General features: G+C 36.4%; 424 protein-coding genes, 1 tRNA gene, 1 other RNA gene, 10 pseudogenes, 3 riboswitches and 3 other annotated features (2 of these 442 cut by a window edge). Of the genes and pseudogenes, 386 read left to right on the forward strand and 50 right to left on the reverse strand.

Annotation, left to right across the window (positions count from 1 at the left end):
- Positions 1-420, reverse strand: partial view of a DegT/DnrJ/EryC1/StrS family aminotransferase gene (locus tag FGL66_RS03035; RefSeq protein WP_180810143.1) — the 5' end (the start) only. 819 nt of this gene lie to the left of the window's left edge; only the first 420 of its 1,239 coding nucleotides appear in the window; its start codon is at positions 418-420; its stop codon lies off the left edge, out of view.
- A gap of 94 nt (positions 421-514) precedes the next feature.
- Between FGL66_RS03035 and FGL66_RS03040 the strand changes: the two genes are divergently transcribed.
- On the forward strand, positions 515-1,468 hold the full coding sequence (locus tag FGL66_RS03040; RefSeq protein WP_180810144.1) for a LacI family DNA-binding transcriptional regulator: 954 nt from the start codon (positions 515-517) through the stop codon (positions 1,466-1,468).
- A 577-nt stretch (positions 1,469-2,045) separates the two neighbouring features.
- Here the strand turns inward: FGL66_RS03040 and FGL66_RS03045 are convergent.
- Positions 2,046-2,207 carry a hypothetical protein gene (locus FGL66_RS03045; RefSeq protein WP_180810145.1) on the reverse strand — a complete coding sequence of 54 codons (162 nt, stop codon included), beginning with the start codon at positions 2,205-2,207 and terminating at the stop codon, positions 2,046-2,048.
- A 267-nt stretch (positions 2,208-2,474) separates the two neighbouring features.
- On the opposite strand from FGL66_RS03045, the pseudogene FGL66_RS03055 reads away from it, so the two are divergent.
- Positions 2,475-2,570: pseudogene (locus FGL66_RS03055) on the forward strand (recombinase family protein); the annotation flags it as partial.
- Between the two features lie 156 nt (positions 2,571-2,726).
- On the forward strand, positions 2,727-2,819 hold the full coding sequence (locus tag FGL66_RS03060) for a type I toxin-antitoxin system Fst family toxin (protein ID WP_023016171.1): 93 nt from the start codon (positions 2,727-2,729) through the stop codon (positions 2,817-2,819).
- A 208-nt stretch (positions 2,820-3,027) separates the two neighbouring features.
- On the opposite strand, the gene FGL66_RS03065 is transcribed toward FGL66_RS03060, so the two are convergent.
- Entirely contained in the window at positions 3,028-3,330 is a 303-nt protein-coding gene (locus tag FGL66_RS03065) for a transposase (RefSeq protein WP_180810146.1), read from the reverse strand.
- Positions 3,331-3,556: 226 nt separating this feature from the next.
- On the opposite strand from FGL66_RS03065, the gene FGL66_RS03070 reads away from it, so the two are divergent.
- Positions 3,557-4,621 (forward strand): CAP-associated domain-containing protein, encoded by a 1,065-nt coding sequence (locus FGL66_RS03070; protein WP_180810147.1) that lies wholly within the window; start codon positions 3,557-3,559, stop codon positions 4,619-4,621.
- A complete protein-coding gene (locus FGL66_RS03075) occupies positions 4,614-5,051 on the forward strand; it encodes a YlbF/YmcA family competence regulator (RefSeq protein WP_180810461.1) in 438 nt (145 codons plus the stop codon). Before FGL66_RS03070 ends, FGL66_RS03075 begins: the two co-directional genes overlap by 8 nt.
- A 119-nt stretch (positions 5,052-5,170) precedes the next feature.
- Here FGL66_RS03075 and FGL66_RS03080 read toward each other — a convergent pair whose 3' ends face one another.
- Complete coding sequence (locus FGL66_RS03080) at positions 5,171-6,091, reverse strand: lysophosphatidylglycerol phospholipase D (protein WP_180810148.1); 921 nt, start codon at positions 6,089-6,091, stop codon at positions 5,171-5,173.
- A gap of 95 nt (positions 6,092-6,186) precedes the next feature.
- Here FGL66_RS03080 and FGL66_RS03085 point away from each other — a divergent pair, with 95 nt between their 5' ends.
- Positions 6,187-6,441, forward strand: coding sequence for a DUF2129 domain-containing protein (locus FGL66_RS03085; protein ID WP_180810149.1), 255 nt, complete (start codon positions 6,187-6,189; stop codon positions 6,439-6,441).
- Position 6,442: 1 nt separating this feature from the next.
- Here the strand turns inward: FGL66_RS03085 and FGL66_RS03090 are convergent, their stop codons facing one another.
- Positions 6,443-6,832, reverse strand: coding sequence for a DUF7147 family protein (locus FGL66_RS03090; protein ID WP_180810150.1), 390 nt, complete (start codon positions 6,830-6,832; stop codon positions 6,443-6,445).
- A gap of 60 nt (positions 6,833-6,892) precedes the next feature.
- On the opposite strand from FGL66_RS03090, the gene rsmD reads away from it, so the two are divergent.
- Together rsmD and coaD are read left to right on the forward strand one after the other, a co-directional pair.
- Positions 6,893-7,444 (forward strand): 16S rRNA (guanine(966)-N(2))-methyltransferase RsmD, encoded by a 552-nt coding sequence (gene rsmD / locus FGL66_RS03095; RefSeq protein ID WP_180810151.1) that lies wholly within the window; start codon positions 6,893-6,895, stop codon positions 7,442-7,444.
- Positions 7,437-7,922 (forward strand): pantetheine-phosphate adenylyltransferase, encoded by a 486-nt coding sequence (gene coaD / locus FGL66_RS03100; RefSeq protein ID WP_180810152.1) that lies wholly within the window; start codon positions 7,437-7,439, stop codon positions 7,920-7,922. Before rsmD ends, coaD begins: the two co-directional genes overlap by 8 nt.
- A 218-nt stretch (positions 7,923-8,140) precedes the next feature.
- On the opposite strand, the gene FGL66_RS03105 is transcribed toward coaD, so the two are convergent.
- Positions 8,141-9,280 (reverse strand): nucleotidyltransferase, encoded by a 1,140-nt coding sequence (locus FGL66_RS03105; protein WP_180810153.1) that lies wholly within the window; start codon positions 9,278-9,280, stop codon positions 8,141-8,143.
- Between the two features lie 126 nt (positions 9,281-9,406).
- On the opposite strand from FGL66_RS03105, the gene FGL66_RS03110 reads away from it, so the two are divergent.
- From FGL66_RS03110 to pheT, 5 genes are all read left to right on the forward strand, one after another.
- Positions 9,407-9,946, forward strand: coding sequence for a YceD family protein (locus tag FGL66_RS03110; protein WP_180810154.1), 540 nt, complete (start codon positions 9,407-9,409; stop codon positions 9,944-9,946).
- A gap of 49 nt (positions 9,947-9,995) precedes the next feature.
- A complete protein-coding gene (gene rpmF / locus FGL66_RS03115) occupies positions 9,996-10,169 on the forward strand; it encodes a 50S ribosomal protein L32 (protein WP_180810155.1) in 174 nt (57 codons plus the stop codon).
- Positions 10,170-10,315: 146 nt separating this feature from the next.
- On the forward strand, positions 10,316-11,062 hold the full coding sequence (locus FGL66_RS03120) for a TrmH family RNA methyltransferase (RefSeq protein ID WP_180810156.1): 747 nt from the start codon (positions 10,316-10,318) through the stop codon (positions 11,060-11,062).
- 369 nt (positions 11,063-11,431) lie between these two features.
- Complete coding sequence (gene pheS / locus FGL66_RS03125) at positions 11,432-12,502, forward strand: phenylalanine--tRNA ligase subunit alpha (protein ID WP_180810157.1); 1,071 nt, start codon at positions 11,432-11,434, stop codon at positions 12,500-12,502.
- Positions 12,489-14,894: a phenylalanine--tRNA ligase subunit beta gene (gene pheT, locus FGL66_RS03130; protein ID WP_180810158.1), complete on the forward strand. Its 2,406-nt coding sequence runs from the start codon at positions 12,489-12,491 to the stop codon at positions 14,892-14,894. The genes pheS and pheT overlap by 14 nt, the downstream gene beginning before the upstream one ends.
- A 61-nt stretch (positions 14,895-14,955) precedes the next feature.
- On the opposite strand, the gene rnhC is transcribed toward pheT, so the two are convergent.
- Complete coding sequence (rnhC, locus tag FGL66_RS03135; RefSeq protein ID WP_180810159.1) at positions 14,956-15,870, reverse strand: ribonuclease HIII; 915 nt, start codon at positions 15,868-15,870, stop codon at positions 14,956-14,958.
- A gap of 149 nt (positions 15,871-16,019) precedes the next feature.
- On the opposite strand from rnhC, the gene zapA reads away from it, so the two are divergent.
- From zapA to FGL66_RS03210, 15 genes are all read left to right on the forward strand, one after another.
- Positions 16,020-16,286 carry a cell division protein ZapA gene (zapA, locus tag FGL66_RS03140; protein WP_180810160.1) on the forward strand — a complete coding sequence of 89 codons (267 nt, stop codon included), beginning with the start codon at positions 16,020-16,022 and terminating at the stop codon, positions 16,284-16,286.
- A gap of 2 nt (positions 16,287-16,288) precedes the next feature.
- Complete coding sequence (locus FGL66_RS03145; RefSeq protein WP_180810161.1) at positions 16,289-16,807, forward strand: CvpA family protein; 519 nt, start codon at positions 16,289-16,291, stop codon at positions 16,805-16,807.
- Between the two features lie 83 nt (positions 16,808-16,890).
- Positions 16,891-18,609, forward strand: coding sequence for a DNA polymerase/3'-5' exonuclease PolX (polX, locus tag FGL66_RS03150; protein WP_180810162.1), 1,719 nt, complete (start codon positions 16,891-16,893; stop codon positions 18,607-18,609).
- 9 nt (positions 18,610-18,618) lie between these two features.
- A complete protein-coding gene (locus FGL66_RS03155; RefSeq protein WP_180810163.1) occupies positions 18,619-20,967 on the forward strand; it encodes an endonuclease MutS2 in 2,349 nt (782 codons plus the stop codon).
- Positions 20,968-21,043: 76 nt separating this feature from the next.
- Positions 21,044-21,358, forward strand: a complete 315-nt coding sequence (gene trxA, locus FGL66_RS03160; protein ID WP_180810164.1) for a thioredoxin — start codon at positions 21,044-21,046, stop codon at positions 21,356-21,358.
- A 239-nt stretch (positions 21,359-21,597) separates the two neighbouring features.
- A complete protein-coding gene (gene uvrC, locus FGL66_RS03165) occupies positions 21,598-23,388 on the forward strand; it encodes an excinuclease ABC subunit UvrC (protein ID WP_180810165.1) in 1,791 nt (596 codons plus the stop codon).
- A 166-nt stretch (positions 23,389-23,554) separates the two neighbouring features.
- On the forward strand, positions 23,555-24,166 hold the full coding sequence (locus tag FGL66_RS03170) for a succinate dehydrogenase cytochrome b558 subunit (RefSeq protein WP_180810166.1): 612 nt from the start codon (positions 23,555-23,557) through the stop codon (positions 24,164-24,166).
- A 33-nt stretch (positions 24,167-24,199) separates the two neighbouring features.
- A complete protein-coding gene (gene sdhA, locus FGL66_RS03175) occupies positions 24,200-25,966 on the forward strand; it encodes a succinate dehydrogenase flavoprotein subunit (RefSeq protein WP_180810167.1) in 1,767 nt (588 codons plus the stop codon).
- Positions 25,966-26,775: a succinate dehydrogenase iron-sulfur subunit gene (gene sdhB / locus FGL66_RS03180; protein WP_180810168.1), complete on the forward strand. Its 810-nt coding sequence runs from the start codon at positions 25,966-25,968 to the stop codon at positions 26,773-26,775. Before sdhA ends, sdhB begins: the two co-directional genes overlap by 1 nt.
- A 142-nt stretch (positions 26,776-26,917) precedes the next feature.
- On the forward strand, positions 26,918-27,715 hold the full coding sequence (racE, locus tag FGL66_RS03185) for a glutamate racemase (protein WP_180810169.1): 798 nt from the start codon (positions 26,918-26,920) through the stop codon (positions 27,713-27,715).
- Positions 27,716-27,728: 13 nt separating this feature from the next.
- On the forward strand, positions 27,729-28,313 hold the full coding sequence (locus tag FGL66_RS03190) for an XTP/dITP diphosphatase (RefSeq protein ID WP_180810170.1): 585 nt from the start codon (positions 27,729-27,731) through the stop codon (positions 28,311-28,313).
- Positions 28,310-28,810, forward strand: a complete 501-nt coding sequence (locus FGL66_RS03195) for a YfcE family phosphodiesterase (protein ID WP_180810171.1) — start codon at positions 28,310-28,312, stop codon at positions 28,808-28,810. Before FGL66_RS03190 ends, FGL66_RS03195 begins: the two co-directional genes overlap by 4 nt.
- A gap of 195 nt (positions 28,811-29,005) precedes the next feature.
- Positions 29,006-29,143 (forward strand): beta-class phenol-soluble modulin, encoded by a 138-nt coding sequence (locus FGL66_RS03200; protein WP_180810172.1) that lies wholly within the window; start codon positions 29,006-29,008, stop codon positions 29,141-29,143.
- A 34-nt stretch (positions 29,144-29,177) separates the two neighbouring features.
- Positions 29,178-29,240: an epsilon family phenol-soluble modulin gene (locus tag FGL66_RS09915; protein WP_374757677.1), complete on the forward strand. Its 63-nt coding sequence runs from the start codon at positions 29,178-29,180 to the stop codon at positions 29,238-29,240.
- A 453-nt stretch (positions 29,241-29,693) separates the two neighbouring features.
- On the forward strand, positions 29,694-30,902 hold the full coding sequence (locus FGL66_RS03210; protein WP_180810173.1) for an MFS transporter: 1,209 nt from the start codon (positions 29,694-29,696) through the stop codon (positions 30,900-30,902).
- A 176-nt stretch (positions 30,903-31,078) separates the two neighbouring features.
- Here FGL66_RS03210 and FGL66_RS03215 read toward each other — a convergent pair whose 3' ends face one another.
- A complete protein-coding gene (locus FGL66_RS03215) occupies positions 31,079-31,525 on the reverse strand; it encodes a VOC family protein (protein ID WP_180810174.1) in 447 nt (148 codons plus the stop codon).
- A gap of 283 nt (positions 31,526-31,808) precedes the next feature.
- On the opposite strand from FGL66_RS03215, the gene FGL66_RS03220 reads away from it, so the two are divergent.
- A tRNA-Arg gene (locus tag FGL66_RS03220) sits at positions 31,809-31,882 on the forward strand.
- A 52-nt stretch (positions 31,883-31,934) separates the two neighbouring features.
- Here the strand turns inward: FGL66_RS03220 and FGL66_RS03225 are convergent.
- The 5 genes and pseudogenes from FGL66_RS03225 to FGL66_RS03245 all read right to left on the reverse strand — a co-directional run bounded on the left by FGL66_RS03225 (position 31,935) and on the right by FGL66_RS03245 (position 35,506).
- Positions 31,935-32,981: pseudogene (locus tag FGL66_RS03225) on the reverse strand (tyrosine-type recombinase/integrase).
- A gap of 88 nt (positions 32,982-33,069) precedes the next feature.
- Complete coding sequence (locus tag FGL66_RS03230) at positions 33,070-33,423, reverse strand: DUF3969 family protein (RefSeq protein ID WP_180810175.1); 354 nt, start codon at positions 33,421-33,423, stop codon at positions 33,070-33,072.
- 3 nt (positions 33,424-33,426) lie between these two features.
- Positions 33,427-33,900, reverse strand: coding sequence for a hypothetical protein (locus FGL66_RS03235; protein ID WP_180810176.1), 474 nt, complete (start codon positions 33,898-33,900; stop codon positions 33,427-33,429).
- A gap of 25 nt (positions 33,901-33,925) precedes the next feature.
- Entirely contained in the window at positions 33,926-34,252 is a 327-nt protein-coding gene (locus FGL66_RS03240) for a DUF4352 domain-containing protein (protein ID WP_308413118.1), read from the reverse strand.
- 270 nt (positions 34,253-34,522) lie between these two features.
- Positions 34,523-35,506, reverse strand: a pseudogene (locus FGL66_RS03245) (transposase).
- 489 nt (positions 35,507-35,995) lie between these two features.
- Between FGL66_RS03245 and FGL66_RS03250 the strand changes: the two are divergent.
- On the forward strand, positions 35,996-37,741 hold the full coding sequence (locus FGL66_RS03250) for an accessory Sec system protein Asp2 (protein WP_180810177.1): 1,746 nt from the start codon (positions 35,996-35,998) through the stop codon (positions 37,739-37,741).
- 329 nt (positions 37,742-38,070) lie between these two features.
- Here FGL66_RS03250 and FGL66_RS09920 read toward each other — a convergent pair whose 3' ends face one another.
- Positions 38,071-38,142, reverse strand: coding sequence for an alpha-1/alpha-2 family phenol-soluble modulin (locus tag FGL66_RS09920; RefSeq protein ID WP_180810464.1), 72 nt, complete (start codon positions 38,140-38,142; stop codon positions 38,071-38,073).
- Between the two features lie 537 nt (positions 38,143-38,679).
- On the opposite strand from FGL66_RS09920, the gene FGL66_RS03260 reads away from it, so the two are divergent.
- Positions 38,680-38,811 (forward strand): beta-class phenol-soluble modulin, encoded by a 132-nt coding sequence (locus FGL66_RS03260; RefSeq protein WP_180810178.1) that lies wholly within the window; start codon positions 38,680-38,682, stop codon positions 38,809-38,811.
- Positions 38,812-38,945: 134 nt separating this feature from the next.
- On the opposite strand, the gene FGL66_RS03265 is transcribed toward FGL66_RS03260, so the two are convergent.
- Positions 38,946-39,389 carry an N-acetyltransferase gene (locus tag FGL66_RS03265; RefSeq protein ID WP_180810179.1) on the reverse strand — a complete coding sequence of 148 codons (444 nt, stop codon included), beginning with the start codon at positions 39,387-39,389 and terminating at the stop codon, positions 38,946-38,948.
- Positions 39,390-39,520: 131 nt separating this feature from the next.
- On the opposite strand from FGL66_RS03265, the gene bshC reads away from it, so the two are divergent.
- From bshC to pyrE, 29 genes are all read left to right on the forward strand, one after another.
- Positions 39,521-41,134 carry a bacillithiol biosynthesis cysteine-adding enzyme BshC gene (bshC, locus tag FGL66_RS03270; RefSeq protein WP_180810180.1) on the forward strand — a complete coding sequence of 538 codons (1,614 nt, stop codon included), beginning with the start codon at positions 39,521-39,523 and terminating at the stop codon, positions 41,132-41,134.
- Between the two features lie 145 nt (positions 41,135-41,279).
- Positions 41,280-41,711, forward strand: coding sequence for a division/cell wall cluster transcriptional repressor MraZ (gene mraZ / locus FGL66_RS03275; protein ID WP_180810181.1), 432 nt, complete (start codon positions 41,280-41,282; stop codon positions 41,709-41,711).
- A gap of 18 nt (positions 41,712-41,729) precedes the next feature.
- The gene (gene rsmH / locus FGL66_RS03280; protein ID WP_180810182.1) at positions 41,730-42,665 is read left to right on the forward strand and encodes a 16S rRNA (cytosine(1402)-N(4))-methyltransferase RsmH; all 936 of its coding nucleotides are present in this window, start codon (positions 41,730-41,732) and stop codon (positions 42,663-42,665) included.
- 17 nt (positions 42,666-42,682) lie between these two features.
- Positions 42,683-43,084, forward strand: a complete 402-nt coding sequence (gene ftsL / locus FGL66_RS03285) for a cell division protein FtsL (protein ID WP_180810183.1) — start codon at positions 42,683-42,685, stop codon at positions 43,082-43,084.
- Positions 43,065-45,215 (forward strand): penicillin-binding protein, encoded by a 2,151-nt coding sequence (locus FGL66_RS03290; protein WP_180810184.1) that lies wholly within the window; start codon positions 43,065-43,067, stop codon positions 45,213-45,215. Before ftsL ends, FGL66_RS03290 begins: the two co-directional genes overlap by 20 nt.
- Before the next feature lie 151 nt (positions 45,216-45,366).
- On the forward strand, positions 45,367-46,332 hold the full coding sequence (mraY, locus tag FGL66_RS03295) for a phospho-N-acetylmuramoyl-pentapeptide-transferase (RefSeq protein WP_180810185.1): 966 nt from the start codon (positions 45,367-45,369) through the stop codon (positions 46,330-46,332).
- Positions 46,333-47,682, forward strand: a complete 1,350-nt coding sequence (murD, locus tag FGL66_RS03300) for a UDP-N-acetylmuramoyl-L-alanine--D-glutamate ligase (RefSeq protein WP_180810186.1) — start codon at positions 46,333-46,335, stop codon at positions 47,680-47,682.
- Between the two features lie 13 nt (positions 47,683-47,695).
- On the forward strand, positions 47,696-48,589 hold the full coding sequence (locus FGL66_RS03305) for a cell division protein FtsQ/DivIB (RefSeq protein WP_180810187.1): 894 nt from the start codon (positions 47,696-47,698) through the stop codon (positions 48,587-48,589).
- A 217-nt stretch (positions 48,590-48,806) separates the two neighbouring features.
- Positions 48,807-50,204, forward strand: coding sequence for a cell division protein FtsA (gene ftsA, locus FGL66_RS03310; protein ID WP_180810188.1), 1,398 nt, complete (start codon positions 48,807-48,809; stop codon positions 50,202-50,204).
- A 29-nt stretch (positions 50,205-50,233) separates the two neighbouring features.
- The gene (ftsZ, locus tag FGL66_RS03315) at positions 50,234-51,400 is read left to right on the forward strand and encodes a cell division protein FtsZ (protein ID WP_180810189.1); all 1,167 of its coding nucleotides are present in this window, start codon (positions 50,234-50,236) and stop codon (positions 51,398-51,400) included.
- Between the two features lie 171 nt (positions 51,401-51,571).
- Positions 51,572-52,381 carry a peptidoglycan editing factor PgeF gene (gene pgeF, locus FGL66_RS03320; protein WP_180810190.1) on the forward strand — a complete coding sequence of 270 codons (810 nt, stop codon included), beginning with the start codon at positions 51,572-51,574 and terminating at the stop codon, positions 52,379-52,381.
- Positions 52,382-53,056, forward strand: coding sequence for a YggS family pyridoxal phosphate-dependent enzyme (locus tag FGL66_RS03325; protein WP_180810191.1), 675 nt, complete (start codon positions 52,382-52,384; stop codon positions 53,054-53,056).
- A 4-nt stretch (positions 53,057-53,060) separates the two neighbouring features.
- Positions 53,061-53,636: a cell division protein SepF gene (locus FGL66_RS03330; protein WP_180810192.1), complete on the forward strand. Its 576-nt coding sequence runs from the start codon at positions 53,061-53,063 to the stop codon at positions 53,634-53,636.
- A gap of 10 nt (positions 53,637-53,646) precedes the next feature.
- Positions 53,647-53,937, forward strand: a complete 291-nt coding sequence (locus tag FGL66_RS03335; protein WP_180810193.1) for a YggT family protein — start codon at positions 53,647-53,649, stop codon at positions 53,935-53,937.
- A gap of 109 nt (positions 53,938-54,046) precedes the next feature.
- On the forward strand, positions 54,047-54,835 hold the full coding sequence (locus FGL66_RS03340) for a YlmH family RNA-binding protein (protein ID WP_180810465.1): 789 nt from the start codon (positions 54,047-54,049) through the stop codon (positions 54,833-54,835).
- A 24-nt stretch (positions 54,836-54,859) separates the two neighbouring features.
- The gene (locus FGL66_RS03345) at positions 54,860-55,453 is read left to right on the forward strand and encodes a DivIVA domain-containing protein (RefSeq protein WP_180810194.1); all 594 of its coding nucleotides are present in this window, start codon (positions 54,860-54,862) and stop codon (positions 55,451-55,453) included.
- A 189-nt stretch (positions 55,454-55,642) separates the two neighbouring features.
- A complete protein-coding gene (gene ileS, locus FGL66_RS03350) occupies positions 55,643-58,393 on the forward strand; it encodes an isoleucine--tRNA ligase (protein ID WP_180810195.1) in 2,751 nt (916 codons plus the stop codon).
- A 363-nt stretch (positions 58,394-58,756) separates the two neighbouring features.
- Positions 58,757-59,239 carry a signal peptidase II gene (gene lspA / locus FGL66_RS03355; protein ID WP_180810196.1) on the forward strand — a complete coding sequence of 161 codons (483 nt, stop codon included), beginning with the start codon at positions 58,757-58,759 and terminating at the stop codon, positions 59,237-59,239.
- Positions 59,240-59,242: 3 nt separating this feature from the next.
- Positions 59,243-60,160, forward strand: a complete 918-nt coding sequence (locus FGL66_RS03360; protein WP_180810197.1) for an RluA family pseudouridine synthase — start codon at positions 59,243-59,245, stop codon at positions 60,158-60,160.
- Between the two features lie 276 nt (positions 60,161-60,436).
- Positions 60,437-60,961 (forward strand): bifunctional pyr operon transcriptional regulator/uracil phosphoribosyltransferase PyrR, encoded by a 525-nt coding sequence (pyrR, locus tag FGL66_RS03365; protein ID WP_180810198.1) that lies wholly within the window; start codon positions 60,437-60,439, stop codon positions 60,959-60,961.
- A gap of 201 nt (positions 60,962-61,162) precedes the next feature.
- Complete coding sequence (locus FGL66_RS03370; RefSeq protein WP_180810199.1) at positions 61,163-62,455, forward strand: uracil-xanthine permease family protein; 1,293 nt, start codon at positions 61,163-61,165, stop codon at positions 62,453-62,455.
- Positions 62,456-62,474: 19 nt separating this feature from the next.
- Complete coding sequence (locus FGL66_RS03375) at positions 62,475-63,350, forward strand: aspartate carbamoyltransferase catalytic subunit (protein ID WP_180810200.1); 876 nt, start codon at positions 62,475-62,477, stop codon at positions 63,348-63,350.
- Between the two features lie 18 nt (positions 63,351-63,368).
- Complete coding sequence (gene pyrC / locus FGL66_RS03380; protein ID WP_180810201.1) at positions 63,369-64,646, forward strand: dihydroorotase; 1,278 nt, start codon at positions 63,369-63,371, stop codon at positions 64,644-64,646.
- The gene (locus tag FGL66_RS03385; RefSeq protein ID WP_180810202.1) at positions 64,646-65,746 is read left to right on the forward strand and encodes a carbamoyl phosphate synthase small subunit; all 1,101 of its coding nucleotides are present in this window, start codon (positions 64,646-64,648) and stop codon (positions 65,744-65,746) included. Before pyrC ends, FGL66_RS03385 begins: the two co-directional genes overlap by 1 nt.
- On the forward strand, positions 65,739-68,912 hold the full coding sequence (gene carB, locus FGL66_RS03390) for a carbamoyl-phosphate synthase large subunit (protein WP_180810203.1): 3,174 nt from the start codon (positions 65,739-65,741) through the stop codon (positions 68,910-68,912). The genes FGL66_RS03385 and carB overlap by 8 nt, the downstream gene beginning before the upstream one ends.
- 13 nt (positions 68,913-68,925) lie before the next feature.
- Positions 68,926-69,690: a dihydroorotate dehydrogenase electron transfer subunit gene (locus FGL66_RS03395; RefSeq protein WP_258007302.1), complete on the forward strand. Its 765-nt coding sequence runs from the start codon at positions 68,926-68,928 to the stop codon at positions 69,688-69,690.
- Positions 69,687-70,607, forward strand: a complete 921-nt coding sequence (locus FGL66_RS03400; RefSeq protein WP_180810204.1) for a dihydroorotate dehydrogenase — start codon at positions 69,687-69,689, stop codon at positions 70,605-70,607. The genes FGL66_RS03395 and FGL66_RS03400 overlap by 4 nt, the downstream gene beginning before the upstream one ends.
- Before the next feature lies 1 nt (position 70,608).
- Positions 70,609-71,301, forward strand: coding sequence for an orotidine-5'-phosphate decarboxylase (gene pyrF / locus FGL66_RS03405; protein WP_180810205.1), 693 nt, complete (start codon positions 70,609-70,611; stop codon positions 71,299-71,301).
- Positions 71,301-71,909, forward strand: coding sequence for an orotate phosphoribosyltransferase (pyrE, locus tag FGL66_RS03410; RefSeq protein WP_180810206.1), 609 nt, complete (start codon positions 71,301-71,303; stop codon positions 71,907-71,909). The genes pyrF and pyrE overlap by 1 nt, the downstream gene beginning before the upstream one ends.
- Positions 71,910-71,970: 61 nt before the next feature.
- Here pyrE and FGL66_RS03415 read toward each other — a convergent pair whose 3' ends face one another.
- Together FGL66_RS03415 and FGL66_RS03420 are read right to left on the reverse strand one after the other, a co-directional pair.
- The gene (locus tag FGL66_RS03415) at positions 71,971-72,384 is read right to left on the reverse strand and encodes a VOC family protein (protein ID WP_180810207.1); all 414 of its coding nucleotides are present in this window, start codon (positions 72,382-72,384) and stop codon (positions 71,971-71,973) included.
- Between the two features lie 293 nt (positions 72,385-72,677).
- Entirely contained in the window at positions 72,678-74,378 is a 1,701-nt protein-coding gene (locus FGL66_RS03420; protein ID WP_180810208.1) for an Rqc2 family fibronectin-binding protein, read from the reverse strand.
- 290 nt (positions 74,379-74,668) lie between these two features.
- Between FGL66_RS03420 and gmk the strand changes: the two genes are divergently transcribed.
- From gmk to priA, 4 genes are all read left to right on the forward strand, one after another.
- Positions 74,669-75,292: a guanylate kinase gene (gmk, locus tag FGL66_RS03425; RefSeq protein WP_180810209.1), complete on the forward strand. Its 624-nt coding sequence runs from the start codon at positions 74,669-74,671 to the stop codon at positions 75,290-75,292.
- A complete protein-coding gene (rpoZ, locus tag FGL66_RS03430) occupies positions 75,292-75,501 on the forward strand; it encodes a DNA-directed RNA polymerase subunit omega (protein ID WP_180810210.1) in 210 nt (69 codons plus the stop codon). Before gmk ends, rpoZ begins: the two co-directional genes overlap by 1 nt.
- Positions 75,502-75,680: 179 nt before the next feature.
- Positions 75,681-76,892 (forward strand): bifunctional phosphopantothenoylcysteine decarboxylase/phosphopantothenate--cysteine ligase CoaBC, encoded by a 1,212-nt coding sequence (gene coaBC, locus FGL66_RS03435; RefSeq protein WP_180810211.1) that lies wholly within the window; start codon positions 75,681-75,683, stop codon positions 76,890-76,892.
- Complete coding sequence (priA, locus tag FGL66_RS03440; RefSeq protein WP_180810212.1) at positions 76,889-79,297, forward strand: primosomal protein N'; 2,409 nt, start codon at positions 76,889-76,891, stop codon at positions 79,295-79,297. The genes coaBC and priA overlap by 4 nt, the downstream gene beginning before the upstream one ends.
- A 90-nt stretch (positions 79,298-79,387) precedes the next feature.
- Here priA and FGL66_RS10020 read toward each other — a convergent pair whose 3' ends face one another.
- A complete protein-coding gene (locus tag FGL66_RS10020) occupies positions 79,388-88,105 on the reverse strand; it encodes an SdrD B-like domain-containing protein (RefSeq protein ID WP_258007303.1) in 8,718 nt (2,905 codons plus the stop codon).
- Positions 88,106-88,428: 323 nt separating this feature from the next.
- Between FGL66_RS10020 and def the strand changes: the two genes are divergently transcribed.
- The 9 genes from def (at position 88,429) to FGL66_RS03540 (ending at position 97,458) form a co-directional block, all read left to right on the forward strand.
- Entirely contained in the window at positions 88,429-88,917 is a 489-nt protein-coding gene (def, locus tag FGL66_RS03500) for a peptide deformylase (RefSeq protein ID WP_180810213.1), read from the forward strand.
- A complete protein-coding gene (fmt, locus tag FGL66_RS03505; RefSeq protein ID WP_180810214.1) occupies positions 88,910-89,845 on the forward strand; it encodes a methionyl-tRNA formyltransferase in 936 nt (311 codons plus the stop codon). Before def ends, fmt begins: the two co-directional genes overlap by 8 nt.
- Positions 89,842-91,143 (forward strand): 16S rRNA (cytosine(967)-C(5))-methyltransferase RsmB, encoded by a 1,302-nt coding sequence (gene rsmB, locus FGL66_RS03510; protein ID WP_180810215.1) that lies wholly within the window; start codon positions 89,842-89,844, stop codon positions 91,141-91,143. The genes fmt and rsmB overlap by 4 nt, the downstream gene beginning before the upstream one ends.
- Before the next feature lie 5 nt (positions 91,144-91,148).
- Positions 91,149-92,243, forward strand: coding sequence for a dual-specificity RNA methyltransferase RlmN (gene rlmN, locus FGL66_RS03515; RefSeq protein WP_180810216.1), 1,095 nt, complete (start codon positions 91,149-91,151; stop codon positions 92,241-92,243).
- Between the two features lie 6 nt (positions 92,244-92,249).
- A complete protein-coding gene (locus FGL66_RS03520) occupies positions 92,250-92,993 on the forward strand; it encodes a Stp1/IreP family PP2C-type Ser/Thr phosphatase (protein ID WP_180810217.1) in 744 nt (247 codons plus the stop codon).
- Positions 92,990-95,059: a Stk1 family PASTA domain-containing Ser/Thr kinase gene (gene pknB / locus FGL66_RS03525; RefSeq protein ID WP_180810218.1), complete on the forward strand. Its 2,070-nt coding sequence runs from the start codon at positions 92,990-92,992 to the stop codon at positions 95,057-95,059. Before FGL66_RS03520 ends, pknB begins: the two co-directional genes overlap by 4 nt.
- A gap of 225 nt (positions 95,060-95,284) precedes the next feature.
- Positions 95,285-96,160, forward strand: a complete 876-nt coding sequence (gene rsgA / locus FGL66_RS03530) for a ribosome small subunit-dependent GTPase A (protein WP_180810219.1) — start codon at positions 95,285-95,287, stop codon at positions 96,158-96,160.
- Positions 96,160-96,810 carry a ribulose-phosphate 3-epimerase gene (gene rpe, locus FGL66_RS03535; RefSeq protein WP_180810220.1) on the forward strand — a complete coding sequence of 217 codons (651 nt, stop codon included), beginning with the start codon at positions 96,160-96,162 and terminating at the stop codon, positions 96,808-96,810. Before rsgA ends, rpe begins: the two co-directional genes overlap by 1 nt.
- Before the next feature lie 3 nt (positions 96,811-96,813).
- The gene (locus FGL66_RS03540; protein WP_180810221.1) at positions 96,814-97,458 is read left to right on the forward strand and encodes a thiamine diphosphokinase; all 645 of its coding nucleotides are present in this window, start codon (positions 96,814-96,816) and stop codon (positions 97,456-97,458) included.
- Positions 97,459-97,520: 62 nt separating this feature from the next.
- On the opposite strand, the gene rpmB is transcribed toward FGL66_RS03540, so the two are convergent.
- Complete coding sequence (gene rpmB, locus FGL66_RS03545) at positions 97,521-97,709, reverse strand: 50S ribosomal protein L28 (protein ID WP_014614133.1); 189 nt, start codon at positions 97,707-97,709, stop codon at positions 97,521-97,523.
- Positions 97,710-98,192: 483 nt separating this feature from the next.
- Between rpmB and FGL66_RS03550 the strand changes: the two genes are divergently transcribed.
- The 20 genes from FGL66_RS03550 to FGL66_RS03645 all read left to right on the forward strand — a co-directional run bounded on the left by FGL66_RS03550 (position 98,193) and on the right by FGL66_RS03645 (position 118,388).
- Positions 98,193-98,567, forward strand: coding sequence for an Asp23/Gls24 family envelope stress response protein (locus FGL66_RS03550; protein ID WP_180810222.1), 375 nt, complete (start codon positions 98,193-98,195; stop codon positions 98,565-98,567).
- Positions 98,568-98,579: 12 nt separating this feature from the next.
- On the forward strand, positions 98,580-100,238 hold the full coding sequence (gene fakA, locus FGL66_RS03555; RefSeq protein WP_180810223.1) for a fatty acid kinase catalytic subunit FakA: 1,659 nt from the start codon (positions 98,580-98,582) through the stop codon (positions 100,236-100,238).
- Between the two features lie 282 nt (positions 100,239-100,520).
- A complete protein-coding gene (sdaAB, locus tag FGL66_RS03560) occupies positions 100,521-101,186 on the forward strand; it encodes an L-serine ammonia-lyase, iron-sulfur-dependent subunit beta (protein WP_180810224.1) in 666 nt (221 codons plus the stop codon).
- A 13-nt stretch (positions 101,187-101,199) separates the two neighbouring features.
- Positions 101,200-102,069 (forward strand): L-serine ammonia-lyase, iron-sulfur-dependent, subunit alpha, encoded by an 870-nt coding sequence (gene sdaAA, locus FGL66_RS03565; protein WP_180810225.1) that lies wholly within the window; start codon positions 101,200-101,202, stop codon positions 102,067-102,069.
- Between the two features lie 2 nt (positions 102,070-102,071).
- Complete coding sequence (gene recG, locus FGL66_RS03570; protein ID WP_180810226.1) at positions 102,072-104,117, forward strand: ATP-dependent DNA helicase RecG; 2,046 nt, start codon at positions 102,072-102,074, stop codon at positions 104,115-104,117.
- A gap of 113 nt (positions 104,118-104,230) precedes the next feature.
- Positions 104,231-104,791 (forward strand): transcription factor FapR, encoded by a 561-nt coding sequence (fapR, locus tag FGL66_RS03575; RefSeq protein ID WP_180810227.1) that lies wholly within the window; start codon positions 104,231-104,233, stop codon positions 104,789-104,791.
- A gap of 1 nt (position 104,792) precedes the next feature.
- The gene (gene plsX / locus FGL66_RS03580) at positions 104,793-105,779 is read left to right on the forward strand and encodes a phosphate acyltransferase PlsX (RefSeq protein WP_180810228.1); all 987 of its coding nucleotides are present in this window, start codon (positions 104,793-104,795) and stop codon (positions 105,777-105,779) included.
- The gene (fabD, locus tag FGL66_RS03585) at positions 105,772-106,698 is read left to right on the forward strand and encodes an ACP S-malonyltransferase (RefSeq protein ID WP_180810229.1); all 927 of its coding nucleotides are present in this window, start codon (positions 105,772-105,774) and stop codon (positions 106,696-106,698) included. The genes plsX and fabD overlap by 8 nt, the downstream gene beginning before the upstream one ends.
- Complete coding sequence (gene fabG, locus FGL66_RS03590; protein WP_180810230.1) at positions 106,691-107,428, forward strand: 3-oxoacyl-[acyl-carrier-protein] reductase; 738 nt, start codon at positions 106,691-106,693, stop codon at positions 107,426-107,428. The genes fabD and fabG overlap by 8 nt, the downstream gene beginning before the upstream one ends.
- Before the next feature lie 185 nt (positions 107,429-107,613).
- On the forward strand, positions 107,614-107,847 hold the full coding sequence (locus FGL66_RS03595) for an acyl carrier protein (protein ID WP_180810231.1): 234 nt from the start codon (positions 107,614-107,616) through the stop codon (positions 107,845-107,847).
- Between the two features lie 122 nt (positions 107,848-107,969).
- On the forward strand, positions 107,970-108,701 hold the full coding sequence (gene rnc, locus FGL66_RS03600) for a ribonuclease III (protein WP_180810232.1): 732 nt from the start codon (positions 107,970-107,972) through the stop codon (positions 108,699-108,701).
- 3 nt (positions 108,702-108,704) lie between these two features.
- Complete coding sequence (gene smc / locus FGL66_RS03605) at positions 108,705-112,271, forward strand: chromosome segregation protein SMC (RefSeq protein ID WP_180810233.1); 3,567 nt, start codon at positions 108,705-108,707, stop codon at positions 112,269-112,271.
- A 4-nt stretch (positions 112,272-112,275) separates the two neighbouring features.
- Complete coding sequence (gene ftsY / locus FGL66_RS03610) at positions 112,276-113,484, forward strand: signal recognition particle-docking protein FtsY (RefSeq protein ID WP_180810234.1); 1,209 nt, start codon at positions 112,276-112,278, stop codon at positions 113,482-113,484.
- 3 nt (positions 113,485-113,487) lie between these two features.
- Positions 113,488-113,820 carry a putative DNA-binding protein gene (locus FGL66_RS03615; protein WP_180810235.1) on the forward strand — a complete coding sequence of 111 codons (333 nt, stop codon included), beginning with the start codon at positions 113,488-113,490 and terminating at the stop codon, positions 113,818-113,820.
- 13 nt (positions 113,821-113,833) lie between these two features.
- Positions 113,834-115,201, forward strand: coding sequence for a signal recognition particle protein (ffh, locus tag FGL66_RS03620; protein ID WP_180810236.1), 1,368 nt, complete (start codon positions 113,834-113,836; stop codon positions 115,199-115,201).
- A gap of 231 nt (positions 115,202-115,432) precedes the next feature.
- Positions 115,433-115,708, forward strand: coding sequence for a 30S ribosomal protein S16 (gene rpsP, locus FGL66_RS03625; RefSeq protein ID WP_180810237.1), 276 nt, complete (start codon positions 115,433-115,435; stop codon positions 115,706-115,708).
- Between the two features lie 80 nt (positions 115,709-115,788).
- The gene (gene rimM / locus FGL66_RS03630; protein ID WP_180810238.1) at positions 115,789-116,292 is read left to right on the forward strand and encodes a ribosome maturation factor RimM; all 504 of its coding nucleotides are present in this window, start codon (positions 115,789-115,791) and stop codon (positions 116,290-116,292) included.
- A complete protein-coding gene (trmD, locus tag FGL66_RS03635; protein WP_180810239.1) occupies positions 116,289-117,011 on the forward strand; it encodes a tRNA (guanosine(37)-N1)-methyltransferase TrmD in 723 nt (240 codons plus the stop codon). The genes rimM and trmD overlap by 4 nt, the downstream gene beginning before the upstream one ends.
- A gap of 117 nt (positions 117,012-117,128) precedes the next feature.
- The gene (rplS, locus tag FGL66_RS03640; protein WP_180810240.1) at positions 117,129-117,479 is read left to right on the forward strand and encodes a 50S ribosomal protein L19; all 351 of its coding nucleotides are present in this window, start codon (positions 117,129-117,131) and stop codon (positions 117,477-117,479) included.
- A 216-nt stretch (positions 117,480-117,695) separates the two neighbouring features.
- On the forward strand, positions 117,696-118,388 hold the full coding sequence (locus tag FGL66_RS03645; protein WP_180810241.1) for a hypothetical protein: 693 nt from the start codon (positions 117,696-117,698) through the stop codon (positions 118,386-118,388).
- A 154-nt stretch (positions 118,389-118,542) separates the two neighbouring features.
- Here the strand turns inward: FGL66_RS03645 and FGL66_RS03650 are convergent, their stop codons facing one another.
- Entirely contained in the window at positions 118,543-121,128 is a 2,586-nt protein-coding gene (locus FGL66_RS03650) for a YfhO family protein (protein ID WP_180810242.1), read from the reverse strand.
- Between the two features lie 30 nt (positions 121,129-121,158).
- Entirely contained in the window at positions 121,159-121,542 is a 384-nt protein-coding gene (locus FGL66_RS03655; protein WP_180810243.1) for a GtrA family protein, read from the reverse strand.
- A gap of 259 nt (positions 121,543-121,801) precedes the next feature.
- Between FGL66_RS03655 and ylqF the strand changes: the two genes are divergently transcribed.
- From ylqF to hfq, 62 genes are all read left to right on the forward strand, one after another.
- Positions 121,802-122,683, forward strand: a complete 882-nt coding sequence (gene ylqF, locus FGL66_RS03660; RefSeq protein WP_180810244.1) for a ribosome biogenesis GTPase YlqF — start codon at positions 121,802-121,804, stop codon at positions 122,681-122,683.
- Entirely contained in the window at positions 122,676-123,452 is a 777-nt protein-coding gene (rnhB, locus tag FGL66_RS03665; protein WP_180810467.1) for a ribonuclease HII, read from the forward strand. The genes ylqF and rnhB overlap by 8 nt, the downstream gene beginning before the upstream one ends.
- 169 nt (positions 123,453-123,621) lie before the next feature.
- Positions 123,622-123,891 (forward strand): hypothetical protein, encoded by a 270-nt coding sequence (locus tag FGL66_RS03670; RefSeq protein ID WP_180810245.1) that lies wholly within the window; start codon positions 123,622-123,624, stop codon positions 123,889-123,891.
- 186 nt (positions 123,892-124,077) lie between these two features.
- Positions 124,078-125,244: an ADP-forming succinate--CoA ligase subunit beta gene (gene sucC / locus FGL66_RS03675; RefSeq protein ID WP_180810246.1), complete on the forward strand. Its 1,167-nt coding sequence runs from the start codon at positions 124,078-124,080 to the stop codon at positions 125,242-125,244.
- A gap of 21 nt (positions 125,245-125,265) precedes the next feature.
- Positions 125,266-126,171 carry a succinate--CoA ligase subunit alpha gene (gene sucD / locus FGL66_RS03680; protein ID WP_180810247.1) on the forward strand — a complete coding sequence of 302 codons (906 nt, stop codon included), beginning with the start codon at positions 125,266-125,268 and terminating at the stop codon, positions 126,169-126,171.
- Between the two features lie 131 nt (positions 126,172-126,302).
- Entirely contained in the window at positions 126,303-127,175 is an 873-nt protein-coding gene (gene dprA / locus FGL66_RS03685) for a DNA-processing protein DprA (RefSeq protein ID WP_180810468.1), read from the forward strand.
- Positions 127,176-127,276: 101 nt separating this feature from the next.
- On the forward strand, positions 127,277-129,346 hold the full coding sequence (gene topA / locus FGL66_RS03690) for a type I DNA topoisomerase (RefSeq protein WP_180810248.1): 2,070 nt from the start codon (positions 127,277-127,279) through the stop codon (positions 129,344-129,346).
- Between the two features lie 23 nt (positions 129,347-129,369).
- Complete coding sequence (trmFO, locus tag FGL66_RS03695; protein WP_180810249.1) at positions 129,370-130,677, forward strand: FADH(2)-oxidizing methylenetetrahydrofolate--tRNA-(uracil(54)-C(5))-methyltransferase TrmFO; 1,308 nt, start codon at positions 129,370-129,372, stop codon at positions 130,675-130,677.
- Between the two features lie 148 nt (positions 130,678-130,825).
- Complete coding sequence (gene xerC, locus FGL66_RS03700; RefSeq protein ID WP_374757679.1) at positions 130,826-131,689, forward strand: tyrosine recombinase XerC; 864 nt, start codon at positions 130,826-130,828, stop codon at positions 131,687-131,689.
- Between the two features lie 3 nt (positions 131,690-131,692).
- On the forward strand, positions 131,693-132,235 hold the full coding sequence (gene hslV / locus FGL66_RS03705; protein ID WP_180810251.1) for an ATP-dependent protease subunit HslV: 543 nt from the start codon (positions 131,693-131,695) through the stop codon (positions 132,233-132,235).
- Between the two features lie 31 nt (positions 132,236-132,266).
- On the forward strand, positions 132,267-133,676 hold the full coding sequence (gene hslU, locus FGL66_RS03710; RefSeq protein WP_180810252.1) for an ATP-dependent protease ATPase subunit HslU: 1,410 nt from the start codon (positions 132,267-132,269) through the stop codon (positions 133,674-133,676).
- A gap of 15 nt (positions 133,677-133,691) precedes the next feature.
- The gene (gene codY, locus FGL66_RS03715; RefSeq protein WP_180810253.1) at positions 133,692-134,465 is read left to right on the forward strand and encodes a GTP-sensing pleiotropic transcriptional regulator CodY; all 774 of its coding nucleotides are present in this window, start codon (positions 133,692-133,694) and stop codon (positions 134,463-134,465) included.
- Positions 134,466-134,628: 163 nt separating this feature from the next.
- Positions 134,629-135,426, forward strand: coding sequence for a 30S ribosomal protein S2 (gene rpsB, locus FGL66_RS03720; protein WP_180810254.1), 798 nt, complete (start codon positions 134,629-134,631; stop codon positions 135,424-135,426).
- A gap of 88 nt (positions 135,427-135,514) precedes the next feature.
- Positions 135,515-136,393, forward strand: a complete 879-nt coding sequence (tsf, locus tag FGL66_RS03725; protein ID WP_180810255.1) for a translation elongation factor Ts — start codon at positions 135,515-135,517, stop codon at positions 136,391-136,393.
- Between the two features lie 150 nt (positions 136,394-136,543).
- Positions 136,544-137,266 (forward strand): UMP kinase, encoded by a 723-nt coding sequence (pyrH, locus tag FGL66_RS03730; RefSeq protein ID WP_180810256.1) that lies wholly within the window; start codon positions 136,544-136,546, stop codon positions 137,264-137,266.
- Positions 137,267-137,284: 18 nt separating this feature from the next.
- Positions 137,285-137,839 carry a ribosome recycling factor gene (frr, locus tag FGL66_RS03735; RefSeq protein WP_180810257.1) on the forward strand — a complete coding sequence of 185 codons (555 nt, stop codon included), beginning with the start codon at positions 137,285-137,287 and terminating at the stop codon, positions 137,837-137,839.
- A gap of 190 nt (positions 137,840-138,029) precedes the next feature.
- The gene (uppS, locus tag FGL66_RS03740) at positions 138,030-138,797 is read left to right on the forward strand and encodes an undecaprenyl pyrophosphate synthase (protein ID WP_180810258.1); all 768 of its coding nucleotides are present in this window, start codon (positions 138,030-138,032) and stop codon (positions 138,795-138,797) included.
- Between the two features lie 13 nt (positions 138,798-138,810).
- Positions 138,811-139,593: a phosphatidate cytidylyltransferase gene (locus tag FGL66_RS03745; protein ID WP_180810259.1), complete on the forward strand. Its 783-nt coding sequence runs from the start codon at positions 138,811-138,813 to the stop codon at positions 139,591-139,593.
- A gap of 15 nt (positions 139,594-139,608) precedes the next feature.
- Entirely contained in the window at positions 139,609-140,739 is a 1,131-nt protein-coding gene (locus FGL66_RS03750; RefSeq protein ID WP_180810260.1) for a 1-deoxy-D-xylulose-5-phosphate reductoisomerase, read from the forward strand.
- A 30-nt stretch (positions 140,740-140,769) separates the two neighbouring features.
- Positions 140,770-142,026, forward strand: a complete 1,257-nt coding sequence (gene rseP / locus FGL66_RS03755) for an RIP metalloprotease RseP (protein WP_180810469.1) — start codon at positions 140,770-140,772, stop codon at positions 142,024-142,026.
- Between the two features lie 23 nt (positions 142,027-142,049).
- Positions 142,050-143,753, forward strand: a complete 1,704-nt coding sequence (locus FGL66_RS03760; protein WP_180810261.1) for a proline--tRNA ligase — start codon at positions 142,050-142,052, stop codon at positions 143,751-143,753.
- Between the two features lie 281 nt (positions 143,754-144,034).
- On the forward strand, positions 144,035-148,345 hold the full coding sequence (locus tag FGL66_RS03765; protein WP_180810262.1) for a PolC-type DNA polymerase III: 4,311 nt from the start codon (positions 144,035-144,037) through the stop codon (positions 148,343-148,345).
- A gap of 124 nt (positions 148,346-148,469) precedes the next feature.
- Complete coding sequence (gene rimP / locus FGL66_RS03770) at positions 148,470-148,937, forward strand: ribosome maturation factor RimP (protein ID WP_180810263.1); 468 nt, start codon at positions 148,470-148,472, stop codon at positions 148,935-148,937.
- Positions 148,938-148,959: 22 nt separating this feature from the next.
- Positions 148,960-150,144 (forward strand): transcription termination factor NusA, encoded by a 1,185-nt coding sequence (nusA, locus tag FGL66_RS03775; RefSeq protein ID WP_180810264.1) that lies wholly within the window; start codon positions 148,960-148,962, stop codon positions 150,142-150,144.
- Between the two features lie 11 nt (positions 150,145-150,155).
- Positions 150,156-150,443, forward strand: coding sequence for an RNase P modulator RnpM (gene rnpM, locus FGL66_RS03780; protein ID WP_180810265.1), 288 nt, complete (start codon positions 150,156-150,158; stop codon positions 150,441-150,443).
- A complete protein-coding gene (locus tag FGL66_RS03785; RefSeq protein WP_180810266.1) occupies positions 150,440-150,751 on the forward strand; it encodes a YlxQ family RNA-binding protein in 312 nt (103 codons plus the stop codon). Before rnpM ends, FGL66_RS03785 begins: the two co-directional genes overlap by 4 nt.
- Before the next feature lie 11 nt (positions 150,752-150,762).
- Positions 150,763-152,868 (forward strand): translation initiation factor IF-2, encoded by a 2,106-nt coding sequence (gene infB, locus FGL66_RS03790; protein WP_180810267.1) that lies wholly within the window; start codon positions 150,763-150,765, stop codon positions 152,866-152,868.
- Between the two features lie 231 nt (positions 152,869-153,099).
- Complete coding sequence (gene rbfA, locus FGL66_RS03795; RefSeq protein ID WP_180810268.1) at positions 153,100-153,447, forward strand: 30S ribosome-binding factor RbfA; 348 nt, start codon at positions 153,100-153,102, stop codon at positions 153,445-153,447.
- Between the two features lie 84 nt (positions 153,448-153,531).
- Positions 153,532-154,449, forward strand: coding sequence for a tRNA pseudouridine(55) synthase TruB (gene truB / locus FGL66_RS03800; RefSeq protein WP_180810269.1), 918 nt, complete (start codon positions 153,532-153,534; stop codon positions 154,447-154,449).
- A gap of 16 nt (positions 154,450-154,465) precedes the next feature.
- Entirely contained in the window at positions 154,466-155,437 is a 972-nt protein-coding gene (locus FGL66_RS03805) for a bifunctional riboflavin kinase/FAD synthetase (RefSeq protein ID WP_180810270.1), read from the forward strand.
- A gap of 103 nt (positions 155,438-155,540) precedes the next feature.
- Positions 155,541-155,810: a 30S ribosomal protein S15 gene (gene rpsO / locus FGL66_RS03810; RefSeq protein WP_180810271.1), complete on the forward strand. Its 270-nt coding sequence runs from the start codon at positions 155,541-155,543 to the stop codon at positions 155,808-155,810.
- A 155-nt stretch (positions 155,811-155,965) separates the two neighbouring features.
- Positions 155,966-158,059 (forward strand): polyribonucleotide nucleotidyltransferase, encoded by a 2,094-nt coding sequence (gene pnp, locus FGL66_RS03815; RefSeq protein ID WP_180810272.1) that lies wholly within the window; start codon positions 155,966-155,968, stop codon positions 158,057-158,059.
- Between the two features lie 176 nt (positions 158,060-158,235).
- Positions 158,236-159,909 (forward strand): ribonuclease J2, encoded by a 1,674-nt coding sequence (gene rnjB, locus FGL66_RS03820; protein WP_180810273.1) that lies wholly within the window; start codon positions 158,236-158,238, stop codon positions 159,907-159,909.
- A gap of 206 nt (positions 159,910-160,115) precedes the next feature.
- The gene (locus FGL66_RS03825) at positions 160,116-162,485 is read left to right on the forward strand and encodes a DNA translocase FtsK (RefSeq protein WP_180810274.1); all 2,370 of its coding nucleotides are present in this window, start codon (positions 160,116-160,118) and stop codon (positions 162,483-162,485) included.
- Between the two features lie 3 nt (positions 162,486-162,488).
- A complete protein-coding gene (locus FGL66_RS03830; protein WP_180810275.1) occupies positions 162,489-163,211 on the forward strand; it encodes a GntR family transcriptional regulator in 723 nt (240 codons plus the stop codon).
- A 13-nt stretch (positions 163,212-163,224) separates the two neighbouring features.
- Positions 163,225-164,496: an EF-P 5-aminopentanol modification-associated protein YfmF gene (gene yfmF / locus FGL66_RS03835; protein ID WP_374757670.1), complete on the forward strand. Its 1,272-nt coding sequence runs from the start codon at positions 163,225-163,227 to the stop codon at positions 164,494-164,496.
- Positions 164,489-165,778, forward strand: coding sequence for an EF-P 5-aminopentanol modification-associated protein YfmH (yfmH, locus tag FGL66_RS03840; RefSeq protein ID WP_180810277.1), 1,290 nt, complete (start codon positions 164,489-164,491; stop codon positions 165,776-165,778). The genes yfmF and yfmH overlap by 8 nt, the downstream gene beginning before the upstream one ends.
- Entirely contained in the window at positions 165,775-166,476 is a 702-nt protein-coding gene (gene ymfI / locus FGL66_RS03845) for an elongation factor P 5-aminopentanone reductase (protein WP_180810278.1), read from the forward strand. The genes yfmH and ymfI overlap by 4 nt, the downstream gene beginning before the upstream one ends.
- Positions 166,477-166,524: 48 nt before the next feature.
- Complete coding sequence (locus tag FGL66_RS03850; protein WP_180810279.1) at positions 166,525-167,358, forward strand: YmfK family protein; 834 nt, start codon at positions 166,525-166,527, stop codon at positions 167,356-167,358.
- Positions 167,359-167,377: 19 nt separating this feature from the next.
- Positions 167,378-167,773, forward strand: coding sequence for a helix-turn-helix domain-containing protein (locus FGL66_RS03855; RefSeq protein ID WP_180810280.1), 396 nt, complete (start codon positions 167,378-167,380; stop codon positions 167,771-167,773).
- A gap of 39 nt (positions 167,774-167,812) precedes the next feature.
- The gene (gene pgsA, locus FGL66_RS03860; RefSeq protein WP_180810281.1) at positions 167,813-168,400 is read left to right on the forward strand and encodes a CDP-diacylglycerol--glycerol-3-phosphate 3-phosphatidyltransferase; all 588 of its coding nucleotides are present in this window, start codon (positions 167,813-167,815) and stop codon (positions 168,398-168,400) included.
- Positions 168,401-168,652: 252 nt separating this feature from the next.
- Positions 168,653-169,810 carry a CinA family nicotinamide mononucleotide deamidase-related protein gene (locus tag FGL66_RS03865; protein WP_180810282.1) on the forward strand — a complete coding sequence of 386 codons (1,158 nt, stop codon included), beginning with the start codon at positions 168,653-168,655 and terminating at the stop codon, positions 169,808-169,810.
- 220 nt (positions 169,811-170,030) lie between these two features.
- Positions 170,031-171,083, forward strand: a complete 1,053-nt coding sequence (gene recA / locus FGL66_RS03870) for a recombinase RecA (protein ID WP_180810283.1) — start codon at positions 170,031-170,033, stop codon at positions 171,081-171,083.
- 243 nt (positions 171,084-171,326) lie between these two features.
- Positions 171,327-172,886 carry a ribonuclease Y gene (gene rny / locus FGL66_RS03875; RefSeq protein WP_180810284.1) on the forward strand — a complete coding sequence of 520 codons (1,560 nt, stop codon included), beginning with the start codon at positions 171,327-171,329 and terminating at the stop codon, positions 172,884-172,886.
- A 333-nt stretch (positions 172,887-173,219) separates the two neighbouring features.
- Positions 173,220-176,489, forward strand: a complete 3,270-nt coding sequence (locus tag FGL66_RS09850; RefSeq protein ID WP_180810285.1) for a YSIRK-type signal peptide-containing protein — start codon at positions 173,220-173,222, stop codon at positions 176,487-176,489.
- Positions 176,490-176,690: 201 nt separating this feature from the next.
- A complete protein-coding gene (locus FGL66_RS03885) occupies positions 176,691-177,068 on the forward strand; it encodes an ArsR/SmtB family transcription factor (RefSeq protein ID WP_258007305.1) in 378 nt (125 codons plus the stop codon).
- Positions 177,055-179,211, forward strand: coding sequence for a heavy metal translocating P-type ATPase (locus tag FGL66_RS03890; RefSeq protein ID WP_180810286.1), 2,157 nt, complete (start codon positions 177,055-177,057; stop codon positions 179,209-179,211). The genes FGL66_RS03885 and FGL66_RS03890 overlap by 14 nt, the downstream gene beginning before the upstream one ends.
- A gap of 143 nt (positions 179,212-179,354) precedes the next feature.
- Entirely contained in the window at positions 179,355-180,149 is a 795-nt protein-coding gene (locus tag FGL66_RS03895; protein ID WP_180810287.1) for a TIGR00282 family metallophosphoesterase, read from the forward strand.
- Positions 180,150-180,336: 187 nt separating this feature from the next.
- Positions 180,337-182,097, forward strand: a complete 1,761-nt coding sequence (locus tag FGL66_RS03900) for a 2-oxoacid:acceptor oxidoreductase subunit alpha (RefSeq protein WP_180810288.1) — start codon at positions 180,337-180,339, stop codon at positions 182,095-182,097.
- Complete coding sequence (locus FGL66_RS03905; protein ID WP_180810289.1) at positions 182,098-182,964, forward strand: 2-oxoacid:ferredoxin oxidoreductase subunit beta; 867 nt, start codon at positions 182,098-182,100, stop codon at positions 182,962-182,964.
- 215 nt (positions 182,965-183,179) lie between these two features.
- Positions 183,180-184,721 carry a tRNA (N6-isopentenyl adenosine(37)-C2)-methylthiotransferase MiaB gene (gene miaB, locus FGL66_RS03910; protein WP_180810290.1) on the forward strand — a complete coding sequence of 514 codons (1,542 nt, stop codon included), beginning with the start codon at positions 183,180-183,182 and terminating at the stop codon, positions 184,719-184,721.
- Positions 184,722-185,084 (forward strand): YlbF family regulator, encoded by a 363-nt coding sequence (locus FGL66_RS03915; RefSeq protein WP_180810291.1) that lies wholly within the window; start codon positions 184,722-184,724, stop codon positions 185,082-185,084.
- Between the two features lie 17 nt (positions 185,085-185,101).
- Entirely contained in the window at positions 185,102-185,614 is a 513-nt protein-coding gene (thiW, locus tag FGL66_RS03920; protein ID WP_180810292.1) for an energy coupling factor transporter S component ThiW, read from the forward strand.
- 109 nt (positions 185,615-185,723) lie between these two features.
- On the forward strand, positions 185,724-188,321 hold the full coding sequence (gene mutS / locus FGL66_RS03925) for a DNA mismatch repair protein MutS (RefSeq protein ID WP_180810293.1): 2,598 nt from the start codon (positions 185,724-185,726) through the stop codon (positions 188,319-188,321).
- Between the two features lie 11 nt (positions 188,322-188,332).
- The gene (mutL, locus tag FGL66_RS03930) at positions 188,333-190,258 is read left to right on the forward strand and encodes a DNA mismatch repair endonuclease MutL (RefSeq protein ID WP_180810294.1); all 1,926 of its coding nucleotides are present in this window, start codon (positions 188,333-188,335) and stop codon (positions 190,256-190,258) included.
- Between the two features lie 18 nt (positions 190,259-190,276).
- Positions 190,277-190,810: a glycerol-3-phosphate responsive antiterminator gene (locus FGL66_RS03935; RefSeq protein ID WP_180810295.1), complete on the forward strand. Its 534-nt coding sequence runs from the start codon at positions 190,277-190,279 to the stop codon at positions 190,808-190,810.
- A gap of 187 nt (positions 190,811-190,997) precedes the next feature.
- On the forward strand, positions 190,998-191,813 hold the full coding sequence (locus FGL66_RS03940; protein ID WP_180810296.1) for an MIP/aquaporin family protein: 816 nt from the start codon (positions 190,998-191,000) through the stop codon (positions 191,811-191,813).
- Positions 191,814-191,840: 27 nt separating this feature from the next.
- Positions 191,841-193,343, forward strand: coding sequence for a glycerol kinase GlpK (glpK, locus tag FGL66_RS03945; protein WP_180810297.1), 1,503 nt, complete (start codon positions 191,841-191,843; stop codon positions 193,341-193,343).
- 129 nt (positions 193,344-193,472) lie between these two features.
- Positions 193,473-195,143: a glycerol-3-phosphate dehydrogenase/oxidase gene (locus FGL66_RS03950; protein WP_180810298.1), complete on the forward strand. Its 1,671-nt coding sequence runs from the start codon at positions 193,473-193,475 to the stop codon at positions 195,141-195,143.
- Positions 195,144-195,375: 232 nt separating this feature from the next.
- Entirely contained in the window at positions 195,376-196,320 is a 945-nt protein-coding gene (locus FGL66_RS03955) for an alpha/beta fold hydrolase (protein ID WP_374757680.1), read from the forward strand.
- Complete coding sequence (gene miaA / locus FGL66_RS03960; RefSeq protein ID WP_180810300.1) at positions 196,313-197,269, forward strand: tRNA (adenosine(37)-N6)-dimethylallyltransferase MiaA; 957 nt, start codon at positions 196,313-196,315, stop codon at positions 197,267-197,269. Before FGL66_RS03955 ends, miaA begins: the two co-directional genes overlap by 8 nt.
- Entirely contained in the window at positions 197,262-197,474 is a 213-nt protein-coding gene (gene hfq / locus FGL66_RS03965) for an RNA chaperone Hfq (protein WP_180810301.1), read from the forward strand. Before miaA ends, hfq begins: the two co-directional genes overlap by 8 nt.
- A gap of 167 nt (positions 197,475-197,641) precedes the next feature.
- On the opposite strand, the gene FGL66_RS03970 is transcribed toward hfq, so the two are convergent.
- Positions 197,642-198,115 (reverse strand): glutathione peroxidase, encoded by a 474-nt coding sequence (locus tag FGL66_RS03970; RefSeq protein ID WP_180810302.1) that lies wholly within the window; start codon positions 198,113-198,115, stop codon positions 197,642-197,644.
- Positions 198,116-198,223: 108 nt separating this feature from the next.
- On the opposite strand from FGL66_RS03970, the gene hflX reads away from it, so the two are divergent.
- Both hflX and FGL66_RS03980 read left to right on the forward strand, forming a co-directional pair.
- Entirely contained in the window at positions 198,224-199,456 is a 1,233-nt protein-coding gene (hflX, locus tag FGL66_RS03975; RefSeq protein ID WP_180810303.1) for a GTPase HflX, read from the forward strand.
- Positions 199,457-199,470: 14 nt separating this feature from the next.
- Positions 199,471-200,721: a methionine gamma-lyase family protein gene (locus tag FGL66_RS03980; protein WP_180810304.1), complete on the forward strand. Its 1,251-nt coding sequence runs from the start codon at positions 199,471-199,473 to the stop codon at positions 200,719-200,721.
- Between the two features lie 523 nt (positions 200,722-201,244).
- On the opposite strand, the gene FGL66_RS09740 is transcribed toward FGL66_RS03980, so the two are convergent.
- From FGL66_RS09740 to FGL66_RS03995, 3 genes are all read right to left on the reverse strand, one after another.
- On the reverse strand, positions 201,245-201,352 hold the full coding sequence (locus tag FGL66_RS09740; RefSeq protein WP_258007306.1) for a putative holin-like toxin: 108 nt from the start codon (positions 201,350-201,352) through the stop codon (positions 201,245-201,247).
- A 494-nt stretch (positions 201,353-201,846) separates the two neighbouring features.
- A complete protein-coding gene (gene glnA, locus FGL66_RS03990) occupies positions 201,847-203,187 on the reverse strand; it encodes a type I glutamate--ammonia ligase (RefSeq protein WP_180810305.1) in 1,341 nt (446 codons plus the stop codon).
- Between the two features lie 23 nt (positions 203,188-203,210).
- Entirely contained in the window at positions 203,211-203,579 is a 369-nt protein-coding gene (locus tag FGL66_RS03995; protein ID WP_180810306.1) for a MerR family transcriptional regulator, read from the reverse strand.
- 354 nt (positions 203,580-203,933) lie between these two features.
- On the opposite strand from FGL66_RS03995, the gene FGL66_RS09745 reads away from it, so the two are divergent.
- The 9 genes and pseudogenes from FGL66_RS09745 to FGL66_RS09755 all read left to right on the forward strand — a co-directional run bounded on the left by FGL66_RS09745 (position 203,934) and on the right by FGL66_RS09755 (position 208,919).
- Positions 203,934-204,038 (forward strand): putative holin-like toxin, encoded by a 105-nt coding sequence (locus tag FGL66_RS09745; protein ID WP_258007307.1) that lies wholly within the window; start codon positions 203,934-203,936, stop codon positions 204,036-204,038.
- A 184-nt stretch (positions 204,039-204,222) separates the two neighbouring features.
- Complete coding sequence (locus FGL66_RS04005) at positions 204,223-204,375, forward strand: hypothetical protein (protein ID WP_180810307.1); 153 nt, start codon at positions 204,223-204,225, stop codon at positions 204,373-204,375.
- A 521-nt stretch (positions 204,376-204,896) separates the two neighbouring features.
- A pseudogene (locus FGL66_RS04010) lies at positions 204,897-205,174 on the forward strand (SH3 domain-containing protein); the annotation flags it as partial.
- A 406-nt stretch (positions 205,175-205,580) separates the two neighbouring features.
- Positions 205,581-205,775: an XRE family transcriptional regulator gene (locus tag FGL66_RS09750; protein ID WP_258007308.1), complete on the forward strand. Its 195-nt coding sequence runs from the start codon at positions 205,581-205,583 to the stop codon at positions 205,773-205,775.
- Between the two features lie 59 nt (positions 205,776-205,834).
- The gene (locus FGL66_RS04015) at positions 205,835-206,338 is read left to right on the forward strand and encodes a hypothetical protein (RefSeq protein WP_180810521.1); all 504 of its coding nucleotides are present in this window, start codon (positions 205,835-205,837) and stop codon (positions 206,336-206,338) included.
- Between the two features lie 133 nt (positions 206,339-206,471).
- Entirely contained in the window at positions 206,472-207,272 is an 801-nt protein-coding gene (locus FGL66_RS04020; protein WP_180810308.1) for a hypothetical protein, read from the forward strand.
- Positions 207,273-207,772: 500 nt separating this feature from the next.
- A complete protein-coding gene (locus tag FGL66_RS04025) occupies positions 207,773-207,889 on the forward strand; it encodes a hypothetical protein (RefSeq protein ID WP_180810309.1) in 117 nt (38 codons plus the stop codon).
- Positions 207,882-208,007 carry a hypothetical protein gene (locus tag FGL66_RS09855; protein WP_308413117.1) on the forward strand — a complete coding sequence of 42 codons (126 nt, stop codon included), beginning with the start codon at positions 207,882-207,884 and terminating at the stop codon, positions 208,005-208,007. Before FGL66_RS04025 ends, FGL66_RS09855 begins: the two co-directional genes overlap by 8 nt.
- Positions 208,008-208,811: 804 nt before the next feature.
- Positions 208,812-208,919, forward strand: a complete 108-nt coding sequence (locus tag FGL66_RS09755; RefSeq protein WP_258007306.1) for a putative holin-like toxin — start codon at positions 208,812-208,814, stop codon at positions 208,917-208,919.
- Between the two features lie 33 nt (positions 208,920-208,952).
- Here the strand turns inward: FGL66_RS09755 and FGL66_RS09940 are convergent.
- Positions 208,953-209,021: pseudogene (locus FGL66_RS09940) on the reverse strand (hypothetical protein); the annotation flags it as partial.
- A 67-nt stretch (positions 209,022-209,088) separates the two neighbouring features.
- A complete protein-coding gene (locus FGL66_RS04040) occupies positions 209,089-209,979 on the reverse strand; it encodes a YdeJ family lipoprotein (RefSeq protein WP_180810310.1) in 891 nt (296 codons plus the stop codon).
- Positions 209,980-211,216: 1,237 nt separating this feature from the next.
- Between FGL66_RS04040 and cas9 the strand changes: the two genes are divergently transcribed.
- Both cas9 and FGL66_RS09655 read left to right on the forward strand, forming a co-directional pair.
- Positions 211,217-214,375 carry a type II CRISPR RNA-guided endonuclease Cas9 gene (gene cas9, locus FGL66_RS04045; protein WP_180810311.1) on the forward strand — a complete coding sequence of 1,053 codons (3,159 nt, stop codon included), beginning with the start codon at positions 211,217-211,219 and terminating at the stop codon, positions 214,373-214,375.
- A 126-nt stretch (positions 214,376-214,501) separates the two neighbouring features.
- Complete coding sequence (locus tag FGL66_RS09655) at positions 214,502-214,660, forward strand: hypothetical protein (RefSeq protein WP_219621805.1); 159 nt, start codon at positions 214,502-214,504, stop codon at positions 214,658-214,660.
- Between the two features lie 323 nt (positions 214,661-214,983).
- Here the strand turns inward: FGL66_RS09655 and FGL66_RS04055 are convergent, their stop codons facing one another.
- Positions 214,984-215,487, reverse strand: coding sequence for a universal stress protein (locus FGL66_RS04055; RefSeq protein ID WP_180810312.1), 504 nt, complete (start codon positions 215,485-215,487; stop codon positions 214,984-214,986).
- Positions 215,488-215,603: 116 nt separating this feature from the next.
- On the opposite strand from FGL66_RS04055, the gene ald reads away from it, so the two are divergent.
- The gene (ald, locus tag FGL66_RS04060; RefSeq protein WP_180810313.1) at positions 215,604-216,719 is read left to right on the forward strand and encodes an alanine dehydrogenase; all 1,116 of its coding nucleotides are present in this window, start codon (positions 215,604-215,606) and stop codon (positions 216,717-216,719) included.
- Positions 216,720-216,779: 60 nt separating this feature from the next.
- Here the strand turns inward: ald and FGL66_RS04065 are convergent, their stop codons facing one another.
- Positions 216,780-217,835 carry a M24 family metallopeptidase gene (locus FGL66_RS04065; protein WP_180810314.1) on the reverse strand — a complete coding sequence of 352 codons (1,056 nt, stop codon included), beginning with the start codon at positions 217,833-217,835 and terminating at the stop codon, positions 216,780-216,782.
- 245 nt (positions 217,836-218,080) lie between these two features.
- On the opposite strand from FGL66_RS04065, the gene FGL66_RS04070 reads away from it, so the two are divergent.
- Entirely contained in the window at positions 218,081-218,770 is a 690-nt protein-coding gene (locus FGL66_RS04070; protein WP_180810315.1) for a metal-dependent hydrolase, read from the forward strand.
- 57 nt (positions 218,771-218,827) lie between these two features.
- On the opposite strand, the gene FGL66_RS04075 is transcribed toward FGL66_RS04070, so the two are convergent.
- Positions 218,828-219,241: a universal stress protein gene (locus FGL66_RS04075; RefSeq protein WP_180810316.1), complete on the reverse strand. Its 414-nt coding sequence runs from the start codon at positions 219,239-219,241 to the stop codon at positions 218,828-218,830.
- A gap of 294 nt (positions 219,242-219,535) precedes the next feature.
- Between FGL66_RS04075 and FGL66_RS04080 the strand changes: the two genes are divergently transcribed.
- The 39 genes from FGL66_RS04080 to FGL66_RS04270 all read left to right on the forward strand — a co-directional run bounded on the left by FGL66_RS04080 (position 219,536) and on the right by FGL66_RS04270 (position 272,198).
- A complete protein-coding gene (locus tag FGL66_RS04080; protein ID WP_180810317.1) occupies positions 219,536-220,831 on the forward strand; it encodes a DRTGG domain-containing protein in 1,296 nt (431 codons plus the stop codon).
- Positions 220,832-220,843: 12 nt separating this feature from the next.
- Positions 220,844-221,779: a DHH family phosphoesterase gene (locus tag FGL66_RS04085; protein WP_180810318.1), complete on the forward strand. Its 936-nt coding sequence runs from the start codon at positions 220,844-220,846 to the stop codon at positions 221,777-221,779.
- Between the two features lie 32 nt (positions 221,780-221,811).
- Entirely contained in the window at positions 221,812-224,997 is a 3,186-nt protein-coding gene (locus FGL66_RS04090) for a DNA polymerase III subunit alpha (protein WP_180810319.1), read from the forward strand.
- A gap of 162 nt (positions 224,998-225,159) precedes the next feature.
- Positions 225,160-226,401 carry an NADP-dependent malic enzyme gene (gene ystJ / locus FGL66_RS04095; protein ID WP_180810320.1) on the forward strand — a complete coding sequence of 414 codons (1,242 nt, stop codon included), beginning with the start codon at positions 225,160-225,162 and terminating at the stop codon, positions 226,399-226,401.
- Between the two features lie 39 nt (positions 226,402-226,440).
- Positions 226,441-227,301 carry an acetyl-CoA carboxylase, carboxyltransferase subunit beta gene (gene accD, locus FGL66_RS04100; RefSeq protein WP_180810321.1) on the forward strand — a complete coding sequence of 287 codons (861 nt, stop codon included), beginning with the start codon at positions 226,441-226,443 and terminating at the stop codon, positions 227,299-227,301.
- The gene (locus FGL66_RS04105; protein WP_180810322.1) at positions 227,301-228,245 is read left to right on the forward strand and encodes an acetyl-CoA carboxylase carboxyltransferase subunit alpha; all 945 of its coding nucleotides are present in this window, start codon (positions 227,301-227,303) and stop codon (positions 228,243-228,245) included. Before accD ends, FGL66_RS04105 begins: the two co-directional genes overlap by 1 nt.
- 492 nt (positions 228,246-228,737) lie before the next feature.
- Positions 228,738-229,709: a 6-phosphofructokinase gene (gene pfkA, locus FGL66_RS04110; protein ID WP_180810323.1), complete on the forward strand. Its 972-nt coding sequence runs from the start codon at positions 228,738-228,740 to the stop codon at positions 229,707-229,709.
- 19 nt (positions 229,710-229,728) lie between these two features.
- The gene (gene pyk / locus FGL66_RS04115; protein ID WP_180810324.1) at positions 229,729-231,489 is read left to right on the forward strand and encodes a pyruvate kinase; all 1,761 of its coding nucleotides are present in this window, start codon (positions 229,729-229,731) and stop codon (positions 231,487-231,489) included.
- 354 nt (positions 231,490-231,843) lie between these two features.
- Positions 231,844-232,962 carry a citrate synthase gene (locus FGL66_RS04120; protein WP_180810325.1) on the forward strand — a complete coding sequence of 373 codons (1,119 nt, stop codon included), beginning with the start codon at positions 231,844-231,846 and terminating at the stop codon, positions 232,960-232,962.
- Between the two features lie 54 nt (positions 232,963-233,016).
- Positions 233,017-234,279: an NADP-dependent isocitrate dehydrogenase gene (icd, locus tag FGL66_RS04125; protein WP_180810326.1), complete on the forward strand. Its 1,263-nt coding sequence runs from the start codon at positions 233,017-233,019 to the stop codon at positions 234,277-234,279.
- Between the two features lie 356 nt (positions 234,280-234,635).
- A complete protein-coding gene (locus tag FGL66_RS09860) occupies positions 234,636-236,648 on the forward strand; it encodes a YSIRK-type signal peptide-containing protein (protein ID WP_180810327.1) in 2,013 nt (670 codons plus the stop codon).
- Between the two features lie 53 nt (positions 236,649-236,701).
- Positions 236,702-238,762, forward strand: a complete 2,061-nt coding sequence (locus FGL66_RS09865; RefSeq protein WP_219621806.1) for a YSIRK-type signal peptide-containing protein — start codon at positions 236,702-236,704, stop codon at positions 238,760-238,762.
- 381 nt (positions 238,763-239,143) lie between these two features.
- Entirely contained in the window at positions 239,144-242,548 is a 3,405-nt protein-coding gene (locus FGL66_RS09870; RefSeq protein WP_180810328.1) for a YSIRK-type signal peptide-containing protein, read from the forward strand.
- Between the two features lie 206 nt (positions 242,549-242,754).
- Positions 242,755-243,453 (forward strand): response regulator transcription factor, encoded by a 699-nt coding sequence (locus FGL66_RS04145; protein WP_180810329.1) that lies wholly within the window; start codon positions 242,755-242,757, stop codon positions 243,451-243,453.
- Positions 243,454-245,163, forward strand: a complete 1,710-nt coding sequence (pnpS, locus tag FGL66_RS04150; RefSeq protein WP_180810330.1) for a two-component system histidine kinase PnpS — start codon at positions 243,454-243,456, stop codon at positions 245,161-245,163. It abuts the gene before it with no gap.
- Positions 245,164-245,297: 134 nt separating this feature from the next.
- The gene (gene polA / locus FGL66_RS04155) at positions 245,298-247,925 is read left to right on the forward strand and encodes a DNA polymerase I (RefSeq protein WP_180810331.1); all 2,628 of its coding nucleotides are present in this window, start codon (positions 245,298-245,300) and stop codon (positions 247,923-247,925) included.
- An 18-nt stretch (positions 247,926-247,943) separates the two neighbouring features.
- Positions 247,944-248,816, forward strand: a complete 873-nt coding sequence (gene mutM, locus FGL66_RS04160) for a bifunctional DNA-formamidopyrimidine glycosylase/DNA-(apurinic or apyrimidinic site) lyase (protein WP_180810332.1) — start codon at positions 247,944-247,946, stop codon at positions 248,814-248,816.
- Positions 248,817-248,829: 13 nt separating this feature from the next.
- A complete protein-coding gene (gene coaE / locus FGL66_RS04165; RefSeq protein WP_180810333.1) occupies positions 248,830-249,423 on the forward strand; it encodes a dephospho-CoA kinase in 594 nt (197 codons plus the stop codon).
- 262 nt (positions 249,424-249,685) lie between these two features.
- Entirely contained in the window at positions 249,686-250,684 is a 999-nt protein-coding gene (locus FGL66_RS04170; protein ID WP_180810334.1) for a glyceraldehyde-3-phosphate dehydrogenase, read from the forward strand.
- Between the two features lie 246 nt (positions 250,685-250,930).
- Positions 250,931-251,401, forward strand: a complete 471-nt coding sequence (gene nrdR / locus FGL66_RS04175) for a transcriptional regulator NrdR (RefSeq protein WP_180810335.1) — start codon at positions 250,931-250,933, stop codon at positions 251,399-251,401.
- On the forward strand, positions 251,401-252,780 hold the full coding sequence (gene dnaB, locus FGL66_RS04180) for a replicative helicase loading/DNA remodeling protein DnaB (RefSeq protein ID WP_180810336.1): 1,380 nt from the start codon (positions 251,401-251,403) through the stop codon (positions 252,778-252,780). Before nrdR ends, dnaB begins: the two co-directional genes overlap by 1 nt.
- Positions 252,777-253,700: a primosomal protein DnaI gene (dnaI, locus tag FGL66_RS04185; protein ID WP_180810337.1), complete on the forward strand. Its 924-nt coding sequence runs from the start codon at positions 252,777-252,779 to the stop codon at positions 253,698-253,700. Before dnaB ends, dnaI begins: the two co-directional genes overlap by 4 nt.
- A 342-nt stretch (positions 253,701-254,042) precedes the next feature.
- Complete coding sequence (thrS, locus tag FGL66_RS04190; RefSeq protein ID WP_180810338.1) at positions 254,043-255,980, forward strand: threonine--tRNA ligase; 1,938 nt, start codon at positions 254,043-254,045, stop codon at positions 255,978-255,980.
- A gap of 54 nt (positions 255,981-256,034) precedes the next feature.
- Positions 256,035-256,208: riboswitch (Lysine riboswitch) on the forward strand.
- 89 nt (positions 256,209-256,297) lie between these two features.
- Entirely contained in the window at positions 256,298-257,806 is a 1,509-nt protein-coding gene (locus FGL66_RS04195) for an amino acid permease (protein ID WP_180810339.1), read from the forward strand.
- Positions 257,807-257,847: 41 nt separating this feature from the next.
- Positions 257,848-257,984, forward strand: a sequence feature (ribosomal protein L20 leader region).
- 24 nt (positions 257,985-258,008) lie between these two features.
- Positions 258,009-258,536: a translation initiation factor IF-3 gene (gene infC / locus FGL66_RS04200; protein ID WP_180810340.1), complete on the forward strand. Its 528-nt coding sequence runs from the start codon at positions 258,009-258,011 to the stop codon at positions 258,534-258,536.
- A gap of 26 nt (positions 258,537-258,562) precedes the next feature.
- The gene (rpmI, locus tag FGL66_RS04205; RefSeq protein WP_180810341.1) at positions 258,563-258,763 is read left to right on the forward strand and encodes a 50S ribosomal protein L35; all 201 of its coding nucleotides are present in this window, start codon (positions 258,563-258,565) and stop codon (positions 258,761-258,763) included.
- A 79-nt stretch (positions 258,764-258,842) separates the two neighbouring features.
- A complete protein-coding gene (rplT, locus tag FGL66_RS04210) occupies positions 258,843-259,199 on the forward strand; it encodes a 50S ribosomal protein L20 (RefSeq protein ID WP_180810342.1) in 357 nt (118 codons plus the stop codon).
- A 208-nt stretch (positions 259,200-259,407) separates the two neighbouring features.
- Positions 259,408-260,019: an NUDIX domain-containing protein gene (locus FGL66_RS04215; RefSeq protein ID WP_180810343.1), complete on the forward strand. Its 612-nt coding sequence runs from the start codon at positions 259,408-259,410 to the stop codon at positions 260,017-260,019.
- Between the two features lie 9 nt (positions 260,020-260,028).
- Positions 260,029-260,949 carry a hypothetical protein gene (locus FGL66_RS04220; RefSeq protein WP_180810344.1) on the forward strand — a complete coding sequence of 307 codons (921 nt, stop codon included), beginning with the start codon at positions 260,029-260,031 and terminating at the stop codon, positions 260,947-260,949.
- An 86-nt stretch (positions 260,950-261,035) separates the two neighbouring features.
- A complete protein-coding gene (tig, locus tag FGL66_RS04225) occupies positions 261,036-262,349 on the forward strand; it encodes a trigger factor (protein WP_180810345.1) in 1,314 nt (437 codons plus the stop codon).
- 331 nt (positions 262,350-262,680) lie between these two features.
- Positions 262,681-263,943 carry an ATP-dependent Clp protease ATP-binding subunit ClpX gene (clpX, locus tag FGL66_RS04230; RefSeq protein WP_180810346.1) on the forward strand — a complete coding sequence of 421 codons (1,263 nt, stop codon included), beginning with the start codon at positions 262,681-262,683 and terminating at the stop codon, positions 263,941-263,943.
- Positions 263,944-264,035: 92 nt separating this feature from the next.
- Positions 264,036-264,641, forward strand: a complete 606-nt coding sequence (gene yihA, locus FGL66_RS04235; protein ID WP_180810347.1) for a ribosome biogenesis GTP-binding protein YihA/YsxC — start codon at positions 264,036-264,038, stop codon at positions 264,639-264,641.
- Positions 264,642-264,763: 122 nt separating this feature from the next.
- The gene (hemA, locus tag FGL66_RS04240) at positions 264,764-266,107 is read left to right on the forward strand and encodes a glutamyl-tRNA reductase (RefSeq protein WP_180810348.1); all 1,344 of its coding nucleotides are present in this window, start codon (positions 264,764-264,766) and stop codon (positions 266,105-266,107) included.
- A 16-nt stretch (positions 266,108-266,123) separates the two neighbouring features.
- Positions 266,124-266,960, forward strand: coding sequence for a cytochrome C assembly family protein (locus FGL66_RS04245; RefSeq protein ID WP_180810349.1), 837 nt, complete (start codon positions 266,124-266,126; stop codon positions 266,958-266,960).
- Positions 266,961-266,984: 24 nt separating this feature from the next.
- Positions 266,985-267,908 carry a hydroxymethylbilane synthase gene (hemC, locus tag FGL66_RS04250; protein WP_180810350.1) on the forward strand — a complete coding sequence of 308 codons (924 nt, stop codon included), beginning with the start codon at positions 266,985-266,987 and terminating at the stop codon, positions 267,906-267,908.
- A gap of 18 nt (positions 267,909-267,926) precedes the next feature.
- Positions 267,927-268,601 (forward strand): uroporphyrinogen-III synthase, encoded by a 675-nt coding sequence (locus tag FGL66_RS04255; RefSeq protein WP_180810474.1) that lies wholly within the window; start codon positions 267,927-267,929, stop codon positions 268,599-268,601.
- 2 nt (positions 268,602-268,603) lie between these two features.
- A complete protein-coding gene (gene hemB / locus FGL66_RS04260; RefSeq protein WP_180810351.1) occupies positions 268,604-269,575 on the forward strand; it encodes a porphobilinogen synthase in 972 nt (323 codons plus the stop codon).
- A gap of 24 nt (positions 269,576-269,599) precedes the next feature.
- Positions 269,600-270,898: a glutamate-1-semialdehyde 2,1-aminomutase gene (hemL, locus tag FGL66_RS04265; protein WP_180810352.1), complete on the forward strand. Its 1,299-nt coding sequence runs from the start codon at positions 269,600-269,602 to the stop codon at positions 270,896-270,898.
- 229 nt (positions 270,899-271,127) lie between these two features.
- Complete coding sequence (locus tag FGL66_RS04270; protein WP_180810353.1) at positions 271,128-272,198, forward strand: AbrB family transcriptional regulator; 1,071 nt, start codon at positions 271,128-271,130, stop codon at positions 272,196-272,198.
- 5 nt (positions 272,199-272,203) lie between these two features.
- On the opposite strand, the gene FGL66_RS04275 is transcribed toward FGL66_RS04270, so the two are convergent.
- A complete protein-coding gene (locus tag FGL66_RS04275; RefSeq protein WP_180810354.1) occupies positions 272,204-272,755 on the reverse strand; it encodes a DNA-3-methyladenine glycosylase I in 552 nt (183 codons plus the stop codon).
- A gap of 61 nt (positions 272,756-272,816) precedes the next feature.
- Positions 272,817-273,021 (forward strand) — a binding site (T-box leader).
- Positions 273,022-273,062: 41 nt separating this feature from the next.
- On the opposite strand from FGL66_RS04275, the gene FGL66_RS04280 reads away from it, so the two are divergent.
- The 27 genes from FGL66_RS04280 (at position 273,063) to FGL66_RS04410 (ending at position 302,210) form a co-directional block, all read left to right on the forward strand.
- Entirely contained in the window at positions 273,063-275,693 is a 2,631-nt protein-coding gene (locus tag FGL66_RS04280) for a valine--tRNA ligase (RefSeq protein WP_180810355.1), read from the forward strand.
- An 11-nt stretch (positions 275,694-275,704) separates the two neighbouring features.
- The gene (locus FGL66_RS04285) at positions 275,705-276,970 is read left to right on the forward strand and encodes a bifunctional folylpolyglutamate synthase/dihydrofolate synthase (protein WP_180810356.1); all 1,266 of its coding nucleotides are present in this window, start codon (positions 275,705-275,707) and stop codon (positions 276,968-276,970) included.
- A gap of 166 nt (positions 276,971-277,136) precedes the next feature.
- A complete protein-coding gene (locus tag FGL66_RS09945; RefSeq protein ID WP_374757681.1) occupies positions 277,137-277,832 on the forward strand; it encodes a prepilin peptidase in 696 nt (231 codons plus the stop codon).
- 1 nt (position 277,833) lies between these two features.
- Positions 277,834-278,520 carry a RadC family protein gene (radC, locus tag FGL66_RS04295; protein ID WP_180810358.1) on the forward strand — a complete coding sequence of 229 codons (687 nt, stop codon included), beginning with the start codon at positions 277,834-277,836 and terminating at the stop codon, positions 278,518-278,520.
- Between the two features lie 556 nt (positions 278,521-279,076).
- A complete protein-coding gene (locus tag FGL66_RS04300) occupies positions 279,077-279,562 on the forward strand; it encodes a DUF4930 family protein (protein ID WP_180810359.1) in 486 nt (161 codons plus the stop codon).
- Positions 279,563-279,672: 110 nt separating this feature from the next.
- Positions 279,673-280,509 (forward strand): rod shape-determining protein MreC, encoded by an 837-nt coding sequence (gene mreC, locus FGL66_RS04305; protein ID WP_180810360.1) that lies wholly within the window; start codon positions 279,673-279,675, stop codon positions 280,507-280,509.
- Complete coding sequence (gene mreD, locus FGL66_RS04310) at positions 280,509-281,024, forward strand: rod shape-determining protein MreD (protein ID WP_180810361.1); 516 nt, start codon at positions 280,509-280,511, stop codon at positions 281,022-281,024. Before mreC ends, mreD begins: the two co-directional genes overlap by 1 nt.
- 35 nt (positions 281,025-281,059) lie before the next feature.
- Positions 281,060-281,133, forward strand: a sequence feature (ribosomal protein L21 leader region).
- 11 nt (positions 281,134-281,144) lie between these two features.
- Complete coding sequence (gene rplU, locus FGL66_RS04315; RefSeq protein WP_180810362.1) at positions 281,145-281,453, forward strand: 50S ribosomal protein L21; 309 nt, start codon at positions 281,145-281,147, stop codon at positions 281,451-281,453.
- A 2-nt stretch (positions 281,454-281,455) separates the two neighbouring features.
- Positions 281,456-281,776 (forward strand): ribosomal-processing cysteine protease Prp, encoded by a 321-nt coding sequence (locus FGL66_RS04320; RefSeq protein WP_180810363.1) that lies wholly within the window; start codon positions 281,456-281,458, stop codon positions 281,774-281,776.
- Between the two features lie 10 nt (positions 281,777-281,786).
- On the forward strand, positions 281,787-282,071 hold the full coding sequence (gene rpmA / locus FGL66_RS04325) for a 50S ribosomal protein L27 (RefSeq protein WP_037574233.1): 285 nt from the start codon (positions 281,787-281,789) through the stop codon (positions 282,069-282,071).
- A 203-nt stretch (positions 282,072-282,274) separates the two neighbouring features.
- Complete coding sequence (obgE, locus tag FGL66_RS04330; protein ID WP_180810364.1) at positions 282,275-283,567, forward strand: GTPase ObgE; 1,293 nt, start codon at positions 282,275-282,277, stop codon at positions 283,565-283,567.
- A gap of 24 nt (positions 283,568-283,591) precedes the next feature.
- On the forward strand, positions 283,592-284,035 hold the full coding sequence (locus FGL66_RS04335; protein WP_180810365.1) for an ACT domain-containing protein: 444 nt from the start codon (positions 283,592-283,594) through the stop codon (positions 284,033-284,035).
- Positions 284,036-284,049: 14 nt separating this feature from the next.
- Complete coding sequence (gene ruvA / locus FGL66_RS04340; RefSeq protein WP_180810366.1) at positions 284,050-284,652, forward strand: Holliday junction branch migration protein RuvA; 603 nt, start codon at positions 284,050-284,052, stop codon at positions 284,650-284,652.
- 10 nt (positions 284,653-284,662) lie between these two features.
- Positions 284,663-285,661: a Holliday junction branch migration DNA helicase RuvB gene (gene ruvB / locus FGL66_RS04345; protein ID WP_374757671.1), complete on the forward strand. Its 999-nt coding sequence runs from the start codon at positions 284,663-284,665 to the stop codon at positions 285,659-285,661.
- A gap of 12 nt (positions 285,662-285,673) precedes the next feature.
- Positions 285,674-286,699 (forward strand): tRNA preQ1(34) S-adenosylmethionine ribosyltransferase-isomerase QueA, encoded by a 1,026-nt coding sequence (queA, locus tag FGL66_RS04350; RefSeq protein WP_180810367.1) that lies wholly within the window; start codon positions 285,674-285,676, stop codon positions 286,697-286,699.
- Positions 286,700-286,717: 18 nt separating this feature from the next.
- Positions 286,718-287,857 (forward strand): tRNA guanosine(34) transglycosylase Tgt, encoded by a 1,140-nt coding sequence (gene tgt / locus FGL66_RS04355; protein WP_180810368.1) that lies wholly within the window; start codon positions 286,718-286,720, stop codon positions 287,855-287,857.
- A 15-nt stretch (positions 287,858-287,872) separates the two neighbouring features.
- Complete coding sequence (gene yajC, locus FGL66_RS04360) at positions 287,873-288,136, forward strand: preprotein translocase subunit YajC (protein ID WP_180810369.1); 264 nt, start codon at positions 287,873-287,875, stop codon at positions 288,134-288,136.
- Between the two features lie 145 nt (positions 288,137-288,281).
- Positions 288,282-290,561: a protein translocase subunit SecDF gene (gene secDF / locus FGL66_RS04365; RefSeq protein ID WP_180810370.1), complete on the forward strand. Its 2,280-nt coding sequence runs from the start codon at positions 288,282-288,284 to the stop codon at positions 290,559-290,561.
- Between the two features lie 185 nt (positions 290,562-290,746).
- Positions 290,747-293,032: a single-stranded-DNA-specific exonuclease RecJ gene (gene recJ, locus FGL66_RS04370; RefSeq protein ID WP_180810371.1), complete on the forward strand. Its 2,286-nt coding sequence runs from the start codon at positions 290,747-290,749 to the stop codon at positions 293,030-293,032.
- A gap of 10 nt (positions 293,033-293,042) precedes the next feature.
- Positions 293,043-293,561: an adenine phosphoribosyltransferase gene (locus FGL66_RS04375; protein ID WP_180810372.1), complete on the forward strand. Its 519-nt coding sequence runs from the start codon at positions 293,043-293,045 to the stop codon at positions 293,559-293,561.
- A gap of 298 nt (positions 293,562-293,859) precedes the next feature.
- Positions 293,860-296,049 (forward strand): RelA/SpoT family protein, encoded by a 2,190-nt coding sequence (locus FGL66_RS04380; protein ID WP_180810373.1) that lies wholly within the window; start codon positions 293,860-293,862, stop codon positions 296,047-296,049.
- A 12-nt stretch (positions 296,050-296,061) separates the two neighbouring features.
- Positions 296,062-296,514, forward strand: a complete 453-nt coding sequence (gene dtd, locus FGL66_RS04385; protein ID WP_180810374.1) for a D-aminoacyl-tRNA deacylase — start codon at positions 296,062-296,064, stop codon at positions 296,512-296,514.
- Positions 296,511-297,389 carry an N-acetylmuramoyl-L-alanine amidase family protein gene (locus tag FGL66_RS04390; protein WP_180810375.1) on the forward strand — a complete coding sequence of 293 codons (879 nt, stop codon included), beginning with the start codon at positions 296,511-296,513 and terminating at the stop codon, positions 297,387-297,389. Before dtd ends, FGL66_RS04390 begins: the two co-directional genes overlap by 4 nt.
- A 381-nt stretch (positions 297,390-297,770) precedes the next feature.
- Entirely contained in the window at positions 297,771-299,039 is a 1,269-nt protein-coding gene (gene hisS, locus FGL66_RS04395) for a histidine--tRNA ligase (protein WP_180810376.1), read from the forward strand.
- A gap of 1 nt (position 299,040) precedes the next feature.
- Positions 299,041-300,807 (forward strand): aspartate--tRNA ligase, encoded by a 1,767-nt coding sequence (gene aspS, locus FGL66_RS04400; protein ID WP_180810377.1) that lies wholly within the window; start codon positions 299,041-299,043, stop codon positions 300,805-300,807.
- Positions 300,808-300,898: 91 nt separating this feature from the next.
- Positions 300,899-301,091, forward strand: a non-coding RNA gene (gene ssrS / locus FGL66_RS04405) — 6S RNA.
- A gap of 351 nt (positions 301,092-301,442) precedes the next feature.
- Positions 301,443-302,210, forward strand: coding sequence for a tRNA threonylcarbamoyladenosine dehydratase (locus FGL66_RS04410; protein WP_180810378.1), 768 nt, complete (start codon positions 301,443-301,445; stop codon positions 302,208-302,210).
- A gap of 505 nt (positions 302,211-302,715) precedes the next feature.
- On the opposite strand, the pseudogene FGL66_RS04415 reads toward FGL66_RS04410, so the two are convergent.
- A pseudogene (locus tag FGL66_RS04415) lies at positions 302,716-302,883 on the reverse strand (transposase); the annotation flags it as partial.
- A gap of 294 nt (positions 302,884-303,177) precedes the next feature.
- A complete protein-coding gene (locus FGL66_RS04420; protein WP_180810379.1) occupies positions 303,178-304,446 on the reverse strand; it encodes a replication-associated recombination protein A in 1,269 nt (422 codons plus the stop codon).
- Positions 304,447-304,571: 125 nt separating this feature from the next.
- Between FGL66_RS04420 and cymR the strand changes: the two genes are divergently transcribed.
- From cymR to ltrA, 3 genes are all read left to right on the forward strand, one after another.
- Positions 304,572-304,991 carry a cysteine metabolism transcriptional regulator CymR gene (gene cymR / locus FGL66_RS04425; RefSeq protein WP_180810380.1) on the forward strand — a complete coding sequence of 140 codons (420 nt, stop codon included), beginning with the start codon at positions 304,572-304,574 and terminating at the stop codon, positions 304,989-304,991.
- A 90-nt stretch (positions 304,992-305,081) separates the two neighbouring features.
- Positions 305,082-305,273, forward strand: coding sequence for a CsbD family protein (locus FGL66_RS04430; protein ID WP_180810381.1), 192 nt, complete (start codon positions 305,082-305,084; stop codon positions 305,271-305,273).
- 546 nt (positions 305,274-305,819) lie between these two features.
- Complete coding sequence (gene ltrA, locus FGL66_RS04435) at positions 305,820-307,106, forward strand: group II intron reverse transcriptase/maturase (protein WP_180810382.1); 1,287 nt, start codon at positions 305,820-305,822, stop codon at positions 307,104-307,106.
- A 76-nt stretch (positions 307,107-307,182) separates the two neighbouring features.
- On the opposite strand, the gene FGL66_RS04440 is transcribed toward ltrA, so the two are convergent.
- A complete protein-coding gene (locus FGL66_RS04440) occupies positions 307,183-308,190 on the reverse strand; it encodes an LLM class flavin-dependent oxidoreductase (RefSeq protein ID WP_180810383.1) in 1,008 nt (335 codons plus the stop codon).
- Between the two features lie 210 nt (positions 308,191-308,400).
- On the opposite strand from FGL66_RS04440, the gene FGL66_RS04445 reads away from it, so the two are divergent.
- The 32 genes and pseudogenes from FGL66_RS04445 to holA all read left to right on the forward strand — a co-directional run bounded on the left by FGL66_RS04445 (position 308,401) and on the right by holA (position 338,559).
- Positions 308,401-309,552 (forward strand): cysteine desulfurase family protein, encoded by a 1,152-nt coding sequence (locus FGL66_RS04445; RefSeq protein WP_180810384.1) that lies wholly within the window; start codon positions 308,401-308,403, stop codon positions 309,550-309,552.
- Positions 309,549-310,661, forward strand: a complete 1,113-nt coding sequence (gene mnmA, locus FGL66_RS04450; RefSeq protein ID WP_180810385.1) for a tRNA 2-thiouridine(34) synthase MnmA — start codon at positions 309,549-309,551, stop codon at positions 310,659-310,661. The genes FGL66_RS04445 and mnmA overlap by 4 nt, the downstream gene beginning before the upstream one ends.
- Before the next feature lie 47 nt (positions 310,662-310,708).
- Entirely contained in the window at positions 310,709-311,383 is a 675-nt protein-coding gene (locus FGL66_RS04455) for a tetratricopeptide repeat protein (protein WP_180810386.1), read from the forward strand.
- 2 nt (positions 311,384-311,385) lie between these two features.
- Positions 311,386-313,770: an SF1B family DNA helicase RecD2 gene (recD2, locus tag FGL66_RS04460; protein ID WP_180810387.1), complete on the forward strand. Its 2,385-nt coding sequence runs from the start codon at positions 311,386-311,388 to the stop codon at positions 313,768-313,770.
- A gap of 255 nt (positions 313,771-314,025) precedes the next feature.
- Complete coding sequence (alaS, locus tag FGL66_RS04465; protein ID WP_180810388.1) at positions 314,026-316,656, forward strand: alanine--tRNA ligase; 2,631 nt, start codon at positions 314,026-314,028, stop codon at positions 316,654-316,656.
- A gap of 65 nt (positions 316,657-316,721) precedes the next feature.
- Entirely contained in the window at positions 316,722-316,994 is a 273-nt protein-coding gene (locus tag FGL66_RS04470) for an IreB family regulatory phosphoprotein (RefSeq protein ID WP_180810389.1), read from the forward strand.
- Entirely contained in the window at positions 316,987-317,415 is a 429-nt protein-coding gene (gene ruvX / locus FGL66_RS04475) for a Holliday junction resolvase RuvX (RefSeq protein ID WP_180810390.1), read from the forward strand. Before FGL66_RS04470 ends, ruvX begins: the two co-directional genes overlap by 8 nt.
- 13 nt (positions 317,416-317,428) lie before the next feature.
- The gene (locus tag FGL66_RS04480; protein ID WP_180810391.1) at positions 317,429-317,752 is read left to right on the forward strand and encodes a DUF1292 domain-containing protein; all 324 of its coding nucleotides are present in this window, start codon (positions 317,429-317,431) and stop codon (positions 317,750-317,752) included.
- Positions 317,753-318,124: 372 nt separating this feature from the next.
- Positions 318,125-318,769 (forward strand): O-methyltransferase, encoded by a 645-nt coding sequence (locus FGL66_RS04485; protein WP_180810392.1) that lies wholly within the window; start codon positions 318,125-318,127, stop codon positions 318,767-318,769.
- Positions 318,762-319,691, forward strand: a complete 930-nt coding sequence (locus tag FGL66_RS04490) for a peptidase U32 family protein (RefSeq protein WP_180810393.1) — start codon at positions 318,762-318,764, stop codon at positions 319,689-319,691. The genes FGL66_RS04485 and FGL66_RS04490 overlap by 8 nt, the downstream gene beginning before the upstream one ends.
- Positions 319,692-319,708: 17 nt before the next feature.
- Positions 319,709-320,974 (forward strand): peptidase U32 family protein, encoded by a 1,266-nt coding sequence (locus FGL66_RS04495; protein WP_180810394.1) that lies wholly within the window; start codon positions 319,709-319,711, stop codon positions 320,972-320,974.
- 2 nt (positions 320,975-320,976) lie between these two features.
- Positions 320,977-321,603 (forward strand): uridine kinase, encoded by a 627-nt coding sequence (udk, locus tag FGL66_RS04500; protein WP_180810395.1) that lies wholly within the window; start codon positions 320,977-320,979, stop codon positions 321,601-321,603.
- A gap of 22 nt (positions 321,604-321,625) precedes the next feature.
- On the forward strand, positions 321,626-322,102 hold the full coding sequence (greA, locus tag FGL66_RS04505) for a transcription elongation factor GreA (protein ID WP_180810396.1): 477 nt from the start codon (positions 321,626-321,628) through the stop codon (positions 322,100-322,102).
- Positions 322,103-322,567: 465 nt separating this feature from the next.
- Positions 322,568-323,299, forward strand: a complete 732-nt coding sequence (pxpB, locus tag FGL66_RS04510; RefSeq protein ID WP_180810397.1) for a 5-oxoprolinase subunit PxpB — start codon at positions 322,568-322,570, stop codon at positions 323,297-323,299.
- Positions 323,289-324,314 (forward strand): 5-oxoprolinase subunit C family protein, encoded by a 1,026-nt coding sequence (locus tag FGL66_RS04515; protein ID WP_180810398.1) that lies wholly within the window; start codon positions 323,289-323,291, stop codon positions 324,312-324,314. Before pxpB ends, FGL66_RS04515 begins: the two co-directional genes overlap by 11 nt.
- Positions 324,305-324,742 (forward strand): acetyl-CoA carboxylase biotin carboxyl carrier protein, encoded by a 438-nt coding sequence (locus tag FGL66_RS04520; protein WP_180810399.1) that lies wholly within the window; start codon positions 324,305-324,307, stop codon positions 324,740-324,742. Before FGL66_RS04515 ends, FGL66_RS04520 begins: the two co-directional genes overlap by 10 nt.
- A 13-nt stretch (positions 324,743-324,755) precedes the next feature.
- Positions 324,756-326,120 carry an acetyl-CoA carboxylase biotin carboxylase subunit gene (locus FGL66_RS04525; protein WP_180810400.1) on the forward strand — a complete coding sequence of 455 codons (1,365 nt, stop codon included), beginning with the start codon at positions 324,756-324,758 and terminating at the stop codon, positions 326,118-326,120.
- On the forward strand, positions 326,113-326,874 hold the full coding sequence (gene pxpA, locus FGL66_RS04530) for a 5-oxoprolinase subunit PxpA (RefSeq protein ID WP_180810401.1): 762 nt from the start codon (positions 326,113-326,115) through the stop codon (positions 326,872-326,874). The genes FGL66_RS04525 and pxpA overlap by 8 nt, the downstream gene beginning before the upstream one ends.
- 3 nt (positions 326,875-326,877) lie before the next feature.
- Positions 326,878-328,116: an NRAMP family divalent metal transporter gene (locus FGL66_RS04535; RefSeq protein WP_180810402.1), complete on the forward strand. Its 1,239-nt coding sequence runs from the start codon at positions 326,878-326,880 to the stop codon at positions 328,114-328,116.
- A gap of 165 nt (positions 328,117-328,281) precedes the next feature.
- Positions 328,282-328,968, forward strand: a complete 687-nt coding sequence (gene mtnN / locus FGL66_RS04540) for a 5'-methylthioadenosine/S-adenosylhomocysteine nucleosidase (RefSeq protein ID WP_180810403.1) — start codon at positions 328,282-328,284, stop codon at positions 328,966-328,968.
- A gap of 72 nt (positions 328,969-329,040) precedes the next feature.
- Positions 329,041-329,568 carry a YqeG family HAD IIIA-type phosphatase gene (locus FGL66_RS04545; RefSeq protein ID WP_180810404.1) on the forward strand — a complete coding sequence of 176 codons (528 nt, stop codon included), beginning with the start codon at positions 329,041-329,043 and terminating at the stop codon, positions 329,566-329,568.
- A 2-nt stretch (positions 329,569-329,570) separates the two neighbouring features.
- The gene (gene yqeH / locus FGL66_RS04550) at positions 329,571-330,671 is read left to right on the forward strand and encodes a ribosome biogenesis GTPase YqeH (protein ID WP_180810405.1); all 1,101 of its coding nucleotides are present in this window, start codon (positions 329,571-329,573) and stop codon (positions 330,669-330,671) included.
- A gap of 13 nt (positions 330,672-330,684) precedes the next feature.
- The gene (gene aroE / locus FGL66_RS04555) at positions 330,685-331,488 is read left to right on the forward strand and encodes a shikimate dehydrogenase (protein WP_180810406.1); all 804 of its coding nucleotides are present in this window, start codon (positions 330,685-330,687) and stop codon (positions 331,486-331,488) included.
- A 22-nt stretch (positions 331,489-331,510) separates the two neighbouring features.
- Positions 331,511-331,804, forward strand: a complete 294-nt coding sequence (yhbY, locus tag FGL66_RS04560) for a ribosome assembly RNA-binding protein YhbY (protein WP_180810407.1) — start codon at positions 331,511-331,513, stop codon at positions 331,802-331,804.
- The gene (gene nadD, locus FGL66_RS04565) at positions 331,804-332,373 is read left to right on the forward strand and encodes a nicotinate (nicotinamide) nucleotide adenylyltransferase (RefSeq protein ID WP_180810408.1); all 570 of its coding nucleotides are present in this window, start codon (positions 331,804-331,806) and stop codon (positions 332,371-332,373) included. Before yhbY ends, nadD begins: the two co-directional genes overlap by 1 nt.
- A pseudogene (yqeK, locus tag FGL66_RS04570) lies at positions 332,366-332,949 on the forward strand (bis(5'-nucleosyl)-tetraphosphatase (symmetrical) YqeK). The gene nadD and the pseudogene yqeK overlap by 8 nt, the downstream one beginning before the upstream one ends.
- Complete coding sequence (gene rsfS, locus FGL66_RS04575; RefSeq protein ID WP_180810410.1) at positions 332,950-333,306, forward strand: ribosome silencing factor; 357 nt, start codon at positions 332,950-332,952, stop codon at positions 333,304-333,306.
- The gene (locus FGL66_RS04580) at positions 333,306-334,031 is read left to right on the forward strand and encodes a class I SAM-dependent DNA methyltransferase (protein ID WP_180810411.1); all 726 of its coding nucleotides are present in this window, start codon (positions 333,306-333,308) and stop codon (positions 334,029-334,031) included. The genes rsfS and FGL66_RS04580 overlap by 1 nt, the downstream gene beginning before the upstream one ends.
- A gap of 49 nt (positions 334,032-334,080) precedes the next feature.
- Entirely contained in the window at positions 334,081-334,737 is a 657-nt protein-coding gene (locus FGL66_RS04585; protein WP_180810412.1) for a ComEA family DNA-binding protein, read from the forward strand.
- 71 nt (positions 334,738-334,808) lie between these two features.
- The gene (locus tag FGL66_RS04590; RefSeq protein WP_180810413.1) at positions 334,809-335,273 is read left to right on the forward strand and encodes a ComE operon protein 2; all 465 of its coding nucleotides are present in this window, start codon (positions 334,809-334,811) and stop codon (positions 335,271-335,273) included.
- Positions 335,274-335,443: 170 nt separating this feature from the next.
- Positions 335,444-337,480 (forward strand): DNA internalization-related competence protein ComEC/Rec2, encoded by a 2,037-nt coding sequence (locus FGL66_RS04595; RefSeq protein ID WP_180810414.1) that lies wholly within the window; start codon positions 335,444-335,446, stop codon positions 337,478-337,480.
- Positions 337,481-337,566: 86 nt separating this feature from the next.
- Complete coding sequence (gene holA / locus FGL66_RS04600) at positions 337,567-338,559, forward strand: DNA polymerase III subunit delta (protein WP_180810415.1); 993 nt, start codon at positions 337,567-337,569, stop codon at positions 338,557-338,559.
- Positions 338,560-338,670: 111 nt separating this feature from the next.
- Here holA and rpsT read toward each other — a convergent pair whose 3' ends face one another.
- A complete protein-coding gene (gene rpsT, locus FGL66_RS04605; RefSeq protein WP_180810416.1) occupies positions 338,671-338,919 on the reverse strand; it encodes a 30S ribosomal protein S20 in 249 nt (82 codons plus the stop codon).
- 243 nt (positions 338,920-339,162) lie between these two features.
- Here rpsT and lepA point away from each other — a divergent pair, with 243 nt between their 5' ends.
- The 19 genes from lepA (at position 339,163) to recO (ending at position 357,165) form a co-directional block, all read left to right on the forward strand.
- Positions 339,163-340,986: a translation elongation factor 4 gene (gene lepA, locus FGL66_RS04610; RefSeq protein WP_180810417.1), complete on the forward strand. Its 1,824-nt coding sequence runs from the start codon at positions 339,163-339,165 to the stop codon at positions 340,984-340,986.
- A 63-nt stretch (positions 340,987-341,049) separates the two neighbouring features.
- Complete coding sequence (hemW, locus tag FGL66_RS04615) at positions 341,050-342,168, forward strand: radical SAM family heme chaperone HemW (RefSeq protein ID WP_180810418.1); 1,119 nt, start codon at positions 341,050-341,052, stop codon at positions 342,166-342,168.
- Between the two features lie 102 nt (positions 342,169-342,270).
- Positions 342,271-343,260, forward strand: a complete 990-nt coding sequence (gene hrcA, locus FGL66_RS04620) for a heat-inducible transcriptional repressor HrcA (protein WP_180810419.1) — start codon at positions 342,271-342,273, stop codon at positions 343,258-343,260.
- A gap of 40 nt (positions 343,261-343,300) precedes the next feature.
- Positions 343,301-343,903, forward strand: coding sequence for a nucleotide exchange factor GrpE (grpE, locus tag FGL66_RS04625; protein ID WP_180810420.1), 603 nt, complete (start codon positions 343,301-343,303; stop codon positions 343,901-343,903).
- A 63-nt stretch (positions 343,904-343,966) separates the two neighbouring features.
- Complete coding sequence (gene dnaK, locus FGL66_RS04630; RefSeq protein WP_180810421.1) at positions 343,967-345,793, forward strand: molecular chaperone DnaK; 1,827 nt, start codon at positions 343,967-343,969, stop codon at positions 345,791-345,793.
- Between the two features lie 106 nt (positions 345,794-345,899).
- Positions 345,900-347,036: a molecular chaperone DnaJ gene (gene dnaJ, locus FGL66_RS04635; protein ID WP_180810422.1), complete on the forward strand. Its 1,137-nt coding sequence runs from the start codon at positions 345,900-345,902 to the stop codon at positions 347,034-347,036.
- A gap of 5 nt (positions 347,037-347,041) precedes the next feature.
- Positions 347,042-347,977, forward strand: coding sequence for a 50S ribosomal protein L11 methyltransferase (prmA, locus tag FGL66_RS04640; protein ID WP_180810423.1), 936 nt, complete (start codon positions 347,042-347,044; stop codon positions 347,975-347,977).
- Complete coding sequence (locus FGL66_RS04645) at positions 347,977-348,729, forward strand: 16S rRNA (uracil(1498)-N(3))-methyltransferase (RefSeq protein ID WP_180810424.1); 753 nt, start codon at positions 347,977-347,979, stop codon at positions 348,727-348,729. The genes prmA and FGL66_RS04645 overlap by 1 nt, the downstream gene beginning before the upstream one ends.
- A gap of 4 nt (positions 348,730-348,733) precedes the next feature.
- The gene (gene mtaB, locus FGL66_RS04650; RefSeq protein ID WP_180810425.1) at positions 348,734-350,080 is read left to right on the forward strand and encodes a tRNA (N(6)-L-threonylcarbamoyladenosine(37)-C(2))-methylthiotransferase MtaB; all 1,347 of its coding nucleotides are present in this window, start codon (positions 348,734-348,736) and stop codon (positions 350,078-350,080) included.
- Between the two features lie 168 nt (positions 350,081-350,248).
- A complete protein-coding gene (gene rpsU, locus FGL66_RS04655) occupies positions 350,249-350,425 on the forward strand; it encodes a 30S ribosomal protein S21 (RefSeq protein WP_002471046.1) in 177 nt (58 codons plus the stop codon).
- 229 nt (positions 350,426-350,654) lie between these two features.
- Complete coding sequence (locus FGL66_RS04660) at positions 350,655-351,350, forward strand: NfeD family protein (RefSeq protein ID WP_180810426.1); 696 nt, start codon at positions 350,655-350,657, stop codon at positions 351,348-351,350.
- A 17-nt stretch (positions 351,351-351,367) separates the two neighbouring features.
- Complete coding sequence (gene floA / locus FGL66_RS04665) at positions 351,368-352,366, forward strand: flotillin-like protein FloA (RefSeq protein WP_180810427.1); 999 nt, start codon at positions 351,368-351,370, stop codon at positions 352,364-352,366.
- Positions 352,367-352,382: 16 nt separating this feature from the next.
- Positions 352,383-353,024 (forward strand): hypothetical protein, encoded by a 642-nt coding sequence (locus FGL66_RS04670; protein WP_180810428.1) that lies wholly within the window; start codon positions 352,383-352,385, stop codon positions 353,022-353,024.
- Between the two features lie 271 nt (positions 353,025-353,295).
- Complete coding sequence (locus FGL66_RS04675; protein ID WP_180810429.1) at positions 353,296-354,240, forward strand: PhoH family protein; 945 nt, start codon at positions 353,296-353,298, stop codon at positions 354,238-354,240.
- A gap of 4 nt (positions 354,241-354,244) precedes the next feature.
- Entirely contained in the window at positions 354,245-354,718 is a 474-nt protein-coding gene (gene ybeY, locus FGL66_RS04680) for an rRNA maturation RNase YbeY (protein WP_180810430.1), read from the forward strand.
- Positions 354,718-355,053, forward strand: a complete 336-nt coding sequence (locus tag FGL66_RS04685; RefSeq protein WP_180810476.1) for a diacylglycerol kinase family protein — start codon at positions 354,718-354,720, stop codon at positions 355,051-355,053. The genes ybeY and FGL66_RS04685 overlap by 1 nt, the downstream gene beginning before the upstream one ends.
- Positions 355,054-355,065: 12 nt before the next feature.
- Positions 355,066-355,479, forward strand: a complete 414-nt coding sequence (cdd, locus tag FGL66_RS04690) for a cytidine deaminase (RefSeq protein ID WP_180810431.1) — start codon at positions 355,066-355,068, stop codon at positions 355,477-355,479.
- A complete protein-coding gene (gene era / locus FGL66_RS04695; RefSeq protein ID WP_180810432.1) occupies positions 355,472-356,368 on the forward strand; it encodes a GTPase Era in 897 nt (298 codons plus the stop codon). The genes cdd and era overlap by 8 nt, the downstream gene beginning before the upstream one ends.
- Positions 356,369-356,388: 20 nt before the next feature.
- A complete protein-coding gene (recO, locus tag FGL66_RS04700; protein WP_180810433.1) occupies positions 356,389-357,165 on the forward strand; it encodes a DNA repair protein RecO in 777 nt (258 codons plus the stop codon).
- 52 nt (positions 357,166-357,217) lie between these two features.
- Here the strand turns inward: recO and FGL66_RS04705 are convergent, their stop codons facing one another.
- Positions 357,218-358,609 (reverse strand): glycine--tRNA ligase, encoded by a 1,392-nt coding sequence (locus tag FGL66_RS04705; RefSeq protein ID WP_180810434.1) that lies wholly within the window; start codon positions 358,607-358,609, stop codon positions 357,218-357,220.
- A 433-nt stretch (positions 358,610-359,042) separates the two neighbouring features.
- Here FGL66_RS04705 and ccpN point away from each other — a divergent pair, with 433 nt between their 5' ends.
- The 6 genes from ccpN to FGL66_RS04735 all read left to right on the forward strand — a co-directional run bounded on the left by ccpN (position 359,043) and on the right by FGL66_RS04735 (position 365,384).
- Entirely contained in the window at positions 359,043-359,666 is a 624-nt protein-coding gene (gene ccpN / locus FGL66_RS04710; protein WP_180810477.1) for a transcriptional regulator CcpN, read from the forward strand.
- A gap of 13 nt (positions 359,667-359,679) precedes the next feature.
- Positions 359,680-360,504, forward strand: coding sequence for a pyruvate, water dikinase regulatory protein (locus FGL66_RS04715; protein WP_180808677.1), 825 nt, complete (start codon positions 359,680-359,682; stop codon positions 360,502-360,504).
- Between the two features lie 87 nt (positions 360,505-360,591).
- Positions 360,592-362,379 (forward strand): DNA primase, encoded by a 1,788-nt coding sequence (dnaG, locus tag FGL66_RS04720; protein WP_180808678.1) that lies wholly within the window; start codon positions 360,592-360,594, stop codon positions 362,377-362,379.
- A 16-nt stretch (positions 362,380-362,395) separates the two neighbouring features.
- Positions 362,396-363,505, forward strand: a complete 1,110-nt coding sequence (gene rpoD / locus FGL66_RS04725) for an RNA polymerase sigma factor RpoD (protein ID WP_180808679.1) — start codon at positions 362,396-362,398, stop codon at positions 363,503-363,505.
- A 101-nt stretch (positions 363,506-363,606) separates the two neighbouring features.
- The gene (locus FGL66_RS04730) at positions 363,607-364,293 is read left to right on the forward strand and encodes a tRNA (adenine(22)-N(1))-methyltransferase (protein WP_180808680.1); all 687 of its coding nucleotides are present in this window, start codon (positions 363,607-363,609) and stop codon (positions 364,291-364,293) included.
- Complete coding sequence (locus tag FGL66_RS04735; RefSeq protein ID WP_180808681.1) at positions 364,284-365,384, forward strand: Nif3-like dinuclear metal center hexameric protein; 1,101 nt, start codon at positions 364,284-364,286, stop codon at positions 365,382-365,384. Before FGL66_RS04730 ends, FGL66_RS04735 begins: the two co-directional genes overlap by 10 nt.
- Positions 365,385-365,428: 44 nt before the next feature.
- On the opposite strand, the gene FGL66_RS04740 is transcribed toward FGL66_RS04735, so the two are convergent.
- A complete protein-coding gene (locus FGL66_RS04740) occupies positions 365,429-366,397 on the reverse strand; it encodes a 4-hydroxy-3-methylbut-2-enyl diphosphate reductase (RefSeq protein WP_180808682.1) in 969 nt (322 codons plus the stop codon).
- Positions 366,398-366,657: 260 nt separating this feature from the next.
- Here FGL66_RS04740 and FGL66_RS04745 point away from each other — a divergent pair, with 260 nt between their 5' ends.
- The 5 genes from FGL66_RS04745 (at position 366,658) to FGL66_RS04765 (ending at position 371,278) form a co-directional block, all read left to right on the forward strand.
- A complete protein-coding gene (locus tag FGL66_RS04745) occupies positions 366,658-368,004 on the forward strand; it encodes a DEAD/DEAH box helicase (RefSeq protein ID WP_180808683.1) in 1,347 nt (448 codons plus the stop codon).
- Between the two features lie 9 nt (positions 368,005-368,013).
- The gene (locus FGL66_RS04750; RefSeq protein WP_180808684.1) at positions 368,014-368,916 is read left to right on the forward strand and encodes a deoxyribonuclease IV; all 903 of its coding nucleotides are present in this window, start codon (positions 368,014-368,016) and stop codon (positions 368,914-368,916) included.
- Between the two features lie 334 nt (positions 368,917-369,250).
- The gene (locus tag FGL66_RS04755) at positions 369,251-370,024 is read left to right on the forward strand and encodes a metal ABC transporter ATP-binding protein (RefSeq protein WP_180808685.1); all 774 of its coding nucleotides are present in this window, start codon (positions 369,251-369,253) and stop codon (positions 370,022-370,024) included.
- Entirely contained in the window at positions 370,021-370,881 is an 861-nt protein-coding gene (locus FGL66_RS04760; RefSeq protein WP_180808686.1) for a metal ABC transporter permease, read from the forward strand. The genes FGL66_RS04755 and FGL66_RS04760 overlap by 4 nt, the downstream gene beginning before the upstream one ends.
- Positions 370,871-371,278, forward strand: coding sequence for a Fur family transcriptional regulator (locus FGL66_RS04765; RefSeq protein ID WP_180808687.1), 408 nt, complete (start codon positions 370,871-370,873; stop codon positions 371,276-371,278). The genes FGL66_RS04760 and FGL66_RS04765 overlap by 11 nt, the downstream gene beginning before the upstream one ends.
- A gap of 202 nt (positions 371,279-371,480) precedes the next feature.
- Here the strand turns inward: FGL66_RS04765 and ispG are convergent, their stop codons facing one another.
- Complete coding sequence (gene ispG / locus FGL66_RS04770; RefSeq protein ID WP_180810478.1) at positions 371,481-372,575, reverse strand: flavodoxin-dependent (E)-4-hydroxy-3-methylbut-2-enyl-diphosphate synthase; 1,095 nt, start codon at positions 372,573-372,575, stop codon at positions 371,481-371,483.
- A gap of 360 nt (positions 372,576-372,935) precedes the next feature.
- On the opposite strand from ispG, the gene FGL66_RS04775 reads away from it, so the two are divergent.
- The 18 genes from FGL66_RS04775 to gcvPB all read left to right on the forward strand — a co-directional run bounded on the left by FGL66_RS04775 (position 372,936) and on the right by gcvPB (position 388,960).
- On the forward strand, positions 372,936-373,535 hold the full coding sequence (locus FGL66_RS04775) for a superoxide dismutase (RefSeq protein WP_180808688.1): 600 nt from the start codon (positions 372,936-372,938) through the stop codon (positions 373,533-373,535).
- Between the two features lie 194 nt (positions 373,536-373,729).
- A complete protein-coding gene (locus FGL66_RS04780; protein ID WP_180808689.1) occupies positions 373,730-375,772 on the forward strand; it encodes a peptidoglycan D,D-transpeptidase FtsI family protein in 2,043 nt (680 codons plus the stop codon).
- Positions 375,773-375,968: 196 nt separating this feature from the next.
- A complete protein-coding gene (gene rpmG / locus FGL66_RS04785) occupies positions 375,969-376,118 on the forward strand; it encodes a 50S ribosomal protein L33 (protein WP_180808690.1) in 150 nt (49 codons plus the stop codon).
- 394 nt (positions 376,119-376,512) lie between these two features.
- The gene (locus tag FGL66_RS04790; RefSeq protein WP_180808691.1) at positions 376,513-377,052 is read left to right on the forward strand and encodes a 5-formyltetrahydrofolate cyclo-ligase; all 540 of its coding nucleotides are present in this window, start codon (positions 376,513-376,515) and stop codon (positions 377,050-377,052) included.
- Positions 377,053-377,072: 20 nt separating this feature from the next.
- Positions 377,073-378,512: a rhomboid family intramembrane serine protease gene (locus FGL66_RS04795; RefSeq protein WP_180808692.1), complete on the forward strand. Its 1,440-nt coding sequence runs from the start codon at positions 377,073-377,075 to the stop codon at positions 378,510-378,512.
- Between the two features lie 2 nt (positions 378,513-378,514).
- Positions 378,515-378,718 carry a YqgQ family protein gene (locus tag FGL66_RS04800; protein ID WP_180808693.1) on the forward strand — a complete coding sequence of 68 codons (204 nt, stop codon included), beginning with the start codon at positions 378,515-378,517 and terminating at the stop codon, positions 378,716-378,718.
- Positions 378,715-379,695 (forward strand): ROK family glucokinase, encoded by a 981-nt coding sequence (locus tag FGL66_RS04805; protein WP_180808694.1) that lies wholly within the window; start codon positions 378,715-378,717, stop codon positions 379,693-379,695. Before FGL66_RS04800 ends, FGL66_RS04805 begins: the two co-directional genes overlap by 4 nt.
- Positions 379,696-379,702: 7 nt before the next feature.
- Positions 379,703-380,014 carry an MTH1187 family thiamine-binding protein gene (locus tag FGL66_RS04810; protein ID WP_180808695.1) on the forward strand — a complete coding sequence of 104 codons (312 nt, stop codon included), beginning with the start codon at positions 379,703-379,705 and terminating at the stop codon, positions 380,012-380,014.
- Between the two features lie 28 nt (positions 380,015-380,042).
- Positions 380,043-380,666, forward strand: a complete 624-nt coding sequence (locus tag FGL66_RS04815) for an MBL fold metallo-hydrolase (protein ID WP_180808696.1) — start codon at positions 380,043-380,045, stop codon at positions 380,664-380,666.
- A 65-nt stretch (positions 380,667-380,731) separates the two neighbouring features.
- Entirely contained in the window at positions 380,732-381,706 is a 975-nt protein-coding gene (gene comGA, locus FGL66_RS04820) for a competence type IV pilus ATPase ComGA (RefSeq protein WP_180808697.1), read from the forward strand.
- On the forward strand, positions 381,675-382,742 hold the full coding sequence (gene comGB, locus FGL66_RS04825; RefSeq protein ID WP_180808698.1) for a competence type IV pilus assembly protein ComGB: 1,068 nt from the start codon (positions 381,675-381,677) through the stop codon (positions 382,740-382,742). The genes comGA and comGB overlap by 32 nt, the downstream gene beginning before the upstream one ends.
- Positions 382,743-382,753: 11 nt before the next feature.
- Positions 382,754-383,074, forward strand: a complete 321-nt coding sequence (comGC, locus tag FGL66_RS04830; RefSeq protein ID WP_180808699.1) for a competence type IV pilus major pilin ComGC — start codon at positions 382,754-382,756, stop codon at positions 383,072-383,074.
- Positions 383,055-383,498: a competence type IV pilus minor pilin ComGD gene (comGD, locus tag FGL66_RS04835; protein ID WP_258007317.1), complete on the forward strand. Its 444-nt coding sequence runs from the start codon at positions 383,055-383,057 to the stop codon at positions 383,496-383,498. Before comGC ends, comGD begins: the two co-directional genes overlap by 20 nt.
- A 176-nt stretch (positions 383,499-383,674) precedes the next feature.
- Positions 383,675-384,178, forward strand: coding sequence for a competence type IV pilus minor pilin ComGF (locus FGL66_RS04840; protein WP_180808701.1), 504 nt, complete (start codon positions 383,675-383,677; stop codon positions 384,176-384,178).
- A gap of 171 nt (positions 384,179-384,349) precedes the next feature.
- Positions 384,350-384,874, forward strand: a complete 525-nt coding sequence (locus FGL66_RS04845; protein ID WP_374757653.1) for a shikimate kinase — start codon at positions 384,350-384,352, stop codon at positions 384,872-384,874.
- A riboswitch (glycine riboswitch) is annotated at positions 384,861-384,957 on the forward strand. (Overlaps the previous gene by 14 nt.)
- Before the next feature lie 81 nt (positions 384,958-385,038).
- The gene (gene gcvT, locus FGL66_RS04850; protein ID WP_180808702.1) at positions 385,039-386,130 is read left to right on the forward strand and encodes a glycine cleavage system aminomethyltransferase GcvT; all 1,092 of its coding nucleotides are present in this window, start codon (positions 385,039-385,041) and stop codon (positions 386,128-386,130) included.
- Between the two features lie 12 nt (positions 386,131-386,142).
- On the forward strand, positions 386,143-387,489 hold the full coding sequence (gene gcvPA / locus FGL66_RS04855; protein ID WP_180808703.1) for an aminomethyl-transferring glycine dehydrogenase subunit GcvPA: 1,347 nt from the start codon (positions 386,143-386,145) through the stop codon (positions 387,487-387,489).
- Positions 387,482-388,960: an aminomethyl-transferring glycine dehydrogenase subunit GcvPB gene (gene gcvPB, locus FGL66_RS04860; RefSeq protein WP_180808704.1), complete on the forward strand. Its 1,479-nt coding sequence runs from the start codon at positions 387,482-387,484 to the stop codon at positions 388,958-388,960. Before gcvPA ends, gcvPB begins: the two co-directional genes overlap by 8 nt.
- A gap of 196 nt (positions 388,961-389,156) precedes the next feature.
- Here gcvPB and FGL66_RS04865 read toward each other — a convergent pair whose 3' ends face one another.
- The gene (locus FGL66_RS04865; RefSeq protein WP_180808705.1) at positions 389,157-389,543 is read right to left on the reverse strand and encodes a rhodanese-like domain-containing protein; all 387 of its coding nucleotides are present in this window, start codon (positions 389,541-389,543) and stop codon (positions 389,157-389,159) included.
- A gap of 126 nt (positions 389,544-389,669) precedes the next feature.
- Between FGL66_RS04865 and FGL66_RS04870 the strand changes: the two genes are divergently transcribed.
- Positions 389,670-390,500, forward strand: a complete 831-nt coding sequence (locus tag FGL66_RS04870) for a lipoate--protein ligase family protein (RefSeq protein WP_180808706.1) — start codon at positions 389,670-389,672, stop codon at positions 390,498-390,500.
- Positions 390,501-390,568: 68 nt separating this feature from the next.
- Here FGL66_RS04870 and FGL66_RS04875 read toward each other — a convergent pair whose 3' ends face one another.
- Together FGL66_RS04875 and FGL66_RS04880 are read right to left on the reverse strand one after the other, a co-directional pair.
- Positions 390,569-390,799 (reverse strand): SA1362 family protein, encoded by a 231-nt coding sequence (locus FGL66_RS04875; protein ID WP_180808707.1) that lies wholly within the window; start codon positions 390,797-390,799, stop codon positions 390,569-390,571.
- A 19-nt stretch (positions 390,800-390,818) separates the two neighbouring features.
- Positions 390,819-391,415, reverse strand: coding sequence for a hypothetical protein (locus tag FGL66_RS04880; RefSeq protein ID WP_180808708.1), 597 nt, complete (start codon positions 391,413-391,415; stop codon positions 390,819-390,821).
- 91 nt (positions 391,416-391,506) lie between these two features.
- Here FGL66_RS04880 and FGL66_RS04885 point away from each other — a divergent pair, with 91 nt between their 5' ends.
- The 20 genes from FGL66_RS04885 (at position 391,507) to FGL66_RS04980 (ending at position 410,868) form a co-directional block, all read left to right on the forward strand.
- Positions 391,507-392,577, forward strand: coding sequence for a M24 family metallopeptidase (locus tag FGL66_RS04885; RefSeq protein WP_180808709.1), 1,071 nt, complete (start codon positions 391,507-391,509; stop codon positions 392,575-392,577).
- A gap of 18 nt (positions 392,578-392,595) precedes the next feature.
- A complete protein-coding gene (gene efp, locus FGL66_RS04890) occupies positions 392,596-393,153 on the forward strand; it encodes an elongation factor P (protein WP_180808710.1) in 558 nt (185 codons plus the stop codon).
- A gap of 165 nt (positions 393,154-393,318) precedes the next feature.
- Positions 393,319-393,765: an acetyl-CoA carboxylase biotin carboxyl carrier protein gene (gene accB, locus FGL66_RS04895; RefSeq protein WP_180808711.1), complete on the forward strand. Its 447-nt coding sequence runs from the start codon at positions 393,319-393,321 to the stop codon at positions 393,763-393,765.
- A gap of 1 nt (position 393,766) precedes the next feature.
- A complete protein-coding gene (gene accC, locus FGL66_RS04900) occupies positions 393,767-395,122 on the forward strand; it encodes an acetyl-CoA carboxylase biotin carboxylase subunit (RefSeq protein ID WP_180808712.1) in 1,356 nt (451 codons plus the stop codon).
- A gap of 17 nt (positions 395,123-395,139) precedes the next feature.
- Positions 395,140-395,511, forward strand: coding sequence for an Asp23/Gls24 family envelope stress response protein (locus FGL66_RS04905; protein ID WP_180808713.1), 372 nt, complete (start codon positions 395,140-395,142; stop codon positions 395,509-395,511).
- A 24-nt stretch (positions 395,512-395,535) separates the two neighbouring features.
- Positions 395,536-395,922 carry a transcription antitermination factor NusB gene (gene nusB / locus FGL66_RS04910; protein ID WP_180808714.1) on the forward strand — a complete coding sequence of 129 codons (387 nt, stop codon included), beginning with the start codon at positions 395,536-395,538 and terminating at the stop codon, positions 395,920-395,922.
- 14 nt (positions 395,923-395,936) lie between these two features.
- Positions 395,937-397,292 carry an exodeoxyribonuclease VII large subunit gene (xseA, locus tag FGL66_RS04915; RefSeq protein WP_180808715.1) on the forward strand — a complete coding sequence of 452 codons (1,356 nt, stop codon included), beginning with the start codon at positions 395,937-395,939 and terminating at the stop codon, positions 397,290-397,292.
- Entirely contained in the window at positions 397,267-397,491 is a 225-nt protein-coding gene (locus FGL66_RS04920; RefSeq protein ID WP_180808716.1) for an exodeoxyribonuclease VII small subunit, read from the forward strand. The genes xseA and FGL66_RS04920 overlap by 26 nt, the downstream gene beginning before the upstream one ends.
- Complete coding sequence (locus tag FGL66_RS04925) at positions 397,472-398,353, forward strand: polyprenyl synthetase family protein (RefSeq protein ID WP_180808717.1); 882 nt, start codon at positions 397,472-397,474, stop codon at positions 398,351-398,353. Before FGL66_RS04920 ends, FGL66_RS04925 begins: the two co-directional genes overlap by 20 nt.
- 67 nt (positions 398,354-398,420) lie before the next feature.
- On the forward strand, positions 398,421-400,298 hold the full coding sequence (gene dxs, locus FGL66_RS04930; protein ID WP_180808718.1) for a 1-deoxy-D-xylulose-5-phosphate synthase: 1,878 nt from the start codon (positions 398,421-398,423) through the stop codon (positions 400,296-400,298).
- A 156-nt stretch (positions 400,299-400,454) separates the two neighbouring features.
- Complete coding sequence (ahrC, locus tag FGL66_RS04935) at positions 400,455-400,907, forward strand: transcriptional regulator AhrC/ArgR (protein ID WP_180808719.1); 453 nt, start codon at positions 400,455-400,457, stop codon at positions 400,905-400,907.
- 14 nt (positions 400,908-400,921) lie between these two features.
- The gene (gene recN / locus FGL66_RS04940) at positions 400,922-402,604 is read left to right on the forward strand and encodes a DNA repair protein RecN (protein ID WP_180808720.1); all 1,683 of its coding nucleotides are present in this window, start codon (positions 400,922-400,924) and stop codon (positions 402,602-402,604) included.
- Between the two features lie 12 nt (positions 402,605-402,616).
- Positions 402,617-403,522 (forward strand): phosphate acyltransferase, encoded by a 906-nt coding sequence (locus tag FGL66_RS04945; protein ID WP_180808721.1) that lies wholly within the window; start codon positions 402,617-402,619, stop codon positions 403,520-403,522.
- 56 nt (positions 403,523-403,578) lie between these two features.
- Positions 403,579-404,634, forward strand: coding sequence for a butyrate kinase (gene buk, locus FGL66_RS04950; RefSeq protein WP_180808722.1), 1,056 nt, complete (start codon positions 403,579-403,581; stop codon positions 404,632-404,634).
- A gap of 11 nt (positions 404,635-404,645) precedes the next feature.
- Positions 404,646-406,064, forward strand: a complete 1,419-nt coding sequence (lpdA, locus tag FGL66_RS04955; protein WP_180808723.1) for a dihydrolipoyl dehydrogenase — start codon at positions 404,646-404,648, stop codon at positions 406,062-406,064.
- A 26-nt stretch (positions 406,065-406,090) separates the two neighbouring features.
- Positions 406,091-407,089: a thiamine pyrophosphate-dependent dehydrogenase E1 component subunit alpha gene (locus tag FGL66_RS04960; protein ID WP_180808724.1), complete on the forward strand. Its 999-nt coding sequence runs from the start codon at positions 406,091-406,093 to the stop codon at positions 407,087-407,089.
- Positions 407,082-408,065, forward strand: coding sequence for an alpha-ketoacid dehydrogenase subunit beta (locus FGL66_RS04965; protein WP_180808725.1), 984 nt, complete (start codon positions 407,082-407,084; stop codon positions 408,063-408,065). Before FGL66_RS04960 ends, FGL66_RS04965 begins: the two co-directional genes overlap by 8 nt.
- 12 nt (positions 408,066-408,077) lie before the next feature.
- Positions 408,078-409,346: a dihydrolipoamide acetyltransferase family protein gene (locus FGL66_RS04970; protein ID WP_180808726.1), complete on the forward strand. Its 1,269-nt coding sequence runs from the start codon at positions 408,078-408,080 to the stop codon at positions 409,344-409,346.
- A 91-nt stretch (positions 409,347-409,437) separates the two neighbouring features.
- On the forward strand, positions 409,438-409,875 hold the full coding sequence (gene brxB, locus FGL66_RS04975; protein WP_180808727.1) for a bacilliredoxin BrxB: 438 nt from the start codon (positions 409,438-409,440) through the stop codon (positions 409,873-409,875).
- Between the two features lie 12 nt (positions 409,876-409,887).
- Positions 409,888-410,868 carry an aromatic acid exporter family protein gene (locus tag FGL66_RS04980; RefSeq protein ID WP_180808728.1) on the forward strand — a complete coding sequence of 327 codons (981 nt, stop codon included), beginning with the start codon at positions 409,888-409,890 and terminating at the stop codon, positions 410,866-410,868.
- A gap of 73 nt (positions 410,869-410,941) precedes the next feature.
- On the opposite strand, the gene prli42 is transcribed toward FGL66_RS04980, so the two are convergent.
- A complete protein-coding gene (gene prli42 / locus FGL66_RS04985; RefSeq protein ID WP_180808729.1) occupies positions 410,942-411,043 on the reverse strand; it encodes a stressosome-associated protein Prli42 in 102 nt (33 codons plus the stop codon).
- A 265-nt stretch (positions 411,044-411,308) separates the two neighbouring features.
- Here prli42 and FGL66_RS04990 point away from each other — a divergent pair, with 265 nt between their 5' ends.
- From FGL66_RS04990 to FGL66_RS05000, 3 genes and pseudogenes are all read left to right on the forward strand, one after another.
- Positions 411,309-412,421: a M20/M25/M40 family metallo-hydrolase gene (locus FGL66_RS04990; RefSeq protein WP_180808731.1), complete on the forward strand. Its 1,113-nt coding sequence runs from the start codon at positions 411,309-411,311 to the stop codon at positions 412,419-412,421.
- An 81-nt stretch (positions 412,422-412,502) separates the two neighbouring features.
- The gene (gene gnd, locus FGL66_RS04995) at positions 412,503-413,909 is read left to right on the forward strand and encodes an NADP-dependent phosphogluconate dehydrogenase (protein ID WP_180808733.1); all 1,407 of its coding nucleotides are present in this window, start codon (positions 412,503-412,505) and stop codon (positions 413,907-413,909) included.
- Positions 413,910-414,187: 278 nt separating this feature from the next.
- Positions 414,188-414,310: pseudogene (locus FGL66_RS05000) on the forward strand (transposase); the annotation flags it as partial.
- A gap of 397 nt (positions 414,311-414,707) precedes the next feature.
- On the opposite strand, the gene FGL66_RS05005 reads toward FGL66_RS05000, so the two are convergent.
- Both FGL66_RS05005 and zwf read right to left on the reverse strand, forming a co-directional pair.
- Entirely contained in the window at positions 414,708-415,562 is an 855-nt protein-coding gene (locus tag FGL66_RS05005; protein WP_180808734.1) for an AraC family transcriptional regulator, read from the reverse strand.
- A 207-nt stretch (positions 415,563-415,769) separates the two neighbouring features.
- The gene (zwf, locus tag FGL66_RS05010; protein ID WP_180808736.1) at positions 415,770-417,254 is read right to left on the reverse strand and encodes a glucose-6-phosphate dehydrogenase; all 1,485 of its coding nucleotides are present in this window, start codon (positions 417,252-417,254) and stop codon (positions 415,770-415,772) included.
- A 153-nt stretch (positions 417,255-417,407) separates the two neighbouring features.
- Between zwf and rnz the strand changes: the two genes are divergently transcribed.
- A complete protein-coding gene (gene rnz / locus FGL66_RS05015) occupies positions 417,408-418,325 on the forward strand; it encodes a ribonuclease Z (RefSeq protein WP_180808737.1) in 918 nt (305 codons plus the stop codon).
- A 137-nt stretch (positions 418,326-418,462) separates the two neighbouring features.
- On the opposite strand, the gene proC is transcribed toward rnz, so the two are convergent.
- Positions 418,463-419,278: a pyrroline-5-carboxylate reductase gene (gene proC, locus FGL66_RS05020; protein ID WP_180808739.1), complete on the reverse strand. Its 816-nt coding sequence runs from the start codon at positions 419,276-419,278 to the stop codon at positions 418,463-418,465.
- Between the two features lie 84 nt (positions 419,279-419,362).
- On the opposite strand from proC, the gene FGL66_RS05025 reads away from it, so the two are divergent.
- A complete protein-coding gene (locus FGL66_RS05025; RefSeq protein ID WP_180808740.1) occupies positions 419,363-420,133 on the forward strand; it encodes an SDR family NAD(P)-dependent oxidoreductase in 771 nt (256 codons plus the stop codon).
- Between the two features lie 164 nt (positions 420,134-420,297).
- Here FGL66_RS05025 and FGL66_RS05030 read toward each other — a convergent pair whose 3' ends face one another.
- Positions 420,298-421,206, reverse strand: coding sequence for an aldo/keto reductase (locus FGL66_RS05030; protein ID WP_180808741.1), 909 nt, complete (start codon positions 421,204-421,206; stop codon positions 420,298-420,300).
- A 76-nt stretch (positions 421,207-421,282) separates the two neighbouring features.
- Between FGL66_RS05030 and FGL66_RS05035 the strand changes: the two genes are divergently transcribed.
- The 3 genes from FGL66_RS05035 (at position 421,283) to xerD (ending at position 423,292) form a co-directional block, all read left to right on the forward strand.
- Positions 421,283-421,834 carry an NUDIX domain-containing protein gene (locus FGL66_RS05035; RefSeq protein ID WP_180808743.1) on the forward strand — a complete coding sequence of 184 codons (552 nt, stop codon included), beginning with the start codon at positions 421,283-421,285 and terminating at the stop codon, positions 421,832-421,834.
- Between the two features lie 86 nt (positions 421,835-421,920).
- Complete coding sequence (fur, locus tag FGL66_RS05040) at positions 421,921-422,379, forward strand: ferric iron uptake transcriptional regulator (protein WP_180808744.1); 459 nt, start codon at positions 421,921-421,923, stop codon at positions 422,377-422,379.
- A 25-nt stretch (positions 422,380-422,404) separates the two neighbouring features.
- On the forward strand, positions 422,405-423,292 hold the full coding sequence (gene xerD / locus FGL66_RS05045; RefSeq protein WP_180808745.1) for a site-specific tyrosine recombinase XerD: 888 nt from the start codon (positions 422,405-422,407) through the stop codon (positions 423,290-423,292).
- An 84-nt stretch (positions 423,293-423,376) separates the two neighbouring features.
- Here xerD and FGL66_RS05050 read toward each other — a convergent pair whose 3' ends face one another.
- Positions 423,377-423,883, reverse strand: a complete 507-nt coding sequence (locus FGL66_RS05050; RefSeq protein WP_180808746.1) for a DUF309 domain-containing protein — start codon at positions 423,881-423,883, stop codon at positions 423,377-423,379.
- A gap of 88 nt (positions 423,884-423,971) precedes the next feature.
- Between FGL66_RS05050 and FGL66_RS05055 the strand changes: the two genes are divergently transcribed.
- The 6 genes from FGL66_RS05055 (at position 423,972) to FGL66_RS05080 (ending at position 429,552) form a co-directional block, all read left to right on the forward strand.
- Positions 423,972-424,709, forward strand: coding sequence for a segregation and condensation protein A (locus FGL66_RS05055; protein WP_180808748.1), 738 nt, complete (start codon positions 423,972-423,974; stop codon positions 424,707-424,709).
- Positions 424,690-425,241 carry an SMC-Scp complex subunit ScpB gene (scpB, locus tag FGL66_RS05060; RefSeq protein WP_180808749.1) on the forward strand — a complete coding sequence of 184 codons (552 nt, stop codon included), beginning with the start codon at positions 424,690-424,692 and terminating at the stop codon, positions 425,239-425,241. Before FGL66_RS05055 ends, scpB begins: the two co-directional genes overlap by 20 nt.
- Positions 425,234-425,977, forward strand: coding sequence for a pseudouridine synthase (locus tag FGL66_RS05065; RefSeq protein WP_180808750.1), 744 nt, complete (start codon positions 425,234-425,236; stop codon positions 425,975-425,977). Before scpB ends, FGL66_RS05065 begins: the two co-directional genes overlap by 8 nt.
- 161 nt (positions 425,978-426,138) lie before the next feature.
- Positions 426,139-426,864, forward strand: coding sequence for a response regulator (locus FGL66_RS05070; RefSeq protein WP_180808751.1), 726 nt, complete (start codon positions 426,139-426,141; stop codon positions 426,862-426,864).
- Positions 426,848-428,590 carry a sensor histidine kinase gene (locus tag FGL66_RS05075; protein WP_180810480.1) on the forward strand — a complete coding sequence of 581 codons (1,743 nt, stop codon included), beginning with the start codon at positions 426,848-426,850 and terminating at the stop codon, positions 428,588-428,590. The genes FGL66_RS05070 and FGL66_RS05075 overlap by 17 nt, the downstream gene beginning before the upstream one ends.
- A 215-nt stretch (positions 428,591-428,805) precedes the next feature.
- A riboswitch (FMN riboswitch) is annotated at positions 428,806-428,931 on the forward strand.
- A 69-nt stretch (positions 428,932-429,000) separates the two neighbouring features.
- Positions 429,001-429,552 carry an ECF transporter S component gene (locus FGL66_RS05080; RefSeq protein ID WP_180808752.1) on the forward strand — a complete coding sequence of 184 codons (552 nt, stop codon included), beginning with the start codon at positions 429,001-429,003 and terminating at the stop codon, positions 429,550-429,552.
- A 105-nt stretch (positions 429,553-429,657) separates the two neighbouring features.
- Here FGL66_RS05080 and FGL66_RS05085 read toward each other — a convergent pair whose 3' ends face one another.
- Entirely contained in the window at positions 429,658-429,906 is a 249-nt protein-coding gene (locus tag FGL66_RS05085) for a ferredoxin (protein ID WP_044358884.1), read from the reverse strand.
- Positions 429,907-430,011: 105 nt separating this feature from the next.
- Here FGL66_RS05085 and FGL66_RS05090 point away from each other — a divergent pair, with 105 nt between their 5' ends.
- From FGL66_RS05090 to ypdA, 4 genes are all read left to right on the forward strand, one after another.
- Positions 430,012-430,956 carry a helix-turn-helix domain-containing protein gene (locus FGL66_RS05090; RefSeq protein WP_180808753.1) on the forward strand — a complete coding sequence of 315 codons (945 nt, stop codon included), beginning with the start codon at positions 430,012-430,014 and terminating at the stop codon, positions 430,954-430,956.
- The gene (locus FGL66_RS05095; RefSeq protein WP_180808754.1) at positions 430,949-432,325 is read left to right on the forward strand and encodes a RecQ family ATP-dependent DNA helicase; all 1,377 of its coding nucleotides are present in this window, start codon (positions 430,949-430,951) and stop codon (positions 432,323-432,325) included. The genes FGL66_RS05090 and FGL66_RS05095 overlap by 8 nt, the downstream gene beginning before the upstream one ends.
- 167 nt (positions 432,326-432,492) lie before the next feature.
- On the forward strand, positions 432,493-433,692 hold the full coding sequence (locus FGL66_RS05100; protein WP_180808755.1) for a LysM peptidoglycan-binding domain-containing protein: 1,200 nt from the start codon (positions 432,493-432,495) through the stop codon (positions 433,690-433,692).
- 252 nt (positions 433,693-433,944) lie between these two features.
- Positions 433,945-434,931, forward strand: a complete 987-nt coding sequence (gene ypdA, locus FGL66_RS05105; protein WP_180808757.1) for a bacillithiol disulfide reductase YpdA — start codon at positions 433,945-433,947, stop codon at positions 434,929-434,931.
- Between the two features lie 112 nt (positions 434,932-435,043).
- On the opposite strand, the gene FGL66_RS05110 is transcribed toward ypdA, so the two are convergent.
- Positions 435,044-436,006, reverse strand: a complete 963-nt coding sequence (locus FGL66_RS05110; RefSeq protein WP_180808758.1) for an asparaginase — start codon at positions 436,004-436,006, stop codon at positions 435,044-435,046.
- A gap of 76 nt (positions 436,007-436,082) precedes the next feature.
- Between FGL66_RS05110 and cmk the strand changes: the two genes are divergently transcribed.
- The 16 genes from cmk (at position 436,083) to FGL66_RS05190 (ending at position 451,174) form a co-directional block, all read left to right on the forward strand.
- On the forward strand, positions 436,083-436,751 hold the full coding sequence (cmk, locus tag FGL66_RS05115; protein WP_180808760.1) for a (d)CMP kinase: 669 nt from the start codon (positions 436,083-436,085) through the stop codon (positions 436,749-436,751).
- Between the two features lie 82 nt (positions 436,752-436,833).
- The gene (rpsA, locus tag FGL66_RS05120) at positions 436,834-438,012 is read left to right on the forward strand and encodes a 30S ribosomal protein S1 (protein WP_180808761.1); all 1,179 of its coding nucleotides are present in this window, start codon (positions 436,834-436,836) and stop codon (positions 438,010-438,012) included.
- A 358-nt stretch (positions 438,013-438,370) separates the two neighbouring features.
- Entirely contained in the window at positions 438,371-439,681 is a 1,311-nt protein-coding gene (der, locus tag FGL66_RS05125) for a ribosome biogenesis GTPase Der (RefSeq protein WP_180808763.1), read from the forward strand.
- A gap of 16 nt (positions 439,682-439,697) precedes the next feature.
- On the forward strand, positions 439,698-440,696 hold the full coding sequence (locus FGL66_RS05130) for an NAD(P)H-dependent glycerol-3-phosphate dehydrogenase (protein WP_180808764.1): 999 nt from the start codon (positions 439,698-439,700) through the stop codon (positions 440,694-440,696).
- A 174-nt stretch (positions 440,697-440,870) separates the two neighbouring features.
- Positions 440,871-441,143 carry a non-specific DNA-binding protein Hbs gene (hbs, locus tag FGL66_RS05135; protein WP_180808766.1) on the forward strand — a complete coding sequence of 91 codons (273 nt, stop codon included), beginning with the start codon at positions 440,871-440,873 and terminating at the stop codon, positions 441,141-441,143.
- Between the two features lie 283 nt (positions 441,144-441,426).
- Positions 441,427-441,999 (forward strand): heptaprenyl diphosphate synthase component 1, encoded by a 573-nt coding sequence (locus tag FGL66_RS05140; protein WP_180808767.1) that lies wholly within the window; start codon positions 441,427-441,429, stop codon positions 441,997-441,999.
- Between the two features lie 4 nt (positions 442,000-442,003).
- Complete coding sequence (locus FGL66_RS05145) at positions 442,004-442,717, forward strand: demethylmenaquinone methyltransferase (protein WP_180808768.1); 714 nt, start codon at positions 442,004-442,006, stop codon at positions 442,715-442,717.
- A gap of 16 nt (positions 442,718-442,733) precedes the next feature.
- A complete protein-coding gene (locus FGL66_RS05150; protein ID WP_180808770.1) occupies positions 442,734-443,690 on the forward strand; it encodes a polyprenyl synthetase family protein in 957 nt (318 codons plus the stop codon).
- Between the two features lie 73 nt (positions 443,691-443,763).
- Entirely contained in the window at positions 443,764-444,213 is a 450-nt protein-coding gene (gene ndk, locus FGL66_RS05155; protein WP_180808771.1) for a nucleoside-diphosphate kinase, read from the forward strand.
- A 247-nt stretch (positions 444,214-444,460) separates the two neighbouring features.
- Positions 444,461-445,627, forward strand: coding sequence for a chorismate synthase (aroC, locus tag FGL66_RS05160; protein WP_180808772.1), 1,167 nt, complete (start codon positions 444,461-444,463; stop codon positions 445,625-445,627).
- A 13-nt stretch (positions 445,628-445,640) separates the two neighbouring features.
- Entirely contained in the window at positions 445,641-446,711 is a 1,071-nt protein-coding gene (aroB, locus tag FGL66_RS05165; protein ID WP_180808773.1) for a 3-dehydroquinate synthase, read from the forward strand.
- Between the two features lie 6 nt (positions 446,712-446,717).
- Positions 446,718-448,007, forward strand: coding sequence for a 3-phosphoshikimate 1-carboxyvinyltransferase (gene aroA / locus FGL66_RS05170; RefSeq protein WP_180808775.1), 1,290 nt, complete (start codon positions 446,718-446,720; stop codon positions 448,005-448,007).
- A gap of 1 nt (position 448,008) precedes the next feature.
- Positions 448,009-449,250, forward strand: coding sequence for a tetratricopeptide repeat protein (locus tag FGL66_RS05175; RefSeq protein WP_180808777.1), 1,242 nt, complete (start codon positions 448,009-448,011; stop codon positions 449,248-449,250).
- Positions 449,251-449,259: 9 nt separating this feature from the next.
- On the forward strand, positions 449,260-449,802 hold the full coding sequence (locus tag FGL66_RS05180) for a YpiB family protein (RefSeq protein ID WP_258007318.1): 543 nt from the start codon (positions 449,260-449,262) through the stop codon (positions 449,800-449,802).
- A 35-nt stretch (positions 449,803-449,837) separates the two neighbouring features.
- A complete protein-coding gene (locus FGL66_RS05185) occupies positions 449,838-450,425 on the forward strand; it encodes a DUF1405 domain-containing protein (RefSeq protein ID WP_180808780.1) in 588 nt (195 codons plus the stop codon).
- 53 nt (positions 450,426-450,478) lie between these two features.
- Positions 450,479-451,174 carry a zinc metallopeptidase gene (locus FGL66_RS05190; RefSeq protein ID WP_180808782.1) on the forward strand — a complete coding sequence of 232 codons (696 nt, stop codon included), beginning with the start codon at positions 450,479-450,481 and terminating at the stop codon, positions 451,172-451,174.
- 235 nt (positions 451,175-451,409) lie between these two features.
- Here the strand turns inward: FGL66_RS05190 and FGL66_RS05195 are convergent, their stop codons facing one another.
- Entirely contained in the window at positions 451,410-451,691 is a 282-nt protein-coding gene (locus FGL66_RS05195) for a helix-turn-helix domain-containing protein (RefSeq protein ID WP_308413112.1), read from the reverse strand.
- Between FGL66_RS05195 and FGL66_RS05200 the strand changes: the two are divergent.
- The 12 genes and pseudogenes from FGL66_RS05200 to FGL66_RS05250 form a co-directional block, all read left to right on the forward strand.
- A pseudogene (locus FGL66_RS05200) lies at positions 451,600-451,950 on the forward strand (helix-turn-helix domain-containing protein); the annotation flags it as partial. The gene FGL66_RS05195 and the pseudogene FGL66_RS05200 overlap by 92 nt on opposite strands.
- Positions 451,951-452,010: 60 nt before the next feature.
- The gene (gene arsR, locus FGL66_RS05205) at positions 452,011-452,328 is read left to right on the forward strand and encodes an As(III)-sensing metalloregulatory transcriptional repressor ArsR (protein WP_180808785.1); all 318 of its coding nucleotides are present in this window, start codon (positions 452,011-452,013) and stop codon (positions 452,326-452,328) included.
- Positions 452,325-453,614 carry an arsenite efflux transporter membrane subunit ArsB gene (gene arsB, locus FGL66_RS05210; protein WP_180808786.1) on the forward strand — a complete coding sequence of 430 codons (1,290 nt, stop codon included), beginning with the start codon at positions 452,325-452,327 and terminating at the stop codon, positions 453,612-453,614. Before arsR ends, arsB begins: the two co-directional genes overlap by 4 nt.
- A gap of 17 nt (positions 453,615-453,631) precedes the next feature.
- Complete coding sequence (gene arsC / locus FGL66_RS05215; protein WP_180808787.1) at positions 453,632-454,033, forward strand: arsenate reductase (thioredoxin); 402 nt, start codon at positions 453,632-453,634, stop codon at positions 454,031-454,033.
- Between the two features lie 125 nt (positions 454,034-454,158).
- The gene (locus FGL66_RS05220) at positions 454,159-454,461 is read left to right on the forward strand and encodes a PadR family transcriptional regulator (RefSeq protein WP_180808788.1); all 303 of its coding nucleotides are present in this window, start codon (positions 454,159-454,161) and stop codon (positions 454,459-454,461) included.
- 10 nt (positions 454,462-454,471) lie between these two features.
- Entirely contained in the window at positions 454,472-455,635 is a 1,164-nt protein-coding gene (chrA, locus tag FGL66_RS05225; protein ID WP_180808790.1) for a chromate efflux transporter, read from the forward strand.
- A 216-nt stretch (positions 455,636-455,851) separates the two neighbouring features.
- A pseudogene (locus FGL66_RS09950) lies at positions 455,852-455,996 on the forward strand (recombinase family protein); the annotation flags it as partial.
- A 177-nt stretch (positions 455,997-456,173) separates the two neighbouring features.
- Entirely contained in the window at positions 456,174-456,494 is a 321-nt protein-coding gene (locus FGL66_RS05230; protein WP_180808791.1) for a nucleotide pyrophosphohydrolase, read from the forward strand.
- Between the two features lie 11 nt (positions 456,495-456,505).
- Complete coding sequence (gene bshA / locus FGL66_RS05235) at positions 456,506-457,639, forward strand: N-acetyl-alpha-D-glucosaminyl L-malate synthase BshA (protein WP_180808793.1); 1,134 nt, start codon at positions 456,506-456,508, stop codon at positions 457,637-457,639.
- Positions 457,632-458,840: a CCA tRNA nucleotidyltransferase gene (locus FGL66_RS05240; RefSeq protein WP_180808794.1), complete on the forward strand. Its 1,209-nt coding sequence runs from the start codon at positions 457,632-457,634 to the stop codon at positions 458,838-458,840. Before bshA ends, FGL66_RS05240 begins: the two co-directional genes overlap by 8 nt.
- Complete coding sequence (locus FGL66_RS05245; protein WP_180808796.1) at positions 458,824-459,795, forward strand: biotin--[acetyl-CoA-carboxylase] ligase; 972 nt, start codon at positions 458,824-458,826, stop codon at positions 459,793-459,795. The genes FGL66_RS05240 and FGL66_RS05245 overlap by 17 nt, the downstream gene beginning before the upstream one ends.
- A gap of 35 nt (positions 459,796-459,830) precedes the next feature.
- Positions 459,831-461,373 carry the 5' portion of a helicase C-terminal domain-containing protein gene (locus tag FGL66_RS05250; protein WP_180808798.1) on the forward strand. 1,169 nt of this gene lie beyond the right edge of the window, so the window shows 1,543 of its 2,712 coding nt (coding positions 1-1,543); it begins with the start codon at positions 459,831-459,833; its stop codon lies off the right edge, out of view.

Genomic DNA, 461,373 nt, shown 5'->3' on the forward strand with positions numbered 1-461,373 from the left:
AGCATTTTCTGTTGCAGAAAAACTATTTGAGGGCAATATTACTTCATCACCAGCTTTAACCCCTATAGCTATCAGTCCAATTGTCAAAGCTGAAGTGCCACTAGATAATGCAATTACATAATCAATAGATAAATATTCAGATAAATATTTTTCGAATTCAGAAATATATTTACCACTTGTATATTTACCTGTTGGTAAAAAATCTTTTAATACTTCCATAATTTTTTCTGACTCATCTTCTCTTATTAAACGGTTTACCGGCATAAATTCTACCTTTTGAATAACTCTAGTATCTGACAAGTTTTGTTTGGCAATATTTATATTACTTGAAAGATATTTGTTTGTATGCATTTCAGTGTGTTTTTGTAATTCTTGAATATTATTCCGAAACTTAAAAATACTACTAGACTTTAATGTCATAGATACACCACCTTATTTATGATAAACTTATACTAAATTATGGGAACATTCCCATGTCAATAATATTTTTGGAGGAGTTAATTGGAGGAGTTAAATGGATATTTTTGATGTGGCAAAAGCATGTAATGTTTCAAAGTCAACAGTATCTAGGATTTTAAACAATCATCCTTATGTTAATGAGGAGAAGAGAAAAAGAGTATTAAAGTATATTGAAGAAAATAATTACGTTCCTAATAATATTGCAACATATTTTAGAAATAGAACTACTAAATCCATCGGTATTTCAATACCTTATATTGATCATCCGTTCTTTTCTATAATCTCGTATGAATTAACAAAAAATTTTAATGAAAAGGGGTATAAGTCGTTTATTCATCAAACGTTTTGTTCACCAAGTAAAGAAGAGGAGATATTGATTTCATTAAAAAAAAACGAAATAGATGCAGTGGTTTTGTGTTCTGTAGAAAATCACCCAAATGTTATTGAATCATACTCTAGGCACGGATTAATTATTTCTAGTAATGATGCTAATCAAACTAAGAGGGTATCTAACTTTCATTTTGATGAGTTTAACATAGGAAAGACAGCTACTGAATATTTAATAAAGAAAGGGATAAATAATATTGCCATATGTATTGATAACCCCTTTAATGGTGCTCAAAAATTAAGGTTAAAAGGATATAAACGAGCTCTTTTAGAAAATGATATATCTTTTAAAGAAGAATACATATTTTCTTCAGCATTTACAATTAATGATGGCATAAAAATAGGTAAAAAAATTCAAGAAAACCACAAAGAAATACAAGGAATATATACTGGGAGCGACTATGTATCTGCAGGGATTTTTAAAGTATTGGGAAAGGATATACTTTTAATTGGGACTGATAATCATGATATATGTAAAATTTTAAATCCTCATCTTCCTAGTATTTCTCTTCCTATAGAAAGAATGGCGAAAGATATATGTGATCATGTAATCAAAAATCTATCAATTAATGAAAATGAAGTAGTAGATAAAATATATTCATACAGGATTGTTACTCATTAATAATTTTATTATATGATGAAAATGAAGTGTCGATAGCGTTCTGAAAATGTCGTTTTTAGTGGTTTATAAATGTCGCATATTAAGGTTTTTTCGGTTTTATAATCTTTTAATCGGTATGACTCAGCGGTAATTTTAAATACTTTAGAAAGGTGAATTAAATGATCAATTATAGCTGTTGATGCAATTCCGTCATAAAGAGTTAAAGATGCAGTAAAGAAAAATGGATGGAATCAAAATGACAAGTCTAAGTATGTATGAGAAGTTAAATATCAAATACAAAAGGGCTGGGACATAATGTCCGCCTCTTTTTACAAGAAGGCTGTCCACCTTTTGTGGTGGATAGATTATTAAAAGTACCCCGTTTTATTTTATGATAATTTATATACGTAGAAATAGTTAGGTATGTTTAAGCGTGATGGGGTGTACGTTTTTTAAGTCCAATCATTTCCCGATTGATTGCTTTCCTACAGGCCTCGTTCGAACTTATAAACACTTTAAACGGTCAAATCGATAAAAATAGGCTTTGAGTTGATGAATACGTCTGTCTTCTAATATATCTATGATTTGATGGGTTTCATTATTGATAAAAAGAAAACTCATCTATTGATATATGTTGAGGTAAGTGAGATGACGGATGAACCGTCAATGATTGTGCTGTTTGGTGAATACATCGTTTCACAGTACTCGGAGACACACAACAATCCTTCGCAATATCAACTTCAGAACGCACTTGTGTCATCTTGTCTTGATCTTATCTTGAATGGCCAGCTTCACACGATTTGTAATAAAACAGTTCTCTTTCACAATATTTGTAGAAGCTGTAAAGGTGCTTTGACAGTACTGACACTTATAACGTTGCTTCGCTAGATTAAAGTAAACATAGGATTCTTGAGACTTTAACAACGTTAAACGAGATATACACTTACCATGTTTATGAATGTGTCCCTCATTCTTGTGTCCACATTTTCCACAACACTGAGGTGTATATGAAAGCGTACCATAAATGACTGTGAAAAACAGACCTGTATTTCAAGAAGTACTCAATTTTGTAAGAATGGGAGATCGATTTGTAGTAGAATTGATTGATAGTTTAGGTCGTAATTAGGATGAGGTGTTTAACACAGTTAATTAAGTTCAATATTAAATTAACATAAGTTTCCTTATCGGAAGTGCATATGCTTCAAAAGATACAGATGGTATAATAATAAAGTCGCCTTAACTTCCATAGGCGAAATTACTATGGAAGGAGGTGAGACCTATGGCAATTCTCTTTGTTAGTATAATTGCACCTGTGATTTCAGGATGCATTGTTGCGATTTTCACGTTTTGGCTAAACAATCGTAACAAGTAATAAGGCGACATAGCTGCACCAAAAAATCCCCTCACTATTTCCGGTAGTGAGGGGATTGGTGTACCTATGGAACTCTCTTTGTTAAATACAGTATAACATCATAATGGATAGGAATGCAAAATTGTAAAATATAAATAAGTAATATGAAGAGGATGGACTGGAAATGAGCATTATTACAAGAGAAAATGAAGAAATAGTTATTGCCATTTTAAAGAATGGCTAACTTCACACAATTCGTAATAAAACAGTTCTCTTTCACAATATTTGTAGAAGCTGTAAAGGTGCTTTGACAGTACTGACACTTATAACGTTGTTTCGCTAGATTAAAGTAAACATAGGATTCTTGAGACTTTAACAACGTTAAACGAGATATACGCTTACCATGTTTATGAATATGCCCCTCATTCTTGTGTCCATATTTTTCACAACACCGAGGTGTATATGAAAGCGTACCATAAATGACTGTAGAGAGCTGCCCTCGTACTTCAACATCATCTTGAACATCTACCACTTGTATATATTGTCTTTTATTTTAAGTCGTTTTAATATATCATTACACATAGGCGCATCATGTCTCCTTTAATTTGGGTTTGAGCACTTAAATTTATAGAGACCTATGCGTTTTTTGTATACTAAAAAGAGGAAGAACCTTTTTTATTGAGTGATAAGTTGTAATTTTGTTTTAAAGATAAATACGATACAATGGATTATGATAAAGCGTAGAATGGAGGGGTGATGTGAAACGTTTAATAATAAAAATATTAGCAGTGATCGTGCTAATCGGTTTTGTAATCTATCTTTTTTATGCGCCCCGTCTTGAGTTTGATGTATTAGAAAATCCCAATCAATCCTCAAATCGTCCATTGAAAAAAGCCGAACCCCATCTAAATGTTGAAGAAAATCCAAAGCTCAAAGATGGACTGGGTCTATTAATAGGTAAAAATATGACAAGTGTATCAGACAAATTAGGGCAAGCAGATCGTGTGTATCAAGCTTTAGAAAATAATAAAACGTATGTTTATCATCGCAAAGATTTATATGTGTTGGTCACAGCTCAACAAGATAAAGTAAAATCGATATATATGACTGGGACAAATACAAAAGAAGAAAGTGGACCTATTCAAGTAGGTGATGATGCATCTACATTGTATAATAAGTATACAATTAATACGGAACCAGAATTCCAATTTGAAGGAAAATATTATCATTTTGAATTATCAGATAGAGATGTTAAAACACAAGCGTTGATTCAGTTCGACAATATATTTGCACAAGTATTTATTGATCAGCAGAGTAATGAAATAACAGGAATACGTTATTTAGATAAAGAAGCGCTTATTACTATTAATCCTTATTCACAAAATGAGGATCATACAGAAGATACTCAAAATACCAAAGAAATATACAGTCCAGAACAAAATGCAAACCAATTGTTGACATTATATGAATTAACGAATGAAATGCGTCAGCGTTATCAACGTGAACCTTTAAAAGTAAACGCAACATTAGAAAATGTAGCAACAGTTAATTTATTCCACTCGATAGATGGTTCATCTACTGAATTTACAGAAAGTAGTTTGATTGATCTTGTCAATCAAACGTCGCTATCGTATCAATCTATATCACAAAATGTAGGTTATAATTTTAATGATGTTCCAACGCTAGTGAATAGTTGGATAAACTCTGATGTACACCGTTCACGTATGTTAAGTAGTAAATATTCAGAAATGGGCGGTCAGATTGATCGAGATTATTATTTACTCATCTTTGTAGAAAGAGGAGAGGATCAAAATGGTGTTTGATGAACAATTTATGCAAGTATTAGATGAAATAGATGCATTAGCACTGTTAATTCGTGAGTCAGACATCTACAAACGTTATCATAAAGCACAAAAAGCATTGATGCGTGATGATGAGGCACAGCAGCATTATCAATGCTTTATGGATAGTAAGGCGCGATATGATGAGGTTGGACGATTCGGACGTTATCATCCTGATTATCATGAGGTCATGTTAGAGGTACGGCGTCGTAAACGTGTATATGAGTGTCATGAAACAGTGGCAATGTTTAAGCAATGCGAGCATGACTTGCAACTATTATTAGATGAAGTTGTAACGATTTTAGCTGAGAGTGTGTCAGAACATGTTAAGGTGGATGCAGGTACACCATTATTCAATCAAGGTGGAGGATGTGGCTGTGGTTCAGGAGGGAGCTGTCAATGCCAAGTATAATGAAATAGACAATATACTTGATAAAACAAGTAATGAATAATAGAGGGCTGGATTGGAAATCTAGGAAGCATAGGTTTTCAATCCAGCCCTTTTAGGTACTATAAATGATTGTTATCATTTCAATGATGTAAACTTAAAAACTGTTTGCCAATTTCTGGACTATCGGTTACGAGTGTATGGACGCCCATAGATACAAGATCGGTCATTTGATCGATCTTGTTAACGCCATAAAAGCATGGAGCAATATTTTGGCTATTCAGCCATTGAATCAGTTTAGGTTGTGTTAAAGGTATCCCCTTATATTTTGTAGGCATTTGAAATGTATGGGCCTGACCTGTATAAAAAAGACCTAAACCACTTAAATGTTTTAAAATGCCATCTGTAACTTCTGCTTGGCTAGCGCCTGTTGCGATCTCTCCGTTATTATAACTATTGAAACGATCAATTTGCTTTTTATAAAAACTTGTGACAAGTACACGTGACTCCGCATGATTCCTTTTAATAATATCGTAAAGGCGTTTAGCAGCGACTTTGCCTTCATATGTGTTGGGGTGGTCTTTAATATCAATATTCACTAATTGATCAGGATACTTTTGGAGCAATGTATCCATTGTCATAATTTTAGCATGAGGATGTCCTCGATATGGATGATGCCCATTAATGTCAGTAAAATGATAGCCAGCATCTAAAGCTTGAAGCTCGGCTAGTGTATAATGAGAAACGAAGCCAGAACCATTTGTTGTCCGATCGATAGTAGCATCATGAAAAACAATAACCGCTTCATCTTTTGTTAGGCGAATATCAGTTTCAAATCCTGTTAAATTCATAGACGCAGAATAGTCAAAGGCGAGTTGTGTTGATTCTGGACGTGTCTGCATACCGCCACGATGACTCAACACATAGGGGGCTGAGTGTTTGAAAAAGGGTTTGATCATACGTTTCTGTTGCTTCTGTTGCTTTTTAATCATATAAATCATACTGCTTATAACACTAGAAACACCAATGATAGAACTTATCAGAATATATCGTGTTTTTGTCATAAAACCCTCTCCTTGAAGTAGAATTCAATATTTTATATCTTTTCTCTCGACTTCTAATCATGGTAGGATAATAAGAGAGTGCGAGGTGAAAAAATTTGGAAATCGTACAACGTGAAAATTTAATTATTTATTTAAAAAATATGAAACATGAGCGTCATATTCGTAAGTATGGTCATATTGTATATAGTAATAAAAAGTACAAATATGTCTCGATGTATGTCAATGTTGACCGTATCGATGATGTCGTTAATAGGTTGACTCAATTAAAATATGTAACACAAATTCATGGTTCACCTTATAAAACATTAAAAAAAGTGTATGACAAAGAAAAGCATGAATGGTTAAACTAGTTTATTCTAATGGCGGAATCCAACGTTGTAGCCGTAAAACGCTTTTAAGGTAATTAAAATAAAGATCTAATTCTGGATAGTCATCGGGTGCATGAACATCAATACCGACTATTTCGATATTGTAAGGCATTGCGAATGATTGGATAAGTTCGTATTTTTTATTACTTTTAGGGTATGGATATGGCATTGCATCGAGCATGATATACATTGCTTGAAATTTGCGATGACGTGTAGGATTCATGATGATGGCTACGGAAGAGCGTTGTTTTTTAGACTTTGGTGTATGAAAGAATACGATTTTAGCAATACGTTCATGATTATAGTCAATAAGTGCTTGGAATTCATACAAATCTGTTAAACCGTGACCTAATACGATAAAAGATTGTTGCATAGTATACCTCCTTAAATATAGAGTATAGTAAAAATAAAATAAGATTGGAAGTGGCAATGGATGCGTGTCATTGCAGGAAATCATAAAAGTAAATCATTAGAAACTTTAGAAGGGCGTCATACGCGTCCAACAATGGATAAAGTGAAGGAAGGCATATTTAATAGCTTACAAAGTATAGAAGGATTAGGTCTTGATTTGTTTGCAGGAAGTGGAAGTTTAGGTATTGAGGCTTTATCTAGAGGTATGGAAAAAGTAATTTTTGTAGACCAAAATATGCGCGCAGTCAAAGTGATTCATAATAATTTAAAGCGCTTAGATTTGGCTCATCAAGCAGAGGTATATCGCAATAATGCTGACCGTGCACTAAAAGCATTAAGCAAACGAGAGATACAATTTGATATTATTTTTTTAGATCCGCCTTATGAAAAAGGTTTAATAGATAAAGCATTACAACAAATTCATTCGTTTGATTTATTAAAAAATAATGGTATTATCGTGTGTGAGTTTAGCCATCGTGAAGAGATTAACACAAAACCATTTGAGGAGATTAAACGTTATCATTATGGCTTAACAGATACTTGTGTTTTACATAAAGGAGAACGTCATGGTTAATACAAAAGCGGTCATTCCCGGAAGTTTTGATCCAATTACTAACGGACATATTGATATTATCGAAAGAAGTTCAGATCGATTTGATGAGCTACATGTTTGTGTACTACGCAACATGAAAAAGAGTGGTACATTTTCAGTAGAGGAGCGCATCGATTTAATTAAAGACTCTGTGGCACACTTGCCTAATGTTCACGTGCATTCTTTTGGTGGTTTATTAGTTGACTTTTGCGATAAGATTGGTGCAACTACGATTATTCGGGGGTTGCGTGCAGTGAGTGATTTTGAATATGAATTACGTCTTACATCAATGAATAAAAAGTTAAATAATAAAGTTGAAACATTATATATGATGACTTCAACAGAATATTCATTTTTAAGCTCAAGTGTTGTGAAAGAAGTGGCACAATATGATGCAAATATTTCAGAGTTTGTACCACAACATGTTGAAAAAGCACTGGTGGCAAAGTATAAAAAGTAGAAGAGAAATAAGGTGTGGAGCAGAAAGTGCATCTTTGTAAACAGTTGTCATCAACCTGTTCCGACAAGGGTATCTAAAGTGAAAAAGTTGGTTTGAAATGTATTTTCACTTCAGACACCTACTATGGTTTATAGATATTTATGTACTTAATTTAGGATAACTGATAATTTTTACTCTGTTGTTATCTTTGTCGTAGTCGTATAAGCTATATATTTAAATTATGAATAAATATACACGGGAGTATTAAAGTCATCTTGTGTACTACCAGTAAGAATATTATAAATACGCGTGGCTTTGATTTCATTTGTAATATATAAGGCGTTATTTTGGTTGACATTGGTAATGATGTTTATATTAGGTGTATGTTGCTTGAGCCACTTTAAGTAATGTTGCCCTTGACGAGACATTGCAAGGATATGTGCAGCATTTATATCTATACACTTTGCTACATCTTGTTGCTTAACATTTAACAATACGTTCATAAGCAAACGTTGAATATGTGTATAAGTATAACGTTTTGTTTTTAATTGTTGCATTAAGTCATCATATGATGTTGCACGTTGTATACATTTAATTAGGCGATGTTCAAACCCTTCTGACATCGTATAAATGTGTTTTAAAGACGCAGCATCTTGTTGAAAAATAGTGAGCTTTAGCATATCAAATAAGCGTGACTGATGACGATATGCATTGACAAATAGTGAATGATTCGTCTCAGGTACCATCTCTCGCCATTTGTTGTCTCCATTAGTAATTGCACATCTGATTGCAGATCCACTAGCAAATGTATGGTGCTGAAAAGTGGTTTCGTGGTGCTGTGTGTGTTGGCGTAAAATCGTATAAGGTTTAATGTTGCTCGAAAGTTGATAAAGTTGTTTTAAGTATGAAATAGCGAGTATATTATTAGGTGATTGAAGCAATGTATTATCAATATGTTCCCCTACAATACGTGCATAGGACTTTCCTTGTTTCATAGCTTGTTGAAAAGAAACTGTATGTTCGACGTTTAGCAATGTTAAAGCTGCTTGGTTCAGCGCTTTAATATCACCCGATTCACTACCAAAGCACAATGCATCGGCAGAAAGATAATCTGCCAGTTGAATGCCTGTACGGGCAAAGGTGTCACTCGAAGACAATGAACCGATGAGTGGCATTTCGACCACTAAGTCAACGCCAGCCATAGCCATCTGTGCACGCTGAAACTTATTAAAAAGTGCTGGTGTTCCTCGCATAACAAAATGACCACTCATAATAGCAATCGTTACGTCAGCACCTGTCTGTTGCTTTGCAGTAAGTGCATGATAGAGGTGTCCGTTGTGAAAAGGATTATATTCTGTAATTAAAGCAACACTTTTCATTTGCAATCTATCCTTTCATCTTTCATTATGAGTATTGTAACAGAAGATAAGATGTTAAGAAAAAATCTTGACAACTTGCTTAGGTAAAGTTAAAATAAATTTTGTGCTTGTTAGAGGTGAAACCATATGAAATGGTCAATAACACAATTGAGAAAATATCAAGGACAACCTTTTAAGATTGATCAAACGATTGAATTCAATGATTTAGAACGTCAATTGGATATCATCAACTTGTCTCCGATACAAGTTGACGGTACACTTAACGTTAAATCATCAGAAGTTGTAGCAAATATGCGCTTGCGTGGTGTTTATACAATACCATGTGCAAGGACACTTGTTCCAGTAGAAGTGCCCTTTGATACAACAACAACTGAAGTGTTTGATCTTGATGGTTTGTATGAAGATGAAGACGATGAATATTATCATCTTGCGACAGATGGCATGATTGATTTGCGACATATCGCTGAAGAAATCATTATGTTAGAAAAACCGATGCGTGTCACTGCTGAAAACAGTGATGATATGCTGACAGGTGGTCAAGGTTGGGACGTTATTGACGAAGACGATTTGGAACACAACCCACCTCAAGATGAATCAAATGTGCATGTCGATCCGAGACTTCAAAAATTACAACAATTATACGATGAGAATGATCATGCACACTAATTTCAGTGGCAGTTCGTCATAAGGAAGCGAATATAAGGGAGGATTAATCATGGCAGTACCAAAAAGAAGAACTTCTAAAACAAGAAAAAACAAACGCCGTACACATTTTAAATTAGCAGTACCGGGTATGCAAGAGTGCCCAAGCTGTGGTGAATTAAAATTATCTCACCGTGTATGCCCAAGCTGTGGCTCTTACAAAGGCGAAGAAGTTGTATCTAAATAATAGACAACGCTTTTCATATTTTAATAACAGTTCAATGTTTATGCTCAAGGTTTACAAAACTTTTGTAAATGTTGAGCTTTTTTATTTTAGAGTATTTAAGATAATCCATGTTAAAATATAGGAAACTTGTGAAAAAGAGGGTTGAAATGGAACAGATTACTTCCGTACAAAATATTAAAATTAAAAACTATAACAAACTTAAAAAGAAAAAAGAACGCGATAAGCAGCAACGAGCGATTATCGAAGGTTTTCATTTGATTGAAGAGGCATTTAATAGTGATGTCCTCATTGAACAACTTTTTATGATTGAACCTTCACGGATTCCAGAAGAGATACAACAAGCAGCAAAAGAATGTTTTATAATTAATCAAAAAGTTGCGGAAGCATTATCCGGTACTGTTACGCCACAAGGTATTTTTGCAGTGATTCAGAAGTCATCAGTAAACATAGATCATGCGACACAAGTGCTTGTACTTGATCGCATTCAAGATCCGGGGAACCTTGGAACGCTGATACGTACAGCTGATGCTGCTGGCTTGGATTTAGTTGTAGTGGCTAAAGGTACAGCAGATGTATATCAAGAGAAAGTACTACGTGCGAGCCAAGGGAGTGTATTTCACATTCCTACGGTAGAAGTGCCAGATGTGGTGAAGTATGTACAAAATTTTTCAGGCCCTGTATATGGTACAGCATTGCATAATGCAATATCTTACCGAGACGTACAGTCACAACAAGATACTTTTGCATTAGTATTAGGTAATGAAGGACAAGGTATGTCAGAAGAACTCCTTCAAATTACAACACAAAATATGATGATTCCTTTACATGGTCGTGCAGAAAGTTTGAATGTTGCTATTGCAGCAGGGATTTTAATGTTTCATCTAAAAGGTTGACCCTATTATTAAGGATGTATATAATAGATTTATTATGAATTGAATATGTGCTAATAAAAAGGCTTAGACTGTTATCGAAGTTGTTCAGGGAAAGGTTAACATCACTGAGAGTAACCTTCAACTTACACAGTTTTGTTCACCTTTTTAGCTACTTAAAGAGATTTAAGTCGGGTTTATGACTCGTTACTAACATATAATCAGAGTGTATGCATAGCTATGATGTGCATAAAGCTGGGTGGTACCACGGAAGACTTCGTCCCATAGTAATTGGGGATGGAGTCTTTTTTATTAGTAGCAGATGTGACTAAAAGGCGAAAGGCATTTTTATGAAGTGGCATGTATGACTTATCAATTAAAGGAGGCAATGTAATGGTACAAACAGATGAGATGATAACAATTAAGCAACAAGCTCTGGAAGATATTCAAGCTGCACAAGATGAGCAAGCTTTACAAGGGGTTAAAGTAAAATATTTAGGGAAAAAAGGGCTTGTTACAGGCTTAATGAAACATATGAAAGATTTACCAAAAGAAGAAAAACCGGCATACGGTCAACAAGTGAATGAGGTGCGACAAGCGATTGAGGCGGATATTACAACACGTCATCAAGTATTAGTAGAAGCAGCATTGAATGAACAATTGGCACAAGAATCAATCGATGTAACATTACCAGGTCGTCAAATCTCTCATGGTGCCAAACATCCTTTGACACGAACAATTGAAGAAATTGAAGATCTGTTTTTAGGGTTAGGTTATGAGATAGTTACAGGTTATGAGGTAGAACAGGACTACTATAACTTTGAAGCATTAAACTTGCCTAAGTCACATCCAGCGCGCGATATGCAAGATAGTTTTTATATTACAGAAGATATTTTAATGCGTACACACACTTCTCCTGTACAAGCACGTACGATGGAGAAAGCGAATGGACAAGGTCCTGTTAAAATTATTTGTCCGGGTAAGGTATACCGACGTGATTCAGACGACGCTACACATAGTCATCAATTCACACAAATTGAAGGACTTGTTGTAGATGAAAATATTAAAATGAGTGATCTCAAAGGAACACTTGAACTTTTAGCTAAATCCTTATTTGGGGCAGATCGTGAAATTCGATTACGTCCAAGTTACTTCCCATTCACTGAACCATCTGTTGAAGTGGATGTGTCTTGTTTTAAATGTAAAGGGAAAGGTTGTAACGTATGTAAACAAACGGGCTGGATTGAAATATTAGGTGCAGGTATGGTACATCCTAATGTACTAGAAATGGCTGGCTTTGATTCAAACCAATATTCAGGATTTGCATTTGGTATGGGGCCTGATCGTATTGCGATGTTAAAGTATGGTATTGAAGATATTCGCCATTTTTATACAAATGACGTACGTTTCTTAAATCAATTTAAATCTGTGGAAGACCGAGGTGAAAAACATGTTAATATCTAAAGAATGGTTGCAAACTTATGTGGATGTAGATGTACCTATTGAAGCCTTAGCAGAACGTATTACGAGAACGGGTATAGAGGTAGACGATATTGTCGACTTAACAGCAGGAATTAAAAATTTAGTTGTTGGTTTTGTAGAACATATTGAAAAACATCCTGACGCTGATAAGTTGAATATTTGTCAGGTGAACATCGGAGAAGAACAACCTGTACAAATTGTTTGTGGTGCGCCAAATGTAGGTCAAGGACAAACTGTAATCGTTGCTAAAGTTGGAGGGCGTTTACCAGGTGGTATTAAAATTAAGCGTGCAAAACTACGTGGACAAGTTTCTGAAGGGATGATTTGTTCATTGCAAGAGATTGGGATTCCAAGCAATGTTGTACCTCAATCATTCCAAGACGGTATTTATCATTTCACTTCACAGATAGCACCGGGAACGGATGCTTTACAAGCGCTTTATTTTGATGATCAAGTTATGGAGTTTGATCTTACACCTAACCGTGCTGATGCATTGAGTATGATAGGAACAGCTTACGAAACAGCAGCACTTTATCAAAAAGAAGTGAAAAAACCTAATAGTCAACCTTCAGAACAACTTGAAAAAGCCGGTGAAGCACTATCGGTATCAGTTGAAAATCCACAACAAGTCCCTTATTATAGTGCGCGAGTTGTTAAAAATGTCAAAATCGCACCATCTCCTGAATGGATGCAAGCAAGACTAATAAAAGCAGGTATTCGTCCAATTAATAATGTTGTCGATATTTCAAATTATGTCTTGTTAGAGTACGGCCAACCGCTCCATATGTTTGACCAAGATCAAATCGGATCACAATGCATTGTTGTACGTCAAGCACATGAAAATGAAACGATGACGACCTTAGATGATCAAGAGCGTACATTGTTAGATTCGGATATTGTGATTACAAATGGAAAAGAACCTATTGCACTTGGTGGTGTCATGGGTGGTGATTTTTCTGAAGTCACAACGCAAACGCAAAATGTTATTGTTGAAGGAGCAATTTTTGATTCGGTTGCTATTCGACACACATCTCGACGTTTAAACTTGCGCAGTGAAGCGTCTAGTCGTTTTGAGAAGGGCATTGCAAGAGAATTTGTAGATGAAGCAGTTGATCGTGCGTGCTACTTACTTGAAACATTAGCAGAAGGACAAACCCTTGCTGGTCGTGTTTCAGCAGGTGACTTAGGTCACTTAGAGACAGAGATTACAATTACGGCAGATCGCATTAATGGTGTTATTGGAACCGACTTGAGTCAAGAAGAGATTATAGCTATTTTTGAACAGTTAGGTTTTGAAACGAAGGTAACATCAGAACAAATGTTAGTAAAAGTTCCTTCACGTCGTCAGGATATTACGATTCAAGCAGATTTAATTGAAGAGGTTGCGCGTATTTACGGATATGACAACTTACCATCCTCTTTACCTGTATTTGAAAAGGTAACGCATGGTGCACTAACTGATCGTCAACACAAATCACGTGTTGTACGTACAGTGCTAGAAGGTGCAGGTTTTTCTCAAGCTATCACATATTCATTAGTAGACCAAGCACGTGCAACGGCTTTTACAACGCAATCATATGATACAATTTCACTTTTAATGCCAATGAGTGAAGCGCATGCGACGTTACGTCAAAGTATATTGCCACACCTTATTGATGCCGCACAATATAATGTTGCACGTAAAAATCATAATATTGCTTTGTATGAGCTCGGGAATGTCTTTTTAGGTAAAGGTGCAGGAGAGTTACCTGATGAAGTTGAATATTTAAGTGGTATTATGATGGGAGATTATGTTGTTAATGATTGGCAAGGTAAAAAAGAACCCGTTGATTTCTTCTTAGTCAAAGGTGTTGTTGATCGTATTGCTGATAAACTTGCTTTATCTTTTGAATATCAAACAGGTCAGGTTGATGGTCTACATCCCGGTCGCACAGCTTTAGTCATGTTAAATGGTGCGTCTATTGGTTTTATTGGCGAACTACATCCAACAGTGGCGAAACAGTACGACTTAACACGAGCGTATGTTTTTGAACTTAACTATGATTTGATGATGAAACAAAGAGTAGGCGACATTAACTATCAGCCTATCCCTAAATATCCAGGCGTTACACGTGACATTGCATTAGTTGTTAATGAAGATGTCCATGCAGGAACATTGATTGATACGGTTCATCAGCATGGTGGATCGATTTTACAAGATGCAAATGTATTTGATGTATATGATGGTGAACATATGGAGCCAGGTAAGAAGTCCATTGCCATCCGTCTTGCATATTTAGATAGAGATAACACATTAACAGAAGAACAAGTCACAGCCGTACACACACGTATTTTGTTAGCATTAGAACAACAAGGTGCCACATTAAGAGGATAAAATGAGAATAGCGGGGCAGAGACATATTTGTGTCTACTGCCCCACTATGCATAGAAGGGGATTATTTTTTTAATAATTGTAATGCTTTATCTCTATTTTTGAAATCTTTTTTAGTAATGGAGTCTATAACATCAATACCATGTCGTTTGATGAGTTGTGCTGCACAAAGATCGACTTTTGGACCGGCGCCTTTTAAGATTGTTGTTTGATATTTTTTGGAAAGTGCATCCATATGTTTAATGAAGGCATATCGGGAAATGATACTGGCGGCCGCAATAGCAAGTGATTTTGATTCTCCTTTCGTTTCATAACGGGTTAAATCTTTGTAAGGGACATTTCCTAATACATAACGCTCGTAGGTTGGGCGAGGCGTAAATTGATCAATAACGATATAGTTTAAGTCTGTATCATCAATTTTAGCCACTACATTTTTGATACATTCATTGTGTAACACTGCTTTCATTTTAACTTGAGACCAGCCCAAATTTTTGCGTTCATTGTATTTAGGGTTATCGAGTACAAGTAAAGAATGCGGGAGAAAAGTAATCAACTGTTCTGCTAATTCAACAATCTTTTGATCAGTTAACTTTTTAGAATCATCCACCCCTAGTGTTTTTAAGATTTTAACGTTATGTGCAGAAACATAGCATGCACATACTGTTAAAGGACCAAAATAATCACCACTTCCTGCTTCATCACTACCAATACAATTATAAGTATTGTATGAGATAGAGCTTTTTACTGAAGGTTGGGATCTAGATGTTTGAGAGGATACTGAACCTGTCAATTGTTCTGCGATAGCTTCATTATTTTTGCCTTGAAACATGACTTTGTTTGAGTTGTAAATACTAATAGTAACGCCTTGATATTTTGTACGTGCTTTCATACCTTGAGGCAAATTTTGAGTATCAATATCTAGTTTTGAGAGCAACGTATCAATTTCGGTGGGCGTCATCTGCATGACAATATTAGACATCATTTCACCACTTTCTTGTTAAATACTATCAAATGGTATCATAGGTATATGAAAAAAATGAACTGTAAAACGAATAATACACAAAATAATTGAAGTCGTGTATAATGTATCATGATAATTAAAAACAATAATAGGCTAGGTGAATGTAGATGGGTGAGTTCAAAAACCGAATCAATGTAACGATAAATGATCAGCACTATACGATTGTTGGCGAAGATGATCCAGAACACATTCGCTATGTTGCGGATCTTGTTGATGGCAAAATTCGTGAGTTGGGACGTCGTAATGCAGGATTAGATTCTGTGCGAAAGTCTGTTTTGACTGCTGTAAATGTTATGCATGAACTCGTGTTATTAGAAGAAGAAAATGCGCGTTTAAGAGAAGAAATTCAACGCTTAAAACATAGAGGAAACTGAGTATGCTTGTATTGATAGTCATTGTTGTAGTGTTGCTATTTATGATGACGGGTTTTCATAGGGGGCTACTTGCAAGTGTTTTACATTTAGCCAGTACCTTTTTTGCATTGTGGCTTGCTCGGCAGTTCTATCAATCTTTAAGTGAACGTTTGAAATTATTTTTACCTTTTCCAAAAACACAAGCATATGATGTAGACTTTGCATTAGCTTTTAACCAACCAGAATCACGTTTTGATCGCTTGTTTGCAGTTTTGTTGATTGTACTAGTTGTCAAAACATTGATGTATTTTGTATTGAATGGATTTGAGCAACTATTTATCAATCAAAGGTTAGGATTGTGGAGTCGTTTATTAGGGGCGAGTATAAGTATAGGCTCAGCTATCGTTGTACTTCATTTTATATTATACTTCGTTGCACTATATCCAGATTCTGGAGTACAGGCTCATATCAGTCAATCTTATATGACACAATGGTTTATATTAAAAGTTCCTATTTTATCTGAGATGACATTAAATTTGTAGTATACGACAACTGAAGTGAGGCTGAAGCGTTTTTATCAAATTATATGAAGCGTTTCACCCTCTTTTTTAATGAGGTGATAAAAATGTTAACGAAAAAAGATGTTATTCGTTTGTTAGAAGATATTGCGACGTATATGGAGCTTAAAGGTGAGAATGCTTTTAAAATTTCTGCTTATCGTAAAGCAGCTCAAAGTTTAGAAATAGATGAACGCACTTTAGATCAAATAGAGGATGTTACAACACTTAAAAATATCGGTAAAGGTGTTGGTGAAGTGATTAACACTTACATACAGACTGGAGCGTCATCGGTATTAGATGAATTAAAAAAGACAGTTCCGAGTGGTTTGATTCCATTATTAAAAATTAAAGGACTAGGCAGTAAACGTATTGCACGCTTATATCAAGAGCTCAATATTACAGATAAAGCGTCGTTTCAAGCTGCATGTGAAGCAGGTGCTATTTCATCGTTAAGTGGTTTTGGTAAGAAAACAGAAGAGAAATATTTAGAAGCTGTAAAAGTACTAGGTGCTAAAAAAGAGCGCTACCCTATTGATTTAATGATGAGATTGAATAAAAAAATTACAGATTATGTTGCACAAATCTCGAAGGTAGAACGCTTTGAGGTTGCGGGTAGCTTTCGTCGTATGAAAGAAATGAGTAAAGACTTAGATTATATTATTAGTACGGAGGCACCACTTGAAGTACAAGCACAATTACTAGAAATACCTAATATTATTGAGAGAGTTGCAGTAGGTGAAACAAAAGTATCCTTAGAATTGGCGTATGACGATGAAACAATCGGTGTTGATTTCCGCCTAGTAGAACCAGCTGCATTTTATCATACACTTCAGCATTTTACGGGTTCAAAAGCTCATAATATTCGCATCCGTCAGCTCGCAAAAGAACAGGGTGAAAAGGTAAGTGAATATGGTATTGAACAAGCAGGGGGTCACTTATTACAACTTAAGAGTGAAGAAGCGATTTATCAACACTTCAATACACCGTGGATTGTACCTAGTATGCGTGAAGACGGTTCAGAATTTGATAAAGATCTATCGTCTATTGTCACTTTAGAAGATATTCGTGGCGATATTCATATGCATACAACAGCAAGTGATGGTGCTTTTAGTTTACGTGAAATGGTAGAAGCAAATATTCAAAAAGGGTATGAATATATGTGTATCACAGACCACTCACAAAGTTTAAAGGTAGCAAATGGTCTATCTGTTTCTCGTTTATTAAAACAGCGAGATGAGATTCGTAAGCTAAATGACGAATATAATGAAATTGATATTTATTCTGGTATTGAAATGGATATTTTACCAGATGGTACTTTGGATTATGAAGATGCCGTATTGGCGGAGTTAGACTATGTTATAGCAGCGATTCATCAAAGCTTTAAACAAAGTGAAGCTCAAATTATGACGCGCTTAGAAACAGCTTGCCGTAATCCGTTTGTTCGCCACATTGCACATCCTACAGGTCGCATTATTGGACAGAGAGAGGGGTATCGTCCTAATATTGAGCAACTGATAGAGCTGTGTAAAGAAACAGGAACACTATTAGAAATCAATGCGAACCCCAAAAGATTGGATTTAAGTTCAGAAATATTACGTCAATATCCAGACATTATGGTAACGATTAATACAGATGCCCACCATATTGATCACTTGTCATTTATGCAATATGGTGTCGCTACGGCACAAAAAGGTTTTGTCAAACGTGACAATGTATTAAACACCATGTCTCGAGAGGCTTTTAAAACATTTATTACACGACCGAAGCGGTTGAAAGAGAAGTAGAGGGATTGGATGAAACAAAAAACTTTAGAAATATTAGAGTTCGATAAGGTTAAAGCGTTATTAGCACAAGAAGTTGTCAGTGATTTAGGTGTTGCCAAAGTTCAAGAGTTGGCACCGGCAACGGACTTTGATACTGTAATGTTTCAAATAGAAGAAATTGATGAAATCGCTCAAATTTACAATCAATATCGTATACCAAGCCTAAGTGGACTATCTCGTGTTGAACAGTATGTGAAACGAGCAAAAATTGGCAGTATGCTTAGCGTAGAAGAACTCAATACGATTAAACAACTTATTCAAGTGCAAAATCAATTCAAAACATTTTATAATCAGATGGTGGAGGAAGAAGAAGCTGTTCATTATGAGATATTAGATGAGAGTATGAATAGACTACCGATATTGACTTCGCTCTATCAATCTATTCATCAAACATGTGATGCACATGACTTGTTTGATTCGGCGAGTTATGAATTACAATCTATTCGTAGTCGTATTTCACGTACTAATCAGCGTGTTAAGGCGCAATTAGATCGCATCGTAAAGTCCACGGGGAACCAAAAGAAACTATCTGATACGTTAGTAACGATGCGAAATGAGCGTCATGTGATTCCGGTTAAAGCAGAGTATCGACAAGATTTTAATGGTATCGTGCATGATCAGTCAGCATCTGGACAAACATTATATATCGAACCATCATCAGTCGTTGAAATGAATAACCAAATCAGCCGATTAAGAAGTGAAGAAAAAGCAGAACGTAATCGCATATTGACTACGTTAACTGCAGAAGTTGCAGTGGAGGCTGATGCATGTCTCGTTTCAGAAAGTGTCATGGGACATTTAGATTTTTTAATAGCTAAAGCACGTTACGCTACTAAAATAAAAGGTACAAAGCCAACTTTTTCAAAAGAGAGAAAAGTCTATTTACCTAAAGCATTCCATCCGTTACTCGATCGAGAAACTGTTGTAGCCAATACGATTGAATTTGAAGAATCGATTCAAACAGTCATTATTACAGGTCCGAATACAGGTGGTAAGACGGTTACTTTGAAAACGCTGGGGTTAATTATTGTCATGGCACAGTCAGGCATGTTAATTCCTACGTTGGATGGCAGCCAATTGAGTGTATTTGATAACGTCTTCTGTGATATTGGAGATGAACAATCCATTGAGCAATCTTTATCTACCTTTTCATCACATATGAAGACCATTGTGAGTATTTTAGATCAAGCGAGTGCGCATAGTTTGATTTTATTTGACGAATTAGGTGCTGGTACAGATCCTAGTGAAGGTGCAGCATTAGCAATGAGTATTCTTGACTATGTTCGTGAACGAGGGTCACTTGTAATGGCAACAACACATTATCCAGAGCTTAAAGCATATAGTTATAATCGTGAAGGTGTTATGAATGCCAGTGTTGAATTTAATGTAGATACGTTAAGTCCAACATATAAGCTTTTAATGGGTGTACCGGGACGATCTAATGCATTTGAAATTTCAAAACGTCTGGGATTAGGGTTAAAAATTATCAATCACGCAAAGACGATGATCGGTCAAGATGAACAAGAAATTAATGAAATGATTGCGTCACTGGAATATAATACAAAACGTGTAGATGATCAACGTATTGCTTTAGATCGTTTAGTACGTGAAGCAGAACATATTCATCAATCTTTAACACAGCAATATGAAAAATATCAAAATTACGAATCACGTTTGATGGAAGAAGCGAAAGATAAAGCAAATCAATATGTTAAAGCTGCAACACAAGAGGCAGATGACATTGTAAAGTCACTTCGCCAAATGCGAGATCAAAAAGGTGCAGAAGTTAAAGAACATGAACTGATTGAAAAGAAAAAACAACTTGAAGATCAATACGAGGCAAAATCATTAAAACAAGAAGTTAAAAAACAGCGCTGGGATACAATTCGAGCAGGTGATGAAGTCAAAGTATTATCATATGGTCAAAAAGGTGAAGTATTAGAGCTTCTTGATAATGAAGAAGCAGTCGTACAAATGGGCATTATTAAAATGAAACTCCCTTTAAAAGATTTAGAGAAAAAAGAAAAGACAAAACAACAACCGAGTAAGATGGTGACACGTAGTAATCGTTCTACTGTTAAGATGGAATTAGATCTGAGAGGGTATCGCTATGATGAAGCCATGGTAGCACTCGATCAGTATTTAGACCAAGCTGTATTAAGTAACTATGAAGATGTCTATATTATTCACGGTAAAGGAACGGGGGCCTTACAAAAAGGGGTGCAACAGCATTTGAAACGTCATAAAAGTGTTGCTGATTATCGTATGGGCATGCCAAGTGAAGGTGGGTTTGGTGTGACCGTTGCGACATTACGCTAATGAGCATTAAAAGTGAAAGCCCTAAATCTATTTGTTATAATTTTGACATAAAATGAATCGAAGGAGGCTATAACTTATGGCTTTAATTGAAGTAAAAGATACAAATTTTGATGAACAAATTAAAGAAGGCGTAAAATTAGTAGATTTTTGGGCAACTTGGTGTGGACCATGTAAGATGATTGCGCCTGTATTAGAAGATTTAGCAGCAGACTATGATGGTAAAGCAGATGTCTTAAAGTTAGATGTTGACCAAAACCAAGCAACAGCTGCAAAATACGAAGTGATGAGTATTCCAACTTTAATCGTCTTTAAAGATGGTGAACCTGTCGATAAAGTAGTTGGCTTTCAACCAAAAGAAAATTTAGCACAAGTATTAGACAAACATTTATAAAAAACATTTAAGTAAAAGTTATGAGATGAAGAGATAAACTAACGTTACATGGCATTCAAATGTTTTTGTAAGGGGGCTAAGACAACTATTGTCTTGAGCCCCTGAATTTTTAGAGAGCAAGCTATTGTTTTTATACTTTGAAAAATGATGAAAGTGAGCGTGTGGTTTGATCAATGTGAGTGGCTAAGAAATAAATAGAAAGTCAATAAGAAGAGAGGAGATAAAGAAGGTGAACAGGATTGGAAGCTGTTAAAGACAATATAAAAAAGAAACTCGCTGTCTTGCCTAAAGAGCCCGGGTGTTATCTCATGCGAGATCGTCAAAACCAAGTCATCTATGTTGGAAAAGCAAAAGTATTAAGAAATAGGGTACGCTCTTATTTTACAGGCTCGCACGATGCAAAGACAACGCGCCTTGTTAAGGAAATCGTTGATTTTGAATATATTGTAACGTCAAGTGAAACAGAATCTTTATTATTAGAGCTGAATTTAATAAAAAAATATCAACCACGATATAATATATTGCTCAAAGATGGTAAGAGTTATCCGTTTATTAAAATTACGAAGGAACGTCACCCTAGACTCGTTGTAACTCGTACAGTGCGTAAAGGAAGTGGTAAATACTTTGGACCTTATCCCAATGCCTATGCTGCACATGAGACGAAAAAATTATTGGATCGTATTTACCCATTTCGTAAGTGTGATCATATGCCCAACCGTTTATGCTTATATTATCACATTGGGCAATGTCTTGGTCCATGTGTATATCCTGTTGCTAAAGAAGAGTATGCACGTATGTCGCGTGAAATTGCGGATTTTTTGAATGGTGAAGATAAGACGATTTTGCATAACTTGGAAATGCGTATGCAACAAGCAAGTGAACAGATGGCATTTGAACAAGCGAAAGAGTATCGTGATTTAATTCAACATATCCAAAATTTAACGAATAAACAAAAAGTCATGTCAACAGATCAAACAATCCGAGATGTTTTTGGTTATAGTGTTGAAAAAGGTTGGATGTGTATTCAAGTCTTCTTTGTACGTCAAGGCAATTTGATTGAACGTGAAGCTACAGTATTTCCATTACAACAGACACCGGAAGAAGAGTTTTATACATTTATTGGACAATTTTATCAATTAAATCAACATTTCCTTCCTAAAGAAGTACATGTTCCTAAAACTTTAGATAAAAAGATGATTCATTCTGTTGTAGATACGACGATACTTACGCCACAAAGAGGTCAGAAAAAACAGCTGGTAGATTTGGCCAATAAAAATGCACGTATTGCTTTGGAAAATAAGTTTGAATTAATCGCGCGAGATGAATCACGTACAGTTAAAGCGATAGAGCAGTTGGGAGACGAGATGGGGATTCAAACGCCTATCCGTATTGAAGCTTTTGATAACTCAAATATTCAAGGTGTAGATCCTGTGTCAGCAATGGTAACATTTATAGATGGCAAGCCCGACAAAAAAAGTTATCGCAAGTTTAAGATCAAAACAGTGGAAGGACCAGATGATTATAAAACAATGCAAGAAGTTGTACGCCGTAGATATACACGTGTGCGTAACGAAGGATTACCCCTTCCAGATTTAATTATTGTAGATGGTGGAAAAGGTCATATGTCTGCAGTAATAGATATACTGGAAAACGAGCTGGGTTTAGATATTCCTGTTGCTGGACTAGCTAAAAACGATAAACATCAGACAGCAGAATTATTGTATGGTGATGGACCCCAAATCATACCATTGAAGAAAAATAGTCAAGCATTCTATTTATTACAACGTATTCAAGATGAAGTGCACAGATTTGCAATTACATTTCATCGTCAAACACGACGTAAAACAGGTATGCAATCTGTACTTGATAATGTAGAAGGAATTGGTCCAAAACGTAAGACAAAACTGTTACGCACATTTGGTTCTATTAAAAAAATGCGCCTAGCATCCATTGAAGAATTGCAAGCAGCAGGTTTACCTCATCAGACAGCGACAAATCTACATCAAGCACTTCATCAAGAAAATGGATAAATTTAGGTATGAGAATCATTCTCATACCCAAATTTGTCACATTTAGTGTTACAATAATAGAGAGTTGATTTCTTTTTTTAATACGTTATGCAAACGTTTTCTATATTTAAAGGGCAATAGTTAAAAAGGAATCAAAAAATTAAAAGTATCGCAGGGGGGACTTCCTTTGACTCAATCAAAGAACCAATTCTACCTTAGACGTCTACACTCGTTACTTGGTGTCGTACCATTAGGGGCATTCTTATTAGTACACTTAATGGTCAATCACCAAGCCACTCAGGGGGTAGAGGCATTTAACAAAGCGGCGGGCTTTATGGATTCATTACCGTTTTTGTACGCCTTGGAAATTGTTATGATTTATATTCCAGTTTTATACCATGCAGTGTATGGTGTGCATATTGCATTTACAGCAAGTCACAATATTGGTCATTACTCATATATGCGTAACTGGTTATTTTTATTCCAACGCTTATCTGGGTTATTAACTTTTATTTTTGTAATGGTGCATATGTGGCAAACACGTATCCAAAAGTTATTTGGACATGAAGTAAATTTTGATATGATTCATGACATCGTATCGAATCCATTTTGGTTAATTTTCTACATCGTATGTATTGTTGCGGTTGTATTCCACTTTGCTAATGGCTTATGGTCATTTTTAGTAACTTGGGGTATTTTACAATCACCAAAATCACAACGTATTTTCACATGGGTATCATTAGTGATTTTCTTAGTTGTTTCATACATCGGTGTAAGTGCGATTTTAGCATTTGTATAAGCGTTTTAATCATTTCAGGGGAGTGACTATTTTATGGCAGAGAAGAAAATCATTGTTGTCGGTGGTGGACTAGCTGGTCTCATGTCAACAATTAAAGCAGCAGAACAAGGTGCACACGTTGACCTGTTCTCGATTGTTCCAGTTAAACGCTCTCACTCAGTTTGTGCACAAGGCGGTATCAATGGGGCAGTAAATACAAAAGGTGAAGGAGATTCACCATGGATTCATTTTGATGATACGGTATATGGTGGTGACTTCTTAGCTGACCAACCACCTGTTCAAAAGATGACAGAAGCTGCACCTAAGATCATTCATTTACTTGATCGTATGGGTGTTATGTTTAATAGAACGAGCGAAGGATTATTAGACTTCCGTCGCTTCGGGGGGACGCTTCACCATAGAACTGCATTTGCAGGTGCAACAACAGGACAACAATTGTTATATGCATTAGATGAGCAAGTGCGTAGTTTTGAAGTCGATGGACTGGTTACAAAATATGAAGGTTGGGAATTTTTAGGTGTTGTTAAAGATGATGAGAATGCAGCACGTGGTATTGTTGCACAAAATATTACGACATCAGAAATTAAATCATTCGGCTCAGATGCTGTTATTATGGCAACTGGTGGACCGGGTATCATCTTTGGTAAGACAACGAATTCAATGATCAATACTGGTTCAGCAGCTTCTATTGTGTATCAGCAAGGTGTACAATATGCGAATGGTGAGTTTATCCAAATTCATCCAACAGCCATTCCGGGCGATGATAAGTTGCGTCTAATGTCAGAGTCGGCACGTGGTGAAGGTGGTCGTATTTGGACATATAAAGATGGTAAGCCGTGGTATTTCTTGGAAGAAAAATATCCAGATTATGGTAACCTAGTACCTCGTGATATTGCAACACGTGAAATTTTTGATGTTTGTGTGAATCAAAAATTAGGTATTAATGGTGAAAACATGGTATACCTTGATTTATCACATAAAGATCCACACGAGTTAGATGTTAAACTTGGCGGTATTATTGAAATTTATGAAAAATTTACTGGAGATGACCCACGTAAAGTACCGATGAAAATATTCCCAGCAGTTCACTATTCAATGGGCGGATTGTATGTTGATTATGACCAAATGACAAATATTGATGGTCTGTTTGCAGCAGGGGAATGTGATTTTTCTCAGCATGGTGGTAACCGTTTAGGTGCAAACTCATTGTTATCAGCGATTTACGGTGGAACGGTTGCAGGTCCAAATGCAGTAAAATATGTACAAAATATCGAAAAAACATATTCAGACATGGATGATAGCATGTATCAACAGCGTGTTGATGAAGAACAAGCACGTTTTGACAAGTTGTTGAATATGAAAGGTACTGAGAATGCATATAAGCTACATCGTGAACTTGGTGAAATTATGACAGCCAACGTTACGGTGGTGCGTGATAATAAGCGTTTATTAGAAACAGATAAGAAGATTGTCGAACTTATGAGACGTTATGAAGATATCGACATGGAAGATACATCACAATGGAGCAACCAAGCGGTGTTCTTTACACGCCAGTTATGGAATATGCTCGTACTTGCGCGTGTTATCACAATCGGTGCATACAATCGTAATGAGTCACGTGGTGCACATTATAAACCGGAGTTTCCTGAGCGTAATGATGAAGAGTGGTTAAAGCATACATTAGCTGAATATAAAGGTGCTCATGAAAAACCAGCATTTACTTATAAACCTGTTGATGTAAGTCTGATCCCACCTCGTAAACGTGACTACACAAGTAAGTCAAAAGGGGGTAAAAAATAATGGCAGACACAAGAGAACAAGTTGCTGAACAACAATCAAGTCGCAACGCAAATAAAACAGTGACACTCATTATTAAACGCCAAAAAGACGAACAATCTCAGCCTTATGAAGAAAAGTTTGTCATTCCATATCGTGATAATATGAACGTTATTGCGTGCTTAATGGAAATTCAGCGTAATCCGTACAATGATAAAGGGGAAAAAACAACGCCCGTAACATGGGATATGAACTGTTTGGAAGAAGTATGTGGTGCTTGTTCGATGGTGATTAATGGTCGAGCGCGTCAGTCATGTTCGGCGATTGTAGATCAGCTCGAACAGCCGATTCGTTTAGAACCTATGAGTACATTCCCTGTGATACGTGATTTACAAGTGGATCGTACACGCATGTTTGATAATTTGAAACGTATGAAAGCATGGGTACCGATTGATGGAACATACGATTTAGGTCCGGGACCGCGCATGCCAGAGAAAAAACGCCAAACAGCTTATGAATTATCAAAATGTATGACATGTGGTGTATGTTTAGAAGTGTGTCCAAACGTTACACGTAATAATAGTTTTGTTGGTGCGCAAGCTATCTCACAAGTACGTTTGTTTAACTTGCATCCAACGGGTTCTATGACGAAAGATGAACGTTTAAATGCATTAATGGACATGGGAGGTTTACAAGCATGTGGTAACTCACAAAACTGTGTTCAAGCTTGTCCAAAAGGTATTCCTTTGACAACATCAATTGCTGCATTAAATCGTGAGACATCATTCCATATGTTTAAATCATTCTTTGGTTCAGATCATTTAGTTGACTAGATTATTGAAAAGCAAGGTTAGTGTAGAAGTAGAAGCACTAACCTTGCTTTTTAGTTACCTGTTTCAATTCCAACTTTCTAGATGTCATCTACTGTACATGATAAAATAAAGTTTAAGAAACTTATAGGATAGGATGAAGACCATGGAAAGACCAATAGGTGTAATGGATTCAGGTGTAGGAGGTCTTACTGTTGCAAAAGAGATTATGCGACAGTTACCCAATGAAACGATATATTATTTGGGTGATGTAAGCCGATGTCCATATGGCCCAAGAAGCCCCGAAGAAGTGAAAAAGTTTACCATTCAGATGGCACAGTATTTGACACAATTTGATATTAAAATGCTAGTGATTGCTTGTAATACAGCTACTGCGGTGGCATTGGAATCTTTACAACAACAGCTAAAAATACCGGTTATTGGCGTTATTGAACCCGGCGCACGCACGGCTATTATGACAACTCAAAATCAAAAAGTACTTGTACTTGGAACAGAAGGGACAATAAAGTCAGAAGCGTATCGTCATCAAATCACTCGAATTAACCCACATGTAGAAGTACGAGGGATAGCATGTCCAGCATTTGCGCCACTTGTGGAAGAAATGAAGTATAAAGATCCCACGGTGACGAACATTATCATACACCAAACATTAAAGCAGTGGCGGCAATCTGATGCGGATACAGTGATATTAGGTTGTACGCATTATCCATTATTATATCAACCTATTAATGATTATTTTGATAAGCAAAAAGCAGTTATTTCATCAGGGCTTGAAACAGCACGTGAAGTCAGTGCACTTTTAACATTTAGTCATGAACATGCACATTATACACCTCGACCTAAACATCGCTTTTTTGCGAATGGAGAAGTCCATCATATGACATACATTATTAAAGAATGGCTAAATATGAATATAGAAGTTGAGCGAATTGTTTTGACATAGGAGGAAAGAGAAGATGGCAGATATTGTAATTGCTTCAGGAAATAAAGGGAAAATTAATGATTTTAAAGTTATTTTTTCAGATGATAATGTGATTGGAATTAATGAATTGATACAGGACTTTGACGTAGATGAAACTGGAACAACATTTGAAGAAAATGCAAAGCTTAAATCTGAAGCCGCAGCAAGATTGTTAGGTAAACGTGTTATAGCCGATGATAGTGGGCTAGAAGTTAAAGCATTAAATGGTGAACCCGGCGTTTATTCTGCACGTTACGCAGGAGAAACAAAAAATGATGAAGCTAATATTGATAAAGTATTGGAAAAGTTAGGAGATCACACAGAGCGTGACGCACGTTTTGTTTGCGTTATTAGTATGACAGATGTTGATGGACATACACATACATTTAAAGGCACCATTGAAGGTGAAATCACATTAAATCGTATTGGTGAAAATGGTTTTGGTTACGATCCTATTTTTTATATTCCTGAAAAAAGTAAAACGATGGCACAATTAACGCCTGAAGAAAAAGCAGAGTTGAGTCACAGAGGTAAAGCTATTGAGCAATTACGTGCATTTATTGAAGGTGATCATATATGAAAAAATTTATTATTGTCAGCGATAATCATTCAGAAGCAGGTATTTTGTATGATGTTTATACACAACATAATGATGCAGATGCTTTCTTTCATCTAGGAGACTCGGAATTTGAATATCATGATACAGAATTAAGTTTATATCAACGTGTGAAAGGTAATATGGATTTTTATCCAGAGTTTTTAGAAAGTGATATCGCACATTTTGACGATATTCATATATTTTTTACACATGGCCATTTGTTTGGTGTCAATACATCAAGAGCAGAACTTGTAAATCAAGCACTACATCATGGTGCGCAAATTGCTTTATATGGTCACACACATATCGCAAAATATGAAAAAATTAAAGGGGTACATGTTATTAATCCAGGTAGCATTTCTCAATCTCGTAGTAACCTTGAAGAGACATATGCTGAACTTAAATTAGGCGAAGAAAATGTTATTCATTTTAGAAACAGAAATCACCAAATCATTCAAAGCATCATAATAGATGAATAAAGTTTATAGTTATTATTTGATAATAAAAAATAAAATGTTAAAGGACAATTAGGCATTCAATTCAATGCTTAATTGTCCTTTTTAATATGGTATTATAACATTTAAGTATAAAAAACAATAAGTTACGTCATTTTTATAAAATAGTAAATGAGTGGTGTTAAGATATAGATAACAAATCAAAGGAAGGTGTTAAAAATGAAAGAATTATTTGAATCAATTAGTGGCATCGTTACTTCAGCAATCAACCATGATTGGACAGAATTAGGAACATCAATTGTAGGTACAGTAGAACAAGGCATCGGTTTATTAACAAGCATCTTAGGTTTAGGTTAGAAGAAAATAAAGTTCAATGATGGAGGTGGACAGTATGTTTATTTTCAACCTAATTAAAAAAGCAATCGAATTTTTTAAAGGTTTATTTAACAAATAATAAATAAAAGTCTAACAAGCAAGTGTACTCATTAAAGAGGCACTTGCTTGTTGCTTTTATAAATCTCAAATGTCTATTTATAGGAGAAATGAAAATTTTGATAAGGATGATGAATGTTATTTCATTTTTTAAATACAAGTTATAGTGTTACTAGGGGTTTAATACTATGTAAATTTAATTATAAATCATACAATATTAATAGCTTACATACTTTTTGGCATAAAAGAGCGAGAACATCCTAGTATAGCATTGCTATATTTACCGATGTAACAGCTCTTTTTTTATGTATGCTTGATGATGATATAAATATAGAATTGGATTAGATGTTATATGTAATATTTAAAATTGTTTAAAACTGTTAAAGTGCAGTATGAAAATTGGAAAGTTTGTCAATGCATGTCTCCTTTATACACATTAAACTTAGAATGAAAGTAAATTAAAGGAGCAATTGTTATGAATAACAGTAAAGTCAATAGTCATTATTGGATGAAACTTGTTGCAGTCTTTACATTAGGATGGTTAGTGATTTATGCGGCACGTACAATATTAAACCCTATAATGGGCGATATCAAAACAGAATTCACTTTAAATAATGCGCAATTAGGCCTAATTATGAGTTTGTTTTTTATTGGTTATACAATTACACAAATTCCATCAGGTATTATGGGTGATAAAATTGGGCGTAAAAAAATATTATTGCCGAGTTTTTTAATTTTTGGTCTCTTCATGGTTATTACGGGTTTGATGCCAAGTTATTTCTTATTTGTCATAGCATGGGTTATCGTAGGTTTAGCCCAGGGGATGTTTTATGGTCCACAGTATGCATTATCTTCAGAAGCTATACCAGAAAAAAATATTACATTGGGTAGTGCGTTAATCAATAGTGGTATGGCTTTTGGAACATCAATTGGTTATTTTATTTCAAGTATTACAGTTTCTGAGATGGGCATGAGTTGGAGAATGCCATTTTATATTATGGCCGTTCCAATTCTTATCGTAGCATTTTTAATGTATAAAGTTATTAAAGAACGTCCACTAAAACAAGTACAACAAGATGAAAGCATGGAGCCTTTTAGAATATCTGCTTTATTTAAAAATAGGAATTTAATTTTAGCTTATATTATTATATTCTGCTCTATTTATGGATTTTTTATGATTATTACTTGGTTACCTTATTATTTAGAATCAGAGCGAGGAATTAACGGTGCACAAGTTGCTTTTGTTGCCTCACTTGTACCGTGGGCAGCTATTCCGGGTTCATTATTCTTTAGTTGGCTGTCAGATAAATTAGGTCGTAGAAAACCCGTGTTAATGATTATGTTACCGTTAGCATTTGTTTTTACGGCTTCCATAGTGTTTTTTGATAATTTAGCTATTCTCTACATAGCATTAATAGGGTATGGTATAGTCGGCAAAATTAGCACCAATCCCGTTTTAATTGCTGTTGTTGCAGATAATGCACCAAGAAATGCTTTAGGCACATCATTTAGTGTATATAATTTCATTGGTATGAGTGCTTCAATTTTAGCACCATACATCACAGGGTTTTTAACAGATTTGACAGGATCAATGGCAGTAGGGTTTTATCTTGCGGCATTATTACTTATTGTTGGATTTGTAGCATCATTAATGTTAAGAGAAAAAGGTAAAACAGTAAGATAGTAATAATTAATTATTGTTTATAAAATAATAATGGATTCTCATTTATTGAAGATAAAACTATAAGTTCTTTTTAGTCAATTAATGTGTTCTTAGAATTGTAAGTTAATACGTTTAAAACTGTAGAGTGGCGTGTATGCTTATAAAAGTTACACACCACTTTATTTTTATAAACGTTATTACTTCATTTTTTCAACATCGTTGCCATGCAGCATCCATCTTACACCGTACTTATCTGTAAAAACACCCATTTTCCCACCCCAAAATTGTGTTTCAAAAGGTAATTCGATGGTGATTGTATCATGTGTTTTAATACGTTCATACAATGTTTCGATTTCATCAGCATCTTTTTGATTATGTATATCATAATCAAGCATCAATGAAATGGCCCCATTTAATAGATCGGGTTTACCAAAAGAATCAGAGGCATGGAGCTTTGCACCACCGATAACAAATTCAGAATGCATCGTAGCATTTTCTGCTTGAATTTCATCCAAACCAAAATGGCTTGCCTGTTCTTTTGATACAGGTAAACGTTTAATGTCGGTTGCACCAAATACAGTTTTATAATATTCTAAAGCCTCTTTTGTATTATTAAATGATAAATAGGGATAAAGTGTAGTCATAGTATGTATCTCCTTTTTGTAATTTCCTTTTACATTTTCTTTTAATTTAAAGAATATGTCAAACAACTATTTAAGAGGATAATACAACAATTCAAATGATAGAGCATCTTTATCAGTTTTAGATGTAATATAATTCTATTTATAATTATTGACTACCGTGTTATTAATTCTTTATGTTAAAAGAGTATAATATTTCTCGCTATGTATTAAAAGTGCATAATTTTTTGGGTTACAATGTTGATTTATTGATTATGATTAGATATAATAAATTTTGTGTTAAAAAGTCCTGGTAGCTCAGCTGGATAGAGCAATGGCCTTCTAAGCCATCGGTCGGGGGTTCGAATCCCTCCCAGGACGTTCAACTACGTTGATATATCAACGTTTAGAGCTTGCAAGTGTCAAATAAGTGTCAAGAAAATAATTCTCTGACACGTTGACCTTGCATTTTTTTATGCTCATCGAGAAGATGAGTATAGATTTCTAAAGTTATCGCAATGTTTGCATGACCTAATCTTTTGCTAATGTATTCAATTGGAATACCCTTGCTGATTAAATATGACGCGTGTGTATGTCTTAAAGCATACGGTGTTACTTCTTCGTATATGTTAAATTGTACCTTCAACTTTTTAAAAATCTTGTTAACGGCTGTATGTGAAAGCATAAAGATTTTGCCATCACTTCTCTTTGGGGGTTTTAGTAAATGTTTATTTATTAGAATGATATACTTTTTTGATATTTCTACAATTCTGTCTGCGTTTTCGGTTTTGGTACCGTACAAATGGATTGTGTTGTCTTTTAGGCTTATGTCGTCATACTTTAATTGATTAACTTCTGAAAAACGAGCACCAGTTATGCCAAGTAAATAAAGTAGAATGGAGCTTTTCTCGTGTTTATTTTTAAGATAGTTCAATAATGTTTCGTACTGATCGATAGTCATGTACTTTGCTTGCTCTTTTTTTGCCACTTTAGTCCCTTTAAAATTAACTTTGTAAGTGGGGGCCTTTTTTAAATAACCATCATAAACAGCGTCCTCTAAACAAGCTCTCAGCAAGTTATTTACCTTTCTTACCGTTTCGGTCGTTCTGCCTTCCGAATAGCTAGTAATGAATTTTTGGTATTCCGTTCGAGTAATGTCTTTAATTTTAATCTGCTCTCCAAAATGTTGTAGAAATAAAAACAATGCTCGATTATACCAATAAATTTGTTTTTTTTGATAATGTAAATTTGTTATTTACTTCTAGCCACTCATTATAATAGTCTGAAAAAGTCTTATTGTCTTCGATGAAATTACCATCTTCCAACTCACGAATAAGTTGTTGTGCTGCATTGGTTGCTTCTGCTTTAGTTTTGAAACCAGACTTTCTCTTTTTGCCAGATTTAAAAGAGGGATGTTTAACATCATACTGCCAACTAGCTGATTTTTATTTTTCCTTTTTGATACTGTGAACGAAGCCATGTGTATCACTCCTTTGAAATGAGAACGTATGTTCTGATTGCATTTTAAAAATATATAGGGTAGGCGGGCTACCCAGTATATTTTTAAATTATGCATCTGTATTTTTTTTCATTATGTTTAAATCGGTCAATATTTTTTCAGTGAATTCAATATCTTGATAGTTGATTAAGAGTTGTTCTGTTTGTGCAAGAAATTTATCCGTTTCTTCTTTAACTGAAATGTTGAAGTCTTCTAAATCTTCAAGTTCTGTGCCAAGGTGGATCAACTCGATGATAGACTGATCAACATCTAGTTTTTCTAATTCTAATATTGTATGAGGCGTAAAAAATACATGTTCTGCATTTTCAATGCTGATTAATCCCTTATTTATTTGAGAAAATAAACCTTGCATTATAATTAATGCAAATTTTTCTACTTCTCTGGTATTTTCAAATAGAATCATTTTTTAATTACTCCATCCATTTTTGGTTTTAACATTATAGACAAGACCTGACTTACTTTGGAAATAGTGAACAGAAACCTTTTTCCCATTTACATAACCGTCTTTGTAAACCTTTACCCATTTACCACCTTCTATTTTTCTTAAGTCATTTAATAGTAGTTTGTTTTTAACTACATGATGTGTTGTTTTACCTTTTGCAGCTTTGAATCCTTTGGGATACTTTGGTGCATACTTAATACTTTTGTACAATGTTTTCCCGTTTTTTATTATATATTTGACTAGAGGGGCAATTGATCTAGTTTGAATATTATTTTCTTCTACGTAATATTCTGACATAGAATCCATTTCATAGTCATTAATATATGGGTTTTCATAACCAATTGAATCTATACTTTCTTCTTCATAAGCTGAAACAGGTGAAATTACAAAGGTAAAAGCAAATATAACTGTTAAAAAGATGATGAATTTATTTTTCATAGTTTAAGTCCGCCTTTTATATACATTAATTTGGTTGAATTTCATAGATGTATCGTTTGCTAGATAAAGATGTTAAAGGTTGGAATTCTAGTTCTATCTTTTTAAATTCCCCATTAATCGCAAATCCTGCAGAGCCACTGATTTCTCTTCCGGGAGATAAAGAATTAAGTAGTTGGTCATTAATTGGGTACGATTTAGCCTGTTTACCATCAACGTATACTTTGACGTCTCCGCCAACAGGAATCTCTTCATCAGAATTGTTTTTTACAGTCATGTCCACTTTAAGAACTTTTGGCTGTCCATCTTCTGTGGTGGATAGATCATTAAAAGTACTTAGTTTTATTTTTATGATAATTTATATACGTAGAAATAGCTAGATATGTCGAAGCGTACACTCTTGATGGGGGTGTATGCTTTTTAAGTCCCATCGTTTCTTGATTGCTCGCTTTCCTGCAGGCCTCGTTCGAACTCATAAACGCTTTAATTTGAAGGATTTAGAAGCGTTTCTGGATTTCTCACTTCGGCTCATTCTGCAAGGAGTCTCGCAATAGAAACGATGCTTTCATGATACTAAATACATACGGCAACACAATAGATCGTTCTAGCTATTACTACGTAACGTTTAAGCAACATAACGTGTGAGCCTATCCTTGACAGGGCGTTGATACAGCTTGAAAATCAACAGTATGCGTGCTTTGAAGTTATCAAAATTTCGATAGCCATACGAGACGCGTTTAATTCACTTGATTTTATTGTTGATCCCTTCAATACTCCCATTATTGAATTGTGGGTTGTTAATTGTTGATTGAATAATGGGTAAGTATTTTTTATAAAATCGGATGAAACGCCAGACACCACGAGATACCTTTTTCTTCTCAACACTTAGTCATGTTTCTTTAAAGCGTAACCAATCACACTGAATATAGGGTTCATACATATCAGCAGTAACTGTTTTAACAGCTAATCGTTCTCGACGGTCAAAGCGATAAAAATAGGCTTTGAGTTGATGAATACGTCTGTCTTCTAATGTATCTATGATTTGATGGGTTTCATTATTGATAAAAAGAAAGCTCATAGCTGTAGAGACATGTTTGACACGCTTAAACTCATCTATTGATATATTTTGAGGTAAGTGAGATGACGGTTGAACCGTCAATGATTGCGCTGTTTGGTGAATACATCGTTTCACAGTACTCGGAGACACACAACAATCCTTCGCAATATCAACTTCAGAACGCACTTGTGTTAGCTTGTCTTGAATGGCCAGTTTCACACGATTGGTAATAAAACAGTTCTCTTACACAATATTTGTAGAAGCTGTAAAGGTGCTTTGACAGTACTGACACTTATAACGTTGTTTCGCTATATTAAAATAAACATAGGATTCTTGAGATTTTAACAACGTTAAACGAGATATACGCTTACCATGTTTATGAATGTGTCCCTCATTCTTATGCCCACATTTTTCACAACACTGGGGTGTATATGAAAGTGTGCCATAAATGACTGTGGAAAGCTGCCCCCGTACTTCAACATCGTCTTGAACATCTACCACCTGTATATTTTTGTCTTTTATTTTAAGTCGTTTTAATATATCATTACACATAGGCGTATCATGTCTCCTTTAATTTGGGTTTAAGGCACTTAAAATTATAGAGACCTATGCGCTTTTTGTATACAAAAAAGGTGAAGAATCTTTTTTTATCTTACTTCTTAGTATGATGAATTTAGGTTCTCTATCTCATTTTCCTTTTCAAAGAAAAATGAACGAAAATACAAACGATTTAATTCAAGAATATATCATTAAAAGTACTAATATTACATTTCTAATGAACAAATAAAAGTATTTATACATAAGGTTAACACTAGATCTCATAAATGATTACATTGGCAAACACCCCATGAAGTATTTAATCGTGAGGTGTTACGCTTAATTTAACAATTGAAGATATAAAGAGTAAACTGGATTCATTATTTTCTATCCTAAGGAGATAAGGGCACTATTTTATAACAATTGTATAAGATTAATGTTTTTTGTTGTTTGAATTATTTAATTAAATTATAATAAAACAAAAGCGAGTAAAGGATGTATATAATGACTATCAAAGTTGCTACAATTGGATCTTGCATTACAAGAGATAATTTTAACTCTAAAATTAACCCATATTATAAGTTGTTTTTTGATGTTATTGCTCATCAAAATCAAACAGCCATTCCGAGTTTGATGTCAGATAAACTCGAATTACAAGTTACAGAATCATTTATAAATAAGACTAATTATGTTCAAAACTTATTATTAAGAGAATTTGACAAAAGTTTTTTGGAAACTTTAAAAAAAGAAAAACCACAATATTTATTAATGGATCTCGATCCAGATGTGAAATTTGGATTGTTGAAAATTGAAGATAATAGCTATATAACAAACAACTCCAACTTTAAAGGTATTAACCAATTAGACACATCTGGAACATTAAATATAAATGATGATTTTGGTCAGTATTTTGAAATTTGGAGTCGAGCTATACATAAATTTTTTGAATTTATAAATAATGAAGTAACAGGCTGTAAAGTTATTTTAGTTAAAGGAAGATTTACAGATACTTTCACAGATGGAACTACTTTAACTGAATTAAGAACTCAACAGAACATTCCTTTACAAGATTTCGAATCTATGAATAAGGTATGGGATAAATTAGACGATTATATAGTTAAAAATTTCGATGTTGAAGTACTAGATATGACCAATACTCACTTTAAGTTAGATAAAAACCATATATGGGGACCATATTATTTACATTATGAGAAAAAGTTTTATAATAAATTTTTAAATGAATTGGTTAATATTACATATAAAAATTGCAACAGTTTGGCAGATGATTTGGCAAGAAGTGTCCAACGAATTTTTATTGATGACGAATTAGAACTCTTACACACTAAAACAGTTGAAGTTATTTTAAACTCAGAAAAAAACATCATTCAAATGTCTAGAAGAAATGAAAAAATTTACAGTTTATATAAAGAATTGCTTAAAAATGACTATATTTTATATTTTCATAAAGATGGTGTATCCAAACTTTATAAACGTAAATATATTAAAGAATTGTGGAAAAGGAATGATTTGTATCAAGAAGGAGATGTTTTTTATACTTTAGATAAACCTGTAGAACGTAAAGAAAATAAAAGTTCTATTGATAAAAAATTGATTGTTATATTTCCATGTATGCCAAACGTTGAAGTATATGATAGTTATTTAATGACTAACAGAATGTTCACTAAATTCTTTAACGGAATTGAAAGAAGTCTAGTCAAAAATGTATATACTATGAGAATTATGGATTTAAACCTTTCTCACGGTTCACATTATATTAACTCTGTGAATAATGAAACTTTTGAAAATGATATTACGAATGCCATTATGAGAGTTAAAGAAGAACTCAATATTGATAAAGAAGATATTGTATTATACGGTGCTTCTAAAGGTGGTACGGGTTCATTGTACTATGGTTCAAAATTAGATTTAAAATGTTTAGCTGTTGATCCAATTATCAGTTTGGGTGAATATAATGTGAGAGATGAACATTTTCTTAAAGGTTTAAGAAAAGAAGATATAAGCGATAATATTAATGAATATCTAAAGACTGGTTCAGAAAGCGAAAAATATATAATAGGTTCTGAGAATGTTCCTTTTAATTTTTCACATATCTCAAAAATTGAAGGGGATAACATTGTAAAATTAAATAAAGTTGATGAACATATAAAGGCACATCCTGATGTTTCGAGAAATACAATACCAGAACAATTAATGATATTAAATAAAATGTTGTTGAATATAAAGTTTTAGATTAGAGAAAGTTAAACTATGAATGAAAAGTAAATGATAGTAGTTCGCTTGTATATGTCTGTTTAATAAGTTCTCAATTTATTACAGTACTCAATTTTATAAGGTAATACTGAGAGTCATATTGGCATGTTGCTTATGAGTCATAACGATATTTTATTCATAACTTGAATATCAGGGTATTTTAAGAAATTTTAATATGCTATGATATATAGGCGCTCGATATCTTTTTTATATTTGAGGTGTTAATACTTCAAATTATAAGGCATCAGCGCTTTTTGTATACCAAAAAAGGTGAGACAGCATATGCTATCTCACCACAAAAGTAAAGATTATTTTTTAAATGTGTCTACTAAGCCTTTAATTAATCTAACGATACCGAGAATAATACTTGCCCAAGTCATGAGTACGCCTCCTCTTTGTTTGAATTACTTATAGTTTAAAGAGAATAAACCGTATTTTGTGACTTTATGCATAGCTTATCAAATTTAATGCAAAACTGTTTGATCTGTAAGTGGAGTTAACAGTTGGGCAGTCATAGCTGATGCATGAATTATAAAGTGTTAGGACTCCTTATAAGTTGCTATAAAAAATTAGAGCAAATACAAGAAAATTACACTTCGATTATATGCATTAGATGGAGAGAAAGAGTGTAGCTTATCAATATATTTTGATTTAGTCTGCTATTATTCTCTTTTTAGTGTTTTTGTACTGCGCATATTTGAAAATGATATGACAGCATTTTAAAGTATGTTAGGAACAGTTGTGCATCTCAAATGTTTGATATTAACTTCAATTTTAACAGTTAGGCACTGAAAAAGAAGAGTTTAGAAATATTGAACATTTATTGACAAGGTTGAGATACAATAAAGTTAACAAAACGAAGCGCATCGTAACATGCTTGGTTTTGAAAATTCTTAATTTAAGGAGTGTATTGACACATGTCAGAAATTATCAACGCAATTAAGGATACAGTACAAGCAGGATTAGATCAAGACTGGGTAACAATGGGGACAGGTATTGCTGACGTTGTTGCTAAAGGTATCGACTTTGTTATTGGTTTCTTCGGTTAATTGCTAACCTTTCATATTATCTATAAAAGCTAGGCCTCGGAATTTATCCGTGTCCCTAGCTTTTTATTTATGATCTGATGATATATTTTGGAGTATGATGGTTTTGATTTTAAGTCGTTTATAAACGACTTATATTAAGGTGTCCAAATTAAAATATCGTGTCCATCATCATTTTTAGCTTCTAAATCTGTAAACCCATTTTTTATGAAGAAGTTTTTAGATTCGAATCGTGCAATTGCTTTAATAGGATGTCCAAACGATTTGGCGAATGCCAGTAAGTCAGAACCATACCCTTTGCCCCAATATTTTTCGAGCACTTCTAATTTCCAAACTACTAAATAATCTTCATAGTCTGGGAAATACGTCTCTTCTACATCTCCTTTACGATAGAGTGCCATACGTGCTGCGATTTTTTCGCCAACGTAGATGCCATAAAATGGTGACTCAGAACTTGCATCTATCATTTCACCGTGTAATTCATCAACCATATAAAGATCTTTGTTGCCAAAATCTTTACGGAATGCCTCAAATAGTTCTTCAGTCTTATAATTAATATCAAGATGTGTCACTTTAGCCATGTGCAGTCCCCCCTTATTGATTTGACTATATTATATCGCAATTAATAATGTTATTGAAGTAAGCCGTTAAATTGTCAGATGCTTGCTTAAATATTATACTGTTAACGAATACGATTTAAGGAGAAATGAGCATGGATTGTTTAAATATTACAGTCAATGAAAAGGATTCATTTATAAAGGAATATACCAATCATAATGCCCAAATTTTAAAATTTTATGCGTTTGACCCTAATTCGAGTGAAAGTTACGACCAACGCATGACTTCGCCAAATAATGGGAGGGAACAAGCTGTTGCGAGTGCAATTCGTGCATATATGTCTGATGTATCATTAACAGAAGAACAGCAAGAAAACCTTAATGCTTTAGCAGATGGTGCAAAAGTTGTTATTGGTGGGCAACAAGCGGGACTTTTTACAGGTCCTTTGTATACATTTCATAAAATATTATCTATCATTACTAAAGCAAAGGAGCTCTCTCAAACATACGATGCGCGTGTTGTACCTGTATTTTGGATTGCGGGAGAAGATCATGACTTTGAAGAAGTTAATCATGCATATACTATGCAACAACGTACAGGTACATTGAAAAAAGTGAAATATCACACATTAACGCCACCTGAAACGACAGTATCGCGATATGTGCCTGATCGAGAAGCATTACATAATGCATTAACACAGTTTTTTGAAGCACTACCTGAAACTGTGTATTCCAAATCATTAATTGAAGAGATAGAGCATTTTATTGATAGCGCAGAGACATGGGTTGACTTGTTTAAGTTAATAGTACAACGATGTTTCGGTTCACATGGTATTTTAATGATTGATGCACAATGCAAGGCGTTAAGACAAGTTGAAAAACCAATACTCAAACAATTAGTACAGCGTCATGATGAAGTGGATAAAGCTTTTCGCCGTACACAACAGCAAGTGGAAAAAGCAGGTCTTACAAAGATGATACATACTCATACAAATGTACATCTCTTTTTACATGAAGAAGGGCAACGTCAATTGTTGAATTATGAAGCAGGTAACTACAAGTTAAGTAAAAGTGAAAAGTGCTATACGCAGGAGACTTTGTTGACATTGGTTGAACAAGAGCCTGAACTTTTTTCAAACAATGTTGTGACGAGGCCTTTGATGCAAGAGTGGCTTTTTAATACAGTTGCTTTTATTGGTGGACCTAGTGAAATCAAATACTGGGGCGAACTTAAAGAAGTTTTACGTTTGTTTGATGTGGAAATGCCAATTGTTTTGCCGCGTATGCGTATGACTTATGTATCTGCACAAGTTAAGAGATTGCTTGATATGTATGATTTGAATGTGGAAGATGTAATTTCTGAAGGGGTTGAAGCAGCACGTGCTACTTTTATTCGTAGTCATGCCTCTGATTTGGTATTACAACAAATTGATAATATGCTCACACAACAGCATCAGTTTTATGATGTGTTAGCTCAAGAAATGTCAGATACAGAAGATAATCGTAATTTATTAAAGAAAAATCATGACATTCAAACCTATCAATATGAATATCTAAAAACACGATATTTGAATAATATTGCAAAAGATAATGAAGTGAGTATGCGACATTTTAAAGTTTTGACACATACACTTCATCCGATGGGTGGTTTACAGGAAAGGATTTGGAATCCATTACAATTATTGAATGAAAATGGGATTGATATGTATGCATCCCACACTTTCCCTCCACTTCGTTACACTTTTGATCAAATTGTTGTTCAAATATAGTAACACCAGTATTTTGAGTGTGATTCGTTATTTACGAATTACGCTCTTTTTTTATTTTCAACATAATTTTTAATGATTTTTATAGAATTAGTGGAGGATAGTGGTGAGATGTGGTAAATTATAAATAAGGTGAGGTGATATAAAATTGTTCATGGGTGAATATGAAAACAAATTAGATGCTAAGGGACGTATGATTGTTCCATCTAAGTTTCGTTATGATTTAAATGAACGTTTTATTATCACAAGAGGCCTTGATAAATGCTTGTTTGGCTACACGTTAGAAGAATGGCAAACCATTGAAGAGAAAATGAAAACCTTACCTATGACAAAACGTGATGCACGAAAGTTTATGCGCATGTTCTTCTCTGGTGCGATTGAAGTGGAAATAGACAAGCAAGGACGTATTAATATTCCAGCTAAGTTAAGAGCTTATGCCAATTTGGAGAAAGAGTGTACAGTCATTGGCGTTTCCAATCGTATTGAGATTTGGGATAGAGCAACATGGAATGATTTTTACGATGAATCTGAAGAGAATTTTGAAGCGATTGCCGAAGATTTAATTGATTTTGATTTTTAATAGAATGGAGAGGTTGATGTGTTCCATCACGTTAGTGTGTTACTGAAAGAAACGGTAGATCAACTGAATATCAAAGAAGATGGCATATATGTTGATTGTACATTAGGTGGTGCTGGACACGCTCTGTATCTTCTAAGTCAATTATCTGATCAAGGGCGTCTAATCGCAATTGATCAAGATACAACAGCAATTGAGAATGCAAAAGAAAAATTAAGAGATGAATTGCATAAAGTGACTTTTGTCCATAGTAACTTCAGATATTTAAATGAAATATTGAATGATTTAGATATAGATAAAGTGGACGGTATTTTATATGACTTAGGTGTTTCTAGTCCACAGTTAGATGTGCCAGAGCGTGGCTTTAGTTATCATCATGATGCTAAATTGGATATGCGAATGGATCAAACACAGCCATTATCAGCATATGAAGTTGTGAATGAGTGGTCATATGAAGCATTGGTCAAGATTTTTTTTCGTTATGGAGAAGAAAAGTTTTCAAAGCAAATTGCGCGTAAAATTGAATCTAAACGTACGGAACGCCCTATTCAAACAACGTTGGAGCTTGTGGAATGTATTAAAGAAGGTATTCCAGCAAAAGCAAGACGTACGGGAGGGCATCCGGCGAAACGTGTATTCCAAGCCATTCGTATTGCAGTGAACGATGAATTAGCAGCTTTTGAAGATGCGTTAGAACAAGCGATTGAACGTGTGAAAGTAGGTGGACGTATTTCGGTTATTACGTTCCATTCATTAGAAGATCGATTGTGTAAACAAATGTTTCAAGAGTATGAGAAGGGGCCGGATGTACCGAGAGGGCTTCCTGTTCTTCCAGAAGCGTATACGCCGAAATTAAAACGTGTGAATAGAAAACCGATTGTTGCGAGTGAAGAAGACTTGTTAGACAACAACCGAGCGAGAAGTGCCAAGCTGCGTGTTGCAGAAATATTAAAATAAAGGAGTAGGCGGATATTATGGCGGTAGAGAAAATATATGAACCGTATGAACAGCAAATAGCAGAACCACAAAGCACCCCGAAAAAGAAACTTTCACAACAGCATCAAACTATAAAGAAGCAAGTAGTTGTGAAAGTGACGCGATTTGAAAAGTTATTATACATATCTCTTGTTGCAATTATTGCAGCTATTAGTATTTATATGTTGTCTTTAAAGATGGATGCCTATGATACAAGAGGGAAAATTGCAGATTTAGAACAAAAAATTGAACAACAATCAAGTCAAAATAGTGCATTAAAGTCCGAAACAATGAAAAACGCTTCTTATGAGCGCATCTATGATAAGGCGCAGAAACAAGGCATGAGTCTACAGAATGACAATGTAAAGGTCGTGCGTAAAGATGGCGAAACGAAAAATTAAGATTAAAAAGAATAAAGTAGGAGCAGTCCTCCTGATTGGTGTACTTGGACTGCTCTTTTTTTCATTGGTTTTAAGATATGGCTATGTCATGCTATTGGGGCAGTCATCTGGTGAAGATTTAATTATGAGAGCAAACCAGAAATATTTGTCACAGCTTGATCAAGGTGCAGAACGCGGCAAAATATATGACCGAAATGGCAAAATCTTAGCTGAAGATGTTGATCGTTTTCGCTTGGCAGCTGTTATTGATCAGCGTGCAAGTCAAGATTCAGAAGAGCCAAGGCACGTTGTAGATAAAAAAAAGACAGCGAAACAACTGGCTAAAGTGATTGATATGTCTGCTAAAGATATAGAAAAGCGTCTCAATATGAAAAAGGCTTTTCAGGTCGAATTTGGTAAAGCAGGACAAAACTTGACCTATCATGATAAGGAAAAGATTGAGAAGATGAAGTTACCAGGTATAACGTTATACCCTGAGGTGCAGCGTTTTTATCCTAATGGTAACTTTGCATCACATTTGATTGGTATGGCGCAAAAAGATGCGGATACGGGAGAGCTTAAAGGCGCATTAGGTGTTGAAAAAATATTTGATAGCTATCTGTCTGGAGAGTCAGGTCACGCCTCTTTCACGAAAGATATATGGGGCTATATCATCCCGAATTCTAAAAATGAAGTGGCACCTAAACGTGGGGATGATGTGCATTTGACGATTGATTCTAATATTCAAGTATTTGTAGAGGAAGCGCTTGATAAGATGGTAGAACGCTATGAACCGAAAGATTTATTTGCTGTCGTTATGGATGCAAAAACGGGTGAGATTTTAGCGTATAGCCAAAGACCTACATTTAATCCAGAGACAGGAGAAAACTTTGGTAAAAAGTGGGCAAATGATTTATATCAAAACCTTTATGAACCAGGATCGACATTCAAAACATTTGGTCTTGCTGCAGCGATTCAAGAAGGTAAATTTAAACCGAATGAAAAATACGAGTCGGGGTACCGTGATATTCAAGGTTCTCGTATTTATGACTGGAATAAAGAAGGTTGGGGTAAAATTCCTATGAGCTTAGGTTTTACATATTCATCTAATACTTTGATGATGAAACTCCAAGACCTTGTAGGTGTTGACAAAATGCAATCATGGTATGAAAAGTTTGGATTTGGTAAAACCACAGGAAGTTTATTTGATGGTGAACAGAGTGGTAATATTGCATGGGAAAATGAATTGATGCAAAAAACGACAACATTTGGTCAATCTACAACTGTAACACCTGCACAAATGCTCCAAGCTCAATCATCTGTATTTAATAAAGGTGAGATGATTCGACCTTATTTTATTTCATCAATTATGAATCCAGTGTCTGATCAAACGTATTATAAAGGGAAGCGTGAAGTGACAGGTAAACCAATGACGGAACAAACGGCGAAAAAAGTCGCAAAAGAGTTGGATCTCGTTGTTAATAGCAAAGATAGCCATGCGAAACATTTTAAAGTTGATGGATATCGTGTAGCAGGCAAAACAGGAACTGCACAAGTCGCAGACCCAGAGAATGGCGGGTATGTAGAAGGGCCGAATCCATATTTTTCAAGTTTTATAGGTCATGCCCCAAGTAAAAATCCACGTGTTGTTGTATATGCTGGTATGAGCCTTGCACAAAAACGAGATCAAGAAGCTTACGAAATGAGTGTAAGTAAAGCATTTGTACCGATTATGAAGAATACATTGCAATACTTAAACGTAGGGGAAGACAAACTTGATGAACAAGTCACGATTAATAAAGTGCCTGATGTTGTTGATTCATCTGTTGAAAAGGCAGAAGATAAAATTACGAATCAGTCACTTCACCCAGTTGTGATAGGCAGTGGTGATCAAGTCGTAAGTCAAAGTCCAACATCAAGTACAAGATTATTACCAAACAGTAATGTTTTATTGCTGACGAATGGTGACTTAACAATGCCAGATATGACGGGATGGACCCGAGATGACCTTGTCGCGTTTGAATCTTTAACAGGCATCAAAGTAAAAGTTAAAGGTAGTGGTTTTGTGAAATCACAATCACAATCGGCACAATCGCCGATAGATAAAAAGGCGGATATTGAAGTGGAAATGGCATCAAAAGAAACAGGTTAATCACTGCTGTCATTGATAGGGGAGATAGTTTGAGCGGGATAATATATGTCGTTTAGACTTTCCCACTATTTGGCAGTATATGAGATCGCCTTGAAATGCAGATACTATCTTTCAAATGAAATGTAAGACGAAATATATAAAGGAGACTATTATGGGAATTATTAGCGCAATTATCGCATTTGTTATAACAGCAGTTTTAGTACCAATTTTAATACCTACTTTAAAGCGTATGAAGTTTGGGCAAAGTATTCGGGAAGAGGGACCACAAAGCCATATGAAAAAGACAGGGACACCGACTATGGGTGGTTTAACCTTTTTAATTGGAGCTATTGTCACGACAATAATTGCGAGTGTTTTTGTAGAACCAGCAAGCCCATTGCTACTCTTACTTTTTGTTACTATTGGTTTTGGGTTGATTGGTTTTATTGATGATTATATCATCGTTGTTAAAAAGAACAATCAAGGTTTAACAAGTAAGCAAAAGTTTTTAGCGCAAATTATCATTGCAGTTATCTTTTTTATCGTTGCAAAAGGATTTAATGCATTTGATTTCTCTACTGATATTAATTTGCCTTTTACAGATGCATCTTTGCCATTGTCTTTTGCGTATGTCTTATTCATTATTTTTTGGCAAGTAGGCTTTTCGAATGCTGTCAACTTAACAGATGGTTTAGATGGTTTAGCAACAGGACTTTCAATTATTGGTTTTACGATGTATGCAATAATGAGTTTCGTTTTAGAACAACCAGCTATTGGATTATTTTGTATCATTATGATTGCAGCGCTATCAGGTTTCTTACCTTATAATATTAACCCAGCCAAAGTCTTTATGGGGGATACAGGAAGCCTAGCACTAGGTGGTATTTTTGCAACAATCTCTATTATGCTGAACCAAGAACTTTCATTATTGTTTATAGGGCTTGTCTTTGTCTTAGAGACATTATCCGTTATGATACAAGTCACATCATTTAAATTGACGGGGAAACGTATTTTTAAGATGAGTCCATTGCATCATCACTTTGAACTGATAGGTTGGAGTGAGTGGAAAGTCGTGACGGTCTTTTGGTCAGTCGGATTAATAACAGGTCTTATCGGTCTATGGATTGGAGTGAGCTAATTGATAAACTATACAGGATTAATGGGGGAAAAGGTACTTGTACTTGGTTTGGCAAAGAGTGGCTATGAAGCAGCAAAATTATTGCATCGCCTTGGTGCAGAAGTAACAGTAAATGATGGCAAAGATTTATCACAAGATGTGCATGCGAAAGACTTAGAAACATTAGGTATTCATGTAGTGAGTGGCTCGCATCCCATCGCATTGTTGGATGAATCCCCAATTATTGTTAAGAATCCCGGTATTCCTTATACAGTTCCGTTATTACAGGAGGCAAAAACACGTGGGTTGACAATTTTAACGGAGGTCGAACTCAGCTATCTTATATCAGAAGCCCCAATCATTGGTATTACAGGTACAAATGGTAAGACAACGGTAACATCATTACTTGGTGATATGTTTAATAAAAGTAGAGAAGTTGGACATTTAGCAGGTAATATTGGATATGTGGCCTCAAAAGTAGCACAAGATGTTCGGGCTGATGAGTATTTAATTACTGAGCTTTCATCATTTCAATTATTAGGTATTGAGCATTATCGACCACATATTGCAATTGTTACGAATATTTATGAAGCACATTTAGATTACCATGAAACATTAGAGAATTATCAAGAAGCTAAAAAGCGTATTTTTAAAAATCAAACAGAGAGTGATTATTTAATTTTTAATTATCAACAACGCCATTTGATTGATACGTCTCAAATAAAATCAAAAATACTTTATTTTTCGACACAACAAGCAGTAGATGGTATTTATGTAGATAATGACTATATTGTCTATAATCATATTCGTCTGATCCATTTAGATGACATTGTTTTACCGGGAACACATAACTTAGAAAATATTTTAGCTGCCACATTAGCTGCTATTTTAGCAGGTGTGTCAGTTGGTGCAATTATTCAGTCTTTAACGACATTTTCAGGCATTGAACATCGTTTGCAGTATATTGGGAATAATAAAACCAATAAGTATTACAATGATTCTAAAGCAACGAATACATTGGCAACACAATTTGCTTTGAATTCTTTTGATCAGCCTATCGTTTGGTTATGTGGTGGCTTAGATCGAGGAAATGATTTTGATGATTTGATTCCGTATATGAATAATGTGCGTGTAATGATTACTTTTGGTGAAACACAAGATAAGTTTATAAAGCTTGGTGAAAGTCAAGGAAAGCTAGTGATACGGGCTATTGATGTGACAGACGCAGTGACAAAAGTCCAAGAAATAGTAGAACCGAATGATGTGATTTTACTTTCGCCAGCGTGTGCAAGTTGGGATCAATATGACACTTTTGAACAACGAGGTGAAATGTTTGTGTCGGCGTTTAAAGCTCATTTGCCGTCACATTAAGGATGTGGAATAAATGACAGAGCATATCCCAAAGATAGATAATGTGATGCTTAAAGAACAAAGACGACGTCAACTGTTAAAAAGACGACGCATACAACGTGCAGTGGTTTCAATATTATTACTCATCGTTGTGCTTATTGTAATTTATATGTTTACGCCGATCAGTTATATTAAACATGTGTCGATTGAAGGGAATCATTATATAGCGGATAAGACAATCGAAAAACAACTTAAAATAAAAAAAGATACACGCATTTATTCTTACAATGGTGGGAAAGCAGAAGATCGCATTAATAAACATCCGCTAGTTAAAGAAGTTAATGTACATAAAGGGTTATTCAATCGTATCACTGTAACAGTTAAAGAATATGACATCGTAGGTATTGTGACGGTCAAAGATCGAGAAGTCCCAGTTATTGAAAGTGGACGTATACTGCAAGATTATAAAGGGAACGTGCCGAATGAAGTTCCGTATTTGCAAGGGTTTAAAGGTACAGATAAACAAAATCTTGTGGAGGCACTCAATAAAGTTGATCGTACAACGCGTGCGCAAATTTCTGAAGTGGTGTATGCTGCTAAAAAGGCACAGCCTAATTTAATCAAACTCTATATGCGAGATGGTATAGAGGTACTGGGAAACACCAAAACAATTGCTAAGAAACTGAAATATTATCCGAGTATGTCTCAAGCGCTAGATAAAGATGATTCTGGACGATTAAAAGAGGCAGGTTATATTGATTTATCAGTCGGTGCAAGCTTTATTCCATATAATGATTCAGAAGATAGTAGTAGTGATTCAGCAAGTGCACAACAGGTTGAAACAAGTACACAGTCAAGAGATGAAGCAAAAGATGAACTACAAAAAGCATTAAATAAAATTAAAGAGAGTGAAAAGGAAGCGGAGTGAGAAGGTGAGGTACTAGGATAACAGAGATTTTACACCCTATACCTATCCTTCGTTTGCTTTTGTATATTCGAAATGTCTTTTTCACATTCAAGTTAGTGATTACATAAAATGAACAAAAAGTTAGAAATTAAACAGGTTTATAGTTCACATTGGTACAGTGTTATTGTAAACTTATAATAGTGTGAATATGTAAAAAACTGTCAGGAGGTGCCTATCTATGGAAGAGCATTATTATGTTAGTGTAGATATCGGCTCATCAAGCGTAAAAGCAATCGTTGGTGAAAAATTTCATAACGGCATTAATGTGATAGGTACAGGGCAAACCTATACAAATGGTATTAAAAATGGCTTGATTGATGACTTTGATATCGCAAAACAAGCAATTAAAGATACAATAAAAAAAGCATCTATTGCATCAGGCGTAGATATTAAAGAAGTTTTCTTAAAATTACCTATTGTTGGTACAGAAGTATATGATGAAACAAATAAAATTGAGTTTCATGAAGATACAGAGATTGATGGTACACACATTGAAACAGTGCTAGAAGGGATTCGCAGTAAAAATGAAGCACCTGAAACAGAAGTCATCAACGTGTTCCCAATTCGTTTTATTGTAGACGAAGACAACGAAGTATCTGACCCTAAAGAATTGATTGCGCGTCATTCTTTACAAGTTGATGCAGGTGTGATTGCGATTCATAAATCTATTTTGATTAATATGATTAAATGCGTAGAGTCAAGTGGTGTCGACGTGCTTGATGTTTATTCAGATTCATACAACTATCGTTCAATCTTGACACCGACAGAAAGAGAGCTTGGCGCGTGTGTGATTGATATTGGTGAAGATTTAACACAAATCGCATTTTACGAGCGGGGTGAACTGATTGATGCAGATGTCATTTTAATGGCAGGACGTCATATTACAGATGATATTGCTCAGTTTTTAAATACACCTTACGATGCGGCTGAAAAGATTAAGCAACAATACGGACATGCATTTTACGATTCAGCATCCGATCAAGACGTGTTTGCAGTAGAACAGATCGACTCTGATGCACCTGCACAATACACGCAAAAAGAGTTGAGTGACGTTATCGAAGCACGTGTAGAAGATATTTTCTTCGAAGTGTTTGATGTTTTACAAGCACTGGATTTAACAAAAGTGAACGGTGGCTTTGTTATTACAGGTGGCTCAGCTAATTTATTAGGTGTTAAAGAGTTATTACAAGATATGGTAAGTGAGAAAGTGCGTATTCATACACCTTCACAGATGGGTGTACGTAAACCTGAGTTTTCTTCGGCGATTTCTACAATTTCTAGCAGTATTGCTTTCGATGAGTTATTGGATTATGTTACAATAAGTAATCATGATAACGAAGAAATTGAGGAAGAAGTTATTGAAAGTGATACAAATGTACACGATTCAAAACCAAGTGGCTTTGAGTCTCTATTTAAGAGAAAATCGAAGAAACAACAGCCTCAAGATACATCAGGTGAAGCATATAACAACGATGAGCAAAGCAATGTGGATACGCATAATGCAAACGCTGAACAAGATGAACCGAAACAAGAAGAAAGTAAATTCAAAAAAATTATGAGATCTCTGTTTGATTGATTGGCTACAAAGATTAGGAGGAAAAGTAAATGTTAGAATTTGAACAAGGATTTAATCATTTAGCGACACTGAAAGTCATCGGTGTCGGTGGTGGCGGTAATAACGCTGTTAACCGTATGATTGACCACGGTATGAACAATGTAGAATTTATCGCAATTAATACGGATGGACAAGCTTTAAACCTATCTAAAGCTGAGTCAAAGATCCAAATTGGTGAAAAATTAACACGTGGTTTAGGCGCAGGTGCTAATCCTGAGATTGGTAAAAAAGCAGCTGAAGAATCTCGTGAACAAATTGAAGATGCCATCCAAGGTGCAGATATGGTATTTGTTACAGCCGGTATGGGTGGAGGTACTGGTACTGGAGCCGCACCTGTTGTAGCCAAAATCGCAAAAGAAATGGGCGCATTAACAGTAGGTGTTGTCACACGTCCATTTAGTTTTGAAGGTCGTAAACGTCAAACACAAGCAGCTGCTGGTGTAGAGTCAATGAAAGCGGCTGTTGATACATTGATTGTTATTCCAAATGATCGTTTATTAGATATTGTTGACAAATCAACACCAATGATGGAAGCATTTAAAGAAGCAGATAATGTTTTACGTCAAGGTGTTCAAGGTATTTCAGACTTAATTGCAGTTTCAGGTGAAGTAAACTTAGACTTTGCTGACGTTAAAACGATTATGTCCAACCAAGGTTCTGCATTAATGGGTATCGGTGTGTCTTCAGGTGAGAATCGTGCCGTTGAAGCTGCGAAAAAAGCTATCTCATCCCCATTACTTGAAACATCAATTGTTGGTGCACAAGGTGTTTTAATGAACATTACAGGTGGAGAGTCTTTATCACTATTTGAAGCACAAGAAGCGGCTGATATTGTACAAGATGCTGCTGACGAAGATGTAAATATGATTTTTGGTACCGTGATTAATCCGGAGCTTCAAGACGAGATTGTAGTTACAGTTATCGCAACTGGTTTTGAAGATAAACCTGCATCACAAGCACGTAAGCAAGGTCATTCTGGATTTGGTGCAAGTGCATCACAATCAACAGCTAAAGAGTCAAGTTTTAATACGGGTAACACTTCATCAGTAAGTCAAGATAAAGAAACAGAAGTTCGTGGTCATAGTACAGCTGATGACGATATTCCAAGCTTTATCCGTAACAGAGAAGAAAGACGCTCAAGAAGAACACGTCGTTAAACTTTAGCGTTATTATAAATAGAGGCAAAGTTAAGTGTGCTACATTTTTCGTATAATGATGTAGCTGCTACTTTGTAACAACTTATGAATTAAAATGCTAGGGCAAATGTCATTACTTCATTGTCCTAGCTTTTTCTCATTCTGTACCAATAATGTAGTCGGGGGTGCAATATGGAAAAATTTGTACAGTACAGCCATCATTTAGCGTACACACCTGCACGTAAAAATGGTGTGACGCTAGGATTTACAACACGTAAAGGTGGTATAAGTGCATATCCTAAAAATGCGTTCAACATGGCACGATATATTGATGATTTGCCTGAAAATGTGACATATCATCAAGAGATTCTTGCTTCAGAGATTGGAGTAATGAGACAGAACTGGGTTTTTCCAATTCAAACACACGAAGCAAAAGTAGTCGAAGTTACAGCAGCAGACAGAGGTAAAAACATCGAAATGCTTTCTAAAGATATATTATATGGTGTTGATGGAATGTACACATATGATCATGATACGATGTTGACAATGTGCTATGCAGATTGTGTGCCGATTTACTTTTATAGTCCGAAACATCATTTTATCGCATTAGCACATGCAGGTTGGCGTGGTACAGTGAAACAAATCGTACGGGAAGTCCTACAACATTATCCTCATCATCTAAATGACTTATTTGTTGTTATTGGACCTGCAACTTCTCAATCCTATGAAATCAACGATCAGATATTAGAACAGTTTAAACAGTTGCCTATTGAAATTAAACAATATATTGATACACGTGGTAAGAATCGCCATGGTATTGATTTAAAATTGGCCAATGCTTTATTATGTGAACATTATGGTGTGCCAAATGCTAATATTTATCGTACAACATATGCGACCTCTGAAGATTTAGAACGCTTTTTTTCATATCGTGTTGAAAAAGGACAAACTGGAAGAATGTTAGCATTTATTTCACAATCTAATGAAAGAGAGATGACGTAAATGTCAGTTAGAGCAAACTTAGAAGAGATTAAATCGACGTTACAAGCAAATATGTCAAGTGGTGACAATCCTTCGTTGCCAAACGTGATTGCTGTGACGAAATATGTTACAATAGAGCGAGCTAAAGAAGCTTATGAGGCAGGAGTGCGTCATTTTGGAGAAAATCGTATAGAAGGATTTTTAGCCAAAAAAGAAGCACTTCCCGATGATGTAACGATGCATTTCATTGGTTCATTGCAATCACGTAAAGTTAAAGAAGTGATTAATGATGTCGATTATTTGCATGCTTTAGATCGTAAAAGTTTAGCGAAAGAAATTGATAAACGTGCAGACCATACCATTAACTGTTTTGTACAAGTCAATGTATCAGGTGAAGAAACGAAGCACGGTGTAACATTAGATGAGGTTATGCCTTTTATTGAGATGTTACAACAGTATGAACATATTCGTGTAGTAGGTTTGATGACGATGGCACCTTATACAGATGATCAACCTTATTTAAAATCGATCTTTGAACAACTCAAACATAAACGTGATGAAATCCAAGCCCACAAGTTAGCGCATGCGCCATGTACTGAGTTATCTATGGGTATGAGCAATGACTATGCAATAGCAGCTGAAGCAGGTGCAACATTTGTAAGGATTGGTACGCGTCTAGTAGGAAAAGAGGAGTGAACAAATGGCTATTAAAGACCTATTTAGTGGTTTTTTTACTATTGAAGAAGAAGAGGATAACTTTGCTGAAGAAGCACGCCAACAAGAGCGTTCACAGCGTACAGAAACGACACAAGCAACAAGTCAATCAACCTCAGAGCGAGAGCGTCCACGTGCGATACAGTCTGTACCGAAAAAACAATCAACACGTACAAAGTCACCTCATAGTGAACGTAAATATCAAGTAACACAACAGCAAACTAGCTATCAAGGACAAGGGAATGTGGTAAGTATGAATCAGACTCAAGAGATTGACCATAATGGTAGCTCAAAAATGTGTTTATTTGAGCCGCGTGTTTTTTCAGATACACAAGATATTGCAGATGAGTTGAAAAACCGACGTGCTACACTTGTAAATTTACAGCGTATTGATCAAGTATCTGCCAAACGTATTGTTGACTTTTTAAGTGGTACGGTTTATGCGATTGGTGGCGATATTCAGCGTGTAGGTGCAGATATCTTTCTTTGTACACCAGATAACGTAGAAGTCGCAGGTAGTATTACGGATCATATTGAAACGATGGAAAACCAATACGAATAAGGAGAATGTTATGAGTGTAGAGTTACTAGCTGAAATTGTACAATTTATTCTATTCGTTGTACGTATTTACACAATTGGGATGATTGTATATATCTTTATGTCTTGGCTACCCGGTGCAAGAGAAAGTGCGGTAGGACGATTTATGGCAAAGTTATATGAACCATTTTTGGAGCCATTTCGTCGTTTTATTCCACCACTTGGAATGATTGACTTATCACCAATTGTCGCATTTATTGTATTAAACCTTTTTTCTCAAGGAATTGTTGCAATTTTTAACCTCATTGTTAAACATTTTTATTAAAATATGGCGATGAGACATGATGAACTATATGAGATTTGTAGTATGATATCTGTTAAAGGGGCTAAGACGCGTGAGGTGTCTTAAGCCCCTCAATGTTTTCAAAAGGCATATGGAGGAGGTGTATCTTATCGATATTTATCAACATTTCAGACGTGAGGAACAGCCATTGATCGATGCATTACTTGATAAAGTACGTATTGCATCCACGCAATATGCGCCCGTTCTTACACACTTTTTAGACCCACGCGGACAATATATTTTAGAGGTTATTGCGGGTAGTTTTACAGATATCGTTGTACATTTTAATGGTGGACCTCAAGCTGAGCGATGTCGAGCAATTATTGCACCAGATTATTATGTCCCAACTGAAACAGATTTTGAACTTTGTGTAGTAGAGATTGATTACCCAGAAAAGTTTGTAACCATTCAACATCAACACGTATTAGGTACATTGATGTCATTAGGTATTGAACGCGAGCAAGTGGGTGACATTATTATTGGAGAACGCATACAGTTTGTTTTGACAAATCAATTGGAATCCTATATCATGATGGAATTAACAAAAATTAAAGGTGCCACAGTCAAACTCAATGTCGTTTCTGTACAAGATATGGTACAATCAAAAGCATACTGGGAGACTGTGGATACAACAGTTACTGCGTTAAGACTAGATGTTGTACTGAAAGATATGATACATAAGTCACGCAGTATAGCTCAAGCGTTAATCAAGAGAAAGCGTGTAAAAGTCAATCACACGGTTATCGAATCTGTTGATTATCAGCTGGAGCAAGGTGACTTGTTGTCGATTCAAGGTTTTGGACGTGCACGTATTGTAACGATTGGAGAACGTACAAAAAAAGATAAATTAAGAATAACCTATCAAACATTATTCAAATAGTGTATGATGGAGGAGGACAGATCAATGGCTTATACACCAAGTGAAATTAAAAATAAATCATTTACGCGTATCAAAAATGGTTTTGAGCCAACTGAGGTTGAATCTTATTTGAGTGAATTATCGAGAGAGATTGAGCGCTTAAAAGAGGACAAAAAACAGTTGCAACAAGTTTTAGCTGAACGAGATGCGCACATTCAGTCGTTTAAAGAAGTAGAAAAATCCGTCGGTGAAGCGATTGTAAGTGCGCAACGTGCTGCAGATGAAACGAAGGCAGCTGCACAAAAAGAACACGATGCTATTATTGCCAAAGCACAAACAGAAGGTAATCGTATTGTCAACGATAGCATTGAAAAAGCACGACGTATTTCATTCCAAACTGAAGATATGAAACGTCAATCTAAAGTTTTCCGTTCACGCTTCAGAATGTTAGTCGAAGCACAATTAGATTTACTCAAAAATGATGATTGGGATTACTTACTCAATTATGATTTAGATGCACAGCAAGTATCTGAAGAAAACTTTAAACATCTTGATGAAAAAGAGCTAACTCATCAAGATAAGCAACAAAAGCAGGGTGAAAAAACAGAAGAACCGAAGACAGACAAGCAAGAAAAATAAGTGATGATTACAGCGAGCTAGGGAAGGTGAGAGCCTAGCGGATGACCTTTTCTTGTATCACTGACTTTATGATTAATCAATATGAATGGAGAGAACTCTAAGCTGAGTTAATAAGGGTGGTACCGCGGCATAGCCGTCCCTGTTAGTTGAGCTTAGAGTTCTTTTTTAAGTTAAAGGAGTGTAATGGATATGGAGTACAAAGATACGTTATTAATGCCTAAAACAAAATTTCCAATGCGTGGAGGTCTCCCTAACAAGGAACCACAAATTCAACAAAAGTGGCGTGAACAAGATTTATACCATAAGCTATTAGCTAAAAATGAAGGACAACCACATTTTATTTTACATGATGGCCCACCCTATGCGAATGGGAACTTACATATGGGACATGCTTTGAATAAAATATTGAAAGATTTTATTGTACGTTATAAAACAATGCAAGGTTTTTATGCACCTTATGTTCCGGGATGGGATACGCACGGTTTACCGATTGAGCAGGCACTGACGAAAAAAGGTGTAAAACGTAAAGAAATGTCTACGGCGGAATTTCGTAAAAAATGTGAAGCTTTTGCAATGGAACAAATTGAAAACCAAAAAGCAGACTTTCAACGCTTAGGTGTCAATGGAGATTTTGACAATCCTTACATCACGTTGAAGCCGGAATATGAAGCTGCACAAATTCGTTTATTTGGTGAGATGGCGGATAAAGGATTAATTTATAAAGGGAAGAAACCTGTATATTGGTCACCTTCTAGCGAGTCTTCATTAGCTGAAGCAGAAATTGAATATCATGATAAACGTTCAGCTTCAATTTACGTTTCATTTGATATAAAGGATACCAAAGGTGTAGTTGATGAAGATGCTAAATTTATTATTTGGACAACAACGCCATGGACATTACCAGCTAACGTTGCAATTTCAGTGCATCCTGAACTGACATACGTACAAATGAATGTCAAAGGTACGAAATATATTGTAGCTGCGGCATTGGTAGATGAAGTAGCGGAGCAACTAGGTTGGGACAAAGAAACATTGGTACGTGAAAAAGAAGTAAAAGGATCAGATCTTGAATATATTGAGGCTTATCACCCATTTATCGCCGAGCGACGTGTGCTTGTAATCAATGGTGAGCATGTTACAACAGATGCCGGAACAGGCTGTGTTCATACAGCACCCGGTCATGGGGAAGATGACTATATTGTAGGTCAAAAATATGACTTAGAAGTGATTAGCCCTGTTGATGATAAAGGTGTATTTACAGAAGAAGCAGGTCAGTTTGCAGGTATGTTTTATGATAAAGCAAACAAAGCGATTACAGAATTGTTAGAAGATAAAGGTGCCCTGCTCAAACTTGATTTTATTACACACAGTTATCCACATGATTGGCGTACAAAAAAACCTGTTATTTTCCGTGCAACGCCACAATGGTTTGCATCAATCTCAAAAGTACGTCAAGACATTTTAGATGCTATTGAAGAGACAAAGTTCAAGGTAGAATGGGGTAAAACACGAATTTACAATATGATTCGTGATCGTGGTGAATGGGTCATTTCACGTCAACGTGTGTGGGGCGTGCCATTACCAGTCTTTTATGCAGAAAATGGTGACATTATCATGACAAAAGAGACTGTTTATCATGTGGCAGACTTATTTGAGGAACATGGATCGAACATATGGTTTGAGCGTGAAGCAAAAGATTTATTGCCAGAAGGCTTTACACATCCTGGAAGCCCAAATGGTACCTTTACAAAAGAAGAAGATATTATGGACGTATGGTTTGATTCGGGTTCTTCTCATCGTGGTGTACTTGAAACACGTCCAGAGCTCAGTTACCCAGCTGATATGTATTTAGAAGGTAGTGACCAATATCGTGGTTGGTTTAACTCATCTATTACAACATCAGTCGCAACACGTCAGGTATCACCATACAAAATGCTATTGTCACATGGCTTTGTTATGGATGGTGAAGGTAAAAAGATGAGTAAATCGTTGGGTAATGTGATCGTACCTGAAACAATCGTAAAACAAAAAGGTGCAGATATTGCACGTCTTTGGGTAAGTTCTGTTGACTATCTTGCAGATGTACGTATTTCAGATGAGATTTTAAAACAAGTGGCAGATGTATATCGTAAAATTCGTAATACATTACGTTTCTTATTAGGAAATATCAATGATTATAACCCTGAAACAGATAAAGTTTCAGAAGAGAACTTATTAGAAGTTGATCGCTATATTTTAAATCGTCTACGTGAATTTACAAATCAAGCACTCGATCATTTCGATAAATATGATTACTTAGATATTTATCAAGAAGTACAAAATTTTATCAATGTAGAGTTAAGTAACTTCTATCTTGATTACGGTAAAGACATTTTATATATTGAAGAGCAATCATCGCATAAACGTCGCAGTATGCAAACAGTGATATATGAAATTTTAGTGAATATGACCAAATTATTAGCACCAATTATTCCACATACTGCAGACGAAGTATGGTCACATATCGAACAAGAAACAGTTGAAAGTGTACATCTTACAAATATGCCAGAACGTAAAACAGTAGACCAAGCATTGATTGAAAAATGGTCACAATTTATGGCATTACGTGATGATGTCAACCGTGCGCTTGAAGCAGCACGTAATGAAAAAGTAATTGGTAAATCATTAGAAGCAAAAGTATGTATTGGAAATAGTGAGTCTTTCAATACGGTGTCATTCTTAAAAGACTTTGATGATTTACATCAATTATTTATTGTGTCACAAGTTGAAGTAGTTGATAAGCCAGTAGGTCATGCATATCATTATGCAACAATTGATATTGCGCCGGCAGATGGCGAAAAATGTGAGCGTTGTTGGAATTATAGTGATAGCCTAGGTACAGTAGGCGAGTTATCAAATCTTTGTCCGAGATGTCAACAAGTTGTCAAAACACTTGTGTAACGGACACCCAGCCCCCTTATTGTATAGGTGTTAGAACTGAGATCTTGATGGTTATAAAAGATTTTTAAAGTTCTATCCCCCTGCACAAGGGGGGCTTTTTGGGTTGAACGTCGTTGTACTGAAGACTGAGATATAGAAAACGTGCTTAAACAAGTGAGAAAATATTTACAAATCAAAGTAGTTATCTGAAATCAAAGTAAGACTATGAATGTTAATTCTATCTCTCATGCATGAAAGCAATTATAAGCATGATAGTGGAAAAGTGTTGAAATTTCACTGAATTAGGCGCTGAGACTTACTCCCTTTCTCACCGAACAGATGTTATAATAAAGCAGTGCATCCATATAGAAAGGATTAAATAAAATGAAACGACATTACTATATCGGGTTATCATTATTTATAATATTTGTCATATTAATTGGGGATCAGCTTACAAAATGGCTGATTGCGACACAGATGAAAGTAGGCGAATCATTTGTTGTTATTCCTCATTTTTTATCTATTACATCTCATCGTAATGACGGCGCAGCTTGGGGGATTTTAAGTGGACAGATGTTTTTTTTCTATATTGTTACTGTGGTGATCATTGTTGCATTAATCATGTTTTATGTTAAAGAAACCAAAGGAAATATGTTGATGCAGGTTGCGATAAGTTTGCTTCTTGCAGGCGCAGTTGGAAATTTTATTGACCGTGTTCGTCATGGTGAAGTCGTTGATTTTATTGATACGGTATTTTTTAGTTATGACTTTCCAATATTTAATATTGCTGATGCAAGTTTAACGATTGGTGTGGTTTTACTCGTGATTATCTTATTAAAAGATCAACAAACTAAAGGTAGGGTATAAAATATGGAAAAATTTAAGTTTACAATAGAGGATACAGCATATCATTTACAGCGCATTGATAAAGTGTTACCAGCATTCAATTCGGAGTGGTCGCGTAGTCAGTTACAAGATTGGATAAAAGAAAGATTAATTGAGGTCAATGGTAAAGCTGTGAAATCTAACTATAAATTGAAGTTAGGTGATCAAATTGTTGTCACTGAAAAAGAAGTTGTAGAAGCAGACATTCAGCCTGAAAATTTAAATCTTGATATTTATTATGAAGATGAAGATGTTGCGATTGTATATAAACCTAAAGGAATGGTAGTACATCCTTCAGCAGGACATTATTCGGGAACATTAGTGAACGGTTTAATGTATCAAGTTAAAGACTTGTCAGGAATTAATGGAGAGATACGACCGGGTATTGTGCATCGTATAGATAAAGATACATCAGGCTTATTAATGGTTGCCAAAAATGATGTTGCACATCGTGCGCTCGTTGAGCAATTGATGGCTAAAACAGTGACGCGTAAATATACAGCACTCGTACATGGGCATATTCCACATGAATTTGGTACGATTGATGCACCGATTGGTCGCAATAAAAATGATCGTCAATCTATGGCGGTAGAGGACGACGGTAAACCAGCTGTAACCCATTTTAATGTTTTAGAAAACTTTAAGAAATATACATTAGTATCATGTGAATTAGAAACAGGACGTACACATCAAATTCGTGTACATATGAAATATATCGGCTATCCATTAGTTGGAGATCCCAAATATGGTCCCAAAAAAACACTCGATATAGGTGGACAAGCACTCCATGCAGGCGTGATTGGTTTTGAACATCCAAGAACAGGTGAATATATTGAACGTACAGCACCATTACCACAAGTATTTGAATCTATTATTGAACAGGCACGTCGTGAAGAAATATAAAAATATGCCGATATTTCCCATTAAAAGTACGAAATCATTTTGACAAGTGATATAAAAAAGAGTAACATATATAGCAGTAAAGCAAACAAAAATAAAGCGTCTTTAAATATAAGTCCCGTGAGGCTTAAAAGACATGATATATACGATAATGAAATAAGACATGTAACAAGATCAAAACATACGAGATATGTATCTTCTAAGCATGAATTATTTCAATTCTTATTGAACTCATGTCTATCAAGATGTGAGTTTTTTTGTTGCATAGGAGGGTTTGTGTTGGCAGAGCGTATCATTTTAGATGAATCAGCAATTAATCGTACAGTGACACGTATTGCACATGAAATTTTAGAGTACAATAAAGGATCAGAAAACCTTGTATTATTAGGTGTGAAAACACGTGGTGAGTTTTTGGCACAGCGTATTCAACAAAAAATCCAACAAATTGAATCAGTCAATGTACCAACAGGAACATTAGATATTACAAGTTTTCGTGATGATGTGGCATCGCGTCATACAGTCAATGATAAGACATATATGATTGATGCAGATATTAACAATCGTGTTGTGATTATTGTCGATGATGTGCTTTATACAGGACGTACAGTACGTGCATCATTAGACGCTATTTTATTGCATAGCCGTCCTAAAAAAATTGGTCTTGCTACACTCGTTGATCGAGGGCATCGTGAGTTACCTATTCGAGCAGATTTTGTTGGTAAAAACATCCCAACGGCACATGAAGAATCTGTTAACGTATATTTATCAGAAATAGACGATCGCAATGCGGTTGTAATTACATAAAAAACCTTTTAATTCAGTACGAGAGACTGGCAAAGGTAAGTTGTAATAATAGACAAAAAGTGATACATCATACCATACATAGCACAGCATAACCGCTTGATTATGTAAATGTATGATACTACATGATGTCTATATTGTTGCATACCTCAGTCTCTTAACAAAATGGTTAAGGGACTTTTTTTATACGAAAGGAAGAACAACATGGAAAATGAACAAATGTTTAAAAGAACGGTAACACCGGTACTCGATGTACATGAAAAGCCTAAGGTAGGGCAATGGGCATTTTTAAGTGTACAACATTTATTTGCAATGTTTGGTGCCACAGTACTTGTTCCATTTTTGACGGGTTTGCCTGTATCATCTGCACTTTTAGCTTCAGGAATTGGAACACTCCTTTATATTTTGATTACTAAAGGTAAAATACCTGCATACTTGGGATCAAGTTTTGCGTTTATTACACCGATAATTACAGGACTCAGTACAAACAGTCTTGGAGATATGCTTGTAGCACTTTTTATGAGCGGCGTGATGTACGTTGTCATCGGTATTGCAATTCGAATAAGTGGTACAAATTGGTTAATGCATTTATTACCACCAGTAGTAGTCGGTCCCGTGATTATGGTTATTGGTTTGAGTTTGGCACCGACAGCCGTGAATATGGCAATGTTTGAAAATTCAAGTGCAATGGAAGGCTATAATTTAAGTTATGTTGCTGTTGCTGCAGTGACATTACTCGTTACATTAATTGTACAAGGCTTTGCTAAGGGATTCTTTTCATTAATTCCTGTATTAGTGGGGATTATTGTTGGTTATATTACAGCAATTTGTTTTGGTATTGTAGATTTTAAGCCGGTTGCACAAGCGGGATGGCTTCAATTTCCAGATATTTATATTCCGTATGTTGATTACCATCCGTCATTACATATTGGTCTTGTAGCAGTGATGTTACCCATTGTTTTTGTGACAGTGAGTGAACATATTGGGCATCAAATGGTTATCAACAAGATTGTAGGACGTAACTTCTTTAAAGATCCTGGCTTGCATCGTTCGATTATTGGTGACGGTGTATCAACGATGTTTTCAAGTATTATTGGTGGTCCACCGAGTACAACATATGGTGAGAATATTGGTGTTTTAGCAATTACTAAGATTTATAGTATCTACGTTATTGGTGGCGCAGCAGTGATTGCAATTATACTCGGATTTGTTGGGAAATTTACAGCACTTATATCATCCATTCCAACCCCTGTAATGGGCGGTGTGTCAATTCTATTATTCGGTACGATTGCAGCGAGTGGATTACGTATGATCGTTGAAAGCCAAGTTGACTTTGCGCAAAACCGTAACTTAGTGATTGCATCTGTTATACTCGTCATCGGTATTGGCAATATGATGCTGAACTTATCAAATCTTGGTGTGAATTTAACGATTGAAGGTATGGCATTATCAGCAACAGCAGGTATCATCTTAAACTTGTTATTACCCAAAAGATAACATATGAGGAGGACATGTCATGAAACATCTTGTCTCAATGGCAGACTTATCAGTTGAAGAAATGCAGCATCTTATTAATCGAGCAATACAATATAAACTTGGTACGTTACAGCCAAGTTTAGAAGGGAAATACATCGCAAATTTGTTCTTTGAAAACTCAACACGAACGAAATGTAGCTTTGAAATGGCAGAACAGCGTTTAAATATGAAAGTGATTCATTTTGAGACAGCTACATCATCAGTAAAAAAAGGTGAGTCGTTGTATGATACGTGTCGAACATTGCAGAGTATTGGTTGTGACGCATTGGTGATACGACATCAAGAAAATGATTATTATCAGTCATTAATGGACATGGGCATTCCGATTATTAATGCTGGAGATGGAAGTGGTCAGCATCCGACGCAAAGTTTATTAGACTTAATGACGATTTATGAAGAATACGGTAGTTTTGAAGGACTGAAAATTGTAATTTGTGGTGATATTAAAAATTCACGTGTCGCACGTAGCAATTATTATAGTCTGACAGCTTTAGGTGCTAAAGTTGTCTTTGCAAGTCCTAAAATATGGCAAGATGAAGAGATGGATGGGGATTATGTAGATATTGATGATGTCATTGACGATGTCGATATTGTGATGCTATTGCGTGTGCAACATGAACGTCATGAGGAAGCGCGCACAGGATTTGATGCAACAACGTATCATGAGCATTATGGCTTGAACGAAGCGCGCTATGCGCAACTCAAAGACACAGCAATCGTGATGCATCCAGCACCGGTAAATCGGGGTGTTGAAATTGCAGATACACTTGTAGAAGCACCGAAGTCACGCATTTTTAAGCAAATGGAAAATGGTGTGTACTTACGAATGGCAGTTTTGACTGAAACAATAGGATGATAAAAGGAGCGAAACAAGATGAAATTAATTCAAAATGCAAAAATGTTAGCAGCAGATTCATTGAAAAAAGTAGATGTATTGATAGACGGTAAAATCGTAAAGCAAATTGCCCCAGCTATTACACCAACATCAGATATGACAATTATCGATGCAAAAGGACATTTTTTAGCACCTGGTTTTATAGATGTACATGTTCATTTAAGAGAACCGGGTGGCGCGCATAAAGAAACGATTGAGTCAGGGACAAAAGCAGCTGCACGTGGCGGTTTTACAACAGTATGTCCAATGCCTAATACAAAGCCTGTTCCAGATTCAGTTGAGCATCTTGCAAACTTAAATCAATTGATCCGAGACAACGCACACGTTCGGGTTTTACCATATGCGTCAATAACAGAACGCCAAGCAGGTAAACAACATGTGGATTTTGCAGCACTAACAACAGAAGGTGCTTTCGCTTTTACAGATGATGGTGTAGGTGTACAAGAAGCTGCAATGATGTATGAGGCAATGCAAGCAGCTAAAGCACAAAATAGAGCGATTGTGGCACATTGTGAAGATAATAGTTTGATTTATGGTGGAGCAATGCACGAAGGAAAACGAAGTGCGGAGTTAGGTATTCCAGGCATTCCTAATATTTGTGAATCGGTACAAATTGCACGCGATGTATTATTGAGTGAGGCAACGGGTTGTCATTATCATGTATGCCATGTATCAACTAAAGAAAGCGTACGTGTTATCCGAGATGCTAAAAGAGCTGGTATTCCTGTCACAGCAGAAGTTACACCACATCATTTGTTATTAACAGAAGATGATGTACCAGGAGATAATGCGATTTATAAGATGAACCCACCTTTACGCAGTCAAGAGGATAAAGCAGCATTAATCGAGGGCTTACTAGATGGTACGATTGATTGTATTGCAACAGATCATGCACCTCATGCGGCAGATGAAAAAAATCAACCGATGACACGTGCACCATTCGGTATTGTAGGAAGTGAGACAGCATTCCCACTACTTTATACACATTTTGTAAAAAATGGGGAGTGGTCATTGCAACAACTTATTGACTATTTAACAGTAAAACCAGCAGATACATTTGATTTACCATATGGCCGCTTAGTAGAGGGAGCGTTAGCGGATCTAACACTGATTAATCTTGATGATGAATACGAGATTAAAGCAGAAGACTTTTTATCTAAAGCAACAAACACACCATTTATTGGGGAAAAAGTGTTTGGTAATCCAATTTTAACAATGGTTGAAGGCGATATTCGTTATGAGGGGGCACAATACTAATGTTTGAAAAGCGTTATATTGTTTTAGAGGATGGTTCATATTATGCAGGGTTTAAGCTTGGTTCAGATCATCTAACAAAAGGGGAAATTGTATTTAATACAGCAATGACGGGGTATCAAGAGACAATTTCAGATCCATCATATACGGGTCAAATTATTACTTTCACATATCCTTTGATTGGAAATTATGGTATTAACTATGATGATTTTGAATCTCTTACACCAACATTAAATGGGGTTGTTGTCAAAGAGGCTTGTGATTATCCAAGTAACTATCGCGCACAAAAATCGTTCGATGATGTATTAAAAGAATATAATATTCCCGGAATCCGTGGTGTAGATACACGCAGTATTACAAAAAAGATTCGTGAACATGGTGTATTAAAAGCAGCGTTTGTTGATGATGAACAAGAGATTGACACAACAATTGAAACATTAAAAAACCTAGAACTCCCACGTACAGAAGTACCTACTGTCTCAACAAAAACACCGTATGTTTCCACGGGATTTGATTTACGTGTTGTACTTGTTGACTTTGGGAAAAAGCAAAATATTGTACGCGAACTTAATGCACGTGGATGTGAAGTTACAGTTGTCCCATACGATACAACGGCAGAAACAATCCTTAAAATGAATCCAGACGGTGTGATGCTATCGAATGGCCCCGGAGATCCAGATGATGTAAAAGTAGCATTAGATATGATTAAGGGTATTTTGGGCAAAATTCCTTTCTTTGGTATTTGCTTAGGCCATCAATTATTCGCTTTATCACAAGGTGCAACTTCTTTCAAAATGAAATTTGGTCATCGTGGAGCGAATCATCCTGTTAAAGATTTAGCAACAGGTCAAATCGCTTTAACGAGCCAAAATCATGGTTATGCGATTGATGCGGCATCTATCGATCATACGGATCTTGAAATTACACACATTGCATTAAATGATGGCACGGTCGAAGGATTAAAACATAAAACTTTGCCAGCTTTTTCAGTACAGTATCACCCAGAAGCATGTCCGGGACCGACAGATTCTAACTATTTATTTGACCAATTTATTGATTTAATGCAAGAAAATAAACAAAAGGAGCGCGTTCACAATGCCTAAAAGAAAAGATATTCAAACTATTCTTGTTATCGGTTCAGGTCCGATCATTATTGGGCAAGCAGCAGAGTTTGATTATGCAGGAACACAAGCTTGTTTAGCTTTGAAAGAAGAGGGATATCGTGTAATTCTTGTTAACTCCAACCCAGCTACGATTATGACAGATAAAGAGATTGCAGATAAAGTGTATATCGAACCTTTAACGCATGATTTTATTGCGCGTATTATTCGTAAAGAACAGCCAGATGCCTTGTTGCCAACACTTGGTGGACAAACAGGTTTAAACATGGCGATTGAATTATATGAAAGTGGCGTTCTTGCATCAAATAACGTAAAACTGTTGGGGACGGAGCTTGCATCGATTAATCAAGCAGAAGATCGTGAGCAATTCAGAGCTTTGATGAACGAATTAGAGGTGCCTGTGCCTGAGAGTGATATTGTTAATACACTAGAACAAGCATTTGACTTTAAAGAAAAAGTGGGTTATCCATTGATTGTTCGACCTGCCTTCACAATGGGAGGAACAGGTGGCGGTATTTGTCACAATGATGAAGAGTTGCGAGAAGTTGTATTAAATGGCTTAAAATATAGTCCAGCAACTCAATGTTTAATTGAAAAGTCGATTGCAGGTTATAAAGAGATTGAGTATGAAGTGATGCGTGACAAGAATGACAATGCAATCGTGGTATGTAACATGGAGAATATCGATCCAGTGGGTATTCATACAGGTGATTCAGTTGTTGTTGCACCAAGTCAAACATTATCTGATGTAGAATACCAAATGTTGCGTGATGTTTCGTTAAAAGTTATTCGTGCTTTAGGTATTGAAGGAGGCTGTAACGTTCAGTTAGCTTTGGATCCACATTCAATGAATTATTATATTATCGAAGTGAATCCACGAGTATCGCGTTCGTCCGCGCTAGCCTCTAAAGCAACGGGCTACCCGATTGCCAAACTTGCTGCCAAGATTGCTGTGGGGATGACATTAGATGAAATGAAAAACCCTGTCACAGGAACATCTTATGCTGCGTTTGAACCGAGCCTAGATTATATTGTTTCGAAAATTCCACGCTTCCCATTTGATAAATTTGAAAAAGGAGAGCGTGAACTTGGAACACAAATGAAAGCAACCGGCGAAGTGATGTCTATGGGACGTACATATGAAGAGTCTTTATTGAAAGCCATTCGTTCATTAGAATATGGTGTACATCACTTAGGCTTACCGAATGGTGAATCATTTGACTTAGACTACATTAAACAACGTATTCAAGCACAAGATGATGAACGACTATTCTTTATTGGTGAAGCGATTCGACGTGGTACAACATTAGAAGAGTTACATGAGATGACCAAGATTGATTACTTCTTCTTGCATAAATTTAAAAATATTATCGATATTGAGCATACTTTAAAAGCAAATAAAGGGGATATCGATTATTTAAAATTAGCGAAACATTATGGATTTAGTGATCGCACGATTGCGCATCGTTTTGAAATGACAGAAGAAGAAGTTTATGCGTTACGTCAAGCGCATGACATTAAACCAGTGTATAAGATGGTAGATACATGTGCGGCAGAATTCGAGTCAGCAACACCATACTACTATGGTACATATGAAGAAGAGAATGAGTCGATTGTGACGGAGAAGGAGAAAATTATTGTTCTCGGTTCGGGACCGATTCGTATCGGTCAAGGTGTAGAGTTTGATTATGCCACAGTTCATGCTGTATGGGCAATTCAAAATGCAGGTTATGAAGCAATCATCATCAATAATAATCCTGAAACAGTATCAACAGACTTCTCCATCTCTGATAAGTTATACTTCGAGCCACTGACCGAAGAAGATGTGATGAATATTATTAATCTTGAACAACCCAAAGGTGTCGTCGTACAGTTTGGTGGTCAAACTGCTATAAACTTAGCAGACAAATTAGCAAAACACGGTGTCCAAATTTTGGGAACATCACTCGAAGACGTCAATCGTGCTGAAGATCGTAAAGAGTTTGAAGCGTTATTGCGAGCTATTGATGTGCCACAACCTAAAGGTAAAACAGCAACATCAGCACAAGAAGCACTTGATAATGCACGAGAAATTGGTTATCCAGTTGTTGTACGTCCATCTTATGTTCTAGGTGGACGAGCTATGGAGATCGTTTATAATGATGATGAATTGCGCAATTATATGACGGAAGCCGTTAAAGCAAGTCCAGATCATCCAGTTCTTGTTGATCGCTACTTAACAGGTAAAGAGATAGAAGTTGATGCGATTAGTGATGGTGAGACGGTCGTTATTCCAGGTATTATGGAACATATTGAACGTGCAGGTGTTCACTCAGGTGACTCCATTGCGGTTTATCCACCACAAACGTTATCAAATGAGGACATTACAACGCTAGAAGCATATACCATCAAATTAGCAAAAGGCTTAAATATTGTCGGTTTAATTAATATTCAATTCGTAATTGCACATGATGGAATTTATGTACTTGAAGTGAATCCACGTGCGAGTCGTACTGTGCCATTTTTAAGTAAAATTACGGAAATTCAAATGGCACAATTGGCAATGCGCACAATCATTGGTGATCGGTTGGCAGACCTAGGTTATCAACAAGGTGTACAACCTTATCGTGAGGGTGTTTACGTTAAGGCACCTGTTTTCAGCTTTAATAAGCTCAAAAATGTTGATATTACATTAGGACCAGAGATGAAATCGACAGGAGAGGTTATGGGACGTGACTTAACACTCGAAAAAGCGCTATTCAAAGGGTTAACTGCTGCCGGTATGACTGTAAAAGATTATGGGACAGCGCTTATTACTGTGAGTGATAAAGATAAAGAAGAAATGGTAAAAATTGCACAACGTCTCAATGCAGTAGGATATAAAATAATTGCAACGTCAGGTACAGCTCAAAAACTAGCAGAGCATCATATCAAAGTTGAAACAGTAGGTAAAATTGGAGGACAAGATGATTTAATCACAAAAATTCAAGAAGGTGACGTTCAAATAGTCATCAATACGATGACGAAAGGAAAAACAATCGAACGCGATGGTTTCCAAATTCGTCGCACATCAGTTGAAAATGGAGTACCTTGTTTGACGTCATTAGATACGGCAAATGCATTAACAAATGTTATTGAAAGTATGACATTTTCAATGCGTAATATGTAGGAGGACGATAGCGGTGGAAAAGTTAACGGTCATTTCAAACGAACAAATAGCAGATCGCATTTATGAATTGAAAGTATCAGGACCTATTGTTGAACAATTAAAAGAACCGGGACAATTTGTACATATTAAAGTGGGTCAAGGTTCTCAACATATGCTTAGACGTCCAATTTCAATTTGTGAGATTGATCCAGCGAACCAAAGCTTTACAATGTTATTTCGTGCGGAAGGTGCAGGCACACAGAAAATAGCAACACTACATCAAGGGGATGAGTTAGATATATTAGCACCTCTTGGCAATGGATTTCCGGTCGATAAAGCAAAGCAAAAAGCATTGCTCGTTGGTGGTGGAATTGGCGTACCACCGCTTTATGAACTTTCAAAACAATTAAATGCCCGTGGTATCGAAACGGTGCATGTACTTGGCTTTCGATCTCAAAAAGACGTTTTCTATCAATCACAATTTGAAGCATTGGGAGAAACATATATTGTGACAGAAGATGGGACAGCAGGAACACAAGGTTTTGTTACAACAGTTATTGATCAGTTACCCGTAGATTATGATATTTACTATACTTGTGGACCTAAACCTATGTTAAAAGCATTGACACAGATGTATACACTTAAAGATGTGCCGGGTTATATTTCTCTCGAAGAACGTATGGGCTGTGGTGTAGGTGCATGTTATGCGTGTGTTTGTCATGTCCCTGAAAGTCCAACAGATTATGTTAAAGTATGTACAGATGGACCAGTATTTGAAAAAGGAGCGGTCGTATTATGAGTCGATTAAACATTGATATCCCCGGTTTATCCCTTAAAAATCCTATTATGCCAGCTAGTGGTTGTTTCGCATTTGGCGCAGAATATGGTGCGTTTTATGATCTTTCTGAACTAGGTGCAATAATGATTAAAGCGGCGACAAAGGAAGTACGTTTTGGTAATGAACCCCCTCGTGTTGCTGAAACAGATAGTGGCATGATTAATGCGATCGGCTTACAAAATCCGGGTGTACATCATATTTTAGAGCATGAACTTAAAACATTAGAACAATACGATGTTCCTATTATTGCAAATGTTGCAGGTTCGGTGGAAGAAGACTATGTATACGTAGCAGAACATATTTCAAAGGCACCTAATGTTCAAGCGTTAGAACTTAATATTTCATGTCCTAATGTCAAAGAAGGGGGTATGCAATTTGGGGTGGATCCTCAAGTTGCTGCTGAGCTGACACGCAAAGTTAAGGCAGTCTCAGATGTTCCGGTGTATGTTAAACTATCTCCTAATGTCACAAATATTGTTGAAATGGCAACAGCCATTGCACAGTATGCAGATGGTTTAACGATGATCAATACGTTAGTCGGTTTACGTATTGATGCCAATACAGGTCAGCCTATTATTAATAATATTATCGGTGGTTTAAGTGGCCCAGCAATAAAGCCCGTAGCACTGCGTATGGTTTATGAAGTACGTAAAGCTTTACCTGATATTCCAATCATTGCAATGGGAGGCGTACAAGATGTACAAGATGTTATTGATTACATATCAGTAGGAGCAGATGCTGTCGCAGTAGGAACAGCAAACTTCCAAAATCCCATGGTATGTAAGGATATTATAGATGATCTCCCATCACGTTTGGACGAATTGGGTGTTACACATATCCATGAACTTAAAGGGCGTACACAAAGGGGGCACAATTAACTTGAAACAGACACCGATTATTGCCTTAGATTTTGCAACTAAAGCAGAAGTGATGACGTTTTTAGCGCGATTTGATACGCCATTGTTTGTTAAGATAGGGATGGAGTTATTTTATCAAACGGGTCCTTCACTTATAGAAGAGATTAAAACCCAAGGACATGATATCTTTTTGGATTTGAAGCTACACGATATACCCAATACAGTTGGCAAAGCGATGGAAGGATTGGGACGATTGAATGTAGACCTCGTCAACGTCCACGCAGCTGGTGGATCAGAGATGATGCGCAGGGCAGTTGAAGGATTACGCCAAACGAACCCAGACACGAAAATTATTGCTGTGACACAGTTGACTTCGACTACGGAAGAACAGTTACATCAAGAACAGCAGATTCAAATGACGATGAAAGAAGCGGTTTGTCACTATGCACGATTAGCACAAATATCTGGTTTAGATGGTGTAGTATGCTCACCACTGGAAGCCGCTGAAATTACCAAAAAATGTGGGGGTTCATTTTTGAAAGTGACGCCGGGGGTACGTCCAGCTCATACTGCAATGAATGATCAAAAACGTGTGACAACACCAGAGGAAGCGCGACAGCTCGGTGCAACGCATATTGTTGTAGGACGTCCAATTACACAAAGTGACGATCCAGTCGCAAGTTATCATCAAATAACAGAAAGTTGGTTAGGTTAATGGTAAAAGCAATCGCAAAATCTTTATTGGATATTGAAGCCGTTTCATTATCACCACAGGATATGTTTACATGGAGCTCAGGGATTCAGTCACCGATTTATTGTGACAACCGTATTACATTGGGCTTTCCAGAAGTTCGCGAGGCGATACGTGACGGTTTAATTGATTTAATTAAGAAAAATTTTTCAGATGTAGAAGTTGTTTCTGGTACAGCCACAGCAGGGATTCCTCATGCTGCGTATGTCTCAGATAAGTTGAACTTACCCATGAACTATGTGCGTTCTAAAAGTAAAAGTCATGGTAAGCAAAATCAAATTGAAGGTGCTGAGAGTAAAGGCAAAAAAGTAGTTGTTATCGAAGATTTGATTTCGACAGGGGGATCATCCATTACAGCTGTTGAAGCATTGCGTACAGCAGGCGCAGAAGTTATTGGAGTTGTAGCCATCTTTACTTATGGTCTACAAAAAGCAGATGAGATGTTTGCGCAGGCAGAAGTTCCCTTTATGACATTGAGCAACTATGATGAGCTTATAGAAGTTGCTGAAACAGAAGGCAAAATTACAACAAATGATATTGAAACATTAATGGCATGGCGTAATCAACTGTAAAATAGTAAGAAAAAACGAGAGCAGTTATCATTGAAATGACGACTGCTCTTGTTTTTTATATTTATTTCATTGTTTCAGGTAATGCGAGTTGAAAGTTTACACCAAATCGATCTTGAACCCAAGCGAATTCACGATATTGAGGTGGCATGGCAGTTTTTGGCATTAAGATAGCACCGCCATCTTTAAGTCCGTTAAATAAAGTATCCATCTCTAACTGACTTTTGACTGTAACGTAGAGTGAGATTGCAGGCGTCATTTCAATAGAGGCACCATTAACATTATCAATAGCCATAAAAACCTGTCCGTTTAACGTGAAAATAGCATGTTGTACTTTTCCAGCTTGTTCAGGAATGGTCTCATCATATTTCACCATAGTGATGATCTCACTGTCTTCAAATAGTGATGTATAGTGCTGAATAGCCGCTTCAGCCTCACCATTAAACATTAAAAACGTAGTGATTTTAGGGATTTTCATAAACTAGCACTCCTTTATTCATTTTTATACTTTGTTGTACTGTTTTTTGAGCTATGCGGTCAAATATTACTTGTATTCGTCATATATTCATAGTATTTGTTCACATTACTTTCACTTATTATAATAACCCGTTACAATAAAGCTAAATCATAAGTGGAGGTTATATTGTATGATTAGTATGCATTTGCTTATTCCAATCTTAGTTATGTTACTTATCATTGTTGTAGGCTGGTTATTTTTACGTTGGTACTTGAGATAGCCATAGTTAAAAGTCATGAAGTGATGACAGCTGATTATGTTTCTGATTTCAGTGCTTGTATTTTGTCGTAATCAGGTGTAGCATAGCGTGTTTTTTGGTTGTCATATGTTACAAATCCGGGTTTGGCACCACTAGGTTTATGTACGTTTCGTATCTGTGTATAATCGACCGGAATTTGTCCAGATTGTCCAGCTTTTGAGAAGTAAGCTGCAATCATAGCTGCTTCATCAATCGTCTGTTCGCTCGGTGTATCGTTTAATATTACAACGTGACTCCCTGGAAAATCTTTTGTATGAAACCAATAATGTGATTTTTGAGCACGTTTATTTGTTAAATAATCATTTTGTTTATTATTTTTACCTACAAGAATAGTGTCACCATCCGTAGAAAGATATGTTTGTAAACGGATTGTTGATGCTTTTTTCTTTTTATGTTGTTTACGTTGTTTAATATAACCTTGTTCTGCTAATTCTTCACGAATGTCATCGATATCATCTACACTAATATGAGACAGTTGTTGTTCAATATTTTCAAAGTAATGGATGTTCTCTTTGGTCAGCTGAATTTGGTGTTTGAGTTCGTGTTCTCGTGTTTTAAGGCGATTATATTGTTTATAGTAGTATTGTGCATTATCAGCAGGAGATTTTATTGGATTTAAAGGAATAGATATATTTTCTCCAGTATAATAGTTTACAGTGTTTAGCGTTTTATCTCCTTGTTTAAGTTGATAAATATTTGCTGTAATTAATTCACCATAAAGTTGTTGCACCTCTTTATCTTGAGTGCCTTGTTGCTCATCGACAAGTTTACTTAATTTATTGCGATACTTTTGTAAATGCTGCTGTACGAGCTTCACTAAGTCATTTGCGCGTTGTTTAACACGTTCACGTTCGCCACGCGCATCGTAAAAGCGATCGAGCAGCTCATGTAGTGAATCATATTGCACAACATCATCATAAAACTGATGGAGTCGCATAAAATAAAAATCTTCTTTCCCAGTTTCATGGTTCTTGTGGAATAGAGGCGTTGTTTCTCCCAGTGTTTCCGCCATTACCTCATCGAATGCTTGAGGTAACGTATGTTGTGTCATAAAATGTTGACGTGATGTGATTTCTTTTGTGATAAGTGGAGAAAAACCTTCAAAAGTTTGTAAAAGTTGACGGTCGATACGTCCAGCATTAAAATCTATAAACTGTAAAACATCTTTACCTTTAAAATGATAAGGATTGTGCTTGTTTTGTGCAGGAGGCGCTTCATATTGAAAGCCCGGCATTACAGTACGATATTGATTCGTGTTAGGTGTGAGATGTTTAAATCCTTCAATAATTTTATAATCTTCATTGACAAGGATTAAGTTACTATGTTTGCCCATAATTTCTAAAATAACTGTACGAAAAATAGTGTCACCAATTTCATCTTTACTTTCAACGTCAATTTCTACACGTCGATCGTTATGGATTTGTCGAATTGAGCGGATAACGCCACCTTCGAGGTGTTTACGGAAAACCCGTGCAAACATAGGAGGTTCAAATGGATTATTATATTTTTTCGTTGTGAGGTGAATACGTGCAAAGTTTGGATGAATCGACAGCAACAAATGATGGTTTTTGCGATGTTGTCGAACGACCATAATCACAGTATCATTTTCAGGTTGATTAATTTTATGAATACGTCCACCGACTATCGTTTGTAGTGTGCTCACCATTTTTTTAGTAAAGAGACCATCAAATGCCATAAATATCTGCCACCTTTAAAGTATTTTCATTTCACGATTATATCATATTCTATACGTATTCACGTGTTGTAGCGTCATACTTGTATAAAATAAATCCATTTTGAACAGAGTGGAATAAGTTGCATATTGAGGGATGATCAAAGTTTTACAGATGTTAAAGTTATCTCTTGTACTTTACGATCTATTTTGAAAAGCGGGATGTGATGTAATACTCGCTCTATACAAGTGAAATCAAACTATGGTAAGATATGTAAATAACATAGAAGAATAACGTAGAAAGGTCGTTAGGCATGGAAACTGAAAAAGGCTTACTAATCGTTCTATCCGGTCCTTCAGGTGTTGGCAAAGGAACGGTCAGAAAACGAATCTTTGATGATCCTAACACATCTTATAAATACTCTATATCGATGACTACGCGAGATATGCGTGAGGGTGAGCAAGATGGTGTGGATTATTTTTTTAAAACGCGTGAAGCATTTGAGCAACTCATTGAGCAAGATGCATTTATTGAATATGCAGAATATGTGGGGAACTACTATGGTACCCCTGTACAATATGTAAAAGATACAATGAATGAAGGACATGATGTGTTTTTGGAGATTGAGGTTGAAGGCGCTAAGCAAGTGCGTAAAAAGTTTCCGGATGCGTTGTTTATCTTTTTAGCACCACCTAGTCTTGAACACCTTAAAGAACGCCTTATCGGTCGAGGAACAGAAACATCTGAAAAAATCCAGAGCCGAATTGATGAGGCGCGTAAAGAAGTTGAAATGATGAATCTCTATGACTATGTTGTTGTGAATGATGAAGTAGACCTGGCAAAGGCACGCATTCAATCGATTGTAGAGGCAGAACATTTAAAGCGTGAGCGTATTGAAGCAAAATATCGAAAAATGTTATTGGAGGCTAAAAAGTAATGTTATATCCACCGTTACATCAATTACAAGATAAAATTAATTCCAAATATTTAATTGCGACAACAGCAGCAAAACGTGCAAGAGAAATTCAAGCCAATCCAGATGCACTATTGTTAGACGGCTACACGAGTGAAAAAACAGTAGGCCGTGCACTTGAAGAGATTGCTGCAAGTAAAGTCGTACCTAACGTAGACCTTAAAAACTACTAAAATAAGACATGGAAATGGGACCCTCCATTAAGAGGCGATATGTATAACAAAAGCTATCAAAATCATTTTGGTGGCTTTTTTATTATATATTTTTTAATAATTATGGATTGATGGGAGGTGTCTCCCTTTATGAAATATATTATAATGCACATAAGAGTGAATAAATCAGGAGTGAAATTATGAAAAATATTTTATTAGCAGTAACAGGCGGTATTGCGGCATATAAAGCGATTGATTTAACGAGTAAACTTACACAGTCAGGCTATAATGTGCGTGTGATGTTAACAGCTCACGCACAAAAGTTTGTAACACCATTATCTTTTCAAGCTATTAGCCGTCAAGCTGTTTATACAGATATATTTGTTGAAGAAAATCCATCCGAAATTCAACATATCGCATTGGGGGATTGGGCAGACGCGGTAGTTATTGCACCTGCAACAGCAAATATTATTGCTAAATTAAGTCATGGTATGGCAGATGATATGGTGACGACAACACTCCTTGCTACCGAAAAACCTAAATTTCTTGCACCTGCTATGAATGTACATATGTATGAGAACCCAAGAGTACAAGCAAATATGAAAATACTAGAACAAGATGGTTATCATTTTATTGAGCCGGGTGAAGGGTTCCTTGCTTGTGGTTATATCGCCAAGGGACGTATGGCAGAACCACTAGAAATTCAAGCTGTTTTAGAGCGTGAAACAACTGATAAAAAGAGTCAAAATAAGCATTTAGCATCTTATTTTAAAGGACAACGCGTACTTATTACTGCAGGTCCAACGGTAGAAGTCATTGACCCCGTACGTTATGTATCCAATCGTGCTTCAGGTAAAATGGGATATGCATTAGCCCACGCACTTGTAGATTTGGGGGCAGAAGTAACACTTATTTCAGGACCGACACATTTGACACCACCAGACGATGTAATATTTGTACCTGTAACTAGTGCTGAAGAGATGTTTCAAGCTGTGATCAAACGTTATGAAAGTCAGGACATTGTATTTAAAACGGCTGCAGTCTCTGATTATACGCCTGTAAACAAGTTAGAAAATAAAATGAAAAAGCAAGAAGGTGCTTTATATATCGAGTTTGAGCGCACAAAAGATATCCTAAAATACTTAGGGGCACATAAGCAACATCAAAAATTAGTAGGATTTGCTGCTGAAACACAAGATGTCGAATATTATGCACAACAAAAACTGACACGTAAAAATGCAGATGTTGTAATCGCAAATAATGTAGGAGATCGTTCTATCGGATTTAATTCTGATGATAATGAAGTGACATTGTATTTTAAAGATGGTTTTAAAGTGCCTATTGCTAAAGTATCTAAAGCGGAGTTAGCTTATAAAATCTTAACAGCATTAGAAAGTAGATGGCGTATATGATTGCGCAAGTGATTGTAGATATAGCCGCAAAAAGCGTAGATAAAACATTTGATTATCTTGTACCAGAAGATTTAACAAATGTCGTAAAACCGGGTGTTCGTGTGATCGTCCCTTTTGGGTCTCGTAAAATTCAAGGCTATGTCATGAACCTCGTACCTGATAGAGATTCAGATATTGAAATATCAAGACTCAAACCGATTTATGAAGTTAAAGATATTCAGCCTGAATTGACAGAAGAACTTGTGGAATTAAGTGAATGGTATAGTCGTTATTTCATTGCTAAACGTATTTCAATATTAGAAGCAATGTTACCCAGCGCCCTCAAAGCAAAATATACGAAAGCATTTCAACTTATTGATAAAACATTATTGCCAGAAGCGTTGCTAGCACGCTTTAATCAAGAAGGGATCTATAAATATAAAGAAGCACAAACCCATGAAGATGTGAGCACGTTATTAAAGTATATGAAACAAAAAGCGGTTAAAGAAATTACTATTTTATCGCAACACACATCTAAGAAAAAACAACGTGCTGTAAGAATCATTAAGACGCATGCCAGTGATGAAGTTTTAGAGGCGCTAGAAAAACGACCGAAACAATATGAGGTTTATGCGTTTTTACTAGATGAGCAACATCGTGATGTATTGTTACGAGAACTTCATAATATGAATTTTTCCACTTCTGCTATTAATACATTAGTGCGACATGGATTTATTGAAAAATATGATGTCATTGTAGAACGTGATCCGTATGAAGGACGCATATTTGAACAGGAACCGAAACGTCAATTGACAACAGAACAACAAATAGCATTTGATAAGATGAAAGAAGCTGTTGATGATTCGCGAGATCAAACGTTTCTATTACATGGTGTTACGGGATCAGGAAAAACAGAAGTGTATTTACAAATTATCGAAGAAGTGTTAAATCATCAAAGAGAGGCAATGATGCTCGTACCAGAAATTGCATTAACACCTCAAATGGTCAATCGTTTTAAGCGACGTTTTGGTGATGAAGTTGCAGTATTACACTCAGGTTTATCACATGGGGAGCGTTATGATGAGTGGCAGAAAATACGAGATGGTCGTGCCAAAGTAAGTGTAGGTGCACGTTCTAGTATATTTGCACCTTTTAAAAAATTGGGCATCATTATTATTGATGAAGAACACGAAGCAACGTATAAACAAGAAGACTATCCGCGCTATCATGCCAGAGACATTGCAGCATGGCGTTGTCAATACCATCATTGTCCACTTGTGTTGGGGAGTGCAACACCTAGTTTAGAAAGTTATGCGAGAGCAACAAAAAAAGTATATCAGCTATTGTCAATGCCAACACGTGTAAATCAGCAGCCTTTACCAGATATTATCATTCGAGATATGCGAGAAGAGCTAGCCAATGGTAATCGCTCTATTTTTTCTAATGATTTAGCCAAGGCAATAGAAGAGAGATTAGAAAAAAAGGAACAAGTGGTATTATTTTTAAATCGTCGTGGCTATGCATCATTTATGTTGTGTCGAGATTGTGGTCATGTACCACAATGTCCAAATTGTGATATTTCTATGACTTATCATAAAACATCCGATGAACTTAAATGTCATTATTGCGGTCATCATGAGCCTGTACCATTTAAATGTCCAAACTGTGAAAGTGAACATATTCGTCAAATGGGAACAGGTACACAGCGTGTAGAAGAATTAATACAAGAACGTTTTCCATCTGCCCGTATTATTCGTATGGATGTAGATACAACGAGTAAAAAAGGAAGCCATGAACAATTGCTAAAAGCATTCGGTGAGGGGCAAGGAGATATTCTATTAGGCACACAAATGATTGCGAAAGGACTTGATTTTCCTAATATTACATTAGTAGGCGTCTTAAATGCGGATACAATGTTAAACTTACCGGACTTTCGTTCAAGTGAGCGAACATATCAATTGTTAACACAAGTTGCAGGGAGAGCCGGTAGACACCAGAAAAAAGGTGACGTTATTATTCAAACATATAATCCAGATCATTATGCGATACAAGATGTTCAAGCGAATGATTATTTAGCATTTTATGAAAAAGAAATGAAGTTTAGACAAATCGGTAAATATCCACCATATTATTATTTAATTAATTTTACAATTTCACATGAAAATATGAAAAAAGTATTACAAGCAGCAACGCATATTCATCAAATTTTATTGCAACATTTAACAGGTAAAGCATTCGTTTTAGGTCCAGCGCCTGCTGCATTAACGCGAATCAATAATGCATTTCGCTTTCAAATATTAGTGAAATATAAAAGTGAACCATCATTAGCACATGCATTGCGATATTTAGATGACTACTATCATGAACAATATGAGCAAGATCATCTCGTCTTACGTATTGATATAGGACCTTATATGCTAATGTAACAAATAAGAGAAACCCCAGTGCCGTACAAAATGTACAGCTTCTGGGGTTTTTATATACACAAGAAAGGCATATCCTCTTTTTATAACAGATTATTCTTGTTCATGTCTTTTCTTTTTACGCCCAAAGAGAATCAATGAACCAAGACCAGCAAATAATGTACCGAATAAGGTTGGATTTGTTGAACTTTGACCTGTATTTGGCAATCCTAAGCTATCAGAGTCCGAATTGCTGTCCGAATCACTGTCGGAATCCGAGTCGCTATCCGAATCAGAGTCACTATCTGAGTCAGAATCGCTGTCGGAATCTGAGTCGCTATCCGAATCCGAGTCACTATCTGAGTCAGAATCGCTGTCGGAATCCGAGTCGCTATCCGAGTCAGAGTCGCTGTCGGAGTCAGAATCACTGTCAGAGTCCGAATCGCTATCAGAGTCCGAATCGCTATCGGAGTCAGAGTCACTGTCAGAATCTGAGTCACTGTCGGAATCCGAATCGCTGTCCGAGTCGGAGTCACTATCAGAATCCGAGTCGCTGTCGGAGTCAGAGTCACTGTCAGAATCTGAGTCACTGTCGGAATCACTGTCAGAATCCGAGTCGCTATCCGAGTCAGAGTCGCTGTCGGAGTCAGAATCACTGTCCGAGTCAGAATCGCTGTCGGAATCTGAGTCGCTATCCGAATCCGAGTCACTATCTGAGTCAGAATCGCTGTCGGAATCCGAATCGCTGTCCGAGTCGGAGTCGCTATCCGAGTCAGAATCGCTGTCGGCATCTGAGTCACTGTCGGAATCGCTGTCCGAGTCGGAGTCACTGTCGGAATCTGAGTCACTGTCTGAATCCGAATCGCTGTCCGAGTCGGAGTCGCTATCAGAATCCGAGTCGCTGTCGGAGTCAGAGTCGCTGTCCGAGTCACTGTCTGAATCAGAATCGCTATCCGAGTCAGAATCGCTGTCGGAGTCAGAGTCGCTGTCCGAGTCACTGTCGGAATCCGAATCGCTATCCGAGTCAGAATCACTGTCTGAATCCGAGTCACTATCGGAATCAGAATCGCTGTCCGAGTCGGAGTCGCTATCAGAATCCGAATCGCTATCCGAGTCAGAGTCACTGTCTGAATCAGAGTCACTGTCGGAATCACTGTCGGCATCTGAGTCGCTATCAGAGTCGGAGTCGCTGTCTGAATCCGAGTCACTGTCGGAATCCGAGTCGCTATCAGAATCCGAGTCACTATCTGAGTCAGAATCGCTGTCCGAGTCGGAGTCACTATCAGAATCCGAGTCGCTGTCGGAGTCAGAATCACTGTCAGAGTCCGAATCGCTATCAGAGTCGGAGTCGCTATCGGAGTCAGAGTCACTGTCAGAATCTGAGTCACTGTCGGAATCACTGTCAGAATCCGAGTCGCTATCCGAGTCAGAGTCGCTGTCGGAGTCAGAATCACTGTCAGAGTCCGAATCGCTATCAGAGTCCGAATCGCTATCGGAGTCAGAGTCACTGTCAGAATCTGAGTCACTGTCAGAATCTGAGTCACTGTCGGAATCAGAATCGCTGTCCGAGTCGGAGTCACTATCAGAATCCGAGTCGCTGTCGGAGTCAGAGTCACTGTCAGAATCCGAGTCGCTATCCGAGTCAGAGTCGCTATCCGAATCCGAGTCACTATCTGAGTCAGAATCGCTGTCAGAATCCGAGTCACTGTCAGAGTCCGAATCACTGTCCGAATCCGAGTCACTGTCCGAATCCGAATCGCTGTCAGAGTCGGAGTCGCTATCAGAATCCGAGTCGCTGTCGGAGTCAGAGTTGCTGTCCGAGTCACTGTCGGAATCAGAATCGCTATCCGAGTCAGAATCACTGTCCGAATCCGAGTCACTATCGGAATCAGAATCGCTGTCAGAGTCGGAGTCGCTATCCGAGTCGGAGTCGCTGTCAGAATCCGAGTCACTGTCAGAATCCGAGTCGCTGTCTGAATCTGCGTCGCTGTCAGAATCCGAGTCGCTGTCAGAATCCGAGTCGCTATCAGAATCCGAGTCACTATCTGAGTCAGAATCGCTGTCGGAATCTGAGTCACTGTCTGAATCCGAGTCGCTATCCGAGTCACTGTCTGAATCAGAATCACTGTCTGAATCAGAATCACTGTCAGAATCCGAGTCACTGTCTGAATCCGAGTCGCTATCGGAGTCAGAGTCACTATCAGAGTCCGAATCGCTGTCGGAATCTGAGTCACTGTCTGAATCAGAATCGCTGTCAGAGTCCGAATCGCTATCCGAGTCGGAGTCACTATCCGAGTCGGAATCAGAATCACTGTCAGAATCAGAATCGCTGTCAGAGTCAGAATCACTATCTGAGTCAGAGTCGCTGTCGGAATCAGAATCAGAGTCGCTATCAGAATCCGAGTCACTATCTGAGTCAGAATCGCTGTCAGAGTCGGAGTCACTATCAGAATCCGAGTCGCTGTCCGAGTCAGAGTCACTGTCGGAATCACTGTCCGAATCAGAGTCGCTATCCGAATCAGAGTCGCTATCCGAATCCGAGTCACTATCCGAATCCGAGTCACTATCAGAGTCAGAATCGCTGTCAGAATCAGAGTCACTGTCAGAGTCCGAATCACTGTCAGAATCAGAGTCACTGTCTGAATCCGAATCGCTGTCAGAGTCGGAGTCGCTATCAGAATCCGAGTCGCTGTCGGAGTCAGAGTCGCTGTCCGAGTCACTGTCGGAATCAGAATCGCTATCCGAGTCGCTATCAGAATCAGAGTCACTATCGGAATCAGAATCGCTGTCAGAGTCGGAGTCGCTATCCGAGTCGGAGTCGCTGTCTGAATCCGAGTCACTGTCAGAATCCGAGTCGCTGTCTGAATCTGCGTCGCTGTCAGAATCAGAGTCGCTGTCAGAATCAGAGTCGCTATCAGAATCCGAGTCACTATCTGAGTCGGAGTCGCTATCCGAGTCAGAGTCACTGTCTGAATCCGAATCGCTGTCCGAGTCCGAATCGCTATCCGAGTCGGAGTCGCTATCCGAGTCACTGTCTGAATCAGAATCACTGTCCGAATCAGAGTCACTGTCTGAATCCGAATCGCTGTCGGAATCTGAGTCACTATCAGAATCACTGTCGCTGTCAGAATCAGAGTCACTGTCGGAATCCGAATCACTGTCAGAATCCGAGTCGCTGTCAGAATCCGAGTCGCTATCAGAGTCCGAATCGCTGTCAGAATCAGAGTCGCTGTCGGAATCTGAGTCACTGTCTGAATCCGAATCGCTGTCCGAGTCTGAGTCGCTATCGGAATCAGAGTCGCTGTCAGAATCCGAGTCACTGTCAGAATCCGAGTCGCTATCGGAGTCCGAATCGCTATCAGAATCCGAATCGCTATCCGAGTCCGAATCGCTGTCGGAATCCGAGTCGCTATCGGAATCCGAATCACTGTCTGAATCCGAATCGCTGTCAGAGTCAGAATCACTATCTGAGTCAGAGTCGCTGTCGGAATCTGAGTCACTGTCTGAATCAGAATCGCTGTCAGAATCCGAGTCGCTATCAGAGTCGGAGTCGCTATCCGAGTCAGAGTCACTGTCTGAATCCGAATCGCTGTCAGAATCAGAATCACTATCTGAGTCAGAGTCGCTGTCGGAATCTGAGTCACTGTCTGAATCAGAATCGCTGTCCGAGTCAGAGTCGCTATCCGAATCAGAGTCGCTGTCAGAATCAGAGTCACTGTCTGAATCCGAATCGCTATCGGAATCCGAGTCAGAATCATCTTCTATTTTATTTTCATAGAAACCTGAATCAATTGTTTCGTCGTTTTCTGTAAGGTTAACTTGAACAATTAGACCATTAGAATCTTTTTCCATATCATCACCTTGGTGTGAATCTGTTGGAATATAATTTTCAGGTGTTTCAAATTCAATAATATATTGATTTGGGTCTAGATTTTTAAATGAGTATTCACCATTTTCATCAGTAGTAGTTCTTGAAATTTCATTACCATCTTTATCTTTTAAGATAACGGTAACATCTGGAATACCTTTTTCATCATCATTTTGAATCCCATCTTTATTATCATCTTTCCATACTAAATGACCTAATTTAAACTTTGGTTTTTTATGGAAACCAGAGTCGATCGTTAGATCGTCACCATCAAGGAGATCAACATCGATACGAAGGCCATCAGAATCGAGTTCATCATCATTGCCTTGTTCAGCTTGAGTAGGAACAAAGCCATCAGGTGTAGTAAATTCAACAGTGTAGTGACCTGAGTCTAAGTTGTCGAAAAGATATTGACCATTTTGGTCAGTCAAAGAACGAGCAATTTCGTTACCGTCAGAATCTTTAAGGATCACGGTTACGTTAGGAATGCCAGATTCATCATGACCTTGAATGCCATCTTTATTTGTATCTTCCCAAACAAAGTTACCTAATTTAAACTTTGGTTTTTTGTGGAAACCAGAGTCGATCGTTAGATCGTCACCATCAAGGAGATCAACATCAATACGAAGACCATCAGAATCGAGTTCATCATCATTGCCTTGTTCAGCTTGAGTAGGAACAAAGCCATCAGGTGTAGTAAATTCAATAGTGTAGTGACCTGGGTCTAAGTTGTCGAAAAGGTATTGACCATTTTGGTCAGTCAAAGAACGAGCAATTTCGTTACCGTCAGAATCTTTAAGGATCACGGTTACGTTAGGAATGCCAAATTCATCATGACCTTGAATGCCATCTTTATTTGTATCTTCCCAAACAAAGTTACCTAATTTAAATTTTGGTTTTTTATGGAAGCCTGAGTCAATTGTTAAATCGTCACCATCAAGGAGATCAACATCAATACGAAGACCATCAGAATCAAGTTCATCATCATTGCCTTGTTCAGCTTGAGTAGGAACAAAGCCATCAGGTGTAGTAAATTCAACAGTGTAGTGACCTGGGTCTAAGTTATCGAAAAGATATTGACCATTTTGGTCAGTCAAAGAACGAGCAATTTCGTTACCGTCAGAATCTTTAAGGATCACGGTTACGTTAGGAATGCCAAATTCATCATGACCTTGAATGCCATCTTTATTTGTATCTTCCCAAACAAAGTTACCTAATTTAAATTTTGGTTTTTTATGGAAGCCCGAGTCAATTGTTAAATCGTCACCATCAAGGAGATCAACATCAATACGAAGACCATCAGAATCAAGTTCATCATCATTGCCTTGTTCAGCTTGAGTAGGAACAAAGCCATCAGGTGTAGTAAATTCAACAGTGTAGTGACCTGGGTCTAAGTTATCGAAAAGATATTGACCATTTTGGTCAGTCAAAGAACGAGCAATTTCGTTACCGTCAGAATCTTTAAGGATCACGGTTACGTTAGGAATGCCAAATTCATCATGACCTTGAATGCCATCTTTATTTGTATCTTCCCAAACAAAGTTACCTAATTTAAACTTTGGTTTTTTATGGAAACCAGAGTCGATCGTTAAGTCATCGTGTTGAAGATCAACTTGAACTGAAAAGCCGTCCGAGTCATTCGCATCATTATGACCTTGATTTGTAGCAGTAGGGACAAAACCATCAGGTGTAGTAAATTCAACAGTGTAGTGACCTGGGTCTAAGTTATCGAAAAGATATTGACCATTTTGGTCAGTCAAAGAACGAGCGATTTCGTTACCGTCAGAATCTTTAAGGATCACGGTTACGTTAGGAATGCCAGATTCATCATGACCTTGAATGCCATCTTTATTTGTATCTTCCCAAACAAAGTTACCTAATTTAAATTTTGGTTCTCGATAGAAACCGGAATCAATCGTTAAGTCATCGTGTTGAAGGTCAACTTGAACTGAAAAGCCGTCCGAGTCATTCGCATCATTATGACCTTGATTTGTAGCAGTAGGCATAAAGCCATCAGGTGTAGTAAATTCAACAGTATAATGACCGGGATCTAAGTTTTCAAAAAGATAATGACCATTATTGTCAGTGGTTGTGTTTGCGACTTCTTGTCCTTGGTCATTTAATAAAACAACCGTAACGTTAGGAATACCAAGTTCATCAGTATCTTGAACCCCATTTTTATTGGTATCTTCCCAGACAAAGTCACCTAGAACGAGTTTAGCTTCACGATGAAAGCCAGCGTCAATTGTCAAGTTATCAGAATCAGTGAGATCTACACTAACAATAGTACCATCAGAATCTTTATCACTATTATTGCCTTGATGAGTAGGCGAAGGAATAAAGCCATCAGGTGTGATGAATTCAACGATATAATGTCCCTTTACAAGTTTCTCGAAAAGATAGTGACCTGTATTATCGGTAGTCGTACGTGCAATTTCTTCACCGTTGTTATCTTTTAAAATAACAGTAACACCTGGAAGAGGATTTTCATTTACATCTTGAATCCCATTTTTATTCGTATCTTCCCAAACGTAATCACCTATCTTGAGTGTAGAGCCTTTATAGTAACCGGAATCAATGGTCATATTATCTTGTGTTAAGTTGACCTTAACGATAACACCATCAGAGTCTTTATCGTCGTTTGTACCTTGATTACTATCTGTTGGAATGTAACCTTTAGGGGCGAAGAATTCAACAGTGTAATGACCTTTTTTAAGATTTTCAAAGAGATATTGACCATTCTCATTTGTCGTTGTACGTGCAATCTCTTTTTCGTTTTCATCTTTAAGGATAACAGTCACATCGGCAATACCTGGTTCATTTGCATCTTGAATTCCATTTTTATTGGTATCTTCCCAAACAAAGTTCCCAAGTTTATAAGAAAAGTTTGTTCTGTAAAAACCAGAATCGATTGTGAGGTCATCAGCTTCAATGTCAACATCGATAACTAAGCCATCCGAATCATTATCATCGGCATCATCTTGTTCGGCTAATGTTGGTTTATAACCTTCAGGTGTGATGAATTCGACAGTATAATGACCAGCATCTAAGTTGTTAAACAAGTAGTGACCTGTTTCATCTGTTTTTGTGCGTTTAATAATACGACCATTAGAGTTTTTCAATAAGACGGCAACACCTTCGATACCGTGTTCATTGTCGTCTTGAATACCGTTTTTATTTGTGTCTTCCCAAACGTAATCTCCGATAAGAAGTTTTGAACTATTTTTATAGAAGCCAGAATCAATTGTAAAATCATCATCTTGTAGCGAAACTTCTACCTCTAAACCGTTTGAATCTGTACTTTCATCGCCACCTTGTTCAGTGTCTGTTGGATAGTAATCGGCTGGTGGAATAAATTGTACGATATAGTCATTTGGTTTTAAGTCTTCAAAGACATAATGACCCGTTTTATCAGTCGTTGTGCGTTTTAATTCTTTACCTGACGCATTTTTTAAAATAACAGTGACGTTTGCCAATCCATCTTCACTATCGTCTTGGATACCATCTTGGTTTTTATCGATCCAAACATAGTCCCCTAAACGAAATGTTGATTTTTCTTTATAAAAACCAGAGTCAATGGATACGTCATCGTTCGTGAGGTTAACATTGACTACTGTACCATCAGAGTCGACATCTTCATAACCTGGATTTTGGAAATTAGCTTTTGTTGGTTTGTAACCTGGTGGCGTAACAAATTCCACGATGTATTGATTAGGTTCTAAATTTTCAAAAGCGTATTGACCTGTTTCATCTGTTAAGGTACGTTTGATTTCTTTACCTTGATGATCCTTTAAGATGACGGTGATATTTGGGATACCTGATTCATCAGAGTCTTGAACACCATCTCTATTTTCATCAAGCCAAACCGTATCTCCAATTTTATATTTAGGTTTAAGCTGATAGAAACCAGAATCAATAGTCATATCATCATGAGTTAAATAAACATCAACTTCTAAACCATCTGAATCAGCAGTATCATCATTGCCTTGTTCAGCTAATGTTGTATGGTAACCATCCGGTGTTTCAAACTTAACAATATATCTACCGGCATCAAGGTTATTAAATTCATAGTAACCGGATTGATCTGTTGTTGTTTGTTTCAAAAATCTGCCCGATGATGTATGCAGTGTAACGGATACATTAGATATACCGTTTTCGCTTAAATCTTGAATACCATTTTTATTCGCATCATCCCAAACATAGTTACCTAAACGATATTTTGTATATACAGGTCTTGGAGGAGGAGGCGGTGGTGCGCCACAACCACATGGTGTTTTATAACGTAAAGCATTATAGCCACCATAATAACCAGCTGAACGGAACATCACATAGTTATTACGTGCAAAAGCTAACTGTCGTTCTTCTGTTGGAATATCTTGTGTTGGTAAAGTTGTAGCTTTATCAATAACAGATGCACTCAAATGTTGTTCTTCTTCTGGTAACGCAAAGGATGTTGGCAATGTACTTGGTGGTTGTTCGTTTTGTTGGACATCTTGTTCGGTATTCAATGGTGTAGTACGAGGTGGTGTCTCGAGGTTTGTGAAAAATTTCGCTTCGTCTTCAGAAATTTCATCGTCTTGCTCAAGTGATTCCGTGTTGTTCGTGTTTGCTGTGTCTTCAGATGTGTGAATAACATCTTTGGTTGGTGTAGTGTCTTGCTCGTCTGCTGTGCTATTGGTTTGAGTTGTTGCTTCATTATCAGCGATTATTACTTCTTTGACTTCTGATGAGTTGTCGGTAGCTGATTGTTCAATATTGTCTGATGCAATGTCATTTAAATCATCAGTGGTGTCATCAATCAGAGATTCAGAAGTTTGCTGATTGTCAATTTCATTCGCTTTGGCATCATTACTTAATCCGAATAATAATGTTGTTCCGACTAAAATAGATGCCGTTCCAACGGTGAATTTTCGAATAGAGTATTTATTTAGCCTATTCGGAATAAAATCATACTTCTTATTCATATTTACACCCCTATACAGTTGAGATTAGCGGTATATCAATACTGCTACAATGATTATATGCTAACATTTTTATAAAAACAACATCGAAATTAAGTTTTAAAAATTATATTATTGTTATTTTAGAATAGTTAAAATTAGAGTTTGAGACTATTGTTTTTCTTGATTTTTGCAGTTGATTTATAAATAAAGGTAAAATGTGTTGATATATATCATCAAATAAGTGTCATATCGCGTTTTTTGTTATGATAAAAGTAAGTGATGCTATCGTTGTACGATGAATTAGTCTATAATGAAATGATGAATTTTGATGAGGAGTGTGCTGTATGGCGGTGAGAAAAATATTAAATTATACAATGACAAATTTAAGAAAAAAAACATCAAATGTTACAGTGTTTGATCAAAACATAGTATCGCTCATACAAGATTTGGAAGATACAATGTATGAAGCAGGAGGACAAGCCTTATCAGCACCACAGATTGGTGTGAATCAACAAGTTGCCATTGTGGATATGGGTGTAGAAGGTTTACTGCAGCTCATCAATCCTGTACTGGTTTCTGCTAGTACAGAGATGACTACTGAAATAGAAGGTTGTTTGAGTATACCTAATCGCTATGGAGAGGTAACACGCAGTCGTATGATTGTTGTGAAAAGTTACGATGTAAACGGCAATCAAGTCGAGTTGACGGCATATGACGATATTGCACGTATGATTTTACATGAGATAGACACGCTGAATGGCACGTTGTTTATTGACAAAATGGATAAAGAAATCCCATTAGAAGCATTGGAGGCGTATTTGGATTATGAGTAAGATTATTTTTATGGGAACACCTGATTTTTCGAAACCTATACTAGAAATGCTAATCAAAACAGAAGAAGTGGTGGCTGTTGTGACACAGCCTGATCGTCCTGTAGGTAGAAAGCGTAAGCTCACACCACCACCTGTTAAGGAAGTGGCATTGGCACATGATATTCCGGTATATCAACCCGAAAAACTAATAGGTTCAGAGACTTTAGAGGAATTGTTAACATTGCCATGTGATTTGATTGTTACAGCTGCATTTGGTCAATTATTACCAGAAGTTTTGTTGAATTATCCAACGCATGGTGCTGTAAATGTGCATGCCTCTTTACTACCTAAATATCGTGGAGGCGCACCGATCCATCAAGCGATTATTGATGGAGAGGGTGAAACAGGTGTGACTATTATGTATATGGTCAAAAAACTAGACGCGGGTGATATTATTTCACAGCGTGCTATTCCGATTGAAACTTCCGACAATGTAGGTACAATGCATGATAAATTAAGTGCACTTGGCACGGAGTTGTTAGAGGAAGTACTACCTAGCCTTTTAAACGGAACGAATACACGTATCCCTCAAGATGATGCTCATGCCACATTTGCTTCAAATATTTTGCGTGAAGATGAATTGATTGATTGGGAAAAAGATGCGAAAGCGATTTTTAATCATATTCGAGGATTATCTCCATGGCCTGTGGCATATACAAAAATGGATGATAAAGTGATGAAAGTTTATCAGGCAGAAATAGTGCAAAATAAGCAAGGCGAAGCAGGGCGTATTATTGAAGTAACGAAAAAGCACATTATTGTGGGAACGGGTTCTCAAGATGCAATCGCTTTGACTGAAATTCAGCTTGCTGGTAAGAAACGCATGCCTGTCGCAAACTTTTTAAGTGGTGTGCAAGATGAACTTGTTGGAAAGGATTTACAATCATGACTAATGTACGTGAGTTTGCGTTTCAAACGTTAGAAGCTGTGTTAAAAAATGGTGCGTACAGTAATTTAAAAATGAATGAAACTTTACAAAAGTATGATTTAAGTGGTGCGGATCGAGGGTTATATACGGCTCTTGTTTATGGAACTTTACAGCGTAAGTTAACACTGGACTTTTATTTGAAGCCCTTTATCCAAACGAAGATAAAAGGATGGGTAAGACGATTATTATGGATGACGCTTTATCAGTATATTTATATGGATAAGATACCTGTTCATGCATTGATTAATGAAGCGGTTATAATTGCCAAAAAACGTGGAGGCAAACAAACCGGTAATACTGTTAATGCTATACTGCGTCAATTAACTTCTAAACCACTACGTAATATAGATGACATTCAAAATCAAGATGAGCGTTTATCCATTCAATACAGTTTACCCATATGGATCATTCGTCATTGGCGTACACATTATGGTGATGAGGTTGCAGCCCGTATTGCCGAATATATGCTTCTGCCCTCTACACAATCAGTCCGCGTAAATCGAACGCAATTAACGGTAGATGAAGCAGTTACATATTTAGAACAAGAGGGGTACGTTGTTGAACGAGATAAAGAGATTGAACATTGTCTGCATGTTTCTGGTATGGGCGTAATGCAATCAAAATGTTTCCAACGCGGTTTTATCAGTATACAAGATAAGAGCTCAATGTTTGTGGCTGAAATGATGGATTTACAATATGGTGATACTGTCCTTGATAGTTGTAGTGCACCAGGAGGAAAAGCGTGTCATATGGCAGAAATTTTAAATGGAAAAGGCTCGATTTTGGCAACAGATATCCATGCACATAAAATTGACCTGATTCAGCATAATATCGATAAGCTGAGCCTTTCAGGCATCCAGGCACAACAGCATGATGCGACAGTACCGTATGCTTCAACATTTGATCGTATATTAGTAGATGCACCGTGCAGTGGGCTCGGTGTATTGCGCCATAAGCCAGAAATTCGCTATACGATAACACCTAAGGATATAGAGGGGCTTGTAGCGTTACAACTCCAAATATTAGAAAATGTAACACAAAGTTTAAAAACGGGTGGCGAACTCGTCTATTCAACATGTACAATAGAACAAATGGAAAATGAAAATGTAATATATACGTTTTTAAAAGCACACTCAGAGTTTGAATTTACAACAATTTCGGATCCGAGAACGGGAGAACAAGTTAAAACATTACAGCTATTACCACAAGACTTTAATACAGATGGCTTTTTTATAACAAAGATTAGAAAGAAAGGATAAGTGAGATGATCACTGCAGAAAAGAAACGAAAAAATAAGTTTTTACCTGATTTTGATAAGCAATCGATTTATTCATTGCGTTTTGATGAGATGAAAGATTGGTTGAAAGCACATGGACAACAGAGCTTTAGAGCGAAGCAAATTTTTGAATGGCTATACGATAAACGCGTGAATCATTTTGAGGAGATGACTAATCTTTCTAAAAGTTTACGCCAGTTATTAGCAGATCATTTTACGATGACAACTTTACAGACAGTCGTGCGTCAAGAAAGTCGTGATGGTACGATTAAATTTTTGTTTGAACTGCAAGACGGCTATACAATTGAAACGGTTTTGATGCGTCATGATTATGGTAATTCCGTCTGTGTCACGACACAAGTTGGATGTAGGATTGGGTGTACATTTTGTGCGTCGACTTTAGGTGGATTGAAACGAAACCTTGAATCGGGTGAAATTGTATCACAAGTATTGACAGTTCAAAAAGCATTGGATGAAACAGACGAACGTGTATCATCTATTGTGATTATGGGTATTGGTGAGCCGTTTGAAAATTATGATGAGATGATGGATTTCTTGAAAATTGTAAATGATGATAATGGTTTAAACATCGGTGCACGTCATATTACAGTGTCAACATCAGGGATTATTCCACGTATTTATGATTTTGCGGATGAGTCATTACAAATTAACTTTGCAATTAGTTTACATGCTGCAAATAATGAAATTCGCTCAAAACTGATGCCGATTAATCGAGCATACGATGTGACGAAGCTGATTGAAGCGATTGAATACTATCAACAAAAAACAAATCGTCGTATTACATTTGAATATGGACTATTCGGTGGCGTTAATGATCAAATTGTTCATGCAAGAGAATTGGCGGCATTGATTCAACATTTAAATTGCCATGTGAATCTGATTCCAGTGAATCATGTACCAGAGCGTAATTATGTAAAAACACCTAAAGAGGATATTTTTAAATTTGAACAAGAATTAAAGAGATTAGGGATCAATGCAACGATTCGTCGAGAACAAGGCGCGGATATCGATGCCGCTTGTGGTCAGTTAAGAGCGAAGGAACGAGAAGCAGAAACGAGGTAGATAGTGATGTTAAACGCAGAACTCTATTCAATTGCCGGACATTATCGTGATCAGAACGAAGATGCCGCAGGGGTGTTTTATAATCAAACAGATCAACAACTATTGGTCATATGTGATGGAATGGGAGGTCATCTTGCTGGAGAAGTTGCTTCTCGTTATGTTGTTGAGGCATTACAAGAACGATTTACAGCAGAAAATTTAATAGAGGAACATCAAGCAGAAGCATGGCTGAAACAAACCCTTCAAGATATTAATCGAGAACTCTACATATTTGCGCACGAAAACCCTAATTATACAGGTATGGGAACGACATGTGTCTGTGCACTCGTATTCGACCATCATATTGTAGTTGCTAATATTGGGGATTCTCGAGCATATCTTATGAACAACCGAAATTGTGACCTCATCACAATAGACCATACATTCGTGAACCAACTCGTTATGTTGGGACAAATTACTGAGGAAGAAGCATATCATCATCCTAAGCGTAATATTATTACAAAAGTGATGGGGACAGACAAACATGTAACGCCTGATATTTTTACAAAGCGTACGCATTTTTATCGATATTTATTGTTGAATACGGATGGATTAACAGACTATGTCACACCGAGTGAAGTACATGAAGTCTTAAATCAACACGACATACTCCAACAAGCGGGCGATGCATTGTTGGCGCGTGCAGAACATAATGAAGCACGAGATAATGTATCGTTTATTTTAGCGGAGATTGCAGGTGATCCGGTATGATTGGTCGTTTAATTGATGAGCGATATGAAGTTCAGCAGCTTCTTGGTGGCGGTGGAATGTCTAATGTTTATGTTGCATGGGATACCATTTTAAAGCGTAAAGTAGCGATTAAATTGATTCATATTCCCCCCAATGAAAAGCAAGCAACCATTCGACGTTTTGAACGGGAAGTTCAAAATACGACAACATTGTCGCATCAAAATATTGTGAGTGTCTTAGATGTGGGTGAAGAAGCAGATTGTTTTTATTTGGTCATGGAGTATATTCAAGGACCTACATTGTCAGAGTATATAAAGGAACACGGCAAAATCGAACCTAAACAGGCCATTCACTTTATTGAACAAGTATTATTAGGCATTCAGCATGCACATGAACATGGTATTATCCATAGAGACATCAAACCACAAAACATGATGATTGATCATGGTGAAACGGTTAAAATTGTGGACTTTGGTATTGCTAAAGCATTAAGCGAGACGACGATGACACAGACGAATCATGTTATAGGGACTGTGCAATATTTATCACCTGAACAGGCACGTGGAGATCAAATAGGAGCACGTTCAGATATTTATTCAATAGGTATTGTATTATACGAAATGTTAACGGGAGAAGCACCATTTACTGGGGAGACACCTGTGAGCATTGCCATTAAACAAATACAAGAACCAGTTCCTAATATTACAGCGCAGCAAAGTGATATTCCACAAGCTTTGAGCAATGTAATCTTAAAAGCGACAGAGAAAGAACAAGCTAATCGCTATAAAACGGTATCTGAGATGATTCATGATGTTGCAACGGTTTTAGACCCTAGTCGTGCCAACGAAGCAGTATATCGGACGGATGATACAGCGACAAAAACAGTTGCTTTAGATAAAGCGGCATTGAAGCAACAACAAGCACAGCAAGCCATAGATGAAACAGCACATATTCCAATTGTGCCAACAACCCATAAACAGCAGAGCGCAACAAGTCGGCAAATGAAACATCAACCGCATACTGCCTCAATCTCCCCATCTTCTAAAGGGAAGTCACGTAAGAAAAAAGTGATGGCAGGTATGATCATATTATTGCTATTTTTAGGGTTGTTTATATTTGTGGCAGCTGCACTAGTTGGGAATAAATATAGTCAAGTTCCTGATGTATTGGGGCAAACTGAACAACAAGCAACAGATACATTAGCAGCAGAACGTTTAAAGGTCGGTAAAGTCACTCAATCATATAGCGAAAAATATGAAGAAGGACATGTTATGGCACTCAATCCAGATAAAGGTCAGAAAGTAAAACAACAGAGTGCAGTTGACCTTGTTATTTCTAAAGGAACACATATAGAAAAAATGCCTAATCTTATTGGTAGACCAAAGGCAGAAGCAGAGAAAATATTGTCGGATTTAGGCTTTAGCAAAGTTTCTTATACAACAGCCTATACACAGAACGATATTGCAAAAGGGAATATTGAATCACAAAGTATTGCAGCTGGTACTTCTGTTGCGGTGAACAAAGAGCAAGTTGAAATTGTTGAATCATTAGGTAAGCGTAAAATAGAAGTTGACGACTACACCGGACAAGATATTGATATTGCTAAAGCAAGTCTTGAATCATTAGGCTTAAAGGTGATCGTTGAGAAAAAACAAAAAGATGATAAAGTTAAAGAAAATCATATTATTCGCCAAACACCTAAAAATAAAGAGGTAGAAGAAGGTTCTGAAGTACGTTTTGTTGTGTCAGCGGGTTCGGATGATAAAAAAGATGCATCAGAAGAAAAAGAAAGTGCGTCCTCAAAAAATGATTCTAAAGAGACAGCTGATGACGAAGCAACATATGACAAGACTTATACACGCTCAGTATTCATCCCGTATTCGGGTAAAGAGGGGAAACCACAAAAAGTTGAAGTATATCTAAAAGATAAAAACAACGATGGTAAAAAAGCACAAACTTTTGAGATCACGCGTAATACTCAAAAAAGTTTTAATTTTGATGTGGCTTCAGGCGAAAGTTTAAGTTATCGTGTCGTGGTAGATGGCAAAGAAGTTGAACAAAATGAGATTGATTATGATGACATTTAATGTGGGATATTAGAGTAGAGGATAAAGTGAGAGAATATAAAAGGTATAATAATAGCAAGTGATTTTAATTTGAGTGACTTGTTTATTGAGTGGGGTGGTGCAGTCTTTTATTAAGATTTCCGTCCCACTTTCTTTCTGTTTGTATGATCGTTTCAAATTGTTGTTGTATGAAAGAGTTTGGTATAATAAAAATAATTTGATAAATCAATTGAATGAGGTGTGGATTTGAAAACAGGTCAAATTATAAAGTCATTAAGTGGAGTATATCGGGTAGATGTAGAAGGTGAAATGTTCGATGCTAAAGCCCGTGGACTCTTTAGAAAAAAACAAATAACACCAATCGTAGGCGATATTGTAGATATTGATATCGAGACACACGCATCTGGGTATATTCAACATATACATGAGCGTAAAAACGAACTGAAGCGCCCACCAGTAAGTAATATTGATGTATTAGTGATTGTTATGAGTGCAGTAGAACCTGACTTTTCAACGCAATTACTGGATCGTTTTTTAGTTATTGCGCATTCTTATGATTTATATCCACGTATTATCATTACTAAAAAAGATTTAGCAACAATGGCACAACAAGAAAAAATCACATCAACCTTAGCATTGTATCGTAAGATCGGCTATGAAACACAATTTGTTGGAAAGCAAGATAATATTCAAACAATATTTAATGCTTGGGAAGCTGGTATTGCAGTGTTGAGTGGTCAATCAGGTGTTGGAAAGTCTACGCTGCTTAATAGTTATCGACCTGACTTGGCACTAGAGACAAATACAATTTCACAGTCATTAAATCGGGGGCGTCATACAACAAGGCATGTAGAGCTTTTTCCTAGACACAATGGTTATATTGCTGACACACCGGGGTTCAGTGCTTTAGATTTTAATCACATCGACAAGCAAGATGTACGCGATTATTTTATGGATATTAAGCAAGCAGGGACACACTGTAAATTTCGTGATTGTTCACATACAAATGAACCTAAGTGTCATGTAAAGACACTTGTTGATCTAGGTGACATTGCAGAATTTAGATATCAACATTATGTACAATTATTAACGGAAATCTCAAATCGAAAGGTGAGATACTAATGACAAAAATATTTCCTTCTTTACTGTCAGCAGATTTTTTAGCGTTAAAAGATGAAATCGATACTTTAGAGCGTGCCGGTGTAGACGCTTTACACTTTGATGTGATGGATGGTACATTCGTTCCTAATATTTCTATTGGCCTACCGATACTTGAAGCTGTAAGACGTGGAACGACACTGCCTATTGATGTTCATTTGATGATTGATAATCCTGAAATGTATATTGATGTTTTTTGTGAAAAAGGTGCAGATAAGGTATCTGTACATGTTGAGTCAACGCCCCATATTCATCGTGCAATTCAAAAAATAAAAAAACACGGTAAAGAAGCAGGTATTGTAGTGAACCCGGGGACAGCTATTGATGTGATTCAACCTATGTTAACAGAAGTTGATTTTGTACTTGTCATGTCAGTGAACCCAGGATTTGGTGGGCAGGCGTTTATTGAACAAAGCATTGATAAAATTCATACACTTCATCAACTGCGTAAAACACACAACTTAACATTTAATATAGAAGTGGATGGTGGCATTAATGAAAAAACAGGACAACAAGTTATTGATGCCGGTGCAGATTGGTTAGTTGCAGGTTCATATTTCTTCAAGCATTCTGACTATGCGAAAGCCGTACAAACTTTAAAAGGGCAGGCGTAATATATGAGTGTACAAAAGATTCATTTGTTATGTAGCGAACGTCATTTACCTGAACAAGTTTTTGAAAAATATCATGATGCTGTGTGGGCTGGTGTAGATAGAGGTACGCTCATATTGCTTGAACATGACATTCAACCCGTATTTGCAGTAGGGGATTTTGATTCGGTATCTGAAGCAGCACGTGAGTGGATTGCAAATAAAATGCCAATAGACCCCGTTCCAGCTGAAAAAGCTGATACGGATTTAGCTTTGGCTATTGAACAAGCGATTGATCGTGGCTATCAAGATATATGCATCTATGGTGCAACCGGAGGGCGTCTGGATCATTTTATGGGGGCGATGCAATTGTTAAAAACGCCTGCCTATCAAACACATCATGTAAAGCTGATCGATTGTCAAAATGAGATTACGTTGCTAACAGCAGGAGAGCATCAAATGAATCATGACAAACAGTACACATATATTTCGTTTATGCCTGCGTCGGATGAAGTCGTCATCTCACTGACAGGATTTAAATACAATCTTGAACGGAAAGTACTGTCGACAGGAACGACGTTAACCGTTTCTAATGAATTTGTTCAACAAACAGGACATATTCATATCCACAAAGGTATGGTTTATCAAATGCGTAGTCGAGATTATATATAAATAGGCATAAAAAAACGAGACTTCCACATATAGTCTCGTTTTTATAATTAACTTTAATTAAATTATACGCGTGTAACTTTACCTGATTTTAAAGCACGAGTAGAAACCCAAACTTTTTTAGGTTTACCATCAACAAGGATTCTCACTTTTTGTAAGTTCGCATTCCAACGGCGTTTCGTTGAGTTTAATGCATGAGAACGTCTGTTGCCTGTTGAAGCTTTACGTCCTGTTACGAAACATTCTTTACCCATCATCGTACCTCCTTTAAGAAATACAAATACACTTTGCTACTACATACTAAGGTAATATACCATAATCATAGGGTCTGTGCAATAAAAAGCATAACATATTTTATAAATTACTTTGTGCATACGTCAGTTTCTGTTATAATTTACTATTGTGATTGATATTTAAAACGCTTTACAAGTTAATATCAGAGTATAATAGCCTTTTAAATACAGGATGCTATCATGTAAATCGTACCGAGTGATAGCATACTTTTAAATAAGGATTAAGTGTTTTATGCCATACGTAAAAGCGTATTTGATTTTTAGAGTGACTCTATTTTTATAGTTGGATACTCTGATCTGGCTAGCATGCTTGTGCCAATAATAGTAAAATAGAAGTAATGCATGCAGCGATGTAATAATGCAATGGCATTTTGGATGATTATAATTTTAAAATACACAGTGTAAATACAAGAGAATCGATATAAGAAGAGGAGGCGTTTGAAGATGGCATTAGAAATTACAAATGATTATGGAAGTATAGACATTTCGAATGAAGTCATCGCATCTGTGGTAGGTGGCAAAGCAGTAGAATGTTACGGCATTGTCGGCATGGCTTCTCGTCAGCAAGTACGTGATGGAATTGCTGAAATTTTAGGTCATGAAAACTATGCAAAAGGGATTGTTGTGAGGGAAAGTGACGGTATTTTAGATGTAGATATGTATATTATCGTCAGCTATGGCGTTAAAATTTCAGAAGTTGCACAGAATGTACAATCAACAGTTAAATACACTTTAGAACATACATTAAAGTTAAAAGTAAACTCAGTTAATATATTCGTACAAGGCGTACGCTTTAACAATGACGGGAACGACAAATAGGAGGATATTTGCATGGTTACGAAGATTGACGGTAAACTATTTGCCGAAATGATTATACAGGGAGCACAAAACTTATCAAATAATGCTGATATGGTTGATGCATTGAACGTCTATCCAGTACCAGATGGTGATACGGGGACAAATATGAACTTATCAATGACTTCAGGGAGAGAAGAAGTACAAAATCATCCTTCACTTCATATTGGAGAATTAGGAAAGTCTTTTTCAAAAGGCTTGCTGATGGGGGCACGTGGTAATTCGGGCGTTATTTTGTCACAAATCTTTAGAGGTTTTTCTAAAGCACTAGAAGATCAACAAGATATAGACGCAAAACAGTTTGCGAACAGTTTTGATGCAGGTGTTAAAACAGCATATAAAGCGGTGATGAAGCCAGTAGAAGGTACAATTTTAACTGTTGCAAAAGACGCGGGGCAAGCAGCAATAGATAAAGCGGCAGAGACAGACGATTGTTTAGAAGTAATGACAGCTGTGTATCAGGCTGCACAACAATCGTTAGAAAATACACCTAACTTATTGCCAGTTTTAAAAGAAGTTGGCGTTGTTGATAGTGGTGGTAAAGGGTTAACACTGGTGTATGAAGGGTTTTTAAAAGCGATGAAAGGTGAAACGATCACTGCTCAGACACCTAAACTTGATAAAGAAGAATTATTTAACGATGAGCATGACTTTCACGGTGTGATTAATACGGAAGATATTGTTTATGGCTATTGTACGGAGATGATGGTTCGTTTCCAATCGGATAAAGCGCCGTTTGATGAAGCGGCATTTCGAGAAGAGATGAGTCAGTTTGGTGATTCTTTACTCGTTATTAGCGATGATGAGATTGTCAAAGTTCATGTACATACTGAAACACCGGGTGAGGTATTTACATTCGGTCAAAAATTTGGTGAACTTATTAAAGTTAAGGCTGAAAATATGCGTGAACAGCATCGTGAAGTATTGCGTAAAGAAGCAGCAAATGCAGATAAAGCTGCAACTTCAAAACAGGAAACAGTGGAAACAGCGATTATTACAATCTCAATGGGAGAGGGCATTACAGAGCTGTTTAAATCAATGGGTGCAACACATATCATTAATGGTGGCCAAACGATGAATCCATCAACAGAAGATATTGTGAATGTCATTGAGGAGAGTGGTTGCAAACGTGCAATCATTTTACCGAACAATAAAAATATCCAGATGGCGAGCAAACAAGCAACGGATATTGTCGATGTAGAAGCAATTGTTGTACCGACACGTACCGTACCACAAGGCATTGCAGCGATGTTTAGCTACGATTCGTCTGCAAGTTTGGAAGATAATGCAGAATCTATGACAGCTGCTTTAGACGATGTAAAATCAGGTTCAATAACATATGCTGTTCGTGATACGACAATTGATGGCATTAATATTGAAAAAGGTGCTTACATGGGCTTAGTGGAAGATAAAATTGTTGTAAGTGATCACAAAGTAGAAACAGCATTAGAACAAACATTGACAGCAATGTTAGACGAAGAAAGTGAAATTTTAACAATTATTGCGGGTGAGGAAGCAACAGAGGCTCAAACAGCGCATATTGTTAACTATGCTGAATCACACTTTGAAGATGTAGAAATTGAAGTACAACAAGGTCAACAACCTATTTATCCTTATTTGTTTGCTGTCGAATAAAATTTGATGACTGAATAGTTTGGAGTATATCAATAAGAGATGATCTCTATAAAAGGTGAGGGCGTTTTCAATATGCACCTCATCTTTTTTTATGGTGAGCAGTAAAGATATCTGTACACATTTTTTATCGCATATTTAGATGAAATATAGTAACAGATGATTGATGAATGCATAGAGACAGAATTGTGGATAATTATCATATAATTCTTGATATTTCAATAAAAAAATAGAATTGTTATAATAGTTTTATATGTTACAAAAGTAAAAACAGGGGGGAGTCATATGAAGTTTAAAAGTGTTTTTGATATTATAGGACCTACAATGGTAGGACCATCGTCATCTCATACTGCAGGCGCTGTACGTATAGGGCTAGTTGCAAGAGCTTTATTTGGAGGACAGCCTACGCATGCTGATATTTATCTTTATGGTTCTTTTATGGAAACATATAAAGGACATGGTACGGATGTTGCGCTTGTAGGCGGATTGCTGGGTTATGATACAGATGATAGCCGTATTGAATCCAGTTTAGAAACTGCAAAAACGCTTGGTATGAGAGTGAACTTTATTGAAATGGACGAAGAGCGTAGCCATCCTAATACAGCGATTATTGATATGATGGATGGAGATACACATATTTCAGTGGAAGGTATATCTATTGGTGGAGGGAAGATAGAAATCGTAGCCATTAATGGTTTTCCTATCACTGTAAGTGGCAATTATCCAACACTTCTCGTCTTTCATAAAGATACATTTGGTACGATTGGTAAAGTGGCTAATATTTTAGGTGATCATAGCATTAATGTTGGAAGTATGCATGTTGCACGCAAAGAAAAAGGGGATCAAGCGCTGATGACATGCGAGTTAGATGATCATGTAAGTGAAGTGGTGATTCATCAAATCCGTCAAGTTCCTGGTGTAGTGACGGTATCATTAATGGGAGACGATTAGTTGGAGGGGTATCATGTTTAAAAATGTTAGAGAACTTATTGCAAAATGTGAAGCAGAAAATAAAGCGATTTATGAAGTGATGTTAGAGCAAGAAATGGCTGTAACAGGCTTAACACAAGAAGAAGTATATCAGTACATGGATCGCAACTTGACAACAATGGAAAACGCAGTAGAAGAAGGTTTAGCAGGTGTTACCTCTAAAACAGGCTTAACAGGTGGCGATGCGGTACTGATGAAACAGTATATCGCTAGTGGACGTGCGTTAGCAGGAGATTTAGTACTAGATGCAGTGAGCAAGGCAGTGGCTACGAATGAAGTGAATGCTGCTATGGGTAAAATTTGTGCGACACCAACAGCAGGTTCTGCCGGTGTGGTCCCGGGTGTACTATTCTCTCTTAAAGAAAGATTGAATTTGACAAGACAGGATATGTTGCATTTTTTATTAACAGCAGGTGCATTTGGTTTTGTTGTTGCTAACAATGCTTCTATTTCTGGTGCAGCGGGAGGTTGTCAAGCAGAAGTCGGATCTGCTAGTGCAATGGCTGCTGCTGCAATAGTAGAAGCATCAGGCGGAACACCTCAACAATCGGCAGAAGGCTTTGCGATTTGCTTGAAAAATATGTTAGGTCTTGTATGTGATCCAGTCGCTGGTTTAGTCGAAGTCCCATGTGTAAAACGCAATGCAGCGGGTGCATCCAATGCCATTGTATCAGCAGACATGGCACTTGCTGGTATCACATCACGTATACCTACGGATGAAGTGATTGATGCTATGTATCGTATTGGTCAAACAATGCCTTCAGCACTGCGTGAAACGGGTCGTGGCGGTTTAGCTGGTACAGAAACAGGTCAACGCTTAAAACAACAAATATTTGGTGATTAACTATGACGAAAATAGCACTTATCGATAACCCTTATGAATTAAAAGACATTAAAGGGCTTGGACCTAAGCGGCTAGCTATTTTAAATGAAATGAATATCTATACAGTGCAAGACCTTGTTCTCTATTTGCCATCACGTTATGAAGACAATACACTTGTGGATTTAACACAAGCAGATGATGGAGCTGTGGTGACAGTTTGCGGTGAAGTTTATGCAACACCCGTTGTTGCATTTTTAGGGCGTAATCGATCGAAACTCACAATGCATATGATGATAGACGGTATTGCAGTCAAAGTCATCTTTTTTAATCAACATTATTTGAAGAACAAGGTACATCTTCATGATACTGTGGTCATCAAAGGAAAGTGGTCAAGGTCTAAACAAGAAATCAATGGTCAAAAGATGTTGACGGATCCTTCTCAACTTTCTGATGCGCAATTTATACCTATTTATCGTGTGAAAGAAGGCTTGAAGCAAAAGCCATTACGAGATATGATTCAACATACATTACAAGATGTTACGATTCATGAATGGTTACCTCAAGATTTAAGAGATAAATACAAGTTAGAAACACTTCATGATACGATACATGCACTACATGAGGCTCAAAATCGTCAAGCTATTTTAAAAGCACGACGTACGTTTGCGTTTACAGAATTTTTTATGTTCGAATTACGGATGCAGTGGTTGAATCGGCTAGAGAAAAGTTCAGATGAGGCGGTAGAAGTTGACTATGATATTAAACGAGTTAAAGCATTTATTGCAGCGTTGCCTTTTGAACTAACAGATGGTCAGAAACAAAGCATCAATGAAATATTTCGAGATTTAAAAGCGCCTATCCGTATGCATCGCCTTTTGCAAGGAGATGTAGGATCTGGAAAAACAGTTGTTGCTGCAGTGTGTATGTATGCACTTAAAACAGCAGGATACCAATCTGCTTTGATGGTGCCGACGGAGATTTTGGCAGAGCAACATGCTGAAAGTTTAGGGAAGCTCTTTGGAGAACGTATGAATATTGCATTGTTGACAGGTTCAGTCAAAGGCAATGCACGCAAATATTTACTCGAACAGTTAGCGGCTGGTGAAATTGATTGTTTAGTTGGAACACATGCCTTGATTCAAGATGATGTAACATTTAAAGATGTAGGTCTCGTAATTACGGATGAACAGCATCGTTTTGGGGTACAGCAACGACAAAAGTTGCGAGAAAAGGGTGCACTAACGAATGTACTTTTTATGACAGCAACACCGATTCCGCGTACGTTAGCTATTTCAGTATTTGGTGAGATGGATGTTTCTTCCATCAAAAGTATGCCAAAAGGGCGGAAACCGATTATCACGCATTGGGTTAAACATGAAGGATATGAACAGGTACTGAAACAGATGGAAGCAGAGTTACACAAAGGGCGTCAAGCTTATGTGATTTCTCCGTTGATTGAGAGTTCAGAGCATTTGGAAGACGTACAAAATGTCATTGCACTTTATGAAAATTTACAAATGCAGTTGCCTAATTATCGCATAGGTATTTTACACGGTAAGATGCATACTGATGAAAAAGATGATGTCATGCAACGTTTCAGTACACATGCGCTTGATGTGCTTGTTTCTACAACTGTGGTTGAGGTAGGGGTCAATGTACCGAATGCGACGTTTATGATGATTTATGATGCAGATCGTTTTGGGTTATCGACTTTACATCAATTGCGTGGACGTGTTGGACGAAGCGATCATCAAAGCTACTGTGTTTTAATTGCCTCACCTAAAACGGAAACAGGTATTGAGCGCATGACGATTATGACACAAACGACAGATGGTTTTGAGTTGAGTGAGCGAGATCTAGAAATGCGAGGTCCCGGTGACTTTTTTGGTGTAAAACAAAGTGGTCTGCCAGACTTTTTGGTGGCTAATCTTGTTGAGGATTATCGCATGCTTGAAGTTGCAAGGGATGAAGCAGCAGAAATGATTCAATCTGGTCGCTTTTTTACAGAGGCGTTTGCACAGCTAAGACATTTTATAGAACGCAATATGTTGCACCAAAGCTTTGATTAGTATTTGGTGCTTTTTTGCGAGTCGTTTATTAAATTGTTTTGAAGATGGAATGGAACATGTTAGAATATATGCGAGTCAATTAAGACTTGGTACTAAATGATGGTGGCGATGATGTGAAAAGGAATAGAGATGAAAGGCGCACATTGATAGCACAAACGATTCAACAAAATCCATTTATCACAGATCAAGCACTGAGTGAAATGTATGAAGTGAGTATACAAACGATTCGTCTTGATCGCAGTCAGCTCAATATTCCAGAATTACGTGAACGTGTCAAACGCGTCGCAAAGGAGCAATATCCACATATTAGTTCATTGGAAAATAAAGACATTATTGGTGATATTGTTGAACTGGAGCCGAATCTTTTTGCGAAATCTTTATTAACAATTACACCTAAAGATGTGTTTTCTCGTAACAATATCGCACGAGGACATATTATTTTTGCACAGGCGAATTCACTTTGTGTAGCAATGGTGAAGCATGGATTTGTTTTAACTAAGGAAAGTCATATTAACTTTGTGAAACCTGTCCGTTCGGGTGATACAGTTGTGGCAGAGGCGAAGGTTGCATATCATGATGATAAATATTATGAGATGACTGTAAAATCATATGTTGATAAAGAAAAGGTTTTTGAAGGATTGTTCAAAATGTACTATATAAGCGAGGATGAATAAGATGGTAAAATTAGCCGTAGATATGATGGGCGGAGATGACGCACCTCAAATTGTGCTGGAGGCAGTAGAGCGTGCAGTTAATGATTTTGAAGACTTAGAAATCATTTTATTTGGGGATGAAGCAAAGTGTACCGTAAAACACCCACGTATTGAGTTTCGTCATACGACAGAAATGATCACAATGGAAGATGAGCCAGTTCGTGCAATTAAGCGAAAAAAAGAGAGCTCTATGGTTCGTATGGCAAAAGCTGTAAAAGATGGTGAAGCACAAGGATGTGTATCAGCAGGTAACACAGGTGCTTTAATGTCTGCGGGCTTGTTTATTGTAGGGCGTTTGCCTGGTATTGCAAGACCTGCACTTGTTGTGACATTACCTACAGTAAGTGGTAAAGGTGTTGTTTTCTTAGATGTAGGTGCTAATGCAGATGCCAAAGCAGAACATTTATACCAAAATGCGGTATTAGGGCATGTTTATGCGATGAAGTTAAGAGGGATTGATCAACCTAAAGTGGCACTGTTAAATATTGGAACAGAAGCACAAAAAGGGAACAGTCTCACAAAAGCAACTTATGATTTAATGTCAAAATCAACACAATTTAACTTTGTAGGTAATATTGAAGCAAAGTCTATCATGGAAGATGAAGCAGATGTCATTGTTACAGATGGTTACACGGGTAATATGATTTTGAAAAACTTAGAAGGTGTGGCAAAATCTTTCGGTAAAATTATCAAAAATGACCTGCTTTCTAACTTGAAAAATAAATTGGCATTACTTGTGATGAAAAAAGATATTAAAGGTATTGCCAAGCAATTGGACTATTCTGAGTACGGAGGTTCAGTGTTACTTGGGTTAGGAGGTATTGTTGTTAAAGCGCACGGTAGCTCTAATGCCAAAGCTTTTTATTCAGCAATACGTCAAGCTAAGATTGCATGTGAAACACAAATTGTAGAAAATATGCGCGAGATGGTTGGTGAAGAAAATGAGTAAAACGGTCTTCATGTTTCCCGGTCAAGGTGCACAAAAGGTAGGAATGGCAGAAGATTTATATCAACATGATAAATCAGCAACAGCCATATTAGATATTGCACAAGATGCTCTAGATTTTGATCTCCTAGGTATGATGTTTAAAGATCCAGAACAACAATTATCTCAAACTGAAAACACACAACCTGCACTATTGGCACATAGTATGGCGTTATATGCTGCTATGGGTAAACCTCAAGGAGACTATGTGATAGGACATAGCTTAGGTGAATATTCAAGTCTTGTTGCTAATGGTGTACTACATTTTGAAGATGCTATTAAAATTGTGCGTCGTCGTGGTGAGTTAATGGCGCAAGCTTTTCCGAGTGGTGTTGGAAGTATGGCAGCAGTACTTGGGCTGACACTTGAGGAAGTGCGTGATATTTGTACGCAAGTTTCAACAGAAAGCGTGCAAGTAGAGCCAGCAAATATAAATTGTCCGGGACAGATTGTTGTATCGGGGCATAGTGAAGCGATAGAGCAACTCGTACAACGAGGAAAAGCGTTGGGGGCTAAGCGTGTGATACCTTTACAAGTTTCTGGACCCTTTCATGCATCAATGATGAGAGTCATTGAGCAAGATTTTTCAACATATATCAATCAATTTGATTGGCATGATGCACAAGTACCTGTTGTACAAAATTATCATGCACAAGGTGAAACAGATGCAACGATTATTCAGCAAAATATGATTAAGCAACTTTATTCACCTGTGCAATTTATCGATTCTATCGAGTGGCTTATAGAGCAAGGTGCCACACACTTTGTAGAAATAGGACCAAACAAAGTATTATCTGGTCTTGTTAAAAAAATCAATAGAGATGTAAAAATAACTTCGATTCAAACACTCGAAGATGTAAAGGAATGGATGGCAAATGACTAAAGTAGCACTTGTAACTGGTGCATCACGTGGTATCGGTCGAAGTATCGCATTGCAATTGGCAGAAGAAGGTTATAATGTTGTAGTGAATTATGCAGGGAACCAAGAGAAGGCAGAAGCAGTTGTAGCAGAAATTAAAGATAAAGGTGTCGATGCTTTTGCTATTCAAGCCAATGTTGCTAATGGTGACGAAGTTAAATCGATGATTAAAGAAACTGTACAAACATTTGGTTCTATCGATGTGCTTGTAAATAATGCAGGCATTACACGCGACAACTTATTAATGCGTATGAAAGAGCAAGAATGGGATGATGTGATTGACACCAACTTAAAAGGTGTATTTAATTGTATTCAAAAGGTGACACCACAAATGTTAAGACAGCGCAGTGGTCGTATTATTAACTTAACAAGTGTTGTAGGTGCAGTAGGGAATCCAGGACAAATCAATTATGTCGCGACCAAAGCAGGTGTTATCGGTATGACGAAAACAGCTGCACGCGAACTGGCATCACGTGGTATTACAGTGAATGCAGTAGCGCCCGGTTTTATTGTTTCTGATATGACTGACGCATTGAGTGATGAATTAAAAGAAACAATGAAAGGACAAATTCCATTAGGTCGATTTGGTCATGATACGGACATTGCACACACAGTGGCCTTTTTGGCATCTGAAAAAGCCAGCTATATTACAGGTCAAACACTTCATGTTAACGGCGGTATGTATATGGAATAATACTGCTATCATCGGTGAAGCGTGCTATAATAGATAAAGCCTTTTATAAGTATTCGTAAGGTTGTATCGGGTTGTAATTATGGGCGTATCATGGCAAAATATAACAATCGGCTACGACAACTTAGAGATTACATGGCAGTCAACCTAAAGCACGATTTTTGAACTTTTAAAGGAGGTGACAGACTATGGAAAATTTCGATAAAGTTAAAGACATCATCGTTGACCGTTTAGGCGTAGATGCTGAAAAGGTCACTGAAGGTGCATCATTCAAAGACGACTTAGGTGCGGATTCACTTGATATTGCTGAATTAGTAATGGAATTAGAAGATGAATTTGGCACTGAAATTCCGGACGAAGAAGCGGAAAAAATCAATACAGTTGGAGACGCTGTTAATTACATTAATACACTTGAAAAATAATTGTTTTCATCTGAGTCGATGTTTTCGGCTCAGATTTTTTACTAAGGCATTCAAAAGTTGATAATCATTTTGTTTTTTACTTTATACTCAATTTAAGTCAGCATGATAAAGGAGGCAAAAACATGACGAAAGCAAATAAAAAAATATTAATTGAAGCGTTTGAAAAAAGATTTAATGAGAAAATGAGTGAACTCGGATTACCCTATGACAATATTGCTCTATACCAGCAGGCATTTTCTCATTCGAGTTTTATTAATGATTTTAATATGGAACGTTCTATGCATAATGAACGGTTAGAATTTTTAGGAGACGCGGTATTAGAATTGACGGTATCACGCTATCTGTTTGATGAATATCCTCACTTACCGGAGGGTGATTTGACTAAAATGCGTGCAACAATTGTGTGTGAGCCCTCACTTGTAATATTTGCGACGAATATTAATTTAAATCCACTGATTTTATTAGGAAATGGTGAAGAAAAAACAGGAGGACGGACACGTCCAGCACTGGTGTCAGATGCGTTTGAAGCGTTTGTAGGAGCGCTGTATTTAGACCAAGGATTAGAAGTTGTACGTCAATTTGCAGAGCAGGTCATTTTTCCACATATTGAAGATGAGCAACTGATGGGTGTTGTGGATTTTAAGACAAAACTCCAAGAATATATTCATCAAAAATATTTAGGGCAGTTGGCATATCATATTATAAAAGAAGAAGGTCCAGCACATCATAAACAGTTTACATCAGAAGTTTTATTAAATGATGCAAGAATAGCTACTGGACAGGGAAGAACGAAGAAAGAATCAGAACAAAAGGCAGCAGAACAAGCCTATATGAAGATGTCGCATAAGGAGTAAAGTATGGTGTATTTAAAGTCTATTGATGCACATGGATTTAAATCATTTGCAGAACCAACACAAATCCAATTTGATAAGGGTGTCACGGCAATTGTTGGTCCTAACGGCAGTGGGAAAAGTAACATCACTGATGCAATTAAATGGGTACTTGGTGAACAGTCAGCACGTTCATTGCGTGGAAGCAAAATGGAAGATATTATCTTTTCTGGTGCTGAACATCGCAATGCACAAAATTATGCCGAAGTACAATTAAAACTTGATAATCATCAACGCTTGTTAAATATTGATACCGATGAAGTCACTGTGACACGTAGGTTATATCGAAGTGGTGAAAGCGCATTTTACTTAAATAATCATAAGCAGCGTCTCAAAGATATTACAGAACTATTTTTAGACTCGGGTCTAGGTAAAGAGGCATTTAGCATTATATCTCAAGGTCGTGTAGATGAAGTTTTAAATGCTAAGCCGATTGAACGTCGTCAAATCATTGAAGAATCAGCGGGTGTTCTGAAGTATAAAAAGCGAAAAGCAGCATCTGTTGATAAACTTGCGCAAACGGAGGATAACCTGACACGTGTTGAAGACATTTTGCATGACTTAGAAGAACGTGTCGAACCTCTAAGAGAAGAAGCTGCAATTGCGAAAGAGTATTTACAATTATCTAAAGTATTAAAAGAAAGCGACATCCGTGTTACCGTAAATGATATTCAAGGATACCGTTCACAAATCGAAGCCTATGATACACAGCTGAATGATTTGAAAAGTGAACAAGCAAATGTGCAAAGTAAAAAAACACAAATTAACAGAACGATAAAAAAAGCCAAAGGTAGACGTTTTGAAATTGATACACAATTAGAACAGTTGAATGCCAAACTTATTGAAGTGACTGAAAATGTTGAGAAGCTAACGGGTCAATATCATCTTATAGAAGAGCGTCAAAAAAACCAGTCGCAGACAAATGCACGTATTGAAGAAGAGCAAGTGCATTTAGAACAGCAACAAATGATGGTTGAAGATGAATTAGCACAAGTGAAAGAGCAGTTGTCAGATTTGAAACAGCAAAAAAAAGCATTAACCACAGCAATTCATAGTTTAGAGGTTCAACTTAAAAAAGCGCAAAGTGTATCAGAAACAGATGTAGAGCATTTAAAAGATGAATATTATCAATTAATGACAGAGCAGTCGACTATAAATAATGAAATTCGTTTTCTAACACGTACAATTGATGAACATAAAGCGAAACAAACACGTATTGATTCGCGATTGACAGAAGCACATGCACAATTGATAGAAGCAAAGCAGCATTTAAAAGATAATGAGGCACAACAAAAAGAAAAACAACAACAACTTGATGCTGTAAATATGAGAAATAAAGATGTGGAACAACAGCTTAAAAATGTTCAGAAAGAACAATCAGAAGCAGAAGAAAAACTGCATCAGGCTTATCGTTACCATGATAAAATAAAAATGCGAATTGATAGTTTGAAAATGCGAGAAGATGATTTAAGTTTCTTTTATCAAGGCGTACAAGCTGTATTAAAAGCAACAGATACGTTAAAAGGTATTCATGGAGCAGTTGCACAAAAAATAGACGTTCCATCGCAATATACATCAGCAATAGAGACAGCACTAGGTGCAAGTATGCAACATATTATTGCGACAGATGAGTCATCAGCACGTCAAGCGATTCACTATCTAAAAGAGAAACGTCTCGGAAGAGCAACATTCCTACCATTATCCGTTGTACGAGCCAAAAAAATAGATTCGAGAGTCGTTCAGCTCGCACGTCAGCATACAGGATTTATCGCAGTGGCGCATGAAGTCGTTGAAACAGACGAGAAGTATCAACCTATTATTGAACATTTACTCGGACGTACACTCATTGTTGAGAACTTAAAACAAGCAAATGAAGTAGCGAGAAGTATCAACTATAAAGTACGCATTGTGACCTTGGAAGGTGATATTGTAAATCCGGGGGGCTCTATGACAGGTGGTGGTACAGCGCAGCGCCAATCACTATTACGTCAAAAAGATGAAGTGCAGCAGTTAGAGCAACAGTTGATAGACTATATGGAAAAAACGAAGCAGCTTGAACAATTTTGTATCGCCAAAAAGCAAGAGCAAGCCGCTTATAGTGACGATTATGTAAAATTACAGCAACAATATAATCATCTCAAACATACATTGCATGATTTGACGCTATCACATGATCGTTATCGTGAAACCATTGAGCGCTTGACACAAGAGTATGATGCTTTTGAATTTGAAAAAAATGATGGCTATGAAAGTGCAAAAGGGGAAGCTACGCTATCCGAAAAAGAACAGCGTAAAGCTGAAATTGAAATACAGCTACAAGCCATCAATGAACAAATAAAGCAAGCATCGGCACAGAGCAAAGAAGGTAAAGAACAGCTGACAGAATATCAGCAAAAACTACATCAAAAGCAATCTGACTTAGCTGTTATCAATGAACGTTTACGCACGCAACAGCAAACAGAAAAGCGCATAGTCAAAACACAGCAACAAGTTTTAGAACAGTACAAAAAGTTAGAAGAACAATTAGCGTTAATTAATTCAGATGAAGTGAATGATGTGTCAGCACTGGATAAGATTGAACATCATATTAACGAAAAACAACAAGAAAAAAGTCAATTACTCGATACACAATCACATCTTCGAGAACAACGTCAATCGTCTGAAAGTTTAATTGAGTCTAATGAACAAGCACTGGAAACTGCACATCAACAAATATTATCATTAGATCAACAATATCAAGAAATTAAAGGTGCACAGTCCCGCTTGGATGTGCTAATTGGTCATGCATTACAACACCTTGAAACACGTTACCATATTACATTTGAATGTGCCGTTTCAGCCTATCCGATAACAACAGAGGACATAGAGCAATTGAGACAAGAAGTGAAATTAACACAGATGTCCATTGATGAATTAGGTCATGTCAATTTGAATGCCATTGAACAGTTTGAAGAAGTGAATGCGCGCTATACATTTTTAAGTGAACAGCGTCAAGATTTACGTGAAGCCAAGACTACACTCGAACAGTTGATTGAAGAAATGGATCAAGAAGTGGTTACACGATTTCGTTCAACATTCCACGCCATACAAACACACTTTGAAGAAGTATTTCGTACGCTTTTTGGTGGAGGACAAGCAGCGTTAATTTTAACAGATAAAGATTACTTGTCTGCGGGTGTGGAGATTAAAGTACAGCCTCCCGGTAAAAAATTACAGCATTTATCACTATTAAGTGGTGGAGAGCGTGCATTAAGTGCAATTGCTTTATTATTTGCTATGTTAAAGGTTCGATCAGCACCATTTGTTATTTTAGATGAGGTAGAAGCCGCTCTGGATGAAGCCAATGTTATACGCTATGCACAGTATTTAAAAACATTATCACAAGAAACACAATTTATTGTCATTACACATCGCAAAGGAACGATGGAAATGTGTGATCGTCTTTATGGTGTAACGATGCAGGAGCTAGGTGTATCTAAGCTCGTAAGTGTGAACTTGAATACGATCGATGAAGTGATGAAGGAGGAGCATTAATCATATGAGTTTTTTTAAGCGTTTAAAAGATAAATTTGCAAAGACAGAAAGAGAAACAAAGGAAGATAAGGTAGATATTCAAGAAGATGTTGGCTCAGATGAGCAAGCGGAAACATTAATTTCGGAGGGGGAACAACAAGACGTTCACTTGCAAGAGAATGAAATAGATACGCAAGAGACAAGTTGGGACGATGATTTAATATCTATTGAAGAGTTTGAGGAAATAGAATCTCAAAAAATTGGTGCAAAATTTCGCGATGGACTTGAGAAATCACGTGAAAACTTCCAAAACCAATTAAATAATCTGCTCGCACATTATCGTAAAGTAGACGAAGATTTCTTTGAAGCGTTGGAAGAAATGCTCATTCAAGCAGATGTTGGTTTTAATACTGTAATGACGCTTGTTGATGAATTACGCATGGAAGCAAAACGACGTAATATCACAGAAACTACAGATTTACGTGAAGCTATTGTTGAAAAAATTGTTGAGATTTATCATCAAGAAGATGATCAATCAGAAACGATGTCCATTGAAGAGGGGCGTCTAAATGTTATTTTAATGGTAGGTGTAAATGGTGTTGGTAAAACGACAACGATCGGTAAATTAGCACACCGCTATAAAGCGCAAGGAAAAAAAGTAATGCTTGCAGCTGGTGATACGTTCCGTGCAGGTGCGATAGATCAATTAGAAGTATGGGGCGAACGTGTAGGCGTTGAGGTTGTGCGTCAAGGCGAGGGTGCAGATCCTGCAGCTGTGATGTATGATGCGATGAATGCAGCAAAAAATAAAGGTGCTGATATTTTAATTTGTGATACAGCAGGACGTCTACAAAATAAACAAAACTTAATGAACGAACTTGAAAAAGTAAAACGTGTGATTGGACGTTCTTTGCCTGAAGCACCACATGAAGTTTTACTTTGCTTAGATGCGACAACAGGTCAAAATGCACTCGCTCAGGCGAAAGCATTTAAGGAAGTGACTGATGTGACAGGAATTGTATTAACGAAGTTGGATGGGACTGCTAAAGGAGGTATTGTATTAGCGATTCGCAATGAGCTACATATTCCGGTGAAATACGTTGGACTCGGTGAACAGTTAGATGATCTCCAACCATTTGATGCAGAAAGTTATGTATATGGCCTGTTTGCAGATATGATTGAAGAAAGTGTACCTGAAGATCAAAAATCTGAAGACATACAAGATGAGGCTTAGACAATGGCAGAAAATGAATTAATAAAAACATTGCGCATGAACTATCTATATGATTTTTATCAATCGTTATTAACTGAAAAACAGCGTAACTATTTAAAGCTCTATTATTTGGAAGACTATGCTTTAAGTGAGATAGCAGATACATTTGATGTGAGTCGTCAAGCCGTGTATGATAACATAAGAAGAACGGGTGACTTGGTAGAAGACTATGAAGCAAAATTAGGCCTTTATAGACGATTTACAAAACGTCAAGAACTCTACCGTGAAATGCGCCAACATATTGAGAATCCTAAACAATTACTTGATGATATACAAGAACTAGAAGACTTAGAATGAGGAGGTACGCTTTATGGCATTTGAAGGACTATCGGATCGTCTGCAAGCGACAATGCAGAAAATTAAAGGTAAAGGTAAAGTCACAGAAGCAGATATTAAAGCGATGATGCGTGAAGTACGCTTAGCACTGTTAGAAGCTGATGTTAACTTTAAAGTTGTTAAAAACTTTATTAAAACCGTTTCGGAACGTGCATTAGGCTCAGATGTTATGAAATCATTAACCCCGGGGCAACAAGTGATTAAAATTGTTCAAGAAGAGCTCACGGAGTTAATGGGTGGAGATAATAGTACGATTACTATGGCGAAAAAGCCACCGACTGTTGTCATGATGGTCGGCTTACAAGGTGCGGGTAAAACAACAACAGCAGGTAAGCTCGCTTTGTTAATGCGTAAAAAATATAACAAAAAACCATTGCTCGTTGCAGCAGATATTTATCGACCAGCAGCGATTAAACAATTACAAACAGTGGGAAAACAAATTGATATCCCTGTCTATACAGAAGGAGATCAAGTCAAACCACAACAAATTGTAAACAATGCTTTAAAACACGCTAAAGAAGAGCATTTAGATTTTGTGATAATTGATACAGCAGGACGTTTGCATATCGATGAGGCATTGATGAATGAACTGCAAGAAGTAAAAGAAATTGCTAAGCCAGATGAGATTATGCTTGTTGTGGATGCAATGACAGGTCAAGATGCTGTTAATGTTGCAGAATCATTTGACCAACAATTAGATGTTACAGGTGTTACATTGACCAAATTAGATGGTGATACACGTGGTGGTGCTGCACTTTCTATTCGTGCTGTTACACAAAAGCCAATTAAGTTTGTAGGGATGAGTGAAAAACTAGATGGTTTAGAACTTTTCCATCCCGAACGTATGGCATCACGCATTCTTGGTATGGGTGATGTATTAAGTTTAATTGAAAAAGCACAGCAAGACGTAGATGAAGAAAAGGCGAAAGATTTAGAGAAGAAAATGCGTACATCTTCATTTACATTGGATGACTTTTTAGAACAGTTAGATCAAGTGAAGAACTTAGGTCCACTGGATGATATTATGAAGATGATTCCGGGAATGAATAAGGTAAAAGGGTTAGATAAGCTGAATATGAATGAGAAGCAACTCGATCATATTAAGGCGATTATTCAATCTATGACAAGAGAAGAACGTGAAAACCCAGAAAAACTGAATGTATCAAGAAAACGCCGTATCGCAAAAGGTTCAGGACGTTCATTGCAAGAAGTGAACCGTTTATTAAAGCAATTTAATGATATGAAAAAAATGATGAAGCAATTTACAGGCGGTGGCAAAGGCAAAAAAGGAAAGCAAGGTCAGCTACAAAATATGTTAAAAGGTATGAATTTACCATTTTAGCTGAGAGATAGTACTAAGATAAAATAAAGTTTAGAGTTTATTGATAAGTGAGAGCTGATTAGAGTGTAGAACAAACTTTTTCAATAGTTAAAGTCGTTGCCTACTATGTGTCATCCTATATCAAATAATTTTAAATGGTAAAGTATTTTCTCTTTACAAAGTAGTGTGTACCTGTTATTATAATTTCTTGTAGATAACAAAACTTATGATTAATAAAGGAGAGAATTATAAATGGCAGTTAAAATTCGTTTAACACGTTTAGGTTCAAAAAGAAATCCATTCTATCGTATCGTAGTAGCAGATGCACGTTCACCACGTGATGGTCGTATTATCGAGCAAATTGGTACTTACAATCCAGCAGCAGTTAATGCGCCAGAAGTTAAAATTGATGAAGCATTAGCTTTAAAATGGTTAAATGACGGTGCGAAACCAACAGATACAGTACACAACATCTTATCACGTGAAGGTATCTTGAAAACATTTGACGAACAAAAACGTTCAAAATAATAGTGATACACTTGAAAAGTGGGACAAACGAAGATGATGTTTGGTCTCACTTTTTTTGTAGTGCATAAGGAGGCGTGACCATGAATGTAGAAGTAGGGAAAATCGTTAACACACACGGTATTAAAGGCGAAGTGAAGATTCAGTCTCATTCTGATTTTACAGATATTCGCTTCCAACCGGGAGAAGTGTTGCAAACAGAAGATAAGGGGAAAATGATAGAACTCGTTGTTAAAAGTCATCGTATACATAAAGGCTTACATATGTTGACATTTGAAGGGTACAATAATATTAATGATATTGAACATTTAAAAGGACATCAACTTTATCAAGAACGTAATCATGAAGCGATAGAGCTTGATGAACATGAATACTATTATTCTGATATTATTGGCTGTACGGTGTTTGATGGTGAACGTCCGATTGGTCGCGTAACAGAGATATTTGAAACAGGTGCGAATGATGTATGGGTTGTTCAAGGTGAAAAAGAACATCTTATTCCATATATTGCTGATGTTGTCAAAGAAGTAGATATTGAGTCACGTAAAATTATAATTACACCGATGGAAGGATTGTTAAATGAATGAGAATCGATTACTTAACGTTGTTTCCAGAAATGTTTGAAGGTGTGTTGAATCAATCTATTTTAAAACGTGCGAGAGATAAAGGTTTGTTAAAGACACAGACAGTCAACTTTCGAGATTACGCGCATAATAAACATAATCAAGTAGATGATTATCCTTTTGGTGGGGGACAAGGAATGGTATTGAAGCCAGAACCGATATTTAATGCCATGCGTCAACTGGATACGACACCACAGACACGTGTCATCTTAATGACACCACAAGGGCAACCATTTAACCAAAAACGAGCAGAATCACTGGCTCGTGCGGAACATCTCGTGTTTATCTGTGGCCATTATGAAGGGTACGATGAGCGTATCCGTGAAGCACTTGTTACAGATGAGGTTTCGGTGGGAGATTATGTATTGACGGGTGGCGAGCTGCCAGCGATGGTCATGACAGATGCGATTGTACGGTTAATTCCTGACGTACTAGGCAATCATGTATCTCATGAAGATGATTCATTTTCAAGTGGTTTATTGGAGTACCCGCAATATACACGACCACGAGCATTTGAAGGATTAGAAGTACCTGAAGTTTTATTATCAGGCAACCATGCCCATATTGAACAATGGCGACACGAACAATCATTGTATCGCACATATCTTAAAAGACCAGATCTATTAGAAAATTATCCACTAACAGATGAAGATAAAAAAATATTAGAACGTTACAAAAGATAATTGAAAAGCCAGTGTATGTATGATATTATATTTCAAGTGTGAATGCACAAATATCACTATGATCCGCTGCTATCTTTATGTCAAGGCAAGAACATAGTTTGAAGGAGAGAATAAATAATGACAAACCACAAATTAATCGAAGCAGTAACAAAATCACAATTACGTGATGATATCCCATCATTCCGTCCGGGTGATACTTTACGTGTACACGTGCGTATCGTAGAGGGCACACGTGAACGTATCCAAGTATTCGAAGGTGTTGTAATCAAACGTCGTGGTGGCGGTATTTCAGAAACTTTCACAGTTCGTAAAATTTCTTCAGGTGTAGGTGTTGAACGTACATTCCCAGTACACACACCAAAAATCGAGAAAATCGAAGTGAAACGCCGTGGTAAAGTACGTCGTGCGAAACTTTATTACTTACGTAGCTTACGTGGTAAAGCAGCACGTATCCAAGAAATTCGTTAATCTAGCAGTTATATTAAAGTACTGCACAAACATAAAGACAGCCTTAGCATGTGGAATCGCATGTTAAGGCTGTTTTTGAATTTTAGGGTTCTTCACCTTTTAATGATACAGAGTCTAACGGTTGATATATCAAAATTTTAGTTTGTCAATACGTAAAGTGATATAATAAAATTGTTCAAGTTGTAAATCTTAGCTTTTGATTAAGGAGGAAAAGCTATGACAAAACAATCCAAGCGCTTAAATTATCCAAGAGTAGAGAAAATTTTAGATGATGGTACAATTATTGCCTATGATAAATATAATCAATTAAATACAGACTTAAATATTAATACTTTAACGGATCAGCAACAATATGATGTTTTTGGAGGAATATTGATTAAAACATCATCGAACACATATCCTTCACATATCAATCATCGCCATGATGACTATGTACAAAGTGAGTTGAAAAAATCAAAACGTAGTAATAAATGGTTAGTGTTTGCATTGATCATTGCGCTTATCATCTTAACAATTTTTGTAATGAAATCTTGTACTTCAAATCATGATGAATCACTACAAAATGATACAATGGACTATCAAACAGCACAAGAAGATGAGTTGAAACAGAAAGATGATGAATTGCAACAACAAATTAAAGAAACACAAAATAGTATTGAAAATAATGAAAGTGATACACAAAGTAAAATCGATCGTTTGAAAGAACAAGTACAAGATTTAAAAGATAATGTGAATCATCGACAAGCGGATAAAGTGGCAAATCAATATGAAGATACAGTCGATAGCTTGGAAAATGCTGAAAATGAAAGACAACAAGGGCATACTGAAAAAATGGAAGAAGAACTAGATAAGGTGAGTTCAAAGTTAGACGCTATTACACAAAAGATTTCTGATTGGCTCAATAATTAATAATAGCGTAGCATATGCTTCCAAATATAGAGGGAGTCATGTGAAACTTAATTTTGAAATCAGTAAAGTGGAGAATTATAGAAAAGAAACAGGGTAGACGTCTTAGTCATCTTAAAGGCGTCTACCCTGTTTTTATAATGAAATATTTATTTTTTTATTGACTGAGTTCGCGCCGTAGCAACCCACGATATAGAAATGCTGAAACAATACCTAAGAGTGTTAAGGCGAGGTATATGCGCCAATAGGGGAGCTCATAACTTACAGTAAGTTTTTCATCTCCTTTATGGACCTTAACAACAGTCATTAAGCCATTCCCTTTGACGACTGTTCTAGGTGTACCATCTACCTCTGCTTTTAAGCCATCACGATAAGGTATTGGGAGGACAAGATATGCTTTTTCGCGGGCATTGATTGTCACATTGAGATGTCGTCTTGTGCGTTCTACTGCCACAGGTGTAACCGTTTCTTTTGCTTGTTTCAATGTTGTATAGTCTTCGCCATAAATTCCTTTAATATTTACGCGATATGTTCCTTTTTTTAATTTTAATTTCATTGTATCTTTAACAGGGACACGAATGGTGACAGGTGTAACAAATCTTTTATACTGATAATCGAGTTTCGTACGTCTTTGATAAAAACCATCTACTTTTAAATAATGAGGCTGGTTAGGCGAGCGTAACGCCACATCCATTTCTAAATAATAATCTTTATAGCGTTGATTATCAGATTGTGGCAATGAAATATTTAGGCCACCATTGTCCTTTGTTACAGTTAGTGTAGTTCCTTGTTGTTGTGCTTGACGTGTCGTGATGGTTGCTTTGTTTATAAGGTTTGGATTTTGTTTAAATGATGTATTCGCTTTTTCTCCATCTAAGACGACACCTTGCAACATGGCTTGTTCACGATCCAATGGCGATTTAAGATCATCTGCATCGAAGACTTTTGTAGCTAAGTGTGCAGCAGGATAGTCTATCGTATTGTGTGCGTGTATCCATGTTGCATCACGATCTTGAATCTTCTGTATGGTTTTCATACCATAGGTCATATTGTGATCGGGAGCATCTTTAATACGATCGGATACGCCCCATAGTGCATAAAGGTTTGCACGATCTCCGAGTAAACGATAAGTACTGTTACTATCGAAACCTGTATTAATCTGCATAAGTTGATCATAGTAGTTTAAAATTTCTCCATCAAAAATACTTGAGTAGAGTGAGATGCCATTGAAATGATAAAGCATACTTGTATTGGCTGTATAGTCACTCTTATAATCTATACGTTCTAAAGGAGACTGATGTTCGGTAATATGATTAATAATGCTTTGAAGTTTAGGACTATGGTATTCGGTACTATGAATTTTATCAGTCTTAGCAGTATAACGTTCAATATTATTTGTATGGTAGTTAAGCAGTAATACAAACTGTTGGACAATAAACAAGCCGATGATTAAGTTGCGTCCGAATAAAGACAATCTTTGATGACGATATAGATAGTATGCGATAATCCATAATATTAAGCCACTAATGAACACCCAAGCCATATTGCCTCTTGAATATAGCAGTGTTGCAATAGCAAGTAAGACAATAGGCAACCAGGAAAAAAGGTACTGTTGCCATGTGAGTTCACTAATATATTTAAGCCACATAGCAATAAGTACAGCTGTGGTAAATGTAAATAAATACCCCCAACGTCGCTGAGGAAAAGAGAAACCGTTAAATATACTGTCAAAATAAGGAGATAATGCACCAATAAGCATGACCCATGTTAAAATTGCAAAAACTTTATAATAATAGTGACGATATAGTTTAAAGGAAAAGAGTGCTACTAAAGCGATGAACGTCACTGTAAAATAAAACCCGTTTGTAAAAATATGATATTTCTGGCTAAAGTCAATCAACAAAGGGATTGAAAAGTCATTTGTCGTACGATCATTGTGTAAAAATGAACGAATACCTGTAAAAAAGCCAAAAGATGCAATGCATAAACTGATGATCACTGCTGGACAGAGCAACCATAACTTTTGCCAGCGTGACACGACATCTTTAGGATGTACAAAAATGATACGACATATTAAATAAGCACATAATGCCAGTGTTTCATAATAACTAAAATAAAAGTTTGAGAACAATGTTAAAGTAATAGCAACAATAAAAAGTCCGATTTTACGTTCTTTAAAAAAACGTTCCATTCCCCAAATAGACAGAGGTAAATAGAGTAAAATATCTCCATAAAATGACCAAGTAAAGTTAAAATAATACAAAATAGTAGAAGCACTGTATAAAAAAGCACCTAAAAAACGATAAGGTTTAGAAAGATCAAATACTTTCAGTGTACCGTAAGCGATCAAAAACGTTGCCACACATTTGAAGTAAGCTACAATAATTTGGTTAGACGGCCAAAAATCAATATGTGAGGGATCGACTTGAAATAGTAGCTGTACAATTGCAATACCTATAAAATTGAGATACATAATAGGCGACGTAGCATAATAATAGGAAAGATCTGTAAAGTAATCTCCTCCTAATCCAAACGAAATGTCGTAGAGTGACGAGAAGTGTGAAAAACGATCATATAAAAACATCTGGAATGGCATCATTTGTTTAAAACCATCACCATTTCCACTATATACGACACCGTCTATAATATAACGATAAACAACGGGAGCATAAACAACAGCCCCTACACATAATGCGATGATTAGGAGCTTGAACCATTTAAAATGGGGTTGGAAGTTATTCAATAGTGTTCACTCTTTCTAAAGATTTAAGTTTTAAAAATAGACTAAAATATACTTGGATAATATATAAGTAATCGGAATTGTGACAATGAGTCCGACAAAAGGAGCAATAGACTCATTAAATTGAAAATAATGTACAAAAATAAAAATGAGCAATGTTTGGGTTCCCATATTAACAACTTGTGTGAATGGGAAAGCTAAAAACTTTTTGAGTGTAGGTTGTACTTTATACACAAAGTAACAATTCAAATAATAAGAGATCACGAATGCCGTACAGAAGCCAATAAGGTGACTGATTATATATTGTACATGAAATAGGTGTAATAAAATTAAATAAACGATATAATAGTTAACTGTGTTTATACCACCGACGATAATAAAACGTATGATTTCTAAAAGACGACTGTCTTGAGTCATTGCAATAAGCCTACTTTCTTTGTGAAGATCTTAAATTTTTAAATCTTAGTTATCTAACCGAAAATGAATCAGTATAAACATATATATTACGATCAGACGTTAATCGGTCATATAAGGGTGTCGAATCCCCCATTTAAACATATTAAAATCATATAATACTATGAAGTTAAGATGTTACTGCTAAAATATAACACAAATGATATGCCGAAGTATTGTGATTTGTGGGCGATAAAAAATAAATAATGGAGTGTGAAAATAAATGGTAATACAATGGTTTCCGGGTCATATGGCAAAGGCCAAACGAGAAGTCACAGAACAATTAAAAAAAGTTGATGTTGTATTTGAGCTCGTTGACGCAAGAATACCATATAGTTCAAGAAATCCAATGATTGATGAGGTGATACAAAGAAAACCTCGTGTCGTTATATTAAATAAAAAAGATATGGCAAATGTACAAGAAATGAACAAATGGTATGCGTTCTTTAAAGCAAAAGGGGCAGTACCTGTTGCAGTAGATGCAAAACATGGTAAAGGATTGAAGCAAGTAGAAGCCGCTGCGATTGAAGTCACAAAAGAAAAGTTTGAGCGCGAGAAAGCCAAGGGACTTAAACCACGTGCAATTCGAGCAATGATTGTCGGTATTCCAAATGTTGGGAAGTCAACACTGATTAACAAGTTAGCTAATCGTGCTATTGCACAAACAGGGAATAAACCGGGTGTCACCAAACAACAACAATGGATTAAAGTAGGTAAATCTTTGCAGCTCTTAGATACACCAGGTATTTTATGGCCTAAGTTTGAAGATCAACAAGTAGGGATTAAATTAAGCTTAACGGGTGCGATTAAAGATAGTATTGTTCATCTGGATGAAGTAGCAATCTATGGTTTGAACTTTTTAATCCAATATGACTATAAAACGTTGTGTCATCATTATAAAATAGATGTTAATCGAGAGGCAGAAAACTTAGAATGGTTTGATGCAATTGGACGTAAAAGAGGATTGTTACAACGGGGTAATGAGGTCGATTATGAAGCGGTTATTGAACTTATTGTGAATGATATACGCAATGCTAAAATCGGAACATATTGCTTTGATCTTTATGAAGAATGGCAGGCAGAACAAGATGACGGACATGCATAAAAAGACGATACAAGATATTAAAAACGAACTCACACAAATCACGCAAACTTCTGAATTAGAGTCGCATCCTGATTACCATGACGCGCGTAAAGGTGTTCAGGCAGCTTTTCGTACACGGCGTAAGCAGCTAGAAAAACAGCAACAGTTGATTGAGCGTTATAAAGTCATGTCACAGTATGAATTGAATATTTTAGAGGGTGATGAACACGCGATTATTTGTGGCATTGACGAGGTAGGGCGAGGGCCATTAGCAGGTCCAGTTGTTGCGAGTGCAGTTGTATTGGATGAGGGTCATCGTTATATCGGTATAAATGATTCTAAACAATTAAATGCAGTAAAACGTCAAAGCCTAGATAAAACGCTGAAAGAAAATGTCCGTGCATGGAGTATTGGTATTGCAACATCTGCTGAAATCGATAACATGAATATTTATGAAGCAACCAAATTAGCGATGTATCGTGCGATTGAACAGTTAGCAATTCAGCCGACACATTATTTAATTGATGCGATGACATTGGAGAAGTTAGAGAAACCTCAACAAAGTTTGATTAAAGGTGATGCGAAAAGTGTCTCTATTGCAGCGGCAAGTATTATTGCTAAAGTGTACCGAGATCAATTAATGGTACAATATGACGCACAGTATCCAGGTTATGATTTTAGTCATAATGCAGGCTACGGTACAGCAAATCATTTGAAAGGTTTGGCTCAACAGGGGATATGTCCGATTCATCGATTGTCTTTTGAACCTATCAAGTCACAGTATCGTTAAAATACAAAAAGCACAAGGTTAAACCATTTTATATATGATATACGAATCGTTCTGTTGCATATTTTGTAGATGTCAGATACAGATGAAAAATGCTAAAAAGTTTTCAAAACACTTAATTTATGTTTTACTAAATAGTGAATATTCAAAACAGAAGGGAATATATCAATTTATGAATGAAACTTTACAAAAACTTTATAAAGTCTTAGTGCATTTTGAAGAAAAAGAGGCTGAGATTACTGAAGATGAGGCCACATTAACTAAAATCAAACAAGAAATTGAACATAATTTAAAAGTGTCTGTTGAAGAACTTTCTCAAATGGACTTGATTCGTGTATTAAAAGAGCATAACTTTGTTGTAGAATCTGCAGAAGATGATCAAAAGATTGTCAGTGTGCCGATGGACGATGATACACAAGTCACATTCCAAACAGATAAATAATATTACATCGAGCGACATAACGTTATTCGTATAAATGAATAAGTGTTATGTCGTTTTATTAATGTTGATTATAAAACAAACAAATCATATATAATAATGTGAATCTCAGTTGTATCGGTTTACAATAGCGCTTACATTTTTTATAATTGTTAGTGAACTTAACCTTAAGAAACAGGAGGATGGAGTATGAATATCCATGAGTATCAAGGAAAAGCAATCTTTCGCTCAATGGGCGTAGCAGTACCAGAAGGGCGTGTTGCATTCTCAGCTGAAGAGGCTGTTGAAAAAGCAAAAGAGTTAGACACAGATGTTTATGTTGTTAAAGCGCAAATCCATGCAGGGGGTCGTGGTAAAGCAGGCGGTGTCAAAATTGCCAAATCTTTATCCGAAGTTGAAACATACGCAAATGAGTTATTAGGTAAAGTTTTAGTAACCCATCAAACAGGTCCAGAAGGTAAAGAGGTTAAACGTCTTTATATCGAAGAAGGCGCAGACATTAAAAAAGAATACTATATCGGTTTTGTTATTGACCGTGCGACAGATCGTGTTACATTGATGGCATCTGAAGAAGGGGGAACTGAGATCGAAGAAGTTGCTGCGACAAATCCAGAAAAAATCTTCAAAGAAACAATCGATCCAGTTGTTGGATTAGCGCCATATCAAGCACGTCGTATTGCGTTTAACATTAACATTCCAAAAGAGTCAGTCAATAAAGCAGTTAAGTTTTTAATGGCTTTATATAATGTATTCATTGAAAAAGATTGTTCTATTGTTGAGATTAACCCACTTGTATTAACAGGTGAAGGTGATGTTTTAGCATTAGACTCTAAAATCAACTTTGATGACAATGCATTGTTCCGTCATAAAGATATTCAAGAATTACGTGATTTAGATGAAGAAGATCCAAAAGAGATTGAAGCATCTAAATATGACCTTTCTTACATTGCGTTAGATGGTAATATCGGTTGTATGGTGAACGGTGCAGGTCTTGCGATGGCAACAATGGATACGATTAACCACTTCAATGGAACACCAGCAAACTTCCTTGATGTAGGTGGTGGCGCTACGAAGGAAAAAGTAACAGAAGCATTCAAGATCATATTAGGTGACGATAACGTCAAAGGTATTTTTGTGAATATTTTTGGTGGTATTATGCGCTGTGATGTTATCGCTGAAGGTATTGTTGCAGCAGTGAAAGAAGTTGACTTAACATTACCTTTAGTTGTGCGCTTAGAAGGTACAAATGTTGCACAAGGTAAACAAATTTTAGAAGCATCAGGATTAGCGATTGAACCAGCTAGTACAATGGCTGAAGGTGCACAAAAAATCGTTAAACTTGTGAACGAAGCGTAAGGAAAGGATGGGACAACTAAAATGAGTGTATTTGTAGATAAAAATACGAAAGTTATCGTACAAGGTATTACGGGGTCAACTGCCCTTTTCCATACAAAGCAGATGTTAGAATATGGAACGCAAATCGTAGCAGGTGTAACACCTGGTAAAGGGGGACAAGTCGTTGAAGGTGTGCCAGTTTTTAATACAGTAGAAGAAGCTAAAAACGAAACAGGCGCAACAGTATCAGTGATTTATGTACCAGCACCATTTGCGGCAGATGCAATTTTAGAATGTGCAGATGCAGAGTTAGATTTAGCGATTTGTATTACAGAACACATTCCAGTGATTGATATGATTAAAGCTAAGCGCTACTTAGAAGGCAAAAAGACACGCTTAATTGGACCAAACTGTCCGGGTGTGATCACATCAGATGAGACAAAAATCGGTATTATGCCGGGTTATATTCATAAAAAAGGTCATGTTGGCGTTGTATCTCGTTCTGGTACATTAACTTATGAAGCGGTACACCAATTAACTGAAGCGGGCATTGGACAAACAACAGCAGTAGGTATCGGTGGAGACCCAGTAAACGGTACGAACTTTATAGATGTATTAGAAGCTTTTAACAACGATGAGGATACAAAAGCGGTTGTGATGATTGGTGAAATTGGTGGAACAGCTGAAGAAGAAGCTGCTGAATGGATTAAAGCTAATATGACAAAACCAGTTGTTGGCTTTATCGGTGGTCAAACAGCACCTCCAGGAAAACGTATGGGTCATGCAGGTGCGATTATTTCAGGTGGTAAAGGAACAGCAGATGAAAAAATCAAGACATTAAATAGCTGCGGAGTCAAAACAGCAGACACACCTTCAGAAATTGGTGAGACACTTATCGAAGCAGCTAAAGAAGCAGGCATTTATGAATCATTACTTACAGTGAAATAATCATAAATTTTAAAGTAGGATGGCGTGGTGCTATCCTACTTTTTGACATCTTACTACTATTTACATATATATTTTCAAAAGTAATTTGTATCCAATAGCAATGGAGGTATCATTGAATGACATCGAAAAAAATAACCCAACATCAGCAAATGTTGTTGCTTATATACGCAGGGTTTAGGACGCAACAACTCAGGACGCTATCTTCTGTGATAACAAGCACAGCCATTACGCCACAACAGCTTTATAAACGCCTTTCACAGCATCCCTCGTTTAAAAGTTCCTCATCATTCCACACTAAACTTAAAACGCTCAAAACATTAAACATTGGGACCATTGAACATCAACTCAAATCAGAACGTATTCAAACATTAAGCCTAAATGATCCTTTATATCCACGACGACTCAAAGCGATTTATGATCCCCCTTTAATCCTTTTTTGTAAAGGTCATCTTCACTACTTAAATCATCCTCACATATTGGCAATCGTTGGTTCAAGAAAACATACACAATATACAGTGAAAGCATTGGATTACTTGCTGCCTGAATTTGCACGAGCAGGGCTATTAATCGTTTCAGGATTGGCGCATGGTGCAGATGCGTATGCACATCAATATGCAATAGAATATGGTTGTCCTACTATTGGTGTGTTAGGTTTCGGTCATTTATATCATTATCCCAAAACAACACAAATATTGCGCAATAGCGTAGAGCGCTACGGTGTAACAGTCAGTGAATATCCACCGCATTGCCCTCCCGCTCGATTTCAATTTCCAGAACGTAATCGCATTATCAGTGGATTGTCACAAGGTGTCTTAATCACAGAGGCAAAAGAAAAAAGTGGGGCGCTGATCACCGTAGATCAAGCACTTGAACAAAATCGCAATGTCTATGTACTACCGGGTGATATGTTTAACCCCTATACAAAAGGGAATTTGTTGAGAATTCAAGAAGGTGCAGAAGTCGTATTATCGAGTAGAGATATTTTAAAAGATTACAGCGTATAAGTGATGATTTTAATGTGAAATAATGGGAAAAGATTGACAAATATAAAATTAACCGTTTATTATTTATCTTTGTAATCAGAAATAGCGAGGGGGGACTTGCATTGGCAGAAAATCTTGTCATTGTTGAATCACCTGCAAAAGCTAAAACAATCGAAAAATATTTAGGTAAAAAATATAAAGTCATCGCATCAATGGGACACGTCAGAGATTTACCACGTAGTCAAATGGGTGTAGATGTTGAAGATAATTACGAGCCTAAATATATCACGATTCGTGGTAAAGGGCCTGTTGTGAAAGAATTAAAGCGACATGCAAAAAAAGCGAAAAAAGTTTTTCTTGCGAGTGACCCTGACCGTGAAGGTGAAGCAATTGCATGGCATTTAGCAAATATTTTAGAAATACAAGATAAAACAGACAATAGAGTTGTATTTAATGAAATTACAAAAGATGCGGTAAAAGCAAGTTTTAAAAAACCAAGAGGTATTGAGATGGAACTTGTTGATGCGCAACAGGCACGCCGTATTTTAGATCGCTTGGTCGGTTATAATATTTCACCGGTATTATGGAAGAAAGTGAAAAAAGGGCTTTCTGCAGGGCGTGTTCAATCTGTGGCGTTGAGACTAGTAATCGATCGTGAGAATGAAATACGCAACTTTAAACCTGAAGAATATTGGACGATTGAAGGTGCATTTCGATATCAAAAATCCAAATTTACGGCCAAGTTTCTTCATTATAAAGGCAAACCATTTAAGTTATCCTCAAAAGAAGATGTTAAAATTGTTACAGATGCTTTAAATGGTGATCGCTTCCAAGTTACAAAAGTCAGCAAAAAAGAGCGTACACGTAAACCAGCCAATCCTTTTACAACTTCAACTTTACAGCAAGAAGCAGCACGTAAGTTGAACTTTAAAGCGCGCAAAACAATGATGATTGCGCAGCAGCTATATGAGGGGATCGACTTAAAACGTGGCGGAACGGTTGGTTTGATTACTTATATGAGAACAGATTCAACACGTATCTCTAAAGAAGCGCAAGCAGAAACTAAGCAATATATTGAAAACACATATGGTAAAGCATATATTACGAAAGCAGTGAATAAAGGTAAACAAGGCGATCAAGACGCACACGAGGCGATTCGTCCAACAAGTACGTTGAGAACACCAGAGGAAGTTAAAGCTTACTTGACACGTGATCAGTTCAGATTGTATAAACTCATATGGGAGCGCTTTGTTGCGAGTCAAATGGCACCTGCTATTCTTGATACAGTGGCAGTCGATCTTGAACAAGGCGACATCAAGTTTCGTGCGAATGGCCAAACGATTAAGTTTAAAGGTTTTATGACATTATATGTGGAAGCAAATGATGATGCGACAAAAGAAAAAGAGAACCGTCTGCCTAAGTTAGAAGAAGGTCATGAGGTGATCGCTACAAACATTGAACCCGCACAGCACTTTACACAGCCACCACCACGTTATACAGAAGCACGTCTTGTTAAAACTTTAGAAGAGTTGAAGATTGGACGACCATCAACATATGCACCGACAATTGATACGATTCAAAAGCGAAATTACGTTAAAAGTGAAAGCAAGCGTTTTGTACCTACCGAACTCGGCGAAATTGTTCACGAACAAGTCAAAGAATACTTCCCAGAAATTATTGACGTCGACTTTACTGTGAATATGGAAACATTGCTGGATAAAATTGCAGATGGCGATATTGAATGGCGTAAAGTAGTAGGCGATTTTTATAATAGTTTTAAACAAGATGTTGAACGAGCAGAAGAAGAAATGGAAAAAGTTGAAATTAAAGATGAGCCAGCTGGCGAAGATTGTGAGAAGTGTGGTAGCCCAATGGTCATTAAAATGGGACGTTACGGCAAATTTATGGCTTGTTCGAACTTTCCAGATTGTCGCAATACAAAAGCAATCGTCAAGCCGATCGGTGTAAAATGTCCAACATGTCATGATGGTGATGTGGTAGAACGTAAGTCGAAAAAAAATCGCATTTTTTATGGTTGTTCCAACTATCCTGAATGTGAGTTTGTATCGTGGGACAAACCTATTGGCCGTTCGTGTCCAAAATGTAATCACTACTTAGCTGAACATAAAAAAGGACGTACAACACAGGTTGTATGCTCAAATTGTGATTACAAAGAAGAAGCAGTGAAATAATAATTAAAGGGAGGTCGCTACAAATGACAGCAGTAAATATTATTGGAGCAGGATTAGCAGGCTCAGAAGCGGCATATCAATTGGCAGAGCGTGGTATTCATGTCAATCTATATGAAATGCGACCAGTTAAACAGACACCTGCACATCATACAGATCAGTTTGCTGAACTCGTGTGTTCTAACTCATTAAGAGGTAATGCTTTAACAAATGCAGTAGGTGTGCTTAAAGAAGAAATGAGACGTTTGGATTCGTTGATTATTGCAGCTGCAGATAAAGCGCGTGTACCAGCAGGCGGTGCATTAGCTGTTGATCGTCATGATTTTGCAGGTTATATTACTGAAACATTGAAAAACCACCCCAATGTGACAGTAAAGCACGAAGAAATTACATCTATCCCTGAAGGTCCGACAATTATCGCAACAGGCCCTTTGACAACTGAAGGATTGGCACAAGAGATTGTCGCTTTGACAGGTGCAGATCAGCTTTACTTTTATGATGCTGCCGCACCGATTATTGAAAAAGAGTCTATCGATATGGATAAAGTTTATTTGAAGTCACGCTATGATAAAGGTGAAGCAGCTTATCTTAACTGTCCGATGACGAAAGAAGAGTTTGATCGTTTTTATGAAGCAGCATTGGCAGCAGAAGTTGCACCTATGAAAGATTTTGAGAAGGAAAAATATTTTGAGGGATGTATGCCTTTTGAAGTCATGGCAAGTCGTGGACCTAAGACATTATTATTTGGACCTATGAAACCAGTGGGACTTGAAGATCCTAAAACAGGAAAACGTCCATACGCTGTTGTACAGTTACGCCAAGATGATGCAGCCGGCACACTTTACAATATTGTAGGTTTTCAAACACGCTTGAAATGGGGCGCACAAAAAGAAGTATTACGTCTTATTCCTGGTCTTGAAAATGTTGATATTGTGCGTTACGGTGTGATGCATAGAAATACATTTATTAATGCACCAGAAGTTTTGACAGAGACATATGCATTCAAAGGACGAGAGCATCTTTTCTTTGCAGGTCAGATGACGGGGGTTGAAGGATATGTAGAAAGTGCAGCAAGTGGTATGATTGCAGGTATTAATATGGCGCATCGTATGTTAGGGAAGAAAGAAGTTATTTTCCCAAGAGAAACGATGCTTGGCAGTATGGCGTATTATATTTCTCACGCAACAAATAACAAGAACTTTCAGCCGATGAATGCAAATTTTGGACTTGTACCGGAATTACCAGAGCGTGTGAAGGATAAAAAAGCACGCTATGAAGCATTGGCTGACCGAGCATTGACATATTTAGATCACTTTAAACAAACACTGCAATAAATAGAGATAGTATTTGACAAAAGTAGTAAAATTTAGATAACTGTGAAAATTTAATGTATAATCTATGCAGTTCCCCTCATCATTATGCTACAATGCTAGTGATGGAGGGGTTTTTACATTGAAACAAATCCAACAACAATTTTTAAATATGTTAAAATATGAGCGCTTTTTTTCAGAGCATACGTTGAAAGCTTATTATGATGACCTTGAACAGTTCAATCGCTTTTTACTACAAGAACAACTGACATTGCAAAATTTTAGCTATCGAGAAGCACGTGGCTATCTACAAATGTTATACGATATGGGTTTTCAACGAACAACGGTTTCGAGAAAGATATCAACATTGCGAAGCTTTTATGCTTATTGGATGACGTTGGATGATACTGTGGCAAATCCGTTTGTACAGCTTGTCCATCCCAAAAAGGAACGTTATCTCCCATCTTTTTTTTATGAGGAAGAGATGGCAGCATTATTCGAAACAGTGATGCAAGATTCGAAAAAAGGTTTAAGAGATCGTGTGATTCTTGAAGTTTTATATGCAACAGGGATCCGTGTTTCCGAACTCGTATCATTAAAACAATCTGATATAGACTTGACGATGAGCATCCTCAAAGTCATGGGGAAAGGACAAAAAGAACGCATTGTGCCGTTTGGAGAATTTTGTCGACAAAGCATTGAAGACTACTTGACTCATTTTCAACCTATACAAATGCCCAAGCACGACTATTTAATCGTAAATTTACAAGGGCAACCCATTACAGAGCGAGGTATACGCTACGTGCTCAATGATATTGTTAAGCGTACATCGGGTGTTACAGAAATTCACCCCCATAAGCTCAGACATACTTTTGCAACACATCTATTAGATGCTGGTGCAGATTTAAGAACAGTACAAAGCCTACTGGGTCATGTGAACTTATCGACAACAGGTCGCTATACACATGTAACCAATCAACAATTAAGAAACGTATATTTACAAGCACATCCACGTGCTAAAAAGGAGAGTAAATAATTTATGAGTTCATCACTACATGCAACGACAATTTATGCAGTTCGACATAATGGCAAAGCTGCAATGGCTGGAGATGGTCAAGTGACATTAGGACAACAAGTCATTATGAAACAAACTGCTAAAAAAGTACGAAAACTCTATAACGGAAAAGTTATCGCAGGTTTTGCAGGAAGTGTAGCAGATGCTTTTACATTGTTTGAAAAATTTGAAGCTAAGTTACAACAATATGGTGGTCAACTTGAGCGTGCTGCAGTAGAGTTAGCAAAAGAGTGGCGTGGAGATAAACAATTACGTCAATTAGAAGCCATGCTTATCGTTATGGATGCTGAACATATTTTAGTGGTAAGTGGGACAGGCGAAGTGATTGCACCGGATGATGATTTAATCGCAATTGGTTCGGGTGGTAATTTTGCATTAAGTGCAGGGCGCGCGTTGAAACGACATGCAACACATCTATCTGCACGTGAGATGGCTTATGAAAGCTTAAAAGTGGCTGCAGATATTTGCGTATTTACGAATGATCATATTACTGTTGAAGAATTATAATAACGTATTATTAAATGGAGGGTTATAACCAATGGATACAAGTGCCATTAAACTTACACCAAAAGACATCGTGTCAGAACTTAATAGCTATATCGTGGGGCAAGAAGAGGCAAAGAAAAAAGTAGCAATTGCGTTACGAAATAGATATCGACGCAGCTTACTCAGTGATGAGGCTAAACAAGAAATTGCCCCCAAAAATATTTTGATGATGGGGCCAACAGGCGTAGGTAAAACAGAAATCGCAAGACGTATGGCTAAAATTGTAGGCGCACCATTTGTAAAAGTAGAAGCAACAAAATTTACAGAGGTAGGCTATGTAGGTCGAGATGTAGAAAGTATGGTACGTGATCTTGTGGATGTTTCGATTCGATTGGTTAAAGATAAAAAGAAAGCTGCCGTGCAAGATGAAGCACGCAACAAAGCCAATGATAAACTTGTGAAATTACTTGTACCAAGTATGAAAAAGAAAGCAACACAGTCTTCAAGTAATCCGTTAGAATCGCTGTTTGGCGGTGCATTACCTCAATTTGGTCAAAACCAAGAAGAAGAGGAAGAGCCACCAACTGAAGCGATTAAAACCAAACGTTCTGAGATCAGACGTCAACTGTTAGAGGGATTGTTAGAAGAAGAAAAAGTACGGATTAAAGTCGAACAAGATCCCGGTACATTAGGTATGTTAGGGACACAACAAAATGAACAGATGCAAGAAATGATGAACCAACTGATGCCTAAGAAAAAAGTGGAAAAAGAAGTTCCAGTTAAAACAGCACGTAAAATTTTAATAGATGACTATGCAGATCAGATGATTGATCATGAAACAGCAAATCAAGAAGCACTAGAGTTAGCAGAACAAATGGGAATCATCTTTATTGATGAAATTGATAAAGTCGCAACTTCTAATGCACAAGGTGGCGGACAAGATGTATCACGCCAAGGTGTACAACGTGATATTTTACCTATTCTTGAGGGTAGCGTGGTTAAAACAAAATATGGTACTGTTAGTACGGAACATATGCTATTTATTGGGGCTGGGGCATTTCATGTGTCTAAACCGAGTGATTTGATTCCAGAGTTACAAGGGCGATTCCCAATACGTGTTGAATTGCAAAGCCTAACAGTAGAGGATTTTGTGCGTATTTTGACAGAACCTAAACTTTCTTTAATTAAACAATACGAATTATTGTTACAAACAGAAGAAGTCACTGTGAATTTCACAGATGAAGCTATACAGCGTCTGGCTGAGATGGCATATCATGTGAATCAAGAAACAGATAATATTGGTGCGAGACGATTGCATACAATTCTTGAAAAAATGTTAGAAGATTTATCATACGAGGCACCTAATATGCCGAATGCTCAAGTTGATATCACCCCTCAATATGTCGATGATAAATTAAAAACAATTTCAACAAACAAAGATTTAAGCGAATTTATCTTATAAAAAAGGAGTAGTGACATGAGCTTATTAACAAAGACGAGAGAACTCAGTAGCTTATTACAAAAACATAAAGGAATTTCAGTTAATTTTAAAGATGTTGCACAAACAATTAGTAAAGTGACAGTGACGAATGTATTTATCGTTTCACGCCGTGGTAAAATTCTTGGCTCCTGTCTTAATGAATTACTTAAAAATGATCGCATTATCAAGATGTTAGATGATCGTCATATTCCAGATGCATATACAGAGAAGTTGATGCACGTTTTTGAAACGACGTCTAATATTGACATTGAAAATCCATTATCGGTTTTCCCATTAGAGAGTCGAAGTTTATTTGAAGAATCTAAAACAACAATTTTCCCAATTATTGGAGGGGGAGAGCGTTTAGGTACACTGGTTTTAGGACGTGTGTCTGATGCGTTTGATGATAATGATCTTGTTTTAGGTGAATATGCAGCAACTGTGATTGGTATGGAAATCTTGCGTGAAAAACATTCAGAGATTGAAGCAGAAGCACGTGATAAAGCAGCGATTTCGATGGCGATTAATTCACTTTCTTATTCTGAAAAAGAAGCAATTGATCATATTTTTGATGAATTAGGTGGTACTGAAGGATTATTAATCGCATCAAAAGTAGCTGACCGTGTAGGTATTACGCGTTCTGTTATTGTTAATGCGTTGCGTAAGCTTGAAAGTGCAGGTGTGATTGAATCACGTTCACTCGGTATGAAGGGGACGTTTATCAAAGTTAAGAAGCATGCATTTTTAGATGAATTAGAACGTATGGAATGATGAATTTCATTGTTGCAATGGCTATGTGATTATGATATATTTATATGCGGCTATCATATGCCAAAACACACACGTTGCACTGACGTATAAATGGGTGCGATAGTTTTATCGTTTTTATATGAGTGAACGTGGAGGAATAGAACCAATTAGGAGGAATTTTATTATGGCAGTCATTTCAATGAAACAATTGCTAGAAGCTGGTGTTCACTTCGGTCATCAAACACGCCGTTGGAACCCAAAAATGAAAAAGTACATCTTCACTGAAAGAAATGGTATCTATATCATTGATTTACAAAAAACAGTGAAAAAAGTAGAAGAAGCTTATAACTTTGTTAAGCAAGTATCTGAAGAAGGCGGTAAAGTCTTATTCGTAGGTACTAAAAAACAAGCACAAGAATCAGTAAAAGCTGAAGCAGAACGTGCTGGACAATTCTACGTAAACCAAAGATGGTTAGGTGGAATTTTAACAAACTTCAAAACAATTTCTAAACGTGTACAACGCATTTCAGAAATTGAAAAAATGGAAGAAGACGGTACTTTCGAAGTACTTCCTAAAAAAGAAGTTGTTGAACTTAAAAAAGAATATGACCGTTTAATCAAATTCTTAGGCGGTATTCGTGATATGAAATCAATGCCTCAAGCATTATTCGTAGTTGATCCACGTAAAGAACGTAATGCGATTGCAGAAGCACGTAAATTAAACATTCCAATCGTAGGTATTGTTGATACAAACTGTGATCCAGATGAAATCGACTATGTCATCCCAGCTAACGATGATGCGATTCGTGCGGTTAAGTTATTAACTGGCAAAATGGCAGACGCAGTCTTAGAAGGTCAACAAGGTGTATCTAATGATGAGGTAGCTGCTGAACAAAACATCGACTTAAATGAAGATGTTAAAGCAGAAGACGAATCAACTGAAGCAGCAGACAACGCTGAAGCATCTGTTGAGTCTAACTAAGTAGAATCTTAAAATGGGTGATAAGATATTGATGCTTATCTCCCTTTTTTTAAAATAAAATAATGAATGGATATTGGAGGAATAGTGAATGGCAATTTCAGCTAAACTTGTTAAAGAATTACGTGAAAGAACTGGCGCTGGTATGATGGATTGTAAAAAAGCGTTAGAAGCAACTGAAGGAAATATTGATAAAGCAATCGATTACTTACGTGAAAAAGGTATTGCAAAAGCAGCTAAAAAAGCAGACCGTATTGCTGCAGAAGGTATTACACATGTTGAAGTTAAAGGTAACGACGCAGTTATCGTTGAAATCAACTCTGAAACAGACTTCGTTGCACGTAACGAAGGTTTCCAAGAGCTTGTAAAAGAAATCGCAAATCAAATCCTTGAAACGAAAGCTGAATCAGTTGAAGCATTGAATGAAACAACGTTACCAAACGGCAAAAAAGTTTCTGAACATATGACAGAAGCAATTTCAACAATTGGTGAAAAATTAAGCTTACGCCGTTTTGAAATCAAAACAAAAACAGACAACGATGCATTCGGTGCTTACTTACACATGGGCGGTCGTATCGGTGTGCTTTCAGTTGTTGAAGGTTCAACTGACGAAGAAGCAGCTAAAGATGTTGCAATGCATATCGCTGCAATCAACCCTAAATATGTTTCTTCTGACCAAGTAAGTGAAGAAGAAATTTCACATGAAAGAGAAGTTTTAAAACAACAAGCGTTAAATGAAGGCAAACCTGAAAATATCGTTGAAAAAATGGTTGAAGGACGTTTACGTAAATATTTACAAGAAATCTGTGCAGTTAACCAAGATTTCGTTAAAGATCCTGACCAAACTGTTGAGCAATTCCTTAAAGCTAAAGGTGGTCAATTAGTAGACTTCGTTCGTTATGAAGTGGGCGAAGGTATGGAAAAACGTGAAGAAAATTTTGCGGATGAAGTAAAAGGACAAATGAAATAATCAACACGGTTTTGTATAAGAAAGAAGACACGCGTTGTGTGTTCCTTTGCATGACTTCAATGCATTGAATTGAAGCCGTGACAAGGAAGATACTATTGTGTCTTCTTTACTTGTATTGTTCCATATAATACGAATAGAGAGGTTAATATTATGACTGAAACTTCAAAATATAAGCGAGTAGTTTTGAAACTGAGTGGAGAAGCATTAGCAGGAGATAAAGGATTTGGTATTAATCCGATTATTATTAAAAGCATTGCTCAACAAGTAGCAGAAGTAGCAAAAATGGATACAGAGGTTGCTGTTATTGTAGGCGGCGGTAACATTTGGCGTGGTAAAACAGGTAGTGACTTAGGGATGGATCGTGGAACGGCTGACTATATGGGAATGTTAGCAACCGTGATGAACGCTTTAGCACTACAAGATAGTTTAGAACAGTTAGATTGTGATACACGTGTTTTAACATCTATCGAGATGAAACAAGTAGCAGAGCCTTATATTCGTCGTCGTGCTATTCGTCATTTGGAGAAAAAACGCGTTGTTATTTTTGCTGCAGGTATTGGAAATCCTTATTTCTCAACAGATACAACTGCAGCCTTACGTGCGGCAGAAGTAGAAGCTGACGTTATTTTAATGGGTAAAAATAATGTTGATGGTGTTTATTCAGCAGATCCTAAAGTAGATCCATCTGCGAAAAAATATGAGCGCTTGACTTATATTCAATTATTACAAGAAGGTTTACAAGTAATGGACTCAACAGCCTCTTCATTCTGCATGGATAATAATATTCCATTAAAAGTCTTCTCAATTATGGAAGAAGGTAATATTAAACGTGCAGTACAAGGCGAAGATATTGGAACAATTATCACAAAATAATACAGAGGTGACTTTACCATGAATGCAATTATTAAAGATGCAAAAACACGAATGAAAAAATCAGCAGAAAGTTTATCACGTGAACTTGCGCAAATTAATGCTGGACGTGCTAACTCTAACTTATTAGCAGGTGTAAATGCAGACTACTACGGTGCGCCGACACCTGTTCAACAGTTAGCAAGTATCAATGTACCAGAAGCGCGTTTACTTGTGATTTCACCATACGATAAAACATCACTTAAAGAAATTGAAAGAGCAATTATCGCTGCTAACTTAGGTGTCAATCCTACGAGTGACGGGGAAGTAATCCGTATTACAGTACCTGCCCTTACAGAAGAACGTCGTAAAGAGTTAGTAAAAGAAGTTAAAAAATCAGGTGAAAATGCCAAAGTTTCTGTGCGTAATATTCGCCGTGATGCCAACGACGCATTGAAAAAACAAGAAAAGAACGGTGACATCTCAGAAGATGAATTGCGTTCATCTTCAGATGAGGTTCAAGATGTAACGAATGATGCAATTAAAGAAATTGATCAACTTGTTGCTGACAAAGAACAAGATATTATGTCTGTCTAATGCGCTGTTATAAGGTTGAGAGTCACAAATATGGATTCCAAGCCTAACACAAAAACTGTACCGAATCAGACTTTGGTACAGTTTTTTCTATGTATATTTAATGCACGAATTGAGTATGATAAAATGGTAGATAATTGTACGCTGATAAGATTATAATATTTAAGAGACATCATAGCTCGGAGGAACGCGCATGTTTAAGAAATTTAAGAAAAATCATCATCAATCACAAAGTGCTGACATAGGCGCATTAGACTTACAAAAAATTCCACAGCATATTGCAATCATTATGGATGGTAATGGACGTTGGGCAAAACAGCGAAAAATGCCGAGAGTCAAAGGGCATTATCAAGGAATGGAAACGATTAAGACGATTACTCGAGCAGCAAGTGATCTCAATGTAAAGTATTTGACACTTTATGCTTTTTCAACTGAAAATTGGTCTCGACCTCAAGAAGAAGTGAACTATATCATGGGATTACCTGTTAACTTTTTAAATACTTTTTTACCAGAACTGATTGAAAAAAATGTCAAGGTTGAGACAATTGGCTTTATTGATGAACTCCCTCCAAAAACAATACAAGCTATTGAAGAAGCAAAGTTAAAAACAGCAGATAACACAGGTTTGACGCTTATTTTTGCGATTAATTACGGTGGACGTGCAGAGATTATGAAAGGCATTCAAAATATGATCAAGGCACATAAACATGCTTCAGATCGTGATATTGAACAGTTGACTGAACAACATTTTGCACAATACTTAATGACGTCAGATTTTCCTGATCCTGACCTTCTTATTCGCACATCGGGTGAACAACGTATTAGTAACTTTTTAATTTGGCAACTATCATATAGTGAATTTATTTTCAATGACAAGATGTGGCCAGATTTTGATGAAACAGAGTTAAAGGCATGTATAAAAACATATCAATCACGCCAAAGAAGGTTTGGAGGATTGTAGATAGGAGTTTGAGATGAAGGTAAGAACGATTACAACAATAATTGCACTTATAGTATTTTTGCCCATTTTATTAATGGGTGGTAAAGTATGGATGTCTTTTACGTTTATATTAGCACTCATCGCATTAAAAGAATTGTTAAATATGAACCGTATTCGATTTATATCTTTTCCGGGTCTTGTGAGTGCACTAGGTTTGATTATCATTATGTTGCCTGAAGCGTTTGGGAGCTGGGTTCCCTTTTTACAACAAAAAGCACTGATTATTTTGAGTTTTATTATTTTAAGTTATACAGTTATGTCTAAAAACCGCTTTAGTTTTATGGATTCTGCGTTTTGTTTGATGTCTGTTGCCTATGTTGGTATTGGTTTTATGTATTTTTATGAAACACGTGAAGCAGGATTACATTTTATTTTATTTGGTTTATTAATTGTTTGGTTAACGGACACAGGAGCATACATATTCGGAAGACAATTTGGTAAGCATAAATTGTGGCCAGTCATCAGTCCTAACAAAACAATAGAAGGTTTTATCGGTGGTTTATTATGCAGTTTGATTGTCCCACTTTCTTTTATGTTTTTTATACCATTCGATTATAGTATGATTTGGATTTTAGTTTTAACTGTTGTTTTGAGTGCTTTTGGTCAACTAGGAGATTTAGTGGAGTCAGGCTTTAAACGTCATTTTGGTGTCAAAGACTCTGGACGCCTATTACCCGGTCATGGTGGGATACTTGATCGCTTTGACAGTTTTATGTTTGTACTTCCACTCATGAATATTTTCCTAATTCAAATGTAAAGAGAAGTGAATATAATGAAAAATATAGCAATTTTAGGTGCTTCAGGTTCGATAGGTCAACAAGCTATTGATGTTATAGAGCGTCACCCTGAACATTTTCGATTAGTAGGGCTGTCCGTAGGTAAACGTGTGGATGAAGCGATTGACATTGCTACACGCTTACAGCCAGATATTATATCTGTACAATATGAAAAAGATATGGCACGATTTGCCCATTTAAATGTTAAAGTAGTTCATGGTCAGCAAGGCCTGCTTGATGTGGCAACATATGAAAAAAATGATCTTGTGTTAAATGCATTGCTTGGAAGCGTGGGTTTAGAGCCAACGATGGCTGCTATTAGCCAAGGTATTAATATTGCATTAGCTAATAAAGAAACACTTGTTGTAGCAGGGGAGTTGGTCATGGCACATGCCAAAAAAAATGGTGTGACCATACTGCCCGTTGATTCGGAACATGCGGCTATCTTCCAATGCTTGAATGGAGAAGATATGAAACAAATCCAAAAAGTATGTATTACAGCAAGTGGTGGTTCGTTTAGAGATCTGACGCGAGAACAACTTCAATCGGTAACAGTAGAAGATGCCCTGAATCATCCGAACTGGTCAATGGGTCAAAAAATCACCATTGATTCTGCTACCATGATGAATAAAGGGTTTGAAGTGATTGAAGCAAAATGGTTGTTCGACTTAGAAATTGAACAAATCGAAACTATTTTACATAAAGAAAGCATCATTCATTCTATGGTAGAATTTGTAGATACGAGTGTCATGGCACAATTAGGTACACCAGATATGCGTATGCCGATTCAATATGCTTTTACTTATCCAGAGCGCATCGAGCATCGTGCACCATCACTCAATTTAGCAGAAGTTGCACAACTCAACTTTCAAAAAATGGATTTTGATCGTTATAAATGTTTACAGTATGCTTATGATGCATTGAAAATAGGGGGTACGATGCCAGTTGTACTTAATGCAGTCAATGAAGTTGCGGTTGCTAAATTTTTAAATAGAGAAATTCAATTTTTAGATATTGAGCGATTAATCGAGCGTGAAATGAAGCAGCATAAGGTGATTCAACAACCGACACTCGAACAAATATTAGCGATTGATCATGAATATAAAACTAAGGAATATGAGGTGTAGCGGTCTGTGTTAGTTACCATTATTGCATTTATGATTGTTTTTGGTTTACTCGTTTCAGTGCATGAATATGGACATATGTTTTTTGCCAAACGTGCAGGCATCATGTGTCCCGAATTCGCGATAGGTATGGGTCCAAAAATATTAAGCTTTCGTAAAAATGAAACGTTATATACAATACGATTATTACCCGTAGGCGGTTATGTTCGTATGGCGGGAGATGGCTTAGAGGAGTCTCCTGTACAACCGGGTATGCATATTCGTATTAAGCTCAACAAACAAGATGAGATTACGCATGTCATACTTGATGATCAGCATAAATTTCAGCAAATTGAGGCGCTAGAAGTGAAGCAGCTTGATTTAGAGAATGAGATGTTTATCGAAGGGATTGCAGCATATGATGATACACGTCATCGCTATCCAATCGCACAAAAAGCTTTTTACGTTGAAAGTGGCAGCCTCATCCAAATTGCGCCTCGTCATCGACAATTTGTACATAAGAAGCCGCTTCAAAAGTTTTTAACACTTTTTGCAGGACCTTTGTTCAACTTTGTTCTTGCTTTCGTATTATTACTGGGTCTTGCTTACTACAATGGTGCGCCAACACCAACGATTGATCAGATAGGAAAAGGAACACCTGCTGAAAAAATTGGTCTTCAAAAAGGAGATACAATTAGTGAAATTAATGGTAAGACCATCCATCGTTTTACAGATGTTAGACGTGCATTGAAGGCGACAGCTGGACAAAAAACAGAAATTAAAGTCGAGCGAGAAGGAAAAACATTAACTAAAACGTTTGCGCCACAAAAAATGGAGCAACAGCTATCTAAAAAGCAGAATTTGACAACGTATCAGCTTGGTTTTATACCGACGAAAGAACGCTCGATCATTGAGCCATTGTTATTTGCAGGAGAAGAAACGTATCGCTTGGGTAAAGTGATCTTTATTGCGGTTGTAAGTATGATTGGGAGTATTTTTACTGGAGATTTCAGTTTTGATATGTTGAATGGTCCGGTAGGTATTTATAAAAATGTAGATACCGTTGTCAAAACAGGTATTATTAATTTAATTACATGGACAGCAGCATTAAGTGTGAACCTCGGGATTATGAACTTACTTCCGATCCCAGCACTTGATGGTGGTCGTATTTTATTTGTTTTATACGAAGCAATCTTTAAAAAGCCAGCTAATAAAAAGGCGGAAACAGTTATTATTGCTGCAGGTGCAGTATTCGTATTAATCATTATGGTCTTAGTCACATGGAATGATATTCAGCGTTATTTCTTATAATTGAAAGGGAGGCATTGTTAAGTATGAAACAATCCAAGGTATTTATACCTACATTACGTGAAGTGCCTGCAGAAGCAGAAGCATTAAGTCATCAGCTCTTGTTGAAAGCAGGACTTATTAAACAAAATACAGCAGGGGTATATAGTTATTTGCCACTTGCAACACGAGTTATTCATAAAATATCAGACGTTATTCGTGAAGAAATGGAAAGCATTGATGCAGTAGAAGTTGTTATGCCAGTCCTTCAACATGCAGAACTATGGCAGGAATCGGGACGTTGGGAGGCTTATGGTTCAGAGCTCATGCGTTTACGTGATCGCAACCAGCGTGAGTTTGCATTAGGACCTACACATGAAGAGGTCGTAACATCATTAGTACGTGATGAATTGCGTTCTTATAAACAGCTTCCACTTACATTGTTCCAAATTCAAACTAAATTTCGAGACGAAAAACGTCCACGCTTTGGACTGCTTAGAGGTAGAGAGTTCATTATGAAAGATGCCTACTCATTTCATGCAGATGAAGCATCATTGATGAAAACATATCAAGATATGTATGATGCATATAATCGTATTTTTAAACGTGTCGGCTTAAATGTACGTCCAGTTGTGGCTGATTCAGGTGCAATTGGTGGAAGTCATACACATGAATTTCACGCTTTAAGTGAGATTGGCGAAGATACAATTGTATACAGTGAGCAAAGTGATTATGCGGCAAATATTGAAAAGGCAGAAGTGGTATACATTCCTGCTCAGGGAGACAAAGAAGACATTCAACCGTTAGAAAAAATTGAAACGCCAAATGTCAAAACAGCTAAAGCATTAGCTGAATACTTAGGTCGACCACTGGATCAGACTACGAAATCAATGGTGCTTAAAATTGCAGGACAATTTGTCATGATTTTAATTCGTGGACATCATGAAATGAATGATGTCAAACTTAAAGATTTCTTTAAAACAGATGATATTGTGATGGCAACGGATGATGAAATATTTAACTTATTGGGTGCAGCTCCCGGCTCTTTAGGACCTATAACAGATAAAGATATAAAAATTTATGCAGACAACGGTGTTCAAGATTTAACCAATATACCTGTTGGGGCGAATGAAGAAGGTTATCATTATATCAATGCGAATATCGGTCGTGATTTTGAGGTGGAAGGTTACGGTGATTTTCGTTTTATTATAGAAGGTGAACCATTAGCAGATGGCTCAGGTCCAGCGAAGTTTGCTGAAGGTATCGAAGTCGGTCAAGTGTTCGTACTTGGTGAAAAATATTCTGAAGCAATGAAAGCGACGATTTTAAACAATCAAGGTCGTGAACAAAATCTAACAATGGGATGTTATGGTATAGGCGTATCACGAACATTAAGCGCCATTATCGAACAACATCATGATGATCGCGGTATTATTTGGCCTAAATCTGTTGCACCTTATGACATCCATATTATTACTGTAAATCCTAAGAAAGAAGCACAACAGCAATTGTCGGATTCATTATATACATCACTTAAAAAGCAATATGATGTATTATATGATGAGCGTAACGAGCGTGCAGGTGTGAAGTTTAATGATGCAGATCTCATTGGCTTACCGATTCGTGTTGTGATTGGGAAAAGGGCTGAAGAAGGCATCGTAGAAGTGAAACGTCGTGATACAGGCGAGAGTGAAGAAGTGGCTGTTGATGTATTAGCATCTTATATTGATACATTATATGAGCAACTTTAATCGTAGCAGGGTAGAAAGATGATTTTACAGAAAAGCTTTCATAATCTCGTACAGCAGAGGTGGCTTAAAGTGAAAATCTTGTTGAAATGCATTTTCACTTTAGACATCTACTGTCATTTACAAATGGTTATCATACAATAATGACTAGGGTCATCTCGATTTATGATTTTAAATAAGAAGGCTGGGAACAAGATGTGATCCCAGCCTATTCGTATCTTTAGCATGAGCAAAAGAGATAATGGTAGAAGTTACGATTTTTAGAGTAGAAGGTGGATTGAAACATGAGCTTACAAAACCAAGAAAAGTTTCAAATTCTTCTTAAACAATTGAATATGCAAGAACACTTAGATCAAGACATTATTGAAAAAAGTGAATTAACACGTGTCGACGTATCGGAGCATTCACGGGCATGGACATTTCATATTACACTTCCATATTTAATGCGTTATGAAGATTATGTGGTATTTACACATGCGATGAAAGAAACGTTTCAACATATTGCCTCAGTAGACTGGCGGATCAGTGTTCAATCAGCAGCAAATCAAGATGAACAACTCCTCAAGTATTTTGGGGATTGTATCGATCAAACAGCATTGTCACCTAAGGTAAAAGGACAACTCCGTCAAAAACGTATCATTATTTCAGGTCATATTGTCAAAGTGATGGTACAAAATGATATTGAGCGTAATCATTTTGATAAAGTATGCAATGGAAGCCTTGTACGTGCGATACAGCGCTGTGGTTTTCAAATAGATAAAGTTGTTTTTGAAACAGATACGACGGGACAAGAAGATGAACTTGCCTCCCTTGAAGCACATATACAACAAGAAGATGAACAAAGTGCAAGAGAAGCAACTGAAAAAATTGAAAAGATGAAAGAACAGAGAGCGCAACAAGAAGAGCAAGGTATCACGGTCGATAAGTGTCAAATAGGAAAGCCCATACATATTGAAAATATACGTCCTATTTCAGAGATTATTGAAGAAGAATTTAAAGTTGCAATTGAAGGCGTTATTTTTGACATCAATTTAAAAGAATTAAAAAGTGGACGCCATATTGTTGAATTGAAAGTAACAGATTATACGGATTCTCTCGTTTTAAAAATGTTTACACGTAAAAATAAAGATGACTTAGAACATTTCAAAGCGTTATCAGAAGGTCAATGGATTCGTGCACAGGGGCGTATAGAAGAAGATATGTATATTCGAGATCTTGTAATGATGATGTCGGATATTGAAGCAGTTAAGCATACGCCTAAACAAGATAAAGCGGATGAAAAACGTGTAGAGTTTCACCTTCATACTGCAATGAGTCAAATGGATGGTGTGACGCATATTGCTGACTATGTTGCACAAGCTAAGAAGTGGGGACATGAAGCTATTGCTGTCACTGATCATAATGTTGTACAAGCATATCCAGATGCGTATGCAGCGGCACAAAAGCATGGTATTAAAATGATATATGGCATGGAAGGAATGCTTGTAGATGATGGTGTTCCAATTGCATATAAACCGACTGATGTGATGTTAGCAGATGCAACATACGTTGTCTTTGATGTTGAGACAACAGGCTTATCGAATCAATATGATAAAATTATTGAACTTGCGGCAGTCAAAGTAAAAGATGGAGAGATTATTGATAAATTTGAACGTTTTAGCAATCCTCATGAAAAATTATCTGAAACCATTAAAAACCTGACACATATTCATGATGATATGTTGAAAGATGCACCAGAAATAGAAACCGTTTTGACAGAGTTTAAAACATGGGTTGGTGATGCAATATTTGTTGCGCATAATGCTTCGTTTGATATGGGATTTATTGATACAGGTTATGAGCGTCTTGGATTCGGTCCATCAACGAATGGCGTTATAGATACGCTTGAGTTGTCACGAACGATTAATACAAGCTATGGGAAACATGGTTTGAACTTCTTGGCTAAAAAATATGGTGTTGAACTGACACAGCACCATAGGGCGATCTATGATACGGAAGCAACTGCATATATTTTTGTGAAGATGTTAGCACAACTTAAAGCGCTAGAAGTTTACAATCATCAAGACATTAATCAAAAGCTTTCGAATGAAGATGCATATAAACGTGCACGTCCACAACATGTGACATTAATTGTTCAAAATCAAGTGGGTCTTAAAAACTTATTTAAGATTGTCAGCCAATCCTTAGTTAAATATTTTTATCGCACACCTAGAATTCCACGTTCCGTATTGGATGAATATCGTGAAGGGATATTAGTGGGTACAGCTTGTGATGAGGGAGAAGTATTTACAGCAGTGATGCAACGTGATCAATCAGAAGTTGAGAAAATTGCAAAATACTATGATTATATTGAAATTCAGCCACCTGCGCTATATCAAGATTTGTTAGATCGTGAATTAATTCGAGATAATGAAACACTTGTAGAAATTTATGAACGTATACTACAAGTCGGTCAAACTAACAATATCCCTGTGATAGCAACAGGCAATGTTCATTATTTACACGAACATGATGGCATTGCACGTAAAATTTTAATCGCATCACAACCGGGTAATCCACTGAATCGTTCGACATTGCCAGAAGCGCACTTTAGAACAACAGATGAGATGTTAGATGCATTTCATTTTTTAGGAGAAGCGCGAGCAAAAGAAGTTGTTGTGACTAATACACGTGCTTTAGCAGAGCGTATTGAAGAAGTCGTACCGATTAAAGATAAATTATATACACCTAATATGGAAGGTGCGAATGAAGAAATTCGTGAAATGAGCTATAATAATGCAAAACAATTATATGGAGAAGACTTGCCACAAATTGTTATTGATCGCCTTGAAAAAGAGCTGGACAGCATTATTGGAAACGGCTTTGCGGTCATTTATTTGATTTCGCAACGACTTGTAAAAAAATCATTAGAAGATGGTTATTTAGTAGGTTCACGAGGATCAGTCGGCTCAAGTTTTGTAGCAACAATGACTGAAATTACTGAAGTGAACCCGCTTCCGCCGCATTATATTTGTCCGAAATGTAAAAAGAGTGAGTTTTTCAATGATGGATCAGTCGGTTCAGGATTTGACTTACCAGATAAAATATGTGAATGCGGTACGGAATTTATTAAAGAAGGTCAAGATATTCCATTTGAAACATTTTTAGGATTCAAAGGAGATAAAGTTCCTGATATTGATTTAAACTTTAGTGGAGAATATCAACCTCATGCACATAACTATACAAAAGTGCTATTTGGTGAAGACTATGTTTATCGTGCTGGAACAATTGGTACAGTCGCTGAAAAAACTGCATTTGGTTTTGTTAAAGGTTATTTAAATGATCAAGGCATCCACAAACGAGGTGCTGAAGTGGATCGCCTTGTTAAGGGATGCACAGGTGTTAAACGAACAACGGGACAACACCCTGGTGGTATTATCGTTGTCCCAGATTATATGGATATTTATGATTTTACACCGATTCAATATCCGGCAGATGCGCAGAATTCAGCATGGATGACGACGCATTTTGACTTCCATTCGATTCATGATAATGTATTGAAGCTAGATATACTCGGTCACGATGATCCAACGATGATTCGCATGCTGCAAGATTTGTCAGGGATTGATCCCAAAACGATTCCAGTTGATGATAAAGAAACGATGGGGATTTTCAGCTCACCTGAGACACTGGGTGTAACCGAAGATGAAATATTGGCAAAAACAGGAACATTTGGCGTGCCAGAGTTTGGTACAGGTTTTGTACGTCAAATGTTAGAAGATACAAAGCCAACTACTTTTTCAGAGTTAGTCCAAATTTCAGGGCTTTCGCATGGAACAGATGTATGGTTAGGTAACGCTCAAGACTTAGTGCGTAGTGGAACATGTACACTATCCAGCTGTATCGGTTGTCGTGATGATATTATGGTGTATTTAATGTATGCCGGACTAGAGCCATCACTCGCCTTTAAAATTATGGAATCAGTGCGTAAAGGTAAAGGTTTATCTGATGAATGGGAAGATGTTATGCGTGAAAACAATGTACCAGAATGGTATTTAGATTCATGTAAAAAGATTAAATATATGTTCCCGAAAGCCCATGCTGCGGCTTACGTATTAATGGCTGTTCGCATTGCTTATTTCAAAGTACATCATCCGCTCTATTACTATGCGAGCTATTTTACTGTTCGAGCATCAGACTTTGATTTATTGACAATGGTTAAAGATAAAGACAGTATAAGAAATACAGTAAAAGATATGTATGCACGTTATATGGACTTAGGTAAAAAGGAAAAAGATGTACTAACAGTGTTAGAGATTATGAACGAAATGGCACATCGTGGATTTAAGATGCAGCCTGTTCATCTTGAAAAGAGTAAGGCATTTGAGTTCATTATTGAAGGAGATACATTGATTCCACCATTTATTGCAGTACCGGGGCTAGGTGAAAACGTTGCACAACGCATTGTAGAAGCACGTGAAGAAGGTCCCTTTTTATCCAAAGAAGATTTAAACAAAAAAGCGGGTGTATCAGCGAAGGTCATCGAGTATTTAGATGATTTAGGTTCGTTACCCGATATGCCAGATAAAGCACAGCTTTCTATTTTTGATATGTAACATTGCATTTGTCGTAGTAGTACATATGTGATATAATAATGGTGCTTATAAAAATGGACTCAAGCAGAAAGAGTGGGTGTTACCCGCTCTTTTCTGTTTGTATGTTACTGATAAGGGGGCAAGTATGAGTAAAGTTACAGAGCAAGTTGAAACATTGATACAACCTGTCCTTGATGAATTAGGGTATGAACTCGTAGATGTAGAATTTGTAAAAGAAGGGCGCGATCACTATTTACGCATTTCAATTGATAAACCGGGTGGTGTAGATCTCAATGATTGTACACGCGCATCTGAACACATTAGTGTGGTGATGGATGAGCATGATCCGATTGCACAAGCGTATTATTTAGATGTCGCTTCACCGGGTGCAGAACGACCTATAAAAAAAGAAAAAGATTATCAACAAGCGATTGATAAGCCTGTATTTGTATCGTTGTATGCACCAATTGAAGGTGATAAGGAATGGTTAGGTACATTGACATCTGTCACAGAGGAAACCATTGAAATGACCGTGAAAATTAAAGCAAAATCAAAAATAATTACAATACCGCGTGAGAAAATTGCAAAAGCGCGTCATGCAGTCATGCTTTGATGCATTGTAAGGAGGAAGATTTGTGAAAAGTAATGAACTATTATTAGCAACCGAGTATTTAGAAAAAGAAAAAAGAATTCCAAGAGAAGTATTGATTGATGCGATTGAAGCGGCATTAATTACAGCATATAAAAAGAATTATGAGAGTGCGCGTAATGTTCGTGTAGAACTGAGTTTAGATAATGGAACATTCCATGTTATTGCACGTAAAGAAGTTGTTGAAGAAGTCATGGATGATCGTGAAGAAGTTGATATTTCAACAGCGTTAGTCAAAAACCCTGCATATGAAATTGGTGATATTTATGAAGAAGATGTTACACCGAAAGACTTTGGACGTGTAGGTGCACAAGCTGCGAAACAAGCAGTGATGCAACGTTTACGTGATGCGGAACGTGAAATTTTATATGAAGAGTTTATTGATAAAGAAGATGACATAGTGACAGGTGTTATTGACCGTGTCGATCACCGTTATGTATATGTTAATCTCGGCAGAACAGAAGCCGTATTGTCAGAAGCAGAGCGCAGTCCAAACGAATCATATATTCCTAATGAACGCATTAAAGTATATGTTAACAAAGTAGAACAAACAACTAAAGGACCTCAAATTTTTGTATCGCGTAGTCATCCAGGATTACTCAAGCGTTTGTTCGAACAAGAAGTACCAGAAATTTTTGAAGGTACAGTTGAAGTGAAGTCTGTTGCACGTGAAGCAGGAGATCGCTCGAAAATCAGTGTATATGCTGAAAATGGTGATATTGATGCTGTTGGTGCGTGTGTGGGTGCAAAAGGTGCACGTGTTGAGGCTGTGGTTGAAGAGCTTGGTGGCGAAAAGATTGATATTGTACAATGGGATGCAGATCCAAAAGTATTTGTGCGCAATGCATTAAGTCCATCACAAGTGGTTGACGTTATTGTGGATGAGGAAAATCAATCTACAACAGTTATCGTGCCAGATTATCAACTGTCATTGGCAATTGGTAAGCGTGGTCAAAATGCACGACTTGCAGCTAAATTAACAGGTTGGAAAATTGATATTAAATCTGAAACAGATGCTAAAGCACTCGGTCTTGATCAATTACAATCAACGACTGATGAAGATAAAGCAGTTGTTGAAGATGAGGAAGTGCCAGCGGAAGAAACAGACGTATTAGAACAACATACAGAACAAACACCATTGAATATAGAGGATGAAGTGGAACAGGAATAGGAGGGATTTTCATGAAAAAACGTAAAATTCCTATGCGTAAATGTATTTTATCTAATGAGATGAAGCCTAAAAAAGATATGATTCGTGTTGTACAAAACAAAGAAGGTGACATCGCAGCAGATGCAACAGGTAAAATGCAGGGACGTGGTGCGTATGTCAGTAAAGATGTAGCACTTGTAGAGCAAGCACAACAAGCACAAAAGCTCGAACAATTTTTTAAAGTATCACAGGAAACACTAGAACCTGTATATAAAGAGATTATTCGATTGATCTATCGGGAAGAGATACCTACAAAATGAATCAACAACAATTTTTGAATTTTTTAGGGATTGCTATGCGTGCTGGCAAAGTTAAGACAGGCGAATCGGTTTTATTAACAGAAATTAAGAAGCAACGATTAAAGTTAGTGTTAATCGCTGAAGATGCATCGAACAATACAAAAAAAATATTAGAAAACAAATGTACAACTTATCGCATACCGTATCGAATGGTGAGCAATCGATATGATTTAGGTAAAGCGATGGGGAAACAGGCGCGTGTCAATATCGGCATTACAGATCAAGGCTTTGCAAAAAAGTTGATCACGATGATCGATGAAGACAAGTAAGGAGTGGTTGAATGAGTAAACAAAGAATATATGAATATGCAAAAGAACTTAATATCAAAAGCAAAGATGCTATTGATGAATTGAAAAAAAATGGCGTAAATGTTTCGAATCATATGCAAGCATTAGAAGCAGATCATGTAAAAATCTTAGATAAGGCGTTTAAAAAAAGCCAAACTTCAAACGATAAAAAAGAAACAGCACCAAAACAAAAACAGCAACAAAATAAAGGCAAAAATCAAAACAATCAACAACAAAAAAATAATAAAGCCAATCATGCTAACAACAAGAAAAATAAAAAGAATCAGAAAAACAACAAGAAAAATCAACCACAACAACAAAAACCTGCAGAGCCTAAAGAAATGCCATCAAAAATCACGTATACAGAAGGCATTACTGTGGGTGAGTTAGCTGGAAAGTTAGGCGTAGATTCATCAGAAATTATTAAAAAGTTATTCTTATTAGGCATTATGGCAAATATCAACCAATCATTAGATATTGAAGCACTTGAATTAATCGCTTCAGACTATGGTGTTGAATTAGAAGAAGAAGTGATTATTGATGATAATGACTTAGATATTTATTTTGAAGATGTTGAAGAAGATGAAGCGGCAGTAGAACGTCCAGCAGTTGTTACAATTATGGGACACGTTGACCATGGTAAAACAACATTGCTTGACTCAATTCGTCATACGCACGTAACAGCAGGAGAAGCAGGCGGTATCACACAACATATCGGTGCATACCAAATTGAAAACAAAGGTAATAAAATCACGTTCTTAGATACACCGGGTCACGCAGCATTTACAACGATGCGTGCACGTGGTGCGCAAGTGACAGATATTACGATTCTTGTGGTTGCTGCAGATGATGGTGTCATGCCTCAAACAATTGAAGCGATTAACCACGCTAAAGAGGCAGAAGTACCGATTATTGTCGCAGTGAATAAAATCGATAAACCGACTGCAAATCCAGATCGTGTCATGCAGGAATTAGCAGAGTATAACTTAATTCCTGAAGATTGGGGTGGCGATACAATCTTTGTACCACTCTCAGCTCTAAGTGGTGAAGGTATTGACGACTTGTTAGAGATGCTTGTACTCGTGTCAGAAGTTCAAGAGTTGAAAGCGAATGCCAATAAACCAGCAGTAGGTACAGTGATTGAAGCAGAGCTAGATAAATCACGTGGACCAGCAGCGTCATTACTTGTTCAAAATGGAACGCTAAATGTTGGCGATGCCATCGTTGTAGGCAACACACACGGTAAAGTACGTGCGATGGTCAATGATTTAGGTAAACGTATTAAAACAGCGGGGCCATCTACACCTGTTGAGATTACAGGTTTAAGTGCAGTACCACAAGCAGGTGATCGTTTTGTTGTCTTTGAAGACGAGAAAAAAGCACGCCGTATTGGTGAAGCACGTGAACAAGAAAGTATTTTACAACAGCGTCAAGAAAGCAAAAATGTATCATTAGATAACTTGTTTGAACAAATGAAACAAGGTGAAATGAAAGACTTAAATGTCATCATCAAAGGAGACGTTCAAGGCTCAGTTGAAGCATTAGCAGCGTCACTTATGAAAATCGATGTTGAAGGTGTGAATGTGCGTATTATTCATACGGCAACAGGTGCAATTAATGAATCAGATGTCACACTTGCAAATGCCTCAAATGGTATTATTATCGGCTTTAACGTACGTCCAGATGCAGGAGCAAAACGTGCAGCTGAAGAAGAAAACGTAGATATGCGTCTACATCGTGTTATCTACAATGTCATTGAAGAAATCGAATCAGCAATGAAAGGTATGCTGGATCCAGAATATGAAGAAAAAGTGATTGGTCAAGCCGAAGTACGTCAAACATTCAAAGTATCTAAAGTAGGTACAATCGCAGGTAGTTATGTTACGGACGGTAAAATCACACGCGATTCAAGTGTACGTGTAATCCGTGATGGCATCGTGATCTTTGAAGGTGAGTTAGATTCATTGAAACGCTTTAAAGATGATGCTAAAGAAGTCTCACAAGGCTATGAATGTGGTATTACAATCGAGAAGTTTAACGACCTCAAAGAAGGCGATATTATAGAAGTCTACATCATGGTTGAAATCGAACGTAAATAATAGAAGGTAAAAAATAAGACGTCGATACTCCTGAAAGGGAGGCTCGGCGTTTTGTTCTGTCAGTCTTATAGAAACTTTAATAAAGTATTGGCAACCCAATAAGTGTCAATAGTAGAAGCATTCCTATATGAACTCCAAACACCTATCGTTGACGTAGCTTTACTCGGTCATATATAATGGTGAATTGAAGTCGATGGCATGTTTATATTGAAAAGTAAAGAGGTGAGAGACATGAACATGAGAGCAGAACGCGTTGGTGAACAGATGAAAAAAGAACTGATGGACATCATCAATAATAAGTTGAAAGATCCACGTGTAGGTTTCTTAACGATTACCGATGTACAACCTACAAATGATTTGTCATTAGCAAAGGTTTATTTTACAGTGCTTGGTAATGACAAAGCACGCCAAGATACATTTAAAGGTTTAGAAAAGGCCAAAGGATTCTTAAAATCAGAACTTGGGCAACGCATTCGTCTTCGTATTGTGCCAGAGTTGCAGTTTGAATATGATGAATCCATTGAATATGGTAATCGTATCGAACAATTAATTCAGGGATTACACAAAAATGATGAATAAAGATGGGGCTAGGATATGTCATGCAGTCTGAACGATATGTATGTCCTAGCCTTTATATGTATTGTAAAAAGGAGTGTGTGATAGATGTATGACGGTATATTACCTGTCTACAAACCTCGGGGATTAACGAGTCATGATGTGGTGTTTAAATTACGCAAAATTCTAAAAATGAAAAAGATAGGTCATACCGGTACACTTGATCCAGAGGTAGATGGTGTTTTGCCTATTTGTTTAGGGCAAGCGACGAAAATCAGTGACTATATTATGGATATGGGTAAGACATATTATGCTGAAGTGACAGTGGGTCTATCTACAACGACAGAAGATCAAACAGGTGAGGTGTTAGAGCGCCGAGCTGTTGATGCAACGATGCTGAACAATGTCCAAGTAGATAAGGTCTTGACGCAGTTTGAAGGCTGGATTACACAGATTCCTCCGATGTATTCGTCAGTCAAAGTCAATGGCAAGAAGCTTTATGAATATGCACGTCGTGGTGAAACGGTAGAGCGTCCAGAACGCCAAGTCCATATTCAATCTATCCAACGTAAGCGTGATGTGGTGATTGAGAATCATTGTGCAATATTCGAAATAGAAGTCACTTGTGGTAAGGGTACATACATACGAACACTCGCAACAGATATTGGTCGAGCGCTTGGATTCCCAGCACATATGTCAAAGTTAACACGGACGAATAGTGGTGGATTCGACATCGTACAAGCATTGTCACTAGAAGATATCGCACAACAACATGAAGTAGGCACATTAACACAAAGTCTTTTACCAATCCAATATGGCTTACAAGCATTGCCTTTTTATACTGTGTCAGATTCGAAATGGATCCAACGTATTCAAAATGGTCAAAAATTTCAACGTCATCAGTTGAATATTACAGTTAAAGACGCATTCGTATTTATAGAACAGTCGACTGATAAAGTATTGGCTATTTATGAGCAGCATCCATCACGTGTCAATGAGATTAAACCGAAAAAGGTATTTAACTAAAGGAGAGACATGGATTATGCAAGTTATTGAAATCACACATCCTATACAGAAAGAACAATATATACAAGAGGATATTGCGATTGCTTTAGGCTTCTTTGATGGTTTGCATCGAGGGCATCAAGCACTTTTTAATCAATTAGATACAGTTGCCCAATCACGAGGACTAAAAAAAGCAGTGATGACTTTTGATCCACATCCCTCTGTTGTATTAAATCCTAAACAAAAACGCACAACGTATCTTACACCACTTGATGATAAAATAGCGTTGTTACGTGAGCAGGGGATTGACTATTGTCTTGTTGTTAACTTCTCAAGTCGTTTTGCGGAAGTCCCACCGGATCGTTTTATCCAAGAGTATCTTGTGAACAATCATGTCCAAGTTGTTGTAGCAGGGTTTGACTTTACATTTGGCAAATATGGCAAAGGGAACATGGCAATGTTACAAGAGTATTGTGAAGAGATAGAATGTATCACGGTAGGCAAGCAAGATTTGAACGGTGAGAAGATTTCGACAACAGCAATTCGACAAGCACTGAAAAAAGGGCACCTCGCTGCTGCGAATGAAGCATTAGGCTACCGTTATCAAGTCAAAGGCACCGTCGTACAAGGAGAAAAGAGAGGACGTACGATTGGATTCCCAACAGCAAATATTCAATTAAGTGATGATTATTTGTTACCTACAAAAGGCGTCTATGCGGTTAGCTTGACCATGGGTGCAGGTCATAAAGTATATCGTGGCGTTTGTAATGTAGGTGTTAAACCAACATTTCATGATGATTTGCCACAGATTGTCATAGAAGTTAATATTTTTGACTTTGATGAAGATATTTACGGAGAGCGTGTTACGGTGACGTGGCATCACTATATTCGTCCTGAAATGAAGTTTGATGGTATTGATCCTCTTGTTGCACAGATTAATCAAGATAAAGAACGTGCGAAATATTTATTAGCAGTTGATTTTGAAGATGATGTATCATATAATATATAAAGTCTATTGAACAAAAACAATAGCGACCTTAGTCTTGGTAGGTTGAAACTCCGACGCCTCACTCAGATTAAGGCATATTAACATTAAAGGAGGAAATTGACTTATGGCAATTTCACAAGAACGTAAAAACGAATTAATTAAAGAATACCGTACACATGAAACAGATACGGGTTCACCAGAAGTACAAATCGCAGTATTAACTGCTGAAATCACAGCGTTAAACGACCATTTACGCACACATAAAAAAGACCACCATTCACGTCGTGGTTTATTAAAAATGGTAGGTCGTCGTCGTCACTTACTAAACTACTTACGTGACAAAGACGTTCAACGTTACCGTGAACTTATTAAATCATTAGGTATCCGTCGTTAATTTTAAAGACGAATGTATACGTTATAATTATAAAAAGAAAGGAACCCATTCATTGGTTTCTTTCTTTTTTTACTATCCAATACTTATAATGTAAGATATAATGACTTTATGACTAAAGGAACGACATGTTTAAACAGTAGGAGAGGAGATTCATCATGTCTCAAGAAAAGAAAGTTTTTAAAACGGAATGGGCGAATCAACCGCTAACAATCGAAACGGGACAATTGGCGAAACAAGCAAATGGTGCTGTACTTGTACGCTATGGTGATACAGTTGTATTATCAACAGCAACAGCATCTAAAGAGCCGCGTGACGGAGACTTTTTCCCGTTAACCGTGAACTATGAAGAAAAAATGTATGCAGCAGGTAAAATTCCTGGGGGCTTTAAAAAACGTGAAGGACGTCCGGGAGATGAGGCGACGTTGACAGCACGTTTAATTGACAGACCGATTCGTCCACTTTTTCCAGACGGCTATCGTCATGATGTACAAATTATGAATATTGTTTTGAGTGCAGATCCGAACTGTTCACCTGAAATGGCAGCAATGATTGGTTCATCTATGGCGTTAAGTGTATCGGATATTCCATTCCAAGGCCCTATTGCAGGTGTCAATGTAGGTTATATTGACGGTGAATATGTCATCAACCCAAACTTAGAGCAACAGGCTGTATCTCGCTTAGACCTTGAAGTAGCAGGGCATAAAGATGCAGTGAACATGGTTGAAGCGGGTGCCAGTGAGATCACCGAAGCAGAGATGCTAGATGCGATTTTATTTGGACATGAAGAAATCAAGCGTTTATGTGCATTCCAAACAGAAATTATTAACACATTACAACCTGAAAAACAAGAATTTGTACCAGAAGACAAAGATCAAGCATTAATTGATGATGTCGAAGCAATGACAAAAGCAGAAGGACTTAATGAAGCTATTCTTACATTTGATAAGCAAACACGTGATGCGAACTTAGATGCTATTAAAGAACGTATACTGGCCAACTTTGAAAATGAAGAAGATCCAGATAATGAAGCCAAGTTAAAAGAGGTTGGTGCAATTGTCAATAGCCTCATTAAAGCAGAAGTACGCCGTCTGATCGCTGATGAAAAAATTCGTCCGGACGGTAGAAAACCAGATGAAATTCGTCCGCTATCTTCTGAAGTCGGTTTATTGCCACGCGCACATGGTTCAGGGTTGTTTACACGTGGTCAAACACAAGCGTTATCTGTTCTAACATTAGGTTCAATTTCTGAATATCAGTTAATTGATGGCTTAGGTGAAGAAGAGCATAAACGTTTTATGCATCATTATAACTTCCCGAATTTTTCCGTAGGCGAGACAGGACCAGTACGTGCGCCGGGACGTCGTGAAATTGGTCACGGTGCATTAGGTGAGCGTGCATTAAGATATATTATTCCAGATGAAAAAGCATTTCCTTATACAGTGCGTATTGTAAGTGAAGTCTTAGAATCTAATGGATCATCTTCACAAGCATCGATTTGTGGCTCAACTTTAGCTTTAATGGATGCAGGTGTACCGATTAAAGCACCAGTAGCAGGTATTGCGATGGGGCTTGTAACGCGTGAAGAAAGTTATACCATTTTAACAGATATTCAAGGTATGGAAGATGCACTTGGTGATATGGACTTCAAAGTAGCAGGAACAAAAGAAGGTATCACAGCAATACAAATGGATATTAAAATAGATGGTTTAACGAAAGAGGTTATCGAAGAAGCATTAGAACAAGCACGTAAAGGGCGTTTAGCTATTTTGGATCACATGCTTGAAACAATTGATCAACCGCGTACTGAATTAAGTGCATATGCACCAAAAGTAGAAATGATGACAATCAAACCCGAAAAGATTCGCGATGTGATTGGACCAGGTGGCAAGCAAATCAATGAAATTATTGATGCGACAGGTGTCAAACTTGATATCGAACAAGACGGTACAGTTTACATCGGTTCTACTGAACAAGATATGATTAATCAAGCGCGTGAATGGATTGAAAGCATCGTACGTGAAGCAGAAGTAGGACAAGTCTATCAAGCGACTGTCAAACGTATTGAAAAGTTTGGCGCTTTTGTAGAGTTGTTCCCAGGTAAAGATGCACTCGTCCACATTTCACAAATTGCTAAAGAACGTATTAATAAGGTCGAGGATAAGTTAGCGATTGGCGATACACTTGAAGTAAAAGTGACTGAGATTGACAAGCAAGGTCGTGTTAACGCTTCTCACAAAGTCTTGTTATAAGTATGTAACAGATATGATTAGAACGAGTTAGACGCACAACGATCTAACTCGTTTTTTCTTATTTAGGTGAGGGACATGTATACTTCTGCTTTAAGAGTGTACAGCGCTCTGAATATCAACTATAATAAAGAGTGACTATATAATGGACGGGTTTATATTTATTAGGAGGTAACATTTTGAATTTAGTAAAAAAGAAAAATAAAAATATACGCATCATCCCTCTTGGTGGTGTGGGTGAAATTGCTAAAAATATGTACATTGTAGAAGTAGATGATGAAATGTTCATGTTAGATGCCGGGTTGAAGTTTCCAGAAGATGAAATGTTAGGTATTGATATCGTTATTCCAGATATTCAATACGTCATTGACAATAAACATAAATTAAAAGGAATCTTTTTAACACATGGGCATGAACATGCAATTGGTGCAGTTTCTTACGTTTTAGAGCAAGTCGATGCGCCTGTTTATGGTTCGAAACTGACAGTAGGACTGATTAAAGAAAATATGCGCGCACGTCAAATCGACAAAAAAATACGCTATTATGTCGTGAATAACGAATCTGTGATGCGCTTTAAAGGTGTCAATGTGACGTTTTTTAATACGACACATAGTATCCCTGATAGCTTAGGCGTATGTATTCATACATCATATGGTGCGATTGTATATACAGGTGAGTTTAAATTTGATCAAAGTTTACATGGTCATTATGCACCAGACTTGAAAAAAATGGCAGAAATTGGCAATCAAGGTGTATTTGCATTGTTAAGTGATTCCACAGAAGCTGAGAAACCAGGCTACAACACACCAGAAAATGTCATTGAAAGCCATATGTTTGATGCGTTCACTAAAGCACATGGTCGCATTATCGTGTCGTGTTATGCTTCTAACTTTATTCGCATTCAACAAGTTTTAAACATTGCAAGCAAGCTCAATCGCAAAGTATCATTCTTAGGACGTTCTTTAGAAAGCTCGTTTAGCATTGCACGTAAGATGGGTTACTTCAACATTCCAAAAGATTTACTTGTTCCGATTAATGAAGTTGAAAACTATCCTAAAAATGAAGTGATTATTATTGCAACGGGTATGCAAGGCGAGCCGATAGAAGCCTTGAGTCAAATGGCACGAAATAAGCATAAAATTATGAATATCCAACAAGGAGATTCAGTCTTTTTAGCCATTACAGCTTCAGCTAATATGGAAGTCATTATCGGTAATACATTGAACGAGCTCGTTCGTGCAGGTGCCGTTGTCATTCCAAATAATAAAAAAATACACGCCTCAAGTCACGGCTGCATGGAAGAACTGAAGCTGATGCTCAATATCATGAAGCCAGAATACTTTATTCCGGTACAAGGCGAGTTCAAAATGCAGATTGCACATGCAAAGTTAGCGAGTGAAACGGGTGTAGAGGCGGAGAAGATTTTCTTAGTTGAATCTGGTGACGTCATTAACTTTGATGGTACAGATATGACATTAAATGAAAAAGTCAATGCAGGAAATGTTTTAATCGATGGTATCGGTGTAGGTGATGTTGGAAATATTGTATTGCGAGATCGTCACTTATTAGCAGAAGACGGTATTTTTATCGCAGTTGTTACACTAGATCCTAAAAACAAACGCATTGCAGCAGGACCTGAAATTCAATCACGCGGCTTTGTATATGTGCGTGAGAGTGAAGCTTTATTAAAAGAAGCTGAAGATAAAGTTCGCGAAATTGTAGAAGCAGGTTTACAAGAAAAACGTATCGAATGGTCAGAGATGAAACAAAATATGCGTGACCAGATCAGTAAATTATTATTCGAAAGTACGCGTAGACGTCCAATGATCATTCCAGTTATTTCTGAAATATAACATAGACTAGAGTTGCAAGTACAAAATCAAGATGATAGCGATCATCAGACCTATAAAGGTTTTCATTTGACGCTTTATCATAAATAATAGCTCAACAAAAACGAATCTTACGCTTTGAAATGTATAGCCGTTTTAAAGTGTAGGTTCGCTTTTTTGCATAGTGATTCTCAATACATATTTTGAAAGAAAGAAGCAGGTGACGATGCATGGCGCAAACGAAGAAGCGTAAAACACAAACGTCGCGCGGTAAAAAACGTTCTTCTAAAAAGCAACAAAAAGATTCCCCAATACGTTTTATTTTAGCCATGATCGTTGTGGTTATTGTAACACTTGGTATTTTTCAACTTGGTATCGTAGGTGTAGCGGTGGATAGTGTATTTAATTACTTATTCGGTTGGTCACGTTATTTAACATATGTGCTTGTATTGTTAGCGACAGGCTTTCTAGCGTACAATGGGAAGTTACCAAAAACAAGACGATTAACGGGATCTATCGTTTTACAGTTGGCACTTCTTTTTCTTGCACAGCTCTTTTATCGAATGACTGGGGGGATTCAAGCAAGACGAGAACCTGTACTCACTTATGTATTTCAACGTTACAATGAGGAAAGTTTCCCTAACTTTGGTGGTGGGGTGTTAGGCTATTATGCCGTAGAGTTGTTTGGTTCTTTAATCTCCATTGCCGGTGTTGTATTGTTGACACTGATCCTCTTGTTGTCTAGTGGGATTTTATTACTCAAAAAACGCCATAGAGATGTTGGGAAACAATGGTTCGAACTGATAAAACAATGGGCAATAACGGCAAATGTTAAAATGACCAAGTATAGAGCACAACGTCGTATGGCAAACGAAGAAAAGAAAGCGACAAAACGTCAACAGCGTATCGCTCAAGAAAAGGCACCCAAAGATGTATCAGACTTTCCAGAAGTACATGGTGTTGATGAACAAGAGCAGGGGCCATCTATTCCGATTTTGAGGCATCAACCTCCACAATCTGACAACATAGTGCATGAAGATGAACAGCAAGAACCACCGAAACGCCAACGTACAGTTACACAAGCAACACAATCGCATGATGCTCAAGTTTCAACGAATGAGGCAGCGAACAGTGAAGCATCAGAAGAGGGACGATCGATTTCTCAAGTAGGAGCAGTAGAAAATCAAGCCTATCAATTACCACCGATTTCACTTTTAGATGCACCGAAAAAGCAACAGTCCATTGCGAAGGCAGATGTTCAACGTAAAGGGAGACTTTTAGAAACAACACTCAAAAATTTTGGTGTGAACGCAAAAGTGACCCAAATTCGTGTAGGACCCGCTGTGACGCAGTATGAGATTCAACCCGCCCAAGGGGTCAAAGTCAGTCGTATTGTTAATCTTCACAGTGATTTAGCATTAGCGCTCGCTGCTAAAGATATACGCATTGAAGCACCCATTCCGGGTAAGTCAGCAGTAGGTATTGAAGTCCCTAATGAACAGATATCACTTGTGACATTAAAAGAAGTGTTGGATGAGAAGTTTCCAACAACAAACAAGTTAGAAGTCGCACTTGGACGAGATATTTCTGGTGAACCCATTACAGCAGAGTTAGATAAGATGCCACATTTACTTGTAGCCGGTTCAACAGGGAGTGGGAAATCGGTCTGTATCAATGGTATGATTACGAGCATATTACTCAATGCCAAACCACATGAAGTCAAGTTAATGATGATTGACCCTAAAATGGTAGAATTGAATGTATATAATGGGATTCCCCATTTATTAACACCCGTCGTAACGAACCCACACAAAGCATCGCAGGCATTGGAAAAAGTTGTGGGTGAAATGGAACGACGTTATGATTTATTTCAGCATTCAGGTACACGTAATATTAAAGGATACAATGCATACATTGAACGCCAAAATGAAGCGTTAGATGAGAAGCATCCATTGTTACCGTATATTGTTGTAATTGTAGATGAGCTTGCTGACTTGATGATGGTTGCAGGAAAAGATGTTGAGACAGCGATTACACGTATTACGCAAATGGCACGTGCAGCAGGTATACATCTGATCATTGCTACACAAAGACCCTCTGTTGATGTGATTACAGGTTTGATAAAAAACAATATTCCATCACGTATTGCATTCGCAGTCGGCTCACAAACAGACTCTCGAACAATTATAGATAGTGGAGGCGCTGAAAAGCTATTAGGTAAAGGTGATATGCTCTTTATCAAAAATGGGGGTTCAACACGTACGCGTGTCCAAGGTGCATTTTTAAGTGATAGTGAAGTTCAAAAAGTTGTAGATTATGTTGTAGCGCAACAACAGGCGAACTATGTCAAAGAGATGACACCTGATGCGCAAGTAGATACAGAAGTAGCAGAAAGTGATGATCCGCTCTATAAAGAGGCGTATTTGTTTGTCATTGAACAACAACGAGCAAGCACGTCGCTATTACAGCGGCAATTTCGAATTGGCTATAATCGAGCCTCTCGTATTATGGACGATCTTGAACGTAATCAAGTGATTGGTCCGCAAAAAGGCAGCAAACCGAGACAAATACTAGTTGATTTAAATAATGAAGAGGTGTAAGTCGTGTCAGTAAATCCAGATGTCAATAAAGTAAAAGAATGGATATTGCAAGAGATTGTTGCAGAGCATTTAAAGCCGGGAGAATCACTGCCGAGCTTACTCACGATGGCACGCACTTGTGAAGTCAAAACAGACGATGTACAAGTGGCTATCCATGAACTTGTTACTGAACAAATCGTCTCAGAAAATTTTGAAGAAGGGGTACGTGTGAAAATCCCACAACCTTTCTTCTATCCACTTGATGAATTGATGAGCATTAGCCGTATGATTTCAGACAAAGGATATCAACATGGCACTGTTGTTTTAAGCCTAGATGAAGAGATGGCTTCGCTGGATGATTGTCGTGTGATGAATTTGGAACAGGGGCATTTTATTACGGTGATTGAACGGATCCGTACTGCAAATACGCAGCCTGTTGTTTATTGCTTAGATAAAGTTGCAGTCAACGTATTACAACATTTTAGCCATCATGATGAACATCCATCGATACTTAAAGCGATTGAGATGACCACGCAGCAATCTATTGCATATGCTGAAACAGAAATAGAAACAATTAGTTATGAACCTTATATATCTGAAGCATTAGAAGCGGACCCACATGAAGGCTTGATGTTATTAAGACAAGTACATTATACAAGCGAGGGACAACCCATCTTGTATTCGCTCAATTATTTTAAAAGTAGCCTTGTAAAATTTAAAACAGTAAGAAAACGTTTAGAGTTATAAAGTTAAAGGAGAAATGTATATGCCATCAAAATCACAAGTACCCATTCATGTGATGCCAACAGATAAATTTAAAACAACAACAATCACATTTAAATTTATGGCACCACTGAGTACCGACACCATGACAGAACGTACGTTATTGAGTGAACTTCTCGTACGTGCAACACAAAAATATCCAACTGATAAAGCATTTAAGCAACATTTATCTCATTTGTATGGGGCATATATCAATAGTACAGTTTCAAAGTTTAAAGATCAGCACGTTATAACGATCAGCTTGGAAATTGTAAATGAACGCTATTTATTAGATGATACGGATTTATTAGATGAAGGTCTTGCTTTATTAAAAGAAGTCATATACCACCCACTCGTAACAGATGGGCAATTTGATTCAACATTTATAACACAAGAGAAGCGTTTATTAGATAATAAGCTGATTTCGATTGAAGACAATAAAACACAATTAGCGTATTTGAAGTTATTAGAGCATATGTTTGGCGACCATCCGTATCGCTATCCAGCGATTGGTTTACGCACACATCTTGAAGCGATTACGCCAGAAGTATTATATGATACATATCAAAATATGTTGCATCATGATAAATGTGCGGTTTATGTTATTGGGAATGTCAAAAAAGCTCAAACAAAAGCTAAAATAGAATCTGCCTTTAATTTGAAACCATTCGTTTATGAACCGACAGCATTTGGACAAGTCATTGATGTAACACGACCGGTTAATGAAGTTGTGGAAACAGCAGACATTGATCAAGCTAAACTTAATATGGGATTTCGCTTTCCAACACAGTATTGTGCGTCTAACTATGCGACATTTATTGTATTTAATGTGATGTTTGGTGCCGACCCTTCATCTGTATTATTTAGTGAAGTGCGTGAAAAACAAAGTCTTGCATATTCTATCCATTCTCAAATAGATGGAAAAAATGGTTTTTTATTTGTTTTGAGCGGTGTATCAAGCGCAGCATATCATGTTGCGAAAGAAACGATTATAACAGCTTTTAATCAGTTCAAACAAGGCGCATTCACAGATGAAAAGATGGAATTAGCCAAAAAAATCGTTTTATCACATCTCAAGGAAATAAAAGACCGTCCGAAACAAATGATTGATCAAATGCATAAGCAATTACTGGTAGATCGACCAGAATCTGAAGAAGCATTTGAAGCTCGAATACACGCCGTCACACGTGAAGATATTCAACAACTTTGTCAACAAGCACAACTGGATACGATTTATATTTTGACAAAGGAGGGGACTGAACATGCGTAAAACATATTATGAACAAATTGATGAGACTGTTTTTCAAACACAATTGGATAATGGATTGAACCTCTTTATTATTCCAAAGGTTGGCTTTCAAAAAACATTCGTGACATACACCACACAATTTGGCTCACTCGATTCACGTTTTAAACCACATGGCTCAGATACGTTTGTTACAGTGCCTGATGGTGTTGCACACTTTTTAGAACATAAGTTGTTTGAAAAAGAAGACGGTGATTTGTTTACAGATTTTGCCGAACATGATGCACAAGTCAACGCTTTTACAAGTTTTGATCGTACAAGTTATTTGTTTAGTGCAACCAATTACATAGAAGATAATATTATTCGCTTGTTGAAGATGGTAGAGTCTCCTTATTTTACGGAAGCATCCGTAGAAAAAGAAAAAGGGATTATTGCTGAAGAAATTAAAATGTATCAAGAACAACCGGGTTATCGATTGATGTTTAATACGTTGCGTGGTATGTATCAAGATCATCCTGTCAAAGTGGATATTGCAGGGAGTGTCGACAGCATTTATCAAATTACGAAAGATGACTTATATCTTTGTTATGAGACATTTTATCATCCATCGAATATGGTGTTATTCATTGTAGGGGATGTTGATCCAGAACATATGTATCAGCTGGTTAAAAACCATGAAGATGCACGTCATATTACCGCGCAGCCTGAAATTATACGTGATCCGTTGCATGAGCCCCATACGCTTGTAACTGAAACAATACGTGAGACAATGGATGTGCAAGCGCCTCGACTGATGCTTGGTTTTAAAAACAAACAGAGACAGGTCACTGCGCGTCAACGTGTCCAAGAAAATATGGAAATGTCTTTCTTCTTTGAGCTTGTATTTGGAGAAGAGACACCATTTTACCAAACATTGTTGAACGAAAACTTAATAGATACGACGTTTAATTATCAGTCTGTTATTGAACCGACATACAGCTTTTCAGTTGTTGCATCCACAACACATCATCCAGAACAACTGAAAAAACAGCTATTAGATGAGTTACATCGCAAGTTGGGGTGTATTGAAGATCAAGAAGCGTTTGACCTGTTAAAGCGTCAATTTATGGGAGAATATATTTCAAGCTTAAATGCGCCAGAATATATCGCAAATCAATCGACAAAATTTTATTTTGATGGTGTCAGTTTATTTGACCTTCTAACAATTATTGATGACATTACGTTAGCATCTATGAATGACACAGTACAACAACGCCTTGATTTGACAAGCGTTGTAGATAGTCGGTTGGAGATGAAACAATCATGAAAGCACTTGTCGTAGGAGGATCAGGAACGATAGGTCGTGCCATTGTGCATGACCTTCTTTCTCGTGGTTATGAAGTCATTTTAACGTACTATCAAACTCCGCAATCTACATTAATATCACAATATGAAGGTCAACCTGTACAGCTGGTGCATTTGGATGTATCGCAACCGATTGAAGTTGAAGTCTTGGAAAATATTCATAATATCGATGCTTTGATCTATGTAAGCGGTCGTGCATTATACGGGATGTTACAAGATATGACCTCTTCTCAAATTCATGAAGCTTACCATATGCATGTCTATAACTTTATTAAAATCACGCAATATTTTGTGAATCAGCTTATCGCAAGTGACCATGGACGTATTATTGTTATGTCATCGATATGGGGAGAAGCCGGAGCGAGTTTTGAGACGATTTATTCAGCGATGAAAGCGGCACAGATTGGTTTTGTTAAAGCGCTAAGTCAAGAGCTTGCATTAACACAAGTTACAGTCAATGCCATTGCGCCGGGAGTTGTCGCTGGGAAAATGAGTGATGAGCTGGATAATGCGGATTTAGAGGATCTGATCGAGACATTGCCTCAACAGCGACTGATTGATCCTGAAGAGATTGCACATACGGTATCTTATCTATTGTCGCCACATGCTAAAAGTATTACAGGAACGGTACAACGTATTAATGGTGGCTGGTATCGATAATTGTTATAATGTGACTAAGTATGACTGCTTTAAAAGGGGTGAACGGAGATGACAACCGTTGAAAAGAAAGAATGGTATTTAGAATATGATATTAACAAAAATCGTGCCGGCTTACTCGGCGATGTTTCGAGCTTGTTGGGGATGATGGGCATTAATATTGGCTCAATTAATGGTATTGAGACGTCGACACGTGCTTTTATTATTAAATCGGATAGTGAAGAAAAGGTGAAGCGCTTTGAAACACTATTACAAGAAATTGATGATATTTCTTTACGTGTATTGAGACCGCCAGAACTTAAAGATCGTTTAGCAGTACGTCACGGTAGATATTTGAAACAAGATAAACATGATAAGAAAATCTTTCGCTTTGAACGTGATGATTTGGGATTACTCGTTGACTTTATGGCAGAGCTATTCAAAGAAGAAGGGCATAAGTTAATCGGCATCCGAGGCATGCCACGCGTTGGGAAAACAGAATCTATTGTTGCCGGGAGTGTATCTGCACATAAAAGATGGCTTTTCATTAGTTCCACATTGATTAAACAAACCGTACGTAGCTCATTGATTAAAGGTGAGTACGATAAAGATCATGTTTATATTATAGACGGTGCTGTAACAGCAAGAGAGCATAATCCTAAGCATCAAGAGTTAGTGAGAGAAGTGATGTCGCTACCATCCATCAAAGTTGTAGAGCATCCTGATTTATTTGTAGAGGCGAGTGATTATGTGATGGATGACTTTGATTATATTATTGAATTGCGTGCTGAAGAAAATCAGAAAATCGAATATGAAGCAATGAAACAACAAACAGTACGCAGTAAAAATAATTTAGATTTTGGTGATACTTTTGGTGGCTTCGGTGATGGATTTGGTTCACTGTAAGGTTTGAGGAGGAAGTCAGTTGAAATTGATAGGTGAAGTATTACAAAGTAAGCGTGAACGTTTAGGGATGACGTTATCAGAATTGGAAAAGCGTACGCAGATTCGACGAGAAACATTAAGGGCTATTGAGCACAATCAGTTTGAATTATTGAGCCATCAGCGTTATGTGATTGGCTTTATTCGCAAATATGCAAAAGCTGTCAATATTGAGAGTACACAGTTGATCGAAAAACATCAACAAGAACTGCCTAAAATAGACCATACGATGGCAGACGTTTCACATCAGGTTATGACGAATCAAATAGATCTTTCTCAGCAGCAGCCAGACAAAGAAACGAAGCAACTGGCATTCGTAATGGGTGGTGCATTCGTAATAACAGCTGTGTTATGGGTGCTTTTGACACTTATGTTATAATAGGACGGTATGAAAAGATTATTGAAATGAGGCAGAACAATGAATATACCTAATCAGATTACACTATTTCGTGTTATACTCATTCCACTATTTATGCTTTTTGCGCTCGTTGATTTTGGTATGGGTCAAGTGGCATTTTTAGGGGGTCAGTCGATACGCATTGAGTTTCTAATCAGTGGCTTAATCTTTATTCTAGCGTCGTTAAGTGACTTTATAGATGGTTATTTGGCGCGAAAATGGCAACTTGTGACAAATATGGGGAAATTTTTAGACCCTCTGGCAGATAAACTACTTGTATCTGCAGCGCTCATCGTATTAGTTGAGCTAGGTTTAACAAATTCAGTCGTTGCGATTATCATTATTGCGCGTGAATTTGCAGTAACAGGGTTACGCTTATTACAGATTGAACAAGGCTTTGTTAGCGCGGCAGGACAACTTGGAAAAATTAAAACAGCTGTTACAATGATAGCGCTTGTTTTGATCCTTTTAGGAGAGCCATTCAGTCAATGGATAGGCTTAGCACTCGGTCAAATTTTATTATACATCGGCGTCTTTTTTACAGTATTATCTGGGATTGAATATTTTTACAAAGGGCGAGATGTCTTTTTACAAGACAAACAAGCATAAGTGCTGTTTATTGCGAAGTGACAATATGAGCAAATGCATTTTAGAGGCTAGAGACATTGAGATGTTTCAGCCTCTTTTATTGTGGTCGTTTATTAAACGGAGGGATAGGATATAATAGATATACAAATAACGGAAAAGGACATTTAAAAAATAAAAGTGATAGATTTAAAGTTTTAAATAAGTGTTACGTAAAGGCGCAGTAGCGCTTAGGGTGTGACGCATTTGTTTTATATGTCATAAGGAGGATATACAATGAAAGTATGTATTATCGGCGTAGGGTCAGAATTGTTGTTAGGGCAAATTGCAAATACCAACGCACAGTATATTTCACGTGTACTGAACGAGGCAGGACATCACGTACTTGAACATATCGTTGTTGGAGATAATCCAGAGCGACTTGCACGTGTAACACAGCGAGCAATGGCACAGTATGATGCAGTCATTTATACAGGAGGGCTGGGACCTACAAAAGATGATTTAACGAAACAAACTGTTGCACATATCATGGGAAAGACGTTAGTCATGAATCAGCGTGCATTAGCCTACATCGAGTCCTATTTTAAAGCACAGGATAAAGTGATGACGCCAAACAATCAACAACAGGCACTTGTTATTGAAGGTGCAACAGTCTTAGACAATCATTTTGGCATGGCACCGGGTATGTATATTGTATATGAAAATACACATGTCGTGATGTTACCGGGACCACCAAGTGAGATGCAGCCGATGTTAGACAATGAATTCATGCCCTATTTCCAACAGTCCGGGCAGACCATTTATTCAGAAGTGCTTCGATTTTGTGGTATTGGCGAGTCACAAGTTGAAACCGAGTTACTGGATTTAATAGAGGCCCAAACCAATCCGACGATTGCTCCATTAGCAGGTCAACATGAGGTGACGATTCGATTAACCGCAAGTGGTAGAGATGAAGCGGTGTGTCGAACATATATTCAACCGATTAAAAAAGAAATATTAGCACGACTGGGTCACTATTATTATGGCTCTAATGATATAACACCTGAACAAGCCGTATTCGCACAACAACATCACACAATTGCGCTATATGATGGTGTCACACAAGGCTTACTTCACGCACGGTTGGTAGCACAAGGCAACAAACAAGTCATGAAAGGGTATATGATACATCATGAGCAGTTTATTGATTGTTCAGCTAAAATAGAGACGCAGTTATGGACTGGGGCATTATTTGTACAATCGCTTTATCAGACAGAACAAGCGATAAGCATACTATCTGTTGATAATACAGTCTATATCGGCTTTTTGAGTGGCAGTCACTTCGATATAGAACATTTTAAAATGCCGTCACAACGCAACTTGCAAAGAGACCGTAGCCAAAACTATGTACTCATTGCGTGGTTGAATTGGATAAAGAAAAGTAAGCAAAAATGATGGGTTGAGTACGTTTGTTCGTTAAAACAGACTTCAATGCAAAATAATCGAACAAACATTCGCTAAAACACTTGTAATCTTAAAGGAAACCTTGTATAGTATAACTAAATCAGATCACATCGATGAAATAATGAACGATAGAAAAATCTAAAATCATATATGAATCATATAGAAGTATATCAGTATAAAAAGAATTGCGATAAAGCAGGAGGTATTGACATTGGATAACGAACGTCAAAAAGCATTGGATACGGTAATAAAGAATATGGAAAAATCATTTGGTAAAGGTGCGGTGATGAAGTTAGGAGATAACAAAGACCGCAACGTATCAACGATTTCAACAGGTTCGGTAACATTAGATCATGCATTAGGTGTAGGCGGCTATCCTAAAGGGCGTATTATCGAAGTATACGGCCCAGAAAGCTCAGGTAAGACAACGGTTGCTTTACATGCCATTGCAGAAGTTCAAAAAAATGGTGGTGTAGCAGCATTTATAGATGCAGAGCATGCTTTAGACCCAGTATATGCTGAGGCACTAGGTGTAGACATTAACAATTTATATTTGTCACAGCCAGACCATGGAGAGCAAGGATTAGAAATTGCAGAGGCATTCGTGCGCAGTGGTGCAGTTGATATTGTTATTGTCGATTCGGTAGCAGCATTAACACCAAAAGCCGAAATCGAAGGTGAAATGGGCGATACACATGTCGGCTTACAAGCACGTTTAATGTCTCAAGCCTTGCGTAAACTATCAGCAGCGATTTCAAAATCAAAAACAACGGCGATCTTCATTAACCAAATCCGTGAAAAAGTAGGCGTTATGTTCGGAAACCCTGAAACGACACCGGGCGGTCGTGCATTGAAGTTTTATAGCTCTGTCCGTTTAGAGGTGCGTCGAGCTGAGCAACTGAAGCAAGGTCAGGATATTGTAGGTAATCGAACAAAGATTAAAGTAGTTAAAAACAAAGTTGCACCACCATTCAAAGTGGCAGAAGTAGATATTATGTATGGTCAAGGTATTTCACGTGAAGGTGAATTAATCGATCTCGGTGTAGCACATGACATCGTTAATAAATCGGGTGCATGGTATTCATATAATGGTGAACGTATGGGACAAGGTAAAGAGAATGTAAAACTCTTCTTAAAAGAAAATCCACAACTTGAAGCCGAAATTGATCAAAAATTACGTGAAAAATTAGGAATATTTGATGGTGATGCATCAGAAAGTGAAGAGACAGCCTCTAAAGAACCTGAAACGCTTTTTGATGAATAGCATAAGGAAGATACAACAGTTGATAGGAATATCAGCTGTTGTTTTGTATGTTGTATTGAAAAGTACAATCCACAATTTGAATCTATTTTTATACGTGAGGATATCAGACGAATCATGACAGAAGTCTTGATTTTTATTACTTCAAAACGTACAATTAAATATGTATGATTTTCAGTTATATTTATATAATCATATAGATTTGTTAACATACAGATGCAAATCCTAGAAAAAGGAGGTGTTTGTGTGAATTTATTAACCTTCGTACTCGTTTTGCTGGGTATTATTCTAGGAGTTGTTGCGGGGTATTTTATTGCCCAAAACTTAATTTATCAAAAGCAGTTACAAGCGAAAAATACTGCAAAAGATATAATTGAACAAGCGGACAAAGAAGCAGAGAACTTGAAAAAAGAGAAATTAATCGAAGCTAAAGAAGAAAACCAAAGAATTCGTGAGCAGACAGAAAACGAGCTCAGAGAACGTCGTGGTGAACTTCAAAGGCAAGAATCCCGACTTCTTCAAAAAGAGGAAAACTTGGAGCGTAAATCTGATTTGTTAGATAAAAAAGATGAGATTTTAGAGCAAAAAGAATCCAAAGTTGAAGAAAGACAACAACAAGTAGATGCAAAAGAGAGTAGTGTTCAAGCAATAATAATGAAGCACGAACAAGAATTAGAACGCATCTCCGGTCTCACACAAGAAGAAGCACGCAACGAACAACTTGCACGTGTAGAAAATGAACTGTCACAAGATATTGCAGTACTTGTTAAGGAAAAAGAACGTGAAGCCAAAGAAAAAGTGAATCAAACTGCGAAAGAACTTTTAGCAACGACAGTCCAACGATTTGCAGCTGAACATACATCAGAGTCGACAGTATCCGTTGTGAACTTGCCAAATGATGAGATGAAAGGTCGTATTATTGGCCGTGAAGGACGTAATATTCGTACACTTGAAACGTTAACGGGTATCGATTTGATTATCGATGATACACCAGAAGCTGTAATTTTATCTGGTTTTGACCCGATTCGACGAGAAATTGCGAAAACAGCATTGATTAATCTTGTATCGGATGGCCGTATTCACCCGGGACGCATAGAAGATATGGTGGATAAAGCGCGTCGTGACGTTGATGAGATTATTCGCGATGCAGGTGAACATGCGACATTTGAACTCAATGTTCACAATATGCATCCAGATCTTGTGAAAATTTTAGGTCGTATGCATTATCGTACAAGCTATGGTCAAAACGTCTTGAAACATTCGATTGAGGTAGCACATTTATCAGGAATGTTGGCCGCAGAGTTGAATGAAGATGTAACCATTGCCAAACGCGCAGGCTTACTTCATGATGTCGGTAAAGCAATTGACCATGAAGTAGAAGGCAGTCACGTGGAAATCGGTGTGGAGCTTGCTAAAAAATATGGAGAGTCTGAAACAGTGATTAACGCAATTCACTCACATCATGGTGATGTTGAACCGACTTCCATTATTTCAATTCTTGTTGCAGCCGCTGATGCATTATCTGCAGCACGACCGGGTGCAAGAAAAGAAACATTAGAAAACTATATTAAACGTTTAGAGCGTTTAGAAGAAATTTCTGAGAACTATGATGGTGTAGAAAAAGCATATGCGATTCAGGCAGGACGAGAAATACGCGTCATTGTGTCACCTGAAGCAATTGATGACTTACATTCACATCGACTAGCAAGAGATATTAAAGACCAAATTGAAGGAGAACTTCAATATCCGGGTCATATTAAAGTGACAGTTGTACGTGAGACGAGAGCAATTGAATATGCCAAATAATAACAAAAGAGACAATGTTCCTCAAGGGGCATTGTCTTTTTGTATGTATTATAAAAATTCAAGCTATCCATAGCGATGGGCATATCATAATAGACGTCCCGCACTAAAATACCAACATAATCTCCTTTTTTTGAACCTCTTGGCATCATGTAAAATCCGAAAATAAGAGAGATTTTTTTTTTTTTGAATATTTATACCATGTGCTGAGAAGTGGAGATATGGAGGAATAAAAGATAAAGGACAGATGTTTTAAAAGAGATATACAAAGACGGTACACGCCCTTGATAGACTAATTGTACACAATCAATAATCAAGGAAAGGAAATGAGGCAATATGTCAAAGTATCGTCAATACGATAGAAAACAACAGATTTTTAGTATTCGTAAATTCTCATTTGGCGCAGGATCCGCCGTTATCACAACATTATTATTTTTAGGAGCGACACAATCCGCACAAGCTGCAGAAAACGAAGGAAACGTTGAAACAACAGAAGTAGCACAACAAACATCAGAAGCAACAACTGCTGAAACAGATATTCCAGAATCGACAGAAACACCAGCCCCAACCCCTCAAGCAACAGAAACAGAAGCTGTTGAAAACAATGAAGACACACCACAAGCAAATACCGAAACTGTTGAAAACACTGAAGAGACACCTCAAGCAGAAGAAGCCCCTCAAACGGTAGATACCGTAGAAAAAAGTACAGTGACTAATGACAAAGGTGAAACATCAGACATCACAAGAACAACGAAAAAGAATGCCGAAACAGGTGAAGTTGAAGAAATTCTATCGAGTAAAACAAAACCGAAAGCCCCAACAACAGCACAAGATGAAACAGTAGAACCTGCTCAACCGAATACTGCATTAAGAGCAGCAACAGACGCTACAACAACAGAACAAAAAGCACAACAACCTGAATTGAAAAAGAATGTAGACCATAAAATTTCAGACGCTACAATTGATGTCAAAGACAATAAAATTGAAGACGTAATCGACTATGGACCAGCCGAGGAAATTAATGAAGCGTTTGAAAAGTTTGTGAAAGACTTTAAAGAAAAATATCCAGATGCAAAGCGAACAGATGTTTATCATGGGTATTATGACGAAAATGGTGATTTGATACAACAAGGTTGGTCAGATTATTTATATAATAACTTTGAAAATATTGATGGTTATGCAGATCCGGAAAATATAGATGGTTTTCGTAGATTTTTATTTTCAGATACAGCTTCTAATAAAGGTTTAAAACCATCAGACTATCAAATTAAAGCGACAGTATCAGATGTTAATGCAGGCGATTATTTTACTTTCCAATATTCTGATTTGGTTGATTTAAATGGTAATTATGAAGATGATATTAAAGTCCAATTACCATCATTTTATTTAGAATCTAATCCAGATATTGAAGTGGCAAAAGCGATTAACTTTGATAACCAAACAAAGAAAATCACGTATCAATTTTTAGATAGTATTAAAGGTTTATCTTCGAAATTTAATATAATTTACAATGGTAAAGACTATGTAGACCGTCAAAAAGTAACAGAAGAAGGAGAACAACAATTAACGCATACCATTGGAAATAAAGAACTATCTTACAAAGTTAATGTAGATTATGAAGAGACACATTATAATAAAGATTTAGCTTATGCTCAAAGTTATGGTTCCTTTCTTGGTATACGTTCTGTACTAGACGACTATGATAAAAGTAAAGGAACAATTAAAAGTTATACACAGATTAACCCTGATCAATATAATTTGAAAATTAAAAATCAGTGGTTAGAAGAAGAAATCAAGAGATTAAAAGAAGATAAGAAGAATTATGAAGATATGATTAAAGAGCAAGGCGATATACCAGGTATTAAATATTCATTAGCTGAAGTAGAAAATAAATTATATACTTATGAAAAGTATAAAAATATAGGGACATCATATATATATCTATCTAATAGAGATATTCAAAGTGATGCAGGTAACGCAACAAGTGTAATGTCTGATACAGAATCAGCAGTTAAAATAGACGATAAAGCGTTGAAATCTCTAAAAGTATATCGTATCCCTAAAAATATTAATGCAAGTCAAAGCAGTATTACACATGTAAATGAATATGAAGATGTAACAAAAGAAATCCTTGAGTATAATAAAGTGCGAGATGATTTTAATTCTTATATTGGGAATAATAGCGTAATTAACTTGACAATGCCAACAGATGAATATAGTTATATTATTAGTATGGAACACGATATAGATATAAATAACATAAAAAAAGATAGTTTACATGATATAGGGCTTTTAGCTAGATGGGAAGCCTATCCACAACTTCGTTCCTCCGCTACTTTAGTAGAAGCTAATATTTATGAAGATCCGCAATTAAGTGCTTATTTAGAAGATGATACCTTGAGAGGACGATTGAGTCCGGTGGATACTGTTACAGTACGCGCACATATTGAAGAAGAGTTAGAGGTTAATCCAGATTTACCAGTACAACCAGAATTCCCAGAACCTGACGAAGGCGACGCCGATGCTGACGCAGATAGCGATGCCGATGCAGATAGTGACGCTGACGCAGATAGTGATGCTGACGCAGATAGTGACGCGGATGCAGATAGTGATGCCGACGCCGACAGTGATGCTGACGCAGATAGTGACGCGGATGCGGACAGTGATGCGGATGCCGATGCGGATAGTGATGCGGATGCGGACAGTGACGCCGATGCGGATAGTGATGCCGACGCCGATAGTGACGCCGATGCGGATAGTGATGCGGATGCAGATAGTGATGCGGACGCCGATAGTGATGCTGACGCCGATAGTGATGCGGATGCGGATAGTGACGCGGATGCCGATAGTGATGCGGATGCGGACAGTGATGCGGATGCAGACAGTGATGCGGATGCGGACAGTGATGCTGACGCCGATAGTGATGCGGATGCAGATAGTGATGCGGATGCAGATAGTGATGCGGATGCGGACAGTGATGCTGACGCAGATAGTGATGCTGACGCAGATAGTGATGCGGATGCAGATAGTGATGCTGACGCCGATAGTGATGCTGACGCAGATAGTGATGCGGATGCAGATAGTGATGCCGACGCCGACAGTGATGCGGATGCAGATAGCGATGCGGATGCTGATAGCGATGCCGACGCAGATAGTGACGCTGACGCAGATAGTGATGCAGATGCAGATAGCGATGCCGACGCAGATAGTGACGCGGATGCCGATAGCGATGCCGACGCCGATAGTGACGCCGATGCGGATAGTGATGCGGATGCCGATAGTGATGCGGATGCAGATAGCGATGCCGACGCAGACAGTGATGCCGACGCCGACAGTGATGCGGATGCAGATAGTGATGCCGACGCAGATAGTGATGCCGACGCCGATAGTGACGCGGATGCGGACAGTGACGCTGACGCAGATAGTGATGCAGATGCCGACAGTGATGCTGACCATAGTGGTACACACGGTCACAAAGGTACAAAAGGTGGCAAAGGTTTACCGGATACAGGTGAACAAGCCACAAATACAACGCTGTTTGGTAGCTTGATTGCTGCTTTAGGTAGCCTGTTCTTGTTTGGTCGTCGTAAAAAAGAAGAGAAATAAAATGTTTAATATTTAACCCAACGCATAATTTAAGAATAAGCCGTTCTTATATTGCTGAAAATACATCCCTACCTTTGAAAGGTAGTGGATGTATTTTTTAAGTTAATGTGTTTCAAAACATTCAAGTGATGACTTGAATAATAAAGGGTGACAATTTATACTATATTCAAATCAATATTTGAATAAAAGGTGGTGAAGACGATGGGTCAATCGTCGATGCGTTGTGATACTTTTTTCATTGATGAAGAACGGGTACAAGAAGCCAAAGAATCACTCAGCCATGCTCATATCGAAAGTGTGAGTTTGATGTTTAAAAGTATTGCGGATTTAAATCGTGCCAAAATCACCTATGCGCTATGTTTGCATGATGAGTTATGCGTATGTGATTTAGCGGAAATTTTAAACTTAACCGTTGCAAATACATCACATCATTTACGTGTACTGTATAAAAATGGTGTAGTCGTATATCGCAAGGAAGGGAAGCGCGCATTTTATCGTATTTACGATGAGCATATACGTCAGATTATGATGATTTCAATTGAGCATAAGAAAGAAGTGACTGAAGATGACAAAGACTAAGTCAACATATATCGTCGAAGGGATGTCTTGTGCGAATTGTGCTGCAAAGTTTGAACGCAATGTATCGGCGTTACCGTCTGTCACATCAGCACAAGTTAATTTTGCTGCATCTAAAATATACATTGAAGGGTCGCCTACGATTGAGGAAATCGAACAAGCAGGTGCGTTTGAAAATATTAAAGTGTACTCTAACAATCCAAAAGCGCATCAAAAAGAAGTTGAAAAACATTCTGACGCTCAAAATATATTGCAAAAAATCAAATCCTTTTACGAAACGCATCAATCGCTTTGTTTTGCAACGTTACTAATTGTTTTCGGATATTTATCGGAATGGATCGATCAGAACACATCTCTGTTAACGCTATTACTTTTTGGAAGTGCTATCGTTATAAGCGGAGCTTCGTTACTCAAGCAAGGGATTTATAATTTAATACATTTAGAGTTTGATATGCGGACATTAATGACTGTTGCTGTCATAGGTGGAGCGCTCATTGGAGAATGGGGAGAAGTTGCGGTTGTGGTGATATTGTTTGCATTGAGTGAGGCGTTAGAGGCATTCTCTATGCGTCAAGCACGTCAATCGATGACTGCTTTAATGGCGATTGCACCCGATGAAGCGACTATTATACGTCAAGATAGAACGATACAAATACCTGTAGATGAAGTATGTATAGGAGATATATTATATGTAAAAACGGGTCAAAAAATAGCACTCGATGGTAAGGTTAAGGCAGGGCGTGCAGCAGTCAACCAAGCAACGATTACTGGAGAATCCATACCTGTTGAGAAAAGTGTGGGCGATACAGTTTATGCAGGAACATTGAATAATGATGGCATATTAGAAATAGAAGTGACACATACATCAGAAAATACGACAATTGCGAAAGTGATCAAAATGGTAGAAGATGCCCAAGTTGAAAAAGCGCCTGCACAAGCTTTTATTGAAACATTTGCCAAGTATTATACACCTGTGATTATGGGGATTGCTTTTCTCGTGATGTTGATACCACCGATACTATTTGGCGGGGAATGGCATACTTGGGTTTATCAAGGGCTTTCTGTTTTAGTGATTGGTTGTCCTTGTGCATTGGTGATTTCTACACCGATTTCAATTGTTTCAAGTATTAGTACAGCGGCCAAAAACGGCGTGCTTATTAAAGGAGGTATCTACCTTGAACAGTTGAGTAAAGTGAAAGCGATGGCTTTTGATAAAACGGGTACACTGACTATGGGTGAGCCTGAAGTGATAGACGTGATAGCGTTATCTTCACATGATACAGTGCAAGACATCATGCGATGTGTATATGCGGTGGAACGCCGTGCACAACATCCTCTTGCACGTGCGATGACAGCGTATATTGAGCAGCAGTACGGTACATCTCATCTAAAAGTCACAAATTTTCAAGCTATGACAGGTGAAGGGATACAGGCAGATGTTGAAGGACAGCGTATTGTTATTGCAAAGCCTGATTATTTTGAGGCTGAGCTGACTGAAGCGATGAAGCGAACAATAACTGAACATCAGGCAAGAGGTGAAACAGTAATTGTAGTTCGAATGAACAATACACTCTCTTTGTTAATTACGGTAAAAGATACTGTAAGAACACAATCTAAGGCTGCGATTGCACAATTAGCACAACTAGGTATCACAAAGAGAATTATGTTGACAGGAGATCATGACCAGACTGCACGTAAAATTGCACAAGAACTTGAATTAACCGAAGTGTATGCCAACTTATTACCTAAAGATAAGTTGAAATATATTGAAAAGTTAGAACAGCAATATCAAACTGTCGCTATGGTAGGTGATGGTGTTAATGATGCACCTGCATTAGCACGTGCGCATGTCGGTATATCAATGGGAGGTGCAAGTACAGATACGGCATTGGAAACGGCTGATATTGCATTGCTTAGTGATGAGATGTCGAAACTTCCTTTTACATATCGTTTGAGTCGTCAAACGATGCGCATCATTAAGGCGAATATTGCCATTGCGATCGGTTTAAAAATAATAGCACTACTACTTGTGATACCCGGCTGGCTGACATTATGGATTGCGATCATGTCAGATATGGGTGCAACACTTTTAGTTACATTAAATGCAATGCGTCTTTTATATGTAAAAGAGCATACTATGGATTGACATCATAGTGTAGCACGCTACAATAAATAAGACAGTGATACAAAGTGAGAAATTATGAAGTAGGTATAGGTGAAAATATGTCTAGTGATTGCTGTTTGTATTTTATGCCTGACCTACTTTAATCAATAGAGAGGACGTCATGCATGAGAATTTTATTTATCGGGGATATTGTAGGTAAAGTGGGGCGTCAAGCCATTACAGACCAACTTGCAAAGTTAAAAAAAGTATATCGCCCAACAGTGACTATCGTTAATGCAGAAAATGCAGCACACGGAAAAGGCTTAACAGAGAAAATTTATAAAGAACTTTTACGTGAAGGGGTTGATTTTATGACTATGGGCAATCATACATACGGTCAACGTCAAATTTATGATTTTATTCACGAGGCGACACGACTTGTACGACCTGCCAATTTTCCGGATGAGGCACCGGGAGTTGGTATGCGCATTATTAATATTAATGATAAAAAGTTAGCGGTGATCAACTTACAGGGGCGTTCATTTATGCAAGACATTGATGACCCTTTTAAAAAGGCGGATCAACTGATTCAAGAAGCAAAGCAACAAACGGACTATATATTTGTTGATTTTCATGCTGAGACAACATCAGAGAAAAATGCGATAGGCTGGTATTTAGATGGTCGTGTCAGTGCAGTTGTTGGCACACATACACATATTCAGACATCAGATGAACGTATTTTGCCACGTGGGACGGCATATATTACAGATGTGGGTATGACAGGTTATTATGATGGTATCTTAGGGATTAATCGAGCAGAAGTGATTGAACGTTTTATTACAAGTTTACCGCAGCGACACGTCGTACCTGATGAAGGGCGAAGTGTGTTATCAGGTGTGCTGATTGATATTCGTTCAGACGGTACAGCGAAATGTATTGAACGTATTTTAATCAATGAGGATCACCCTTTTGAGATGTAACATGAGAAAAAACAAAAAGCACATTTTGACAAAAGGTTTTTGTCCCTACTTCAGTAAAGGTGTGCTATATACTTTTCTGTATCGTCCATTAGTATGATTTTTGATGAAACCCATTATTTTATAGCGAAAATAGTGGGTTATTTTGATATGATAAATAATGAACTTAAACGTGTAGGAGGCTAAATCTATGAAATCTCAAGTATCATGGAAAGTAGGCGGACAGCAAGGTGAAGGGATTGAATCTACGGGTGAAATCTTTGCAACGGCTATGAACCGCAAAGGATACTATTTATACGGATATCGTCACTTCTCTAGCCGCATCAAAGGTGGACATACGAATAATAAAATTCGTGTTTCAACGACACCTGTACATGCGATTAGTGATGATTTAGATATACTTGTTGCTTTTGATCAAGAAACAATTGCTTTGAACCATCATGAAATGCGTTCAGATAGTGTGATCTTAGCAGATAGTAAAGCAAAACCAGAGAAACCAGAAGACTGCCAAGCGCAATTTATCGTGATGCCATTTACTGAGGTGGCAAAAGCACTTGGTACAACATTGATGAAAAATATGGTTGCTATTGGTGCAACAGCAGCGTTGATGTCTCTTGAAACGGCACCGTTTGAAGCACTGATTACAAATATGTTTGAGAAAAAGGGTGAGAAAGTTGTAGCACTCAATATTCAAGCATTGCATGAAGGGTATCAGTTGATGGAAGCACAGTTGTCGACGATTGAAGGGGACTTTACATTAGCTGAGAGTGACAATGTGCCACATCTCTATATGATTGGAAACGATGCGATAGGTTTAGGCGCAATTGCAGGTGGTTCTCGTTTTATGGCTGCTTATCCGATTACACCTGCTTCAGAAATTATGGAGTATATGATTGATCATCTGCCACAAGTCGGTGGTACGGTCATTCAAACAGAAGATGAAATTGCAGCAGCAACGATGGCTATCGGTGCAAACTACGGGGGTGTACGTGCATTTACCGCTTCAGCAGGACCGGGCTTATCATTGATGATGGAAGCGATTGGATTGTCTGGTATGACAGAAACACCACTTGTGATTATGAACACACAACGTGGAGGCCCATCAACAGGATTACCAACGAAGCAAGAACAATCTGACTTAATGCAGATGATTTATGGAACGCACGGAGATATACCTAAAATTGTACTTGCCCCTACTGATGCAGAAGATGCCTTTTATCTAACGATAGATGCTTTTAACTTGGCTGAGATGTATCAATGTCCAGTCATTGTGTTAAGTGATTTGCAACTGTCACTTGGTAAACAAACGGTTAAACAATTGGACTACAATAAAATTAAAATCAATCGTGGTTCGACAGTACTTGAAGATATTGAACGTGATCCAGAAGATAAAGATTACTTCAAGCGCTATGCAGTGACACAATCAGGAGTATCACCAAGACCTATTCCGGGCGTAAAAGGCGGTATTCATCACGTTACAGGTGTTGAACATAACGAAGAAGGTAAACCGAGTGAAGCCCCACAAAATCGTCAAGATCAAATGGATAAACGTATGCGTAAAACAGAAAATTTACGCATTGAACAGCCTGTTGAGGGCGAGTTGAAACATGAGCAATCTGATATTTTATATCTTGGATTTATTTCAACCAAAGGTGCAATTCAAGAAGGAACAGCACGACTTGAAGCACAAGGACATAAAGTAGAGCATCTACAAATTCGTCAGCTGCATCCATTCCCAACTGAAATTATTCAAGATGCAGTGGATAAAGCACAAAAAGTTGTTGTCGTGGAGCATAACTACCAAGGTCAACTTGCGAATATCATTAAAATGAATGTCAATTTAGGCGATAAATTAGTCAAACAAACGAAATATGATGGTACGCCATTTTTACCGCATGAAATTGAAACACAAGGGCAAACACTTTTAAATTCATTAAAGGAGAGACTGTAATTGGCTACATTTAAAGATTTTAGAAACAATGTCAAACCGAACTGGTGTCCGGGATGTGGAGATTTTTCAGTACAGGCAGCGATTCAAAAAGCAGCAGCAAACGTAGGTTTAGAACCGGATGAAGTTGCATTAATTACAGGGATTGGTTGTTCAGGACGTTTGTCAGGCTATGTGAACTCATATGGTGTGCATTCAATCCATGGTCGTGCGTTGCCATTAGCACAAGGTGTGAAAATGGCGAACCGTGAGTTGACGGTGATTGCATCTGGTGGAGATGGAGATGGCTATGCGATTGGTATGGGACATACAATTCATGCATTGCGTCGTAATATGAATATCACGTATATTGTCATGGATAACCAAATCTATGGTTTAACTAAAGGACAAACATCGCCATCATCAGCACCCGGCTTTGTCACAAAAACAACGCCTAAAGGTAATATCGAGCAAAATGTAGCACCACTCGAACTGGCATTATCATCAGGTGCTACGTTTGTCGCACAAGGCTTTTCAAGTGACATTAAAGCATTAACAAAAATGATTGAAGATGCGATTAATCATGATGGTTTTTCATTCGTCAATGTCTTTTCACCATGTGTCACATACAATAAAGTGAATACGTATGATTGGTTTAAAGAACATTTAACAAGTTTAGATGATATTGAAGGTTACGATCGAACAGATAAACAACAAGCGATTCAAACAGTTGTGTCGCATAACTCTCTTGTTAAAGGTATCGTGTATCAAGACACAGAAACACCATCATATGAATCACAAATTGATACGTTAGGTGAAACACCACTTGCACATCAAAATATCCAACTCGATCCATCACAGTTTGACGCGTTGACGCAACAATTTGTATAATTTAATCTTACATAAAAGCTGGAACAGTACTAACAATGTTCCGGCTTTTATTATCGTAAGCAAAGATGAGCGACAACGGGTACTGAAAAATAGATGTTGGCTATACACTTGTGATTTTAACTGTATTTCTATGGTAAGGTGCATTTTCATTTTGCACTTTTGAATGATTTTTAATATAATGTACTAATGATATAAGGGCAGAAAGGGTTTTGCATGTGAATGAAGAACAAAGAAAAGCTGGAACGCTAGATGTTTTAGCAAATCGTAAAGATAAAGAAAAAGATTATAGCAAATATTTCGAACACGTCTATCAGCCCCCAAGCTTAAAAGAAGCTAAAAAACGTGGTAAAGAAGAAACCGTTTATAACCGTGATTTTCAAATTGATGAAAAATATCGTGGTATGGGGAAAGGACGTACGTTTTTAATTAAGACATATGGTTGTCAAATGAATGCCCATGATACAGAAGTGATGGCAGGTATATTTACAGCGCTTGGATATACACCGACTGAAGATGTCAATGTCGCTGATGTTATCTTATTGAATACGTGCGCCATTCGTGAAAACGCAGAAAATAAAGTTTTTGGTGAGATTGGTAATTTAAAACATATTAAACAGGAACGCCCAGACTGTTTAATTGGTGTTTGTGGTTGTATGTCACAAGAAGAATCAGTAGTGAATAAAATTTTAAAATCATACCAAAATGTTGATATGATCTTTGGAACACATAATATTCATCGTTTACCACAAATTTTGGAAGAAGCATATTTGTCCAAAGCGATGGTCGTTGAAGTATGGTCTAAAGAAGGCGATGTTATTGAAAACTTGCCAAAAGTACGTGAAGGTCGAATTAAAGCATGGGTGAATATCATGTATGGTTGCGATAAATTCTGTACATATTGTATTGTACCTTTCACACGTGGTAAGGAGCGTAGTCGTCGTCCACAAGATATTATTGATGAAGTGCGTGATTTAGCACGTCAAGGTTATCAGGAGATTACACTACTCGGTCAAAATGTTAACTCATACGGCAAAGACTTGGAAGATTTAGATTATGGTCTAGGCGATTTGATGGAAGATATTTCTAAAATTGATATTCCACGTGTTCGTTTTACGACGAGTCATCCGTGGGACTTTACGGATCGCATGATCGAAGTGATTGCTAAAGGTGGTAACATCGTGCCACATATTCATTTACCTGTGCAGTCTGGTAACAATCAAGTATTAAAAATTATGGGACGAAAATATACACGAGAAGGTTATTTAGACCTTGTATCACGTATTAAAGCAGCCATACCTGATGTTGCTTTAACGACGGATATTATTGTAGGTTATCCGAATGAAACGGAAGAACAATTTGAAGAAACACTGTCATTATATGAGATTGTAGGTTTTGAACATGCGTATACGTACTTGTATTCACAACGAGACGGTACGCCTGCTGCGAAGATGAAAGATAATGTACCGACAGAAGTGAAGAAAGAGCGATTACAGCGTTTAAATCAACTTGTAGGTGCATATTCATCTCAAGCGTTAAAAGCCTATGAAGGGCAAACAGTAAAAGTCTTATGTGAAGGTGCAAGTAAGAAAGATGATACGGTACTTGCAGGTTATACAGAACGCAATAAGCTTGTTAACTTCCGAGCACCACAATCGGCTATCGGTAAAATTGTAGACGTGAAGATTACAGAGGCAAAACAATATTCATTAAATGGTGAGTTTCTTGGTGTGAGTGATGCTGCGATGGTGACACAATAGATGTCAACGCGAGAAGATGTGTTACAAGCTGCTCGCGCATTACAAACATCTATTCAAAATTTAGAAACCATTCAACATTATCGACAAGTAGAAGCACAAATTCATCAAAATGAGCATATTGCAACGCAAATGCAATCATTAAAACAACAGCAAAAACAGTCTGTGAATTTACAGAACTATAATAAGCCGATAGCTTATGAGCGTTCGGAAGAGGCAATTCAGTCTATCCAAACGCAAATTGATGATATTCCAATCGTATCGGAGTTTCGACAAGCACAAGCACAAGCCAATGATACATTACATTTCATGATTGAAACATTAGCAGAAGGTGTGGGATTACAAATCGATGACACGAATGAATGAAGATAGGAGAGATAACGATGAATACTAGGAAGCTGACTCTGACTGCGTTATTTATTGCGATCAATGTTGTATTGAGCACAGTTGTAGTCATACCACTTGGGCCGGTTAAAGCTGCCCCGATGCAACATTTTATCAACGTTTTGAGCGCCGTATTGCTAGGACCGTGGTATGGATTAGCACAAGCCTTTTTATCATCAACGATTCGTGTCTTATTTGGTACGGGAACAGTATTTGCCTTTCCCGGTAGTATGATTGGTGTGTTATTGGCAAGTTTGTTTTATTATGTCAACCGTCATTTGTTTGTTGCAGCAATCGGTGAGGTTGTCGGTACAGGTATTTTAGGGAGTCTTGTATGTATTCCAATCGCATGGCTTATTCATTTGGATGGTTTTCTGATTAAACCATTAATGACAGTATTTATTGTTTCAAGTATGATTGGAGCAGGCGTGAGCTATGGTTTATTAATTGTACTTAAAAAACGTGGTATATTAACAAAGCTTCACAATTATACAACGCGAAAATCAAAATGACGAATAGGCTAGACGGGTGGAAGTATGCGCATCGTCTAGCCTTTTATACATAATGCAACAAATGATACAAGAAGTGAATCAATGAGATAGAAAAAGGATTGTGATAAAAATGTCAAATGTGACGCCAATGATGAAACAATATCTTTCAATCAAATCACAACATCAAGATGCGTTGTTATTTTTTCGACTTGGGGATTTTTACGAGTTATTTTATGAAGATGCTATTACGGCAGCACGTGTGTTGGAGATTACGCTAACAAAACGAGATGCCAAAAAAGAAAACCCGATACCGATGGCGGGTGTGCCACACCATTCGGCAGATGGCTACATTGAAACACTCATTCAAAATGGTTTTAAAGTGGCGATATGTGAACAAATGGAAGATCCGCGCCAAGTCAAAGGGATGGTTAAGCGAGAAGTGGTTCGCATCGTCACACCGGGGACGATGATGGAACAAGGAGATGTAGATGAGACTCGCAACAACTACATTTTAAGTTTTTTAGAGGATGAAGGTTATGCACTGAGTTACTGTGATATTTCGACAGGAGAGTTAAAGGTCACACACTTTGAAGATGAAAGTACATTGATCAATGAAGTGACAACGATTCAGCCGAATGAAATTGTTGTTGCACGTCCAATGTCAGATGCGTTAAGACGTCAGCTGAGCATGATTACGGAGACCGTAACGGTACGTGAGGTGATTTCTGATACACAGTATGATGTCAATCAACTCGAGCAGCCTTTAATGAAACAAGTTGTACAAATGTTATTGGATTATATTTATGACACACAAAAACGTGATATGTCACACATTGAACCAGCTGAAACTTATCATGCTGTTGACTATATGAAGATGGATTATTATGCTAAACGCAATCTTGAATTGACAGAAAGTATACGCTTGAAGTCTAAAAAAGGAACATTGCTATGGCTCATGGACAAAACAAAAACACCTATGGGAGCGAGACGTTTAAAACAATGGATTGATCGACCATTAATTCAACGTGATGCTATTATGAAACGTCATGATGCAGTCACGCAATTTTTGAACTGTTTTATTGAACGTGCAACATTGAGAGAGTATTTAACAGAAGTCTATGATATTGAGCGCTTAGTAGGACGTGTGAGCTTTGGTAATGTCAATGCAAAAGATCTTGTGCAGCTCAAACACTCTATTGCACAAATCCCTGCGATTAAGACATTATTGCAGTCCATGGATCATGAAGCTATTGCACATTTTAATGCATTAGAACCTTTAGAGGACTTATTAGAAGTATTAGAGCGGAGTCTTGTCGATGAGCCACCGTTGTCTGTGAAAGAAGGCGGACTATTTAAAACAGGCTTTAATCAAGAACTTGATGCATTAATCGATGCATCACGCAATGGAAAAACATGGTTGGCAGAATTACAAGCGAAAGAACGCGAACGTACAGGTATCAAATCATTAAAAGTGAGTTTTAATAAAGTATTTGGCTATTACATTGAGATTACGCGTGCGAACCTTACAAATTTTAATCCAGAAGCATACGGTTATCAACGCAAACAAACGCTGTCTAATTCAGAGCGTTTTATTACCGATGAATTAAAGGAAAAAGAAAGTATTATTTTAGGGGCGCAAGATAAATCTATAGAGCTCGAATATCAATTGTTTACAGCGTTAAGAAACGATGTCAAACAATATACGGAACGCTTGCAGCAACAGGCAAAAATAATTTCAGAGTTGGATTGTTTACAAAGCTTTGCAGAAATTGCACAACAATACAACTATGTGCGTCCATCATTTAGTCAAGATAAAACATTACAACTTGTCGATGCACGTCATCCTGTGGTAGAACGTGTCATGGATTATAATGATTATGTACCTAATGATTGCCATTTAGATGCTGAGTTGTTCATCTATTTGATTACTGGACCGAATATGTCAGGTAAGTCCACGTATATGAGACAAGTGGCGATCATTAGTATTATGGCGCAGATGGGGGCGTTTGTGCCGTGTCAATCTGCAACATTACCGATATTTGATCAAATTTTTACACGTATTGGTGCAGCAGATGATCTTGTTTCAGGTAAAAGTACATTTATGGTCGAAATGCTTGAAGCACAAAAAGCATTACGCTATGCAACACCGGATAGCTTAATTATCTTTGATGAGATTGGTCGTGGTACATCGACATATGATGGACTCGCATTGGCACAAGCAATGATTGAATATGTTGCGCATACGTCACAAGCAAAAACATTATTTTCAACACATTATCACGAGTTGACTGACTTAGAACAGTCGTTGCCTTGTTTGAAAAATGTACACGTGGCAGCCAATGAATATCGAGGTGAGCTCATCTTTTTACATAAAGTGAAAGAGGGCGCAGTGGCAAATAGCTATGGGATACAAGTGGCGAAACTTGCAGATTTACCGGAAGCAGTCATTGAACGTGCACAAGTCATTCTTGAGGCATTTGAAGCAAAAGATAAAGCGACAGCTATTGTATCTGAAACAGACAATCATCGTACAGTGCATGAACCAGCAAAAGCAAACGTATCAGAAGAAGAGGCATCTGCACACACATATGAGCAACCTGCATTTGACTTGTTTGAGCAAACACAGTCCAGTGATATTGAACAGGAGATTAAAGCATTAAACTTAACACAGATGACACCAATAGACGCACTAGTTAAGCTGAGTGAACTACAAAATAGATTACAGTAGAAGGTGACATAATGGGAAAAATCAAAGCATTACAAACATCACTTGCCAATAAAATTGCAGCAGGTGAAGTCGTAGAACGCCCAAGCTCTGTTGTTAAAGAATTGTTAGAAAATAGTATCGATGCAGGAGCAACAGAAATTAATGTAGAAGTTCAAGAGTCGGGTGTCGCGTCCATACGTGTTGTTGATAATGGTTCGGGCATTGCAGAAGAGGATTTGTCTTTAGTCTTTCATCGTCATGCAACGAGTAAACTTTATGACGATGATGACTTATTTCATATTCGTACATTGGGCTTTCGTGGAGAAGCTTTAGCAAGTATTGCCTCTGTGGCAAAGGTCACCTTGCAAACCTCAACTGATGGTATTGACGGCTTTGAAGTTTATGCAGAAGAGGGTGAAATACTGACACAAAAACCTGCAAAGGCACGTCAAGGTACAGATATTAAAGTTACAGACTTATTTTACAATACACCTGCACGTTTGAAATATATTAAGAGCCTACATACAGAGCTAGGTAAAATTACAGATATTATCAATCGCATGGCAATGAGTCATCCTCATATTCGTATGTCATTAACAAATGATGGTAAAACATCATTGCGAACAAATGGATCTGGGCGTACGAATGAAGTTATGGCAGAAATATATGGTATGAAGATCGCGCGTGATTTATTACCTATATCTGGAGAAACAAGTGATTATCAGATTGAAGGATTTGTTGCAAAGCCAGAACATTCTCGCAGCAACAAACACTATATTTCAATCTTTATTAATGGACGTTACATTAAAAACTTTGTCTTGAGTAAAGCAGTTATAGAAGGTTATCATACATTGCTCACAATCGGTCGGTATCCCATCGTATATATTAATATTAAAATGGACCCCATATTAGTAGACGTGAATGTCCATCCGACAAAACTTGAAGTGCGGTTATCGAAAGAGGATCAGTTGTATGCATTAATTGTGGAAAAGATTCGTGAAGTATTTCAAGATCAAACATTGATTCCTAAAAATGATCTGCAACATAAATATCAACCTAAAAAAGTACTTGAACATTTTGAACAACAAAAAATAGCTTTTGAACAGCGTAGACACCAACAAAATGACGCGTCTGATATGAATGATGATACAGCAACTTCACTTGAGCCTGAAGTATCAGAACAGACGGAACATATACAAGAAACGACACCGCTTTATACAAGTGACGGATATAAAGAGCCGTCTGTATCCTCAGATCATGAGGGTGACGATAACAACTTTGCTGTACAACAGCGTGAAGTATTGCGTGATATGGAAGACGTTCGTCATGAAAATACAGATGTACAACAAATAGATACATCTGTAGAATCACAGCCTCGTGTGCCGTATATGGAAGTTGTTGGACAAGTACATGGTACATATATTGTGGCGCAAAATGATACAGGGATGTATTTAATCGACCAACATGCCGCACAAGAGCGTATTAAATATGAATACTTTCGAGATAAAATTGGTGAAGTCACAAATGAAAACCAAAATTTATTAATCCCACTTACATTTAGCTTTTCGAAAGATGAACAGTTGATTATTGAACAATCACGTGATGAATTGGCAAAGGCGGGTATTTTACTCGAACCATTTGGTGGACATGATTATATTATTAACAGTTATCCGGTATGGTTTCCTAAAGATGAAGTTGAAAATATTATTAAAGATATTATTGAATATGTGATTGCACATAAAACATTAAACATTGCAAAATTTCGTGAAGAAGCGGCAATTATGATGAGTTGTAAAAAATCGATTAAAGCAAACCACTACTTGAAAAAAGATGAGATGGCACATTTGATCGATCAACTCAGAGAAATGGAAGACCCTTTTACATGTCCACATGGGCGACCTATTATTATTAACTTTACGAACTATGAATTAGAGAGGTTGTTTAAACGCATTCAGTAAATAGAAGGGAAGACTTATGTGAAACCATATATATTACCAGCGATTCGCTCTATGAAAGATTTAGAAAAATTGACCAAAACAGACTATCAAGCATGTGTTTTATTGGATACACATATCGGTCATCTTAAAGGTGTTATGCAATTTATGGCACAGCATCACTTACAGCCCTTTATTCACATTGATTTGATTAAAGGGATCAGTCAAGATGAATATGCTTGTGAATATGTCATACAAACTTATCGTCCTAAAGGCATCGTCTCTACCAAAATGAAAGTCATCAAAAAAGCAAAATCACTTGGTGTTGTGACTATTTTTCGTGTGTTTATTATTGATAGTCATGCCTTAGAGCGCAGTATTGAGCTTATTCGACGCTTACAACCAGATTATGTGGAGGTCTTACCGGGCATTGCAGATAAAGTCTTACAACAAATTCATCAACAAACAGGGACACGCGTGATAGCAGGAGGTTTGATTAATACGCCAGAAGAGGTCAAGCGTGCTATTGATCACGGTGCCACTTATATTACAACGAGTGACCGTGCATTATGGTAAGCGCAGCATCTTATAAAAATTTTATAAAAAACAAATTTATAATTTGACAGCGTTTTCATATATGTGTATTATAAAAAACAAGTTAATATTAGAAAAGAGACTAAGAGACTTCTGCGTTCGTATTATATCAATAGGTGTAGTGCGTTTTGTGGTAGTCTCTTTTTCGCTAAAGGGAGGAAAAAGAGATATGAATGTATACTTAGCGGAATTTTTCGGTACGGCGCTTTTACTACTCATGGGCGGTGGCGTTGTTGCCAATGTTGTGTTGAAGAAGTCGAAAGGTGAAGCTGCCGATTGGATTGTTATTGCGATTGGTTGGGGGCTTGCTGTGACATTAGGTGTTTACGCAGTAGGTCAATTTTCAGGTGCACATTTAAACCCGGCAGTAACAGTGGCATTTGCGGTAACAGGTGACTTCCCGTGGTATCAAGTACCCGGCTATATTATTGCACAGATGTTAGGTGCGATTGTTGGTGCGGCATTGACATGGTTAACGTATTTACCACACTGGCGTGCAACTGAAGATAAAGCTGCAAAGTTAGGTGTATTTTCTACAGCACCCGGTTTACGCAACTATATGGCTAACTTTTTAACAGAGATTATTGGTACAGCGGTATTAATCGCAGGTTTATTGTTTATTGGGGCAAATCAATTTACAGATGGTCTTAACCCATTGATTGTGGGTGCGCTTATTGTTGCAATAGGTGTCAGCTTGGGAGGATCAACAGGTTATGCAATTAATCCAGCACGTGACTTAGGTCCTCGTATCGCACATGCACTTTTACCAATACATAATAAAGGTGGCAGTGATTGGGCATATGCGATTGTACCTGTGCTAGGACCAATTGTTGGTGGAATGCTCGGTGCGGTGATTTATCGTTTAGTATTCCAAAACGTGATAGATGCATGGACGATTGTGACATGCATTCTCGTCGCGCTGACACTGTTATTAGGTCAAGTGATGAACAAAAAAGCGAACAAAGAAGATATTGCACAAATTTAGATATGTGCATTGAGAGGAGTCTATATTATGGGAAAATATATTTTAGCAATTGATCAGGGGACGACAAGTTCGAGAGCGATTTTATTTGATGAAAATGGAGAGATTCGTGGCGTATCACAGCGAGAATTTAAGCAACATTTTCCAAAGTCAGGCTGGGTTGAACACGATGCGAACGAGATTTGGACATCTGTGATTTCAGTTATGGCAGCAGTGTTAAATGAAAATAACATTGCCGCATCAGAGGTGGCAAGTATCGGTATTACAAACCAACGTGAAACTACAGTCGTATGGGATAAACATACAGGGCGTCCAATTTATCATGCGATTGTATGGCAATCCCGTCAAACGCAGCATATCTGTGATCAACTCAAAAACGAAGGGCATGAAACAACCTTCCGCAACAAGACAGGTTTAATTTTAGATCCTTATTTTTCAGGTACAAAAGTGAAATGGATTTTAGATGAAGTAGAAGGTGCACGTGAAAAAGCTGAAAATGGAGATTTATTATTTGGAACAATCGATACGTGGCTCGTTTGGAAACTTTCAGGGGGTCAAGCGCATGTAACGGATTATACAAATGCAAGCCGTACGTTAATGTATAACATCCATGAGTTGAAGTGGGACAAAGAATTGCTGGAGTTGCTAGATGTCCCAGAGGTGATGTTACCAGAAGTACGTCCGTCTAGTGAAATTTACTGTGAAACAAAAGACTATCATTTCTTTGGTCAAAAAGTACCTATTGCAGGTATTGCGGGTGACCAACAAGCAGCACTATTTGGTCAAGCCTGCTTTGAACGTGGTGATGTCAAAAATACATACGGTACAGGTGGCTTTATGCTTATGAATACCGGAGAAGAAGCTGTAACATCAGATCACGGGTTATTAACAACAATCGCTTACGGTATTGATGGTAAAGTGAACTATGCATTAGAAGGTTCCATTTTTGTGTCAGGTTCTGCAATACAGTGGTTGCGTGATGGCTTACGCATGATTCATTCTGCACCACAATCAGAAGACTATGCATCACGTGTTGAAGATACAGAAGGTGTTTATGTTGTGCCAGCATTTGTTGGTTTAGGTACACCGTATTGGGATTCAGAAGCACGTGGGGCGATCTTTGGATTAACACGCGGTACACGAAAAGAACATTTCATCCGTGCGACTTTAGAGTCATTGTGTTACCAAACACGTGATGTAATTGAAGCGATGGCACAAGATTCAGGTATTGATGTTAATGGTTTACGTGTTGATGGTGGCGCAGTACAAAATAACTTCTTGATGCAATTCCAAGCAGACTTATTAAACATTGAAGTCGAGCGACCAGAAGTTAGTGAAACAACAGCATTAGGCGCTGCATATTTAGCAGGTATTGCGACAGGATTTTGGAAAGACCAATCGCATGTTAGCAATCATTGGAAGTTAGAAAAAGCTTTTGAACCTGAAATGTCAGAAGAAAAAAGACACAAATTGTACAAAGGGTGGAAAAAAGCAGTTGAAGCCACGCAAGTTTTCAAGTTAGACGAGGCGTAACAACTGTGATATACTGAAGTTAAGTTAATAGTACCACTCGAGATTAGGAGAGACTTTTTCATACAACTTTAAATAAGTGTGTGGGGAGGAGTCTCTCCTTTTTTAGTAAAAATAGGAGGCAGGATAGATATGAGTTTATCAACATTAAAGCGTCAATCCGTAAAAGAAAAAATGCAACAAGGTATGTATGATGTCGTAGTTGTTGGGGGCGGTATTACTGGAGCAGGTATCGCATTGGACGCATCAGCACGTGGTATGAAGGTAGCTTTGGTAGAGATGCAAGACTTTGCACAGGGGACAAGTTCACGTTCTACAAAACTCGTCCACGGTGGATTACGTTATTTAAAACAATTTCAAGTGGGTGTTGTAGCTGAGACAGGTAAAGAGCGTGCAATTGTATACGAAAATGGACCACACGTGACAACACCAGAGTGGATGTTATTGCCTATGCATAAAGGCGGTACATTCGGCAAATTCTCAACGTCTATTGGACTCGGACTTTATGATCGACTTGCAGGTGTAAAAAAATCTGAACGCAAAAAAATGTTGAATAAAAAACAAACGATGGATAAAGAGCCACTTGTTAAACAAGAAGGTCTTAAAGGTGGGGGTTACTACGTCGAATATCGTACAGATGATGCCCGACTTACTATTGAGGTAATGAAAAAAGCTGCTGAACAAGGTGCAGATATTATCAACTATGCTAAAGTCACAAACTTTTTATATGATCATAAAGAAAAAGTGAACGGTGTAGCTGTGACAGATCGTTTAACGAACGATACATTCGAAGTACGTGCAAAAAAAGTAGTAAATGCAACAGGTCCATGGGTAGATGAAGTCCGTCGTGCAGACTACTCTAAAAATAATAAACAACTTCGCCTAACAAAAGGGGTTCATGTTGTTATTGATCAATCTAAGTTTCCATTGCGCCAAGCTGTTTACTTTGATACAGAACATGATGGTCGTATGATCTTCGCTATTCCTCGTGATGGCAAAGCTTATGTCGGTACGACTGATACATTCTATAACAATGACAAAGCAAGCCCACAAGTCAATCAAGAAGATCGAGACTATCTAATTGATGCGATTAACTATATGTTCCCAACAGTTAAAGTATCAGATAGTGATATTGAATCTACATGGGCAGGTATTCGTCCATTGATTTTAGAAGAAGGTAAAGACCCATCTGAAATTTCACGAAAAGATGAAGTATGGGAAGGCAAATCAGGCTTATTAACGATTGCAGGTGGTAAATTAACAGGCTACCGCCATATGGCTGCAGATATTATGGATTTAGTTGAAAAACGACTTAAACAAGAATACGGCGATAAATTTAAAGATGTGAATACAAAACATATTCCAATTTCTGGGGGAGATGTAGGCGGCAGTGCAAACTTTGAAAACTTTGTTCAACAGAAAGTCAAAGTTGCTGAAACATTTAACTTAGATACACAACTCGCAGAACATCTTGTACGTCGCTATGGTTCAAATGTAGATGCATTATTTGAGCTTGCACAAGCAGCACAATATCAAAATACAAGCTTACCTTTAGCGTTATATGTAGAGCTTGTGTATAGTGTACAAAATGAATTGGTGATTAAGCCAACAGATTTCTTTGTCAGACGTACAGGAGCTATCTATTTTGATATTGCATCAGTAATACGTCATAAAGACGCGGTAGTAGATGTGTTAGCACAACTTGTAGGTTATGATGAACAAACCAAAGCACAATATAAGGCTGAACTCGAACAAGCAATTGAAGAAGCACGTCACGGTCAACATCAACCTTCTGAAGGATAAAGTGTAAGAGCCTATAAAAATCAAATAGATTGTAAAAACCATTGGCAAGTCGTGTTTAATGAAGATGGTGTTAATGATTCACACCATACAATCCTCTCATTTCTCCGCACAAGCCAATGGTTTTTTATTAGGTCATCAGTTAATCTCTCTTTCTGAATGATGCTCTATCACATCGCTAATGCATATGGTAAAGTAAAAGATAAGAGCATAGTAGAAAGGTGTGCATACAATGGTGAAACATGAGGCGATGAAAATTTCAATGACAGATGGAACGATGTTAGAAGCAAAAATAGATCGTTCAGATCGAGAAGCTGTGGGTGTCGTACATATTTTTCATGGTATGGCAGAACATATGGATCGCTACACGCCCCTCGTACATAAGTTAAATGCACAAGGTTATCATGTATTGCGTCATAATCATCGAGGACATGGTCAAGATATTGACAGTATTCGAGGTCATTTTGAATCTATAGAACAAGTTGTAACAGATGCTTACGAAGTTCAAACCACATTACGTCCTGATATAGGGAGTGATCTACCGTATATTGTACTCGGTCATTCTATGGGATCAATTATTGCACGTCAATTCTCTCAAACATACCCTGATGTATTACAAGGATTAATCTTGAGTGGCACAGGGTTATTTAGAAGATGGCAAGGTTACCCAGTAGTTGTAGTATTAAAACTGGTAACACTGTTATGCGGCAAGCAACGTAAACTGAACTGGGTCAATCATGCGGTAACGGGTCGTTTCAACAAGCACTTTAAACCACGTCGAACATCAAGTGATTGGATCAGTTCCAATCATCAAGTAGTAGATGCATACATTGAAGATGACTATGCAGGTTTTAAAGTATCCAATCAACTCGTGTATAGTGTGACGCAGCACATGATGACGACTGCAACATTAAAAAATATTAAACGCATGAACAAAAACATCCCCGTATTACTCGTGTCTGGTAAGGATGATCCATTTGGTGAACAGGGAGAAGGTGTACGTCGTCTTGCACGCTTATTCAAGCAGGGCGGTATTCATCATATTACAGTACAATTGTATCCCCATAAAAGACACGAAGTTTTATTTGAACATGATCATGAAACCGTATGGAAACATATGCTAGACTGGATGAGTCGTCAAATCATCCAAAAAGTAAAAGTGAGGGAAGAAGATGAATAAATCAAAACCTTTGCTCGTAGTCATCGTAGGACCGACTGCAAGTGGGAAAACAGCGTTAAGTGTAGAACTCGCAAAAGCAATAGATGGAGAGATTATTAGTGGTGATTCGATGCAAGTATACAAAGGGATGGATATCGGTACAGCAAAAGTGACACAGGAAGAGATGGCGGGTATCCCTCATTATTTGATTGATATTTTAAACCCTGATGAAACTTTTTCAGCATATGACTTCCAACAGCGTGTCAAACCATTAATTCATGATATTACTGCGAGGGGAAAAATCCCTATTATCGCAGGAGGAACAGGCCTTTACATACAATCTGTGATTTATGATTATCATTTTGAAGATGAATCGGTATCTCCTGAACATGAGGCCAAAGTGGCAGTACAGATGAAAGCACTTGAAACGTATTCTAATGAGGCATTGCACGCATATTTAGGTACATTTGATCCTGAATCACAGCAAGCGATTCATCCGAATAACAGACAAAGAGTAATGCGTGCCATCGAATATTATTTAAAAACAAAAAAAGTTCTAAGTAATCGTAAGAAAAGTACCCAGTTAACAGAAAATTATGATACATTAATAGCAGGGATAGAAATGTCGCGCGAAACATTATATCAAAAGATAAACAAACGTGTCGACATGATGTTGTCTCAAGGTTTATTGGATGAAGTGCAAGAACTTATGGACCAAGGCTATGCGTCATGTCAAAGTATGCAGGCTATCGGTTATAAGGAGATGATTCCTGTTATAACGGGTGATATGGATGTTGATGTAGCAACAGATTTATTAAAACAACATTCACGCCACTATGCGAAAAGACAGCTAACTTGGTTCAAAAACAAATTAAATGTTCATTGGTTAGATAGAGAGAAGATGTCACTTACTTCAATGTTATCTGAGCTCACAACCCAAATATGCAAAAGGAGAAATGAAAATGGTTGAGAAAAGAAACATTCAAGATGAGTACCTTGAAACTTTTAAAAGAGAGGGGAAAGAGCTAACAGTCTTTTTGACAAATGGCTTTCAATTACGTGGCACGATTCATGATTATGATAAGTACGTGATTGATCTACTTTCACAAGAACGACATCATTTAATTTACAAACATGCGATTAGTACATTTTTAGAAGGCGCACAATCATCTTGATGTGATGTTGGTGAAAGAGCTAGGGTTTATATTATATAAATTCCGATTCTTTCATATCTTTTCTTAGAGTACAGATGCTACAATGAAATAGCAACAGAGTAAAAAAGCGTTACACTTATCGAATAGGGAGTGTAACGCTTTTTATATTGAGATTTCATTATTTGAAACTATAATAAATGTTCAATATCTGATCTTAATTTTTCGGGTGTCTTTTGTGGAGAAAAACGATTCACCACATTGCCTTCACGATCCACAAGAAATTTGGTAAAATTCCACTTAATATTTCCACCAAGCAAACCAGATTGTTGTGATTTCAAATATTCAAACAGTGGATGTGTGTTGTCACCATTCACATCAATTTTTTCATGCATCGGAAATGTAACGCCATAATTCAATTTACAATTCGTCTCGGCTTCATGACCTGTTCCGGGTTCTTGTTTACCAAATTGATTACATGGAAATCCTAAAACAGTTAACCCTTGATCCTTGTAGTCTCTGTATAGTGTTTCCAGACCGTCAAATTGTGGTGTAAATCCACATTCGCTTGCAGTATTAACAATTAATAAGACATCTCCTTTATATTTGGAGAGTGAATACGTGGTGCCATCAGTTTTTGTGACATCGATATCGTATAAGTTCATAATGATCACCTCTTATTAATAAATATAGCACATCTTTCGCATATAGTCTTAAAGGACACACTATGATAGAATAAAGAGTATTATGTCAAAAGAATGTTGGGTGATAGCATGCAAAAACGACAAACTTATTCAACAGCAAAACAGTTAGAAAAAGCTGTATTGGTCGGTGTAGATTTGTATCGTTCAGATTACAATTTCGATCAGACGATGGCAGAACTGAACGCATTATCTTATACGTGTGAATTGGATGTAAAAGGGCAGTTTACTCAAAATAAAAATGAAGTTGATCAACGCTACTATGTTGGAAAAGGGAAGCTACAAGAAGTACAAGACTTTATTAACGCGCACGAGATAGATGTTGTGATCGCAAATGATGAACTGACAACAGCACAATCTAAAAATTTGAATACGATACTTGGTGTAAAAATTATTGATCGTACACAGCTCATACTCGAGATTTTTGCATTACGTGCCAAGAGTAGAGAAGGACAATTACAGGTGGAATATGCACAGCTTGATTATTTATTGCCAAGATTGATGGGACATGGTAAAAGTTTGTCACGTCTAGGTGGAGGAATTGGAACACGAGGACCGGGTGAAACAAAGTTGGAAACGGATCGACGCCATATCCGAACACGTATGACAGAAATTAAGCGTAAACTGAATGAAGTGACCGCACATCGTGAACGCTATCGGAATAAACGTGATCAGCAACGTATCTTTCAAATTGCATTAGTAGGCTATACGAATGCAGGAAAGTCATCGTGGTTTAACATTTTAACGCAGGCAGAAACTTATGAAAAAGATTTGCTTTTTGCGACGTTAGACCCTAAAACACGGCAGCTGACGTTAAATGAAGGTTTTCAGGTGATTATTTCAGATACGGTGGGCTTTATTCAAAAACTCCCCACAACGCTAATAGAAGCATTCAAGTCCACACTAGAAGAAGCGAAGCGAGCAGATATGTTACTACACGTTGTCGATACGAGTAACAAAGATTATAAAGCACAATATGATACAGTCAATCAACTGATTAAAACGTTAGAGATGTCGGAGATTCCACAAATTGTTTTATTTAATAAGCGAGATCAGCATCAGGGGACTTTGCCGGTATCAGATCAGCCATCGGTATTTGTATCAACGAAAGCGCCAGAAGATATTGAAAAAGTAAAAGCAGCAATTTTAACACATATGAAAGCACAAATGGTATTTTATGAAGAGCAGGTTCCCAGTCATGCAGCGCATCGTTTGTATGATTTGAAGCAGCATACGCTAGTGACAACATTAAACTTTGACGAATCAACAGAAACGTATCATGTTGAAGGATATAAAAATATATAGAAAGTAGTTTAGAAATGACAGAACTTACACAATTAATTGAAGAAGTAGAACAGACATTAGCACCTTATTTTAGAGAAATTGAAATGCGTGCTTACCATAATCAAGCCAACGTATTAGATGCATTTCACAAAGTTAAAATTACAGAAGCTGATTTGCAAGGATCGACGGGATATGGCTATGATGACTTTGGTAGAGATCATTTAGAAGCAGTATACGCAGAAACGTTTAAAGCAGAAGATGCAATGGTTCGACCACAAATCATCTCTGGCACACATGCCATTACAATTGCATTACAGAGCTTACTCAAACCGGGTGACGAATTGATGTATATTACAGGAAGTCCGTATGATACATTGCTCGAAGTCATTGGCGTCAACGGCACAGGTATTGAAAGTTTACAGGAGTATGGTATTCATTACCGAGAAATCGCTTTGAAGCAAGGCGTTATCGATATAGCCTCTGTTAAGGCAGCCATTCAGCCCCATACTAAAGTTATTGCGATTCAACGCTCCAAAGGATATGACCAACGTCCGTCGATAACGATAGAAGCAATAGAGCAAGTGATTCAACAGATTAAAGCACAATTTCCAGAAGTTATTATTTTTGTAGATAATTGTTATGGTGAATTTGTCGAAACACGTGAACCGATTGAGGTAGGAGCAGATTTAATGGCAGGTTCATTAATTAAAAATCCGGGAGGTGGGCTGGCTAAAACAGGGGGATATATCGCAGGCCGTAAAGATTTAGTTGAGCGTTGTGGCTATCGCTTAACAGCACCCGGCATTGGTAAAGAAGCAGGTGCCTCTTTGTCTTCGTTACATGAGATGTATCAAGGTTTCTTTTTAAGTCCACATATTGTTAGCCAAAGTTTAAAAGGTGCCTTATTTACGAGTTTATTACTAGAACGTCTCAATATGGAAACGACACCACGTTATAATGCATTTCGCACAGATTTAATTCAAACTGTATCATTCGAAACAGCTGAACAAATGATACAATTTTGTCAAAGTATCCAACACGCCTCACCCATTAACGCGCATTTTAGTCCTGAACCCAGCTATATGCCAGGATATGAAGATGATGTTATTATGGCAGCAGGAACATTTGTACAAGGTTCATCGATAGAACTTTCTGCGGACGGTCCAATACGTCCACCTTATGAAGCCTATGTACAAGGGGGGTTAACGTATGAACACGTTAAAATCGCAGTCACACGCGCAGTAGAACAAATGATAGAACAAGGTTTGATACAATTACCGTCATAATAAAAAAGGAAGCCTCTTGTATATATCAAGAGCGCTTCTTTTTTGAATAGACATGATAATGATATTATCAATATTAAAATCAAATATACCTAATTGCAGAGTACTAAAATCGTGGCAAAGTGAAGGGCATAAGATATTACTGATACCAAAAATTACAGAGTACTAAAACCTCTAGCCCTATTATAACTTATATTTTTTGGATTTTCATTAAAGATAAACGTATAAACGATTAATAATCAGTAACTAACAAATAGAATACCTCACCCAAACAGGTAGTACGTTTGTATTTAATACATTGACCTAAGCATCTAATATTAACTATCTTTGTAATCATTAATAATGAATATAGTTACAACATTATTAAATAGATGACGGTTAAAGTTGATTATATCAATTCAGTATGTTAAATTAAATGTGAAAAGGGACATGTGCTAACATGCCCCGGTGAGCCCGTTAAAAAGACGGTGGCTTTCTTTAGATTGTGTTAACCATCTAATTACTGACCAAAGTATATGTTAGATGGTTATTTTTTATGGTCTAATTTAACGATTGCGATGACTAAGCCAATTAAAGTAACGATAAAAGTACCGAAACCTATCATCAAACCTAGTACATCTACAATAGACACCACAAAGGCTTCTCCTTTCTAAAGATTTCAGTAATGCCACCATAGGCACCACCTCCTTATACTCAGATAGCCGCCATCTATCCAACTTACTCATTCATTATTCTATCATACCTATTTTTCTCTTTTAATCCTTTTTGTTTTAAATATTCTTCCTGTTCACATGCAAACGTTTTAACGATAAATGTGTTTTTTCTCAAATGCAATCCCCCCCCAAACAAGTGGTACGCCCGTACTCAACACATTGAGCATTCATAAACTTAGGCATATGCATAACTACATTTCTTTTTCCCAATGAAAGTTATACAAGAAAAGCTAGGACATAAAATAATGGTTGTGACCGAATAGGTATATAGCCATGTCATAGAAAAAATCAATCAAAAAGCGAAAGAGATTTTTTAACATTAAGTTGCTCACTCTCTAAAATAACCAAGACTATGGGCAACTAATCTCAAGAGTATAAAAACCCTCAAACCACACAGGCTCAAGGGTTTCAAATATTAATACTGCTTCATATACTGCTCGACTTCCCATTTAGAAACTTGCGTGCGATAGTAATCCCATTCAATAGACTTAGAATTAATAAATTGGTTATAAATGTGATCGCCTAATGCTTCTTTAACAACTACATCTTCACGCATTGCTTTTAACGCTGTATATAATGTTGAAGGTAAGTCTTGAATACCTACTGCTTCTCGTTCTTCACGGTTCATTTCATAAATGTTTTGGTTAACTGGTTTTGGTACTTCTAATTTATTTTTAATTCCATCTAAGCCCGCTTGTAAAATAACGGCTAATGCCATGTATGGATTGGCTGCTGGATCAACTGATCGCACTTCTACACGTGTTGATAAGCCACGAGATGTTGGGACACGTACTAATGGAGAACGGTTTTTACCACTCCAAGCAATATAACTTGGTGCTTCATAACCAGGTACAAGACGTTTGTACGAATTGACTAATGGATTACATACCGCTGTATAACCACGTGCATGCTTCATGATACCTGCGATAAAATGATAGGCTTCTTTTGTGAGTTGCATTTCGCCATTTTCATCATAAAAAGCATTTTCTTTGCCTTTAAATAATGATACGTTGAAGTGCATACCACTACCGTTAACACCAAATAATGGTTTTGGCATAAATGTTGCATGTAAATTATGTTTGCGTGCAATAGTTTTTACTACTAATTTAAATGTTTGGATATTATCACAAGCTGTAATAGCATCTGCATATTTAAAGTCGATTTCATGTTGACCTGGTGCTACTTCATGGTGTGATGCTTCAATGTCAAAGCCCATGTCTTCAAGTTCAAGTACGATGTCACGACGGCAGTTTTCACCAAGATCTGTCGGCGCCAAGTCAAAATAACCACCATGGTCATTTAATTCCATTGTTGGCTCGCCTTTTTCATCTAACTTGAATAAGAAAAACTCTGGTTCAGGTCCTAAATTAAAATCTGTAAAGCCCATGTTTTCCATTTCTTTCAATACACGTTTCAAGTTGCTACGAGGGTCTCCTAAGAAAGGCTTATGTTCAGTCGTATACACATCACAAATTAAGCGTGCAACTTTTCCTTTACCTGCTGTCCATGGAAAAATAACCCATGTATCAAGGTCAGGATATAAGTACATATCAGATTCTTCAATGCGAACAAATCCCTCGATAGAAGAACCGTCAAACATCATTTGATTGTCTAATACTTTTTCCAACTGACTTACAGGCACTTCAACATTTTTAATTGTTCCTAAAATATCAGTGAACTGCAAGCGTAAATAACGTACATCTTGTTCTTCTGCAAATCGTCTAATGTCATCCTTAGTGAATTTTTGCTTTGTCATTAGAGTGTGTCCCCCATTGTAAATTATTTAAAAAAGCGCGATAAGTCACCACGATTAAGTGGAATCGATTCATGCTGTGGCTTCTGTGTCGTATCCACAATCATTTGTTTTCTTAGGCGCTCTTCTTCCTCATTTAACACGCCTTTTTCTTCATCTAACATAATCTGCTTAATACCTTTCATATTAAACCCTTTTTCTAATAAATGTTTAATCGAAAGGAGTAGCTCTACATCATTTAATGAAAAAAGTCGCTTGTTTCCTTCTGTACGGTTTGGTATCACAAGTTCATGTGTTTCGTAATAACGGATTTGCCTTGGTGTTAATTCCGTTAATCGACTTACAACACTCATCGGAAATACAGGCATATTACGTCGGATTGCATCCTTATCCATATCCCCATCTCCTTGACATTTTGAACTTAACATTACATTAGCATATATAAATTTAGAATACAAAAATATGTAAGAAAACCTGACATGAAAAAACCTCTCACCATATACTTCTTTTCAAGTATATGCTAATCAATTTTAACAAGTTTTATTATTGCATTTGAGAAAAAACACATTTATCGTTAAAAAGTTTGTACGTGAACAAGAAGAATATCTAAAGCAAAAGGGATTAAAAGAGAAAAATAGATATGATAGAATAATGAATGAGTAAGTTGGATAGATGGTGGCTATCTGAGTATAAGGAGGTGATGCCTATGGTGGCATTACTGAAATCTTTAGAAAGGAGAAGCCTTTGCGGTGTCTATTGTAGATGTACTAGGTTTGATGATAGGTTTCGGTACTTTTATCGTTACTTTAATTGGCTTAGTCATCGCAATCGTTAAATTAGACCATAAAAAATAACCATCTAACATATACTTTGGCGAGTAATTAGATGGTTTAATATCATTTATTAACGAAAGCCACCGTCTTTCGAACGGGCTCATCGGGGCATGTTAGCGCATATTTAATGTAACATACTGAATTGATATAATCAACTTTAACCGTCATCTTAACAGGTGGCGGTTTTATATTGGAGGCATTTATTATGAAATTAACTGAAAGTGAAAAGTTGGAAGGCATTGGGGAAGTAACAGAGCAGCAAATTGATGTGATTAAAACAGAAGAACATGAGAAAGATGAATTTATTGGCTTAAAAGATGACGAGGAGGTAAAAGTTTATGAGTTACAATATCGTTAATATGTGGACAACTGCACACTTGTATCTGTTCAAATGTGCAACCAACGAAATTGGCTATTCATAATACAGGCAATACAGCATCAGCACGTAATGAGGTGGCATATATGAAGAGTAACATTAACTATGCATCTTATCATGTAGCTTTGGATGATAAAGAATTAGTGCAAGCGATTCCGTTCAATAGTAATACTTTCCACACTGATGATGGATTGGATTGTCATCTGGTAATCGTACTGCTATTGATATTGAGATTTGTTATTCTATGGATAATAGGTAGAGTGATGCGAAGTCAGAACGTTATAAAAAGTGGAAGACAATGCAGGTTTATATGCAGCACACGTGTTGCATAAACATGGGGGAGATTGATTACTTGGTTTAGTGGTAAAGATTGTACACATAAAATGCGTACCACTCGTACATGGTAATTTGAGAATAAAGTGCAGTATTTAAATCAAATTAAAGAGGGTAAAAGACCAACTCAACCTAAAGTGAAATCGACGACTAAAAAAGGACAATGGTAACGTAATAAATATGGTACGCTCTATAAAAAGAGAAGTTTACATTTACTGCAAATGCTGATATTTATGCTCGCTTAGAAGGTCCTTTTAGAAGTTGTCCGTTTGGCTATACGTTTAAAAAAGGGCAGTCTATAAATTACGATGAACTGATGTTACAGGATGGGCATGTGTGGATTGGTTATAACTATAATGGTAAGCGATACTACTTGCCTATTCGCACATGGAATGCTCAAACTGGTAATATAGGTAAACTGGAACAATTAAATAGTTTTAAAAATTAAGGGTGGCTGTAATGGTCGCCCTGTTTTTCATGCAAAAAATTATAGAAAAGTTGAGGGAAAGGGTTAGATAGATGACTTATGTCATTTATAATTAAAGTATAAAGAGAGGAGGAAAGAGCAACGAATCGCTTGGAAAGGTTAGAAAAACAAAAAGAAAAGCGGAACGACAGAATGATTGCAATAGTCACAAGCCTGATAAACTTAACTACTGCAATACTCAACTTCTTGTTCCGCTTTAACCAGTAAGGAAAGAGCTCTCCTTATTGATAATCTTATCACGGGGGTGCAGAATTGAAAAGCTATAAATTTATATTTGGTATACAGTTATTAACAATAGTAATTATTCTTATAACAATAATTTCAATTATTTTTTAAAAATATAAATGTGATTCATTGCTCATATATAATGAAAAAAACGATAAAAAAGTTATTAGATAGTAATATGTCATCTTATGCAATTTCTAAAAATACAGGTGTTGACGCTCCTACAATACAACGTGTTAGAAGTGGAGAAAGAAAATTAGGTAACTTAACTTTGGACAAGGCTGAAAAACTTTATAATTACCAAAAGGAGGTAGAAAGCAATGAGAGTAATGATTGAGGGAGATACTTATCTATAAGACTTAGAAGTTTCAGGTCACAGATACTCACTTCACAGACTTGTCAACGAGAAAAAAATGGGCAGTTGAAGATGATCTTGAAGCAGAAGAAGAACTTGAAGAGTTAGAAATGGAAGTCGAGAAAGCTCACAAAGCAATTTCTGATCAAAACTACAAAGCTTTAGAAAAAATTTACTATAATAATTTTGTAGGTGATTTGATTTTTAATGTTATAGAATATACTTTGAAAGAAGTTATTAAAGAAAATGAATATTCTTTCAAAAAGTCACAAGCCATGTACCCTCTTTACGTTATGTATGATAGAAGCAAAGAAGTCAGAATCTCTGATTATAAATGTCTTGCTTATTCAATTAATAAATTTTCAAAGGAAGAACATAGATATGATCATGAAATCATCGAAAAGAGCTGTGAATTCAGAAAACATCAGCTCGAATCAGTTGATATTAACTTAAAAGAAAATAATGATATTCTCTATCACAGAAGATGGACAGCCAATAAAATCAATATATTTATGATAGGGTTGAATACGACCCCCTTTAAATAAAGAAATTTCATTCATTGCCATAAAATCACTCCAATAATATTTTTAAAATATATAATTAAAAGTATTTTCTGTAATTTTGTAGTAAGATAATCACATGTGTCAATTGCATAATAATTAGATTAGAAAGGAAAATATGAATTTCGAACTATCATTAATAATAATTCAAACAATAACGGGAATTATATCATTATTCTTAGGATTTAAAGCAACAAAGTTGAATCAAGAGTCTTATAAAAATTCAAATAATAGCTATATCAATGAGGGCATTCACAATCAAACATATATTGAAGTGACATCAATAACAGACAATGACATAATAGAGAAAAAAGTACGATACCTTAAATACTTTCACTGGATTTTTAATATAGCCTTCTTTGGAACAGGTATATATACTTTTATAAAAATGTTTCCAAACATGTTAAAACAAATTAAAATATTTGATGGTGGAATTACACTTACAAACCTAACAAAGTTATTAACACTTTCACTTCAAAATGCTTTGTTAGGTTCTCTAATAATTAATATAATTGGCGGATTAATATTAATTATTTTCACACTTATAAAGCCATACTATACTAAAAAAAGAATACCATTAAGTATAATAATTGTTCTAACAAATATTATTCTATTCATTGATCTGTTTAAAAATGACTACCATAATAATATAGAAATTACTTTCTCTAATAGTAATAGTCTGATTAATATACTAACAATATTTTTTATATTAATCACAATGTTGTTAGTACTTGCTAATAATATGATTTTAGGGATCTACTTATTCAATTTAAAATCATATAATAATGAATTGGCAGACCCGCTCACTAGAATTTCTATTATATTTACAACTATCATCATTTATGGTCTATCAAAATGGATTATCTTTTATAGTGGACTTGAATTCATAAAAGAACAATTGATAAATCACTTAAAATAAAAATTTAAAATTATTATGCAATTTAGCACATTTCTAACCTATAAAAAATAATATCATAAAAAGAATAACCGAAATAAGTAAAACGTAATAAGCTAAATGAAACATTTTTTAAAATATAGGTTGTCCATCTTCTGTGGTGGATAGATAATTAAAAGTACCTCGTTTTATTTTAAGTAGTTTTAATATATCATTACACATAGGCGCATCATGTCTCCTTTAATTTTGGTTTGGTCACTTAAAATTATAGAGACATATGCGCTTTTTGTATACCAAAAAAGGTGAGACAGCATATGCCATCCCACCACAAAAGGTGAAGAACCAAATGTTCCTAGAGTATCCAGTATTAGCGGTACTGGATACTCTAGGAACATTAAAACAACTTAGAATGTGACATCTCGCTTACCTAGACCGAAAGCCGAACAACGAAGATTAAATTATCTGGAGCCTTTTGGCTCCTCCTTACACTTGAAGTATATAATAAATTTTGGAGGTTTTCAAATATGACAGGTCAAATGTATTTATCATTATTTATATTAAGCCTACCATTATTGCTGTTTATAGGAAGAAAAACGCATTTCTATTACTTAGATAAAAAGAATGTGAATAAAAATGATTGAATTTAAAAAATCAATTCAAAAATTACTAGATAGTGATGTATCAGGATATAAAATTTTTAAAGATACAGGGATATTACAAGCACGTATCTCTGATTTGAGAAGAGGCGTTAGAGATTAGGTGGCGTCTCATTAGGCACTGCCGAAAAACTATACAACTACCAAAAGCAACTCGAAAAAGAAAATCAATAAATTAACCCTGTCTGCAATGGGTGGGGGATATATTTGAATTAGGGGAGCAGAAAATACACAATTTCTTATATTTTTGCTCCTCTAAGTTTAAATACCCCTAGGATTCAATATACTAAAACCGTTGATTTTATTGTGTTTTAATGACTAATGTATGCTTGAATACAGTGTATAGAATGATTGCACGCAAGTTTCTAAATGGGAAGTCGAGCAGTGTATGAGACGGTATTAATATTTGAAACCCTTGAGCCTGTGTGGCTTGAGGGTTTTTGTACTTTTGAGATTAATTGCCCATAGTCTTGGTTATTTTAGGGAGCGAGTAACTTTTGGGCAACTTAGTGTTTAAAAATCTCTTTCGCTTTTTGAATGATTTTTCCTATGACATGGCTATATACCTATTCGGTCACAGCCATTGTTTTATGTCCTAGCTTTTCTTGTATAACTTTCATTGGGAAAAAGAAATGCAGTTATGCATATGTCTAAGTTTATGAATGCTCAATGTGTTGAGTACGAGCGTACTACTTGTTTGGGTGAGATGTTGCATTTGAAAAAACACATTTATCGTTAAAAAGTTTGCACGTGAACAAGAAGAATATCTAAAACAAAAGGGATTAAAAGAGAAAAATAGATATGATAGAATAATGAATGAGTAAGTTGGATAGATGGTGGCTATCTGAGTATAAGGAGGTGGTGCCTATGGTGGCATTACTGAAATCTTTAGAAAGGAGAAGCCTTTGTGGTGTCTATTGTAGATGTGCTAGGTTTGATGATAGGTTTCGGTACTTTTATCGTTACTTTAATTGGCTTAGTCATCGCAATCGTTAAATTAGACCATAAAAAATAACCATTCCCGACTTTGGCTGAGTAGGTAGAATGGTTAGATAAACCGAAAAGCCACCGTCTTTTTAACGGGCTCATCGGGGCATGTTAGCGCATGTCCCTTTTCATATTTAACGTAACATACTGAATTGATATAATCAACTTTAACCGTTGAAGTCACATATCCATGATTTTTATATGGGCTGTCCTTTTTCATCATATTTCGTTACAGTACCATCTGTATCGATAATATAAGATCCCGCTAAATGACCAGATTTATCTAAAATGGAAAATCCCCATCGACCATCAGGCATTTGTTCTGGTTCCTTATAAGTATATGTATCGGTATCTAATAAGTGTCCTTCATAGTCTTCTACTAAATCAATGACGTTACTACGTGTTACCTTTGTTGTTGATGATTGATTGGACTTATTACTTGAACCATTTGATGAAAAAGAGTTAAGTGGTTGCGGTGTGCTATCTAAAATATATTTGGCTACATAATTTATATCAGATTGTGAAGCATTTTTTATAGGAATTGTATTAGCATTTTCCAATATTTTTTGAGTTTCATTTAATGAATAATCATCTTCAAACCATTGACGATCTTGAAAATGACTTGGTGCATCGTACACAGTAATCGTTCCATTATTGTTATCTTTAAAAATAACATGACCAGCTGCTGTTGGGTTTGGACTTAATTCGATTGTACCTTCTGGAAAAGTTTTGGATGCATCTGTGTTATATGGATTGATAGGTGAACCTGAATAATCTATTAAATTATAAGACATAGACATTTTATCGAAATTTTCTATGTCATTTCGTACAGATAACCAAATTTGTGCATAATATTCACGCGTATTTTTAGGGTGAATATATTCAAGATGATCTTTATTATTTTGTTGAGAGTTATCATTCTGTTGCATTTCATTGGCATTTTGTTTTTGTTCAGTGTTTTGTGTGTTCTGGTTTGTTGATTGTGTATCAGATTGTTGAGGTGTTTCATTATTTTTATTTAAAAATCCACAACCTGATAGTAATAAAGCACTAGCAGCAACGCTCATTATTATAGTTTGTCTTTTCATAAAATCCTCCTATGGGTAATTGAATACATTAATTATACAACGATTTTTTATTGTATAGTCATGATTTTTAAAAGTAATAGATTATTCAATAAAAGAAGAACTCAATTTTTTGTAGAATAACTATCGAGTTTTTTAGAAAGATATAGTAGAAAGAGGATCAAATATTGATAGAATTATAAAAAGTGAATGGTTGACTAGAACTGATGATATGACTTTAATTATGGCAATCGTTAATTATAAAAAATGATCTATAATATTACAGGGTTGCTGAGTTAGAAGTGATATTAGCATTTAAAGGAGCGTTAATACAAAAAAGAGCAAAAGTAAAGTTGGGAAAATGTTAAGGAACGAATACATTAAAAATTACAGAGTACTAAAACGGATTCATAACTTGCTCTCGTAAATCTTCTGTATCACTTATACCAAAAATTACAGGGTACTAAAACGGGCGCACTTACATACCAAAAATGGTATCGGTATCACTTATACCAAAAATTACAGAGTACTAAAACTCAAACATCACTGATAATTCTTTTTTTATAGTATCACTTATACCAAAAATTACAGAGTACTAAAACCTAAATAAAAAGAGAACCACTTGCACGAATGTATCACTTATACCAAAAATTACAGAGTACTAAAACCTCTAGCTATATTATAGCTTATATTAACTACCGTTGCATTATTCTATATAGATATATTTGTCTCTCTTTGAGTAGATTCACAAAGTAATAAGAGTGTGGGGAGATAAGTAGTCTAGGTATTATAATATTGGTTATCGTTTTTAAATAATATTGAGTTACAAATAATCGACTATGAATTGATGTATAACTACACTTTTGTAGTAGAGGTGAGATCATTACGATGATTGGGAGAACGTCATCTGTTCAAATAATAATTATATTCCTTTATTTTTCAGAAAAACGTGTTTTATTAGAAAACGCATTGACGTAGTATAGGTTAAAATGATAAAGTGTAAACACAAGTTAGATACTTGTACTTATACCAAAAATTACAGAATCTACTAAAACAAGACATTATGTCGTGTTTATCCCATCATTCTTGATGGGATTTTTTTGTGAATATAGTGTTTTAAGCGACTAAAAGTATCGTTTGTGTCAATATATAAATTTACTTGTTTTATAATGATTATTTATATTAATATATAAATCTTGTTTCGAAAAACCCCAACTCAACTTATAATAAAATTGAATATATCAAAAGAGGGGGTTACTATATGTCTCGGCCATTTATTTTAGGTTTAGATATTGGGATTACATCTGTGGGTTACGGTTTGATTGATTATGATTCAAAAGAAATTATTGATGCAGGTGTAAGGATTTTTCCTGAAGCGGATAAGGGTAATAATGAAGGAAGACGTTCTAAGAGAGGAGCGAGACGTTTAAAGCGTAGAAGAATTCATCGTTTAGAACGTGTGAAGACGTTGTTGGCTCAATATCAAATTATTACTGATAATGTTCCTAAAAGCAATCAGCCTTATGATATTAGGGTGAAAGGATTAACAGAGTGTTTAACTAAAGAAGAGCTTGCAGTTGCACTTTTGCATATAGCCAAGCGTCGAGGTATTCATAATGTTAGTGTTCAGATAGATGATAATGATGGGGATGTTAATAGCCTATCAACAAAAGAACAGCTGAATCAAAATGCACGTGAGTTAGATCAGCGTTTTGTTTGTGAACTTCAAAAAGAACGTTTAGAAATTAACGGAAAAGTGAGAGGTGAACAAAATAGGTTTCTCACAAAAGACATTATTCGTGAGGCGCAACAATTAATAGATACACAAAGACAATTTTATCCTGATTTGGATGAGTTATTTGAAAAAAAGTATATTCAGTTAGTTGAAACACGTCGTGAGTATTTTGAAGGTCCCGGAGAGGGAAGCCCGTATGGATGGAATGCAGATATAAAAAAATGGTACCAACTCATGATGGGACAATGTACATATTATCCTGAAGAATTGCGAAGTGTTAAACATACCTATACAGCAGCGCTATTTAATGCATTAAATGACCTTAACAATTTAGTGATTGCTAGAGACAACTATTCAAAGTTAGAATATTTTGAAAAATATCATATTATTGAAAATGTATTTAAACAGAAGAAAAATCCTACATTAAAACAAATTGCTAAAGAAATTGGTGTAGCGGAGCAGGATATTAAGGGATATAGAGTGACAAAGTCCGGTCAACCACAATTTACAACATTTAAACTCTTTCATGATTTAAAACAAGTAGTGAAAGATAAAAAGATATTGGAAGATGTTGTATTGTTGGATCAAATCGCAGAGGTTATAACAATTTATCAAGATGAAACTTCTATTATTGAAGCTTTGAATCAGTTGGAGTATCTGTTGACCGAACAAGATAAGCGTGAAATTGCAAAACTAACAGGGTATAGTGGAACGCATCGTTTATCACTCAAGTGTATGAATAGTGTTATGGATGAGTTATGGCATACAACCTATAATCAAATGGAGATATTTACAAGGTTAGGTATGGAACCTAAAAAGTATGAGTTAGCAAATCAACAATATATTCCAACAAATATTATAGAGGACTATATTTTATCTCCTGTTGTAAAACGCTCTTTTAAGCAAGCCATTGAGGTTGTGAATGCAGTTATCAAAAGATATGGATTGCCTAAAAATATTGTTATTGAATTAGCACGTGAGAAGAACTCGAAGGAAAAAAAGAAATTTTTAAATGATGTACAGAAGTGTAATGAAAAAACACGACAGCGGATTGAAGAGATCATAGCTGAATATAACAGTGAAAATGCAAAATATTTAATTCAAAAAATTAGATTACATGATGCACAAGAAGGTAAATGTCTGTATTCTTTAAAGGATATACCTTTAGAAGATTTGCTAAGAAACCCTAATCATTATGAAATAGATCATATTATTCCAAGGTCTGTATCGTTTGATAATTCAATGCATAATAAAGTACTTGTTCATCAAGAACAAAATAGTAAAAAAAGCAATAGGACACCATACCAATATTTAACGTCAGCTGAAGCAGATATTGACTACGCTCAATTTAAACAACATATTTTGAATCTTGCGAAAAATAAAGAGAGAATGAGTAAGAAAAAAAGAGAATATCTTTTAGAAGAACGTGATATTAATAAATATACGATTCAGAAAGAATTTATTAATCGAAATTTAGTTGATACACGATATGCAACACGAGAATTAACGACATTATTAAAAGCTTACTTTCATGCAAATGGTTTAGATGTTAAAGTCAAAACATTAAACGGAGGTTTTACAAACTTCCTTAGAAGAAGGTGGGGATTTAAAAAAGAGCGAGATGATGGTTATAAACATCATGCTGAAGATGCACTGATTATCGCAAGTGCAGATTATTTATTTAAAGAGCATGAAATGTTAAAAGCATTGAAAGAGATTACTGATTTGGGTGAAGAACAAGACCGTTCAAGCATTAGAGATGATAAGGCGTATCGTGCAATATTTGATCAGAAATATAAAATGAAAGATATTAAAGACTTTGAAATTACTAAATTTTCACATCGTGTTGATAAAAAACCTAATCGTCAACTTATCAATGATACATTATATTCAACAAGACAAAAAGATGGAGAAATATTAGTTATTGATATATTGAAAAATTTATATGACAAAAATAATGAAAAGGTTAAAAAAATTTATCAAAAAGAGGCAGAAAAATTCTTAATGGCACAACATGATCCAGCAACATTTGAGAAGTTTGAAACTATTATGAAGCAATATGAGAATGAAAAAAATCCACTTGCTCAATATCATGAAGAAACAGGAGATTACCTTAGAAAATATGCTAAAAATGGTCAAGGTCCAGTAGTGAAAAAAATGAAATATTATAGCAAGAAGTTGGGAGAGCATTTAGATATTACGCATAAATATCAACAAGCAAGAAATAAAGTGGTTCAATTATCTCAAAAATCATTCCGCTTTGATATTTACTCTACTGAAAAAGGGTATAAAATGTTGGGTATTTCATATCTTGATTTAAAAAAAGAAAAGCAACATTATGTTATCCCACAAGAGAGCTACCATCAAATGAAAGAGACTAAATCTATTGAAGAAAAAGATATATTTATAGGTAGTTTTTACACTAACGATATCATCAAAATAGATGGAGCATTTTATCGTGTTATTGGAGTGAGTAGTGATTCACGCAATATTATTGAAGTAGATAACGTACATATTTCTCAAAAACAATATGCAAAGCAACATGATAATGTATCTCCACGTATTAAAATCACAATTGGAAAGAAAATTGGGAGTATTGAAAAGTATCATACAGATATTTTAGGAAACCGTTATAAAAGTCAACCTATATCTCGACCGCAGCTTATTTTTAAGAAGGGGTTTTAACTATATACCTTAAAGCTGTAAATATCGTTTTCGTTCATATTCTGAATTACAACAATTATATTAGATGCACAAGTACGACAAACCCAAGGACTATGTTTACCTCAAAAAATCATCAATAGTCTTAATATGAAAGGAAATCAAGAAATATTGATCAGTATAGAGGGCGATACATTGATTCTAAAACCTAAAGCTATTCATGAACTATTTTTAGACTGGGAAGATGATGGCGTCAGAAGTGAAGAGATGAATTGGGGATTAGCTAAAGGTGAGGAATTAGATTGGTAAAAGAAGTATCACAAGGTGATGTATTTTATGTAGACTTTAATCCTAGAGAGGAATATTGAGAGATAAAGTTAAGGTTTAATTCTATTAATTATGATGACATCAATTATACGATTGATAGTAGGGGATGTTAATGCTTTCTGAAAGTAAAAACAGGTCATAACAATCAGTACGATGTCGCAAAGGTGACATTTATATGATCAGTAATTATTTTTATTTTGAATTCAGTTTGGTAGAGAAACACCACAAAAATCCTTTGAAGTGGATTTTTGTGGTGTTTTTCATTAGGCTAGGGATTATGTCACAGCCTCTTTTGTTGTTCAATATTAGATGTTGAAGTCTTTTAAAAATTCAGTTGTTGCTACTTTTGGTTTAAATGTTTCTGGAATTTGTTCAGTACGAACGACTAATACGTCACAAGATGCATGGCGTACGATAGCTTCAGATACAGAGCCGACAATAAAGCGTTCAACGGCATTTAAACCAGATGTACCACACATAATCAAGTCAACATCTAAATGTTCTTCGCTCGCAAGTTTAGGGATGAGTGACTTAGGTGAGCCGAATTCTAGGCGTGTTTCAACATCAGTAACACCTTCGTCAATTGCCACTTTTTTGTAGCCGTCTAACAATTTCTCAGCAAATGTTTTAGATTTTTCTGTGAAATGAGAGTCGTAAACTTCAAAAGATGTGTACGTGCGAGAATCGATGACATTGATGATTGTTAATTTTGCATTGTTACGTTTCGCTACCGCCACGGCCTTGTTGAATGCCCATTCTGCTTCGTGAGAGCCATCGACAGCAATTAATATATTTTTGTACATTAGCATGGCAAAAACCCCTTTCTTATTTCATCTTTATTATACCATAAATTTATATAAACGGGTATCGTTATGATTGCGCTTACATAATTGATGCGTTATTATTGTGTTGGAGGTGTAGGAGTATGAAAATTGGAATTCCTAAGGAGATAAAGAACAATGAAAACCGTGTAAGTTTATCACCAAGTGGGGTGCATGCACTCGTTGAAGCTGGACATACTGTTCTTGTTGAAAAGAGCGCAGGTGAGGGGTCTTACTTTGAAGATAAACATTACATCGAAGTAGGTGCACAAATTGTTGATACAGCTGCACAAGCTTGGGATGTAGACATGGTTGTGAAGGTAAAAGAACCTTTAGAGGAAGAATATGGTTACTTCAGAGAAGGCCTTATTTTATTCACATATTTACATTTGGCAAATGAACCTAAGTTAACTGAGGCACTTGTTGAAAAGAAAGTGATCGGTATTGCTTATGAAACAGTACAACTTGCAGATCGTTCATTGCCATTGTTGACACCGATGAGTGAGGTTGCTGGTCGTATGTCAGCGCAAATTGGTGCACAGTTCTTACAACGCTTTAATGGTGGTATGGGAATTTTATTAGGTGGTATTCCGGGCGTTCAAAAAGGAAAGGTAACGATTATCGGTGGGGGCCAAGCAGGTACAAATGCTGCTAAGATTGCACTTGGCTTAGGTGCAGATGTTACAATCCTTGATGTCAATGCAAAACGCCTACAAGAGTTAGAAGATTTGTTTGATGGTCGTGTGCATACAATTATGTCAAACCCATTAAACATTGAAGAAAATGTTAAAGAGAGTGACTTGGTTATTGGTGCAGTATTAATTCCAGGGGCAAAAGCACCAACACTTGTTACTGAGGACATGATTAAACAAATGAAACCGGGTTCAGTTGTCGTGGATATTGCGATTGACCAAGGTGGTATCTTTGAAACAACAGATAAGATTACAACGCATGATAATCCAACATACATTAAGCATGGTGTTGTGCATTATGCCGTTGCGAATATGCCGGGTGCAGTACCACGTACATCAACGATTGGTTTAAACAATGCAACATTACCATATGCATTACAACTTGCGAACAAAGGCTATAAACAAGCATTAACAGATAATGTACCATTGTCTCACGGCTTGAATACATTTAATGGTTTAGTTACAAACAAACCTGTTGCTGAAGCGTTCGATCTTACGTATACGCCAGTGACTGAAGTTTTACAATAAGATAAAAAGCGTAGTGCTTGTCAGATTGGATTCGACAGGCACTACGCTTTTATTTATTCGTTATTTAGGCGCGTTGGATAGGCTTTCGTAGCCATTTTCAGTTACTAAAATATCATCCTCAATACGAACACCTGCAACGTTAGGGACGTAAATACCGGGTTCGATGGTAATAACCATACCTGCTTCTAATAGATTATGATTTGTATGAGAAACATCTTGATATTCGTGTGCTTCTAAGCCCAGACCATGACCTAGACGATGAGGAAAATATTCTCCGTATCCTGCCTCTTCAATAATGCCACGTGCAATACGATCCAATTCACTTAATGGCACACCGGGTTTGATGGCTTCGATTGCTGTTTGTTCAGCTTGTTTTACAATGTGATAAATATTATGTGCTTCTTTGCTTGGATTTCCGAAAGCGACAGTACGTGTAATATCACTGCAATAGTAGTCGTAAATCACACCTAAATCAAATAGGACATATTCATCATTTTGAAGTTTACGTTCTCCGGGTGTACCGTGTGGGGCAGCAGCATGATCGCCAAACAAGACCATCGTATCAAAGCTCATCTCACTGACACCATGTTTTTTGATTTCATTTTCAATATGATTGACAACTTCTCGTTCTGTGACACCGACTTTTAAAAAAGCGGTACCTATTTCAACACATTTGTCTGCAAGTTGTGCAGCTTGGCGCATGGCTGTAATTTCATCTGATGTTTTAACATTACGCAGTTGTTTTAATGTTAAGTCGATGCTGTTGAAAGATTGTACGCCGAATGCCGTTTGTAATTCATTGTAACGCTGTACAGTTAGATGACTTTCTTCTATTAACAATGTGTCGAATTTTGCATCATATTTGGCATAGGGATTTTCAGTATCGAGATAACCTATAATATCACCATCATATGGGGAGGCCTTTACTTCTTCGACATCAAGTTGTGGGACAAATAGTGTTTGTTGTCCTTCTTTTGTGATTAACAGTGCAAAAAGACGCTCATGAGGTTCGCTTTTAAAACCTGTTAAATAAAAAATATTAATAGGATTAGAAACCCATATCGCATCTGCTTGCTTGTCTTGGATCGTTTGTACTAATTGCGCTATTTTTGTCATAATAATCCTCCTTGATCTATTGCTGTTTGTGGGGACAACACGCCATTACGCACATACGTGCTGGAAATAAGAAATGATAGTCACCTAGTTAGTGATTAAGACTTATTTGTCGATTGTTGATATTGTCTGTCACCCATTCTCTTTTATTGTATGTCAGTTATTTTTAAAATTCAAACAATGGTATATGTGTATGATTAAGAACAGCGTGGTATAGTAATGATAACAGTAAAAAGGAGGAATGCTACATGAAGTTATCTTATCATGGTCAATCGGTCGTTTATTTCGAGTCGAATGGTAAGAAAGGAATCATTGACCCATTTATCACTGGAAATGCATTGAGTGACTTAGATGTTGAAACATTAGAACTTGACTATATTATTTTGACACATTGTCACGAAGATCATTTTGGGGATACGATTGAATTGGCACAGCGTACGCAAGCTACTGTTGTTGGAACGGCAGAATTAGCCAACTATTTGTCAACCGCTAAAGGGATTGATAACGTACATCCCATGAATATTGGTGGGCAGTGGACGTTTGATTTTGGTAAATTAAAATTTGTACAAGCATTTCATAGTTCGAGTTTAATGAATGATGAAGGTATTCCTATTTATTTAGGTATGCCGATGGGCGTTATTTTAGAATTAGAAGGGACAACTGTATATCATACAGGAGATACTGCATTATTTAGTGATATGAAGCTCATCGCAGATCGTCATCCTGTTGATGTATGTTTTATTCCAATTGGTGATAATTTCACAATGGGAATTGAAGATGCAAGCTATGCGATTAATACATTCATACAACCTAAAGTGACAGTACCTATTCATTTCAATACATTCCCACTCATTGAACAAGATCCAGAAGCATTCAAAGCTGCAGTTCATGCTGGAGAGGTACAAGTTTTACAACCCGGTGAAGCAGTTCAAATCTAGTCTATCAATAAAAAGTGAGCCTATAACTGTTTGATACAGTTTGGCTCACTTTTATTATTATTTGACGATTAATACAGGAATCTTAGCACGTTTTGCAACTTTATGGCTGACGCTGCCGAGTACGAATTTTTTGGCTTCTTCAGCTTTGCGGTTACTCAAAACCACGATATCGTACTGTCCACTATTCGCAAATGCCACAATTTTCTCTTTAGGGTTCCCACGTTCAATCACTTCCTCATAACGAACATGGTTGGCTTCCAAAGTTTCACGTGTTGGACTCATTTTGTTATGACGAATTGTTTTCAATTCATCAAAGTGTGTACCCATCTTGACAGAAGCTTGAACATCTTGCTCACCGATAACGTTTAATAGTGTAACGACGGTATCCTCTCCTGCAAGTTTCACCACTTCTTGTAGAGCTTTAGCATTTTTTAAGTCTGTGTCGACTGCGAGTAGTATATTTTTATGCATCTCAATCAACCTCCTTAATGCTAGTGTAAACAATATCATACTAAAATGCTATGCTTGTAGGTATTTTTTTGAAAATCTATACATTGAAGAAGCATCGCAATATTTTATAAAAAAAGTTATAATGTATAAGATATATAGGTATAAGGCGTATCAAAATACCTAAATAGAAATAGAGATGTTTTAGAAAATGTAAAGTGTAAAACTAGTGTTCCTATAATATCTTATAAGCTTGTGACAACTGGGAGTTACCCATTCAAAAGTGCCATCATGCAAAGAAGAGGTGTGAAATAGTCAATGTCGAAACATGAAAAAATTATTAAGCACATAGAGGGATTGGCAGTCGGTCAAAAAATATCAGTACGAAAAATAGCGAAATACCTTGATGTGTCAGAAGGAACAGCTTATCGTGCTATCAAAGATGCAGGACAACGTGGTCTAGTTGCGACGATTGATCGTGTAGGTACTGTACGTATTGAAAAAAAGCCGCGTCAACATCTGGATCATCTTACATTTGGAGAAATTGCTAAAATTATAGAAGGACAGTTTATTGGCGGACGCTCAGGTCAATTCAAAACATTGACGAAGTTTGCAATTGGTGCGATGGAAGTGGATAACGTTGTCAACTTTGTATCTAAAAATACATTATTAATCGTTGGTAATCGTCTTGATGTACAGAAGGCGGCATTGCAAAAAGGCAGTGCTGTGTTAATCACAGGAGGATTTGACACAACAGATGAAATCAAAAGAATTGCTAATGAAAAAGAACTTCCGATCATCTCTTCAAATTATGATACGTTTATGGTAGCTAATATCATTAATCGCGCGATGTATAATCAGATGATCAAGAAAGAAATTTTAGTTGTAGAAGATATTGTCATTCCAATTGAGCAAACTTCTTATTTAAAAGATACAATGACGGTACAAGATGTACGTGATAAGTCTAATGCCACAGGACACTCACGCTTTCCAGTAGTGGATGACTATATCAGGCTGACTGGACTGATTACAAGCCGAGATATTATGAATAGAGAAGTGACAGAACAGTTAGGTAAAGTGATGACTAAACCCCCTATCAGTGTTCAAATGCATACAACGGTAGCCAGTTGTGCGCACTTGATGATTTGGGAGGGGATAGAACTATTACCAGTAACAGGTACAAACAAGCAACTTATCGGTGTTATTTCAAGAGAGGATGTCTTGAAGGCGATGCAAGTTGTAGGTAGGCAACCTCAAGTTGGCGAGACCATTAATGACCAAGTGGCAAAACATATTGAAATCCGCAACAATCAAATATTTGTTGAAATCACACCACAGCTTACAAATCAATTTGGAACATTAAGCAAATCCGTGTCTGTTGCTATTATTGAAGAAACGATAAAAACGGTAATGAGAAAACAAAAAAAAGTTGAAGTCATGATTGAGAACTTAAATATCTTCTATATTAAAACGGTACAAATTGAAACTGAAATTGAAGTACGCTATCAAATATTAGACGTTGGACGTAGCTTTGCAAAAATCGAAGTTACGATGCAGAGTGATCAACAGCCTGTTGCTAAAGCATTAATTATGTGTCAGTTATTAGATAACTAGGAGGAATACAAGATGATGCACTATGAACAAATATTTGACAAAATTAAACACTATGAAACGGTAATCATTCACCGTCATGTTCGACCTGATCCGGATGCCTTAGGTTCGCAGTTTGGTTTGAAACGCTATATCCAAGCGAAATATCCTGATAAATCCATTTATGCAGTTGGTACGATGGAACCTTCACTTGCTTTTATGGGGGAGCTGGATACGATAGATGATGCGGTTTATGATGAAGCACTTGTCATTGTCTGTGATACAGCGAATACACCACGTATCGATGATGAACGTTATATCAAAGGGGCAGAAGTGATTAAGATTGATCATCACCCAGCTGTTGATCAATATGGTGATATTCAATTTGTGAATACAGAAGCTTCTTCTACAAGTGAAATCATCTACGATATTGTCGAGTCGATCGGTGACACACATTTGTTGAATAAAGAGATTGCCACTGCATTATATTTAGGCATTGTAGGGGATACGGGGCGTTTCTTATTTAACAATACAACATCAAGAACGATGTACATTGCAAGTGAACTGTTGAAATACAACATTGAACATACACAACTTTTGAACCGACTGGGTGAAAAAGAACCACACCTTATGCCATTTCAAGGTTATGTTTTACAAAACTTTAAACTTGAAGATAATGGTTTTTGCCAAGTGAAAATTACGAAAGATGTTTTAGAAACTTATCAGATTGCACCATCTGAAGCCTCATTATTTGTGAATACCATTGCTGACTTAAAAGGGTTACGCGTATGGGTTTTTGCAGTAGATGAAGGAGAGGAGATTCGCTGTCGCATTCGTTCGAAAGGGATAGTCATTAATGATGTTGCAGCTGACTTTGGAGGCGGCGGTCATCCCAATGCTTCAGGCGTATCTGTTGAGAGTTGGGAAGTGTTTGAGCAACTTGCAACACAGCTACGTGCTAAAGTACAGTAAGGCGTATTGTCTGTTAGAGGAGTGAGAGCAGTATGGTAGCACATTTAAATATTCATACGGCTTATGATTTGCTGAATTCGACATTGACAGTTGAACGCGCAGTTGAACGGGCAAAAGCAGCTGGATATACAGCGGTAGCGATTACGGATCACCATGTCATGTATGGTGTTCCGCAATTTTATAAAGCATGTCAACAAGCTGGGATAAAGCCACTATTAGGATTGACAGTGCGTGTGACGGACCATTTAACTCAGCGTGATGTCGTTGTATTAGCCAAAAATAATACAGGATTACAACATCTTTTTAAATTGTCTTCAGCTTTAAAGGTCAATCGGCAAGAAGCATTGGAGGTATGGGAGTTATCCCAATACTTACCACATACAGTAGCTATTTTTAAATATATTCATGATGATACGGTGGATTGGTTGCGTGATTTACCAGAGACGACCTCAGTTTATGTAGATGCGCTTTCTTCTGATTATGCGCAGTACCCAAAGGTTTGGGCAAAAGCAGCTTTTTATGCATGTGAAGAAGACCGAGAAGCAGTCAAAACTTTGGCAGCCATTCGTGACAATACAAAAGTTAATTTAATGCCACATGCTGACGATCAAGACCAACATATCTTAGATGTTCATGCACCAGAGTTGGAATCCGTACCTGAACAGTTATTATTGCGTACTGAAGAAGTTGCTGCATTATGTGAAGCACACTTACAATACCATCAGTCGCTATTGCCAGAGTTTGAAACACCGAATGGCGAGACAGCTAATGATTATTTATGGGAACAGTTAACGACAGCTTTAACTGAACGAAATTTGGTAGCCTCTGAATACCAAGAACGTGTTAAATATGAATTCGATGTAATTACGAATATGGGATATGCTGATTACTTTTTAATCGTGAGTGACTTGATTGGATATGCCAAACGTAACGGGATACTTGTTGGACCGGGACGTGGATCATCAGCAGGGTCGCTTGTAAGTTATTTGCTAAATATTACGACGATTGACCCTTTAAAGTACGATTTGCTTTTTGAACGTTTTTTAAATCCTGAACGTGTTACGATGCCTGATATTGATATTGACTTTGAAGATACACAACGTGAAAAAGTCATTCAATATGTTCAGGAAAAGTATGGAGATTATCGTGTGTCTGGTATTATCACATTCGGACATCTTTTAGCTAAAGCCGTTGCACGAGATGTCGGGCGAGTATTAGGCTTTGAAGAAGCGGAATTAAGCGAAGCCTCCAAACTTATCTCTGGCAGTGGTGCATCGACATTAAAAGAAGCGTATACGTTTGAACCATTCCGTATATTTGTTCATCGTAATCATCAACATGAACGTTGGTACAAGTTGTGCTGTGAGCTGGAAGGGTTACCACGTAATACGTCAACACATGCAGCAGGTGTGATTGTTAATGATCGCCCTCTATATGAGTTCATTCCTTTAACAGAAGGAGATACGGGTCTGTTAACGCAGTGGACTATGACAGAAGCAGAACAAATTGGTTTATTGAAAATTGATTTTTTAGGGTTGAAAAACTTAACCATTATCCATCAAATTATTAAACAAGTGGCACGAGATACAGGTGTACACATTGATATAGAGCGTATTCCATTTGATGATGCTGCCGTATTCAATATGCTATCTAAAGGTGAGACAACAGGCATTTTCCAATTGGAATCACAAGGGGTACGTGATGTATTAAAGCGATTGCAGCCGGAACATTTTGAGGATATTGTAGCGGTGACATCATTGTATCGACCGGGTCCTATGGATGAAATTCCAACATATATTGAACGGAGACATCATCCGTCACAAGTTGCTTATTTGCATCCCGATTTAGCGCCTATTTTAGCGCGAACCTATGGTGTAATTGTCTATCAAGAGCAAATTATGCAGATTGCAAGTCAGTTTGCAGGATTTAGCTATGGTGAAGCGGATATTTTGCGACGTGCTATGAGTAAAAAAAATCGAGAAGTCTTAGAAAGTGAGCGACAACATTTTATTGATGGTGCATATGACAAAGGCTATAATCAGCAATTAAGTGCACAAATATTTGATTTGATTTTAAAGTTTGCTGATTATGGCTTTCCACGTGCACACGCAGTCAGTTATTCGAAAATCGCCTATATTATGTCATATTTGAAGGTGCATTACACACCGTATTTTTACGCCAATATTTTAACCAATGTGATTAATAATGAAGAGAAAACAGCACAGTTTATTCAAGAGGCAAAGCAACAAAAAATAAAGGTACACGCTCCGAATATTAACAAAAGTCAATGGCGTTACATCGCAAGCCAAGAAGGTATTTTTATTTCTTTAGGTGCAATTAAAGGAGTAGGCTACAACAGTGTACAAGCGATATTAAATGAGCGTTACGAAAATGGCGCATACAAAGACTTTTTTGATTTTTGTGATCGTCTACCGAATCGTGTGCGTACACGGCGATTGTTGGAGGCCCTTATTTTTTCAGGTGCATTGGATGGCTTTGGTAAAAATAGAGCCACTTTGCTCGCATCGATTGATCATGTCGCAGATACAAATTCAGAACTCGATCAATCGATTATTCAGGGATTTGCTACGGTGAAGAAGGCGTATCATGAAGTTGATGAGATGTCGGATGAAGCATTAAGTCGTCATGAGAAGCAGTACTTAGGTTTCTATATTTCTATGCATCCTATGGAAAAGCTATTTCTACGCAAACAATATTTAGGGATTCATCACTTACAACGCCAAGCGGTCCATCAACCGATATTAATCCATATAGAGCGAATCAAAATCATTCGGACAAAGAAAGGGCAACAGATGGCGTTTATTCGCTTAAATGATGGTAAGCATAGTATTGAAGGGGTTATATTTCCAAGTGCCTACCAGCAGTTATCGTTTGAGCTTGAAAAAAATCAACCTTATATCGTATGGGGAAAATTTGAACAGCGTGAGCATAAATGGCAGATGATTGTCAACCACTTAATGTCATTAGCAGACTATGAACATCAAAAGTTGACACAAGCCGTGCAAATTGTCATTCGTCAAAAGTTAAATGATATACAGGCAGCCTATGTATCACAGCAGATGTCTAATGGGGTATCAGTAGTATTGTTTGATGAATCATCTCATCGAATGACGCAAATCGGCAAGATTGAAGCGCAGTCACATATTATAGAAGAATTTATACAATTATTTGAACCAGACCATATTCGTTTATTATAATAGTAAAGATCAGTTTAAGACCTAGTCATAAAAATTGATTAACTACCAAGAGATGCCGTTTTGATATAGGTATGAACTGTGCTATAGTATAAGGAAATTGACGATTGACTTATACTATTGCATATATTGCAACATTGAGAAAAGTAACGGAGATGATAAGAGATGTCTTTAAGAGATGACGCATTGCATATGCATTTAGAAAATCAAGGCAAGCTAGCCGTAAGTCCTAAAGTGAAAGTGACAAATAAACAAGAGCTCAGTTTAGCTTACTCACCGGGAGTGGCAGAGCCGTGTAAAGATATACACGAAAGACCGAGTAAAGTATATGATTATACGATGAAAAGCAATACTGTCGCAGTCATTTCAGATGGTACGGCTGTTTTAGGTCTTGGTCATATCGGTGCCGAAGCAAGTATTCCTGTCATGGAAGGTAAAGCCGTATTATTTAAAAGTTTTTCCGGTGTTGATGGTATTCCATTGTCATTGGCAACAACAGATACTGAGGAAATCATACGCACTGTGAAATTATTAGAACCTAACTTTGGTGGTGTGAATTTAGAAGATATTTCCGCACCACGCTGTTTTGAAATAGAAGAACGTTTGAAAAAGGAAACAAAAATTCCTGTATTTCATGATGATCAGCACGGTACGGCGATTGTAACAGTCGCAGGACTTATTAATGCATTGCGTATTGTAGATAAAGACTTAGCTAATATTAAAGTCGTATTGAACGGGGCGGGTGCCGCTGGTATCGCCATCGTTAAGCTCTTGTATTCATATGGTGTGCGCAATATGATCATGTGTGATTCGCAAGGTGCGATTTATGAAGGACGTCCACACGGAATGAATGAAACAAAAGTGACTGTTGCTAAATGGACAAATAACGACAAACAAGAAGGTAAATTGAAAGATGTGATACGTGACGCGGATGTCTTTATCGGTGTCTCTGTTGCAAATGCTTTAAGTGAAGAGATGGTCAAGTCGATGGCGGATCAGCCGATTATTTTTGCGATGGCAAATCCAAACCCTGAAATCACGCCAGATCAAGCAAAGGCAGCAGGTGCAAAAGTGATTGGTACAGGACGTTCAGATTTTCCAAACCAAATTAACAACGTTCTCGCTTTTCCGGGTATTTTCCGAGGGGCTTTAGATGTACGTGCAACACATATTAATGAAGCAATGAAACGTGCCGCGGTAGAAGCGATTGCTAACTTGATTGATGAAGCAGAACGCAATCCAGACTATGTCATCCCAGAACCATTTGATTATCGTGTAGCTCCATCTGTTGCAAGAGCAGTAGCGAGAGCAGCGATGGAATCCGGTGTAGCTAGAATAGAAGTAGACCCCGAAGCAGTTTACAATGACACAATCGCACGATCAGACCTGAAAAAACCAAACGAATAGGTAGCAAACTGTATCTATGGAGTTGTGGAGGTAAAAAATATGTTTAAAGACTTTTTTAATCGTAATTCGAAAAAGAAAAAGTATGTGACAGTCCAAGATTCAAAGCAAAATGAAGTTCCAGAAGGCATTATGACGAAGTGTCCAAGCTGCAAGAAAATTATGTACACGAAAGAACTTACAGAAAATCTTAATGTTTGTTTTAATTGTGATCATCATATTCAGTTATCTGCGCATGATCGCATTGCAGCTATTTCAGATACAGGGACATTTGAAGAGTTTGACCAAGGGATGACCTCTGCAAACCCATTGAACTTTCCAGGTTATGAAGAAAAGATAGAAAAAGATCAAACGAAGACAGGGATGAACGAAGCGATTGTGACAGGGGTTGCACAGTTAAACGGTATTCCATTTGGAGTGGGTGTGATGGACCCACGTTTTCGTATGGGAAGTATGGGCTCTGTCGTCGGTGAAAAAATATGTCGTGTTGTAGATTATTGTACAGCACATCGATTGCCATTTGTTTTGTTTACAGCATCAGGCGGTGCACGTATGCAAGAAGGGATTATTTCTTTAATGCAAATGGCGAAAACATCTGTATCATTAGAACGTCATTCTGAGGCAGGACTGTTGTTTATTTCATATATGACACATCCAACAACAGGTGGTGTATCCGCAAGTTTTGCATCAGTGGGTGATATTAACTTAGCTGAACCTAAGGCATTGATTGGTTTTGCAGGTCGTCGTGTTATCGAACAAACAATTAACGAAAAGTTACCAGATGACTTCCAAACAGCTGAATTTTTATTAGAGCATGGTCAGTTGGACAAAGTAGTACATCGAAGTGATATGAAAGAGACACTTGCAACACTATTTGACATGCATCGTGAGGTGAAAAAATAATGTTAGAATTTGAAAAATCAATTGAAGCCATCCAAAAGAAAATTCAATCATTAAAAGATGCGCAAGTCAAAAACGATGTAGACCTCACAGATGAAATAGAGATGTTAGAAGCAGCTTTGGAAAATGAAAAAGTTAAAGTCTATACCTCCTTAAAATCTTGGGATCGTGTTCAACTTGCACGTTTACCAGAACGTCCAACGTTACTGGACTATATTCCTTACATATTTGATCACTTTATAGAGTTTCATGGTGATCGTAACTTTCGAGATGATCCATCGATGATTGGTGGTGTAGCTTATTTCAACGGACAACCTGTTACTGTTATTGGGCAACAGCGTGGAAAAGATACGAAAGACAACATTTATCGTAACTTTGGAATGGCACATCCTGAAGGTTATCGAAAAGCTTTGCGCTTAATGAAACAAGCAGAAAAGTTTCAGCGTCCGATTTTCACGTTTATTGATACAAAAGGTGCATATCCGGGGAAAGCTGCCGAAGAGCGTGGACAAAGTGAATCCATTGCACGTAACCTCGTCGAAATGGCAGGACTCACTGTTCCAGTCATTGCCATAGTGATCGGCGAAGGAGGAAGTGGTGGTGCGCTAGGCTTAGGTGTTGCCAATCGTCTCTTAATGCTTGAGAACAGCACATATTCGGTGATTTCGCCAGAAGGTGCAGCAGGTATTTTGTGGAAAGACAGTTCACTTGCTAAAATCGCTGCAGAAACGATGAAAATTACAGCATATGATTTATTAGAACTGAACATCATAGATCAAGTTGTGAAAGAACCTCTCGGCGGTGCACATCATGATGTTGAAACACAAGCCAACCGCATTAAGAAGGCATTCTCACATCATTTACAAGATTTTGCGAATATGACACCAGAAGACATACGCGAAGATCGCTATCAAAAGTTTAGAAACATTGGAACATTTGTAGAATAATCACTCTATCAATCCAGTTACTGCAATTGAAAAGCAGTAGCTGGATTTTTAGATGGAAAACACTTTTCGATAAGGAAGAAAAATGGATTGATATTCAGATAATGGTTATTTCAATCCTTTTAGAGAAGGCATGCTTATATTTTAAGGGAAGTGTACATTTGATCATTCATTCACATAAAATTTTATTGCAATATAAACTTTTAGACCATTCCACGTCAGATAGATATGGATATTAATCTAAGTTAAATCCATTGAACTGAACAGATGATTCGATGCAGAGATTAAATTCTCTAGTTGTATATTGAACAAAATATTGTGGGATGATTAACATATTTTACCGTTATTTCAAAGATTATAAAAACTTTCTTGTCAAATTTATGACATCATTATAATAAACCGTTTACATTTTTTTAATGTCTTATTATTAATGGAATGCCAAAATGATTTATGGTATTTTTAACATAAGAACTTAGCTAGAAAGGGTATGTCTACATGAAAAAAATAGCAGTTTTAACAAGTGGTGGCGATTCTCCGGGTATGAACGCGGCGGTTCGTGCAGTAGTGCGTAAGGCGATTTATCATAATATTGAAGTGTATGGGGTATATCAAGGTTATCTTGGTTTGATTACAGATGATATACACAAACTTGAATTAGGATCTGTTGGGGACACGATTCAACGCGGCGGTACGTTTTTATATTCTGCACGTTGCCCAGAGTTTAAATCACAAGACGTGCGTGAAAAAGGGATTAAGAACTTATTAAAACGAGGTATCGAAGGTCTAGTTGTGATCGGTGGAGATGGTAGTTATAGAGGTGCACAACGCATTAGTGAAGAGTGTACAGAGATTAAAACGATAGGCATTCCGGGAACGATTGATAACGACATTAACGGTACAGACTTTACAATCGGCTTTGATACGGCATTGAATACGATTATTGATTCGGTAGACCGTATTCGTGATACAGCATCAAGTCATGCGCGTACATTCATTATTGAAGTTATGGGGCGTGATTGTGGTGACTTGGCTTTATGGTCTGGACTTGCTGTAGGTGCAGAGACGATTATTATTCCAGAAGTTGAAGTAGATATTAAAGATATTGCAGAAAAAATTCAACACGGTATAGATCGTGGGAAAAAGCACTCAATTATTATTGTAGCTGAAGGATGTATGTCAGGAGAGCAATGTGCTAAAGAATTAACGAAGTATATCAATGTGGATGCACGCGTATCTGTTTTAGGTCATATCCAAAGAGGAGGAAGTCCAACAGGAGAAGATCGTGTACTGGCTTCTCGTCTGGGTGGCTATGCTGTTGAATTATTAATGAACGGTGAAAGTGCCAAAGGTGTAGGCATTAAAGATAACCGTTTACGTGCCACAGATTTTGATGATATTTTTAACGCAACATCAGGAAAACCAATCAATCAACGTATGCTTGATTTAACAAAAGAATTATCGATATAACTTGTAGGAGGCATTAGCAATGAAAAAGACAAAAATTGTATGTACGATTGGACCAGCATCTGAATCAGAAGAGATGTTAGAAAAGTTAATGAAAGCAGGTATGAACGTAGCGCGTTTGAACTTCTCACACGGTTCACATGAAGAACATGCTGCGCGTATTACTTCAATTCGTAAAGTAGCACAAAAGTTAAATAAAAATATCGGGATTTTATTAGATACAAAAGGGCCTGAAATTCGAACACACGATATGAAGGACGGTAGCATTACATTACAAAAAGGTGCAGATGTTACAGTAAGTATGCGCCAAGTTGAAGGAACAGCTGACAAGTTTTCAGTAACATACCCACAGTTAATCGATGATATTGAAGTCGGTTCATATATTTTATTAGACGATGGCTTGATTGAACTAGAAGTTAAAGTCATTGATAAAGCAGCTGGAGAAGTGCATTGTAAAGTTTTAAATACAGGTGAGCTTAAAAACAAAAAAGGTGTCAACTTACCGGGCGTGCGTGTCAACTTACCGGGTATTACAGAGAAGGATGCAGAAGACATTCGTTTTGGTATCGAACAAGATGTTGACTTTATCGCAGCAAGTTTTGTGCGCCGTGCGAGCGATGTACTTGAAATCCGTAAAATTTTAGAAGAAGAAAAGAATGATATTATTAGCATCATTCCTAAAATTGAAAACCAAGAAGGTATTGAAAACATTGATGAAATTTTAGAAGTATCTGATGGTCTAATGGTTGCACGTGGTGACATGGGTGTTGAAATTCCTGCTGAAACGGTACCAATCGTGCAAAAAGACCTGATCCGTAAATGTAATAAACTGGGTAAACCTGTCATTACAGCTACACAAATGTTAGATTCTATGCAACGTAATCCACGTGCGACACGTGCAGAAGCTTCAGATGTTGCCAATGCGATTTATGATGGTACAGATGCAGTCATGTTATCAGGGGAAACAGCAGCAGGTGCATACCCTGAAGAAGCAGTTATTGCGATGAACAATATTGCATGTGCAGCAGAACAAGCACAAGATTATAAAAAGTTATTATCTGATCGTACTAAACTTGTGGAAACATCATTAGTCAATGCGATTGGTGTATCAGCAGCACATACGGCACTCAATTTAAATGTAAAAGCGATTGTTGCAGCAACAGAAAGTGGTAATACAGCACGTACCATTTCGAAATATCGTCCGAAATCTGACATTATCGCTGTAACACCAAGAGCAACAACGGCAAGACAATGTACATTGATCTGGGGTGTATATCCAGTGATTCGCGAAGGCATCTACACAACAGATGAATTGTTGAACAATGCTGTCGCAACAGCTGTGGAAACAGGTCGCGTCATTAATGGTGACTTAATCATTATTACAGCAGGGGTACCAACTGGAGAAACAGGTACAACGAACTTGATGAAACTTCATCTTATTGGTGAAGATGTCGCAAGTGGTCAAGGTATTGGTCGCACATCAGCAGTTGGACGTACCGTTGTCGTTCAAAATGCTAAAGAATTAGAAGGCAAAAACCTTGCAGGAGCAGTTATTGTTACACCGTCAATCGATGAAGCGATGGTACCTTATTTAGACCAAGTTGCAGCCTTAGTCACAGAAGAAGGCGGTTTAACATCTCCAAGTGCCATCATTGGATTGGAAAAAGCCATTCCAACAGTTGTAGGTATTGATAACGTCACATCTGTTATTCCAGATGATATGCTCGTTACAGTAGATGCAGCTCAAGGTAAAATCTTTGAAGGCTATGCAAACGTACTTTAAACTTTAAAATAAAGCATGATTATTATTAGAGAAGTAGACAGAAATCTTATGAATAGGGTTTCTGTACTACTTCTTTTGTTATCAAAATGTGTAACTTTATCATCATTATTAGTTATAGTGATTGATAAATAAATGAAAAGAAATGGGAGCAAAGCGTTTTAAAAGTGATGAAAAGAGTGAAAACCCCTGATGTTATCACGTTTATATTCTGAGATAAACAGAAATTCGTAAAATATTTTCAGATAATTCTAACTTAGTGCGTTCTTAAAATGTTCACAAAGTTAATAGAATTCGATATAATAGCTAATGAAAGCCATTACAAAAGAACGAATATACAGTAAAGGGGAAATTACTATGGCAGAATTAATGAGAGGTTTAGAAGGGGTCATTGCAGCAGAAACAAAAATCAGTTCGATTATTGATAGTCAATTAACATATGCTGGCTATGATATAGATGATTTGACTGAAAATGCACAATTTGAAGAAGTGATGTTTTTGTTATGGAATTATCGTTTACCTAATCAACAAGAACTCGCTGAACTCAAAGAAAAGTTATTTGGCTATATGACACTGAGCCCACGTGTATACAGTCATTTTGAAGAATATACAACTGATAAAGTACACCCGATGACAGCATTGCGTACATCTGTATCTTATTTAGCACATTTTGATGAAAATGCTGACGATAATGATCAAGCAGCACTTCCTGAACGTGCAATTCGTATCCAAGCTAAAATTGCATCATTGGTTGCGTCATTTTCTCGTGTTCGTGAAGGCAAAGAACCCGTGAAACCAGATCCATCACTCAGCTATGCAGCAAACTTCTTATATATGTTACGCGGTGAAAAACCAACAGACGTTGAAATTGAAGGGTTTAACAAAGCATTGATCTTACATGCCGATCATGAATTAAACGCCTCAGCATTTACAGCACGTTGTAGTGTATCATCACTGTCAGATATGTATTCTGGTATAACAGCTGCGGTAGGTTCACTCAAAGGACCATTACACGGTGGTGCCAATGAAAGAGTAATGAGCATGTTATTTGATATCGGTTCTTTAGATAATGTAGAACCATACTTAGAAAAAGCATTTGCCAATAAAGATAAAATCATGGGCTTCGGTCACCGTGTCTATAAAAATGGAGACCCTCGTGCAAAATACTTAAAAGAGATGAGTCGCAAAATTACAGAAGAAACAGGTCAAAGCGAATTGTTTGAGATGTCTGTAAAAATTGCAGATATTCTTGAAAAAGAAAAAGGCTTATTACCAAACGTTGACTTTTATAGTGCGACAGTATATCACAGCATGGGGATTCCACATGACCTATTCACACCAATCTTTGCGGTGAGTCGTACAGCAGGTTGGACTGCACATATTCTTGAACAGTTAGCGAATAACCGTATTATCCGACCACGCGCAAACTATGTGGGTGAAACAGATCGCAAGTATGAGCCGATCGAAGCACGCTAAAACATCGTAAATCACGCTTTAAACTTTAAAACAAATTTTGGAGGTATTTTAACAATGAGTGAAAAAATCGTTAAAACAGACAGTGGATTACAAGTACCAGATCAACCGATCATCCCTTATATTATAGGTGATGGTATTGGTCCAGATATTTGGAATGCAGCGAGCCGTGTTATTGATGAAGCTGTCAACAAAGCATACGATGGCAAAAAAGAGATTGCATGGAAAGAAGTATTAGCAGGTCAAAAAGCTTTTGATGAAACAGGAGAGTGGTTACCTGCTGAAACATTAGACACAATCAAATCTTATTTAATCGCAATCAAAGGACCATTAACAACACCGATTGGCGGAGGTATTCGTTCACTCAACGTTGCATTACGTCAAGAGTTAGATTTATTCACTTGTCTACGTCCAGTACGTTGGTTCCAAGGTGTGCCATCTCCTGTTAAACGTCCAGAAGATACGGATATGGTCATCTTCCGTGAAAATACAGAAGATATTTATGCAGGTATTGAGTTTAAAGAAGGCTCTGAAGAGGTCAAAAAAGTAATTGATTTCTTACAAAACGAAATGGGCGCTCAAAATATTCGCTTCCCAGAAACATCAGGTATCGGTATTAAACCCGTATCAAAAGAGGGAACAGAACGTTTAGTTCGTGCAGCCATTCAATATGCTTTAGATAACAACCGTAAATCTGTAACACTTGTGCATAAAGGAAACATCATGAAGTTTACAGAAGGTGCATTTAAACAATGGGGTTATGACTTAGCAGAAACAGAGTTTGCAGATCAAGTCTTTACATGGCAACAATATGATCGTCTTGTTGAATCAGAAGGCAAAGATGCAGCCAATGCCGCACAAGAACAAGCAGAAAAAGACGGCAAAATTATTATTAAAGATTCTATTGCCGATATTTTCTTACAACAAATTTTGACACGTCCAGCAGAGCATGATGTTGTAGCGACAATGAACTTAAATGGCGATTACATTTCAGATGCATTAGCTGCTCAAGTGGGTGGTATTGGTATCGCACCGGGCGCAAACATCAACTATGAAACAGGTCATGCTATCTTTGAAGCAACACACGGTACAGCACCAAAATATGCAGGTTTAAACAAAGTTAACCCTTCATCAGTACTATTATCAGGCGTACTAATGTTAGAACACCTTGGATGGCAAGAAGCTGCTGATCTGATTACAGCATCCGTTGAAAAAACAATTGCATCTAAAGTAGTAACATATGATTTTGCACGTCTCATGGACGGTGCAACAGAAGTATCGACATCAGCATTTGCAGATGAGCTTATTAAAAACTTATAAAAGTAACGGCTTTCAATAGAATTTCATACTGAAGTAAGAGCTGAGGCAATAGTTAGCCTCAGCTCTTTTTGTTTGTATCAACTAGAAAAAGTTTCAGATATATCCTCTCTTTAATATGTAAAATCGCATCGTCTTGTTATATCAGTCTAAAGCATATTCTATTTTGAATCATGTAAAATCAGAAAATAAGAGATATTTTTTTTTTTTTGAATATTTATACCACATGAGGAGAAGTGGAGATATGGAGGAATAAAAGATAAAGGACAGATGTTTTAAAAGAGATATACAAAGACGGTACACGCCCTTGATAGACTAATTGTACACAATCATTAATCAAGGAAAGGAAATGAGGCAATATGTCAAAGTATCGTCAATACGATAGAAAACAACAGATTTTTAGTATTCGTAAATTCTCATTTGGCGCAGGATCAGCCGTTATCACAACATTATTATTTTTAGGAGCAACACAATCTGCACAAGCGGCAGAAAACGAAGGAAACGTCGAAACAACAGAAGTAGCACAACAAACATCAGAAGCAACAACTGCTGAAACAGATATTCCAGAATCGACAGAAACACCAGCCCCAACCCCTCAAGCAACAGAAACAGAAGCTGTTGAAAACAATGAAGACACACCACAAGTAAATACAGAAACTGTCGAAAACAATGAAGAGACCCCTCAAGCAGAAGAAGCCTCTCAAACAGTAGATACTGTAGAAAAAAGTACAGTGACTAATGACAGAGGCGAAACATCAGACATCACAAGAACAACGAAAAAGAATGCCGAAACAGGTGAAGTTGAAGAAATTCTATCGAGTAAAACAAAACCGAATAAAAATATTAATGAAAATGACACAGCTGAAGTATCAGAAACGCCTATTGAACAACCAGTTATTCCAACATCAAATGTAAACAATTCATCAGAAGACGTTGATGCTGGGAATGCAAGAGGATTAGCTGATAATGTTCGTCAAATTGGTGGGGGTGCAGTAAATGTTACACCAGGTTGCGCAAAAATTCAAAAGGACGGACGTGTAAAATATGACTATGAAGTTTCTTTGAATCCTGTATTGTCAAGTGATCATGAACAAACTGGTAGTACATTTAATATTACTGTTCCTGAGTTTGCGGAGAATGTAAGATTCAAATTGATTGGAACAAGGGAAGAAGAAACATATAAACCTCATGATGTAGATATGGAACTAGGACAAATCACATATGATGAATATGAAAAAGATCGTTCACAGTACACAAATATTCCAAACTATGAAAAGTATTTAGAGTTGAAAGAAAAAGGGATTACACCGATATCTGTTGTTAAAAATAATATTCAATTTGATGAACAAGGAAATTTAGTTGTTAATACAGGAGGTCAAAAAATAACAGCTCCTGTTCAATCTTATGCGATTAATACTTTGGTGAAAGGTCCCATTGGACTTAAAGTAGAATTTGATATTCCGAAAGAACAATACGAAAAAACGCCTTATTTACCATTAGATGCGAGATTAGCATGGAGAAGTTTTTCAGAAGTAGAAGGTCTTCAATCTCTTGAAGAAGATAAAGAATCGTTGGATGATTATCGTATTCCAAATAAAGAAGAAAGTGATAACTTCACGTCATATCATTATGTTCAAAATCCAGAAGATATTAATTTAGAAGATTTTGATGAGCATGGTCTTTATAAACAAGAAGGTATTGGGGTAACACGAAATACGAGCAGTTGGAATAAAATTGGTCCAGATATATCCCAAGGTGCTTTTAACTATGAAAAGGATTTTAACCTTCATGCTACTGTAGGAATTGATTATTATGCACCTCGAACGGAAGATGCGGCAGATATAGCGGTTGTAACAATATGTGAATTGCCGGATGAAGGCGATGCAGATAGTGACGCAGATGCAGACAGTGATGCGGACGCTGATAGTGACGCGGATGCAGATAGTGATGCGGATGCAGATAGTGACGCAGATGCAGACAGTGACGCAGATGCAGATAGCGATGCGGATGCAGATAGCGATGCGGATGCAGATAGCGATGCCGACGCCGATAGTGACGCGGATGCAGATAGTGATGCGGATGCAGATAGTGACGCAGATGCTGATAGCGATGCGGATGCGGACAGTGATGCCGACGCAGATAGTGATGCGGATGCGGACAGTGATGCCGACGCAGATAGTGATGCGGATGCGGATAGTGATGCTGACTATAATGGTAAAGGCACACATGGTCACAAAGGTACAAAAGGTGACAAAGGTTTACCGGATACAGGTGAGCAAGCGACAAATACAACGTTGTTTGGTAGCTTAATTGCTGCTTTAGGTAGCCTATTCTTACTTGGTCGTCGTAAAAAAGAGAATCAAATGAAGTAACATTAAAAGTTGAAGTAATAAAGTTCGATTAATTGAAAGGAAATGATACGGATATGTCAAAATATCGTCAATATGATAGAAATAAACAAGTCTTTAGTATTCGTAAATTCTCATTTGGTGCAGGATCAGCAGTGATTATCACTTTATTATTTTTAGGTGCTACGCAATCAGCACAAGCTGCAGAAGCAGAGAATGCTAACACTGTTGAAATGGTAAATAAAGCTGAATCGGAAGAAAATCAATCAACACCCCTCGACACTAATGAGTCTAATAGTTCACAAACATCAAAAGAAAATTCTATAGATATTAATACGAAACAACAAGATGAAGTAACAAGCTATAACAATAATGTAGAAGGTCATCAAACTTCTGAACCCCAAAATACAGATGGAGAAGTATCTCAAGCGGTTGAAACAGAAGATAGTGAAACATTGAAACAGAACGATGATCATACAACTCAAGTTGAGACGAATCAGTCCAGTGTTAACAATGAGGAGACTACTGTTGATGCAGCCCAAAATACTGAATCAAATGTTGAGGAGAAAAGTAATTTATCACAAATCGGGGGTGGAGGTGTTAATGTAACACCGGGTCGTGCTGAAATTCAAGATGATGAGCGTGTTAAATATAACTACGAAGTTTCATTAAATCCTGTTTTATCGAGTGACCATATTCAAACAGGGAGCACATTTAATATTACCATTCCTGAATTTGCAGAAAATGTAAAGTTTACCTTAATTGGTACACGAGAAGAAGAAAGTCATGAACCACATGATGTAAATATGGAACTTGGTCAGTTGCCATATGAAGAATATGAAAAAGACAACTCGAAATATAACAATATTCCAAGTTACGAAAAGTATTTAGAGTTGAAAGAAAAAGGGATTACACCTAACTCTATTATTAGGTATAGGCAAGATCCTGGTGAGGATGGTTTATACTTTGAAGGGAATGAGGGGTCTATAAAAATTGTAGGCAAACCATCAGTTCAATCTTACACAGTAAACACACTAGTAGCAGGACCAGTAGGCATTAAAGTTGAGTTTGATATTTCAAAAGAACAGTATGAAAAGACTCCTTATCTACCGTTAGATGCAAGATTGGCATGGAGAAGCTTTGGTGAAATAGAAGGAGTGAATCACTATGACACAGGTTCACAGTCTATGGAAGACTATCGTCCACATCTAGTTTCCCATATAGAAGAAGTAGAAAATGAATCCCACGAAGCGACATCTTATTATTACATTCAACATCCAGAAGAAATATTTGAGGGAGATTTTGATGAACACGGTCTCTATATACAAAACGGTATTGGAGTAACACGCAATACTGGACATTGGAGTACAATTGGATCAGATATTTCCCAAGGGATACCTCTGTATTGGTCGAATTTCAATTTAAAAGCCAATAAACAAGTCAACTATTTAGTTCCAATAGATGAAGATTTAGCAGACATCGCTGTTTCATGGGTATATGATTTACCAGATGAAAAAGAAGTGGAAACTGAAAAAGAAGTAGAACCAGAAAAAGAAGTAGAACCAGAAAAAGAGGTAGAACCAGAAAAAGAGGTAGAACCAGAAAAAGAGGTAGAACCAGAAAAAGAAGTAGAACCTGAAAAAGAGGTAAAAGCCGAAAAAGAAGTGGAATCTGAAAAAGAGGTAGAACCAGAAAAAGAGGTAGAACCAGAAAAAGAAGTAGAACCTGAAAAAGAAGTAGAACCTGAAAAAGAAGTAGAACCTGAAAAAGAAGTGGAACCAGAAAAAGAAGTAGAAGCTAAAAAAGAAGTAGAAGCCGAAAAAGAAGTAGAAGCCGAAAAAGAAGCAGAAGCTGAAAAAGAGGCAGAACCTGAAAAAGAAGTGGAATCTGAAAAGGAAGATAAGCCTGAAAGTAATATGGGCTCAATCGTTACTAAAACACATACTCATAAAACAACCAAAAATATAGATAACAATGTTAAACTCACACATAAAGAAATGAACAAAGATAAGCAACTTTCTGACGCAGTTTTACCAAAAACAGGTGAACAAGCGACAAATACAACGCTGTTTGGTAGCTTAATTGCTGTTTTAGGTAGCTTGTTCTTGTTTGGTCGTCGCAAAAAAGAAGAGAAATAAAATATTTAACCCAACATATAATTTAAGAATAAGCCGTTCTTATATTGCTAAAAATACATCCCTATCTTTAAAAGGTAGAGGATGTATTTTTATTTGTATCAACTAGAAAAAGTTGCAGATATATAGCCTCTTTAATATGTAAAATCGCATCGTCGTGTTATATCAGTTTAAAGCATATTCTATTTTGAATCATGTAAAATCCAAAAATAAGAGATATTTTTTTTTTTTTTTTTGAATATTTATACCATGTGTCGAGAAACGGAGATATGGAGGAATGAAAGATAAAGGACAGATGTTTTAAAAGAGATATACAAAGACGGTACATGCCCTTGATAGACTAATTGTACACAATCATTAATCAAAGAAAGGAAATGAGGCAATATGTCAAAGTATCGTCAATACGATAGAAAACAACAGATTTTTAGTATTCGTAAATTCTCATTTGGCGCAGGATCAGCCGTTATCACAACATTATTATTTTTAGGAGCAACACAATCCGCACAAGCCGCAGAAAACGAAGGAAACGTCGAAACAACAGAAGTAGCACAACAAACATCAGAAGCAACAACTGCTGAAACAGATATTCCAGAATCGACAGAAACACCAGCTCCAACCCCTCAAGTAACAGAAACAGAAGCTGTTGAAAACAATGAAGAGACACCACAAGCAAATACCGAAACTGTTGAAAATACTGAAGAGGCACCTCAAGCAGAAGAAGCCCCTCAAACAGTAGATACTGTAGAAAAAAGTACAGTGACTAATGACAGAGGCGAAACATCAGACATCACAAGAACAACGAAAAAGAATGCCGAAACAGGTGAAGTTGAAGAAATTCTATCGAGTAAAACAAAACCGAAAGCCCCAACAACAGCACAAGATGAAACAGTAGAACCTGCTCAACCGAATACTGCATTAAGAGCAGCAACAGACAATACAACAACAGAACAAAAAGCACAACAACCTGAATTGAAAAAGAATGTAGACCATAAAATCTCAGACGCTACAATTGATGTCAAAGACAATAAAATTGAAGACATAATCGATTATGGGCCTTCAAAAGAGATTTATGACGAGTATAAAAAGTTTGTAAAAGACTTTAAAGAGAAGTATCCGAATAACTCAATTAACGATATGTATAATGGTATTTATGATGAAAAAGCTGAAGAATATATATTTATACCATGGGATGAATATTTTAGCGAGAAGTATCCAGATATTTCTAGTAATAGATTTAATCCTTATAGACATATAGATGACTATCGTAAATTCCATTATGAACAAACACGTTCTAATAAAGGTTTAAAACCATCAGACTATCAAATTAAAGCGACAGTATCAGATGTTAATGCAGGCGATTATTTTACATTCCAATATTCTGATTTGGTTGACTTAAATGGCAATTATGAAGATGATATTAAAGTCCAATTACCATCATTTTATTTAGAGTCGAACCCAGATATTGAAGTTGCAAAAGCGATTAACTTTGATAACCAAACAAAGAAAATTACGTATCAATTTTTAGATAGTATTAAAGATTTATCTTCGAAATTCAATATGATCTATAATGGTAAAGACTATGTAGACCGTCAAAAAGTAACAGAAGAAGGAGAGCAACAACTAACGCATACCATTGGAAATAAAGAATTATCTTACAAAGCTAATGTAGATTATGAAAATACGATTTATAATGACGGTATATATCAAGATGTGAATAGAACAGATGCGAATTCAGATAAAAATGAGCAAAATGCAGGAGAGTACGAGCCAATAGCAGGTATGAGAATGGTTTTAGATGACTATGATAAAGAAAAGCAAACCGTAAAAAGCTATATTCAAATTAATTCCGATGCTTTTAATTTAAAACCTAAAGATTCTTGGATAAAAGCAACAGTTGATCAAGCTAAAGAAGATATTGAAAAATTAAAAAAACAAATTGAAGAAAAGAAAAATAATAATGAAGATATAAGTAGAGAAGAAAAAAAATTAAATGAGGCAGAAAATATAGTTGAGGCTTATAATCAATATGGCAATATACCATTAACTCAATTAGCTATAACAAATAGTGAATTTTCAGTTGGTGAAGTTATTTCTTCAACAATAGGAAATACTTCTTCGGGTATTCAATTAGATGAGTCTGTATTAAAATCTATCAAAATTTATAAATATCCAGAGGGAGAAGCTGTTTTTCCTAATAGTATTCATTTATCACAAGAGGGTTATAAAGATGTAACAGAAGAAATTTTAACTTATAGTGGTAGTAATGTTATAGATAATAATAAGATAACACTTCAATTTCCGGGTGATGCAAGTAGTTATCTGATTACTATGACACATAATGTGGATTCAAATGCTATTGGTGAAAAAGCATTACATGATATTGAACTTTTAGCACGATGGCAATTCCCAAAGAACTTTGGTGGTGGAAAAGATTCAGCTTCACAAGTATTTGAAAACGAGCAGTTGAACCAATACGTTGATTTAAGTACAGGTGATACATCTTTTAGAGCAATTGCTTATCCAATTGATATAAATACAGTACGCGCACATATTGAAGAAGAGTTAGAAGTTAACCCAGACTTACCGGTTCAACCGGAATTCCCAGAACCTGATGAAAGCGATGCGGATGCAGATAGTGATGCGGATGCAGATAGTGATGCGGACGCCGATAGTGATGCGGATGCAGATAGTGATGCGGACGCCGATAGTGATGCAGATAGCGATGCCGACGCAGATAGTGACGCGGATGCCGACAGTGATGCGGACGCAGATAGTGACGCGGATGCGGATAGTGACGCGGATGCGGATAGTGATGCAGATGCGGATAGTGATGCGGACGCAGATAGTGACGCGGACGCAGATAGTGACGCGGATGCAGATAGTGACGCGGATGCCGACGCCGATGCGGATAGTGATGCAGATGCGGATAGTGATGCAGATGCAGATAGCGACGCTGACGCAGATAGTGATGCAGACGCGGATAGCGATGCAGACGCAGACAGTGATGCGGATGCGGACAGTGACGCGGATGCGGACAGTGACGCGGACGCAGATAGTGATGCTGACGCAGATAGTGATGCTGACGCAGATAGTGATGCGGATGCTGATAGTGATGCGGATGCAGATAGTGATGCGGATAGTGACGCTGACGCAGACAGTGATGCAGATGCGGATAGTGACGCTGACGCAGATAGTGATGCAGATGCAGACAGCGATGCTGACGCAGATAGCGATGCGGATGCGGACAGTGATGCCGACGCAGACAGTGATGCGGACGCAGATAGTGACGCGGATGCAGATAGCGATGCAGACGCAGATAGTGATGCAGATGCCGACAGCGATGCCGACGCAGATAGTGACGCGGATGCGGATAGTGATGCGGACGCCGATAGTGACGCCGATGCAGATAGTGACGCAGATGCAGATAGCGACGCCGATTCGGATAGTGACGCAGATGCAGATAGCGATGCTGACGCAGATAGTGACGCGGATGCAGATAGTGATGCCGACGCCCACAGTGATGCTGACGCAGATAGTGATGCGGATGCGGACAGTGATGCCGACGCCGACAGTGATGCTGACGCAGATAGTGATGCGGACGCGGATAGTGACGCGGATGCAGATAGTGCTGGCGACCATAATGGTACACACGGTCACAAAGGTACAAAAGGTGGCAAAGGTTTACCGAATACAGGTGAACAAGCGACAAATACAACATTGTTTGGTAGCTTAATTGCTGCTTTAGGTAGCTTATTCTTACTTGGTCGTCGCAAAAAAGAAGAGAAATAAAATGTTTAATATTTAACCCAACATAATAATTTAAGAATAAGCCGTTCTTATATTGCTAAAAATACATCCCTATCTTTAAGAGATAGTGGGTGTATTTTTCGATTGTTTTTGTTAAGAAAACATTAAAAAGTTGTTAAGATGCTTAACGTGATGTGGGTTTAAAGTTATAATAAGTTAAATCATAAAGACATGAGGAGGGGCAGATAATGGTTCAAAAAGTTCTTGTTGTAGATGATGAACATTCAATTGTGACGTTGCTTAAATATAATTTGGAACAGGCCGGTTATTCGATTGATATTGCACAAGATGGTGAAGAAGCTTTAACAAAGGTGTCAGAAGGAAAGCCGGACCTCGTTGTACTAGATGTGATGTTGCCGAAGAAAAATGGGATCGAAGTGTGCAAAACCATTCGTGCAGAGAGAAACCAAGTGCCGATTCTGATGCTGACGGCAAAAGATGACGAGTTTGACCGTGTACTCGGTTTAGAGCTAGGGGCGGATGACTACATGACGAAGCCTTTTTCGCCGAGAGAAGTTGTTGCACGTGTAAAGGCGATCTTGCGTCGTTCTACACATATGGAACAAAGCAATGAAGATGAGGATGAAATTCATATTGGATCGTTATGTATTCGTCCTGACTTTTTTGAAGTGTATCGTGATCATCAATTAGTAGAATTAACACCGAAAGAGTTTGAGCTATTACTGTATTTGATTGAGCGTCAAGGACGTGTGATTACACGAGAACATATGTTGAACTCCGTATGGAACTATGAGTTTGCGGGAGATTCGCGCATCGTGGATGTACATATTAGTCATTTGCGTGATAAGTTAGAAGAAAACCCTAAACAACCACAGTTGATTAAAACGGTTCGTGGTTTAGGGTATAAAATGGAGCGTCCAAAATAGATGATTAAATTTTATCATAAGCTTTTGTTAATACTGACGACGATTACAGTTGTCAGTTTTATGATATTGGGTTTTGTGATTCACAACACCATCGATTTAACAGTTGAAAAATATCAAAAAAAAGAAGCACATCAGGAGGCAGAACAGCTGCTTGCACGTTATTTTGCTGAAGATAGACAAGATATTCGCAGGCTGGCTGAGCTTTTTGAGGTGGATGTGACTATTATGGATACGTCAGATGAATATCACGTTACAGTACATTCAACATCGCCCTTGAAGGCACAAACTCAGCCCTTATTACAAAAGTTGAAGACTGAAAATAATGTGTATCAGCTCAATCGCAAGACGGGGGTTTATACATATGCGTATAAAGAGGACAATACCGCAATATTGTTGAGTGGACAGTCCAAAGTGGTGTCTGATTTACAGTTACAGTTTTGGAAATATTTAGTCGTGATTGGTTTGTTTACGATGGCACTTATTTTCTTTACGGTGCGTTATATTAATAGAACATATATTCAGCCTATCAATGAAGTATCTTATGCAGCGTCACTCTTATCAGAGGGGAAATATCACATACGTGTACCGGAGAGCAGTGTCAAAGAAACGAAAGAATTGTATGTGACGATTAATGTATTAGCACGGCGACTGGATAAGTTGAATAGTGCTCAGAAAATCGAACGCAATCGTTTAGTGACGACGCTTGAGAATATACCGAGTGCTATTTTGATGATTGATAAACACGGAGATATTGTTCTAGCGAATAAAACGTATTGTGAGATTTTTAATAATGGTAAATATGTTGAACAACAAAATTATGAAGCGATTTTAAATCCTGTATTAAAGCAGCTGGTCGTAGAGGGGTTTAAAGTTGAGAAAGCGATGTATCAACAAATTGAAATGCACGTCAATGATATTCATCAGAAGTTTTTTGATGCTTCATGTGTTCCGATATTGACGCGTAAAAGAAAAAAACTACAAGGCATGGTTATCGTATTACACGATATTACTCAGCTGAAAAAACTGGAAAACTTGCGACGTGATTTTGTCGCAAATGTATCACATGAATTAAGAACACCGATTACATCGATCAAAGGTTTTGCGGAAACGTTAATCGATGGCGCAAAGAATGACCCTCAATCGCTAGATATGTTTTTAAATATTATTTTGAAGGAGTCTAATCGTATTCAGTCCCTTGTTGAAGATTTATTAGACCTATCAAAAATTGAACAGAATACAACATTAGAACGGCATCGAATTCACCTCTCAGAAGTTGCACGTGGGGCTATGTCTGTGATTGAACCGATTGCCCAAGCGAAACATATTACATTAGTAGATGCGATCGACGATGATGTCTATGCGATGGCAGATGAAGATAAAATCGCACAAGTGATTGTCAATTTAATGACGAATGCTGTTAATTATTCTTATGCGCATAAAACAGTGACATTGCGTGTGTTTGAAGAACAGCAACAACAGGTGATTGAAGTCATAGATGAAGGCATTGGCATTCATCAAGATGAGAAGTATCATATTTTCGAACGTTTTTATCGAGTGGATAAAGCAAGAAGCCGTGATTCAGGTGGCACAGGTCTTGGGTTATCGATTACAAAGCATATTGTAGAAGCATATCAAGGCAAAATTGAAGTGGATTCTGAAGAAGGTCGCGGCTCTACGTTTAGAGTGATATTAATGGATCCAGATAAATAAATGAGATGAGAAGTGTGTGCAGTGAATGTCAGTGATGTCATGATCTGTACACACTTATTTGTGTTTGATGTAGGCAATAGGGTTTCGTTGCGTTCTGTGATAAAATATAAACAAACACTGATGGAGGGAACGCTGTGGACAAACTGATATTAATTGATGGTAATAGTTTAAGTTTTCGTGCTTTTTATGCATTGCCATTGTTACAAAATAAAGCTGGCATCCATACGAATGCGATTTATGGGTTTGCACGCTTATTAGAGAAGATTTTAAAAGAAGAACAGCCGAGTCACTTTCTCGTGGCTTTTGATGCTGGAAAAACGACATTTCGACATGAACAGTATGCAGACTATAAAGGCGGTCGTCAAAAAACACCGCCTGAGTTAAGTGAGCAGTTTCCATATATACGTCAACTGTTAGAGGCGTATGCGATCAAGACTTATGAGCTGGAAAACTATGAAGCTGATGATATTATCGGTACATTAAGTCGTCAGGCAGATGAGCAAGGGATGCAAACAATCATTATTACAGGTGATCGAGATTTGACACAGTTGGCATCGGATCATGTGACGATTTATTATACGAAAAAAGGTGTCACAGAAGTCGATCATTACACACCACAGTTTATTGCAGAAAAATACAATGGCTTACAACCCGAACAAATCATTGATATGAAAGGGCTTATGGGAGATGCGTCGGATAATATTCCAGGTGTTGCAGGTGTCGGGGAGAAAACAGCACTCAAGCTATTAGCACAGTTTGGTACGGTTGAAGGCGTATATGAGGCAATTGATGATGTATCCGGCAAAAAGTTAAAAGAGAAGCTTATGGCGAGCCAAGACGATGCCTTGATGAGTAAAGCGCTAGCAACAATCAATCGACATAGTCCCATCACTGTTACATTAGAGGATACGAAGCGACCTGATACTTACGATGAAACGGATAAGGTTACATTATTTAAAGAGTTAGAGTTTCGTCAGTTACTCGATGACCTTGACGCATCACCGAGTGAAGCGGAGCCAGTCAAAACGTTTGAAGTGGGTACAGATTTAGATGTGATTGATTTTGAGTCACTGACTAAAGCGGCCATTCATATTGAGGTTGAGGGAGTCAACTATTTGAAAGATACATTACTCAAGTTTGGGATATATGATGGACAACAGTATGTAGTGACATCAATCGAAGCAGCTCAAGCACATGCTCCATTGCTAACATGGCTCGCTGATGCTCAAACAGAGAAAGTCGTTTATGATGCCAAAAAAACATACATTGCGATGAAGCGACTTGATATAAGATTACGTCATGTTACTTTTGATGCGATGTTAGCGAGTTATTTGATTGATCCATCACTGACGATTGATGATGTGTACTCAGTCATGTCACGCTATCAAGCCACGTATGTACAAGAAGATGTAGCGATATATGGTAAAGGCAAGGCGTTTAAAATACCGGATGATCGTGTATTGAATGCACACATTGCGACGATTTTAGATGCGCTGCATACGGTAGAGCCACAAATGATTGAAGTGTTGACTGAGCATCAACAGCTCGATTTGTTATCAGATTTAGAGCTGCCTCTTGCGTTAATTTTAAGTGAGATGGAATATGTGGGGATTTATACGGATCGAGCTACGTTACAAACGATGGAGGCGGACTTACAAGCACGTTTGGATGACTTAGTACGCACGATACATGAGCAAGCAGGAACGTCATTTAACTTAAACTCACCGAAACAATTAGGTGTCGTATTATTTGAAGATTTAGGGCTACCTGTTATTAAAAAGACGAAAACAGGCTATTCGACAGCCGTAGACGTGTTGGAAAAGTTAGAAGGACAGCATCCGATTATTGAGAATATATTAACGTATCGTACATTGTCAAAGTTACAGTCCACATACGTTGAAGGACTTCAAAAAGTGATTTGGGAAGATGAACGTATCCATACACGTTTTAATCAAACATTAGCACAAACTGGACGCTTGTCCTCTGTTGATCCCAACTTACAAAATATTCCAATTCGACTAGAAGAAGGGCGTCAAATCCGTAAAGCATTTAAGTCATCACATGAAGACTATGTTATTATGGCGGCGGATTATTCTCAAATCGAATTGCGTGTACTTGCACACATTACGGGTGATCCAACACTTAAAAAAGCCTTTATTGATGAAGAAGATGTACACACAACGACGGCAATGAAGGTATTCGGTGTTGCGGCGGAAGAGGTCACATCACTGATGCGTCGCCAAGCGAAGGCGGTCAACTTTGGCATTGTTTACGGTATTAGTGACTATGGATTGAGTCAAAGTTTAGGCATTACGCGTAAAGAGGCGCAACGTTTTATTGATGATTATTTAGGGCATTTTCCGGGTGTTAAGACCTATATGGAATCTATCGTACAAGATGCGAAACAACAAGGCTATGTTGAAACATTATTACATCGACGTCGGTATATTCCAGACATTACAAGTCGAAATTTCAATAAGAGAGGTTTTGCAGAGCGTACAGCGATGAACTCACCGATTCAAGGGAGTGCAGCAGATATTATTAAACAAGCAATGGTGCATTATCATGAGGCGATACAGCAGACTGATTTTAATGCGAAACTCTTACTCCAAGTACACGATGAATTGATTTTTGAGGTGCCTAAGACGGAAGTTGAAGCATTTAGCATATTCGTTGAAGATATTATGTCTAATGCTTTACAATTAGACGTTCCGCTACGTGTGGAGTCGGATTATGGAGAGACATGGTATGATGCAAAATAGAAAGAAGGTTGGGAAAACGTGCCAGAATTACCAGAAGTAGAGCATGTTAAACGTGGTATCGTTCCATATATTGTAGGGCAAAAAATTATAGATATTACTTTTTCAGATAAAGTCATAGACGGTAAAGCGTCAGGTAAAGAAACGATTATTAAAGGGAGCACGCTCGAAGCGTTTCGACAATATAGTATCGGTTATACGATTACGGATGTGGTGCGACGCAGTAAATATTTATTGTTTTCACTCGAACAAGAGACCATACAGCGCACACTAATTTCACATCTTGGTATGGCAGGTGGCTTTTTTGTAGCGCGTGAAGTATCGGATATTATCATACCGAACTATCGGAAGCATTGGCACGTTATCTTCCATTTGGATAATGATCTGAAGTTGATCTATTCAGATATTCGTCGTTTTGGTGAGATACGGAACGTGAGCGCGTTAGACGAATATCCATCTATATTGGATATTGCGCCTGAACCATTTCATCAAGAAGCGGAAGCACACTTTTTAAATCAATTTGAACATAAAAAATATGCGAAGATGCCTATTAAACAAATGATATTGGATCATCGTGTCATAGCAGGGTGTGGTAATATTTATGCATGTGAGGCACTTTTTGATGCCGGAATCCATCCACAGAGGCAGGCAAAAGATTTAAGCCTTGCGCAGCGACAAAAAGTGTTCAAAAGTGTTGTGAAAGTTTTAGAAATGGGTATTGTAAATGGAGGAACGAGTATTTCGGATTATGTGCATGCAGATGGCCAACGAGGAACGATGCAAAATAATCTGAATGTGTATAAACAAAAGGAATGTTCAGTATGTGGACAGGCAATCACTACCGCAATCATCGGTGGTAGAAATACGCATTATTGTGAACATTGCCAACAATAGAAAGAGGGAAATTATGCCAAAAGTCATTGGATTAACAGGTGGAATTGCTACTGGAAAATCTACGGTAGCAGAGATATTAACAGCACATGGATTTAAAATTGTAGATGCAGATTTAGCAGCACGTCAAGCTGTTGAAAAGGGTTCTGAAGGATTGCAACAGGTCAAAGAAGTCTTTGGCGAAGCTGCAATCACGGATGAAGGTGAGATGGATCGTGCGTATATCGCAAGTCAAGTTTTTTATGATGATGCACTACGTCAACAATTAAATGAGATTATCCATCCTAAAGTACGTGAGATTATGGCAGCTGAACGTGATGCTTATTTAAATGAAGGCTACAATGTGATTATGGATATTCCATTGCTCTACGAAAATGGTTTAGAAGATACAGTAGACGAAGTGTGGCTTGTGTATGCGTCGGAATCTATCCAAGTTGATCGCTTGATGGCACGTAACGAATTGTCGATTGAAGACGCGAAGGCACGTGTATATAGTCAGATTTCAATCGATAAAAAGAGCAGAATGGCGGATGTCGTTATCGATAATTTAGGAACAACATTAGAATTAAAACAAAATGTAGAAAAAATGCTTGAGAAAAAAGGATATTAATGGATTGTAAATCGATAAAGATATTTTATCCGTTATAGGTGGGGTGGCTGAGGCTGTCCTACCTTTTTAGTATGTAAAATATGGATATCTTTATTTCAATAAGGATGTTCATTGTAAAATAGAAATATAGGAAGCATCGATATTATAGAAATTAATTAAATGTTATAATTAAAAATTATGTTAGAAAACGGTTTCATTTGTAGGAAATTATGTTATACTCTTGAATATAAGTATAACACATTTTTAAGGAGTGCTTTTTGACATGACGACAAAGATTGCGATTAACGGACTAGGTCGTATTGGCCGTATGGTATTGCGCATTGCATTAAATAGAGAGGATATCGAAGTGGTAGCGATCAATGCAAGTTACCCACCTGAAACGATTGCGCATTTGATTAAATATGACACAACACATGGTTTATTTAATCAAACCGTAGAACCTACTGAAAAAGGGATTAAAGTTGATGGCAAAGAAATTCAACTGACTTCAGACCGTAACCCTGAAAACTTACCATGGAAAACATTAGGTATTGATGTTGTAGTTGAGGCGACAGGTAAGTTTAATCACGGGGATAAAGCGATTGCACATATCAAAGCAGGCGCTAAAAAAGTAATTTTAACGGGGCCTTCTAAAGGTGGAGAAGTTCAAACTATTGTTAAAGGTGTAAACGACAAAGATTTAGATGTTGAAAAATACGATATCTTTAGTAATGCTTCTTGTACGACAAACTGCTTAGCACCTGTTGCAAAATTATTAAATGACGCATTTGGTATTAAAAATGGTTTAATGACGACTGTACATGCTGTAACAAATGATCAAAACAACTTAGATAACCCACACAAAGATTTACGTCGTGCACGTGCAGCATTTGAGAGTATCATCCCAACATCAACAGGCGCAGCGAAAGCACTAGCACTTGTGTTACCTGAATTACAAGGTAAATTACACGGTATGGCTTTACGTGTACCTACGAAAAATGTGTCACTCGTAGATCTTGTTGTCGATTTAGAGCAATCTGTTACGAAAGAACAAGTGAACGAATTATTCCGTCAAAATGATCTCGATGGTGTTGTTGAAATAGTAGATGCACCACTTGTGTCAGATGACTTTATGACGAACCCACACTCTGCAATCATTGACGCACCATCAACTATTGTTATGGGTGACAATAAAGTTAAAGTATTGGCATGGTATGACAACGAATGGGGCTATTCTAACCGTGTTGTAGATGTCTTACAACTGATCGCAAAAGAAATCTAATCAATATTTATTTAAAGCGCTGGATCACTGTGTATGTGGTTCAGCGCTTTCTTTATATTATCGCATGAATCTAGGGCATTTCTTATCATAGAATATAAAAACTATAACAATATTATGTCAACTAAAGTGTTGTTTATAAAATAAAAAGAGGTCAGTATCGTCTCTCCAAGATGATGCCTCACTTTTGTTATAGCGTTGTTTTATAGTATAATGAAACAAAATGATTGCTGAGAAGGTGACAAAGTCGTGAAATGTCCAAAATGTAACCATACACAATCTCGTGTTGTTGACTCAAGACACGTAGAAGATACGAATGCCATCCGAAGAAGACGTGAATGTGACCAATGTGGCACGCGTTTCACAACTTTTGAACACATTGAGATGAGTCCATTGATTGTTGTGAAAAAAGATGGAACACGCGAACAATTCAATCGTGAAAAAATATTAAATGGTCTTGTGCGTTCATGTGAGAAGCGTCCTGTTCGTTTGCAACAATTAGAAGAAATTACCAATCAGGTGGAATGGCAATTGCGTGAATCAGGCATTGCAGAAATTTCATCACGCGATATTGGAGAGTATGTGATGGATTTATTAATGCAAGTGGATCAAGTATCCTATGTAAGATTTGCATCGGTTTATCGAGAATTTAAAGATGTAGACCAATTATTAGAGTCCATGCAAGGCATATTGAAAGAGAATAAGCGGAGTGAATTATAATGAGTTTATCTTTGCATCGTAAACAAGTCAGTCCACATGATGGATTTTGTGTGATACGCCAATATCATCATCAAGCCATTCATGATGAGATATTAAGTCGCCTCTTCACACCTTTAATTGGTGCAGAGGCGATTGGTATTTATCAATTTTTAAGTCAGTTTAATCAGCCAGCACTTGAAGAAAAGTATACACATTATATTATGATGTCTGAATTAAAGATGGGTCTTGCTCAAATTAGAGAAAATCTCGATTTATTAGAAGGTATCGGCTTAGTCCGTACGTATGTCAAACATTCTGAAACGGTGACACAGTTTGTTTATCAGTTACTCCCACCGCCGAATGCCCGTGATTTTTTCAATGATCCACTGTTGTCTATTTATTTTTATCAGGTTGTCGGACAACAGCGCTATCATCAGTTGAAGTCATACTTTATATTGCCAGAAGTAGATCTTACAGGGTTTGCGGATATGACTAAAAAATTTACAGATGTGTTTAAAGTGCCGAAGCAACAGCCCAAAGCAACCGAAAAAGGTTTAGATGAAGCGGTGTATGATGGGGTCGACTTAACAGATGTTTCATTTGATTTTGAGTTATTGGCAGATATGCTTCAAACACATTATATCAGCAAAGCGATTTTGTCGGAGCCAACGAAGTCATTGATTGTTCAACTTGCAACACTGTATCGTCTCTCTCCAGATGTAATGAAAACGCTCATCTTGAAGTCAATCAATAGCGATCAAAGCTTATCTGTCATGGATTTACGTAAACAGGCACAAAACTACTTCTTGATGGAAAATCATCAAGAGTTACCAGCATTGCAATCTGTAAAACCACAATCTACGGCTCATCATACAGAAAATGATACGGAGCCGAATGAAGTGACGAGTTGGGATGATTGGTTTGCGCTGATGGATCATACGAGTCCGGTTGTCATGTTGACATCATATAGTGGCTCTGAACCACCGCTCTATCAAAAAAAGATGATTGAAGAACTCGTACAGCGTGAGGGCTTTAGTTTTGGGGTGATCAATGTACTCCTCCAATATGTAATGCAAAAACTCGATAAAAATTTGCCGGAAAAATATGTGTATTCAGTGGCATCAAGTTGGAAGAAGCACGGTATTCATGATGCAAAATCAGCCTATGAGAAAGCGATGGATATTCAACGTAACGAAACACGTAAAAGAGAGAAACAACAGCAACCCAAAAGTAAACCATACACATATAAACAGGCACCTGTATATGAAGAAAAGCCACGCTGGATAACACATCCTGAAGAGTTCCAGAAAAAAGAAGAAGATCAAGAAGCATTAGCCCGAGATCGTGAAGCATTTCTAAAAAGTTTACAAAAAAGTAAAGAGGTAGGTGATGAAGAATGAAACCTTTCAGCCAAATAATGGGGGATAATGATGCAATACTCAAACGAATAGAAAAGATAAAAAAACAAGTGCTTGCAGATGATGATGTGAAAGCATTTTTGCTCGAACATCAATCAGAAGTCACGAATGCGATGATTGAAAATGATCTGAATATTTTACAGGAATTTAAAGATCAACAAAAAGACTATACAGATCATCATACGTATGAAACGTGTCCGAATTTCGTCAAAGGACATATCCCAGAACTATACATTGAAAATCAGCGTATAAAAATTCGCTATAAGCCTTGCCCGTGTAAGATTCGTCATGATGAGGAACGCTTGGCACATAGCATGATCACTTCATTTCATATGCATCCCGATACATTGAATGCCAAGTTACAGGATGTTTATTTGGATAGACGTAATCGCCTAGATCTTGCGATGCAGTTTCAAGCGTTGATTGAAGATATTGCTGCGCACAAGTCTGTGAAAGGTTTTTATTTGCACGGTCCATTTGGAACAGGTAAGTCATTTATTCTCGGTGCGATTGCCAATGAACTGAAAGAACATCGTATCCCGACAACTATCATCTATGTTCCCGAATTTATCCGTACGTTAAAGAATGGATTTAAAGACGGGAGTACAGATAAAAAAATCGAACAAGTTCGCAAAGCGCAAGTATTGATATTGGATGATATTGGTGCTGAAGATATGACGCCATGGGTACGTGATGAAGTGTTAGGCCCTGTATTGCATTATCGTATGATTCAAGAGTTGCCTACATTTTTTAGTTCGAATATGAATTTTGAAGAGTTAGAGTCTCACATCGCTCGGACGAAAAATGGGATTGAATGGACAAAGGCTAAAAGGATTATGGAACGCATTAAAGCACTGTCTCAACCTTATCAATTAGAGGGAGAAAATTATCGTAACCATTGAAAAAAATTAAAATAGCGTTATAATAGTATTAAATTCATAACGTTAATCATGAAGAGGATACGATAATCAATGGACATTATACAGAAAGTTGCCGGTGATGAGAGTGCAATCAATGCAGTTGTTTATTACTCCCTCTTTTCAATAGTATTGTAATAAATACTCGGCTCAAGACCGTTATCTTATGTAGAGATGTCACAGTCGGACTGTGGCGAACTTAGGGTGGTATCACGAAGACCTCGTCCCTTTATAGGGATGGGGTCTTTTTGTTTATCAGTTCTATGCATGAGTGTATTTGTACGAATCACATCATGATTAACGTGTTTACAATTAGGAGGATGAATCATGGCACAAATTAATGTACGTTTCCCAGATGGTAATGAAAAGGCGTTTGACAAAGGGATAACAACAGAAGAAATTGCACAGTCGATTAGTCCCGGTTTACGCAAAAAGGCAGTTGCCGGTAAATACAATAATGAAATGGTAGATTTAACAAGACCATTAGAAGTAGACGGAGAGATTGAAATTGTGACACCGGGTAGTGAAGAAGCGCTAGAGGTATTGCGTCATTCGACAGCACACTTGATGGCACAAGCATTAAAACGTCTGTATGGCGATGTGAAGTTTGGTGTAGGTCCTGTCATTGATGGTGGTTTTTACTATGACTTCGACATGTCAGACAAAGTTTCAAGTGATGACTTTGAAAAAATCGAAAAAACAATGAAACAAATTGTAGATGAAAATCATAAAATCGAACGTAAAGTAGTATCACGTGAAGAGGCTAAAGCGTTTTTCAGCGATGATCCATACAAATTAGAACTGATTGATGCCATACCAGAAGATGAACTTGTAACATTGTATACACAAGGTGAGTTTACAGACTTATGTCGAGGCGTTCATGTACCTTCGACTGCTAAAATTAAAGAATTTAAATTGTTATCTACGGCAGGTGCGTATTGGCGTGGAGATAGCAATAACAAAATGCTTCAACGTATTTACGGTACAGCATTCTTTGATAAAAAAGACTTAAAAGCACACTTGAAAATGTTAGAAGAGCGTAAAGAGCGTGACCATCGTCGTATTGGTAAAGATTTAGAGCTGTTTACAAACAATCAACTTGTCGGTGCAGGTTTACCATTATGGTTGCCGAACGGTGCGACAATTCGTCGCGAAATCGAACGTTATATTGTAGATAAAGAGGTGGCACTAGGCTACGACCATGTGTATACACCTGTATTAGCAAATGTAGAATTATATAAAACATCTGGTCACTGGGACCACTACCAAGATGATATGTTCCCAGCGATGCAGTTAGATGCTGATGAAGCGATGGTATTACGTCCGATGAACTGTCCACATCATATGATGGTCTATGCTAATAAACCACACTCTTACCGTGAATTGCCAATTCGTATTGCTGAGCTTGGTACAATGCATCGTTATGAAGCAAGTGGAGCAGTATCAGGATTACAACGTGTACGTGGGATGACATTGAATGATGCACATATTTTTGTAAGACCTGATCAAATCAAAGATGAGTTCAAACGCGTGATTGAGATGATTTTAAACGTTTATGAAGACTTTGGCTTTAAAGACTATAAATTCCGTTTGAGTTACCGTGATCCAGAAGATAAAGAAAAATATTTTGATGACGATGATATGTGGAATAAAGCAGAAACAATGCTAAAAGAGGCTGTAGATGAGTTTGGTCTGGAATATGAAGAAGCATTAGGTGAAGCGGCATTCTACGGTCCAAAACTAGATGTCCAAGTTAAAACGGCTATGGGTAAAGAGGAAACATTATCGACAGCACAACTGGACTTCTTACTACCGAAAAAATTTGAATTAACATATATCGGTCAAGACGGTGAACAACATCAGCCTGTTGTTATTCATCGTGGTGTTGTATCAACAATGGAACGCTTCGTTGCATTTTTAACAGAAGAAACAAAAGGTGCATTTCCAACATGGCTAGCACCACAACAAGTAGAAATTATTCCAGTTAATGTTGATTTGCATTATGACTATGCTCGTCAAATCCATGATACATTAAAATCACAAGGCGTACGTGTGAATATTGATGATCGAAATGAAAAAATGGGTTACAAAATTCGAGAAGCACAAATGAAAAAAATACCTTATCAGCTCGTTGTAGGTGATAAAGAAGTAGAAAACCATGAAGTGAATGTTCGACAATATGGTTCGAAAGACCAAGAAACAGTAGATGCAGAAGACTTTGTTTGGCGTTTAGTAGATGAAATTCGACTAAAAAAACAAAGATAGTCTTGTGATTTGTACGTAAATAAGGTATACTGATGTTTAATTAATTTAATAAACAATTTAGTTAGAGGTTGCATTTTCAATGAGTCACTCGTCAGAAGCAATGATGGTGCATATGTTGAACGAGTAAAAGGTGAAAATGCCGAAATGAAATAAAGCCATCGTTTTATTTCGTTGGGCTAGTTTTCGAAAGGAGCTAGACTGTCACACACGTGATGCGCTACTATTCATTTTAGATAGAGCTAAGGTTGCATCATAGGGATGCAACCTTAGTTTTGTTTTATGAGCATCTCCTCTAATATAAAAGAAAGGAAGACAATATGAGTAACAATACGACACAAACACAAAATAGTGTACAACGTCATTTGAAAGATCGTCATATCTCGATGATTGCGATTGGTGGTGCAATTGGAACAGGTTTATTTATGACATCAGGAGGTGCCATTCACGATGCGGGTCCACTGGGGGCATTGCTCGGCTACTCGATTATTGGTATTATGGTGTTTTTCTTAATGACATCTTTAGGCGAAATGGCGACATATTTGCCGGTCACAGGTTCTTTTAGTACTTATGCTACACGCTTTGTAGATCCTTCACTCGGATTTGCATTAGGTTGGAATTATTGGTTTAACTGGGTGATTACGGTAGCAGCCGATGTCACAATTGCAGCTCAAGTCATTGGCTACTGGGAGCCGATGCAATTTTTACCACCTTGGGCATGGAGCTGTATTTTTATGGTGATCATCTTTAGCTTAAACGCATTATCTGTCCAAGTTTATGGTGAGAGCGAGTATTGGTTTGCCTTTATCAAAGTTGCCACAGTTATCATTTTCATTATTGTAGGATTATTGACGATTGTAGGGATTATGGGTGGACAAGCAGTTGGTTTTGATGTCTTTACAAAAGGAGATGCACCTATTTTAGGTGATAGCATGGGTGGCAGCTTACTTGTTATTTTCGGTGTTTTCTTAATTGCTGGTTTCTCTTTCCAAGGTACAGAGCTTGTAGGGATTACAGCAGGTGAGTCAGAAAACCCAGAACGTGCAGTACCCAAAGCGATTAAACAAGTCTTCTGGCGTATTTTACTGTTTTACATTTTAGCTATTTTTATTATCGGTATGTTAATCCCTTATGATCATTCAGCGTTAATGGGTGGCGGTGATGATATTGCAACATCACCATTTACATTAGTATTTAAAAACGCTGGTTTAGCGTTTGCTGCCTCATTTATGAATGCTGTTATTTTGACTTCTGTACTCTCAGCAGGCAACTCAGGTATGTATGCGAGTACACGTATGTTGTATTCAATGGGGAAAGATGGTTTGGCAGCGCGATCATTCAGTAAGACAAACCGTAATGGAACGCCACTGATTTCGATGTTAACGACTGCTGCAGTTGTGATTTTAATTTTTATTGTCCAACATATTAGTGGCAATGCTTACGAATATATTGTGGCAGCGAGTGGTTTGACAGGATTTATTGCTTGGTTAGGTATTGCAATCAGTCACTATCGTTTTCGCAAAGCTTTTGCAGTACAAAACTATGATGTTTCTAAATTGAAATATCAGGCAAAATGGTTCCCATTTGGTCCAGTCTTGGCATTGATTTTATGTATTGTTGTCATTATTGGGCAAGATGTAGATTTTATTCAAAGTGGAGATTTTGATTTAAATCGCTTTTTTATCACATACATGGGTATTCCAGTATTCTTATTTTTCTTCTTATATCATAAAATAAAATATAGAACAAAAATGATTCCATTAGAAAAAGTGAACCTTGATCAAGATATAACGATGGACGAAAAAAACTTTCATAAATATGTTGACTAATTATAAATGACTTGGTATGATTATATCTGTTGAATACGAAACGGACCAAGTAGAAGCAACCCGCTTCTCACCTGTAGCGACGCACAAAGCAGTTGGCAGGTTAACGATATAAACATGTGAGTTATGTTCATGTTAACGTTAGAAGCGGGGGATTAAACCCTCGCTTCTTTTCGTGCTTGGACCATTCGTAAAATTTTTGGAGGTGTCAACCATAGCTAAGGATCAAACGCAAGTAAACGAAAAGATTCGCGCTAGAGAGCTACGTGTTATCGGTCAAAATGGTGACCAGCTAGGTATCAAATCTAAACAAGAGGCATTGGAGATGGCAGATCGACTCGGTTTAGATGTTGTAGTCGTAGCACCAAATGCCAAGCCACCTGTCGCTCGTATTATGGATTATGGAAAATATAAGTTCGAGCAACAGAAAAAAGAAAAAGAAATGAAGAAAAAACAAAAAGTGATCAATGTTAAAGAAATTCGTCTGAGTCCAACGATTGAAGAACATGACTTCAATACTAAGTTGAAAAACGGACGTAAGTTTTTAACAAAAGGTGATAAAGTTAAAGTTTCTATTCGTTTCAGAGGGCGTGCCATTACACATAAAGAGATCGGTCAACGTGTTTTAGAAAATTTTGCCGACGAGTGTAAAGATATTGCAACTGTTGAGCAAAAACCTAAAATGGAAGGCCGTCAGATGTTTCTTATGTTGGCGCCAATAAATGAAAAATAAAGACGAGATATAGGAGGAAATTAATCATGCCTAAAATGAAAACTCACCGCGGAGCAGCGAAACGTGTTAAAAGAACTGGAAATGGTAAATTAAAACGTTCTAGAGCTTACACTTCACACTTGTTTGCTAATAAATCAACAAAACAAAAACGCAAACTTCGTAAAGCAGCTTTAGTATCTAAAAGTGATGCAAAACGCGTAAGACAATTATTAACATACGTTAAATAATCATACAATTAATGATTCGACTATAAAAGAGCGAGATACGCAATCATGCGTATAAAGAGATAATGAGGAGGAATTTATTATGCCACGTGTAAAAGGTGGAACAGTAACAAGAGCGCGTCGTAAAAAGACAATCAAATTAGCTAAAGGTTACTTCGGTTCAAAAAGTACTTTATATAAAGTTGCAAAACAACAAGTTATGAAATCAGGTCAATATTCATTCCGTGACCGTCGTCAAAGAAAACGTGACTTCCGTAAATTATGGATTACACGTATTAATGCAGCTGCACGTCAACATGATTTAAGTTATTCACGTTTAATGAATGGTTTAAAATTAGCAGGTATTGACATCAACCGTAAAATGCTTTCTGAGATTGCGATTTCAGATGAAAAAGCGTTTGCTGAGTTAGTGAATAAAGCAAAAGCAGCTTTAAAATAACAATGAATAAAGAGTTGGTTTGTTTAGTAATAGACGGCCAACTCTTTTCTTTTGGTTGTCTACCTTTTGTGATAGAGTCACAAACTACTCTAAATGGCAGATAATGTCTGAAATAAGACTGAGAAAGGCGATATAGCAAAAGGTATGTGTAGCGCTTATATGTCAGCTTTGGTAGGATAGACGTAGCAGAATAATGAAGGAGTAGATTATGTCTAAATTTGATGAACTTATTACAGTTGTTGAAAGAGTAAAGTTGTTTGACGATGAAAAACGAGCATTTAACGGTTTTATATCACAAGATCATGTGAAAAGTGTAGAGATGTTGAATGTACTAGATCAGTATGAAGTGAAACGTCGTGGCGATATGGAAGAAGATCCAGCGTATAAACAACTTATTTCATATTGCATTCTTGAAAATGAACGCGGAGAGATTTTAGTATATCAACGTCTAACTGGTGGAGGGGAAGCACGTTTACATGGCTTGGGATCTATCGGTGTTGGTGGTCATATGAATGATGTACCCGATGCACGTTCAATCATGGATGTGATGATTGATAACGCCTCACGTGAATTATCTGAAGAAGTTGGATTAACGCTTAATGATGATCAATACTTAGAACATCTAGGTTTTATTAATGATGATACGAATGAAGTAGGTCGTGTTCATATTGGTGTTGTGTTCAAAATTCGCGTACATACCGATCAAGTAGAAGTGCGTGAAACAGATACACTGGCGATCGAATGGCGTGCAGTGGATGCTATTGAAGACTTGACACAATTTGAATCTTGGAGTGCGCTTATATTAGAAAAGTTGAAATAGGTGAGCATAATGTCGGAAGTGATTCGATTTCCTAAGATGCAACAAAAGTTAATCAATGATATTGATGAAGCGATGTACAATGAACAATATGAAACAGCATATGATTTGTTTAATGCCTATGAAAAACACTTCGAACTGAGTGAAATACTTGCACTTAAAAAATGTCACGTATTATGGGCGTTAGAATCATATTTAGAGTTAAAAGAGGAAACACATATTTTGCTCCTTCAAGGGTATCAACCTTACGATGAGCTTATGATTTATTACGTGAAGAGTCTTTATGCGCTCTCACAATATCAAGCTGTAGTAACAGTTATAGAACAAGTACTTAATCATGTAAAGACACATCAGACGCGCCTACTATTACTGCCGATCAAAGATCAAGCACAAGAACAGTTGAATGTGCGTAAAGAAGATATAAGCCAGCAGCTCCAACGTTTTCATCAATTATCATTGTCAGTACAAACGGAGCTGATATTATCATTAATTGATGAGAGTATGTATCAATTTGCTGACACCATTGCATATTTAATGCAATATGAAGAGATTGGCGCAACATTACAAAGTTTAATGCTTGAATATTTGCGTTTTGCTGGTTACAATCAAAACATTCAGTTTCAGCAGTTTGACCAGACACATACGATTGTACCCGAAGCATTACCCGGTGTTGAGCAAACACATTTTAAAGAAAGTATTGTGCCTCAAATCATAACATGGTTAGAGTCAGAGATGCCTTCGATGGTTCAAGAGGCGTATGTGCATTTGAATACACATAATATCGTCATCTATCCAGTAGATGTTACGAAGATGGCAAATGATGAAACATGGGTGTACACTTATCAGATGTATTTTCAAGAGATGATGGGGCTCCCCGTATCGCATAAAGGCGACAAAAGACTTTTAGAATGGATTAAAATGTTAAATACATAGCCTAGTCTATTTGAAACAAAACTTAGCTATGTTATAATAAAGAAGTTGAAAAATTTTAAAAATGGATATCATGGAGGTTTTTATACATGACAGCGACATGGGAAAAAAAAGAAGGTAATGAAGGGTTACTTGAAGTAACTGTACCTGCTAAAGAAGTAAACAAAGCTTTAGATCAAGCTTTCAAAAAAGTAGTTAAAAATATTAATGTTCCGGGCTTCCGTAAAGGTAAAGTACCTCGTCCGATTTTTGAACAACGTTTTGGTGTAGAGAGCTTATACCAAGATGCACTTGATATTTTATTACAACCTGCATACAGCAATGCAATCGATGAAACAGGTATTAAACCTGTTGCACAGCCTGAAATTGACATTAAGCAATTAGAAAAAGGTAAAGATTTCATCTTCGAAGCAACTGTAACAGTAGAACCAGAAGTAACACTTGGTGATTACAAAGGATTAGAAATTGAAAAGCAAGATGTTACAGTGACAGATGACATGGTAGAAGACACAATCAACCAACGTCTTGAAGAGATGGCTGATATGGTCGTTAAAGAAGATGGCGAAGTACAACAAGGCGATGTTGTTAACCTTGACTTTGATGGTTATGTGGATGGAGAACAATTTGAAGGTGGACAAGCTGAAGGCTACGATTTAGAAATCGGTTCAGGTTCATTTATTCCAGGTTTTGAAGATCAATTAGTAGGCTTAAAAGTTGAAGAGGAAAAAGACGTAGAAGTGACTTTCCCAGAAGAATACCATGCTGCTGAATTAGCAGGTAAACCAGCAACTTTTAAAGTGAAAATCAACGAAATCAAAGTAAAAGAAGTTCCTGTATTAGATGATGAGCTAGCGAGTGAATTAGATGCTGACGCTGAAGATGTAGCAGCATATAAAACAAATGTGCGTAAACAATTAGAAGAATCTAAAAAAACGGATGTCGAAAATGCACAAAAAGAAGAAGCAGTCATCAAAGCTGCTGATAATGCAACAGTGGATATTCCAGAAGCGATGATTAAAACTGAACAAGATCGCATGATTCAAGAGTTTGCGCAAAATATGCAACAACAAGGTTTAGACTTGAAAACATACTTTGAAATTTCAGGTCAAACTGAAGAAGATATGCGCGAGCAAATGAAAGATGACGCAGAACAACGTGTTAAAACAAACTTAACATTAGAAGCGATTGCGCAAGCAGAGCATATCGAAGCGACAGAAGAAGATGTAGACAGTGAATTAGCGAAAATGAGCGAACAGTTTGGTATTTCTGTTGAAGATATCAAGAAAACTTTGGGTAATAGCGATCTAATCAAAAATGACATACGTGTTAGAAAAGTCATTGATTTATTAGTAGGTGAAGCAAAGTTAGTTGATGCACCTGCAAAAGAAGATTCAGAAGCATAATATAATAAGAGGCTAGGACATAACAATCACATAGCATACTAAAAGTGTGCGCATTCACTGGTGATTTTTGTCCTACTTCTATTTGAGCTATCATTTAACTTCAATAAAGCAATGTAAGCAAGAAGACAAAGGTTTGTTACTTAGATGTAGATGATATAGTGAGTCGTTTCAAGCCAATACTACTTGCTATGGCGGGACAACGAAATCTTATTGCAAGAATAGATTTCTGTCCCGCTTTCGTTCGTTTTATGCAAATAACTTGAAAGCGTAAAGGTTTGCGTAATAAAATGCTTTCTAGTATAGTCGTAAAGGACAGGGGTGTTAAGATAATATGTTTAAATTCAATGAAGACGAAGAAAACTTAAAATGTTCTTTCTGCGGTAAGGATCAAGACCAAGTGAAAAAACTCGTTGCAGGTAGTGGTGTTTACATTTGTAATGAATGTATTGAATTGTGTTCCGAAATCGTTGAAGAAGAACTCAATCAAACAGAGGCAGAAGAACTGACAGAGTTACCAACACCAAAAGAAATTATGGCACAGTTGGATAATTATGTTATCGGTCAAGAAAAAGCTAAGAAATCACTGGCTGTTGCTGTTTATAACCATTACAAACGTATTCAGCAACTAGGGCCTAATGAAGACGATGTTGAATTACAAAAGAGTAATGTGGCTTTAATCGGGCCAACGGGCAGTGGTAAAACACTTTTAGCACAAACACTAGCACGTACGTTGAATGTTCCATTCGCAATAGCAGATGCGACAAGCTTAACTGAAGCAGGCTATGTAGGCGAGGACGTAGAAAATATTTTATTACGTCTTATTCAAGCGGCGGATTTTGATATTGATAAAGCTGAAAAAGGGATTATCTATGTTGATGAGATTGATAAGATTGCACGTAAGTCAGAGAATACATCTATTACAAGAGATGTATCGGGTGAAGGTGTTCAGCAAGCCTTACTAAAAATTCTTGAAGGCACAACTGCAAGCGTACCGCCACAAGGTGGGCGTAAGCATCCAAACCAAGAATTCATTCAAATCGATACAACAAACATCTTATTTATTTTAGGTGGCGCTTTTGATGGTATTGATGAAGTGATTAAACGTCGCTTAGGTGAAAAGGTTATTGGTTTTGCAAGCAACGAAGTGTCAAATTATGATGAAGCTAGCTTATTAGAGCATATTCGTCCAGAAGATTTGCAAACATATGGCTTGATTCCTGAGTTTATCGGCCGTGTTCCGATTGTTGCAAACTTAGAGACGTTAGATGTCGAAGCGCTAAAAAATATTTTGACACAACCTAAAAATGCATTAGTCAAACAATATGCAAAAATGCTTGAACTGGATGATGTCGCTTTAGAATTTACAGATGATGCACTCGCAGCAATCAGTGAGAAAGCAATCGAACGTAAGACGGGCGCTCGTGGATTGCGTTCGATAATTGAAGAAGCTTTAATTGATATTATGTTCGATATACCATCAACAGAAGATGTTACCAAAGTAGTCATTACCAAAGATACGATTACAAATGAAACTGCACCAGAACTCTATGATGCAGAAGGACAATTGCTTAATAATACAAAAACATCAGCATAGTATGATGGAATAAAGGCTTGAGAGTGTGTATTCATGCACGTCTTGAGCCTTTTGGTCGTTAATATAAAATACACACATAAAGGAGTAATGCTATGAAAATTAATGCAAATCATGTCGAATTATTAATCAGTGCAGTAAAGCAAGAGCAATATCCGGAGATGGGATTGCCTGAAGTGGCGTTAAGTGGGCGCTCGAATGTTGGTAAATCAACATTTATCAATAGCATGATTGGTCGAAAAAATATGGCGAGAACTTCACAGCAGCCGGGAAAAACACAAACACTCAATTTTTATAATATTGATGAGCAATTGATATTTGTAGATGTTCCGGGTTATGGCTATGCCAAAGTAAGTAAGAAACAGCGTGAGGCATTCGGAAAAATGATTGAAACCTATTTGACGACGCGTGAAGCTTTAAAACTTGTGATTCAGCTTGTTGATTTAAGGCATCCACCCACAGAAGATGACATTTTAATGTATGACTATTTAAAACACTTTGAAATCCCAACATTGATTATCGCGACAAAAGAAGACAAAGTACCCAAAGGCAAGGTTCAAAAACATATTAAAGTGATTAAAGAAACACTCGATTTAGATCGTCATGATCAGATTATCAGTTACTCATCACTCTCTAAAAATAAACAACCACTTATATGGGAAAGCATTCAGCGTGCCATCGGAACAGCATCTGAACAATAGATATTTTTGACTAAAATATGAACATTAAGAAGCATTATCATTCTAAACTCTTTTTAAAGGAATTTGAATAGAGATGTTCTGTGTTATAATGTAACTATTGTAGTTTATAGGGGGACGTTATCATGTATTTTATTGCAGTGAGTATTAACCATCGTACAGCAGATGTCACATTGCGTGAAAAGCTCACATTTAAGGATACAGACATGATTCGTGTACATGAAGCGTTATTTGAAACAAAATCGATTTTAGAAAACGTCATTTTATCAACCTGTAACAGAACAGAAGTCTATGCAGTTGTTGATCAAATTCACACGGGTCGCTATTATATTCAGCGTTTTTTAGCAAGACAATTTAATTTTGAGTTAGATGAGATTAAAGCAATTACAGATATTACTTATGGTGACGATGCTATTGCACATTTATTTAGAGTGACTTCGGGGTTAGACTCTATCGTGTTAGGTGAAACACAGATTTTAGGTCAAATCCGTGATGCCTTTTTTACGGCACAAAAAGCCGAAACAACAGGAACCATCTTTAATGAATTATTTAAACAAGCGATTACGTTTAGTAAAAAAGCACATCATGAAACAGACATTGCAGATCATGCAGTAAGTGTTTCTTATGCAGCGGTTGAGCTGGCGAAAAAAATGTTTGGCAAACTTAATAAAAAACGTGCGCTTGTTATTGGTGCAGGTGAAATGGGTGAGCTATCGGTTCTAAATCTTAAAGGTGCAGGCGTATCTGATATTACAGTGATCAATCGTACGACATCTCGTGCTGAGTTATTAGCACAAAAACATGATGTCCAAGTTGCAACAATGTCCCATTTGGCACAGTTGTTATCACAAGTCGATATTGTGATTAGTTCAACAAGTGCTGACAGTTTTATTATCACGAAAGATATGTTGGCCATGCGTCAAGCTGTTGTAAAGAAAAACACACCTATCGTGCTTGTTGATATTGCTGTTCCAAGAGATATTGAGCCGTTTGAATCGACAGATATGGAAGTCTTTATTTACGACGTTGATGATTTAAAAGGTTTGGTAGATGCGAATATGAAAGAGCGTCAACGTGCAGCCGAAGCCATTGCTGAACGTATTCCGTCAGAAATTCAGAAGCATAATGATTGGGTGCGCATGCTTGGTGTCGTGCCTGTGATACGTGCGTTACGTGAACAAGCGATGGCTATCCAGCAAGAGACAATGGCAAGTATCGATCGCAAGTTACCGCATTTGTCTGATAGAGAGCGAAGTGTTGTTTCTAAGCATACGAAAAGTATTATTAACCAGATGTTGAAACAACCGATCAAACAAGCGAAAGAGATAAGTGGCGACCATCAAGCAACAGAAAAATTACAATTATTCCAAGCGATATTTGACCTTGATGTAGAGATGGATTATCAACAACAAGCAATCGAGAAAAAGCAGCGTATCTTAAAGCAGCGTCTACTAGGTTTTGAATCTTAAAAAATGGGTGATGCCTATGATAGAAGCGTTTTTTATCAAATTTCATGAAGTAATTTTATTGATATATTTAATCTGTGTGATTTGTTTAACCATTGATTTATTTCAAAAAAATTATCGGCTTCAAAATATCGGGTTTTATGTATTGGGGATTGTTTGGGTATGTCAAACAATCTCTTTAACTATGTATGTGTTATGGCGTGGGCAATTACCGTTAACATCTATTGTTGAAAGTTTTTATATGCTGACATGGTTGATATTGACGATTACATTTGTTCTAGCAGTATGTCGTATGTCAGATATGATGGTTGTATTATTGACGATGCTGGGCTTTATCTTTATGTCTATCCATACATTTCACCCATCTCAATTTCGTATGGATGGTGCAAGGGTAACAGTCATTAATGAATTGCTCGTGTTCCATATTTCGCTTGCATTACTCAGTTATGTTATTTTTGCAATTGGTTTTGTCAATGCAATTTTATATTTAGTTCAGTATCGTAATTTGAAATTAAAGCGTTTTAATCAAAATTATTTTAGAATGAGTAGTGTAGGCACATTAGAGAAAACGGTTTTTTATTGTACGCTTGTAGGAGAGATTATATTATTCGTCAGTCTCATATTAGGTGTACAGTGGGGACTTATTTCTGTCGGTACACATATTTTTCTTGACTTGAAGGTCATTTCATCATTATTTATTTTTATGAGTTATACTTGTTACCTTGTATTACGAATGAGCAAATTGTGCAAGCAACGAAGTTTAATCTATATTAATATCATGTTGTTTTTGTGTTGTATGATTAATCTTATTGTGATTACACAGCTCTCATCTTTTCATCAATGGACAGGTATTTGATATATTATATTGGAGGTTTGTTACATGCGAAAACTTGTAGTAGGCTCTAGGAGAAGTCAGTTGGCATTAACACAAAGTAAGCAGTTTATTGAACGTCTTAAAGCAGTTCACCCGGGTTTAGAGGTTGAAATTAAAGAGATTGTTACTAAAGGTGATCAAATTGTTGATCGTCAACTTTCTAAAGTGGGAGGAAAAGGACTCTTTGTCAAAGAAATTCAAAACGAATTGTTTAGTAAAGACATTGATATGGCTATTCATTCGTTGAAAGATGTGCCAAGTGTACTTCCCGAGGGGCTGACACTCGGTTGTATCCCAGATCGAGAAAACCCATATGATGCCTATATTGCTAAAAACCATATTGCATTGAAAGATTTACCAGCAGGTAGTATTGTCGGAACAAGTTCTTTAAGACGTGGTGCACAGTTATTATCGTATTATCCGCATTTGGAGATCAAGTGGATTCGAGGCAATATTGATACACGTCTCAAAAAGTTGCAAACAGAAAATTATGATGCGATTATTTTGGCAGCTGCAGGATTGAAACGTATGGGATGGTCAGATGATATCGTTACAAGTTATTTAGATGATGGTTCGATTATTCCAGCTATTGGACAAGGTGCATTGGGAATAGAGTGCCGTGCAGATGATCAAGAATTATTAGCACTTCTATCGAAAGTACATAACGCCGATGTTGAAGCGTGTGTAACAGCAGAGCGCACATTTTTAAAAGAAATGGATGGGAGCTGTCAAGTGCCGATAGGGGGTCACGCTATCATAGATGACCAGCGACATATTCGTTTTACGGGTCTTATTATGTCCCCAGACGGTCAGCAAAGATTTCAGCATACAGCAGTGGGTCAGGATCCTATTGCTATTGGTAAAGAAGTGAGCGAGATTTTAAAACAGCAAGGCGCTTACGAAGTGATTCAATCGTTGAATGAATCTTAAATATGAGGTGATTTGGTGATGAAGCCGACCGTTCTGATGACGCAAACACACGCATTTCAGCATAGGGCGGTAGATATCGTGCATTTGCCGCTTGTAGCAACAATAGGTTATCCGTTAGAAAGAGCAGTTTTAGATATATCATATGATTGGCTCATTTTTTCATCTAAAAATGCAGTGGCATACTTTTTGCCATATTATCCTTATGTGGATGTGAAGTATATTGCTGTGATAGGGGAAAAGACACAAGCCTATTGTGAAAAACATGGCATAGCAGTTGACTTTATACCGGATGATTATTCACAAGAAGGGTTTTTAGAGCGATTTGAGGCAGAACAACATGCACGTATTTTGATCCCTTCCAGTGCAAAAGCACGTCCTAAGTTAGCACAAACATTGTCAGCACGAGGCTATCATGTGACCAAGGTAGATCTTTATAATACTGTTGCACATCAAGAAAATGTTCAAAAAGTATATGAACTATTAGAAACACATCAAGTCGATGCTATTACCTTTGCAAGTGCTTCGGCAGTTCGGGCATTGTTTGACACCTATCCTCATAGTACATTTGATCAGATGTTTACAATTGGTCAGCAAACCTATCGAACATTGAAGTCATATGGCTATGAAAGCAGTTTAGCACGCCAACAAACACTGGATGCAATGATTGAAAAAATTTTGGAAAAGAGGTCCTAAACATGAATTTTGATAGACATAGACGCTTGCGCTCATCCAATACAATGAGAAGTATGGTGAGAGAAACACATTTGCATAAAGAAGATTTAATTTATCCCATTTTTGTAGTAGAGCGTGATGATGTCAAAGAAGAGATTAAGTCATTACCCGGAATATATCAAATCAGTCTGAATTTATTGCATGAAGAAATAAAAGAAGCATATGATTTAGGGATTCGTGCAATGATGTTTTTTGGTATTCCTAATACAAAAGATGCGTGTGGTACAGGTGCGTTTGTAGAAGATGGTGTGATTCAACGTGCGACACAAATCGCAAAATCAATGTATCAAGATTTATTGATTTTGGCAGATACATGTTTATGTGAATATACAGATCATGGTCATTGTGGTGTGATTGATGACCATACACACGATGTCGATAACGATAAAACATTGCCACTGTTAGTTCAAACAGCAGTTTCTCAAGCTAAAGCAGGCGCTGATATTATTGCACCAAGTAATATGATGGATGGTTTTGTGGCAGAAATTCGTAAAGGCTTAGATGAAGCAGGCTACTATAATATTCCTATTATGAGTTATGGTATTAAGTATGCATCAAGTTTTTATGGTCCATTCCGTGATGCCGCAGAATCAGCACCATCATTTGGTGATCGCAAAACATATCAAATGGATCCTGCCAACCGTTTAGAGGCACTTCGTGAGTTGAAAAGTGATTTGGCAGAAGGTGCAGATATGATGATTGTTAAGCCTGCACTCAGCTATCTTGATATTATTCGTGATGTTCGCAATCATAGTGATGTTCCTATCGTTGCTTATAATGTAAGTGGGGAATATAGCATGACGAAAGCTGCCGCACAAAATGGATGGATAGATGAAGAGCGTATTGTAATGGAACAAATGATTTCAATGAAACGTGCAGGAGCAGATATGATTATTACTTATTTTGCAAAAGATATTTGTCGTTATTTAAATTAATCTTGTGTCAAGGAGGCGTTTATTTTGCGTTATAATGAATCGATTAAAGCTTTTGAAAAGGCAGAACAGTTAATGCCCGGGGGGGTAAACAGCCCTGTCCGTGCGTTTAAGGCAGTAGATACACCAGCCATTTTTATGGAACGTGGGAACGGCAGTCGTATTTATGATATTGATGGCAATGAATATATCGATTATGTTTTAAGTTGGGGTCCTTTAATTTTAGGTCATCGCAATACTAAAGTGATTGATGAATTGCATCGTGTGTTAGATAGAGGTACAAGTTTTGGTGCATCAACATTAGAAGAGAATCGTTTAGCGGAGTTAGTGATTGAACGTGTCCCTTCGATTGAAAAAGTAAGAATGGTATCGTCTGGTACAGAGGCGACATTGGATACTTTAAGATTGGCACGTGGTTACACAGGTAAAAATAAAATCATCAAGTTTGAAGGTAACTATCACGGTCATAGTGACTCCTTATTGATCAAGGCAGGTTCTGGTGTTGCAACGCTAGGTTTACCTGATTCTCCGGGGGTTCCAGAAGGGATTGCTAAAAATACGATTACCGTCCCTTACAATAATTTGGAAGCTGTACGATATGCTTTTGAACAGTTTGGAGATGACATTGCAGCAATTATTGTTGAGCCTGTTTCAGGAAATATGGGCGTTGTTCCACCGATTAATGACTTTTTAAAAGGACTTCGAGAAATTACGCATGAATATGGTGCGCTGTTAATATTTGATGAAGTAATGACAGGTTTTAGAGTAGGCTATCACTGTGCACAGGGTTATTTTGATGTTATGCCAGATTTGACATGTCTAGGCAAAGTGATCGGTGGTGGTTTACCTGTCGGCGCATTTGGTGGTAAAAAAGAAATTATGGACTATATTGCCCCAAGTGGTAATGTCTATCAAGCTGGAACACTATCTGGTAATCCACTAGCGATGACAAGTGGTTATTGGACGTTGAGTCAGTTGACACCGGAAAGCTATGAATACTTTAATCAACTTGGAGATTTATTAGAAGATGGACTTAAAACGGTATTTGCTCGATATAATGTACCATTGACAGTCAATCGTGCGGGATCAATGATAGGTTTCTTTATTAACGAAGGACCTGTGACAAACTTTGAAGAAGCGAACCGTTCAGACTTAAAATTATTTGGTCAAATGTATCGTGAATTGATCGAACAGGGCGTCTTTTTGCCACCGTCACAATTTGAAGGGATGTTTTTATCAACATCACATACAAAAGAAGATATTCAACGTACGATAGATGCTTTTGATGTTGCATTGCGTCATATCACTCAAGATACTTCCAATTAAATATAAGATAGTGACTACAAAAGTATTTTTATTTTGGGGTCATTAATTCACACTTATAAATAGTGCAAGGTGGTGCTGTATACATGTGTCAAAATGACGCCTGTTAATGAGCATCACCTTTATATTGTAATCCCATATATGTTTGGTATCATAAAATTAATAGTGTATATGATTAAGATAGGACGTATTATCGGTGCGAGTATGTCATTGTAAACAAGGGGGATGGGTTATGACACGGCAAACTTTGAAAAATAATATGATCGTCCTGTTACTCTCTGTGTTGTGCAGTTATATTTTATTAAAATGCCATATGATGTTGCCATGGATGTTTGGTCCGATTATCGGCAGTATGATTGCGGTGAAAGTGTTTAAACGAGATGTGCGTTGGCCTTCGTGGCTAAGTGAACTCGGGTTGATTTTATTGGGGGTTCAGATTGGCAGTAGTTTTACAAGACAAGTTATTCAAGACATCCATCATCATTGGCTTTCTATTGTGGTCGTGAGTATACTGACGTTAATTTTGGCACTTATTGTATCCATAGGGTTTCGTCATATTGCGGGTGTCAACGATGAGACAGCTTTATTAAGCGTCATTCCGGGTGCGCTGAGTCAAATGTTAGTTATGGCTGAAGAAAATAAGCGTGCAGACATATTGGTGGTCAGTTTAACACAGACTTCACGTATTATTTTTGTCGTTATTCTTGTTCCGCTCATTGCATACTTTTTTAAAACAGATACAAAGACAGCTATGAATATGACACAAACGCCACCATTTAGTGATGTGTTAACATTGAAACACGCATTGATTTTAGCGGTGGCTATCGCATTGATATATGGAATTATGGCTAAAATTCATTTTCCAACGAAGATGTTACTTGCACCTATATTTGTATTGATTTGCTGGAATCTTATGACGGGTTTATCTTTTACAGTAGATGCGCCGATTATCGCAGCAGCTCAAGTCATTTATATGATACGGATCGGTGTTCAAATTGCACATTTAACCCATCGTTTGAAAGGGCGAATTGCCATTGCGATTGCTTTTCAAAATATTTTACTGATTACCGGAACATTGTTCATTGCATTGGGGCTACAATATGTGAACCATATCCCTCTGAATACATTGTTCTTAGGGGCTGCGCCGGGAGGTATGGCACAAATCGTACTCGTTGCTTTAGATACAGGTGCAGACGTTGCGATTGTCTCTTCATTTCATATTTTTCGTATCTTTTTTATTTTGATGCTTATTGCACCATTGATTCATGTTTATTTGAATTATCGTGTACATAAGTATAAATGATAAAGCTATATCCGATATGGGCAGTCAATCAGATGTGCATTATACATACCAGCAGCTTCCATGAATGAAAAAACAGTTACAGGCCCGATAAATTTAAAGCCATAACTTTTCAAAGCTTTGGAGAGTGCTTTAGCTGTATCGTTAACAGTGATGCGTTCTTCAGCAGTTTTATACTGAAGATCAATGGGCGTGCCACCTACAAACGACCAAAGAAAGTGACTAAAACTTTCATATTCTTGTTCAATTTGAAGATAGCCACGTGCTTGTGATACGATCGCGCGTAACTTTTGACGATGATGGATAATGTTTGGAAATGACATAAGAGATTCAATATCATCTTCTGTCATATTTGCAATCTGATATGGATTGAATTGATAAAAAGCTTCACGATAGGCCTCTTTTTTCTTGAGTATCGTTAGCCATGATAGGCCCGCATGCTGTGATTCTAGTGCGAGTAATTCAAATAATTTTTGTGAATCATATAATGGCTTGCCCCAAAAATGATTATGATACTCAATATAGAGAGGGTCTGTTGTTCCAAAAGCACAAGTATTCATTCAATCATCTCCTGATATTGACTTCGAATCCATTTCATTATACTATAAGATTAAACTGAATATTAAATTTGGGAAGAGTAAGTTAATGTTTTATTATAGAGAGTACATGGTCGGTGAGAATGTATATAAAAATTAACTGAAGGTAGCCCACTCGGTCTTTGATTGAATTTTTAGGTCAAAGCGTGTCATGAGCGTTAATCATATGAGTGCAATAGTAAATACAATCTATTGAATATAGGTGGTACCACGGAACATCCGTCCTATTTAGGGCAGGTGTTCTTTTTATTTTTATGGAGGGATTTTTGATATGGATATGCAAACAAAGTACAATCCACAAGAGGTAGAAGCAGGTCGCTATCAAAAGTGGTTAGATGATGAACGTTTTAAACCAACTGGAGATGTAGAGAAACCAACATATACAATTGTTATTCCACCACCCAATGTTACAGGAAAGTTACATTTAGGTCATGCATGGGATACAACGTTACAAGATATTATTACACGTATGAAACGTATGCAAGGTTATGACACACTATACTTACCAGGTATGGATCATGCGGGTATTGCGACACAAGCCAAAGTAGAAGCGAAAATGCGTGAAGAAGGGATTTCACGTCACGATATAGGTCGGGAAAAGTTTTTAGAGAAAGCATGGGAATGGAAAGATGAATATGCAGCATTCATTCGTCAACAATGGGCAAAGCTTGGTTTAGGATTAGACTATTCACGTGAGCGCTTTACTTTAGATGAAGGTTTAAGTAAAGCAGTACGTAAAGTTTTTGTAGATATGTATAATAAGGGATTAATCTATCGTGGTGAGCGCATCATTAACTGGGATCCAGAAGCAAGAACGGCACTTTCTGATATTGAAGTGATTCACGAAGATGTGAACGGTAAGTTTTATCACTTTAAATATCCCTATGCGGATGGTGAAGGCTATATTGAGATTGCGACGACACGACCTGAAACAATGCTCGGCGATACAGCAATAGTCGTTAACCCTGACGATGAACGTTATCAAGATGTTATTGGTAAAGAAGTCATCTTGCCTATCGTTGGACGTACGTTACCGATATTAGCGGATGACTATGTTGATCAGGCATTTGGTAGTGGTGCGATGAAAGTGACGCCAGCACACGACCCTAATGATTTTGAAATTGGAAATCGCCATGACTTAGAGCGTATTGTTGTAATGGATGAGTCAGGTAAGATGAACGATAAAGCAGGCAAATATGCAGGAATGGATCGCTTTGAGTGCCGCCAACAACTTGTTCAAGATCTTGAGGCAGAAGGATTAGTCATCAAAATTGAAGATCACGTTCATTCTGTTGGCCATTCTGAACGTAGTGGTGCAGTGGTAGAACCTTATTTATCGACACAATGGTTTGTCAAAATGAAGCCACTTGCGCAACAATCATTAGACAATCAAAAAACAGAAGGACGTATTGAGTTTGTTCCAGCACGATTTGAAAAAACATTTAATCGTTGGATGGAAGAAATTCGTGACTGGACGATTTCGCGTCAGTTGTGGTGGGGACATCAAATTCCTGCATGGTATCATAATGAAACCGGAGAACTATACGTAGGTATGGAAGAACCTGAAGACATAGAAAATTGGACACAAGACGAAGACGTATTGGATACATGGTTTTCAAGTGCGTTATGGCCATTTTCAACTTTAAATTGGCCAGATGAGGAAGCTGCAGATTTCAAACGTTATTATCCAACAAATGTGTTAGTAACGGGCTATGATATTATTTTCTTCTGGGTTGCACGCATGATCTTTCAAGGTTTAGAATTTACAGGACAAAGACCGTTTAATGATGTATTGTTACATGGTCTTGTACGTGCTGAAGATGGACGTAAAATGAGTAAGTCACTCGGTAATGGTGTTGATCCAATGGATGTGATCGATCAGTATGGTGCAGATAGTTTAAGATATTTCTTAGCAACAGGTTCATCGCCGGGTCATGATTTACGTTATTCTACTGAAAAAGTGGAATCTGTTTGGAACTTTATTAATAAAATATGGAATGCTGCTCGATTCAGTTTGATGAATATTGGAGAAGATTTTCGATTTGAAGATATTGATTTGACACAAGGCTTATCAGTTGCTGATCAATGGATATTAACACGTTTAAATGAAACGATTGATACGGTCACACAGCTCAGTGAGAAATATGAGTTCGGTGAAGTCGGACGTGTCCTTTACAACTTCATTTGGGATGAATTCTGTGACTGGTATATTGAAATGAGTAAAATCCCGATGAATGGTGATGACGAGCAACAAAAAAATGTGACACGCTCAGTGTTGAGTTATACATTGGATCGTACGATGAGATTGTTACATCCATTTATGCCATTTGTAACAGAACATATTTGGCAGAATGTTCCACACCAAGGTGAATCGATTGTGACAAGTGCTTGGCCAACAGTCAATCAAGACTTAATGTTCCCAGAGAGTAAAGACGTAATGGAACAACTCGTTGAAATCATTAAATCTGTACGTCAATCTCGTTTAGAAGTCAATACACCGTTATCTAAAGAAATTCCAATTATCATTCAAGCTAAAAACGCAGATGTACAAGCATTATTAGAAACAAATAAAAACTATTTAGAACGTTTTTGTAATCCAAGTACTTTGATGATTGCCACAGAAGTTGAAGTGCCGGAAAAAGCGATGACATCTGTTGTTGGAGCAGGTGAAGTGATTTTACCACTTGAAGGCTTAATTGATATGGATAAAGAGATTGCACGTTTGGAAAAAGACTTAGAAAAATGGCAAAAAGAACTTGATCGCGTGCATAAAAAGTTAGCAAATGAAAACTTTGTAAATAAAGCACCTGAAAATGTCATTCAAGAAGAGAGAGAAAAACAGGTGAAATACCAAGAAAAATATGATGGTGTAAAAGCCAGAATTGAACAATTAAAGGCTTAGGGGTTTGAACAATGAATTATCTTGATAGTTTATATTGGATCCATGAACGTACGAAATTTGGTATTAAGCCCGGTGTTAAACGAATGGAATGGATGTTAGAACAACTGGGACACCCTGAGCAACATATTCAAGCCATTCATGTTGGTGGCACGAATGGAAAAGGTTCTACCGTTGCATATTTGCGAGATGCATTAGTAATGAATGATTATCAAGTCGGTACATTCACATCACCCTATATTGAAACATTCAACGAGCGTATCAGTTTGAATGGTATGCCTATTTCGAATGACGATATTGTAGAATTGGTTGCCCGTGTTAAACCAGTAAGTGAAGCGATGGAACAAGAAACAGAGCTGGGTGTTGCTACAGAGTTTGAAATTATCACTGCCATGATGTACCTTTATTTTGGTGAAATACATCCCGTTGATTTTGTGATTGTTGAAGCGGGATTAGGTGTGAAAAACGACTCAACCAATGTGATCACACCGATACTTAGTATTTTGACGAGTATCGGTTTAGATCACACAGATATTCTAGGGCAAACTTATTTAGACATCGCAAAGGACAAAAGTGCAATTATTAAAGAGGGCGTTCCTGTTGTTTATGCAGTTAAAAATGAGGAAGCGTTAAAATATATGCGAGATACTGCAGAAATGCTGCACGCTAAAGCGTTAGAGTTTGATCGTGACATTTTAATTGTCTCAGAAGATGATGAATTTACTTATCGCTATAAAGAATATGAACTTGAAAATATCGCTTTAAATATGCTAGGAGAGCACCAAAAAGAAAATGCATCTTTAGCTATTACAGCATTGCTCGAATTGAAGGAGCAAGGTTTGATTCGTATTGACTTTAACAAAATGATTGATGCCATCGAACATGTACGCTGGACAGGCAGAATTGAACGTGTATCGACAGAGCCATTGATTATTATTGATGGGGCACATAATAAAGAGAGTGTAGACGCGTTAGTCGATACGATAGAAAAATATTATCGACTAGAAAAGGTAGATGTGTTGTTTGCGGCAATTACAGGAAAGCCTATTCAGCATATGCTACAAGCATTCAATCCATTAGCCAATCATATTTATGTGACAGATTTCAACTTTCCAAAAGCTTTACCAGCGCGTCAACTTTTAGATGAAATTAATAGTGATAACAAGTCAGTTGTAGATGATTATGTATCGTTTATTAAAAATTATAAAGGTGAGGCATTACTCATAACAGGTAGCTTATATTTTATTAGTGAAGTGAAAACAAAGTTAGGTTACTTATAATATTAAAGAATCTCCGTGAATATCAAAAAATGTAATGATATTTACGGAGATTCTTTATGTTTAAGCATTTGACCTCTTGAAATCCGTCAGCTTATAATGCAATTCCACTTATAAAAGAATGACTGAGCAAAGAGAGGGATTTATATTGAGTATCGCTGCTTTTATGATGGGGAGTTGTGTAATGAGTTTTCTTATGTTTGTTGCAGAAGTACGTATGATTTCTTTTGATTTGTTTTTTAAGCGATCCATATGTCAATGTTGTCAGCGACGTTTAATATGGCTGGATCTCATACCCATTGTGAGTTTTATTTTTCTCAAAGGGCGTTGTCGTTATTGTAATCAGCACATTCCATTAAAATTACTCATCGCTGAAATTATGGGCGGCACACTCACACTTATCCCATTTTATTTTCCACTATATCTCCACCTGAATATTTTTTATATCACTGCTTTTATTTTATTAACCTTATCTTTTGTAGATATAGAACGCCTTGTTATTCCGCACCGCTTTCTGATTTTATTGTTATTTTCCAATGCATTATTATTATGGCCCACCTCTATATCATTCATACAATATAGTTTACTATTTATCATGATTGTATGTAGCTACTTATTCAATAGCTATATCGGAATGGGTGACTTTAAACTACTGTGCGTCTTAATTATATTATTTCCACCATTGTTTATTGCATTCATAATATGGTTGATGTTTCCATTAGGTGTATTAGTAATGCTAGGATTGCGATGCTTGGGTTTATTACATCTTCCTTATGTCCCACTTGTTCCAGCAATATGCATAAGTTTTATTTGTACTGCAATAATGTACCCACAATTCGTATTTTTTATAGGAGGAACGATATAATATGAGCCGTATTCATGATTTGTCACATCAAGAAAAACCTAAAGAACGTTTGTTGACATATGGTGCACAGTCCTTATCTAATACAGAATTACTCGCAATTTTAATCAATACAGGACGTATCGGTTGTTCCAGTCTAGATATTGCGTCCCACTTATTAAGTCAGTATAAGACTTTAATCGCTTTAAAAAATTTAACATTAGTAGAGTTAACTTCTGTAAAAGGCATTGGACAAAACAAAGCAGTTACGCTTATGGCAGCATTTGAGTTGAGTAGGAGGATGTTTACTGAGCGTCACCATGAGCAGTCAGAAGCGATCCAATCTCCGGATCAAGTTGCGGCATTGTTTGATGCAGTGATGAAAAGTTATAATCAGGAGCATTTTATTGTGCTTGTTTTGAATACGAAACATCAAATTATTCATAAGAAAACATTGTTTATAGGGACTTTGAATAGTGCGGTCATTCATCCTAGAGAGGTTTTTAGTGTGGCAGTGAAATGGTCAGCACATGCAATTATTGTTGTTCATAATCATCCTTCAGGCGACCCAACACCTTCGCCCGCTGATATACAAACAACAAAACGTTTAGTCGTTTGTGGCGAAGCGATGGGTATAGATGTTTTGGATCATATTGTGATAGGGGATGGTCGTTTTGTTTCTATTATGAGTGACTATGAAATAGAAGATTGAATACGATTAAAGGTTTGTTAAATATTATAGAGTTTAGAGGAAGAGGTGGGCAATGGTTGACTGGATTGAAAATGTATGGATCGTATTTTTCAATCCGAGTCTTCTTTTGCCGGGGGATGAGAAATGCTCTTTGAGAGATTAAGATTTCTATTTTATGAATAGTGATGAATACAAATAGCTATAGTGAGAAAAACTGAATAAACCATAAAAAGAGCTGGTAGCCTAAATAGATAATGAGTAGAAAAAGAGCTACTTTAAAGATAAGCCTAAGTAGGGTAAAACTAAATCTAATAATTAAAATAATGAGTAGTATGATTAAAAATAATGTTATCCAACTCACATATATCACTCCTTAATATGTATTGTATATCAATATGATAGACAGAGCATCCTACTTGAGTTTAAAAATTTATCGTACTTGAGTAGGATGAATATTGATTGTTTATTCGTTATAATAGATAGGCTAATGGTGTTGAAATGATAGCTTGATATTTATGTTTTGGATGATTAAAATCTTTATTTCACACTCACAAAATAGAGTTATAGGGGGAGTGGCGTGAAAACAATTAAACGTATCATTAAAGCTTTTATTGTATTATTTTTACTAAGTACCCTTATAGTTGTTTCTTTAAAGTATCTGCCCGGTATTAAGGACCAGCCATGGAATCCATTGAATGATAAACCCGTTATACAAAGTGTCGATGAATCGGGACTTGAGGTACCTATTGATGGACGTAATTACGTGTTGAAGGATAATGATTTATTTCGTAATGTGCCTAGAAGTCAAAGCCGCCATATATTTAATTGGATTGATAAAGTTGAATTTATGCAAGTGAATGAACTGCAAAGATTAGGTTATGATGATACATACCTTATTGCTGAACGAGATTTTCAGTTTATTTTATATCGATTTGGAGATCATACAATGCGTGTTTATACGACAGAGCATGATTTACAATCTGATTTATATCAAATGGGACATCAACTAGATATGTTGCCCATTACGTCTTATATGTCAAAAAATGACATAGATAACGAATGAATTGAATACAGGTGTTAATATGAATTTATACAAATATCACTTTATTTAATGATAGGACTGATATAAAATAAAAAGATATAAACAAATATATGTAACTTGAGGTGTTGAGGTTGTCCCATTTTTTTAGAAACAACAAACTAGTCGTGTTGTTTTGTGCAGTGATCTTATTTATTGGGCTTATCGGATTATCTATTCGATCCAATGTGCAATCAGTTCCAGAACAATATGTAAGCGATACGGCGTCTTTAGGACAGCGTGTTTTTTCTTATCCAATGCAGCTGGTTTCAGGTGCGATAACGCACTTTTTTTATCAAGAACAACCTGCAACAAACCGTGACAAGCAATTAGAGGCGGATAATCAACGTTTACAAGCTGAAAACAAAAAGCTGAAAAAAGAACTAGATATGAAAGATATATCTGAATATGATCCTGTCTCAGCAGCGGTAATTGCACGTCAGCCAGATCAATGGATTAATACGCTTGTCATTGATAAAGGTGCTAAGTCAGGTATTAAACCTAATATGGCTGTGATGACATCGGAAGGTTTAGTTGGACAAGTAAGCAAGGTGAATCAATTTTCGTCACAAGTGAATCTTATTTCTACTAAAGGACGATTGAACCGCTTGTCAGTTAATATTTTACATGATACTGATGAAGTTTTTGGTTTGATTGATCACTATGATGAGAAAAATAATCGCTTAATTATAAGTGATATTGATAATAACGATAAGGTTAAAAAAGGAGATAAAGTAGTCACAAGTGGCTTAGGGGATCAGTTGCCTAAAGGTCTTTATGTTGGAGAAGTTGAAAAAGTAGAAAACGATCAATATGGACTTTCGAAACAAGTGTCTATAAAAACAGGTGCGAATTTGAATCAAATGATGCATGTCTACGTTGCAAAACGAGATGCTAAGACTGTTGTAGATGACGAAGGAGCAGATGAGTAATGAAAGCCGTATATTATTTTATAGGTGCGCTCTTTTGCTTTTATATTGATACGCTTCTTACTTTTATTTCGCCACTTCAAGTAGGGCATACCCGCCTATTCTTTATTCCACATCTATCGTTGTTGTATCCTATGTTCATTGCTGTTTACGGAAGTACGAGTACAGCGCTTATGTTAGGTACTTTATTAGGTATTTTACATGATTTATACTTTGGACCCATTTATGGTGTTTATTTGTTTGGTTATTTACTATCTATTTTACTTGCTGATAAGTTTATTAAGATTTTCTTCAGAGACCATCTGATGGTTTATTGGATGATTTTAGGCAGTCTTATTTTCCTTGAACTTTTTGTTGCTTTAATCTATACGGTATTTGGTTTAATAGAGTTCCATATCCTTTCATTCTTTATTTTTAGAGTGGTGCCTACACTATTTTTAAATGCATTACTATTAGTGTTCCTTTACTTTTTAATGAAACCAAGATTAAAGGTGAAAACAACTATTGACATCAAATAAGCCGAATGGTATGATTCAGTAGTTGAGTAGTTTATAGCTACATACAACCGCTCAAATATAGGTTTTAAGTACGAAGTGTCACCTATATATGGCGTGACTTATAATTAGGAGGTGCAAAGTATGTTTGCTATTATTGAAACAGGTGGAAAACAAATCAAAGTTGAAGAAGGTCAAGAGATTTACGTTGAAAAGTTAGACGTAAATGAAGGAGACACTTTCACTTTTGATAAAGTGCTTTTCGTAGGTGGAGATGCTGTTAAAGTAGGTGCGCCAACAGTTGAAGGTGCAACAGTTACAGCGACAGTTAATAAACAAGGTCGTGGTAAGAAGATTACAGTATTCACATACCGCCGTCGTAAAGACTCTAAACGTAAAAAAGGTCATCGTCAACCTTATACTAAGTTAACTATCGATAAGATTAACGCTTAATTATGGTCGATGTTGATATCACGTTAAATGATGAAGGTCGTGTAACAGACGTTGTTATGAAAGGTCATGCTGATTTTGCTGAACACGGACAAGATATCGTTTGTGCAGGTGCATCAGCTGTACTTTTTGGTAGTATCAATGCTATTATGGGCTTAACATCAGAAAGACCAGATATTGATTATGATGACGATGGAGGGTATTTTCACGTGCGTAGTGTTGATACAAGCAATGAACAAGCACAGTTAATACTCCAAGCAATGTTAATATCTTTGCAGACAATCGAAGACGAATATAGTGATTTTATTAAATTAAATCTGAAGTGAGGTGTAACTCATGCTTAAATTAAACTTACAATTTTTCGCATCTAAAAAAGGGGTAAGTTCTACAAAGAACGGACGTGACTCTGAATCAAAACGCCTTGGTGCTAAACGTGCTGACGGTCAATATGTTACAGGTGGTTCTATCTTATTCCGTCAACGCGGAACAAAGATTTACCCAGGTGAAAACGTAGGTCGTGGTGGCGATGATACATTATTCGCTAAAATCGACGGCGTTGTTAAATTTGAACGTAAAGGTCGCGACAAAAAACAAGTATCTGTATATGCAGTTGCTGAATAATTTGTTGTTATTAAACACCAGAAGGTAACTTCTGGTGTTTATTTATTAGGAACAGGTATAGGCAAGTTTGTCTTAAATCAGTGTGTGTCAATATCTGTAAATAGTCATAGATGCCTAAAGTAAAAATGAATTTTTAATACTGTTTGAATGTGGACATTGTAACGAAATATGAAAATAGATAAAATGAAAAAGAGGTGAAACGCATGTTTGTCGATCAAGTTAAAATATTTTTAAAAGCTGGTGATGGCGGTAACGGTATTACGGCATATCGCCGTGAAAAATATGTTCCTTTTGGAGGACCAGCTGGAGGTGATGGCGGTCGTGGTGCATCTGTTGTTTTTGAAGTAGATGAGGGATTACGAACGTTGATGGACTTTAGATACCAACGTCATTTTAAAGCCAAAAAAGGTGAAAATGGTCAAAGTAGTAATATGCACGGTAAAAATGCACAAGATTTAGTGTTGAAAGTACCACCTGGCACAATCGTTAAAGATGCTATGACAGGGCAGACTTTGGCTGATCTTGTTGAACATGAGCAGCAAGCCGTTATTGCTAAAGGTGGACGAGGGGGGCGAGGTAACTCTCGTTTTGCAACACCTAAAAATCCAGCACCAGATTTTAGTGAAAATGGTGAACCAGGTGAAGAAATAGAAGTTATTTTAGAGTTGAAGTTACTCGCTGATGTAGGTTTGGTCGGTTTTCCAAGCGTCGGTAAGTCTACACTATTGTCTATGGTTTCTAAAGCAAAACCTAAGATTGGTGCGTATCATTTTACAACAATCCAACCTAATCTCGGTGTTGTTGTTACGCCAGATCAACGTAGCTTTGTTATGGCAGACTTGCCAGGACTTATTGAAGGGGCGTCGGAGGGTGTCGGATTAGGACATCAATTTTTACGCCATGTTGAGCGAACAAAAGTTATTGTCCATGTGATTGATATGAGTGGCATGGAAGGTCGTGATCCGTATGAAGATTATGTAACGATTAACCAAGAACTTCGCGCATATCAACAACGCTTGGAAGAACGCCCACAAATTATTGTAGCAAATAAGATGGATATGCCAGATGCAGCAGAGCAATTAGAACTTTTTAAAGGGCAACTTGATGCAGATGTACCGGTTATTCCAATTTCATCATTTACGAGAGAAAATATTGACCAATTATTATATACAATTGCTAATGTATTAGAAGAAGTTAAAGATATGGATTTTAATGCGGAAGAAGATACGCATGATATGAATCATCGCGTTCTTTATAAACATACACCATCTCAAGATAAGTTTGAAATTTCTAGAGATGATGACGGTGCTTATGTTGTAAGTGGTAACGCAATAGAAAGAATGTTTAAAATGACAGACTTTAACAGTGATCCGGCTGTACGTCGTTTTGCAAGACAAATGCGTTCAATGGGAATTGATGATGCATTACGCGAAAGAGGCGCTGAAAATGGAGATATTGTAAGAATACTGGGTGGCGAATTTGAATTTGTTGAATAATATTGAAATAAAGGGGCAAATCTTATGAAACATAAATTTTATTTAATTCGAGAAGATGTACTACCACATGTTGTAGAAAAGGTGCTAGATGTAAAAGCAGCACTTAAAGAAGACCCCTCATTAACAGTTCAAGAAGCCGTCATACAGCATGATTGTTCGCGTAGTGCTTTTTATAAATATCGCGATACGATATTTCCATTAGAAGATGTGAAAAAAGATTTAGAAGCGTTTACTATTATTTTGTTTGTCAATGATAAAGTAGGGATTCTCGCACATATTCTTGAGAAGTTATCAGCACTTAAACTCTCAGTGTTGACGATTCATCAAAGTGTACCTATTGATCAAAAGGCATCTATTACTTTATCGTTAAATGCCAGTCAAGCCGCTTTAAATGCGTATGAAATTATTAATGAGTTGCGGCAAATGGATTATGTCTATAATGTTGATATTATTGGTATGAATATGTAAGGAGAAGAATAACGATGTATGCATATATTCGTGGAATGATTACTGAGCTTCACCCTACACATATTGTCGTAGAAACAAGTTCGGGGATAGGATATGAAATTCAAACACCGAATTCATATCGTTTTCAAAGTCAATTAATGCAGCAGAGTGTAATCTATACATCATTAATTGTACGTGAAGATGCACAGTTGCTTTATGGTTTTATCAATCAAGAAGAAAAAGCAATGTTTTTAAACCTTATTAAAGTGACGGGAATAGGCCCTAAGTCAGCACTGGCTATTTTAGCTGCAAGCACACCGGTACAAGTTAAGCGAGCAATTGAAAATGAAGATGATGCTTATCTAACACAATTCCCGGGCATTGGTAAAAAGACGGCTCGCCAAATTGTATTGGATCTTAAAGGGAAAGTAACGATAACAGCAGATGAAGAAGAAGTACAACTTACTGCTGAAGGGTCATCTTATAGCCATCAAATATGTGAAGAAGCATTGTTAGCTCTAAGTGCTTTAGGTTATTCTAAACGGGAGTTACAAAAGGTGGATAAAGCAATGCAGAAACAAACATTTGATACTGTTGATGAGGCGGTAAAGTTTGGATTAAAACAACTGATATCTTAGGAGGGATTGTATGGAGCAAGATCGCATGGTGGATGGCCATGAGCATGTAACGGATCAAGATTTTGAATTGTCTTTGCGACCTGAACGTTTACGTCAATATATTGGACAAGCAGCTATTAAATCAAATTTAGAAGTCTTTATTCAAGCAGCAAAGTTACGACAAGAGCCGTTAGATCATGTACTCTTATTTGGACCTCCGGGATTAGGTAAGACGACATTGTCACATATTATCGCAAATGAAATGGATGTTAATATGCGCACTGTTTCGGGACCTTCTATCGAAAGACCGGGGGATTTAGCAGCTATTTTGACAGGCTTACAACCCGGAGATGTACTTTTTATCGATGAGATACATCGCTTGAGCAGTGTTGTTGAAGAAGTATTGTATCCTGCGATGGAAGATTTTTTCTTAGATATTATTGTTGGAAAAGGCGAAGAAGCAAGAAGTATTCGAATTGATTTACCACCATTTACTTTAGTTGGTGCAACAACCCGAGCGGGTAGCTTAACCAGTCCTCTACGTGATCGTTTTGGCGTGCATTTACGATTGGAGTATTACAGTGATGAGGATTTACAGCATATTATCACGCGTACAGCAGAAGTCCTCGGAACATCTATTGATCAAGAGAGTGCACGTGAGATTGCTAAGCGCAGTAGAGGTACACCACGTATCGCTAATCGTCTGTTGAAAAGAATACGTGATTTTCAACAAGTCAACCAAGATGATATGATTTATATTGATACGACTAAGCATGCGTTACAGTTGTTACAAGTAGATGATCAAGGATTAGATTATATCGATCATAAGATGATGGCATGTATTATTGAACAGTATAATGGAGGTCCTGTTGGCTTGGATACGATTGCAGTGTCTATCGGAGAAGAACGTGTGACGATTGAAGATGTATATGAGCCGTTTTTGATTCAAAAAGGATTTTTAGAGCGGACACCACGTGGTCGAAAAGCAACACCATTTGCATATGAACACTTTCATGATTTTAAAGAGTAAGGAGTAAACATCTTGAATATAGAAGCGTTTGATTATGATTTACCGGAGTCTTTAATTGCTCAGACCCCCTTAAAAGCAAGAGATACAAGTCGATTATTATTTTTGAATAAAACTACTGGAGACATAGAAGACTTACATTTTAAAGATATATTACGTTTTTTCCGTCCGGGTGATACACTCGTCCTAAATGATACTAAAGTGATGCCAGCTCGACTATTCGGTGTCAAAGTCGAAACGAATGCACAAGTCGAAATGCTTATGCTCACACAAATAGAAGGTAATGACTGGGAAGTATTATTAAAACCGGCGAAGCGTATTAAAGTAGGTCAATCATTGAGTTTCGGTGATGGTAAAATTATAGCAACATGTATTAAAACGTTAGAGCAAGGGGGTAGGGTGATGCGTCTAACCTATGATGGGATATTGCAAGAAAGGTTAGATGAGTTAGGTGAAATGCCACTCCCACCATATATAAAAGAGCGACTAGATGATAAGGATCGCTATCAAACTGTATATGCGAAAGAAACAGGTTCAGCTGCTGCCCCCACTGCTGGGTTACATTTTACGGATACATTATTAGAAGAAGTGCAAAATAAAGGTGTCCGCCTAGCTTTTGTTACATTACATGTAGGATTGGGGACATTTCGCCCAGTGAGTGTTGAAAATATAGATGATCATAAAATGCACAGTGAATATTATACTGTGTCACAAGAAACAGCTGATTTATTAAACCAAACACATGCAGAAGGTCATCGTATCATTTCAGTAGGCACGACAACGACGCGCACACTAGAAACGATTCGCCGTGATTATGATACTTTTGTAGCAACGAGTGGCTGGACAGATATTTTTATTTATCCGGGTTTTGAATTTAAAGCAATAGATGGCTTGATTACGAATTTTCACTTGCCTAAGTCTACACTTGTGATGCTCGTTTCTGCATTCAGTACACGTCAATATGTCTTGAACGCCTATCGACATGCTGTTCAAGAGGGGTACCGTTTTTTTAGTTTTGGTGACGCGATGATTATAATTTAGTATTAAGGAGAGAAAAGGATGCCAGCAGTTACTTATGAACATATTAAAACGTGTAAACAATCAGGTGCACGTCTTGGTATTGTTCACACACCACATGGTTCATTCGAAACGCCGATGTTTATGCCAGTTGGTACAAAAGCGACGGTTAAAACAATGAGTCCAGAAGAACTCAAAGAAATGAATACGAAAATATTATTAGGGAATACGTACCACTTATGGTTACAGCCAGGCAATGATATTGTCAAACAAGCAGGTGGTTTGCACAAGTTTATGAACTGGGATGGTCCGATTTTGACGGATTCAGGCGGTTTCCAAGTATTTAGTTTAAGCAACTTGCGTAAGATCACAGAAGAAGGTGTTGAATTTCGCCATCATACAAATGGTTCTAAATTATTTTTATCACCTGAAGATTCCATACAAATTCAAAATGATTTAGGCTCAGATATTATTATGGCATTTGATGAGTGTCCACCTATGCCAGCAGAATATAAATATGTCAAAGATTCATTGGAACGTACGACACGTTGGGCTGCACGTTGTAAGGCAGCACATCAGCGTCCAGAAGATCAAGCATTATTTGGCATTATTCAAGGCGGCGAATATAAAGATTTGCGTCAACAATCGGCAGAAGCACTTGTAGACCTTGATTTTCCGGGGTATGCTATTGGTGGCTTATCTGTGGGTGAGCCTAAGCCTGTAATGTATGAGATGGTAGAACATACTGAGCAATTTATGCCTAAAGATAAACCGCGCTATTTAATGGGCGTGGGTTCACCAGATGCATTGATTGAGTGCAGTATTCGAGGTATGGATATGTTTGATTGTGTATTACCGACACGTATTGCACGTAATGGTACTTGTATGACTTCTCAAGGACGTCTTGTTGTCAAGAATGCTAAGTTTAAAGATGATTTTAGACCTTTAGATGAAAATTGCGATTGTTATACATGTAAAAATTATACACGTGCCTATTTACGTCATTTAATTAAAGCTGATGAAACTTTTGGAATACGCCTTACTACTTATCACAATTTACATTTTCTGTTAAAATTGATGGAGGACATTAGGCAAGCTATTCGAGAGGATCGTCTTTTAGATTTTAAAGAGGACTTTTTTGAGCAATATGGTCTAAATGTTGAAAACCCTAAAAATTTTTAGATAGGAGTATGATTTATGTCTTCACTTATTAGTTTATTGCCACTAATATTATTATTTGTAGTTATGTGGTTCTTTATGATTCGCCCACAACAAAAACGTGCAAAAGAGCATCGTGAAATGGTGGAACAATTACAATCTGGTCAACGTGTTACAACAATTGGCGGTATCAAAGGAACAGTGCGTGCTGTGGATGAAACGACAGCAGTGCTTACTGTCAATGGTAAAGGTACAGAAATGACGTTTGAAAAGCAAGCGATTAAACAAGTTGACCCTTCATAATAATAGCAAACATCTATGAATGTAAATGAGAAGGGAAGGGCTGGGACAAAATGACTTGTTCCAGCCTATCTCATTGGTTTGAGTGGTCATGAAAGACGTACATCCCTATTATTAAAAATGTATGAGAAATAAATGAGGTGTTTATGTGAAAAAGATAAGTAGGTTGGTTGCCTTTTTTATATTAGTTGCATTGCTTTTTGGTGTGATGACAACAACGTATAAAAGTGTGGTCAAAGATGTAAACTTAGGGCTAGATCTTCAAGGTGGTTTTGAAGTGCTTTATCAAGTTGACCCGCTACAAAAAGGTGACAAAATAGATAATACAGCAGTAGAGTCCACGGCTAAAACATTAGAACGACGTGTCAATGTACTCGGTGTTTCTGAACCTAAAATTCAAGTGGAAGATAAAAACCGTATTCGTGTACAGTTGGCAGGTGTTAAAGATCAAAATCAAGCACGTAAAATTTTATCGTCACAAGCCAATTTAACAATTCGTGATGCAGACGATAAAGTGTTGTTAACAGGTAAAGACTTAGTACAAGGTTCTGCCAAACAAGAGTTCAAACAAAATACGAATGCACCTGCTGTTACGTTTAAATTAAAAGACAGTAAAAAGTTTGGTAAAGTCACAGAAGAAATCTCAAAAAAAGATGAAAATGTGATGGTTGTATGGTTGGATTTCAAAAAAGGTGACAGCTATCAAGATGAAAAAACAAAAGAAGATCCTAAATATATTTCAGCTGCTACTGTCGATCAACCTATTAATTCATCAAACGTTGAAATCTCTGGTGGTTTCCAAGGTGAACAAGGTATTGTAGAAGCAAAACAAATTGCAGACTTACTCAATTCAGGTTCACTCCCTGTTGATTTAAAAGAAATTTATTCAACATCTGTCGGTGCGCAATTTGGTCAAGATGCTTTAGATAAAACTATTTTTGCATCTGTATTAGGTATTGGTGTCATTTTCTTATTTATGTTGATGTTCTATCATATCCCAGGTGCGATAGCAGTGATTACACTGACAACATATATTTATTTAACCATGGTTGCTTTTAACTTTATTGGTGGTGTATTAACACTCCCTGGTTTAGCTGCACTTGTACTCGGTGTAGGGATGGCTGTTGATGCCAATATCATCATGTATGAACGTATTAAAGATGAAATTCGTATAGGACGAACGTTGAAACAAGCCTATAAAAAAGCAAATAAAAGTTCATTTATTACGATTTTAGATGCGAACTTAACAACGGTACTCGCTGCAACGGTACTCTTTTTCTTTGGTGAGAGTTCAGTTAAAGGTTTTGCAACAATGCTTTTACTCGCCATCCTAATGAGTTTCGTAACAGCCGTTTTCTTAACGCGTATTTTATTATCATTGCTTGTTCACTCAAACTTCTTCAAAAAGAAAATGTGGTTATTTGGTGTTAAACGTAAACAAATTCATGATATTAACGAAGGTTATGATGTACCAGACTTACATACACCATATGACAAAATCGACTTTATGAAGTTAGCAAAGCCATTGTTTGCATTGAGTGGCATAGTGATTATTGCAGGTGTAGTGATTCTTTCTATCTTCAAATTAAACTTAGGTATCGACTTTACTTCTGGGACACGTGCGGACTTCCAAGCAGATCAACCTTTGAAGCAAGTCCAAATTGAGAAAAAATTAGAAGATATTGACCTTAAACCTAATCAAATGTCTATTGGTGGTAATCATGATCAAAATGTTTCTATGCAATACAAACATGATTTGACTAAAGAAGAAATTGCTAAGCTCAAAGATACATTGAGCGATGAATATAAAGGCGAATTATCAGTAAATACCGTATCGCCAACTATTGGTCAAGAGTTAGCGAAAAACGCTATGATGGCTGTATTGATTGCATCCATCGGTATGATTATTTATATTACATTGCGATTTGAATGGCGAATGGGTATTTCTTCTATTATTTCGCTATTGCATGATGCTTTTATGATTATTGCTGTCTTTAGTTTGTTGCGTTTAGAAGTGGATATTACATTTATCGCAGCAGTATTAACTATTATCGGTTATTCAATCAATGATACAATTGTTACGTTTGACCGTGTGCGTGAGATGTTAACGAATATTAAAGTGATTACAAAGGCAGAACAAATCGACTATATTGTTAATAGTTCAATTCGACAAACATTAACACGTTCGATTAATACAGTATTGACTGTTGTGGTTGTGGTGGTTGCACTGTTATTATTCGGTGCATCAAGTATTTTTAATTTCTCATTAGCTTTACTCATTGGTTTATTATCAGGTGTATATTCATCAATCTTTATCGCCGTACCATTATGGGGAATGTTGAAGAAAAGAGAATTGCGTAAATCTGAAAACCATAAACTTGTTGTATACAAACGCAAACGTACAAATGAAGAGAAAGTATTAGTTTGATTTATAGAAATGAGCATGTAACAATACAATGTTGCATGCTCATTTCTATGGTTTGAGAGAACGAATATTGTTATTTGATCATATGATGAATAACTTGCTAGGCTTTATCTTACTTTAATAAGTGATACTTTTTATTTCATGTTATTTCGTATATAATACCTGTGTGTAGAAAGAGGCAGATAAATATGATACGACCAAAATATCAATGGCTTACAAGTCATAATGACCAAACAATCAGTCAGGATGTTATTCAACAATTTAATATTACGCCAATTATGCAACACATTTTGGAAGGAAAAGGGATTGTAAGTGAACATGAGATTGCACAATTGTTAGCACCTGATACGCAACATGATGTTCATTTATTAAGTGATATTTCTAAAGCTGTTACACGTATTCAGCAAGCAATCGATGAAGAGGCCCCGATTCTTGTTTACGGTGATTATGATGCAGACGGTGTCACTTCAACAACCATTATGGTAGATGCCTTACGCCGATTAGGTGCAGTTGTTGGCTGGTATATTCCAAATCGCTTTACAGAGGGATACGGTCCGAGTGAACATGCTTTTCGCAATGCTGTTGATGAAGGGGTCTCATTGATTATTACCGTTGATAACGGCATTCAAGGACATCACGAAATTGATATTGTACAGTCACTCGGGGTAGATGTTATTGTGACAGACCATCATGAAATCGGTGAAACACTTCCGAATGCATATGCGATTGTTCATCCTATGCATCCAGAATATAACTATCCATGTCGCCATTTATGTGGTGCTGGTGTGGCACTTAAAGTAGCAGAGGCGCTATTGCAACATGACATTCCTCATACCTATTGGGGGCTTGCAGCAATTGGGACAGTAGCTGACTTAGTACCACTTACAGATGAAAATCGCTTAATTGTTAAAAGAGGTTTACAATACTTAAATGAGCACAGACCCCTCTCTATTACGGCACTGCTTAAAGAGGCAAGCTATGAAGATGAGATTACAGAAGAGACAATAGGCTTTTTAATAGGACCTCGATTAAATGCAGTAGGGAGATTAGAAGATGCGCAACTTGCTGTTGAGTTGCTGATGGCAGAAGATGAAGAAGAGGCACACTTTTTAGCGGAACAAGTAGCACACTTTAATCAGGAGCGTAAAGATATCGTAAGCCAAATTGCTGAAGAAGCTTTAGCTATGGCAGAAGATTATGTCGAACGTGGGGATCGCTTTTTAGTGTTAGCCCAACGAGATTGGCATGAAGGGGTATTGGGTATTGTTGCTTCACGAATTGTTGAAACATATCACTTACCTACAATGGTATTAAATATAGATGAAAGCCAAGCACACGCAAAAGGCTCTGCTCGTAGTATTGAGCAAGTTTCAATGTTCGAGGCACTTTCTCAGCAGTCTGATTGGATCGATAAGTTCGGTGGACACCACATGGCTGCAGGTTTAACGTTATCCATTGAAAATATAGAAGTATTACGTCAAAATCTAAACAAATGGATGGATAAACAATATGAAGGTGTTTCGTTACAGCCGACACAATCTGTAGATGCTGTATTGGCCGTTGAAGATATTACTGTTGACAATATTCAAGCACTCAATCGCTTGCGTCCGTTTGGTACAGGGTTTCAAAAGCCTATTTTACAACTCAATCATATGCCAATTAAACAGGTCAAGGCGATTGGTCAACAACAAAACCATCTTAAAGTCTCTTTTGATGTACAACAAAACTTACAAGGACTATATTGGAATCAAGGTGCATTAGCTGGTGAATTGATGGTAGGTCAAACGATTGATGTCATCGGAGCGTTACAAGTTAATGAATGGAATGGCAACCGTTCAGCGCAAATGGTATTAACAGATATTGCAAGTGATGAGCGCCAAATCTTAGATTATCGCAGTAAAAGTAAAAAGTTGCCACATTTTGATGATGACGCTCAGGTTTGCTACTGCATTCACCCAAGTCGTGATAAAAAGAAAGAAAACGAGTTTTATTATGGTGAGTCAATACCCGAAATGTATGATAAATGTGTTCTACTCGACTTACCATTGACGATGGAAGACTTTAGAGCAGCATTTCAAAATTTATCAGCTTCGCAAATTTACCTCGTTTTTGCACATGAGCGTTCGATTTATTTTGAAGGTATGCCACCAAAAGCACAGTTCAAAGCATGTTATAAAGCAATATTGCAAAGAGGCAAAACCAATCTTGCACAAGAGGGTGTTGCTTTATGTCAGCATTTGAACATCAAACCGGACATGCTTAAATTTATCTTAAAAGTTTTTCTCGACTTAAATCTTATTACACAAAAAGATGGTATAATTGAAGTGGTAACACAGTCTGATAAACGTGATATTACATCAAGTCGAGTCTATCAAGCACGTTTACAGCGTATGGAAGTAGAAAAATATTTACTTTATGATGAATTTCGTGCAGTGCAAGTTGCAATCGAAAAAGAACTGTCACGTGCGAATTAGGAGGATATACATGGACTTAAAACAATATGTGTCTGAAGTACAAGACTGGCCTAAAAAAGGTGTAAGTTTTAAAGATATCACAACGATTATGGATAATGGTGAAGCGTATGGTTATGCAACCGACCAAATCGTTAAATATGCAAAAGAAAAAAATGTAGATATTGTCGTTGGTCCAGAGGCGCGAGGGTTTATTATTGGTTGCCCAGTCGCTTATGCAATGGGGATTGGCTTTGCACCCGTACGCAAAGAAGGCAAACTCCCACGAGAAGTGATTCGTTATGAATATGATTTGGAATATGGCAGTAATGTCCTGACTATGCATGCAGATGCCATTAAACCCGGACAACGTGTACTCATTACAGATGATTTATTGGCAACAGGTGGAACGATTGAAGCGGCGATTCGATTAGTGGAACAACAGGGTGGTATTGTCGCAGGTATCGCATTTATTATCGAGCTTGCTTATTTAAAAGGAATGGATAAAATTAAAGACTACGATGTGATGTGTTTGATTTCATATGACGAATAAACTACTGTCGTTGTATTGAAATATTACAATCGAAAAGATATCAGCCCTTGCTATATAGATGTAGCAAGGGTTTTTCATTGATATAAGAAATGATACATAAGTGAGAGTTGAACATATAAAGAAATTTTGAGTACTTGAAATATGTATTGTTTTTATTGTACTTATGCTATGCATGAAAAATCAGATTTTATACTTCATCTTTGAAACATGATAAGATAAAAAGATACGTCATATAGTTCAATTATGATTACGCATGTAGTATGATAGAAGTATTATTGATAACGTCGGGGGTGTCCACATGAACAACGAATATCCATATAGTGCGGATGAGGTGCTACATAAAGCTAAAACATATCTTAGTGAGGAGCAGTATGCCTATGTATTAAAAAGTTATCATATCGCATACAAAGCACATGAAGGACAATTTCGTAAAAACGGCTTGCCATATATTATGCATCCAATCCAAGTGGCAGGCATATTAACAGAGATGCATTTAGATGGACCAACGATTGTAGCGGGATTTCTACATGATGTGATAGAGGATACACCCTATACATTTAATGATGTTGCAGAGATGTTCAATGTAGAGATTGCGACAATTGTTGACGGTGTTACAAAGTTAAAAAAAGTAAAGTACCGTTCAAAAGAAGAACAACAGGCTGAAAATCATCGTAAATTATTTATTGCAATTGCAAAAGATGTACGTGTAATTCTTGTAAAGTTAGCGGATAGACTTCATAATATGCGAACATTACGTGCAATGCCACGTGAAAAACAAATTAGAATTTCTAAAGAAACATTAGAAATCTATGCACCACTTGCGCATCGTTTAGGGATTAATACAATTAAGTGGGAATTAGAAGATATTGCTTTACGTTATATTGATAATGTTCAATATTTTAGAATTGTCAATCTCATGAAGAAAAAACGAAGTGAAAGAGAAGCCTATATTGATAATGCAATCCAAAATATTCGTAAAGAAATGGATATTATGGATATTAATGGTGAGATCAATGGGCGTCCGAAACACATTTATAGCATTTACCGTAAAATGATAAAACAAAAAAAACAGTTTGATCAAATCTTTGACTTGTTAGCTGTACGTGTCATTGTTCATTCAATTAAAGATTGTTATGCCGTGTTAGGTCTTGTACATACATTATGGAAACCTATGCCTGGTCGTTTTAAAGATTATATTGCTATGCCCAAACAAAATATGTACCAGTCTTTGCATACAACGGTCGTAGGTCCTAATGGAGATCCGCTTGAAATCCAAATCCGTACCTTTGAAATGCATGAAATTGCAGAACATGGTGTCGCTGCACATTGGGCATATAAAGAGGGAAAACAAGTTACACAAGACAATGAAACATATAATAAAAAGCTGAATTGGTTAAAAGAAATTGCTGAAACAGATCATACTTCTTCAGACGCACAAGAATTTATTGAATCTTTGAAGTTTGATTTACAGAGTGACAAAGTATATGCTTTTACGCCTGCGAGTGATGTGATCGAATTACCATATGGTGCCGTACCGATTGATTTTGCATATGCGATTCATAGTGAAGTAGGAAATAAAATGATTGGTGCAAAGGTCAATGGTAAGATCGTACCGATTGATTATGTCCTTCAAACAGGCGATATTGTCGAAATTCGAACAAGTAAACATTCGTATGGTCCGAGTCGAGATTGGTTGAAAATTGTACGTTCATCAAGTGCTAAAAGTAAAATTAAGAGTTTCTTTAAAAAACAAGATCGTTCCTCAAATATTGAAAAAGGTAAGTTTATGATTGAAGCAGAATTGAAAGAACAAGGGTTCAAAGTCGATGAAGTATTGACGGAAGCGAACATTAAAATCGTTAATGAAAAATACAATTTTGCAAATGAATCCGACTTATACGCAGCGGTTGGTTTTGGTGGTGTCACTTCATTACAAATTGTAAATAAATTGACGGAACGTATTCGTATTGAAAATAAACAAAAAGCATTGAACCAAGCACAAGAAGTGACCAAATCTGTACCGATTAAAGATCACATCACGACGGATTCAGGTGTTTATGTTGAGGGGCTAGATAATGTATTAATCAAGTTGTCTAAATGCTGTAATCCGATACCAGGGGATAAGATTTTAGGATATATTACTAAAGGACATGGTATTAAAGTGCATCGAACAGACTGCCCGAATATCAAAAATGAAGATGAACGACTTATCGATGTAGAGTGGGTTAAATCTAAAAATGCAGCACAGAAATATCAAGTTGATTTAGAAGTGACTGCGTATGATCGCAATGGTTTACTCAATGAAGTTTTACAAGCTGTCAATAGCACGTCGAGTCATCTAATAAAAGTGTCAGGTAAGTCTGATATTGATAAAAATGCTGTTATTCATTTAAGTATTATGGTAAAAAATGTACATGAAGTGTTTAAAGTGGCAGATAAAATTAAACAACTCGGAGATATTTATACGGTCACACGAGTTTGGAATTAGGAGTGTCTCATTATGAAAATTGTCGTTCAACGTGTCAAATCAGCAGCTGTTACGAATGATACAATTCATAATCGTATTTCGACGGGGCTTTGCCTATTAGTCGGTGTAGCAGAAGGAGATACAACAGCAGATGTTGAAGTATTGTCTAAAAAAATTGCTAACGCACGTATTTTTGAAGATGAAACAGGAAAACTTAATTTAAACATTCAACAAATAAAAGGTGAAGTATTATCTATTTCTCAATTTACACTTTATGCTGATGTAAGAAAGGGGAATCGCCCCGGTTTTTCACGTGCGATGTCACCCGATGAAGCGAATGAATTATATGAGCAATTCAACGCTGCTTTACGCAATTTCGACTTGCAGGTCGAAACAGGAGCTTTTGGAACGGACATGTTAGTTGATATACAAAATGATGGACCTGTAACGATTATTTATGAAAGTGAAAATGGCAAAATTGTATGAGAAAGTTTGATAGATGGCTTAGAAACAAAAAAATAAATCCTAAGCGTGTATATATTGTTGCATTGTGTATTTTATTGTTATTAATGATTGCATTCGTTTTTATAGGATTGAATTCAGGAAATGATAAGAAGTTGCGTATGGTAGAAGATGCAGAAATACGTACGGGACCTAATGCTGCATATCCAGTACTTTATGAAGTGAAAAAAGGAGAAACATTTGACATTGTTTCGCGTCAAGGCAAATGGTTAGAAGTCATGTCATCTGATCACAAACGTAAGGGCTGGATTGCAGGATGGCATACGCAACTAGATATTAAAGAAGATGTCGATCCCAATGCACGCCCTTTGAAAAATAAAGTGATTGTCATTGATCCCGGTCATGGCGGTGGCGATCAAGGTGCATCAAGCCATACAGGGAAAAAAACTTTAGAAAAAGATGTCACTTTAAAAACAAGTCTAGAACTTAAAAAACGCCTTGAAAAAGAAGGGGCTAAGGTAAAGTTAACACGTAGCGATGATACATACGTCAAATTGAAGAATCGTAAGGCAACGGGTGATGTTTTTTTAAGTATTCATAACGATGCACTTGAATCTTCTGGTGCAAATGGCGCAACGGTTTATTGGTATCATGATAAACAAGAAGTATTGGCTGAAACTTTAGCTGCAACGATACAGAAAAAAACGCTATTGTCTGATAGAGGTGCAAGGCAAGAAAATTATCAAGTATTACGTCAAACGAAAAAACCAGCTGTTTTATTAGAGCTAGGCTATATTAGTAATCCAACTGATGAAGTGCTGATGAACGATCAAAACCATCGCTATATTGTTGAAACGGCAGTTGTTGATGGATTGAAATATTATTTCTTAAATCAATAGCTTGAAAAATACTATGAAAACAGTTATGATTGTAAATGAATTTTATAAATAAAACCGTATGTATTCTTGCCGGTGTATCATAAGATGTGAAGGCTGTAATCGAAAGAGAGTTTGTCCGAGGCTGCAAGACAAACCATCCGATGATATGACTCGAACACAAGAAGAGGTACTTTATGAGAATAAAGTCGTGTTGCGTATGTTATCCGCTAAAGAGTGAAGATTGTTATTTCGATAAGAACACAATCTTAATGAGGGTGGCAACACGGCATGAAGACGTCCCTTATATGTGATGAGCATATAAGGGGCGTTTTGCTATTTTAAAATAATGCTGAGTATTGAAAAGTGGTATGTCATAAATTATTCGATAGGAGAGGGATAGAGATGATTAATATTCCACGAGGGACGCAAGATATTTTACCAGAAACATCATCACAGTGGCGTTATATTGAATCGCGTTTACATGAGCTGATGGCACAGTACAATTATCAAGAAATTCGAACACCGATTTTTGAAAGTACAGAACTTTTTGCACGTGGTGTAGGAGATTCGACAGACGTCGTTCAAAAAGAAATGTATACATTTAAGGATAAGGGAGATCGTAGTATTACGTTACGCCCAGAAGGTACAGCAGCAGTTGTACGCAGTTATATTGAAAATAAAATGCAAGGTTTAGCCAATCAACCGGTAAAACTTTATTATAACGGACCTATGTTTCGTTATGAACGTAAACAAAAAGGGCGCTATCGTCAATTTAATCAATTTGGAGTAGAAGCAATTGGGGCAGAAAACCCAAGTATAGACGCAGAAGTGCTTGCAATGGTCATGCATATCTACCAATCTTTTGGTTTGAAAAACTTAAAACTTGTGATCAACAGTATTGGGGATGCAGCGTCTCGTATTGAATACCAAGAAGCTTTAAAAGCACATTTTAAGCCGGTTATTCATAATTATTGCTCAGATTGTCAAAAACGAATTGATACCAATCCGATGCGCATTTTGGATTGCAAAGTAGATAGAGACAAACCAGAAATGAAAACAGCACCAGCTATTACAGAGTATTTAAATGAAACATCAAAAGCATATTTTGAAGCAGTAAAAGCACATTTAGACCGTTTGAATATTCCGTATGTTGTAGATCCAAACCTTGTGCGAGGACTGGATTATTATACACACACGGCTTTTGAGGTGATGATGGACAGTTCTGATTATGATGGTGCGATTACGACATTATGTGGTGGCGGTCGTTATAATGGTTTGCTTGAATTATTAGATGGACCACAGCAAACAGGTATTGGTTTCGCATTGAGTATCGAACGTTTGCTGTTGGCATTAGAGGCAGAAGGTATTGAATTACCAATGCACAACCATATTGATCTCTTTATCGCAACAATGGGTCAATCAGCTGATAATTATGCAGTTGTACTTTTAAATGAATTGCGTCATGCAGGTATTAAAGCAGATAAAGATTATTTGGGTCGTAAGTTAAAAGGACAGATGAAGCAAGCTGACCGACTCGCGGCACGATATACAATCGTTATTGGAGATCAAGAGCTTGAACAACAACAAGTTGCGATTAAAAATATGACAACTGGCGAATCAGAAACGATAAAATTTGATGATATTACAAAATATATTAATGGAGGGCTATAACATGACACAACGAACGACATATTGTGGATTAGTAACAGAAGCATTTTTAGGACAAGAAGTCACATTGAAAGGATGGGTACATAATAGACGTGACCTTGGTGGATTGATTTTCATCGATGTACGCGATCGTGAAGGTTATGTACAAGTTGTATTTAACCCAGATTTTTCAGCAGATGCCTTAGCAGTTGCTGAGCGTGTACGTTCTGAGTATGTTGTAGAAGTGACAGGTACAGTCACAAAGCGGGATGAAGAAACAGTCAACCCTAAAATTAAAACAGGTCGTGTTGAAGTACAAGCCAAAACGCTAAATATTATTAACAAATCTGAAACACCACCATTTGCGATAAATGAAGAAAACATTACAGTAGATGAAAATATACGTTTAAAATATCGTTATTTAGATTTGCGACGTGAAAAGTTTGCTGAAACATTTAAAATGCGTCATCAAACAACACAAGCTATTCGACGTTACTTAGACGAGGCAGGATTTTATGATGTGGAAACACCAGTATTAACGAAGTCAACGCCAGAGGGTGCGCGTGACTATCTTGTACCATCACGTGTACATGATGGTGAGTTTTATGCATTACCACAATCACCACAGTTGTTTAAACAGTTATTAATGATTAGCGGCTTTGATAAGTATTATCAAGTTGCAAAATGCTTCCGAGATGAAGACTTGCGTGCAGATCGTCAACCTGAATTTACACAAATCGATATTGAGATGAGCTTTGTTGAGCAAGAAGATGTAATGGCTTTAGGTGAAGATATGTTAAAACGTGTTGTATCTGAAGTGAAAGGTGTTACATTAACAGATGCATTTCCACGTATGACTTACGCTGAAGCAATGGAACGTTACGGTAGTGATAAGCCAGATACACGTTTTGGTATGGAACTTATCGATGTATCTGAACTAGGCGAAACAATGGATTTCAAAGTATTTAAAGGTGCCGTTGAAAATGGAGGACAAGTCAAAGCAATCGTAGTAGAAGGTGCAGCCAAAGATTACACGCGTAAAGATATTGATGGCTTAACAGAGTTTGTGAATATTTACGGTGCAAAAGGTCTTGCATGGGTTAAAGTTGTAGAAGAAGGACTGAACGGACCGATTGCACGTTTCTTTGAAGAAGCACATGTTGAACAGTTGCAAACATTAACGGGTGCTCAAGCTGGTGATCTCGTATTATTTGTTGCAGATTCTAAAGATGTTGTTGCTCAAAGTTTAGGTGCATTGCGTAACAAACTTGGTAAAGAGCGTGGACTCATTGATCCAACAGCTTTGAACTTCTTATGGGTAACGGATTGGCCTTTATTAGAATATGACGAAGAAGCACATCGTTATGTTGCTGCACATCATCCTTTCACATCACCTAAGACAGAAGATGTTGACAAATTGGAGACAGCACCAGAGACGGCACAAGCACAAGCATACGACATTGTATTAAATGGCTATGAACTAGGTGGCGGTTCAATTCGTATTCATGATGGTGAACTACAACAAAAGATGTTCAAAGCACTTGGCTTTACTGAAGAAGCAGCAACAGAACAGTTTGGATTCTTGTTAGATGCTTTTAAATATGGTGCACCGCCACATGGTGGTATTGCACTTGGTCTGGATCGTTTGGTTATGCTACTTACAGGTCGTACAAATTTACGTGATACGATCGCATTCCCTAAAACAGCATCTGCCACAGACTTATTGACAGATGCACCGGGTACGGTATCAGAACGTCAATTAGACGAATTATCTTTACGCATTAAACATTAACGAGAAGAGGATTAAGGGCATATAAAGTGTGGAGCAGCAATGGATTATGCTTGCTTATTCTAAAGATTGTGTTAAGATAGATGTATAAGATAGTCGTCTAGGATATGCGTAAGTTCGCTTTATGTATTTTGACCTAACACTCATTGATCAGGGAGCCCAATGGGTTTTCTTGCAGCGCACACGCCTCTCAAGGAGGACGTGCTAAACAAGAAACAGGGCACCCACCTGTACTTAGCAGGCCAAAATGATCAAGCACTTTAAACTACGGTATCCACGGATTCTATCGGTACGCAAGGCATTATGCCTTGCGTATTTTTTGTGGTGAGATGGCATATGCTGTCTCACCTTTTTTGGATATATTAAATAAAAGATAAAAATAGACAAGTGGTAGATATCTAAGACCATACTGAGGCATAGAATAATGCGATATTAAAGGGATTAATGATAAGACCAAGTGAATGAAATGCGTATTGTATATTATGATTGAGAACTACAATTCAGGAAAGGCATGATGATTGTTTTTTAAGATATTAAGTTTTCTATTCATTGGTATGGATAACGTCTAAGAAATCGTATTTTATGTTAGAATAACTAAGGAGCATTATTAAACAGATCGCTAATTAAAGGAGTAAACAATGAAGCATCAATTTTCACGAAATGAACTCGCAATTGGTCAAGAAGGACTCGAGCGTCTTAAAAATACAACCGTCGCTGTTTTAGGTGTCGGAGGTGTAGGTTCTTTTGCAGCAGAAGCACTGGCACGTACGAATATTGGACATATTATATTAATTGATAAAGATGATGTCGATATTACAAATGTCAATCGTCAACTTCATGCTTTAACCACAACAATCGGTCAAAGTAAAGTGACACTCATGGAAGAGCGCATTAAGCTTATCAATCCAGATTGCAAAGTAACACCACTGCATATGTTTTATACTGAAGAAACATACGAACAATTATTTGCAGATTATGATATTGATTATATTGTTGATGCAAGTGATACAATTATTTATAAGGTGCATATAATGGAACAATGTTTAGAGCGGGGGATTGATATTATATCAAGCATGGGTGCAGCAAATAAGATAGATCCGACACGTTTTAAAATTGCAGATATTTCAAAAACGCATGTTGATCCTATTGCACGCATTATCCGTCAAAAATTAAAAAAGAAGGGGATTTATCGAGGCATACCGGTCGTGTTCTCGGATGAAAGTCCTATCGTCATTCGTGAAGATGTTAAAGCAGTAGTCGGAGATGCGCAGGGGAAAAACCGTAAAGCACAAATGCCCCCATCATCTAATGCTTTCGTACCAAGTGTTGTAGGTTTAATACTAGCAAGCTACGTCTGTAATAAAGTTGTAGAAGATATACCTGTGACACGTATTAAAGATAAATAGTTTAAATAAACAGTAGGATAGACTGCTCATTTTATAAAAAGCTTTCGTAGTCCTACATTGGCAAAGGTGACTGGATGTGAAAAAGCTTGTTAAAACACATTTTCAATTCAGTCACCTATTGTTTTTTACAGATAGTGACATCTTGATTTAGGATTATTTTTTCTATGTCTTTTTTCGGCTGTCCATCTTCTGTGGTGGATAGATCATTGAAAGTACTTCGTTTTATTTTTATGATAATTTCATATACGTAGAAATAGCTAGGCATGTCGAAGCGTATAATCTTGATGGGTTGTGCGCTTTTTCAGTACCATCGTTTCTTGATTGCTCGCTTTCCTGCAGGCCTCGCTCGAACTCATAAACGCTTTTATTTGAAGTATTTAGAAGCGTTTCTGGATTTCTCACTTCGGCTTAATCTGCAAGGAGTCTCGCAATAGAAACGATGTTTTCATGATTCTAAATACATACGACAACACAAGAAATCGTTCTAGCTATTACTACGTAACATTTAAGCAACATAACGTGTGAGTCTATCCTTGACGGGGTGTTGATACAGCTTGAAGATCAACAGTATGGGTGCTTTGAAGTTATCAAAATTTCGATAGCCATACGAGACACGTTTAATTCACTTGATTTTATTGTTGATCCCTTCAATACGATCATTATTGAATTGTGGGCAGTTCATCATTGAATGAAGTGTGCCATAAATGACTGTGGAAAGTTGCCTCGTACTTCAACATTATCTTGAACATCTACCACTTGTATATTTTGTTTTTTATTTTAAGTCATTTTAATATATCATTGTACATAGGCGCATCATGTCTCCTTTAATTTGGGTTTAGGAACTTAAAATTATAGAGACATATACACTTTTTGTATACCAAAAAAGGTGAGACAGCATATACCATCTCACCACGTCTTTTTTCTATCTTCTTGTTCGAACATAGGATTAACCTTCTCCATTTAATTCCTACTTTTTATTTTGCTGTTGTTGAATATTATCATAAATATGCTTGAATTGTTGTTCGGCTTTTGAAGTCGTTTTAGGTTGATAATATTGCTTGTTTTTGAGTGAATCAGGTAGATATTGTTGTACAACAAAACCATTGTCATAGTTGTGGGGATATTTATAGCCAATAGCGCGACCGAGTGATTGGGCGCCACTATAATGCCCATCACGTAGGTGGTCTGGAATTTGCCCAACATGACCTTGGCGAATGTCTGACAATGCTTGATCAATTGAAGTTATTGCTGAGTTTGACTTGGGGGATAGACAGAGTTCGATAACCGCTTGACTTAATGGAATACGAGCTTCTGGAAATCCTAATCGTTCTGCTGCTTCAATAGCTGCCAGTGTCCGCTGACCTGCACTTGGTGAGGCAAGACCAATGTCTTCATAGCTCATGACCAATAGGCGTCGAGCAATGGTTGGCAAATCACCTGCTTGTATAAGTCGTGCTAAATAATGCAATGCAGCATCGACATCACTGCCACGAACTGACTTTTGAAATGCACTCATGACATCATAATGCATATCACCATCTTTATCACTTAAAAAAGCCCCTCTTTGTAGGCAGTCTTCAGCATCTTGCAGCGTAATATGTGCAGGTGTTTGATTAGCGCTCAGCACAGCAAGTTCTAATGCGTTTAGTGCGCTTCTTACATCCCCTTGACTTTGTGTAGCAAAATATTCAAAAGCATCGTCCTCAATAGTGACATCATACGCTTTTAATCCTCTATCATCTTCTAATGCACGTTGTAGCGCTTGTTTAATATCTTCAGCACCAAGAGAATAAAGTTCGAAAATTTGTGCTCTTGAACGAATGGCTGGATTAATGGCATGATATGGATTAGAGGTTGTTGCTCCGATTAGAATGATTTTTCCATTTTCAAGATGTGGTAGTAAAAAATCTTGCTTTGCTTTATCTAGGCGATGAATTTCATCTAATAATAAAATCACTTGTCCTGACATTTTAGCTTCTTCAACAATCATCTGCATATCTTTTTTAGTGTTTGTCACAGCGTTGAGCTGGCGAAATTTATAGGCGGTGCTACCTGCAATCGCCTGAGCAATACTTGTTTTTCCGATGCCGGGTGGACCATAAAGTATCATAGAAGAAAGGCGTTGTGCATTAACCATACGCCGAATAATACCGGTTTTGCCGACAAGATGTTGTTGTGCGATAACTTCATCAATGTTACTTGGACGCATACGTGAAGCTAAAGGTTCAGTTGACATGGTACTCCCTCCATTTTAAATTGTTAGATATAGGATTTGAGTATCGTTTGTACTCTTTTCGTAATGGTATTATAATAATACAAATAAAAGATATTCTAAGCAAATAGGATGGATAGGTGAGATAAATGAAGATATCAACTAAAGGTAGATATGGATTAACATTGATGATCGCTTTAGCTAAGAGAGAAGGGACAGGATGTGTCTCGTTAAAAACAATTGCAGAAGAGAATGATTTGAGTGACCTATATCTTGAACAACTTGTAGGTCCATTGCGTAATGCAGGATTAATTAGAAGTGTACGTGGTGCTAGGGGAGGTTACGAACTCAAATTGTCAGCTGAAGAAATTACAGCAGGAGATATTATACGTTTACTAGAAGGTCCTTTAACTATTGTGGAACGTATTGAGTCTGAGCCGCCAGCACAACAACAATTATGGCTGCGTATGCGTGATGCAGTCAAAGAAGTGTTGGATCAGACGACATTGCAATCACTTGCACAGTATCAAGATCAAGAGCAGTTAGAAGGCTATATGTTCTATATTTAAAATATGATATGCCTAAAAATTTACATTTGATGTTTAGCGTGTTTTGATAAGGGTATACAAATAGTAATCACAATTATGGAGGGAATTAATATGACAAACGGTGAAGGTAAATTCGATCAATTAAAAGGTAACGTAAAAGAAACAGTAGGTAATGTTACAGATAATGAACAATTAGAGAATGAAGGTCAAGGCGATAAAGCAGCAGGTAAAGTGAAAGAAGCTGTTGAAAATGTGAAAGATAAGGCAACAGATGTTATCGATAAATTAAAAGGCGATAAGTAATACAAAATGGACATCAACCTTTACGAGGTTGATGTCCATTTTTAGGTGCGCCCGGCATGGGTAATAACTTGACGGTGAAAGTCCGTTACAGGCTTGGTAGTAGGAACTGTTAGCGAAAGACAAGGGTGTCCATCGTGAGGTGGAATCTGAAGGAAGTCGGACGCAAACACTCGCGCTGACGAACAGAAATATCATATTAAGGCTATGTAGAATGGACGAGTTTGCCTAACACGATAAAGTCCGATACTACCCGAGTTCTATATAGTAAATGATGCAGTGATGTGAGTGGAAAGTGATTACGCTTACCCGGGGAGGTCTCATCAGCGACAGAATGCCGTAGTAACAACGAATGATGAGAAGTCAGCAGAGGTCATAGTAGGTAGAAATACTGAAGGACTGAACAATATTCATACAAAGTAAAGAATGGAGGTTATAGATTTACGATGTACAGAAAACGGTAAGTACCGGCAACTTATAGAGAGATAAGTAGTGGAACGAAAAAGGGTATATAAGTGTGTACAGTAAATCTTAGGTGAAATGAAAGAAATGTATCGTGAGTCTCCATCACTGATGGAGCTTGTTGTAAGACCAAGTAACATTGAAAAAGCGATTAAGAGAATTAAGAAAAACAAAGGAGCACCTGGAATTGACGACATGAAAGTCAGTGAACTGAATGGACACTTTGCGCAATACTTTCCACAAATTAGGAAGAAACTGCTTGATGGCACATATAAACCACAAGCAGTAAGGAAAGTTGAAATCCCGAAACCAAACGGGAAAAAGCGTGTGTTGGGAATTCCTGTCGCTAGAGATAGAGTTATCCAACAAGCCATTAAACAAGTCATTGAACAGAAAATCGACCGTACATTCTCAAAACACAGTCATGGCTTTAGACCCAATCGCAGTACAGGCACTGCACTTAAGCAATGTGCAACGTACTATGAAGAGGGCTATTCGGTCGCAGTTGATTGTGATTTAAAACAGTGCTTTGACATGCTGAACCACGATAAGTTGATGTATTTATTTGAACGTCATGTTCAAGATAAAGCAATTTCAAAGTTCATTCGTAGAAGTTTACAAGTTGGAGCGATAGACCTCAACGGTAACTACAAAAGTAGGGAAATTGGTGCGCCACAAGGTGGCGTTATATCACCGCTACTATGTAACATCTATCTACATGAATTAGATAAAGAACTGGAAAAACGTGGACATCGTTTTGTTCGTTATGCCGATGATTTTGTCATCTTTGTGCGTTCAAAACGAGCAGGTCAACGTGTCAAGGAAAGTGTGACAAAATTTATCGAAAAAGACCTTAAACTCATTGTAAATAAGGAAAAGAGTAAAGTAGGTGCAGTCACACATTTAAAGTTCTTGAGTTGTCTAATGACCAAAGTAAATGGCATTTATCGTTTCAGACCGACTATGGAAGCCAAAGGGAATTTAAAACACTCCTTAAGACGTCTAACGAAACGAAATAGACCAGGGACCTTCAAAGAGATTATAACAGAAATTAATCAAGTGACTCGAGGGTGGATAAATTACTTTGGTAGAGGTTTTATTAAAGATTTTATAAAGAGGTTACAATCTTGGTTAAACCGACGCATTAGACAACTAATTCTCAAAAGATGGAAGAACCCAAAAACGAAATACAAGATGTTACGTAAATATGGACTTGACCATAAAAGTGCCATGAAAATCGCACAATCGCGTAAGAAGTATTGGCGACTCTCAAGCACCAAAGAAGTCCATCTCGCGCTTACAACAAAACAACTCTACAAGTGGGGACTAATACCGTTAGTCGAACTTGCAGAGTTGGCTTACGCAAGATATTGAACCGCCAAGTACGGGTCCGTACGCTTGGTGGTGTGAGAGGACGAATAGTCAATTAATGGCTATTCTCCTACTCGATTTATTGGATTGCTAATGTCTCCATCACTTCTTTAAAATAGCGATAAGAGCGATGTTGTAATTGCGTGTCATATATATAGCTGACAGCCATAATTTCATCAATATTGCCATAATGATGGATAAAGTCCTGGATGTGTTGGGCAACAGTTGTTTGATCACCTACTAGGGATTGACGTATACGCGCATCTGACAATGTCACTTCATGTGGTGACAATACGGAATGAATATTTTTAACTGGGGGTTGCATTTTTTGCATACGCCCTTTCATAATGCTTGCAAACATTTGGGATTGCGTCGTTGCCAAGTAATGCGCCTCATCATTTGTGTCAGCCATCACGACATTGAGACATACAATAATATAAGGTTCTGATAAATATTCAGAAGGCTCAAATAGTTCTCGATAAATGGCTAAAGCTTCTTTCATCTGTTGTGGTGCAAAGTGACCTGCAAAGACATAAGGAAGCCCTTTACGTGCAGCGAGATGTGCAGAGTCTGTTGATGATCCTAATACATAGAGCGGAATATCTTTACCGACAGCAGGAATGGCTTTGACGTAACCTTGTTTGGTATCTGGACCAAAATATTGTAAAAGTTGATCGATTTCTTCTGGAAAACGATAGACACCATCATGTTGTTCTCTACGCAATGCTGTTGCAGTTGCCATATCTGTTCCGGGAGCACGTCCCAGTCCTAAATCAAGACGATCACCGTAAATCGTTTTAAGTGTGCCGAACTGTTCTGCTACAACGAGTGGTGCATGGTTGGGTAACATGATTCCACCTGAACCAATACGCATATTTGCTGTATGTGCAAGTGTATGTTGGATAAGTATTGCTGTTGCAGAGCTGACAAGATTCGGGGCATTATGGTGCTCTGCAATCCAATAACGTTCAAATGATAGATCTTCTAGTGTCTTTGCAAGTTCGACCATATCATCAATTGCTGTATGTTCTGATCCACCCTCTCTAATAGGAACAAGGTTTAATGCTGAATATTTCAAATGACTCATTGTATCCTTCCTTTCTTTTTCTGAAATCAGTATAGCATCTGAATGTTGAATAAGCGTTTAACTTGCTTGTTACACAATAATTGCAGTTGTTTAATATTCGTCATACAATGATAGTAATTCGTTTGTTTTGTATTGAACAGACTACTAGCCAATTAAAACATGGAGTGCTAAAATAGCAACATTAAAATGAGAAGGAAGGACTGTCATATTATGGGTATTTATGCAGATTATGCTGCTACAACACCAGTTAAATCAGAAGTGATAGATGCGATGATGGATATATATCAAAACCACTTCGGTAACCCGTCTTCTATTCATACACAGGGCCGAGATGCACGTCGCTTTTTAGACGATTCACGTCGAGCAATTGCAAAAATTTTAAACGTACGGCCTGCTGAAATTATTTTTACGAGTGGCGCAACAGAGTCCAACAATACTGTTATTAAAGGGATAGCATATGCGAATCAAACCAAAGGGAAACACTTGATTACGACAAAGATTGAACATCACTCTGTGCTACATGTTTTTGAACATTTAGAACAGCAGGGCTTTGAAGTGACTTATTTAGATGTCGATACGTCTGGTATAGTGGATCTTGAACAATTGCGAGGCGCTTTGCGAGAGGATACAATATTAGTATCTATTATGCTTGTAAACAATGAAGTAGGGACAGTTCAACCTATTTATGACATTCAATCCATAGTTGATTCAGCACCTCATGCTTATTTTCATACGGATGCCGTTCAAGCAGCAGGGCATTTGGAGTTAAATATAGAAGATTTACAAGTCGATGCACTTAGCTTATCAGCCCATAAATTTGGAGGTCCTAAAGGTACAGGATTACTTTATATCAAACAAGGTACAACAATAGCGTATCAACAACTTGGTGGAGAACAAGAAACTAAGCGACGTGCAGGTACTGAAAATATTCCACAAATTGTTGGACTGACAACAGCGCTAACATTAGCTGATAAGCAACGTGATGCGCATAATATTCATATTGCACAATTAAAAGAACAATTGCTTGTTGGTTTACAGAATCGAGCCATTCCTTTTGAAGTGAATGGCTCGATGATGGATACAACGAATCATATTGTCAATCTCTATTTCCCTTTTATAGATGTCGAAACATTACTTACACTACTGGACTTAGAAGGTATCTATGTGTCATCTGGTTCGGCATGTACAGCGGGATCAACCATACCCTCTCATGTATTGTCGGCGATGTACGGCGAGGATGAACGCGTAACACATTCCATTCGAATTAGTTTGCATGAGACATTGACAGAACAGGATATGAATCAAATCATTGTGGCGTTACAAAAAATATATTTAAAATTTAAAGAGGAGGAACATGCGTGACAAATAAAAATACACGTGTCGTTGTCGGAATGTCAGGCGGCGTAGACAGTTCGGTGACTGCATATTTATTAAAAGAGCAAGGGTACGATGTCATTGGTATCTTTATGAAAAATTGGGATGATACGGATGAGAATGGTGTATGTACAGCAACAGAAGATTATAATGATGTTATCGCGGTATGTAACCAAATCGGTATTCCATACTATGCTGTGAATTTTGAACAAGAATATTGGGATAAAGTTTTCACTTATTTCTTAGATGAATATAAAAAAGGGCGCACGCCTAATCCAGATGTGATGTGTAATAAAGAAATTAAATTTAAAGCCTTTTTAGAACATGCATTAAAATTGGGTGCAGACTATGTGGCAACAGGTCATTATGCACGTGTTCATCGTACGGAAGACGGTCGTGTCGAAATGTTGAGAGGCATCGATCAAAATAAGGATCAGACCTATTTCTTAAATCAACTTACAGAAGCACAGTTGCAAAAAGTGATGTTCCCAATTGGTGACATTGATAAAAAAGAAGTACGTAAAATTGCATTAGAACAAGATTTAGCAACTGCGAAGAAAAAAGATTCAACAGGGATTTGTTTTATTGGAGAACGTAACTTTAAAACATTTCTCTCTCAATATTTACCAGCACAATCAGGTGAAATGCGTACATTGAATGGCGTATATAAAGGCATGCATAGTGGCTTGATGTATTATACCATTGGTCAACGCCATGGACTTGGTATTGGTGGAGATGGTGACCCGTGGTTTGTTGTTGGAAAAAATTTAGAAGACAATGTGCTATATGTAGAACAAGGTTTTCATCATGATGCATTGTATAGTGATTATTTAATTGCATCTGATGTTTCTTTTGTTAATGATACAGACTTAACGGAACCTTTAAAATGTACAGCTAAATTTAGATATCGCCAACAGGATACAGGGGTTACGGTAACCAAACATGGTGACAATGCCATCCGTGTCGCTTTTGATGAACCTGTTCGAGCGATCACACCAGGACAAGCAGTAGTACTATATGATGGTGATATTTGCCTAGGTGGTGCGACAATTGACGATGTTTATAAGAACAGTGGTCAATTAAGTTATGTTGTTTAATAAAAGAGATAAAGTGAAAATGATATTGAATAAATGGTGAAAAACATATGGAACAAGAACAAATTCATAATCTAATAAAGCAAGGACAGTATGAACGTGCTTTGCAAGCGTGTTTTGATAATATAGAACAAAATCCAGAAGAAGTTGAAAATTATATTAATTCAGGGATTCTGCTTGCTGAGGTAGGAGAAGTTGAAAAAGCAGAGCGATTCTTTCAACGTGCAATAACTTTAAAACCTACAAATGGTGTTATTTATTATAATTTAGCTAACGTTTACTTTAATGAATCACGTTTTCAAGAAGCAGTTAAACTCTATCAAACAGCCATACAAAATCAGTTGGAAACAAAAGACGTTTATTTTATGCTAGGTATGTCTTTTGTACAGTTGGATGCCAAAGATAAAGCACTTCCATTTTTAATGCGTGCATCTGAATTGGATGACACGTTCAATGATCTTGAAGCACAATTTCAATATGGACTCGTGTTATGTGAGCTTGAATTATTTGATCAAGCGATCCCATTATTGAACCGTATATTAGAAAAAGATAATCATCATGCAGATGCACAGTACAATTTGACATTAGCATTATATATGATAAATGAAAATATTGACGCAGCGATACAAGGGTTTCAACGTGCCATTGAAATGGATGATACGCATATGCTAAGTCATCATGCATTAAAGACATTTGAAATGATTAAAAATGAACAGGAGGTGTAAGTGTGGAAAACCCAACACTTTTTGATTATACATATGTTAAAGGCGAAGTGATGTTAATTCTTTTTCAAAATGAGGATAACTTCTATACAGTATTAAAAGTGGAAGTTGATGAAACGAACGGAGACTTTGACGATGAGGTCACAATTGTTGGGTATTTTCCAGACATTGTAGAGGATGAAACTTATACTTTCAAAGGACATACGGTTGAGCATCCTCGATATGGTCAGCAACTCAAAGCAGAAACTTTTCAAAAAGAATTACCGCAAACGAAAGATTCCGTTATTGCTTATTTATCAAGTGCACTCTTCAAAGGAATTGGTGTGAAAACAGCTACTACCATTGTGGATACATTAGGTGAAGATGCAATCCAACAAATTTTGAATGATGCCTCATGCTTATCCAAAGTTCCTAAATTGTCTAAAGATAAGCAACAAGCGATAGCAGATCAAGTGTACCAGAACCAAGAGAGTGAACAAATTATGATTCGACTCAACGACCTTGGTTTTGGTGCAAAACTTGCGATGGATATTTATAAATTTTATCAAAGTGATACACTTAATGTATTGGATCGCAATCCTTATCAATTAGTCTATGATATTAGAGGTGTTGGTTTTAATAAAGCGGATCAGTTGGCACGACAGATGGGTCTACATCCCACACATTCAGATCGTTTACGGGCAGGGATTTTATTTGTTGTAGAAGAAACGTGTATTAAAAATGGTCATACCTATTTACCAACAGAAGCGTTATTAAATGAAGCAGCACAATTATTATCTAAAAATATTGATATAGAAATCCCTTATGATGCAATGGAAACATGCCTTATTCAGTTGGTAGAAGAGAAAAAATTAATCAATATTGATGAAGTCATAGCGATGCCTAGTTTATATTATTCTGAACTTAAAAGTACGCAGAATTTGTATAAAGTGGCACAACATCAACAATCATTAACTCAATTTGAGTTATCAGATATACAGTTACATATTGGTGAGATTGAGACACAAAATGAAGTGAGCTATGCGACATCACAGAAAGAAGCATTAGAATGTGCATTACAAAATAAAATAATGCTATTAACAGGTGGACCGGGTACTGGAAAAACAACAGTCATTAAAGGGATTGTGCAACTTTATGCAGAGATGCATGGCTTATCATTGGATTACGATGATTACGATGAAGGAGAAGCCTTTCCTATTGTACTCGCTGCGCCAACCGGTCGAGCTTCTAAACGTCTAAATGAAGCAACAGGCTTAGAAGCAATGACGATACATCGCTTAATCGGCTGGAATCAAGAAACTAAACCCGATGATTTGTTGGAACATGAAATTGATGCACGATTAATTATTATTGATGAGATGTCAATGGTTGATACATGGCTGTTTCATCAGTTTATGAATGCTGTTCCGATTGATGCACAAGTCGTATTAGTAGGAGATGAAGATCAACTCCCGTCAGTCGGTCCCGGACAAGTGTTTAAAGATTTGATTGATTCTAATGTATTGCCAAGAATTAACCTCACAGAAGTATATCGCCAACAAGATGGTTCAAGTATTATTGATTTAGCACATCGGATGAAGTTGGGGCAGCATGTCGATATTACAGCACGTTATCATGACCGTTCCTTTATTCAATGTCAAACACACCAGATTCCAGATATTGTAGACAAAGTGGTAACGAATGCAGTAAGCAAAGGCTATACGATGTCGGATATTCAAGTGTTAGCACCCATGTATCGTGGTAGTGCAGGCATCCAAAGATTAAATCAAGTATTGCAAAATATTTTAAATCCTAAAGGAGACGAAGCACATCGAGAAATTCAGTTCGGTGATATAGTGTTTCGTCAAGGTGATAAAGTGCTTCAGCTTGTTAATCGTCCGAATGACAATGTGTTTAACGGTGATATTGGGGAGATAGTAGGTATATTTTGGGCAAAGGAGAATGAACTCAATAAAGATATACTGATTGTAGATTATGAAGGCAATGAAATTACATATATGAAATCAGACTTACTTGAAATCACACATGCTTATTGTACTTCTATTCATAAGTCGCAAGGTTCAGAATTTCCTATTGTGATCATGCCAATTGTAAAACAATATTATCGTATGCTACAAAAGCCTATTTTATATACAGGATTAACGCGTGCAAAGCAATCACTCGTCTTTCTTGGAGATCCTGAAGCTTTTAATATAGGTTTACATACGAATGGACAAGCACGTTTAACGCAATTACAATCTTTTTTAGAAACTTATTTTAATGTTGAGACAGCACAAGATATACAGTCAGATCAATTGATGTTGACAGAAGAAACGATGTATCGTATTAATCCAATGATCAATATGGGAGATATAACACCGTATGACTTTTTAGAAATTGACAAAGTTTAAACACTTTTTATATAATCGAAAATAAGTATAAGCGGATAACCGAGTAAATGGAAAGGTGACTTTACAGAGACGTATTGGTGCTGAGAGATACGAGTCCCATCATTGAACGCTATTATGCGCATAGATGAATATAAAACAATGAAGTGATAGTCATAGAAAGATGTACTATAACTAGGGTGGTACCGCGAGACATTCGTCCCTGAAGTGAGGATGAGTGTCTTTTTGTTTGACTAAAGATAATGAGGAGTTGACACGATGAAACAATTAAAAGCAAGTGAAATTAGACAGATGTATATTGATTTTTTTGTTGAAAAAGGACATATGGTTGAACCTTCAGCCCCATTAGTTCCAATCGATGACGATACGTTGTTATGGATTAACTCAGGTGTTGCAACATTAAAAAAATATTTTGACGGACGTGAAGTACCGAAAAAGCCCCGTATCGTGAATGCACAAAAATCTATTCGTACTAACGATATTGAAAATGTTGGTTTTACAGCACGTCACCATACTTTTTTTGAAATGTTGGGGAACTTTTCGATTGGTGACTATTTTAAACGCGAAGCCATTGAATTTGCATGGGAGTTTTTAACGAGTGAACGCTGGATGGCGATGGAGCCAGAAAAACTTTACGTTACAATTCATCCAGAAGATACAGAGGCTTATAAGCTATGGCAAGAAGTGATCGGTTTATCAGAAGATCGCATTATTCGTATTGAAGGTAACTTTTGGGATATTGGTGAAGGACCGTCTGGACCGAATACAGAAATTTTCTATGACCGTGGCGCAGCATTTGGTCAAAATGATCCGACAGAAGAAATGTATCCCGGAGGTGAGAATGAACGTTATTTAGAAGTATGGAACCTTGTATTTAGTGAGTTTAATCATAATAAAGATCATAGTTATACACCTTTACCAAGTAAAAATATTGATACAGGCATGGGATTGGAGCGTATGGCTTCAATCTCACAAAACGTCCGTACAAATTATGAAACAGATCTTTTTATCCCAATTATGGAAGAAGTAGAAAAAATTTCTGGCAAGCAGTATTTAGTCAATACGCAGGATGATGTCGCATTTAAAGTGATTGCCGATCATATTCGTACAATTGCATTTGCGATTTCAGATGGTGCATTACCAGCTAATGAAGGACGTGGTTATGTATTACGTCGTCTATTGCGCCGTGCTGTACGTTTCAGTCAGACGTTAAATATTAACGAACCATTTATGTATCGTCTTGTTGAAATTGTAGCTGAAATTATGGAGCCGTATTATCCAAATGTTAAAGAAAAACAAGACTTTATTGCGCGTGTCATTAAATCTGAAGAAACACGTTTCCATGAGACTTTAGAAGAAGGCTTAGCGATTTTAAATGATTTGATCAAGGTGTCTCAATCACATGACCAGACAATAGCTGGAGAAGATGCATTTAAGTTATACGATACTTATGGTTTTCCGATTGAATTAACGCAAGAAATTGCCGAAAATGAAGGGTTAACTATTGATATGGCAGCTTTTGATACACATATGCAAGCACAGCGTGATCGTGCACGTAAAGCCCGTCAAAATAGTCAATCCATGCAAGTACAGAGCGAAGTATTAAAACAACTGCATACGCCAAGTACCTTTGTGGGTTATGAAGAACTTCAATCTCATAGTAGTATCACAGATATTATTTTAGATGGTGAACATGTAAGTGAGGCAGATGCAGAACGAACAATCTATTTTGTTTTAGATAAGACGCCTTTTTATGCTGTAAGTGGTGGGCAAGTCGCAGATACAGGCATTGTATCGAATGATGAATTTGAAATAAAAGTAACAGAAGTCATCAAGGCCCCGAATGGTCAAAACTTGCATACAGGATACGTGACATTTGGTAAGGTGACAGAAGGTGCAACGGTCACAGCACAGGTGGACGGTAAGGCACGCCAAGCCATTATGAAAAATCATAGTGCGACACATTTATTACATGCAGCATTAAAAGAAGTATTAGGTAGTCATGTTAACCAAGCAGGTTCTTTAGTAGATCAAGATCGCTTACGTTTTGACTTTTCACATATTACAGCGATGACAGATGAAGAGATTCAACTTGTAGAACAACGTGTCAATGAAGAAATCTGGAACAGCATTGATATTGCAATTAACGAAATGCCTATCGATGAGGCAAAAGCCAAAGGAGCTATGGCATTGTTTGGTGAGAAATACGGTGATATTGTACGTGTTGTTGATATGCATCCATTTTCAATCGAACTTTGTGGAGGGACACATGTAAAAAATACCTCTGAAATTGGTTTGTTTAAAATAACAAGTGAATCTGGTACTGGAGCAGGTGTACGTCGTATAGAAGCTGTTACAGGTCAAGCGGCATTTCTATATTTAGAGCGCTACTTGGAACGTTTCAATGCAATTAAGTCACAAGTTAAAGCAAAAGCAGATGACCAAGTTATTGAAAAAGTAGAACATTTACAAACTCAAGAAAAATCATTACAGCAAACAATCGAAGCCAAAAACAAAGAAATCAATGCACTGAAAATGGGAGATGTAGAAGATCAAGTAGAGCAAATTAATGATTTGTCAGTCTTGATTACAGAAGTTGAAGTAGATAATGCAAAAGCAATGCGTACGACAATGGATGACTTTAAATCTAAACTTCAAGATAGTATTATTGTGTTAGCAAGTGATGTTGGTGATAAGGTTTCTTTAATTGCTACTGTTCCAAAACAACATACAGATCGTGTGAAAGCAGGAGATCTTATTAAAGAAATGGCACCAATTGTAGGCGGTAAAGGTGGAGGTCGTCCTGACATGGCACAGGGTGGAGGTACAGACCCGAGTCAGATCACAGATGCGTTACAATTTATTAAAAATTATATTAAAGGATTATAATGCACTTGATTTTCATGATAGAATAGAATACGAAATCTATTTATGGTTTAAGGAGTGTTATGACAATGGCAAATTTTGATAAAACGATGAAGTTTAATTATGATGAAATTCCAAAAGCAGATGTCGCAACTGTTTTGAACAATGTATATCACACTTTGGAAGAGCGTGGTTACAATGCAGTTAATCAAATTGTAGGCTATTTATTGTCAGGTGACCCAGCATATATCCCACGTCATAACGAAGCACGTAATCAAATTAGACATATTGATCGAGATGATATCATGGAAGAACTTGTATCATTCTACTTAAAGCATAGCGATACGGATGACCATGCTTAAACATAAAATTATTGGTCTCGATGTAGGAAGTAGAACGGTTGGTGTAGCAATTAGCGACATGATGGGTTGGACAGCGCAAGGGTTAGATACACTCCATATCAATGAGCAAGAAAATCAGCTCGGACTTGAAACCTTAATTGATATTATTAAGCAAGAGCGTGTAGGGACAGTCGTTATTGGATTGCCTAAAAATATGAATAATTCTATTGGCTTTCGTGGTGAAGCATCATTGCAATACAAAGAGGCATTAGCAGAACGTATGCCCGATTTAAAAATTATTATGTGGGATGAGCGTTTAAGTACGATGGCAGCAGAACGCTCATTGCTTGAGGCTGATGTTTCGAGAGCAAAGCGTAAAAAAGTAATTGATAAAATGGCGGCTGTATTTATATTACAAGGCTATTTGGATTCATTAAATTAAGGAGAGAGCAAATATGACAAACGAAAACCATAAAATGAACGAGTTAGAAATAAATAATGATGAAGCATTATTAACATTGTATGATGAAGAAGGAAACGAAGTATTATATCGTAAAATGTTAGAGTTTTATCATCCTGAATTTGAAAAAGAATATGTCATTTTGGCTGAAGAAGGTGCACAGGCAGATGAAGATGATTTAATTGAACTTGTTCCAATGATTAATCAGCCGGATGAATCAGGTGAAGGTGGCCGTTTTATCCCAATTGAATCAGAAGAAGAATGGGATATGATTGAAGAAGTGGTAAATACAAACTTCGATGAACCAGAAGAGGCATAATTATCTGGTGTGTTATAGCATAGAAAGTGATAGAGCTGATGAGATAATGATCTCATCAGTTCTATTTTCTTTCGTTTTATTTTATGATAAAATGTAATGAAGTTATTTCGGAAAGATAATGAAGCAGTATGGGAAGTGTGATTTTTTTAAGAGAATGAGATGTCTGATTTATGCTTGAATGATGATGAATAGTTGCCTCAATCTCTATAAAAAATTAAGGTTATTATTCTGCTTGCGATTAAAAAGTACTGCTGTTCGATGCACTTTCTTTTCGGGTTATATTTTGTGCAATTTGCCAAATCAGTCACAGCGACTGGTTTATTTTTTGATGATTTTTATGAATAAGAAGCCTAATCAAAGGAAGTTTATATAATGGAAAATTTAAATCAATCTTATTTTTTAAGTTTGCAATCATATAACAGTGCGTTAGATGAATTGCGTGCATTTGCTGAAGCTAATCAAGTCCCTATTGTTGATCAATTATCATTAGATTTGATTAAGCAAATGATAAGGATTGTACAGCCACATCAAATTTTAGAACTGGGTACGGCAATAGGTTACAGTAGTATGCATTTCGCATCTGTTGCACCAGATATTCATATTACAACAATAGAACGCAATCCAGAAATGATTGTACAGGCGAAACAGCACTTTAAAACTTTTGGTTATACGGATCGAATTCGATTGATTGAGGCAGATGCAACACAAGCATTTTCACAAGTCAATGACAGAATATATGATATGATTTTTATCGATGCAGCAAAGGCGCAATCTCAAAAGTTTTTCGAAATATATAGTCCTCTATTAAGAGACGGGGGGATTATTATTACAGACAATGTTCTATACCATGGTTTTGTGGCTAATATCGATATCGTACGTAGTCGTAATGTGAAGCAGATGGTAAAAAAAGTTCAAAAGTTTAATCAGTGGTTGAGTGAACAGACTGATTTTAAAACAAATTTTGTAAATATAGATGACGGATTAGCAATTTCAATAAAGGAGCGTAAATATGACTGAATTATTAGTAACTCCGAAATCTCTCAGTCACATAGAGACATTGATAGATAAAGGGGCAGATGCGTTTGTTATTGGTGAAGAGAAGTTTGGTCTTCGCTTAGCAGGAGAGTTTAATAGAGAAGATATGAAACAAGCTGTGTCACTTATTCATCGGGCAGGTAAAAAAGCATATGCCGCTGTTAATGGTATTTTTCATAATTATCATATTCCAGCAGTAGAAGATTATATCCAATTTTTACATGATATACGTGTAGACCGTATTATTTTTGGTGATCCAGCAGTTGTAATGCTTGTCAAACAACAGGAAAATCCCATTCCCTTACATTGGAATGCTGAAACTTTAGTAACGAACTATTTTCAGTGTAACTACTGGGGACAACGTGGTGCGAGAAGAGCTGTACTCGCACGCGAACTCAGTTTAGAAGAAATATTGAATATCAAAGCACATGCTGATGTTGAAATTGAGGTACAGGTTCATGGTATGACGTGTATGTTCCAATCTAAACGTATGTTACTAGGGAATTACTATACATTTCAAGAGCGTCAAATGAAAATTAAGCGTACGGATCTTGAAGAAGAGACACAGTTATTATTGTATGACGAAGAGCGTGACAATAAGTATCCAGTGTATGAAGATTACAATGGGACGCATATTATGTCACCTAATGATATATGCTTGATTGAAGAACTGGAACCGTTATTTGAAGCAGGAATAGATAGTTTGAAAATTGATGGTTTACTTCATAGTGAAGCATATATTAATGTTGTGACACAACAGTATCGTGAAGCAATCGACTTGTATCACGAAGATCCTGAAATATATGAAGATGAAAAATTTATGCTCGTAGATCCAATTGAAGCCATTCAACCTGAGCATCGACCATTTGACGAAGGTTTTTATTACAAACAAACAGTATATTAATTTGAGGAGAGATAAGGATGAAGGTACTAGAGGAAATACAAGCTGATGTCGCACCCAAAGTTAAAAAGCCAGAACTACTAGCACCTGCGGGTAACCTTGAAAAGTTGAAAATTGCTATTCATTATGGTGCAGATGCTGTTTTTCTAGGTGGTCAAGAATATGGATTGCGTTCAAATGCAGATAATTTTACAATTGACGAAATTCGCGAAGGTGTTGAATTCGCAAATCGATATAACGCGAAAGTATATATTACAACAAATATTATTGCGCATGATGAAAATATGGATGGGCTTGAGTCGTATCTCATGCAATTAGAGGGTACGGGAGCTACGGGGATTATCGTAGCAGACCCACTTATTATTGAAACATGTAAACGTGTCGCACCAAAGTTAGAGATTCACCTTTCTACACAGCAATCACTCAGCAATTATAAAGCTGTAGAGTATTGGAAAGAAGAAGGCTTAGACCGAGTCGTACTTGCACGTGAAACTGGTGCCATGGAAATGAAAGAGATGAAAGATAAGGTAGATATTGAAATTGAAGCCTTTATTCACGGTGCGATGTGTATCGCATATTCTGGGCGTTGTACACTAAGTAACCATATGACAGCACGAGATTCTAACCGTGGTGGCTGTTGCCAAAGCTGTCGCTGGGATTATGATTTATTGACAGTCGATAAAGATGGCGAGTTGGATGTATATTATGAAGATGGTAAAGCTGTACCGTTTGCGATGAGTCCACGTGATTTGAAACTGATTGAGTCGATTCCCAATATGATGGATTTAGGTATTGATTCTTTGAAAATAGAAGGACGTATGAAGTCAATCCATTACATTGCAACCGTTGTTTCAGTATATCGTAAAGTGATCGATGCATATGCAGCAGATCCAGACAACTTTAAAATTAAGCCAGAATGGTTAGTAGAGCTAGATAAATGTGCAAATCGTGACACTGCGCCTGCTTTCTTTAAGGGAACGCCTGGATATGAAGAGCAAATGTTTGGCAATGAGTCTGCTAAGAAATCACCGTTTGATTTTATCGGATTGGTTTTAGCCTATGATGAAACAACACAAATTGCAACAATTCAACAGCGTAACCATTTTAAACCGGGACAAGAAGTGGAGTTTTTTGGACCAGAGATTGATACGTTTACACAAGTCGTTGATGCTATTTATGATGAAGAAGGTAATGAACTTGATGCAGCAAGACATCCATTGCAAATTGTACAAATCAAAGTAGATCGCCCCATTTATCCGAATAATATGATGAGAAAAGAGGTATAACTATGACGCCCACAACGATTATCGGTATTGCAGGTGGCTCAGGTTCTGGTAAAACTTCTGTCACAAATAAGATTATGAATAATTTACAGGGTCATAGTGTTGCGCTCATTGAACAAGATTACTATTATAAAGATCAGTCACATTTAACATTTGATGAACGTTTGGAAACCAATTATGATCATCCATTCGCATTTGATAATGATTTATTGATTCAGAATTTGCAGGATTTATGTGCAGGTTATGAGGTGGAAGTGCCAACGTATGATTATTCAAATCATACACGAAGTGATAAAACCATTGCATTTCAACCTAAAGATGTTATCATCGTAGAAGGTATATTTGCGCTTGAAAACGAAGCATTACGCAATATGATGGATGTTAAAATATATGTTGATACAGATGCAGATTTACGTATTCTTCGTAGATTATTACGAGATACAAAAGAGCGTGGACGTACAATGGATTCTGTTATTGAGCAATATTTAGGCGTTGTTCGACCTATGCATAATCAATTTATCGAGCCAACGAAAAAGTTTGCAGACATCATCATTCCAGAAGGTGGTAGTAATAAAGTAGCAATTGATATTATGACTACTAAAATCCAAGCGCTTGTTCAAAAAAAAGATTAAATTAATAAAAGGAAGATGGCATATGGAAAATCAAAAACAATACCCTATGACACAAGAAGGGTTTGAAAAATTAGAAAAAGAACTTGAAGAACTTAAAACGGTTAAAAGACCTGAAGTTGTTGAAAAAATTAAAGTCGCACGCAGCTTTGGTGACCTATCAGAGAACTCTGAGTACGATGCGGCAAAAGATGAGCAAGGCTTTATCGAACAAGATATTCAACGCATCGAAACGATGTTGCGTCATGCATTAATCATTGAAGATACAGGCGATAACAATGTTGTTCAAATTGGTAAAACAGTTACTTTTGTAGAGTTACCGGGAGATGAAGAAGAAAGTTACCAAATTGTCGGTTCGGCAGAATCTGATGCTTTTAACGGTAAAATTTCAAATGAATCACCAATGGCACAAGCTTTGATTGGCAAACAGTTAAATGAAGAAGTTCGTGTTCCATTACCAAATGGTGGAGAAATGAATGTAAAAATTACGGATATTAAATAATAGCAATACTCAGAACTACTAAAGATTTTAATGTATCTTTAGTAGTTTTTTTAGTTCTATTAAGGTGGAGACGCTGCGATATAATTTTGTTCATTTTCACAAAATTATATCGTGTCAAGAAATTATATTGATCGAGATGATGAATCAATGGAAGTTATAAAACGTTAATATCGCATAATAAATAGTATAGAAATACGACTTATTAAGAAGGTTGATATGATGTTATTTCATCAAAGAAAAAGATGATGAGAAGGCTTAATATTGCTATTTTACAATAAAATTATGACAGAACAACATACATTGAATATTCATTGCTCATTTAATGTTATTTCTTTTCCGTATTTTATATATTAAAGAAAAATGATATTTCAACAGCTTATTATTATAGACAAACATTGAATTGTCAGCCTAAAACAATAATGATAAAATTAAGCGGTGTAAGGGTTTTCTGAAAGGGGGATGAAGATGGAATTTAAGCAAATTAGTGAACAAGCGTTCATGATTTATTTTGATGCTGTTATCGATGAAGAAACATTTAATGAAGTGAATGTTGTTTCTGACTATCTTAAAACATTAGATGAACCATATATTAAAGAAGTTGTACCGTCTTATCGAGCAATTTTGGTTTATTTTGATGGCATGGCTATTACGTACGATGCGTTGTTAGAGACGTTAAACTTAACAGCATTGACACGTACGTCAACAACACAAAATAGATCACGGCGTATTGTTAATATTCCTGTTTTATATGGTGGTAAGTGGGGACCAGATTTAGAATATGTTGCAGAACATAATCAATTATCAGTAGAGTCTGTGATTCGTTATCATACGGAAAGTTACTATCTTGTGTATATGATTGGTTTTATGCCGGGATTTCCATTTTTGGGAGGTCTTGATACACATATTCATACACCACGTAAAGCAGAGCCACGTCTTCAAATACCAGCAGGTTCTGTTGGAATCGCAAACAATCAAACAGGTCTTTACCCTGCGGACTCACCGGGAGGTTGGCAGATTATTGGACGTACACCGATTGATGTTTTTGATTTAAATCGGGATCCAAAAATACTATATCAGCCGGGTGATAAAATTAAATTTTATGCCATTAATGAAGAACAATTTTTACATATTCAGAAGTATGTGGAGAAAAAGTTGTTAGACTATGATGAATGGGTGAGGATTAGTTATGAGCATTAAAATCATGAAGTCAGGTTTATTTACAACTGTTCAAGATTTAGGACGTTTTGGTCATCAATCAGAAGGTTTTTCACCAGCGGGCGTAATGGATCGTCCAAGCTATGAAATATTAAATGCTTTGCTAGAGACAGATCATCAACCTGCATTAGAAATAACGATGATAGGACCTAAAATCAAATTTTTGTCACAAAATTTATTCGCTATCGCTGGGGCTCAATTTTCTGCGACATTAAATGGTGAATCTATTCCACATCAAACGGTTATTCGCGCAGAATATGGTGATATATTAGACTTAGGTACGGCTTTAGAGGGTGTGCGTGCTTATGTAGGGTTTGCAGAAACTTTAGATATTCCAATGGTTGAGGGGAGTTATGCGACCCATACGCGAACGAGAGTCGGTGGATATAAAGGGCGTGTACTCAAAGATAACGATATCATTCCGACTCATCCCAGCAATATAGATATGAGTTTAATCGGGCGTTCTAGTGATTTTAGGAGTTTTAGTGTAGCAGGGGATTTGCCCATAGGTATTATGGATGGCCCACAACTTGAATCCTTTTCAAGACGTACAATAGCTGAAATAGAACACATTGAATTTCAAGTGTCGGAAAGTTCAGACCGGATGGGGTATCGTCTCAAAGGTGAACCGATTAAACCAATGGAGAGTGCAGATATCATCTCTGAACCCGTAGCACTAGGGAGTGTTCAAGTTCCGAAAGATGGCAATCCGATTATCCTCCTAAATGATCGTCAAACGGTTGGAGGTTATACCAAAATTGGAACAGTCATTGATAGTGATATTGTTGATATTGTGCAGAAAAGACCGGGAGATACTATTAAGTTTGAGTGGGTGACATTTAACGAAGCAAATGAGATTTTAGCACGTAAAGGGCGAAAATTAGAAGATGCCAAAGAAAAGTTAAAACGTTATCCTAAGCGCTATTTAAAAGATATTCGACCAACACAACGAAAAATTAAAAGTGTATTAAAAGGAGATAGCATACCATGGACTTAAAACAAATCGAACAAACATTAGCTTTATTAAAAACATATGGTGCAAAACACTTTAAATATCGAGATGATGAGTTGGAGTTAGAATTAGATATTCCAACATCACAACAAAATAATGATTATGCGATTACACCAAGAGTACCCGATGTAGAAACGCCTCAAGCCGCTGCTGTACAAGAAGAGGAGGCTGCAACTTATAAAGAAGTGCGCTCTCAAATGATTGGTACTTTTTATTTGCAAGATGAAAAAGAATTGACGAAACCTGTGATTAAAGTAGGGGACCATATCAATAAGGGAGATATTATTGGTTATGTTGAAGCGATGAAAGTGATGAATGAAGTAACATCTGACGAATCCGGTGAAATAGCAGAAATACTTGTGGATCACGGTGAGAATATTGAACATCATCAAGTCATTATCAAATTGAAGTAAGGGGGATATGCAGATGTATCGAGTATTGGTCGCCAACAGAGGTGAAATAGCTGTACGTATTATTCGTGCGCTACGTGAAATGAATATGGAATCCGTTGCAGTCTATGCAGTTGGAGATGAAGAGAGTTTACACGTTAAATTAGCAGATTATGCAGTATGTATTGGGAATGCCAATCCTTTAGATAGCTATCTTAACATTCGAAACATTTTATCTGCGGCTGAGATTACAAATGCCAATGCCATTCATCCTGGATATGGTTTTTTATCTGAAAGTCCCGTTTTTGCGGAGAAAGTTGAGAGTGAAGGACTTTACTTTATCGGACCAACGAAAAAAACAATGGAGTTAATGGGTGACAAAATCACAGCACGTCAAACAGTTGATGAAGCGGGAGTACCGATTATCCCCGGTTCTAAATCTTCTGTTGAGTCCGTAGCCGAAGTCAAAGCATTGGCAGAATCTCTAGGATATCCACTTGTATTAAAAGCCGCAAGTGGTGGAGGCGGTAAAGGTATACGTATCGTTAAAAATGAAGGGATGTTAGAACAAGCTTTTAAAGAAGCCAAAAGCGAAGGGAATAAATATTTTAACGATGATCGTGTTTATGTTGAAGCATTTATTCCGGTAGCCAAGCATGTTGAAGTACAAGTACTCGGTGATGGTTCAACGCACTTTATTCATCTTGGAGAGCGTGATTGCTCGGTACAGAGAAAAAATCAAAAATTGATTGAAGAATCACCATGTAGTGCATTAACGCATGAAAAACGTGAGAAAATGTGTAATGATGCAGTGAAAGTTGCACGTGCCGCTCATTATCGAAGTGCAGGCACAATCGAGTTTTTAGTGACTGAAGATGCATATTACTTTATCGAAATGAATGCACGTATTCAAGTTGAACATACCGTTACAGAAATGCGAACAAATATTGATTTAGTACGTCAGCAGCTATTAATTATGCAAGAAGGTGAGCTTAAGCTACGACAACAAGATGTTCCTTTTGAAGGTCATGTTATTGAGGCGCGTATTAATGCAGAAAACCCGGAACAAGCTTTTCGACCAACACCTGGAACAGTACAAAGATTACATTTGCCACAAGGTTTTAATGTGCGTATTGACTCATTATTATATAGCGGGTATACTGTTTCCTCGTACTACGATTCTCTTGTAGCAAAAGTTATTGTTAAAGGTGATGATAGAGCACATGCAATCAACAAGTTGAAAGTGACATTAGATGAAATGATCATCGATGGATTTACAACAACAGCAGACTTCTTATATGCAGTGTTATCTTATCCTCCTTATTGTGAAGGGGATGCAAGTGACGTAGACATTAAGTTTTTAGAGAGACATGACATTATCAAGGGGGCTAACCATGGTTAAAGTAGATTTGAATTGTGACTTAGGCGAAAGCTTTGGTAGTTATAAAATGGGCAATGACGAAAAAGTCTTACCATTGATTACATCTGCAAATGTGGCGTGTGGTTTTCATGCTGGTGATGAAAATGTTATGGCAGAAACTGTAAAGCAAGCAAAAGCAAATGGCATCAGTATTGGTGCGCATCCGGGGTTTCCAGATTTAAAAGGGTTTGGACGTCGAAATTTAGATATGTCACGAGATGAAATTTATAATATGATTATTTATCAAGTTGGTGCGCTAAAAGCCTTTTGTGATATTTATGATGTATCATTGAATCACGTTAAACCACACGGTGCATTGTATCAAATGGGTGCGAGAGATCGCGATATTGCCCGTACTATCGCGCAAGCAGTTTATGCTATTGATTCAAATATCTATTTAGTGGGATTGTCCAATTCGTTGTTGTTAGAAGAAGCTCAAAAGGTCGGACTTCCAACAGCGTCTGAAGTTTTTGCTGATCGCCGTTATGAAAGAGACGGTCAGCTCGTAAGTCGAAAAAAATCAGGAGCATTAATAGAAGATACAACAGAAGCGATACATCAAGTAATACGCATGGTCACTGAAGGGAAAGTGACAGCAATTACTGGTGAAGACATCAATATCTCTGCTGATACGATATGTGTTCATGGGGACGGGGCACATGCATTAGAGTTTGTTAAACAGATCAGAGAGAAACTATCGGAGGTCAATGTCGATATTGTCAAAATAGGGGGTTAATGAATGAAATCTAATTCAAATAAAATTGAAAATCCAGGTGAGTTTAAGTTTACAAAAGCGCACAAAAGGTTGTTGCTAGGTTCGGTCTTTTTGATGGCAACATCGGCGATTGGACCAGCATTTTTGACACAAACAGCAGTATTTACAGAACAGTTTTTGGCGAGTTTTGCTTTTGCCATTTTATTATCGATCATTATTGATATCGGAGCACAAATTAATATTTGGCGTGTACTTGTCGTAACAGGTTATCGAGGTCAAGAAATAGCTAATGAAGTTGTTAGAGGATTGGGAACATTTATTTCAATCTTAATCGCAATCGGTGGTTTAGCTTTTAATATCGGTAACATAGCAGGTGCGGGGTTAGGTTTAAATGCCATTTTCGGTATTGATGTACGTGTCGGTGCTGCGATTACAGCTATTATTGCTATTCTTGTATTTGTATCTAAAAATGGTCAGAAAGCAATGGATTTTGTCACGATGCTATTAGGTTTACTCATGATTGGTGTTGTAGCATATGTTATGGTTCAGTCCAATCCACCGTATGCAGATGCAGCGAAGCATATGGTCTTACCTGAAAATCCAGCTGCACTTGTTCTACCTATTATCACTCTAGTTGGTGGAACGGTAGGTGGTTATATTACTTTTGCAGGTGCACATCGTATTTTAGATGCTGGTATCAAAGGGAAAGACTATTTGCCATTTGTCAATCGTTCAGCGATTACAGGGATTTTAACAACAGGCGTTATGCGTGGTTTGCTTTTCTTAGCAGTTCTTGGTGTGGTTGTAACAGGGGTGACGTTAAACCCAGATAACCCACCTGCCTCTGTATTTGAACATGCAATTGGACCGATAGGCAAAAATATTTTTGGTATTGTATTATTTGCTGCGGCTATGTCTTCAGTCATTGGATCAGCATATACAAGTACAACATTTATTAAAACGTTGCACAAAAAGTTAAACAAATTTGATAACTATGTTGTCATTGGATTTATCTTAATTTCAACATTGATTTTCTTATCTATTGGAAAGCCTGTTAAATTATTGATTATAGCCGGTGCGTTAAATGGCTTGATTTTACCCATTACATTAGGAACAGTACTTATTGCGTCTAAAAATAAACGTATTGTTGGCGATTATCAACACCCAACATGGATGTTGCTTTTTGGTATTGTTGCGGTGATCGTAACATTGTTCACTGGCTTTTTCGCATTCCAAGGGCTTGCACAACTTTGGAACCAATAAATTGAATTTTTACAAGTAAGCCGAGACTTTTAAAAGGTCTTGGCTTATTTGTATTTTAAGGCGTATTTAAGTTTTTGTGTGAGGTGAAGCGATGAGATATGTTAAAATAACAGCAACAATAGAGGATATACATATTATAAATATGAAATTAATGGAGGAAGAGATATGATTGCAATTATTGGCGCAATGGAAGAAGAAGTTGCATTATTAAAAGGACAACTCTCAAACTTAAAAGAAACACAAGTTGCACATACACGTTTTTATCACGGCACACTTGCAAATAAAGAAGTAGTATTATTGCAAAGTGGGATTGGTAAGGTAAATGTTGCCATATCAACAGCGTTATTAATTCATATGTTTAATCCGGACTACGTGATTAATACAGGGTCAGCCGGTGGATTACAATCAGGATTAAATTTAGGCGATGTTGTTGTTAGTACACATGTATCCTATCATGACGCTGATGCTCGAGCATTTGGTTATGAGATGGGACAAATCCCTGGAATGCCGTCTCAGTATCAAGCGGATGAGACACTTATTCAAGCGGTTCACCGTGTATTGCAATCCTTAAACCAAAACGCTATGGATGGTTTAATTGTATCTGGGGATAGTTTTATCGGGACAGATCAACAGCGTACAGCTATTTTAGAATATTTTCCTCATGCAATTGCTGCAGAGATGGAGGCAGCAGCAGTCGCACAAACGTGTTTTCAATTTGATAAACCGTTCATTGTTACCCGCGCAATTTCAGATCTTGCTGATGCTCAGGCAAGTATGACGTTTGATGAATTTTTAAAAGTTGCGTCCAAATCATCGAGCGAGATGGTTTATGAGCTTGTTAAAGAACTCTAATCCGTTGTATTTTCTTGTGTGAAACTTGTGGTATAATAGCAAGAATGAAGTTATTTAAAATGGAGGCACGACATGGGGATTTTAAAGCGATTATTTTTGCCCAATCAATATGTAAAAGATATTCATGAAATTGATTTTCAGATGTTAGAACAGCGTAATATTAAAGGTGTAATCACAGATTTAGATAATACACTTGTGGGTTGGGATGAAGCAATGCCCACACCTAAAGTAGAACAATGGTTTAAAAAATTAGATGAACGTGGTTTTAAAGTGACGGTCGTATCAAATAACAATGAGCGCCGTGTTAAGTCATTTTGTCAGAGTTTGAAGGTAGATTATATTTTCAAAGCACAGAAACCAAGAGGAAAATCACTGCGAAAAGCTACAGACCATATGGGTTTACAACGTAGTCAAGTTGTTGTTATCGGCGATCAGATGTTAACAGATGTTTTTGGTGGTAACAGAAGTGGTCTTTATACAATTATGGTTGTTCCTGTCAAAAACTCAGACGGACTTGCAACAAAGTTGAATCGACTTATCGAACGTCGCATTTTGAGCCATTTCAAACGTAAAGGCTACATTCAATGGGAGGAGTCTTAAATATGACTGATCGTTTAAAATGTATTGGCTGTGGTGCAATATTGCAATCGGAAGACGCTAATGCAGCAGGTTATGTACCACAATCCAGTTTACATAAAGAAGATGTTATATGTAAACGCTGCTTTCGTTTGAAGCACTATAATGAAGTGCAAGACGTTGGAATGGATAGTGATGACTTTTTAACATTACTAAATGGCTTATCAGATAAGCAGGGTATTGTTGTCAACCTTGTTGATGTGTTTGACTTTGAAGGATCATTTATCCATGCCATTAAACGTATTGTTGGAAATAAAAAAATCATTTTAGCAGCAAATAAAATAGATTTATTACCCAAACAAATCAATAAGCGTCGTGTTACAGAATGGTTGAGACGCTCTGCTAAAGAATATGGCTTATATCCAGAAGATGTTGTGTTGTTATCTGCTACTAAAGGTTATGGTATAGAAGATTTGATGCAAGCAATCGAGAAATATAGAGCGGCTCAAGATGTATATATTGTAGGGACGACAAATGTAGGTAAATCAACGCTCGTCAATCGACTTATTGAAGAAAGTGTCGGTGAAAAAGATGTCATCACAACTTCAAAAGTACCGGGCACGACTTTGGATATGATTGATATTCCGTTAGATGAGCAGAGTTATATGTATGATACACCCGGTGTGATACAAGCACATCAAATGACACACTATGTCACTACAAAAGAACTGAATACAATTATGCCTAAAAAAGAAATTAAACAACGTGTATTTCAGTTAAATGAGCAGCAGACATTATTTTTTGGTGGGCTTGCACGCATTGACTATATAAGCGGAGGCAAGCGGCCATTGATATGCTATTTCTCTAATGAATTGCATATTCATAGAACTAAATTGGAAAAGGCAGATCAACTCTGGCAAGAACAAATAGGTGGATTATTAGCCCCTCCATCACGACCTGAGCATTTTGATTTTGAACGATTAAAACGTGTTGAACTGCAAACGCAAAGCGGTAAACAAGATGTTATGATTTCGGGATTGGGCTTTATTACGATAGCAGAAGGTGCAGAAGTTGTTGTCACAGTACCTGAAAATGTAGATGTAACTTTACGACCATCAATTATGTAGGAGTGTGAAGGGTATGAAGTTTGCTGTAATCGGGAATCCCATTAGCCATTCATTATCACCGTTAATGCATCACGAAAACTTTAAAGCATTAAAATTGAATGCGCAATATGAAGCTTTAAACATTCCACCTGAACATTTTCATCATATTCGAGATATTATTCAGGCACATGCTTTAGATGGGTTTAATGTGACTATTCCACATAAAGAACGGATTATCCCTTATCTTGATGCGCTGTCTCCAGAAGCAGAGGCAATAGGTGCAGTGAATACAGTAGTAGTGTCGGATAACCAGTGGGTGGGTCATAATACGGACGGTATTGGTTTTGTTAAAGGTTTAGAACAGCGCTACGGCAATTTGGACAATGCACGTATACTTATTATCGGTGCTGGTGGGGCGAGTAAAGGTATTGCCTATACACTTACACAAAAGGCAAGATATCCTATTGCAGTCGTTAATCGTACGATGTCGAGGTTTGATGATTGGCAATTTGATATAGAAAAGCACCATTTATCAGAGTTAGAACAGATTGCAGGCCAATTTGATATTATTATTAATACAACACCTGTTGGCATGAACAATGTAGAAGAAAGTGTCGGTGTATTGAATGCATTAAAAGAAGATGTGTGGGTATGTGATATTATTTATATACCAGCACAGACCGCTTTTTTAAAGCAGGCAGCTGATCAAGGTTATCAAACATATAACGGTTTAGATATGTTTGTGTATCAAGGTGCAGAAAGTTTTCGAATATGGACAGGGCAAGAAGCGAATATTGAAGCGATGCGTCAAATTGTAGAGCATCGTTTATATCAATAGTAAAATGATATAGGAGGTCATTATGACATTAACAGGTAAGCAAAAACGCTTTTTAAGAAGTAAAGCGCATCATATCGATCCGATTTTTCAAATTGGTAAAGCAGGCATCAATGAAAATATGGTGATGCAAATTGATGAAACTTTAGAAAAGCGAGAGTTGATTAAAATTCATGTTTTACAAAATAATATGGATGATAAGTCTGAACTAGCAGAAATGCTTGTAGAGCAAACGGGTAGTCACCTTGTACAAGTTATTGGTTCTATGATTGTATTGTATCGTGAATCAAAAGAAAATAAACAAATAGAGTTACCATAATGAAGAAACGCATCGTTATTTATGGAGGGCAGTTTAATCCGATTCATAGCGCGCATGAGATGATTGCAAGTGAAGTGAATGCAATGCTTCAACCAGATGACTTTTATTTTATGCCAAGTTATATGTCCCCACTCAAAAAAAATGACACTTCTATTGCAGTTCAAGATCGATTAGCTATGATTCAACTTGTGATCGATAATCTAGGATTTGGTACATTGCGAACAGATGAAATCGAGCGTAAAGGACAAAGCTATACCTATGATACGTTAAAAGCATTATATGATGAAGTACCAGATGCAACACTCTATTTCGTTATTGGAACAGATCAATATGATCAACTAGATAAATGGTACCAAATTAAAGCGCTCAAACAGATGGTGACATTTGTTGTTGTAAATCGGGGACATACCGTTTCAACAACAGATCCAGCCATCCAAACGATAGCTATTCCTGAAATGGCTATTAGCTCGACAGAAATAAGGCAGCGTTGCAAAGATAAGAAAACCATTCATATGTGGGTTCCACTAAATGTTGAAAAATATATTAAGAGGATGGGATTATATGGATAAACAATTTGCGATAGAACTTGTTGAACAAAAGTTACCTAAAAAAAGATATAAACATTCTTTAAGGGTAGCTGAAACAGCAGTGAAGTTAGCCGAGTTATATGAAGGGGATAAAGAAAAGGCAGAACTTGCGGGAATATTGCATGACTTTTGTAAATATGACGATTTAAGTTATTTATATCAACAAGTCACAAAATATCAATTAGATTCAGATTTATTGAGCTATGGGTCTGAAATTTTGCACGGTCCTATTTGTGCTGTTGTGATGAAAAACGAATATGGCATATCAGATGAAGAAGTATTACAAGCCATTTATTATCATACGACAGGACGTAAGCAAATGACGAAAACAGAAAAATTAGTATTTATTGCTGATTATATCGAACCCAAGCGTGAAATACCGGGTGTTGAAGAAATACGTGAAATGGTTTATAGTGGCAAAGGCTTGGATCGTACAATTTATGAAATATCCAAAAGAACTGTATTGTATTTAGTAGGAAAGGATATTAGTGTTTATCAGCCTACTATTGATTGCCTCAATTATTATAATTTAAATGAAACAAATTAAAGGATGATTAAATGAACGCACAAGAATTATTGCAATTAAGTGTTAAAGCAACAGATGATAAAAAAGCCGAAGATATTATTTCGATTGATATGCGTGGTATTTCGGATATTGCAGATTATTTTGTAGTTTGTCACGGAAATAATGAAAGACAAGTACAAGCCATTGCAAAAGCAGTCAAAGATGAAGCTGAAGCACACCAAATCCATGTAAAGCGTATGGAAGGTTATGATGAAGCACGATGGATTTTGCTTGATTTGGCAGATGTTGTTGTTCATGTATTTCACAAAGATGAACGTGGTTATTATAACCTCGAAAAATTATATCAAGATGCAGAAATATTAGGGTATCATGAAGTGAGCAAAGCCTAATGTCATATCAAACATTAAGCCACTTTTACGATCAATTAACAGATGATCAACCCTATGAACAATGGCAAAATATAATACAGCATTTTTTACCCACTTCTCGTGCTAAGCGAGTACTTGATATAGGTTGTGGAACAGGGACGTTAACGACAATGTACACTGCTTTTGCAGATGATATTTATGGTATGGATTTGAGTGAAGACATGATTCATCTTGCACAACAAAAATCAAGTGATGTGACATGGTGTATAGGAGATATGACTGATTTTAATTTACCAACAACATTTGATTTGATTACTATTTTTTGTGATTCACTCAATTATGTCACAGATGAGGCAGATGTGTTAGCTACTTTTAATCATGTATACCATCATTTAAATCGTGATGGTATACTCATGTTTGATGTGCATACCGTTCATAAGATGCTCGCTCAATTTAATGGAGCCGTTTACTTGGATGATAGAGAACATCTGACATTGATTTGGCAGACAGAGCCGGGTGATTTGCCATATAGTGTCTGGCATGATTTAACTTTTTTTGTTAATCATGAGGGAACAGATGATTATCGGCGTTATGATGAGACGCAATTTCAGCGTACACTTGACAAAGAAATTTACACACAAATGTTACAGTCTATCGGTTTTAGAAATATCACAACTTTTTATGACTTTGAACCACAATGTCAAAGCGAAGAAAGTGACCGTTTATTTTTTATCGCAACTAAATAAAAGTAATCTTCCTCCTTTATACGTGTAGATGTGTAAAGGAGGTTTTTATATGTCATTTTTAGATCAATTACAAGCGTGGTATTATCAAAATCGTATGGTTGTTTGTATCGTGGGTGTCATTATTATGATATTGGTAGCTTTATTGATGTTTTTTCAGCATCCAAGCGCTAACGAGTCAGAGGATGAAAAACAATCACTTGTTGAAACGCCTTCACAACAATCCACTTCAACATTACACCAGCGAGCAGCAGATAAACAGCAACCTTTTCCGATTATTGTAGATATTAAAGGGGCGGTTAAGCGACCGAACACGTACAAAATGATGTCGGATGATCGTGTGAAACAACTATTAGATAGAGCGATTCCATTACCTTCAGCGGATTTATCGCAAATTAATCTTGCAGAGAAGTTAATAGATCAAAAAATGATTCGTATTCCAGCTAAGGGAGAACAAAATAGTATCAATGCAACGGTAACAACAGCGACATCTCCAAGTAGTACCAATACGACAACTGAGCCGATTAATTTAAACATTGCACAACTGTCAGACTTAACAACTGTACCGGGTATTGGCCCTGCCAAAGCAGCAGCTATATTAACATATAGGGACGAAAAAGGACAATTTCAATCCGTAGAAGAACTAAAAGAAGTGAAAGGTATTGGAGATAAAACGTATGAAAATTTAAAAAGTTATTTTACAGTGTAATGACGAGTGTCGCTAGTTTGTTTATTAGAAATCAGTTATAATCAAGGAAATAAGTGTGTGGGGTGAAACCAATGGAAAGAATTCAATGGGATGAGTATTTTATGGCACAATCGCATTTGTTGGCATTGCGTTCTACTTGTAAACGTTTGTCAGTAGGGGCGACAATCATCAAAGACAATCGTATTATTGCCGGAGGATATAATGGTTCCGTTGCAGGAGAAGTACATTGTACAGATGAGCAATGCTTGTTAGAAGATGGGCATTGTATTCGTACGATTCATGCTGAGATGAATGCACTATTACAATGTGCCAAACAAGGGGTGTCGACAGATGGTGCAACAATTTATGTAACGCATTTTCCTTGTGTGAACTGTACGAAATCAATTATTCAAGCAGGTATTAAGACGATTTATTACGCCCGAGATTATCATAATCATGCTTACGCCATTAAATTATTAGATCAATCAGGTGTTAAGTATGAGCGGGTACCATTTGACCCACAACGTATCGCGAATTATATTTTGGATACACAATGATTTATATCTTAATCGCTTATATTTTAGGACAACTGGCTTATCATCATACCTTAACCTCTCTATTTATCGCGAGTCTTATGTTTATAAGTATGATGATAAAGCATTATCGTGTTTTGTTTATCTGTTTGGTGTTGTTCACTATAATCATTGGGTATGCCATAGAGCAATATATGATACATCCATATGTAGGACATCATACATTATCGACAATATCAACGAAACAACGGACACACTTACATTTTGATACCTTACCAGTAATAACAGGGCAGCAAATGATAGCAAATGCAAGTGTGAATGGTGAACGTTATCGATTTACACTATATAATGTAGGGGATACAATTAGAGCTTTAGATGCTGCCTTCTGGTCTACGCATGTATGCGAAGTTGAAGCGACTTTGAAACCTCCTCAACAAATTGGACAAACAGGTTATATCAGTGTAAATACGATGGATATTTCGCAATGCAAACCTTACAAGACAACATCGCTACATCTGCATATTCAGCAAATTCGTAATAAAATCATTGAGAATATTAGAAATGAGCAGTTACCGGGAAGCCAGTATATTATTGCTGTATCCACTGGTTTTACAGATTTTATATCGCAGGCGGAAAAACAACAATTTAGAGATTTGGGTATTTCGCATTTATTAGCTGTCAGTGGCACACATGTCGGTATTTTGACTGCATTGTTTTATAGGATAGGGAAAAGACTCCCTCTTCCTATTTTTATTACTCAAATGCTTCTTCTTTTGATATTACCTTGTTTTCTAATCTTTTCAGGTGCTACTCCAAGTGCAGAACGCTCCGTCATTATGGCGATGCTCGCTATTTTATTATCAAGTTATATAAAGATTGTAGGATTACATATTTTATGTTTATCTTATATACTTATTTCCGTTTATCAGCCTGAACTCCATTTTCATATTGGATTTCAATTTTCATTTTCTATCTGTTTTTTACTTATCTTATTACAACAAACTTATATGAAACAACATTTAGGGATACGTTTATTTTTATCGAGTTTTGTTGCTTTACTAGGGACGCTTCCTATAAGTTATCAGCACTTTAACGAGATACAATGGTTAAGCGTATTGACCAACTTCTTTTTTATTCCGCTGTATAGTCTTTGTATTATACCTATGTCTTTTTTAACTGTAATGATTGCATGGATAAGTCCTTCGCTATTATCTCTTTTTAATTACCCATTCTCACTCTTTTTTCAAATACAATCAAAGTTGATCGCACTTTTTTATCCTTTGACCCAATGGAAGATGATTATAGCAGATTTAGGTGAAATCGGTTATGTACTTATTATTGTATTTGTTGTGATATGTTGCTTTTTATTGTCTAAAAGAAAGTTTAAAATATGTCTGATTATGGTCAGTTTATTGATGATCGTAAATCATGTGTGTTATCCGGAATATCAAAATAGGATGACTGTAATAGATGTTGGACAAGGAGATGCAACATTATTTGAAACGGCCACAGGTGAAACTTTGATGATAGATACTGGAGGAGAAAGGGAAGAAAGTCAATATAAACATCGTACATCTATTACGGATGCTAAAACATATCCATTATTAAAAAAGAGAGGGATTCGATGCATTGATTATTTAGTTATTACACACCCACACGCAGATCATATTGGAGAACTTCCTAATTTAGCAAATAAGTTAAAAATCCGTAATATTATGATTAATCCTAATCGTTTTGATGAATACTATTTTAAAGTGGTAAAGAATGTGTGTGAAAGTGAAGGCGCAAAGCTGATATCATATTTAGACCAACAATATTTGAAGTTAGGCGATTTTCAATTTTCTTTTTTAAATACAGACATTGATTTGAGTGATGACTTAAATGAACATTCAATTATAACGTCCGTACAAATTAAACAATACCATCTTTTATTAATGGGGGATGCAACAATAGCAAACGAAGATAAGTTAATTGAAAATTACACATTGCCTAAAGTAGATATTTTAAAAGTCGGTCACCATGGAAGTAAAACAAGTAGTTCAGAAAAGTTTTTAGATACGATACATCCTGATATTGCATTGATTTCCGCTGGGAAGTCTAATTTATATCGCCTTCCAAGCCCTATCATTATAGATCGATTGCAAGAACGTCATATTCAAACCTATAATACAGCAGATCATCATCATATTGTTGTACATTTTGATAAAACGTATAAATTATATCGGGAATGAAGGTTTATATTCTGATTTCATTTACATCGCCCTGTCAAAAATCGTGTTATAATAAAGAAATATTGATGTACGAAAGGGAGTATAACATGGCACAATTGCATGTTGTTTATGGAGAAGTCCCAGAACTCATTGAAAAAAAGAGTGAGCAGCTCATTGAAGGTTATTTAGTGGACGAGCCTAAAGATGATTTTAATTTTGTTAAATATAATTTGTATGATACCGAAATAAATATCATCCTTGAAGAAGCAATGACTTTACCTTTTTTCTCGAATAAAAAAGTCGTATTAGTTCAAAACAGCTATATCTTCACTGGAGAAAAAGCACCTAAAGACGTACAGCCTAACACTGATGCATTATTGAAGTTTATTGAAAATGACAAAGGGGATTGTCTTATCATTTTTCAAGTAAATGCTACAAAGTTAGATGAACGGAAAAAGATTGTTAAAGCATTGAAGAAGCATGCAACCATTAAAAAGATAGAGCAGTTTACAGAACAGGAAATGAAAAAATGGATTCAAACGCAACTTCATGAACAATTTAAAGATATTAAACAAGATGCCTTAGATACATTGATTGAGTTAACAGGTATTCATTATCGCATCGTTCAACAAGAGTTGGAGAAGATACAGTTATTTATTGGTGATCGTCCAACAATTACCAAAAGTGACGTCCAAACTATTGTTAATAGAAGTTTAGAACAAAATGTTTTTCTTTTAACAGATTATATCCAAAAAGGGCAAAAAGATCATGCGATTAGATTAATGAGGGATTTAGTTAAACTTAAAGAGGAACCGATTAAGTTGCTTGCTTTAATTACAAGTAATTATCGCTTGTATTACCAAAGTAAAATATTGAGCACTAAAGGATATTCGGGTCAGCAAATTGCTCAGACAGTAGGTGTACATCCTTATCGTGTGAAGCTCGCATTACAACAAGCACGTAAATATCATCTTACACAATTGCTTTCTATCATAGATGCATGTGCTGAAACGGATTATAAATTAAAATCTTCATACATGGATAGTGTATTAATTCTTGAACTTTTTATATTGAGTATAGGACAAAACTTTAAACAATAAAGAAGCTGGAGATCACAAATGAGTTGTTAAAGTAGAAAAACCCCCAGTAACAAACGAATTAAGCGTTTGTTACTGGGGGTTGATCAATAACTCAGTACTTTGAGTTATTGATTATTTTGCTGACATTAATTTTGATTTCATTCTATCAGCTTTGTTAGAATGAATTAAGTTCTTTTGCGCAGCTTTATCAATACGTTTGATTGCTTTGCTTACTAATTCTTGTTTATTATCAGCATTAGTTTCAATTGCTTTTTTAGCACTTTTCACTGCTGAACGCATGTCATTTTTTTGAGAAATGTTTTGGTTCTCAGCTACTTGAGTTGTTTTTACACGTTTAATAGCAGATTTGATATTTGGCATAGAAGACACCTCCTAGAATCATCTTGGTATCAAAATAAATTTGATTACAACAAAATTCATTCTATCAAATGTCTATACAATGTGCAATCATTAATTGAGTGCTTCACTTTATTTTTTTAACTTTTTACGATTTGAAGAGGTTAAGCATTGATACAGTGAGTTGCAATTGTACGCTAAAAACGTTATTATAGCAAAGATGTAAAAGTTTTTATGGGTCAATCTTATGAAAGTGAGTAGGATATTATGAATAATAGTGAGCGTTTAAATAGACGAAAAAATATTAGAAACTTTTCGATTATCGCACATATCGATCATGGTAAATCGACATTAGCGGATCGAATTTTAGAAAATACTAAATCAGTAGAATCTCGCGAAATGCAAGCACAATTGCTAGATTCTATGGATTTAGAACGTGAGCGAGGCATTACGATTAAGTTAAATGCTGTACGCTTGAAATATGAAGCCAAAGATGGAGAAACTTATACTTTTCACTTGATTGATACGCCGGGACATGTCGACTTTACATATGAAGTCTCTCGTTCGCTAGCCGCTTGTGAAGGTGCGATTTTAGTTGTAGATGCTGCACAAGGTATTGAAGCTCAAACATTAGCTAACGTATATTTAGCACTGGATAATGATCTGGAACTGATCCCAGTTATTAATAAAATTGACTTGCCAGCCGCAGAACCAGAACGTGTGAAACAAGAAGTAGAAGATGTTATTGGTTTAGACCAGGATGATGCTGTACTTGCGAGTGCAAAATCTAATATCGGTATTGAAGAAATACTAGAAAAAATTGTCGAAATAGTACCTGCTCCAGATGGCGATCCTGCTGCCCCACTTAAAGCACTTATTTTTGACTCGGAATATGATCCCTATCGCGGTGTCATTTCATCCATTCGTGTTGTAGATGGTGTTGTAAAACCGGGAGATCGCATTCAAATGATGGCAACTGGAAAAACATTCGAGGTCACAGAAGTAGGGATTAACACACCTAAACAGCTACCAGTAGATGAATTAACGGTGGGAGATGTAGGCTATATTATTGCAAGTATTAAAAATGTAGATGATTCACGTGTTGGTGATACGATCACGCATGCGAGTCACCCAGCAACAGAGCCGTTAAAAGGTTATAAAAAAATGAATCCAATGGTGTATTGTGGTCTCTTTCCAATTGATAATAAAGATTACAATGACTTGCGTGAAGCGCTTGAAAAGTTACAGCTTAATGATGCTTCACTCGAGTTTGAGCCAGAATCATCAAAGGCATTAGGTTTTGGTTATCGAACTGGATTTTTAGGTATGTTGCATATGGAAATTATTCAAGAACGTATTGAAAGAGAGTTTGGTATCGAATTAATTGCAACAGCACCATCTGTTATTTATACAGTGATTTTAAGAAATGGTGAGTCTATTCAAGTGGATAATCCAGCACAAATGCCAGAGCGAGACCAAATTGAAAAAGTGTTTGAACCTTATGTACGAGCAACGATGATGGTGCCTAATGATTATGTAGGTGCTGTAATGGAACTTTGTCAGCGCAAACGTGGTCAATTTATTACAATGGATTATTTAGATGATATTCGTGTAAACATTGTTTATGAATTGCCATTATCAGAGGTTGTTTTTGATTTCTTTGATCAATTGAAGTCGAATACAAAAGGATATGCTTCTTTTGATTATGAATTTATTGAGAATAAAGAGAGTAACCTTGTTAAAATGGATATTTTATTAAATGGCGATAAGGTCGATGCGTTGAGCTTTATTGTCCATCGTGATTTTGCATATGATAGAGGTAAGGCACTTGTTGAAAAACTTAAAACATTGATTCCTAGACAGCAGTTTGAAGTGCCTGTTCAAGCAGCAGTAGGTCATAAAATTGTTGCACGTACAAACATCAAATCAATGGGTAAAAACGTGTTGTCTAAGTGTTACGGTGGCGACATTAGTCGTAAGCGTAAATTGCTTGAAAAACAAAAAGCAGGTAAAGCTAAGATGAAAGCAGTCGGAAATGTTGAGATTCCACAAGACGCTTTCTTAGCTGTATTAAAAATGGATGAAGAATAAGCAGATAAGCTCCCAATCATTACGACATGGGGGCTTATTTGTTAAGGAGGAAAAGTAATACCAATGATTAAAAGCGCGTACATACATATTCCTTTTTGTGTAAAGATTTGCACATATTGTGACTTTAATAAATATTTTATACAAAATCAGCCTGTCGATGACTATTTAAGTTGTTTGATTGAGGAGATGTCGTGGGTGGGCAAGAGAGAACTAGAAACACTATTTGTCGGAGGGGGTACACCCACGGCACTGTCTGTAAAACAACTCGAGCGTCTGCTTATTGCTATCAATGATCAATTTGATATTCATGGGGAATACACGTTTGAAGCAAATCCAGATGAATTGACAGAAGAAAAGGTTGCATTGTTAAAACGATACGGTGTAAATCGCTTATCTTTAGGGGTTCAGACATTTGATCAAAAGTTACTAGAAACCTTGGGACGTAGCCATAAACGAGAGGATATTTTTAAAGCTGTTGAGAATGCACGAAAGTATGAAATCAAATCGATCAGCTTAGATTTGATGTATCACCTTCCTGGTCAAACAATGGCGCAGTTGGATAATAGTTTGACAGAAGCATTATCGCTCCATGTCGACCATATTTCGAGTTATGGATTAATTTTGGAAAAGCAGACACAATTTTATAATTTATATCAAAAAGGACAGCTACAACTACCGGATGAAGATATTGGAGCTGATATGTACAATTTCATGGTTCAAAAGTTAGAGCAGCATGGTATGCATCAATATGAAATTTCTAACTTTGCTAAAATAGGTCATGCATCTGAACATAATAAGGTGTACTGGCGTAACGAAGAATATTTTGGTTTTGGTGCTGGTGCAAGTGGCTATGTCAATGGTGTAAGGTATACGAATATTAATCCTGTGAATCATTACATTGATAAAGTCACGCATAGTACACCTCCTATATTGACAGAAACCACACCGAGTTTAGAAGAGCGCATAGAAGAAGAAATGTTTTTAGGATTACGAATGAATCAAGGCGTAGATAAAGAGCGTTTTGCAGTTAAGTTTGGTTGTGTGCTTGATGATTACTACAAAGAAGAAATCGATCAACTTGTTCAAAGACACCTTATTACGAATTCGCCAACGCATATTGCACTGACTTCTAAGGGACGTGTTATGGGTAATTCCGTTTTTGAAGCGTTTATTAAACTTTAGCATAGAACTTCAAAATTATAAGCTTTAACATTGACTTATTTTGACCAATTTGATAAATTATAATTAGCACTTGAGATAAAGGAGTGCTAATGAGGTGGAAACATGATTACTCAAAGGCAAATAAGTATTCTAAATGCAATTGTTGAAGATTATGTTGAGTTAGGCCAGCCAATTGGCTCATCCACACTAATAAAGAGACACAATGTTCAAGTAAGTCCTGCGACAATCAGGAATGAAATGAAAATATTGGAGGAACAAAACCTTATTGAAAAAACACACTCCTCATCTGGAAGAGTTCCGTCTGAAGAAGGTTTTAGACTCTACGCAAATCAATTGTTAGAACAACCGATGAGTCATGGCAAATATAGTGAGCTAAACCTCGGTGCATTGTTTAGTGCGCATCATTTTGATATTTCATCAACACTAGACAATTTAGCACAATTATTTTCTGATCAATCTCATTATACAACGCTGGTCGTAGGACCTGACCACACAAAGTCATCGATTATTGATATCCATCTTATGAAAGTCAATGCAAATCATATTATTGTTGTATTGATTCATCAGACAGGATATGTGAAGCATTTACATCTATCATCAAGTTTAGCATTAGATGATCATACAATTATTAAGTTATCTAATGTTATATCTGAGAACCTTGAAGCGTTTCTTAAAGATGGTAATCAACATCATATCGATGCTTATCGGTTAATGGGATTTAACGACATAGAGGTAGCTGTTTTGCTCCAGATTTATTATTTAATTAAAAAGCACCTTGAGTCAGCAACGTCGCGCATTTATATGGGTGGCAAAGATCAGCTGATTGAAAGCTTAAATGAGCATACAGTTTCATCTATTCAACCCATATTGAAATATGTTGAATCTGATCATATTGCACAATTGATTCATCAAATGTCAGATTCACTGATAAATATACGCATTGGTTCGGAAATAGGGCATAATTTACAAGGGATTGCTATTGTAACAAGTCCCTATACACTTTCGAATGATTTACAAGGCTATGTTGCGGTCGTTGGTCCAGCAGCAATGCGCTATCAAAATGTGATACAATTGCTCAATCGAATGAAGTAACAGTATAACTATAACTGATACAGTGTATGGAGGTTTAGAAATGACGGAAGAAAAAGAACTACGTGAAGAAGAAACATCAAAAGATGCTGAGACGACAGACATCGAAACAGATACTGAAAAGACAGAAGTCGAAAGTAATACAGAAGATGTTGTTGAAGAGGTAGAAAGTGAAGAAAGCGAAGAAAGCACACTCGAACAACAAATTGAGACATTAAAATCTGAAGCAGATGCAGCTCAAGAAAAATATTTACGTCTTTACGCAGAATTTGAAAATTATAAACGCCGTATTCAAAAAGAAGCGGATATTCAGAAAACATATCGTTCGCAACAAGTGCTAACAGATATTGTTCCGACATTAGATAATTTTGAAAGAGCTTTACAAATCGAAGGCGATGATGAGTCCTTTGTGTCACTCAAAAAGGGTGTCCAAATGGTTTATGATAGCTTGATAAAAGCACTAGAAGAGAACGGTTTAGAACGTATTCAAACTAAAGGAGAACAGTTTGATCCGAATTATCATCAAGCGGTTATCCAAGATGATAATCCAGAGTTTGAATCTGGTGCAATTACTGAAGAGCTTCAAACAGGTTATAAGTTAAAAGACCGTGTATTGAGAGCTTCTATGGTAAAGGTTAATCAATAGTTTTGACTAAAAAGACTTAAATGTGTAAAATAATTATGTTTGTAAATTAGGAGGAATTGGAATATGAGTAAAGTAATTGGTATTGACTTAGGAACAACAAACTCTTGTGTATCAGTGTTAGAAGGTGACGAGCCTAAAGTAATTCAAAATCCTGAAGGTGCAAGAACAACACCATCTGTTGTTGCATTTAAAAACGGAGAAACACAAGTTGGTGAGGTTGCTAAACGTCAAGCAATCACAAACCCAAATACGATTCAATCTATTAAAAGATATATGGGTACAGAACATAAAGAAAATATTGAAGGTAAAGACTATACACCACAAGAAATTTCAGCGATGATCTTACAAAATTTAAAAAGTACAGCGGAAAGTTATTTAGGTGAAAAAGTTGATAAAGCTGTTATTACTGTTCCCGCTTACTTTAATGATAGTGAACGTCAAGCAACAAAAGATGCAGGTAAAATTGCTGGTTTAGAAGTAGAACGTATTATTAATGAACCAACTGCTGCTGCATTGGCATATGGATTAGATAAAACAGATAAAGAGGAAAAAGTGCTTGTATTTGACCTTGGTGGAGGTACTTTTGATGTATCTATCCTTGAATTAGGTGATGGTGTATTTGAAGTACTAGCAACTGCTGGTGATAACAAACTTGGTGGTGACGACTTTGACCAAGTCATTATTGATCATTTAGTTAAAGAATTTAAATCTGAAAATGGTGTTGACCTTTCTCAAGATAAGATGGCTTTACAACGTCTTAAAGACGCTGCTGAAAAAGCGAAAAAAGATTTATCAGGTGTATCTTCAACACAAATCTCATTACCGTTCATTTCAGCGGGTGCGTCAGGTCCATTACACTTAGAAACAACATTAACACGTGCAAAATTTGAAGAATTAGCAGATCATCTTGTACAAAAAACAATGGGGCCAACACGTCAAGCAATGAAAGATGCTGGTTTATCCAATGCTGATATTGATGAAGTCATTTTAGTGGGTGGTTCTACACGTATTCCAGCAGTTCAAGAAGCAATTAAAAAAGAAACAGGTAAAGAACCAAACAAAGGTGTAAACCCTGACGAAGTTGTTGCAATGGGTGCTGCTATTCAAGGTGGCGTTATTACAGGTGACGTTAAAGATGTCGTATTACTTGATGTTACGCCATTATCATTAGGTATTGAGATCATGGGTGGCCGTATGAATACGTTAATCGAACGTAATACAACAATCCCAACATCTAAGTCACAAGTTTATTCAACTGCTGCAGACAACCAACCTGCTGTGGATATCCACGTACTACAAGGTGAACGTCCAATGGCTTCAGACAACAAAACACTTGGTCGTTTCCAACTTACAGATATTCCACCAGCACCACGTGGTGTACCACAAATTGAAGTAACATTTGATATTGACAAAAACGGTATTGTTAATGTTACAGCAAAAGATTTAGGTACAAATAAAGAACAAAATATTACAATTGAATCATCATCATCATTATCTGATGAAGAAATCGATCGTATGGTTAAAGATGCTGAACAAAATGCTGAAGCAGATAAAAAACGTCGTGAAGAAGTAGATTTACGCAATGAAGCAGATCAGCTTGTATTCCAAGTGGATAAAACGTTGACTGACTTAGGCGAAAATGTAACAGAAGACGACAAAAAAGATGCTGAAGAGAAAAAAGAAGCACTCAAATCAGCACTTGAGAGCGAAGATATCGATGCAATTAAAGAGAAAAAAGAAGCATTAGAACAAGTGATCCAACAACTTTCAATGAAAATGTATGAGCAAGCACAACAACAAGCGCAGCAAGCACAAGGCGATGCAGCGCAACAAGATGATTCAGTAGAAGATGCTGAATTTAAAGAAGTAAATGATGATGATAAAAAATAATTATTTATTCATATAGGTTGACTGAAACGGTCACTTAGAGGGGCTAGGACAATCATCGTCCCAGCCCCTTATTATTTATAAATTGTGATTGAAGGGAGAGAGTGCGTTGGCTAAAAGAGACTATTATGAAGTGCTTGGACTATCAAAAGGTGCGTCAAAAGATGAAATTAAACGCGCATATCGTAAATTATCAAAAAAATATCATCCGGATATTAACAAAGAAGAAGGTGCGGATGAAAAGTTTAAAGAGATAAGTGAAGCATATGAAGTATTAAGTGATGAAAACAAGCGTGCAAATTATGATCAATTTGGTCATGCAGGTGCACAAGGTGGATTTGGGCAAGGCTTCGGAGGTCAAGACTTTTCAGGTTTTGGTGGCGGTGCTGGCTTTGAAGATATTTTTAGTTCATTCTTCGGTGGTGCACAACGTCAAAGAGATCCAAATGCTCCTAAAAAAGGTGACGATTTGCAATATACAATGACAGTTACATTTGAAGAAGCTGTCTTTGGTACAAAAAAAGAAATTTCAGTTAGAAAAGAAGTTGTGTGTCATACATGTGATGGAGAAGGTGCCAAACCCGGAACTAAAAAGCATACATGTAGCTATTGTAATGGTGCAGGTCATGTATCTGTTGAACAGAATACAATTCTAGGACGTGTTCGTACACAACAAGTATGTCCAGAGTGTAATGGATCAGGTCAACAATTTGATGAACCTTGTACGACATGTCATGGTAAAGGAACTGAGATGAAAAATGTTAAACTAGAAGTAACCGTTCCTGAAGGTGTAGATAATGATCAACAAATTAGATTAGCAGGTCAAGGTTCACCGGGTGAAAACGGCGGTCCCGCTGGTGATTTATATGTTGTATTTCGTGTTAAACCTTCTGATCAGTTTACAAGAGAAGGCGATGATATTTTATATCAACATTCTATTAACTTTGCCCAAGCAGCACTTGGTGATGAGATAAAAATCCCAACATTGAATGGTCATGTCATGCTTACTATTCCAGCAGGTACACAGTCTGGAAAACAATTCCGTTTAAAAGGTAAAGGGGTTAAAAACGTTCATGGCTATGGCTACGGTGATTTATTCGTCAATATTAAAGTGGTCACACCAACAAAATTAACAGATAAACAAAAAGAACTGTTAAAGGCTTTTGCAGAAGAGAGTGGCGACACAATTCAGGAACAACCAAGTAACTTTAAAGATAAAGCACGTCGTTTCTTCAAGGGAGATTAATTGAGATGAACTGGATAGAATTATCTGTAACGGTGAATGAAGAGGCTGAACTGATTGTAACTGATTTAATACAAGATATGGGATCCAATGGAGTAGCAATAGAAGATTCTAAAACGTTGACTCAAGAGCGGGAAGATCGTTATGGAGAAATATTTGATTTGGATCCGTCTGATTATCCAGAACAGCATATGATTGTCAAAGGTTACTTTACTGAAGCGTCCTTTGATGATACGTGTATACAACAGTTATATAATACGTTGTGTGCACACAAACTTGTGAATGAAGATATTGTTGAAGTTAAGACAAAAACAATTGCTGAGGCAGATTGGGAAAATGAATGGAAAAATTATTTTCATCCGTTCCAAGCCTCAGAGAAGTTTTATATTGTTCCAAGTTGGGAAACGATTGATCAAAATGAGGATCATCTTTATATTGAACTTGATCCAGGTATGGCTTTTGGTACTGGAGATCATCCTACAACAAGTATGTGCTTAAAGGCATTAGAACGTATTATCCAACCATCACACAGTGTTATAGATGTAGGGACAGGTTCAGGTATTTTGAGTATTGCGGCCCATTTATTACAAGCTCAATCCGTTAAGGCTGTTGATTTGGATGAGATGGCGGTAAAGGTTGCTAAAGATAACTTCAAAAAAAATCACTGTGATACAGCGATTGAAACAGCAACAGGTAATTTATTAACGCATGAGACAGATAAATACGATGTTGTCATCGCTAATATTTTAGCCCATATTATTGAACGTATGATCACGGATAGTTATAAAACTTTAAATGATTCAGGTTATTTCATTGCATCTGGAATTATTGATGAGAAGTCCGAAACAATTCAACAACAGATGATGGCGGTTGGTTTCGAAATTGTTGATGTACAACATGACAATGGTTGGGTGTGCATTACTGCCCAGAAAGGAATGCCATAATGCAAAGATATTTTTTAAACGAGAACGCTGAGCAACATCAGCGTTTTTTTATCACAAGTAAAGATGACATTCATCATATCACTAAGGTGATGCGCTATACAGTGGGAGATGAAATGGTTGTCAATTTTAATCAACAGCAAACATTTCAAGTACGCATTGTCGATATATCGGGACAATCTATTGAAATTGAAACGATACATCGATTAGATATCCATACAGAACTTCCGATAAAAATAACTGTAGCAAGTGGTTTAATTAAGTCTGACAAATATGAGTGGTTATTGCAAAAAGCGACAGAATTAGGAGCATATGCTTTTCTTGCTATTCAAATGGATCGTTCTATCGTTAAACTCAATATGCAAAAAGCGAATAAAAAATTAGAACGTTGGCAAAAAATAGTAAAAGAAGCAGCTGAACAAAGCTATCGTCAGTATATTCCATCAGTGAATTATTGCTCGAAATTTAAAGATGTCTATGATACAATGAGTGAATATGATTATGTATTAATGGCATATGAAGAGCAGGCTAAATGTGGTGAAACCTCAAATTTTAAGACAACGCTTTCCCAAGTTGAAGAGGGTGCTAAAGTATTGTTGCTTTTTGGTCCTGAAGGTGGTTTCAGTGAGGATGAAATTGATTTGTTCAGCACACATGCGACAGTTATCGGCTTAGGACCACGTATACTTAGAGCTGAAACTGCACCTTTATATGCATTAAGTGCCATTAGTTATGAAATAGATTTAATGGGGTGAAAATATGTCAACAGTTGCCTTTCATACATTAGGTTGTAAAGTCAATCACTATGAGACTGAAGCAATTTGGCAATTATTTAAAGAAGCAAACTATGACCGTGTAGACTTCGAACAAAATGCAGATGTTTTTGTGATTAACACATGTACAGTTACAAATACTGGAGATAAAAAAAGTCGCCAAGTGATTAGACGAGCAATTAGACAAAATCCAGAAGCTGTTGTCTGTGTTACAGGCTGTTATGCACAAACATCTTCTGCTGAAATTATGGAGATACCCGGTGTTGATATTGTAGTAGGTACACAAGATCGCCATAAATTGTTGTCTTACATCGATGCATATCAACAAGAGCGTCAACCGATCAATGGTGTGAGTAACATTATGAAAAATCGCACTTACGAAGAGTTGGATGTACCTTATTTTACAGACCGTACACGTGCATCGCTTAAAATACAAGAAGGTTGCAACAACTTCTGTACATTTTGTATTATTCCTTGGGCACGTGGTCTAATGCGCTCTCGTGATCCACAAAAAGTTGTTGAACAAGCCACACAGCTCGTTCAATCTGGTTATAAAGAAATTGTTTTAACGGGCATTCATACAGGTGGATATGGACAAGATTTAAAAGACTATAATCTTGCACAATTACTACGAGATTTAGAAACAGTTAATGGCTTAGAGCGCATCCGTATTTCATCTATTGAAGCAAGTCAATTAACAGATGAAGTGATTGCAGTATTACAACAATCAACCAAAGTTGTTCGCCATTTACATATCCCACTTCAGTCGGGATCGGATACAGTATTGAAACGCATGCGCCGCAAGTATTCAATGGCACATTTTTCTGAGCGTATTCAAAAGTTGCATGCTGCCTTACCGGGTTTAGCTGTTACCAGTGATGTGATTGTTGGTTTTCCTGGCGAAACCGAAGAAGAATTCCAAGAAACCTATGACTTTATCGTTAAACATCAATTTTCAGAGTTGCATGTATTCCCATACTCACCACGTATTGGTACGCCTGCTGCACGCATGGATGACCAAATTGATGAAGAGATTAAAAATGAACGTGTACACAAGCTAATAGAACTAAGTAACCAATTAGCTAAAACATACGCTTCACAATTTGAACATGACGTGTTAGAAGTGATTCCGGAAGAGAAAAGTGCCAAAGATGGTGTATTGGTTGGCTATGCTGATAACTATATGAAAGTAGAATTTGAAGGCGATACATCTTTAATTGGTCAAATTTGCAAAGTGAAAATTGACAAAGTGGGCTATCCTATCAATTACGGTACATTTCTAAGAACAGTTGAACATGCAAACAACCAATCTGAACTCGAAATGTTAGCTTAATTAGCTGAATTGGATAATATATTTATATAAAAAATTTGAAGTTATCATAAAAAATGTAATTTTGTCGATTGACCGATAATCCATTTTAATTTATACTATTGTTTACATGGTGAGTTACTATGTAAATATGAAAAAGTTTTTTTGATATTTGGAGGGAGGGAAATACAGATGTCTAAAACAGTAGTCCGTAAAAACGAATCATTAGAAGATGCATTGCGTCGTTTTAAACGCTCAGTTTCAAAAAGCGGTACAATTCAAGAAGTTCGTAAACGCGAATTCTATGAAAAGCCAAGTGTAAAACGTAAGAAAAAATCTGAAGCTGCTCGTAAACGTAAATTCAGATAATTCATTAATGTGTTGAACTCCCTCAACGTTCAAATTAATGATATATAAGAAACCTCAGATATTTGACATTGCTCAAGTATCTGAGGTTTTTTGCTTAATAATGGAAGCAAATCTCTAAATAGAATGAGCGCTAGTATAAGGTATACTGAGCTACATTCATTAAAGCCTTTTGCGCAATGACTATTTTCATGTATACTACAAAGAGAGAGTGAGGTGTCTTAAAGTTCTAATGGGTGTACATATGTTATTCCTCTATACCTTTATTTCATTCCAAGAAGGGTTAGAAAAGTTTGGAGCGTGGGTAACATCTCCAGTGAGCACATTAATTCTAACTTGTATTGTTTTTCTAGGATTTGTCTATCAACTTTATTCAAAGCGCTTAAACTTTTCAGGTATTTTATCATTATTAGCGCTGCTGCTTATTTTTTTAGGGTTTGTCATTCAGGGTAGTCTATCTACAATGACATTTATTATTTTTATGATAGGCGTTATTCTAGTGATCATCGAGCTGTTTATAGTGGGGGCAGTTCTTGGTTTGATTGGTATGGGTCTTATCATTTTTAGTTTGGTAACCATGGGTGATAATTTATCTATGATGTTACTAAATGTGTGTATTGCACTAATATTAACAATTATTGAGTGGGTGATTTTAGTGAAGATTTTCAAAAAAACAATTTCTTTATTTGATAATGTTGTTTTAAAAGATTCGACTAACAAAGAGTCGGGCTATACTTCTCACAATGATCGTTCCCATCTCGTTGGTAAGGTTGCTACAACTTTAACAGATTTACGACCATCTGGCATTATTGTATTAGATGGTGAACGCATTGACGCTGTATCAGAAGGTGGTTTCATCCTTCAACAATCACAAGTAGAGATTATTGAAGTAGAAGGTACACGTGTCGTTGTTAGACAAAAACATTAATTAAAAGGAGAGAAATTATGTTTACAACAGGTTTTATTTCGTTAATAGTTATTGCTGTGTTAGTTATCGTAGCATTAATGATTTTGTTTTCATTTGTACCAGTAGGACTATGGATTTCTGCGCTAGCTGCTGGAGTTAAGGTAAGTATTGGTACATTGGTGGGTATGCGCTTACGTCGTGTATCACCTAGAAAAGTCATTGGACCATTGATTAAAGCACATAAAGCAGGTCTTCAATTGACAACAAATCAGTTAGAATCGCACTATTTAGCTGGAGGTAATGTAGATCGAGTAGTTGATGCGAATATTGCGGCACAACGTGCTGATATTAATTTACCTTTTGAACGCGGAGCTGCCATTGATTTAGCAGGACGTGACGTTTTAGAGGCTGTTCAAATGTCAGTTAACCCTAAAGTTATTGAAACACCATTTATTGCTGGTGTTGCTATGAATGGGATTGAAGTAAAAGCCAAGGCACGTATTACAGTTAGAGCTAATATTTCACGTCTTGTTGGTGGTGCAGGAGAAGATACAATTATTGCACGTGTTGGTGAAGGTATCGTTTCGACAATTGGTTCAAGTGAGCACCATTCACAAGTTCTTGAAAATCCAGACAATATTTCAAAAACTGTACTAAGTAAAGGTTTAGATTCAGGTACAGCTTTTGAAATTTTATCAATCGATATTGCAGATGTTGATATTAGTAAAAATATCGGTGCAGATTTACAAACAGAACAAGCGATTGCAGACAAGAACATTGCACAAGCTAAAGCCGAAGAACGTCGTGCAATGGCTGTTGCACAAGAACAAGAAATGAAAGCACGTGTGCAAGAAATGCATGCCAAAGTTGTTGAAGCTGAAGCTGAAGTACCACTAGCTATGGCTGAAGCACTTCGATCAGGTAACATTGGCGTTAAGGATTACTACAACTTGAAAAATATTGAAGCAGATACAGGTATGAGAGAAGCAATTAATAAACACTCTCAGCAACAAAACGACACACCATCTGACCAATAATAAATGAGGTGATTATATGAGTATGGGTTTCATTATTTTCCTCATTACAATTGCGATTTCATTGTTTAGTGCAATTGGGGATAAACAGCATGAAAAACGTCAAAAACAGCAACCACCTCGTCCAAAACAACAACAAAAACCAGCAAAGGGCTTTTTTGATCAAGTACAGGAGTCCATTCAAGAGATTGAACAAGAGATAAAACAAGCTATGAACGACGACACACCTAAAGAATCTAAAGCACCAACACAAACAAGAACACCTCAGAAAGATCAAACACCACAAACTTTTGATGATGCTAAAGGTCCATTAGAACCGCCACCGTCAGAATATGAATCGCCTGCAAATGTAAATAGACGTCATGATGAAGAGAGCGCACGACAAGCATTGCAAGACATGGTAACAACACGCATGAATGAATTGGATGACGAAATGCATCGAGAGCGCCAAAAACAGCTTGCGCGTATTGAACGTCGTGCAAAAGCGATTATTCAAGATGAATATTTATCGCAGCGAACAAAAGAAATTAAGCTAAAAGCACTGACTAACGCAACAAATGCAGGGAATAAAAAACAGCATAGTCTTGCCTTTTCTGACAATGAAGTGGTCAATGGTATGATTTGGTCAGAAATTCTAAATAAGCCGAAGCAATTACGATAATATGATGCGTAATGAATGACACATTTAAAAGTGAGATTGTGAAACCTTTTTCGATGATTAAGGTTTCCATCTCACTTTTTTAGTATCGGGATGATTTAAGATGTTTCATATCATATCCTTAAATAATTATTTTGATACAAGAGATTTTTATCTCAAGCCTATAATACCTAAATCATGCTATAATAAGCATGAACAATGCGTAAATAATTATTGCATAGAACAATTTATTTCTGATAGATTGAAGTTAATCATAAGATAAAGGAGTAACTGTATGCCTGGAATTATTCAAATAGATGATATACATCAAGCACAAGCGTTGTTAGGTAATAATGATGAACATATCGAATTGATCGAAGCTGCCTTTGATGTAATCATCCATGCTCGTGGACAAGAAGTAGCCGTAAAAGGACAAAAAATCGCGGACGTTACAATTGTTGAGTCACTTTTACACCATTTACTAAAAGTCATCGAAAAAGGTGAAAATATTAGGGTGAAAGATGTACAAGCTGCAATTAAAATGGCTAAAAATGGCACCATAGACCATCTTGTTGATTTATATGATGAAGAAATCACGAAAGATGCATATGGCAAAGTGATTCGTCCTAAAACGATGGGGCAACGTATGTATATTCATGCGATGAAACAACATGATTTAGTTTTTGGCATTGGACCAGCTGGAACGGGGAAGACGTTTTTGGCAGTTGTTTATGCGGCTAAGGCTTTGCGTGCAGGGCAAGTTAAGCGTATTGTACTCACAAGACCCGCAGTAGAGGCTGGCGAATCTCTAGGATTTTTACCTGGTGATTTAAAGGAAAAAGTAGATCCTTATTTGCGCCCATTATATGATGGTTTGCACACAGTATTAGGTGCCGAACAAACAACACGCTTTATTGAACGTGGTGTGATCGAAATTGCCCCATTAGCTTACATGCGAGGACGAACATTAGATGATGCATTCGTCATACTAGACGAAGCACAAAATACAACACAAGCTCAGATGAAAATGTTTTTAACACGACTTGGTTTTGGTTCTAAAATGGTTGTAACCGGTGATAAGACACAAATAGATTTACCGAAAGGCGTGAAAAGTGGATTAGTAGAAGCTGAATCGCGCTTAAAAGGTATAAAAGGTTTAAGTATACAACATCTTGATCAAGCAGATGTTGTCAGACATCCACTGGTAGGCCGTATTATTACAAGATACGAGGAGGAATGAAATAATGTTTACTATTGATTTTAGTGATCATACGGAGCAAGTTGAACCGACTTGGCGCCACCAAATCGAACAGCTATTAACTTTTGCAAAAGAGCAGGAGGCTATCACAGAAGATGCTGAACTATCTGTTACTTTTGTAGATAAAGACGAGATACAAAGCATTAATCGTGATTATCGTGATAAGGATAAAATAACAGACGTGATTTCTTTTGCATTTGAAGAAGATGAAGACATATTTGAGGACTTTGAAGGTGTGGAAGTGCCTCGTGTACTTGGGGACATTATTATTTGTACAGATGTTGCCAAAGCGCAAGCAGAGCAATATAATCATTCATTTGAACGTGAACTGGGGTTTTTAGCATTGCATGGTTTCTTACACTTGCTGGGTTACGACCATATGACTGAAGAAGATGAGCGTGTGATGTTTGGGCGTCAAGATGAGATTTTATCAGCATTCGGTTTAACGAGAGATCGATGATTAGACGATTTAAACATGCTTTGAGTGGTGGTCGTATATTATTATGTAAAGATATTAATTTTCTTTTGCATCTGACTGCTGGTTTGATAGTGTTTATACTCGGTTTCACTTTGAAAATTTCTATGTTGGAGTGGCTTTTTATTTCAATTGCTGTATTTTTAGTGTGGTTAGCTGAAGCTATTAATACTGCCATAGAATATGCAGTGGACCTTTCAACAACTTCGTATCACACTTATGCCAAGTATGCAAAAGATATTGCAGCATTTAGTGTTTTACTTGCTGCACTTTTAGCTTTAATTATTGGTAGTATTGTATTTATACCTAAAATTTTATAAGAGGTGATTGATATGACATTCACTGATCGACATTTTGAAGAAGTAAGAAAAGCACAGCAAAATGCATATGCACCATATAGTCATTTTAAAGTAGGTGCCTATTTATTAACAAAGGACGGCAAAGCATTCCACGGGGCTAACATTGAAAATGCGGCATATCCTGCAACGATTTGTGCAGAGCGTTCGGCACTCGTTGCGGCGATGTCACAAGGTTATCGTCCCGGTGATTTTGCCTCTATTACTATTACAGTTGACAGTGATGTGATTTCATCACCGTGCGGAACATGTCGTCAGGTCCTTAAAGAGTTATGTGACGATGATATGCCTGTTTATATGACAAACAATACAGGTGCAATGAAAAAGAGGACTGTTGCCGAATTATTACCACTTGGATTTTCAGGAAAGGATTTAAATATTAATGAATGAATATAAATCAGGATTTGTTACGATTATTGGACGACCTAACGTAGGAAAGTCTACTTTTGTAAATCGTGTGATCGGTCATAAAATAGCGATAATGTCTGATAAGGCACAAACAACACGCAATAAAATTCAAGGCGTGATGACACAACAAGATGCACAGATTGTTTTTTTAGATACACCGGGGATTCATAAGCCTAAACATAAGTTAGGTGACTACATGATGAAAGTTGCCAAAAATACATTATCTGAGATTGATGCAGTGATGTTTATGGTTAATGCAAATGAAGATATCGGTCGCGGAGATCAGTATATTATGGATATGTTAAAAACCATAAAAACACCTGTCTTTCTTGTATTAAATAAGATTGACCTTGTACATCCAGATGAGTTAATGCCAAAAATTGAGCAGTATCAGTCATATATGTCATTTGCTGAAGTGGTACCACTTTCTGCATTAGAGGGTCATAATGTTGATCACTTTTTAAATGTTTTAAAGTCATATTTACCTGAAGGACCTCAATATTATCCAGACGGACAAATCTCAGATCATCCAGAGCAATTTGTTGTGAGTGAGTTGATACGTGAAAAAATATTACAAACAACGTCAGAAGAAATACCACATTCCATCGGTGTTAATGTAGAACGCATGATTCGAGAAGATGAAGCGCGTGTACGTGTAGAAGCTGTTATTTATGTTGAACGTGATTCTCAAAAAGGTATTGTTATTGGGAAAGGCGGCAAAAAGCTCAAAGAAATAGGGAAGCGTGCGCGTCGTGATATTGAGCATCTATTAGGTTCTAAAGTGTATTTAGATTTATGGGTGAAAGTACAAAAAGATTGGCGCAATAAATCTCATTTTATTAAACAAATGGGATATGTAGAAGATGAGTAGTTTAGCAAGAAGGTGAAGCAATGCTCACTAAACAAAAAGGAATCGTTATTAAAACAGTAGATTATGGAGAGTCTGATAAAATTATAACCATTTTAAATGAGCATGGTGCCAAAGTACCACTTATGGTTCGTCGAGCTAAAAAAACAAAATCAGGTCTGCAAGCGACGACACAGTTGTTTGTGTATGGATTATTTATTTATAACCAATGGCGTGGTATGGGAACTTTGACATCTGTTGATGTTATTGAGCGTTATTATGATTTAAGAATGGATATTTTAACGAATAGTTATGCGAGTCTTTGTTTAGAAACGATTGATGGTGCATTCGAACATGATCGTGTAGAACCTAAATTGTATGATTTATTAATGTTTGCATTGTCAAGAATTCAAGAAGGGACATCGTCACAACTTATTGCCAATATCGTGATGTTAAAATGTATGACATATTATGGTTTTGATATTAATTTAACGAGATGTGCAGCGACACATACTGAACAACCTGCTGAATTTATAGGGTATAGTTTTAAATTGGACGGTGTACTCTCTGAAAAAGCGATGCATCTCGATACACATTTATTACCCTTATCTAATAAAACGATTTACTTAATGTCTATACTTAAAACATTGCCATTAAATAAGCTCAATGCAATATCTATTCATGATGCTATTGTAGCAGAAATGTCACAATTTATATTAATGGCTTATAAGGAATATGCAGGAATGTACTTTAAAAGTCAACGTATGATTAATCAACTTCTGAGATTTGATACTGCCTTCAATAGCAGTAAAAATAAATAAAGGTGTAAGTGGATAAACTATCTATCCACTTACACCTTTTCCTATAAAGAGATTAAAATTTAACTTTTTCTGCCAAAAATGCATTTAATTCATGAATTGGCATGCGCACTTGTTCCATTGTATCACGATCACGTACTGTGACTTGTTGGTCTTCAAGTGAATCAAAATCAAATGTAATACAGTATGGTGTTCCAATTTCATCTTGACGACGATAACGTTTACCAATAGATTGTGACTCATCAAAATCAACAACAAAGTTTTCACTGAGTTGTTCATACACTTTAATCGCATCTGCTGATAATTTTTTACTTAATGGTAAGATGGCTGCTTTATAAGGTGCAATAGCAGGGTGGAAGTGTAAAACTGTACGTGCATCTTTACTACCTTCGACACCTTCTTCAGCATATGCATCACATAAAAATGCAAGTGTCACACGGTCTGCGCCAAGTGAGGGTTCGATACAATATGGGATATATTTTTCATTCGTTTCTGGATCATGATATTTAAAGTCTTCACCTGAATGTTCACTATGCTTTTTCAAGTCATAGTCTGTGCGGCTTGCGATACCCCATAACTCACCCCAGCCGAATGGAAAGCGAAACTCAATATCTGTCGTTGCATTTGAATAGTGGGATAATTCATCTTCATCATGGTCACGCAAACGAAGATTTTCATCTTTTAAACCTAAGTCTTTCAACCATTTTGCTGCATAATCTTTCCAATAAGACTGCCATTCGATTTCAGTTCCCGGCTTACAGAAGAATTCTAACTCCATTTGTTCAAACTCTCTTGTACGGAAAATAAAGTTACCTGGTGTAATCTCATTTCGGAATGACTTTCCGACTTGTCCAATACCAAATGGTAATTTCTTTCTCATTGAGCGTTGAACATTCTTATAGTTGACGAAAATACCTTGTGCTGTTTCTGGACGCATAAAGATTTCATTTGTTGAATCTTCAGTAACACCTTGGAATGTCTTGAACATCAAGTTAAACTGACGGATATCTGTCCAGTTCGCTGTTCCACTAACTGGGCAAGTAATACCTTCTTCATCGATAATACGTTTCATCTCATCGAAACTTAAACCATCAGCAATAAAGTTTTCATCACCTTTAACGTGATGCATGTAGTCTTCGATAATTTTATCAGCACGATAACGAATCTTACTATCTTTGTTATCAATCATAGGATCATTGAAGTTGCCTAAATGTCCTGAAGCCTCCCAAGTTTTAGGGTTCATTAAAATAGCAGCATCAAGTCCTACGTTATAAGGTGATTGAGTTATAAACTTTTTCCACCATGCTTTTTTAATATTATTTTTTAATTCTACACCTAATGGGCCATAATCCCATGTGTTGGCAAGTCCACCATAAATTTCACTCCCCGGAAAAACGAAACCTCTGTGTTTTGCTAATTGTACAATTGTATCCATATTTTTTTCCATATGTTGTCACTCCTTCAAAATAAAAAAGCCCCAAGTCAAAGAAATTTACTCTTTGCCTTGGGACGAATTATAATGATAATCCGCGGTTCCACCCAATTTAGTGTAGCCACTCGCTTTAATATAAGTTCAATTGTGTGCCAGTAGTCGTTTGTTAAGCTTTCACCATCCTTAACTCGCTTTAAATATTATTCTATGTCATCACTTTCTGAAAGGCAAGTAAAAACATAATTGTCTATCAATAAATAACAAGCTATAATGATTATTGTATGAATTTTAGGATATAGGTATACAGAGGTATAATTTAAATAAATGACGTATGATTTCATTTGTTTTAACGAATAAATATAGTGCTAATATTAAGATAAGGAGGCAATTCTGCTATTTAATGAGCATAACCTATGTTATATGAGGTTTTAAATAGTCAGAGACGGTTATAGAACTCAATCAGCGACAAGAAAAAATTATAGAAATTGTCAAATCCTCAGGACCCATTACTGGAGAAAAAATAGCTGAACAATTAAGCCTAACCCGTGCTACTTTAAGACCAGATCTTGCTATTTTAACGATGGCAGGTTACTTAGAGGCCAGACCACGTGTGGGATATTTTTATTCAGGTAAGTCCAGTTCTCAAGTTTTAACTGAACAATTAAAAAACCATATCGTAAAAGATTATCAATCACATCCAGTTGTGTTAAAAAGTGATGTGACTGTTTACGAAGCGATTTGCTCTATCTTTATTGAAGATGTTGGAACACTGTTTATCGTTAATGCTGAAAATGACTTGGTAGGCGTAGTGTCACGTAAAGATTTATTACGTGCATCAATGGCAGGTCAAGATATTCACAATATGCCTGTCAATATTATTATGACGCGCATGCCGAATATCGTTTTATTGAATGAAGCGGATTCTATTCTTTATGCTGCAAAACAGATGATTAGCAAAGAAATAGATTCCATCCCAATTGTTAAAACAAAAGAAAGTGGTCATTATGAAGTGACAGGACGTGTATCTAAAACAACAATTACTAAATTATTTGTATCGCTATTCGACCAATAGGAGGCAATGAATAATGACAAAGATAAAAATAATTATCGCATCAGATTCGGTCGGAGAAACCGCTGAACTTGTTGCCAAAGCTTGTATATCACAGTTTCAGTCATGTGAAATGACATCAGATATTTTACGCTATCCTTACATTGAAACAAAAGAAAATATCGAAGAAGTGATTGCAGTAGCTAAAGAAAGTGATAGTATGATTATCTATACTTTGGTTAAACCTGAAATTCGTGAATATATGAAAGCACTTGTTGAAATGCATAACATACAATCTGTTGATATTATGGGACCTATTATGACAACAATGGAGCAAGTATATCAGCAAGCCCCATTAAATGAACCGGGTGTTGTGCATAAATTAGACGCTGATTACTTTAAAAAAATTGAAGCAATGGAGTTTGCAGTTAAATATGATGATGGGAAAGATCCTAAAGGTTTACCTAAAGCAGACATTGTATTAATAGGTGTATCGCGCACATCAAAAACGCCAATTTCTCAATATTTGGCACATAAAAGATATAAAGTGATGAATGTTCCCATTGTACCTGAAGTAGCGCCACCAGAAATGCTTTTTAAAATTGACCCTAAAAAATGTGTCGCATTAAAAATCAGTCCAGAAAAGTTAAATGCCATACGTAAAGAGCGATTAAAGCAATTAGGTTTATCAGATTCAGCACGTTATGCGAATGATAAACGTATTCAAGAAGAGCTAGACTATTTTAACCAAGTTGTCCATAAAATTGGTTGTCCTGTACTAGATGTTTCAGAAAAAGCAATTGAAGAAACAGCGAACAATATTATTCAAATTATTGAGCATAAAGATTCCTTTTTTAATTAAATATCGTTATAATTGAAGAGCTATTTTTAATGTGTTGAAATAATGTTATATCGTGTAAAAGAGATGTCGAATATATAGGTGATGTGTGTGAGAATTCCGCAAACGACAATTGATGAAATTAAACAAAATACAGATATTTTAGACGTTGTAAGTGAATATGTAAAATTAGAAAAAAGAGGACGCAATTACATTGGTTTGTGTCCTTTTCATGATGAAAAAACACCTTCTTTCACTGTTTCAGAAGATAAACAAATTTGTCACTGTTTTGGCTGCAAAAAAGGAGGAAATGTCTTTCAATTTATTCAAGAAATTGAAGATATTCCTTTCGCTAAAGCTGTTAAAAAGTTAGGCGAGCGTTTAAATATTAAAGTTGAAACAGATGAGTCAGAAGCACATATGCATATCGCTTCTGATGATTTAATGATGATTCAAATGCATGAAGAATTGTTAGATTACTATCATTATCTATTGAAGAAAACAGTAGAAGGAGAGAAAGCTCTTCATTATCTTTATGATAGAGGGTTTACGGATGAGATGATTGACCAACGTAAAATTGGCTATGCACCAGATGCAGCAAGTTTTGCAACGGATTATATGGAGAAAAAAGGTTATTCTCTCGAATTGGGATATCAGTCAGGTTTATTGTCAAGAAACGAAGAGAATTTTAGCTATTATGATCGTTTTCGTGATCGTATCATTTTCCCATTAGCTAATACCCAAGGACGTATTGTAGGTTATTCGGGTCGAGCTTATCTACCAGAACAATCACCTAAATATTTAAATAGCCCTGAATCACCGATATTTCAGAAACGTAAGCTACTATATAACTTAGATAAAGCACGTAAAAGTATACGACAAAAAGATGAGATTATTTTATTAGAAGGCTTTATGGATGTTATCAAAGCAGATCAGGCAGGTTTAAATAACGTTGTTGCGAGTATGGGGACCCAAATATCATCTGATCATATGACCATGTTAAAAAAGCTATGTAGTCATATTACATTAATGTTTGATGGTGACTTCGCAGGGAATGAAGCGACCTTAAAAACGGGACAGTCCTTGTTAGATCAATATTTTGACGTTTTTGTTATTCAAATGCCTTCAAATATGGATCCAGATGAATACATTGAAAAGTATGGAAATGCACAATTTTTAGAGTTTGTAGCTCATGAAAAAAAAGCTTTCGTGCTCTATAAAATAAAGCAGCATCAACAAGAAATTCAAAACAATGATTTAGCATATGAAAAATATTATAAAATGTTTGTTGATGATGTGATAAAAGTACAATCGCGTGTATTAAGACAAAAAATCATACAAGATGCAGCGCAATTGTTTAAAGTGCATCCAGATAGTCTATTACATGAAGTAGAAAGGATAAGTCCTCAATCACAACAACAGTCTATCTCTACTGTTCGTCAGCAGACGCAAGAAGTTCGGTTATCTAAAAACGAAAAAGCAGAACGTGCGATTTTAAAGCATTTTTTCAATGATAAAGATATATTTTTACGTTTTTATCAAGATATTGAAGAAACCGACTTTACAAATGAACATTTTAAACGTATATTTAGTATCTTAAAGGACTTTTATTCAGAACATGAAACGTTTGTGGTGCGTGACATATTAGGCTATATCAATCATGATAGTCTAAGAGAAGTGATGATACATCTTGTTGATTATCCACTTAACCGAGAACCGTATGAAAATGAAATAAGTGATTATATTGCCGTTATGACAGCACATCGTTTTACAGAGTCTATTGAAACGTTACAAGCGCATCTATATGAAGCGATTCGTATAGGAGATAGTGATGCGCAAAAATATTATTTAGAACAGATTGTGCGTAGAAAAAGAGATATATTAAGAAGTAAAGATTAATTTGGGAGGCCTTTTTATGTCTGATAACCAAGTAAAAGTAATTAAAAAAGAAACAATTGATCCGACACTCACAATTGAAGATGTGAAGAAACAACTGATTGAAAAAGGGAAAAAAGAAGGTCATCTGAGCCATGAAGAGGTAGCTGACAAATTACAAAACTTTGAAATGGATTCCGATCAAATGGATGAATTTTTTGATATGATTAATGATAATGACATCCAACTGATTAATGAGAAAGATAGTAGTGATACAGATGAAAAGCTAAATCCTAATGACTTGAGTGCACCACCGGGTGTTAAAATCAATGATCCTGTGCGTATGTATTTGAAAGAAATCGGTCGTGTTAATTTATTAAGTGCACAAGAAGAGATTGAACTAGCAAAACGAATTGAACAGGGTGATGAAGTAGCAAAAGCGAGACTCGCTGAAGCGAACCTCCGATTGGTTGTCAGCATTGCTAAACGCTATGTTGGACGTGGTATGCTATTTCTTGATCTCATTCAAGAAGGTAATATGGGATTAATTAAAGCAGTAGAAAAGTTTGATTTTAGCAAAGGCTTTAAATTTTCAACTTATGCAACGTGGTGGATTCGTCAAGCGATTACACGTGCTATTGCCGACCAAGCGCGTACAATTCGTATTCCTGTACACATGGTTGAAACGATTAATAAATTGATTCGTGTTCAACGTCAATTACTTCAAGACTTAGGCCGTGATCCACTTCCAGAAGAAATTGGAGAAGAAATGGATTTGCCACCTGAAAAAGTGCGTGAAATCCTAAAAATTGCACAAGAGCCTGTATCGTTAGAAACACCAATTGGAGAAGAAGATGATAGTCATCTCGGTGATTTTATTGAAGATCAAGAAGCGCAAAGCCCATCTGATCATGCAGCGTACGAATTACTCAAGGAACAATTAGAAGATGTTTTAGATACATTAACAGATAGAGAAGAGAATGTATTACGCTTACGTTTTGGCTTAGATGATGGCAGAACACGTACACTTGAAGAAGTAGGTAAAGTTTTTGGTGTAACGAGAGAGCGTATTCGCCAAATCGAAGCAAAAGCCCTTCGTAAATTAAGACATCCAAGTAGAAGTAAACGACTTAAAGACTTTATGGATTAATATAATGGATTAAAATGATAGCGGGACTCAGGAATCTTTTGCAAATTAGATTTCCGTCCTGCTTTTTTAAAATATAATTTTGTAGAGCGAAGGAGCAAAAAATGATACCGATTAACCAACGTTTACAAAAAGTGAGTGAATATATTCAAGGTCAAGTATTAGCAGATATTGGCTCTGACCATGCTTTTTTACCTATGTATTGTTTAGAGTGTGGGATGATTCAACAAGCTATTGCTGGAGAAGTGATCGTCGGACCTTATAATTCTGCTGTTAAAAGTGTCGAACGACATGGCTATCAACACAAAGTAGAGATTCGTTTAGGCGATGGCTTAACGATTTTAAACCCCGACAAAGATATTGTAGACACCGTAACAATTTGTGGTATGGGGGGACCGCTAATCGCACGTATTTTAACAGAAGGCATGGCCCATATCCCCAATCGACCGAGACTAGTATTGCAATCTAACATTCAATCTGAACCGATTCGTCATTTTTTACAGTCTAATGGCTATCAAATTATAACAGAAACTTTAATTAAAGAGCGTGCACATATTTATGAAATTATTGTTGCAGATCCCGGCGTCATGTCTTTATCGGCAAAAGATTTTAAATTTGGACCCTTTTTACACGTTACACCTTCTGACTTATTTTATGAAAAGTGGACGCGTGAACTTGAAGCATTGGAAGATATTAAAAGAAATCTTGATCCTATTAAACATCAAGTCCGTTTTGATGAGATTGCAAGACAGGAAAAAGAAATCAAAGAGGTGCTTGAACCATGCAATTAAAAACATTATTAACGATCTTAAATCGTGAAGTCCCATTTAACAGTGCAGAATCATGGGATAATGTAGGCTTACTTGTTGGAGACCATACATCAAAAGTGACCGGAATTATGACGGCATTAGATTGTACTTTGGAAGTCGTAGAAGAGGCCGTTGCTGCGAACTGTAATACGATTGTAGCCCATCATCCATTAATTTTTAAAGGCATGCGTACGATTACTGCAAATGATGGCTATGGTCGCATTATTTACCAGCTTATTCAAAATAACATCAATTTAATTGCGCTACACACAAATTTAGATGTACATCCCCGTGGTGTTAATATGATGTTAGCAGAACGTCTAGGTTTGAAAAATGTTCGCATCTTATCTCCACAAACAGAGACGTATTATAAAGTTCAAGTGTACATTCCGCAAAAAAATGCAACAGCTTTTAAGGAACAGTTAAGTCAACATGGCTTAGCGAAAGAAGGTGATTATGAGTATGCTTTCTTTAATACAAAGGGGCTTGGGCAATTTCGACCAGTAGGACAAGCGCATCCTCATATCGGAAAAATAGGTACGATCGAAACAGTAGAAGAGGTTAAGATTGAATTTATGATTACTCAGGCACAGTATCATTTAGCACAACAACTCATTCGAACACATCATCCTTATGAAACACCTGTTTTTGACTTGATACCGCTACAAACTGAAATCAATCAAGGTTTGGGTGTGATAGGTGAACTTGAACACAAACAATCAATTGATGATTTTGTACAGCACGTAAAAACAACATTAAAGATGCCAAGTGTACGATTTATCGGTGATAATCATGCACGGATTCAAACAGTTGCTATTGTTGGTGGCTCAGGTGTGGGTTACGAAATGCAAGCACAACAACAAGGGGCTGACATTTTCTTAACGGGTGATATTAAACATCATGATGCATTAGATGCTAAAACAGCAGGGATGAACTTATTAGATATTAATCATTATAGTGAATACGTCATGAAAGAAGGTTTAGCCCAATTATTAAAAGCGTGGGTAAATGAAGCATTTAAAGGTACCATTCAGCCTTCAATAACGCATACAGACCCTTATCATTATATGTGATCAAACACTGAAACCCCGACCAAATGTCGGGGTTTCATGTGTGTTTATTCCATAACTTGAACAGGTTTAGCTTTTTTGATTTTAGGTAAGATTTTTTCCACTGGCACATTGGATTGAGTGTTATGTGTCGATGGATCGAGAGGATCATAATTATTAAAGAAATTAATCACTTCCTTAACAATTGGAGTAGGTGTGGATGCACCAGCAGTAACAGCTACTGTCTCAACACCTTCTAACCATGCCAAGTCCAATTGAGAAATATCTGCAATACGGTATGAATTTGTATGAGCGATATCCTTAGATACTTGTGCAAGTCGATTAGAATTGTTACTTTTAGGATCACCTACTACGATAAGTAAGTCTGCTTCACCTGCTTGGTTTGCAACAGCTTCTTGTCTGACTTGAGTAGCTTGGCAAATTTCCTTGTGTTGCTCAATATGTGGGTATTTAACTTGTAAATCTTCCATCAAATGTGAAACATCCCATTGTGACATCGTTGTTTGGTTCGTTACAATCAATGGATAGTCGTGCAAATCATCTGGTAGAGCATCCACATCTTTTTTTGTTTCCACAAGATGCACAATATCTGGAGCTACACCAACAGCGCCTTCAGGTTCAGGATGTCCTTTTTTGCCAATATAAACAACATGGTATCCTTGTGCCTTTTTTTCCCTAATCAGTTCGTGAGTATTTTCAACATCTGGACATGTTGCATCGATACAAGTTAGGCCTTTATCTTTTGCGCGCTTTTTAACTTCTGGGGACACACCATGCGCCGTAAAAATAACAGTTCCCGTCTCAATTTGATCTAAGATTTCAAGTCTGTTTGGTCCATCTAACGTAATAATACCATCTGTTTCAAATGCATCTGTGACATGTTTATTGTGTACGATCATTCCTAAAATATATATTGGACGTGGTAAGTTAGGATCTAGTGAAGCATTGCGGGCAATAACCATTGCATCTACAACACCATAACAATAGCCACGTGGTGTGATTTTAATAATTTCCATAAATTCACGAACCTCCTTCAATCATTTATTATAGCAATTTCTAGTATGGTTTTAAATGAAAAGGAACGGCGCATAAAACTTAAAGACTTTATATCAAATATATGAGATTTAAAGTTGTAGATTGAATACCAATCATAATGTACACACAGATGGAATAAAACAAATCTAATACTGCCAAATGTACAATCTTATACTTGTATATTTTCTTTATGTCAGATTTCATTTATAATAAAAAGATGAATCTTTAAGGAGGCCAAGTCATGGCAAATCATCCATTTGAGCAATTTCAATTTGACTCAGATATTATAGAAGCGATTAAAGCATTAAAATTTAATCAACCTACTGATATACAGCAACGGGTTATCCCAAAAATTATGAAGCGTACAAGTTTAATTGGTCAATCTCAGACAGGAACAGGTAAATCTCACGCATTTTTATTACCACTTTTTCAACAGATTGATACAAATTTATCAGAACCTCAAGCAATTATTGTTGCTCCGACACGCGAACTGGCAACACAATTATATCATGCAGCTTTACAACTTGCTGAGCATAAAAATGGTGTCAAAGTTAGTTTATTTATTGGTGGGACAGATTTTGAAAAAGATAGACAGAAAACAACATATCAGCCTCAACTCATTATCGGTACACCAACAAGAATTAATGATTTAGCAAAAGTAGGTGCACTACATGTACATCTAGCAAGTTATTTAGTTATTGATGAAGCTGATTTAATGATTGACCTAGGTTTAATAGAAGAAGTTGATCAAATAGCAGCTAAACTTGATGATACTGCAAAAATGGCAGTATTTAGTGCAACAATTCCTAAATCTTTACATTCATTTTTAAATAAATATTTAGAAAACCCAGCATTTATTGAAGTCAAATCAGAATCTAAAAATAAACGTAGTATCGAATTTTATTTAATTCCAACACGTGGTGCAGCAAAAGTTGAAAAAACACTTTCTCTGATACATATACTTAATCCATATTTAGGCATTATTTTTTGTAATAGTCGTGAAAGTGCAAATGATTTAGCAGAACAGCTTACGCAAGAAGGTATTCGTGTAGGAATGATTCATGGGGGGTTATCTCCTCGTGAACGTAAACAGCAGATGAAGCGTATTCGCAATTTAGATTATCAATATGTCATTGCGAGTGACTTAGCTTCTCGTGGCATTGATATAGAAGGGGTAAGTCATGTGATTAATTTTGACGTTCCTAAAGATATTGATTTCTTTACACATCGTGTAGGTCGAACAGGACGTGGCAATTATAAAGGTGTAGCAATTACGCTTTATACACCTGATGAAGAACCTTTAATTCATCAAATAGAAGAAAAAGGGTATCAATTTGAGACTGTGGATATTAAAGATGGTGAGCTCAAACCTATAAAAGCACACAATACGCGACAACAACGTAAAAAGCAAGATGACCACATCACACAGCAAGTTAAACATAAAGTTAAACGCAAAAACAAAAATAAAGTTAAACCGGGATATAAAAAGAAATTTAATCAAGAATTAGAAAACTTAAAGCGACAAGAAAAACGTCAGTTCAGTCGTCGTAAAAATCGCCAAAACCGCAAAAATAATAGTAAAGGGTAGGTTAGAGATATGCTAATAGGGTCACATGTTTCAATGAGTGGCAAAAAAATGTTGCAGGGGTCAGCTGAAGAAGCGCATGGCTATAATGCGTCAACATTTATGATTTATACAGGAGCACCACAAAATACACGCCGTAAACCTATTGATGAATTGAACATTGATGCAGGACATCAAGCGATGGAAACCTATGGATTGTCCAATATTGTAGTACATGCACCGTATATTATTAATATTGCCAATACAAAAAAGCCTGAAGTTTTCCAATTAGGTGTGGATTTTTTGCAAAATGAAATTGAACGTACAGAACAAATCGGTGCAAAAGATATTGTCTTGCATCCAGGTGCGCATGTCGGTGCAGGTGCTGAAATGGGTATTCAACGCATTATTGAAGGTTTAAATGAAGTATTAACAAATCAAAATGATGTACGTATTGCATTAGAGACTATGGCTGGAAAAGGTTCAGAAATCGGGCGAACATTCGAAGAGATTGCACAAATCATTGAAGGTGTTCACCATAACGAAAGGCTTTCAGTCTGTTTAGATACATGTCATATCCACGATGCAGGTTATGACATTGTCAATGACTTTGATGGAGTACTTAACGAATTTGATAAAATTATTGGCGTAGAACGCATTAAAGTCGTACACGTTAATGATAGCAAAAACCCAGTCGGGGCACATAAAGACCGCCATGAAAATATTGGCTTTGGTCATATCGGTTTTGATGCACTTAATTATGTAGTTCATCATGAACAATTTAAGGACATTCCTAAGATTTTAGAGACACCTTATGTCGGTGAAGATAAAAAAAATAAAAAAGCACCTTATGCGTATGAAATTGATGCATTTCGTAAAGGGACTTTTAATCCTGACTTGAAAAATAATATTTTAGAGGGAAAGCCTATTGCATAAATGGATGAAAAACAGTCAAACCATCCAATGTTGTTATAGTGCCTAAAACAGAAATATAGTAAGTCTACATGCCATTATTTTAGAGTATGATGGGGATTCTTATGGTAAGTGTATCGTGATTCGAGTATACTGCACAAAATTTACAGAATGAATGTATGATTAAATTTAAAAAAGTTGACATATTAATTTTGTCAGCTTTTTTAGTTGTTTGTAATATAAGAAAAAGCGAATGAATCTCCTAACTTTGAAATACGTTTAAAGTTGTTTTCGAAGTTCGTAAACATTACTATTTACATTTTAAAATGATGCAGTTATAGTAGTTTATTGAGGTGAAATGATTATGCAGCCAGTTTTTGAGTTGAAGGATATTGATTTTTATTTTGACCATAAAAAAGTATTAGAAAACATTAATATTCGTATTAATAAAGGTGAATTTTTAGCAATTGTAGGTCCAAATGGCGCAGGTAAGTCGACATTATTAAAACTTATTTTAGGTTTATTACCCATACAAAAAGGTGAGATTTTTGTTGAGGGTACTGCATATCATAAAAGTTTAGCGGCAGACAAAATCAGCTATGTTTCACAAAAAGCTTCTTCTGTAACAGCGGGTTTTCCTGCAACTGTTCAAGAAGTGGTTTTAAGTGGCTTAACACGCCAAAAAAGATTGTTCAAATGGTTTAATCACCAAGATAGAGAAAAGGTAAAGCAAGTATTGAAACGTTTGAACATTAGTCACTTAAAAGATAAAAATATTGCTGAATTATCAGGAGGGCAACAGCAACGTGTTCTAATCGCACGTGCTCTTGTGAGTAACCCAGCAGTATTGGTATTAGATGAGCCAACAAATGGTATTGATGCCAAGCATGTCGGTGAATTTTATGAAACTTTAGAGCATTTGAAACAAGAGGGTGTCACAATTATTCTTGTAACACATGATATTGGTGTCGTTGCAGATACAGCAACTGAGGTTGCGTGCCTAAATAAACACCTTCATTTTCATGGAACTGCTCAAGCTTTTAAATCTTTAGATGAAGTAGAAATATCAAAAATATATGGTCATCCGATTAAGTTTGTTGACCATAAACATGACAGGGATTGTTGCTTATGATTGATGCACTTGTGAATTTTGAATTTATTAGATATTCTCTAATCAGTGGGATTTTAATCGGTTTAATTGCACCATTGATTGGAACATTTATTGTAGTGAGGCGATTATCACTAATTGCTGATGCGATTAGTCATGTTACATTAGGTGGTATATCGTTTGGTATGTTTTTAATTTCGGCTATTCCTTTATTTGTAAATATCAACCCAATTTGGACGGGGATATTATTTGCAATAATTGGTGCATTATTAATTGAAAAGTTGCGTACATCATATAAAAACTATCAAGAAATTGCAATTCCTATTATTATGAGTACAGGTATTGGTTTGAGTGCGATTTTTATCTCACTTGCAGATGGTTTTAATCAAGAGTTAGTTGGTTTATTGTTCGGCTCAATTAGTGCTGTATCATTGAGTGACCTCATTACGATTATTGTTATCTCAATACTTGTATTATTGTTTATTTTACTTTTCTATAAAGAACTTTTTATTTTGTCATTTGATACAGAATACAGCCAAGTCATTGGTATACCTAAATGGATTCAATTTTTATTTATTATTATTGTGGCACTTGTCATCTCAGCATCTATGAGAGTGATCGGTGTATTGTTAGTCAGCGCATTGATTACATTACCTGTTGCAATTGCGATGAGATGGACAAAGGGATTTAAACAATTTATAGCGATCAGCATTATCATTGGTGAATTCGCTGTAATCGCAGGCTTGATCACAGCGTTTTATTTAAATATTTCTCCAGGTGGTATTATCGTTGTTATTCTTGTTTTATTATTATGTGCTACAATGCTATATCAGTCACTCATTAAAGTAAGAGGCAAAGGAGTGAAAAAAGATGCAAACTAGTGAAGCGATTCAAATTTTAAAAGAGCAAGGTCATAAATATACAGATAAACGTAAGGATATGATTGATATATTTGTGAATGAAGATAAATACATCAATGCTAAATCTATACAACAACAGATGAACGATACATATCCCGGTATTTCATTTGATACTATTTATCGTAATTTACATTTATTTAAAACATTAGGTATTATAGAAGGTACAGAATTAGAGGGTGAAATGAAGTTTAGAATTGCGTGTACAACGCATCATCATCATCATTTTATTTGTACATCTTGTGGTATAACCAAAGTGATTGATTACTGTCCAATGACTGAAATAAAAAAATCATTGCCTGAAGTAGAAATAGAAATGCACAAATTAGAAGTATATGGTATTTGTGAAAAATGTCGTTAAAGTACAAGCAGTATAAAGTTGTACAGATATATAATTTTAAAAGTTTGTTTTCTAAAAGTTTTAGAAGACAAACTTTTAATTTTGCTTTAATTCCTTTTATAAAATTTTTTCATAAAAAAGCACTCCTAAAGGTTAGATTCTACGTCTAAACTTTGGAGTGTGTATCAGATTTGATTGTACTGATATCTCTTTTTGTTATTCTTTATTGTACAGCGCTACTTTTTTGATTAGTTTCCCATTCTGCTGCAAGTTTATCAATTTCCATTTTAAGCTCGTCTACCATTGTTTCTTCCGGAACTTTTCGGACTGTCTTTCCTTTCATAAACAGAAGTCCTTCACCTCTTGCACCCGCTATACCGATATCTGCTTCGCGTGCTTCACCGGGTCCATTGACTGCACAGCCTAAAACAGCAACTTTCAGTGGGACTTGCAGTTTTTCAATATAATCTTCTACTTCATTTGCAATAGAAATCAAATCTATTTCGATACGACCACAAGTAGGGCAAGCAATTAATGTTGCGGCGTTACTCGCAAGGCCAAATGCTTTCAATAACGATTTGGCAACTTTAACTTCTTCTACTGGATCTGCTGATAGTGATATACGACATGTGTTTCCAATACCTAATGCAAGAATTGCACCTAAACCAGCTGAAGATTTAACTGTACCATTGAACAGCGTGCCACTTTCTGTAATACCGAGATGCAATGGATAATCAAACGCTTGTGCAGCTTTTGTGTAAGCCTCAATTGCTAAATTTACATCACTAGCTTTCATAGATACGATGATATCGTGGAAGTCAAGATCTTCCAAAATTTTAATATGGTGTAATGCACTTTCCACCATACCATCTGCTGTTGGATAACCATATTTTTTTAAAATGTGTTTTTCTAATGAACCTGCATTTACACCGATACGGATCGGAATCCCTTTCTTTTTACATGCTTCTACAACAGCTTCTACTTTTTCGCGTCTTCCGATATTTCCGGGATTAATACGAATTTTATCCGCACCGTTCTCAATAGCAATCAATGCTAATTTATAGTTAAAGTGGATATCGACTACGAGAGGGATATTGATTCGTGCTTTAATTTCTTTAATTGCATGTGCATCTTCTTCATTTGGGCATGCAACACGAACGATTTGACAGCCTGCTTCTTCTAGTCGTTTAATCTCTGCAACAGTTGCTTCAACATCATGTGTTTTGGTTGTTGTCATACTTTGAATCACAACTTCATTTGCACCACCAATTGTTAGATCACCAACTTTGACAGGTCGTGTGTTTTTACGATGTGTAATTTCAGACATGTTAGAAACTCCTTTATAACGAAATTTATATTGAAAATGCACTTTGTTCGGCAATCTTTTTCAACGTTATTACATATTATATCATCAGCAGACGTGTATATTCAAAACAATGAACTGTTTCATTCAAAAAATCGTCAAATATTGAAGTAATATAAAAGTAAAGGTTTTTAATGATTGGAAATCTTAATAAGTAAAATGTTTAAATCCATACTATTATGGATAAAGAAAAGTATATCGTTATTCCTGAAATTATTGTAATGCAAGGATAACCGAGTAAGCAGATTTATTGTATCATCAAAGAAAGAATTGTTAGAATATAATCGGAATCAATAATTAGGAGGATGATTAATTATGGCTTTTGAATTACCTAAACTACCTTATGCTTATGATGCATTAGAACCACACTTCGACAAAGAAACTATGGAAATCCACCATACAAAGCATCATAACACATACGTTACAAAATTAAATGCTGCTGTTGAAGGTACAGAATTTGAGACAAAATCAATTGAAGACCTTGTGAAAAACTTAAATGATGTGCCGGAAGATAAAAGAACTGCTGTTCGAAACAACGGTGGCGGTCATTTAAACCATTCATTGTTCTGGCAATTACTTACACCTCATTCAGAAGAAAAAGGTGAAGTCGTTGATAAAATCAAAGAACAGTGGGGCAGCTTAGATAGCTTTAAACAAGAATTTGCAGATAAAGCAGCTGCACGCTTTGGTTCTGGATGGGCATGGCTCGTTGTTGATAATGACAAATTGGCGATTGTTACAACACCAAACCAAGATAACCCATTAACAGATGGTCAAACACCACTTTTAGGACTTGATGTTTGGGAACATGCTTATTACCTTAAATATCAAAACAAACGTCCGGATTATATCAATGCATTCTGGAATGTTGTAAATTGGGAAAAAGTAGACGAGTTATACCAAGCTGCAAAATAATATAAGTTATTTATTTTAGAAAGTGAGGACATACCTCACTTTCTTTTTTATACATAGACAAAACACGAATCTTTGAGCTATTCTTTATTTTTAAGTTAAAAATATTGTTACTTTTTCTCATAAAATATTAGCCAAATGGCTGATAATCATATATCATTTTAAGAAGAAAACTGTGCGAATAGAGGTAGGTTGTGTTGTTAAAACGTTTAAAAGAGAAAACAAATGATGAAAAAATACGCAATCAAATGAATAAGCGTATTAATTTTATCTTTGCACTTGTTATTTTTGCTTTTGTAGCCATTGTTTTAAGGCTGGGATACCTTCAAATTGCGCAAGGTTCACATTATAATCAAATGATTCGTGAGAGTGAAAATGTCACAGTCAATGAATCTGTCCCTAGAGGCCGTATATTAGATCGAAATGGCAATGTAATTGTTGATAATGCCTCCAAAAAAGCGATTACTTATACAAGAGGTAAGAAAACAAATCAACAAGAAATATTAGATACCGCACATAAGCTCGCAAAAATCATTAAAATGGATACTGAAAAAATCACTGAACGAGATAAAAAAGATTTTTGGATTACGCAACATTCAGATGAAGCACAAAAGCGTATGAAGAAAGAGCTAGAACTTTATAAAAACGGTGATATTTCACAAGAAGATTATGATGAGCAGCTTAGAAATAAAGTATCAAGTAAGGATCTTGACCAACTCAGTAAAAAAGACTTACAAGTATTGGCAATTTATCGCGAAATGATGCAGGGGAGCACACTGAGTCCACGTACAATTAAAAATAAAGGTGTGACGGATAAAGAGTATGCTGCTGTGTCTCAACAACTTTCTAAATTGCCGGGTGTAAATACCACAATGGATTGGGATCGCAAATATCCTTATGGTGACTCATTAAGAGGGATTTTAGGACGCGTTTCAACACCTGAAGAGGGACTTCCTAAAGAACTAACAGACTATTATCTTTCTAAAGGATATTCACGAAATGACCGTGTGGGTAAAGGATATTTAGAGTTTCAATATGAGAGTATTTTACGTGGCAAGAAAAAAGAAATGCGCTATACAACAGATAAGTCAGGTGCCATTATCGATTCAGAAGTTGTGAATGAAGGTTCACGTGGAGATGACCTGGTCTTAACAATTGACATGAAGCTTCAACAAAAAGCCGAAGAATACTTAGAACGAAATATTAGCAAGTTACGCTCTGAAGGTGCAACAGACATGGATTCAGCATTGCTTGTTGTTCAAGACCCGAACAATGGTGATATTTTAGCAATGGCAGGAAAACAAATTGATAAAGACGGTAGCCTAACAGACTTTGATATTGGTACGTTCACGACACAATACGCTGTGGGGTCTTCTATCAAGGGGGGTACATTATTAGCAGGCTATCAAAACAATGTGATTCACCCCGGTGATGTTATGGTGGATGAGCCATTAACGTTTCAAGGAGGGCTAACAAAACGATCGTATTTTAACAAAAACGGTAGCCGTCAAATTACGGATACACAAGCGCTGATGCATTCGTCTAACGTATATATGTTTAAAACGGCTTTAAAAATTGCTGGGATTGATTATACACCGGGTATGGCATTACCCCAAGATGTTACAATAGCAGGTCAAAAATTACGCAAAGGATTAAATCAAGTTGGGCTTGGTGTGAAAACAGGGATTGATTTACCGAATGAAGTTACAGGTCAAATCGAACCATTGAAAGATAATCCGGGTAACTATTTGGATTTAGCGATTGGTCAGTATGATACATATACACCGCTTCAATTAGCACAATATGTCTCAACAATTGCTAATGATGGCTATAGAATTCAACCACATATCGGTAAAGAAATTCGTAAAGCTACACGTAACGATGAGCTTGGTCCGATCAAACATAAAATTACAGGTAAAGTTTTAAACCGTGTAAATAATAAGCCAGAAGCGTTACAGCAAATACAAAAAGGATTTGATATGGCTTTTAATGAAAGTGATGGAACAGGCTATCAAAGTTTTAGTAAGACTAAAGTACGCTCTGCAGGCAAAACAGGAACAGCAGAAGTTTTCCAAGATGGTGAGCCACGTGTTAATTCTACATATGTAGGTTATGCACCTGCTGATGATCCACAACTTGCTTTTTCGATCGTGTATACAAATCAACCCGTACCAGAACCATGGTTAAATGGCGGAGACTTAGGTCGAGATATTATTAATTATTATTTCTCTTCTAATTAAGGCATAGATACATTCATCTTATCCGTTGATTTTTAAGTGTTAATATCATAAAGTTTACAAATCAAAACACCTTTAGTGATAAAGTTTGCCTTATTTTTTGGAACGATTCATCTTATAATAAATAATACTTTGCAATTTAAATAGAAAATGGTATGATAATAAAGTCGTATTTTGAAGAAAGATTAGGAGGGGTAATATGCGCGTAAACGTAACGCTTGCATGTACAGAATGTGGAGATCGTAACTATATCTCTACAAAAAATAAGCGAAATAACCCAGAACGTATCGAAATGAAAAAATTCTGTGCACGTGATAATAAACAAACATTACACCGTGAAACAAAATAATTTAATCTTGGGCTAGGACAACGATATGTGTGTTCTAGCCACTTTTTATAAAATTTTCCACTACAAAATATATTTAATTCGTTTTATAATTAGAATGAGATGACAACTAGACAGAAGCAACAATCGTCATTTTCGAAAGGAGGTGTTGAATGATGGCAGAGAAAAAAGGTTCTATTTCTGGACGCGTCATTGAAACAGCTGAAGGTAAAATCAAAGGGACAGTAAAAGATACGACTGAGAAAAAATAATCCGTATCAACAGAGTTGAGTCACTAACCCATCATTGTGTATGTTATTCTACGCGATGATGGGTTTTTTAAATATAATCAACAGCGATACTCATGACACTGGCACAACTCCACGTTATAATAGAGAAAAGAATGGGGGATTGTAGTATGACAAAAAAAGAGATAAGACAGCATGTATTAAAAAGTATGAAACAGCTGGAAGGTCATCAAAAACAGCAAGCTGACCAATGGTTGCGTCAACAGCTTTTTAATCACCCAAAATATCAACAAGCACAAAAGATAGGTATCGTATTGTCGATGCCGCACGAAGTCCATACAGATCCAATCATTTTACATATTATGCAACACGGTAAGCAAGTGTATGTACCCGCAACGACATATTACAAAAAGACAATGAACTTTCAACAGCTTGTACATTTATCACAAGTTTCAATAGATGAAAAAGGTATTCGCTATGTCGATGAGGAGACACCGATTGATAATCAGTTAGATCTTGTTATTGTACCGGGCGTTGCATTTAATAGAGAAGGGTACCGAATTGGTTACGGGGGCGGATATTTTGATCGTTTCCTAAGCCATTATCAGCCCGCAACACTTAGTTTAGTTTACGATATTCAAATAAGAGAAGATTTACCTATCGCCTCTCATGACTATCCAGTAGCAGAACTAATTATTGCAAAAACATAATCATATCGTGGAGGATTGACATGACTGACGAAAAATATTTATGGAAAGTAAGTTATATATGGATACGCTATTACCATTATCATTGTGTCCATTATGATAAAGAACGAGGAGAGGTATGGTTAGCCCATAAGCAAAAGCAGCATATGGTTATTTTTAAGCAAGGTAACTTTACAACACAAGAATTAGAATTTGAAAAACAACGTATATTAGAACATCAAGAATCTGTCAACGCTTATCTATCAATGTCTATTCAGTGCTACGATGTTTATGTTTTGACCGATAAAGCATTTAATCCTGTTGTATTCAATCAGCAGGAGCCCATTAAAATAAAATTTCATGCTATCGATCAGCTGGGGCAATTTTCTAAAAAAATGGCACATCCTATTGCAAAATGGCAATTATTGCGTCAAGATCATCACCCTTCTACTTTTTATCAGCGCCGTGTGTTAAATGGCAATATTATTGAGCAGGCGATGTACCAATTCACACCTGTCACGTATAGTCTTATTGGAATAAATCTTTTGGTATGGTTGATTATTACTTTCTTCTTACCACATCGTTCAGATATAGAGATTATTAACTTGGGCGCTTTGGCACATTTTAATGTTGTACATGGTGAGTGGTATCGTCTCTTTTCATCTATGTTCCTACATTTAGATATAGAACATTTAATTTTGAATATGATGTCGCTCTATATATTTGGTAAACTTTTGGAATCGCATATACATTCACTTAAAACATTAGGTATTTATCTGTTATCTGGTCTAATTGGCAATATATTTTCTTTAGCACTGATTACAGCAAGTTTTTCTGTCGGAGCAAGTGGTGCAATCTTTGGTTTACTTGGTGGGCTTATCGCGTTAGTAATGATCAGTCAACGTTACACTCGAAAAACAGCTATGCAACTTATTATTGCAGCTGTATTTATGGCTGTGATCACCTTGCTTGTGCGAAATGTTAATATTGTTGCACACTTAGGGGGATTATTAGGGGGACTCGTTACAGTCTACCTTGGCTATTACTTTCAAATGTTTAAAAAGAGATTTTATATCATTTTAGCATTGACAGTGGTACTTATTATGGGTTTAATTATTAAAATTTTTATAACACCGAGTGAAAATATCTACAATCAAATCATTCAAGATCAAATGAAAAATAATAACTATAACGAAGCCAAACATATGGTGAGTCAAACCATTGATAACAACTATGCAGATGATAGTACTTATTATCTTTCTGGTATGATTATTGCCGCACAAGATTCAAAAGCTGAAGCAATAGCTGAGTGGGAGCGTGGCTTGAAGTTACACCCAGAGTCTATACAGTTGAACTATATTATGGCAGTTGCTAACCGTTCATTAGGTGATCAAAAAAGCGCACGTCAATATATTAAAAAAGCTGCACACTATGCTCCAAATAACGATAATATAAAAACTTTAAAACAAGAACTGGATGAGTAAACATGCAGACAAAATTAACAACTTTTTATGATGTACAACAACTTTTAAAAAAATTTGGTTTTATTATTTATTTTGATGATAAAAGCGATATGTTAGAAATGATGGAGCAAGAACTCAAAGATTTATATAAGCATCAATTGATTTCTCAAGAGATTTTTTTGCAGTCTAGGCATATCATCAACCAAAGAAGGATGGATCGAGCATGAGGGGAAAAATAATATTGGCAGTAGATATTGGAGGCACAACTTGTAAGTTAGGTATTTTTGATGAGACATTAACACGTTTGGCAAAGTGGTCTATCAAAACAGATACATCAGATCCAACCGGAGTTGTCTTACTAAAAAAAATTCATGAGGCTTTTCGAGAACAGTGTGAAGTGTTAAATTATAATATAGAGGATGCAGTAGGTATGGGTATCGGTGTTCCGGGACCTGTATCATTTGAGGCGGGTATTGTACACGGTGCGATTAATTTAAATTGGTCAGATGATGTGAATGTTGTAAGACTCATGCAATCATTTGTGGAATGTCCAGTAGTTGTTGATAATGATGCCAATATTGCTGCACTTGGTGAAAAGTTTTTAGGTGCAGGCCAAAATGAAGCAAATATTGTCGCTATTACTTTAGGTACGGGTGTCGGTGGAGGTATAATTGCCAATCATCAAATCATACATGGTCACAATGGTTCAGGTGCAGAACTCGGACATATACGTGTGGATCACGATCAGCGCTTTAGTTGTAATTGTGGTAAGTCTGGTTGCATTGAGACCGTCGCATCGGCAACAGGTATTGTTAATCTGGCGCTATTTTATTATCCTAAATTAGCACTTCAATCAATGGTGCTTCCATATATTGAAAAAGGTACACTCACTGCTAAAGAAATATTTGATGCAGCTAAAGTGGGTGATTCATTTTGTCTCTTTATTGTAGAAAAAGCAGCACGGTATATTGCTTATCTTGCAAGTATTTTGAGTGTTACAACCAACCCAAAGTATATTATTTTAGGTGGAGGTGTGTCAGAAGCAGGTGATATTTTAATTGAAAATGTTAAAGAAGCATATCATCAGCTCACATTTAAACCCGCACAAAAAGATACACATATCGTTCGTGCAGCATTAGGTAATGAAGCGGGTATTGTTGGTGCTGCAGGATTAATCAAAACATATATTTTAAACAAGGAGTAGATACGTTATGGCTATTGCAGATGTTGTTGTTATCCCAGTAGGTACAGAAGGACCAAGCGTCAGCAAATATATTGCAGAGATTCAAACCAAACTTGAAACATTTAAAAAAGAAGGTAAAATTGACTATCAACTTACACCAATGAACACGCTTATTGAAGGAGACTTGAAAGATTTATTTGAAGTGATTCAAGCGATTCATGAATTGCCGTTTAATAAAGGATTAGATCGAGTTTGTACAAATATTCGCATTGATGATCGCCGCGATATTTCTCGTAAAATGAACGATAAACTTGTATCAGTACAAAAACACTTACAGTAAACTTAGGATAAAGATAGGAGATAAAATGATGCAACTTTCTTCTTTAACTTTAGGATTTGTAGAAACGAATACTTACTTTGTTGAAAATAGCACTGAACTTATTCTTATTGATCCGGCTGGAGAACCAGATAAGATATTGAAAAAAATAGCTTCTATTGATAAGCCTCTAATTGCTATTTTATTAACACATGCTCACTTCGACCATATTGCAGCATTAGACGCTATTTTATCCCAATACCAAGTTCCTGTGTATATGCACAAGAACGAAATAGACTTCTTAACAAACCCAAATAAAAATGGTTCAGCAAAATTTCAATCCTATGGTTTACCCATAATAACCAGTACGGCAACACCTGAGATATTAGATGAAGGACATTATGAAATCGGTCATTTTTCAATAGATGTCTTACACACACCTGGACATTCACCAGGAAGTTTAACTTATGTCTTTGAATCTTTTGCTATTGTTGGGGACACTTTGTTCAACAATGGTATTGGTCGTACAGACCTTTATAAAGGTGATTACGAAACTTTAATTGATTCCATTCAAGATAAGATTTTTGAACTGGATGAGGATTTACCACTTTATCCGGGACATGGTGCATCGACAACCGTAGCAGCAGAGTATTTAAATCCTTATTTAAATGGATAATTTTTTGTATTTGAATAAGTAATCCAATCACTTCTTACGTGTATATATGTAAGAGGTGATTTTTTATGCAATTACTGTTAGATACTGTCGTACAGTTTGCGTTACAGAAACAAGCATCTGACATTCATTTTATTCCGTCTCAGTCACAAGTAGAAGTCAAATTACGCATTAAAGACGAATTATCTTTATATGACACATTAAACCTAGAAACCTACCAACGCTTATTAACATTACTTAAATTTCAAGCAGGACTGGATATCTCATCTCGTCACAAAGCACAAAGTGGGCGTTACATTTATCATTATGAAAATTTATACTATTTACGCGTTTCGACATTACCTTTAAATCTTGGCACTGAGAGTTGTGTTATTCGCATTACACCACAATATTTTCAATCGGAGACTTCAGATCATGCACATGATATGGGGTATATTATGGAGAAAAAACAGGGACTTATACTCTTTAGTGGTCCAACAGGCTCAGGTAAAAGCACACTTATGTATCAAATGGTACTTTATGCGAAACAAAAACTTAATTTAAACGTCATTACCATTGAAGATCCTGTGGAAAGAATATTAAATGGCGTGACGCAAATATCAGTCAATGAAAAAGCAGATATCACTTACAATGCATCACTCAAAGCAATATTACGTTGTGATCCAGATGTAATTTTAATTGGAGAAATCCGCGATCGTACTATTGCTAAAGAAGTATTACAAGCGAGTTTAAGCGGGCATCTCGTGTTATCTACAATACATGCCAATGACTGCGCAGGGGTATTACTTCGCTTGATTGAGATGGGCATATCGAAGCAAGACTTAATTCAATCATTAAATCTGATTATCAATCAAAGACTTATCACGAATACACATCGTCAACGTCAATTAGTATATGAAACGATGACACAACCACAAATTGAACATTTTTTATGCAATCAATTTCAACTACCTGAAAATTTTACAAGTTTAGATGATAAACTCAAAAAGTTAGAACAAGAAGGTGTAATTCATGCAACGACACTTCGCAAATATAAAAAATAGACGCACCATTGGTTATATCAAATCACATCACCTTCTCATTATGGATCGAGTCAACCAATTGCTGCAACACGGCTTTACATTTGTGGAGGCGATTCAATTTGTCTACCAACAACTTCACGTAGATCATAGTGACTACACAGAAAAGTTTAATACCCTGTTAAATAGTGGTGCTTCCTGTTACGAAATCTTCAAGTTTCTAAAATATCCTCAAGTTATTTTAATGCAATTATACTTTGCTGAAAAATATGGTGTTTTGACCGACACATTAACACAATGTCTTATTTATTATAAAAAGCATAAGACACTTAAAAGTCAATTTATTAAAGCGCTTCAATACCCTATTATTCTAATGATTATCTTTTTCATTTTAATCACAATACTCAATGCAACAGTAATGCCTGAGTTCGATTATATGTATGATGCAATGGCAATCGAACAATCTCTCTTACAATTAACGCTAAGCGCTTTTATTTCTCACTTTACAAGTATTTTTCTCATCATTTTTATATTCGGATTAGTCACGTATGTCTTATTTCGACATTGGTTGCAACAGCGTTCTATGCAACAACAAATTAATATCCTCACACATTTACCACTATTCAATCGTTATTTTAGATTATTTATGACATATCAAATGTCACAACAATTTGTCTTATTTTTCAAGAATGGGATTACCATGAATGATATTGTACAAATTTATCTTGAACAAGAAGAGAGTCATTTTTTAAAGTATATTGGTGAAAAACTAAAAACAGATATTCAAAAAGGAGATACTTTTTCAAATATCTTATCTCATCTTAATTGCTTTGAGGCTAACTTTATTGATTATATTGAGCAGGGAGAGCATCGAGATAAACTTGATATTGAGTTATCAATTTACAATAAATTCATTATGGATCATATACAATCCTTTATCAAAAAGCATATTAGTTTAATTCAACCCATTATGTTTGCATTTATAGGGGCACTAGTTATGGCTGTGTATCTCGTTATGATGTTGCCCATATTTGAAATGATGCAATCTATCCAGCAATAGGAGGCGTTTTTATGAAAAGATATATTTTGAAACTACGACAAAATAAGGCTTTTACGCTCATTGAAATGTTACTCGTTCTGCTTATCATTAGTGTACTACTTGTACTCATTATCCCAAATATTTCGAAACAAACAGATCATATTCAAAAGACGGGATGTAAAGCACAATTGAAACTTGTAGATAGTCAGATAGAAGCATATACTTTAAAGTTTAGTCAACCACCGAATACAATAGAGGACCTTGTTAGAGAAGGCTATATTAAAGAAAGTCAAAAAAATTGTAAAACGGGACAAACCATTTCTATCAGAGATGGTGAAGCTGTTGCATCATAAAAATGGTTTTACAATAATTGAAATGCTTATCGTTTTATCCATTATTGCCTTATCTATTTTTCTCACACTATGTGTACCTAAACAGCTCAATTTATGGAATACAACAGACTACCAGATTAAACAACTTACAAGTAAAATTGATTATTATCAATCATTAGCAATCAAAAATAAACAAACTGTCCTTCTGCTTTTTCGTCCTTATCAAAATGATATACGTATCGTACAACAAGATGGCACAAAATATGATTTGATTCCATTGGACCCTTTGAAATTACAGAAAAGTAGTAACCTCCAGCGTTTGGCATTTAATGATAAAGGACATGTCACACATTTTGGAAGATTAGATTTTCAATATCAGAACAGTACATTTTCTTTAGTTTTTCACATTGAGCAAGGGAGGTACCGTATCATAAAGTATGAATAACCATGGTCACACTTTTATAGACGCTCTATACGCATTCTTTATTGTTTCTTTTTTATGCTTTTCTATCCTGCCAATCATTAGACAATTAAATACTACGTACATCGATAAACAGCAAGAAATCATCTTAAAAAGAACATTATATTATTATTTAAAAGATAGAGGACAACCAGAAAGGCGTGTCGAAATCGATACATTTACCATTTATCCGACGCAACAATCATTGTGTATTAAACAAAGTACTTACAACAAGACATATTGTCTCCCAGTCAAACGGCTTCACAATGATTGAATCTCTTTTTTCATTATTTGTTCAACTGATCATTGTGACACTCATTCCTCTGCTTCTTTTATCTCTTGCAAACTTTAAAAATACTTTTGCCAATGATGAAAGTTATACACATGAATTAATGGTAAAAGAAATAGGAGATCAAATACACCATCCACATTTTAAAAGTTTAATGATTAAACAAAATACTTTGGAAGTAATACACCATCATCATGTTTATACGTATCGTTTGTCTCACTTGAAAATCATAAAAAAAGTCGACGGTCAAGGAAATATTACAATATTAAACGGTGTTAAAAAACTACAATTTACACAAATGAGTAAAAGACTCATTCAAATCAATATGACTTATTGGCAAGGGAGGGTATGGCTTGAAAAATCTTTTATCGTCTAATCATGGTTTTACATTACCTCTTCTTTTTATTATTTTCAGTGCATACATGTTATTTCTTTCTTTTTTTATGACACTCTATGCTATAAAATTAAATACATTAGATGGACTATCTGATTATTATGACAACGAATTAAAACATACTTTACAAATGACAGAGAAAGAAGGGAAAATGTGACGACTATTCACAAACCAATCATTTTTATAGGGTTTATGGGTGCCGGGAAAACAACGATCGGACAGACTTTGGCACAGAAATACAATTTGCGTTTTGTTGATTTGGATCTGTTTATTAGTGAATCAGAAAAGCGTTCAATTCCTGAAATTTTTCAAGATGAAGGTGAACAAGCATTTAGAAAATATGAGTATTACTATTTAAATAATGTCATCGACACTTATGATATTATTGCAACCGGTGGTGGAATTCTTACAAATGACCAAACATTCAATTATTTAAAAACTGTGAATGCACATATTATTTGGCTAGATGCGCCATTCCCTCATTTGTATTCACGTATAAAAAATGACAATAATAGACCAAATGCCGCTAACAAAGATGAAGCAGCCGTAAAAAGCTTGTATTATAAACGTATTTCACGATATAATGAAATCGCATTCAGCAAGATTGCAACAGATAACAGCTTTGAACAGATTCTTAATGAAATTGAAAAAGTATTATGCGCGAATGACCAATATTAGAGAGAATGGTATAAGACCATCGCCGAAGGAGCAAGTAACATTTCGTTTATGAATCTCTCAGGCAAAAGGATAATATTGTGACGCATTCCTGAAGGTATCTCAACAGGGGAGTATTTAACTTTAAATGCTTCTCTGTTTTTTCATTATTTATAGGAGGGTATGTTATGACGGAAGAATTAAAACAAACACCACTCTATCAACAATATGTTGATGCAGGTGCAAAAATCGTAGAATTTGGTGGCTGGGCGATGCCAGTTCAATTTTCGAGCATTAAAGATGAACATAATGCAGTTCGTACAAAAGTAGGTTTATTCGACGTCAGTCATATGGGAGAAATCCTCGTTGAAGGTACACAAGCGTTAGCTTTGGCTCAATACGTACTTTCAAACGATGTGGAATTGTTAACAGATACAAAAGCGCAATACACATGTCTTTGTAATGAAAAAGGCGGTGTTATTGATGACCTTGTTGTATACAAATTGAGCAGTGAAAAATTATTGCTTGTTGTAAATGCAGCTAACACAGAAAAAGATTATGAATGGATTAAAAAGCAAGCTGAAACATTTGATGTAGAAGTAACGAATGTTTCATCACAATATGGACAACTTGCCATTCAAGGTCCCGAAGCAAGACGTATTGTCCAAGAAAACACAGACGTTGATGTGAGTAGCATGGGCATGTTTGAATTCAAACAAAATGTTCAGCTCTTCGACAAAAATGTTATCTTATCGCAATCTGGCTATACAGGTGAAGATGGGTTTGAAATTTATTGCAAACATGATGATGTTGTAGATATTTGGCAAGCATTTTTACAATATGATGTTACACCATGCGGTTTGGGCGCACGTGATACATTGCGTTTGGAAGCAGGTTTACCATTACATGGTCAAGATTTATCAGAAGATATCACACCTTATGAAGGTGGCGTTGCTTTTGCAGCCAAACCTTTAATCGAAGCAGATTTCATTGGAAAAACTGTTCTTAAAGACCATAAAGAAAATGGTGCTCCAAGACGCACAATCGGTATTCGTATGATTGATAAGGGGATTCCTCGTACAGGATATCCTATTTTAGATGCAGAAGGTCAAGAAATCGGCGTTGTTACATCTGGTACACAATCACCATCAACAGGTTATGCGATTGGTTTAGGTATGATTCAACGTGATGCTTTTGAAATGGGTAAAGAAATTCTCATTCAAGTGCGTAAACGCCAAGTGAAAGCACAAATCGTCAAGAAAAATCAAATCGAAAAATAAGGGGTGGAAACATTGAGTCATCGTTATATTCCATTAACTGAAAAAGATGAAAAAGAAATGTTAGAAACAATCGGTGTTAAATCAATTCAAGAGCTGTTTGGTGACGTTCCTGAAAATGTTTTACTAGACCGAGATTTAAATATTGCAGATTCAGAGCCTGAAACACAATTATTAAAGCGTTTAAACCAAGTGGCTCATAAAAACATTACTAAAGAAACACATACAAGCTTTTTAGGTGCTGGTGTTTATGATCATTATGCACCATCTGTTGTAGATGCAATGATATCACGTTCAGAGTTTTATACGGCCTATACACCATATCAACCTGAAATTTCTCAAGGCGAATTACAAGCTATTTTTGAATTTCAAACAATGATTTGTGAGCTAACGGGTATGGATGTTGCAAACTCTTCAATGTATGATGGTATGACAAGTTTTGCGGAAGCCTGCCTGTTAGCTTGGAGTAAAACAAAAAAACATAAAATTGTTGTATCAAAAGGATTACACTATCAAGCGCTTCAAGTTTTACACACATATTCAAAAATTAGAGACCAATATGAAGTAGTAGAGGTCGATTTGGACGGTACAATTACTGACTTAGAAAAGTTAGAGGCAGCAGTAGATGAAGATACAGCAGCTGTTGCAGTGCAATATCCTAACTTCTTTGGCTCTATCGAAGACTTAGAAAAAATTCAATCATTTGTCGAAGGTACAAAAGCTTTATTTATCGTCTATGCAAATCCATTATCTCTCGGTCTTTTGACGCCTCCGGGTGAGTTTGGTGCAGATATCGTTGTTGGTGATACACAAGTCTTTGGTATCCCATCACAATTTGGTGGACCACATTGTGGTTATTTCGCAACAACTAAAAAATTAATGCGTAAAGTACCAGGACGCCTTGTAGGTCAAACACAGGATGATGATGGAAACCGTGGTTTTGTATTAACTTTACAAGCGCGTGAACAACATATTCGTCGTGAAACAGCAACTTCAAATATTTGTTCTAACCAAGCACTCAACGCACTTGCTTCATCAATTGCAATGTCTGCATTAGGCAAACAAGGTCTTCAAGATATTGCAGAACAAAATATGGAAAACGCGAATTATGCTAAGTCACAATTTGAATCAGCTGGTTTCGAAGTATTAGAAGGTATTTCATATAATGAATTCGTTGTGAAGTTTAGTCATTCTATCGCTGATATTAACAAACAATTATTAACGCACAATATTATCGGTGGTTTTGATTTAAGTGTCATTGATGAAAAGTTTAGCAATCATATGCTTGTAGCAGTAACTGAATTGCGCACAAAAGCAGAGATTGATCATTTTGTGAAGAAAGCAGGTGAACTTAATGGCTAGTCAATCAAGTCCATTAATTTTCGAACGTTCAAAAGCAGGTCGATTTGCATATTCATTGCCACAAAAAGAAATCAATAATGGTGTTGCACATCAATTATTAGATGATAAATTTATTCGTAAAAATAAAGCAGAGTTCCCTGAAGTATCTGAATTAGACCTTATAAGACATTACACAGAACTTTCAAACAAAAACTTTGGTGTAGACTCAGGATTTTATCCACTTGGCTCATGTACAATGAAGTACAATCCAAAAATCAATGAGAAAGTGGCACGTATTGCTGGTTTTACAGAATCTCATCCATTACAAGAAGTAGACCAAGTTCAAGGTTCTTTGGAAATTATTTATAGCTTACAAGAAGAGTTAAAAGAGATTACAGGTATGGATGAAATTTCTTTACAACCTGCAGCCGGTGCGCATGGTGAATGGACAGCTTTAATGATTTTTAAAGCATATCATGCAAAAAATGGTGATACACAGCGTGATGAAGTGATAGTTCCTGACTCAGCACACGGTACAAATCCAGCTTCTGCCGTCTTTGCTGGTTTTAAAGCAGTAACTGTAAAGTCTAATGAAAAAGGCGAAGTAGATATTGATCACTTAAAAGAGCTAGTAAGTGATAAAACAGCAGCGATTATGTTAACTAATCCCAATACACTAGGTATTTTTGAAACGAATATTATGGAAATTCGAGATATTGTACATGAAGCAGGCGGTTTACTTTATTATGATGGTGCAAACTTAAATGCCATCATGGATAAGGTGCGTCCGGGAGATATGGGCTTTGATGCAGTTCATCTCAACCTCCATAAAACATTTACTGGTCCACATGGTGGTGGCGGTCCGGGTTCAGGTCCAATTGGTGTAAAAAAAGAACTTCGCCAATTTTTACCTAAGCCACTTGTAGTTAAAAATGGTGATCGCTTTGAATATGATAATAACATTACACACTCAATTGGACGTGTAAAACCATTTTATGGTAACTTTGGAATTTATTTACGTGCCTATACTTATATCCGTACAATGGGTTATAAGGGACTTAAAGAAGTATCGGAAGCGGCTGTGTTAAATGCTAACTATATGAAAGCACGTTTAAAAGATACATTTGTCATTCCATTTGATCAATATTGTAAACATGAGTTTGTTCTCAGTGGAACAAAACAGAAAAAACTGGGTGTTCGTACATTAGATATGGCAAAACGCTTGTTAGACTTTGGAGTTCATCCACCAACAGTTTACTTCCCATTAATTGTGGATGAAGGCATGATGATTGAGCCAACAGAGACAGAATCTAAAGAAACATTAGATTACTTCTGTGATGCTTTAATTCAAATTGCAAAAGAAGCTGAAGAAAATCCAGATTATGTATTGGAAGCACCGCATACAACTATTATTGACCGTTTAGATGAAACAATGGCAGCACGTAAACCTGTTTTAAAGTTTGAAGGGTTAAAAGCTGAAAAGCACTCATAAAATACTAGATACATCTTCAAATTGTTCTAAATAAATGCGTAAACGACAGTAGATCTCTGGCACGAATATACCTTTTAGTTGATGTTTTACTTCCAGAGATCTTTGTCGGTACAAGGTTATCGACGTTTTGTCTGATCTTTCGATTTTAATAAAAAAACTAGAATTTCAGCATGATAACAGCTGAAATTCTAGTTTTTTATTTTTTAGACTTTACTTTGCCTGTCCATTTTTTATAGCCACCTTTTAACATATAAATGTTTTGATAGCCTTTTCTTTTGAGTGTTCTAGCTGCTCTATAACTTGCAATGCCATTTGCATCTACAAGATAAATCGGTTGGTCTTTGCGTAAACCTTGATAACGTTGGCGAAACATTGTCATAGGAATATTGCGTGCCCCAATAATATGACCATAATCATAATCTGCCTTCTCACGTAAATCAATGACTTGTGCTTTACGTAAACCTTGTTGAAATTCATCTTGATTTAACTCTTTAACTGCTTTTTTATTAAGAATGTATTGTACAATCATCCAAACAATCAATGCAGCTAAAACAATTAATATAATCATAGCTGTGTTACTCATCTTGCATCCTCCCTCAAATACCGATATTATTATTATAAGACTGATAGGATAATTTATCAAAATTTTTATGTTGTTATTGTATGTGTGAATACAACTTATTGAAATACACTTATAGGAGGACTTTTTGTGACAGAAACTTGGCATTTTATAAATACTGGAAGCCATGATCCATTCTATAATATGGCACTTGATGAAGCTTTACTGAACTTTGTTTCGCGAGGGGAGATAGAGCCAGTAGTTCGTTTTTATACATGGTCCCCCCCAACACTATCAATTGGCTACTTTCAACGTTTATCTAAAGAAATCGACATTGAAAAAGTAAAGGAAAAAGGGTATGGTCTTGTACGTCGTCAAACAGGTGGGCGTGGTGTGTTACACGATAAAGAGTTAACTTATAGTGTTATTGTGCCTGAATCACACCCTGCAATGCCTAAGACCGTTACAGAGGCTTATCGTGTTATTTCAGGTGGCTTATTAGAAGGATTTAAAGCACTCGGTTTTGATGCGTATTTTGCTATTCCACGTTCTAAGGAAGAGCGTGAAAAACTCAAACAACCTAGAAGTTCTGTTTGTTTTGATGCACCAAGTTGGTATGAATTGGTAGTAGAAGGCAAGAAAATTGCTGGCAGTGCTCAAACGCGTCAAAAAGGGGTTATTCTACAACACGGCTCAATTTTACAAGATGTAGATATTGATGACCTTTTTGATATGTTCATCTTTAAAAATGAACGTTTAAAAGAAAAGATGAAGTCAGCTTTTGTTGAAAAAGCCATCGCTATTAATGATTTATCTGATAAATATATTACTTTGGAACAAATGGAAGTTGCTTTTAAAGAAGGGTTCCAAAAAGGGCTTGATATTGACTTTAAGCCATTAGAGCTTACACAAGAACAACAAAGTGAAGTAAAAGCATTGGAAGAAAAATACCGTTCAGATGCTTTTTTATACCGTAAATAATAAAGAAAAAGCAAGGTCTTGTATACATCTACTTTATGAATGTATGTAAGACCTTGCTTTTAAATTTTTTATCTACGACGATGATATTTCCATTTGTTTTTCCACACCGCTAACTTATATTGACGTTGATCTTTTGTAAGGAAGAAAAAGAAATAAATAGCATAAATCACTCCGATAATCACAGCCATTGTTATAATTGTATTCATAATACTAAATAAAAAGGCATCGATATTCATAATAAGTCCGATTAACGCAATTAATGCAACTAGTCCAAAAAGTATTTTTTGAAACGTACTCATAAATTATCACTCCTATATGTTATTCGTTTTCCTTAGTAATCTGAAGGGAAGTAAGTGCTTGTCGACCTTCATTAATTAATTTCATTTCTTTTTTAGCATAACCTTGTCTAATTTTCTTTAAAGCTTGCTGAATTTTCTTTTGAATACTTTGCAGTTCTTTATGTTGTTTTTTGATTTCAGTTTCTTTTTTCGTAACGCTTAATGTGTCAACATCATCAAGGTAACGATCAACAGCTAATTCATGATCTTCTATTACTGCGTCTAGTTTATCAAGTTGTTTGCGATTTTGCTTGTTTTTTAGAATATCTGAATCGAGTCGATCATAGGCATTAATAATACTTGTAACATCACTATAATAGCGAGAAGCGATTTCATAGTATTCAGCGATTTTATGATTGGCTTTTGCTTTTTTAGTATTTTGAGTATCTTTTTTAAGTGCCGATAACTGTTTCTGTTTTTGAGTATTTTCATTTTTTAGTGCTTGGTTCGTCAATTTGAGTTCATGATTTTCTTCTCTTAGCTCGGTACTTTGTTCTTCCAAAGGTAATAGATTTTGGCTACCACAGCCAGCTAACAATAAAATCATACTTAGACTTAAATAGTGTACTTTTTTCATATTAAACTCCTAAGCTGATGTTTTTTACTTATACAACATACTATTTTAAGGTATCATATAAGTAAGTACAAATCATTTAAGGGGGATAAAAATGAAAAATCGTATAGATCATGCTAAACAACTTTTGAGAGATAAAAACTTAGATGGACTGATTATTCTTACGGATTTTAATCGTCGTTACTTATCAGGGTTTTCTGGTACAAGTGGCGCACTTTTGATCACCCAGTCCGAACACATTTTAATCACAGATTTTCGCTATATTGAACAGGCTACTACACAAGCAGACCTTTATACTATTGTGCAACAAAAACAAAATTTATATACAACGCTTATCGAAGAAATAAAACAGCGCAAACTGAAATACATAGGTTTTGAAGGACATCTTGTTCCATATGATACATTTGAAACGTTAAATAAAGAGGCATATACACTTGTATCAGTAGGCGATGCTATCGAACATATTCGTACAATTAAAGATCATTTTGAAATTGAACAAATTCAAAAAGCAGCAGATATTGTAGACAAAGCATATGCGTATATTTTAACAGTTGCTAAAGTTGGAATGACTGAAAAAGAATTAAAAGCGTTGTTGGAAAGCAAAATGTTACATTTAGGTGCAGAAGATACCTCTTTTGATACTATTGTTGCATCTGGTTATCGAGGTGCCCTACCTCATGGTGTTGCTTCAGATAAGGTGATCGAATCCGGAGATATGGTTACTTTAGATTTTGGCGCATATTATAATGGCTATGCTTCTGACATCACACGAACATTTGCAGTGGGACAACCTTCAGATGAAATGATTAAGATTTATGAAACGGTATTAAAAGCTCAAGAAGCAGCTGTATCAAAAATTAAAGCAGGTATAACAGGTAAAGAGATTGATCAAGTATCACGCGATATCATTGCAGAAGCAGGCTATGGTGAAAACTTTGGACATTCTTTAGGTCATGGTATCGGATTGGAAGTACATGAAGCACCTGCACTTTCTCCAAGCGCCGATCATCTCTTGAAGGTCAATCAATGTGTAACTATTGAACCCGGCATTTATGTAAAAGGACTTGGGGGCGTTCGTATAGAAGATGATATTTTAATCCAAGAAAATGGCGGTCAACGCTTTACTAATTCGACAAAAGACCTTATTATTTTAAAAGAAGAGTGATTCTGAGGAGGAAACTGAATGATTTCGGTAAATGATTTTAAAACAGGTTTAACAATTTCTGTGGATAACGGTATTTGGAAAGTTTTAGAATTCCAACATGTTAAGCCAGGGAAAGGTTCAGCTTTTGTGAGATCTAAGTTACGTAATCTACGCACAGGAGCTATTCAAGAAAAAACATTTCGAGCTGGAGAAAAAGTTGAACCCGCAATGATTGAAAACCGTCGTATGCAATACTTATATGCAGACGGTGATAACCATGTATTTATGGATAATGAAACATTTGAACAAACAGAATTAACAACTGCTTATTTAGAACATGAACTTAAATTCTTAAAAGCAAATATGGATGTTCAAATCCAGACGTATGAAGGTGAGACAATCGGTGTCGAATTGCCAAAAACTGTTGAGTTAGAAGTAACAGAAACAGAACCTGGCATTAAAGGAGATACTGCAACTGGTGCAACGAAATCAGCAACAGTTGAAACAGGCTATTCTTTAAACGTACCATTATTTGTTAACCAAGGTGATGTATTGGTTATTAACACATCAGACGGTAGTTACGTCTCTCGTGCATAATTGCTTAATAGTAATGAAAAGCTGGAGAAGTCAAATGCGGATTTGAGTTCTCCAGTTTTTTAAATGTTGGTTAACACCCGTCAATTATGACTTTGCTTGAATTGACCTCTTCCCTCAAGTAAAATGAAAAGATAGAAATTATTTAATCATGAGGGAGTAAACAATATGAACTTTAAAGAGATTAAAGAACTAATCGATATTCTTGATAACTCTAGCTTAACTGAAATAAATATTGAAAATAAAGGGTCCAAAGTTTGTTTGAAAAAAGAAAAAGAAATCATTACACAACAGGTAACAGCTGCATCTGGTACACCTGTTGTTACTGCAAATTCAACAACACCTCAATCTGATATAGCAGTTGAAACACCGGAAGACGATGCGAAAACAATTAATGCGCCAATGGTTGGAACATTTTATAAAGCGCCATCACCAGAAGAAAGTCCTTATGTCAAAGTGGGCGATAAAGTGACAGCAGAAACCACTGTATGTATTTTAGAAGCTATGAAATTATTTAATGAAATACAAGCGGAAATCACTGGTGAAATTGTTGAAGTACTTGTTGAAGATGGGCAAATGGTTGAGTATGGCCAAGCCTTGTTCAAGGTGAAATAAAATGAAAAAAATATTAATTGCAAACCGTGGTGAGATTGCCGTCCGTATTATACGTGCGTGCCGCGAATTAGGAATCCAAACAGTTGCTATTTATTCTGAAGGCGATAAAGATGCATTACATACTCAACTGGCCGACGAAGCTTACTGTGTAGGACCTAAACAATCTAAAGACTCATACTTGAACATTCCAAATATTTTATCCATCGCAACATCAACAGGCTGTGATGGTATTCATCCAGGCTATGGCTTTTTAGCCGAAAATGGAGATTTTGCAGAGTTATGCGAAGCTGTACAGTTAAAGTTTATAGGACCTAGTTATGAATCTATTCAAAAAATGGGAATTAAAGATGTCGCTAAAGAAGAGATGAAGCGTGCAAATGTCCCAGTTGTCCCCGGCAGTGATGGGTTAGTCACTGATATTGAACACGCCATTCAAGCCGCCAATACTATCGGATATCCCGTTATTATTAAAGCTACTGCGGGTGGTGGTGGAAAGGGTATCCGCATTGCACGCGATGAAAAAGAATTAATCAATGGCTATAAAATGACGCAACAAGAAGCTGAGACTGCATTTGGAAATGGTGGTCTCTATTTGGAAAAGTTTATTGAAAATTTTCGACATATAGAAATTCAAATCATTGGAGATGAGCATGGCAATGTTATCCATTTAGGTGAGCGGGACTGTACAATTCAGCGTCGTATGCAAAAACTGATAGAGGAATCACCGTCACCTATCCTTTCTCCGGACAAAAGAAAAGAAATGGGTGATGCAGCAGTAAGAGCTGCAAAAGCAGTAGGATACTACAATGCTGGGACAATTGAGTTTATCTATGACTTAGATGACAATCAATTTTACTTCATGGAAATGAACACGCGTATCCAAGTAGAACATCCCGTTACAGAAATGGTGACAGGTGTTGACTTAGTAAAACTTCAACTAAAAGTCGCAATGGGAGAACATCTGCCTTATACACAAGATGATATCTCAATTTCAGGACATGCGATGGAATTTAGAATCAATGCTGAAAATCCATATCAAAATTTTATGCCTTCTCCCGGTGTAATTCGTCAATATTTAACACCTGGTGGCTTTGGTGTGAGAATTGATTCAGCATGTTACATGAACTATACGATACCACCGTATTATGATTCAATGGTTGCAAAACTGATTATTCATACACCTACACGTGAAGAAACGATGATGACAAGTTTACGTGCATTAAATGAATTTGTTATTATGGGTATTGATACAACTATCCCTTTTCACATTCGGCTACTCAATCACCCGATATTCCAAAAAGGGTATTTCAATACTAAATTTTTAGAACAATATGATGTTATGAATGATGACCAATAATTGGAGGAATGCATAAGATGGCAAAATCTATTGAAAACTATAATCCTAATTTAGGAAATGTTGAAATTGTACCAGAAGTTATTTCTGTCATTGCAAGTATTGCGGCATCAGAGGTAAAGGGTGTTCAAGGTATGTTTTCTGATCTTAAAAACTCAACCTTGGAGCGTTTGGGTCGCAAAAATTTAAGCAAAGGGGTCAAAGTAGAAACAAAAGATAATGAAATTGTCATCAATGTTTATTGTTCTTTGAAATACGGTGTTAAAATTTCTGATACAGCATTGAAAATACAAGAATCTATTCATAGTGCGATTAAAACGATGACGGCATTAACACCTAAACAAGTCAATGTTCATATCTCACATATCGACATGGGGAAACCAAAAAGTTAATAATTAAAGAATGGAGAATAATACATGAGTAGAAAACAAGCGAGAAGTCAAGCTTTTCAGACATTATTTCAATTGGAGATGAAAAATTCTGACCTCACAATTGAAGAAGCGATCAGCTTTATTAAAGACGACTATCCAAACTTAGACTTTGACTTTATTCAATGGCTTGTTTCAGGTGTGAAAGATCATGAACCTGTTTTAGATCGTACCATCGAACCTCATTTAAATGGTTGGACGATACCACGCTTACTAAAATCAGATCGTATCATTTTAAGAATGGCCACATTCGAACTTTTGCACAGTGAAACACCTGCCAAAGTTATTATTAATGAAGCAGTCGAACTCACAAAGCAATTTTCTGATGATGACCACTTCCGATTTGTGAATGGTGTCTTGAGTAATATCAAATAAAATTGAGTGATAACATGGAAAAATACTTAACGGTTTCTGCATTAACTAAATATATTAAATATAAATTTGATCAGGATCCATATTTACAAACTGTGCTGATTAAAGGAGAGGTTTCAAACTTTAAACGTCATAGTAGTGGTCACCTTTATTTTGCATTAAAAGATGAACAGAGTGTCATTAGTGCCATGATGTTTAAAGCACATGCGAATGCTTTAGATTTTGATCCTAAAGAAGGCGATCAAGTTATTGTTGAGGCGCGTGTTTCTGTTTATGAGCGTAGAGGAAGTTATCAAATTTATGTTAACAAGATGCAATTAGACGGTATAGGTAACTTGTATCAAAAGTTTGAGCAACTGAAGAAAAAATTAGAAAAAGAAGGCTTTTTTGATACGACTTTAAAAAAAACAATTCCGAAATATCCAAAGAAAATTGCAATTGTCACTGCAAGTACAGGTGCTGCAATTCGTGATATTTTAAATACAATACAAAATAGATACCCTTTAGTTGAACCTATTAAGATTAGTACGCTCGTACAAGGACAACAAGCAAAAGAGGATATTGTGACTAAACTACACTATGCTGATACATTAGGTGCTGATACGATTATTATAGGTCGTGGTGGGGGATCTATTGAAGACTTGTGGAATTTTAATGAAGAAGATGTTGTAAAAGCCATTTTTCGTTGTCAAACACCTGTAATCTCAGCAGTAGGCCATGAAACAGATACAACACTCAGTGATTTTGTTGCTGATGTGCGTGCTGCAACCCCTACACAAGCAGCAATGATCGCAACACCAGACAAACAAGAACTTTATCAACTTCTGCAGAAGAGTCAATCGTATTTACAACGATTCATCACACAATATTTAAAACACGCACGCCAATCACTCGTGCGCTATCAAGAATATTATAAATTCAAACAGCCTACTTTATTGTACGAACAACATATACAAAAGCGTGATGACTTAGATCGTCTGTTACATGATACGATGCAACGCACGATTGAAATACAACAACAGCAGCTCAATATCTTGCAGCAGCGATTTCATTTGCGCTATTTTTACGATACAATCAAGCGACATCAGCTGACGACCTTACAATTACGGGATCAGTTGCATAAACAACAGTTGCGCATTATAAACAACAAAAAGCAGCAGTTGATTCACCATGTCGCATCATTAGATAATTTGAGTCCAACTCAAACCATGTTGCGCGGCTACTCTATTGTAAAAAAAGATAATGATGTGATTACAAGTACACATAACTTAAAGCAAGGTGAACATATAGAAGTGACAATGAAGGATGGCTCGATTGGTGCAATGATTGAGGAGGTAAAACGAAAAGATGACGGCAAAAAATCAAACATTTGAAGAAATGATGCATGAGTTAGAAACAATTGTTAAACAGCTAGACAACGATAAAATCTCTTTAGAAGCTTCACTAGATTTGTATCAAAAAGGAATGGCTCTCTCAAAATCGTGTGAACAAACGTTAAAAGAAGCAGAACAAAAAGTGACAAAATTAATAGAGGAAGAGGCGCAAAACAAGGATGAATCAAAATCTGAATAAATTGCTACATGCCTTTAATCAAAAGATAAAAAATAGTGTTCAATCGACACATCTCAACACACAATTAGAAGAAAGCATGCGTTATTCCTTAGAAGCTGGAGGAAAACGTATACGTCCGTTACTTTTACTTGCTACTCTTGATATGTTACAACCCAATAGTTATGAGAAGGGACTTCATACAGCACTCGCGTTAGAAATGGTTCATACTTATTCATTAATTCATGATGATTTACCTGCAATGGATGATGATGATTTAAGAAGGGGCAAACTGACAAATCATAAAGTTTATGGTGAGTGGCTAGCCATTTTAGCTGGTGACGCACTACAAACGAAAGCTTTTGAATATATCAGTCAGGACTCGAAGCTCACACCAGACACACGTATACAATTAATTTCTGCTTTCAGTCAAGCAAGTGGGCATGCAGGTATGGTCGGTGGGCAAACGCTCGATATGCAAAGTGAAGGTCAAGCGATTGATTTACAAACATTAGAGCGCATTCATGTACATAAGACAGGGGCGCTTATACGCTTTGCCATTGAAGCCGCTACAATTATCGCTCATACAAATGAAACAGATCAACAATACCTTTTAACTTTTGCAGAACATCTGGGTATTATTTTCCAGATTAAAGATGATTTACTTGATCTATATGGTACAACCGAAGCATTAGGGAAACAAATAGGAAGTGATGATGTTAATAATAAATCTACATATGTCACACTATTAGGACGCGAACAGGCTGAAACAATTTTAGCTCAACATGTTAAACAAGCTAAGCAAATTTTAGTCACACTCGCAAAAACTTATGACACGGTCGATCTTGAATATTTATTAACAGTTTTTTATCAACGTCAAAACTAGTTTATTGGTACTGACACAAGTAAATGGGTATTATAACCATAAGATACAAAGATTAAGGGTGATATAAATGGATGTACGAACGATACAAGATCCTTCATTCTTAAAAAGTCTTTCTGTTAAAGAGCTAGAATCGCTCAGCCAAGATGTGCGTCAATTTTTAATTGAAACTTGTGCAATCACAGGTGGACATATTGGTGCAAACCTCGGTGTCGTAGAACTTACAATTGCTTTGCACAAACACTACAATAGTCCAGAAGATAAGATTATTTGGGATGTCGGTCATCAAAGTTATATTCATAAAATCTTAACAGGGCGTGCAAATCAGTTTGACACATTAAGACAATATAAAGGATTATGTGGATTTCCAAAATTAAGAGAATCTGAACACGACGTATGGGAAGCAGGTCATAGTTCTACATCGCTCTCAGCTGCAATGGGTATGGCAAAAGCGCGTGATATTCTCGGTAAAACAAATCAAATTATACCCGTAATTGGCGATGGCGCACTTACAGGTGGCATGGCATTAGAAGCGTTAAATAATATTGGGCATGATCATACGAATATGACTATCATCTTAAATGACAACGAAATGAGCATAGCACCTAATGTAGGTGCCATGCATAACATGCTAGGGCGTATACGTATGAATCAAGGATACAATCGTCTAAAAGTAGATGCGGAAACAGTACTGAATCGTCTGCCGGGGGGGAGTCGATTGCGTGAATCTGCTGACCGCATTAAAGATAGTTTGAAATATCTTGTTGTAGACGGTGCTTTTTTTGAGGAGTTAGGTATCCGTTATATCGGTCCAGTAGATGGTCATAATTATGATGAGCTTGAGCATGCACTAACAACAGCGGATTCTATTAACAAACCGGTATTAATACATGTTGTCACTAAAAAAGGGAAAGGCTATCATCCCGCTGAAAATGATAAAATTGGAACTTGGCACGGTTTAGGACCTTATAAGCTCGATACAGGTGAGCAAATTAAAGGTCAACAGCAAGGCCCTTCGTGGAGCCAATTAATGTCTGACGAAATCTTATCCTATGCACAAAAAGACAAGCGTGTTGTAGCCATTACACCTGCAATGCCCGTAGGATCTAAATTAACAAAGTTTCAGCAAGCACTACCCGAACAATTTTTTGATGTAGGGATTGCAGAACAACATGCTGTTACGATGGCAGCTGGTTTTGCAATTGAAGGTATGAAACCTTATGTAGCCATTTACTCTACATTTTTACAACGTGCATACGATCAAGTGTTACACGATGTCGATCGCCAAAACCTCAATGTTATTTTTGGTGTTGACCGTGCCGGTTTAGTGGGTGCTGATGGCGAAACACATCAAGGTGTTTTTGATGTAGGCTTTTTAACACAATTTCCAAATATGATTGTAATGATGCCTAAAGATGAAAATGAAGCAAAAGATATGGTGTATACAGCCATGCATTATGAGCAAGGGCCTATTGCAATTAGATATCCTCGTGGCAATGGCTTAGGTGTTCCAATGACACCAGAACGTCAACACTTACCAATAGGTTCGTGGACACAGCTGACAGAAGGTTCAGACTTAGCAATCATTAGCTATGGTCCCACTATTGAAACACTTAAAAAAGTAGTGGCTGGATTGAAGGAAACGAATATCCAAGCGACACTCATTAATGCACGTTATATTAAACCGATGGATACAGATTTGTTGCATACACTTGGAAAAAGAGGAATACCTATCTTAACAGTCGAAGAAAGTATGCTTAATGGTGGACTGGGGAGTCAAATCAGTAATTTTATGTCTGATTCTGCTTATCATAATCCTATTAAGCGTTTAGGCATTGATGATATGTATATCGAACATGGTAATGTTGAACAAATCTTAGCTGATATTGGTTTGGATAGCCAATCTATTCAACATACAGCAGAACAGTTTCTAAAAGATTGTAATTAAAAAGTTGAGGCTAGGTCATGTGTAATATCATGTCTAGCCTCTTTTTTGTAATTCTTATATGTATAGCAATTGTCATGTGAGAGATAGACTATATTATGAGAATTAAAATACATATGCTAAAATCAATGTATAAATATTCGCTACGAGGTGCATATTATGCCTAAAAAATCTGTAAGACATATAAAAATCAGAGAAATTATTTCGAATGAACAAATAGAAACGCAAGATGAGCTCGTAAAACGTCTTAATGACTTTGATATGAATGTAACACAAGCAACAGTCTCTCGTGATATTAAAGAATTACAACTCATCAAAGTACCTACACCATCTGGTCAATATATATATAGTTTGCCTAATGATCGACGCTATCATCCGTTAGAAAAATTAGGACGATATTTAATGGATTCATTTGTCAAAATAGATGGTGCTGAAAATTTGCTCGTACTTAAAACATTACCCGGAAACGCACAATCTATCGGTGCGATACTCGATCAAATTGACTGGGAAGAAGTCCTAGGTACAATTTGTGGTGATGATACGTGTCTCATCATTTGTCGGAGTAAACAAGATGCAGAAGTAATTAAAACACAAATTTTCAATATGTTATAAGGATGCGATAAAAGATGTTACAAAGTCTATCAATTAAACAATTTGCGATTATTGATGAGTTAGAGATTCAATTTGCTGATGGTTTAACCGTATTAAGTGGTGAAACGGGTGCTGGTAAGTCAATTATCATCGATGCTATTGGACAATTAATCGGTATGCGTGCATCTTCTGACTTTGTACGTCACGGTGAAAAAAAAGCAATCATTGAAGGGCTTTTCGATATAGATAACGCACAGGAAGCGATTCAGATGTTAGATCATTTAGGAATCGATACTGATGAAGATTTTTTAATTGTAAAACGTGAAATTTTCAGCTCAGGCAAGAGTATTTGTCGTATCAATAATCAAACTGTGACTTTACAAGATTTAAGACAGGTTATGCAAGCGCTTTTGGATATTCATGGTCAACATGAAACACAGACACTGCTCAAACCAAAATATCATATCGAGTTGCTCGATCGTTACGCAGATGGTGCATACGATAAAGTATATACACAGTACATGACAACATTTAATACGTATCAAGACAAAGTAAAAGAACTCAAAGCATTAGAATCTGCTGACCAAGCTTTATTACAACGTCTTGATTTGATGAAATTTCAGTTTGAGGAGTTAAAAGAAGCGCATCTTCAAGAAAATGAATCCGAACAATTGGAAATCGATATCAAGCGCATTCAAAACTCAGAGCAGTTGAACCACGCATTAAATGGTGCTTATATGACATTAACAGATGAACATGCGATTACTGATAGACTGTATGAACTCAGTGGGCAACTCCAAATGATTGACCAAATCGTACCAGAACGTTATGCACAACTTAAAGATCAAGTCGATCAATTTTATTACACACTAGAAGACGCTAAACATCAATTGTATGATGAAATGAATCAAAATGATTTTGACGAACAAATGTTGAATGAATTAGAAGCACGAATGAATTTACTCAACAATTTAAAACGCAAATATGGTAAAGATATTCCAGAATTGATCATTTATCAATCTAAAATAGAAGAAGAAATAAATAAAATAGAAAATTACGAAGAAAGCACAGCACAATTACGCAACGATATACATCAACTTTCTGAACAACTTACAGTAGATGGTCAAGCATTATCAAAAGAAAGACGTAAGGTGGCACGTCAATTGCGAGATCATATCGTTGCCGAAATTCAAAATTTACAAATGAAAGATGCTAATTTAGAAATCTCCTTTAAACCTTACGATACACCGCAAAACGATGGACTAGAACGTGTTGAATTTTTAATCAGTCCTAATAAAGGTGAACCCTTAAAAAGTCTTAATAAAATTGCAAGTGGTGGAGAGCTCTCACGGATTATGCTCGCTTTAAAAAGTATCTTTGTACGTTCTCGTGGTCAAACTGCTATTTTATTTGATGAGGTAGATTCAGGTGTATCAGGTCAAGCCGCCCAAAAAATGGCAGAAAAGATGAAACAAATCGCATCAGTTATTCAAGTAATTTGCATTTCACACTTACCGCAAGTTGCTTCGATGTGCGATCATCATTTATATATTTCGAAACATGAGAAAGAAAACAGAACGACAACAACCGTCCAAGAATTATCAGGAGACGCGCGCATTGAAGAAGTGGCTCGTATGATTTCTGGTGCAGCTGTTACAGAATTGACTAAGCAAAATGCAAAAGAAATGATTGAACAAAATCAAATATTGCATCCATAAGGTGGGATTATTATGACGTTAGATCAATTATTAAGTGGGAGTCACTCTGTTCAAGCGACAATAGCGATAGTTAATGCACATGATGAAAAAACACTCCATGCTGTTACTAAGATTTTAAAAAAGACATCTGCTGCTTTTATTTTTTATAATCATCAAGATGTTTCCGAACTCATTCGCTCATTTGACCTGTCTCAAGATGTATTATCACGAATTACCATTCATACTTTTGATAATCAAGAACAGGCACTTAAACACTGTTTGACTGCTTTAGATCAAAAAGAAGCAGATATTTTAATGAAGGGTCATATTTCAACTGCACATTTGTTATCAGCAGTATTACATCATCAATCATCTCAAAATATACAAAAGCCATTTTTAAACCATGTCGCAGTGTTTGAACTTCCGTCCTATCATAAACCTTTATTATTGTCAGATGTCGCACTTAATATTCATCCTGATATTGAAACGATGAAAGCAATGATAGCAAATATTGTAGATTTCACAACACGTCTAAACTATAAACAACTCAATATTGCTTTATTATCATCAACAGAATCTGTTCAACCCAAACTCGCTTCTTCTGTTCAAGCTGCAGAATTAGCGTCATATTATCTTGCGCATCCTATCAATGAAATGATTCGTGTTGAAGGTCCTATGGCTTTGGATAATATTATTGATAAAAAAAGTGCAATTCAAAAGGGAGTTCAATCAAACATTGCAGGGAACACAGATGTTATTATTGTTCCACAACTTGATGTTGGTAATGCTTTATATAAATCTTTCACATACTTTGGACAAGCACGTGTTGCGAGTATTGTACTTGGCGCATCCTATCCAATTATTTTAACTTCTCGTGCAGACACTATAGACAATAAATTAAATTCTGTTTTATTCGCAATGCAAATTCTTGTAAATTAATTTTGAAAGACGTATACTTAACCAATCGAGTTGCGAGATAAGAAAGTAGGGAAGTTATGACAAATATTCTTATTCTTAATTTAGGAAGCACCTCGAGTAAAATTGCTGTATATCATGACTTAACGTGTGTATTTCAAACCAACTTAGTACATGATCAAACAGTAACAGCACAATCATTACTAGAACAACAAATGATACGCCAACAGCTCATCGAACAAACATTAGAACATCATGGTTACATGACATGTATAGATGTAATTGCTTGTAGAGGAGGGTTACTCAAACCTCTAATTGGTGGTACATATATTGTTAATGAAACAATGTATCAAGACTTAAAAAGCTTTGAATATGGTGTTCATGCTGCTAATTTAAGTGGCATGATTGGATATCAATTGGGTCAGCAATGGCAAGTCCCTGTTTTTACTACGGATCCTGTCGTTGTAGATGAGTTACTGGATACTGTGAGATTTACAGGTATTCCTGGCATTGAACGCAAAAGTATCTTTCATGCGTTGAACCATAAAGCAGTTGCTAGACGATACGCTGATGAAGTGAACATACCTTATGAAGAAATCAATGTTATTGTTGCACATCTAGGTGGTGGTATAAGCATTGCAGCACATCATTATGGACGTGTTATCGATGTGAATGAAGCGCTTTATGGTGAGGGCCCCATGGCATTAAACCGTTCTGGAACAATTCCAAACGACTTATTGCTTGTGTATGCACAAGAACACCAACTCTCTATGGATGACATCCGTCACATATTAAGTAGTGAATCTGGACTTAAAGCATATACTGGAACAATGGACTTTAAAACGATAATGTCTAAGTATGATTTCGATCATAAAACAACTCAGCTCATTGATGCACTTGTTATTCAAATCGCTAAAACGATTGCAGAGAGAGCGGCAGTATTACAAGGACAAGTCGATCAAATTGTTTTAACAGGTGGCATGAGTTACAGTCAACGTTTCGTATCTTTACTCCATCACTACACAGATTGGATTGCACCTACGACAGTCTATCCGGGAGAACACGAAATGATGACATTAGCAGAACGTGCATTCAAAGCTTTTCATAAAAAAATCAACATCAACACATACTGTTAGGAGAGACCAATATGGCACAAGAAAAATACGACTTAGTTGTCTTAGGTGGCGGTATAAGTGGCTATTCAGCTGCAATACGTGCCAGTCAATTAGGCAAAAGCGTTGCAATCGTAGAACAATCAAACCTTGGGGGTACTTGTTTACATAAAGGCTGTATCCCTACTAAATCCTTCTTAAAATCTGCTGATACCTATCAACTAATTAAACATGCTGATGCATTCGGCATTTCTACTTCTAAGCCATCCTTTAATTTTCCAAAAGTACAAGAAAGAAAAAGACGTATTGTTGACACTTTACATAATGGGGTACAAGCATTGATGAAGCACCATAAAATTGACGTATACAATGGTGTAGGTCGCTTATTAGGTCCTTCTATCTTTTCGCCACAAAGTGGAACAGTATCTGTAACATATGATAATGGCGAATCTGAATTATTAACAAACGATTATGTTTTAGTAGCAACAGGTTCTACTCCTGCCACATTGCCGTTTTTACCTATTGATCATAAGCGTGTTGTCACAAGTGACGACTTACTAGAAATGGATGCATTGCCTGATACGATTGCTATTATAGGTGCAGGGGTTATTGGTCTTGAATTCGCATCTTTCTTTAGCCAAGTCGGAGTAGAAGTACATGTTATAGAGTCTGCTGATCAAATTATAATTAATGGCAGTAAGCAAGTCGGTGACGTACTATGTCAGTCGCTCTCCAATCGCGGTGTCCAATTTCATACCGGTGTGACACTAAACAAGGATAATATTCATCTATCAGAAACAAGTCTAACATTCGACTTGCAACATGAGGTTACAACAGATATTGCGCTTGTCGCCATTGGTCGCAAACCGAATACGACAGACTTAGGGCTTCAAAATACAGAAGTTTCAATAGCTGATAATCAAACGATTGAAACAAATACATTTATGCAAACAAAAGCAAAACATATCTATGCCTCAGGTGATGTGATTGGACAACTACAACTTGCACATGTTGGAGCAAAAGAGGGGATTATTGCCGTTGAACATATGTTTAATGAATCACCACTTCCTATAAATTATACTGCTATGCCAAAATGTATATATAGCTCGCCAGAAGTTGCTATGGTGGGTTTATCACTAGAAGAAGCAAAAACAGCGGGTTATAAAACAAAGGCAGTTAAATCAGCATTTAAGGCGAATGGCAAAGCGCTGATTATATCTCCTGAAACTCCAAAAGGCTTTGCAGAGCTAATCGTTGATTCAGAAAATGGTTCTGTATTAGGTGCATCACTCATTGGACCTAATGTGACTGAACTCATCAACGAGCTCAGTGTCTTACACTTTTTAGACGGCTCTACTTTAGAGTTAGGAATGGCAACACATGCACATCCATCTCTATCTGAATTACTGATGGAACTTGGTTTAAAGCATGAGCAGCAGTCCATTCACATATAAAAAAGAACTGCGAGGAGGCGCGCATAATGAAAGACTTTCAAAGTGTTAATCTTAGTGTCGAAGATTTAAAAGAAATATATAAAGCGATGGATCTAGGTCGTAAAATTGATGAACGTATGTGGCTACTCAATAGAGCTGGGAAAATTCCATTTGTTATTAGCTGTCAAGGTCAAGAAGCTACACAAGTTGGTGCTGCCTATGCATTAGAAAAAGGTGACATTACAGCACCATACTATCGAGATTTAGCATTAGTCACATATTTAGGCATGACCCCATTAGAAACGATGTACTCCGTATTCGGGAAACGTGACGACATTAGTTCAGGTGGTAAGCAAATGCCTTCTCATTTCAGTAAAAAGTCAGTAGGTATTATGTCACAAGGTTCATCTGTGGCTACACAATTGCTGCATGCCATTGGAGCTGCACTTACCTTTAAAATGGATAATACACCTCAAGTCGCTCTAGCAACAGTAGGTGAAGGCAGTTCGAACCAAGGTGATTTTCATGAAGGCTTAAATTTTGTAGGTGTACATAAACTACCATTCATTTGTATTATTGAAAACAATCAATACGCAATTTCAGTTTCTAAAGATTTACAATATGGTGCCCAATATCTATCAGATCGTGCAAAAGGTTACGGCATGCATGGTATCACTGTCGATGGTAACGATCCTATCGCTGTATACGAAGCAGTCAAAGAAGCGCGTCATCGTGCATTAAATGGTGAAGGTGGAACACTCATAGAAGCAATGTGTACACGGTTAACAGCACACTCATCTGATGACGATGATCGATATCGTAGCGATGAAGTAAAAACAGCTGATAAGCTAGCAGACTGTAATAAACGCTTTAAAGCTTATTTGTTAGAGCAACAGCTTATTGATGAGGATTGGTTGAACACTGTTGAACAAGAACATAAATCTATTGTCAATGAGGCAACAAAACAAGCAGAAGCTGCCCCATATCCAGATGTACGTGAAACATATACACATGTTTACGAACAAGGAGGTCCTTTCAATGCCTAAAATTTCATACTTACAAGCAATTCAACAAGCTTTAGATCTTGCTTTAGAACAAGATGATCAAACCTTTATTTTAGGTGAAGATGTTGGAAAAAAAGGAGGCGTTTTTGGTGTAACAGCAGATTTACAAAAAAAATATGGCTTTTACCGTGTGCTTGATACACCACTTGCAGAATCCAATATTATTGGATCTGCTATCGGAGCTGCTATGATGGGAAAAAGACCTATTGCTGAAATTCAATTTGCTGAATACATTTTACCCGCAACCAATCAAATTATGAGTGAAGCTGCTAAAATGCGTTATCGCTCAAATAATGACTGGCATGTCCCATTAACAATACGTGCACCTTTTGGTGGCGGTATACATGGTGCACTTTATCACTCTCAAAGTATCGAAAGTGTCTTTGCTTCAACACCGGGATTAACTGTTGTGATTCCTTCAACACCATATGATGCTAAAGGCTTACTTTTAAGTGCCATTGCTTCAAATGATCCCGTGTTATATTTTGAGCATAAAAAAGCTTACCGTTTACTAAAAGAAGAGGTACCATCTGAATACTACACAGTACCACTTGGTAAGGCTGATGTAAAACGACAAGGAACCGATATGACTGTATTTAGTTATGGATTAGCCGTTAATTATTGTATTCAAGCTGCTGATATGCTAGAAGAAGACGGAATAAGTATAGAAGTCGTTGATTTACGAACAGTATATCCGTTAGATAAGGAGACAATTATTGAACGCGCCAGACAAACTGGAAAGTGTTTACTCGTGACTGAAGATAATCAAGAAGGTAGTGTCATGTCTGAAGTGGCAGCAATTATTGCTGAAAATTGTCTTTTTGATTTAGATGCGCCTATTATGCGTTTAGCGGGTCCAGATGTCCCATCTATGCCTTTTTCTCCACCATTAGAAACTGAGTTTATGATTAGTCCAGAGAAAATCAAAACGAAAATGCGTGAACTCGCTGAATTTTAAGGAGGCTTTACTATGGATATTAAAATGCCAAAGTTAGGGGAAAGTGTACATGAAGGCACACTTGAACAGTGGCTTGTAGATGTTGGGGATCATGTTGATGAATACGATCCATTATGTGAAGTAATCACTGACAAAGTGACTGCTGAAGTCCCTTCATCTTTTGAAGGAACAGTAACAGCACTGCACGTTCATCCAGGTGATACTGTTGAAGTTGGAACAGTTATTTGTTCATTAGACACGCCACATCATAGTGAGGATATAGATAGCGTAGAGGCATCAGTGCATAATAATGAGCAACAAGAAACAGAAGACGAACAGAGTATATCTCAACCCTTTAAAAACTCAATCGAACAGGATCAAGATCAATCTCAAGCTAAAAATAATGGGCGTTATTCTCCTGTTGTTTTTAAGCTAGCATCTCAACACCATATTGATTTATCGCAAGTTGTCGGTACAGGATTTGAAGGACGTGTAACAAAAAAAGATATTGAAGCTGTTATTCAACATAAAGGTAATCCATCTCAAACTACTGTCAAAACAGAGACTTCAATATCAAAACAATCCAATCCAACACCTGAAACACATAAAGACACTATTCCGGTCAACGGCGTTCGACGTCAAATTGCACAAAAAATGGTACAAAGTGTTCAAGAGATTCCGCATGCTTGGATGAAAATAGAAGTTGATGCCACAGAAATGGTAAAAACACGAAATCACTATAAATCGAAATTTAAAGAGCAAGAAGGTTATAATCTCACATTCTTTGCATTTTTTGTTAAAGCAGTTGCTGAAGCACTCAAAAAACATCCTACCCTAAATAGTTCTTGGCAAAATGATGAAATTGTACTGCATAAAGACATTCATTTATCTATCGCAGTTGCTCATGAAGATAAGTTATTCGTACCTGTTATTCATAATGCAGATGATAAATCTATTAAAGGCATTGCCAAAGAGATCTATAATTTAGCGAATAAAGCACGTCACAATCAATTAACTCAAGCTGATATGACAGGTGGGACATTCACAGTTAATAATACAGGTACATTTGGTTCCGTTAGCTCAATGGGAATTATCAATCATCCTCAAGCCGCTATCTTACAAGTTGAATCTATTATTAAAAAACCTGTAATTATCGATGATATGATTGCTATACGTCATATGGTAAACTTATGTTTATCTATTGATCATCGCATATTAGATGGTCTTCAAGCCGGTCGTTTTTTAAATGATGTCAAGCAACATATTGAACATTATACACTTGAAAATACAACACTTTATTAAAGTTAAACATTTTATAAAAGTTTGCAAAAATTGAATTGCATCCTGACCTTTAGTAAAATAAAAGTATGTTTTATTTATGGAGGGATATCATATGGATTTAAGCTTTGATTTATATATGAATAATGTTGTTAAACAAGCACGTGAAGACATGGTTCGTGCAGGTTATGAAGAACTCACAACTGAGGAAGAAGTCGATAGCGTCTTTAAACAAGAAGGTACAACATTAGTGATGATTAATTCAGTGTGTGGTTGTGCAGGAGGTATGGCAAGACCAGCAGCAGCACACGCATTGCACTATGATGTGTTGCCAGATCGTCTTGTCACTGTTTTTGCTGGACAAGATAAAGAAGCAACACAACGTGCACGTGACTATTTTGAAGGTTATGCCCCATCTAGTCCTTCATTTGCATTAATGAAAGATGGTAAGATTACAGAGATGATCGAACGTCACCAAATCGAAGGTCATGATACAATGGATGTTATTACACAATTACAACGTCTATTTGATCAATATTGTGAAGCAAAGTAAGGAGTTGACCGTATGTTCCGTTTGAATCCATATCGAATCGGATGGCGAACGATTAAAACTGCGGTCGGCATGGCACTAGGTGTAATTATCGCTAAACTACTTGGATTAGATAATTATGCATCTAGTGCCATTTTAGTTGTACTGTGCATTAAAGACACTAAAATGCATTCAGTCAATGCCATTGTTTCACGTTTCGTCTCCTGTTTAATTGCTATTGGTTTTGGTGCGACAATCTTTCCATTATTGGGGCAACATGCATGGGTTTTAGGATTGATTGTTTTACTGTTTATTCCACTTACTGTTATGATTAACACGCAAGAAGGTGTCGTAACAAGCATTGTTATTTTGCTGCATTTCTTTAATGCAACACATATTAATGTGGATTTGATTTTCAATGAAATCTTATTACTCATCGTCGGACTATCTATTGCCTTTTTAATGAATACGATTATGCCGAGTTTTCATAAAGAATTAGAACAGTTTCAAAATGAGATTGAAGCACAAATCCGATATATTTTTAATACTTTTAGCAAACAATGTATGCACGTTGAGCATTCAGACTATCTATCTTTTACCCGATTGATTACAACGATTCAACAAGCTAAGTCTGTTGCTTTTAGAGATGTCAAAAATCACTTTGTTCGCAATGAAAATAGTTACTATCACTATTTTGATATGCGACAAGATCAAGTGGATATTTTGCGCCGTATTCAACACAATCTCCACTTGATTTCAACTGATGATATCCTGTGCAATCGTGTAGCAGAATTATTTAAAGAGATGGCAGAGAATGTCAATGAAAACAATTACACTGCACTTAGACTACACATGCTATACGATATACGATTACAAATCAATCAACTTCCTTTGCCTCAAACACACGAAGAATTGTATACACGCTCCAGTATCATTCAGATCTTATATGACACAGAAGAATATCTTAGAATTAAATCAAAATTTGGTTCATTAAAGTTATACCATGAAATGTCATAACGTATGTATGATTACTAAAAAGGATGGCTTGCATTTATGAAGTGCAAGACATCCTTTTGGTGTTATGACTATACTACATACTCATTAATGGCGCAATGCCTGTCAGAATTAATGAGACGATAATCGCTAATAACATAACAATCAGTAATATTTTTCTTAATTTCTTATTTTGCATGGTTGAATACCTCCGTTGTTCATGAGGAGAAATTCATCCTCTCTCCTCGAAAACTTTTATAAATGTAGTGCGTTTTTTCATATTAAAGATGATGATGTGCCATTGCTATATGACCTTAATTAATGCATGATACGGATATACTCATACTAGCTCCCAAAATTATAGCATTAATGAAAGTATATTCACAAGTACCTATATATTTTCACTGCTTTGCAATTTTCTTGTTTTTCGTTACACTTATATTAAATGTGATGGAGGGGAAACTATGATCAATAAAGAACGTCTTATCAATACATTTATAGAACTTGTTAAAATTGATTCTGAAACAGGTGATGAAGGGCAAATTCAATCCTTTTTAAAGGTACGCTTTGAAAATTTAGGTCTCATCGTAAAAGAAGATCATGCACAAAAAGAGACAGGCTTTGGCGCGAATAATCTCATTTGTACACTTCCTGCTACGGATAACAATAAAGATAAAATTTACTTTACAAGTCATATGGATACAGTCACTCCCGGTAAAAACGTAAAACCGATGATTAAAGAAGATGGTTTTATTTATTCAGATGGCACGACTGTTCTAGGGGCAGATGATAAAGCTGGACTTGCTACGATTTTTGAAGCCTTACATATTATTAAAGAACAACAGCTTGAACATGGTCAGATTCAATTTGTTATTACAGTAGGAGAAGAATCAGGCTTGGTAGGGGCTAAAGCACTGTGTCGTACAGATCTAGATTCAGATTATGGTTTTGCTATTGATTCTGCTGTACCCGTTGGACATTTTACAGTTGGTGCACCATATCAAATGAAAATTGACGCAACGATCTACGGTAAAAAAGCTCATGCAAGTACACCAAGTAAAGGAAAAAGTGCGATTAACATTGCTGCTAAAGCGATTAGTCGCATGAACTTAGGTCAGATTGACGATGAAACTACTGCAAATATTGGTCGATTTGAAGGGGGTGGCCCAACAAATGTTGTTACAGATCTTGTAAGAATTTGGGCTGAAGCACGCTCTCATTCAGAAGATAAGATTAATGCACAGACAGAACATATGAGACAAACATTTGTTGAAGTCGCACAATCATTGGGCTGTCGTGCTGAAGTATCATCTGAACTCTCTTATCCAGGTTTCTTAGTCGAACCTAACGCCCGTGTATATCAACAAGCTGAACGAGCTGCACAATTAATTGGTTTAGAGGGGAAAGCAGGTGTTGCTGGCGGTGGATCTGATGGCAATATCATTAATCAGCTAGGTATACCTACTGTGATATTAGGTGTTGGTTATGAAGCAATTCATACAACAGAAGAACGTATCGCTAAACAATCGCTTTATGATTTAGTCACTTATATTTTAAAACTAATTGAGATTGCATAACACAGCATTGCAGAAGTGTTTCCTAATTAATAATATGATACAATATATGCGTAATTTATAATAAGAGAGGTAAGTGTAAATATGACACAACAAATTGGCGTAATCGGCTTAGCGGTTATGGGTAAAAATTTGGCTTGGAATATTGAATCACGCGGTTATAGTGTATCTGTTTATAACCGTTCTTCTGATAAAACAGATATAATGATTAAAGAATCAGAAGGAAAAAATATTGTGCCAACATACTCTATCGAAGAATTCGTTCAATCACTAGAAAAACCACGTAAAATTTTATTAATGGTTAAAGCTGGTGAAGCAACTGATAAAACAATCGATACATTATTACCTTTATTAGATAATGATGACATTTTAATCGATGGTGGTAATACAAACTATCAAGATACCATTAGACGTAATAAAGCACTTGCACAAAGTGGTATTAATTTTATTGGAACTGGTGTATCCGGTGGAGAAGTCGGTGCGCTGACAGGTCCTTCTATGATGCCTGGCGGACAACGTGAGGCCTATGACAAAGTCGCTGATATTTTGTCAGCTATCTCAGCAAAAGCAGCTGATGGCACACCGTGTGTAACTTATATTGGACCAGATGGTGCAGGTCATTATGTTAAAATGGTGCATAATGGTATTGAATATGCAGATATGCAACTCATTGCTGAAAGTTATAGTATGATGAAAAATCTACTCGGTATGAATCACGAAGAAATTGCTGCAACATTTAAAGACTGGAATACTGGTGAGTTAGAAAGTTACCTCATCGAAATTACAGGAGATATATTCACTAAACTTGACGAAGATGATACACCTCTTGTTGAAAAAATTATGGATAAAGCTGGGCAAAAAGGAACTGGAAAATGGACGTCTATTAATGCATTAGAGCTAGGTGCACCATTGACTATTATTACAGAATCTGTATTTGCACGTTTTATCTCATCTCTTAAATCACAGCGTGTCCATGCCTCAAGTTTACTGTCTGGCCCACAAGCTGAGTTTACAAACGAAGATAAAGCCGCATTCTTAGAAAAAATTCGTCGTGCTTTATATATGAGTAAAATTTGTTCTTATGCACAAGGATTTGACCAAATGAAAACAGCAAGCGATGTCAATGATTGGTCACTACAATTAGGAGAGCTTGCAATGATTTGGCGTGAAGGTTGTATTATTCGTGCACAATTTTTACAAAAAATTAAAGATGCCTATGACAATGATCCAGAATTACAAAATCTATTGCTTGATGGTTACTTTAAAGATATCGTTACGGAATATCAGCAAGCATTGCGTGATGTTGTAGCTATGGGTGTTCAAAATGGTATTGCAATTCCTGGTTTTGCTGCAAGTATTAACTATTTTGATAGTTATCGTAGTGCAGATTTACCAGCCAACTTAATTCAAGCACAACGCGATTACTTCGGTGCACATACTTATGAACGCAAAGACAAAGAGGGAACATTCCATACTCAATGGACAAACTAATTTCTTTTTAACATAAAAAACGGTTCTTCACCTTTTGTGGTGGGATGGCATATGCTGTCTCACCTTTTTTGGTATGCAAAAAGCGCATATGTCTCTATAATTTTAAGTTCCTTAAACCTAAATTAAAGGAGACATGATGCGCCTATGTACAATGATATATTAAAATGACTTAAAATAAAAAAACAAAATATACAAGTGGTAGATGTTCAAGATAATGTTGAAGTATGAGGCCACTTTCCACAGTCATTTATGGTACACTTCAACCCATAATGAACCACCCACAATTCAATAATGGAAGGATTGAAGGCATTAATAATAAAATCAAGTGAATTAAACGTACCTCGTATGGTTATCGAAATTTTGATAACTTCAAAGCACGCATACTGTTGGCATACTGTTGATCTTCAAGCTGTATCAACGCCCCGTCAAGGATAGACTCACACGTTATGTTGCTTAAATGTTACGTAGTAATAGCTAGAACGATTTCTTGTGTTGTCGTATGTATTTAGAATCATGAAAACATCGTTTCTATTGCGAGACGCCTTGCAGATTAAGCCGAAGTGAGAAATCCAGAAACGCTTCTAAATACTTCAAATAAAAGCGTTTATGAGTTCGAGCGAGGCCTGCAGGAAAGCGAGCAATCAAGAAACGATAGTACTGAAAAAGCGCACAACCCATCAAGATTATACGCTTCGACATACCTAGCTATTTCTACGTATATGAAATTATCATAAAAATAAAACTAAGTACTTTTAATGATCTATCCACCACAGAAGATGGACAGCCGTTTTTTATGTCTTAAGAATCTATATTGACTGGAACACATAATTGAATTTTTGTGAATGGATCATCAAATGAAATATTGAGTGGATAGATTTCGATGTATAAACGATTACGTTCATACGGCAAAGTTAATTGTAAACTTGTTTCTATGTAGTGCCAAGCTTCACTTGTAGCAAAATCAATTTCTCCCTGCAAGTTAAAAACTGCAAATTGTTGATCTGATAAATAACGATCTTCCAAATGTGCTGGAAAGCGCTCACTCGGTACACCGACGAAAACTTCCAATCCATATTCTAATGGACAACTCACTACAAATAACTCATGTGGACTGCGATCGTTATACCGAATCATATCTTTCAAACGTCCATCTGCTTGTAAATCCTCCAAAAAATCAGGAATAATAAAATGATGATCAAGTTGTGCAGTTGGAACAAATCGTGAATAACCGACTAACGATAAGTGACCTATATTTTCCAAACGATAAGGATAAGGAGGGTTTGATGTGGTAGTTAACTTTAAGTACAATCGATTTTGCATATTGAGTTGATCTTGTTTCGTTTTGGCTTGTAAGGGAGATACGCCATGATAGTCACTAAAATCGTGTGCAAATGCATTTGCATCGGAATAGCGATATCTTTTTGCCAAATCAATTAATCGATTCGCCCCATGAATAAGGTCTTGTGCAGCTAATGTTAATCGTCTTGCTCGACAATATTCTGAAGGTGTGTAACCGACAATCATCGTAAAAGATTGTTCTAAATGGTAGGGGGAAAGTTCAACATAATCACTTAAAACTTGAAGGTCAAAAGAATCTAAAAGATGATCTTCAATATAAACAATCGCTTGTTGAACATGTTTAATCACATCCAAAGTTTTCACGCCTCCATTTCGTAAAAGATACATGACTTCAAGTGTATCTTCTTATTGTTTAAACCTTGTCTAATTATTCATTATAAATCAAAAAGGGCTTGAGTTACACTATTAATCATGTAACTCGCCCCATATTTTATCATGATAGATATTTTGACTGATTGTTAATTATGCGACGTGTAGCTATGTCATCATTATTGTCATTTTTTATTGAATATCTTCCCACCATTTAAAACCATCACGGCTTAAAAGGAGATGACTTTCTAATGGGCCATTTGTGCCTGATTCATAGTTCGGAAACTCAGGTTCAAAATGATTCCACGCTTCTTGAATAGCATCGACAAATTTCCAAGTAGATTTTAATTCTTCCCAATGTGTAAAGTTTGTCGCATCACCTTTCAAGCAATCATATAATAAATTTTCATAAGCATCCACTGTGTTCATCTTGTCTTGGGCACTCATTGCATAAGACAGTTGTACAGGTTCTGTTTCGATGCCTTGAACATATTTTTTACCATTTAAGTGGATAGAGACGCCTTCATTAGGTTGAATATTAATCACTAAAAGGTTCGAATCTAAATGTTTATCTTTATCATAATATAGATTCATCGGTACTTCCTTGAACTCTACAACAACTTGAATAGATTTTCGTTTCATGCGCTTACCCGTACGAATATAGAATGGCACACCTGCCCATCTAAAGTTGTTAATCATGACTTTACCTGCTACAAATGTTGGCGTCACAGAATCTTCGTCTACCTTATCTTCCTGACGATATGCGATTACAGGTTGTCCTTCAATATGACCATTATCGTACTGACCACGCACAAAGTTATGTCTAACTTCTTCAGGTTCGAGTACATGCAATGATTTTAATACCTTAACTTTTTCAGAACGAATATCATCACTATGTAAACTGATAGGGGGCTCCATAGCTAACAGTGCTACCATTTGTAACATATGGTTTTGTACCATATCTTTTAATGCACCACTGGATTCATAGTAACCACCACGATCTTCTACACCTAGAACTTCTGATGATGTTACTTGAATGTTAGAAATATATTTATTATTCCATAAAGGTTCAAACATGGCGTTACTAAAGCGTAATACTTCAATATTTTGCACCATGTCTTTGCCTAAATAATGATCAATACGGAAAATTTCTTCTTCTTTAAAAGATTTACGAATTTGCTTATTTAATGATTCTGCTGATTTTAGGTCACTACCAAATGGCTTCTCGATGACCAAACGTTTAAATCCTCTTGTTTTTGTTAAGCCTGATGATTTAAGATAGTCTGTAACCACACCGAAAAATTGTGGTGCCATTGCCAAATAGAACAATCGGTTACCCTCAAGAGAAAATTGGCGATCTAAATCATTGCTTAATGCTAACAATTCTTTATAACTTGATTCATTATTCACATCAAGTGATTGATAAAAAACATGTTGCATAAACTTGTCCAAATGCTTTGTATCTTGGACGTGCGCTTGAATAGATGCCTTTACCTGCGCTCGAAAGTCATCTACGGTTAACTGGCGACGTCCAATACCAATAATCGCAACTCTGTCATCTAAATTATCCTGTTGAAATAAATGAAAGAGTGAGGGAAATAATTTACGGTGACTTAAATCACCCGTCGCGCCAAAAATCGTAATAAGCGCTGGAATATGATTATTTGTCTTATTCAAGATTCAAAACCTCAATTCTAAGTAATGTCATACGAACTTATTATAAAACATGCGTAACGTATGGTCATATATTCTGCTTTACTCTAATGATGCTATATTTTTCATCTTGATTCAACTATAATTTATATACGATAAGGCTAAGGAGGTACGTAGATGGAACTTATTTTTTTTGGAACGAGTGCCGGTTTACCTACGAAAGATCGACATACACAATCAATTGCACTTAAACTTGAACCTTATGCAACAGATGTTTGGTTATTTGATGTTGGAGAAGCAACACAACATCAAATTTTACATCATTCTATTAAACTTGGAAGAGTAAGCCATATCTTTATTACACATATGCACGGGGATCATGTTTTTGGTCTGCCCGGTGTTTTGACGAGTAGATCCTTTCAAGGAGGAGAAGATAAACCTTTGACTATTATAGGTCCTAAAGGTATTAAATCCTATATTGAAACAAGTTTAACTTTGACGCACGCACACCTCAATTATCCATTACATGTAATTGAAATTAATGAGCAACTCGAGTTAACAATTGACCGATTTGAAGTGTCAGTTTTACCCTTAAACCATGGTGTACCTTGTTATGGCTATCGCGTCAAAGCTCCAAGCACACCGGGAAAGCTAGATGTCGCCAAACTGCAAGCAATAGGCATGCAACCCGGTCCCATGTATCAACATGTTAAAAACCAAGACACATTCGAGTTTGAAGGGGTCGTTTATGATGCACATCATTTTAAAGATGCTGATAAGCAAGGTCCTATCGTTGCAATTTTTGGAGATACAAAACCATGTTCAAATGAAAAAATCTTGGCACACCATGCAGATGTAATGGTACATGAAGCCACATACATAGAAGGGGATAAGCAACTAGCAAATAACTACTATCATAGCCATATTGATGATGTCTTTGACTTAATTGCACACGCTGATGTTAAACATAGTTTATTGACGCATCTAAGCAATCGTTATACAAAAGAGGATATTCGACGTATTGATCAACAACTAACCAAAACACAAAATATATCCTTTCAATTTGTTGAAGATTTTGATGATTATTCATTTTAATGACTTAACAAAAAATAGGGCAATGAAGCTTTAGTATCCAAAGACTTCGTTGTCCTATTTTAATTGACATCACTCATATTAAAAATAAGCGATGTTGATATTTTTAATTATGGATAAACATACTGACTCGATGTACTTTAATCTTCTTCTTGCTCTGAAAGTTCTACACTACGATTGACCGCAGCAGTTAAACAATCTTCAAATATACTTTCAATATCATATTGAGATAAAGCATTCAATCCTGCTTGTGTTGTTCCACCTTTAGACGTAATATTTTTACGCAACTGCTCCATACTCAAGTCAGAACGTTCAATCATCTTGCTCGTTCCAATAATCAACTCTTGAATGGATTCCTCAACTTGTGCTTTATCTAAACCGAGCTTTGTCCCAGCATCGACATATTTTTCAAAAACGTGGTATAAAAAGGCAGGACCACTTCCTGTAATGGCTGTTACTTGATGTAAGTGATCTTCTTTCACTTCGATAGCAGAGCCAAACGCATTAATAACCTCTAATACTTCATCTTTTGATTTAGGTCCAAAATTAGGAGAAAAACTTAATCCCGTTACCGAATGACCAACATGTGCATTGGTATTTGGCATAATGCGAGCGATTGGATTATCTACACCTAGAGCTTCACGAATATATGAAATGGGTAAACCTGCCATAATCGAAATAAACTTATTTTTACTATCAATATGGCTGTGCATACGTTCAGCTAAACTTGTAAAATCATGTGGTTTAGATCCCAGAAAGACATAGTCTGCATCTTTTAATAAAGTAGCGTCATCATAGCTATATTGAATCCCTAACTCTGCTTGATATTGCTTTAGCGCCTCTTCATTCGAGCGGTTCGTTAAATAAATATTTTCAGCTGGTAAAACTTTTGAACTAATAATACCTGTAAAAATCGCATGTGCCATATTACCTGCCCCATAAAATACAATTTTCATACAATATTTCACTTCCCCAATCGTTTATTTTATTTTATAGTAACATACATATTGACCGATTCGTGAAAGAAAGGATGAAAAATCTTGACGTATCGACACTATTTAATTACTGGGGGAACGAGCGGACTGGGTTATGAAATAACAAAAATTTTATATCGTAAAAAACATCAACTCACACTTCTCGTACGTAACGTTAATCATGCGCGACAAGTATTTCCAGAATGTGATTATCCTCATATTCATTTCTTATTATGCGACTTAACTGATATGCAACAAATTCAAACATTACCGTTACAACTATCAAAGCAATCGATTGTTTTTGATGGTATTATTCATTGTGCTGGTATAGGTTATTTTAAATCACTTTTTGACCACACATATGAGGAAATGATACAAACTTATCAAATCAATGCCACACACTTTGCAATTTTACTAAATATTATACAACCTCATTTAGTAAAAGACGCTGCTATTGTCGCAATAAGTAGTCAGGCCGCTCACGCTACTCAGCCTTACGCCGCACATTATGCAGCGAGCAAGTCAGCACTTAATCATATTTTAAATGCTTTACGTTTAGAAGTACCTACGTATCGTGTACTTAATGTCAATGTTGGACCTATTGAAACATCATTTCATAGTAAAGCTGATCCAACTGGTCATTATGCTGAAAAAGTAAAGCATATGATGCTCAATCCATATCAGCTCGCACAGTGCATCGTAAAATCGATAGGGACACACCGCAAAGAAATTAATCAACCCAAATGGATGCACATCTTATTAAAATTTTATCAACTCTCACCACGCTTATATGAGAAAATAGGAAAGCCTTTTTTTATGAGTAAAAATAAAAAATAGAATGGCATGCTTATCATAAAAATCATCCTAAATCAGTGCGTCAATATCTATAAATAGCAGTAGGCGGTCGATATAAAAATATGTTTTGATAAACATCTACTTGTAGTCACACTTGTTAGGGTGGCACAGCTTATTTTGCTGTGCCACCCTGTAATCTTTTTAAACTATGATAAATGTTGTGTGTATGCAATAGACTTAACACTATTCCGTGCTTGTTCAAGTATTTCAGGTGTTATCTTCTGTTCAAACTGTGCCACATTATCTCGTAATTGTTCAGCGCTGCTTGCACCTACAATAATAGAGCCTAAAGCGTCAAATGATTTTAAATAGTCGAAGCTAAGCGCTGTAAGATGCGGTGTTATATCATGTAAAGTTTCCATAGTATGCGCCAATGTTGCACCATCATAGTCAAAAATACCATCTGCAAATTTTTCTTTTAGTATAGATTGATAATTTTGCGTTAAAAGCCCTTTAAATACTGGTCCACGTGCTAGTATTTTCACACCTTTATCATGTATTTCGTCCACGAGCATTTCGGGTCTATGATCAATTAAGTTAAACTGAGACATGATAACGTCAATATTACTATGTGCCAAGTAATATCTGATGACATTAGGGCGAATAGAAGAGATTCCATATGCTCGAATCCATCCTTCTTCCTTTAATTCCTCAAATGCACTTATCGTTTCATCTAAGGGATCATCTATCGTTCCGCCGTGAAGCATATATATATCTAACTGATCTAATCCTAAACGTTGCAACGAATACTTTACGTTTTCCTTGATATATGATTTAGATGGATTCCATATCATCTCACCGTTTGGCTGTAATTGATTACCTACTTTTGTACCTACAACAATATCATCTCGATGTTGGTATTTGCGGAGTACCTTTCCAACAATGTCTTCATTTATACCTTTATCATAAATATCTGCTGTATCAAAATAGGTAATACCTGAATCCAATGCCGTTTCTATAATATGTTCAGCATGAGCATACTCCGTACCTAGGCTCATACACCCAAGTCCTAATTCAGATAATGTAATACCACTTTTTAAAATATTTTTTTGCATGATATAACTCCTTCCGATACACTTTATATATATCATCATATCAAATCACTGATATAAATTAAAAGGAGCGAACGCTATGCACTTTGAAGAAAAAACAATTTCAAAAGAAGTACTATATGAAGGAAAAATTATTGATGTCGAAAAACATCTTGTCACATTGCCCAATGATCAAACAGCTTATCGTGAAATTGTCAAACACAATGGTGCTGTCGCAGTTTGTGCAATGACACCTGAAAATAAAGTCATTTTAGTAAAACAATTTCGCAAACCACTTGAACATACACTTATTGAAATCCCTGCTGGCAAGCTTGAAATAGGGGAAAATAGAGAAGCTGCAGCCAAAAGAGAGCTAGAAGAAGAAACAGGCTATCGTACGAAAAACCTTACACATATTGGAGATGTATACGGTGCACCGGGCTTCTCAAACGAATTAATTTCTATTTATTTTACAAATCAATTAGAAAAAGGACATATACAGTTAGATGAGGATGAATTTGTCGAAACATTATACTACACGCTTTCTGATGTCCAACAGGCAGTCAGCTCACGAAAAATCAAAGATGCTAAAACATTAATTGCACTTCAATACGTATTATCAGTTTATAATCATTCTAATGAAAAGGGTTGAAAGATTGCTTTTTTTCTCAATTACTGGTATTTTAATAATATCTAAACAAGATTAATTATAATTATCAGTATAGGAGTGAAGCTGCCGTGGAAGAACGTCTTAATCGTGTAAAGCAGCAATTACAACAGTCTTCATATAAGTTAACACCACAACGAGAAGCAACAGTACGTGTACTTATCGAAAATGAAGCAGATCATCTCAGCGCAGAAGATGTCTATTTAAAAGTAAAAGAGAAAGCACCTGAAATTGGACTTGCAACAGTATATCGTACGTTAGAACTTTTAGCAGATATTAAAGTTGTAGACAAAGTCAGTTTTGGTGATGGTGTTGCACGTTTTGATTTGCGCAAAGAAGGCTCTAAACATTTTCATCATCATCTTGTTTGCATGGAGTGTGGACGTGTAGATGAAATCGATGAAGATTTACTTCCACAAGTTGAAGAACGTGTAGAAAATGAATTTGACTTTAAAATTTTAGATCATCGTTTGACATTTCATGGCATATGTTCAACTTGTCAACAAGCAGGAAAAGGAACTGACGTATAGATTGTGAAAATCGAGAGGTGTTATGATGAAAGAAGTACGCGATGAGTTTTTAAGATTTATTCAGCTAGAAAAAGGACTATCACATAATACGATTGCAGCTTATCGTCGTGATTTGAATCATTACATCAATTATTTAATAGAACAAAAAATTACACATTTAGATTTTGTTACACGAGAGATGATTCAACAATGGTTTGGACACCTTCATGACGAAGGGCGTTCTGCAAAATCCATTGCACGGTTTACATCTACTATTCGTAGTTTCCATCAGTTTGCGCTGCGTGAGAACTATACGACACAAGATCCTACTGTTCTTATTACGACTCCCAAATATGAACGTAAGTTGCCAGACGTCTTGACGATTAGTGAGGTGGATCAACTACTGGAAACACCCACTTTAACTAAGCATAACGGGTACAGAGATCGTACAATGTTAGAGTTACTCTATGCAACAGGTATGCGTGTGTCGGAACTCATACATATCGAAATACAAGATGTTAATTTAATCATGGGATTCGTTAAAGTATTTGGAAAGGGGAATAAAGAACGCATTGTCCCTTTGGGAGAAACTGTCATACAGTATTTAACAACCTATTTAACAGATGTACGACCACATCTATTAAAAAACACTGTTACAGATACGTTATTTTTAAATATGCACGGTAAACCTTTATCCCGACAAGGGGTTTGGAAGATTATCAAGCAGACTGCTCTCAAAGCAGGGCTCCATAAAAGTCTAACACCACATACATTGCGTCATTCTTTTGCAACACATTTATTAGAAAATGGCGCAGATTTAAGAGCAGTTCAAGAGATGCTCGGTCATTCGGATATTTCAACAACACAACTTTATACACATATTTCGAGCGCACAAATTCGACAAGCATATCAAACATATCACCCTAGAGCTTAATGTAGCTCGATTGTATCTTAGCCCACGCTGATTAGTGATGGGCTCCTTTTATGTTGAGTTATCGGATAAGTTGAATATCAATATTCATTGATTGCGTAGCGCCCACGCTGTTTTACGTGCTGCAATAACATCAGAACGATCTCTATACTTATGATGATGTATAATGTTCTCAGACTGAATGAGCGTATCACACCAATAATATGTAGGATATGATCTTTTTAAAGCTTTTTTCATATCATGCGTTATGGGTAAAGCAATGGGGGAGAAAGGCAATTGAGAATGAGTCGCTTCAATGAGCATATTTAACTGACTGCGATACTGTGAAGCCTCTATCCCTAATTGTAACATCACACTATCATCATCATACGGTTCGACGATATCATATGCTTTTTGATATAATCGTCGCGCACCTATAAAGTTTTGACGTCGGTAATGGTATGAAGCCGTAGCAAATAATATTAAACTAACAATCATATCATTTTTAGAGTAGTGAGGTTGTGCTTTCCATGCCTCTTCTAAAATATCATGACATAAAAAGTAATGTTGCTTCGTATGAAACTGATAATAAAAATCAATCAGTGCATGTTGCATCTGTATCGCTCCTCTCCTAAATGTATTCTTATTCATAAACATGCTATAATAAATGCATTGAACATGCTGATAAAGTGAGGCTTTTTTAATGTATGAAGTAAAATTAGATGCCTTTAGTGGCCCTTTAGATTTATTATTACATCTCATCCAACAATTTGAAATAGATATTTACGATATACCTATGAAAGCATTAACCGAACAATATATGCAATATGTGCATGCTATGAAACAACTAGAAATCAATGTGGCAAGTGAATATTTAGTCATGGCTTCAGAACTTTTAATGATTAAAAGTAAACTATTGTTGCCAGACTATACATCTGATGAAGTGGTTGAAGAAGATCCACGAGAAGCACTTGTTGGCAAGCTGATCGAATACCAAAACTATAAAGCCTACGCAGAAATGTTAAACAAAAAAAAAGAAGAGCGATGCCATTACTATACAAAAACACCTTCTGATTTATCAGACTATGAACAATCCGAACGTATTCCTGAAGGTACAACAATTGATCTTACAGCACTTATTGTTGCATATCAAAAAATGAAAACACGTATTGCACTCAAAAAGCCAACGCAAGTCAACATCCAAAAAGAAACGTATACCATTCAACAATCGACAGCACAAATTTATAAGCAGCTCTCTCATTATGATAAATTATCTTTTTTTGACTTATTTACATTTAATGAATCTATTGAACATGTGGTCACGCATTTTTTAGCTTTATTAGAAATGGCAAAAATAGGTGCTGTAAATATTCAACAAACGAAAGCTTTCCACAATATTGAAATTACTAAAGGAGTCAATTATGGTACACCAGCTCAATAGTGCACTCACAGCACTTTTATATACAGTAGGAGAAGACGGTATTGATACACAACAATTAATGACATCTTTAAATATTGATGAAGAAACACTTATTGCTGAAATAGAAGCTCTAAAGCTCCCCGGTTTAAAAGTTCAAAAATTTGGGGAAACATATGTATTAACAACAGCCAAAGAAATGGAACCGTATATAGAATCTTTAATTATGAATAAGGTTTCAACTAAATTATCACAAGCATCAATGGAAGTTTTATCAATTATTGCGTATAATCAACCTGTTACACGTAGTGATATTGAAATGATACGGGGAATAAGCTCTGATGGTCCTGTTAAGACTTTGATCGCCAAAGGACTTATTGAGCCAAAACAGCAAGCTGAAGCACGAGGGCAACAGCTTTATACAACAGATTTATTTTTAAATGTTTTTGGACTTGAAAGCTTATCTGAATTGCCAACAACAGATGAAGAAGCAGAAGAAATAGAAACATTTTTTAGTAATCTTGTGAATCAGAAAGGACATCCAACACATGAATAATGAACTAGAAAGACTACAAAAACGCATCGCCAATAGTGGATACACATCACGCCGTAAAGCTGAAACACTTATAGAAGAAGGGAAAGTGCAAGTGAACGGTAAAATCATCACAGAGCTAGGAACAAAGGTACGTCCATCTGATGAAGTAAGTGTAAACGGTATCCCTTTAGAAATAGAAGATAAACTTTATATTTTGTTTTATAAACCTTCACAGGTGATTACAAGTGTATCAGATGATCGCGGAAGAAAGGTAGTTACAGACTATTTTGATGATCTCGAAACACGCATCTATCCAGTAGGGCGTCTTGATTATGATACTTCAGGACTATTACTATTAACAAATGATGGTACGTTTACAAACTTAATGACACATCCAAGATACAAAATCCCTAAAACATATGTTGCCAAAATCGAAGGATACATCTTACGTGAACAAGTCAAACAATTAGAACATGGTATCATACTGGAAGATGGCAAAACGCACCCCGCTCAAGTGAAAGTCAAAAAACAAAACAAAGAAAAAAATACTTCTATCGTTGAAATTACAATTACAGAGGGGCGTAATCGTCAAGTACGCCGTATGTTTGAACACTTTGGTTTTAACGTAACTAAACTTTCACGTATTTCTTTCGGTCCTTTAACATTGAAAGGACTAGGAGCTGGTGAAGGTCGTGTGTTGTCACCTCACGAAGTTAAAACGTTACGCCAATTAGCACAGAGGGGTTCTGTACATTAATATGCACTACAAAGAGAATCAGCTGATCAACATCTGATACATATACTGTATCTAGCGCTATCTCGTGCGCGATTCTTATTCTTTTGTTATTAAGTGTAAATGCCAGTATGTTATAATATAAACCAAATATTACAAGTCATCATATGTAGGAGGTATGTTGTGTGACTAAAGAGATATTAGTCGTTGATGATGAACATCGTATTAGAAAATTATTAAGGTTATTTCTTGAAAGAGAAGGTTATGAAATTGTAGAAGCAAGTGACGGGCGTGAAGCACTGGATTTAGCAACAAAATATGACTATGCCTGTATCTTGCTCGACTTGATGTTGCCCGAGATGGATGGTATTGAAGTTGCCACGCGCTTGCGTGAAACAAAAGATACCCCCATTATTATGTTGACTGCTAAAGGTGAAGAGAATAACCGTGTTGAAGGGTTTGAATCTGGGGCCGATGATTATATCGTTAAACCTTTTTCACCACGTGAAGTTGTATTACGTCTCAAAGCGCTCTTAAGACGGACACAATCAGCAACAACAGAGCAAAACGAACCACATGCAAGAGATATGATTGAATTTGAACATCTCGTTATTGACAATGATGCACATAAAGTTCTTGCTGATGACACACCAGTCAATTTAACACCTAAAGAGTATGAACTGCTCATCTTTTTAGCAAAAACGCCTAATAAAGTTTTTGACCGAGAGCAATTACTCAAAGAAGTATGGCACTATGAATTTTATGGTGATTTACGTACCGTAGATACCCATGTAAAACGCTTGCGTGAAAAGTTAAATCGTGTTTCGACAGATGCTGCTTTAATGATTCAAACCGTATGGGGTGTCGGTTATAAATTTGAAGTATCACAAACAGATGAAACGTCTAAATAGCGTTGTAATAAAACTGTGGTTAACTATTATATTAATAGTGACGACAGTTTTAATTTTACTAAGTGCAGCACTCATTACATTTATTCAATATTATTTCACGCAAAAAACAGAGCAGTCTTTATATGAAAACGCAGAAAATATTAGTGCCATTATTGAAAAAAGTAAAAATCGACAACTTGCTATCGAACATAGTGAAATGTTACTAGAAGGCAATAAAGGTATTATTATTTTACCTGATAATGCGAAAGAAACATCAAAAAAAGATGAAATCAAATCACAAATTCAACATGTCATTAAGCAAGACAAACAGCTCAATAATGTTCAAACACATCACCAAAAGCAGCTCAAACATTTCACATTAGAGGACAACGGTAAAAAGCGGACGTATGTTTTGTTGGGTTATCCAACAAAAGATAATCATGGACAATCATCTGCGATATATATTTACGAAGATTTGAAAAGTATTGATGATACAAATAATGTAATTACAATCATTATTCTTATTACAGCTATTATTTTCTTAATCATCTCGACAATATTTGCTTTCTTCTTATCAACACGTATCACTCATCCATTGCGACAGTTGAAAACACAAGCACAAGAAGTTGCAAAAGGACACTATGATAAACACGTTCCTGTCCAAACAAAAGATGAGATTGGGGAGTTAGCAACAGCTTTTAATCAAATGAGCCACAATATTCAAAATCATATCGATGCTATTACAACATCTAAAAATATTCGAGATACTTTAATTAACTCAATGGCACAAGGCGTCTTAGGCATTAATCATCGCCGTCAAATTATTTTATCTAATTATTTGGCGCATAAGATGATGCTTGAAATGACACCAGAAGACAAAGCACAGTTTGATATGCAAATAGATGATACTTTTGCCAGTCGAAAAACAGAATATCGTGAATACGAGATGAATCAACATTTTTATGTTGTTGTCATGAGTTATATTGATCGTATTCAAACGAATAGAGAAAGTGGACTTGTTGTTGTAATTCGAGATATGACAAATGAACATCATATGGAACAAATGAAAAAAGATTTTATTGCGAGTGTATCGCATGAACTACGTACGCCTATCTCATTACTGCAAGGTTATACTGAATCTATTGTGGATGGTATTGTTACTGAGCCAGATGAAATACATGAATTTTTGCTTATAGTCCTTGATGAGACGAAACGATTGAGCCGATTAGTCAATGAATTATTAAATGTTGCAAAAATAGATGCTGAAGGTATTAATATTACAAAAGAAATACGCCCTATGTCGGAATTAGTCAATAAAATGTCGATAAAATACCGTCAGCAATCTTCAGAACTTAAACTCACACTTGACTTTCAACAAGATGGAGCGATAGCAAAAAATTGGTATTATGACTTTGATCGTATGGAGCAAGTTTTAACGAACCTTGTTGACAATGCCTCACGCTATACGCGTCCAAATGATCAGATTATGATTTATGCACATGAAACAGAGCAATATCAAATTTTAACTGTTGAAGATACTGGGGTAGGGATTGCACCCGAACATTTGGAGAAAGTTTTTGATCGCTTTTATAAAGCTGATGCTGCAAGGAAGCGTGGTAAACAAGGAACAGGACTGGGACTATTTATCACACGCATGATTGTAGAAGCACATGGGGGAACCATTCATGTCAATAGCACTGTGAATATCGGTACAACATTCACAATCGCATTGCCTAAAAAGAAATAACTGATTTACACTTAAAATATGGACGTAGAATAGAAAGCTTTTGGGTAAAAATGGGCTTTTTACTCTACGTCCATATTTCATATAATGCTAATGCATTAAATTTTAACACCTCAATTTTTCCTTTTCACCTTTAATTTTAACATTATCTGCTGGGCTTGTTATCTTGTATTCCACAAGGTTATTCGGTAAAATAATCGTAAATAAAAAATCAATGAATTCATCTTCGGGGTTAGGTGAAATTCCTTACCGGCAGTAAACTAAGCCTGCGACCCATAAATTTTATGGCTGATTCAGTGAGATTCTGAAGCCGACAGTTAAAGTCTGGATGGAAGAAGATGGAGGCTTATTTGTGTTGCATTTTAATAACCTCCTATTCGAAAAGATGAATATCAAGCAGGAGGTCTTCTATCGTGCAACAAACTAAACAAACGCGCCAATTAATTATTATTGGTGTGTTGAGTGCCATTTCGTTTATTTTAATGTTTATTAAATTCCCATTACCGTTTTTACCACCATATCTGACATTGGACTTTAGTGATGTACCTGCACTACTTGCTACGTTTACATTAGGTCCTATCGCAGGGGTACTTGTTGAGTTCATCAAAAACTTACTCAATTTCTTTTTCTATATGGCTGACCCTATTGGTCCTTTAGCTAACTTTTTAGCAGGAAGTAGCCTATTATTAACAGCGTATAGTATTTATCGTAAAAAACGAACAACACGCATGTTAATACTTGGTTTAGTAGCCGGGACACTCATCATGACACTTGTTTTAAGTATTATGAATTATTTTGTGCTACTCCCGCTGTATGGTTTGATTATGAACTTATCTGATGTTGCCCAAAATTTAAAAGTGATTGTCACAGCAGGAATTATTCCCTTTAATTTAATTAAAGGGTGCATTGTTTCAATATTATTCCTTATGTTATATAATCGTTTAAAAGATGTGCTCAAACTATAAAAGATAAAATAAGCAGACAAGAAGTGATGCATTACACATCACTTCTTGTCTGCTTATTTATATGAATTCCTACATTATTGACGTACAATATATGCATGAATTACATTATTCAAATTTTAATGCATCGCCATCAAAAGTCTCTTCTTCGACTTTAATGGAGTCAGTAGGGCAGCCTTCAAAAGCATCTTCTAAATCTTCATATAACTCTTCTGGTACAGGTGTTGTGCCTTGGTTATCGTCTAAAATAACGTATGCAATACCTTCATCATCATAGTCATAGATGTCTGGAGCTGCTGCACCACAAGCACCACATGCGATACAAGTATCCATATCGACAATCGTATACTTAGCCAATTTTTTCGCCTCCCTTTTCAAAGTGCCAAACTAGCATTATAATTTCATTGTAGTTTGGAAATCTTCTTTTTTCAATATATACGTTTTATAAATGAGGTTATCACCATGAAATCTATTATAACTTTTGCATATCAGCATGCAAATCCCCATAAAAGCAAAAAAAGCATCTTTAATATTATCACAGGGAAAAAGTCACATCAAACGTTTTTTGATGCAACGTCCTTAGAAATGCTGAGTTTATATGGATGTGCACCTACGCTTACTTATGACAACTTTGAATCAATTATTAAAAGTACGCATCCACACATCTCATTGCCACTTCAAAACCATGCACCCTACGCCATATTACAGCAAACGTTCACAGCATTACAATTACTCATACAAACATTGTCATATGCAAAACACGGGCATATGTCCTTTGTCCCTATTACCTCACAAATAGCAGTGCATCAAACTGTACGTCGTATATATCATCACTTTCATCTTAAAACACATATTCAAGATGTAGAAGATGAATTGTACCTGCTCTTTCAATGTTTAAACGCAAAACACGAGAACAGTACCGCGCATTATTATTTAACAGGTTATGATGAAGCGATGTATACAACAAAACAAGTCAGTCTTGTGACTCAACAAGATATGACCACTTTGACTCAAATACATTATACAGATATCGTGTATTTATATGATTTGCTTAGAGATAATACACAGTTTCCAATTTTGACATATTGTTTAATGCATGTACCACTGTCACACACGCTTATGCGTACATTTGTCTTATTAAACCAAGGACGATCTATTCACGATATTGCAGAACAGACTCATCGAACGGAAAATACGATTCATGATCATATTTTAGCATTATTTATACATAACTATATTCAAGACTATACACCATATCTAATGCATAATATGATTGATTTTATACAGTTTTATAATCAACACCCTTACCAGAAACTACGCTTTTACAAAGAAAACTTTGAACATTTAAGTTACTTTGAGATTAAACTTGCCATTATTGGTATTGCAAAGGGGGATTTACATGCTTAAACAAGCACTTCAACAGTACTTTGGATTTGATGACTTTCGCCCAGGTCAAGAAAGTATTATTCAACATGTGCTTGATGAACATAATGTATTAGGGATTTTGCCAACAGGAAGTGGCAAAAGTTTATGTTATCAATTACCAACATATATTAAGAGAAAACCCACATTAATCATATCTCCTTTAATATCATTGATGGATGATCAAGTGATGCAAATGAAGATGAAGGGTGAACATCGCGTTGTTTCTATTCATTCTGGTATGGAAACTTATGAGCGTCAACTTGCGTTTCAACGTATCCATACATCACGTTTTATTTTTGTAAGTCCTGAATTTATTTTACAATCTCATCATTTTGAACAGTTTCAAACGATTGATTTCGGTTTGATTGTATTGGATGAAGTACATTGCTTATCTGAATGGGGATTTGACTTTAGACCTCATTACGCATTAATTGGAGATATTATTCAGCATTACCAACAAGCTACTGTTCTCGCACTAACTGCTACCGCAACACCACATTTACAGCGTGATGTTGAATTTATTACTGGACGTTTATTTCATACTTTGCAGTCATCTATGGATCGCTCGAATATTATGCTATCCGTTAAACATATGAACAGTTATGATGAGAAAATAACATGGATTTTAGAACACATTTCAACCTCTGGACCCACGATTATTTATGTTTCTTCTAAAAAGATATGCTTAGAACTTGCTGAAGAAATTTATAAGGAAGGCTATCTTACAGGGATTTACCACAGTGATTTGAGCTATCAAGAACGCCATACCGTACAACAACAATTTTTAAATAATGATATTCGTATTATTGTTGCAACCAGTGCTTTTGGTATGGGTGTGAATAAATCTGATATTCGAACGGTCATTCATTTCCATATTCCACCTAGTCCGTCAAATTATTTACAAGAAATTGGTAGAGCGGGACGTGATGGTCAACAAAGTCAAGCTATTGCACTATATCAATATGATGACCAATTTTTAATGGAGATGTTAGGGGTAGGTAATATTATCCATGATGAAGATATTTCTCTTTATGAACAAGGAGAACTTATAGACTTCGAAAAAAAACATATATTAGATCTTTTAAATGTGCGTTATAGTACCCAACAGCTCAAACAAATTTTTCAGCATAATTTCCAACAAAAGCAACGTGCATATCAATATATGCTGAATTACGCTACGACAACAATATGTAGAAGATCGTATCTCTTACAGTTTTTTGATATGTCAAAAGAAACACATACACTTTGTTGTGATCTGTGTGATAACCTTACAATGATAGACATACCCAATAAGAAAAAAGTAAAAAGAGCGTTAACATTTGAAGAAAAGCTTAAAAGTTTATTTAATTAGACATCTGTTTGCTTTACAGTACAATTTTAAAAACGCTATAATTATGATAATTGCCTCGAATTATAAGATACACCGTTAACTTATTCAGCCTTTTAATCAATGATGTGTTTTATATGTTTTAAATGTCATAATAACAGCTATATAATTATGTAGAAAGGGTGAAAAGTGTGACAAATGATAATTTTAAAGATGAGTTTGAACGCAATCGTCAAGAAATCAAACCATCAAACAATGAAGAAATAACATCTCAACAAGAAACAAGCGGTGAGAAAAACATACAAAAAACTGAACATCAAAGTGATCAACATTTCCCACCACGTAATACTGCAAGACGACATCGCAAACGTGATTATAATCAAAAAGCTACAGATCATACAAATGTAAAAAAAGGGCAGGCAGATGAACAACCGAAACAAAAGACCGGTGTAGATAAAAAGGTAGGGGCAGCAGCTGGCGCAAGTGCTACGACACATGCGTCAACACAACAACAGACGAATGCATCACCAAACAAGAAAAAGAATTCGAAACAGAAGAAAAAAGCAGGGGCAGCTAAGGCGCAGTCAGATCAACCTAAGAAGGATACAAAGCATTCTAAAAAAGAAAAAGCTGCAGCCGCAACAGTGACTAGTGCAGGAGCAGCTGGCGCAAGTGCCGCTAATGCCAAAACAACTGACAGTACTTCCAGTCAATCCAACGCTACAAATACAGCCCATGACTCTGAAAGTACAACCCAAAACGAAACTCCGACAAATACTGTTTCCAACGGATCAGGCAGTGGAAGTTTCGTAAAGCGTATTATTCCTATCATTGTGGCTATTTTACTATTAGGATCCATCGCTGTATTTGGTGGCATGTATTTATTCAATCAAAATGCAAACAATAATCATTCTGACGCACAACTTACACAAAATAACAGCAAAGAAACTCAAAAAGAAGATGCTAAAAAAGAAAAGGCCGAGAAAGAAAAAGCTAAAAAAGAAGAAGCTGAAAAAGCGAAAGCCGAAAAAGAAAAAGCTGAGAAAGAGAAAGCTGAGAAAGAGAAAGCACAGGCTGAAAAAGAAAAAGCTGAGAGAGAGAAAGCTAAACAAGATGAAGAAGCTGCTCGTGCAACTGCTCAAAATAATCAAGAGGCCACTCAAAATCAACAAAATGCCACTCAGCAATACAATCAGCAAAATACACAACAGCAACAACAAGTACAAAGTGCAGGCGGTCAAGCACACACAGTTGGAGGTAGCGAAAACCTATATCGTATCGCTATTCAGTATTATGGTAGTGGTTCACCTGAGAATGTTGAAAAAATTAGACAAGCGAATGGTATTAGTGGCAATAACATCAGTAACGGACAGCAACTCATTATCCCATAATAATCGCATAAGAGAGCGTATCGTAATGAAGATTACGATACACTCTCTTTTTCTATCTCATGCTTTGATTATAAAGATGTCAAAACTTATTCATTTTGTTTAATGTAGAAAATTGCTATAATATTCGAGGATTAATTTAAGTTGCTATTAAAGAACGTATATACCATGCTAGTATGTGAATAAGGAGGCACACTGAATACTAAATTAGCATAATATGAGCTTGAGTTCATATTTTTAGTATTAGTACAAAGTATGAAAACAGTTGAAAGCATCATTATTGGTGGCGGTCCGTGCGGTTTAAGTGCAGCAATTGAACAACAAAAAAAGGGGATTGAAACATTAATTATCGAAAAAGGAAATGTGGTGGAAGCACTCTATCATTATCCAACACATCAAACTTTTTTCTCATCAAGTGACAAATTAAGTATTGGCGATGTTCCTTTTATCGTAGAAGAGTTAAAACCACGTCGCAATCAAGCTTTGGTCTATTATCGTGAAGTGGTTAAACATCATAACCTCAAAGTGAATACATTTGAAGAAGTATTAACAGTACGAAAAATAGAAGATCACTTTACAATTACAACGACTAAAGATGTCTATCAATGTCGTTTCTTGACCATTGCAACAGGCTATTATGGTCAACCTAATACGTTAGAAGTAGAAGGAGCCACACTTCCAAAAGTTATGCATTATTTTAAAGAGGCACACCCTTATTTCAATCAGAATGTCGTCGTTATTGGCGGAAAAAACTCTGCAGTTGATGCGGCCATAGAACTTGAAAAAGCAAATGCAAATGTGACTGTTATTTATCGTGGTTCTGAATATTCATCTTCTGTTAAACCTTGGATATTACCCAACTTTGATTCACTCGTACGCAGAGGAAATATTGATATGCATTTTGATAGTCATGTCACAGCAATCACTGAAGATACAGTAACTTTTGAGAAAAATGGTGTAAAACAAACAATTGCTAATGATTTTGTATTTGCAATGATCGGTTATCATCCAGATTATGACTTTTTATCAGCCGTTGGAATAGACATTAATACGAACGAATATGGTACAGCACCTGTTTATAACAGAGATACTTATGAAACAAATATCGAAAACTGTTATATTGCTGGCGTTATTGCTGCAGGTAATGACGCAAACACTATCTTTATTGAAAATGGCAAGTACCATGGTGTCGCGATTGCTCAAGACATATTAACGAAAAAACAAAGTCCACTAGAATCATAATGCGTTGTGAGCGCATTAACCTGTATTTCAGATGACTTATGATCAATTAAAAACTGATGAGACAACCTCTGAGTCTCATCAGTTTTTCTATCAACTTTAGTGCTACAATCCTCTAGTCATTAAAGTATTCTTGTATTTCACTATGACTCAATCCATTACTCAATGCTACGAGCAATTTGAGTCGTGCTTTTTGACCATTCAAGCCATTGGAAAAGATCACACCTTTATCTAGTAGTTGATGACCTCCACCATCGTAAGCATAGACAGCACTAACAATACCATTAAATGAACGCGATACTAATACAATGGGGATATGCGCTTGTAAACACTTGTCTAATCCATTAAGTGCTGAGGGTGGGAGATTGCCTTGACCCAATGCTTCGATTACAATTCCATCTACATGTTTATCTGCATAAAATGTTAAAATTTCACTCCCCATATTCATATATGCTTTAACTAAAGGAACTTCTAAAGTTGTATTAATTTCAGATAGAACGGGTTTTTTATAAGGTCTATGATGAAAATAAATACCTGACTTGGTCACAACACCTAATGGACCGTGGTTGGGGCTTTGAAAAGTATTGGTATTGGATGTGTGTGTTTTAGTGACGTTACGTGCTGTATGTATCTCATCATTAAAGACGACCATAACACCTTTACCATTTGAATAATCATCAATAGCTACTCGAATAGACGCAATAAAATTGTATAAACCATCTGAGCCTATTTCATTGGATGAACGCATGGCTCCCGTAATAACAACCGGCTTTGTGATATCAAGTGTTAAATCTAATAAATAGGCTGTCTCTTCAAGCGTATCTGTACCATGAGTAATAACAAAACCATCATACGCTTCAATGTGTCTCTCGATAAGCTGCTTAACTTCTTTAACATGTTCAATCGTAATATGTGGTGAAGGTACAGTAAATGGCATCACTTCAGTAATATCTGCATATGCTTGAATGAGATCTTGATGGTTGGCAATAGGATTATCTGTATTTGTTGTTACTTTATTGGAATCATCTTCAGACATACTAATGGTACCGCCTGTATGAATGACTAATAATTTTTTCAATGAAACTCCTCCTCGTAAATCGGTTACTCATTATGATAAAATATTACTATACAAACAACAACAAGGAAGGTTTAAAATGACTGCTATTAATATTGCTTTAGATGGACCTGCAGCAGCTGGAAAAAGTACAATCGCTAAACGTGTCGCTGCTGCACTAAGTATGATCTATGTTGATACAGGTGCAATGTATCGCGCTATTACTTACTATTACTTGAATCATCAAGATACTTTTACTGATTTTAAAAGTTTGATAGAACATATCAATTTACAGCTCACATATGATGAAACAAAAGGACAACGTGTGATTGTAAATGATGAAGATGTTACTGACTTTTTACGCAGCAATGAAGTTACGGATCATGTATCTTATGTTGCCTCACAAGGAGAGGTTCGAACATATCTCGTGGAAACACAACAACAACTTGCTAAAAACAAAGGCATTGTAATGGATGGACGTGACATTGGAACAACTGTATTACCAGACGCAGAAGTCAAAGTTTACATGGTCGCTTCTGTTGAAGAGCGTGCCGCACGTCGACTTAAAGACAACCAAGAGCGTGGTATTACATCGTCACTAGAACAATTGAAAGCAGATATTGCTGAACGAGATGCTTATGATATGAATCGAGAAATTTCACCACTTGTTAAAGCACAAGATGCCATCGAGATTGATACGACAGGCATGACAATTGAAAGCGTAACGCAAAAAATTATTGAACTTGCACACAAAGTACTGTCAAATTAATATGAAAGCGTTGAAACTTCTTGACAATTTAAGCGGTTTATAAGATGTTATTATTATGTAGTAATACAAGGAGGCATTTATGATGACTGAAGAATTCAATGAGTCAATGATTCAAGACATTAAAGAAGGCGACAAAATCACAGGTGAGGTACAACAAATCAACGACAAACATGTTGTTGTACATGTAAACGGGGGTAAATATAACGGTATTATCCCAATTAGCCAACTTTCGACACACCACATTGATGATGTTAACGAAGTTGTTAAAGTCGGAGATGAAGTTGGGGCATATGTTACAAAAGTAGAAATTGATGAAGAAAATGAAACAGGTAGCTATATTCTATCTAAACGTCAATTAGAAGAAGAAAAATCATATGAATTCCTACAAGAAAAACTTGATAACAATGAAACAATTGAAGCTAAAGTAACAGAAGTTGTTAAAGGTGGTCTTGTTGTAGACGTAGGACAACGTGGTTTTATTCCAGCATCATTGATTTCAACTGAATATATCGAAGACTTCTCAGACTATGAAGGTAAAGTTCTTGAATTAAAAGTGGAGGAACTTGATCCTGAAAACAACCGTGTCATCTTGAGCCGTAAAGCTGTAGAAGCAGAAGAAAATACGAAGAAAAAAGCTGCACTTCTTCAATCTATCCAAGCTGGTGACGTTATTGAAGGTAAAGTTGCACGCCTTACAAACTTTGGTGCTTTTATTGACCTTGGTGGTGTTGATGGTCTTGTTCATGTTTCTGAGTTATCTCATGAACACGTTAAAACACCAGATGAAGTCGTTTCAATTGGAGAGACTGTTAAGGTGAAAGTTCGTTCGGTAGAACCGGATGCAGAGCGTGTATCATTATCAATCAAAGACACACTACCAAGTCCTTTTGAAACAATCCAATCTCAATTCAATGAAGGCGATATTGTTGAAGGTAAAGTCGTACGTTTAGCAAGCTTCGGTGCATTTGTAGAAATCGGACCAGGACTACAAGGTCTTGTTCATATTTCTGAAATTAGCCACAAACATATCGGAACACCAAATGAAGCTGTAGAGCCAGGTCAAACAGTTAATGTTAAAATTTTAGGCATTAACCCTGATGAAGAACGTATTTCGTTATCAATTAAAGCAGCAACACCCGAAGAAGATGTAAATGAAGCATCCGAAGAAACAACTGAACAATATATGACTCAAGATGATGAAAACAATAACCCAACATTGGGCGATATGTTTGCTGATAAGTTTAAAGACCTTAACCTATAATATTTAATGTCTCAAACAGACTGGAAAGTTACAAGGTGTAGCTTTTCAGTCTATTCTTTTGTGATATTAAAAAAAGAAATATACATACATACTTAAATATGCTAAAGGTTTTGGGACTAAGAGATCGTAAAAATCATTCTAAATAAGTGAACACATATTTTCGAAGATCAAAGATAACTGGAAAAACTTTTTGTAAATTACGTTTTCTGTCCCGCAGCCTAGTCATCATTTTTATTCTTATTTTATCTCATGCTATAATAACACTGTTGAAGTATGAACCGTTGAGTGATGTAGCGTGACAATTATAAAATATATGTAGTCAATGACTTCAAAGAATGAATATAGAAGGAGAATCACTATGACAAAACCAGTAGTAGCGATTGTTGGTCGTCCAAATGTAGGAAAATCAACTATTTTCAATCGTATTGTTGGGGAACGTGTCTCTATTGTTGAAGATACACCCGGTATTACAAGAGATAGAATCTATGCAAGTGGAGATTGGTTAACACACGATTTCAATATTATTGATACAGGTGGCATAGAAATTGGAGATGCACCTTTCCAAACACAAATTCGTGCGCAAGCCGAAGTGGCGATTGATGAAGCAGATGTTATTATCTTTATGACAAATGTACGTGAAGGTGTGACACAGAGTGATGAAATGGTCGCACAAATGCTATACAAATCCAAAAAACCTGTTGTTCTTGCAGTTAATAAAGTAGATAATCCAGAAATGCGCAATGATATTTATGATTTCTATACATTGGGCTTTGGTGAGCCTTATCCACTATCAGGTTCACATGGGTTAGGACTTGGTGATTTATTAGATGCAGTTGCAACACATTTTAAACCAATAGAGGAAGATCCTTATGATGACGAAACGATTAAATTATCATTAATTGGACGTCCAAATGTAGGAAAATCTAGTTTGGTTAACGCGATTTTAGGTGAAGAACGTGTAATCGTCTCTAATGTTGCTGGCACAACACGTGATGCAATCGATACAGAATATAGTTATGAAGGACAAGACTATGTATTAATTGATACAGCAGGTATGCGAAAAAAAGGAAAAGTGTACGAATCTACCGAAAAATATTCTGTACTTCGTGCATTAAAAGCGATTGAGCGTTCCAATGTTGTTCTTGTTGTGCTAGATGCAGAACAGGGTATTATTGAACAAGATAAGCGCGTTGCCGGCTATGCACATGAGGAAGGTAAAGCCATTGTAATCGTAGTTAATAAGTGGGATACATTAGAAAAAGACAGTAAAACAATGAAGAAATTTATAGACGATGTAAGACAAAACTTCCAATTTCTTGATTATGCACAAATTGCATTCGTATCAGCTAAAGAAGGGACACGTCTTCGTACATTATTCCCATTAATTAATGAAGCGAGTGAAAATCATAAAAAACGTGTTCAAAGTTCAACGCTGAATGAAGTGATTACCGATGCGATTTCAATGAATCCTACTCCAACAGATAAAGGACGTCGTTTAAACATTTTTTATACAACACAAGTGGCTATCGAACCACCGACTTTTGTTGTCTTTGTTAATGATGTAGAGCTGATGCACTTTTCATACAAGCGCTATTTAGAAAACCAAATTAGAAATGCATTTGGTTTTGAAGGTACGCCTGTCCATATTATCGCACGTAAACGAAACTAAAAGAGGAGGCACTTCCATGACTAATATTACTGTATTCGGCACGGGAAGTTTTGGTACAGCACTAGCAAATGTACTCGCTGACAACGGACACCACACTTTGATGTGGGGGAAAACAGAAGCAACTGTTTCAGAAATCAATACACAACATACGAATCATAATTACTTAAAAAATGTAACAATTCATACAGCCATTCAAGCAACAACCGATTTACAAGAAGCCATTGCACACGCAGATATTTATCTCATCGCCTTGCCAACTAAAGCCATTCGTTCTGTCTTAACAGAAATCAACTCATATTTAACATCCAAAAAGATGTTCATTCACGTGGCAAAAGGTATCGAAAACGAAACATTTAAACGTGTTTCAGAGATGATTGAAGATTCCATTGCTCCAGTATATAATGCTGGCGTTGGCGTTCTTTCAGGACCGAGTCATGCGGAAGAAGTTGTCATTAAACAACCGACTACTGTATCTGCTGCCTCCCATAATCCAGAACTTTGTCAAATGATTCAAGACTTGTTTATGACTGATTATTTACGTGTTTATACAAATGATGATTTAATAGGGGTGGAGTTAGGTGGTGCGCTCAAAAATATTATTGCTATTGCCAGTGGCGTCTTAGTTGGACTTGGGTACGGTGATAATGCCAAAGCTGCACTGATTACACGTGGTCTTGCAGAAATCACACGTCTTGGTGTCAAACTGGGTGCAGACCCGTTAACTTTCCAAGGTTTAGGTGGTATTGGTGACTTAATTGTGACATGCACCTCTGTACATTCCCGTAACTTTTCATTAGGCTATCAATTAGGTAAAGGACATACACTTGAAGACATATTGAATGATATGAATATGGTTGCTGAAGGTGTTTATACGACACAATCTGTCTATCATCTCTCACAAAAAATAGGTGTAGAAATGCCTATTACATCAGCACTGTATCGCGTATTATTTGAAGCACAACCTGTTGAAGAAGAGCTGAAAATTTTAATGGGACGTACAAAAAAAGCAGAATAAATCTTCAATTTTTGACAAATTTAAGGTATTTCACTCGGAAATATCACTAAATGCGATTAAATCAACGTTTTTCGCATATAAATCATTGCAGTTTTCCCTATTCTTGTGTTAAAGTCATACCATAGTGATAAATGAATTATCATTACATACAACCTTTAAGGAGGTGTCTTGGACATGAACAAAACAGACTTAATCAACGCGGTTGCTGAACAAGCTAACTTAACTAAAAAAGATGCGAGTCATGCAGTTGATGCCGTTTTCGAATCAATTCAAAACTCACTAGCTAAAGGTGAAAAAGTACAATTAATCGGTTTCGGTAACTTCGAGGTACGTGAACGTGCTGCACGTAAAGGTCGTAACCCTCAAACAGGTAAAGAGATCGATATTCCTGCAAGCAAAGTTCCAGCTTTCAAAGCAGGTAAAGCACTTAAAGATGCTGTTAAATAATTCGTTTATTTACCAAAAGCCCTTATATAATAGGGGCTTTTTTGTTTTATTTAAAAATATAAACCTAACTAAAGCATCTGTTCTTAAAATCATTTAAACCTCCCATACATATAGTAACTAAGTCCGTAGTATAATAGGGCGATGGAACATTCATTTTGTCGATAAAGTCTACTTTTCATTAATTGTATTTCTTATACATTTATATACGTTTCAAGTAATTCACATTTAATTTTTTTAGGGATAATGTTAAGATAGAGAGTGACTAAAATGAGAGGTGGCAACAATGGAACATACATATCAAATACTGGAGCAACAAATCAATCAACGGCTCTCACAGTTACATAAACCGAGCAATATACATATCAGTACAAAACTATCTCAAACACTTGATCAACTCAATATTCCACTGCTTGCCAAACTTGCGTGCCTCTCAATCGATACTTCCATGAAACATCTTGATCGTGTAAGTTATGATGGTTACGAGCGTGATGCTATTTTAATTGGTGATTTGTTGAGCGCACATTATTATACATTATTGTCAGAGTTAAAAGCGCCTCACTTCCAATTAAAGATGAGTGAAGCCATTGTGCGTATCAATGAATTGAAATCTCAAATTCAACATCAATATAAGGTCATGAAGCAGCCCGAATTAGTCGACGCTATTTACCATATTGAAACTTTACTCCTTCAACAAATACTTGATGTTTATATACCAAATGAAGATCCCCAACAATACTTGCATTCGTTTATTCTAAAATTAGACTGCTCTGATTTGCGTTATCTTGGGCATCTTAAATCCGATGATTTAAAACACCTGCTTCAACTTCTAAAAAATATAAAGTATAATGAGGTTTAAAATAATGACAAACAATAAAGCTGATAAAGCACAAGTACACGAAGTATTTCAAAATATTTCAAATAAATATGATCGTTTAAATAATATTATTAGTTTTGAACAACATAAAAGTTGGCGAAAAAAAGTGATGAAGGAGATGGCTGTTAAACAAGGCTCCGTAGCTTTAGATGTATGTTGTGGAACAGCTGATTGGACAATAGCATTAAGCCAAGCTGTTGGCCCTCAAGGTGAAGTGACAGGTCTCGATTTTAGTGAGAATATGCTAAAAGTGGGGGAAGAAAAAACTTCAACGATGGAAAATATTCGCCTCGTGCAAGGAGACGCTATGGATTTACCATTTGAAGACAACGCCTTTGATTATGTTACAATCGGTTTCGGACTGCGCAACATTCCAGATTACACGATTGCACTACAAGAAATGTATCGTGTTTTAAAACCTGGAGGAATGGTCGTTTGTCTTGAAACAAGTCAACCTACTTTACCCATTTTCAAACAAGGCTATCAACTTTATTTTAAATTTATCATGCCATTATTTGGTAAATTGTTTGCAAAGTCAAAACAAGAATATGAATGGTTACAACAATCTGCATTTAACTTTCCAGATCGTAAAACATTAAAAAAATTATTTGAAAGTGTAAATTTTGAAGGTGTTAAAGTTCGCAGCTTTACAGGTGGTGTTGCAGCAATGCATCTCGCTTATAAACCGAATACGAAATAATTAAAAGGTGATTGGCATGTCGAAAATAAATGGAAACCAAGAAATCAAAACAATTGAAAAAAGACTTCAGACATTAATTCAAAGTCAAGATTCAACACTGGAGTCTGCGGCACGTCATCTTTTATCTTCAGGCGGAAAACGTGTACGTCCGCTCTTTGTTATTTTAAGTAGTCATGTAGGCCCTGACAAAGCAAACGAGTCTGCTTATCGTGTGGCAACAGCACTGGAGCTTATTCATATGGCTACTTTAGTTCACGATGATGTTATCGATTACAGTGACAAACGTCGTGGAAGCTGGACAATCGAAAAAAAGTGGGATAAACCCACAGCGATTTTAACTGGTAATTTTTTACTTGCTCGTGCGTTAGAACATTTGTCTTTTATTGAAGATGCACGTATACATGAAACATTATCATATGCGATTACGGAGGTGTGTCGTGGCGAACTCTTCCAATTCCAAGATCAATTTAGATCAAATCAATCTCTAACCAATTATTTAAGACGTATTAACCGAAAAACAGCACTTCTTATTCAATTATCTACTGAAGTAGGTGCAATGACTTCTGGTGCGGACGATAAAACAGTACGCATGATGAAACAAATTGGTCATTATATTGGTATGAGTTTTCAAATTATTGATGATATTTTAGATTTCACAAGTTCAGAAGAGAAGCTCGGTAAACCCGTAGGAAGCGATTTAAGAAATGGTCATATGACACTACCTGTTCTATTAGAAATGCGTCAAAATAAAGATTTCAAAGAAAAGGTTTCATGCCTAAGCAGTGATGCACCAACTGATCTATTCATAGAATGTATTCAACAAGTAAGAAATTCTGGTGCTATCGAACAATCCAAAATGATTAGTGCACAATACCTTAATAAAGCGTTGAAGCAAGTCGCACTTTTACCCAACGAAGATTTAAAACCTCTATTTCGAAAATTAATTAAACGGCTACAACATCGTATGCGTTAATTTTTATAATTGAAAGCGCTTTACATAAGTGATACTATAAATGTGTATGTTATAAAACAGGGGGAAAACACTTATGGAAAGAACTTTTATTATGATTAAACCTGATGCCGTTCAACGAAAGTTAATCGGGGAGATTGTACAACGTATCGAACGTAAAGGACTTAAACTTGTTGGCGCAAAGTTGATGACCGTACCACAGTCATTAGCAGAAACACACTATGCCGAACATAAAGAAAGACCTTTTTACAATAGCCTTATTTCTTTTATTACATCAGCTCCTGTCTTTGCTATGGTTGTAGAAGGAGATGATGCGGTAAATATATCACGTCATATCATTGGTGCAACCAATCCATCAGAGGCAACACCCGGATCTATTCGAGGCGACTTAGGCTTAACAGTAGGTCGCAATGTTGTTCACGGTTCAGACTCTGTTGAATCCGCACAACGTGAAATTGCTTTATGGTTTAATGAAGATGAATTAAGCACATATACAGCACCAGATGAAGTATGGATTTACGAATAATTTTTAGTAAAAGCAGCATAGTCGCTGCTTTTTTATTTGCTATATATTTCATTATTTAAAAGCTTTTAATTTTTTAAATCACACTTTATCGATTAAAAGCAATAAACTTTTTTGGAGTTTTCTGTTAATTAAACTTTGATTTTATGCTATGATGTATGTCATATCTATTTACGCATAACATATGATTCGTATGTTATGCTAACAAGACAATGATTCTATATTTATAATAAAAGGAAGTGCATAACCCATGAGATTTTTAACAGCAGGCGAATCACACGGTCCTCAGCTAACCGTTATTATTGAAGGTCTACCCGCTAATATGAAAGTAGATATTGATAAATTAAATGAAGAGATGTACAAACGTCAGGGAGGATATGGACGTGGGCGACGTATGCAAATTGAAAAAGATAATGTCCAAATTGTTTCCGGCGTTCGACACGGTTATACCTTAGGCAGTCCGATTACTATCGTGATTCAAAACGATGACTTTAAACATTGGCGTCATATTATGGGAGCTGCACCAATTACAGAAGATGAACAAACTGAGATGAAACGCGTTATTACCAAACCTAGACCGGGACATGCAGATCTTATAGGTGGGATGAAATATCAACATCGCGACTTGCGCAATGTTTTGGAACGTTCTTCTGCACGTGAAACTGCTGCCCGTGTTGCAGTCGGTGCATTATGTAAGCAACTTCTTTCACAGTTAGATATTGACATATACAGTCGTGTTGTAGAGATTGGAGGGATTAAAGACGACACCCTTTATGATATAGATACAATAATCTCACATACCGATCAAAACGATGTGCGTGTCATTAATGAAGAAATCGCACAACAAATCCGCAACAAAATTGATCAAGCTAAAAAAGACGGTGATTCATTAGGTGGTGTCGTTCAAGTTATCGTCAATCATATGCCTATTGGAATTGGAAGTTATGTTCACTATGATCGTAAATTAGATGGGCGTATCGCACAAAGTGTAGTAGGTATTAATGCATTCAAAGGCGTTTCTTTTGGTGACGGCTTTACAGTAGCCGAAAAACCCGGAAGCGAAGTCCAAGACCCTATCCATTATGATACGTCCCGCGGTTACTATCGTAGCTCCAATCACCTCGGTGGTTTAGAAGGTGGCATGACGAACGGAATGCCTCTTATTATTAATGGCGTCATGAAACCTATTCCAACATTATATAAACCACTCAATTCAATCGATATCAATACAAAAGCACCATTTAAAGCTACAATTGAGCGTTCAGACAGCTGTGCAGTACCTGCTGCAAGTATTGTATGTGAACATGCCGTAGCTTTTGAAGTCACTCGTGCGCTTTTAGAGGAATTTGAATCCAATGAGATGTCTCGTTTGACTCAGCAAGTAACAGAGCGACGTATGCTTAACACTAACTTTTAAAAGGTGATATGCGATGAAATTGATGACAACTTACGAGAACAATAACTATCCTATTATCGTGACACAACATGCAATGAACAATCATCTCCAACCGTTGATTGAAGGCTATCAAGATGTCTTTCTCTTTGTTGACGCACAGGTCAATACACACTGGTCCCATAAGCTCAATAGCATTCAACAACAAAAAATAACACAAACGTTCATCCTGCCTGCTGGAGAGCAAGTAAAAACATTGACTTATTATGAAAAGTACCTTAATGCATTATTGGCGTTGAAACCAACAAGAAACACTTGTCTTATTGCTATTGGTGGGGGCGCTGTTGGAGATTTCGTCGGTTTTTTAGCTGCAACATTATTGAGAGGCGTAGATTTTATTCAAGTCCCTACAACAATCTTAGCCCATGATTCTAGTATTGGTGGAAAGGTTGGTATCAATGCGCAATATGGTAAGAATTTAATTGGCGCTTTTCATCGCCCCTCAGCAGTTATTTATGATTTGGATTTTTTATCAACATTACCTACTCAAGAAATTTTAAGTGGCTATGGAGAGGTTTATAAACACGCACTACTCGAAGATGATACAGCAGTTGAAACACTAGAACAAACATATCCCGATTTAGCTGCACTTCTGACACTACATAATATTGAACATTACATTAGCAAAGGGATTCAAGTAAAGTTAAACATTGTGGTCAAAGACGAAAAAGAGCGTGGACAACGTCAGTGGTTAAACTTAGGTCACACATTAGGTCATGCTGTGGAATATCATTCCAAAATTGCACACGGTCATGCTGTGATGATTGGTATTTTGTTTCAAATGATCGTGGCCAACCAATTGTTGAACACACATCACGATATTCGCCATTATTATAATTATCTATTGGCAGTGGGCTATCCTCTCGACGTTATAGATACATTAACATTCAAGCCATTACTACAACTGATGCAACAAGATAAAAAGAACGACCAGTCCGGTATTCGCATGGTTTTATTAGAAAAATTAGGACATCCTGTCGTAAAAACGGTATCACCAATGCTGCTCGAGCAAGCATTTGAAGTACTACAATCTTTGAGAAGGAGTTGAACCTCGATGACAACTATTGATATTCACGGACCATTGAGTGGAGAAATAACCGTACCCGGAGATAAATCAATGACACATCGTGCAATCATTTTAGCATCATTAGCACGTGGACGCTCGATGATTCACCAACCACTTTTAGGAGAAGACTGTTTACGCACTATTGAAATTTTCCGTTTGCTCGGTGTAACAATTGATATTCATGAACATCACATTGTCGTCCATTCTCCGGGATATCAACACTTTGATACACCACATCAAACACTTTATACAGGAAATTCTGGTACTACAACTCGTTTATTAGCAGGTGTTCTGGGCGGTATGGGTATTGAAAGCGTCCTATCTGGAGACGTTTCTATTGGCAAACGCCCAATGGCACGTATTCTTAAACCTTTACGACAAATGAATATTCAAATCTCTGGTGTAGACGAGCAATATACACCTCTTATTATTAAACCAAGTCGTGTCCAAAGTATTCATTACAAAATGCCAGTAGCAAGCGCACAAGTAAAAAGTGCGATTTTGTTTGCAAGCCTATTCACATCTGGTACCACTACAATCGAAGAGATCGATGTCTCTCGTAATCATACAGAGACGATGTTTGCACACTATGGTATTCCTATTGAGCATGATGCATTGAAAATCACTTTACCTGCTAACGGGATTCATCATATTCATCCTTCTGACTTTGATGTTCCCGGAGATATATCGTCTGCTGCATTTTTTATTGTGGCTGGATTAATTATTCCTGGTAGTGATATCACGATACATAATGTTGGTATTAATCCCACACGAGATGGCATTCTTGAAGTTGTTCAAAATATGGGAGGAAATCTATCATGTTTTAATGTAACAGAGGGGACAGAACCAACAGCATCCATTCGCGTTCGCTACTCACCTCATTTAAGAGGGACTGAAATCAGTGGCAATCTCATCCCAAGGTGTATTGATGAACTACCTATTATTGCATTACTCTGTACACAAGCTCAAGGTTCAAGTATTATTAAAGATGCTCAAGAATTAAAGGTTAAAGAGACAAATAGAATTGATACAACAGCTCATGAATTATCAAAACTCGGATTGTCACTTCAACCCACTGATGACGGTCTAATCATTGAACCTTCACAAGTGATATCACAAGCGGTGTTAGATAGTCATACAGATCATCGTATAGGAATGATGCTTGCTATTGCATCAGTTCTCGCATCTAAAAAATACGAAATTAAGCAATTTGATAGCGTCAATGTCTCGTTTCCTGGCTTTTTAGCTATGTTAAAACAATTAGAAAATGAGGGATAACATGCAAGATATCTATAAGCTTATAGATGATATTAATAGTCAAAAGTTAGAAGGATTGAACAGTCGTGTAGATACTGCACTCCAATCAGATAACGATGAAGCTTTATTTTTGCTAGGTGAAACACTTTACCGTTTTGGTCTTATGCCTCAAGGATTAGAGGTTTTCCGTGTGCTTTATATGAAGTATCCAGATGAAGTAGACATCCTTGTATATTTTATTGAAGGGCTTATATCAGAAAATCATACTGATGAAGCATTAGAATATTTGAATGACATCGAACTGACACCTGAGCGTTTGATGCTTGAAGCTGATTTATATCAACAAATTAACATGGTGGATGTAGCGATTGATAAAGTTCAACAAGCCATTGATATGGAACCTTCCGATCCCGTATTGCATTTTGGACTTGCAGAATTACTATACTTTGATGGTCAATACTTACGTGCTTCTCGTGCCTATGATACTGTCCTCGAATCTGGAGAACATATCATTAATGGGGTGAACCTCTTTTCACGTATAGCAGACAGTAGTTTACAAAGCGGTAACTATACAGATGCTTTACAATGGTATGATGAAATTCACGAGCAAGAAATGACGTCAGAAGATTTCTTTAAAAAAGCGATTGCTTACGATAAAAATGACTTAACACACGAAGCAATCAAAATGGTCAAATCCTTACTACAAAAAGATCCCGATTACTTACAAGGTTATTTTTATTTGCAACAGCTCTATGAAAATGAGAAAGCCTATGAAGAAGCTATTGATATAGGATTAGAAGGATTGCGTCTCAATCAATTTTACAAAGAGCTTATGTACACAACAGGCGCATTGCAGCTAGAACATGGCGTACAAGAAGAAGGGGTTACTTTACTCAAACAAGCATTAGAAACTGATCCGTCATATCAAGAACCTCTCATGTTACTTGCAGATTACTATCGCAATGAAAACGACAACCATGGGATTATTTCACTTGTTCAATATGTTGAAGAAGATGATATGGATCCTCAGTTTATGTGGCAACTCGCTTATGCAATGGGTGATGAAGAACGCGATAAAGAAGCACAACATTTTTATCAACTTGCTTATGCAACCTTACACGATAATATTGACTTTTTAAGTGACTATTATCACTACCTTACTGAAATAGGTGAGACAACCATTCGCATTGATGTTTTAAATCATTTAATCGCACTGGATTCCAGCAATCCACAATGGCATGAAGAACGCGAGCGACTGGTCTAAGGTATAGTGATGTTTGAAATACCATTGCAAGAGGCAAAGCAACGATTTATTGATCACTTACTTTCACAATACACTTTTAAATCTCGCATTAGCGTTTGGTTGTTAAATTATTTAAAAGCAACACCCCAGTTGTTAGATATGATTTATTTTGTCGATCAAACAGTCGAACATCATCCAACACTTGAAATTGCTACTGTTGAATCTGGAGCAAGTGGCGTGGTGTACTATCGTGATGAAGAGCATTTGATAAATATGGATACTATATTTTATCGCATAATCCAAACAACAGATCGTGTCGATATCAAAATACACCTTAATGATAATGGCAATCGAGATCATCTACTGGATCACATTTTATTGTACCAATTGCTTGATACACAAGGTCATCCAGAGTATCTTAGCGATTTGTACTATGTAACATTGTCTAAAACGACTGAGCAACAACTTTTAAAACTATTGACCGCTCAGATTGATATGAGTTTAACAACATACGATGCGGCGTCATTTTATCATTTAACACGTCTTCGTAATACACTTAAGCTCCGTCAATAAATACAATTTTTATATAAATGAGGTGTTGTTATTAGATGATCTGTAAATCAACAATACAATCATTCCTTTATCATAAGGGGATTTTAGCTGTATTAATATGCTTTAATATTTTAGGCACAATTTATGGCTATATTTGGTATGGTGAACAACTTTCAACGACATCATGGTATTATTGGCCATTTGTACCAGATAGCCCAACCGCTACTCTATTTTTATCAATCAGTTTACTTTTTATGTTCGTTAATAAAACATCTGCAATAGTTGATACATTAGCTTTTGTAACATTGATTAAATATGGCATTTGGGCAGTCATTATGAACGTTATGCTCTTCACCGTCGATCATACAATATATATAACAGGATTAATGCTTATCTGTTCACATGCCGTAATGGCAATTCAGGCTTTTCTATTCTTGCCAAGATTTCATTTTACTTTTCTAAGCTTCGGACTCACAATGGTATGGGTGTTCCACAATGATATGATTGATTATGTCTTTCACCAATATCCCGTTTATGGTTCGCTCACCCATTATGAGATGACAATCGGTTATATCGCTTTTTGGCTCTCAATATTGCCGTTACTTATTGTTTTATGGCGAATTTCACAACAGTGGAGTAAATAGTTTGACCGTCTTTCACGAAGCACGTAGAATATATGTTATAAGGAGGGAACATAATGTCTTTAATATCTTTAATTATTTATTTTGTAATACTTATGATCCTCCCAATGTATGCACAATACAGTGTTAAATCTAACTATGAAAAATACTCAAAAGTTAGGTCTACTAGTGGCAAGACGGGACGAGAAGTAGCATTAGAAATATTACATGCAAACGGGATATACGATGTCGATGTAAAAGAGGGACAAGGCTTTTTAACCGATCACTATGATCCTAAAAATAAAGTAGTTGTCTTATCTCCAGCAAACTATAATCGCCCAAGTGTGGCAGGTACTGCAATTGCTGCCCATGAGGTCGGTCATGCGATTCAACATTATGAAGGATACTTTTTCTTACGATTCCGTACAGCATTGGTACCAGTTGCAAATCTAGGCAGTTCATTGTCGTACATCTTCATTATGATTGGTTTTGTACTCACAATGATGAACATGGCGATCGGTACTTCTGCATTATGGATTGGTATTTTCTTAATGGCATTTGCGGTATTGTTTTCAATTGTGACATTACCTGTTGAGTTTGATGCTAGTAAGCGCGCAATGAATCAAATCCAACGCATGAATATTGTTAATGAAAAAGAATACAAGCATGCAGGTCGTGTATTACGCGCTGCTGCAATGACATACGTTGCAGCAACTGCAGTAGCAGTAGCAGAACTATTACGTTTTATTTTAATTGCACGTTCTGCAGAATAGAGAATATGATAGATGTAAAGGCTGAAACGGAATGTGTTTCAGTCTTTTTCTATTAATAGGAGCGCTTCTCTTTTGTGTCTTCAATTATCAAATTATGTGCAACATCTCATGACATTGATAACATTGAAAGTGGTTGTGACTTCAACTGTCATTTTTGGAGTTATATGGCATTAATTTTGTTCTTTAAATGGCACAAAGCAGGTAAACAGTTATATGATTGTCTACCTGCTTTGTTTTATAACGTTTCTCTAATTATCCTATAAATTGAAGTCCTACTTAATCTCGTCATTTGAGCAATTTCTTCACCTGTATATTTATCGCTATCATATAGTTGTTTAATATTTTGCTTTTGGCTTTTTTCAATTTTTTGAGGCCGTCCTCCTTTTGAATTTCCCTTTTTCCATATTGCTTGTCTTAGAACAAGTAAGGAAGTCCAATTAATGATTACAAGCTTACCCATGATGAATGAAGCAATTGGGAATCCATTATTAGATAAATTCATGAAGGATTTAATCATTCAAATTTTAGCAATGATTTCAGAACAAGAAAGAAATGAAAGTAAACGTAGACAAGCTCAAGGTATTAAAGTAGCCAAAGAAAAAGGGAGATATAAAGGGAGACCTTTTCTGTATTCTCCCAATGCTAAAGACCCACAAAAACGTTTGGTTTATTACCGAGTTGTTGAGTTACTTGAACAAGGTAAATTTATAAGTACTATAGCTAAAGAAGTAGGTATTACATACCAAACTATATATAGAATTAAAAACAGTAGATAAAATAACATAGATATTAATCTATATAGATGTTAATCTATTAAATGTCTAGGAGGTATATTCATGTCTTATAAAGAACTATCGACAATATTAAAAGTCTTATCAGATCCAAGTAGGTTGGAAATACTGGATTTACTATCTCGTGGTGAGTTATGTGCTTGTGACTTGCTAGAGCATTTTCAATTTTCACAACCTACATTAAGCCATCATATGAAGTCATTAGTAGATAACGAGTTAGTGACTACACGAAAAAATGGTAATAAACATATGTATCAACTTAATCATGCATTTTTAGATTATATTAATCAAAACTTAGATATCATTAACACATCTGACCAAAGCTGTGCATGTAAAAATATGAAGTCAGGTGAGTGTCAATGACAATTTTAGCAATTGTGATTTTTCTTTTAACTTTAATCTTTGTGATATGGCAACCAAAAGGTTTAGATATTGGTATTACAGCTTTAATTGGAGCTGTTGTTGCGATCATTACGGGAGTCGTAAGTTTTTCCGATGTATTAGAAGTAACAGGTATTGTTTGGAATGCTACCTTAACCTTTGTAGCTGTTATTCTTATTTCATTAATATTAGATGAGATTGGATTTTTTGAATGGTCTGCGATACATATGGTCAAGGCTTCAAAAGGTAATGGATTAAAAATGTTTGTTTTTATCATGATATTAGGGGCAATTGTAGCAGCATTTTTCGCCAATGATGGTGCAGCTTTAATCTTAACGCCCATTGTATTAGCGATGGTAAGAAATCTAGGATTTAATAAAAAAGTGATTTTTCCTTTTATTATTGCCAGTGGTTTTATTGCAGATACTACATCACTGCCCTTAATTGTAAGTAACTTAGTTAACATCGTTTCTGCAGATTACTTCGATATTGGGTTTATTGAGTATTTTAGTCGCATGATTATTCCTAATATATTCTCTCTGATTGCTAGTATTCTCGTTTTATGGTTATATTTCAGAAAATCTATACCTAAAACGTTCAATACAGAAAATCTTTCAGATCCTAAAAGTGTAATCAAAGATCCTAAATTATTTAAGCTTTCATGGATTGTATTAGCAATACTGCTTGTGGGTTATCTTGTTAGTGAGTTTATTCAAATCCCAGTATCAATCATTGCTGGTATCATTGCTCTTATCTTTGTAATATTAGCTCGTAAATCTAAAGCAGTTCATACAAAACAAGTCATTAAAGGCGCACCATGGAATATTGTTGTATTCTCTATTGGTATGTACCTTGTTGTGTTTGGACTAAAAAATGTAGGTATTACAACGATTCTTGGGTATATCCTAACAAATATTTCAAGTTATGGGTTATTCAGCAGTATCATGGGTATGGGCTTTATAGCTGCTTTCTTATCTTCAATTATGAACAACATGCCAACTGTTTTAATAGATGCAATAGCTATTGGTCAATCCAGTGCTACAGGAATATTAAAAGAAGGTATGGTTTATGCGAATGTCATAGGTTCTGATTTAGGACCTAAAATTACGCCAATTGGTTCTTTAGCAACATTATTGTGGCTACATGTCTTAACACAAAAAGGTGTGAAGATTTCGTGGGGAACATACTTTAAAACTGGAATTATCATTACTATTCCAGTCCTATTTGTAACACTTTTAGGTTTATACCTTACGCTAATCATATTTTAAGAAAAGAGGCCTTAATTATGGATAAGAAAACAATTTATTTTATATGTACAGGAAACTCTTGTCGTAGCCAAATGGCTGAAGGTTGGGGAAAGGAAATATTGGGTGAAGATTGGAATGTCTATTCTGCTGGTATTGAAACACATGGTGTTAATCCTAAAGCAATAGAAGCTATGCAAGAAGTAGATATTGATATATCAAACCATACATCAGACTTGATTGATAATGATATTTTAAAACAATCCGATTTGGTCGTAACGTTATGTAGTGATGCAGACGATAATTGTCCTATTTTACGACCAAACGTTAAAAAAGTACATTGGGGTTTTGATGATCCAGCAGGTAAAGAATGGTCAGAATTCCAACGTGTTAGAGATGAAATAGGTAATACAATTAAAGATTTTAGTAAAAACATCAAGTAGATACTTGATGTTTTTTACTACTAATTCACTGATTTCAAACTTAATAAATTAATTGACAAGAGTATTTATACACATTAAAATCGGATTACGATATCGTTATTCGATTTTAACTAAGGAGAGATATATTGAAAAGTAAAATACAACGAAAACTATTTTTAGGATTTATCTATATTCATATATTACATCATGCAAACGAAGATAAAATATATGGGGCTTGGATGATTAAAGAATTAGAAGAACATGGTTATAATATGAGTCCTGGGACCCTTTATCCAATATTTCATACACTAGAAAACGAGAACCTTTTAAAAAGTACCACGAAAACTGTAAATGGAAAAAATAGAAAATACTATTCAATAACTCCAGAAGGTGAAAAGTTTTTAGAAGAATCTAGAGAAAAATTAAAAGAGTTAACCAATGAAATATAAGGAGACCTTTATGTATAAATATACAAATATTTTTTTTGTTGCATTAAAACTTGGTTTATTATCATTCGGTGGACCTACTGCCCATTTAGGCTATTTTTATGATGAATATGTAAAAAAAAGAAAATGGCTTGATGAGAAAGAGTATTCTGATTTGGTAGCACTATGCCAGTTTTTACCCGGTCCTGCAAGTAGCCAAGTAGGTATTGGTATAGGAACTATAAGAGGCGGCATCGGAGGAGGTATTATCTCATTTATCGGATTTACGCTCCCATCTGTAATTATACTAATGATTTTTTCAGCGCTATTTACAAATAGTGATGTAAGTTTCACTTGGATGCAAGGTTTAAAACTAGTAGCTGTTGCTATTGTAGCCCAAGCTATTATAGGAATGGGTAAAAAATTAACAAACACCAAAACCACTATTGCATTAGCATTATTTGTTCTTATATTATCGTTAGTAATAAATAATCTTTATATACAAGTCATTGCACTATCAATAACTGGTGTATATGGTCTCATCTTTCTAAAACAAACATCAACAGATAGAACTAAAATAAAAAACAAATCATTTAAGTTACCTAAAAAATTAGGTTTTGTTTCATTATCATTATTCTTTTTACTATTAACTGTATTACCTATCGCTAGTTCTATGACAAATAATCTATGGTTAAAAATGTTTGATAGTTTTTATAGATCAGGTTCTTTAGTTTTTGGAGGAGGACATGTTGTCTTACCTTTATTAGAAAATGAGTTTGTACCATCAGGATTAATATCACCCGATAACTTCATAACGGGTTATGCTGTTGCTCAAGCTGTACCCGGACCGTTATTTACGTTTGCTTCATACATTGGTATGTCTATAGAAGGGATTGGAGGAGCAATTTTGGCTACTATTGCTATTTTCCTACCAGCATTTCTTTTGTTATTTGGAATTTTGCCATTCTGGGATAATATTAAATCTAATATTTATGCTGAAGGATTTTTAAAAGGGATAAGTGCAGGCGTAGTTGGTATTCTTATTGCTGCTTTTTATAACCCAATTTGGACTTCAACCATTAAATCAGAATTAGATTTTGCTTTAGCCAGCTCATTGTTCATATTATTAATGTATTTTAAATTGCCTTCTTGGGCTATTGTTTTGGTAGGTATTATTTTAGGTGTTTTATTTTATTAATATAAATCAATGAATATAAATAATAATTAAAATACTTATATTCTATACGAGTCTGGGACATAAATCTCAGGCTCCTTTTATAACTTTATAAACTAAACACTATAAATAATATTAATTTATTTAATATTATTTATGCCATTTAAAGAACAAAATTTGTGCCATATAACTCCAAAACTGATATCAACTTAAATCAGTTCTTATTAAATGAAAATAACATTGATTTATATGAATGTATCAACTAAAGAGGCAATGGATAAGGTGTTCATTACAATGATGCGTACATTTACTGAATTGGAGGCTAATTTGTTAAGTGAATATACAAAAAGGATTAGCATCTGTCAGATTTAGAGGGGAAAAAGGTGCGACTATATATGATATCATCCACAGAAGATGGATAATCTATTAATATACATACCAAAAATTTATTTGTAGTTGAATGATTCGTTCAACTTTAGTTTTATCGAAGCTGGATAAATTGCCGATTACTAGTTAAATCATGTAAGATAAGGGAGAATGTTAAAAAGAAAGAGGTCATATCATGTCAAAATCTATGGTTGAAATGCAACGAGAAGTGGACGACTATATTTCACAATTTAAAGCCGGCTATTTTTCACCACTAGCCAATTTAGCACGTTTAACTGAAGAAGTGGGGGAACTGGCGCGTGAAATTAATCATTATTATGGTGAAAAACAGAAAAAAGCGAGTGAAATGCCAAATACAATTGAAGCGGAACTCGGAGACAACTTATTCGTCTTACTTTGTATTGCAAACTCGTTAAATATTGATATGACAGAAAGTTTTAATCAAACAATGGACAAATTTAATACGCGTGATAAAAATCGCTTTGAAAGAAAATAAGGAGGATTTCTATGAAGATTGGAATTACTTGCTATCCTTCCATTGGTGGTTCAGGAGTTATTGCTACGGAGTTAGGCATTCTGATGGCAGAACGCGGACACGAAGTTCACTTCATTACATCTAATATGCCTTTTCGTCTAAACAAACCCATTCCCAATATTACATTTCATCAAGTTGATGTTAATCAATATGCAGTATTTCAGTATCCACCATACGATATTTCATTAAGTACAAAAATTGCAAATGTCATCAACGAATACGATTTAGACGTTTTGCATATGCACTATGCTATTCCACATGCAATTTGTGGTATTTTAGCACGTCAAATGTCTGGTAAAGATATTAAAATCATGACTACATTACACGGCACAGATATTACTGTTTTGGGTTATGATCACTCATTGCGTAACGCGATAAAGTTCGGTATTGAACAGAGTGATGTTGTAACAAGTGTGAGTACATCGCTTATGCAAGAAACCTATGAAATTATTAAACCTAACAAGGACATTGTACCTATTTATAATTTTGTCCGTGAATCTGAATTTCCTACTGGCTATAATGCGCAACTCAAACAAAGCTACGGTATTCAACCAGATGAAAAAGTGATGATTCACGTTTCAAACTTTAGAAAAGTAAAGCGTATCGATACGATTATAGAGACATTTCATGCTGTACGTCAGCAAATGAAAGCAAAGCTACTACTGATTGGAGATGGACCTGAACTGCAAGATATGAGAGAGAAAGTACGTCACCTTAATTTATTAGATGATGTGCTCTTTTTAGGTAAACAAGACTGCATGAGCAACTTTTACCAAATCTCAGATATTGTCTTATTAATGAGTGAGAAAGAAAGTTTCGGTCTAACATTACTCGAAGCGATGAATACAGGTGTAATACCTATTGGAACTCGTGCTGGAGGTATACAGGAAGTTATTAAACATGAAAAAACAGGGTATTTAGTAGATGTTGGGGATAGTCAGCTCGCAGCACATTATGCCATAAAACTACTGAATGATCCAAAACTGTATCAAACATTACAACAAAATATGCTCAAAGATATAGAACAACGCTTTCACTCTTCTATTATTGCAGATCAGTATGAAAAGTATTATCTTCAAATGCTAGGGGATACCCAACATGAATAATAAAATCATATTTCTTGATGCACTTCCAATAATGCAACGCTTGATGGATAACGGGTATGATGCATACTTTGTTGGGGGGGCTGTTAGAGACTACATTATGCATCGGCCGATCAATGATGTAGATATTACGACAAGTGCAACTCCCAACGAAATTGAGTCATTGTTTGATCATACGATTCCTGTTGGTAAAGAACACGGCACGATTAATGTGGTTTGGCAAGGAAGCAACTATGAGGTAACGACTTTTCGTACGGATGGTGCTTATTTAGATCATAGACGCCCGAGTGAAGTTTTTTTTGTACGAGATCTATATCGAGATGTTGAACGTCGTGATTTTACAATCAATGCTATTGCAATGGATCATCAATTTCAGCTGGTCGATTATTTTGAAGGTCAACAGGACATTCAAGCGCAGATTATTCGTACAGTAGGTCATCCTAAAGATCGTTTTGATGAAGATGCATTACGTATATTACGAGGGTTACGCTTTCAATCGCAACTTGGCTTTACGATTGCGCGCGACACATATCATGCAATGAAAGAAAATGTAGCAGATATTGAATATCTCGCAATTGAACGCATTATGATTGAGTTAGAAAAATTATTACACGGCTCACATGTTTCTCAAGTATTTGCATCTTTAAGTGACCTTAATATTTGGCACTATTTGCCTTACTTTAGAGAGGTCGATATGCGTGCAATACGTATTAATATACCATTAACACTCTCACAGTTTTTAGCGATTGTTATGTACTGTACACACCATGAAACTGGATTAAAACAACTCAAACGTAGCAATGACGAAATAAAAGCTGCACAACATCTTGTCCATGCTTTAAAAGCTGCGCAACAACTCGACTCCAAACGATCTTTAGCACAATTTGTTTATGACTTTGGATATCATACAGCAAGAGAACTGCTAGCACTACAAGACATTTTTGAAGTCAATAACATTACACAGCCAACACCAATTATTTTTAATTTACAGATCATTGAAGAAGTCTTTCAATCACTTGTTATTACTAATCGTACACAACTCGATATTAATGGCAAAACATTAATGACTGCACTCGCTTCAAAACCAGGACCATGGTTAAAAACTGCTTTGCGAAGCGCTGAATGTGCAGTTGTACAACGTAAAATTCCAAATCGTGAACAAGAAATTATTGAATGGGTGAAAACAAATGTCAAAATACCGTAATGCGATATTGACACTCTTAACAGAAGTCCAACCACAATATATATCCGGGCAAATGATTGCAAATCAGCTCGATATCTCTCGTATGACCGTCAAAAAAGTGATTGATCAACTCAAAACAGAAGGTGTTTCTATTGATTCTGTTCATAATAAGGGACATCGTTTAAATTGTTACCCTGCTTATTGGTATTTAGGCGTATTAGAGGCCTGCTTAAAAAAACAACAACTCGTTGATACAATTCAAGCATTTCCATCTGTTACTTCAACACAAGATGTCGCCAAAAAAGCACTTGTAGGTCATACTGAAACGATGCTCATTGTTAGTGACGAACAAACAGGAGGTAAAGGGCGCTTTAAACGACCATGGCAATCTACAAAAGGACAAGGCATATGGATGACACTTGTATTACGTCCTGACATTCCTTTCTCTATGCTTACCACTTTTAACTTGTTTATTTCGCTTGCTATTTGTCATACAATTCAACGCTATGTCAAAGATAAAGTTCAAATCAAATGGCCCAATGACATTTACATTGGTGAGCGTAAAGTATGTGGCTTTTTAACAGAGATGGTCGCAAATGCTGACAGTATAGAAGCAGTTATCTGTGGTATCGGTATCAATGTTAATCAGCAGGAACATGATTTTGACGAAGATTTGATACATACGGCAACCAGTCTACGTTTACATCGCGAAACACCTGTGGAACGTTATGCATTGCTACAAGATCTTGTTACAGAAATTGAACAGCGTTATCATCAATTTTTAAGTACACCATTCCACACAATTAAACAGGAATATATCGATGTCTCTAATATTTGGAATCGACGTTTACGCTTTACAGAAGGACGTAAGCAATTTTATGGTAAAGTTATTGAAATGGATGATGATGGCTTTTTACATGTCGTCGATGAAACAGGCAATATACATCGCTTAATGAGTGCAGATATTCATTTTTAACACCTCAATGATATAGAAAGGAGGTCAAAAATATAATGAAATATACACGCTATGCCGTTGTTGACTTAGAAACAACAGGTAATCAAACGGATCAAGATGATATCATCCAAATTGGGATTGTATTTGTTGAAAATAAGCAAATTATCGACACATACCATTCTATGATTAAAACAGATCAAGATATCCCTGCATTTATTCAAGCACTGACGTCTATTGAAAACAATATGTTACAACAAGCACCTTATTTTCATGATATCGCACACATCATTTTTCAACAGCTACAAGGATGTGTATTCGTCGCACATAATGCTCATTTTGACCTCAACTTTTTGACAACAGCTTTTGAAAAGTGCCATATTCAATATCAACCTAAAAGTGTGATTGATACTTTAGAGTTGTTTAAAATCGCTTTCCCAACAGAAAAAAGCTATCAACTGAGTGAACTTTCAGAATCACTCGGTATTTCACTCGAACAAGCCCATCGAGCAGACGAAGACGCTAAAACAACAGCACGTCTCATGATTAAAGCTTTTAATAAATTTGAATTACTACCACTTGATACAAAAAAGCAACTGTATTATTTAAGCAAGCAACTTAAGTTTCAGCTCGATAATTACTTTTTTGAACTCGTGCGTCAACATCAACCTGCTCATACATTGGACGGTCTATCACAGTACGAACAATTGTATTACAAAGTATTACCAGATTTAGAAGAAAAACGTATTGATTTTACAGATTCACTTAAAGCATTCTATCAATACATTATTACACGTACGAATTATCAATATCGTGAGGATCAACTTTATCTCGCTGAAGTGATATTCAATCAATTATTGCATAATGACAATGCGCTGATTGAAGCATCAACAGGTAGTGGAAAATCTCTTGCTTATCTCATAGCTGCACTCATGTATTATATAGAAACAGGAGAGCATGTCATTATATCTACAAATACAAAACTATTACAATATCAGTTGTTATATCATGACATTCCACGTATTAATCAAGCACTTAATACACAAATTAATGCCGCTTTAATCAAAAGTAAACGTGACTATATCTCTTTAGGTCTTATTCAACAAATATTGAAAGATCGTGTAACCAACAATTATGAAGTCGATTTACTTAAAATGCAGTTGCTCATATGGATTTTAGAAACAAACACAGGAGACATACAAGAACTCAATTTACGTGGTGGCGTAAAAATGTATCTTGATCAAAAAATTGAAACCTATATCCCTATGCACAAAGATATACATTACTATCAATATATTCGTAATAATGCACATCACATTCAAATAGGGATTACCAATCATGCACATCTTTTACACGCTACACATGATCATACGATCTATCAATTTTTCAATCATTGTATTGTTGACGAGGCACACCGCTTACCAGATTATGCATTAGATTGTGTTGTTCATAAAATAAGTTATTCGGAGATTAAATACCAACTTGGGCTGATTGGCAAAACAGAAAATGAAAAGTTACTTTATCAACTCGACCAGTTGGAGCAACGACGGACTTTAGAAAAATTAAATATACCACATATAGATATTTTAACGATTAAGCAAG

Source organism: Staphylococcus sp. 17KM0847, from assembly GCF_013463155.1.
GTDB lineage: Bacteria > Bacillota > Bacilli > Staphylococcales > Staphylococcaceae > Staphylococcus.

Coding starts and splice junctions, on each gene's coding strand:
- arsB (WP_180808786.1), top strand. CDS start 452,325: ATGACAATTTTAGCAATTGTGATTTTTCTTTTAACTTTAATCTTTGTG.
- ftsA (WP_180810188.1), top strand. CDS start 48,807: ATGGAAGAGCATTATTATGTTAGTGTAGATATCGGCTCATCAAGCGTA.
- FGL66_RS03805 (WP_180810270.1), top strand. CDS start 154,466: ATGCAAGTTATTGAAATCACACATCCTATACAGAAAGAACAATATATA.
- hisS (WP_180810376.1), top strand. CDS start 297,771: ATGATTAATATTCCACGAGGGACGCAAGATATTTTACCAGAAACATCA.
- FGL66_RS03265 (WP_180810179.1), bottom strand. CDS start 39,389: ATGGCTAAAGTGACACATCTTGATATTAATTATAAGACTGAAGAACTA.
- FGL66_RS04320 (WP_180810363.1), top strand. CDS start 281,456: ATGGTCGATGTTGATATCACGTTAAATGATGAAGGTCGTGTAACAGAC.
- der (WP_180808763.1), top strand. CDS start 438,371: ATGACAAAACCAGTAGTAGCGATTGTTGGTCGTCCAAATGTAGGAAAA.
- FGL66_RS05175 (WP_180808777.1), top strand. CDS start 448,009: ATGCAAGATATCTATAAGCTTATAGATGATATTAATAGTCAAAAGTTA.
- ndk (WP_180808771.1), top strand. CDS start 443,764: ATGGAAAGAACTTTTATTATGATTAAACCTGATGCCGTTCAACGAAAG.
- truB (WP_180810269.1), top strand. CDS start 153,532: ATGTATGACGGTATATTACCTGTCTACAAACCTCGGGGATTAACGAGT.
- rplU (WP_180810362.1), top strand. CDS start 281,145: ATGTTTGCTATTATTGAAACAGGTGGAAAACAAATCAAAGTTGAAGAA.
- FGL66_RS04810 (WP_180808695.1), top strand. CDS start 379,703: ATGGCTATTGCAGATGTTGTTGTTATCCCAGTAGGTACAGAAGGACCA.
- FGL66_RS05130 (WP_180808764.1), top strand. CDS start 439,698: ATGACTAATATTACTGTATTCGGCACGGGAAGTTTTGGTACAGCACTA.
- rpmB (WP_014614133.1), bottom strand. CDS start 97,709: ATGGGTAAAGAATGTTTCGTAACAGGACGTAAAGCTTCAACAGGCAAC.
- pnp (WP_180810272.1), top strand. CDS start 155,966: ATGTCTCAAGAAAAGAAAGTTTTTAAAACGGAATGGGCGAATCAACCG.
- rsmB (WP_180810215.1), top strand. CDS start 89,842: ATGACTAATGTACGTGAGTTTGCGTTTCAAACGTTAGAAGCTGTGTTA.
- FGL66_RS03330 (WP_180810192.1), top strand. CDS start 53,061: ATGGCTATTAAAGACCTATTTAGTGGTTTTTTTACTATTGAAGAAGAA.
- FGL66_RS05140 (WP_180808767.1), top strand. CDS start 441,427: ATGGAACATACATATCAAATACTGGAGCAACAAATCAATCAACGGCTC.
- FGL66_RS04960 (WP_180808724.1), top strand. CDS start 406,091: ATGAAAGACTTTCAAAGTGTTAATCTTAGTGTCGAAGATTTAAAAGAA.
- uppS (WP_180810258.1), top strand. CDS start 138,030: ATGTTTAAGAAATTTAAGAAAAATCATCATCAATCACAAAGTGCTGAC.
- ffh (WP_180810236.1), top strand. CDS start 113,834: ATGGCATTTGAAGGACTATCGGATCGTCTGCAAGCGACAATGCAGAAA.
- buk (WP_180808722.1), top strand. CDS start 403,579: ATGACAAATATTCTTATTCTTAATTTAGGAAGCACCTCGAGTAAAATT.
- FGL66_RS04715 (WP_180808677.1), top strand. CDS start 359,680: ATGACAAAGATAAAAATAATTATCGCATCAGATTCGGTCGGAGAAACC.
- dnaI (WP_180810337.1), top strand. CDS start 252,777: ATGAAACCTTTCAGCCAAATAATGGGGGATAATGATGCAATACTCAAA.
- alaS (WP_180810388.1), top strand. CDS start 314,026: ATGAAACAATTAAAAGCAAGTGAAATTAGACAGATGTATATTGATTTT.
- FGL66_RS03195 (WP_180810171.1), top strand. CDS start 28,310: ATGAAAAAATTTATTATTGTCAGCGATAATCATTCAGAAGCAGGTATT.
- cas9 (WP_180810311.1), top strand. CDS start 211,217: ATGTCTCGGCCATTTATTTTAGGTTTAGATATTGGGATTACATCTGTG.
- dxs (WP_180808718.1), top strand. CDS start 398,421: ATGGATGTACGAACGATACAAGATCCTTCATTCTTAAAAAGTCTTTCT.
- thrS (WP_180810338.1), top strand. CDS start 254,043: ATGGCACAAATTAATGTACGTTTCCCAGATGGTAATGAAAAGGCGTTT.
- FGL66_RS03340 (WP_180810465.1), top strand. CDS start 54,047: ATGGAGGAGGTGTATCTTATCGATATTTATCAACATTTCAGACGTGAG.
- carB (WP_180810203.1), top strand. CDS start 65,739: ATGCCTAAAAGAAAAGATATTCAAACTATTCTTGTTATCGGTTCAGGT.
- hbs (WP_180808766.1), top strand. CDS start 440,871: ATGAACAAAACAGACTTAATCAACGCGGTTGCTGAACAAGCTAACTTA.
- FGL66_RS03120 (WP_180810156.1), top strand. CDS start 10,316: ATGGAACAGATTACTTCCGTACAAAATATTAAAATTAAAAACTATAAC.
- sdaAB (WP_180810224.1), top strand. CDS start 100,521: ATGAAGTTTAAAAGTGTTTTTGATATTATAGGACCTACAATGGTAGGA.
- FGL66_RS09945 (WP_374757681.1), top strand. CDS start 277,137: ATGGGGAGTTGTGTAATGAGTTTTCTTATGTTTGTTGCAGAAGTACGT.
- ypdA (WP_180808757.1), top strand. CDS start 433,945: ATGAAAACAGTTGAAAGCATCATTATTGGTGGCGGTCCGTGCGGTTTA.
- xerC (WP_374757679.1), top strand. CDS start 130,826: ATGTTAAAATATGAGCGCTTTTTTTCAGAGCATACGTTGAAAGCTTAT.
- FGL66_RS04375 (WP_180810372.1), top strand. CDS start 293,043: ATGGACTTAAAACAATATGTGTCTGAAGTACAAGACTGGCCTAAAAAA.
- rpmI (WP_180810341.1), top strand. CDS start 258,563: ATGCCTAAAATGAAAACTCACCGCGGAGCAGCGAAACGTGTTAAAAGA.
- FGL66_RS03980 (WP_180810304.1), top strand. CDS start 199,471: ATGACAGAACTTACACAATTAATTGAAGAAGTAGAACAGACATTAGCA.
- ystJ (WP_180810320.1), top strand. CDS start 225,160: ATGTCTTTAAGAGATGACGCATTGCATATGCATTTAGAAAATCAAGGC.
- pheT (WP_180810158.1), top strand. CDS start 12,489: ATGTTAATATCTAAAGAATGGTTGCAAACTTATGTGGATGTAGATGTA.
- FGL66_RS03915 (WP_180810291.1), top strand. CDS start 184,722: ATGTCAACGCGAGAAGATGTGTTACAAGCTGCTCGCGCATTACAAACA.
- FGL66_RS04760 (WP_180808686.1), top strand. CDS start 370,021: ATGATTGATGCACTTGTGAATTTTGAATTTATTAGATATTCTCTAATC.
- hslV (WP_180810251.1), top strand. CDS start 131,693: ATGAGTTCATCACTACATGCAACGACAATTTATGCAGTTCGACATAAT.
- FGL66_RS04775 (WP_180808688.1), top strand. CDS start 372,936: ATGGCTTTTGAATTACCTAAACTACCTTATGCTTATGATGCATTAGAA.
- ahrC (WP_180808719.1), top strand. CDS start 400,455: ATGCCTAAAAAATCTGTAAGACATATAAAAATCAGAGAAATTATTTCG.
- recJ (WP_180810371.1), top strand. CDS start 290,747: ATGATACGACCAAAATATCAATGGCTTACAAGTCATAATGACCAAACA.
- coaE (WP_180810333.1), top strand. CDS start 248,830: ATGCCAAAAGTCATTGGATTAACAGGTGGAATTGCTACTGGAAAATCT.
- gcvPB (WP_180808704.1), top strand. CDS start 387,482: ATGGCTAGTCAATCAAGTCCATTAATTTTCGAACGTTCAAAAGCAGGT.
- FGL66_RS03260 (WP_180810178.1), top strand. CDS start 38,680: ATGTCAGAAATTATCAACGCAATTAAGGATACAGTACAAGCAGGATTA.
- pyrH (WP_180810256.1), top strand. CDS start 136,544: ATGACTGAAACTTCAAAATATAAGCGAGTAGTTTTGAAACTGAGTGGA.
- fakA (WP_180810223.1), top strand. CDS start 98,580: ATGGTTACGAAGATTGACGGTAAACTATTTGCCGAAATGATTATACAG.
- FGL66_RS04335 (WP_180810365.1), top strand. CDS start 283,592: ATGAAACATAAATTTTATTTAATTCGAGAAGATGTACTACCACATGTT.
- FGL66_RS09850 (WP_180810285.1), top strand. CDS start 173,220: ATGTCAAAGTATCGTCAATACGATAGAAAACAACAGATTTTTAGTATT.
- FGL66_RS04390 (WP_180810375.1), top strand. CDS start 296,511: ATGAGAAAGTTTGATAGATGGCTTAGAAACAAAAAAATAAATCCTAAG.
- FGL66_RS03850 (WP_180810279.1), top strand. CDS start 166,525: ATGACAACCGTTGAAAAGAAAGAATGGTATTTAGAATATGATATTAAC.
- FGL66_RS09870 (WP_180810328.1), top strand. CDS start 239,144: ATGTCAAAGTATCGTCAATACGATAGAAAACAACAGATTTTTAGTATT.
- FGL66_RS03335 (WP_180810193.1), top strand. CDS start 53,647: ATGAGTGTAGAGTTACTAGCTGAAATTGTACAATTTATTCTATTCGTT.
- rpmA (WP_037574233.1), top strand. CDS start 281,787: ATGCTTAAATTAAACTTACAATTTTTCGCATCTAAAAAAGGGGTAAGT.
- hemC (WP_180810350.1), top strand. CDS start 266,985: ATGCGAAAACTTGTAGTAGGCTCTAGGAGAAGTCAGTTGGCATTAACA.
- FGL66_RS04520 (WP_180810399.1), top strand. CDS start 324,305: ATGGACTTAAAACAAATCGAACAAACATTAGCTTTATTAAAAACATAT.
- pnpS (WP_180810330.1), top strand. CDS start 243,454: ATGATTAAATTTTATCATAAGCTTTTGTTAATACTGACGACGATTACA.
- FGL66_RS03305 (WP_180810187.1), top strand. CDS start 47,696: ATGACAGAGCATATCCCAAAGATAGATAATGTGATGCTTAAAGAACAA.
- nadD (WP_180810408.1), top strand. CDS start 331,804: ATGAAGAAACGCATCGTTATTTATGGAGGGCAGTTTAATCCGATTCAT.
- ald (WP_180810313.1), top strand. CDS start 215,604: ATGAAAATTGGAATTCCTAAGGAGATAAAGAACAATGAAAACCGTGTA.
- FGL66_RS04765 (WP_180808687.1), top strand. CDS start 370,871: ATGCAAACTAGTGAAGCGATTCAAATTTTAAAAGAGCAAGGTCATAAA.
- FGL66_RS05245 (WP_180808796.1), top strand. CDS start 458,824: ATGTCAAAATACCGTAATGCGATATTGACACTCTTAACAGAAGTCCAA.
- FGL66_RS04750 (WP_180808684.1), top strand. CDS start 368,014: ATGCTAATAGGGTCACATGTTTCAATGAGTGGCAAAAAAATGTTGCAG.
- lspA (WP_180810196.1), top strand. CDS start 58,757: ATGAAACGACATTACTATATCGGGTTATCATTATTTATAATATTTGTC.
- FGL66_RS04925 (WP_180808717.1), top strand. CDS start 397,472: ATGAATCAAAATCTGAATAAATTGCTACATGCCTTTAATCAAAAGATA.
- FGL66_RS09865 (WP_219621806.1), top strand. CDS start 236,702: ATGTCAAAATATCGTCAATATGATAGAAATAAACAAGTCTTTAGTATT.
- rpmF (WP_180810155.1), top strand. CDS start 9,996: ATGGCAGTACCAAAAAGAAGAACTTCTAAAACAAGAAAAAACAAACGC.
- FGL66_RS04990 (WP_180808731.1), top strand. CDS start 411,309: ATGATCAATAAAGAACGTCTTATCAATACATTTATAGAACTTGTTAAA.
- rnhB (WP_180810467.1), top strand. CDS start 122,676: ATGCATAAAAAGACGATACAAGATATTAAAAACGAACTCACACAAATC.
- FGL66_RS04595 (WP_180810414.1), top strand. CDS start 335,444: ATGATACATCCATATGTAGGACATCATACATTATCGACAATATCAACG.
- FGL66_RS05190 (WP_180808782.1), top strand. CDS start 450,479: ATGTCTTTAATATCTTTAATTATTTATTTTGTAATACTTATGATCCTC.
- FGL66_RS03520 (WP_180810217.1), top strand. CDS start 92,250: ATGTTAAACGCAGAACTCTATTCAATTGCCGGACATTATCGTGATCAG.
- FGL66_RS04275 (WP_180810354.1), bottom strand. CDS start 272,755: ATGAATACTTGTGCTTTTGGAACAACAGACCCTCTCTATATTGAGTAT.
- FGL66_RS03345 (WP_180810194.1), top strand. CDS start 54,860: ATGGCTTATACACCAAGTGAAATTAAAAATAAATCATTTACGCGTATC.
- sdhB (WP_180810168.1), top strand. CDS start 25,966: ATGGCAGACACAAGAGAACAAGTTGCTGAACAACAATCAAGTCGCAAC.
- FGL66_RS04445 (WP_180810384.1), top strand. CDS start 308,401: ATGGGTATTTATGCAGATTATGCTGCTACAACACCAGTTAAATCAGAA.
- FGL66_RS03940 (WP_180810296.1), top strand. CDS start 190,998: ATGAATGTATACTTAGCGGAATTTTTCGGTACGGCGCTTTTACTACTC.
- tig (WP_180810345.1), top strand. CDS start 261,036: ATGACAGCGACATGGGAAAAAAAAGAAGGTAATGAAGGGTTACTTGAA.
- FGL66_RS04410 (WP_180810378.1), top strand. CDS start 301,443: ATGAAGCATCAATTTTCACGAAATGAACTCGCAATTGGTCAAGAAGGA.
- FGL66_RS03995 (WP_180810306.1), bottom strand. CDS start 203,579: ATGGATAAGGATGCAATCCGACGTAATATGCCTGTATTTCCGATGAGT.
- pgeF (WP_180810190.1), top strand. CDS start 51,572: ATGGAAAAATTTGTACAGTACAGCCATCATTTAGCGTACACACCTGCA.
- FGL66_RS03900 (WP_180810288.1), top strand. CDS start 180,337: ATGAAATCTCAAGTATCATGGAAAGTAGGCGGACAGCAAGGTGAAGGG.
- FGL66_RS04040 (WP_180810310.1), bottom strand. CDS start 209,979: ATGAAAAGACAAACTATAATAATGAGCGTTGCTGCTAGTGCTTTATTA.
- gmk (WP_180810209.1), top strand. CDS start 74,669: ATGGAAACTGAAAAAGGCTTACTAATCGTTCTATCCGGTCCTTCAGGT.
- mutL (WP_180810294.1), top strand. CDS start 188,333: ATGGGAAAAATCAAAGCATTACAAACATCACTTGCCAATAAAATTGCA.
- FGL66_RS04970 (WP_180808726.1), top strand. CDS start 408,078: ATGGATATTAAAATGCCAAAGTTAGGGGAAAGTGTACATGAAGGCACA.
- FGL66_RS04485 (WP_180810392.1), top strand. CDS start 318,125: ATGGAAAATTTAAATCAATCTTATTTTTTAAGTTTGCAATCATATAAC.
- rimM (WP_180810238.1), top strand. CDS start 115,789: ATGAATGTAGAAGTAGGGAAAATCGTTAACACACACGGTATTAAAGGC.
- ruvA (WP_180810366.1), top strand. CDS start 284,050: ATGTATGCATATATTCGTGGAATGATTACTGAGCTTCACCCTACACAT.
- tsf (WP_180810255.1), top strand. CDS start 135,515: ATGGCAATTTCAGCTAAACTTGTTAAAGAATTACGTGAAAGAACTGGC.
- FGL66_RS04880 (WP_180808708.1), bottom strand. CDS start 391,415: ATGAAAAAAGTACACTATTTAAGTCTAAGTATGATTTTATTGTTAGCT.
- lepA (WP_180810417.1), top strand. CDS start 339,163: ATGAATAATAGTGAGCGTTTAAATAGACGAAAAAATATTAGAAACTTT.
- cymR (WP_180810380.1), top strand. CDS start 304,572: ATGAAGATATCAACTAAAGGTAGATATGGATTAACATTGATGATCGCT.
- FGL66_RS03145 (WP_180810161.1), top strand. CDS start 16,289: ATGCTTGTATTGATAGTCATTGTTGTAGTGTTGCTATTTATGATGACG.
- rpsP (WP_180810237.1), top strand. CDS start 115,433: ATGGCAGTTAAAATTCGTTTAACACGTTTAGGTTCAAAAAGAAATCCA.
- icd (WP_180810326.1), top strand. CDS start 233,017: ATGAGTGAAAAAATCGTTAAAACAGACAGTGGATTACAAGTACCAGAT.
- FGL66_RS04675 (WP_180810429.1), top strand. CDS start 353,296: ATGCCTGGAATTATTCAAATAGATGATATACATCAAGCACAAGCGTTG.
- FGL66_RS03950 (WP_180810298.1), top strand. CDS start 193,473: ATGAGTTTATCAACATTAAAGCGTCAATCCGTAAAAGAAAAAATGCAA.
- yfmF (WP_374757670.1), top strand. CDS start 163,225: ATGTATATGCCATCAAAATCACAAGTACCCATTCATGTGATGCCAACA.
- holA (WP_180810415.1), top strand. CDS start 337,567: ATGGCACAATTGCATGTTGTTTATGGAGAAGTCCCAGAACTCATTGAA.
- dnaK (WP_180810421.1), top strand. CDS start 343,967: ATGAGTAAAGTAATTGGTATTGACTTAGGAACAACAAACTCTTGTGTA.
- FGL66_RS04965 (WP_180808725.1), top strand. CDS start 407,082: ATGCCTAAAATTTCATACTTACAAGCAATTCAACAAGCTTTAGATCTT.
- FGL66_RS04790 (WP_180808691.1), top strand. CDS start 376,513: ATGACAAAAAAAGAGATAAGACAGCATGTATTAAAAAGTATGAAACAG.
- FGL66_RS03895 (WP_180810287.1), top strand. CDS start 179,355: ATGAGAATTTTATTTATCGGGGATATTGTAGGTAAAGTGGGGCGTCAA.
- FGL66_RS03615 (WP_180810235.1), top strand. CDS start 113,488: ATGGCAGAAAATGAATTAATAAAAACATTGCGCATGAACTATCTATAT.
- udk (WP_180810395.1), top strand. CDS start 320,977: ATGACGCCCACAACGATTATCGGTATTGCAGGTGGCTCAGGTTCTGGT.
- FGL66_RS04005 (WP_180810307.1), top strand. CDS start 204,223: ATGAAATTAACTGAAAGTGAAAAGTTGGAAGGCATTGGGGAAGTAACA.
- ileS (WP_180810195.1), top strand. CDS start 55,643: ATGGAGTACAAAGATACGTTATTAATGCCTAAAACAAAATTTCCAATG.
- FGL66_RS05180 (WP_258007318.1), top strand. CDS start 449,260: ATGTTTGAAATACCATTGCAAGAGGCAAAGCAACGATTTATTGATCAC.
- FGL66_RS04735 (WP_180808681.1), top strand. CDS start 364,284: ATGCAATTAAAAACATTATTAACGATCTTAAATCGTGAAGTCCCATTT.
- FGL66_RS04280 (WP_180810355.1), top strand. CDS start 273,063: ATGGATATGCAAACAAAGTACAATCCACAAGAGGTAGAAGCAGGTCGC.
- ybeY (WP_180810430.1), top strand. CDS start 354,245: ATGTTTACTATTGATTTTAGTGATCATACGGAGCAAGTTGAACCGACT.
- rlmN (WP_180810216.1), top strand. CDS start 91,149: ATGATCACTGCAGAAAAGAAACGAAAAAATAAGTTTTTACCTGATTTT.
- FGL66_RS04440 (WP_180810383.1), bottom strand. CDS start 308,190: ATGAGTCATTTGAAATATTCAGCATTAAACCTTGTTCCTATTAGAGAG.
- rpoZ (WP_180810210.1), top strand. CDS start 75,292: ATGTTATATCCACCGTTACATCAATTACAAGATAAAATTAATTCCAAA.
- ruvB (WP_374757671.1), top strand. CDS start 284,663: ATGGAGCAAGATCGCATGGTGGATGGCCATGAGCATGTAACGGATCAA.
- polX (WP_180810162.1), top strand. CDS start 16,891: ATGTTAACGAAAAAAGATGTTATTCGTTTGTTAGAAGATATTGCGACG.
- FGL66_RS04755 (WP_180808685.1), top strand. CDS start 369,251: ATGATTATGCAGCCAGTTTTTGAGTTGAAGGATATTGATTTTTATTTT.
- FGL66_RS03235 (WP_180810176.1), bottom strand. CDS start 33,900: ATGAAAAATAAATTCATCATCTTTTTAACAGTTATATTTGCTTTTACC.
- FGL66_RS04105 (WP_180810322.1), top strand. CDS start 227,301: ATGTTAGAATTTGAAAAATCAATTGAAGCCATCCAAAAGAAAATTCAA.
- hflX (WP_180810303.1), top strand. CDS start 198,224: ATGCAAAAACGACAAACTTATTCAACAGCAAAACAGTTAGAAAAAGCT.
- rpmG (WP_180808690.1), top strand. CDS start 375,969: ATGCGCGTAAACGTAACGCTTGCATGTACAGAATGTGGAGATCGTAAC.
- FGL66_RS03110 (WP_180810154.1), top strand. CDS start 9,407: ATGAAATGGTCAATAACACAATTGAGAAAATATCAAGGACAACCTTTT.
- trmD (WP_180810239.1), top strand. CDS start 116,289: ATGAGAATCGATTACTTAACGTTGTTTCCAGAAATGTTTGAAGGTGTG.
- FGL66_RS03750 (WP_180810260.1), top strand. CDS start 139,609: ATGAAAAATATAGCAATTTTAGGTGCTTCAGGTTCGATAGGTCAACAA.
- FGL66_RS04660 (WP_180810426.1), top strand. CDS start 350,655: ATGGGTGTACATATGTTATTCCTCTATACCTTTATTTCATTCCAAGAA.
- rpsU (WP_002471046.1), top strand. CDS start 350,249: ATGTCTAAAACAGTAGTCCGTAAAAACGAATCATTAGAAGATGCATTG.
- FGL66_RS03415 (WP_180810207.1), bottom strand. CDS start 72,384: ATGAAAATCCCTAAAATCACTACGTTTTTAATGTTTAATGGTGAGGCT.
- accB (WP_180808711.1), top strand. CDS start 393,319: ATGAACTTTAAAGAGATTAAAGAACTAATCGATATTCTTGATAACTCT.
- FGL66_RS03825 (WP_180810274.1), top strand. CDS start 160,116: ATGGCGCAAACGAAGAAGCGTAAAACACAAACGTCGCGCGGTAAAAAA.
- bshA (WP_180808793.1), top strand. CDS start 456,506: ATGAAGATTGGAATTACTTGCTATCCTTCCATTGGTGGTTCAGGAGTT.
- ltrA (WP_180810382.1), top strand. CDS start 305,820: ATGTATCGTGAGTCTCCATCACTGATGGAGCTTGTTGTAAGACCAAGT.
- FGL66_RS04945 (WP_180808721.1), top strand. CDS start 402,617: ATGACGTTAGATCAATTATTAAGTGGGAGTCACTCTGTTCAAGCGACA.
- FGL66_RS04020 (WP_180810308.1), top strand. CDS start 206,472: ATGAATTTCGAACTATCATTAATAATAATTCAAACAATAACGGGAATT.
- FGL66_RS04980 (WP_180808728.1), top strand. CDS start 409,888: ATGTTCCGTTTGAATCCATATCGAATCGGATGGCGAACGATTAAAACT.
- FGL66_RS09855 (WP_308413117.1), top strand. CDS start 207,882: ATGATTGAATTTAAAAAATCAATTCAAAAATTACTAGATAGTGATGTA.
- pxpA (WP_180810401.1), top strand. CDS start 326,113: ATGGTTAAAGTAGATTTGAATTGTGACTTAGGCGAAAGCTTTGGTAGT.
- rbfA (WP_180810268.1), top strand. CDS start 153,100: ATGAACATGAGAGCAGAACGCGTTGGTGAACAGATGAAAAAAGAACTG.
- thiW (WP_180810292.1), top strand. CDS start 185,102: ATGAATACTAGGAAGCTGACTCTGACTGCGTTATTTATTGCGATCAAT.
- FGL66_RS04380 (WP_180810373.1), top strand. CDS start 293,860: ATGAACAACGAATATCCATATAGTGCGGATGAGGTGCTACATAAAGCT.
- FGL66_RS04885 (WP_180808709.1), top strand. CDS start 391,507: ATGAAAAATCGTATAGATCATGCTAAACAACTTTTGAGAGATAAAAAC.
- FGL66_RS04215 (WP_180810343.1), top strand. CDS start 259,408: ATGTCTAAATTTGATGAACTTATTACAGTTGTTGAAAGAGTAAAGTTG.
- trmFO (WP_180810249.1), top strand. CDS start 129,370: ATGACAGCAGTAAATATTATTGGAGCAGGATTAGCAGGCTCAGAAGCG.
- pfkA (WP_180810323.1), top strand. CDS start 228,738: ATGAAAAAAATAGCAGTTTTAACAAGTGGTGGCGATTCTCCGGGTATG.
- FGL66_RS04905 (WP_180808713.1), top strand. CDS start 395,140: ATGGCAAAATCTATTGAAAACTATAATCCTAATTTAGGAAATGTTGAA.
- recG (WP_180810226.1), top strand. CDS start 102,072: ATGACGAAAATAGCACTTATCGATAACCCTTATGAATTAAAAGACATT.
- FGL66_RS03375 (WP_180810200.1), top strand. CDS start 62,475: ATGAAACATCTTGTCTCAATGGCAGACTTATCAGTTGAAGAAATGCAG.
- FGL66_RS03155 (WP_180810163.1), top strand. CDS start 18,619: ATGAAACAAAAAACTTTAGAAATATTAGAGTTCGATAAGGTTAAAGCG.
- FGL66_RS04920 (WP_180808716.1), top strand. CDS start 397,267: ATGACGGCAAAAAATCAAACATTTGAAGAAATGATGCATGAGTTAGAA.
- sdaAA (WP_180810225.1), top strand. CDS start 101,200: ATGTTTAAAAATGTTAGAGAACTTATTGCAAAATGTGAAGCAGAAAAT.
- FGL66_RS03595 (WP_180810231.1), top strand. CDS start 107,614: ATGGAAAATTTCGATAAAGTTAAAGACATCATCGTTGACCGTTTAGGC.
- FGL66_RS04025 (WP_180810309.1), top strand. CDS start 207,773: ATGACAGGTCAAATGTATTTATCATTATTTATATTAAGCCTACCATTA.
- FGL66_RS10020 (WP_258007303.1), bottom strand. CDS start 88,105: ATGAATAAGAAGTATGATTTTATTCCGAATAGGCTAAATAAATACTCT.
- arsC (WP_180808787.1), top strand. CDS start 453,632: ATGGATAAGAAAACAATTTATTTTATATGTACAGGAAACTCTTGTCGT.
- scpB (WP_180808749.1), top strand. CDS start 424,690: ATGGTACACCAGCTCAATAGTGCACTCACAGCACTTTTATATACAGTA.
- FGL66_RS04515 (WP_180810398.1), top strand. CDS start 323,289: ATGAGCATTAAAATCATGAAGTCAGGTTTATTTACAACTGTTCAAGAT.
- FGL66_RS04245 (WP_180810349.1), top strand. CDS start 266,124: ATGATAGAAGCGTTTTTTATCAAATTTCATGAAGTAATTTTATTGATA.
- coaD (WP_180810152.1), top strand. CDS start 7,437: ATGGTTAATACAAAAGCGGTCATTCCCGGAAGTTTTGATCCAATTACT.
- coaBC (WP_180810211.1), top strand. CDS start 75,681: ATGAAAAATATTTTATTAGCAGTAACAGGCGGTATTGCGGCATATAAA.
- infB (WP_180810267.1), top strand. CDS start 150,763: ATGAGTAAACAAAGAATATATGAATATGCAAAAGAACTTAATATCAAA.
- FGL66_RS04075 (WP_180810316.1), bottom strand. CDS start 219,241: ATGCATAAAAATATACTACTCGCAGTCGACACAGACTTAAAAAATGCT.
- FGL66_RS04065 (WP_180810314.1), bottom strand. CDS start 217,835: ATGACAAAAATAGCGCAATTAGTACAAACGATCCAAGACAAGCAAGCA.
- FGL66_RS04455 (WP_180810386.1), top strand. CDS start 310,709: ATGGAACAAGAACAAATTCATAATCTAATAAAGCAAGGACAGTATGAA.
- rpsA (WP_180808761.1), top strand. CDS start 436,834: ATGACTGAAGAATTCAATGAGTCAATGATTCAAGACATTAAAGAAGGC.
- fabG (WP_180810230.1), top strand. CDS start 106,691: ATGACTAAAGTAGCACTTGTAACTGGTGCATCACGTGGTATCGGTCGA.
- ruvX (WP_180810390.1), top strand. CDS start 316,987: ATGCTTAAACATAAAATTATTGGTCTCGATGTAGGAAGTAGAACGGTT.
- glpK (WP_180810297.1), top strand. CDS start 191,841: ATGGGAAAATATATTTTAGCAATTGATCAGGGGACGACAAGTTCGAGA.
- pxpB (WP_180810397.1), top strand. CDS start 322,568: ATGGAATTTAAGCAAATTAGTGAACAAGCGTTCATGATTTATTTTGAT.
- FGL66_RS03080 (WP_180810148.1), bottom strand. CDS start 6,091: ATGACAAAAACACGATATATTCTGATAAGTTCTATCATTGGTGTTTCT.
- FGL66_RS05035 (WP_180808743.1), top strand. CDS start 421,283: ATGCACTTTGAAGAAAAAACAATTTCAAAAGAAGTACTATATGAAGGA.
- FGL66_RS03250 (WP_180810177.1), top strand. CDS start 35,996: ATGACTATCAAAGTTGCTACAATTGGATCTTGCATTACAAGAGATAAT.
- rseP (WP_180810469.1), top strand. CDS start 140,770: ATGATTGTTTTTGGTTTACTCGTTTCAGTGCATGAATATGGACATATG.
- comGA (WP_180808697.1), top strand. CDS start 380,732: ATGCAATTACTGTTAGATACTGTCGTACAGTTTGCGTTACAGAAACAA.
- FGL66_RS04480 (WP_180810391.1), top strand. CDS start 317,429: ATGACAAACGAAAACCATAAAATGAACGAGTTAGAAATAAATAATGAT.
- FGL66_RS04195 (WP_180810339.1), top strand. CDS start 256,298: ATGAGTAACAATACGACACAAACACAAAATAGTGTACAACGTCATTTG.
- FGL66_RS03045 (WP_180810145.1), bottom strand. CDS start 2,207: ATGACACAAGTGCGTTCTGAAGTTGATATTGCGAAGGATTGTTGTGTG.
- nusB (WP_180808714.1), top strand. CDS start 395,536: ATGAGTAGAAAACAAGCGAGAAGTCAAGCTTTTCAGACATTATTTCAA.
- FGL66_RS03745 (WP_180810259.1), top strand. CDS start 138,811: ATGAAGGTAAGAACGATTACAACAATAATTGCACTTATAGTATTTTTG.
- hemA (WP_180810348.1), top strand. CDS start 264,764: ATGTATTTTATTGCAGTGAGTATTAACCATCGTACAGCAGATGTCACA.
- pgsA (WP_180810281.1), top strand. CDS start 167,813: ATGAATATACCTAATCAGATTACACTATTTCGTGTTATACTCATTCCA.
- FGL66_RS03865 (WP_180810282.1), top strand. CDS start 168,653: ATGAAAGTATGTATTATCGGCGTAGGGTCAGAATTGTTGTTAGGGCAA.
- cdd (WP_180810431.1), top strand. CDS start 355,066: ATGACATTCACTGATCGACATTTTGAAGAAGTAAGAAAAGCACAGCAA.
- greA (WP_180810396.1), top strand. CDS start 321,626: ATGGAAAATCAAAAACAATACCCTATGACACAAGAAGGGTTTGAAAAA.
- FGL66_RS03550 (WP_180810222.1), top strand. CDS start 98,193: ATGGCATTAGAAATTACAAATGATTATGGAAGTATAGACATTTCGAAT.
- FGL66_RS04580 (WP_180810411.1), top strand. CDS start 333,306: ATGTCATATCAAACATTAAGCCACTTTTACGATCAATTAACAGATGAT.
- plsX (WP_180810228.1), top strand. CDS start 104,793: ATGGTAAAATTAGCCGTAGATATGATGGGCGGAGATGACGCACCTCAA.
- accC (WP_180808712.1), top strand. CDS start 393,767: ATGAAAAAAATATTAATTGCAAACCGTGGTGAGATTGCCGTCCGTATT.
- pheS (WP_180810157.1), top strand. CDS start 11,432: ATGGTACAAACAGATGAGATGATAACAATTAAGCAACAAGCTCTGGAA.
- rsfS (WP_180810410.1), top strand. CDS start 332,950: ATGAACGCACAAGAATTATTGCAATTAAGTGTTAAAGCAACAGATGAT.
- mreD (WP_180810361.1), top strand. CDS start 280,509: ATGAAAGCCGTATATTATTTTATAGGTGCGCTCTTTTGCTTTTATATT.
- aroA (WP_180808775.1), top strand. CDS start 446,718: ATGACAACTATTGATATTCACGGACCATTGAGTGGAGAAATAACCGTA.
- FGL66_RS03215 (WP_180810174.1), bottom strand. CDS start 31,525: ATGACTACACTTTATCCCTATTTATCATTTAATAATACAAAAGAGGCT.
- mtnN (WP_180810403.1), top strand. CDS start 328,282: ATGATTGCAATTATTGGCGCAATGGAAGAAGAAGTTGCATTATTAAAA.
- rpe (WP_180810220.1), top strand. CDS start 96,160: ATGACAAAAATATTTCCTTCTTTACTGTCAGCAGATTTTTTAGCGTTA.
- FGL66_RS05030 (WP_180808741.1), bottom strand. CDS start 421,206: ATGCAAAAAAATATTTTAAAAAGTGGTATTACATTATCTGAATTAGGA.
- rnz (WP_180808737.1), top strand. CDS start 417,408: ATGGAACTTATTTTTTTTGGAACGAGTGCCGGTTTACCTACGAAAGAT.
- FGL66_RS03370 (WP_180810199.1), top strand. CDS start 61,163: ATGGAAAATGAACAAATGTTTAAAAGAACGGTAACACCGGTACTCGAT.
- FGL66_RS04730 (WP_180808680.1), top strand. CDS start 363,607: ATGATACCGATTAACCAACGTTTACAAAAAGTGAGTGAATATATTCAA.
- FGL66_RS04525 (WP_180810400.1), top strand. CDS start 324,756: ATGTATCGAGTATTGGTCGCCAACAGAGGTGAAATAGCTGTACGTATT.
- FGL66_RS05145 (WP_180808768.1), top strand. CDS start 442,004: ATGACAAACAATAAAGCTGATAAAGCACAAGTACACGAAGTATTTCAA.
- FGL66_RS04795 (WP_180808692.1), top strand. CDS start 377,073: ATGACTGACGAAAAATATTTATGGAAAGTAAGTTATATATGGATACGC.
- sucC (WP_180810246.1), top strand. CDS start 124,078: ATGAATATCCATGAGTATCAAGGAAAAGCAATCTTTCGCTCAATGGGC.
- fmt (WP_180810214.1), top strand. CDS start 88,910: ATGAGTAAGATTATTTTTATGGGAACACCTGATTTTTCGAAACCTATA.
- rimP (WP_180810263.1), top strand. CDS start 148,470: ATGAGTAAAGTTACAGAGCAAGTTGAAACATTGATACAACCTGTCCTT.
- dnaB (WP_180810336.1), top strand. CDS start 251,401: ATGAGTTTATCTTTGCATCGTAAACAAGTCAGTCCACATGATGGATTT.
- FGL66_RS05065 (WP_180808750.1), top strand. CDS start 425,234: ATGAATAATGAACTAGAAAGACTACAAAAACGCATCGCCAATAGTGGA.
- xerD (WP_180808745.1), top strand. CDS start 422,405: ATGAAAGAAGTACGCGATGAGTTTTTAAGATTTATTCAGCTAGAAAAA.
- pyrE (WP_180810206.1), top strand. CDS start 71,301: ATGGTAAAAGCAATCGCAAAATCTTTATTGGATATTGAAGCCGTTTCA.
- FGL66_RS04740 (WP_180808682.1), bottom strand. CDS start 366,397: ATGGAAATTATTAAAATCACACCACGTGGCTATTGTTATGGTGTTGTA.
- FGL66_RS03090 (WP_180810150.1), bottom strand. CDS start 6,832: ATGCAACAATCTTTTATCGTATTAGGTCACGGTTTAACAGATTTGTAT.
- FGL66_RS04545 (WP_180810404.1), top strand. CDS start 329,041: ATGGGGATTTTAAAGCGATTATTTTTGCCCAATCAATATGTAAAAGAT.
- FGL66_RS04800 (WP_180808693.1), top strand. CDS start 378,515: ATGCAGACAAAATTAACAACTTTTTATGATGTACAACAACTTTTAAAA.
- gnd (WP_180808733.1), top strand. CDS start 412,503: ATGACACAACAAATTGGCGTAATCGGCTTAGCGGTTATGGGTAAAAAT.
- rplT (WP_180810342.1), top strand. CDS start 258,843: ATGCCACGTGTAAAAGGTGGAACAGTAACAAGAGCGCGTCGTAAAAAG.
- FGL66_RS04875 (WP_180808707.1), bottom strand. CDS start 390,799: ATGAGTACGTTTCAAAAAATACTTTTTGGACTAGTTGCATTAATTGCG.
- FGL66_RS04145 (WP_180810329.1), top strand. CDS start 242,755: ATGGTTCAAAAAGTTCTTGTTGTAGATGATGAACATTCAATTGTGACG.
- FGL66_RS04805 (WP_180808694.1), top strand. CDS start 378,715: ATGAGGGGAAAAATAATATTGGCAGTAGATATTGGAGGCACAACTTGT.
- yqeH (WP_180810405.1), top strand. CDS start 329,571: ATGACTGATCGTTTAAAATGTATTGGCTGTGGTGCAATATTGCAATCG.
- FGL66_RS09750 (WP_258007308.1), top strand. CDS start 205,581: ATGAAAAAAACGATAAAAAAGTTATTAGATAGTAATATGTCATCTTAT.
- mraY (WP_180810185.1), top strand. CDS start 45,367: ATGGGAATTATTAGCGCAATTATCGCATTTGTTATAACAGCAGTTTTA.
- FGL66_RS05075 (WP_180810480.1), top strand. CDS start 426,848: ATGAAACGTCTAAATAGCGTTGTAATAAAACTGTGGTTAACTATTATA.
- yfmH (WP_180810277.1), top strand. CDS start 164,489: ATGCGTAAAACATATTATGAACAAATTGATGAGACTGTTTTTCAAACA.
- FGL66_RS05185 (WP_180808780.1), top strand. CDS start 449,838: ATGATCTGTAAATCAACAATACAATCATTCCTTTATCATAAGGGGATT.
- FGL66_RS03785 (WP_180810266.1), top strand. CDS start 150,440: ATGAATCAACAACAATTTTTGAATTTTTTAGGGATTGCTATGCGTGCT.
- comGC (WP_180808699.1), top strand. CDS start 382,754: ATGAAAAGATATATTTTGAAACTACGACAAAATAAGGCTTTTACGCTC.
- rsmD (WP_180810151.1), top strand. CDS start 6,893: ATGCGTGTCATTGCAGGAAATCATAAAAGTAAATCATTAGAAACTTTA.
- FGL66_RS04430 (WP_180810381.1), top strand. CDS start 305,082: ATGACAAACGGTGAAGGTAAATTCGATCAATTAAAAGGTAACGTAAAA.
- glnA (WP_180810305.1), bottom strand. CDS start 203,187: ATGACAAAGCAAAAATTCACTAAGGATGACATTAGACGATTTGCAGAA.
- clpX (WP_180810346.1), top strand. CDS start 262,681: ATGTTTAAATTCAATGAAGACGAAGAAAACTTAAAATGTTCTTTCTGC.
- FGL66_RS09655 (WP_219621805.1), top strand. CDS start 214,502: ATGAAAGGAAATCAAGAAATATTGATCAGTATAGAGGGCGATACATTG.
- miaA (WP_180810300.1), top strand. CDS start 196,313: ATGAATAAATCAAAACCTTTGCTCGTAGTCATCGTAGGACCGACTGCA.
- obgE (WP_180810364.1), top strand. CDS start 282,275: ATGTTTGTCGATCAAGTTAAAATATTTTTAAAAGCTGGTGATGGCGGT.
- FGL66_RS04745 (WP_180808683.1), top strand. CDS start 366,658: ATGGCAAATCATCCATTTGAGCAATTTCAATTTGACTCAGATATTATA.
- FGL66_RS03105 (WP_180810153.1), bottom strand. CDS start 9,280: ATGAAAAGTGTTGCTTTAATTACAGAATATAATCCTTTTCACAACGGA.
- FGL66_RS04705 (WP_180810434.1), bottom strand. CDS start 358,609: ATGGAAAAAAATATGGATACAATTGTACAATTAGCAAAACACAGAGGT.
- FGL66_RS04070 (WP_180810315.1), top strand. CDS start 218,081: ATGAAGTTATCTTATCATGGTCAATCGGTCGTTTATTTCGAGTCGAAT.
- racE (WP_180810169.1), top strand. CDS start 26,918: ATGGAAAGACCAATAGGTGTAATGGATTCAGGTGTAGGAGGTCTTACT.
- hfq (WP_180810301.1), top strand. CDS start 197,262: ATGGTTGAGAAAAGAAACATTCAAGATGAGTACCTTGAAACTTTTAAA.
- pyk (WP_180810324.1), top strand. CDS start 229,729: ATGAAAAAGACAAAAATTGTATGTACGATTGGACCAGCATCTGAATCA.
- FGL66_RS03420 (WP_180810208.1), bottom strand. CDS start 74,378: ATGGCATTTGATGGTCTCTTTACTAAAAAAATGGTGAGCACACTACAA.
- FGL66_RS04865 (WP_180808705.1), bottom strand. CDS start 389,543: ATGAGTAACACAGCTATGATTATATTAATTGTTTTAGCTGCATTGATT.
- xseA (WP_180808715.1), top strand. CDS start 395,937: ATGGAAAAATACTTAACGGTTTCTGCATTAACTAAATATATTAAATAT.
- hemW (WP_180810418.1), top strand. CDS start 341,050: ATGATTAAAAGCGCGTACATACATATTCCTTTTTGTGTAAAGATTTGC.
- FGL66_RS03060 (WP_023016171.1), top strand. CDS start 2,727: ATGGCAATTCTCTTTGTTAGTATAATTGCACCTGTGATTTCAGGATGC.
- FGL66_RS05150 (WP_180808770.1), top strand. CDS start 442,734: ATGTCGAAAATAAATGGAAACCAAGAAATCAAAACAATTGAAAAAAGA.
- FGL66_RS03040 (WP_180810144.1), top strand. CDS start 515: ATGGATATTTTTGATGTGGCAAAAGCATGTAATGTTTCAAAGTCAACA.
- dtd (WP_180810374.1), top strand. CDS start 296,062: ATGAAAATTGTCGTTCAACGTGTCAAATCAGCAGCTGTTACGAATGAT.
- mutS (WP_180810293.1), top strand. CDS start 185,724: ATGTCAAATGTGACGCCAATGATGAAACAATATCTTTCAATCAAATCA.
- rplS (WP_180810240.1), top strand. CDS start 117,129: ATGACAAACCACAAATTAATCGAAGCAGTAACAAAATCACAATTACGT.
- yajC (WP_180810369.1), top strand. CDS start 287,873: ATGTCTTCACTTATTAGTTTATTGCCACTAATATTATTATTTGTAGTT.
- mtaB (WP_180810425.1), top strand. CDS start 348,734: ATGTCAACAGTTGCCTTTCATACATTAGGTTGTAAAGTCAATCACTAT.
- FGL66_RS04090 (WP_180810319.1), top strand. CDS start 221,812: ATGGTAGCACATTTAAATATTCATACGGCTTATGATTTGCTGAATTCG.
- FGL66_RS03210 (WP_180810173.1), top strand. CDS start 29,694: ATGAATAACAGTAAAGTCAATAGTCATTATTGGATGAAACTTGTTGCA.
- ftsL (WP_180810183.1), top strand. CDS start 42,683: ATGGCGGTAGAGAAAATATATGAACCGTATGAACAGCAAATAGCAGAA.
- smc (WP_180810233.1), top strand. CDS start 108,705: ATGGTGTATTTAAAGTCTATTGATGCACATGGATTTAAATCATTTGCA.
- lpdA (WP_180808723.1), top strand. CDS start 404,646: ATGGCACAAGAAAAATACGACTTAGTTGTCTTAGGTGGCGGTATAAGT.
- FGL66_RS03765 (WP_180810262.1), top strand. CDS start 144,035: ATGAGCTTACAAAACCAAGAAAAGTTTCAAATTCTTCTTAAACAATTG.
- FGL66_RS05050 (WP_180808746.1), bottom strand. CDS start 423,883: ATGCAACATGCACTGATTGATTTTTATTATCAGTTTCATACGAAGCAA.
- prli42 (WP_180808729.1), bottom strand. CDS start 411,043: ATGCAAAATAAGAAATTAAGAAAAATATTACTGATTGTTATGTTATTA.
- FGL66_RS04535 (WP_180810402.1), top strand. CDS start 326,878: ATGAAATCTAATTCAAATAAAATTGAAAATCCAGGTGAGTTTAAGTTT.
- rpsT (WP_180810416.1), bottom strand. CDS start 338,919: ATGCCAAATATCAAATCTGCTATTAAACGTGTAAAAACAACTCAAGTA.
- prmA (WP_180810423.1), top strand. CDS start 347,042: ATGAACTGGATAGAATTATCTGTAACGGTGAATGAAGAGGCTGAACTG.
- FGL66_RS04085 (WP_180810318.1), top strand. CDS start 220,844: ATGATGCACTATGAACAAATATTTGACAAAATTAAACACTATGAAACG.
- arsR (WP_180808785.1), top strand. CDS start 452,011: ATGTCTTATAAAGAACTATCGACAATATTAAAAGTCTTATCAGATCCA.
- FGL66_RS03200 (WP_180810172.1), top strand. CDS start 29,006: ATGAAAGAATTATTTGAATCAATTAGTGGCATCGTTACTTCAGCAATC.
- trxA (WP_180810164.1), top strand. CDS start 21,044: ATGGCTTTAATTGAAGTAAAAGATACAAATTTTGATGAACAAATTAAA.
- FGL66_RS03360 (WP_180810197.1), top strand. CDS start 59,243: ATGGAAAAATTTAAGTTTACAATAGAGGATACAGCATATCATTTACAG.
- aroE (WP_180810406.1), top strand. CDS start 330,685: ATGAAGTTTGCTGTAATCGGGAATCCCATTAGCCATTCATTATCACCG.
- pknB (WP_180810218.1), top strand. CDS start 92,990: ATGATTGGTCGTTTAATTGATGAGCGATATGAAGTTCAGCAGCTTCTT.
- FGL66_RS04670 (WP_180810428.1), top strand. CDS start 352,383: ATGAGTATGGGTTTCATTATTTTCCTCATTACAATTGCGATTTCATTG.
- FGL66_RS03190 (WP_180810170.1), top strand. CDS start 27,729: ATGGCAGATATTGTAATTGCTTCAGGAAATAAAGGGAAAATTAATGAT.
- FGL66_RS03540 (WP_180810221.1), top strand. CDS start 96,814: ATGAGTGTACAAAAGATTCATTTGTTATGTAGCGAACGTCATTTACCT.
- hemB (WP_180810351.1), top strand. CDS start 268,604: ATGAATTTTGATAGACATAGACGCTTGCGCTCATCCAATACAATGAGA.
- proC (WP_180808739.1), bottom strand. CDS start 419,278: ATGAAAATTGTATTTTATGGGGCAGGTAATATGGCACATGCGATTTTT.
- FGL66_RS03885 (WP_258007305.1), top strand. CDS start 176,691: ATGGGTCAATCGTCGATGCGTTGTGATACTTTTTTCATTGATGAAGAA.
- codY (WP_180810253.1), top strand. CDS start 133,692: ATGAGCTTATTAACAAAGACGAGAGAACTCAGTAGCTTATTACAAAAA.
- grpE (WP_180810420.1), top strand. CDS start 343,301: ATGACGGAAGAAAAAGAACTACGTGAAGAAGAAACATCAAAAGATGCT.
- pyrC (WP_180810201.1), top strand. CDS start 63,369: ATGAAATTAATTCAAAATGCAAAAATGTTAGCAGCAGATTCATTGAAA.
- cmk (WP_180808760.1), top strand. CDS start 436,083: ATGACTGCTATTAATATTGCTTTAGATGGACCTGCAGCAGCTGGAAAA.
- yihA (WP_180810347.1), top strand. CDS start 264,036: ATGAAAATTAATGCAAATCATGTCGAATTATTAATCAGTGCAGTAAAG.
- FGL66_RS03670 (WP_180810245.1), top strand. CDS start 123,622: ATGAATGAAACTTTACAAAAACTTTATAAAGTCTTAGTGCATTTTGAA.
- era (WP_180810432.1), top strand. CDS start 355,472: ATGAATGAATATAAATCAGGATTTGTTACGATTATTGGACGACCTAAC.
- FGL66_RS04255 (WP_180810474.1), top strand. CDS start 267,927: ATGAAGCCGACCGTTCTGATGACGCAAACACACGCATTTCAGCATAGG.
- aroC (WP_180808772.1), top strand. CDS start 444,461: ATGAGATTTTTAACAGCAGGCGAATCACACGGTCCTCAGCTAACCGTT.
- FGL66_RS04285 (WP_180810356.1), top strand. CDS start 275,705: ATGAATTATCTTGATAGTTTATATTGGATCCATGAACGTACGAAATTT.
- brxB (WP_180808727.1), top strand. CDS start 409,438: ATGGATTTAAGCTTTGATTTATATATGAATAATGTTGTTAAACAAGCA.
- sucD (WP_180810247.1), top strand. CDS start 125,266: ATGAGTGTATTTGTAGATAAAAATACGAAAGTTATCGTACAAGGTATT.
- FGL66_RS05055 (WP_180808748.1), top strand. CDS start 423,972: ATGTATGAAGTAAAATTAGATGCCTTTAGTGGCCCTTTAGATTTATTA.
- FGL66_RS09860 (WP_180810327.1), top strand. CDS start 234,636: ATGTCAAAGTATCGTCAATACGATAGAAAACAACAGATTTTTAGTATT.
- FGL66_RS03385 (WP_180810202.1), top strand. CDS start 64,646: ATGTTTGAAAAGCGTTATATTGTTTTAGAGGATGGTTCATATTATGCA.
- sdhA (WP_180810167.1), top strand. CDS start 24,200: ATGGCAGAGAAGAAAATCATTGTTGTCGGTGGTGGACTAGCTGGTCTC.
- ylqF (WP_180810244.1), top strand. CDS start 121,802: ATGGTAATACAATGGTTTCCGGGTCATATGGCAAAGGCCAAACGAGAA.
- FGL66_RS05240 (WP_180808794.1), top strand. CDS start 457,632: ATGAATAATAAAATCATATTTCTTGATGCACTTCCAATAATGCAACGC.
- FGL66_RS04495 (WP_180810394.1), top strand. CDS start 319,709: ATGAAGGTACTAGAGGAAATACAAGCTGATGTCGCACCCAAAGTTAAA.
- rpsO (WP_180810271.1), top strand. CDS start 155,541: ATGGCAATTTCACAAGAACGTAAAAACGAATTAATTAAAGAATACCGT.
- gcvT (WP_180808702.1), top strand. CDS start 385,039: ATGACGGAAGAATTAAAACAAACACCACTCTATCAACAATATGTTGAT.
- FGL66_RS03645 (WP_180810241.1), top strand. CDS start 117,696: ATGACAAAACAATCCAAGCGCTTAAATTATCCAAGAGTAGAGAAAATT.
- FGL66_RS03290 (WP_180810184.1), top strand. CDS start 43,065: ATGGCGAAACGAAAAATTAAGATTAAAAAGAATAAAGTAGGAGCAGTC.
- comGB (WP_180808698.1), top strand. CDS start 381,675: ATGCAACGACACTTCGCAAATATAAAAAATAGACGCACCATTGGTTAT.
- rnpM (WP_180810265.1), top strand. CDS start 150,156: ATGAAAAAACGTAAAATTCCTATGCGTAAATGTATTTTATCTAATGAG.
- FGL66_RS04270 (WP_180810353.1), top strand. CDS start 271,128: ATGACACGGCAAACTTTGAAAAATAATATGATCGTCCTGTTACTCTCT.
- FGL66_RS03325 (WP_180810191.1), top strand. CDS start 52,382: ATGTCAGTTAGAGCAAACTTAGAAGAGATTAAATCGACGTTACAAGCA.
- rnhC (WP_180810159.1), bottom strand. CDS start 15,870: ATGTCTAATATTGTCATGCAGATGACGCCCACCGAAATTGATACGTTG.
- FGL66_RS03760 (WP_180810261.1), top strand. CDS start 142,050: ATGAAACAATCCAAGGTATTTATACCTACATTACGTGAAGTGCCTGCA.
- FGL66_RS03400 (WP_180810204.1), top strand. CDS start 69,687: ATGAGTCGATTAAACATTGATATCCCCGGTTTATCCCTTAAAAATCCT.
- FGL66_RS04490 (WP_180810393.1), top strand. CDS start 318,762: ATGACTGAATTATTAGTAACTCCGAAATCTCTCAGTCACATAGAGACA.
- FGL66_RS03655 (WP_180810243.1), bottom strand. CDS start 121,542: ATGACTCAAGACAGTCGTCTTTTAGAAATCATACGTTTTATTATCGTC.
- FGL66_RS03970 (WP_180810302.1), bottom strand. CDS start 198,115: ATGAACTTATACGATATCGATGTCACAAAAACTGATGGCACCACGTAT.
- rnc (WP_180810232.1), top strand. CDS start 107,970: ATGACGAAAGCAAATAAAAAAATATTAATTGAAGCGTTTGAAAAAAGA.
- FGL66_RS03230 (WP_180810175.1), bottom strand. CDS start 33,423: ATGATTCTATTTGAAAATACCAGAGAAGTAGAAAAATTTGCATTAATT.
- recN (WP_180808720.1), top strand. CDS start 400,922: ATGTTACAAAGTCTATCAATTAAACAATTTGCGATTATTGATGAGTTA.
- ftsY (WP_180810234.1), top strand. CDS start 112,276: ATGAGTTTTTTTAAGCGTTTAAAAGATAAATTTGCAAAGACAGAAAGA.
- FGL66_RS04815 (WP_180808696.1), top strand. CDS start 380,043: ATGCAACTTTCTTCTTTAACTTTAGGATTTGTAGAAACGAATACTTAC.
- FGL66_RS05195 (WP_308413112.1), bottom strand. CDS start 451,691: ATGATTAAATCCTTCATGAATTTATCTAATAATGGATTCCCAATTGCT.
- FGL66_RS04420 (WP_180810379.1), bottom strand. CDS start 304,446: ATGTCAACTGAACCTTTAGCTTCACGTATGCGTCCAAGTAACATTGAT.
- FGL66_RS05230 (WP_180808791.1), top strand. CDS start 456,174: ATGTCAAAATCTATGGTTGAAATGCAACGAGAAGTGGACGACTATATT.
- def (WP_180810213.1), top strand. CDS start 88,429: ATGGCGGTGAGAAAAATATTAAATTATACAATGACAAATTTAAGAAAA.
- FGL66_RS05090 (WP_180808753.1), top strand. CDS start 430,012: ATGAAATCTATTATAACTTTTGCATATCAGCATGCAAATCCCCATAAA.
- FGL66_RS04645 (WP_180810424.1), top strand. CDS start 347,977: ATGCAAAGATATTTTTTAAACGAGAACGCTGAGCAACATCAGCGTTTT.
- accD (WP_180810321.1), top strand. CDS start 226,441: ATGTTTAAAGACTTTTTTAATCGTAATTCGAAAAAGAAAAAGTATGTG.
- rpsB (WP_180810254.1), top strand. CDS start 134,629: ATGGCAGTCATTTCAATGAAACAATTGCTAGAAGCTGGTGTTCACTTC.
- yhbY (WP_180810407.1), top strand. CDS start 331,511: ATGACATTAACAGGTAAGCAAAAACGCTTTTTAAGAAGTAAAGCGCAT.
- floA (WP_180810427.1), top strand. CDS start 351,368: ATGTTTACAACAGGTTTTATTTCGTTAATAGTTATTGCTGTGTTAGTT.
- FGL66_RS04055 (WP_180810312.1), bottom strand. CDS start 215,487: ATGCTAATGTACAAAAATATATTAATTGCTGTCGATGGCTCTCACGAA.
- ymfI (WP_180810278.1), top strand. CDS start 165,775: ATGAAAGCACTTGTCGTAGGAGGATCAGGAACGATAGGTCGTGCCATT.
- fabD (WP_180810229.1), top strand. CDS start 105,772: ATGAGTAAAACGGTCTTCATGTTTCCCGGTCAAGGTGCACAAAAGGTA.
- ftsZ (WP_180810189.1), top strand. CDS start 50,234: ATGTTAGAATTTGAACAAGGATTTAATCATTTAGCGACACTGAAAGTC.
- zapA (WP_180810160.1), top strand. CDS start 16,020: ATGGGTGAGTTCAAAAACCGAATCAATGTAACGATAAATGATCAGCAC.
- FGL66_RS04120 (WP_180810325.1), top strand. CDS start 231,844: ATGGCAGAATTAATGAGAGGTTTAGAAGGGGTCATTGCAGCAGAAACA.
- FGL66_RS04590 (WP_180810413.1), top strand. CDS start 334,809: ATGGAAAGAATTCAATGGGATGAGTATTTTATGGCACAATCGCATTTG.
- hrcA (WP_180810419.1), top strand. CDS start 342,271: ATGATTACTCAAAGGCAAATAAGTATTCTAAATGCAATTGTTGAAGAT.
- chrA (WP_180808790.1), top strand. CDS start 454,472: ATGTATAAATATACAAATATTTTTTTTGTTGCATTAAAACTTGGTTTA.
- priA (WP_180810212.1), top strand. CDS start 76,889: ATGATTGCGCAAGTGATTGTAGATATAGCCGCAAAAAGCGTAGATAAA.
- efp (WP_180808710.1), top strand. CDS start 392,596: ATGATTTCGGTAAATGATTTTAAAACAGGTTTAACAATTTCTGTGGAT.
- tgt (WP_180810368.1), top strand. CDS start 286,718: ATGCCAGCAGTTACTTATGAACATATTAAAACGTGTAAACAATCAGGT.
- hslU (WP_180810252.1), top strand. CDS start 132,267: ATGGATACAAGTGCCATTAAACTTACACCAAAAGACATCGTGTCAGAA.
- aroB (WP_180808773.1), top strand. CDS start 445,641: ATGAAATTGATGACAACTTACGAGAACAATAACTATCCTATTATCGTG.
- bshC (WP_180810180.1), top strand. CDS start 39,521: ATGGATTGTTTAAATATTACAGTCAATGAAAAGGATTCATTTATAAAG.
- frr (WP_180810257.1), top strand. CDS start 137,285: ATGAATGCAATTATTAAAGATGCAAAAACACGAATGAAAAAATCAGCA.
- FGL66_RS04170 (WP_180810334.1), top strand. CDS start 249,686: ATGACGACAAAGATTGCGATTAACGGACTAGGTCGTATTGGCCGTATG.
- FGL66_RS03890 (WP_180810286.1), top strand. CDS start 177,055: ATGACAAAGACTAAGTCAACATATATCGTCGAAGGGATGTCTTGTGCG.
- FGL66_RS04470 (WP_180810389.1), top strand. CDS start 316,722: ATGGCAAATTTTGATAAAACGATGAAGTTTAATTATGATGAAATTCCA.
- FGL66_RS04220 (WP_180810344.1), top strand. CDS start 260,029: ATGTCGGAAGTGATTCGATTTCCTAAGATGCAACAAAAGTTAATCAAT.
- FGL66_RS04585 (WP_180810412.1), top strand. CDS start 334,081: ATGTCATTTTTAGATCAATTACAAGCGTGGTATTATCAAAATCGTATG.
- radC (WP_180810358.1), top strand. CDS start 277,834: ATGAGCCGTATTCATGATTTGTCACATCAAGAAAAACCTAAAGAACGT.
- FGL66_RS05095 (WP_180808754.1), top strand. CDS start 430,949: ATGCTTAAACAAGCACTTCAACAGTACTTTGGATTTGATGACTTTCGC.
- FGL66_RS04080 (WP_180810317.1), top strand. CDS start 219,536: ATGTCGAAACATGAAAAAATTATTAAGCACATAGAGGGATTGGCAGTC.
- aspS (WP_180810377.1), top strand. CDS start 299,041: ATGACACAACGAACGACATATTGTGGATTAGTAACAGAAGCATTTTTA.
- recO (WP_180810433.1), top strand. CDS start 356,389: ATGCTCACTAAACAAAAAGGAATCGTTATTAAAACAGTAGATTATGGA.
- rpoD (WP_180808679.1), top strand. CDS start 362,396: ATGTCTGATAACCAAGTAAAAGTAATTAAAAAAGAAACAATTGATCCG.